This window comes from Pseudomonas sp. R3-57 (genome assembly GCF_051132065.1).
In the GTDB taxonomy this organism is placed as follows: domain Bacteria; phylum Pseudomonadota; class Gammaproteobacteria; order Pseudomonadales; family Pseudomonadaceae; genus Aquipseudomonas.
Map to the genome: position 1 here is coordinate 230,686 of NZ_CP071655.1, position 452,696 is coordinate 683,381.

The window sequence follows — 452,696 nt, forward strand, 5'->3', positions numbered from 1 at the left end:
AAATGCTCTCGGGGAGGGTCGGGGCGATCTTGGCTGGAGTGCTCATCTGCACAAATGCTCCATCTGGAAAGTGGCGGGACAGGCCGACGAATCGTTCGACGGCAGGCTCAAACTGAAGGGTATGACGGCGTTTTCCACAGAGAGTTCGTGCTATGAAAGGGCCATGACACCCAGTACAGCAGGGCTTTGACCGGCCAATGCCTTGATTTACCGCGCTAAACCTTGCAGATGACAATTTCGGTTTGCGGTGAGCCAGCGAGCTGGCTCACCACCGGATCGCCCGACTGGATCACTTCGTTCCGGTATGCCCGAAACCGCCGGTGCCGCGTTCGGTTTCGACGAATTCCTCGACCATTTCGAAGTGCGCCTGCACCACCGGCACCAGCACCAGTTGCGCCAGACGTTCGCCGACGGCCATGGTGAAATCGCTCTGGCCACGGTTCCAGCAGGACACCATCAGCGGGCCCTGGTAGTCGGAGTCGATCAGGCCGACAAGGTTGCCCAGTACGATGCCGTGTTTATGGCCCATACCCGAGCGTGGCAGGATCAGCGCAGCAAGGTTCGGGTCGCCGATGTAGACCGACAGGCCGGTGGGTATCAGCACGGTTTCACCCGGCTTGATCACGGTGTCCTGATCCAGCATGGCGCGCAGGTCGAGGCCGGCGGAGCCCGGGGTGGCGTATTGCGGCAGCGGGAAGTCGGTGCCGATGCGTGGGTCGAGGATCTTGGCTTGCAAAGCGTGCATGTAAATTAAACCTGGTTCAGACGTTCGGCGATAAAAGTGACCAGCTGGCGAGCGATCTTGCCCTTGCTGGTCTGGGCGAAAACCGTGGCGTGCAGCTCACGATCAATGACGCTGCAGGCGTTTTCTTCGCTATTGAAACCGATGCTCGGGTTGGCGACGTCGTTGGCGACGATCATATCGAGATTCTTGTCCTTCAGCTTGCGTGCAGCGTAGTCGAGCAGGTGTTCGGTCTCGGCGGCGAAGCCGACACTGAACGGACGGTCGGGACGGGTCGCGATGCTCGCGAGGATATCCGGGTTGCGCACCATTTGCAGGACGAAACCGTCACCGCTCGCAGGGTCTTTCTTGAGTTTTTGCGGGGCAACGACTTCCGGGCGGTAATCCGCAACCGCTGCCGAAGCAATGAACACATCGCAGGGAATTGCCGACTCGCAGGCGGCGAGCATGTCGCGGGCGCTGACCACGTCGATGCGCGTGACGCGATCGGGAGTTGGCAGGTGCACCGGGCCACTGATCAGGGTGACGCGGGCGCCGGCTTCCACTGCGGCTTCGGCGAGGGCGAAGCCCATTTTGCCGGAGCTGTGGTTGGTGATGTAGCGCACCGGGTCGATGTTTTCCTGGGTCGGGCCGGCGGTAATCACCACATGCTTGCCGGTCAGTGCCTGACGCTGGAAGCAATCGGCGGCGAGCAGCGCCAGCTCGGTGGCTTCCATCATGCGGCCCATACCGACGTCGCCGCAGGCCTGGCTGCCGGACGCCGGGCCGAAGGTCTTCAGGCCACGGCTTTCGAGCAGTTGCAGGTTGGCCTGGGTCGCCGGGTCGCGCCACATGGCCTGGTTCATCGCTGGCGCGACGGCGACGATGGCGTCGGTGGCCAGCACCAGGGTGGTCAGCAGATCGTTGGCGATGCCTTGGGCCAGACGCGCAAGCAGGTCGGCGGTGGCCGGGGCGATCAGCACCAGATCAGCCCACTTTGCCAGTTCGATATGGCCCATCGCGGCTTCGGCGGCCGGGTCGAGCAAGTCGAGGTGCACCGGGTGGCCCGACAGCGCCTGCATGGTCAGCGGAGTGATGAACTCGGCGCCGCCATGGGTCATGACCACGCGCACTTCAGCACCCTGGTCGATCAGGCGGCGAACCAGATCGGCGCTCTTGTAGGCCGCAATGCCGCCGCCGACGCCCAGAACGATGCGTTTCCGATACAGCCGCTGCATAGGTCTGCCTTTCATTTCGTTGATGACTGCGCGGCGAGCCCCTCCCCAAGGTTGAATCGCGCGCAAAAAAGATGGGCTACGATATCACAGCGACCGCTACGGAACAGCGGCGCCCACAGACAGGGAGTGTGTATGAGTATTCGCGATTGGCCGGCGGCGGAGCGGCCGCGGGAGAGGTTGTTGGAGCACGGGGCAGGGAGCCTCTCGGACGCTGAGTTGCTGGCGATTTTTTTGCGCACCGGGGTACCCGGAACAAGCGCCGTGGACCTGGCGCGACATCTGCTGAAGCAATTCGGCAGCCTGCGTTTACTGCTCGAGGCCGATCAGGACGCATTCAGTAAACAAATGGGACTCGGGCCGGCGAAGTTTGCGCAACTGCAAGCCGCGCAGGAAATGAGCAAGCGCCATCTGGCCGAACGATCACGGCAGAAACCGGCACTGGAAAACCCGCAAGTCGTGCGTGATTATCTAAAAGCGATGCTGCGGCACGAGCCGCACGAAGTGTTCGGTTGTCTGTTTCTCGACTCGAAGCATCAAGTACTGAATTTCGAAGCGCTGTTTCGCGGCTCGATCGACAACACCAGTGTGCATCCCCGAGAAGTGGTGAAGCGCGCACTGGCCAATAATGCGGCGGCGGTGATCCTCTGTCACAACCATCCCTCCGGCAATACCGACCCCAGTCAGGCGGATCGGCTGCTGACCAAGCGGCTGCAAAAGACTCTGGAGCTGATCGATGTGCGCGTGCTGGATCACTTCATCGTCGGCGATGGCGAGCCGCTGTCGATGGCGGAGTGTGGCTGGATGTAGTTCTCAGGAATAACTCGGTCCCCTGTAGGAGTGAGCCTGCTCGCGATGGCGGCACTTCAGTCAACCCATGCGGTGACTGGAAGATCGCTATCGCGAGCAGGCTCACTCCTACAGGTTTTGTGCAGGGCAGGTTATTTGAGGTTGACCTTGGAATAGTCTTGCCGACCGAACGGGCTGACGGAGTAACCGTTGATGTCCTTGCGCGTCAGCGCATACGCCGTCGGGTGCGCCAGCGGCAGCCACAGCGCTTGCTGCTGGATCTGCGCCTGCGCCTGTTCATACAGTTTGGTGCGCACGCCTTGTTCGCTGGTGGTTTTGCCGGCGCTGATCAGCTTGTCCAGGTCAGCATTGCAGTAGCGGGCGAAATTGGTGCCGGACTTGACCGCCGCGCAGGAAAACTGCGGCGTGAGGAAGTTGTCCGGATCGCCGTTGTCACCGGCCCAGCCCATGAACAGCAAATCGTGTTCGCCAGCCTTGGCGCGGCGAATCAGCTCGCCCCATTCGATCACGCGGATCTCCGCCTGAATGCCGATTTCAGCCAGGTCCGACTGCAACATCTGCGCGCCGAGGCTCGGGTTCGGGTTGAGCAAACTGCCTGACGGGCGCGTCCAGATCGTGGTCTGGAAACCGTCCTTCAGCCCGGCCTTGGCCAGCAGCGCCTTGGCCTTCGCTACATCGTGGGGGTAGCCCGGCAGGTTCTTCGCGTAGCTCCAGGTGTTCGGTGGGTAAGGGCCGTTGGCAGCTTCGGCGGTGTCTTCGAACACCGCCTTGATGTAATTGGCCTTGTCGAAGGCGAGGTTGATGGCCTGACGCACTTCCGGCTTGTCCAACGGAGGGTGCTGGCTGTTGATGCCAACGAAAGCGGTCATGAACGCGTCAGTCTTTTCGACTTTCAGTGTCGGCTCTTTCAGCGCGGCCTGTACGTCGAGTGGTTTCGGCGACAGGGCGATCTGGCATTCATTGCGCCGCAGCTTTTGCAGTCGCACGTTGGCGTCCGGGGTGATGGCGAAGATCAGCGGGTCGACCGCCGGTTTGCCACGGAAGTAATCCGGGTTGGCCTTGTAGCGGATCGCCGCATCTTTCTGAAAGCGATTGAAAATGAACGGGCCGGTGCCGATCGGCTGGCTGTTGAGCTTGTCGGTCGCGCCGGCTTTCATCAGCTTGTCGGCGTACTCGGCCGAGTAGATCGAAGCGAAACCCATGCTCAGGGTGGCGAGAAAGGTCGAATCCGGGTGATCAAGGGTGAAGCGCACGGTCAGCGGGTCGAGTGCATCGATCTTCTTGATCAGCGCTGGCAGTTGCATCGACTGCGCGTGCGGGAAGCCGCTCTGCGCGACCTTGTGCCACGGGTTGGCCGGGTCGAGCATGCGGTCGAAGCTGAACTTGACGTCTTCGGCGGTCAGCTCACGGCTCGGTTTGAAATAGTCGGTGGTGTGAAACTTCACCTGCGGATGCAGTTTGAATACGTATGTCAGCCCATCAGTGCTGACTTCCCAGCTGTCGGCCAGGCTCGGCACGACCTTGCCGCTGGCAGTGTCGAAATCCACCAGACGATTCATCAGCACATCGGCGGAGGCATTGGTGGTGGTCAGCGAGTTGTACTGCACCACGTCAAACCCTTCGGGGCTGGCCTCGGTACACACGCTCAGCGCGGCGGCTTGGGCCAGAGGGCTTAGCAACAGCGGGGCAAGCAAAAGGGGTAGGGCAGCGAGGCGCATGGTCGGTTTCCTTTACAGATCGAAGGCCCATCTGCAAGTGCAGTCTGGAAAAGTCCTACCCTAGAGGTCTGAATTGCAAATGACTATCCCCTTTTTGTATTTTCCGGGCACTGCGACGTTGCTGTTTCACGAAGCGCTACGCCGGAAAAAGTCTGAAACGGCCTTGCCGGTGATTTTCCGCGACGAGTGGTAAAAATCGCCGTCAGCCTTTATCCAAGGGATTCGCAGGGCGAAAAAACGCCTTTTTGCCGATTGATTGCACACCGATTGTTGTTGCATCCCGGTCTTTCTGGTATAAAGCAGCGCTCTTTTCTAGGGGCCCGGTTCCTTCACTGTAGGTGTAGCCGGTAAGACCTCTAAAGAAACGCGGCGCCTGGCGCCAAATGACTGAGAGATTAAGCGGCCAACCCATGCCGGGTTGGGCATGTGGTTTTAGAGGGCTGAGGCATGTCGAGAGTATGTCAAGTTACCGGTAAGGGTCCGGTGACTGGGAATAACATTTCCCACGCAAACAACAAAACCCGTCGTCGTTTCCTGCCGAACCTGCAGCATCACCGCTTCTGGGTTGAAGAAGAGAAACGTTTTGTGCGTCTGCGCGTATCTGCCAAAGGCATGCGTATCATCGACAAGCGTGGCATCACTGTCGTGCTCGCCGAACTTCGCCGCGATGGCAAGATTTAAGGGAGCTAATCATGCGTGAATTGATTCGTTTGATCTCGAGCGCCGGTACTGGTCACTTCTACACTACCGACAAGAACAAGCGTACTACCCCGGACAAAATCGAGATCAAGAAATATGATCCGGTTGTTCGCAAGCACGTGATCTACAAGGAAGGCAAAATCAAGTAATTGATTTTTCCCGACTTACGAAAAAGGCCCGTATCGTGAGATGCGGGCCTTTTTTGTTGCCTTCAAATTGTATTGCCTGTCAGGGCCTCATCGCGAGCAGGCTCACTCCTACAATTGGAATGCGGTCACCTGTAGGAGTGAGCCTGCTCGCGATAGGGCCCGATCAGCCGACGAAAATTTTCAAGCCTTCTGTTCGAAGATCACATAAATCTTGCGGCAGGCTTCCAGCACTTCCCAGGTCCCACGGAACCCCGCTGGAATCACAAAGCGATCGCCGACACGCAAGGTCTTGGCATTGCCCTCGCTGTCACGCAGCACCGACACGCCCTGCAGAATCTCGCAATACTCATGCTCGGTGTAATTCACCGTCCACTGGCCCACCGCACCTTCCCAAACGCCCGCGCCCATCTGGCCACAGGGACTTTCGTATTGATGGAACACGGCTTGTTCAGGATCGCCCTTGAGCACCTTGGCCGGGTCCGGGCGATAGCGTTCGGCTTCGCTGCCGGTCAGGCTGATGTCGACGACGTTCTGGATGTTCATTGTTGTTTTCTCCGGTGATGACCGCGCGTGGACTGGAATGAGCGAAAGTCTATGTTTATTAAATTGAACACTGCAAGGCCGTATGGGCGGCTTATGTCAAATATATTGAAACAAACCCGGCCGCTGGTTTAGGGTGGCAGGTGCCTTGGGCCGACTTGCAGGCTGGCCGGGCAGTATTCTTGATGAACGTCGCAGCGCTTGCGGCGTTCGTATTCAATAAGAGGAGGACACCCGAATGACCACCCTGACTCGTGCCGACTGGGAACAACGCGCCCGCGATCTGAAGATCGAAGGCCGCGCCTACCTCAATGGCGAATACACCGACGCCGTTTCCGGCGAAACCTTCGAATGCATCAGCCCGGTCGATGGCCGTCTGCTCGGCAAGATCGCCAGCTGTGACGCCGCCGACGCCCAGCGCGCTGTGGAAAACGCCCGCGCCACGTTCAATTCCGGGGTGTGGTCGCGCCTGGCGCCGAGCAAGCGCAAAGCGACGATGATCCGTTTCGCCAGCCTGCTCAAGCAGCACGCTGAAGAACTGGCCCTGCTCGAAACCCTCGACATGGGCAAGCCGATCAGCGACTCGCTGTACATCGACGTGCCGGGCGCAGCGCAAGCGCTGAGCTGGAGCGGCGAAGCGATCGATAAGATCTACGACGAAGTCGCCGCCACCCCGCACGACCAACTGGGAATGGTGACTCGCGAGCCGGTCGGCGTGGTCGGCGCCATCGTGCCGTGGAACTTCCCGCTGATGATGGCGTGCTGGAAACTCGGCCCGGCGCTGTCGACCGGTAACTCGGTAATCCTCAAGCCATCGGAAAAATCGCCGCTGACCGCCATCCGCATCGCCGCGCTGGCTGTCGAAGCCGGTATTCCAAAAGGCGTGCTCAACGTGCTGCCGGGCTACGGCCACACCGTCGGCAAGGCGCTGGCCCTGCACAACGATGTCGACACGCTGGTGTTCACCGGTTCGACCAAGATCGCCAAGCAACTGATGATCTACTCCGGTGAATCGAACATGAAACGCGTCTGGCTGGAAGCTGGCGGCAAGAGCCCGAACATCGTCTTTGCCGATGCGCCGGACCTGCAAGCCGCTGCCGAATCCGCCGCCAGTGCGATCGCCTTTAACCAGGGCGAGGTTTGCACCGCTGGTTCGCGTCTGCTGGTCGAGCGTTCGATCAAGGACAAATTCCTGCCGATGGTGATCGAGGCGCTGAAAACCTGGAAGCCGGGCAATCCGCTGGACCCGGCGACCAACGTTGGCGCGCTGGTCGATACCCAGCAGATGAACACCGTGCTGTCGTATATCGAGTCCGGCCACAGCGACGGCGCCAAACTGGTGGCTGGTGGCAAGCGCATCCTTCAGGAAACCGGTGGCACGTATGTCGAGCCGACGATTTTCGACGGCGTGAGCAATGCGATGAAGATTGCTCAGGAAGAAATCTTCGGCCCGGTGCTGTCGGTGATTGCTTTCGACAGCGCTGAAGAAGCCATTCAGATCGCCAACGACACGCCATACGGCCTGGCCGCAGCGGTGTGGACGCAGGACATCTCCAAGGCACACCTGACCGCCAAGGCGCTACGCGCTGGCAGCGTGTGGGTCAACCAGTACGATGGCGGCGACATGACCGCGCCGTTCGGCGGCTTCAAGCAATCGGGCAACGGCCGCGACAAGTCGCTGCACGCGTTCGACAAGTACACCGAGCTCAAAGCGACCTGGATCAAGCTGTAAGCTGTTAACGCGAGCCCGGTTTTCCCGGGCTTTCTGGCGAAACAGAGATCCCTTGTGGGAGCGAGCCTGCTCGCGAAAGCGGTATATCAGTCAGCCAATGTGCTGAATGTGAAACCGCATTCGCGAGCAGGCTCGCTCCCACAATGGTTTCGTGGTGCACATAAAAATATCCACAGGAGCGTGGAACATGCGGTGGGCAACGTATTTCGCCGTGTTGGCGTCTGTCTTGAGTGTCGGCCTGGCCCTGGGCGTGAGCATGCCGTTGGTGTCGCTGCGTCTTGAAGGTTGGGGCTACGGTGCTTTCGCCATCGGCGTGATGGCGGCGATGCCGGCAATTGGTGTGTTGCTGGGGGCGAAGGTTTCCAGCCATCTCGCCGCGTACTTCGGCACGGCGAATCTGATGCGCTTGTGCCTGTGGGCCGGGGCCCTGTCGATCGGCCTGCTGGCACTGCTGCCGAGTTATCCGGTCTGGCTGCTGCTGCGCCTGCTGATCGGGGTGATCCTGACTATCGTGTTCATCCTTGGCGAAAGCTGGATCAATCAACTGGTGGTCGAGCAGTGGCGCGGGCGCCTGGTCGCGTTGTATGGCAGCAGCTACGCGCTGAGCCAACTGTCGGGGCCGTTGCTGTTGGGTGCGCTAGGCACTGAGCATGACTACGGTTTCTGGGTCGGGGTTGGCTTGCTGACCGTTTCGCCGTTGTTGTTGCTGGGGCGCAGCGGCGCGCCAAGCAGTGAAGCAAGCAGCGTGACTTTCGTAGATCTGTGGGGCTTTGCCCGCGAACTGCCGGCGATTGCCTGGGCGGTGTCGTTGTTTGCCGCGTTTGAGGCAATGATCCTGACGTTGCTGCCGGTGTATTGCCTGCAACAGGGTTTCACTGCGGAAATTGCCTTGGCCATGGTCAGCACCGTGGTAGTCGGCGATGCGCTGTTGCAATTGCCGATTGGCGCCTTGGCCGATTATCTGTCGCGGCGCACCTTGTTCGCCGGCTGTGCTGTGGTGTTGATGCTCTCGAGTCTGGCGATTCCGCTGCTGCTCGACACGCTGCTGATCTGGCCGTTGTGGGTACTGTTCGGTGCCAGTGCTGGCGGGCTGTTCACCCTGTCACTGATTCTGATCGGCGAGCGTTATCGCGACGATGCGCTGGTTCGCGCCAACGCGCATATCGCGCAGCTGTGGGGTATCGGTTGTCTGGTCGGACCACTGGCGGCAGGGGCGGGTAGCCAGTGGATTAATGGGCATGCGTTGCCGCTGTTGATGGCGGCGGGGGCGTTTGGATTGGTGCTGTTGCTATTGCGCCAAGGGGCGTTTGGCACAACGGCAAAAGCTGCCTGAGCACATCCCTTGTGGGAGCGGGCCTGCTGGTGAAAGCGGTGCATCAGTCAACTTATTTGCTGGATGTGAAACCGCTTTCGCGAGCAGGCTCGCTCCCCCAGGGGATCACCGTCAGCCGAGATCAGAGCATGCGCTCAAGGCCCACGCTGGTGCTGAACCACGCATTGAAGCGCCGCCACCAGCTCCCCGGCTCCTTGGTCAGCGTGTGCATCTGGCCGTTGTCCTCGGTGACCCAGACGACCTGGCCGTTTTCCAGTTTCGCCTGGTAACTCAGGTTCGGCGCCATGCCTTGCAGCGCCAGTGCGCGGACATGCTCGGCCAGTTCCGGGCTGTCGACCAGTACGCCGACTTCGGTGTTCCACAGCACTGAGCGCGGGTCGAAGTTGAACGAGCCGATAAACGATTTGCGTCGATCAAAGATCATCGCCTTGCTGTGCAGGCTGGAATCCGAGCCGCGATACGACTTGCTGTAGAACAGCCGCGGACCACTGCCGTAGTTATCCCCAGGCTGGCGCCGCAGTTCATACAGTTTCACGCCGTGCTCCAGCAAAGCTTTGCGATACGGCGCATAGCCGCCATGCACTGCCGGGACATCGGTAGCCTCCAGCGAGTTGGTCAGCAGATTCACCGAAACCCCGGCGTCGGCGCGCCCGGTCAGGTAGACCAGCCCCGGCTGACCCGGCACGAAATACGCCGAAATCATGATCAGCTCTTTGCTCACTCCGGTCAGTTCCGGTGCCAGTTGCGTGGTCAGCAGCAGGTGCGGGTCGGGTTCGCCCTTGGACAGCACCTTGCTCGGTGCATCCCACAACGCCTGATTCCACGCCCAGATCAGCTCTTTGCGCCAGATGTCCATGCGCGGGTCGGTCTTGAATTTCATCAGCTGTTGATACAGCGCGTGATTCTGCTTGCGGGTTTCTTCCAGCGATTCTTCCAGGCGCGTGCGGGTGTTCTGCAGGTCCGTGGCGCTCGGTCTGGCCGAGAGAAATTCCTCGATCGGTTTGCTCAGCGCGCTGTTCCAGTACTGATCGAAGCTGTGTCCGAGCTGCGCGGCAACCGGTCCGATACTGAGCATGTCGATGTCGGTGAAATTCAGGTTGGGCTCGGCATCGAAATACTCATCGCCCAGATTGCGTCCGCCGACGATCGCCGCGCTGTTATCCGCCAGCCATAACTTGTTGTGCATGCGCCGGTGTTGCACGGACAGGTTGAACAGCCGTCCCGCCGCCCGCGTGACGCCGGTGCTGCGGCCTAGATGCAGGGGGTTGAACAAGCGAATCTGGATCTGTGGATGCGCCGCCAGCGTGGCGATGATCTGGTCGAGGCCGTCGCTGGTGGTGTCGTCGAGCAGAATGCGCACACGCACGCCACGGTCGGCGGCCTTGAGCACTTCCTCCACCAGCATGCGTGTGCTGATGCCGTCGTGAACGATGTAGTACTGCAGATCGAGACTGGTCTGGGCGTTGCGAATCAGCTCGGCGCGGGCGGTAAACGCCTCGCCGCTGTCAGACAACAGGCGAAAACCCGATTGCCCCTGGTAGGGCGCGGCCTGAGCCTGAATCGAACGGCCGAAAGCCGAGTCCGACGCCGGCAAGGCCTGGCTCGGTTCGCGCGGCACATCGAGGCTGGCGCAACCGCTCAGGAACGAGGCGAGTAACAGCAAAGCGAGTAGGGGCTGTCTGAGGCTCACGTAGGATCGTTCCGGTTGGCGGCTAAGGTCGGCATTTTGGACGCCGGGCGCGGGAAAAAGGTCAGTCGCTCTCGGCAAGCAATTTGATCGCGGCGGCGCCGACCCTGCGCACTGCTTCTTCGATCTGTGCCGTTGGTTTGGCAGCGTAGTTCATCCGCAGGCAATTGCGGTACTTGCCCGAGGCGGAAAAAATGCTGCCAACAGCAATCTGTACGCCTTGATCGTGCAGCGCGCGATTCAGTTTCAGCGTGTCGAAGCCTTCCGGCAGTTCCACCCAGAGCATGAAGCTGCCCTGCGGGCGACTGGCGCGGGTGCCGACGGGAAAGTAACGGGTGACCCAGTCGATCATCGCATCACGATTGCGCTGGTATTGCATGCGCATACGCCGCAAATGCGGCTCGAAGTGGCCGGCCTTGAGGAATTCGGCGATGGCAATCTGCGGTTGCGGCGCGGTCGAGCCGGTGCTGATGTATTTCATGTGCAGCACCCGCTCCAGGTAACGGCCGGGTGCGACCCAACCGATGCGCAGCCCCGGCGCCAGGGTTTTGGAAAACGAGCTGCACAGCAATACGCGGCCGTCTTCGTCGAAGGATTTGATCGTGCGCGGACGCGGGTAGGAATACGCCAGCTCGCCATACACATCGTCTTCGATGATCGCCACGTCAAAGCGCTGGGCCAGCGTCAGCAGCGCACGTTTGCGCGATTCGGGCATGACGTAGCCGAGCGGGTTGTTGCAGTTGGGCGTCAGTTGTATGGCCTTGATCGGCCATTGTTCGAGTGCCAGTTCCAGCGCGTCGAGGCTGATGCCGGTGAGCGGGTCGGTGGGTATCTCCAAGGCTTTCATGCCCAGGCCTTTAAGCGTTTGCATGGCGCCGTGAAAGCTCGGCGAATCCACCGCGACGATGTCGCCCGGTTCGCAGATCGCATGGATGCTCGTGGACAGCGCCTCGTGGCAACCGGTGGTGATCACCAGATCGCCGGCGCTCAACTGGCAGCCGGAGTCGAGCATCAGCCGCGCAATCTGCTCACGCAGTTCGAGGTTGCCGTGGATGTTGTCGTAATACAGACCGGGCATGTCCTGTCGGCGGCTGATCCGCGCCAGACCGCGCAGCAGCGGTTTCATCGTTGGTGAGCCAACGTCGGGCATGCCGCGACCCAGTTGCACGACGTCTTTGCGCGGCACCGCGCGGATCAGTTCCAGCACCTGATCCCATTGCGAAATCTCTACCGGCCGTTGCGCCGGGCGGCCCACGACGGGCAGCTCCGGCAGCTCGCGACCGACCGGGACAAAGTAGCCGGACTTGGGTTTCGGCGTGGCGAGGCCGCTGTCCTCGAGCATGCGATAGGCCTGTTGCACCGTGCTCAGGCTCACTCCGTGCTCGACGCTCAAGGCGCGCACCGAGGGCAAGCGATCGCCGGGCCGATAGAAGCCCTGTTCGATGCGGGTGCCGAGCAATTCGGCGAGGTTTACATACAGAGTCATGGCGCCCTCGGTGCAGTTGAGCAAGAACCAGTACAGATGCGGCAAAAATTGATCATTCAGTCGGCAAATCAGCAAATCTGTATGGAGTTAATACCGGTTCTTTGCGTCTGTAATGGTTTTGCTCGCTCGCGCATCATGAAATCTCTGGCTACCCAAGTAAACAGGAGCGACAAAAATGAACGGCTTGAGCGATGTGCGGCTGACGTTACACAGTCAGGAACTGGCGGCAGGGCAGAAGGAGCGGGCGCGCAATGAACCGCGCAATGCGCCGTCCGGGCTGAGTCGCTGGGGTCTGTTGTGGCACCGTCTGCACACGCGCAAGGCGTTGCTGGCGCTGACCACGGATCAGCTCAAGGACGTCGGCCTGACCCGTGAACAGGCATTGGAGGAGGGCTTGAAGCCGTTCTGGCGGATCTGAGATCTGTATCGTCCATGCGCACTTCATCGCTGGCAAGCCAGCTCCCACAGGTCTTCGAGTGAACACGAATGTTGTGAACACCTATGATCTCTGTGGGAGCTGGCTTGCCAGCGATGGCGACATCAGCGGCGCTGCGGGACTGTCAGACCAATTCTTTGAGCCGGTGCCACAACATCCCCAACGCCAATAACGGCGAGCGCAAATGCTTGCCACCGGGAAAGGTGATGTGCGGCACTTTGGCAAACAGATCAAAACCCCCACCCTGTTGCCCACTGATCGCCTCCGCCAGCAGCTTGCCTGCCAGGTGCGTGGCATTCACGCCGTGCCCGGAATAGGCCTGGGCGTAATACACATTCGGCTGATCGGCGAGCCGGCCAATCTGCGGCAGGCGGTTGGCGCCGATGCCGATCATCCCGCCCCACTGATAATCGATCTTCACCCCAGCGAGTTGCGGGAACACCTCAAGCATCTTCGGCTGCATATACGCGGCGATGTCTTTCGGATCGCGCCCCGAGTAATGGCAGGCGCCGCCGAACAGCAGGCGTCGATCCGCCGACAGTCGGTAATAATCCAGCGCGACACGCTGGTCGCAGACCGCCATGTTCTGCGGCAGCAGGTCGTGGGCCTGAGCTTCGCTCAACGGCTCGGTGGCGATGATGTAGCTGCCGGCCGGCAGGACTTTGCCGCTGAGCTGTGGATTCAGATCATTCAGATAGGCGTTGCAGCCCAGCACCAGGGTCTTCGCCCGTACCGAACCCTGTTCCGTGTGCACCTTCACTTCGGTGCCGTAATCGATGCGGATCACCGCCGACTGCTCGAACAGCTTCACGCCCATCTGCTGCGCCGCGGCGGCTTCGCCGAGCGCCAGGTTCAGCGGGTGCAAATGCCCGGAGCCCATGTCGATCAAACCACCAACGTAGCGTCTGGAGCCGACCACGGTGTGCATCTCATTGGCTTGCAACAGCCGGGTTTCGTGGCGATAGCCAAGGCTGTGCAGCTCTTCGACATCCTCGACAAAGCCCTGCAGATCAGATGGCTTGTTAGCCAGGTCGCAGTAACCCCAGGTCAGATCGCAGGCGATCCTGAAACGCTCGACGCGCTGGCGAACGATCTCCACCGCTTCCAGGCCCATGAGTTTCATCGCCCGCACGCCGTCGGTACCAACGACGTTGGCGAATTGATCGAGGCCGTGACCAACGCCGCGAATCAGCTGTCCGCCGTTGCGTCCGCTGGCGCCCCAGCCGATCTTGTTCGCCTCCAGCAGGACGACACTGAAACCGCGTTCAGCCAGTTCCAGCGCGGTGTTCAAACCGGAAAACCCGCCACCGACCACACAGACGTCGGCCAGCACTTCACCTTGCAGCCGCGGATGGTCTGGCTGCGGCAGGCTGCTGGCGGCGTAGTAGGAGGCAACGTGGGGTTGGCTCGCGAAAGTGTGGGCGCGGGCGGTCATGGGCGTCATCCTGAGGCGGTGTCGAGAAAATTTGACGGAGCATAAGCCGCACGCCCGAGCACGGGCAACATTGGTCGGCGTACGGTGTCTGACTCAGGCCTTTTGCGGCACAATTGCCATCCATTTCCCTCGGTCACTGTTTCGATGAGCTGCAACAGCCAGAAAATCCGCACGTTGCGTCAGCAGATTCCCTCGTTCGAGTGCGTACCCGGCTGCCACGACTGCTGCGGACCGGTGACCACGTCACCCGAGGAAATGGCCCGACTGCCGCGCAAGACCCGCGCTGAGCAGGACGCGGCGATGCAAGAGCTCAACTGCGTGCACCTGGGGCCGAATGGCTGCACGGTGTATGAGGAACGGCCATTAATCTGCCGGTTGTTCGGGACGACCAAGACCCTGCCCTGCCCGAATGAGCGGCGGCCGGTGGAGCTGATTCATCCGCGGGTGGAGAAGCAGATATTTGAGTACATGGCCGCGAATCGGCAGGTGTTGGTTTGACTCGATAAACCGAGTCGCCTGCATCGCTAGCAGGGCTAGCTGCCACAGAGTTTGCAGGTGTGCACATTATTTGTGTTCACCACTGAACTTGTGGGAGCCAGCCTGCTGGCGATGGCTGCGGCACAAATTTCAGTCAGGAATCGGCAGGCACAGGCTCTCTTTGACTTCTTCCATGACGATGTAGCTCTTCGATTCGCGTACATGCGGCAGTTTGAGCAGGATGTCGCCGAGCAGCTTGCGGTACGAGGCCATCTCCGAAATCCGCGCCTTCACCAGATAGTCGAAATCCCCTGAAACCAGATGGCATTCCAGGACGTGGGGCAATTTCAGCACCGCACGTCGGAACTCCTCGAAAGTGTCGCCGGATTTGTAGTCGAGGCTGATCTCGACGAACACCAGCAGGCTACCCTTCAAATGCTGCGGATTGAGCCGGGCGTTGTAGCCCATGATGATCCCTTCGCGCTCCAGACGGCGCACGCGCTCGGTGCAGGGCGTGGTGGAGAGACCGACCTTTTCCCCCAGTTCGGTAAACGAAATGCGCCCGTCCGCCTGCAGGATCCGCAGGATGTTGCGGTCGATCTTGTCCAGCTCGCGCTTGGTCTGGGTGTTGGTCCGCATAGGGGATGCGCCTCCGTGAAAAGGGTTTTTGCCGAGAATTGTCGCCAAATATAGGCGCTTATATAGTGAAAAGCACTGGCATTTCTTTTTTACACTGCGCGCATCATTGCTTGAACAACACAGCTCGGCACAAAGCCGCGATGAGGGATTGAAAATGCGCGTCATGGTCTTGGGTAGCGGCGTCATCGGTACCGCCAGTGCTTACTATCTGGCCCGTGCCGGGTTTGAAGTGGTGGTGGTCGACCGGCAGCCCGCCGCGGCCATGGAGACCAGTTTCGCCAACGCCGGCCAGGTCTCGCCGGGCTACGCCTCGCCGTGGGCCGCACCGGGCGTACCGCTCAAGGCGATCAAATGGCTGCTGCAACGCCACGCACCGCTGGCAATCAAGGCCACCGCCGACATCGACCAATACCTGTGGATGGCGCAGATGCTGCGCAACTGCACCGCCAGCCGTTATGCGGTGAACAAGGAGCGCATGGTGCGGCTGTCCGAGTACAGCCGCGACTGTCTCGACGAACTGCGCGCCGAAACCGGCATTGCCTACGAAGGCCGCAGCCTCGGCACCACGCAATTGTTCCGCACCCAGGCGCAACTGGATAACGCCGCCAAGGACATCGCCGTGCTGAAAGAGTCCGGCGTGCCGTTCGAAGTCCTCGACCGCGCCGGCATTGCCCGCGTCGAACCGGCGCTGGCCGGCGTCACCGATATTCTCGCCGGCGCCCTGCGCTTGCCGAACGACCAGACCGGCGACTGCCAGATCTTTACCACTCGCCTCGCCGACATGGCGCGCAAGCTCGGTGTGGAATTCCGCTTCGGCCAGGACATCCAGAAGCTCGACTACGCCGGCGACCGCATCAACGGCGTGTGGATCGACGGCAATCTGGAGACCGCCGATCGCTACGTGCTGGCGCTGGGCAGCTACTCGCCGCAACTGCTCAAGCCGCTGGGCATCAAGGCCCCGGTGTATCCGTTGAAGGGTTACTCGCTGACCGTGCCGATCACCAACCCGGACATGGCGCCGACCTCGACCATTCTTGACGAGACCTACAAGGTAGCGATCACCCGGTTCGACAACCGTATCCGCGTCGGCGGCATGGCCGAGATCGCCGGTTTTGACCTGTCGCTGAACCCGCGTCGGCGCGAAACCCTGGAGATGATCGTCAACGACCTTTATCCTCAGGGCGGCAATCTGGCCGAGGCAAGTTTCTGGACCGGCCTGCGTCCGACCACGCCGGACGGCACGCCGATCGTTGGCGCCACACCGTTCAAGAATCTGTTCCTCAACACCGGTCACGGCACCCTGGGTTGGACCATGGCGTGCGGTTCCGGGCGTTTGCTGGCCGATCTGATGGCGAAGAAAAAGCCGCAGATCAGTGCCGAAGGCCTCGATATTTCCCGTTACGGCAACCAGACCCAGGAGTCCGCAAAACATGTCAATCCAGCGCCAGCTCACCAATGAGCGCATGAGTCAGATCGTCAGCCACAACGGTACGGTGTATCTGGCCGGGCAGGTCGGTGACGACTTCGAAGCCGGGATTGAACAGCAGACCCGCGACGTGCTGGCCAATATCGAGCGCCTGCTCGATCTGGCCGGCACCGACAAACAGCATCTGCTCTCGGCGACGATCTACCTGAACGACATCGAGGCGCACTTTGCCGGGATGAACTCGGTGTGGGACCAGTGGCTGCCCAAAGGCGCCGCGCCGGCCCGCGCCACTGTCGAAGCGAAGATGGCCAAGCCGAGCATCCTCGTCGAGATCTCCATCGTCGCCGCGCTGCCGTAAGCCGTAGCAAATATCCCTCTCCCGGCGCTGTTGGCGGTTCACGCCGCCAGTCGGCGCCGGTTTTTCTTCCATGACTGCCTAGAAGTCCGCCGCCATGCGTCCTGCCCGAGCCCTGATCGACCTTCAAGCCCTGCGCCACAACTACCGAATTGCCCGCGAAGTCACCGGCGCCAAAGCGCTCGCAGTGATCAAGGCTGACGCCTACGGCCATGGCGCGGTGCGCTGTGCTCAAGCGCTGGAAGCCGAGGCTGACGGGTTTGCCGTGGCGTGCATCGAAGAAGCGCTGGAGCTGCGCGCGGCCGGGATTAGCGCGCCGGTGTTGCTGCTCGAAGGTTTCTTCGAGGCGGATGAGCTGGCGCTGATCGTCGAGCATGATTTCTGGTGCGTTGTGCATTCGCTGTGGCAGCTCGAAGCCATCGAGCAGGCGGCGCTGAACAAACCAATCACGGTGTGGCTGAAGCTCGACTCCGGCATGCACCGCGTCGGCCTGCATCCAAAAGATTATCCGGCTGCCTATCAGCGCCTGCTGGCCAGCGGCAAAGTGGCGAAGATCGTGTTGATGAGCCACTTCGCCCGTGCCGATGAGCTGCACGCGCAGAGCAGCAGCGAGCAGGTGGTTGTCTTCGAGGCGGCGCGCCAGGGCCTGGCGGCGGAGGTCAGCCTGCGCAATTCGCCGGCGGTGCTGGGTTGGCCGCAGATCCACAGCGACTGGGTGCGCCCCGGCATCATGCTTTACGGTGCGACGCCGTTCGAAGAAGCCAACGCTGTGGCCGAACGTCTGCAACCGGTGATGACCCTTGAATCGAAAGTTATCAGTGTCCGTGAGCTGCCGGCGGGTGAACCGATCGGCTACGGCGCGAAATTCATCACCGACAAGCCGATGCGCATCGGCGTGGTCGCCATGGGCTACGCCGACGGCTATCCGCGTCAGGCGCCAACCGGCACTCCGGTGCTGGTGGCTGGCCAGCGCAGCCGTCTGTTGGGGCGCGTGTCGATGGACATGCTATGCATCGACCTCACCGATGTGCCGAATGCGGGCCTCGGTTCAACCGTCGAGCTGTGGGGCAAGAACATCCTCGCCAGCGACGTGGCGCAGTGGGCCGATACCATTCCGTATCAGATCTTCTGCAACCTGCGCCGGGTGCCAAGGCTCTATTCCGAGGCCTGACGCCAGCGCGGGGGCCAAGTGTTGTAAATACTGAACGCTGTCGCCATGATACCGCTCAATATTCTTACAACATCAGGAGGCTCCCGCCTTGGACGTCGGTGAACGACTGCAATCGATCCGCAAGCTCAAAGGGCTTTCCCAGCGCGAACTCGCCAAACGCGCGGGCGTCACCAACAGCACCATTTCGATGATCGAGAAGAACAGCGTGAGCCCTTCGATCAGTTCGCTGAGAAAGGTGCTCGGCGGCATTCCCATGTCCATGGTCGAGTTCTTTTCCGAAGAGATCCTGCAAGACCAGCCGACCCAGATCGTCTACAAGGCCAACGAGCTGATCGACATTTCCGACGGCGCCGTGACCATGAAACTGGTCGGCCGCGCGCACCCCAGCCGCGCCATCGCCTTCCTCAATGAAATCTACCCGCCGGGCGCCGATACCGGCGAAGAAATGCTCACCCACGAGGGCGAGGAAACCGGGATTCTGGTCGAGGGTCGGCTGGAACTGGTGGTCGGTCTGGAAACTTTTATCCTCGAAGCCGGCGACAGCTACTATTTTGAAAGTACCAAGCCGCATCGTTTCCGTAATCCCTTCGATGTGCCTGCGCGACTGATCAGCGCAGCCACACCGGCGAATTTCTAAAGCGAGAGGCGCCAGGCCCTGATGGCCAAGGCTCCCGGAACTGTTTGACCGATGCGCAACAAGACCCCTTTAAAAATGGGGTTGTTTCAGTGTGGCGGGCTACCCGCTATACTTGCGCCCGCCTGCGAACCGTGGCCGCAGGCGTGAATAGCCACCATTGAGGGTGAACGCGTGAACCTAATTATGAAAATGCTGGCTGCACCAGCAACCGTACTGGCCCTCTGGGCTGTCAGCGCTCAAGCTGCGACTAACGACGACATTGCCAAACGCCTCGAGCCGGTTGGCCAGGTGTGTGTTCAGGGCAAGGAATGCAAGGGCATGGAAGTGGCTGCAACCGCTGGCGGCGGCGGTGGAGCCAAGGCGCCTAAAGACGTGATCGCCAAACACTGCAACGCTTGTCACGGCACCGGCCTTTTGGGCGCGCCGAAAATCGGCGACAAGGCCGCCTGGAAAGAGCGGGCCGATCACCAGGGTGGTCTGGACGGCATCCTCGCCAAAGCGATTACCGGTGTTAATGCGATGCCACCTAAAGGCACCTGCGCCGATTGCACCGATGAAGAACTCAAGGGTGCGATCAAAGAGATGTCCGGTCTGTAATCAGCGGCGCTCTCGACGTAAAAAACCGTCTTCGGACGGTTTTTTTGTGTTTGTGGTTTTTGCACCTTCGATTAATTCAAAACCCTGACCCTCACCCCAGCCCTCTCCCGGAGGGAGAGGGGGCCGACCGAGGTGTCTGGCGTTGAACATCGACCTGAAAGACCGTGGCGATTATGGATTCGCAACAGCGGTTTCAGGTCGCTGCAGATTCCAAATATCCCCGAATCGGTCCCCTCTCCCTCCGGGAGAGGGCTAGGGTGAGGGCAACCCTTTAAAGCCAAACAAACATCTCGAAACCAAACGCTGTCCTTTGCAGCAAACTCAAGGCAATCTCGGTCTACCCCTATCAACGGAACGGGCGGGAGGCTTCAGATGGTGCAGTTGTGTTCGATCGAACAGGCAGTGGACGACGTGCTCGCGCGCCTGCCGGCGCATATCCACATGGGCCTGCCGCTGGGGCTGGGCAAGCCCAACCACTTCGTCAACGCGCTGTACCGGCGCATCAAAAACCTGCCCGAGCGCCAGCTGACGATCTATACCGCGCTGTGCCTGGGCCGGCCAAGTCTGGGCGATGGTTTGCAGAAGCGCTTTATCGAACCCTTTGTCGAACGGGTTTTCGGCGATTATCCCGAGTTCGATTTTCTCGCTGATCTGCAGCGCGACAGCCTGCCGGCCAACATCCGCATTCAACAGTTTTTCATGCAGCCCGGCAGTCTGCTCAACAGCGCACCGGCCCAGCAGGATTACGTCAGCAGCAATTACAGCCACGCCGCCCGGGATATCAACGCCGCCGGCCTGAATCTGGTGGCACAGTTGCTCGCCAGCAGCAGCGAGCACCCGGACCGCTTGAGCCTGAGCTGCAACCCCGATATTACCCTCGACTTGTTGCCTATGATCGCGAGGCGCCGCGAAGCCGCCGAGACGATTGTGCTGGTCGGCCAGGTTCACACCGATCTGCCTTACATGCCCGGGGATGCCGAAGTCGATATCGACACCTTTGATTTGTTGATCGACGAGAAGGACAGCAGCACGCTGTTCTCGACGCCGAACATGCCGGTCGGTTTCCAGGATCACTTCATCGGTTTACATGCCAGCACCCTGGTGCGCGACGGCGGCACGCTGCAGATCGGCATCGGCTCGATGGGTGATGCGTTGACTGCAGCGTTGCTCGCGCGTCAGGCCGACAACGGCGGTTATCGCGCGCTGCTCGATGACGTCAATCTGAGCCAGTGGGCGCAACTGATCGAGCGCGAGGGCGGCACCGCACCGTTCGCCAAAGGTTTGTATGGCTGCAGTGAAATGTTCGTCAACGGTCTGTTGGTGCTGGCGGAGGCCGGGATCATCCGGCGCAAGGTCTACCCGGACGTGCCGACCCAGGAGCAGGCCAATGTCGGCACCCTCGACGAGGCGGCGCAGCCTGATGGCATTTGCGTACACGGCGGCTTCTTCCTCGGCCCGCGCAGCTTCTATGAACGTTTACGTGAATTGCCGCAGAGCAAATTGCTCGAATTCAACATGACCCGCATCAGCTACATCAACGAGTTGTACGGGCAGGAAGAACTCAAGCGTTTGCAACGCCTCGATGCGCGGTTCATCAACACGGTGTTCACCATGACCCTGCTGGGCGCCGGGGTGGCCGACCAGTTGCAGGACGGGCGCGTGCTCAGCGGCGTCGGCGGGCAGTACAACTTCGTCGCCCAGGGCCATGCGCTACATGACGCACGTTCGATCCTGATCCTGCGTAGCTGGCGCGAGTCGGGGGGCGAGGTCAGTTCGAATATCGTCTGGGAATACGGTCATTGCACGATTGCGCGACATCTGCGCGATATCGTTGTCACCGAATACGGCATCGCCGATCTGCGCGGCAAGCCCGACGCGGCGGTGATCGAGGCGCTGCTCAATATCAGCGACTCGCGCTTCCAGCCGGGGCTGATCGAACAGGCACAAAAGGTTGGCAAACTGCCAAAGGACTTCCGCATCGATCCACGTTTTGCCGACAACACGCCGCAACGCTTGCAGGCGATCGCCGCACGGCATCCGAATCTGTTTCCGGAATATCCGCTGGGTTGTGATTTCACTGCGATCGAGCGAGATCTGCTGCGCGCGCTGAACTGGCTGAAGAGCAAGTTCAAGCTGACCGAGATACTGGAACTGGGCAAGGCTGCGCTGGATGCGCCGGAGGCCTCGTCGTTTCCTGAACACCTGGAACGGATGCAGCTCACAAACCCCGAAGGCCTCAAGGAAGAGCTGTTTCAACGCCTGCTGCTTACGGGCCTGAAAGCCACCGCGCAATAACTGCCCGCCCCAAAACCAACTGTAGGAGTGAGCCTGCTCGCGATGGCGGCGCATCACTCACCGAAAGGGTCGACTGACACTGCGCTATCGCGAGCAGGCTCACTCCTACAGGGGATCGGCGGTGTGGCGGATTATTCGATGAAGGTAACGACGCCATCCTTCAGCGACTTGACCCGGGCCAGCGACTCAACGCGGTAGCCCTGCGAATCCAGTTCGGCGCGGCCGCCCTGGAACGACTTCTCGATGACGATGCCCAGACCGGCCACGGTGGCACCGGCCTGTTTGATGATCGAGATCAACGCCTGCGAGGCCTTACCGTTGGCCAGGAAGTCGTCGATGATCAGCACGCGGTCGCTGCTGGTCAGGTGGCGCGGGGAAATCGCCACGGTGCTTTCGGTCTTCTTGGTGAACGAGTAGACGGTCGCCGACAGCAGGTTTTCAGTCAGGGTCAGGGACTGCTGCTTGCGGGCGAAAATCACCGGCACGCCGAGGTTCAGACCGGTCATGATCGCCGGAGCGATGCCCGACGCTTCGATGGTGACGATCTTGGTGATGCCCGAGTCCTTGAACAGCGCGGCGAATTCGTCGCCGATCAGCTTCATCAGGGCCGGGTCGATCTGGTGGTTCAGGAAGGCGTCGACCTTCAGGACCTGGTCGGAAAGCACAATGCCTTGTTCGCGGATTTTCTGCTGCAATGCTTCCATGAAGCTGTCCTCATTTGGCGCGTTGTGCGCCGAAGGTCTAGTAAAAAGGGGTCAATTCTAGCGCTTTAACATCGCGCGTATATCGGCCAAAGCGTTATTGCCGCGCACGGCTTTGACTTCGGTCGGGGTGTCGTCGTTGCCTTCCCAGGCGAGGTCGTCCGGCGGCAGCTCATCGAGGAAACGGCTCGGCGCACAGTCGATGATCTCGCCGTACTGCTTGCGCTTGGCGGCGAAAGTAAACGCCAGGGTCTGACGGGCGCGGGTGATGCCCACGTAGGCCAGGCGGCGCTCTTCTTCGATGGTGTCGGCTTCGATGCTGGAGCGGTGCGGGAGGATTTCCTCTTCCATGCCCATGATGAACACGTAAGGGAATTCCAGCCCCTTGGAGGCGTGCAAGGTCATCATTTGCACGCCTTCGGCGCCGTCCTCTTCTTCCTGCTGACGTTCGAGCATGTCGCGCAGCACCAGTTTGCCGATGGCGTCCTCGACGGTCATTTCGCCTTCTTCGTCTTTTTCGAGGGTGTTTTTCAACGCCTCGATCAAGAACCAGACGTTGCTCATGCGGTAGTCGGCCGCCTTGTCGCTGGAGCTGTTGGTGCGCAGCCAGTTCTCGTAGTCGATGTCCATGACCATGCTGCGCAGCGCCGAGATCGGATCTTCGCCGGCGCACTGCTCGCGGACCTTGTCCATGAAGCGCTTGAAGCGCGACAGGCGATCGGTGAAGCGGCTGTCCAGATGCTCGCCGAGGCCGATTTCGTCGGTGGCGGCGTACATCGAGATCTTGCGTTCGGTGGCGTAATTGCCGAGTTTTTCCAGGGTGGTCGAGCCGATTTCGCGACGCGGCACGTTGATCACCCGCAGAAAGGCGTTGTCGTCATCCGGGTTGACGATCAGGCGGAAGTAGGCCATCAGGTCTTTCACTTCCTGGCGGCCGAAGAAACTGTTGCCGCCGCTGAGGCGGTACGGCACCTGGTGGTGCTGCAGCTTCAGCTCGATCAGCTTGGCCTGATAGTTACCGCGATAGAGAATCGCGAAATCGCTGTACGGGCGGTCGGTGCGCAAGTGCAGGCTGAGGATTTCCATGGCCACGCGCTCGGCTTCGGCATCCTCGTTGCGGCAACGGATCACGCGGATCTCGTCGCCGTGGCCCATTTCACTCCACAGCTGCTTTTCGAATTCGTGCGGGTTGTTCGAGATCAGCACGTTGGCGCAGCGCAGGATGCGGCTGGTCGAGCGGTAGTTCTGCTCGAGCATCACCACTTTCAGCGACGGGTAATCGTCCTTGAGCAGCATCAGGTTTTCCGGCCGCGCGCCGCGCCAGGCGTAGATCGACTGGTCGTCGTCGCCCACCACGGTGAACTGGTTGCGCTTGCCGATCAGCATCTTCACCAGCAGGTACTGGCTGGCGTTGGTGTCCTGATATTCGTCGACCAGCAGGTAACGCACCTTGTTCTGCCACTTTTCGAGAATGTCGGCGTGTTCCTCGAAGAGTTTCACCGGCAGCAGGATCAGGTCGTCGAAGTCCACCGCGTTGAACGCCTTGAGCGTGCGCTGGTAGTGGGTATAGACGATGGCGGCGGTCTGTTCCTTGGGATTGCGCGCGTTTTCCAGGGCCTGCGGCGGCAGGATCAGGTCGTTTTTCCAGGCGCCGATCATGTTCTTGATCTCGTCGACGCCATCGTCGCCTGCATATTCCTTCTGCATGATGTCGGTCATCAGGGCTTTGACGTCGGTCTCGTCGAAAATCGAGAAACCGGGTTTGTAGCCCAGCCGCGCATGCTCCTTGCGGATGATGTTCAGGCCCAGGTTGTGGAAGGTGCAGACCGTCAGGCCGCGGCCTTCGCCGGCACGCAGCAGGGTGCCGACCCGCTCTTTCATCTCGCGCGCGGCCTTGTTGGTAAAGGTCATGGCGACGATGTACTGGGCGCGGATGCCGCAGTTCTGGATCAGGTGCGCGATTTTGCGCGTGATCACGCTGGTCTTGCCGGAGCCAGCACCGGCGAGCACCAATAGAGGGCCGCCGACGTAGTTCACGGCTTCTTGCTGCCGGGGATTGAGTCGGGACATACGAAAATTCGGGAGTCGTTGACGAAATGGGCCGGCATTTTAACAGGCTCAGCGAATTGTGCTGCTCTGTCCGACTTGTGACGTAGCACGCGATACGGATTTGCCGGTTTTGTTACTTTCACGCAGGATGCGCGGTGATTTTGCGGCTAATGTTCTCATTTGTGACCAAAGATAACGTTTTGTCCGACGTTGATGGTCATGCGCATTGGTCAATGTTACACACAACGGCATAATGCCCAGCCCACATCATTGCAGAGTCTAGGGAGTCAGCTTGTCTACGCCTGTCGAGCCCTTGCGTTTGCTGTTACTGGCCGAAGAGCCAGCGTGGACAGCGTTATTGCGCGAGTGTCTGGCGCCCATGGGGAGCGCGGCGGTGCTGATCAGCGCGCCGAGCTGGGAGTCGGTCAGCAGCCTGTTCGAAGACAACCGCCATGCGGTGTTGTTGACCATTCCTGCGTTGCAACCGGCCCCGGGTCGTTGCAGCCTGCCAACGGTATTGCTGCTCGATCACGAACCGGCCACGGCGCCGGACGGGGTCAGTGACTGGCTGGCGTTCGACGCCCTCGATGCTGGCATGCTGCGCCGTTGCCTGCGCCATGTGCGCGAGCGCGGCGTCCTTGAAAACACCTTGCAACGCCTGGCCGAACAGGATCCGCTGACCGGTATCGCCAACCGCCAGGGTTTCCAGACCCTGCTGACGGCGCGTCTGGCGGAAAACGACGGCCGTGGCCTGGCTCTTGGGCATCTCGACCTCGACAACTTTCGCCACGCCAACGACGCCCTCGGCCATCAGGCTGGCGACCGGCTGATCCTGCAAGTCGTCGCGCGCCTGAAAAGCCAGCTTGAGGCCGGTGATCAACTGGCGCGACTGGGCAGTGATGAATTCGCCTTGCTGATCGACACCCGCCGCGCACCCGAGCGGGCCGAGTGGATGGCCGAGCGCATCACCGAAGCGCTGGCCGAACCGTATTGGGTTGATGGCGAGAGCCTGCTGATCGGCTCCAGCCTTGGCATCGCCCACGCCCGCGCGCAGGCCGGCGCCGACCCGCTGATGTGGCATGCGCACATCGCCATGCAGCAAGCCAAAAGCACCCAGGGCTGCACCTTTCATATCTTCAACGAACGGATCAACCGCAACGCGCGGAGCATGGCCGATCTGGAAAGCGAGCTGCGCCGGGCGCTGCGGCGCGATGAGCTGGAGCTGCATTACCAGCCACGGCTCAACCTTGAGGATGGCCAGATCGTCGGCCTCGAAGCCCTGGTACGCTGGCGTCATGGCGAACGCGGCCTGCTGCCGCCGAGCGAGTTCGTGCCGCTGGCCGAGCAGAGCGGTTTGATCGTGCCGCTGGGCTACTGGGTGATTTCCCGCGCCCTGCGCGACATGCAGGCGCTGCGCGAGCAAGGCCTGCCGGCGCTGCACATGGCAATCAACTTGTCGTTCCGCCAGTTTCAGGACAGCCAGTTGCTGCCGACCCTGAGCCGGCTGATTCTCGAACGTGGGGTCGAGGCGCAGTGGCTGGAATTCGAACTGACGGAAACCGCGGTGATGCGCCGCAGCGATCTGGTCAAGCAGACCATGGATGCCCTCGGCCGCCTCGGTGTGCGCTTTTCGCTGGATGACTTCGGCACCGGGTTCTCGTCGTTCGTGCACCTCAACAGCCTGCCGATCACCTTGCTGAAGATCGACAAAAGCTTCGTCGGCGGCATGGAACAGCGTGAAGAGAACCGCAAACTGGTGCACGCGATGATCAATCTTGCACACAACCTGCACCTGGAAGTGGTGGCCGAAGGCGTCGAAACCACGGAGCAGCTGGAATTGCTGCGCGGTTTTGGTTGCGACCAGGTGCAGGGTTATCTGATCAGCCGGCCGTTGCCGCTGGCGGAGCTGGTGGAGTATCTGGTGTCTGGATCGAGTCAACAGCCAGCCCTGGAGATTGTGAGCTAAACATCTGTCCCTGTAGGCCTTCGCCTGCTCGCGATAGCGGTGTGTCAGATAATCATGATTTGTCTGACACACCGCTATCGCGAGCAGGCGAAGGCCTACAAGGGATCTCAGTCGGCTTGGGCGACGGTGTACGGGCTTGAACGCTCAGGATCGCGCCGAATCATCCGCTGCATCTTCCACTCAAACGCCAGCGTCAGGCTCACCGCCGCGCACGCCAGCCCCAGCGCCAGGCCCCACCAGACCCCGGTCGGCCCCCAGTTCAGGTGAAACGCCATCCACCACGCCGCCGGCGCGCCGATCAGCCAGTAGCAACCGAGCCCGACCAGAAACGTAGTCTTGGCATCCTTGAGCCCGCGAATACAGCCCATGGCGATCGTCTGCGTGCCATCGAACAGCTCGAACCAGGCCGCCACGGCCAGCAGGCTCACCGCGAGGCGGATCACCTCGGCAAACGCCGGGTCGTCATGGTCGAGGAACAACCCGACCAACTCGTTCGGCCACAGCCAGAACACCAGGGCAAAACCGAGCATCACCACAGCACCGAAGGCGATGCCGACGCGACCGGACATCCGCGCATCAATCAGTTGCCCGGCGCCGTAATGCTGGCCGACGCGCATGGTGATGGCGTAGGACATCCCGGCCGGCACCATGAATGCCACCGAAACGATCTGCAACGCGATCTGGTGCGCGCCCATTTGCGTACTGCCCATGGTGCCCATGCACAGCGCGGCGAAGGCAAACAACCCTACTTCCACCGCATAGGTGCCGCCGATTGGCAGGCCGAGGCGCCACAGCTCCTTCAGGTACTGCCGGTTGGGCCGCGCCAGCCCGGCACGCAGAGGGTAAGCGTCGTACGCCGGATGCCGACGGATATGCCAGGCCAGCGCCAGTGCCATGCAGTTGGCAACGATTGCCGTAACCAGGCCGATACCGGTCAGCCCGAGCTGCGGCAGGCCGAACATGCCAGTGATCAAAGCGTAATTGAGCAGGAAGTTGGCCACGGTGCCGGCGAGGCTGATGACCATCACTGGCGTCGCCCGGCCGATCGCACTGGTGAAACCGCGCAAGGCCATGAAGCTCAGATAGCCGGGCAGGGCGAAGGGCAGGGCGATCAGAAATTGCCCGGCGGCGTTGACGTTGGTTTCCGTCTGGCCAAACAGCAGCAACACCGGTTTGAGGTTCCACAGCAACAGTCCGGCGCCCAGCGCCATCAGCCACGCCAGCCACAAACCGGCCTGGGTCAGGCGCGCGGCGCCGATGATATCGCCGGCACCTTGCCGGATCGCCACCAGCGTGCCGACGGCGGCGATTACGCCGATGCAGAAAATCGACACGAAGGAATAGCTCGCCGCACCCAGGCCGCCACCTGCCAAGGCCTCCGGGCTAAGGCGCGCCATCATTAGCGTGTCAGTCAGCACCATGAGCATGTGCGCCAACTGGGAAGCGATCAGCGGCCCGGCCAGCCGCAGAATGGCCCAGAGTTCGTTACGCACAGGATGCTGCATGTCATCACCACTCGATTCGGAGGGAACAGAAGACCGTCGATTCTCGGCGCGTGAGCGTGATTGCACAAAGGGATAAAAAGGATGGGTGGCATGATTAAAACTCATCCAGCGCCGATTCTGCTAAGTTGGCTGCATCCCGCCACTGGAGCTTTGCGCATGTCCCGTCGCCTTCCACCGTTGTATGCCCTGCGCGCATTCGAAGCGGCGGCGCGGCATAGTTCGTTCACCCGCGCTGCTGAAGAGTTGTCGATTACCCAGAGTGCAGTGAGTCGACATATCCGCACACTCGAAGAGCATTTCGCCTGCCGGTTGTTTCAGCGCAGCGGGCGCAATCTGCAACTGACCGAAGCCGCGCGGCTTTTACTGCCGGGCATTCGCGAAGGCTTCACCGCGCTGGAGCGCGCCTGCAATACCTTGCGTGCCGAAGACGACATCCTGCGCATGAAAGCGCCATCGACCCTGACCATGCGCTGGCTGCTGGCGCGCCTGAGCCGCTTCCGGCATTTGCAGCCGGGCAACGAAGTGCAACTGACCAGTGCGTGGATGGACATCGATTCGGTGGATTTCAATGATGAGCCGTTCGATTGCGCAGTGCTGCTGAGCGACGGCCATTTTCCGCCGGATTGGGAGGCCAGCCTGTTGTTTGCCGAGGAGTTGATCCCGGTCGGCGCGCCCAATCTGCTCAACGACCAGCCGTGGGACGTAGCGCGGCTGGCCAGCACCGAATTGCTACATCCGACCCCGGACCGTCGCGACTGGCGCAGTTGGCTGGAATGTATGGGGTTGTCGGACCAGGTGTCGCTCAAGGGCGGGCAAGTGTTCGATACCTTGGAGCTGGGAATGATTGCTGCGGCGCGCGGCTACGGCGTATCGATGGGCGATCTGTTGATGGTCGCCGAAGATGTCGCCCAGGGACGTCTGAGCCTGCCGTGGCCGACGGCGGTCGCCAGTGGCCTGAATTATTACCTGGTGTGGCCGAAAACCCGGCCGGGAGGTGAACGTTTGCGCCGCCTCAGCGACTTCCTCCAGGGCGAAGTCCGCGCCATGGAACTGCCAGCGGTGGCGCGCTTGAGCTGAAACGTTGGAGCGGCGACAATGCAGGCCTTAAGCCATACCCACGTTGCGCGCTCAAGTATTCGGATTCACCGCCGACTATGAGCAAGTGGAACCGTCGTGCCGGTTCCAGGCTGCACCCCCATTATTAGAATATTTTCCCGGGCATTTACCGCGATCAAGGAGGATTCGGTGGCTCGGCCAGGAGCTGTTCATGTCTCAACCTCGTGCTCGGATCGCCTCGCAGCTGGGCCTCGCCCTCGCCGTGATACTGGCGATTGTCATCAGCGGCAGTACGGTGTTCGCCCTGCGTTCGCTGGATTCTGCCAACCTCGCCACCCGTGAAGAGCATCTGGCCAGTGAGGCGCGGCTGCTGGCCGACCAACTGAGCACGTTCCACGGCACCTTGCGTGAAAGCACCCTGCGCCTGAGCGGCTTGTTCGAAAAGCGCTTCGGCAGCGGCCTGAGCGTGCACCCTGACCAGCCCGTGACCGTGGCCGGCGTGCAGACCCCGGGCCTGCATCTAGGCAACGAAGTGCTGAACAACAACTTCAAGGAAGTCGACGAGTTCAAGCAGATGACCGCCGGCGTGGCCACGGTATTCGTGCGCAGCGGCGAAGACTTCATTCGCGTCAGCACCAACGTCAGCAAGCAGGACGGCACGCGCGCCATCGGCACCGTGCTCGACCACGCCAACCCGGCGTACGCGAAGTTGATGGCGGGGCAGAGTTACGTCGGCCGCTCGCTGTTGTTCGAGCGCTATTACATGTCGCAGTACACGCCGGTGCGTGACGGCAGCGGCAAGATCATTGCCGTGTTGTATGTCGGCTTTGATTACACCGACGCGCAGAACGCCCAGTTCGCCAACCTCAAGCGCTTCCGCATCGGCCAGACCGGCTCGCTGGCCCTGCTCGACGAGCAGAACAAATGGCTGGTGCCGATCGCCGGTGTCGAGTCGCTGGACCAGGCGGTGCCAGCCATCAACGCACTGGTGAAAACTCCGGGCAAGGGTGAGTTCTGGAGCGATCAGGGCGAAGACTTCTACAGCATTGCCGTGCCGTTCGAAGGTGGCCCTTGGTCGGTGGTGGCGAGCATGCCGAAAGCCGAGATTCGCGCGGTGACCTGGAGCGTCGGCACGCAACTGGCGATTGGCAGTCTGCTGGCGATGTTGCTGGCGGTCGGTTCGGTGGTCTGGCTGCTGCGCAGCAAACTGGCGCCGTTGAGCGATCTGGTGCGGCAGGCCGAAGCGTTGGGCGCGGGCGATCTGAGCGTACGTCTGAACGTGTCGAGCAACGATGAAATCGGTCAGTTGTCCCGTGCGTTCAACCAGATGAGCCAGGCCTTGTCGACCATGGTCGAGCACATCCGTCGCTCCTCTGAAGAGGTCAACAGCCGGGCGCAGGCGTTGTCCGGTTTGTCCGGCGGTGCCTATGACGGCATGGAGCAGCAGTCCGGCGAGATCACCAGCATGGCCGGCGCGGTGGAAGAGTTCAGCGCGACCTCGCTGAACATCGCCGACAACATGAGCGCCACCCAGCGTCTGGCCCAGGAAAACGCTCAGCAAACGCAGATCGGCCGCAGCTCGATGGAAGAAGCCTCGTCGTCGCTGGAGCAAATTGCTGGCGCCCTCAACAGCACCGCCACCGTAATCAACACTCTCGGTCAGCGTTCCCAGGAAATCGGCGGCATCGTCGGCGTGATTACCTCGATCGCCGAGCAGACCAACCTGTTGGCACTCAACGCGGCGATCGAAGCGGCGCGTGCCGGTGAGCAGGGGCGCGGCTTTGCCGTGGTCGCCGACGAGGTGCGCAGCCTGGCCTCGCGCACCCGTCAGGCCACCGATGAAATTTCCAGCATGATTCACAGCATCCAGCAGGAAACCGGCAATGCAATCAGCACCATGGAGCAGGGCAATGTGCTGATGCAGGAAGGCTTGTCGCGCAACGCCAACGTCGCCTCGGCGCTGGCGCGGATCGATGAGCAGAGCCGTTCGGCGGGCCAGCAGTTTGCCGCGATCACCACGGCGACGCAGGAGCAGAGCAGCACCGCGACGTTACTGAGCAGCAACTTGCAGAGCATTGCGCTGGCTAACAGCGAACAACGCGAAGTGGTTTCCAACCTTGCGGTTACCGCCAAGGAGCTGGAAAAACTGGCGGCGGATCTTCGTTCCGAGGTTGATCGCTTTCGTTGATGCGCCTTCGAAATAGCTTTCGCGAGCAGGCTCGCTCCCACAGTTTTCGGTGTGATTCACAGATTTTGTGAAAACCCGGATCCCCTGTGGGAGCGAGCCTGCTCACGATTGCATCAATGAAGATCTTCGGCAGAACATGCGACCTGTCGTTCTAATGCACTTGCTGAAACGTTTCCGCAGCGCTATATAAATGGCACAACTCCAATAAAAGGCTGCTGCCATGACCCCGCTCAATCTCGCCGTCGCACTCGGCGCACTCTCTGCTGCTTCCCACGCCATGGCCTGGGATTACGTATTGCTCGATAGCACCAAGTCCGCGCAAAACTGGACCATCACCAGCGCGCAATTGGGCGTGAAAACCGACAAACCCTTTTCCGTCAGCCTGCGCACCTTGCATGGCGGCCGGCAGGAAGGCGTCAGCATCGTCGATATCGATAACGGCACCATGAAGCTCTCCGTAGTGCCGACCCGTGGCATGAACGTCTTGCAGGCATCCGTCGGCGACGTGCGCATGGGCTGGGATTCGCCAGTCAAGGAGGTGGTCAACCCGGCCTTCATCGAACTCAACGGACGCGGTGGCCTCGGCTGGCTGGAAGGCTTCAACGAGCTGGTGACCCGCTGTGGCTATGAATGGGTCGGCCATCCGGGCATGGACAATGGTGAGCTGCTGACTTTGCACGGTCGCGCCGCGAACATCCCGGCTAGCACCGTCACCCTGCACATCGACGAAAAACCGCCGTATGCGATCAGCCTGCGTGGCGAGCTGAAAGAGCAGGCGTTCAAGAAAGTCGATTTCTCCGTGGCCACCGAACTGGTCACGGTTCCAGGCAGCGCCGCCTTCAGCCTCAACGATACGCTGACCAACAACGGTGATTATCCGAAGGAATATCAGGCGCTGTATCACAGCAACTTCAGCACGCCGTTTCTTGAGCAAGGCGCCCGATTTGCCGCGCCGGTCAAACAGGTTTCGCCATTCAACGACAAGGCCAAGGGTGATCTGGCCGACTGGCAGACCTATCGCGGGCCGACCAGGGACTACGACGAAACCGTCTACAACGTCGTGCCCTATGCCGATGCCAAGGGGCAAACGCTGACCGTGCTGCATAACAAGGCCGGTAGTGTTGGCGTTTCGGTTGGCTTCAATACCTCGCAGTTGCCGGTGTTCTCCCTGTGGAAAAATACCGATACCCAAGGGCAGGGCTATGTCACCGGGCTGGAACCGGGAACCAGTTTTTCCTACAACCGCCGTTATCAGCGTCCGCTGAATCTGGTGCCGACCATTGCGCCAAAAGCGAGTCAGCAGTTCCAGATCAGTTACAGCCTGCTCGTGGACAAGGGCGCTGTGGATAACGCCTTGAAGCGTGTGACCGAGATTCAGGCCGGGCGTGAAACCGAAGTTCGGCAAGCGCCGCTGGTTGATCTGACCGAGCATTAAGGCGTCGCCGGTCGATATTGCAGTGCCTCGGCCAGGTGCTCGCGGTTGATGGCATCGGCTTGTTCGAGGTCTGCCAGTGTTCGGGCAACCTTGAGCAAGCGATGCGCCGAGCGTAGCGACAGGGTCAAGCGTTCGCAGGCGGTTTCCAGCCAGGTTTCATCGGCTGTGGATAACTTGCAGTGCCGTTTCAGTCCCGGCAAATCGAGAAAGGCATTGGCGCAGCCCTGCCTTTTTTGCTGTCGTTCGCGGGCCTCGGCAACCAACGCGGCAGCACTGGCACTGTCTTCGCCCGGCTTCACCTGCGGGTTCAACGCTGTCGCCTCGCGCGCCACCGTCAGGTGCAAATCGATCCGGTCCAGCAGCGGGCCCGACAGTTTGTTGCGATAGCGCTGGACCATGTCCGGTGTGCACGAACACTTGCCGCTCGGCTCACCAAGATATCCACAGGGACAGGGATTCATCGCCGCCACCAATTGAAATCGCGCGGGAAACCGCACGCGATCCTTGGCCCGGGCGATGACGATATGCCCGGACTCTAACGGCTCGCGCAAAACCTCCAGTACCTTGCGATCGAACTCCGGCAGTTCGTCGAGAAACAGAACGCCATGATGAGCGAGAGTGATCTCGCCGGGTTGCGGCTTCGAGCTGCCACCGACCAGTGCCGGTCCGGATGCCGAATGGTGCGGTTGGCGAAAGGGGCGCTGCGGCCAATGGGTCAGCGGCGCACCGCTGGCGACCGACTGGATCGCCGCCACCTCCAGCGCTTCACTCTCGGCCAGCGGCGGCAGAAGCCCCGGCAGACGACTTGCCAGCAACGTCTTGCCCGTTCCCGGCGGCCCGCTGAACAGCAGGTTATGCGCGCCAGCCGCCGCGATCAGCAACGCACGTTTGGCTGCCATCTGACCCTGCACTTCATTCAAGTCGGGATAGGGCTTGCTGGCATGCATCAAGCCGTCAGACACATACGGCTCGACCGGCGTATGCCCGTTGAAATGCGCCACCGCTTCCAGCAGATGATCCACCGCAAACACCTTCAACCCCGAGGCCAGACACGCCTCCTCGGCATTCGCTCGCGGCACCACTAATGCACGTCCGGCCTTACGCGCCGCCAAGGCCGCCGGCAACACCCCGCGAACCGGCCGTACCGCGCCGGACAACGCCAGTTCGCCCAGACACTCCACCTCATCCAGCGTCAGACACGGCACCTGCACACTCGCCGACAGAATCCCCAAGGCAATCGCCAGATCAAAGCGCCCGCCATCCTTGGGCAGATCCGCTGGGGCCAGATTCAGCGTGATCCGCCGCGCCGGAAACTGCAGCCCGGAATTAATGATCGCGCTGCGCACCCGATCCTTGCTCTCCTTCACCGCCGCCTCGGGCAGCCCGACCATGGTCAGCGACGGCAGACCGTTGGCCAGATGGACTTCGACGGTGACAGCGGGGGCTTCCACGCCAATCTGGGCGCGACTGTGGACGATGGAGAGGGACATGGTCGTTCCTTGAGCTGAATCGGGGGACCGCTTCCTGCGGGTTTTTGAAGGGTAGTCTGGGTAGGCGGCGTTGGTCGGACAGTTTTAAATGCGAACTTTCACTGGATGTTGCTGAAGTACTAATTCTCAGGCACAAAAAAACCGCCTGTCAGGGCGGTCATTTTTGCGGTACTCATATTCCGCCACCGGCGAGCCAACCATCGGGCTCCATTTCCTTGCCATAGGTCGCGGCGACTTTCAAAAAATGACGCTGACTGGCTGAAACTCTGTCCGGCAGACCGAGTGCCTCGATACCCGGTTTGGAAACCGGTGGCGATTGGGTTTTCTGCTTCTTCTGCTTCATAAACACCTCACGTGCCGGGATGCTTGATTCGATCTTATTGGTCGTCCAATGGAAAGACAAGGCGGCCGGTTGTATCAAAATAAAATCCCAGCGTCTGATAGTAAGGGATGGCGCCTGAGTCTGGCTCTTGTACTTCGATTTGCGTGCACCCCAGCTTCCGGGCGTAGAACTCTGTTGTCAGCAATGCCATTGGAGCGATCCAGCCCCGCAAGGTATTCGTCTTGCATGTGTGTCCCTGTAAAAGGACGATTTTCATGCAGATCGTGCTTCTTCGCGGCGTTGCGTAGCACAGTCCGCACAGGTCTTCTTCGTACCAGAACGCCAAGTCCAGCCCTTTTGCATCTTTGGTCTTCCACTCCAAAACAGCGTCCCAAGGATAGCCAACGGGCCGGTCCACTGGTGGAATGCGTTGATTGCTACTGGAGTTATCGGATCGATCCTGAGTGATAGAGCATCAACTCCAGCTGCCAGGGCTTCTGGGTCCATGGACATTGTTTGATGTGCGAGTTTGCGCGATTCAGATTTGAGTGTCTGATTTCGAAGCTCGGTACCTTTGCCTTTTCTTCGCATCGTCTTGTTCTGTCGGGATCAATATGCAGACGATATCGAAGGCATTGCTGCTTACGTAATCAGACGTAGGGGACGGTCCTCGTAGGACTGTGCTTGCGTTAGTGAAGGACGTTGGAGATGGCCAGTTAAGGGTGTGAGAGGGCGGAGAAGCAATACTTTATGTCGGCATGGATGAGTGTTTTGCGCTGCTCTCGATCGTAAATGAGCTTTGACTCCTGAGCGGTACTGAAGGATCCTCCCGCTCGAGGACTGCAACTGCGCATTCGTCGGGACTGGGCACCAGTGAAAGCTCCCCCGCATTTTTGGCAGCAGAGGAAGCTGGTTTCTCTGAAGTAGTGACGACAGGCTAGCCTGTCGGATTCTGAACCCAACGCCCTAAGGCTGGGAGCTAAAGAATCGCTGCGACTACTCCTCCGAACACAAAAAAGGCGTCCTATGGGGCGCCTTTTCTATTTTTCACTCTAGATCTTCTACCGGCGGGGATTGTTGCAGGGCTGCGCATCAGAAGATCGCAGCCTGTGCGAATTCCTGCACCTGAAGCTGAAAGTCGTGCCGACTTTCAATCGCTAGCAGGCGAGCTCCCACAGGGAATTGCGGTGTTATTCCGCAGGCGGCGTCAGCTTCGCTTCCATCTCGGAAACCTTCGCTTCAAGGCTCTCAAGCCGTGCACGCGTGCGCGCCAACACGACCATCTGACTGTCAAATTCTTCACGGCTGACCAGGTCGAGTTTGCTGAAGGCGCTTTGCAGCAGCATCTTGAACTGGCTTTCGATTTCGGCTTTCGGCAGCGGGGTATCGCCGCTGAACAGGCGGGAGGCGGTGCCGCTCAGGGCGTCGAGGAAGTCTTTGGGCGCGAGCATGGTGGAGGTCCTGGAAACAATGACCGGCAGTGTATCACGCAGTGTCTATAGTCAATTCCGTGGTCAGGGATGCACGCTTTTCGCGCAGGCGGACGGACGGCTGCGCACCGTTGTTGTGCGTATCGGCGCGGCGCTTTGCGCGAGAGGGCCTGCGGTAGCGGCCAAGGGACTGAAATCAGGGGATTTTGGCGAGATGGCAAGGTTTCTGCTTAGTCACCCTCGACCCATGCACTGATGCAGTCGCTGTGACGAATGCAGTGCGGCAGACGGAGCGGGGAGTTTCGTCTGGATGCGGTTAGCTGGCGTCAGTCGGGCAGGCAAGGCCGACGATGCGTTACAAAGCCAGGCACTGCGCTTAGACTTGAGTCGGGTTTGTTTTCCTGGGGCAAGTCCACCAATTCGGGAGAGAGTTTCATGAAGCTAGTCACTGCCATCATCAAGCCGTTCAAGTTGGACGACGTGCGCGAGTCGCTGTCCGAAATCGGCGTGCAGGGCATTACCGTTACTGAAGTCAAAGGCTTCGGCCGGCAGAAGGGTCACACCGAGCTGTATCGCGGCGCGGAATATGTGGTCGATTTTCTGCCCAAGGTGAAAATCGACGTGGCCATCGACGACAAGGATCTGGACCGGGTTATCGAAGCGATAACCAAGGCCGCCAACACCGGCAAGATCGGTGACGGCAAGATCTTCGTGGTCAATCTGGAACAGGCGATCCGCATCCGTACCGGCGAAACCGATACCGACGCGATCTAAGCCGCCACAAACCCCAACGCCCCAGGAGAAAACAATATGACTCTGCGTAAATTCGCAGGGCTAGGAGCCCTGTTGTCCATCGTAATGCCCGGCCTTGCAATGGCGGCAGACGAAGTGGCGGCCCCAGTCCTCAATTCCGGCGACACTGCCTGGATGCTCACCTCGACAGCCCTCGTGCTGTTCATGACCATTCCCGGCCTGGCGCTGTTCTACGGCGGCATGGTCCGCTCGAAAAACATTCTTTCCGTGATGATGCAGTGCTTCGCCATTACCGGTCTGATCAGCATCCTGTGGGTCATTTATGGCTACAGCATTGCGTTCGACACCACCGGCATGGAGCAGGGCGTCGTCAATTTCAATTCGTTCTTCGGTGGCATGGGCAAGGCGTTCCTCGCCGGTGTCACGCCTTCGAGCATTACCGGCCCGGCGGCGCTGTTCCCTGAAGCGGTGTTCATCACCTTCCAGATGACCTTCGCGATCATCACCCCGGCGCTGATCGTCGGTGCGTTCGCCGAGCGCATGAAGTTCTCCGCGATGCTGATCTTCATGGGCATCTGGTTCACCCTGGTTTATGCGCCGATCGCGCACATGGTCTGGTCCGGTAACGGCGGTCTGATGTGGGACTGGGGCGTACTCGACTTCGCCGGCGGCACCGTGGTGCACATCAACGCCGGTATCGCCGGTCTGGTGGCGTGCCTGGTACTGGGCAAGCGCAAAGGCTTCCCGACCACCCCGATGGCTCCGCACAACCTCGGTTACACCTTGATGGGCGCGGCCATGCTGTGGGTCGGCTGGTTCGGCTTCAACGCCGGTTCCGCTGCGGCTGCCAACGGCACTGCCGGCATGGCGATGCTGGTCACTCAGATCGCCACCGCCGCTGCGGCGCTGGGCTGGATGTTTGCCGAGTGGGTCACCCACGGCAAGCCAAGCGCACTGGGCATCGCCTCGGGTGTGGTTGCCGGCCTGGTGGCAATCACGCCGGCCGCTGGCACCGTGGGTCCGATGGGCGCACTGGTGATCGGTCTGGCGGCAGGCGTGGTGTGCTTCTTCTGCGCCACCACCCTGAAGCGCAAGCTCGGTTATGACGATTCCCTGGACGCGTTCGGCGTGCACGGTATCGGCGGTATCCTCGGCGCGATCCTCACCGGTGTGTTTGCAGCGCCTGCACTGGGCGGCTTCGGCACCGTGACCGATATTGGCGCACAGGTCTGGATTCAGATCAAAGGCGTCGGCTTCACGGTGATCTACACCGCGATCGTCACCTTCATCATCCTCAAGGTCCTGGACGCGGTGATGGGTCTGCGCGTGACCGAGGAAGAAGAGTCGGTCGGCCTCGATCTGGCACAACACAACGAACGCGGCTACAACCTGTAAGTACGCGCAGCAAAAAAAATTGCCCGGCTCGCCGGGCATTTTTTTGTCCGTGATTTGTCACTGTGAGAGCAGCTGAAAGGATTTTTCGTACGGCTTTGGTCGTGTTTACCCGTGGCGTTTTCACTCGGCGAATGGCTTACATCACAGTGGGAATATTAGGCTCTTTGTTTTTTCCCAGAGCGCGCTAGAATGCGCCCCGAACGTGCGGAGAACTGTATGTGGCAACAGACTCTGATAACCCTGCGGGCACGGCCCCGGGGCTTTCATCTGGTAACGGATGAGCTGATCGAAAACCTGCCTGAACTCAGGCAGTGTCGGATCGGTCTGTTGCATTTGTGGCTGCAGCACACCTCGGCGTCGTTGACCATCAACGAGAACGCCGATCCGGCGGTACGTCGCGACTTCGAACGATTTTTCAATCGTCTGATCCCACAAGGAACAGACGGCTATGAGCATAACGACGAAGGCCTGGACGACCTCCCGGCGCACTTCAAGGCCAGCGTGCTTGGCTGTCAGATCAGTCTGCCGATTGCGGCAGGTCGCCTGGCACTGGGAACCTGGCAAGGCGTTTATCTGGGCGAGCACCGTGATCATGGCGGTGCCCGTAAAGTCCTCGCCACCTTGCACGGTGAAGGGGCATGAACCGTTGGTCATCAATGGTTACCGATTTTTTCCGGCGACTTTCGACAGTCGCCAAAGCTGGTCTATAACTAATCTGCTTTTCGCAAGTCATGAGGTAGAACATGAGCGACGATGATCTGGAAAACGACGACCTCGAAGTAGGCGACGAAGACGAGGCCGAAGAAGGTCTGGAAGCAGCAGCGGAAGACGTTGCTGAAGACGATGGCGGTGACGAGACGCCGGCCCCGGCTGCCAAAGGCAAAGCCAAGGCTGCGGTGTCGGTGGATGAGTTGCCGAGTATCGAAGCCAAGAACAAGGAGCGCGACGCCCTGGCCAAGGCCATGGAAGAGTTCCTTGCGCGCGGTGGCAAGGTGCAGGAAGTGGAGGCCAATGTGGTCGCCGATCCGCCCAAGAAGCCGGACAACAAGTACGGCAGCCGCCCTATCTGAGGCGTGTCGCTCGCTTGAAAAAGCCCGCCGTCGCTGCGGGCTTTTTCATGTCCGAATCAAATGGAGCGGCCACCAAAATCCCCTGTAGGAGTGAGCCTGCTCGCGATAGCGGTGTGTCATTCAATTAGATGTATCTGATACAACGCTATCGCGAGCAGGCTCACTCCTACAGGGGAACTGTGTCAGTTCGAAGGAGCATTCCAGCGTGCGAGCACGGCTGGCAATTCCGTCAGGCTACGGATTTCGGCATCCGGCAAGCGATCAGCTTCCCAGGCCTTGCCCGCCGGGTTAAACCAGATCGCCCGCAACCCGGCCTGCTGAGCCCCGGCAATGTCATCGCCCGGATGATCGCCGATATGCACGGCGGTTTCGGCAGTGGCACCGCCACGCTGCAGCGCCTCATGAAACAGCCGCGCATCCGGTTTGGCGATGCCGATATCTTCGGCGCACAAGGCAAATTTGAAGAAATCCGCCAGCCCCAGTCGGCGCACATCGGCATTGCCGTTGGTGACCACGCCCAGCGCGTAATGATTGGCGAGGATCTCCAGCACCGGTTGGACTTCGGGGAACACCTCAATCTGGTGCCGCGCATGCAGGAACACTTCAAACGCCTTGTCCGCCAGCTCCGAGGCCTCGACGTGGGCGTAGCCGGATTCTTCCAGCGCATGCAACAGCACGCGCCGGCGCAAGGCGCTGATGCGATGTTTCAACCCGGGTTCGCTGCTGAGCACACGCTCGCGAATCGCCCACAGATGCTCGACCGGCACCGCGCCCAGATTCGCTGCGTGCTCGGCAAGCCACTCACGCAAGACGGTTTCGGCGCTGGCGATCACCGGCGCGGTATCCCACAAGGTGTCGTCGAGGTCGAAGGTGATCAACTGAATGCTCATGAATCATCGCCTTTCATGCGTTTGGCCCGGGGGTGGGCACTGTCGTAGACCGCGGCCAGGTGCTGGAAGTCCAGGTGGGTATAGATCTGCGTGGTCTTGATGTCGGAATGGCCGAGCAATTCCTGCACGGCGCGCAGGTCCTGCGAGGATTCCAGCAAGTGGCTGGCGAAAGAATGCCGCAACATGTGCGGGTGCAGGTTCTGCCCCAGCTCGCGTTCGCCAGCCAGTTTGACGCGCACCTGAATCGCTCGCGGGCCGAGGCGCCGGCCTTGCTGGCTGACGAACACGGCGTCATCCGCCGGGTTGGTCATCGCTCGCAGCGGCAGCCACTGTTCGATCGCTTCGCGGGCCTTTTTACCCACCGGCAACAGGCGGGTTTTACTGCCCTTACCGAGCACCTGAACCATGCCGTCGGCCAGATCGAGTTGATCGAGATTGAGCCCGGTCAGTTCGGAAAGGCGCAGGCCCGAGGAATAAAACAGTTCGAGAATCGCCTGATCGCGTCGTGCCAGAAAATCATCCTCAACGGCGCCTTCGAGCAGTTGCAGCGCTCGATCGGTATCCAGCGTTTTCGGCAAACGACGTTCACCTTTCGGTGGCGCCAGACCAGTGGCCGGATCGTGCTCGCAGAGACCTTCACGGTTTAGATAGTGATAGAGCCCGCGCACGGCGGAAAGCAGGCGGGCGAGACTGCGCGAGGACTGGCCCTGCGCATGCAGGCGCGCGATCAGGCTGCGCAGGCGCTGGATATCCAGCGCCGCCCAGCTGCCGATGTTCTGTTTGATGCACCAGCCGAGGACTTTATCGAGGTCGCGGCGGTAGGCCGACAGTGTGTGCGGCGACACCTGGCGCTCACTGCGCAGGTGCTCGCAGTAAGCGTCCAGTTGCCGTTCCATGTTCAGCGTACCGAACGCAGGGAGTTGTTTACCCGTGGCAGCACGCGGCCCATGACTTCGGCGATGTAGCTGAGAAACAGCGTGCCGACCGAGCTTTTGTAATGCTGCGGATCACGGCTGGCGATCGCCAGAATGCCATGGATACCTTGATGGCTGACCGCGACCACGGCGGTGGAGCCGATCTGCTTGCGCTGTTCTTCGCCGAAGAGGAAATCCAGCTCGTGCTCGCGCAGGCTGCCACTGACACTTTTACCTTCAGTGAGCAGGCCGCCGATGGCGACCTGCGCGTCGGCGTGAGTGACCCAGCGACCGACCGGTGCCGGGTTGTCGCCGAGCAGGATCAGGCTGACAAACGGCACCTGGAAATCCTGGCGCAGACTGTCTTCGACACTGATCACTACGTCTTCCAGGCTGGAAGCGTCCATCAGGGCGAGGATCAGCCGGCGGGTCTTGTCGAACAGACGATCGTTATCGCGGGCAACGTCCATCAGTTGCGAGAGGCGGTGACGCATTTCGATGTTGCGATCACGCAGGATGGTCATCTGTCGCTCGACCAGCGACACGGTGTCACCGCGACGGTGCGGGATGCGCATGGCCGGCAGCAGTTCTTCGTGCTCGACGAAGAAGTCCGGATGAGCCTCGAGGTAGGCGGCGACTGCTGCCGCCTGCAGATTCGCGGACGCGGATTCGTCGGACTGTCGGGCGGGTACCTGAGGCTTATCGGTCATGGTTTCTGCTCACTCAAAGACGCACTTGTCCTTCGTATACACGCACTGCCGGACCGGTCATCAGCACCGGTTGGCCGGGACCGGCCCACTCGATGGACAGACGCCCGCCGGGCAGGTCGATCAACAGCGGCGAATCCATCCACCCCTGGCTGATGGCCGCGACGGCCGCCGCGCAGGCGCCGGTGCCGCAGGCCTGGGTTTCCCCGGCGCCGCGTTCCCACACGCGCAATTGCGCACGGTGGCGGTCGATGACCTGAAGAAAACCGACATTGACCCGCGCCGGAAAGCGCGGATGGTGTTCGATTTTCGGCCCCAGCTCATGCACCGGTGCACTGTTGATGTCCTGCACACGCAGTACCGCGTGCGGGTTGCCCATCGACACGGCCGCCAGTTCGACCGTGGTGCCGTCGACTTCCAGCTGATAGCTGCTGGCCTGCGCTGGCGCGTCGAACGGAATGTCCGCCGGCACCAGGCGCGGCGCGCCCATGTTGACGCCGATCTGGCCGTCGTTACGCACGTCCAGTTCGATGATGCCGCCCTTGGTCTCGACGCGGATCTGCCGTTTCGCAGTCAGGCGCTTGTCGAGCACGAAGCGGGCGAAGCAGCGCGCACCGTTGCCGCACTGCTCGACCTCGGAACCGTCGGAGTTGAAGATTCGGTAACGGAAATCCACGTCCGGGTTGCTCGGGGCTTCGACGATCAGCAACTGGTCGAAGCCGATGCCGGTATGGCGGTCGCCCCATTGCTTGGCGTGTTTGGGCTGAATGTGCGCGTGCTGGCTGACCAGGTCGAGAACCATGAAGTCATTGCCCAGGCCGTGCATTTTGGTAAAACGCAGCAGCATGGGTTACTCCGGCAGCAGGCTTTCGCCGGCAAACAGCTCGGCCACGGTTTCGCGGCGGCGCACTTCAAAAACCTGATCACCGTCTACCAGCACCTCGGCGGCACGGCCGCGGGTGTTGTAGTTGGAACTCATGACGAAGCCGTAGGCACCGGCCGAGTGCACGGCCAGCAAGTCGCCTTCGGCCAGTGCCAGCTCACGGTCCTTGGCGAGGAAGTCGCCGGTTTCGCAGATCGGGCCGACGATGTCATAGGAGCGCGCGGCGGTCTCACGCGGCTTGACCGCGGTGACATCCATCCACGCCTGATACAGCGCCGGGCGGATCAGGTCGTTCATCGCCGCGTCGACGATGGCGAAATCCTTGTGTTCGGTGTGCTTGAGGTACTCGACCTGCGTCAGCAGCACGCCGGCGTTGGCAACGATGAAACGGCCCGGCTCGAACACCAGCGCCAGATCACGGCCTTCGAGGCGTTCGCGGACAGCTTTGACGTAGTCGGCGGCCAATGGCGGCTCTTCATCGCGGTAACGCACACCCAAACCACCACCGAGATCGATGTGGCGCAGGTGAATGCCGCAATCGCCGAGGCGGTCGACCAGATCCAGCAAACGGTCGAGGGCATCGAGGAATGGCGGCAGCGTGGTCAGTTGCGAACCGATGTGGCAGTCGACGCCGACCACTTCCAGGTTCGGCAGATGCGCGGCGCGCACGTACACGTCTTCGGCGCCGGCAATGGCGATGCCGAACTTGTTCTCTTTCAGACCGGTAGAAATGTACGGGTGGGTGCCAGCATCGACGTCCGGGTTGACGCGCAGTGAAACCGGCGCGCGCACGCCCAGCTCGGCGGCGACCATTTGCAGGCGCTCGAGCTCGTCGGTGGATTCGACATTGAAGCAGTGCACGCCGACTTCGAGGGCGCGACGCATGTCGTCACGGGTCTTGCCGACGCCGGAGAAAACGATCTTGTCGGCGCTGCCGCCAGCGGCCAGCACACGCTCCAGTTCACCGCGCGAAACGATGTCGAAACCGGCGCCGAGACGGGCCAGGACATTCAATACGCCGAGGTTGGAGTTGGCCTTGACCGCAAAGCAGACCAGATGCGGCATGCCGGCCAGCGCATCGGCATAGGCCAGATACTGCGCTTCGATGTGCGCGCGCGAGTAGACATAGGTCGGGGTGCCGAAGCGGTCGGCGATGGCCGACAGCGCCACACCTTCCGCGAACAGCTCGCCGCCGCGGTAGTTAAAAGCGTCCATGGCGATCCCTTAGTAAACGTCGTGCTTGTGTGCTTTGGACGGTTGCTTTTGCGACGATTGGGCTTGTTCGGCCGGGTCCTGATTGTCATCGGGCAAGTACAGCGGGCCTTTTTGACCGCAGGCCGAAACGAGGCAGGCAACCGCGACGAGCGCAGCAAGGGAAGAGATCAGGCGCTTCATGGCGAAATCCTTGAAAATGCGTTAATTGCGCCGGAGTATACCGGCCACCCGGCAGCTTGCCTATGTAATGGCCCTCCCGTCTGGCGGGGCTTGCGCAAACCTCTGTAGGAGTGAGCCTGCTCGCGATAGCGGTGTGTCAGCCGGCAATGATGTTGAATGTACCGGCCATTCGCGAGCAGGCTCACTCCTGCAAGGATAAGTGTTTGAAGTGGGAAAGGCGCTTGGTCGTTATCCTTTGCAATCGGCTGGCAGCGTCCGTATCTTTCGGCGCTTGAGCCTGATCAGACAATTTTTGAGGTTGCCGCAATGAGTTTGTCCGAAGCCCGTTTCCACGATCTGGTCGATGAAACCCAGGAAAAACTGGAAGACATCTTTGATGAAAGCGACCTGGACATCGACCTGGAAGTCTCGGCCGGTGTGCTGACGGTCAAGTTCGAAAACGGCAGTCAACTGATCTTCAGCCGCCAGGAGCCGCTGCGTCAGCTGTGGCTGGCGGCAGTATCCGGCGGTTTCCACTTCGACTACGACGAAGAAAGCGAGCGCTGGATGTGCGACAAGAGCGAAGAGCAATTGGGCGAGATGCTCGAGCGCATCGTCAAGCAGCAGGCTGGCGCTGAATTCGATTTCGAAGGCCTGTGATTCTGTGACTGATTCTGCTCCGGTGCGTGCGCCGAAACCGCTCTACAGCAACATCAGCCCAGCCGTGCCTTCGCCGTGCAGTGGCGTGTGTCGGCTGGACGAGCAGAAAGTCTGTCTCGGCTGCTTTCGCCATGTCGAAGACATTCGCGAATGGCGTTCGGCGGATGATCAGCGGCGCCGGGTCATCGTCGCCCAGGCGTCACAGCGCAAGCTGTCCAGTGGGGCGTGACTTGTATATTTTTTGAGCTGTGATAGTGTCCGGACACGCCTCAACCCATCGAGGCCTGGTAAAAACCCCGTCTTTTTTGGCGGGGTTTTGCTTTTTTTGTGCAGAAGAAAGGAGTCTGCCCGGATCATGACCGCACCTTCCATCACCCTTACCCGTCTGGACGTGCAACGTCTGGAGCGCTTGATCGACAGCCTGAGCGAGAAAGACCAGGCTGCGCCGGGCGTGATCGCGCTGCAAACCGAACTGGATCGCGCCGACACCGTGGTCGGCCACGATGAAGTGCCGGCTGACGTCGTGACCATGAATTCCCGCGTGCATTGCCGCGAAGAAGGCAGCGGCAAGGATTACCACTTGACGCTGGTCTATCCCAAGGACGCCAACGCCGATGAAGGCAAGGTCTCCATTCTCGCCCCGGTGGGCAGTGCGCTGCTGGGCCTGAAGGTTGGTCAGCACATCGACTGGCCAGCCCCGGGTGGCAAGACCCTCAAGCTGACCCTGCTGGAAGTCGAGTCGCAGCCGGCCAACGGTGGCGCTTTTACCGAATAAGCCCCGCGTCAGACCTGCTCAAGCGCCTCGTTCAGCGCGCGCTCCAGGTCTGCCTTGTAGCGCAGATACAGATTGCTTGAACTCTGCCCGTCACCGAGCAGGCCCGACAGGTCGAGGTCGGTGATGTAACAGCGGTAGCGCTCGGCTTCTCGGCGCTGCCCGACAATTTCGCGGGCGACCACGCTGGACAACTGGTCGCCATGCTCCAGCTCGCTGAACTCCCGCTGATTGCAATACAAGGTGACTTGCACTTCGCCCGGTGCGGCTTTGCCGACAATCGCCTGCACGTCGTAAAACGGTTCGTTGACCGGCGTCTGCGGCGCGGGCCGCGCTTCGACCCGGCGCGCGCGTCCCGGACCTGAAGGCAACAACTGGTAATACAGAACTTCCAGGCGACTGTCGGAGCCGGCCTCCATCGGCAGCACGGCTTCGCGGCGGAACAGGATCGATTGCAGAAAACGCTGCAACGGCACCAACAGGCTTTGCTCGTCGTGGTACGGCAGATGCTGCTGCCACAGCGCATTGAATTCATCCAGCACGTACAGCTCGGCGTGTTGTTCGCTGATGCGGTAGAACACCTGAATGCACTCCGGCTGGCCCATTGGCAGGATCAGCGCGAGGTCGTGTTCCTCGAGTGCCATCGGGTCCAGGTGCAGCGGGCTGTAGCGCGGCTGTTCCTCGCCGAGGTAGTCGAGCAGCGCCGGCAGGGTGGCGAGCGCCACGTGGTTGACCTGGCCCGGCACCAGTTCCAGCACGTGATAGTGCTGCTGCACCTGAATCAGGTAACGATGGTTCAGTTCGCTGAGCAGGAGGGTCTGTGCAGTGTCGACGATTTCTTCGACGCGACGGGCAATGAACTGCGCGCGGTTGTGGCAGAAGCAGCGCACTTTCAGCGAAGGTTGCAACGGCCCGCGCGGCAGATTGTTGAGGTAATCGCGCAGGCAGTCGAGCAAGGCGTGCGGCCCGTCGAAGCGATTGACCAGCACTTCGTTCCAGCTGTTGAGCGTGACCTGATCCAGCGTCAGCACCAGATTTTCGCGCACGCCGGCGTAGCTCAGCGAGTCAGTACGCTCGGTGGTCATCAGGATATTCAGGTCGCGATGATGTTTGAGCGGATCAATCCCGACGTTGATCAGCACCAGCACCTCGCTCGGCACGGCGGCGCGCAGCAGCGGTTCTTCGGCGACCGTGGGCAAGGGTAGGGCGATGCACTGTTGCAGGCTGCCGAGCAGGTTGAACAATTCGAACTCGCTCAGGTCGCTGTTGCCCGGATGCAGGGCCAGCCGCGTGCTGCTGTCGATCACGCCGTTGCGGTGGCACCAGGTCAGCAGTTCGAGCAGTTCGCGGCTGCGCTTGATCGGCGCGAAGTGTTCCCACTCCAGCGCGGTCAGGCTGCCGTTGTACAGGCCCCACTGGGTTTGCCCCGGCTCTTTTTTATTGCGTGACTGCACCAGGGTCAGGGTGTCTTCGGCCAGATCCGGGGCGATGCCGGGGTTGATGAACTCGACCTTGTCGGCCTTGCGCTCGAAGGCTGCGTACAGGCGACGACCGAGGACATTCAGGTCACGCTTGTTGATCAGGCTGACGGTCTGCTCGGTGCGGGCGAACTGGGTGAGGAAGCGATAGCTGTAATTCAACTCGTTGACCAGCGCGCGGCGTTCGGCGCTGACCTGGCGGACTTTCCACTGGCTGCGGCTGTCGAGCAGGGTCAGTTGCCGTTGATCCCAATGCCACTCGTTGGCCAGTCGCTCGAGCAGCGAGCGTTGCCAGCTCTGGGTGCGGCTGTTGCCGGTGAGCTTGCGGTTGACCTTGAGGTACAGCGCGCGGCGCACCAGCTCGAGGCGTTCCGGCTCATTGCGGGCAATCAGGTATTCCTCGATGCGCCGGTACACGACCATGTACGGGTCCAGCTCATCCAGGTCCAGTTGATTGGCGAACACGGCTTTCTTGAAACGCAGGCTCAGGCATTGCACCTGCGGGTGTTCGCTGGCATAGACCTCGGTCAGCAGCAATTTCAGCACCGATTTGTACGGTGACTCGATGCCCTTGAACAATTGCCATAACCCGGCACCGATGAACTCGCCCGGCGGAATGGTTGCCATGGGCCCGAGATCAAGGGTTTCGTCGGCGCGAATGAAGCGTTTGGACAGCAGCGTGTGGGTGTAGGCGTCGTAGGCGCTTTCTTCATACACCGGCACCAGCCACCAGATCGGCGTGCGCCCGGCCAGCCAGATGGCGGTGCGGTAGAACTCGTCGAGCAACAGAAAGTGCTGCGTGCTGCCGCAGTTTTCCGAACTGAGCTGCGAATCGCGTTCACCTTTGACGAAACGCACCGGGTCGATCAGAAAAAAGTGCGCCTCAGCCCCTTGGCTCGCGGCCCAGGCTTCAAGCAACTGGCATTTTCGCTGCAGTTCGGCGAGTTCGCTTTCGCTCAGATCCGGCGCGTGGCACACCCACACGTCCATATCGCTCTGATCGGCCTGGGCCAACGTGCCGAGGCTGCCCATCAGAAACAGGCCGTGGATCGGTCGCGGCGGGTTGCTGCCGTGGCGCGGCTTGTAGGAAAACGAGCGGGTCAGGCGCTGGGCTTCGGCGAGGGTGTCGGTGTCCGGCTCGTAATTCGACAGGCCGGCCGGCGTGCTGCCTGAAACATAACCAGGTAACAGCGGGTGATTGACGTGAAAGAACAGCGGCAGCAGCGTCAGCACGCTCTGTTGCCGGGTCGATAGACCTTCGAGGGCGCGGCCGAGGCGGCCTTCATTGAGTTTGAGAAAACGCGTGCGCAGTTGGCTGAGCGTCTTGCGGTCAATGCCCTCGTCCAGGTCGGGGCGGATTTCATGGGTGCGCGTCATGTCAGCTCAAACCGGCTCGCAGGCTCGGATGTAGAGGGTCTCGGAATGGGAGGCAGTTTAGCCGTAGCGCAGCGGGACTTTTAGCTGAATTTGTTTTTTGACGTCAGATTTCTACCGTGACACGGCAAGGCAGGCCCGCGGAAAATCCCGTGGCAGGAGTTTCCGTGGGCGAAGTCAGGGGGATCAGGCGGTTTCCTGCTCTCTCAGAATGGTCAGCACGGTTTGCACGTTTTGCGCGGCATCCCGACCGAGGCTGGTCAGATAGCCGCCATCGGGCTGGTCGGTGAGGTCTTTATCAAACAGGCGCTGGGCAGCGGCGATGTGTTTCGGGGCAGCGGTCTGATGAATTTTCAGACCTTCCTGGGAACTGTCCAGGGGAAAGAGTGCGAGGACTTCCAGTTCGGCAACCAACTCAGGGGTAAGCGACATAAGGACTCCAGACTTTCTAGGAATTGGACGACAGCGCCCCTAAGGTGAACCCGCGAGTGCGGCCTGTCCAGTGCTCAGATCAAGGGATTTTGTCTTGAGACGGATTCCAGTGTAGTCAGAGCCGGGGAGTTGGCTGGATGGATACGTTACAAACATTGTAGGAGTGAGCCTGCTCGCGATAGCGGAGTGCCTGTCAGCATATTCTTCACTGACAGAACGCTATCGCGAGCAGGCTCACTCCTACAGGATGGGGTTCACTGCTTTTCTGGTGGCAGCTCAGGCAATTTACGCAGCGCCGCTTCGTACCATTCGGTATCGAACGGGCGGTCTTCATCCAGCATGGCGTCAATCTCGTAAGCCAGCACATGCGCCATCAGTTTGAGGATCTCGTCGCGCTCGACGCCCACCAGGGTCAACTTGTTGAAGGTTGCCTTGGCTGCTGGCGGGTTGTCGCTTTCGATCTGGTTTTCGATGGCTTCTATCAGCGTTGCGCCGGTGAATGCTTCTTCGTCGTCATCGTTGACGATATCTGTCGGCTCGCTCATGGCAGGCTCCTCAAGGAAAGGCGCCAGTTTACCCGCATTCAGCGGCGTGATGCTGCTGGCGGGAATCACCGTGGCGATCTATAAACAGGCACTGCCCACCCCGCACGGCCTGGAGGCTATGTGATGTTCAAGCTTTACGGTTTCTCTGTCAGCAATTACTACAACATGGTCAAACTGGCGCTGCTGGAAAAAGGCCTGCCCTTCGAAGAAGTGACTTTCTACCCCACGCAAACCGCAGAATCGCTGGCGATCAGCCCGCGCGGCAAGGTCCCGGTGCTCGGCGTGGATGCCGGTTACATCAACGAAACCGCGATCATCCTCGAATATCTCGAACAGACCCAGCAAGGCACACCGCTGCTTCCGAGCGACCCGTTCGAACGCGCGCAGGTACTGGCGATCGCCAAGGAAATCGAGCTGTACATCGAGCTGCCGGGTCGCGCCTGTTACGGCGAAGCGTTTTTCGGCATGACTTTGCCGGATGCGATCAAGGACAAGACCCGCACTGAGCTGCAGCTCGGTTTTGCCGCGCTGGGCCGACACGGCAAGTTCGCCCCGTATGTGGCGGGCGACAGTTTGAGCATCGCGGATCTGTATTTCCTCTACAGCGTGCCGCTGGCGTGTGCGGTCGGGCAGAAGCTGTTCGGGATTGATTGGCTGGCAGAGATGCCGCAGGCGAAGGCGCTGCTGGAGCGGCTTGAGCAGAATCCGCATGTGCAGAAAATTGCAGCGGACAAGGATGCGGCGATGCCGGCGTTTTTGGCGATGATTGCTGCCAAGAAGTGAGGTTTGTAGCGTTCTGAAGTCAGCCATCGCTGGCAAGCCAGCTCCCACAAGGTTCTGGTGTGAAACACACATGTGTGTTTGCCGCAGAACCTGTGGGAGCTGGCTTGCCAGCGATGCTTTTAGCGGCTGGCGATCAAAGCCTGACCGCGCACCACCGCTGCCTTGACCTGCGCCGGCGCCGTGCCGCCGATATGGTCGCGGGCATTCACCGAGCCTTCCAGGGTCAGCACGGCAAATACGTCCTGCTCGATCTGGTCGCTGAACTGGCGCAGTTCTTCGAGGCTCATCTCGGCCAGATCCTTGCCGGTGTCCACGCCATATTTCACCGCGTGGCCAACGATTTCGTGGCAATCGCGGAACGGCAGGCCACGGCGTACCAGGTAGTCGGCCAGATCGGTCGCGGTGGAGAAACCGCGCAGCGCCGCTTCACGCATGATCGCGTGCCTGGGCTTGATCGCCGGGATCATGTCGGCAAACGCACGCAGCGAATCGCGCAGGGTGTCGGCGGCGTCGAACAGCGGCTCCTTGTCTTCCTGGTTGTCCTTGTTGTAGGCCAGCGGCTGGCCTTTCATCAGGGTCAGCAGGCCCATCAGCGCACCGAACACACGGCCGGTCTTGCCACGCACCAGTTCTGGCACGTCGGGGTTTTTCTTTTGCGGCATGATCGAGCTGCCGGTGCAGAAGCGGTCAGGCAGATCGATGAACTGGAACTGCGCGCTGGTCCACAGCACCAGCTCTTCGGAGAAGCGCGACAGGTGCATCATCGCGATGCTCGCGGCCGAGCAGAATTCGATGGCGAAATCGCGATCGGAGACGTTGTCCAGCGAGTTGCCGCCGACGGCGTCGAAGCCCAGCAGTTGCGCGGTGTATTCGCGGTCGATCGGGTAGGTGGTGCCGGCCAGCGCGGCGCTGCCCAGCGGCATGCGGTTGGTGCGCTTGCGGCAGTCGACCAGACGCTCATAATCGCGGCTGAGCATTTCGAACCAGGCGAGCATGTGGTGACCGAAAGTGACCGGTTGCGCGGTCTGCAGGTGAGTGAAGCCCGGCATGATGCTCGCGGCTTCGCGCTCGGCCTGCTCCAGCAGGCCTTTTTGCAGGCGCGTGATCTCGGCCAGGATCAGGTCGATTTCGTCACGCAGCCACAGGCGGATGTCGGTGGCGACCTGATCGTTGCGGCTGCGCCCGGTATGAAGTTTCTTGCCGGTTACGCCAATGCGATCGGTCAGGCGCGCTTCGATGTTCATGTGCACGTCTTCGAGATCGACGCGCCAGTCGAACTGACCGGCCTCGATTTCGCCCTGAATGGTGTTCAGGCCGTCGATGATGCTGTCGCGCTCGGCATCGGTCAGCACGCCGACTTTGGCCAGCATGGTGGCGTGGGCGATCGAGCCCATGATGTCGTGGCGATACAGGCGCTGGTCGAAAGTGACGGAGGCGGTGAAGCGGGCGACGAAGGCGTCGACGGGTTCACTGAAGCGGCCGCCCCAGGACTGATTGGTCTTGTCAGTGCTCATGAATTCGCTCGTATCGGCTTGAAGAAAGAAGGCGTGAAACGCTGGCGCGGATAATAACAGGGTTGCCAATCCTGTCGCTGACACCGGTCGATACGTTTTTTTCTGCACGTGTCGGCCTTGGCCGGTGCTGCCCGCCATGAATTTGCGCAAGGATATTTTTCGATTGAGCAATATCGCTCCGACGAACGTCTACAGTTGGACGTAAGGGTCGGCGTGGCTTTGTCTCGCGCAAAGGGCAGGGCGCCGACTATAAGAAGAGGGGGTGGGTGGATTGTCCTTCGGCAAACCCCGTGAAAAACGCAAGAAACAGCGGGCTTCGAGCGGTACGACCCGGACACTGGCAAATATTGCTGGCCGACGTACGGCACTTTTTGGCGCTCGGGCTAGTCTTAGCGTGGATCGCGGTGACGGACGTCACTTCACCTGTCTAGCTATCCTTGTGCGAGACTCACGCAGGAATCCAGCGCAATATGAATGTCCTGATCGTTGATGACGAACCACTGGCTCGCGAGCGCCTCAGCCGAATGGTGAGCGAGCTTGAGGGTTATACAGTTCTGGAGCCCAGCGCCACCAATGGCGAGGAGGCGTTGGCACTGATCGACAGCCACAAACCGGATATCGTCTTGCTCGATATCCGCATGCCAGGCCTCGATGGCCTGCAGGTTGCTGCCCGTCTGTGCGAACGCGAAACGCCGCCGGCTGTGGTGTTTTGCACCAGCCCCGATGAATTTGCCGTGGAAGCCCTGCAGGCCAGCGCCGTGGGCTATGTGGTGAAACCCGTGCGAACCGAACATTTGCAGGACGCCCTGAAGCGGGCTGACCGTCCCAACCGGGCACAACTCTCGTCGCTGACCCGTCCCGCTGCCGAAAGCGGCAACGGTCCACGCAGCCATATCAGTGCCCGCACCCGCAAAGGCATCGAGCTGATCCCGCTGGATCAGGTGGTCTATTTCATTGCCGACCACAAATACGTGACCTTGCGCCACGAGGCCGGCGAAGTGCTGCTGGACGAGCCACTCAAGGCGCTGGAAGACGAGTTCGGCGAACGCTTCGTGCGCATCCACCGCAACGCGCTGGTCGCCCGCGACCGCATCGAGCGTCTGCAACGCACGCCGCTGGGGCATTTCCAGCTGTTCCTCAAAGGCCTCAATGGCGATGCGCTGATCGTCAGTCGCCGTCATGTCGCCGGCGTACGCAAAATGATGCAGGGGCTCTGACCCGGTCACTCCGGGCGGCTCCAGCTCCTTGATACCGGGCATTACAGGCCAGGGAGGCCACGTCGTTTCTGATTCAAGTCAAAGTGGATTTGGCTGAGCTGTTATTATCCGCCGTATCTATTCAGTACGGATTGATCCATGTCCTCTCGCGAAATCCGCATCGCCACCCGTAAAAGTGCGCTGGCCCTCTGGCAGGCCGAATACGTCAAAGCCCGGCTGGAAGCGGCCCATCCCGGCTTGCAGGTAACGCTGGTGCCCATGGTCAGTCGCGGCGACAAGCTGCTCGACTCGCCACTGTCGAAAATCGGCGGCAAGGGCCTGTTCGTCAAGGAACTGGAAACCGCGCTGCTGGAAAACGAAGCCGACATCGCCGTGCATTCGATGAAAGATGTGCCGATGGACTTCCCCGAAGGCCTCGGTCTGTTCTGCATCTGCGAGCGCGAAGACCCGCGCGACGCCTTCGTTTCCAATACCCATGCCAGCCTCGAATCATTGCCTGCCGGGAGCATTGTCGGTACCTCCAGCTTGCGTCGTCAGGCGCAATTGCTGACGCGCCGCCCAGACCTGCAGATCCGCTTCCTGCGGGGCAACGTCAATACGCGTCTGGCCAAGCTCGATGCCGGTGAGTACGACGCGATCATTCTTGCTGCGGCCGGTCTGATCCGCCTCGGCTTCGAAGACCGGATCACCTCGGCGATCAGCGTCGATGACAGCCTGCCAGCCGGCGGCCAGGGCGCGGTGGGCATCGAATGCCGCAGCGCTGACGCGCACATCCACGCGCTGCTTGCGCCTTTGCATCACGCCGACACCTCGTCGCGCGTCAGCGCCGAACGCGCGCTCAACAAGCATTTGAATGGCGGCTGCCAAGTGCCGATTGCCTGCTATGCCGTGCTCGAAGGCGAGCAATTGTGGCTGCGCGGTCTGGTCGGTGAGCCCAGTGGCGGCAAGTTGCTCAGTGCTGAAGCCCGTGCGCCGCGAGCCGACGCTGAAGCGTTGGGAGTGCAGGTCGCCGAAGACTTGCTGCGCCAGGGCGCCGACGACATCCTCAAAGCGGTGTACGGCGAGGCAGGTCACGAGTGACGGGCTGGCGCCTGCTGCTGACGCGCCCCGCAGACGACTGCGCGGCGCTGGCCGAAACCCTGGCCGCGCAGGGGATCTTCAGCAGTTGCCTGCCGCTTTTGGACATTGCTCCGCTGCCGGTGTCTGCCACAATCCGTCGCGCGCTGGCGCGACTGCCTGATTGCAACGCGGTGATCGTGGTCAGCAAACCGGCGGCGCGCATTGCGCTGGATCTGCTTGATACGTATGAGCCGCAGCCACTGACGATGCCGTGGTTCAGCGTCGGCGCGGCGACCGGCGAGATACTCCGAGAGCATGGACTGGACGTGTATTTTCCGGACGCCGGCGATGACAGTGAAGCCTTGCTGCAATTGCCGCGTCTGCGTGAGGTGCTCGGCCAGCCCGGCACGCGGGTGATGATCCTGCGCGGCGAGGGCGGGCGCGAGCTGCTCGCCGAGCGTCTGCGCGAGTCTGGTGCTAGTGTCGAGTATCTGCAGTTGTATCGACGCGAGTTGCCGAGCTATGCGCCGCAAGAACTGCCACGGCGGATCGAAGCGGAACGCTTGAACGGCCTGGTGGTCAGCAGTGGACAGGGTTTCGAGCACCTGCGCCAAATGGCCGGTGAAGCCTGGGAAGGCATCGCGCAGTTGCCGTTGTTTGTACCAAGCCCGAGAGTCGCCGAGCTGGCACGTGCCGCCGGGGCTCAAACAGTTGTGGATTGCCGCGGCGCGAGTGCCGCGGCTTTGCTGACGGCGTTACGGGAACATCCCGTGGCCGTTCTCTGATGCAAAGGATGGATACGTGAGCGAAACAGCCTTGCCTAAAGATGATGTGCAACCTGTGACCGATACCCAGGTTGAAACTCCACCGCCGGCCACAGAGCCGCGCCGAGGCAATGGACTGGCCATCGTCGCCCTGTTGCTTGGCGCCGCCGGTGTGGCGATCGGAGGCTGGGGTGTCTGGCAGGTCCGCCACCTGCAGACCAACACCCAGCAACAGTCCGGTCAGGTGCAGGCGTTAAACGATCAGGCGCAGAGCCTGAAGCTCAACGAGCAACGCCTGACCGAGCGCCTCGCGCAATTGCCGGGGGCCGATGAACTTGCCGAACGCCAGCGTCTGGTGACGCAATTGCAGGGCGATCAGCAGCGCCTCAATCAGCGTCTGGAAACCGTGCTGGGCGCTAGTCGCAAGGATTGGCGTCTGGCCGAAGCCGAACATTTGCTGCGTCTGGCCAGCCTGCGCCTGTCAGCCCTGCAAGACATCAGCAGCGCTCAGGCGCTGGTGCAGGGCGCTGACGAGATTCTCCGCGAGCAAAACGATCCGGGTTCGTTCGCCGCGCGCGAGCAAGTGGCGAAAACCCTGGTGGCGCTGCGCAGCACCGAGCAGCCGGATCGCACCGGGTTGTTCCTGCGCCTGGGCGCGCTGCGCGATCAGGTGATCAATCTCACCGAGCTGGCGCCGGAGTACAAGGATCGCGGCGAATCGCTGCTGGGCCTGACCGCCGACGGTGACGGCGCCAGTCGCTGGGCACAGTGGTGGGACAAGGTCTCGCGCTACATCCGCATCGATTTCAATGCCGACAAGAATGTGAAGCCGTTGCTCGCCGGGCAAAGCCTGAGCCAAGTGCGTCTGGCCCTGAGCTTGGCGCTGGAGCAGGCGCAGTGGGCAGCCCTCAACGGAGAGGCGCCGGTGTATACCCAGGCGCTGGCCGAGGCGCGTGATGTGCTCAAGGGCAATTTCAACCCGGACAATCCGCAAAGCAAGGTGATGCTTGAGCAGGTCGGCGAGTTGAGCAAGGAACCGGTGACGGTCGTTACCCCTGATCTGGCCGGCACCCTCAGCGCGGTGCAAGCCTATCTTGAGCGACGCAACGTCAACGCTGAAGAATCGGTGAAACCGTTTGCCAAGCCTGCTGCCAACACCGCGCAGGAGGCCACGCCATGAAACGCCTGTATGTGATCGTGTTTCTGGTGATCGCGGCGACGGCGGCGCTGGGGCTGGCGATTGCCGAACATTCCGGTTACGTGCTGGTGGCCTACAAGAGCTTCCGCTATGAATCGAGCCTGTGGGCAACCCTGGCAGTCATCGCCGTGTTGTGGCTGATCGTCTGGGGCATCAAGGCGTTGATCGAATTGATCATGACCTCCAGCGGTGTGGTCAATCCGTGGTCACGGCGCAACCGCAGTCGGCGCGTGCAGGTGGCGATCGAACATGGTCAGCTGGATCTCGCCGAAGGCCGCTGGGCCAGCGCGCAGCGGCATCTGTCGCGAGCCGCCGAAGCCGAGCGTCAGCCACTGCTGTACTACCTCGGCGCGGCACGCGCAGCCAATGAACAAGGGCACTACGAGGAATGCGATCGCCTGCTCGAGCGCGCACTCGAGCGTCAGCCGCAGGCGGAACTGGCGATCGCCTTGAGTCATGCGCAATTGCAGACCGATCGTGGCGATACCGACGGCGCCCTGGTGACTCTGCAAGCGATGCACGAGCGCCATCCGCACAATGCGCAGACGCTGCGCCAATTGCAGCGTTTGTATCAGCAGCGCGGCGAATGGTCGGCGGTGATCCGTCTGCTGCCGGAGCTGCGCAAGGACAAGGTTTTGCCGCCGGCCGAGTTGGCGGAACTTGAGCGCCGGGCCTGGGGTGAAAACCTGTCGCTGGCCGCGCAGCGTGAAGAAGACGGCAGCGTGGGCCTGCAATCGCTCACCCGTGCCTGGCAGCAACTGACCTCCGCGCAACGGCAAGAGCCATCGCTGGTGCTGGCGTATGCCGAACAGCTGCGCCAGCTGGGCGCTCAGGTCGAGGCGGAAGAGGTGCTGCGCACCGCGCTCAAGCGCAAATACGACAGCCATCTTGCCCGCCTCTACGGTTTGGTGCGCGGCAGCGATCCGGCGCGTCAGTTGCAGACCGCCGAAGGCTGGTTGAAGGATCACCCGAACGATCCGAGCCTGCTGCTGACTTTGGGTCGGCTGTGTTTGCAAACCAGTCTGTGGGGCAAGGCGCGCGATTATCTGGAAAGCAGCCTGCGCGTGCAGCGCAATCCGGAGACCTGTGCCGAGCTGGCGCGTCTGCTGGCGCAATTGGGTGATACCGAGCGCAGCAATCAGTTGTTCCAGGAGGGCCTTGGCCTGCTGGATGAGCGCTTGCTGGCGGCACCGTTACCGGTGCCGACGGCAGTCTGAAATGGCGAGGGAGTTGCCTCCCTCGCTACCGCTTACCGCTGAAATTCGATCTTCAGCGGGGCTGCGGGGCAAAGTCCTACAGCGTGCTACATCAATTCCTCTCGAACCTGTCGGGTTTTCCCTACACCTCTGGTGAACTGTCCGCAGGGCCTCGCCTTGAAAGGCTGACACGCTTTCCTCTACCGTAACCGCCTGTCTCTACTGTTACGGAAAAGCCATGTCGTTGGCCTGCTCACGCTCCTTGTTCTTCATGGCTTTCATTGCGGGGGCCTTTGCTCTGGGAGCTTCCTATTATCTCGAATACGCGGTTGGCCTGACGCCTTGCAGCCTGTGCCTGGTACAGCGGCTGTTTCTCACGCTGCTGTGCGTTTGCAGTGGTGTGGCGGCGGTGCACGGTCCCAGGCGCGTGGGTCTGTGGTTGTACTGGCTGCTGACCTTGGGAGCGACTCTGGGTGGCACCACGGCGGCTTGGCGGCAGGTGCTGATTCAGAGTGATCCGGTGCTGCAACTGCACCATTGCATAGCGGCTCCCGAGTCGTTTATGGGGGGGCTGCCGTGGATCTGCGCGCTGCAACGGATGTTTACCGGCGGCGCCGAATGCGCAGAAATTTCCTGGACACTGTTCGACCTGAGCATCCCGGAATGGAGTCTGCTGTTCTTTGTCGCGGTATCGATTCTGGCGGTGTATCAATTGTTGCGGCTGGTCTGGAGCGCTCTGCAACGCCCGCTCAGCGGCGAAGCGTCGCACGCACTGCTGCTGCGCGATTAAACACTTGTATGAACTTTATCTCCTGCGTACCTTGAAGCCATAAGCGCGCGGGCATAATCTGGCCCGCACGTGTCATTGGAATCGTGTTGCTCGATGACGCTCTGCCCGACCGTCCCCCCAAGCCAGATCAGAACAGGGACGCGGGTGTAGAGCAGCATGACCCACAAGGGAAGAGAGATCGCCATGCTCGAAAGTTGTCAGAATGCTCAGGAACGCTGGGGTGGAGTTCATCTGCTGATCGACCGCTGGTTGCAGGAGCGTGAAGAACTGATCGGCGCCTACGACAAGCTCGGTGCGCAGCCTGACGCCTTGTCGCAGAGCCGCAAGCCTTTGCAGGAATTCTGCGGTGTGTTGGTTGATTACGTGTCGGCCGGCCACTTCGAAATCTACGAACAGCTGACTGGCGAAGCCAAGGCGTTCAACGACAAACGCGGTCTGGAACTTGCCGATACGATCTATCCGCGCATCGACGTCATCACCGAGAAGCTCCTCGCGTTCAACGACCTGTGCGATGAAGGCAAATGCGTCGCCGAGAAATTCAAGGAGCTCGGCGGTCTGCTGCACGAGCGCTTTGAACTCGAAGACTGTTTGATCGAAGTGCTGCATACAGCGCACAAGGCTGAGGAGCCTGTGCAGGCCTGATGGTTGAAGCCTGAGCAAAAAAAAGGTGCGCCCAAAGCGCACCTTTTTTTATGCCTGATCAGCTCGTCGCACCACGCAATTCCACTTCGAATACCAGCGGCGTGAACGGCGCGATCAAGTCGCCGGCGCCATCTGCGCCATAAGCCTGATCGGATGGAATCACTAACCGCCACTTCGCGCCCACTGGCATGTTTTGCAATGCGGTGCGCCAACCGGCAATCACGCTGTCGAGGTTGAACCACTGCGGTTGGCTGTTCTGATCGAACACGGTGCCGTCCGGTAGCTTGCCGACATACAGCACCTGCACTTTTCCATCGGGTCCGGCCTTCGCACCGTTACCCGGAACGAGTTCAGTCAGCAGGATGCCATCGGCCAATTCCTTCACGCCGGGTCTGGCTTTTTCAGCCGTCAGAAAACGCTGTTCGTTTTCCATCGCCGCGTCGCTCGAATGCAGCGATGCCTGCTCGGCATTCTTCGATTCATGGTCAGCCAGAATCTGCTCGATACGCGCTTCACTCAACGCCAATGGCTTGCCTTGATAAGCCTGTTGCAAGCCCTCGATCAGCGCTTGGATCTGCAACTGCGGAACCTCCTGACGCAGACGCTCGCCGAGACTCGCCCCAAGGCTGTAAGCCAGATCATGAGCATCGTTCGCAGCGGTTTTTTCGTCGGCATAGGCGACCGAAAAAAGCATGCAGAGGGTTAAGAAAACGTAGCGCGACATGGGCACTCTCCGACCTGAGATGCGCTGGATTATGCCAGCGCAAAGCGCTGCAACGGTGAACTGCTTTGGTTTTCGTGCAAGACATTTTCGCTTCGGTGCAACGCAACGGTTTCGATACTGTCAAGATGCCCTAGCGGCGGTATCAGCAGAGGTCTAGTATGAGCCGCACTCACGTCAGCCAGGAGGTAAACCATGTCGGCCACCAAGAAGCCTGTAAATACTCCGTTGCACTTACTCCAACAGCTCTCGGGCAGCCTGCTCGAGCATTTGGAAAACGCTTGCTCGCAAGCCTTGGCTGATGCTGAAAAACTGCTCGCCAAGCTGGAAAAGCAACGCGGCAAGGCGCAGGAAAAACTGCACAAATCGCGCACCAAATTGCAGGACGCAGCAGCTGCCGGCAAAGCCAAGGCACAGACCAAAGCCAAGGGCGCGGTGAAAGAACTGGAAGACCTGCTCGATGCGCTGAAGGATCGTCAGTCCGAGACGCGCAGCTACATTCTGCAGCTCAAGCGCGATGCCCAGGAAAGCCTGAAACTGGCGCAGGGTGTCGGTCGTGTGCAAGAAGCCGTGGGTAAAGTCCTGTCCACCCGCGCTGCCAAGCCAGCCGCAGTACCGGCGAAAAAAGTCGCTGCCAAACCTGTCGCCAGCAAGACTCCAGCGAAAACCGCAGCGGTTAAACCTGCGGCTAAAACGGCAGCCAAACCTGCTGCCAAGGCACCGGTGAAAGCCGCGGCCAAACCGACAGTGAAAGCCGCGGCGAAACCTGCGGTGAAAAAACCGGCTGCGAGCGCTGCAAAACCGGCGGCGAAAACCACCGCTGCCAAACCAGCTGCCGCCAAGCCTGCCGCTAAAACTGCCGCCGCCAAACCGGCTGCAAAACCCGCCGCGACCAAAGCCGCTCCGGCGAAAACCGCAGTTGCCAAACCGGCCGCTAAACCTGCGGTGAAACCCGCTGCTGCCAAGCCTGCGGCAAAATCAGCTGCGGCTAAACCAGCTGCAAAAACCGCCGCCAAGCCAGCAGCAAAACCAGCAGCTAAAGCCGCCGCCAAACCGGCAGCCAAGCCAGCCGCCGCTGCTAAACCAGCCACCGCCGCCAAGCCCGCTGCTGCAAAACCAGCCGTCAAACCAGTTGCAAAACCTGCCGCAAAACCTGCCGTGAAAAAGCCCGCCGCTGCCAAGCCCGCCGCCGCGAAACCGGCCACCGCTCCAGCCGCCAAGCCTGCCGCGCCAGCCACTGCGGCCACGCCAGCCGCCGCTGCACCTGCCGCTACTACCTCGATCCCTACGACTGCGCCATCGCCAGCCGCTGCATCGAGCGTCAGCAACAACCCGGCCAGCGCTTCCTAAGTGCCGGTTGCCGCGACGCGCAGCACTTGCAGCGCGTCGCGGTTCGGGCTGGCCGCCGCGCCGGCCAGTTCTTCAAGCCAGGTGGTCGAGCCGGCAGCGTTTCGCGCCCACGCCTGCGCTACACCCTCAAGCCGTGACAGCAATGCTCGCTCAGCCTCAAGCTCGAGTGACTTGATCTGCTCGCGCATACCTTTCAGTACGGCATCGTCGACCGCCCGGGTTTTCCATTGCATGCGCAGTGTTCGCAGCGGCTGCACCACCTCGGCATCCCAAGGCTCGGTCAGCGTGCGCAGCAGGCGCACGTGCTGCTCATTACAAGCCACCTCGCGTTGTTCCAGCCATAACCCACATAGCAACAGGCAGACATTGGCGCCCGCTGTTTGCAACTGCAGGCAGGCATCTTCTACGCCCGGTCGGGCGTAGACATTCAGGGCAAAGCTCCACAGGTCAGAGGACATCGTGCTACTCGCGCCAGTTGTGAGCGAAGCTGGTAGACTCCGCCGCCATTATGATCCGACTTCAGAACCTGACTTTACAGCGTGGCCCGCAACGTCTGCTAGAAGACGCCGAGCTGACTCTGCACGCCGGCCACAAAGCCGGCCTCATCGGTGCCAACGGCGCCGGCAAATCCAGCCTGTTTGCCTTGCTGCGCGGCGAGTTGCATCCGGATTCGGGCGATTGTCTGCTGCCGGCCGACTGGCGCATCGCGCACATGCGCCAGGAGGTCGATACCCTCGAGCGCCTGGCGGTCGACTATGTGCTCGACGGCGACCTGCGCCTGCGCGAAGTGCAGCGCGAGCTCGCCGCCGCCGAGGAGGCCCATGACGGCACCGCGCTGGCGCGTCTGCACGCCGAGCTCGACAGCGCCGATGGCTACACCGCCGATGCGCGAGCGCGCAAACTGCTCGCCGGTCTCGGTTTCAGCAACGAGCAGATGGATCGTCAGGTCGGCGATTTCTCCGGTGGCTGGCGGATGCGTCTGAACCTGGCGCAGGCCCTGATGTGCCCATCGGACCTGCTGCTGCTCGACGAACCGACCAACCACCTGGATCTCGATGCGATCATCTGGCTTGAGGACTGGCTGAAAAGCTATCCGGGCACCTTGCTGCTGATTTCCCACGACCGCGACTTCCTCGATGAAGTGGTCGATCACGTGGCCCACGTCGACCAGCGCAAGCTGACCCTCTATCGTGGCGGCTACACCGCGTTCGAGCGTGCCCGTGCCGAGCGTCTGGCCCAGCAGCAACAGGCCTACGAGAAGCAGCAGGCGCAGCGTGCGCACATGGAAAGCTACATCGCCCGCTTCAAGGCACAAGCGACCAAGGCTCGTCAGGCGCAGAGCCGGATCAAGGCCCTTGAGCGGATGGAAGAACTGTCGGCGGCGCACGTCGATTCGCCGTTCGATTTCGTTTTCCGCGAATCGACCAAGATCTCCAGCCCGCTGATCGATCTTTCCGATGCGCGTCTGGGCTACGGCGACAAAACCATCCTGGAGAAGGTCAAGCTGCAACTGACCCCGGGCGCACGGATTGGTCTGCTGGGGCCGAACGGCGCGGGTAAATCGACCCTGATCAAGAACCTCGCCGGCGAACTCGAGCCGCTGGCCGGGCGCCTCACCCGTGGCGAAAACACCGTGGTCGGCTACTTCGCTCAGCATCAGCTCGACTCGCTCGATGCCAAGGCCAGCCCGTTGCTGCACTTGCAGCGTCTGGCACCGACCGAGCGCGAACAGACCTTGCGTGATTTTCTCGGTGGTTTCGACTTCCGCGGCGCGCGGATCGATGAGCCGGTGCTGAATTTCTCCGGTGGTGAAAAGGCCCGTCTGGCTCTGGCACTGATTGCCTGGGAACGGCCGAACCTGCTGCTGCTCGACGAACCGACCAACCACCTCGATCTGGAAATGCGCCTGGCGCTGACCATGGCCCTGCAGGAATTCAGCGGCGCGGTACTGGTGGTGTCTCACGATCGGCATTTGCTCAAGAGCACCACCGACAATTTCTACCTGGTCGCTGATGGCAAGGTCGAAGAGTTCGATGGCGATCTCGAAGATTATGCGCGCTGGCTGGTCGAGTATCGCCAACGCAACGCGCCGGTGAGCAACACCCCGGTCAACCCGGACAAGACTGACAAGAAGGCCCAGCGTCAAGCGGCTGCGGCGCTGCGTCAGCAACTGGCGCCGCACAAGCGTGAGGCCGACAAGCTCGAGGCCGAGCTGGGCAAGCTGCATGAAAAACTCGCCAAGGTCGATGCCAGCCTCGGCGACAGCGACATCTACGAGCCGGCGCGCAAGAACGAGCTGCGCGATCTGCTCGCCGAGCAGGCCAGGTTGAAGGTTCGCGAAGCCGAGCTTGAAGAAGCCTGGATGGAAGCGCTGGAGACCCTGGAAAGCATGCAGGCGGAGCTGGAGGCGCTGTCCTGATGGAAGCGTTCAAGCTGCCGCTGCCGGCCATGTGGATCGAGCCGATCTGGCTCGGCGTGCAGATTCTGTTGATCCTGCTCGCCGGTTACCTGACCCAGCGCGTAGTCGCCAGGGGACTGACCCGTCTGGGTGAGCGGTACCCATTCCCGCCACAACTGCTGATGCCGCTGCGCGGTGTATTGCGCTGGCTGATCATGGGCAGCGCGGTGATCTTCGTGCTGGAACGGCTCGGGGTTTCAGCGACGGTGCTGTGGACCGCTCTCTCTGGATTCGTCGCGGTGGCGGCGGTGGCGTTCTTTGCCATGTGGAGCGTGTTGTCCAACCTGCTCTGCGCCATTCTGATCTTTACTGTCGGGCCGTTCCGCTTGGGCGATGTCGTCGAGCTGGTCGACACCACTGACAAACCGGGCGTCAAAGGTCGGGTGGTGGCGATCAATCTGCTCTACACCACGTTGATCGAGGCGGAAGAACTCGGCACCGGCAGCGCCATGGTGCAGGTGCCCAACAGCCTGTTCTTCCAGCGTTCAGTGCGGCGCTGGCGCGGGACGGATGTGTTTCCTTCCAGCGGGTTTGAGAAGTAATTTCTACGTCGTCTGTTCCGACGCCTTCGTCGGAACGCCGCCCGGAGCAGGCTCGCTCCCACATTGGAATGCATTTCCCTGTGGGAGCGAGCCTGCTCGCGAAAGGGCCTTCAGCTTCCCGCAATATTTAGCAAAAAACTGGTAGTCATCCACCCGAACCCGCATTAGCTTATGCCTTTGTCACGAGCACGAGTCGAGGTGTGCGATGGAGCTTCAAACATGGCTGGCGTTTTTCGCCGCTTGCTGGGTGATCAGCCTGTCGCCGGGCGCCGGCGCCATCGCGTCGATGTCCAGCGGTCTGCAATACGGTTTCTGGCGTGGGTACTGGAACGCCCTCGGCCTGCAGATCGGTCTGGCGGTACAGATTGCGATTGTCGGCGCCGGGGTCGGCGCGATCCTCACGGCTTCTGCCACGGCGTTCCATGCGATCAAATGGTTCGGCGTAGCCTATCTGGTTTATCTGGCGATCAAGCAATGGCGCGCACTGCCCATGGACATGAGCGATGACGCGGCGGTGCGGCCGATCGGCAAGCCGCTGGCGCTGATATTCCGCGGGTTTCTGGTGAACATCAGCAATCCCAAGGCACTGGTGTTCATGCTCGCGGTGCTGCCGCAGTTCATCAACCCGCATGCGCCGTTGTTGATTCAGTATCTGGTGATCGGGGTGACGATGATTTGCGTCGATCTGATCGTCATGGCGGGCTACACCGGGCTGGCATCGAAGGTGCTGCGTTTGCTGCGCACGCCGAAGCAGCAACGGCGCATGAACCGCACGTTTGCCGGGCTGTTCATCGGTGCGGCAGCGTTTATGGCGACGTTGCGCAAAGCGGCGGTGTAAACCGCGCAGGCACAAAAAAAGGCGACCCGAGCGGGTCGCCTTTTTTGTTTTCTGTTGACTGACATAGTGGGACGCAGAGCGTCCCGAGATGCATTCCCACGCTGAGCGTGGGAACGATCAGTCAGCGCAGAATCACCGGCGCAGTGTCGCGGGGCAGATTGTTGCGCTGTGGTGCCTCGCGCGGCTGCTCGTAGCCGTCACCACCGAGCTGCATGCTCAGCTGTCCGGCCACGTCTTCGCCCAGCGCCTTCGACACGTCACGCACCACCCGTGGGCGGTTCAGCGAGATCTTGATGTCGCGGTGGTTCACCAGTTTGGTGTCCTGCGCTTCGCCCATCGCCGTGAAGGCCGAAGTGATCTCGAAGGTCTTGGTGTTGATCAGGCTGAAATCCGCCACCAGCGTCAGGCCCAGTACCGCCGAATAGCTGTCGGTGTGCGCCAGCTCGTTGATGTCCTGGGTGAAATCGATATCCGACACGGTGCCGAACAGCACGTAGTCGGCGCCCTTGAAGTTGCCGGCCTTGATGCGTTTGATCACGTCGTACACATCGCCCTTGGACGAGGCGGTGTACGGCGTGCCCTGCACCAGCTGGAACATGCCGGTACGCAGGATCTCACCCTTGATGTCGCCGGTGAATTTACGCAGCTCGCCCTGCTCGATGTAGCTGGTGGTCGCTTCGATCTCGTTGTAGCTCGAAGAACCGCTGGAGCTGTAGTAACCCTCGCGGTGATTGCTCTGTGCCGAAACGATGTGGATGTATTGCTCCACGCGTTCCTGGTACGCCAGATCCGTCACCGCGACTTTCGGGGCCGCTTGCACGCTGAACGCGCAAGCCAGGGCCATCATGCCAATCCATGCGCGCATTGCTTAACGCTCCGTGGTTTTGCGGATCTCTTTTTCGTCCATCCACTCGGCCAGACCGCTTTCGACGTCGATCAGTTGCAGGCTGAATTTGTAGAAGACGTCCTTGTAATCGCTGCTGCGCTTGACGATCGAGCTGATCGAACCTTCGATGCGGTACTTGGCGGCGATCATGTTGCCCGTCTTGGCCACGGTGCTCTTTTTGTACAGACCGCTCTGGTTCTGCAGCTTGAGCTGGTCAACCTGGCTCTGCATCGCATTGTTGTCGCTGGCGAAACGCGCAACGCCGGTCTTCATCAGCTGGGTCTTGATGCTGGTGGTGATTTCGCGGGTATCGATGTACTCGCTGGTCTTGTTCTTCACATCGTAGACCTGAACCACGGGACGGCCCTGCAGAATGCCGGACTGAGCCAGCGAGCGGGTCATCGACTCGGCGATCATTTGCAGGTCGGTCGAACCGAATTCGTTGGTCACGGTTTCCACCGCTTTGGTGTCGCCGTAGCTGATGTTCTTGCTGCCCAGGGTCGGCGAGGTGTTGGCGCAACCGGAGGCCAGCAGGGCGATGACAGCGATGCAGGAAAAGCGTGCAAACATGGGAGTGATCTCTGAATCAGGAATAGGGTGACAGGCTTAAGGCGTTTTGATTTCCAGACGGAAGTCCATCGCTTTCGGCGTCGGGGCGATGGCCTGAATGAAGCTGGTCTGGGCGCCGTACATCATCTGGCTTTTCCAGACTTCTTCTTCGGCCACCGGGAAACCTTCCGCGCCAAGCCAGGCGAAGCGGTAGTAGAAAATGTTGTTGCTGTTGAGGGTGTTGCTCAACTGCACGTTGACCGTCATGAAGCCGTTTTCGCGGGCGACGCGCATGGCACCGACGACGATATGTTTCTGCGGGCCCATGGCCACGACTTTGCTCGCGGCGCTGCCCGGCTCTGGCGGTGGCGGGGTGGCGCAGCCGCTCGCCAGCAGGGCGAGGGCGGCGACGGCGATGAGTTTGAAACGCATGCAAAGACTCCGTTCTTAAGGTTGTTTGAGGCTGGCGACGCTGGTCGCAGCGGCATTCGGGACGACGTGGGCAGCGAGGCCACCGGCGAACACCTGATTGCCCACGGCGCGCAGGCTGATCACCTGGTAACGCTGGTCAACGTTGACCTTGACCACCGAACCACCCACGGCGCTCGGCAGCGTGACCTGATGTTCGCCCTTCTTCAAGCGCAGGCGCACCACCTGAGTGTTGTCTGGCAGCGTACGCCATGTACGGGTATCGGCACCTTCGAGCACCGCTGAAGAAATACCCACGGCCAAGCCAGCCAGCGGGTTGGTTTCGTTGATCTGTTTTTGTGCCACGCCTTTGGTGATCGCCCGCACGGTGGTGCGTACGATGATCCCCGGCATATCGTCACGCAGCGCACGGCGCGACATGGCGGTGGTGCTGTTGAGCGCGGTCAGGTCGACTTGCTGGCCGTCGACGCCAATCTGCGCAAACGGCGCGGTGGAGGTGTCCGGTTTGATGATCGGGAACGACAGCGGGGTGATCACCACGTTGTTGGAGATCGGCAATGGCAGCGGCACGCGGATCGAGTCGCGGGCTGGGGCCAGACCGCTTTGCACCACAATCAGGATGTCGCTGTCGTCGGATTTGCTCGGCTTGTCGAGATTGACCAGGGCCTGCTCCAGCAGCGGTGTGTTGGGGCGCAACTCGGCGGCTTTGCGATAACCCGGTGCCGCCAGATCCTTCTCGCCCAGCGCTTCGTAAACGAAGCCGGCGAGGTAGTGGCTGAATGCACTCTGGTAGCTGTTTTTCAGGCCCACCACTTCCGGGGCGTCGAGGCTGGCGACGGGGTAACCCTGCAGATCCTTGTACTGGGTCTTGATCCCTTCTTTTTCGGCCTCTTCTTCGCTCTTGAGATATTCCTTGTCGCGCAGCTCGGCGATCACCGCCTCACGCTCGTGAGTGCGCTTGATCGCGGTGCGCGCGCCGTCGAAGTCGTTGACCGCAAGCAGGTTCAGGGCCATTTGTGTGGTCAGCATGACCTTCTCGTAGTCGTAGCCTTCGTAGCGACGGACTTTGTCGTTGACCAGGAAACTGCCGAACTGGGCGAGGTACTTTGCGCTGTCGAGCTTGACTGCGTCTTCCCACTGACCGACCACTTGATCAGCGCTGGTCCAGGCATTCTGGCTGCCGGACAGATCCCCCTTGGCGCGCAGCAATTCACCTTTCTCGAAGTAATAGAGCAGGTCTTTGTCCGGGCTGCTGTTGTTCTTTTCCAGCAGGGTCAGTGCGGCGTCAACGTTGCCGGAGGCCAGTTGCTGGTTGGTCTGGGCCAGTTCGGAGTCGTAATTGCGAAAGGCCGAGCAGCCGGACAGCAGCGTGACGGCGCTGAGCGCGAGCAGAGTGGGAGCGCGGAATGCCATGGGTACTTCTTCCCTGAGTAGCGATAACTGCAGCCGCGGGTGCTGGTCGGGCTGATGTGACCGATCGACAGGGGCCCTGGCCTCCTGCCAATTCCTCTTGCAGGAGGAGCTTTGATGCCGGCTCGCGAGGCGAGGGCGCGGCATTATAAGCGTGGTGTGATGGCTATGTAATGCCTTTTTGATGCTGCTTTATGCATCGATGCCACTATCGCGTCGAGTCCGCCACTGCGCTTTGCGCCGCTGCGCGCGAGGGTTGGAAGGCGCTGCCGTTGGCAAACACTCTGGCGCCGAGCGCGCGCACGGTGACGACCTGACGATTCTGATCGATACGGATTTTCAGCGGCGCGCTGCCGACGGCATTAGGCAAGGTGAGTGAGTGCTCACCTTGTTTCAGGCGCAGGCGCACCACCTGGGTCAGATTGGGCAGTGTCCGCCAGGTGCGCGTGTCGGCGTGTTCGAACCCGTCCCAATGGGTCACATACGACGCTTTGCTCGGGTCGCGGCGGTTATCCCGGCCTTGCACGTCAGCAGCGAGGAAGGCTCGGTAGGTGGTGCGCTGGATGATGCCGGGCATGTCGTCGCGCAAGGTGCGCAGAGACATGTCGGTGATGCTGTTGACCATGGTCAGCTTCTTTTGCCGGCCATCGATGCTGATCTCGGCCAGCGACGGCGTTGAGGTGTCGGGCACCATGACCGGAAACGAGATGTTGGCGACAATGACCTGTCCATCTTCCAGTTTGACCGGATAAGGCACACGCAGCGAGCTGCGCGCCGGCGCGAGGCCGCTTTGCACGATGATCAGCACATCGCTCTCGCCGGCCTTGAGGCCGGGGCTGTCGAGGTCGCGCAGCGCCTGTTGAAAAAACGGCAGATCCGGGCGCAGTTCGATGGCCTGACGATAGCCGGGTGCAGCGAGATCCTTTTCTCCCAGCGCTTCATAGGTAAAGCCAGCAAGGTAATGACTGAAGGCGCTCTGGTAACCGTTCTTCAGGGCGATCACCGCCGGCGCGTCGAGCATCACCACCGGATACCCCTGCAGATCCTTGTAGTGCACGCGAGCGCCCTGTTTTTTCGCTACATCTTCGACGCGTTCGTATTCCAGCTCGCGCTGTCGGGCGATCAACGCTTCGCCTTCGTGGGTTTTCTTGATATCGGCGCGGGCACCGTCGAAGTCATTCACGGCCAACTGGTTCAGGGCCATCTGTGTGGTCAGCATGACCTTTTCATAGTCGTAACCGTCATAGCGACGCAGCTTGTCATTGATGATGCCGCCCCATTCCTTGCCCATCGCTGCCAACAGCTTGTCGCCGGTGGTTTCAATGGTGTCCTGACGCTCAATGACCATTTGCTCGGCACTGCGCCAGGCGGCCTGACTCTGTGGCAATGCGCCGCCCGCACTCAACACCGCGCCCTTCTCGAAGTAATAGAGCAAGTCTTTTTGCTCGTCGGTGTTGTGCGCCTCGATCAGGGCAAGGGAGCCGTCAACATTGCCCTGCTTCAATTGCTCGGTCGTCTGCTCCAGCTCCAGATCGTAGTTGCGATAAGCCCCGCAGCCGACCAGTTGCACAGCGGCGGTCAGTAGCAGCGAAAACAGCAGACAGTGGCGCATGGAACAGGTCTTCCTTGAGGGTAGCGGGCGGCTGCCCGTTGCGGGTGCCGATGGTGGCATAGTGCTTGGTGGTTGCAAACACTCCCTGCCGATATCGACAAAGCTTGAGTGAAACGTCTGCGAAGTGAACAATATGTAACTTCGCATTTCCATTTGAGATTCATTCATGACTGCCTCGTCCCGATTGCTGGCCTGGCTGCTGTTCCCGTTGTTTGCCCTGAGCAGCCTGCCGCTGCTGGCTGATACCGTGGAAGGCGCCCCGCAGGCGTTGCACCTGCTCGATTACATCAGCGCGGATTATCCGCCAACGGTCGAGGCGGGAAAGGTCGTCGACGACGCCGAATACCGCGAGCAACTGGAATTTACCCAGGCGCTGCAAGGGTTGATTGCCGGCATGCCGGCCAAACCGGAAAAAGCTGCACTGGAACAGGGTGTCAGCGCTTTGCACGCTGCGATCAGCGCCAGGCAGGACGGTGCCGAGGTGGCGCGGCAGGCGCGGCAATTGGGCGCGCAACTGGCGGTGACGTACGAAGTCAGTCAGGCCCCGATCATCACCCCCGACCCAACCCGTGGCGCACCGTTGTATACGCAGAACTGCTCGGTTTGCCACGGCGACAGCGGTGCCGGTGACGGTCCGGCCGCGCTCGGCATGTCCCCGGCGCCGGCGAATCTGCGCGATGCGGCGCGGATCGATCATCTGAGCCTTTACGCCATCTACAACACTCTCGGCCAAGGTGTCGAAGGCACTGACATGCCGGCGTTTGCCGATCAGCTCGACGATCGGCAGCGCTGGGATCTGGCGACCTACATCGCCGGTTTCAGTGCCGACGCCACGGCGGCGAAAGCCGACAAGACCTACAACATTGCCGATCTGGCCCGCCAGACTCCGGCCGAAGTGCAGGCCGCCGAAGGTCCGCAAGCTGCGGCGACGTTCCGTGCGCAACGGGCACAACCGCCGCAGGTCAAGCGTGGCCCGGCGCAGTTGCTCGACTACACTGCGGCGACGCTGGACAAGAGTCTGGCGGCCTACCGCGCCGGTGAGCACGATCAGGCGTACGACCTGTCGGTCGCGGCGTATCTGGAAGGCTTCGAGCTGGTCGAAAGTTCGCTGGATAACGTCGACGCCAACGTGCGCAAGGACACCGAAAAGTCGCTGATGGCGTATCGGCAATCCTTGCAGGACGGTCTGCCGGTCGAGCAGGCCGAGCAACGTCTGGACGCGGCCAAGGGCAAACTCAAGGAGTCGGCCGGTCTGTTGGGCAGCGATGGCCTGAGCTGGTCGCTCAGCTACATCTCCGGGCTGCTGATTCTGCTGCGCGAAGGCCTGGAAGCGATTCTGGTGCTGGCGGCCATCCTCGCGTTCCTGCGTAACACCGGGCAGCAATCGGCGGTGCGCAGCGTCAACGTCGGCTGGGGGCTGGCATTGCTGGCCGGCCTGGGCACCTGGGCGCTGGCGGCGTATGTGATCGATGTCAGCGGTTCGCAGCGTGAATTGCTCGAAGGCGCGACAGCGCTATTCGCCAGTGTCATGGTGTTGTGGCTCGGCGTGTGGATGCACGATCGCCGGCATGCGGCCGCCTGGCAGGACTACATCAAGAGCAGTCTGGTTGGCGGTGGCGGGCGTTTCGGCTTCGCAATCCTCGCGTTCTTCTCGGTGTATCGCGAGCTGTTCGAAGTGATCCTGTTCTATGAAACCCTGTGGTTGCAGGCCGGACCTGCCGGGCACAACGCGGTGTTGGCGGGCGGGGCGACGGCGCTGGTGCTGCTGGTCGGTCTGGCGTGGGTGATCCTGCGCGGCTCGGCGAAATTGCCGCTGACGTTGTTCTTCAGCATCAATGCGGCACTGTTGTGCGCGTTGTCGGTGGTGTTTGCCGGGCATGGCGTGAAAGCGCTGCAAGAGGCCGGGATCTTCGGCACGCGGCCAGTGGCGTTCTTTGAATTCGACTGGCTGGGTATCCATGCCGATGCCTATTCGTTGGCGGCGCAGGCGGTGGCGATTCTGGCGATTGTGGTGCTGTATGGGCGTAGTTGGGTGGCGGAGAAGCGCCGGATAACGGCTTAAAGGCATTCGCTGGCGCTCACTTCGCGAGCAGGCTCGCTCCCACGGGGTCGGTGCGTATCCTGTGGGGAGCGAGCCTGTTTGTTTTTGGAGAAAGAAAATGCGTGTCTGGATTGATGCCGACGCCTGCCCGCGGGCGGCGAAGGATCTGGTGGTGAAGTTCGCCCTCAAGCGCCAGTTCGAAGTGGTGCTGGTGGCTGGGCAACCGCAGACGAAGCCGGGGCTGGCGATCGTCAAACTGACTGTGGTGCCGAGCGGGCCGGATGCGGCGGATGATTATCTGGTCGAGCACGCGGTGCCTGGTGAGCTGGTGATCTGCAGCGATATCCCGCTGGCCGACCGCTTGATGAAGAAAGGCGTGGCAGCGCTGGATCCGCGCGGCAAGGAGTTCGATGCGCAGAACATGGGCGAGCGTCTGGCGGTGCGCAACCTGTTCACCGATTTGCGTGAACAGGGGCAGGTCAGTGGTGGCCCGGCGCCGTTCGGCGAGCGCGAGAAGCAGGCGTTTGCCAATGCGCTGGACCGGATTCTCACCCGACTGACACGCACCGCCGGTTGATGATCGTTCCCACGCTCTGCGTGGGAATGCAGCCTTGGACGCACTGCGTCCGCTGTTCTTGGTCATACATCTGTGGTGAGGCCGGAACGCGGAGCGTCCCTGAATGCATTCCCACGCGGAGCGTGGGAACGATCAGGTGAAAGAGCGGATCAGGCGTCGTTTTCGTGGGTCAGTTCGAGCACGCGGTCGACCAGTTTGTTGATGCCCGACGCCGCTTCACTGATGGTCTGCGCCAGCATGTAGGCCGGGGTGGTGACGAGTTTGCGCGCCTTGTCTTCGACGATCTCGGTCACTGCGCACTCTTCGTGGGTCGCGCCCATTTTGCTCATGGCCGCGGCGGTGTCGGCATCGTTGCCGATGGTGCAGGTCACGCCGGGGCCGTAGATTTTCGCTGCCAGCGCCGGGGAAATGCAGATCAGGCCGACCGGTTTGCCCGCTTCGGCAAACGCCTCGGCCAGCGCCAGTACTTCAGGCTGAACGCTGCAACCAGCGCCTTCGATGGCGAAGTTCGAGAGGTTTTTCGCCGCACCGAAGCCGCCCGGCACGATCAGCGCGTCGAACTCCTCGACGTCGGCGTCGCGGATGTCCTTGACGTTGCCACGGGCAATGCGCGCCGATTCCACCAGCACATTGCGCGACTCGGGCATTTCCTCGCCGGTCAGGTGATTGATCACATGCAATTGCGCGATGTTCGGCGCGAAGCACTGCACCTGCGCGCCGCGCTGATCGAGGCGCAGCAGGGTAATCACGCTTTCCTGGATCTCGGCACCGTCGTACACGCCACTGCCGGACAGGATCACTGCAACTTTTTTGCTCATGGGTTTCTCTCCAGATTCATGGCACTCAATGTCCACTAAATCGTCGCGCGTTGCCATAGGCGCAACGGGCGGCAGTATCGGGCACAGAACCCTCTCTTCATGGATCGCAACGGCGGCGGGGTGTTCATTTTTTGCGGGCGACGCAAGCGTGCCGGGAGGGGAAACAGTGGCGCGAGAATACCCGGCGCACCGGGCACGGCCGCAGGCATGAGAGCGTGCGGCGCTTTACTCGGTCGGGGTCTTGGGTTCGGCGGGGCTGGAGGCCTCGGCGTTGCGCAACTGTTCGGCCTCGGCGGCTTTGGCCAGTTGCTCGTCCTGATAAATCTGTTTGGCCAGGCGCGCGTTCTTGAAGCGTCGGCGCAGCCACAGCCCGAGGCCTAGAATGAGCAAGGCGCCAAGCACCCACAGCTCGTATTTCTTGATGCTGCCGAGCATGCCTTCGAGCACCGCACCGAAATGATACGCGGCCGCTGCCAGTGCCGTGGCCCAGATCGCCGCGCCAATGCCGTTGAGCAACAGATAACGTCCTGGCGGATAACCTGACAGACCGATCGCCACCGGCATCACGGTGCGCAGACCATAGACAAAGCGGAAACTCAGGACCCAGATATCCGGATGCTTGCGGATATGCTCCAGCGCACGGTCGCCCATCAGCTGCCAGCGTGGTTTGCGTGCGAGCAATTTGCGCCCGTGCTTGCGACCAAGGAAGTACCACAGTTGATCGCCGGCATAACTGCCGCAGAAGGCCACGACCACCACCAGGTTGATGTCCATGTATCCGCGGAACGCGAGGAAGCCTGCGAGCACCAGGATGGTTTCGCCTTCGAAGAACGTGCCGAGAAACAAGGCAAAGTAGCCAAAGTCGTGCAGAAATTGTTGGAGCATTGTCTGGGTGCTGGCGAAATGAACGCGCAGCCTAACCCTTCGGACACATTCATGAAAGTGTCCAAATGTGTCTCGACGTGAACATTTCCTACGCTGACAATGGAATGCGGCTACGTGACACGGGGCACACATAACTGTCATCTGTTGGTCATAATGGCCGTCTATAACTGTCACGCTCGCCCGTTTGCCCGGGCTCAGGAGTCCGCCGTGAGCTTTACCCCCGCCAATCGCCTGTTCCCTGCCACCCGTCTGCGTCGCAACCGCCGTGATGATTTTTCGCGTCGGCTGGTGCGGGAAAATGTGCTGACGGTCGACGACCTGATCCTGCCGGTGTTCGTGCTCGACGGCGAAAACCGCCGCGAAGCGGTGGCGTCGATGCCGGGTGTGGAACGGCTGACGATCGACTTGCTGCTCGAAGAAGCGGCCATGTGGGTCGAACTGGGGATTCCGGCGCTGGCACTGTTCCCCGTCACCCCACCGGAACTGAAATCCCTCGATGCTGCCGAAGCCTGGAATCCGCAAGGCATTGCCCAACGCGCGACCCGCGCGCTGCGTCAGCGTTTTCCGGAGTTGGGCGTCATCACCGACGTGGCGCTGGATCCGTTCACCACGCACGGCCAGGACGGCATCCTCGACGAAGACGGCTACGTGCAGAACGACATCACCGTTGATGCATTGGTCCGCCAGGCGTTGTCCCACGCGGAAGCGGGTGCGCAAGTTGTCGCGCCGTCGGACATGATGGACGGTCGCATCCAGGCCATTCGTGAAGCGCTGGAAATCGCCGGCCACGTCAATGTGCGGATCATGGCCTACTCGGCCAAGTACGCCAGCGCCTATTACGGCCCGTTCCGCGATGCGGTCGGGTCGGCCAGCAACCTGGGCAAAGCCAACAAGGCGTCCTACCAGATGGACCCGGCCAACAGCGACGAAGCGCTGCACGAAGTCGGTGCGGACCTGGCCGAAGGCGCGGACATGGTCATGGTCAAGCCGGGCATGCCGTACCTGGACATTCTTTTGCGGGTAAAAGATGCCTTCAAGGTGCCGACCTTCGTCTATCAGGTCAGTGGCGAGTACGCCATGCACATGGCCGCAATTCAGAATGGCTGGTTGAGCGAAGCGGTGATTCTCGAATCACTGACCGCCTTTAAACGTGCCGGTGCAGATGGCATCCTGACTTACTTTGCCGTTCGTGCCGCTCAATTGTTACGAGAGCAGAAATAGCCCTCCCAGGAACATGCGATGAATACCGAAGGACTCACTGAAGTTGCCGTAAAAGAAGCTCAGCCAGTGGTCGAGCAGATTACCGAGACCCCGCCGGAACTCGAGCCTGCGCCACCCGCGCCGGCCGCCGAACCCGCCGTGGCGGTGCCGGCGATCGCCATTCCCGGTCTGGATGACAGCAGCCTGTACATCCACCGCGAGCTCTCGCAACTGCAATTCAACATCCGCGTGCTGGAACAGGCGCTGGACGAGTCCTACCCGTTGCTGGAGCGGCTGAAGTTCCTGCTGATCTTCTCCAGCAACCTCGACGAATTCTTCGAAATCCGCGTTGCCGGGCTGAAAAAACAGATCACCTTCGCCCGTGAACAGGCCGGCGCCGATGGCCTGCAGCCGCATCAGGCGCTGGCGCGAATCAGCGAACTGGTTCACGGTCATGTTGACCGCCAGTACGCGATCCTCAACGACATCCTGCTGCCGGAGCTGGAAAAGCATCAGGTGCGCTTCATCCGTCGGCGTAACTGGACCACCAAGCTCAAAACCTGGGTGCGCCGTTACTTCCGCGACGAGATCGCGCCGATCATCACCCCGATCGGCCTCGATCCGACGCACCCGTTCCCGTTGCTGGTGAACAAGAGCTTGAACTTCATCGTCGAGCTCGAAGGTATCGACGCCTTCGGTCGCGACTCCGGTCTGGCGATCATCCCGGCGCCGCGCCTGCTGCCACGGATCATCAAGGTGCCGGAAGAAGTCGGCGGCGCTGGCGACAACTACGTGTTCCTGTCGTCGATGATCCACGCCCACGCCGATGACCTGTTCCAGGGCATGAAGGTAAAAGGCTGCTACCAGTTCCGCCTGACCCGAAACGCCGACCTGGCGCTCGACTCCGAAGACGTCGAAGACCTGGCCCGCGCGCTACGCGGCGAGTTGTTCTCGCGGCGTTACGGCGACGCGGTGCGTCTGGAAGTCGCCGACACCTGCCCGAAACACCTTTCGGACTACCTGCTCAAGCAGTTCAACCTGAGCGAGACCGAGTTGTATCAGGTCAATGGCCCGGTCAACCTGACGCGGCTGTTCAGCATCACCGGTCTCGACAGCCACCCGGAGCTGCAATACACGCCGTTCACCCCGCAGATTCCGAAACTGCTGCAGAACAGCGAAAACATTTTCAGCGTGGTCAGCAAGCAGGACATCCTCCTGCTGCACCCGTTCGAGTCGTTCACGCCGGTGGTCGATTTGCTGCGTCAGGCGGCGAAAGACCCGCATGTGCTCGCCGTACGGCAGACGCTGTACCGCTCCGGCGCCAACTCGGAGATCGTCGATGCGCTGGTCGACGCCGCGCGTAACGGCAAGGAAGTCACCGCGGTGATCGAACTGCGTGCGCGGTTCGACGAAGAATCCAACCTGCAGCTGGCCAGCCGGCTGCAAGCGGCCGGTGCGGTAGTGATCTACGGCGTGGTCGGCTTCAAGACCCACGCCAAGATGATGCTGATCCTGCGGCGCGAGGCTGGCGAAATCGTCCGCTACGCGCACCTCGGCACGGGTAACTACCACGCCGGCAACGCCCGTCTGTACACCGACTACAGCCTGCTGACCTCCGACGACGCCTTGTGCGAAGACGTCGGCAAACTGTTCAGCCAGTTGATCGGCATGGGTAAGACCCTGCGCATGAAAAAGCTTCTGCATGCGCCGTTCACCCTGAAGAAAGGCATGCTCGACATGATCGCCCGCGAGACGCAATTTGCCCTCGACGGCAAACCGGCGCACATCATCGCCAAGTTCAACTCGCTGACCGATCCGAAGATCATCCGCGCGCTGTACAAAGCCAGCCAGTCGGGCGTGCGCATCGATCTGGTGGTGCGCGGCATGTGCTGCCTGCGGCCGGGCATCACCGGGGTCTCGCACAACATCCATGTGCGCTCGATCATCGGCCGCTTCCTCGAGCACACGCGGGTGTTCTACTTCCTCAACGGCGGCGATGAGCAGATGTTCCTCTCCAGCGCCGACTGGATGGAGCGCAACCTCGACAAGCGCGTCGAGACTTGCTTCCCGGTGGAAGGCAAAAAGCTGCTGACCCGCGTGAAGAAAGAGCTGGAGCTGTATTTGACCGACAATACCCATAGCTGGAGCCTGCAGTCGGACGGCCGCTACATCCGCAACACGCCGACCGGCAACCAGAACCCGCGCAGTGCGCAGGCGACGTTGCTGGAGCGGTTGGGGAGTCCGATTTTGCCTGTGAGCAGTTGAGGCCTTGGCAAGTCAAAAGCCCCTCACCCTAACCCTCCCGAAACGTCGGACCGCCCAGAGGGAGAGGGGACTGACCGCGCTGGATTTTCGTGCTACGCCGACCTGAAGCATCGAGTCGAACTCAGGCCTTGAAGCCAATTGAGATCGGCTCCCTCTCCCTCGGGAGAGGGCTGGGGTGAGGGGAAGGTTCACCTCTGCTCTCAAGCCGAACCCAATAAAAAGGCGATCCCTGCGGATCGCCTTTTTTGCACCTGTCATCCACCCACCTGTAGGGGCGATTTGCGGTGTATCAGTGGACGGTGAGCACAATCCCCACCCGCGTCAGCCACTCCGCCTCAAGCCCGAAATCCGCCTGGGTCAGCTGATTTTCATCCAGCCAGTTCTCCGGGAATTCCACCTCAAGGCTATCGCCATTGGCATGCAGCACCACCTGCGGCATCGCCTGCGTGCCGCGAATATGGTGGAACAGAATGGCAAAGCGCAGCAGCACGCACAGGCGAATCAGCTTGATGCCGTCGTCGCCGAATTCGGCGAACTTGTCCTTGGGAATATTGCGCCGGTGGCCACGTACCAGCAGCGCGAGCATTTGCTGGTCTTCGCGGGAGAACCCGGCGAGGTCCGAGTGCTCGATCAGGTAGGCGCCGTGCTTGTGGTAATGGTAGTGAGCGATATCGAGGCCGACTTCGTGGACTTTCGCCGCCCAGCCGAGCAGCTCGCGCCAGATGCCGTCGTCCAGCTCCCAGTCTGCCGCGACCTGATCGAACGCGTGCAAGGCTTTGCGCTCGACCCGCGCCGCTTGTTCGAGGTCGACGTGGTAGCGCTCCATCAGCGAGGTCAGGGTGCGCTCGCGCACGTCTTCGTGGTGATGGCGGCCGAGCAGGTCATAGAGCACGCCTTCGCGCAGGGCGCCTTCGCAGTGATCCATGCGTTGCAGTTCGAGGGCGTCGAAGATCGCTTCGAGAATCGCCAGACCCGCCGGGAAAATCGCGCGGCGGTCGGGTTTGATGCCTTCGAAATCGATCTTGTCGACATCGCCAAGCTTGAACAGCCGGCGCTTGAGCCAGGCCAGGCCTTCGGCGTTGACTTCGCCGGTGCCGTGGCCGCCGGCCTTCAGCGCCAGGCCGATGGCGCGGATGGTGCCCGAGGAGCCGATTGCTTCATCCCAGGTCAGGCGGTGCAGGGCGTGCTCGATGCTCATGATCTCCAGCCGCGCCGCGGTGTACGCCTGGGCGTAGCGGGCCGGGGTGATCTTGCCGTCCTTGAAATAGCGCTGGGTGAAGCTCACGCAGCCCATCTGCAGGCTTTCGCGCAGCAGCGGCTCGAAGCGCTGACCAATGATGAATTCGGTACTGCCGCCGCCGATGTCGGCGACCAGACGTTTGCCCGGCGTATCGGCGAGGGTGTGTGACACGCCCAGGTAGATCAAGCGCGCTTCTTCACGACCGGAGATGACTTCCACCGGATGGCCGAGGATTTCTTCGGCGCGGTGGATGAATTCGATCCGGTTGCGTGCTTCGCGCAGGGCGTTGGTGCCGACGATGCGCACGGCGCCCAGCGGCATGCCGTTGATCAGTTGGGCGAAGCGCTTGAGGCAGTCGAGACCGCGCTGCATCGATTCTTCGTTGAGCTGGCGCGCATCGTCGATGCCGGCGGCCAGTTGCACCTTTTCGCCGAGACGCTCGAGAATGCGGATCTCGCCGTTCTGGGCCTTGGCCACGACCATGTGAAAGCTGTTGGAGCCCAGGTCGATTGCGGCGATCAGGGACAGATTCTTGGCTTGGGATTGCGGCATGATCAGGGAGTCTCGGTCGATAACCCCGCCATCGTGCCACGATCACACGCTGACGCCAACGCGCATGGCGCAAAGCCTTGATACACCGATGAAAGTCGGTGACCGCTGCGCGGTCAATCGCGGGCAAGCCCGCTCCCACAGGTTTTAGCGCTGAACGCACGATCCTGTTCCTGCATCGAACCCTGTGGGAGCGGGCTTGCCCGCGATGAGGCCCCAAAGGCACCACACATCTTTCAGGCAGTCGCTTCCACGGTGCCAATGAAATTCGCCAGCTCCGCCGTCTGCGGGTTGGCAAACAACACCTTCGGGTCGCCCACTTCATGCACTTTGCCGTGGTGCATGAACACCAGTTTGTCGCCCACTTCGCGGGCGAAGCGCATTTCGTGGGTGACCATGATCAGGGTCATGCCTTCTTTAGCGAGTTGCCGAACCACGGCGAGCACTTCGTTGACCAGTTCCGGGTCGAGTGCCGAGGTGATCTCGTCGCACAGCAACACCTTCGGCGACATCGCCAAGGCCCGGGCGATCGCCACGCGCTGCTGCTGGCCGCCGGACAGCCGATCCGGGAAGGCATCGAATTTCTCGCCCAGACCGACCCGCTCGAGCATCTCCCGCGCCAGTTCGGCCGCTTTGGCCTTCGGCACTTTTTGCACCACTTGCGGCGCGAGCATGACGTTCTCGCCCACGGTCAGGTGCGGGAACAGGTTGAACTGCTGAAACACCATGCCGACTTTCTGCCGCAGGCTGCGCAGGTCGGCGCGGGCGGCGTCGAGGTATTCGCCGTCGACTTCGATCACTCCGTCGTTGATCGACTCCAGCCCATTGAGCGTGCGCAACAGGGTCGATTTGCCCGAGCCGCTGCGGCCGATGATCGCCACCACCTGGCCCTCCTCGACGCTGAGGTCGATGCCTTTGAGCACATGATGGTCGCCGTAATACTTATGCAGGGCGGAAATTCTAAGCAGAGGCATGCAGTCTCCTTTCCAGATAGCGCGCACTGAGCGACAAGGGGTAGCAGAGGAGGAAATAGCCGAGAGCGACGAGGCCGTAGACCATGAACGGTTCGAATGTGGCATTGGCGAGCATGCCGCCGGTCTTGGTCAGCTCGGTGAAGCCGATGATCGAAGTCACCGCGGTGCCTTTGACCACCTGCACCGAAAAGCCCACGGTTGGCGCCACGGCGATGCGCAGCGCCTGCGGCAGGATCACGTAACGCAATTGCTCCAGCGGATTGAGGGCCAGGCTCGCCGAGGCCTCCCATTGGCCGTTGGGGATCGACTCGACGCAACCGCGCCAGATCTCCGCCAGATAGGCACTGGTGAACAATGTCAGGGCAATCGCGGCGGCCATCCACGGCGAGATTTCGACCCCGGCCAGCGCCACGCCGAAAAACACCAGAAACAGCTGCATCAACAGTGGCGTGCCCTGAAAAAGCTCGATCCAGGTGCGGGCGATACTGCTTGGCAACGAGTTTTTCGAGATGCGCATGATCAGGATCAGCAACCCGACGATGCCGCCGCCAATGAATGCCACCAGTGACAGCGCCAGCGTCCATTGCAGGCCGGTGAGCAGATTGCGCAGGATGTCCCAGAAGGTGAAGTCACTCATGCGCGGCTCCTGCTGATATAGCGCCGGCCGATCCAGTTGAGCAGTTGGCGGATCAACAGCGCCATGCACAGGTAGATCAGCGTGGTCAGCGCGTAGGTTTCAAAGGCGCGGAAGTTGCGCGACTGAATGAAGTTGGCGGCGAAGCTCAGCTCTTCGGTGGCGATCTGCGAACACACCGCCGAGCCGAGCATGACGATGATGATCTGGCTGCTCAGCGCCGGCCAGACCTTGCCCAGCGCCGGCAGCAGCACCACATGCCGAAACGCTTCGAAGCGACTCATCGCCAGCGCCGCAGCCGCTTCCAGTTGCCCACGCGGAATCGCCTGAATGCCGGCGCGGATGATCTCGGTCGAATAAGCGCCAAGGTTGATCACCATCGCCAGCACGGCTGCCTGCCACTCGGAAATCTGCACGCCGAGCGACGGCAAACCGAAGAAGATGAAAAACAACTGCACCAGAAACGGCGTGTTGCGAATCAACTCGACGTAGACGCCGAAGATTGCCGCGAACGGGCGGATATTCCACGCCCGCACCAGCGCGCCGACAATTCCGACGCCGACCCCGAGCACCGCGCCGATGGCGGTCAGCTCAAGGGTGAACAGCGCGCCGCGTAGCAGCAGGTCGGTGTTTTCCACCACCGGCAAGAAATCGAACTGATAAGCCATGAAAAGTCTCCCGCCCAGTCGATCAGAGATCGGCCGGCAGCGGTTCTTTCAACCAGGTCTGCGCGTTCTTTTCCAGCGCGCCGTCAGCCTTGGCGGTGGTGAGGATGTCGTTGACCTTGGCCAGCAGCGCGGCTTCGTTCTTGTTCACGCCGACATACACTGGCGAATCCTTGAGCTTCACTTTCAGCGCGGGTACGCGTTTCGGGTTCTTCTCGCTGATGGCGACCATCACCACGTTGCCGCTGGCGATCAGGTCGACCTGGCCGGCGAGGTAGGCGGCGATGGTTGAGTTGTTGTCCTCGAAGCGCTTGATGGTCACGCCTTCGGGGGCGACCTTGCTCAGTTCGATGTCTTCGATGGCGCCACGGGTGACGCTGATGGTTTTGCCTTTGAGGTCGTCGAGGCTGCTGATCGCGGCATCTGGCGGACCGAACACGGCAAGGTAGAAGGGGGCGTAGGCGCGGGAGAAGTCGATGACTTTCTCGCGCTCGGGGTTCTTGCCGAGGCTGGAGATCACCAGGTCGACCTTGCCGGTGGTCAGGAACGGAATGCGGTTGGTGCTGTTGACCGGGGTCAGCTCGAGCTTGACCTTGAGCTGGTCGGCCAGCAGTTTCGCGGTGTCGATATCCAGGCCGCGGGGTTTCATGTCCGGTCCGACTGAGCCGAAGGGCGGGAAGTCCTGGGGCACGGCGACTTTCAGCGTGCCGCGTTTGACCACGTCGTCCAGACCGTCGGCGTGAGCGGGAGCCTGGCACAGCAGCAGGCCGGCAAACAGGGAAGCGAGGAGGGCGCTGTAACGCTGGGTCATGGACAATCTCCGGATCGGCGGGAAGTGATTTCTGCGATCGGACAGAGCATGGGCCGTGCCAAGACTGCGCTTTCATTGCGCCAGGCCGCGGTTTCAGCGGCTTCGTTCGGTCTTACTGGTCTGAACAGTCAGGATGTTTTTCGCACCCCGATGGCGCATCAGCGATGCGCACCGAACCCCACTGGGGCACGACTTGCCGGGCCCGCCAAATAGCTTTACAACTAGCCGCACATTGACCCTGGCGCGTCCGAAAAACCATGAACTCGATTTCCCGTGCGGTACCTGAAGTGGCGCTGCAAGCGATCCGCAAACTGATCACCGAACAGGGCTTCGGCGCCGGCGATGCCTTGCCGTCGCAACGGGATCTGGCCCTGCAACTGGGCGTCAGCCGCGCGTCATTGCGTGAAGCGCTGTCATCGCTGAGTGCGCTGGGCGTGGTCAGTATTCAGCCGGGCAAAGGGGTGTTCGTGCAGGCGCCGGTCGAGCTGGCCAATGGCGACAGCGCGCCGGGTTGGGCCTTTGCGGCGCAGGCCTCGCCGCTGGATATCTTTCAGTTGCGCTATGCGCTGGAAGGGTTTGCCGCGGGGTTGGCGGCGGTGACGCTGAGCACGTTCGATCTGGATGCGCTCGAGGACAACGTTGCGGCGATGCGTGAGCAATTGCGCGCCGGAGATTTCGAGGCAGCCGCAAAACTCGACTTCGAATTTCACCGGCGCATCCTGCTGGCCAGCGGCAATCAGGCGATGCTGAGCATCCTCACCGCCAGCGCCGAGATCTTTCTCGAGAGCCAGAAATTACCGTTCATCCGCGCCGAACGGGCCATGGAAACCTGGCAGGAGCACCGCAAGATCCTCCGCGCCCTGGCCCGCCGCGCATCAGCCGCGGCGCAAAAAGCCATGCAGGAACATGTGCGCAACGCGGCCCTGCGCACTGGAATCGCGTTCATCGCCCCCGCCGCCGGCTGACTTGAACCATACCCAAACTCATCAGTCACCATAGCAAGACTCAATCAACTGCGGCTTCCTGAACACGGGAAGGGCGGCTATGATGGGCCACGTTTTTTTGCTTACAACCTGGAGAATTCCATGAGCAGCGATCTGATCAAACACGTTAGCGACGCTAGCTTCGAAGCCGACGTACTCAAGGCCGAAGGCGCTGTCCTGGTCGACTACTGGGCTGAATGGTGCGGCCCTTGCAAAATGATCGCACCTGTTCTGGACGAGATTGCCGAGACCTACAAGGGCAAGCTGACCGTCGCCAAACTGAACATCGACGAAAACCAGGAAACCCCGGCCAAGCACGGCGTGCGTGGTATCCCGACGCTGATGCTGTTCAAGAACGGCAACGTTGAAGCGACCAAGGTCGGCGCCCTGTCGAAGTCGCAGCTGGCGGCTTTCCTCGACGCCAACATCTAAGCGTCGCGGTAAAACGTTGAAAAAAAGCCCCGCAAATCGCGGGGCTTTTTGCGTATTCAGGGCTAGACGCTCCGAAACTCAGGTGGTACATTCGGCCCCGCACTGGTTTCTCCACTGCCCCCTGCTAGCCGTCGCCGACGCACTCCTTTTAGAATTAGTTCGCGATCCTGTCGCCTTCTCCGCGGCGCGGCCTCATTAAGCCAAAAGCTTAATTTCCCCCCTCCATAAATGATTACGTCATTCCTATATGAATCTGACTGAACTCAAGCAAAAGCCGATTACCGAACTGCTCGAATTAGCCGAACAGATGGGCATAGAAAATATGGCCCGTTCGCGCAAGCAGGACGTGATTTTCTCCCTGCTGAAAAAACACGCGAAAAGCGGCGAGGAAATCTCCGGTGATGGCGTGCTGGAGATTCTCCAGGACGGCTTCGGCTTCCTGCGCTCCGCAGACGCTTCCTACCTGGCCGGCCCGGACGATATCTACGTCTCGCCGAGCCAGATCCGCCGCTTCAACTTGCGCACCGGTGACACCATCGTTGGCAAGATCCGCCCTCCGAAGGAAGGCGAGCGGTATTTCGCACTGCTCAAGGTCGACACGATCAACTTCGATCGTCCGGAGAACGCGAAAAACAAGATTCTCTTCGAGAACCTGACCCCGCTGTTCCCGACCGTGCGCATGAAGATGGAAGCCGGTAACGGTTCCACCGAAGACCTGACCGGTCGGGTGATCGACCTGTGTGCGCCGATCGGCAAAGGCCAGCGTGGTCTGATCGTTGCACCGCCGAAAGCCGGCAAGACGATCATGCTCCAGAACATCGCGGCGAACATCGCGCGTAACAACCCTGAAGTGCACCTGATCGTGCTGCTGATCGACGAACGTCCGGAAGAAGTGACCGAAATGCAGCGCACCGTGCGCGGCGAAGTGGTTGCCTCGACGTTCGACGAGCCGCCGACCCGGCACGTCCAGGTTGCCGAAATGGTGATCGAGAAGGCCAAGCGCCTGGTCGAACACAAGAAAGACGTGGTGATCCTGCTCGACTCCATCACCCGTCTGGCCCGCGCCTACAACACCGTGATCCCGAGCTCCGGCAAGGTCCTGACCGGTGGTGTCGATGCCCACGCCCTGGAGAAGCCGAAGCGTTTCTTTGGTGCTGCGCGTAACATCGAAGAAGGCGGCTCGCTGACCATTATCGCCACCGCGCTGGTTGAAACCGGCTCGAAGATGGACGAAGTGATCTACGAAGAGTTCAAGGGTACCGGCAACATGGAACTGCCGCTGGATCGCAAGATCGCCGAAAAGCGTGTATTCCCGGCAATCAACATCAACCGCTCCGGCACCCGCCGCGAAGAGTTGCTGACCGCCGACGACGAACTGCAGCGCATGTGGATCCTGCGCAAGCTGCTGCACCCGATGGACGAAGTCGCTGCCATCGAATTCCTGGTCGACAAGCTGAAAACGACCAAGACCAACGACGAGTTCTTCTTGTCGATGAAGCGCAAGTAACACGCAAGCCGTTGAAAAGAGCGCTCCGCAAGGGGCGCTTTTTTTTTGCCTGTGGTTTATTTGTATCTGGATTGAAATTTGCCCGACTGATAAGTTCGCGCCTTCAAGGGACTTTGTATCCAGAACAGGTAAGGTTTTTCATGCACACGTTTGGCAATCGCCGTGATATCGACGGTTTACGCGCACTCGCGGTTCTTCCCGTTGTGCTGTTTCATTTCGGATTCAGTACATTCAGCGGCGGCTTTGTCGGCGTCGACGTTTTTTTCGTCATCTCCGGTTTTCTGATCACCTCGATCCTGTTTCGCGAGATCAGCGCCCAGCGCTTCAGCTTCCTCGATTTCTGGGGGCGTCGCGCCCGACGTATCCTGCCGGCATTGACTGTGGTCGTGGTGGTGACGCTGGCGCTGGGCTGGTTGTTGCTGACGGCCAAGGACTTGTCCGATCTGGGGCGGACAATTCGTTACCAGTCGCTGTTCATTTCCAACATCCTGTTCATGCGCGAGGACGGCTACTTCGAGCCGGCCTCCGATCTCAAACCCTTGTTGCATACCTGGTCGCTGGCCGTGGAAGAGCAGTACTACATCTTCTTCCCGCTGATGATGGTGCTGTTGATGCGCTATGTCCGGCATTGGCGCTGGATGCTGTTCGCCGTGCTGCTGGTGTCGTTCGGGCTGAACATCGTCTACATCGAGCGGCGCCCGGAATTCGCCTTTTTCTCCCTGCCGACCCGCGCCTGGGAATTGCTCTGCGGCGCCATGCTCGCGGTGCTGCCGGCAGCAAAACATGCGCCGCGGCTGTGGGTCCGGCAGACGGTCGGCATGGCTGGGCTGGCGGCGGTGCTGCTGGCGGTCTTCAGCTTTGACAAGTCCACGCTGTTCCCGGGCTGGGCAGCCTTGCTGCCAGTACTCGGTACGACTGCCTTGATCTGGTCAGGTGCGCGCGGCCCGACACTGGCTGGCCAGTTGCTGAGCCTGCGGGCGATGGTGTGGATCGGTCTGCTGTCGTACTCGTTGTATTTGTGGCACTGGCCGATTTACGTATATGCCAACGCGATCTCAATCGATGGCATCCAGCCGCTCGAAGCACTTGGCTGGATCGCCCTCGCCGTGGCACTGGCGTGGCTGAGCCTGCGCTATGTCGAATTGCCGTTTCGCGAGAAGCGTGTGTTCGCCAGCCGTAACTCGGTGCTGGTCGGTGGCCTGGTTTCCATCGCCGCCCTGGCGGTGGTTGGCTCGGCCATTCGTTCGGCGGACGGCGTGCCGCAGCGTCTGAGCGGCAAGGCACTTGAGTATGCGCAGTCCCAGGAATGGAACGCCGGTCAAATGAAGTGCATGCACATGAGCAAGGACAAGACTTTGGACAAGGCTTGTCGCGTGGGCGGTGACCAGCAGATCGCGCCGACCAAGATGTTCTGGGGCGACAGTCACACCGCCGCGCTGCTGCCGGCCATTGAAGGCAACAGCCAGCGTGACGGTCAGCCCGTTTGGCTGTACAGCCTGACCGGGTGCCCACCGATCATTGACGATGCCTTGCGTGCACAGTGCAAGCAGTTCAACCAGCGCAACATGCGACGGGTCCGTGATCTGGGCATCAAGGATGTGGTACTGGCGGCGAACTGGAGTCTGTACGTCTACGGGCGTGAGGACGGCGACGGCGACAAGCAGTTCCTGCTCGATCCTTCGCGCAATGTGGCGCAATCGGAGCAACGCATGGCGGCGGCGATCAAGGCGCAAGTCAGCGAACTGCGTGAGGCGGGAGTGCAGGTCTGGCTGTTCAAGGAAGTGCCCTTGCAGCACAAGAGTTACATCAGCCGCCTGACCAGCCTGGCGCGCATCGGCCGCTCGGCCGAAGGGCTCGGTCGCCCGCTAAGCGAGCATCTGGCGCGGCAGCAGTTTTTCACCGGTCTGTTCGGCTCGATGAGCGCTGCCGATTCCGGCGTGCATGTCATCGACCCGACGCCGCTGATGTGCAAGGGCGGTCTGTGCATGATCGATGTCGACGGCCATTCGCAGTACAAGGATGCCGATCATCTTTCCGACGCTGGCAGCGCGCGTTTGAGCCCTTTGTTTGCGCCGATGTTGCTGGGCACCAGGCGCCATTGAGCGATGCCGGGCACTGACGGGCTGCTGTTTGCCCGTCAGAGCAGGTAGGATGTACGCCTATTTTGAGGGTGCCATCGTCAATGAAATTCAAGGATCTTCGGGATTTCGTGCAGCAGCTTGAGCAGCGCGGAGAGTTGAAACGCATCCAGATTCCCGTCTCGCCGGTGCTGGAGATGACTGAGGTGTGCGACCGCACGCTGCGGGCCAAGGGCCCGGCGCTGCTGTTCGAAAAGCCCACCGGCTACGACATTCCGGTGCTCGGCAACCTGTTCGGCACCCCTGAGCGGGTAGCCATGGGCATGGGCGCCGAGTCGGTCAGCGAGCTGCGCGAGATCGGCAAGCTGCTGGCCTTCCTCAAGGAGCCGGAGCCGCCGAAGGGCTTGAAGGACGCGTGGTCGAAACTGCCGATTTTCCGCAAGATCATCTCGATGGCGCCGAAAGTCGTCAAAGACGCGGTGTGCCAGGAAGTGGTCATCGAAGGCGATGATGTCGATCTGGCGATGCTGCCGGTGCAGACCTGCTGGCCCGGCGACGTCGGCCCGCTGATCACCTGGGGCCTGACCGTTACCAAAGGCCCGAACAAGGAACGCCAGAACCTCGGTATTTATCGTCAGCAAGTGATCGGCCGTAACAAGGTGATCATGCGCTGGCTCAGCCACCGTGGCGGCGCCCTCGATTTCCGCGAATGGTGCGAGAAACATCCGGGCCAGCCGTTCCCGGTGTCCGTTGCCCTTGGCGCCGACCCGGCGACCATTCTCGGCGCTGTCACACCGGTGCCGGACAGTCTCTCTGAATATGCCTTCGCCGGTCTGCTGCGCGGTAACCGCACCGAACTGGTCAAATGCCGTGGCAACGACCTGCAAGTGCCGGCTACCGCCGAAATCATCCTTGAAGGCGTAATCCATCCGGGCGAAATGGCCGATGAAGGCCCGTACGGCGACCACACCGGTTATTACAACGAAGTCGACAGCTTCCCGGTGTTCACCGTCGAACGCATCACTCACCGGATCAAGCCGATCTATCACAGCACCTACACCGGCCGTCCACCGGATGAGCCGGCGATTCTCGGCGTCGCGCTGAACGAAGTGTTCGTGCCGATCCTGCAGAAGCAGTTCCCGGAAATCACCGACTTCTACCTGCCGCCCGAAGGCTGCTCGTACCGCATGGCCATCGTGACCATGAAAAAGTCGTATCCGGGGCATGCCAAGCGCGTGATGCTCGGCGTCTGGTCGTTTTTGCGACAGTTCATGTACACCAAGTTCGTTATCGTCACCGACGACGATATCAACGCCCGCGACTGGAACGATGTGATCTGGGCCATCACCACGCGCATGGATCCCAAGCGCGACACGGTGATGATCGATAACACCCCGATCGACTATCTGGATTTCGCTTCGCCGATTTCCGGCCTGGGCTCGAAGATGGGCCTGGATGCCACCCACAAGTGGCCGGGCGAAACCACCCGCGAGTGGGGTCGCGTGATCGTCAAGGACGACGCCGTGACTCAACGGATCGATGCCATCTGGAATCAGTTAGGAATAGATTGATGCGTGTAACCCTGCAGCCTTCCGGAGCAGTGCTCGAGATACAGCCCGGTGAGCGGATTCTCGACGGCGCGCGACGCCTGGGTTTTGATTGCCCGCAAAGCTGCCGCAACGGTAACTGCCACGTGTGTGCGGCGCTGCTGGTCGAAGGTCGCGTCGAGCAGAATGGCCAGGTCCATGATCATGGCGAGTTCTACACCTGCATCGCCGAGCCGCTGGAAGACTGCGTGCTGCTCTGGGATGGCGTGCTCGCGCTGGGCGAGCTGCCGGTGCGCAGCCTGTCGTGCCAGGTCATCGAATGCCGCGAAGTCGGCGGCGACACCTGGCGTGTGCGTCTGCGTGCGCCGGCCGGCAAGCCGCCGCGCTATCACGCCGGGCAGTATCTGATGATCGAACGCGAGAACGGCGAGAAATCGGCGTTCTCCATGGCCTCTGCGCCGCACGGCGGGCGTGATCTGGAAATCCATGTGCTGGCGCGCGAAGCCAGTGCACTGAGCCTGATCGAGCAGCTGCAACGCAACCCGATGGTGCGCGTCGAGTTGCCGTTCGGCGACACGCATCTGGCTGAACTGCCTGACGGCCCGTTGGTACTGGTCGCCGCTGGCACCGGCATGGGCCAGATTCATAGCCTGATCGAGCACTGCCGCGCTAATGGCTTCAAGCACCCGGTGCATCTGTATTGGGGCGTGCGTCGACCGGAAGATTTCTACCAGATCGAACATTGGGACGAATGGCTGAAACTGCCCAACCTGTTCCTGCACAAAGTCGTCAGCGATCAGTGTGGCTGGGAAGGGCGCTGCGGCATGCTGCACGAAGCGGTATGCGAAGACTTCGCCGATCTCAAGCCTTTGCACGTCTACGCCAGCGGTTCACCGGCCATGGTTTACGGCACTCTGGACGCGCTGGTCGAGGCGGGGATGGATGCCCATCAAATGCGCGCTGACGTATTCGCCTACGCACCGCGTTCCTGATTTCATATAACTTCATATATAGCCGATCGGTATTTATGTAATTACATAAATACCGGTAGGTTATATATCGATCAGGCCGCTAAATATTCTTTGTGCCATGGCACTCAATTTGCCTGAAAACATATGTGCCTTATTGTTACAGCGGTGCGTTCTATTAAGTAATTCTTCACCTGCGGGGAGCTGAACGCTATTCGCCATGAGCGCCATTGAAAACGCTTTTCTGAACCTGGCTTATCCTCCGCGGCTCGAACTCGGGCCGCAGCTGACCCACGAGCAATTGCTCGCCTCCATGCAATCGACCATGGCGCGCCACAAGGGCGGGCCGGTGTGGCTGTTCGCATACGGTTCGTTGATCTGGCGCCCGGAATGCACTGCGGTCGAGAGAATGCGCGGTCGCGTGCACGGTTATCATCGTGGCCTCTATTTATGGTCGCATGAACACCGCGGTACGCCGGAATTGCCCGGGCTGGTGTTCGGTCTGGATCGCGGCGGTTCGTGCAGCGGCTTCGCCTACCGGTTGCCGGAAGACGATCTGGATACCGCGCTGTACGCCTTGTGGAAACGCGAGATGCCGGTGCCGTCGTATCGGCCGCACTGGCTCAACTGCCGGCTCGAAGATGGCACTCAGGTGCAGGCCTTGGGCTTCGTACTGGAGCGGCACCTGCCCAGCTATGCCGGCAACCTGCCGGACCATGTGCTGAGCCAGGTATTCGCCAGCGCCAGCGGGCGTTACGGCACCACTCGCGATTATGTCGAGCAGACCGCACACGCCCTGCGCAGCCACGCCATGCCAGACCGTAATCTGGAGGCGCGGCTCAAGCGCTGTCAGTCAACCAGCGATCAGGCGACCGCTTCACGGCTCTGACTGGCGACTTGCTTGTGCCATAGCGTCGGGGCGAGGAAGGCCATTGCCAACAGGCAAGCGCCGACCAGCAACACGAAGCCGCCGTCCCAGCCGAAATGGTCGACGGTGTAGCCCATCGCCGCACTGGCCGCGACCGAACCGCCCAGATAACCGAACAGACCGGTAAAACCTGCGGCGGTACCGGCGGCTTTCTTCGGTGCCAGTTCCAGCGCTTGCAGGCCGATCAGCATCACCGGACCGTAAATCAGGAAGCCGATCGACAGCAGGGCGATCATGTCGACCATCGGGTTGCCAGCCGGATTCAGCCAGTAGACCAGGGTCGCGACCGTTACCAGCGCCATGAACACCATGCCGGTCAGGCCACGGTTGCCGCGGAAAATCTTGTCCGACATCCAGCCGCACAGCAGCGTGCCCGGGATGCCCGCCCACTCGTAGAAGAAATACGCCCACGAGGTTTTATCCACGGTGAAGCCCTTGGCTTCCTTCAGGTAGGTCGGCGCCCAGTCCAGTACGCCATAGCGCAACAGGTAGACAAAGACGTTGGCCAAGGCGATGTACCAGAGCATTTTGTTACGCAGCACGTATTTGACGAAGATTTCCTTGGCACTGAATTCGTCTTCGTGGCTGGCGTCGTAGCCTTCCGGGTAATCGTTCTTGTACTGCTCGATTGGCGGCAGGCCGACCGATTGCGGAGTGTCGCGCATGGTGATGAAAGCAAATACCGCCACGCCCAGCGCCACCGCCGCCGGCACGTAGAACGCCGCGTGCCAGTCGTTGAACAGGCCCATGCCGATCAGGAACAGCGGGCCGATCAGGCCGCCACCGACGTTGTGCGCCACGTTCCACACTGAGACCACACCGCCGCGTTCCTTCTGCGACCACCAGTGCACCATGGTCCGTCCGCTCGGCGGCCAGCCCATGCCCTGCGCCCAACCGTTGATGAACAACAGGATGAACATCATGGTCACGCTGGACGTGGCCCACGGCGCGAAACCGAAAATGAACATCACCCCGGCCGACACCAGCAGGCCGAACGGCAGGAAGAAGCGCGGGTTGGAACGGTCGGACACCAGGCCCATGAGGAACTTCGACAGACCGTAGGCGATGGCGATCGCCGACATCGCCAGGCCCAGGTCGCCGCGGCTGTAGCCTTCGTCGATCAGGTACGGCATGGCCAGCGAGAAGTTTTTGCGCAGCAGGTAGTAACCGGCATAGCCGATGAAGATACCGGCGAAGATCTGCCAACGCAGGCGTCGGTAAGTGCTGTCTATTTTTTCTTCAGGCAAAGGAGCCTGATGTGCGGCAGGACGAAAGAAAGCAAACATTCAAGAGCTCCAGTTTTCTTGTTTTGACTGCGGATGCGAATGTTACAGTTTCGTTACCGAAAATAGCACCGCTTCATGTCGGCTAAAAAGCGGAAATGTGGGCAGCCGAGCGTTCCTTTATGAACATGTCGCTCAGAAGTAAGAGCAGGGCGTTGTGGGAATAGTTACTGTGGCCAGTTTCTGCGGTTTTTCGGAACAATTTAGCCTTGGTCTTTCGGAAAAGTCCTGCACGTGAACAGGACGTCATCAACTGCTCAAGCCTGCGACGAGGCCCTAACCTGATTGCTTTTCCAGGCTCGAACCGAGCGCAAGGGAGCGATATGAACTGGATCGGCATGCTGTTGCTGTTGGTATTAGCCACTGCGAGTCAGGCAGGGGAAGTGTTTTTGATCCCCGAGTCCAACCCCGGTCCAGACTATCCGCGGGTATTGCAGCGCGCCGGGATTACCGGAGACGTGCGGGTCTCATTCACCGTGCATGCCGATGGTTCGGTGAACAAAGTCAGTGTCCTGCAAAGTGATCATCCGGCGCTGGCGGAGTCTGCCCTGGCGGCGGTCAAGCGCTGGCGATTCAAACCGTGGACAGTCGAGGGCGATAAACCGGCCAAGCAGGAGGTTGTCGCGCCGCTGGGCTTTCGCCTCGAGGCCCCATCAGGTGTCAATCAATGGATCAAGGCGTTGCCATGTCGGGAAGTAAATTCCTACCTTGCAAATGTGGCGGAGTATTCATGGATCGATTCGCTGCCCTTCCATTACACACGTGGTTACCTGTCGAATACGTTCTTTCAGCATCAGTTATCGAACGAACAACGTTTGTCTCTTATCGCCAAGCTCAACCGGAGGGTATCTGACATCGTTGTACGGTGTCGGGAGCGGCCGGCGAGCAAGTTCATGACTTTTCTACCTGAGGACATTCGCCAGCTTTTATGAGCCGCGGCCTCAAGCGCCAGAGCGATCCGGGCGAGTGCCCCGGATCGCTCTGTGGGCTCAGCGCACCTGTACCACAACCTTGCCGACCGCCTTGCGCTGCCCCAGATCATTGATCGCCTGCGCTGCATTACTCAGCGGATAAACCTGCGACACCAGCGGTTTCAACTTGCCTTCGGCAAACCAGCCGAACAACTGCTGGAAGTTTGCCGCGTTGTCCTGCGGCTGGCGCTGGGCGAACGAGCCCCAGAACACACCGAGCACCGCTGCGCCTTTGAGCAGGGCAAGGTTGACCGGCAGCTCCGGTATGCGCCCGCTGGCGAAACCGACCACCAGCAGCCTGCCGTTCCAGGCGATGGCGCGGATGGCCTGATCAAACAGGTCGCCGCCGACCGGGTCGTAGGTCACGTCGGCGCCCTGGCCGTCGGTGAGGCGTTTGATTTCATCCTTGAGATTGGTTTCGCTGTAATTGATCAGCTCATCGGCGCCAGCGGCTTTGGCTACTTCGAGCTTTTCGGCGCTGCTGGCCGCAGCGATGACCCGCGCGCCCATGGCCTTGCCGATTTCCACTGCCGCCAGACCGACACCGCCGGAGGCGCCGAGCACCAGCAGGGTTTCGCCCGGCTGCAGGTTGGCGCGTTGCTTGAGCGCATGCATCGAAGTGCCGTAGGTCATGCTGAACGCGGCGGCAATATTGAAATCCATCGACGGCGGAATCGGCAGCACGTTGTAGCCGGGCACCGCGACCTGCTCGGCAAAACTGCCCCAGCCGGTCAGGGCCATGACCCGGTCGCCGACCTTGAGGTGGCTGACCTTTTCCCCGACTTCGCGAACCACGCCAGCCGCTTCACCACCCGGCGAGAACGGGAAGGGCGGCTTGAACTGGTACTTGCCCTCGATGATCAGCGTGTCCGGGAAATTGACCCCGGCGGCGTGCACGTCCAGCAGGATTTCATTCTTCTTGGCGACAGGACTGGCGACGTCTTCCAGCACCAGCGACTCGGCAGGGCCGAAGGCTTTGCACAGCACGGCTTTCATCAGGGCTATTCCTTTGGGAGTGATGGCCGATAAGTGTAGGTGTGTGAATCAACGGGTCAACGAGCATGCCCGGCCCTGATAGTCAGGCATAAGCTTGTGCTTGTGCGGCGGGTCGTTATGCTAGGCCGCAAACCGGATAAGGAGCGAATTGTGAAAGCGTGGATCATGTTGTTGCTGGCCCTGTCTCTGCCTGTGGCAGCGCTGGCCGAAGAAGCCAAAGAAGGCGAGGCGCCGAAGGTCAATTACATCACCCTGAGCCCGCCGTTCGTCGGCAATTACGGCCTGGACGGTACGCCCAAGCTCAAGGTTTACAAGGCCGATGTGGCCCTGCGCGTGACCGGTGAAGAAGCGACCAAAGCGGTCAAGGCCAACGAGCCGCTGATTCGCAATCAATTGGTGGCACTGTTCACGCAGCAGAGCACCGAAGCGATGGGTAGCATCGAAGGCAAGGAAAAACTGCGTCAGGAAGCGCTGAAGCAGACGCAGCAAGTGATGAATGATGAGACCGGCAAACCAGTAGTTGAAGACCTGTTGTTCAACAACCTGATCATTCAATAAGTCATCCGTTGTCCGGGCGGCCCCATCGCTGGCAAGCCAGCTCCCACAGGTTTTTCGGATGGTCACAAATTATGTGCCCACTGAAAATCCCTGTGGGAGCTGGCTTGCCAGCGATTGCATTTTGGCAGGCGCCAAATGAATCAGGGCTTGAGCGCAATCACCGCCGCCCACTGCTCCGGCGTCACCGGCATCACCGACAACCGCGAGCCCTTCTGCACCAGTGGCATCTCGGCCAGCGCGGTCTGCTGCTTCAGATAATCCAGTTTCAGCACTCGCGCAAACGTCTCGACGTGCTCGACATCAATCGCGCTCCAAGGGTTTTTCTCCGCCGTAGCCTTGGGATCGAAGTAATGACTCTCTGGCTCCCGCGCCGTCGGATCCGGATACGCCGCTTCGATGATCCTGCCGATTCCGGCAATCCCCGGCTCCGGGCAACTGGAATGGTAGAAAAAGAATTCGTCACCTACCGCCATCGCCCGCAGGAAATTGCGCGCCTGATAATTGCGAACCCCGTCCCAGCGCGCCTTGCCGAGCTTTTCCAGGCCTTTGATCGAGAGCTCGTCGGGCTCGGATTTCATCAGCCAATAGGCCATGTTGGGTGCTCCTGAAACGGTCGTTGGGCAGGTTGTCGGGCAATTTTATGACAAACCGACAGTCGGTTGACGTCAGCGTTTGCGCACCGGTTCACGTTGCCGCAAAATGCCGGCCTTTAAAGCTTGACGCTGCTGCACGGCCTACACACGGAAACCGCTGCTGTCATCGTGATGATGTGCCTTGAGGGGGGCAATCGATGAAACGCAAACCGGATCTACTATGGACTTTGGTAATTTTGTTCGGCCTGGGCGTCGTGACCACCGGTTACGCGCAGAGCCTGTGGGCGAACAAGGCTGATGCACCGATTGAGATTGCACAACAAGTGCAACAGTCGACGGCCTTCAAACGCTGATACTGTCTTCTCCGACGCCGCTGTTCTGGCGGCGTCCTGTCACGCGAAATACCACGCCTTGTCGGTGACCGTGCCCTGTAACGGTACATCCCAGCTCGCCTGCGCCAGACGTTCGACCTTCTGACATTCATGTGCCAGGCCCAGCAGCGTCGGCTTGCGCCAGTTTTTGCGCCGCGCCAGATAGGCGAGGCTGCGATCGTAGAAACCGCCGCCCATGCCCAACCGACCGCCGACATCGTCGAACCCCACCAGCGGCAGCAGCACCAGGTCCAGTGCCCAGACCTTGCGTTGCCGACTCAGATTGGCCTGCGGTTCGAGAATGCGAAAACGATTGGGTTTGAGCTTTTCGCCGGGGCGAACGCGCTGAAAAACCATCTTGGTCCGCGGCCAGGCGCTGAGCACCGGCAGATAGGTCGCCTTGCCCCGGCGCTGGGCTTCGCGCAGCAGCAGCAGCGGATCGATTTCGCCATCGGTGGGCAGATACAGGGAGATGTGTTTCGCCCGACGAAAATGCGGGTCTTGCGCCAGTTGCCGGAACAGGCCTTTGGCAGCCTGATGTTGCTCGGCTTTGCTCAGCGAGCGGCGCGCCTTGCGCAGCAGGCGGCGGAGTTGCGGGCGGGGCAGCAGCGCGGGTTCGGTCATGGTTCGGCTTCGGCAGGGTGGACGAAAACGTACGCATAAAAAATCCGATGTCGGCATTCACCGACATCGGATTCGAATCAGGCTCCCCGGATGTACCGCTGTCAACTCAGCCCTTGAACCCGAAAGTTCAAGGTGGAAGAAGCAGTAGACTTTAAGGCTTTCCGTCTAGCGGACATGCACACCAGCCCAACGTGCAACTTCCAGGGTAGTGCGAATCGGCTCCGGGACATCGTCAACTGGCAAGCACCCCAGGGAGTGCCGCGAGTATACCTCAAGCTGCCAGGCGAATCAGCCCTTGGCGGTGTTCTGGTCGTCGGCCAGGACCAGATCGACACGATCGAGCAAGTCGCGCACCTGTTCGCGGGTCGAACCGCTGGCCTGGATGTCCGGGCGCTCTTCTTTGTGCAACAGGTCATGGGTGATGTTCAGCGCGGCCATCACCGCAATGCGATCGGCGCCGATGACTTTGCCGCTGCTGCGGATCTCGCGCATCTTGCCGTCCAGGTAACGGGCGGCACTGACCAGATTGCTGCGTTCTTCCGGCGGGCAGATGATCGAATATTCTTTGTCGAGGATCTGCACGGTGACGCTATTGCTTGAACTCATGAGTCTTGCTCCAGGGCCTTGAGGCGCGAAATCATCGATTCGACCTTACGCCGGGCGATTTCGTTTTTTTCAATGAGGTGAGCGCGTTCCTCGCGCCAGGTCTTTTCCTGAGCTAGTAAGAGTGCGTTTTGACTCTTTAGTTGCTCGACTCGGCCAATCAGCAGTTCGAGTCTGGCCATCAGCGCTTGCAGGTCGGTGTCTTCCATTGTGTCCACTGGGTTGGAGTCTGTCTGATGGGATAGCTGGCGGACAGCCTTTAATAGTCTTGGCGAGTCTGTCGATGTAGGATACAAGGCCTTCATTCTAGACATAGCGCCGTCTGGCGCCTAGCTGCCCATGCCCATTCAGAATTCTCCGTACCAAGCCTTCGCCACCCTGCTGAGCACCAGCGGCCATCCCGTCTCGCCTGCCGAACTGCACGGCCTGTTGCTCGGCCGCAGTTGCGCCGGTGCCGGCTTCGAAGCCGACAGCTGGTTGGCCGACGCCGCCGAGCTGCTCGAAGGCGAGCCGCAGGACAATGTTCGCAATGCCTTGATCGGCCTGCAAGAGATGGTCAAGGGCGAGCTCACCAGCGACGACATGACCGTTGTTCTGCTGCTGCCGACCGACGACGCACCGCTCACCGAGCGCGCGGCTGCACTGGGCCAGTGGTGCCAGGGCTTCCTTACCGGCTTCGGTCTGACCCGTCGCGAATATGCCTTGAGCACGGAAGCCACCGAAGTGCTGCAGGATCTGGCCGCCATCGCCCAGGTGCAAGACGCGCTGGAAGAGTCTGATGACGGCGAAAGCGACTACATGGAAGTGATGGAGTACCTGCGCGTCGCTCCGTTGCTGCTGTTCACCGAAACCAAGAAAACCGACGAAGCGGCCGCCAAACCGTCGCTGCATTAATCGCGTGCCAGGGAAAGCCATCTGCCCATGACCCATATCCCCAAAGCGGAATACAGCCGGCGCCGCAAGGCGCTGATGGCGCAGATGGAACCCAACAGCATCGCGATCCTGCCCGCCGCCGCGGTAGCCATCCGCAACCGCGATGTCGAGCATGTCTATCGTCAGGACAGCGACTTTCAATACCTCAGCGGGTTTCCCGAGCCACAAGCGGTGATCGTGCTGATGCCCGGCCGTGAGCATGGCGAGTACATCCTGTTCTGCCGTGAACGCAACGCCGAACGCGAATTGTGGGACGGCCTGCGCGCAGGGCAGGAAGGCGCAATCCGTGATTACGGCGCTGACGATGCATTCCCGATTACTGACATCGACGACATCCTTCCGGGTCTGATCGAAGGCCGCGACCGGGTGTATTCGGCGATGGGCAGCAACCCTGAATTCGACCGGCACCTGATGGACTGGATCAACGTGATCCGCTCCAAGGCCCACCTCGGCGCCCAGCCGCCGAACGAATTCGTTGCCCTGGATCACCTGCTGCACGACATGCGCCTGTATAAATCGGCGGCAGAAGTGAAGGTAATGCGCGAAGCCGCGCGGATCTCGGCGCAAGCGCATATCCGCGCGATGCAGGCCAGTCGCCCGGGCCTCTATGAATACAGTCTCGAAGCCGAGCTGGATTACGAATTCCGCAAGGGCGGGGCGAAGATGCCGGCCTACGGCTCGATCGTCGCCGCCGGGCGCAACAGCTGCATCCTGCATTACCAGCAGAACGACGCGTTGCTCAAGGATGGCGATCTGGTGTTGATCGACGCCGGTTGCGAGATCGACTGCTACGCCAGCGATATCACCCGCACCTGGCCGGTCAATGGCCGGTTTTCGCCAGAGCAGAAGGCGATCTACGAGTTGGTGCTGGCCTCGCAGGAAGCGGCCTTTGCCGAAATCGCCCCGAACAAGCATTGGAATCAGGCGCATGAAGCGACCGTGCGAGTGATCACTACCGGATTGGTGAAACTCGGTTTGCTGCAGGGCAATGTTGACGAACTGATCGCCAGCGAAGCCTATAAAGCGTTTTACATGCACCGCGCCGGCCACTGGCTGGGCATGGATGTGCACGACGTCGGCGAGTACAAGGTCGGCGGCGAATGGCGGGTGCTGGAGGTCGGCATGGCGCTGACCGTGGAACCGGGCATCTACATCGCCCCGGACAATCAGAACGTCGCCAAAAAATGGCGCGGCATTGGCGTGCGCATCGAGGATGACGTGGTGGTGACCCGAAACGGTTGTGAAATCCTCACCGGCGGCGTGCCCAAGACCGTCGCCGACATCGAAGCGTTGATGGCACAGGCAAGGACACACGCGGCATGAGTCGAGTCAATCTGGCAATCATCGGTGGCGGTCTGGTCGGCGCCAGTCTGGCGCTGGCCCTGCAGGGCGGGGCCAAGGCCCGTGGCTGGAAAATCGTCCTGATCGAACCGTTTGCGCCGGGCGACAGCTGGCAGCCGAGCTACGACGCACGTTCATCGGCGCTGTCCTTCGGCTCGCGGCAGATTTATCAACGGCTGGGCGTGTGGCAGGAGATCTCCCGCCGCGCCGAGCCGATCAAGCAGATTCACGTTTCTGATCGGGGGCGTTTCTCTACCGCGCGCCTGTCGGCGATGGAAGAGGGCGTGCCGGCGCTCGGTTATGTGGTGGAAAACGCCTGGCTCGGCCAATGCCTGTGGCAGCACCTCGACAAAGACGTGATTACCTGGCGCTGTCCGGCCGAAGTCGCGCGCATGGAGCCGCTGCCCGACGGCTATCGGCTGACGCTCAACGATGAAACCACCCTTGAATGCGACCTCGCGGTCCTCGCCGATGGCGGGCGCTCCGGGCTGCGCGAGCAGTTGGGCATCAACGTGCGCACGCGTCCATACAACCAGAGCGCGTTGATCGCCAATATCACCCCGAGCGAAGCGCACAACGGCATGGCGTTCGAGCGCTTCACCGACGAAGGGCCGATGGCCTTGCTACCGTTGCCGGACAACCGTTGCGCACTGGTCTGGACGCGTCTGGGCATGGACGCGCAGCGTCTGGCCGAGTTGAGTGAACGGGATTTCCTCAGTGAATTGCAGGGTGTGTTCGGTTACCGCCTCGGCACGCTGGAACAGGTCGGCGCGCGACACCTGTATCCGCTTTCGCTGGTTGAAGCCGAAGAGCAGGTGCGTTCGCATCTGGCCGTGCTCGGCAACGCCGCGCACAGTCTGCATCCGATCGCCGGCCAGGGTTTCAACCTGTCGCTGCGCGACGCCGATGCCTTGGCCGCCGCACTGCTGGGCAGCGATAAAGCGCTGGGCGACTTCGCCACGTTGCAGGCCTATCGCGAGCGTCAACGACTCGATCAGGACCTCACCGTGGGTTTTTCCGATCAGGTCACGCGCCTGTTCGGCAGCACCCAGCCGCTGGTGTCGCTGGGGCGCAACATCGGCCTGCTCGGCCTTGAACTGCTGCCACCGGCCAAGCGCTGGTTTGCCCGTCAGGCCATGGGCCTGGGAACGCGCCCGGATGCTTGAGCGGTTGATCGCCAGATTCGGCAAGGCGCGGCTGATGCGCTGGGCGATGACGTTCTATCCGCCTTATCTGGGCGCCGGGGTGCGGGTTCGGCACATCAGCGATGACTTTCGCGACGTCCGGGTGTCGATGGGGTTGGGCTGGTACAACCGCAACTATGTCGGCACCCAGTTCGGCGGCAGTCTGTATTCGATGGTCGATCCGTTCTTCATGCTGATGCTCATGGAAAACCTTGGTCCGCGTTACATCGTCTGGGACAAGGCCGCTGACATCGATTTCATCGCGCCGGGCAAAGGCCCGGTGTTCGCCAGGTTCACCCTCGACGAGACGTTGCTCGCCGAGATCCGCCGGCAGACCGCCGATGGCGAAAAATACCTGCCGCAGTTGCAGGTCGATATTCATGACGGCGCCGGCCATCTGGTGGCGCGGGTCGGTAAAACCCTTTACGTGCGGCTCAAGCCGCCAGCGAGACAGGCTTAAAGCATGGAAATGCGCGCAGATCTGCTGATTGTCGGAGCCGGAATGGTCGGCAGCGCCCTGGCGCTGGCGTTGCAGGACAGCGGCCTGGAAGTGCTGCTGCTCGACGGCAGCCCGTTGAGCGTCAAACCGTTCGCGGCCGATGCACCGTTCGAGCCGCGGGTGAGCGCGCTGTCGGCGGCCAGTCAACGTATTCTCGAACGCCTTGGCGTCTGGGACGGCATTGTCGAACGGCGCACCAGCCCGTACACCGACATGCATGTGTGGGACGGCAGCGGCACCGGGCAGATTCATTTTTCGGCGAGCAGTGTGCATGCCGATGTGCTCGGTCACATCGTCGAAAACCGTGTGGTTCAGGATGCCTTGCTTGAGCGCTTGCACGACTGTGATATGGGCTTGCTGGCCAATGCACGGCTGGAGCAGATGCGCCGCTCCGGCGACGACTGGTTGCTGACCCTGGCGGATGGGCGCAAGTTGCGCGCGCCGCTGGTGATCGCCGCGGACGGCGCGAACTCGGCGGTACGCCGCCTCACTGGCGTGGCGACCCGCGAGTGGGATTACCTGCATCACGCCATCGTCACCAGCGTGTGCAGCAGCCAACCGCATCAGTTGACTGCATGGCAGCGCTTCACCGATCACGGGCCGCTGGCGTTTTTGCCGCTGGAGCGTGACGGCCAGCAGGACTGGTGCTCGATCGTCTGGTCGACCACGCCGAGCGAAGCCGAGCGCTTGATGGCGCTGGATGAAGTGGCGTTCTGTGCTGAACTGGAGCGGGCTTTTGAAGGGCGTCTTGGCGACGTCGTCAGTGCCGACCCGCGCGTCTGCGTGCCGCTGCGTCAGCGTCACGCCAAGCGCTACGTGGCCGAAGGGCTGGCGCTGATTGGCGACGCGGCGCACACCATCCACCCGTTGGCGGGGCAGGGGGTGAACCTGGGCTTCCTCGATGCGGCGGTGCTGGCCGAGGTGCTGTTGCAGGCTGCGGAGCGCGGTGAGCGTTTGGCGGATGTGAAAGTACTGAGCCGTTACGAGCGGCGGCGCATGCCACACAACCTCGCGCTGATGGCGACGATGGAAGGCTTCGAACGGTTGTTCCAGGCTGATCCACTGCCGCTGCGCTGGTTGCGTAATACCGGGTTGAAACTGGTGGAGCGGATGCCGGAGGCCAAGGCTGTGTTTGTGCGCGAGGCGCTGGGGTTGACCGGTGATCTGCCGGCCTTGGCCAAACCCTGAAATGTTTGTTGTTGCTGCTGACCTCATCGCGGGCAAGCCCGCTCCCACAGTGGTCGGTGTGAAACATCAATGTTGGACACACCGAAAACCTTGTGGGAGCTGGCTTGCCAGCGATGGCGTCGGCAAACCCGACACAAAAATAACGCTGTGCAACATCTGGTAACGCCTTCCCCCAGTGTTCGATTGTGGTGGTAAATGTGAGTCCTTATCATTTGGCCCACATTTCCCGACCGAGAGACCACTCCCATGTTGGCACCCAAGCGTCTTCTGACCGCACTGGCCCTGACCTTGATCGGCAGCACCACCGCCCAGGCTGCCGATGAGGTGGTGGTTTACTCGTCGCGCATCGATGAGCTGATCAAACCGGTGTTCGATGCCTACACCGCCAAGACCGGGGTGAAGATCAAGTTCATCACCGACAAGGAAGCGCCGCTGATGCAGCGCATCAAGGCCGAAGGCGAGAACGCCACCGCCGACCTGCTGCTTACCGTCGACGCCGGCAACCTCTGGCAGGCCGAGCAGATGGGCATTTTGCAGCCCTTCACCTCGAAAACCATCGATGCCAATATCCCGTTGCAATATCGCTCGTCCACGCACGCCTGGACCGGCCTGAGCCTGCGCGCACGGACCATCGCCTATTCCACTGAGCGGGTGAAACCGGGCGAACTGACCACTTACGAAGCCTTGGCCGACAAGAACTGGGAAGGTCGCCTGTGCCTGCGCACGGCGAAGAAGGTCTACAACCAGTCGCTGACCGCCACCATGATCGAAGTGCACGGCGCCGAGAAGACCGAGAAAATCCTCAAGGGCTGGGTCAACAACCTGTCCACCGACGTGTTCTCCGATGACGTTGCCGTGCTCGAAGCGATCAACGCCGGGCAATGCGATGTCGGCATCGTCAACACCTACTACTACGGGCGCCTGCACAAGCAGAAGCCGGAGTTGCCGGTGAAGCTGTTCTGGCCAAATCAGGCCGATCGTGGCGTGCACGTCAATCTGTCGGGCATTGGCCTGACCAAGCATGCACCACACCCGGAAGCGGCCAAGGCTCTGGTTGAATGGATGACCACGCCAGAGGCGCAGAAGATTTTTGCTGACGTGAACCAGGAATTCCCGGCCAACCCGGCGGTGGCGCCCTCCGAGGAAGTGGCGGCGTGGGGCAAGTTTGTTGCCGATACCCTGCCGGTGGAAGTGGCGGGCAAGCGCCAGGCTGAAGCAATCCGGATGATGGATCGGGCGGGTTGGAACTGATTCTGCTGTCCTGATCGTTCCCACGCTCCGCGTGGGAATGCAGCCCTCGACGCTCTGCGTCGTGCCGCTGAAAGCGTGACGCAGAGCGTCACAGGATGTGTGCCCACGCAGAGCGTGGGCACAATCATTTAAACGAGATTGTCTTCTTGGCCCACCCCGCCCAACGCCGCTGGTACCCCATCGTCTTCACCATCGCCGCGCTGGTGCTGTTGCCCCTGAGCGTTCTGCTGCTCTCGTGGCAGACCATCGATCAGCAGATCTGGTCGCACCTGTGGCAAACCCAGATGCCGCGCCTGCTCGGCAACACGCTGACGCTGGTGCTCGGCGTCGGGGTTGGCGTGACGCTGCTCGGTGTCAGCCTCGCGTGGCTCACCAGCCTCTGTGAATTCCCCGGTCGGCGCTGGCTCGACTGGGCGTTGATGTTGCCTTTTGCCATTCCCGCCTATGTGCTGGCGTTCGTGTTCGTCGGCCTGCTCGACTTCTCCGGCCCGGTGCAGAGCGTTTTGCGTGAATGGTTCGGCAGCGGCCTGCGCCTGCCAAGGGTGCGCTCCTCCGGCGGGGTGATCATCGTGCTGGTGCTGGTCTTCTATCCCTACGTTTATCTGTTGGCGCGCACCGCTTTTCTGGCCCAGGGCAAGGGGTTGATGGAAGCCGCGCGAGTACTCGGCCAATCGCCGTGGCAGGCCTTCTGGCGCGTCGCATTGCCGATGGCGCGGCCGGCGATCGGCGCGGGGGTGGCGCTGGCATTGATGGAAACCCTGGCGGATTTCGGTGCGGTATCGGTGTTCAATTTCGACACGTTCACCACGGCCATCTACAAGACCTGGTACGGCTTCTTCAGCCTGTCGAGCGCCGCGCAACTGGCCAGCTTGCTACTGCTGGTGGTGATGCTGGTGCTGTACGGCGAGCGTCGCGCCCGCGGGGCGAATCGGGCGGGCAACGAGAGGCCGCGGGTCAAAGCGCTGTATCACTTGCGCGGGCTCAAGGCCTTCGCGGCGATGAGCTGGTGCGGTCTGGTGTTCGCCTGCGCTTTTGTGATTCCGGTATTGCAACTGGCCGTATGGTTCTGGCAGCGCGGGCGTTTCGATCTGGATGAGCGCTACGCCGGGCTGATCCTGCACACCCTGTATCTGGGCGGTATGGCCGCGTTGATCACTGTCAGCGTCGCCTTGCTGCTGGCTTTCGCCCGGCGCCTGGCGCCGACGCCGGCAATCAACAGTGGCGTCGGCCTGGCCAATCTGGGTTACGCGCTGCCGGGGTCGGTGCTGGCCGTGTCGATCATGCTCGCCTTCAGTTATCTGGATCGCGAGCTGGTGATTCCGCTCTCCGGCTGGCTCGGTGGCGCGGGCAAACCCCTGCTGCTCGGCAGTCTGGCAGCGTTGCTGATGGCCTATCTGGTGCGGTTTGTTGCCGTGGCGTACGGGCCGCTGGAAAGCAGTCTGGCGCGTATACGGCCGTCTTTGCCCGAAGCGGCACGTAGCCTGGGTGTCAGTGGGCCGCGACTGTTTTTCAAAGTGTATCTGCCGTTGTTGCTGCCCGGCACCCTGAGCGCGGCACTGCTGGTGTTCGTCGACGTGCTCAAGGAAATGCCCGCCACCCTGCTGATGCGCCCGTTTGGCTGGGACACGCTGGCGGTGCGCATCTTTGAAATGACCAGCGAAGGCGAGTGGGCGCGGGCGTCGTTGCCGGCGCTGACGCTGGTTCTGGTCGGATTGTTGCCGGTCATCGGCCTGATTCGTCGTTCCGCGCACCGAAACACTTAGTAGTGAGTCCTACATCATGCGGCTACAATGCGCGGCATTCGGAGCGGTCCGTCTGACAGACCCGTACGCTGGAATCGGCTGAAAGCCCTATGCATCAGGGCTCTCTTCCGCTTAGCGGCGGTCCGCACCCTCGCCACGCCCGGAAGGAGAAACCCATGGGACAGCGTACGCCTCTGTATGACCTGCACCTCGCCCTCGGCGCGAAGATGGTCGATTTTGGCGGTTGGGACATGCCACTGCATTACGGCTCGCAGGTCGAGGAGCACCACGAGGTGCGCCGCGATTGCGGGGTGTTCGATGTTTCCCACATGACCGTGATCGATGTCAGCGGCGCCCAGGCCAAGGCCTGGCTCCAGCATTTGCTGGCCAACGACGTCGACCGCCTGCACCGCCCCGGCCGGGCGTTGTACAGCACCATGCTCAATGAGCGTGGCGGCATCGTCGATGACATGATCGTTTACCGCCTCGACGACGCGTATCGGCTGGTGTTCAACGCCTCCACCCGCGATCAGGATCTGGCGTGGATGAACGCGCAACTGGGCAGTTACGACGTGCAGTTGCATGAACGCAGCGAGCTGGCAATGCTCGCCATTCAGGGCCCGCAGGCCCGGCACAAGATTGCCGAGCTGGTGACCCAGTCCCGCGCGACCCTGATCCAGCAGCTCAAACCCTTCGAAGGCTACTGTGACGGCGACTGGTTTATCGCTCGCACCGGTTATACCGGCGAGGATGGCCTGGAAATCTGTCTGCCGGCCGATCAGGCGCCGGGTTTCTTCAACGATCTGGTCGGCGCCGGAATTTCCCCGATCGGCCTCGGCGCCCGCGACACCTTGCGGGTCGAGGCCGGAATGAACCTCTACGGGCAAGACATTCATCAGGACGTTTCGCCACTGGCCTCGAACATGGCGTGGAGCATCGCCTGGGAACCGGCCTCGCGCCAGTTCATCGGTCGTGCGGCGCTGGAGGCGGAAAAAACCGCCGGGGTGGCGCACAAACTGGTCGGTCTGGTACTGGAAGAGCGCGGTGTTTTGCGCGCACATCAGGTGGTGCGGATCGCTGATGTTGGCGAAGGGGAGATCACCAGTGGTAGTTTCTCTCCTACGCTGAGCAAATCGATTGCCCTGGCGCGTGTACCGATGGCAACTGCCGACCGCGCCGAAGTGGAAATCCGTGGCAAGTGGTACCCGGTGCGAGTGGTCAGACCGACCTTCGTGCGTCATGGCAAGACTTTGATCTAACCTTTTTCCGGCGGGCCTGACCGCTGACCAATTCCTGAGGACACTGAAGATGAGCGATATCCCTGCCGAACTGCGTTTTGCCGAAAGTCACGAATGGGCGCGTCTGGAAGCCGACGGCACCGTCACGGTGGGCATCAGCGATCACGCGCAGGAAGCGCTGGGCGATGTGGTGTTTGTCGAATTGCCTGAGCTGGGTAAAGTGTTCGCGGCTGGGGATGCGGCAGGCGTGGTGGAATCCGTGAAAGCAGCCTCCGACATCTACGCCCCGGTGGGCGGTGAAGTCATCGCGGTCAACGAAGAGCTGGGCGGTTCGTCCGAGCTGCTCAACTCCGAGCCTTATGGCGCGTGGATCTTCAAGCTCAAGCCAAGCGACAAGGCCGAGCTGGACAAGCTGCTGGATGCGGCTGCGTACAAGGCTGCCATCGGCGAGTAAGCGTTAAGCAATACCCAAAGCCCCGATTCGTCGGGGCTTTTTCATGCCCGACACAAACCCTTGTAGGAGTGAGCCTGCTCTCGATAGCGTTCTTTCAGAAGCCTTATGCTGACTGACACACCGCTATCGCGAGCAGGCTCACTCCTACAGGGGTATGCGGAGCACTTGAGAATAGCTTGTCATACAGACTGCTATGCTGGTTTGACCGTGTCGCCTTGACGCCCAGCACCCGCCAGGAGAGCCCGTCATGTCCCAGTTGCCGTCCCTGCGCCAGTTACGCGATCCCGATGCCTTTGCCCGCCGTCACCTCGGCCCGGATGCCGCTGAGCAGCAGGCGATGCTCGACAGCCTCGGCCTCGGCAGTCGGGTCGAACTGATCGAGCAGACCGTGCCGCCGGCGATTCGCTTCAACCGTGCGCTGGACTTGCCAGCGGCCCTCGATGAACCGGCGGCGCTGGCGAAACTGCGCGGCTATGCCGAGCAGAATCAACTCTGGACCAGCCTGATCGGCATGGGCTATCACGGCACCCTCACGCCAACGGTGATTCTGCGTAACGTGCTGGAAAATCCCGGCTGGTACACCGCGTACACGCCGTACCAACCAGAGATCGCTCAGGGCCGGCTCGAAGCGCTGCTTAACTTTCAGCAATTGACCATCGACCTCACCGGCCTTGAACTGGCCAATGCCTCGCTGCTTGATGAAGCCACGGCAGCGGCTGAGGCCATGGCGCTGGCCAAGCGCGTCGCGAAGTCGAAGAGCAACGTGTTTTTCGTCGATGAAAACTGTCATCCGCAAACCCTTTCCGTGGTGCAGACCCGTGCCGAAGGGTTCGGCTTTGAACTGGTCGTCGACGCTGTGGATAACCTGAAACAACACGAGGTGTTCGGCGCGCTGCTGCAGTACCCCGACACCCATGGCGAGATTCGTGATCTGCGGCCGTTGATCGACCACTTGCATGCGCAGCAGGCGCTGGCCTGCGTCGCCACCGATCTGTTGAGCTTGTTGCTACTGACGCCGCCGGGTGAACTGGGCGCAGACGTGGTGTTCGGTTCGTCCCAGCGTTTTGGCGTGCCGATGGGTTATGGCGGCCCGCACGCGGCGTTTTTTGCCAGCCGCGAAGAATACAAACGGGCGATCCCGGGGCGGATCATCGGCGTGTCGAAAGATGCCCGTGGTAACGTTGCGTTGCGCATGGCCCTGCAAACCCGCGAGCAACATATCCGCCGCGAAAAAGCCAATTCGAACATCTGCACCGCGCAGGTACTGCTGGCCAATATCGCCAGTTTCTACGCGGTGTATCACGGCCCGGAAGGTTTGCGGCGTATTGCCCAGCGCGTGCATCGGCTGACCTGCCTTCTCGCCGCAGGGCTTGAGCGCCACGGGATCAAACGCATCAATGCGCAGTTCTTCGACACGCTGACGCTCGACGTCGGCGGGGCACAGACCGCGATCATTGAAAGTGCCAAGGCCGCGCAGATCAATCTGCGCATTCTGGGACGTGGCCACCTCAGCCTGAGTCTCGACGAAACCTGCGATGAAAGCACCGTGGCGCGGCTGTTCGATGTGCTGCTCGGCGCCGATCATGGCTTGGACGTCGACGCGCTGGATGGCGAAGCCATCGCCTCGGGAATTCCCGACGACCTGCAACGCACCACGCCGTACCTGCGTCATCCGGTGTTCAACGCCCATCACAGCGAAACCGAAATGCTGCGCTATCTCAAGCAACTGGAAAACAAGGATCTGGCACTCAACCAGTCGATGATCCCGCTGGGCTCCTGCACGATGAAACTCAACGCCACCAGCGAAATGATCCCGATCACCTGGCCGCAGTTCGCCAACCTGCACCCATTCATACCGCGCGAGCAGGCGCTGGGTTATACGTTGATGATCGAGGAGCTGGAGCGCTGGCTGTGCGCAATAACCGGCTTCGATGCGATCTGCATGCAACCTAATTCCGGCGCACAGGGCGAATACGCCGGGCTGCTGGCGATCCGCAAATACCACGAGAGTCGCCAGCAGGGCGCGCGGGACATCTGCCTGATTCCGGCATCAGCCCATGGCACCAACCCGGCGTCGGCGCAGATGGCCGGCATGCGCGTGGTCATCGTCGAATGCGATGAGGCCGGCAACGTCGATCTCGCCGATCTGAAAGCCAAAGCCGCTGAAGCGGGAAACAAGCTGTCGTGTCTGATGGCGACCTATCCGTCGACCCACGGGGTCTACGAAGAGGGCATCAGCGAGATCTGCCGAGTGATTCATCAGCATGGCGGCCAGGTGTACATGGACGGCGCCAACCTCAATGCGCAAGTAGGCCTGGCGCGGCCGGCCGACATTGGTGCTGATGTGTCGCACATGAATCTGCACAAGACCTTCTGCATCCCCCATGGTGGTGGCGGGCCGGGCATGGGGCCGATTGGTATTCGCGCGCACCTGGCACCGTTTGTGGCCAACCATCCGGTGGTGCCGATTGACGGGCCGCTGGCGCAGAACGGCGCAGTCAGTGCGGCGCCGTGGGGCAGTGCGAGCATTCTGCCGATCAGCTGGATGTACATCGCCATGATGGGCCCGCAACTGGCCGATGCCAGTGAAGTGGCGATTCTCGCGGCGAATTATCTGGCGCAGCATTTATCCGGCGCGTTCCCGGTGCTTTACACCGGACGTAACGGTCGGGTGGCGCATGAATGCATTCTCGATTTGCGTCCGCTGAAAGCGCAGACCGGCATCAGCGAAGAAGACGTGGCCAAGCGTCTGATGGATTACGGTTTCCACGCCCCGACCATGTCCTTTCCGGTGCCGGGCACGTTGATGGTCGAGCCGACCGAGAGCGAATCCAAGGCTGAACTGGACCGTTTCATTGGCGCCATGCTGAGCATCCGCGCCGAGATCAACGAAGTGCAGAACGGTAACTGGCCGGCGGAAGATAACCCGCTCAAACGCGCGCCGCATACCCTGGCCGATGTCACCGGCGTCTGGGAGCGGCCGTACAGCATCGAACGGGCGATCACCCCTGATGCACACACCCGGTTGCACAAATATTGGCCGGCGGTGAATCGGGTCGACAATGTCTATGGGGATCGGAATCTGTTTTGTGAGTGTGTGCCGGTCGAGGATTATCGCTGATTCACACCGGTCCCTTGTAGGAGTGAACCTGCTCGCGATAGCGGTGTATCAGTCGCTGAAAAGGCTGACTGGCAGACCGCTATCGCGAGCAAGCTCGCTCCCACAGGGTTATCAGTGAGGCGGAAATTCGGGCAAAAAAATGCCGCTCAATCGAGCGGCATTTTCATACGCGAAAGGCTTATTCGGAAGCCACGGCATTCTTCGCCAGAATCGCATTCGCCAGGTCCATGTCCGACGCTTGCAGGCCAGGATTGTCGGCGCGGACTTTCTGCATCGCTGCTTCCAGGTACGGGCCACGAATGCCGCCGTCGCTGGCGACGAAGCTGCCGGCGTCGTCCTGGGCGGCGACGATCAGCTTGTGATCCTTGAAAGTCAGATAAGTGGAGCCGGTGGTGGCGCCGGACGAGATGACGTTACGCCAAAAGCTGTCCGCCATGGCCGAACCGACGGGAAGGGACAACAGGGCCATGGTGGCGACAGCAAGTTTGAGACGCATGATGAGGTGACTCCTGGGGATTAACTACGGCGTTGGATCGTCGTTCCCGGATCCGGTTCCATGGTGGACTATCTCTGCTCGCTTTGCGGTGTCACCCGCAGCACTTCCTCAACCGTGGTCAGCCCCGCCGCGACTTTCTGCGCACCGGACAGGCGCAGGCTGCGCATGCCTTCCTTGAACGCCTGGCGGCGGATCGCCGTGAGATCGGTGTCCGGGGTGATAAACGCCTTGAGGCCGTCGCTCAATTGCATGATTTCGTAAACCCCGGCGCGGCCGCGATAACCGGTGTCGCGGCATTCGACGCAGCCGATCGCCCGTTGCGCATGACCCGGCAACGGCGCCTGCCAGGGCCGGGTCAGTGTCTGCCAGTCGTCCTCGTCCAGTGTCTGCGGCGCCTTGCAGTGCGGGCACAGGGTGCGCACCAGACGCTGGGCCATGACCCCGAGCACCGTGGCCTTGATCAGGTAATGCGGCACGCCGAGTTCGAGCAGACGGCTGATCGCGCTCGGCGCGTCGTTGGTGTGCAGGGTCGACAGCACCAAGTGCCCGGTGAGCGCAGCCTGAATCGCCATTTCCGCGGTTTCGAGGTCGCGGATCTCGCCGATCATGATGATGTCCGGGTCTTGTCGCATCAATGCACGCACGCCGGCGGCAAAACTCAGCTCGATGTTGTGCTGTACCTGCATCTGGTTGAAGGCCGGCTCGACCATCTCGATCGGGTCTTCGATGGTGCAGAGGTTGACCTCCGGGGTCGCCAGTTTTTTCAACGTGGTGTACAGCGTGGTGGTCTTGCCCGAACCGGTCGGCCCGGTGACCAGAATGATGCCGTTGGGCTGGCGGGTCATGTCCTGCCAGCGGCGCAGGTCGTCGGCGCTGAAGCCCAGTTGATCGAAATCCTTGAGCAGCACTTCCGGGTCGAAGATGCGCATGACCATTTTCTCGCCGAACGCCGTCGGCAGCGTCGACAGGCGCAACTCCACCTCACCACCGTCCGGGGTCTTGGTCTTGACCCGGCCGTCCTGGGGTTTGCGCTTCTCGGCGACATTCATCCGGCCGAGGCTTTTCAGGCGACTGACAATCGCCATGGTCACCTGCGGCGGGAATTGATAGACGTTGTGCAGCACGCCGTCGATGCGAAAACGCACGGTGCCTTGCTCGCGGCGCGGTTCGATGTGGATATCGCTGGCGCGTTGCTGAAAGGCGTACTGGAACAGCCAGTCAACGATGTTGACGATGTGCGCATCGTTGGCGTCCGGTTCCTGATCGCTGGCGCCGAGGTTGAGCAGTTGTTCGAAGTTGCCGAGGTTGCCGCCCTGCGCATCGGCATTGCTGGCGCCGCTGACCGATTTCGCCAGCCGAAAGAACTCGACGCTGAAACGCTGGATGTCTGCCGGGTTGGCCACTACCCGTTTGATCGGCAACTTCAGTACATGGGTCAGGTCTGCCTCCCAACCGGTGACATACGGCTGGGCGCTGGCGACCGTCACCGAGTCGCGGTCCACGGCGACGGCGAGAATCTTGTGCCGCTGGGCGAAGGCGTAGGACATCAGCGGCGTGATCGCCGCAACGTTGATTTTCAGCGGATCGATGCGCAGGTACGGCTGTCCGGCCTGTTGCGCCAGCCACAGGGTCAGGCTTTCCAGGTCCAGGTGCTTGCCCGGCCGGCTGAGGTCGTCGAGTTGCTGGCTGGCAATGAATTCCAGCGGATGCTTCTGCGCGTGCGCCGCGTGACGGCGACGCGCATTCAACGCCTGCTCGGCGGCGTCCTGGCAGATGAAGCCTTGCGCGACCAGCTCGCGCAGGACTTCATTGAGGTCCAGCCAGCGGTCCTGAAGAGCGAGTTGAACGGACATGCGGGCTTCCTTTTCAAGCGACAGTGCGCAAAAGAATAGCCGTGGCCCTGCGGACCGTTGGGCCACTACCCGACGAAGCCGTTGCCGGGTTTGTCAGCCGGTGGCTTGTGCCGGGGCATCCCAAGCGCTGTCGGCGTTTTGCAGATCGACCGAGCAGACGCTGATCAGGTTACGAAGTTTTTCCGCGATTACTTGTGCGCGGTGCCAGCTCAGGCCGCCCATGACCAGGTCGATCGATAACAGATCGTCCTTGCGCTGCACGTTGACCTGCTCGGGCGTAAGAAACTGCAAGGCGAACAGGTTCAGCACCCGCACCAACAGATCCGGCTCGGCCTCGGCAAGAATCTGATACTGCGCCAGGCAATGGGTGTTGCTGGCGTTCCAGACGTCGGCGCGGGTCGGGGCTCTGTTTACGGCTTCAAGGTGCGGCATGGCAAGTCTCCAGATCACTGGGCAAAATTTTTACATTCGCTGGCGGGTATTTCTTGGCTAATATCGGTGATATTGGCGATTGATTGATGTGATCAATTCGTATTATTCGGTTTCCGAGGTTTTTCTATGCGCAGCGAGCTGGACGCCTACGACCGCAAGATACTCGCCCTGCTGCAAGAGGACGCTTCGTTGTCCAGCGCACAGATCGCCGAGCAGATCGGCCTGTCGCAATCGCCGTGCTGGCGACGGATTCAGCGGATGAAGGAGGAGGGGATCATTCGCGGACAGGTGACCTTGCTCGATCGCAAGAAGATCGGCCTGAACACGCAGATCTTTGCCGAGATCAAACTCAACGCCCACGGACGATCGAACTTCACCGAGTTCACCGAGGCGATTCGCGGCTTTCCGGAAGTGCTGGAATGTTATGTGTTGATGGGCGCGGTGGATTTTCTGTTGCGCATTGTCGCGGCGGACATCGAGGCGTATGAGCGGTTTTTCTTTGAAAAACTGTCGCTGGTGCCGGGGATTCAGGAAGTGAATTCGATAGTGGCGTTGTCGGAAATCAAATCCACTACCAGCCTGCCGGTTCTACCCTGATCGTTCCCACGCTCCCGCGTGGGAACGCCTCAACGGACGCTCTGCGTCCGCTTTGGGACGCGGAGCGTCCCGGGCTGCATTCCCACGCGGAGCGTGGGAACGATCAATCCACTACCAGCCTGCCGGTCTGAGGTGAGGCGGCGGGTCTCATCGCTAGCAGGCTAGCTCCCACAGGTTTTGTGTTCGCCACATTTCCCCTGTGGGAGCCAGCCTGCTGGCGATCGCGGTATTACATGCGCAGGAGCATTTTCCACGCGCGATTCTGGTAAACCGCAATCGCCTGTTGCTTGCGCGCGTCGAGCAGTTCGTCGGTGATGGTCGGCTCGTTGGCCAGTTGCGCCAACTTGTTCAGCTCGCCGTAGAGGCGATCCATTTCCGGGATCTCCAGCACGTTGCGCGCGTGGTGCAGCCAGACCTGAATGCGCTCGATGCGCGGCAGTTGTTCAGCAAGGTCTTCCGGCTGCTGCTGATAGCGCTGCAGTTGCAGGGCCGTGGCTTCTTCGCCGAGCAGGCGCGGCAACCAGCTGTGCAGCTGCGCGCCGCCCTGACGATTGCCACGCACGTTGCGGTCGGCGGTCCAGGTGCGGGCCAGCAACCAGCGCGACGTGCTCAGCGAGAACAGGCCCCAGCGCGGATCTTCGAGTTCTTCGAGAAACTGCTCCGGTGCGGCTTTGCGCACGTCCTCGTCTTCGATGCCGACCTGCACCAGCGGGCGCCAGTCTTCGAGCAATGCATCCAGTGCCACACGCAGGTCGTGGGTCGACTGACGCGGCGCGGCCTGGCCGAGGCTGCTGAGCAGGGCGCGCATTTCTGCGAGGTTTTCGACCCAGTCCTGCAGCAGGCGCCAGTGGCCGTTGAAACGATACTGTTCGGCCAGACGCTGGCTGCTGCCGAGCAAGTGCCAGCTCAGCGCGGCGAAGGCGTCATCCAGTTGGGTTTCCGGGGTCAGTTGCGGCGCCGGCAGGCTCAGCGAATAGCTGTTGGCGTCATACAGACGGTAACCGCGCTCGGCCTTGCTGATGTCGCACGGCATCAACGCCAGTGTTTCGGCCAGCTCAGCTGCGAGTTCGAGCAGCGCGGCAGGCTCGCCTTCGCGCAGTTCAAGTTCCAGTTCGCAGATTTCTTCTTTCTGCTTGCCGACCACGACGTGACCGAGGTCCAGTGCGGCTTCGATGACCACTCTGGTCTTGCCACGGCCCCAGGCGATTTCGGCGCGCTCGCGGACGAAATCGGTGGTGAAGATCGGCTTGAGGGTTTTCTTGTCGAGCTCGGCCAGCGACTCGGGCCAGCATTCGCCGTCGAGTTTCTTCACATCGAGCTTGGCTTTCGGCAGTTTCCAGTCGTACTCGTTACGTTCGGACAGACCGGCGACGCTCTGGCCGCGCGTCTTCAGGGTCTGGATGACCTCGTCGCCATCCTTGCGAAGGCGCAGGGCGACCTTGGCCTGGGCCAGATCACGCTCCGGGGTGTCGAAGTACTGGTTCATCAACTCACGGCGTTCCCAGCCACTTTTGTTGCGTTTCTTCAGGAGCGGGTGCTCGCGCAGTGCGGCGAGGGTTTCGCGGCTGACGCGGAGTTTGATTTCGGTTTCTTTCTGCATGGCCGGAAAATCCAGGATATCGGGAGCGCAGCCGGGGGAATGTGTGGCTGCCAAGGCCGTGCAGTGTACAGGAGTCAAACTTCCTACGCCCTGCGGCGGTTTATTCCGAGCGCCGGATGGTTCTATGATGGACCTCAATCCGGGAGTTGGAGTCAGCGATGCCTTTGCCATCCATGCAAGACCAGTTCGCTGCGCTGATTGCCGCGCCGTCGGTCAGCTGTACCCAACCCAGCCTCGATCAATCCAACCGCGCCGTTATCGATCTGCTGGCGGGTTGGCTGGGCGATCTGGGCTTTGCCTGTGATATCCAGCAGGTCAGTCCGGGCAAATTCAATTTGCTCGCCAGCATCGGCAGCGGCCCCGGCGGCCTGGTGCTGGCCGGGCACAGCGACACGGTGCCGTATGACGACGCGCTGTGGCAGACCGATCCGCTGAAGCTCACTGAAGTCGATGGCCGCTGGGTCGGTCTCGGCAGTTGCGACATGAAGGGCTTCTTCGCGCTGATCATCGAGGCCGTGCAGCCGCTGCTCGATCAGCCATTCAGGCAACCACTGCTGATTCTCGCCACCTGCGATGAAGAAAGCTCGATGTCCGGCGCCCGCGCCCTGGCCGAGGCCGGGCAACCGCTTGGCCGTGCCGCGGTGATTGGCGAGCCGACCGGGCTCAAGCCGATCCGCATGCACAAAGGCATCATGATGGAGCGCATCGACATTCTCGGGCAGAGCGGGCATTCGTCGGATCCGCGGTTGGGCCATAGCGCCCTCGAAGCCATGCACGATGCGATCGGCGAGCTGCGCGGCCTGCGCCTGTTGTGGCAGCGCGAATTCAACAATCCGCAGTTCAACGTGCCGCAGCCGACCCTGAATTTCGGCTGCATCCACGGCGGCGACAACCCCAATCGCATTTGTGGCCAGTGCTCGCTGGAATTCGATTTGCGCCCGCTGCCGGGCATGGACCCGAAGGTCCTGCGCGCGGAAATCCTGCGCAAGCTCAACCCGGTGGCCGAGCGGCATCAGGTGAAAATTGACTACAAACCGCTGTTCCCGGAAGTGCCGCCGTTCGAGCAGAGCGAAGACGCTGAATTGGTGCGCATTGCCGAAAAGCTCACCGGCCATCGCGCCGAAGCAGTGGCGTTCGGCACCGAAGCGCCTTATCTTCAGCGCCTCGGCTGCGAAACCATCGTGCTCGGCCCCGGCGACATCGCCTGTGCCCACCAGCCCGGCGAATACCTTGAAATGTCACGTTTGCAGCCTACCGTGCAGCTATTGCGGCAGTTGATTGAACATTACTGCCTGAGCCCGGACCAACATATGTGAACTGAATGCTGTACCTGTAGGCCTTCGCCTGCTCGCGATAGTGGTGAGTCAGTCACCGGAGATGTTGACGGGAGGTCCGCTATCGCGAGCAGGCGAAGGCCTACAGGGGATCCGTGTTTTGTCTGACCGAACGCTGTAAATTGCCAACACCCCAACCCGTATTCATGAGGAGAGCGCGCGTGTCGCCAAGCCTGTTCCGACGATAACCATCAGCCCGCTGTGCGTTTTTTCGTTTCGCCCCTTTTTCGGCTGCTCTTTATTACAGGCCCAGGTTCATGCCCGAATACGTTAATTGGCTTCGTCACGCGTCCCCTTACATCAATGCCCACCGTGATTGCACCTTCGTCGTCATGCTGCCCGGCGACGGCGTTGAGCATCCGAATTTCGGCAACATCGTCCACGACCTGGTCCTGCTGCACAGCCTCGGCGTGCGTCTGGTGCTGGTGCATGGCTCGCGTCCACAGATCGAAACCCGCCTCGCCGCGCGCGGCCTGACCCCGCATTACCATCACGGCATGCGCATCACCGACGCGGCGACGCTGGAGTGTGTGATCGACGCGGTTGGGCAGTTGCGCATCGCCATCGAAGCACGGCTGTCGATGGACATGGCTTCCTCGCCGATGCAGGGCTCACGCCTGCGCGTGGCCAGCGGCAACCTCGTTACCGCGCGGCCGATCGGCGTGCTCGAAGGCGTTGATTATCACCACACCGGCGAAGTGCGCCGGGTCGATCGCAAGGGTATCAACCGCCTGCTTGATGAACGCTCGATCGTGCTGCTGTCGCCGCTGGGCTATTCGCCGACCGGTGAGATTTTCAACCTTGCCTGCGAAGACGTCGCCACCCGCGCCGCCATCGATCTGGGCGCGGACAAACTGCTACTGTTCGGTGCCGACCTCGGTCTGATCGACGAGAACGGCAAACTGGTGCGAGAGCTGCGTCCGCAACAAGTCCCGGCGCACTTGCAGCGTCTGGGCAGCAGCAACTATCAGGCGGAACTGCTCGATGCCGCCGCTGAAGCCTGCCGTGGCGGCGTGGCGCGCAGCCATATCGTCAGCTACGCCGAAGACGGCGCGCTGCTGACCGAACTGTTCACCCGTGACGGCGGCGGTACGCTGGTCGCGCAGGAGCAATTCGAACTGGTCCGCGAGGCGGCGATTGAAGACGTCGGCGGTTTGCTCGACCTGATCAGTCCGCTGGAAGAGCAGGGCATTCTGGTGCGCCGTTCACGCGAAGTGCTGGAGCGCGAGATCGAGCAGTTCAGCGTGGTCGAACGCGAAGGCATGATCATCGCCTGCGCGGCGCTGTACCAGATTGCCGATTCCGACGCCGGCGAGCTGGCTTGCCTGGCAGTGAATCCGGAGTATCGCCATGGCGGGCGAGGTGATGAATTGCTTGAGCGCATCGAAACCCGCGCGCGGGCGCAGGGTTTGAAGACCTTGTTCGTGCTCACCACGCGGACTGCGCACTGGTTCCGCGAGCGCGGTTTCGAACCGAGCAGCGTCGAGCGTCTGCCAGCGGCGCGGGCTTCGCTGTACAACTACCAGCGCAATTCGAAGATCTTCGAAAAGACGCTGTAATCGCGTCACGCCATTCGATCGTTCCCACGCGCAGCAAAGGAATGCCTCAACGGACGCTCCGCGTTCGGCTTTTGATGGGACGCGGAGCGTCCCGGGCTGCATCCCCACGCAGAGCGTGGGAACGATCAATTCGCGGAACCGATGTGTGAGCGAGCTTGCTCGCGAAGCTTTTTATTGCGCGACAAACTTCGCACTGACGTACGGCGAATAATCCGTCAGCACCGTTTCGACCTTGCCCTGTTCCTTGAGGAACTTCGCTGTCTCGCCAATCGCCTTCGCCGTGCCGCCGTCCAGCAGCGCAGTGGTTTGCTGCGCTTGGGCATCCGGGAATGTCGAGCCAGCGAGCAGTTCCGGTACATCGGCGGCATTGGCACCGGTCAGTTTGGCGATTTTCTGTACCGGCACCGAGTCGGCCGTCCAACTGTCTTTGTGCGCGGCGTAATCGGCGAACGAGTCCAGCGTGACCTTGGCGAATTTCGCCACGACGTCCGGGTGCTTCTCGGCAAAATCCTTGCGCGCCACCCACACTTCAAAGGTCGGCGCGCCCCACTGGCCGACCTGCGCGGCATCGGTCAACGTCTTGCCGGTCTTGCGGATTTCACCCAGCGCCGGCGACCAGACAAACGCCCCGTCGATATCGCCACGCTTCCACGCGGCGGCAATCTCCGCCGGTTGCAGATTGACCACTTTGACTTGCGAGGTCGTCAGGCCCCAGTGCTTCAGTGCCCCGAGCAAGCTGTAGTGAGAAGTGGACACGAAAGGTGTGGCGATGGTTTTGCCGATCAGATTCCTGCGGCTTATCAATGCCGCTGCCATTGCGCACCACCAAGGCTTCGGCGGCGTTGATCTGCGCTGACACGATAAATGCCACGATCGGCAGATTGCGCGACGCCGCCGCGGCCAGCGGGCTTGAACCGAGGTTGCCGATCTGCACGTCGCCCGAAGCGATGGCTGTCACAACTTCCGGGCCGCTGTTGAAGCGCCGCCAGTCGATCTTTTCGCCGATGACCTCTTCATAGACGCCGTCCGCCTGGGGCACTTTGCTCGGGTCGATGCCCGTCTGATAACCCACGGTCAGACCAGCGGCATGTGCGGAAAAAGAAAACAGTGCCGACACACAAACTGTAACAAATTGACTTGATAGTGCGCGTTTCGCCATGATGCGTCGCCTTTTCGATAGGGTTTGACGTAGGTGGGACTACGGCAAAGCTAATCGATCTAAAAAAAGGTCAACAAATACCATTTAGGAATGAGCTTAGGCGCCGATACGCTGTTTCCCGGCGCGGATGGCCATTAATCGGCCATATACCCGAATGGTATGAAAAAGAATGAATAAATTCTTTTTGGCTTTATCAGGAAGTCTTTACTGTGCACGGACCCAATCACAGCGATTAGACGATGGTCGTAGACACACAAGGTTACGATTGACTTGGCAGTCACGGTCTGGCGCTAATCGCGCATCTTAGGATTCAGGGCAAATCGACCCCGAACCAGGAACACAAGAATTAGAACGAGAGGAGCGATACATGAACAAGTCCACCTTGGCCCTGGCTGTGGCCGTTGGGGTTATGGCGCAGCAGGCAGGCGCCGCCGGTTTCATCGAAGACAGCAAGGCAACTCTGGGGCTGCGCAACTTCTACATCAACACTGACAACCGTGATGGCACTGGCGCCAACAAGAACGAAGAGTGGGGCCAAGGCTTCGATCTGCGTTTCATCTCCGGTTACACCCAGGGCACCGTCGGTTTCGGCCTTGACGCCATCGGCTTGCTGGGCATCCGTCTGGATTCGGGCGGCGGCACCAACGGCAACAGCGGCACCGCTTACGGCGGCACCGTGTTCCCGAGCGAGTCCAACGGCAAAGCCGTGGACAACTTCTCCAGCCTGGGCCTGACTGCCAAAGCCAAGATCTCCCAGACTGAACTGAAGCTGGGCACCCTGCAGCCAAAACTGCCGGTCATCGTGACCAACGACGGTCGTCTGCTGCCGCAAACCTGGCAGGGCGGCCAGATCACTTCCGGCGAGATCAAGGACCTGACCCTGGTCGGCGGTCAGATCGAAGCGGTAAAAGGTCGTAACTCCAGCAACAACGAAAACCTCTCGATCGGCGGCGCCAACTCCCGTGGCACGGCGTTCCGTGACAGCAACAAGTTCATCTACGCCGGTGGTGACTACAAGATCACCAAAGACCTGACTGCCCAGTACTACTACGGCAACCTGGAAGACTTCTACAAGCAGCACTTCCTGGGTCTGGTACACAACTGGTCGATCGGCCCGGGCGTGTTGAAGTCTGACCTGCGTTACTTCAACAGCTCCGACGACGGCAAGAACGGCACCGATTCGGCTTACTACAGCTCGGGTAACTACACCGGTTTCCGTAACGGTCGTGGCGAAGTCGACAACAACCTGTACAGCGGCCTGTTCCTGTATACCGTTGCCGGCCACACCTTCGGCGGCGGCTACCAGGTTTCCAACGGTAGCAGCGACTTCCCTTGGCTGAACCAGGGCGACGGTTCGTCGAACTACACCATCACCGACATGCAGATCCAGAAGTTCGGCCGTGCCGGTGAGAAAACCTGGCAAGCTCGCTACTCCTACGACTTCGCCAAGGTTGGCGTACCTGGCCTGACCGCCGGTGTGGTTTACCTGAAGGGCGACAGCATCGACACCGTTGGCAGCAACGGTCGCGAAAGCGCTTCGAACCGTTCCGAGTGGGAACGCGACTTCACTATCGGCTACGTAGTGCCGGAAGGTCCGTTCAAGAACGTCGGCCTGATGTGGAAAAACGCGGTATGGCGCACCGACCTGCCGAACACCCGTTCGCAGGACGAAAACCGCCTGATCGTCAGCTACTCGATCCCGCTGTTGTAATAGCGCGGCTCGATTCGCAGACGTAAAAAAAGCCCCGTCCGGCATCGCGCCGGACGGGGCTTTTACGTTTTCGGGTCAGGCCCACCCCCGTAAGCCTGTCCCGAATTTCCCTCTCTACTGCAACTCAAGGCCTTCTCGAACCTTGGGAGCGATGTTCGTCGCGATGCCGCCGAGCGTCCAGTGAACAGAAGTTTAATATTCACTAAAGATATAAATGTCTCGTTATTTATTCTTTTTCATCATGGCAAATCCCGAGCTACAGTTGAGGTCTCCAACAACTCCAACAGGAGCCGCATCATGAGCCTCAGACTTGGCGACATCGCCCCCGATTTCGAACAGGATTCCAGCGCCGGCAAGATTCGTTTCCACGAATGGCTGGGCGATAGCTGGGGCGTGCTGTTCTCTCATCCCGCGGACTTCACCCCGGTGTGCACTACCGAACTGGGTTTCACCGCCAAGCTCAAGGATGAATTCAGCCAGCGCGGCGTCAAAGCCATTGCGCTGTCGGTCGACCCGGTGGATTCGCACCACAAGTGGATCGAGGACATCAATGAAACCCAGAACACCGTGGTCAATTTTCCGATCCTGGCCGATGCCGATCGCAAGGTTTCCGACCTCTACGACCTGATCCATCCGAACGCCAGTGACACCCTGACCGTGCGCTCGCTGTTCGTCATCGATCCGAACAAGAAGATTCGCCTGACCATTACTTATCCAGCGAGCACCGGGCGCAACTTCCACGAGATCCTGCGGGTGATCGACTCGCTGCAGCTCACCGACAACTACAAGGTGGCCACCCCGGCCAACTGGCAGGACGGTGAAGACGTGGTGATCGTGCCTTCGCTCAAGGATGAGGACGAGATCAAGCAGCGCTTCCCCAAAGGCTATCGCGCGGTGAAGCCGTACCTGCGCCTGACGCCGCAGCCGAACAAATGATTTCTGCGGGGTAGCCGCTGGCGCCATCGCGAGCAGGCTCACTCCTACATTTGGAATGCGTTCCCTGTAGGAGTGAGCCTGCTCGCGATGGCGATAGTCCAGTCACCATGGAACCACAGAGCAGGGGAATTTCAGGCCGTTTCGACGGCCTTTTTTTTCGCCCGAATAATGGCTGTTGCTATATCTCTAAAACGCATAATCAAATGAATAAATATGATTTATGGATATATAAATCTGCTGGTAAGGTCATGCCATTGAAGCGAGATCGCAACCTGCGAATCGCCGCCAACGTTTAAGGAATCGTCGCAATGCTGGTCGTCTCACTGGGTGGCAGCCCCAGCCTGCGCTCCCGCTCCGGGGTGCTGCTGGAGCGCTCGCAACGCTGGTTGCAAGAGCATGGGGTGGAAGTGGTGAGTTATCGGGTGCGGGACTTCCCTGCCGAGGATTTGCTCCACGCGCGCTTCGACAGCCCGAAAGTCCTCGACCTGTTGCAACAGATCGAAAACGCCGACGGCCTGCTGATCGCTACGCCGGTATACAAGGCTTCGTTTTCCGGCGCACTGAAAACCCTGCTCGATCTGCTGCCCGAACGTGCGCTGAGCCACAAGGTCGTCTTGCCGATGGCCACCGGCGGCAGCATCGCCCACATGCTGGTGGTCGATTACGCCCTCAAGCCAGTGCTCTCGGCGTTGAAAGCCCAGGAAATGCTTCAGGGGATTTTTGCCGAGGACAGTCAGATCGCTTACGGCGAAGGCAGTGCCGATGCACAACTGGCGCCGGCCCTGGAATTGCGACTGCATGAAGCGCTGGAGCAGTTTGTCGGGGCCATGGCACGCCGGCCGAAACCGCTGGAGCCGGGCCTGTTGAACGAACGTTTGTTGAGTGCTCGCTGGAGCATTTGAGCCTCATCGCAATTTGAAGTACTGGCCTTACTCGCCCGCCAACGGGCAAGCAGGTGCAGCCACAACCCAACAGCAAAAAGGAGAGCGCCATGCGCCCTGTATTTTTGCGTCGTGGTCTGGTCGCTCTGTTTGCTGCGGCTGTGTCCATCGGCGCCATGACTCAAGCTCAAGCCGAGACGTTGCGGATCGGTTATCAGAAGTACGGCACGCTGGTGCTGCTCAAGGCCAAAGGCACGCTGGAAAAACGTCTGGCCGCCCAAGGCGTCGACGTGCAATGGACTGAATTCCCCGGCGGCCCACAACTGCTCGAAGGCCTCAATGTTGGCTCGATCGACTTTGGCGTGACCGGCGAAACCCCGCCCGTTTTCGCCCAGGCTGCCGGCGCCGATCTGCTCTACGTGGCTTACGAACCGCCAGCGCCGAACAGTGAAGCGATCCTGGTGCCGAAAGACTCGCCGATCAAGTCGGTGGCCGATCTCAAAGGCAAGAAAATCGCGCTGAACAAAGGCTCCAACGTCCACTACCTGTTGGTGCGTGCGCTGGAAGACGCCGGCCTCAAGTACAGCGACATTCAAACCGTGTTCCTGCCACCGGCCGATGCCCGCGCGGCTTTCGAGCGCGGCAGTGTCGACGCCTGGGTGATCTGGGATCCGTATCAGGCCGCCGCCGAACAACAGTTGCAGGCGCATACCCTGCGTGACGGCAAAGGCATCGTCGATAACCACCAGTTCTATCTCGCTACCAAACCTTACGCGCAGAAAAATCCCGAGGTGATCAAGACCCTCGTCGAAGAAGTGCGCGCGGTCGGCGAGTGGTCCAAAGCCAATCCGCAAGACGTTACCCAACAGGTGGCGCCGCTGCTCGGTCTGCCGGCGGACATCACCCTGACCTCGGTGAAACGCCAGGGCTACGGCGCGCTGTTCCTGACCCCGGAAGTGGTCGCCGCGCAACAGAAAATCGCCGACACGTTCTTCCAGCTCAAGCTGATTCCCAAGCCGCTGAGCATCAAGGACGTGATCTGGACGCCGCCGGCCGCTGTGGCCCAAAGCTCTCAAGCGCAGTAATTCGAATCCACAAGGAGACCACTCCATGAGCCTCAATATTTTCTGGTTCCTGCCTACCCACGGCGACGGCCATTACCTTGGCACCGCCGAAGGCGCCCGCGCGGTTGACCACGGTTATTTGCAGCAAGTCGCGCAAGCGGCGGATCGCCTCGGTTTCGGCGGTGTGCTGATTCCTACCGGGCGTTCCTGCGAAGACTCGTGGCTGGTCGCGGCGTCGCTGATTCCAGTAACCCAGCGCCTGAAGTTTCTGGTCGCTCTGCGCCCGGGGATCATTTCCCCGACGGTGGCGGCGCGTCAGGCTGCAACACTGGATCGCTTGTCCGGCGGCCGTGCGCTGTTCAACCTGGTGACGGGCGGCGACCCTGAAGAATTGGCCGGTGACGGTCTGTTCCTCAACCACGAAGAACGCTATCAGGCCTCGGTGGAATTCACCCGTATCTGGCGCCGCGTGCTGGAAGGCGAAACCGTTGATTACGACGGCGAGCACATCAGCGTCAAAGGCGCCAAGCTGCTCTATCCGCCGATCCAGCAACCGCGTCCGCCGCTGTATTTCGGCGGCTCATCGGAAGCGGCGCAGGATCTGGCCGCCGAGCAAGTGGAAATGGTCCTGACCTGGGGCGAGCCGCCAGCGGCGGTGGCCGAGAAGATTGCACAAGTCCGGGCCAAAGCCGCCAAACTCGGACGCACCGTGCGCTTCGGTATTCGTCTGCATGTGATCGTGCGGGAAACCAACGCCGAAGCCTGGCAAGCGGCGGATCGGCTGATCTCACATCTGGACGACGACACCATCCAACGTGCGCAGGCTTCGCTGGCGCGCTTCGATTCGGTCGGCCAGCAACGCATGGCCGCGCTGCACGGCGGTAGCCGCGACAACCTCGAAGTCAGCCCGAACCTGTGGGCCGGCGTCGGTCTGGTGCGAGGCGGCGCCGGCACGGCACTGGTCGGCGATGGCCCGACCGTGGCGGCGCGGGTCAAGGAATACGCTGAGCTGGGCATCGATACGTTCATCTTCTCCGGTTATCCACACCTCGAAGAATCCTATCGCGTCGCCGAGCTGCTGTTTCCGCACCTCGATGTAGAACGCCCGGAACTGCCGAAAAGCGCCGGTTACGTCAGCCCGTTCGGCGAGATGGTTGCCAACGACATCCTGCCCAAAGCCGCATCGCAGAGCTGAGGCGCGGCCATGAAGAAATTTATCCACAGCCTCGCGCCCTGGGCGTTGCCGGTGTTGCTGCTGGCGGTGTGGCAGTTGTCGGTGTCGGCCGGCTGGTTGTCGACGCGGATCCTGCCGGCACCGGTGGCGGTAATCGAGGCCGGCGTCAGTCTGGTGCGCAGCGGCGAAATCTGGACGCACCTGGCCATCAGCGGCTGGCGCGCGGCACTCGGCTTCACCATCGGCGGCAGCATCGGCCTGGTGCTGGGCTTTATCACTGGCCTGTCGAAATGGGGCGAACGCTTGCTCGACAGCTCGGTGCAAATGATCCGCAACGTGCCGCATCTGGCGCTGATTCCGCTGGTAATCCTGTGGTTCGGCATCGACGAGTCGGCGAAGATTTTTCTCGTAGCGTTGGGCACGTTGTTCCCGATTTATCTCAACACTTATCACGGCATCCGCAACGTCGACCCGGCGCTGGTGGAGATGGCGCGCAGTTATGGCCTGAGCGGTTTCGGCCTGTTCCGTCAGGTGATTCTGCCAGGCGCGTTGCCGTCGATTCTGGTTGGCGTGCGCTTTGCCCTGGGCTTCATGTGGCTGACGCTGATCGTCGCCGAAACCATTTCGGCCAGCTCCGGCATCGGCTATCTGGCGATGAACGCCCGTGAGTTTTTGCAGACCGACGTGGTGGTGCTGGCGATCCTGCTTTACGCGGTGCTGGGCAAGCTTGCCGACCTCGCTGCCCGTGGGCTGGAACGCGTGTGGTTGCGCTGGCACCCGGCCTATCAGGTGGCCAAGGGAGGTGCGGCATGACTGCTCAACAGCCGCCACGCTTGCTGCGCGGAATTCCGCTGGCGCTGCGCAATCTGCAGAAAACCTTTGGCTCGCGCCAGGTATTGCGCGACATCGATTTGCACATTCCAGCGGGGCAATTTGTTGCCGTGGTCGGGCGCAGTGGTTGCGGTAAAAGCACCTTGCTGCGCTTGCTCGCCGGACTCGATCAACCGACTGGCGGCGACCTGCTCGCCGGTTCCGCGCCGCTCAATGATGCGCGCGATGACACCCGCTTGATGTTCCAGGAAGCGCGTCTGCTGCCGTGGAAAAAGATCATCGACAACGTTGGCCTCGGCCTCAAGGGCAACTGGAGGGCGCAAGCGCTGGACGCGCTCGAAGCCGTGGGCTTGGCCGATCGCGCCAATGAATGGCCGGCGGCGTTATCCGGCGGCCAGAAGCAGCGTGTCGCCTTGGCCCGGGCGCTGATTCATAAACCGCGCCTGCTGTTGCTCGACGAACCACTCGGCGCGCTGGACGCCCTGACGCGCATCGAGATGCAGCAACTGATCGAACGTTTGTGGCAGCAACACGGCTTCACCGTGCTGCTGGTGACTCACGACGTCAGCGAAGCGGTGGCGATTGCCGATCGGGTCATTCTGATTGAGGACGGCGAAGTCGGCCTCGACCTGCATGTCGAACTGCCGCGCCCACGCGTGCGTGGCTCGCATCGCCTGGCCGCACTGGAAACCGAAGTGCTCAACCGTGTTCTGTCCCTGCCCGGCGAACCGCCGGCGCCGGAACCTGTTTCACCCTTGCCTACGCAACTGCGTTGGGCGCAATGAAGCAGCTGCAAGCTTCGAGCTTCAAGCTGCAAGTCAAAGCGCTGTGCTTTTGCTTGCAGCTTGTAGCTTGCCACTTGCCGCTCATTTCGATCTCAGGAGAAATGCCATGACTATCAAAGCCATCAACGTGCGCAACCAGTTCAAAGGCTCGATCAAGGAAATCGTCCTCGGCGATGTGCTGTCGGAAATCGACGTGCAGACCGCTTCGGGCATCGTCACTTCGGTGATCACCACCCGTTCGGTGAAAGAGCTGGAACTGGTGGTGGGCAGTGAAGTGATCGCTTTTGTTAAATCCACCGAGGTGTCGATCGCCAAGTTGTAAACCGGTGAATAAACAACAACCCCGAAGGGTGTGAGCCCTTCGGGGTTTTGTGCCTGCCTTGAAATCAGCGGCGCGGCCATCGCTGGCAAGCCAGCTCAGAGTTATTTGTCGGTCATAAATCCCTTGTGGGAGCTGGCTTGCCAGCGATGAGGCCAGTCAGAGCACTAGAGATCTTTTGGGCAGATAAGGCGGCAAGTACAACCCGATATAGGCATCAAACACGCGCATCCCTTCCTCGGCCATGCGCGGGGTGATCTGCCCGTGCTGCTGCACCGAGCGCGCGTACACCCGGTCGCCCAGCTCCATCGCCAGGGCAAACACATCGACATCGTCCGGCAGTCTCGGCAGCTCGAAATGCTGGTCGAACAGTTTGTACATCAGCTCGCCCAGTTCCAGATCGTGCTGGCGGTCCGCCTGGGTCACTTCCGTCAGCCCGTGCTGGGCGAGAATCAACTGGCGTGCCGCAGCGTCTTCGCCGTAGATCTCGAGCATGCGCTGTTCGACCAGCCGTGACAGATCGCGCCAGTCGCGCAAGGCCTCATGATCAATCGGCGCTTGCAGGCAGGCGCGAAAGGCCGCGTGTACGTCGGCGGTCAACGCTTCGAGCAAGGCCGGGACGCTGGCGAAGAAATGATAAACGGAGGAGGGCGGAATCTGCGCGCGCTCGGCGACGCTGTAGATCGACAGACTCGCCACACCCTCGGCGGCCAGCAGCGTACGCGCGGCATCGAGAATCGAATCGATCCGCGCCTGACTGCGGGCACGGGGTTTGCGGACGGGGGCGGGACGCGTCATGAAAGTCTCCTGCGGGGCAGCGGGCATTGTACGAGCAGGCTTGTGTGTTGTCTTGTCGGCCGCCATCGCTGGCAAGCCAGCTCCCACAGGTATCTGTGTCGAACAGAAAATTTGAGTGCACAACAGAACCTGTGGGAGCTGCGGTGCGACGTCTCGACTTGCCAGCGATCCGCCGCAGGCGGCCATAAAAAAACGCCGCTGGCTGAATCAGCCAACGGCGTTTTTTGAAGCTGCAAACACTTAAACCGTATGCAGATACCAGTTGTACTCAAGGTCGGAGATGGAGTGTTCGAACTCCTCCAGCTCGCTTTCCTTGCAGGCGACGAAGATATCGATGTACTTCGGATCGATGTACTTGGCCATTACCTCGCTGTCGTCCAGCTCGCGCAGGGCGTCGCGCAAGTTGTTCGGCAGGCTTTGCTCGTTCTGCTCGTAGCTGTTGCCTTCGACAGGCGCGCCCGGCTCGATCTTGTTGACCAGACCGTGATGCACACCGGCCAGCACCGAAGCCATCAGCAGGTACGGGTTGGCGTCGGCACCGGCAACGCGGTGTTCGATACGCACGGCATCGGCAGAGCCGGTCGGTACGCGAATCGCCACGGTGCGGTTGTCCAGACCCCAGCACGGCGAGTTCGGTACGTAGAACTGCGCGCCGAAACGACGGTACGAGTTGACGTTCGGGCAGAGGAACGCCATCTGCGCGGGCAGGGTCTCGAGCACACCGCCGATCGCGTGACGCAGCGCGGCGTTCTGCTCGGGATCCTCGCTGGCAAAAATATTCTTGCCGGCCTTGTCCAGAATCGAAATGTGCACGTGCAGACCATTGCCTGCCTGGCCTGGGTACGGCTTGGCCATGAAAGTGGTGTCCATTTCATGGTCGTAGGCGATGTTCTTGATCAGCCGCTTGAGCAGTACCGCGTAGTCGCACGCCTTGATCGGGTCGGCGACGTGGTGCAGGTTCACTTCGAACTGCGCCGGGGCACTTTCCTTGACGATCGCATCGGCCGGGATGCCTTGCTCTTTGGCACCTTCCAGAATGTCCTGGAGGCAGTCGACGTATTCGTCGAGGTCGTCGATCAGGTAGACCTGCGTCGAGTGCGGACGTTTGCCGGAGATTGGCGAGCGTGGCGGCTGTGGACGGCCGTTCACGTTTTCCTGGTCGATCAGGTAGAACTCGAGTTCGAACGCGGCGCAGATGGTCAGGCCCAGTTCGTCGAACTTGGTCACCACCTGGCGCAGCACTTCACGCGGGTCGGCGAAGAAGGGGTCGCCTTCGAGTTCGTGCATGGTCATCAGCAGTTGCGCGGTCGGGCGCTTCTGCCATGGCTCGTTGCACAGGGTATCGGGTATCGGATAGCAGATACGATCGGCGTCGCCGATGTCCAGGCCCAGGCCGGTGCTTTCCACCGTCGAACCATTGATATCCAGAGCAAATAGAGAGGCCGGCAGGTTGATGCCTTTCTCGTAAACCTTGTGGAGGCTGGTGCGTTCGATGCGCTTGCCGCGCACCACACCATTCATATCCGCAATCAGAAGGTCAACGTACAGAACCTCAGGATGTTCCTTAAGGAACGCGTTCGCTTCGTTAAGCTGAACGGCACGCGGGGGTACCGACATGATGCAACACCTTTGTTGTTAAAAATATCAATCATTGATCTTTTCTGGTTTCAGTCAACCCGAACAGCCTGCCGAAGTCAAGCGAGGCCTTTTTTGCCCTAAAAAAGCGCCGTGAGGGCATTTATGGGGCATTTCGGGGCGTTTTTGCGTCCTGCATGTGTAGGGCACCCGCAGGCTTGAGCAGGCCGTGTTGTATTTTTTACGGGGGTGTTGTGTAAAAAAATGAACAAGGCTAAGCTCCGATCAAACCCATAACAGCAATAATACCGGGGTGCTTCATGTCTCGCCTGCCGTTAATCGGCGTCACCGACTGCTCGCAACGGTCCGGTCTGCATGCTTATCACATCAGTGGCGATCCATCCGTCCGTAGCGCGGCCAGCGAGGCTCGCGGCTTGCCTGCACTGCTCTGCGCAGCGACTCGGTCAACGGCAGCGTCCGATATTCTGGACGCAGACGACAGCATCCTGTTTATGGCGTCTCCTTTCAATATAGATCGCTTTTATCGTCACAGCCTGTGCCGCTTCCCCAGCCGTGCTCACGATTCTGCACGCCTTGAATGTGCACAGGAAATGCAACGCCAGCGTAAAGGGCAGGTAAGCTCCTCGTTCATTGTCTATGCGCGGTGCCAGGCGTAAGCCGGCACTGCGCGAGCAAGCCCCCTTTAACGCGACGCTCTCAGCGTCAAACTTGCCTGACATCGCGTCAGGAGACTCAGCCCAGAGGCATTTATGAGTACCAACCTCGACCAGCTCACCGATTGGTTGAAAGACCGCAAGATCACAGAAGTCGAATGCATGATCGCCGACTTGACCGGCATTACCCGCGGCAAGATTTCCCCGACCAACAAGTTCATCGCCGAAAAAGGCATGCGTCTGCCGGAAAGTGTTTTGTTGCAGACCGTGACCGGCGACTACGTCGAAGACGACATCTATTACGAACTGCTCGACCCGGCCGACATCGACATGATCTGCCGCCCCGACCAGAACGCCGTCTACCTGGTGCCGTGGGCCATCGAGCCGACCGCGCAGGTGATCCACGACACCTATGACAAGCAAGGCAACCCGATCGAGCTGTCGCCGCGCAACGTCCTCAAGAAAGTCCTCAAGCTGTATGCCGACAAGGGCTGGCAGCCGATCGTCGCACCGGAAATGGAGTTCTACCTGACCAAGCGCAGTGACGACCCTGACTATCCGTTGCAGCCGCCGATTGGTCGTTCCGGTCGCCCGGAAATCGGTCGTCAATCGTTCTCCATCGAAGCAGCCAACGAATTCGATCCGCTGTTCGAAGACGTCTACGACTGGTGCGAGTTGCAGGAGTTGGACCTCGACACGCTGATCCACGAAGACGGCACGGCGCAGATGGAAATCAACTTCCGTCACGGTGACGCACTGTCGCTGGCCGACCAGATCCTGGTGTTCAAGCGCACCATGCGCGAAGCCGCGCTCAAGCACGACGTGGCTGCGACGTTCATGGCCAAACCGATGACCGGCGAGCCGGGCAGTGCCATGCACCTGCACCAGAGCATCATCGACATCCACACCGGCAAAAACGTTTTCTCCAATGAAGACGGGACCATGAGCCAGTTGTTCCTGCACCACATCGGTGGCCTGCAGAAACTGATCCCGGAATTGCTGCCGCTGTTCGCCCCCAACGTCAATTCGTTCCGCCGCTTCCTGCCAGACACCTCGGCACCAGTGAACGTCGAGTGGGGCGAAGAAAACCGCACCGTCGGCCTGCGCGTACCGGATGCCGGCCCGCAGAACCGCCGTGTGGAAAACCGCCTGCCGGGCGCCGACGCCAACCCATACCTGGCAATTGCCGCGAGCCTGCTGTGCGGTTACATCGGCATGGTCGAGGGCCTCAATCCGAGCGCGCCGGTGGTGGGCCGTGGCTATGAGCGCCGCAACCTGCGCCTGCCGCTGACCATCGAAGACGCGCTGGAGCGCATGGAAAACAGCAAGACCGTCGAGAAATACCTCGGCAAGACTTTCATCACAGGCTACGTCGCGGTCAAGCGGGCCGAGCATGAAAACTTCAAGCGCGTGATCAGTTCCTGGGAGCGTGAGTACCTGCTCTTCGCCGTCTGATACGCCGGGCGCGTCGCTCAGGCGGCGCGCCTTCACCGATAACAAGGAGAATTGGCATGACCAGCAACAACCCGCAAACCCGCGAGTGGCAAGCACTCAGCAGTGATCACCACCTGGCCCCGTTCAGCGATTTCAAGCAATTGAAAGAGAAGGGCCCGCGGATCATCACCAATGCCAAGGGCGTTTATCTGTGGGACAGCGAAGGCAACAAGATCCTCGACGGCATGGCCGGGCTCTGGTGCGTGGCGATCGGTTACGGTCGCGATGAGCTGGCCGATGCCGCCGCAAAACAGATGCGCGAGCTGCCGTACTACAACCTGTTCTTCCAGACTGCGCACCCGCCGGCACTGCAACTGGCCAAGGCGATTGCCGACGTTGCACCTGAAGGCATGAACCATGTGTTCTTCACCGGTTCTGGCTCCGAAGGCAATGACACCATGCTGCGCATGGTTCGCCATTACTGGGCGATCAAGGGCCAGCCGAACAAGAAAGTCATCATCAGCCGCAAGAACGGTTATCACGGTTCGACCGTGGCCGGCGCCAGCCTCGGCGGCATGACCTACATGCACGAACAGGGCGACTTGCCGATCCCAGGCATCGAGCACATCGCGCAGCCGTACTGGTTTGCCGAAGGCGGCGACATGACGCCGGAAGAGTTCGGCGTCTGGGCGGCCAATCAGCTGGAAGAGAAGATTCTCGAAGTCGGCGTCGACAACGTCGGTGCCTTTATTGCCGAGCCGATCCAGGGCGCCGGTGGCGTGATCATTCCGCCCGACACCTACTGGCCACGCATCAAGGAAATCCTCGCCAAATACGACATCCTGTTTGTGGCGGACGAAGTGATCTGCGGCTTCGGTCGCACCGGTGAGTGGTTCGGTAGCGATTTCTACGACCTCAAACCCGACATGATGACCATCGCCAAGGGCCTGACCTCCGGCTACATCCCGATGGGGGGCCTGATCGTTCGTGACAGTGTGGTGGCGGTGCTCAACGAAGGCGGCGATTTCAACCACGGCTTTACCTACTCCGGGCATCCGGTGGCAGCGGCGGTGGGCCTGGAAAACATCCGCATTCTGCGCGATGAAAAAATTATCGAGAATGCCCATAACGAAACGGCACCGTATTTGCAGAAACGTCTGCGCGAGCTGAACGATCATCCATTGGTGGGTGAAGTTCGCGGCGTCGGTCTGCTGGGGGCGATCGAGCTGGTGCAGGACAAGGCCACGCGCAAGCGTTACGAAGGTAAGGGCGTGGGCATGATCTGCCGGCAGTTCTGCTTCGATAACGGCCTGATCATGCGCGCGGTGGGTGACACGATGATCATCGCGCCGCCGCTGGTGATCAGCAAAGCCGAGATCGATGAGCTGGTTACAAAGGCACGCAAGTGTCTGGACCTGACCCTCGGTGCGCTGCAGGGCTAAGTGCTAGGCTTTGAGCGAGCAGGTTGCGGCTTGCTCGGTCAAAGCTGTCAGAAAGGCTGGTCTTTTGTTGAAAGACCGCCTCGGATCTTGCCAGACTAGCCGCGGTTCCAGTTGTCCGGGTTCGGCCGCTGAACAATGTGGTTCAAAAAAGAAAAATTTGGAGCATGACGCATGAAGGCATTAGGTAAAAAGCTTGCTGGCAAGACACTTCTCGCGCTGTCCGTGGCGGGCATGATGGCGGGTGCGGTTCACGCGGACGACAAAGTGCTGCACGTTTACAACTGGTCCGATTACATCGCGCCGGACACCGTGGCCAACTTCGAAAAAGCCACCGGGATCAAAGTCGTCTACGACGTCTTCGACAGTAACGAAACCCTGGAAGCCAAGCTGTTGGCCGGCAAGTCCGGTTACGACATCGTGGTGCCTTCCAACAACTTCCTCGCCAAGCAGATCAAGGCCGGCGTTTACCAGGAGCTGGACAAGTCCAAACTGCCGAACTGGAAAAACCTCGACGAAGACCTGCTCAAGGCCGTTGGCGACGCCAGCGACCAGGGCAACAAACACGCTTTCCCGTACATGTGGGGCTCGATCGGCATCGGCTACAACCCGGCCAAGGTCAAGGCTGCGCTGGGCATCGACAAGATCGATTCGTGGGACGTGGTGTTCAAGCCTGAAAACATCGAGAAACTCAAAAGCTGCGGCGTGAGTTTCCTCGACGCCCCAACCGAGATGATTCCGGCCGCGCTGCACTACCTGGGCAAGCCAACCAACAGCAAGGACAAGGCTGACCTGAAAGCCGCCGAAGACCTGTTTCTGAAGATTCGCCCGTCGGTTGCCTACTTCCACTCCTCCAAGTACATCTCGGACCTGGCCAACGGCAACATCTGCGTCGCCGTCGGTTACTCGGGTGATCTGGAGCAGTCCAAGACCCGCGCCCAGGAAGCCGGTGACAAGGTCAAACTGGCCTACACCATTCCAAAAGAAGGCGCCGGTACGTTCTACGACATGGTCGCCATTCCCAAGGATGCCGAAAACGTCGAAGCCGCCTACAAGTTCATGAACTACCTGCTCGAGCCGCAAGTGATGGCCGGCATCACCAACGCCGTGCGTTTCCCGAACGGCAACAAGGCGGCCACGCCACTGGTGGACAAGGACATCACCAGCGACCCGAGCATCTACCCGTCGGCTGAAGTGAAGAAACAGCTCTACGCGATCAGTGACCTGGACGCGGCTACCCTGCGCCTGATCACCCGCAGCTGGACCAAAATCAAATCGGGTAAATAAGCCGGTTTGTCGCAGCAACCGCTGGCCGTCGTTTCCGCGATGGCGGCCAGCGGAGCAATTAAATGACAGAAAGTTTTGCTGGATCGGTTTTTCGAGGGTAAGTTGCGCGCCGGTTTTGTTGTCGGGCAGCCATTGCTGTCATGCAGCGCGGGCAACTTGGGCCCAATCAATTTAGAGGACCTCCACTTGCCTGTATTTTCTTCTTTGCGCAAAGCCCTGCTGGCCGCTGCCGGCCTGACCCTGGCTGTCGGAGCCCAGGCCGCCGGTACGGTGCATATTTATAACTGGTCCGATTACATCGGCGAATCGACCCTGGCCGACTTCGAAAAAGAGACCGGGATCAAACCGGTCTACGACGTCTTCGACTCCAACGAAACCCTGGAAGGCAAGCTCCTCGCCGGGCGTACCGGTTACGACGTGGTTGTGCCGTCGAACCACTTCCTCGGCAAACAGATCAAGGCCGGCGCCTTCCAGAAACTCGACAAGGCGCAGCTGCCGAACTATTCCAACCTGGATCCGGTACTGCTCAAGCGCCTGGAGCAGAACGATCCGGGCAACCTGTATGCCGTGCCGTACCTGTGGGGCACCAACGGCATCGGTTACAACGTCGACAAGGTCAAGGCTGTGCTGGGCATCGACAAGATCGATTCCTGGGCCGTGCTGTTCGAGCCGGAAAACATCAAGAAACTGCACAGCTGCGGCGTGGCGTTCCTCGATTCGGCCGATGAAATGATGCCGACCATGCTCAATTACCTGGGCCTGAACGCCAACAGCACCAACACCAAGGATTACGAAAAAGCCACCGCCAAGCTGCTCGCGGTGCGTCCTTACGTGACCTATTTCCACTCCTCGAAATACATCGGCGATCTGGCCAACGGCGACATCTGCGTGGCGATCGGTTTCTCCGGCGACATCTTCCAGGCGAAGAACCGTGCCGAGGAAGCCAAGAAAGGCGTGAACATCGCCTACTCGATCCCGAAAGAGGGTGGCGCGCTGTGGTTCGACATGCTGGCGATCCCCAAGGACTCGTCCAACGTCAAGGAAGCCCACGCCTTCATCAACTATTTGCTGAAACCTGAGGTGATCGCCCAGGTCAGTGATTACGTCGGTTACGCCAACCCGAACCCGGGTTCGGACAAGCTGATGGAACAATCCATCCGCACCGACGAAGCGGTTTACCCACCGCAAGCAGTCCTCGACAAGACCTACGTGTCGACCGAGTTGCCAGCCAATATTCAGCGTTTGATGACCCGCAGCTGGACCAAGGTCAAGTCGGGCAAATAACGCACAAACTATCCAGTGTTCGTCTTGCGTGGCGAACCGCTGCTTCTGTTGGGAGTTTCGTAAATGGCAGTTGCCTCCGGCGCCTACAAGAAAGCCCTCGAGGGCGACCAGACACCGAAACAGGTGTTGGTCAAGATCGACCGGGTCACGAAGAAGTTCGACGAGACGATTGCCGTGGACGACGTGTCCCTGGAAATCAAGAAAGGCGAGATTTTCGCCCTGCTCGGCGGTTCGGGATCGGGCAAATCCACCCTGCTGCGCATGCTCGCAGGGTTTGAACGGCCCACGGAGGGGCGCATTTTCCTCGACGGCGTCGACATCACCGACATGCCGCCGTACGAACGTCCGATCAACATGATGTTCCAGTCGTACGCCTTGTTCCCGCACATGACGGTGGCGCAGAACATCGCCTTCGGCCTGCAGCAGGACAAGATTCCCAAGGCCGAGATCGACGCCCGTGTGGCCGAGATGCTCAAGCTGGTGCAGATGAGCCAGTACGCCAAGCGCAAGCCGCATCAACTCTCCGGCGGCCAGCGTCAGCGCGTGGCACTGGCGCGTTCGCTGGCCAAGCGACCGAAGCTGCTGCTGCTCGACGAGCCGATGGGCGCTCTGGACAAGAAACTGCGTTCGCAGATGCAACTGGAACTGGTGGAAATCATCGAGCGCGTCGGCGTGACCTGCGTAATGGTGACCCACGACCAGGAAGAGGCCATGACCATGGCCGAGCGCATCGCGATCATGCACCTGGGCTGGATCGCGCAGATCGGCAGCCCGATCGACATCTACGAAACCCCGACCAGCCGTCTGGTCTGCGAATTCATCGGCAACGTCAACATCTTCGAAGGCGAAGTGATCGACGACGCCGAGGGCCACGCGACCATCACCTGCAAGGACCTCGACCGGCAGATCTACGTCGGCCACGGCATCAGCACCTCGGTGCAGGACAAGTCGGTGACCTACGCAATTCGTCCGGAGAAGCTGCTGGTGACCGCCGAGATGCCGACCTGCGAGTACAACTGGTCGAGCGGCAAGGTCCACGACATTGCTTATCTGGGCGGTCACTCGGTGTTTTACGTCGAGTTGCCGAGCGGCAAACTGGTGCAGTCGTTCGTCGCTAATGCCGAACGCCGTGGCGCACGTCCGACCTGGGGCGATCAGGTCTACGTGTGGTGGGAAGACGACAGCGGCGTGGTACTTCGCTCATGAACATGCGCAAATTCAAACGCCGCATCAACAGGATCATCCCCAATGGCCGGCAACTGGTCATTGGCGTGCCGTTCATCTGGCTGTTCCTGTTCTTCATGCTGCCGTTCTTCATCGTCCTGAAGATCAGTTTTGCCGAAGCCGACGTGGCGATCCCGCCGTACACCGAGATCTACACGTTTGCCGAGCAGAAGCTGCAATTGCTGCTCAACCTGGGCAACTACGCGCTGCTGGGTGACGACGAACTGTACATCGCCGCCTACCTCGGCTCGCTGAAGATGGCCTTCATCAGCACGCTGCTGTGCCTGTTGATCGGTTATCCGATGGCTTACGCCATCGCCAGTGCGCGCAAAGAACTGCAAACGGTGCTGGTGCTGCTGATCATGATGCCGACCTGGACGGCGATCCTGATCCGCGTCTATGCGTGGATGGGCATTCTCAGCAACAACGGCCTGCTCAACGGCTTCCTGATGAGCATGGGCCTGATCGACGAGCCGCTGCAGATCCTCAACACCAACCTGGCGGTGTACATCGGCGTGGTCTATTCGTACCTGCCGTTCATGATCCTGCCGCTGTACGCCAACCTCGTGAAGCACGACAACAGTCTGCTCGAAGCGGCCTCGGACCTCGGTTCGAGCACCTTCAACAGCTTCTGGAAAATCACCATTCCGCTGTCCAAGAACGGCATCATTGCCGGCTGCATGCTGGTGTTCATTCCGGTGGTCGGTGAGTTCGTCATCCCGGAACTGCTCGGCGGTCCGGAAACCCTGATGATCGGTAAAGTGCTCTGGCAGGAATTCTTCAACAACCGTGACTGGCCGGTGGCGTCCGCCCTGGCGGTGGTGATGCTGGCGATCCTGATTGTGCCGATCATCCTGTTCAACCGCAGTCAGGCCAAGGAAATGGAGGGTAAAGAATGAAACGCTTCCGTTTCTCCAGCCTGATGCTGGTGCTGGGTCTGATCTTCATCTATCTGCCGATGCTGATCCTGGTGATCTACTCGTTCAACGCTTCCAAACTGGTCACGGTGTGGGGCGGCTGGTCGGTGAAGTGGTACGTCGGCCTGCTCGATAACTCGCAACTGATGGGCTCGGTGCTGCGCTCGCTGGAAATTGCCTGCTACACGGCGGTGGCGGCGGTGGCACTGGGTACGCTGGCGGCCTTCGTGCTGACCCGCATTACCCACTTCAAGGGCCGCACGCTGTTCGGCGGCCTGGTGACGGCGCCGCTGGTCATGCCGGAAGTGATCACCGGTCTGTCGCTGTTGCTGCTGTTCGTGGCCATGGCGCAGATGATCGGCTGGCCACAGGAACGCGGCATCGTCACCATCTGGATTGCCCACACCACGTTCTGTGCGGCGTATGTGGCGGTGGTGGTGTCGGCGCGTCTGCGTGAGCTGGACCTGTCGATCGAAGAGGCGGCAATGGACCTCGGCGCGCGGCCGTGGAAGGTGTTCTTCCTGATTACCATCCCGATGATCGCACCGTCGCTGGCAGCGGGCGGGATGATGTCGTTCGCCCTGTCGCTGGATGACCTGGTATTGGCGAGCTTTGTTTCCGGGCCGGGTTCGACGACCCTGCCGATGGAAGTGTTCTCGGCGGTGCGCCTGGGCGTGAAGCCGGAAATCAACGCCGTGGCCAGCCTGATTCTGCTGGCGGTGTCGCTGGTGACCTTCCTCGTCTGGTTCTTCAGCCGCCGCGCCGAAGAAGCACGCAAGAAAGCCATCCAGCAAGCCATCGAAGAAAGCGCAGCCGATTCATGGAAGCAACCGGATGCGCGTCGCGCACCGAGTCCAGAAGCAGCGTGAGCCCTGTCGGGTTGGTTGCTTTTTCAAGACCAATCCATATCCCTGTGGGAGCGGGCTTGCCCGCGATAGCTATCTGACATTCGACATTGATGTTGACTGTAAAGACGCCATCGCGGGCAAGCCCGCTCCCACAGGTTTTTCTGCGGTCAAGAAATCCAAAGAGAATTGCGGATCACCTCGACGAAGTTCAGCGGTTTGAACCCCGGCTCCTGATCCACCAGCACATCAGTCTTCACATTCCCAAACGTTGTCTGCGGACGATGGCGCAAACCGTCGGCAAACGCGCAGATGATGCATTCCTTGAAGCCTTCCCCGCGTGGATGCGCATGCACCACCGCCTCACGCTGCATGCTGCTGAACGCCGCGTAATCCATGCCCAGCACATCCATTTCCACCCCCGCAGTGACCAGCGCCACGGTCGGGCGCAGATGCTTCGGCACGCCCGGTGTCGTATGCAAGGCAATCGATAGCCAGACCTGCTCAATATCGTCGTCGCTCAATCCGTACGGTTTGAGAAACGCTGCTGCCGCATTCGCACCATCCACTTCGAAACGTTCATCATCGCTGCGATGTCCTTCGACCAGACCGAGGTCGTGGAACATCGCGCCGACGTACAAGAGTTCCGGGTTGTAGGCCAGTTGCTGACGCTCGCCACTCAGTGCGCCGAACAGAAACACCCGGCGCGAGTGGTGATAGAGCAGGTCGGATTCGATGTCGCGAATGTACTCGGTGGTGGCCCGGGCGAGGGCGCTGTCAGGGATCCTGATGCCGGCGATGGTGGTGCTCATAAGGGTTTCCTCGTCGAAAACGCCGTGACGGCGCTGATGAGGAAAGTCTGTTCCCGGAGCCGAATACCAGCAATCGAGGCGTGGCTGCGATCCTTGCCAATCCACCTGCAAATCGTGCCAACTCGGCAAACAGACCCAGCGGAGCTTCACAGCATGAGCAAAACCGTCGCCATCGTGGTGTTTCCCGGTGTGCAGTCGCTGGACGTCAGCGGGCCGCTGGATGTGTTTGCCGAGGCCAATCGTTTCCTCGCGCCGCAGGATCACTATCGGCTGCAAGTGATCGGCGTCGAGCGCGGGATGATGGCCTGTTCTAATGGCCTGAGCGTGACTGCGCACCGACATTTCAGCGAAGCGCTTGAGGCCTATGACCTGCTACTGGTCGCCGGTGGGCCGCAGTTGCCGTTCATGGATTTCGGCAGCGTATTTGATGGCTGGCTGCGCGATGCCAGCGCACGGGCGCAGCGCTTCGGCTCGATCTGCAATGGCGCGTTCATGCTGGCACGGGCGGGGCTGCTGGACGGACGCACGGTGACCACTCACTGGAACGACGCCGAGGCGTTGGCACAGCTGTGCCCGACCACACAGGTCGAGGCCGATCGCTTGTACATCGAGGATGGCAGGCTCTACACCTCGGCTGGGGTCACGGCGGGCATCGATCTGTCGTTGTATCTGCTGGCGCGTGATCATGGCGCCGAGGTGGCGCTCAGCGTGGCCAAACGGCTGGTGGTGTTCACCCAGCGCTCCGGTGGTCAGTCGCAGTTCAGCCCGTTCCTCACCCCGCACGCCGAGCCGACGTCAGCGGTAGCGATGGTGCAGTTGTATGTGCTGGCCAATCTCACCGGCGATCTGACGATTGCCGATCTGGCCAATGCGGCGAACATGAGTGCACGCAATTTCTCCCGGGTGTTTGCTCGGGAAGCGAAAGTCACGCCGGCAGAGTTTGTTGAACGGGCGCGGGTCGATGCGGCGCGGGTGATGCTGGAAAGCACAGCGGCGCCGTTGAAGACCGTGGCCTATCAGTGCGGGTTTCGCGACGCGCAACATATGCGCAGTGTGTTCAACCGGCGGCTGGGGGTGACGCCGCAGCAGTTTCGGATGAATTTTGCTGTGATGCTCTGAAGCCTTTTGGTGGCTGTCACGGCCTCATCGCTGGCGAGCCAGCTCCCACAGGTTTCTCTGGTGTTCACATGATTTGTGATCGACACAAAACCCTGTGGGAGCTGGCTTGCCAGCGATGAGGCCAGTCCAATCAGCGCAAAACTACTGCGCAGCCCGCATCGGCAACAACTTCAAAGTACTGCGCGTATTCGCCGTCACCTCTTCCTCGCTGAAATGCGCCTGCACATAAATTCCTTCCACATACGCTTCGGCCTGATCGTCGTAGTGACTGTCGAACGGCACGCCGCTCTGACCCACCGGGTTGATCGTCAGCCCGTGCGCCGGATCGGCGAAGTCCACCAGCCGCCGCGTCGACGGCCCATAAGTCACCGGCCACGGTGCCGGGCCGATCTTCGCTGAAAGGTTGTTTGGCACTTCATGGCTGCCCGGCGCCGCGAACGGCCCGACGTTGAACAGACGATCCAACGGTTTCTGCTGCCCCAGTGGATGGCCGTGGGTCAGGGTATGCGCCGCGCCCCATTGCCACGCCGCCACATCGTCGCCAAGGGTCAGCTTCAGGTGCTGCAGGCTCGCCTGCCATGCCGCGCGGATGCTATCGGCGCGGGTCTCCTTCGCGGGTGTGCTGCGGTTGTCCCACCACGGCGAATCGGCATTCGCCGCCAGCCTCGGCAACGCTCCATCGATCACCCGCGTCGACAGCAGCGTGTCGAAAAACTCGTTGCCCAACTCATCGCGCATCGCCGCATCGGCCAGATCATAGAGGAACTGGTTGAACAGCGTCGCACTGACCGAATCCAGCGGATAGTCGCCGGGCCACTGCGCCAGTTGCTCGACCCGTTTCAGTTGCGCCGGATCGCTCACCACCTCGCGCAACACCGGCAGCAGCGGTGCGAGCAAACGCGGGCCGTAGCCGGTCGCGGTGCCCAGTTGCAGCTTCTGATTGGCTTCGTTGTTCCACTTCAGGTTTTTGTCGCTGAGCTGACGATTGAGCTGCTGGCCGCGATCGGCAAGGTTGTAATAACCGGGAATCGGCATGCCGGTCGGCGACATGGGCTGAAAGTTGGCCGAGACGATATAGCCGCGCGGCGGGTTCTCTTCCTGCGGGTTGGCGCTGAACGGGTAGTAGCCGTCCTTGTCCGCCTGATTCGTGCTGCCATCGAGAAAGAATTCCGGCCTGACCCCGGCCGGACGCTTGGGCAGCAGTGCCGAAGCCCACCAGGCGATATCGCCCTTGGCATTGGCGTAAACCAGATTCAGTCCCGGCGCCTGGACTTTCGCGGCGGCGGTGCGGGCCTTGGCCAGGGTGTCAGCGCGGTTGAGCTGATAGAAACCCTCCAGGATCGGGTTCGGCGTTTCGAGAAACGCCCACCACATGGCGATCGGGGTTTTGCCGCCCGCCGCACCCAGTGCGTCGTTGACGATCGGGCCGTGAGGCGATTGGCGCAGGGTCAGGGTCACCGGTGCCTGGCCTTTCACCTTGATCTGCTGCTCGCTGACCAGCAGATCGGTCCACTGGCCGCGATACCAGATCTGGTTGGGATTGTCCGGGTTGACCTTCTCGGCGATCAGGTCCAGATCGTCGTTCTGGAACATGGTCAGGCTCCAGCCAAAATCCATGTTGTGCCCGAGGAACGCGAACGGCACCAGCGCCTGATGATGGCCGTACAGCTCGAAACCCGGCGCCGACAGCTGCGCCTCGTACCACACCGACGGCACCGAGAAACGGATGTGCGGATCGCCAGCCAGCAACGGCTTGCCGCTCTGGCTGCGACTGCCGGCGATGACCCAGGCGTTGCTGCCTTCGAACTGCGGCAGGCCGTTGTCGATCAGCGCCTGCTCACTGAGGCGGGCGAGGGCGTTGAGGTCTTTCCAGTCACCGGCGGCGAGGGCGGGCGCGGTGTGGCTGTGGTCGTTGGCGAGAACGCCTTTGCCTTGCCAGTCGAGGTCGAACACGTTGAGGTAGTCGGCGCCGAGTTGATCGCGCACGAAAGTCAGCAGCGGCTCGGTGCGAAACGCCGCGGCGAAGCTGTAAGCCATGTAACCGGCGACGCTGATGCTGTCTTCGGCGGTGAACGGCCGCTTGGGGATGCCCAGCACGTCGAATTCGATCGGCGCAGCGTGGCTGTCCTGATACTGGTTAATGCCATCCAGATAGGCGTGCAGGCCTTTCCACGCCGGCGACTGTTTATCCAGGCTGGCGACGTAACTGGCGGCGCGCTCGCGAATGCGCAGGCTGCGAAACAGTTTGTCGGTGTCGAGCAGTTTCGGCCCGAGCACCTCGGCCAGTTCGCCGCGGGCGAGACGGCGCATGGCTTCCATCTGAAACAGCCGATCCTGGGCATGCACGTAGCCCAGCGCACGATAAAGGTCGGTTTCGTTCTCGGCGCGGATATGCGGCACGCCGCGCTCGTCGTAGCGCACGGTCACCGAGCCCTGCAGATCGCGCAGCTCGACCTGGCCCTGACGCGTCGGTTGTTTGCTGTAGAGGTAGCCGCCGGCGGCGACCGAAAACAAAATAATGAGCAATGCAAGAAAAGTCAGGCCTCGTTTCATGAAAATCTGCTTCCCGTCATTTATTTATATCAAGGCATTGATTGTATTGATGTTATTGCGGCGCTACCGAGCAATTGATAACACATAATTTTTTCAATAGGAAATTTCCTTCATGTTTATGGGAGTTTCACTACAAGGGCGTTGTTGCAGTGTTTAACGGAGCCCGTCTATAAAAGGCACGCGATCGAAAGTTGTTCGAAACAATAGTCTGCGTCAACCGGCTTAACGGATTTACTACATGGAATAACTGACATGGAGAAGTCGTATGAACGATATTGGAAAGTATCTTGGACCTCACAGGCAGCTTGGATCAGGCAGATATGAACTGGCCCCGATACCTGTCAGAGGAACAAGGCCAACTCGATTGGGGCAAGGTGGGTATTTCTCGGGAAGTTGGGGGCTGAACGATGATATTTATAGAGGTACCGGCCAAGGCTCGGGAAAGCTTGATCCATTAACCCCGTTTATCTGGGATGACTTGATGGGTGAGCCGCAGAACTCTCAGGCCTATATTGATCTCGAGTACGCTGCAGTTTTCAATAGCATCGGTGAGACTTCTAACGGCGAGGCGGAGCGGGCGAGGCAGCTGGCAGGAGCGGGACTTTCCCCGGTTCATAGGGCGAAGTCAGATCACGATGTAACCATTGAAGTTATTCACTCCAAAATATCTGAGTATCGTGCCCATACCGAGGGCGCTTACTCGCTGTATGGGCATAACCCTTTCTTTCTGATGAAGGATCTATCCTTCAAAAGGATAAGAGACAGTCTGGACTCATCCCCCCCGGATGTTTCCGTTGCCTATACCGCTATAGACAAGGCGTATCGCGCGGCAATGGAGTTGCGGCGCCTTTCGTGGGTGATCGCCATCATTGCCAATCAGCTTCCGGAACTGGCGGCAAGACGAAGTCAGATCGAAGCTGCGAATCCAGCCGACAGCGAAACCCGGAAGTTGCTTTCCAGTGAAAGGTTATCCGTCGTCAATCTTGAAACGAATATCCTCTTCCAGGCTTTGTCTGATTTTCTCGTTGAAAGAGTTGCCGCTGCAGCGGGTTCGACTGCAGGCAGCCTTTCTCAAGCACTCATCAATTACAAGATTGCTGCAGACAACATCACCGCCGCCGAGCAGGCAGCCGTGCAGCCCTACGCGTTCGCCAACCCTGGAATCAACTCCCCTTTGAGCAAGCCTGAGCTCGAAGCACTCAATAATCTGGTGTATCTGCAGACGAACTCGCAATTGGGCAAGCGTTGGCAGGATTATCACGCCTCACTCCTCCACTCGGAAAGCGCCCGGCATACGGCGGCTGCGGCGAACACTCTGGCTGGCCTGATCAGTCGTGCTCAGGAGGAGGAGCGACTCCAAGAACAAATACTTATTGCGCAGGACCTGGAAGCCCGGAAGTTGCTCGAGGAGGCGCGCGCTCAGGAAGAGGCTCGTATTGCCGCAGAGGCGGAGGCAGAAGCCCGGCGCCTTGCCGATGAGCAGGCGCATATGGCTGCAGAGGCTGTTCGCTCCGCCCATACTTTCCGCGCGCCAGGTGCCGCGTCGGCGGCAGGCCCCCTGTTTATGACGTCGGCTGGAATCGTAGCGGTTGCGGAGGCGGCGTCAGCAGGTCTGCAAGCGGCGGTTCGCAGCGCGATCACTGCATTGAGCAGTCTTGCGGCAGGTGTCGGCGCCGGCGCGATGGTCGGTGTGTCTGCGTTGGTCTACTCCTCGAAACTGGGTAATGGTGAATTGCCCGATCGGTATGCGTTCAGCATGCCGCTCTCGGACATTGCGAACAATAATGCGCCAGAGCTGCGCGCTATCGCGGCGGCTGGCGGAAACGTCGATCTCGCTTACCGTTTCAGTTCAAAAACTGACGCGCACGGACATTCAGAAGTTTTTGTCGTCAGCACAGATGGCTTGAATGTTCCTGCTGCCGTCAGAGTGGTGGCGACGTCCTACGATGCAGGACGCAATGTTTACACTGCGATTACCTCCGATGTACCGCCACGCCATCTGACGTGGACCCCGATCGTCAATCCGGGAAACAGCTCGACGACTTCACCAGCCGAGCAGTCGGATGTGCCTGTCTACACTGGGGCAACAGTGATCCCGGTCGGGGGGCGCCTTGATTCTTTTCCAGCTGTTTCAGGCGCCGGTTTTGATGACTATATTCTGGTGTTCCCGGTGGAATCCGGTCTGCCGCCGATCTACACGATGTTCCGCGATCGGCGGGAGGAGCCGGGCGTCGCGACTGGAGTCGGGCAACCGGTATCCGGGAACTGGCTCGGCAGCGCAGCGCAGGGCGATGGCGCGCCGGTACCTTCACAGATTGCCGATCAGTTGCGGGGCAGGGAATTCAGGAATTTTCGGGCATTTCGAGAGGCGTTTTGGAAGACGGTGGCCAATGATTCTGAACTTATTAAACAGTTTAATAATAGTAGTGCTTTCGAAATGAAAAAAGGTCGCGCACCGTTTGTTCGAAAAGCAGATAGAGTCGGTGGTCAAGTGAAATTTGAGCTTCATCATTTTGTTCATATAGCTAGAGGAGGGGAGGTGATGGATATAGACAATATTCGAGTGGTCACCCCTAAACAGCACGGTGCGATACACTCGGAGGGAAAATGATATGAGTTCAAAAGGCCTGAAGGATTATACCGAAACAGAGTTTTTGTTGTTCGTAAAAAAAATCTACGAGTCTTCTTATTTGACTGAGGCGAAACAAATTGAAGCTGTTTTTGAGTTTGAGCGTTTGACTGAACATCCAGACGGCTCAGATTTGATCTACTATCCACCTGATGGCAGAGAGGATAGTCCTGAAGGAATTGTAAAAGAGGTTAAGGAGTGGCGGGCAGCAAACGGTAAGCCTGGTTTTAAATCAGTTTAAGTTTGGAGCAGGACGAAAATCTCACTCCCTACCCACCCACGGGCAATAACACCCCACCGCCAGCGTATGCGTGGCATTGACCGGTCGATCTTCCGTAAGCGCATGCAAGATCGGTTCGATGAAGCTGTTGCTGGAATTGCAGGTCAGGCCTTCGCTGTACGGACCGAAGTAGGCCAGTTTGCCGCTGCGATCCCAGATAGCCACGGCCGGACTGGCGGGAACCTGTTCAGAGCCGGGCAGGATAACGATGGTTTTCAGGCTGGCGAGGGTGGCGGGCAACTGGCCGTGGCTGCCGGGTTTCTGCACCGCGAAGAATTCCACACCGCGGGTGCCGAACTGCTCGACCATCTCGCTCAGGTGTTGCTGATTGCCGACGTTGCACGGGCAGGCCGGGTCCCAGAAATGCACGAGGCGGATGTTGCCCGGCCCGGCGAGGCCATCCGGCAGGCGCAGCGGATCGCCGGAAAACACTGCCGTGTGCTCGCTGAACGCGCGCAGATAGCGGCCCTGAAACCAGTCGTACGCGGCCCACAGCACGCCGGCGCAGATCAGCGCGAGCAGGCTGGCGAACAGTGCGGTGCGGTAGGGCGAACGCATGGATTTGCTTCCTCAGAGGCCGGCTAGCTTGCCATGCTTGCCGCGACAGATGAATATCGCAGGCCGATAAAGTCTGATTACCGTTCTGGAATTGCCGCATGCCTGCCACTTTCGACCCCGATCAAATCCGCGCGAGCCTCAAGCCTCTGGCCGAGTGGCAGCCGTTGTCGGACGAGGCGAAGGCGTATCAGCGCTTCTACCAGACCGATTTCCCAGAGCGCGACGTCTGGCGCGGCATGGGCCGTTTCGAAGTTGATGGCTACGAGCTGGTCAGCCATTGCTGGTGGCCGGAGAAGGTCAAGGCAACGCTGTTCCTGCTGCACGGTTACTACGATCACACCGGGCTCTATCGGCATGTGATCGAGTGGGCGCTGGATCAGGACTTTGCCGTCATCGCCTGTGACTTGCCGGGGCATGGCCTGTCGAGCGGGCCGCGGGCGAGCATTCGCGATTTCGCCGAATATCAGCACATGCTCCAGGCCTTGTTCGCCGAAGCGCAGTCGATTGCGCTGCCGCAGCCGTGGCACTTGTGCGGGCAAAGCACCGGTGGGGCGATCGTGGTCGATCATCTGCTCAATCATGGCGAGGGCAGCCCGGCGCAGGGCCAGGTGATCCTGCTGGCACCGCTGGTGCGACCGCGGGCGTGGGGCTGGTCGCAGCTCAGCTATTACCTGCTCAGGCCCTTCGTTCGCGGCGTCGCGCGGCGCTTCAGCGAGAACTCCAATGACCCGGATTTCCTGCCGCTCCTGCAGGCCGACCCGTTACAGCCGCGGCGCTTGCCGACGCAATGGGTGGGCGCGTTGTCACGCTGGATCATTCGCGTCGAGCACGCAAAAAAAAGCCCGCGACGGCCGCTGATCATTCAAGGGCAGGCGGACATGACGGTGGACTGGCAGCACAACCTGCAAGTGTTGAAATGGAAGTTCGACCGGCCGCAAATCCTGCTGCTGGCCGAGGCGCGGCATCACCTGGCCAATGAAACGGCGGAGATGCGCGAGGAGTATTTCGAGTTTCTGAGCAAGCGGATCAGGGGGCGGAATCTCTAGCGATTGTGAGGGCCCTATCGCTGGCAAGCCAGCTCCCACAGGGTTTTGCATTGATCAAAATCCATGGAACACCCCAGAAACTTGTGGGAGCTGGCTTGCCAGCGATGAGGGCCTTTCAGGCGAAGAAGATTATTGGCCGACCGCAAGCCCGGCGCGAATCGCCGCCAGCGCCGCCTGGTAATAGGCCTTGCCCTCCGTCGACTCGGCAAACGTCGCAAACTCTTCCAGCTCTTCATCCGACAGGTCGCGATAGACGTACAGCAGCGTGTTGTTCAGATCGGCGCCGATCTGATCCATCAAACGCTGGCGCTGGCCGTTGAGCATGCCCTGCGCCTGACCGCCACCGAGCAGGCCCGGAATCATCGAGCTGAGACTGTCCGCCGCGACGCCGGCGATTGCCAGGCTGACTTCGGCCCCGGCTTCACGCGCCGGCAAGGCCTGGGCGAGGTGGCCGATGATCAGTTGGCGGTTGTCGCTGACCTGCATTTTCGGCAGGCCCTTGGCGTTTTTCGCCAGTTGATCGCGGCGGGTCGCGAGCAGCTCGGCGGCGACGATTTTCTTGCCCAACGGCGACTGGAAGAAGGTCAGCGCCGGTTTCGGGTCGGCGAGCTTCTGCCGCAGTTGCGCCTCGGCGCGTTGATCCACGGCCTGCGGCGCAAAGCGCTGGTTGCTGTTGTTGACCAGCGCTTGAAACACCGCCGGCGGCAGGCTGTTCTGATAGCGCTGCTGCGCGGCACTCAGAGCATCATTGAAATGCGCACGTTGATCTGGCCAGCCGGCGACCTTGTACAACTGGTCGTAGCCGTCCGCCCAGGCGGGCAACACACAGAACATCAACAGTGAAAAAAGCAAACGGCGCATAGGGACTCCTGTCAGCAGCGGACTATTCTCCGTGCGGTGCCGGTACTTGTCGAGAATTCGTATCAAGCCGCTGCGTGGCTCTGTCGGATTTGTTGCCGCAGGCATACTATGCGCGCCATGCAAATATCCTCTGAACACCCACTGCTGTTACGCATTGTCGATGACCTCGCCGAGCATGGCTGGTCGCAGCAGAACATTTTCCTGCCCGCCGGTCTGACCCGCGAGCTGGCGGCCGAGTGCCGCAAACGTGAAGCCGAGGGTGAGCTGGCGCCGGCGGCGGTCGGACGCGGGCCGTTTTCAGAGATTCGCGAGGGGATTCGCGGCGACCATATCCAATGGATCGACCCGGGCCAGGCCGAGGCCAGCGACCGCTATCTGAACCTGATGGAGAGCCTGCGCGAGGCACTCAATCGCGGCTTGTTCCTTGGCCTCGAAGATTTCGAATGCCACTTCGCCCTGTATCCGCCCGGCGCGTTTTATCGCCGGCATGTCGACCGTTTTCGCGACGATGACAAGCGCATGGTTTCGGTGGTGGTATACCTCAACGACGCCTGGCTGCCGGAGGATGGCGGTCAACTGCGCATGTATCTGAAGGAAGACCGCGTGCATGATGTGCAGCCTACCGGCGGCTGTCTGGTTGTGTTTCTTTCCGGCGAAGTGCCGCATGAAGTGCTGCCGGCCAACCGCGAGCGGCTTTCGCTGACCGGTTGGTTCCGCCGCCGTGGCAACGAGCCGTTCTGAGATGCACAGGATTCTGGTCAGCCGCTGCCTGTTGGGCCATCGCGTGCGTTATGACGGTGGTGCCAGCGGGCCGTTTGATCTGCTTGAACAGTGGATTGCCGAAGGGCGAGTGGTGCCGTTGTGTCCCGAGGTCGCAGGCGGATTGCCGACGCCACGGGCGGCGGCGGAGATCCCGGGCGGGCAGGGTGGCGAGGTGCTGGATGGCACGGCGGCGGTGATCACCACTGAGGGTGAGGATGTCAGCGCGCCGTTTCTCGACGGTGCGCGGCAGGCGCTGGCATTGGTGCAAAAGCACGGGGTTCGGGTGGCGGTGCTCAAGGCCAACAGTCCGTCGTGCGGGAATTTGCTGACGTATGACGGCACGTTCAGTGGCGTGAAGGTCAGGGGCGAAGGGGTGACGGCGGCGTTGCTCAAGCGTCATGGGGTTCAGGTATTCAGCGAGCTGGAGCTGCCGCAGGCCGCCGCTGCCCTCGCAGCTCTTATCTAACAGACCGCCGCAATCTTATGTAGGAGTGAGCCTGCTCGCGATAGCGGTGTGTCAGTTAATCATTCTTCGACTGACACACCGCTATCGCGAGCAGGCTCACTCCTACAGGTTTTGTGTTCACTTGGATTCGGTGAGCCACTTCTGCGAAAGCGCCGCCAAACGCCCATCCGCCTTGATCCGCTCCAGCGCACTTTGCAGACTGGCCTGGAACGCCGGATTACCCTTCTGAAACGGAATCGCCAGCTCCACCGGCTCAAGCGCTTTCGGCTTCTCTGGGTTCAACGCCTGCACCAGTACCATTGGCCGCGGCGTCTCATCCTTCTTCGCCAGCAACTGTGCATCGACCTGACTGTACGGCGCGCTGAAGTCGAAACGATCCTTGAGTTCGGGTGTCAGTTCTATGTGATTCAGCGCGACGTCGTACTTGCCGCTTTCAACGCCCTGGAGCAGATCGCCCTCGTCAGTGACGATGAAGTCAGCGCGCACATCCAGCTCTTTGGCCAGAAGTTGCCCAAGCTCGACCTCGAACCCTGTCAGGGTGTCGCCTTCCTTGTAATTGAAGGGCGGTGTATTAGCCTCAAGGGCTATGCGCAGCTCGCCACGGTCGTTGACGTCATCAATCAGTTCGGCGTGAGCCAGCGGGCTCAGAAGGGGTAGCAGGCAGATCAGGCCAGGCAGAAAGCGCATGGTCACTCCTTTGAAATCATTATCGCGATGCTCTGATTCAGGCTCGCTTTGCTATGGTTGTCGAGTGCCTTCGACAACGAATGGTCATGAAGTTGTCATGACCATGCGGATTTTACGGAAAAACTGGAGAAGAAAATGAAAAGCTTTATGTCACGTGCAGCGTTGGCCGGTGTGCTGATGGGTGTTTCGGTGCTGGCCAGTGCGGCGACGCCGGCGCCGAAGGATGCTGAAGTGTTCATCGTTTCTCCCGAAGACGGGGCCACGGTTTCTCAGGAATTCAAGGTCAAGTTCGGCGTCAAGAACATCGCGTTGGCACCTGCCGGGGACGTCACCAAGAACACCGGCCACCACCATCTGCTGATCGACGTCGACGACCTGCCGGCCGAAGGTGCGCCGATTCCGACGGATGCTCACCACATGCATTTCGGCAAGGCGCAGACCGAAGCCACGATCAAACTGGCCCCTGGCAAGCACACCTTGCAACTGATCCTCGGCGACAGCGGCCACATGCCGTTCGACCCGTCGATCGTTTCCGAAAAAATCACCGTCAATGTGAAATAAAAAAAGGGAGCCCTTCGGGGCTCCCTTTTTTTATCGCTGCAAGCTTCAAGCTACGAGCTTCAAGTAAAAGCAAAAGCGCTTTTTCCTTGCCGCTTGAAGCTAGTAGCTTGCCGCTGCTTCTTTAGAAAAGAACGCGGCTACGGATAGTACCGTTGACGTGTTGCAGCTTCTCTTGCGCCAGCTCCGAGTATTCGGCGTCGACGTCGATCACCACGTAGCCGACCTTCTCGTTGGTCTGCAGGAACTGACCGGAGATGTTGATGCCGTTTTCGGCGAAGACCTTGTTGATCTCGCTCATCACACCCGGGATGTTCTCGTGGATGTGCAGCAGGCGGTGCTTGCCCGGGTGAGCCGGCAGGGCCACTTCCGGGAAGTTCACCGACGAAACGGAGGTACCGTTGTCGCTGTACTTGACCAGTTTTTCCGCGACTTCCAGACCGATGTTGGCTTGCGCTTCGGCGGTCGAGCCACCGATGTGCGGGGTCAGGATCACGTTGTCGAGGCCACGCAGCGGGCTTTCGAACTCTTCGTCGTTGGAACGCGGCTCGACCGGGAACACGTCGATGGCCGCGCCGATCAGGTGCTTGTCCTTGATCGCTGCCGCCAGATGGTCCAGCTCGACCACGGTGCCGCGCGCGGCGTTGATCAGGATGCCGCCCTTCTTGATTGCACGGATTTCCTTCTCGCCGATCATCCACTGGGTAGCAGCGGTTTCCGGAACGTGCAGGGTGACGATGTCGGACATGCCCAGCAGCTCGTGCAGGTTGTTGACCTGCGTGGCGTTGCCCAGCGGCAGCTTGGTCACGGTGTCATAGAAGAACACCTGCATGCCCAGGCCTTCGGCCAGAACCGACAATTGCGTGCCGATCGAGCCGTAGCCGACGATGCCCAGCTTCTTGCCACGGATCTCGAAGGAGTTGGCCGCGGACTTGATCCAGCCGCCACGGTGGCAGGAAGCGTTTTTCTCCGGGATGCCGCGCAGCAGCAGGATCGCTTCGGCCAATACCAGCTCGGCGACCGAGCGGGTGTTGGAGTACGGCGCGTTGAACACAGCGATGCCGCGCTCGCGGGCTGCGCCCAGGTCAACCTGGTTGGTGCCGATGCAGAAACAGCCGACCGCGACCAGCTTCTTCGCGTGATCGAAGATCTCTTCGGTCAGTTGCGTGCGCGAACGAATGCCGATGAAGTGAGCGTCAGCGATCTTTTCCTTGAGCTGGGCATCCGGCAGAGAACTGGTGTGGTACTCGATGCTGGTGTAGCCCGCCGCCTTGAGGACGTCGACAGCCGATTGGTGGACGCCTTCGAGAAGAAGGAACTTGATCTTGCTCTTATCGAGAGAAGTCTTGCTCATCTGCGTAAACCTGTATCCCGGAGAAAAATGGCAGGGAGGGAGCAGCCTGGAGCTGACCCGCACGGCAACAAAGCCGTCACCGCGGATCTGGCCTTGGGCACTGTCCTGCGGGGTCGGTATGCTAGCATAGCCACCCCGCTAAACACTCATTCCTGCGACGTGAAGCGTTCTCAGGATGACCATGAATTGTTCGAGAGTTCTGTCGATGACCAATCCTGCGCTGATTGATGAACTGAAGACCCTGGTCGAGCCCGGCAAGGTCCTGACCGACGCCGACTCCCTGAATACTTACGGCAAGGATTGGACCAAGCACTTCGCCCCGGCGCCAAGTGCCATCGTGTTTCCCAAGACCATCGAGCAGGTGCAGGCCGTGGTGCGCTGGGCCAATACCCACAAGGTCGCGCTGGTGCCATCGGGCGGGCGCACCGGGTTGTCCGCCGCCGCGGTCGCGGCCAATGGCGAGGTGGTCGTCTCGTTCGATTACATGAATCAGATCCTCGACGTGAACCTCACGGATCGCACCGCCGTGTGTCAGCCGGGCGTGGTCACCGAGCATTTGCAGAACGTTGCCGAAGAAAACGGCCTGTACTATCCGGTCGACTTTGCCTCGGCGGGTTCCAGCCAGATTGGCGGCAACATTGGCACCAATGCCGGCGGGATCAAAGTGATTCGCTACGGCATGACCCGTAACTGGGTCGTCGGCATGAAAGTCGTCACCGGCAAGGGCGACGTGCTCGAGCTGAACAAGGACCTGATCAAGAACGCCACCGGTTACGATCTGCGGCAGCTGTTCATCGGCGCCGAAGGCACCCTCGGTTTCGTCGTCGAAGCGACCATGCGTCTGGATCGCGCACCGAAAAACCTCACCGCGATGGTGCTCGGCACTGCCGATTTCGATTCGATCATGCCGGTGTTGCACGCCTTCCAGGGCAAGCTCGACCTGACTGCCTTCGAATTCTTCTCCGACAAGGCCCTGACCAAAGTCATGGGCCGCGGCGATGTGCCGGCGCCGTTCGACACCGACTGCCCGTTCTACGCCCTGCTCGAATTCGAGGCGACCACCGAAGAAGTGGCCAACAGCGCGCTGGAAACCTTCGAACACTGCGTCGAACAGGGCTGGGTCCTCGATGGCGTGATGAGCCAGAGCGAAACCCAGCTGCACAACCTGTGGAAGCTGCGCGAGTACATCTCCGACACCATCTCGCACTGGACGCCGTACAAGAACGATATCTCGGTCACCGTTTCGAAAGTCCCGGCGTTCCTCAAGGAAATCGACGCGATCGTCGGGGAGCACTATCCGGATTTCGAGATCGTCTGGTTCGGCCACATCGGCGACGGCAACCTGCACCTGAACATCCTCAAGCCGGATAACCTGAGCAAGGACGAGTTCTTCGCCAAGTGCGCCACGGTCAACAAGTGGGTGTTCGAAACCGTCGAGAAGTACAACGGTTCGATTTCCGCCGAGCACGGCGTCGGCATGACCAAGCGTGATTACCTGACCTACAGCCGTTCGCCGGCCGAGATCGAGTACATGAAAGCGGTCAAAGCGGTGTTCGACCCGAACGGCATCATGAACCCGGGCAAGATTTTCGCGGTTTGATCAGCAATCTCTGATGAATCAATGAACGCAGGAGTCGGTAAATGAGCTATCAGCACCAGTATGTCGACGGCACGCGCATCCACTTCCCGATCGGGAAAGTCGTGTGCATTGGCCGTAATTACGCCGAGCACGCGAAGGAACTGGACAACCCGGTCCCGACCGAGCCGCTGCTGTTCATCAAACCGGGCAGTTGCGTGGTGCCGCTGGAAGGCGGTTTCAGCATTCCCACCGAGCGCGGTTCGGTGCACTACGAGGCGGAAATCGCCGTGCTGATTGGCAAGCCGCTGTCGACCAGACCAAGCCGCGAAGAAGTGCTCGATGCGATCTCCGGTTTCGCCCCGGCGCTGGACCTGACCCTGCGCGACAAGCAGGCCGAACTCAAAGCCAAGGGCCTGCCGTGGGAAATTGCCAAGTCGTTCGACGGCGCGGCGGTGCTGGCGCCGTTTGTGGTCGGCAGCACCTTCCCCGACCTGACCGACATCGGCATCCGCCTGACCATCAACGGCGAAGTGCGCCAGGACGGCAACAGCAGCGCTATGCTCAACCCGATCGTGCCGATGATCCAGCACATGGCCGGCTGCTTCTCGCTGCAGGCCGGTGACGTGATTCTCACCGGCACGCCCGTGGGCGTCGGCCCGCTGAACGTCGGTGATGACATCGTCCTCGAACTGGTGGGCGCGAGCCGCTTCGAGAGCAGCGTGCGCTAACCACACACCGCAAAACCCTGTGTAGGAGTGAGCCTGCTCGCGATAGCGGTGTGTCAGTCGACATATTTTTTGACTAACACACCGCCATCGCGAGCAGGCTCACTCCTACATTTGTTTTGTGTCGCTGTTGGCAAACGTGCAGGGCAATCCCGCCATTTGCCGTTTTTTTCACATCCTGTACGGATAATTCCGCGGATTCTGGCGTCTGAGCCGGCCTCTTTGTGCTATTACCCATAGCCTGAATTTTCGGAACGCGTCCCTCGATGTCATCTCAAACTCAGCTCAAAACTCCCCGCCGCTCGCGTTTTGCCCTGCGCTGGTATGTCTGGTTGCTGCTCGCGCTGGCGTCCGCTTATGCGCTGGCGTTCGCCATGCACTGGGATGATCGCGGCGTGCTCTGGGTACTCGAACGGTTTGAAAGCAAGGCCGAGCAGAAGGAGAGCATCTGGCTGCCGGATTACCACGTGGTGATCGATGCCAAGCCGCTGCCGGGCCTGGAAAAGGACGAAGCCTCGGATCTTTCCTACAACCCGCAGAGCAAAACCCTGTTTTCGGTGATGGGCAAAAACCCGTTTCTGGTTGAGCTGAGCCTGCAAGGCGAGGTGCTGCGCAAGATGCCGCTGGTGGGCTGGAGCAATCCGGAAGGCCTGACCGTGATGGAAAACGGCTTGATGGCGATTGTCGATGAACGCCAGCACATGCTGTCAATCGTCAAGGTCGATGCCAACACTCGCGAACTGAACATCGCTGATTTCCCCAAATATGACCTCGGCCCGTCGAAAGACCAGAACAAGGCCTTCGAGGCGATTACCTGGGATGCGCGCAACCAGCAATTGTTGCTGGGCGAGGAGCGGCCGCCGGCGCTGTTCAGCTGGAAAAGCGATGGCAGTCAGACACTCAAGGGCGACAAACAAAAGCTGACCAGCGATGAACTGGATATCCGTAACCTCTCCGCGCTGGAGATTGATCCGCGCACCGGTCACACCTTGTTGCTGTCCGCCGATTCGCACCTGCTGCTGGAGCTCGATGAAAAGGGTGGGCAAGTCAGCTTCATGACTCTGCTCGGTGGCTTCAATGGCCTCAAGGACACCATCCCCCGCGCCGAAGGCGTGACCATGGACGAGGCGGGCACGCTGTATATCGTCAGCGAGCCGAACCTGTTCTATCGCTTCGAAAAACAGCAATAACAGCCCTCGCTGCAATTTCGGACAAGTCTGATTGTCCTGACAGGCAAGTGGCCATTAAGCTTCAGTTCAGACAGGCGTGATATTTCATCCGCCTGTTCTGCTCCCGAGCCCATTCGAATGCGTCGACTTGCCCGCCCCAAGCCTCTGGTTATTTTCCTGTCGGTGATTGCCCTGATCACGTTGATCGGCATCGGCCAATACATGCGTCTGTTCGAGCGTGCCTGGTTCAACCTGCACACGTTGTGGCAGCCGCTGAGTGGCGAGGCCATCGGACTGGATCAATATCGCGTGGACATCGAAGCGCGGGTGATCGAAGGCCTCGACGATGACGTGTCAGCGCTGACCTACGATCCGGTGCGCAAGAGCCTGTTCACGGTCACCAACAAAAACTCGGAGCTGATCGAGCTGTCGCTGCAAGGCCAGATTCTGCGGCGTATCGCCCTGGTAGGCTTCGGCGATCCGGAAGCGGTCGAGTTCATCAGCGCCGATACTTACGTGATTACCGACGAGCGCCAGCAGCGCCTGATCAAGGTGCACCTTGATGCCGACACCACGTTTCTCGACGCCGACGACGCCGAGCAAATGACCCTTGGTGTGCACATGGCCAGCAACAAGGGCTTCGAAGGGCTGGCCTACGATTCGGTGGGCAAGCGTCTGTTCGTCGCCAAAGAGCGTAACCCGATGCTGATCTATGAGGTGCACGGCTTCCCGCATTTCAATCCGGAAAAATCCTACGCTGTACATGTGATCAACAACCCGAAACGCGATGCCGGGATGTTTGTGCGCGATCTGTCGAGCCTGCAATACGACGAGCGCAGCGGGCATTTGCTGGCGCTGTCGGATGAGTCGCGGCTGATTCTGGAGCTGGACGTCGACGGGCGTCCGCTGAGCACCATGTCCATCAGCGGTGGTCGCCAGGGTTTGCAGAAAACCGTGCCGCAGGCTGAAGGCATTGCGATGGATGATGAGGGGACGTTGTATCTGGTGAGCGAGCCGAATTTGTTTTACGTCTTCAAGAAACCGGCACAGCCTTGACCAACACCCCAAAGCACTGTGGGAGCTGGCTTGCCAGCGATGAGGCCATCACTTTCAACGTCATTGTTGACTGACAGGCCGCTATCGCTGGCAAGCCAGCTCCCACAGGTATTTCATTTGCCCACACCAAGGTAGGCAGTCTGGCTTATTCAGCCTTCAAGGTTTTCACCCCTTCACTGGTCCCCAGCAACAACAGATCCGCCGGGCGCGCGGCGAACAGGCCGTTGGTGACAACGCCAACGATCGCGTTGATCTGCGCTTCCAGCTCGACCGGGTTGGTGATCTGCAGGTTGAATACATCGAGGATGATGTTGCCGTTATCGGTCAGCACACCTTCGCGGTAAACCGGGTCGCCGCCGAGTTTCACCAGTTGGCGCGCCACGTGGCTGCGGGCCATCGGGATCACTTCGACCGGCAGCGGGAATTCACCGAGCACCGGCACCAGTTTGCTGGCGTCGGCGATGCAGATGAAGGTCTTGGCCACGGCCGCGACGATCTTCTCGCGGGTCAGCGCGGCGCCGCCGCCCTTGATCAGATTCAGGTGCGCGTCGCTTTCATCGGCGCCGTCGACGTAGAACTCCAGGTCGCTGACGGTGTTCAGCTCATACACCGGAATGCCGTGGCCCTTGAGGCGCGAGGCAGTGGCTTCGGAGCTGGCAACAGCGCCATCGAAAGCGCCCTTGTGCTGGGCCAGGGCATCGATGAAGCAGTTGGCGGTGGAGCCGGTGCCGACGCCGACGATGCTCTTGTCGTCGAGTTTCGGCAGGATGAAGTCGACGGCGGCCTGGGCCACGGCCTGTTTGAGTTGATCCTGGGTCATGCGGGCTCCGAAGCGGGCAAGGGGTGGGCAGAAAGGCCGGCATTATAGCCGCAAGCGTGGCTAAAACCTCTGGATTCGTGTGGTCGCATCGGCAAAAGCCGGGTTAGACTCCCGGATCCCGCCCAACCGCTCAGTGATGCTTTCCGATGCTTGAACAGTACGTCAAAAAGATCCTCACCTCGCGCGTTTATGACGTTGCCGTAGAAACCCCGCTGCACAACGCCCGTCAGCTCTCCGAGCGGCTGGGCAATGACATCTGGCTCAAGCGTGAAGACTTGCAGCCGGTGTTCTCTTTCAAGATTCGCGGGGCCTACAACAAGCTGACGCAACTGAGCGACGAAGAACGCGCCCGCGGCGTGGTCACCGCGTCGGCGGGCAACCATGCGCAGGGTCTGGCGCTGGCGGCGAAAGTGCTGGGCGTCAAAGCCACCATCGTCATGCCCAAGACCACCCCGGAGATCAAGGTCGAAGGCGTGCGTTCGCGCGGCGGCAAAGTGGTGCTGCACGGGGATTCGTTCCCGGAGGCGCTGGCCTACTCGCTGAAACTGGTCGATGAGAAAGGTTACGTCTACATCCACCCGTACGACGATCCGCACACCATTGCCGGGCAAGGCACCGTGGCGATGGAAATCCTGCGTCAGCACCCGCAGCCACTGGACGCGATTTTCGTTCCGGTGGGCGGCGGCGGTCTGATCGCCGGCATCGCGGCGTATGTGAAATACCTGCGCCCGGACATCAAGGTCATCGGTGTCGAGCCAGACGATTCCAATTGCCTGCAAGCGGCGATGGCGGCGGGCGAGCGCGTGGTTCTGCCGACCGTGGGCATCTTTGCCGACGGCGTGGCGGTGGCGCAGATCGGCCAGTACACCTTTGAGATCTGCAAAGACTATGTCGATGAAGTGATCACCGTCAGCACCGACGAGATCTGCGCGGCGATCAAGGATATCTACGACGATACCCGCTCGATCACTGAACCTGCCGGCGCGCTGGGCGTGGCCGGGATCAAGAAGTACGTTGAGCAGCGCGGTGTCAGCGGCCAGACCTTCGTCGCCATCGACTCCGGCGCCAACGTCAACTTCGACCGTCTGCGCCATGTCGCCGAACGCGCCGAGCTGGGTGAAGGCCGCGAAGCGATCATCGCTGTGACCATTCCCGAGAAGGCCGGCAGCTTCAAGGCGTTCTGCGAAGCCGTCGGCAAACGCCAGATCACCGAATTCAACTACCGCTACAACACCGGCAGCGAGGCGCACATCTTCGTTGGCGTACAGACGCACCCGGACAACGACCCGCGCAGCGCACTGCTGGCGAGCCTGACCGAGCAGGGTTTCCCGGTGGTCGACCTGACCGACAACGAACTGGCCAAGTTGCACATTCGCCACATGGTCGGCGGGCACGCGGCGCATGTCATCGACGAGATGGTGTTCCGCTTCGAATTCCCCGAACGTCCGGGGGCGCTGTTCAACTTCCTCAACAAACTGGGCGGGCGCTGGAACATTTCGATGTTCCACTACCGCAACCACGGTGCCGCCGACGGTCGTGTGGTCGCGGGGCTGCAGGTGCCCCATGACGAGCGCCATCTGGTGCCAGCGGCATTGGCGGAAATCGGTTACCCGTACTGGGATGAAAGCGAGAACCCGGCCTATCAGCTGTTTCTCGGCTGAGCGGCTACGCTGAAGGGCATCGCCCAAGGAAGAGAATTGCATGGAAACCCTGACAACCCTGAAGGTCCTTCACGTCGTGGCGACCGTGGTCATCCTCGCGAGCGGGCTGGTGCTCGCCGTCCTGACCTGGCGTAATCGCAGCGAAGGGCCGGCCACGACGATGCGGCGGCCCTGGCTGTTTCTCTGGTGTCTGATGCTGATCGGTATCCTCAGCATGCCGTTTACCGGCTGGTGGCTGGTGCACCTGACTGGCTGGCCATTGGGGCAATTGTGGATTCTGGGCTCGAGCGTGATCTATGCCGTGGCCACGTTCAGTGCGGTCTGGCTGCTGGTACGACTGGATCGGCTTTGGACTACCGGGGTGGGCAACCGCACATTCAGTCTGGCACTGGCGATTGTCAGCGGCGTTGGATTTCTCGCCATCGCGGGGTTGATGGGGGCCAAGCCTGTTTAGGGCTTGAGACCGAGTCGCCCCTATCGCTGGCAAGCCAGCTCCCACAAGGATTTTCAGTGAACACAGATTGTGTGACCACCCGAAAAACCTGTGGGAGCTGGCTTGCCAGCGATGGCCATTTCAGCCGCGCAGACTGATCACCGGCCAACCACGCTTCTCGGCCTCGGCGCGCAGATTCGGGTCCGGATCAACCGCCACCGGATTCGCCACCTGCTCCAGCAGCGGCAAGTCATTCATCGAATCGCTGTAGAAATAGCTGCCTTCCAGCGAATACCCGGTCTCTTCCAGCCAACGATTCAAACGCGTCACCTTGCCTTCACGGAAGCACGGAATGTCGGTGCTGCGCCCGCTGTAGCGGCCGTCGATCATTTCGCATTCGGTGGCGATCAGGGTTTCCACGCCCAGGCGCACAGCAATCGGGGCGGTGACGAAGCGGTTGGTCGCGGTGATGATCACCAGTTTGTCGCCGGCGTCGCGGTGTTGTTTCAGCAGTTCCAGCGCCTTGGGCAACATGATCGGCTCGATGCAGTCGCGCATGTAATCGCTGTGCCAGGCGTCCAGCACGGCCATTTCCGTGCGGCCAAGGATCTCCAGGCAGAAATTCAGATACGCCGCGTTGTCCAGCTTGCCGGCCAGGTAATCCTGATAGAACTCGTCGTTGCGCGCCTTGTAGGCGATCGGGTCGAGGAAGCCGCGCTCGCACAGATAGTCGCCCCAGGCGTGATCGCTGTCGCCGCCCAGAAGGGTGTTGTCCAAATCGAATAGAGCCAGGCGCATTGCAGTTACCCACTGAAAAGTCAGTAAAAAGGCCACAAGAATACGGTCTTTTCACAAGAGTGCACATAAGCTGGGAAGCTTCGTTGCCGCCTGATCAACCTTTGTGGAACAATGCGGCGACATGCGTTTGCGAGGTTGTTGCCGTGATCGACCCCGATGGTTTCCGTCCCAATGTCGGGATCATTCTGACGAATGACGCCGGCCAGGTGCTATGGGCTCGCCGTATCAATCAGGACGCCTGGCAGTTTCCGCAAGGGGGAATCAACCCCGAGGAGACGCCGGAAGACGCCTTGTACCGCGAGCTGAACGAAGAAGTTGGCCTGGAACGTGAAGATGTTGAAATACTGGCCTGTACCCGGGGCTGGTTGCGCTATCGTTTGCCGCAACGCCTGGTGCGTACCCACAGCCAACCGCTGTGCATCGGCCAGAAGCAGAAGTGGTTTCTCCTGCGCCTGATCTCCAACGAGCAGCGGGTGCGGATGGATTTGACCGGTAAACCGGAATTCGATGGCTGGCGCTGGGTCAGCTATTGGTATCCGTTGGGCCAGGTGGTGACATTCAAGCGCGAGGTGTATCGACGCGCTCTCAAAGAGCTTGCCCCGCGCCTTTTAGCGCGCGACTGACGACGGAGTTCGACCCCGAGCCATGCTCAATACGCTGCGCAAGATCGTCCAGGAAGTTAACTCCGCCAAGGATCTCAAGGCGGCGTTGGGGATTATTGTGTTGCGCGTCAAAGAGGCCATGGGCAGCCAGGTCTGCTCGGTCTACCTGCTTGATCCCGAGACCAACCGCTTCGTCCTGATGGCCACCGAGGGCTTGAACAAGCGCTCGATCGGCAAGGTCAGCATGGCACCCAACGAAGGTCTGGTCGGTCTGGTCGGCACGCGTGAAGAACCCCTGAATCTCGAAAACGCCGCGGATCACCCGCGCTACCGCTACTTCGCCGAAACCGGTGAAGAGCGCTATGCCTCGTTCCTCGGCGCGCCGATCATTCACCACCGCCGCGTGGTCGGCGTGCTGGTCATCCAGCAAAAAGAACGCCGCCAGTTCGACGAGGGTGAAGAAGCCTTCCTCGTGACCATGAGCGCGCAGCTCGCCGGGGTGATCGCCCACGCCGAGGCCACCGGTTCGATTCGTGGTCTGGGCCGGCAGGGCAAGGGCATTCAGGAAGCCAAGTTCGTTGGCGTGCCGGGCTCGCCGGGAGCGGCGGTCGGTACCGCGGTGGTGATGCTGCCGCCGGCCGATCTGGACGTGGTGCCGGACAAGGCCATCACCGATATCGACGCCGAGCTGGCGCTGTTCAAGACCGCCATCGAAGGCGTGCGTGCCGACATGCGCACGTTGTCGGCCAAACTCGCGACGCAGTTGCGCCCGGAAGAACGTGCGCTGTTCGATGTCTACCTGATGATGCTCGACGATGCCTCGCTGGGCAGCGAAGTCACCACCGTGATCAAGACCGGCCAGTGGGCCCAGGGCGCGCTGCGCCAGGTGGTCACCGATCACGTCAACCGTTTCGAACTGATGGACGACGCCTACCTGCGCGAGCGCGCCTCGGACGTCAAAGACCTCGGCCGCCGCTTGCTGGCCTACCTGCAGGAAGAGCGTCAGCAGAACCTGGTCTACCCGGAAAAAACCATTCTGGTCAGTGAAGAGCTGACCCCGGCGATGCTTGGCGAAGTGCCGGAAGGCACGCTGGTCGGTCTGGTGTCGGTACTCGGTTCGGGTAACTCCCACGTCGCGATCCTCGCCCGGGCCATGGGCATTCCGACGGTAATGGGTCTGGTCGATCTGCCGTACGCCAAGGTCGACGGCATCGAAATGATCGTCGACGGCGTCCGCGGTGAGGTCTACACCAACCCGAGCGAAGTGCTGCGCAAGCAGTTCGCGGAAATCGTCGAAGAAGAGAAACAACTGGCGCTGGGCCTCGATGCCCTGCGCGACCTGCCGTGCGTGACCCTCGACGGCCACCGCATGCCGCTGTGGGTCAACACCGGTCTGCTGGCGGACGTGGCGCGGGCGCAGAAGCGCGGCGCCGAAGGGGTTGGTCTGTACCGCACCGAAGTGCCGTTCATGATCAACCAGCGCTTCCCGAGCGAGAAGGAACAACTGGCGATCTACCGTGAGCAGCTCGCCGCGTTCCATCCGCAACCGGTGACCATGCGCAGCCTCGACATCGGTGGCGACAAGTCGCTGTCGTACTTCCCGATCAAGGAAGACAACCCGTTCCTCGGCTGGCGCGGCATTCGCGTCACCCTCGATCACCCGGAAATCTTCCTGGTGCAGACCCGTGCGATGCTCAAGGCCAGCGAAGGCCTGAACAACCTGCGGATTCTGCTGCCGATGATCTCCGGCACCCACGAACTCGAAGAAGCCCTGCACCTGATTCACCGGGCCTGGGGGGAGGTGCGCGACGAAGGCACCGACGTGCCGATGCCGCCGATCGGCGTGATGATCGAAATCCCCGCCGCGGTCTACCAGACCAAAGAGCTGGCGCGGATGGTCGACTTCCTCTCGGTCGGTTCCAACGACCTGACCCAGTACCTGCTGGCGGTCGACCGCAACAACCCGCGCGTGGCCGATCTTTACGACTACCTGCACCCGGCGGTACTGCAAGCCTTGCAAACCGTGGTGCGTGACGCGCATGCCGAAGGCAAACCGGTGAGCATCTGCGGCGAGATGGCCGGCGATCCGGCGGCGGCAGTGCTGTTGATGGCGATGGGGTTCGACAGCCTGTCGATGAACGCCACTAACTTGCCGAAGGTCAAGTGGATGCTGCGTCAGGTCAATCTGAGCAAGGCGCAGGAATTGTTGGCGGAGTTGATGACGATTGATAACCCGCAGGTTATCCACAGCTCGTTGCAACTGGCGCTGAAGAATCTTGGGTTGGCGAAGATGAATGCGCCGGTGGTTAACAAAGCGCTCTGAAGATCAAAAGCCCCTCACCCTAGCCCTCTCCCAGGGGGAGAGGGGACTGATTGGGGAAGGCTGTGGAATTTCTCCGGCCTGAAAGATTTTTGCCGAATCCATAATCGACTCGGTCTTTCAGGTCGATGCACAACTCGCGACACCTCGGTCGGCTCCCTCTCCCTTTGGGAGAGGGCTGGGCGGGCGGCGTTCCGATGAGGGTTGGCTTTCAAACGCAAATCTCAACTTCGCCCAAATGCCCCCCATAAGGCCCAAAACTGCGCTCCACCATCCGCCGCGTCCCATCCGCCTGCACCACCAGCGCCGTACTCGCCCGCGTCCCGTAACTCTGGCTGGCAATAAACACACTCGACAACAGCGCTTCAGTCGCCATCCCCACCCCGGTATCCGGCAGCTCGGCTTCGGGCGCCGTCTGCGCATCACTCAATAACCCAAGCAATCGCTCCGGCTGCGGATCGTCCAGCACGGCGTTCAGCGCCGCTTTGGCCTTGAGCAGTTTCGGCCACGGCGTATCCAGCCCGGCATTGGACAGCCCGTAAACCCCAGAGACCAACATCACCGGCTCGGACGCTCGCGCATTGAAGTGCCAGAGCTCATGACTGTTGCCGAGCAGCAAGTTGAACCCCGCATACTCCGCAGCGCGGCCAACCACATCGCTCAAATAATCATCAATCGACGTATTGCCGCTGAGAAAACGCGCCACCAGTTCCCCGCGCGACTTCAGCGCCGGCGGCTGCTGCGGATCGCGGATGTTGGTCAGCGCGGCGAAGCGGCCGTTGGCGCCGATCCCCAGCCAGGTGCCGCCGGCCTCCAGGTCACGCCCGGCATGCACTTGCGGCGCCTCCGGCCAGGGCGCCAATGGCAGGCTCGGCCGGGCGTAGAACTCGTCTCGGTTGGCCGCGACGATCAGCGGCTGGGCATGGCCCGGACGCCAGGCGAAAACGATCAGGCACATAAGGTGGTCCTTGTGTGATTTTTGCTCACTCTACGCATCCGGCGTCCGTGCATCCATCGCCAGTGGAGCCAAAGGGTGTGCATCCGTTACCATGCCGCTCCTGTTTTGCGGATGCGGTCTGGGGAGACGCTCGTGGAATTTCTGCTCTATCTGGCGCTGGGCGCCTGTGCGGGCGTGCTGGCCGGGCTGTTTGGCGTCGGTGGCGGGATCATTATCGTCCCCGTGCTGGTGTTCAGTTTCACCCTGCAGGGTTTCGATCAGTCGATCCTCACGCATCTGGCGGTCGGCACGTCGCTGGCGACGATCATCTTCACCTCGGTCAACGCCGTGCGTGAGCATCATCGCCGGGGCGCGGTGCGCTGGCCGATCTTCCTGTGGATGACCGTCGGTATTCTGCTCGGTGCCGGTTTCGGTGCGCTGACGGCCGAGGCGATTTCCGGGCCGAACCTGCAAAAGATCATCGGTGTGTTCGCTCTGTTGGTCTCCGTGCAATTGGCGCTGGACGTCAAACCCAAGGCCAGCCGAACGGTGCCGGGTAAATTCGGTCTGACCGCCGCGGGCACGGTGATTGGCTGGGCCTCGGCGATTTTCGGTATTGGTGGCGGCTCGCTGACCGTGCCGTTTCTGACCTGGCGCAGCGTGCCGATGCAGCAGGCCGTGGCGACGTCGTCGGCCTGTGGTCTGCCGATCGCTCTGGCCAGTGCGGCAAGTTTCATGATTCTGGGGTGGCACGATCCGTTGTTGCCACCGCATAGTCTCGGCTTTGTGTATTTGCCGGCGCTGTTGGGCATTGCCCTGACCAGCATGGTCTTCGCCCGTCTCGGCGCGCGTCTGGCGCACAGGTTGTCGCCGCGCTTGCTGAAACGGCTGTTCGCCGCTTTGCTGTTCAGCGTCGGGTTGAGCTTCCTGCTGTAAAAATCCTGGCTTAATCCTGTGGTGGCAGCGTCCCCCGGGAATATTGGTTTCACTCTTACGAGGAGTCGCAATGCTGCCTTACCCGCAGATCGACCCGGTGGCTTTGGCCATCGGTCCGCTGAAAATCCACTGGTACGGTCTGATGTACCTGATCGGCATCGGCGGCGCGTGGCTGCTGGCGTCGCGCCGGCTCAACCGTTTCGACCCGACGTGGACCAAGGAGAAACTTTCCGATCTGGTGTTCTGGTTATCGATGGGTGTGATTGTCGGCGGACGTTTGGGTTACGTGCTGTTCTACGACCTGAGTGCTTATCTGGCCAACCCGACGCTGATCTTCGAAGTGTGGAAGGGCGGCATGTCGTTCCACGGCGGCTTCATCGGCGTAATGCTCGCGGCCCTGTGGTTCGGCAAGCGCAACGGCAAGTCGTTTTTCCAGTTGATGGACTTCGTCGCGCCGATGGTGCCGATCGGTCTGGGTGCCGGGCGCATCGGCAACTTCATCAATGCCGAGCTGTGGGGCAAGGCCACCGACGTGCCATGGGCGATGGTGTTCCCGCCGTTCAGCGATCCGGCGCAACTGCCGCGTCACCCCTCGCAGCTGTATCAGTTCGCTCTCGAAGGCGTGGCGCTGTTCCTGATTCTCTGGCTGTTCTCGCGCAAACCGCGGCCAACCATGGCGGTGTCGGGCATGTTCGCGCTGTTCTATGGCATCTTCCGTTTCATTGTCGAGTTCGTGCGCGTGCCGGATGCCCAGTTGGGTTACCTGGCGTGGAACTGGCTGACCATGGGCCAGGTGCTGTGCGTGCCGATGATCGTCGGCGGGCTGTTCCTGATCTGGCTGGCCTATCGTCGCGCCCCGGCAGCGCCGCTCGCCCCGACGGCTTAAACTACGAACCCCGGCGCGCGACGCCGGGGCTCAAAGGACACAGGTAACTCATGAAGCAATATCTCGAACTGGTCTCGCACGTCATCCAGAACGGCACCAAACAGGCCAACCGCACCGGCATCAACACCATCAGTTTTCCGGGGGCGATGCTGCGTTTCGATCTGCAGGCAGGCTTCCCGGCGATCACCACGCGCAAAATGGCCTTCAAATCGGCGATCGGCGAGATGTGCGGCTTCCTCCGTGGGGTGAACAACGCTGCCGAGTTTCGTGCACTGGGCTGCAAGGTCTGGGACCAGAACGCCAACGAAAACGCGCAGTGGTTGGCCAATCCGTTCCGTCAGGGTGACGACGACCTCGGCGAAATCTACGGCGTGCAATGGCGCAAGTGGCCGGCGTACAAGCAGATCCTGCTGAGCAACACTGCCGCCATCGAACAAGCCCTGAGCAACGGCTACAAGCAGATCGCCCAAGGCGAAGAAGATGGCCAGGCCTACGTGGTGTTGTACAAAGCCATCGACCAGGTGCGCCAGTGCGTCGACACGATCATCAAGGATCCGGGCAGCCGCCGCATTCTGTTCCACGGCTGGAACGTCGCTCAGCTCGATGAAATGGCCCTGCCGCCGTGCCATCTGCTGTACCAGTTCCACCCGAACGTCGAGACGAAAGAGATTTCTCTGACCCTCTACATCCGTTCGAATGACCTGGGCCTGGGCACACCGTTCAACCTCACCGAAGGCGCCGCGCTGCTGAGCCTGATCGGGCGCCTGACCGGCTACACGCCGCGCTGGTTTACCTATTTCATCGGTGATGCGCACGTCTACGAAAACCATCTGGACATGCTCAACGAACAACTCAAGCGCGAGCCGTTCGCCATGCCGAAACTGAAGATCTCTGATCGCGTGCCGGAGTTTGCCAAGACTGGCGTGTACCAGCCGGAATGGCTGGAGCTGGTTGAGCCGAGCGATTTTTCGCTGGAAGGCTACGAGCACCATGCGCCGATGACCGCGCCGATGGCGGTCTGAAAGTCTGGTGCTGAAGCTTTTATATTCGGTATAGGTCTACCGGACTGTCATGTCTTACAGTAGGCAAATGAAAGAGAGGGTGTTTGACTGACCACGGGCCTATTGGACGTGGGGCAGTCAAACATCCTCTTTTTTCATTTAAGGAGCTTCATCATGACAATTACAGCATCTGGCGCAACGGCTGGGTTCTCGGAGGTCTCTTTCGGTTTTGCACCAACCGGATCGAAGCAGTTGAACAGTTGGCCGTTTATCGGCTGTGAAAGTCGTTCGGGACTCTTCCATTCCATTCCGAGTATTGATCCATGGGGGTGCGTGGTGCCCATGGAAATATTCAATGGCGCGCCGATCTTCATCGATTCGCTGCGTGTTGGTGTGTCGGTCAATGAGCAGGATTTCAGGATTGGCGATCCGGTTCGGGTGCAATGGAACGCACTCGGCGGCTCCGGGGGCAGCTATAGATCGGAACCCCAGACAGTGGTGAGTTACACCCCTATGCATTTTGCGGTTACCGACGAAATCGCAAGGACGTTCGCAGGCGATCGGGTCGAAGTCTTTTTTGTCATTGAAAGAGAAGCAGGCTCTTTGCCCTCTTCTTCGTTGTATATGACGTTTGCGCCGGAACTGGCGCAGACCGGTCCGGTTTTTATTGAGGCCGTCTCGCAAGGCGTCCTTGAAATTGATCAGCATCCCCAGGGTGTTTGCCTGACTATTCCACGGATTGAAAACCTGAGAACCAACAACGCCGTTGAAATGCTCTGGAAGAGCAGTACCAGCGGCGGACAGGCCGGCGCCTGGCGGGATTATCAACGCAAACTGACGGTCAGCCCCGACTCATCATTCAGCTTTCGGATTGAGCCGACGGTCTATCAGGCGCATCGTGGTGAGACTGTTCATTTGTTCTGCAGTGTTTTCCTCGGGTCCGGTATGGTCCCCGGTCTGGCCTATGGCATGGGTTCCCGGGGCGTATTGGCGTTCAAACTGGTGTAAGCGCTGTCGGCAACGAAGGATTAATGCCCATGACTTCTGCCGACATGGGAGTGCTCGACCTCCGTCGCCACCACGCCGCCGCTGACTTCCAGGCGCTGCAAAATCCCGCATTGATCCGCCTCCGGTCCTTCGCCACAACGTTGGCGCAGGTCGAGCAACTGCGTCTGCAAAGCCATCAATCCATCAATCCGCGCCTTCACATGCTGGATGTGTTCGTCGATCAGTGCATTGACGCTTTCGCACTGGTCCTGCGGGCTGTCGCGCAGGGCGAGCAGGCTGCGGATTTCTTCGAGGGTCATGTCGAGGATGCGGCAGTTGCGAATGAAGGTCAGGCGTTCGGCGTGGCCCTGGGTGTAGACGCGGTAGTTGCCATCGCTGCGGGCCGGTTCCGGCAGCAGGTTTTCGCGTTCGTAATAACGGATGGTTTCCACCGCGCAGTCGGTGAGTTTCGCCAGTTCGCCGATTTTCATGACGGTCATCTCCAAAAAGGGTGCTTGACCCTATAGTGGCTACAGGGTCTTTACTTGGCAACAGGCACCTTCATGGACGCGACCAATGAGCGATTCCCTGCACACCCACAAGCCCGGCGACGGCCACGATCACAGCCATAAATTGCAGCCTGTGCACAAACATGAGCACGGCGGCGATTCCTGCTGTGGGTCAAAAGTCGCAACAGCGGCGCCGGTTCATTCGCACGCAGATGTCTGCTGTTCGTCGAAAGCGGCTGCGCCTGCGTTGGTGCAACTGAGCGAAACGACCAGCGCCGATGCGCGCCTGAGCAGTTTCCGCATCGAGGCGATGGACTGCCCGACCGAGCAGACGCTGATCCAGAACAAGCTGGGCAAACTGGCGGGCATCCAGCAGCTGGAATTCAACCTGATCAACCGCGTGCTCGGCGTCACCCACAACCTGGCGGACACGGCGCCGATCGTGGACGCGATCAAGTCGATTGGCATGCACGCCGAGCTGCTGGAGGCGGGCGTCGATGCGCCGGCCCCGGCGCCGGTGAAAAAAGACTGGTGGCCGCTGGCGCTGTCCGGGGTCGCGGCGCTGGCTGCCGAAGTCATCCACTTCACTGATGCTGCGCCGACCTGGGTAGTGGCGATCATTGCCCTGGTCTCGATCCTCAGCGGTGGGCTCGGCACGTACAAAAAGGGCTGGATTGCCCTGAAGAACTTCAACCTCAACATAAACGCACTGATGAGCATCGCCGTGACCGGCGCGATCCTCATTGGCCAGTGGCCGGAAGCGGCCATGGTGATGTTCCTGTTCACCGTTGCCGAATTGATCGAAGCACGCTCGCTGGACCGGGCGCGCAATGCGATCAGTGGCTTGATGCAGATGACCCCGGAACAAGCAACGGTCTTGCAGGCGGACGGAAACTGGACCGAACAGGAGGTGAAAAGTGTCGAACTCGGTGCCCGCGTGCGGGTGAAGCCGGGCGAGCGTATCGCGCTGGACGGTGAGGTGGTCAGCGGCAGCTCGACCATCGACCAGGCGCCGATCACCGGTGAAAGCCTGCCGGTGGAAAAGTCCGTCGGCGATAAAGTCTTCGCCGGCACCATCAACCAGGCCGGTTCGCTGGAATACACGGTCAGCGCGGCGGCGAACAACTCGACCCTGGCGCGGATCATCCACGCCGTCGAACAGGCTCAGGGTGCGCGTGCGCCGACCCAGCGTTTCGTCGATCAGTTCTCGAAAATCTACACCCCGGCGGTGTTTGTGTTTGCCTTGGCTGTGGCGATCATTCCGCCGCTGTTCATGGGCGCCGTGTGGTTCGACTGGATCTATCGCGCCTTGGTGCTGCTGGTGGTCGCCTGTCCCTGCGCGCTGGTGATTTCCACCCCGGTGACCATCGTCAGCGGCCTCGCTGCGGCGGCGCGCAAAGGCATTCTGGTCAAGGGTGGCGTGTACCTGGAGGGCGGTTTCAAGCTCGATTATCTGGCGCTGGATAAAACCGGCACGATCACCCACGGCAAACCGGTGCAGACCGATTACCTGTGCCTGGAGGCAACCGCCGAGAGCACCGCGCCGGCCATCGCCGCCGCCTTGGCCGGGCGCTCCGATCACCCGGTATCGCTGGCCATCGCCAATGCCGCTGTGGATAAAAACTCCGCCGCGCCGATTGTGGATAACTTCGAAGCGCTCGGCGGGCGCGGCGTCAAAGGCGAGATTGACGGCCAGACCTATCACTTGGGCAACCATCGTCTGGTCGAAGAGCTGGGCCTGTGCTCGCCACAACTGGAAGAAAAACTCTTGGCCATGGAGAAACAGGGCAAGTCCGTGGTGCTGCTGCTCGACAAGTCCGGACCGCTGGCGTTGTTCGCGGTGGCTGACACGGTGAAGGAAAGCAGCCGTGAGGCGATTCGTCAGTTGCATGAGTTGGGGGTGAAAACCCTGATGCTCACCGGCGACAATGTGCACACGGCCGAGGCGATTGCCGCGCAGGTCGGTATCGACGAAGCCCGAGGCGATCTGCTGCCGACCGAAAAACTGCAAGCCATCGAAGACCTGTACAAAAAGGGCCACCGGGTCGGCATGGTCGGCGATGGCATCAATGATGCGCCGGCACTGGCCCGCGCCGAGATCGGTTTCGCCATGGCCGCTGCCGGCACCGATACCGCGATCGAAACCGCCGATGTCGCGCTGATGGACGATGATCTACGCAAGATCCCGACGTTCATCAGCCTGTCGCGCAACACCGCCAGCATCCTGAAACAGAACATCGCGTTGGCCTTGGTGATCAAGGCTATCTTTCTTGGGGTAACCTTCGCCGGGCTCGCCACCATGTGGATGGCAGTGTTCGCCGACATGGGCGTGAGTCTGTTGGTGGTGTTCAACGGTTTGCGCCTGCTGCGCAAGTAAGTGACGAGGGTGGGTTGTGCTGAGTGCCGAGCTGAAAGCGTTTTATATGGTCGCGCGCCTGGGCAGCATCACGCTGGCGGCGAAGAAACTCGGCCTCAGCCAACCGACCGTGACCACGCAGATCCGCAATCTGGAAAGCCAGTATTCGGTGGAGCTGTTCTACCGCGGCGGCCGCCGTCTGAGCGTCAGCGACGAAGGCGCGCGTTTGCTGCCGATGGTCAAGACCCTGTTGCAGCAGGAAGCCGACATCGAGTTCTTCCTGCGCAACAGCGGCCAGGTGCAAGGCACCTTGCGCATCGCCGCGACGGCGCCGTATTACATCCTCGATCTGGTAAAGACCTTTCGCGAACGCTTGCCGCAGGTGGAAGTGTCGGTGGAAATCGGCAACTCGCAGCAAGTGCTCGAAGCGCTGGAGGATTACCGGGTGGATATCGCCGCGTCATCGCAGTTGCTGGATGACGCGCGGCTGATTCGCCGGGTGTTGGGCACCGATCCGCTGGTGCTGGCGGTGCATCGTAACCATCCGTTGGCGACGCAGACGCATGTGGCATTGACCGCGCTGGCCGGGCATACCTTATTGATGCGTGAGTCCGGCTCGACCACGCGACGCCTGACCGAAGAGTTGTTGGCCAGCGCCGGTGTGAGTTTCGGGCCGTTGCTGGAGATCGGTAGCCGCGAGTCGATCCGCGAGGCGGTGCTGCGCAACATCGGCATCAGCATCATCGCCCGCCAGGAAGTGCCGCATGATCCGCAGCTGCGCGTGCTGAGCATCGAGAATGCACCGCAGATTCCCGAGTACCTGTATTGCCTCAAAGAGAGGAAGGGCGCGCGGTTGCCGGCGGCGTTTCTTGGTTTGGCACAAGAGATGTCCCCGGCGTAATGATCGTTCCCACGCTCCGCGTGGGAATGCAGCCCGGGACGCTCTGCGTCCCAAAGGCCGAACGCGGAGCGTCCGTTGAGGCATTCCCACGCGGAGCGTGGGAACGATCTGTTGGTCGGCAGTGAACCAAAATCCCTGAATGTCACTATCGGCGCTTTTTGCCTCACTGCCACATGACGGACGCATTACAACCCTAGGATTGGCCTCATCCGTTTGATGAGGTCTGTACATGAACCCTGCCATCGCAACTGCCCTGACCAATCCCGGTGCGCTGATGAAAGTGCGCAGCGTGCAGAAGCGCTTCGGCGCGTTTACCGCGCTGGATAACGTCTCCCTTGATGTCGCCGCTGGTGAACTGGTGTGCCTGCTCGGCCCGTCGGGCTGTGGCAAGACCACCTTGCTGCGCTGCATCGCCGGGCTTGAGAAGCAGGACAGCGGCGAGCTTTACCTCGGTGATCGCGACGTCTCGCACCTCGCCCCGCAAGCGCGGGACTACGGGATTCTGTTCCAGTCCTACGCGCTGTTCCCCAATCTGACCGTCGAAGCGAATATCGCCTACGGCCTCGCCGGCAGCGGTCGCGATGAAGTGCGCCGCCGCGTCGGGCAGATGCTCGAGCTGGTCGGCCTCAGCGGTAGCGAGAAAAAGTACCCCGGCCAATTGTCCGGCGGCCAGCAGCAGCGCGTTGCGCTGGCCCGCGCGCTGGCGCCGGCACCGTCACTGCTGTTGCTCGATGAACCGATGTCGGCCCTCGACGCTCGCGTTCGTGAGCATCTGTGCACCGAGCTGCGCCAACTGCAGCGCAACCTCGGCATCACCACCCTGATGGTCACGCACAATCAGGACGAAGCCATGCTGATGGCCGACCGCATCGCCGTGATGAACAACGGCCGCGTCGAGCAATACGCCACCCCGCAGGAAATCTACAACCGCCCGGCCACGCCGTTCGTGGCCGAGTTTGTCGGGCAGGGCAACTGGCTGCCGTTCCAGCGCAGCAGCGACAGCCACGCCCAGGTCGGCGGGATGAATCTGCGCCTGGCCGATGGCAGCGTGCAGAGCGCCTCGGGTCGACTGTTCTGCCGCCCGGAGGCGATCAACGTCAACCCGCCGGTGCATGAAGAAAACCTGTTCCCGGCCAAGGTCCGCGAGATCACCTTTCTCGGCAACCGCTGCCGCATGAGCTTCGAACTCGATCAATTGCCCGGCCATGCGTTGCTCGCCGAACTGCCGCCGGAAGCCATGCCGCGTCTTGGCGCCCAGCAGATCATGGTCGCCTTGCCGCCGCGCAGTCTGCAGGTGTTTGCCTGATGAACAGCAAGCTCACGCTGCCGCTACCGCACAAGCAGGTGCGCCAGTCTTCGACAGCCGAAATCGGCGATAGGATTTTTGTCGTTGGCGGCAAGATCCTCTTGCTGCTGTTGCTCGGTGTCGCGGTGCTGCTGCCGTTGCTGGCAATCTTCTGGCGTGGCTTCAGCAGCGAGGCCGGGCAGGGCGGTGGCTGGCTTGCGGCGAAAGAGTTGGTGAGCAGCGCGAATTTCCACTGGCTGCTCGGCAACAGCCTGAAGGTTTCCCTCAGTGTTGCGGCGATTGTCGTACCGCTGGCCTACCTGTTTGCCTACGCGTTGCAACGCACGCTGATTCCTGCGAAGGGCATCTGGCGTGGCATCTCGTTGCTGCCGCTGATGGCGCCGTCGATGCTGCCGGGGATTGCGCTGGTCTATCTGTTCGGTAATCAGGGCATGCTGCGCGGGCTGCTCTCGGACAACATCTACGGATTCTGGGGCATCGTGCTCGGCGAGGTGATTTACACCTTCCCGCATGCGCTGATGATTTTGCTCTCGGCGTTGTCGCTGGCCGATGCGCGCCTGTTCGACGCCGCATCGAGCATGGGCGCCAGCCCGGCCAAGGCGTTTCGCAGCATTACCTGGCCGGCGACCCGCCAAGCAGTGTTCGCCGCGTTCTGTCTGGTATTCACCCTGACCATCACCGATTTCGGTGTGCCGGTGGTGGTCGGTGGCGACTATCAAGTGCTGGCGCTGGAAGCCTACAAAGCGGTGGTCGGCCAACAGCAATTCGGGCGCGGCGCGTTGATCGGCATGGTGCTGTTGCTGCCGGCGCTGTTCAGTTTCGCTGTTGATGCCTGGCTGCGCCGTCGGCATGGCGACTCCATGAGCGGTCGCGCGCAGGTGTTCAAACCGACGCCGTCGACCCTGCGCGACGGCTGCTATCTGGCGATTGTCGTGTTGATCAGCGCAGCGTTGATTCTGGTGTTCGGCATGGCGGTGTTCTCCTCGCTGGTGAAATTCTGGCCGTACAACCTGTCGCTGTCGCTCAACCATTACCAGTTCAACGAGACCGCTGGCGGTGGCTGGCTGGCCTACGGCAACAGCTTGAAGATGGCGCTGGGTACGGCGCTGATCGGCAGTGTGCTGATCTTCACCGGCGCTTACTTGATGGAGAAAACCCGCACCCAGCGCGGCTTGAACCTGACGCTGCGCATGCTCAGTTTCGTGCCGATGGCGGTGCCGGGGCTGGTGCTCGGCCTGGGTTACGTTTTCTTCTTCAACCTCAGCGGCAACCCGTTGCACGTGCTGTACGGGACGATGACGCTGCTGATCGTCTGCACCATTGCGCACTATCTGACCACCGCACAAATGACCGCGACCACCGCGCTGCGCCAGCTCGATGCCGAGTTCGAAGCGGCGGCGCTGTCGCTGAAGGCGCCGCTGTACCGGCATTACCTGCGCGTGACCGTGCCGATCTGCCTGCCGGCGTTGCTGGACATCGTGCGCTACCTGTTCGTCTCGGCGATGACCACGGTGTCGGCGGCGATCTTCCTCTACAGCCCCGACACCATTCTCGCGGCGGTCGCGGTGCTGAACATGGACGACGCCGGCAACGTCGGCGGTGCGGCGGCGATGTCGACCCTGATTCTGTTCACCTCGGCGGGCGTGTCCTTGCTGCTGGCGTGGGCTTCGCGCGGCTTGCTGCGCCGTTCCCAGGCCTGGCGGCAAACCGCGCCCGGTCTCTGATTCCATCTGCCCTCAACTCAAAAGACAGGAAAACGATCATGTTCAAGCCTATGGCCCTGGCCGCTGCTGTGCTCGCCTCTTTCAGCCTGAATGCCTTCGCGGCGAAAACCGAGTTGACGGTGTACACCGCCCTCGAAGCCGAGCAGTTGAAGTCCTACAAGGAAGCGTTCGAGAAAGCCAACCCTGACGTCGAGATCAAATGGGTGCGCGATTCCACCGGGATCATCACCGCCAAACTCCTCGCGGAAAAGGCGCGGCCGCAGGCTGACGCGGTGTGGGGCCTTGCCGCTTCCAGCCTGGCGATTCTCGATCAGCAAGGCATGCTGCAAAGCTACGCGCCGAAGGATCTCGGCAAGATCGGCGCGAACTACCGCGACGCCGCCAATCCGCCAGCCTGGGTCGGCATGGACGTGTGGGCGGCGACGATTTGCTTCAACACCGTCGAGGCCGAGAAACAGGGTTTGACCAAGCCAGTAAGCTGGCAGGACCTGACCAAGCCTGAATACAAAGGCAAGATCGTCATGCCCAATCCGGCGTCCTCCGGCACCGGTTTCCTCGACGTCAGCGCCTGGCTGCAAACCTTCGGCGAGAAGCAGGGCTGGGCGTATATGGACGGCCTGCACCAGAACATCGGCCAGTACGTTCACTCCGGTTCCAAGCCATGCAAACTGGCGGCGGCAGGGGAATTCCCGATCGGCATTTCCTTTGAATACCCGGCCGTTCAACTGAAGCGCCAGGGCGCGCCGCTGGACATCATCCTGCCGAAGGAAGGCCTCGGCTGGGAGATCGAAGCGACGGCCGTGATCAAAGGCACGCCGCATGAAGAGGCGGCGAAGAAACTCGCCGATTTCTCCGCCAGCGCCGAGGCGATGGATCTGTACAAAGAGAACTTCGCCGTGCTCGCCCAGCCGGGGATCGCCAAGCCGCAGACCGAACTGCCCGCCGATTACGAGCAGCGTCTGATCAAGAACGACTTTGCCTGGGCCTCGAAGAATCGTGACGAGATCCTGACCGAGTGGCGCAAGCGCTATGACGGCAAGTCCGAGAAAGTGGCTGCCAAGTAAGATCTTTATCGACTGACAGGGCCTCATCGCTGGCAAGCCAGCTCCCACAGGGTTTTGCGCTGAACACGTAATTTGTGAACACCTCGATACTTGTGGGAGCTGGCTTGCCAGCGATTACGGTCGCGCATTCAGAGTGCCTCTCAATGACACACCACAAAGACCTGCTCATCGTCGGCGCCGGCATCCTCGGCCTGTCCCACGCCTACGCGGCGGCCAAGCGCGGGCTCAAAGTCGCCGTGTTCGAACGCACCGCCACGCCCCTCGGCGCCTCGGTGCGCAACTTCGGCCAGGCGCTGGTCACCGGCCAGCCGCCCGGCACCATGCTCGAACTGGCCAAGGCCAGTCGCGAGATCTGGGGCGACTGGGCGCAACTCGCCGGTCTGCAGATCAAGCGCAACGGTTCTTACCTGTTCGCCCGCAGCGAAGCCGAAGAGCATCTGCTCGAAGCGTTTTGCGCCGGTCGTGCGCAGGAACACGGCTACAACGTCGAGCTATTGCACGGCGCTGCGTTGCGTGATCTGTATGGGGGGCAGTTCAGCCATCACCGCGCCGCCCTGCATGGCCGGGACGATCAACAGCTGTATTCGCGTGAAGCAATCCCGGCGCTGATCGACTACCTGCGACGCGGCCTCGGCGTCGAGTTCCACTTCTGCACCCTGGTACGCGACGTCGAGCCAGGGCGGTTGCACAGCACCGCCGGCAGCTTTAGCGCACCGCAGATCATCGTCTGCTCCGGCCACGATTATCAGACCTTGCTCGCCGAGCCGATTGCCGCGCTCGAGCCGCAGATCTGCCGCCTGCAAATGCTCCGCGCCAAACCGCACACTGAACTGAACCTGCAACACGCCTTGCTCACCGGGCTGAGCTGCGTGCACTACGGCGCCTTCGCCGATCTGCCCGAAGCGGCAGCAGTGCAGGCACAGATCCTGCGCGAGCAACCGCATCTGCACGACAAGGGCATTCACCTGCTGATCAGCCCGACGCCGTATGGCGAACTGATCATCGGCGACTCGCACCACTACGGCAGCGATCCTTCGCCGTTCAACGCCGAGCAAGTGGATAACTGGATGCTCGAACTCGCCGAGCAGACCCTCGGTTGCAAGGTGCAAGTGGTCGAGCGCTGGCAGGGTGTCTATGGTGCTCGCGGGCCGGGGCCGTTTTCATTCCTGCGCCCGGCACCGGGCTTGAGCGTGGCGCTGATGCACACCGGCGTCGGCATGAGCGTGGGCCCGGCCATGGCCGAGCGCAACCTTGCGCAGTTGCTGGAGGGGGCATGACTCCGGAACAAGTAGTGGCGCGGGTGTTCGGCTTGTACGAACGCTTCGGCGCCAGCGATTACATCGGCGAACCGGTGTCGCAGCTTGAACACATGTCGCAAGCGGCCGAGCTGGCCATGGCTGCGGGTTGCGATGATGAAGTGGTGCTCGCGGCGTTCTTCCACGACATCGGCCATTTGTGCGCCGAGAGCGCGCAGCACATGGGCGGCTATGGCGTGGTCAGCCATGAGCGGCTGGGTGCGGATTATTTGCGTGAGGCGGGTTTCAGCGAACGGCTGGCACGGCTGGTGGAGTATCACGTTCAGGCCAAGCGTTATCTGACGCTGCGTGAACCGGGGTATTTCGAGCGCTTGAGTGAGGCTAGTCGGCGCACGCTGACGTATCAGGGCGGGGTGATGACGGAGGCTGAGGCGGATGTGTTTGCGCGGGATCCGTTGTGTGCGCTGAGCCTGCGGATGCGCCAGTGGGATGAGTTGGCGAAGGAGGTGGCGGTGCCGGTGATTGATTTGGTTGTGCTGAAAGAGAAAGCGGCGCGATTGCTGGCTGCTTAGGTCTTGGAACCGGGTTGCTGCCATCGCTGGCAAGCCAGCTCCCACAGGGATCTCGGCTGATCACAAAAATTGTATTCACCGAAAAACCTGTGGGAGCTGGCTTGCCAGCGATGTGGCCAGGCCAGGCACTAGAGCTCTTTGGCTAACGACTCAACCTGCTCCTGCCGCTCCGCCTGATTCAGCTTCGGATGCGGATTGAGCGACGACCACTGCGGATGCGCCCGGGCCTTGTTCAAGGCTTCCGGCAACTTGCCTTCGCGCCAGGTTTTATCCACAGGCGTTGCAACCTGAACCGCATCCATCGCCGCATGCCCGCGTTGATCGAGGGCCAAGACCAACTGCCGCTGCCGCAACGCCAACAGCCGCAACACGCCATCATCCACGGTCAATTCCCGCTGGCCTTTGATCTTGCCGAGCAAGCGGCTGCCATAACTGCGCGCCGTTTGCAGGGCGCCGCCGGCGATCGCCCCGGCCAGCGCCGCTGCGCCGAGGGTGATGCCGCCGACCAGCAGATCGACGCCGGCCCCGGCGGCCGCGCCTGCCGCGATCCCGCCGCCGACCCGTACGCCAAGCTGTTTCAGGGTTTCCGGGTTGAACAGGTCATCGCCCCAGCGGCCGTCGAGCAACGGCAAATCACTGGCTGCCGCGTCCTGCGTACGGAACGCGTAGAGTTTGAGCAACGCCTCGACGCATTTCTGCTCACGCTGACGGACTGCCTTGCGCAGTTCGCTGATCGCCTGCTGTTCCTGCTCCGCCTCGCTGACCACGCTGCGTCGGCAGGCGGCGCAGTCGATCAACAATTCGGCGATCAAGCGTGCAGCACTGTGCTGACGGGCGAGGCGCTGGGCCTGTTGATCAGCGATCAGTCGCTCGAGTTGCGGGCGGGCGGTTTCCAGCAGCAGCGCCAGGCTTTCATACAAGCGCCGCTCGCCATCTTCCGGCGGCGCCACGCTGTCGAAACGCACCAGCGCATGCAGGCCCAAGCGTGCCAGCGCTTCGCGCCAATCGGGTTCGCGATGGTTGGCGCTACTGACGAAATTCAGCACCGGCAGCAGCGGTTTGCCGCAACTGGCGAGCACTTCCAGCTCATCGCGGTACTTGGCCAATACCGGTTCGCGGGCATCGATCACATACAGGCCGGCGTCGGAGGCGAGCAGTTGCCGCAGCACTTTCGCTTCCTGCTCGAAACGCTGGCGCGCCTCGCTGCCATCGAGAAACCGCGCCAGCCGCGCAGGGCCGTCGAGGCGTTCGCCGGGGCGTTCCAGGCGTTCGAGAAAATCCAGCAGGGCGATGGCATCTTCCAGCCCCGGCGTGTCGTAGAGATCGAGCAGCGGTTCGCCGTCCACCGACAACCGTGCGCCTTCGACATGTCGCGTGGTGCTCGGGCGATGGGAGACTTCGCCGAAGCCGACATCGCGGGTCAGCGTGCGCAGCAGTGAGGTCTTGCCGACGTTGGTGTGGCCGACGACCGCGAGTTTCAGCGGCGCTTTACGCAGATCAATCATGGCCCGTCTCCAGCCAGTTCAGCGGCGCGCAATCGGCGAAAGGCAGCTCCAGCTGTTGCAGGGCGACATGCCAGTCGCCCAAACGATCGGCATCCAGCGCTTCGCCGGGCGGCGCTTGCAGCAGCCAGACGCGGGTGGCGCCGGCACTGCGCGCCAGCTCGGCGATCAGCGCGAGGCTGCCGCGATCCGGCGAGCGCCGTGGATCACAGGCAATTGCCAGGCGTGCCGGGGGAAAGCGGCTGAGTTGTTCGAGGAGCTTGTGCCGCGATTCGCGGCTGTCGAGGATGCCGGCGTTGCTGACGCTTTTGGGTAACGCGGGCGGCCATGGACGCTGTTCGTCGAGTTCGATGGCGACCAGCAGCGCGCCTTCGCTGGCGAGCTCGCCGACGCTGCTTTCGACGCGGTGCAGTTGCGCCGGCTCAGGGTCGTTGATGCCGAGGCGTTCGCTGGTCGGCATCAGCCGCTCGCGCAACTGCGCGTAGCCGGGCAGGTTGAGGTCCAGACGCAGCGCGGCTTTGCCGCGGTTCCAGCGCCACCAGCACAGCAGCGTCAACAGCAGGCGCGGCAGCACGCCGTAAACCACCAGCACCCCGACCAGCCAGGTCGCCCAAGCCTGTCGGGCGCTTTCGATATCCAGCGCCGCGTCGCCGCTGGCGCGAATCATCTCGACCGTCGGCACATTGAAGCCGAGCAGCGCCGGCAGGCTGCCCAAGGTCCGGGTCATGTGGATAAAGGTGTCGGCGCTGAGAATCGTGGTTTCCCAGACGAAGCCGTAGCGTCGGGTGGCCATCAGCATCAGCAGTACGACCAGGGCACTGAGCATGGCCAGCAACCATAAACCGTTGACCAGCGTGCCGAGTGCCCAGCGATTGAGTTTGCGGCGTTGCAGCAGCAACAGCAGCGCCGGCGCCAGTTGCGCGGCTTTGGCGTCGCGAGCGAGCTTTTCGCTGAGCCACAGCCACACGCGGCCCAGCGTCGCACCCTGTTCACCGGCAACCACCAGGCCCAGCGCCCAGCTCAACAGCAGAATAAAATTCAGCCCGAGCAGGCTGCCCAAGGCCCAGAAGACGTTGACCGGGGTTTGCCCCAGCGCGGCGAAGGCCAGCCCGGCGCCGCTCAACACGGCGAAAATGCTTAGCAGCACCAATGCCAGACGAGCGCCTTGCAGCCAGTGCTGGAGTGCCGGCGTCAGCCCGTCGCGGTCGGCCAACCAGCGCGCCCGGCGCTGAATGCGGCTCGGCAGATCGCCGCCACCGGTGCGCGCCAGGCGATTGGCTTCCAGGTCATCGAGGGGGCCTGCGTATTCTTCGCGCAGGCGGATGGTTTCGCTGAGCCAGAGGTTTTGCAGTGGAGTCAGTTCAGTCACGCGGCGTCCCGTCGCTTAAATGAGCGTTGAGCATAACCGCTGTGGCGCTTATCGGGGTAAGCGCGGCTCTGGTATCCTCGCCGACATGACTAAATCACTGCCCCTCAGCCTGATCGCAGCGCTCGGTGAAAACCGTGTGATCGGCGTCGACAACAGCATGCCCTGGCACCTGCCGGGGGATTTCAAATACTTCAAGGCCATGACCCTCGGCAAGCCGATCATTATGGGCCGCAAGACCTGGGATTCGCTCGGTCGACCGTTGCCGGGGCGCTTGAACATCGTCGTCAGCCGCCAAACCGATTTGTCGCTCGAAGGCGCCGAGGTCTATCCATCGCTGGACGCCGCCGTCGCTCGCGCCGAAGAATGGGCGAAAGAGCAAGGCGTCGATGAGTTGATGCTGATTGGCGGCGCGCAGTTGTATGCGCAAGGGCTGGCCCAAGCGGATCGTCTGTACCTGACCCGCGTTGCGCTGAGCCCGGAAGGGGATGCGTGGTTTCCGGAGTTTGATTTGAACCAGTGGAAGTTGGTGTCGAACGTGCCGAACGCGGCTGAGGGCGAAAAACCCGCGTACAACTTCGAGATTTGGGAGAAGGGCTAAGAGCATCGCGAGCAGGCTCACTCCTACAGGGGGAACGCATTCCAGATGTAGGAGTGAGCCTGCTCGCGATAGCGGTCTGTCAGGCGCTAATCAAGCCTGAGCGAGTTCCGCATGCTCATCGGCATCCAGCAATGCCTTGTCAGTCTGCTGCATCACCTGACTGGTAATCGCACCCGCGGTGATCGAACCACTGACATTCAACGCCGTACGGCCCATGTCGATCAACGGCTCAACCGAAATCAGCAGCGCCACCAGCGACACCGGCAAACCCATCGCCGGCAGCACGATCAGCGCGGCGAAGGTCGCGCCGCCGCCGACCCCGGCCACGCCCGCTGAACTCAAGGTCACAATCGCCACCAGCGTGGCGATCCAAAGCGGGTCGAGCGGGTTGATGCCCACGGTCGGTGCAACCATCACTGCCAGCATGGCCGGGTACAGGCCGGCGCAACCGTTCTGGCCGATGGTCGCGCCGAACGATGCAGCGAAACTCGCCACCGACGATGGAATGCCCAGGCGCCGGGTCTGCGCTTCGATGCTCAGCGGGATGGTCGCTGCGCTCGAACGGCTGGTGAACGCGAACGTCAGCACCGGCCAGATCTTGCGGAAGAACCGCAGCGGGTTGATCCCGGCCGCCGACACCAGCACGCCGTGGACCACGAACATCAGGCCCAGACCCAGGTACGACACCACGACGAAACTGCCGAGCTTGATGATGTCCTGCAGGTTGGAGCCGGCGACCACTTTGGTCATCAGCGCCAGCACGCCGTACGGGGTCAGTTTCATCACCAGCCGCACCAGCCGCATTACCCAGGCTTGCAGGGTGTCGATGGCGTTGATCACTTTCTGACCTTTTTCGACGTCGTCCTTGAGCAGTTGCAGCGCAGCCACGCCAAGGAATGCGGCGAAAATCACCACGCTGATGATCGAGGTCGGCTTGGCCCGCGCCAGATCAGCGAACGGGTTCTGCGGAATGAACGACAGCAGCAGTTGCGGCACATTCAGGTCGGCGACCTTGCCAGCGTAGTCGTTCTGAATGGTTTGCAGACGAGCCATCTCTTGCGTGCCAGCAACCAGGCCCTCGGCGGTGAGGCCGAACAGGTTGGTCAAACCGATGCCGATCAGCGCGGCAATCGCGGTGGTGAACAGCAGCGTGCCGATGGTCAGGAAGCTGATCTTGCCCAGCGACGAAGCGTTGTGCAGACGCGCCACCGCGCTGAGGATCGAGGCGAACACCAGCGGGATGACGATCATCTGCAGCAACTGCACGTAGCCGTTGCCGACCAGATCGAACCAGCCGATCGAGGCTTTCAGCACCGGGTTACCGGCGCCATAAATCGTGTGCAGCGCCACGCCGAACGCCACGCCGAGCACCAGCGCCAGCAGGACTTTTTTCGCCAGGCTCCAGGTGGTGTGGCGGGTTTGCGCCAGACCGACGAGCAGGGCGAGGAACACCAGCAGGTTGAGAATCAACGGTAGATTCATGACGACTCCAGAAAAGACTGTGCCAACAGCCATCCGGGGCTGCTGCGAACCGGCAAGCCTAACAGCTTGATTTGCAATGATTTAATACCGAAATGGCTGGGTGTCCGTCGTTTTTGGAATAAGCCCGTGTCGTTGTCGGCAATGCATCTGGCGCGATACGGACGTGTACGGTCGCAGACAGACGAGGGCTGTCACACTTATTTGTTAGCGTCGAACTCTTTCGATCGGGGAGTAGCGCTATGAGAATTGCACGCACGTTGTTGGCGGTGGCACTGGCGGCGGGCCTCGTCGGTCAGGCCTTGGCCACGGACCTCAAGCACTGGCCGGCGGATCAGGCCAAGGCATTGGATGCGATGATCGCGGCCAATGCCAATAAGGGTAACTACGCGGTGTTCGACATGGACAACACCAGTTACCGCTACGACCTCGAAGAATCCTTGCTGCCGTTCATGGAAAACAAGGGCCTGATCACCCGCGACAAACTTGATCCGTCGCTGAAACTGATGCCGTTCAAGGACACCGCCGAGCACAAGGAAAGCCTGTTCAGTTACTACTATCGCCTCTGCGAAGTCGACGACATGGTCTGCTATCCGTGGGTCGCGCAGGTGTTTTCCGGCTTCACCCTCAAGGAACTCAAGGGCTACGTCGATGAGCTGATGGCCTCGGGCAAACCGGTGCCGGCGACCTATTACGAAGGCGATGTGGTGAAGAAACTCGACGTCAACCCGCCGAAGATCTTCACTGGCCAGCAAGAGCTGTACAACAAGCTGATGGAAAACGGCATCGAGGTCTACGTGATGACCGCCGCCTCTGAAGAACTGGTGCGCATGGTCGCGGCGGATCCGAAGTACGGCTACAACGTCAAACCGCAGAACGTCATTGGCGTCAGCCTGCTGCTGAAAAACCGCGAGACGCAAGAACTGACTACTGCGCGCAAGCAGATCACCGCGGGCAAGTATGACGAGCAGGCCAACCTCGGCCTGGAGCTGACGCCGTACCTTTGGACCCCGGCAACGTGGATGGCCGGCAAGCACGCGGCGATCCTTACCTACATCAATGAATGGAAAAAACCGGTACTGGTCGGCGGCGACACCCCGACCAGCGACGGCTACATGCTGTTTCACGATGTCGACGTGGCCAAGGGCGGCATCCACTTGTGGATCAACCGCAAGGACAAGTACATGACGCAGTTGAACGGCATGATGGCCAAGCACGCTGCGGCGCAGGCCAAAGAAGGGTTGCCGGTGACGGCGGATAAAAACTGGGTGATCGTCAAACCAGAGGACATTCAATAAAAGCAGCTGATAGCGGCAAGCTACAAGCTGCAAGTAGGAGCAACGCAGCTCCTGCTTGCAGCTTGCAGCTTGGTACTTGCAGCTGTTTTAAATTTGATCGTTCCCACGCTCCGCGTGGGAATGCAGCCCGTGACGCTCCGCGTCACTGGACGCGGAGCGTCCCTTGAGGCATTCCCACGCCGGAGCGTGGGAACGATCAAGGTAGGCGCAACGCAGCTCTTGCTTGCAGCTTGCCGCTTGGTCCTTGCAGCTGTTTTGCTGTTTTAAATCCCGTCGAGCATCGCTTTGTTGCGCACTGCGCCCTTGTCGGCGCTGGTCGCCAGCAGGGCGTAGGCCTTGAGGGCGGTGGTCACTTTGCGTGGGCGCTGTTCGACCGGTTTCCAGCCTTTCTTGTCCTGCTCGGCACGGCGTGCCGCCAGTTCTTCGTCGCTGACCAACAGGTTGATCGAGCGGTTCGGAATGTCGATCAGCACTTTGTCGCCATCCTGCACCAGACCGATCGCGCCGCCGGCGGCAGCTTCTGGCGAAGCGTGACCGATGGACAGGCCTGACGTGCCGCCGGAGAAACGGCCGTCAGTGAGCAAGGCACAGGCTTTGCCCAGCCCTTTGGACTTGAGGTACGAAGTCGGGTAGAGCATTTCCTGCATGCCCGGACCGCCTTTCGGGCCTTCGTAGCGAATGATGACGATGTCGCCTTCCTTCACTTCGTCTGCGAGGATGCCGCGCACGGCGCTGTCCTGGCTTTCGAAGATCTTCGCGTTACCTTCGAAGACGTGAATCGACTCGTCGACGCCCGCGGTTTTCACCACGCAGCCGTCCTGCGCGATGTTGCCGTACAGCACGGCCAGGCCACCTTCTTTCGAGTAGGCGTGCTCGAAGCTGCGGATGCAGCCGTTTTCACGGTCGTCGTCCAGGGTTTCCCAACGGGTCGACTGGCTGAATGCGGTCTGCGTCGGAATGCCCGCAGGGCCGGCCTTGAAGAAGTGATGCACAGCCTCGTCGCTGGTCTGGGTGATGTCCCACTTGGCGATGGCTTCTTCCATGCTGCGGCTGTGCACGGTCGGCAGGTCGGTGTGCAGCAGGCCGCCACGGGCCAGCGAACCGAGGATGCTGAAAATGCCGCCGGCGCGGTGCACGTCTTCCATGTGGTACTTCTGAATGTTCGGCGCAACCTTGCACAGCTGCGGAACGCTGCGCGAGAGGCGATCGATGTCGCGCAGGTCGAAATCGATTTCGGCTTCCTGAGCGGCGGCGAGCAAGTGCAGGATGGTGTTGGTCGACCCGCCCATGGCGATGTCGAGCATCATCGCGTTCTCGAACGCCTTGAAGTTGGCGATGTTGCGCGGCAACACCGACTCGTCGTTTTCGCCGTAGTAGCGCTTGCACAGCTCGACGATGGTGCGGCCAGCCTGCAGGAACAGTTGCTCGCGATCGCTGTGGGTGGCGAGGGTCGAACCGTTACCCGGCAAGGCCAGGCCCAGTGCTTCGGTCAGGCAGTTCATCGAGTTGGCGGTGAACATGCCGGAGCACGAACCGCACGTCGGGCAGGCGCTGCGCTCGTACTCGGCGACTTTCTCGTCAGAAGCGCTGGAGTCGGCGGCGATCACCATGGCGTCGACCAGATCGAGGCCGTGGGAAGCGAGTTTGGTCTTGCCGGCTTCCATCGGGCCGCCGGAAACGAAGATCACCGGAATGTTCAGGCGCAGGGCTGCCATCAACATGCCTGGGGTGATCTTGTCGCAGTTGGAGATGCAGACGATGGCGTCGGCGCAGTGGGCGTTGACCATGTATTCGACGGAGTCGGCAATAATCTCGCGGCTCGGCAGCGAATAAAGCATGCCGTCGTGGCCCATGGCGATGCCGTCATCCACAGCAATGGTGTTGAATTCCTTTGCCACACCGCCGGCGCGTTCGATTTCGCGGGCGACCAGTTGGCCCAGATCCTTCAGGTGTACGTGACCCGGGACGAACTGGGTGAACGAGTTGGCAATGGCGATGATCGGCTTTTTGAAGTCGTCATCCTTCATCCCCGTGGCGCGCCACAGTGCGCGGGCGCCGGCCATGTTGCGGCCGTGGGTGGATGTTTTGGAACGATAATCTGGCATGGAACACTCCGGGCGGCTAATCAGGTGCTAATCAGGTGCTAAAGGGGAGTGAGCTTCTATGGACCTCTGGAACATGCGGAAATAGCCGTGTGTTTCGGAAGCTGCCGATGACGTTGCGGGATCACCGCTGGTCTCAGCCTGAGCTCATAAACCCGCCGGGGATGAATGGCGATGAATGAGGCGATTCTACACCGCTGGCGTCTGGAGGGAATGGCGCAACGTGCTGCGGTCGGTGTGGAATGACGACTGGCAGCTTCAATCGCCGCCGCTCTGCGCCAAGGCACTGGCAGCAAGGTTGCTCGCACGCCGGCTGAGCCGGTGGTTGAGCAGCAGCGCTATTGCGCTCAGCAGCACGAAGCAATAACCCAGCGTCGCTTGCAGATTGCCTGGGCTGAGGCTGATCAACGCGCTGATCAGCCCGCCGCAAATGAAGATGATCGTGCTGCCCGCCGAAGCCGAGGTACCGGCGTTGTCAGGAAACAGGCTCATGGCCCGCGATGTTGCGGCAGGGCGGGCGATGGTGGTGCCAGCGGTGCAGATCAGCATCGGAATCAGCACCGTGACCGGGGCCAGCGCATGCTCGGCGGCCAGATACAGCATTGCCAGCCCCGCCAGCAATATCAGGCCGAGCCCGGTGAATATCTGCTGCACCGGGGCGATGCGCCGGTTCAGCACCGCGGCAAGAATGCCACCGACGACATAAGCGGCACCGTATAGCAGCAGAATCAACGAAAAGTCATACGGCGCGAGCTGCAGTTGATCCATGAAGATCAGTGGTGAGATCACGATGAAAGAGAAATGGCAGGCGAAGGCAAACGCCGAGATCAGCCAGTAACCGACAAATTCAAAGTCACCCAATACGCGGCGATAGGCGCGGATGAAGCCGACCCGTGCACCACTTTCGGCCGGCCGGCTGTTTTGCAAAAACACCCAGGCCTTGACCAGCACCACGGCGGACAGCGCCGTGAACACCCAGAAACTGCCGCGCCAGCCGAGCGTAGCCTGCAGAAAGGTGCCTGCCAGCGGCGACACCGAGATGAAAATTCCGGTGGCCGTAACCATCAGGATGCGCAGCCGGTCGCGTTCAGCCCCTTCGAACAGATCCTGCACCAGCGCCTGAGACAGCACAAAGCATCCGCACCCCACTGCTTGCATGACCCGGAACACCAGGAACAGGGTGTAATCGCTGGTCATCACGCAACCGACTGCGCCGAGCATCGACACGCTCATGCCCGCCAGCAGCAAGCCCTTGCGGCCGATCACGTCGGACAGGGGGCCGATCAGCAACTGGGCAAACGCGATGCCCACCGCAAACAGGCTGATCGACAGCGCAATGTCTGCCGGTGAACGGGCAAAGTGCGCCGCCAATGCCGGAAACGAGGGCAGCAACACATCCAGCGGGAACACGCCAAGCAGCACCATCGCCAGCAACAGGCCCACCGCTGCGCGGCGCTGCCTGACGGTTACCACGGAGGTTGCCTTATGCATCGATCAGTCCTGCCCTGGCAAAAAGTGTCTGGTTATGGGGCAATGCAAAAAAACCGGCCTTGCGCAGTGCATCCAGCGTAGCGATGGCACCTGATCGCGCCCGTGCGCGATTGGCCTGCACGTTGGCCATGCCGCTGACTATTTCCATTACGTCCGTCTCGGCTATGCCCGCGCCGCGCAGGCCCTGTTGCAACCAGCGTTCGTCGGCCTCGAAAAAAATACCGATGATTTCCAGCAAGGTCCTGCTGACGAAGGTGCGCTGGCGGCTGAGCATCGACAGCCAGAGGTAATGGAACACTTCGGCGAAATAACGACTGTGGCGGGCCTCGTCGGTCAGGTGGTCGCGCAGCATGTCGCTTACGCTGGACACCAGGCTGTCGCGGCACACGTCCAGCAGCTCGCGGGCAATGATGGTTTCCGAGACGAAGCCGAGCAGAAACCATGCCAGTGGTCGGTGCTTTTCCGGAGTGCGGGCGATCAAGGCGTTGAGGCGTGCGATGCGCTTGGGCAGTGCCGGACGCCCGCTGATGCCATAGAAACCGGCGATCTGCTCAGCCAGCCGATTGGAGAACAACGCGTGGTAGCCCTCGTCGGTATAGAGCTGCAACGCCGCGTGTTTCATCGCCAGCGGCACGAAAACCGGCAACTCACGGTGCACGATCACTTCCACGGCGCGATTGACGATGCGGTGTTCGAGCAGGGTGGTGTAATCGAGAAAGTGCACCAGATGGTTGGCGGACAATCGATGCTGCACGTCGCGCCCTGCCGCCTGGATGGCCGGGTGCGCCAGATAGGGAATGAAGGCCGGGGGAAACCAGTGACGGGTTTGCAGCTGCGCGGCCACATCGTCCGGTAACAGATAGTCATGGGTACTGCTGCGCACCGAGGCGCGGCTTTCCCAATCCTTGAGGGTGAACTTCAGTGCCCATGACACGGGCGCCTCATCCGGCTCTGCAGTCGTCAGGCTCATGCTTGGCCCTCGCTCAGCAGTTGATGCATCTCGTCGCACATCGCTTGGCCGCCGCTTTGCCCACAGCCGACGAAGAACAGCGGTTGTTCGGCACTCCCCGCAAGCGAAAGCAGGGCTTCGACCTGCTGATCGGCAAACGCACCGGTCAGCCAGGTATTGAGGCCGAGCGCGGTGGCGACCAACTGGAAGGATTGCGACAGGTGGCCGGCTTCGACGAAGGCCATGCGGTAGGCCCGTGAGTGTTCGTATTTCCACCAGAGCCGGTCAAAACGCGCGGTGATGAACACACCCAAGGGCAGGTTATTGATGAAATGCTGGCCAGCGAGCAATTGGCCCAGCGCGGGTGCTGGCAAAGGATTGACCGTGCTCAGTGAATGTTCGGCCGGGTGGTAGCTGTAGACGCCCGGCTCCAGGCCATCGACGTTCTGCACCAGCAGAAAGGCTTCGCAGGCATTCAGCCCGCCAGCGGAAGGGCTGCTCCGACGGGCGCCGAGTCCGTGGGCGATGCTGTCGTCGCGGTCATGCTCGCGTTCTTCGAGATAACCGAAAGACAGATAAAGCAGCGTACCGAGATCATCCAGCGTGACCGCTGCGCCTGTGTAGGTCCGACAGGTTTTGCGCTGCAGCAGGGCGCGCATCAGGCTCTCGTCTTTCAAGGCGCGGGGCCGGGGCAGAGCAATGCGTCGGTCTGCCTTGCATCCCGGACGATCAGTCGTCGGTGGCGGTGCGGCGAGCACTTCATTGCAGTGGGCCAGATAATGTCTGGACCACTCCTGGATATTCTGTGGCGTATGTTCACAGGGAATATTCTGGGTGCCGATATGATAGATCTTCGACAGTTCGTCCCAGCCCCAGGATGAATTGTCGAGTTTTGAAATAGTTAGAATGCCTGCATTCAATAGTTGTGTGTCTATGATGTTATGCGGGTCGTACAGTTCGGGATTGTCGACTAATTGCGCAAGACGAATTGTGTAGTCCAGCTCAAGTTCATATTGAGTGTGGTCTCTATAATTCCATATGACTTGTCCGGAAGGGCGCGGCAATATGAAGAGAAAGGGATTGATGTGCATGAGGGTATTCACTCTGGGTAAAGTCAAAAGGACGCCGGGTGCCGGCACTCCCGGCGTCCTGCCTTACTTAGCGGGCTTTAGCGGCAACCAGAAAAGCCAGGTTTGCGAGTTTTTTACTTTCCAGAGAAATGCTTTTCATAATGTGAACTCCATGTTCATTGATAGTTGAAGTCACCTCGTGGTGACAACTTCATAATAGTTTGTAATGGATTATTGGCAAGCAGATATTCGGTAGGAAAATTCCAGTAATTTTGTCAGAGCTGTCTTTGTACTTAAATTAACTTGTAGGCGAAGTTTCGCTAATTGAAAGGCGAAGAGAAACGTCCTGCATGACTGGAGGAAAGTAATTGTAGGAAGTTTGCAGAACAGGTCGAAAAAAACACACCGGGCGGTGTACAAGCAAACGGGGGAGCCTGCTGGCTCCCCCGTTATCCGCGCGAATCAGCTGTTGGGCAGCAGGCGGCAGGTAATGCTCTTGATGTAGCGAGTTTCGGCGATGGCCGGGTGTACCGGGTGGTCCGGACCCTGCCCGCCACGCTCCAGCAGCTGAATGTTGCGATCCAGGTGACGGGCACTGGTCAGCAGGATGTTCTGCAGATCGTCCTCGGGCAGGTGCATCGAGCACGACGCGCTGACCAGGATGCCGTCCTTGTTGAGCAGGCGCATGGCTTGCTCGTTCAGGCGACGGTAAGCGCCTTCGCCGTTTTTCATGTCTTTCTTGCGCTTGATGAAGGCTGGCGGGTCGGCAACGATCACGTCGAAACGCTCTTCGCTGGCTTTCAGCTCTTTCAGGGCCTCGAAAACATCGCCTTCGATGCAGGTCATCTTGTCGGCGAAACCGTTCAGCGCCGCGTTACGCTCAACGCCGTCGAGGGCGAACGCCGAAGCATCGACGCAGAACACTTCGCTGGCGCCGAATGCGGCCGCTTGCACACCCCAGCCACCGATGTAGCTGTAGAGGTCGAGGACGCGTTTGCCTTTAGCGTAAGGAGCGAGGCGAGCGCGATTCATGCGGTGATCGTAGAACCAGCCGGTTTTCTGCCCCTGAATCACCGGCGCTTCGAATTTAACGCCGTTCTCTTCCAGCGCAACCCATTCCGGAACCAGACCGAACACCGTCTCGACGTAGCGGTTGAGACCTTCGGCATCACGGGCGGCGGAGTCGTTCTTGAACAGAATGCCGCTTGGCTTGAGCACTTGGGTCAGGGCGGCGATCACGTCGTCCTTGTGCGCTTCCATGGTCGCCGAAGCAATCTGCACTACAAGAATGTCGCCGAAACGGTCGACCACCAGACCCGGCAACAGGTCGGAATCGCCGTAGACCAGGCGATAGAACGGCTTGTCGAACAAACGCTCGCGCAGCGATAGTGCCACGTTCAAACGGTGCACCAGCAAGGATTTGTCCAGCGCAACCTTGATGTCGCGCGACAGCAGGCGGGCACAGATCAGGTTGTTCGGGCTCATCGCGACGATGCCCAACGGCTTGCCACCCGCAGCTTCGAGGATGGCCTGATCGCCGGCATTGAAGCCGTGCAGCGGGGTCGCGGCTACATCGATTTCGTTGCTGTAGACCCACAGGTGACCGGCGCGCAGGCGACGGTCGGCGTTGGCTTTGAGGCGCAAGCTAGGCAGGGACATGACGTCGCTCCGGAAAAAAGAGCGGGAGTATAGCGTGTTGAAGTTTGCGCAGGGCCGTGGATGCGATGAAACGCTGATGGCGCCTTCGCGAGCAGGCTCGCTCCCACATTGGTATCGCGAATACCAGTGGGAGCGAGCCTGCTCGCGAAAGGGGGGCCGGAGATTACGCAGCCAGAGCGTCGATCAAAGCCTGACTGAACGCCGGCACATCGTCCGGCTGGCGGCTGCTGATCAGCTTGCCGTCCTTGACCACTTCCTGATCAACCCAGTTGGCACCGGCATTGACCAGATCGTCCTTGAGGGTTTTGTAACTGGTCATGGTCTTGCCATCGACCAGCCCCGCGGAAATCAGCAGCCAGCCGCCATGACAGATCACCGCGATCGGCTTGCCGGCCGACGCGGCGGACTTGACCAGTTGCTGGGCATTTTCATCGATGCGGATGGTGTCCGAGTTCTGCACACCGCCGGGCAGGACCACGGCGTCGTATTGATCGATGTTGACGGCCTGGAAGGTATTGGCGACGGGGAAGTCGTCCGCCGGCTGGTCATGATTCCAGCCTTTGACCGTGCCGGATTTCGCCGAGAGGATTTCGGTCTGCGCGCCGGCCTGGTCGAGGGCGTCCTTGGGACCTGTCAGTTCCACCTGTTCGAAACCATCGGTTACCAAAAAAGCGACGCGTTTGCCGTTCAGGGAATTAGCCATCGATAAGCTCCTGAGTCTGTGGGAATTTTTCACCGCGCCGAACGTGAAAAGTGCAGCGGGCCTCACACAGTCCGAAGCCTGGGCTTGAATGAAAGTTCCGGCGATGTGCCCGTCGGTGTGTCGCCGTGCGGTTTCAGCGGTTAGAATCGCCGCCTGTCCCAGAGTGTGTACTTATGTCCCAAGAGCTGACCACCGAACAGATTCAACAATCGCTGCAAGGCATCAGTGTGCCGGCGCAACCGCAGATCATGGTGGATCTGCAAATGGAGCAATACATGCCCGACCCGGACCTGGAGGTGATCGCCAAGCTGATCTCCCAGGACCCAGGCCTGTCCGGCGCGCTGCTGAAGATCGTCAATTCGCCTTATTACGGCCTGAGCAACAAGATCACCTCGATCCAGCGCGCAGTGAACCTGCTGGGCAGCCGTTCGATCATCAACCTGATCAACGCGCAGTCGATCAAGGGCGAAATGAATGACGACACCATCGTCACCCTTAATCGTTTCTGGGACACCGCTCAGGATGTGGCGATGACCTGCCTGACCCTGGCCAAGCGCATCGGCACCCAGGCCGGCGATGAAGCCTATGCGCTGGGGCTGTTCCACGATTGTGGCGTGCCGTTGATGCTGCAGCGCTTCCCCGATTACATGACCGTACTCGAAGAGGCCTACGCCAGCGCCAGCCCGGAATGCCGGGTGGTCGACACGGAAAACCGTGTGTTCAACACCAACCATGCCGTGGTCGGTTATTACACCGCGAAATCCTGGCGGTTGCCGGAACATGTCAGCGCAGCCATCGCCAATCACCACAACGCTTTGGCGATTTTCAGCGACGAGTCGTCGAAGAACAGTCAGCTGAAAAACCTCCTGGCGATTCTGAAAATGGCCGAAAACATCTGCGCGTCGTACCGGGTGCTGGGCAACCAGACCGAAGACTTCGAGTGGAACGCCGTCGGCCCGCTGGTGCTCGACTACGTCGGTCTATCGGATTACGACTTCGAAACCCTCAAGCAAACGATCCGCGACCTCGGCGCGCATTGATTCGAGGACAGCATGCCTGAACTGCCGGAAGTCGAAACCACCCGCCGCGGCATTGCCCCGCATCTGGAAGGCCAGCGCGTCAGCCGGGTGATCGTGCGGGATCGGCGGCTACGCTGGCCGATCCCCGAAGACCTCGACGTGCGCCTGTCGGGACAGCGCATCGTGCTGGTCGAGCGCCGCGCCAAGTACCTGTTGATCAATGCCGAGGTCGGCACGCTGATCAGCCATCTGGGCATGTCGGGCAATCTACGTCTGGTCGAATCCGGGTTGCCGGCGCTCAAGCACGAGCACGTCGACATCGAGCTGGAGTCGGGGCTGGCGCTGCGCTACACCGATCCGCGGCGTTTCGGTGCGATGTTGTGGAGCAGCGATCCGCTCAACCATGAATTGCTGATTCGCCTCGGGCCGGAACCGCTGACCGATCTGTTCGATGGCGAGCGGTTGTTTCAGCCGTCGCGCGGGCGGGCGATGGCGGTCAAGCCGTTCATCATGGACAACGCCGTGGTGGTCGGGGTCGGCAATATCTACGCGACCGAAGCGCTGTTTGCCGCCGGGATCGACCCGCGTCGCGCGGCCGGCGGAATTTCCCGAGGGCGCTATCTGAAGCTGGCGATCGAGATCAAACGCATCCTCGCCGCAGCGATCGAGCGCGGCGGCACCACATTGCGTGATTTCATCGGCGGCGACGGGCAGCCGGGGTATTTCCAGCAGGAGCTGTTTGTCTACGGCCGCGGCGGTGAACACTGCAAGATCTGCGGCACCGGCCTGCGTGAGGTGAAGCTTGGGCAGCGCGCCAGTGTGTTCTGCCCGCGCTGCCAGACCTGAAAAAATCCTTGGGTCTATAGTGAGAAGTCTCACTGCTCAGCCCGAAGGATCGCGCCATGAAATGCCTGCAAGTCCTCTTCGTCACGCTGCTGTTGTGTTCCAGTCTGGTTGCCCGGGCCTCGGAAAACGGCAGCGGTGATCCGCGCTACACCATCCAGAACCCACCGGCCTACGCCATGCTCGGCGATCTGCTGATCGCTCGGCCGTTATTGGTCGTGGCGACGGTGATCGGGGCCGGGGCATTTGTCGTGTCGTTACCGTTCACCGCGCTGGGCGGCGGGGTCGGCGATGCGGGGCAGGCGCTGGTGGTCGACCCGGCGAAGGCGGCGTTTGTGCGCTGTCTGGGGTGTACGGGGGAGGGGTTTGAGCAGCGCGAGTGAGCTGATCAGATTTCAGCAGTGTGGCTGATGGCCCTATCGCGAGCAGGCTCACTCCTACAGTTGAAATACGTTCCAATGTAGGAGTGAGCTTGCTCGCGATGGCGTCGGTACAGGCACTGAAAAATCAGGCCTTGCCCGTGATCTTGCGGTACTTCTCCATCAACTGCTCTTCAGTCTCCGGATGGGCTTCGTCCAGCGGAATGCAATCCACCGGGCAGACCTGCTGGCACTGCGGTTCGTCGTAGTGGCCGACGCACTGGGTGCACAGGTTGGGGTCGATCACGTAGATCTCTTCGCCTTGGGAGATGGCGGCGTTCGGGCACTCGGGTTCGCAGACGTCGCAGTTGATGCAATCGTCGGTGATGATCAGGGACATGCTAACTCCAGCCGGGGCGGCAGGCCCGGGCGCTATAAATCAATGCGCGCAATTGTGCCGCATTGGCGCCCGCAGTGCACGCGGGCGCCGTTTGAACGGTCGTTACTTTTTAAAGCGCAGGGTCAGCGCATCGGCCACGGCCGGGTGGACGAACTTGCTGATATCGCCGCCCAGCGCGGCAATTTCCCGTACCAGCGTCGAGGAAATGAACGAATAGCGTTCCGACGGCGTGAGGAACAGACTCTCCACATCCGGCGCCAGCTGGCGGTTCATGTTGGCCAGCTGGAATTCGTATTCGAAGTCCGACACCGCGCGCAAACCACGCAGGAACACATTGGCGTTCTGCTCTTTAGCGAAATGCGCCAGCAGCGTCGAGAAACCGACCACTTCCACGTTCGGCAAGTGCCGGGTGACTTCGCGCGCCAGTTCCACGCGCTGTTCCAGCGGGAACAGCGGGTTCTTTTTCGGGCTGGCGGCGACAGCAATGATCACATGGTCGAACAGGCGCGAGGCGCGTTCGACCAGATCGCCATGGCCCTTGGTAATAGGGTCGAAGGTACCTGGGTACAACACTCGGTTCATCGCGTCGTCCTGGCGGGAGTCCGTTGGGGAGTCGGATGGTATCGCAGCCTAACCGGTCGGCCAAGTCGCGTGTTGGGTAAGAACGCACTATAGACGCCGGCAATCATCGGTTTTTTCATGGGTTTCTCAGCCGATCGGCGAGGGACGTCGCGAGTTGCGCGGTCAGGCCATACACCGACAGTTGCGGGTTGGCGCCAATGCTGGTGGGGAACAGCGAGCCGTCGTGAATCGACAGATTGGCCAATTGGTGATGGCGCCCGAGACTGTCGGTCACCGCGCTTTTGACATCCTCACCCATGGCGCAGCCGCCCATCACATGGGCGCTGCCCAGGCGCGTGCGATACAGCTCAAGGCTCAGCCCGTCGATCAGGCTGCGCGCTTCAGCCAGGGTGTTCACGTAGCGGGCGTCGGCATGCATCGGCATCACCGATTTCGCGCCACCGGCGAACTGGATTTCCGCCATGACGTGAAAGGCCCGGCGCAGACCGTCCCAGGCGTAGGGCGAAACCTGATAGTCGAGCACCGGCGAACCGTCGCCGCGCAGTTCGACCGCGCCACCAGTGCTGTCCGGGTGAAAACCGTCGCGCAGCAAGGCGAGCATGGCGTGGGTGTGCGGCAGATCGGCCATGTGCTGCGCATTTTCCGCACCGAAGCCGCCGAGCAAGGTCGCCGCCAGCGCCGGGTGCAGTGGCGGCACTTCGAGTTTGAAGGCCATCGGCCCGGTGGTGCCGTCCTTCCATTGGAAATGGTCGGAATAAATCGACTGCGGCGCGCCGTAGAACGGGTTGATGACTTCGTCAAAGCGCGCGGCGGACATGTTCACCGGGTGCAGGAACGTACGCTTGCCAAGATTCTCATACGGGTCCGGCGCGTCCGAACGCAGCAGCAGCGCCGGGCTGTTGATGCCGCCGCCCGCCAGCACGTAATGCCGCGCCTGAACGGTGATGCGCCGACCGGTCGGCTCGACGCAGCGCTCGTCCATGGCCACGCATTGCAGACCGGCCACCTTGTCGCCGTTGATCAGCAGTTTCTCGGCGCGCGCCAGATACAGCAGCTCGCCACCCTTTTCCAACGTCGCCGGAATGGTCGTGACCAGCATCGATTGCTTGGCATTGGCCGGGCAGCCCATGCCGCAATAACCCAGATTCCAGCAGCCGCGCACGTTGCGCGGGATCACATGCCAGCTGTAGCCGAGCTGTTCGCAGCCTTTGCGGATCACGTCATTATTGGCATTCGGCGGCACCCGCCATGGCGCGACGCCGAGACGCTGCTCCATTTTTTCGAACCACGGTGCCATTTCGGCCGGGCTGTGGCCTTTGACGTTGTGTTCCCGAGCCCAGTGTTCGAGGGTCGGATCGGGAGTGCGGAAGCTCGAAGTCCAATTGATCAGCGTCGTGCCGCCGACCGCGCGGCCTTGCAGGATGGTGATCGCACCGTCCTTGCTCATGCGCCCGATGCCTTCCTGATAGAGGCTGCAGTAGGCCTGGGCCTCAAGCAGTTTGAAGTCGGAGCTGGTTTTCAGCGGGCCTTCTTCGATCAGCAGGACTTTGTAGCCGGCCGCGCTGAGAATTTCCGCAGTGGTACCGCCGCCAGCGCCGCTGCCGATGATCGCTACGTCGGCTTCAAGGGTCAGGTCGTCGGTCAGTTGCGAACCGTTGTAGGTTTTCCAGCCGCGGGCGAGGCCTTCGCGGAAAGGATCGGGTACGGGCATCGGTCGGGCTCTCTTTTATTATTCTTGGATGCAAGGTGTGGCGACTGGCCTCTTCGCGAGCAGGCTCGCTCCCACATTTGAAATGCATTGCCTCTGCGGGAGCGACCCTGCTCGCGAAGGCCGCGCCGCCGATTTCAAACGCTGGGCGGGCCCGGATAACCGCAATGCGCCCAGGACTCCGGGCGCGTGTACCACGCCATCATCACCATCTGCTGCAGCGAGCTATGGCCCATGCGCAACAGGCTCAATGAGCTGTTTTCCCAGCGCTCGAGAAAATGCCGCATGCCCGCGGGGCTGGCGTTTTCCCAACTGCCCCAGATGCCGGTGAGCGGCCCGCGGGTGACGGCCATGCCCAGCACGTCGAACAGTTGTCGGGTGAGCTTGAGCATTTCCGGTGACAGGTGATCGAGGCTGTAGTCCAGCGACTTGAGCGTGCCATCGACTGCAGTCGGCAGCTTCTCGGCCGCGACGGCGCCGTCGAGCATCACCGGAATCAGCGCGCGCAGAAACAGCAGATCGCCGTCGCGCAGTGAGACAAAACCGTTGGCGGCGATGCTCGACGAGCAGCCACTGAGGCTGGCGCCGAGGCCGGCGGTGGCGAGGAATGCGGTGGCGCCGAGGCTGAATTTCAGCAGGCCGCGGCGCGACAGCGCGGGTGTTTCAGTCAGGCTTGGGTGCATTGTTGTTATTACCCGGCGGTGACCAGCGTTTAGCGAATGAACAGTTTCTGAATCAGCTTCTGCACGGTTTTGCCGTAGGGCGGGTAGATCAGCCTGGCGGCGTTGAAACGCTGTTTGATCAGCACGCCTTTGGCTTTGCTGAATGTCAGGAAACCTTCATGGCCGTGGTAATGACCCATGCCGGAGGCGCCGATGCCGCCAAACGGCATGTCGTCCTGTGCGACATGCAGCAAAGTGTCGTTGAAGCATACGCCGCCGGAATGGGTTTCGTGCAGCACGCGGTTCTGTTCGCGTTTGTCGTAGCCAAAGTAGTAAAGAGCCAGAGGACGTGGGCGCTGATTGATGTAAGCAAATGCCTGCTGCAAATCCCGATACGGCACGATTGGCAGCAGTGGGCCGAAGATTTCGTCCTGCATCACCGTCATTTCATCGCTGACATTCAGCAGCACGCTGTGCGGCATGCGCCGGCCCTGACCCTGTTCGAACAGCGGAATCAACAGCGCGCCCTTGCTGGTGGCATCGCTGACGTAGCCGTTTAGGCGGGCCAGCTGACGGTCGTTGATGATCGCCGTGTAGTCAGGATTGTCGGCGAGCGTCGGGTAAAAACCTTGCACGGCCTGACGATAGGCTTCAACGAACGCACCGACACGATCTTCCGGCACCAGCACATAATCGGGGGCAACGCAGGTCTGGCCGGCGTTCAGGGTCTTGCCGAAGGCGATGCGCTCGGCGGCGTCCTTGAGCGGCACGTCCTGCGAGACGATGGCCGGGGATTTTCCGCCCAGTTCGAGGGTTACCGGAGTGAGGTTTTCCGCTGCGGCGCGCATCACATGTTTACCTATGCTGGTGGCGCCGGTGAACAACAAATGATCGAAGCGCAGGCGGGAAAATGCCACGCCGATATCGGCCTCGCCGAGGACTACGCAGACCAGATCTTCGGGGAAGATGCGCGCCAGCAGTTCCTTGAGCAGCAGCCCGGTGGCCGGGGTCGATTCGCTGAGTTTGAGCATCACCCGATTGCCCGCCGCCAGCGCGCCGACCAACGGGCCGACGGCCAGATACAACGGGTAATTCCACGGCACGATCACGCCAACCACGCCCAGCGGCTGATAAACCACTTTTGCCGAAGCCGGCTGGAAGGCCATGCCGACCTTGCGCCGTGAGGCTTTCATCCAGCCTTTGAGATGGCGGCTGGCGTAATGGATGCCGTGCAGGCTCGGCATCAGTTCGGCGAGCAGGGTTTCATCGGCGCTGCGATGGCTGAAATCCGAACTGATGGCGGCAATCAATGCCTGCCGTTCGCTGCTCAGCAGATCCGCCAGTGCCTTGAGCCATTGCTGGCGTTGCGCAGCGGGCGGCATTGGATTGGCGGCGTAGGCGGCACGTTGCGCCTCGAACAACCGATCAAGCTCGGCCAGCGCGGGCTGCAACGTTTGCAGGTAGGCAATATCGGCAGTCATGCTCTGCTCCGGATTTTATTGTAGTGACGAACTTTTTAGAGTCTATGCTCTAGAAAGTCAAATGACTTCCTTGCACGGCGGTGTTTTATCCATTTCCGGTTAGGTCGTAAGATGCCCCTACACGCACTCTGAATTAAAGCTCAAGCCATGGCCCCACGAATAAAAACCAGCGAGCGTATCGTGCTCAACAGCCTCGAACTGTTCAATCAACAGGGCGAGCGCAGTATCAGCACCAACCACATTGCCGCCCACATGGAGATTTCTCCGGGCAATCTGTACTACCACTTCCCCAACAAGCAGGCGATCATCGCCGTACTGTTCAGTGAGTACGAAAGCCTGGTCGACAGCTTCCTGCGCCCGCCGCAGGGCCGCGCGGCGACGGTCGAGGATAAGCGTTTCTATCTCAAGGAACTGCTCTCGGCGATGTGGCGTTACCGCTTTTTGCACCGCGACCTTGAGCATCTGCTCGACAGCGATCCGGAACTGGCCGCACGTTACCGGCGCTTTTCCCAGCGCTGCGTGATCCAAGGTGCAGCGATCTACGAAGGTTTCGTCGCCGCCGGCATTCTCGACATGGACCGCGTGCAGATCGAATCTCTGACCCTCAACGCCTGGATCATTCTGACTTCGTGGGTACGGTTTCTCTGCACCACTCGGGAAAATTCCAACCACCTCAGTGAACAAGCCATCAAGCGTGGCGTGTACCAGGTGCTGGTGCTGGAGGCCGGGTTTGTCACCGAGCAGGCGCGCGACGAGGTCAATGCGCTGTTCGAGGAGTTCTACGTGCCGCTGGCCCAGGCCCTCGAAGACGTCAAATAAGCCTTTTTTGCTAACCAGGAGCCCGTTATGCCGATTGCGCAACTGATCAGCCCCGTCGCACTGGACGCCCGCAAGGCGCAGCCGGGGCTGGTGATCCTCGATTGCCGTTTCGCCCTCGAAGACCCGGACTACGGTCAGCGCAGCTACGCCGAAGGGCATATCGCCGTGGCGAGCTTCGCCGATCTCGAACGGGACCTGAGCGGCAAAGTCATCAAGGGCGTGAGCGGCCGTCATCCGCTGCCCGAGCCGGCGGCGCTGATCGAGCGTCTGCAGGATTGGGGCATCAGCAATGACAGCGACGTGGTTCTTTACGACGACGGCCCGGGTGCCTACGCGGCACGGGCGTGGTGGTTGCTGGCGTGGCTGGGCAAGCGCGACGGCGTGTTCATTCTCGACGGCGGGCTCAAGGCCTGGCATGCGGCCGGGCTGCCGCTGAGTCTGGATCCGCCGACCAGCGCTCGTGGCAATTTCAGCGGCGAGCCGGACATGAGTCTGTTGCTCAGCGCCGAGCAATTGCAGCAGCGTCTGGGGCAGCCGTCATTGACCTTGATCGATGCTCGCGCACTGCCGCGTTTCAAAGGCGAAGTGGAACCGATCGATCCGGTCGCCGGGCACATTCCCGGTGCGCAGTGCGCGGCATTCACCGACAACCTCGGCAGCGACGGGCGCTTTCTGCCGGCCGCTCAGCTCAAGCAGCGTTTCGCCGCCAAACTGGGCGATCGCTCGCCGTCGGAGTTGGTGGCCTACTGCGGCTCGGGGGTGACGGCGTGTCATAACCTGTTCGCCCTGTGCCTGGCCGGTTATCCGCTGGGTGCGCTGTATGCCGGGTCGTGGAGCGAGTGGATCAACGAGTCATCGCGAGGCATTGCCACGGGCGAATAAACAACGCGTACCCCTGTAGGAGTGAGCCTGCTCGCGATGGCGCCCTGTCAGTCACTTCATCTTTAACTGACACACCGCCATCGCGAGCAGGCTCACTCCTACAGGAGCTGTGTGCGCAACCACTGCGGAATACGCCGCTCCAGGTAATAACCCGGCTTGCGAATCGAGCCATCGACAAACCCGACATGCCCGCCGCGTGGCTGCAACTCGAAGTGCGTGCAGGCCGACAGCTCATCGGCCTGCGGCAGGCTGTGCGAGAATACGAACGGATCATCCGCCGCCTGAATGATCAGCGTGGGCGTGCGAATCTCACCGAGGAAATAGCGACTCGAGGCGCGGCGATAGTAATCCTCGGCGTCGTTGAAACCATGCAATGGCGCGGTGATGCGGCCATCGAAATCCCAGAACGTGCGCATGTTTTCCAGCGAGCCGAGCGCCGCCAGTTTCGCCAGGCCATCCTCACGACCGTCATGCTGAAACTGCCGCTGCTTGTTCTTGATGTAAGCGACCATCTCACGCATGAAGTGCGCCTGATAAACCTTGGAGAAACCCTGGCCGATACGGTCGGCGCACTGATCGAGGCGAAACGGCACCGACACCGCCACCGCACCCTGCAGGCCACTGGCGCTACCGGTCTCGCCCAGATGCTTGAGCAGAACGTTGCCACCGAGTGAATAGCCGACCGCAAACAACGGCGCCAGCGGGCGTTTCGCATGCAGGTGTCGGATGGTCTCGGCCAGATCTTCGCTGGCGCCGGAATGGTAGCTGCGCGGCAGCAGGTTCGGTTCGCCCGAGCAGCCACGCCAGTTCAGCGCAACGCTGGCCCAACCCTGATCAGCCAAGGCCTTTTGAATACCCGCCACATAAGGCGAGTTGGAAGAGCCGGTCAGCCCGTGCAACACCAGCACCAATGGCGCTTCGGCGCTGTGCGGACCATGCCAGTCGAGATCGAGAAAATCGCCGTCCTCCAGCCACAGACGCTCGCGCTCGCGCTCGATGTGCACGGTTTTGCGCCACAGCGGCCCCCACAAAGTCTGTAAGTGCGGATTGCCGAGCCCGAAGGCGGGAGTGAAGCGCTCTGAAGAAGGGGGCACGATGATTCTCGATGTGCGTAGGGCAGGGGAGCAGGCTCCCTTGCCACAGGTTGTCGCTCGCTGCAGGTCAGGCGTCGATGTGCGTCGAACGCTGCCACAGCGCGTAGTAGACCCGCCCGGACTTTTGTTCGCGATGCAGGCGCCAGTTGCCCGGCAGGCCGAGGGTCGACGGCGCGGTTTCGCTTTCAGTGTAGATCCACGAATCGGCCGCCAGCCACTGCCGCTCTTCCAGCAGCGTGCACACCGCCGGCAGCAGGTTCTGGTTGAACGGCGGGTCGAGGAATACCAGATCGAACGGCGTAGCGGTCTGGGTTTCCAGATAGCGCAAGGCGTCGGCGGTCTGCACCTGGCCGTTGGTGCAGCGCAGAGTGCCGAGGTGTTCCTTAAGGCTGGACACGGCGATGTTGCTCGCGTCCAGTGCCTGGCCCATCGCCGCGCCACGGGACAGCGCTTCGAGAAACAGCGCGCCGCTGCCGGCGAACGGGTCGAGCACCTTGGCCCCTTCAACGTACGGCGCCAGCCAGTTGAACAGGGTTTCGCGCACACGGTCCGGCGTCGGGCGCAGGCCCGGCGCGTCGGGGAAGCTCAGCTTGCGGCTGCGCCATTGGCCGCCAATGATGCGTAACTGGTTCACACCGTTGTGGACGTTGTGTGCAGGTTTCTTAGGGGAACGAGTCGCCATTAATGCTCCGGAACCCCGAGCGGTTGCTCGGCAGGTTTATCAGATGGGGCCGGTAACGGCTTTTGCGGCACGGTCGGGCCAGCGGTGACGATGACCAGTTTGTCTGTGCTCAGGTGTTTGTTCAGTGCGTCGCGCACTTGTTCGACGGTCAGGCTCTGCGACTGACGCATGAAGTCGTCGAGATAGCTCAGCGGCAGATTATAGAAGCCCATCGCCCCGAGCTGGCCGACGATATCGGCATTGCTCGCAGTGGACAGCGGGAAACTGCCGGCCAGTTCGCGTTTGGCGTCGTCGAGCTCTTTCTGCGTCGGCCCGGTTTTCAGGTAATCGGCGAGTACGTCCTGCACCAGTTTCAAGGTGCCTTCGCTCATTTCCGCGCGGGTCTGCAGGTTGATCATGAACGGGCCGCGCGCCTGCATCGGGCTGAATGCCGAGTACACGCCGTAGGTCAGGCCACGTTTCTCGCGCACTTCACTCATCAGACGCGTGCCGAAGCCGCCGCCACCGAGGATCTGGTTGCCCATCGACAGCGCGGCGTAATCCGGGTCGTCACGGTCGATGCCCAGTTGCGCGAGCATCAGGTTGGTCTGTTTCGACGGAAACTCGATGTGATTGACGCTGGCTTTCGGCTCCTGTGGTGCTGCGATTTTCGCCAGCGCCGGGCCTTTTGGCAGTGCGCCGGACACTTGATTGGCAATCGCCTCGGCTTCGGCGCGCGACAAGTCACCGACCAGCGCAATCACCGCGTTACCGGCGGCGTAAGCCTTGGCGTGGAAATCACGCAGCTGCGCCAGGGTGATCTTCGGCACGCTTTGCGCGTTGCCGTCGCTTGAATGCGCGTACGGGTGATCGCCGTACAAGCGTTTCATCAGCTCGAGGCTGGCGAGTTTGCCGGGGTTCTGTTTCTGGTATTCGAAACCGGCCAGCATCTGGTTCTTGATGCGCGCGAAGGAGTCGGCGGGGAAGGTCGGTTTGCCAACCACTTCGGCAAACAGCTTCAGCGCCGGTTCACGTTTGTCGGCCGCGCTGAGGCTGCGCAACGAAGCGAGCGCCATGTCCTTGAACGCGCCGTTGCCGAAATCCGCGCCGAGGCCTTCAAAACCCTGCGCGATGGCGCCGACGTCTTTGCCAGCGATGCCTTCGTTGAGCATCGCGTTGGTCAACACCGCCAGCCCCGCTGCGTTGCCGTCCTGACTGCTGCCGGCGGCGAAGATCAGACGCATGTCGAACATCGGCAACTCGTGGGCTTCGACGAACAGCACCTTGGCGCCTTCGGCGGTGCTCCAGGTCTGTACGTCAAGCTTGCGGCTGGCCGGTGCCTTGCCGTCGAGTTCGGCCAGCGATTGCAGTTTCTGCGTGGACTTGGCGTTATCCAGCGCTTCGCTGGCATGGCTGTCAGCGCTTGGCGACAGATAGAACGCCGCCGAGCCGATCAGCGCCACGCCGATCAGGCCGAACAGCAGGCGTGGGGATGTGCGCTTACTCATGGGTCGCCTCCAGTGGCAGGACGTGGGCGACGCTGAGACGTTCGCGGGTAAAGTATTTTTTCGCAGCGTTCTGGATGTCTTGCGGGGTCACGCTCTCCAGATCGGCCAACTCGGTGTCCATCAGCTTCCACGACAGACCGACCGTTTCCAGTTGGCCGATGGCGGTGGCCTGACTGGTGATCGAATCACGTTCGAAGACCAGACCGGCAATCACCTGCGCACGCACGCGCTCCAGCTCTGCGGCCGACGGCGCGGTGGTTTTCAGTTGCTCCAACAGCTTCCACAACCCGGCTTCAGCCTGAGCGATGGTTTTTTTCTTCTGCGTGTTCGGGGTGGCCGAGAGGGTGAACAGGCTGTCGCCGCGGGTATAGGCGTCATAATCCGACGAGCCGCCGGACACCAGTTCTTCCCCACGCTCGAGCTGTGTCGGAATACGACCGCTGTAACCACCATCGAGCAGCGCCGAGATCAGGCGCAAGGCATTGACCGAGCGCTTGTCGTCAGCGGTGGCGATGCTGGGTACGTTGAAGCCGAGCATCAGGCTTGGCAGCTGGGTTTGCACGCGCAGGGTGATCTGGCGCTCGCCCGGCTCAGCCAGTTCCAGCGGTTTTTTCGCCGGTGGCACGTCGCGCTTGGCGATCGGACCGAAATAACGCTGGGCGAGGGTTTTGACTTCGTCCGGGGTGACGTCGCCGACCACCACCAGCGTGGCATTGTTCGGCACGTACCAGGATTGATACCAGTGGCGTAGGTCTTCGACCTTCATGCGATCAAGGTCAGCCATCCAGCCGATGGTCGGCGTGTGATAGCCGCTCGCCGGATAGGCCATCGCCTTGTAGCGCTCGTAGGCCTTGGACATCGGCTTGTCGTCGGTGCGCAGACGCCGCTCTTCCTTGATGACTTCGATTTCCTTGGCGAACTCATCGGCCGGCAGGCGCAGGTTGGCCATGCGATCGGCTTCCAGTTCAAAGGCTACGCCCAGACGGTCGCGTGCCAGTACCTGGTAATACGCGGTGAAGTCGTCACTGGTGAAGGCGTTCTCTTCGGCGCCCAGATCCCGCAGGATCAGCGAGGCTTCGCCGGGGCCGACTTTCTCGCTGCCCTTGAACATCATGTGCTCAAGGGCGTGAGACAGACCGGTCTGGCCCGGGGTTTCGTAGCTGGAGCCGACCTTGTACCAGACCTGCGAGACCACCACCGGCGCGCGATGGTCTTCGCGCACGACCACTTTAAGGCCGTTGTCGAGGGTGAATTCGTGGGTCGGTTGCGGGTCGGCCGCCAGGGCCGAAAGGGGCAGGCAGACTGTGCAAAGCAGCAGGCCTGCAGCGCGGCGGGCTAGAGCATTCATTCGTTTTTTAACCTGTTGGGCTGCCTGCCTGGTCTTAGCCTAGGCGGGCGAGGAGGTGCTAGGATACTGATCCGTTTTACCGGCGACCACGCCTATCAGGCTTCAACGTTTGATAAGGCTGTATAGGTTTGCGGCGCAAAGCTGTGTTTTTCCCACTAAACTCCGCGTTTTCGCCGATCTTTGCCGGTTTAGAGCATCGTTAAAACGATCCTTGAGGTGCCTGTAGCGCCTCGACAAAATGTTGCGCGTGAACAAGCTGGGTGAAACACAGTCTGTTCTGCATCGAATATTTATTTGCCGGGGCGCCCTTATGGCGCGTCGCTACCGTGAGATAGCCGTCCTCCATGTTTGGTTCCAACGACGACAAGAAGACCCCAGCTGCGGCTGGCGAGAAGAAAAGCCTGTTCGGATGGCTGCGGAAAAAACCGCAGGAACCCGTCGTCGAACAGCCGCCCGCGATTCCTGAGCCTGCCCCAGCGCCAGTTATAGAAGAAGAGCCGGCGCCGATTGTGTTGCCGATCGCCGAACCGGTGCTGCAACCGGAGGCTGAAGCCGAACCTGAAGCGCCGGCCGCTGCCGAACTGCCACTGACGCCAGCCGCCGAACCGTGGCTGACCTTGCCGGTGGCGGAAGAACCGGTGGCCTTCGTTGAAGAGGCCGCGCCGCATGTGACGCCGGTAATCCCCGCGCCGGCTGCAGAGGTCGCCGAGGAGCCTGTAGCGCAACCGGTTGTTGAACACGCGCCGGTCATTTCCGAACCCGTCGCCCCGGTTGTTCCTCCGTCCGAGCCTGCACCTGCACCTGCACCGGTTGCCGCGGCGCCAGTTGTCGCTCCGATCCTGCCGGTAGAAACACCGGTAGAAACCCCCGTCGAAGCCCCGCGCACTGAAGAAGCCAAAGCCGGCTTCTTCGCCCGCCTCAAGCAAGGCCTGTCGAAGACCAGCGCCAGCATCGGCGAGGGCATGGCCAGCCTGTTCCTCGGCCGCAAAACCATCGATGACGATTTGCTCGACGACCTCGAAACCCGTCTGCTTACCGCCGACGTCGGTGTCGAAGCCACCACGCAGATCATCCAGCGCCTGACCCAGAAGGTCGCGCGCAAAGAGCTGGCCGACGCCGATGCGCTGTACAAGTCGCTGCAGGCCGAACTGGCAGCCATGCTCAAACCGGTCGAACAGCCGCTGAGAATCGCCTCGCAGAACAAGCCGTTCGTGATTCTGGTGGTCGGCGTCAACGGCGCCGGCAAAACCACCACCATAGGCAAGCTGGCGAAGAAGCTGCAACTGGAAGGCAAGAAAGTCATGCTGGCCGCCGGTGATACGTTCCGTGCCGCAGCAGTCGAGCAATTGCAGGTCTGGGGCGAGCGCAACAAGATTCCGGTCATCGCCCAGCACACCGGTGCCGATTCGGCTTCGGTGATCTTCGACGCCGTGCAGGCCGCCAAGGCCCGTGGCATCGATGTGTTGATCGCTGACACCGCCGGTCGTCTGCACACCAAAGACAACCTGATGGAAGAGCTGAAAAAAGTGCGCCGGGTCATCGGCAAGCTCGACGCTGACGCGCCGCACGAAGTGCTGCTGGTGCTCGATGCCGGCACCGGGCAGAACGCGATCAATCAGGCCAAGCAGTTCAACCAGACCGTTGAACTGACCGGCCTGGCCCTGACCAAGCTCGACGGCACCGCCAAGGGTGGGGTGATCTTCGCCCTGGCCAAGCAGTTCGGTCTGCCGATTCGCTACATCGGCGTCGGTGAAGGCATCGACGACTTGCGTACTTTTGAAGCAGAACCCTTTGTCCAGGCATTGTTTGCCGAGCGGGAGCGTTCATGATTCGTTTCGAACAGGTCGGTAAACGCTACCCGAACGGTCACGTCGGCTTGCATGAGCTGAGCTTTCGAGTGCGTCGTGGCGAGTTCTTGTTTGTCACTGGCCACTCCGGTGCCGGTAAATCCACCCTGTTGCGCCTGTTGCTGGCGATGGAGCGGCCGACCAGCGGCAAGCTGCTGCTCGCCGGGCAGGACCTGAGCACCATCAGCAATGCGCAGATTCCGTTTCTGCGCCGGCAGATCGGCGTGGTGTTCCAGAATCACCAATTGCTGTTTGATCGCACCGTATTCAACAACGTCGCCTTGCCGTTGCAGATTCTCGGCCTGTCCAAGGTTGAAATCGCCAAGCGCGTCGATTCGGCGCTGGAGCGCGTGGCGCTGTCGGATAAATCCGATCTTTACCCCGGCGACCTGTCCACCGGTCAGCAACAGCGCGTCGGCATCGCCCGCGCCATCGTCCATCGCCCGGCCTTGCTGCTGGCGGACGAGCCGACCGGTAACCTCGACCCGCGTCTGGCGGCGGAAATCATGGGTGTGTTCGAAGACATCAACCGTTTGGGCACCAGCGTGCTGATCGCCAGTCACGACCTGGCACTGATCGCGCGCATGCGTCACCGCATGCTCACACTGCAACGCGGTCGTTTGATTGGCGACGGGGAGGCCGGGGTATGAGTGCGACACGCAGCCCGAAGGTTTCCGAACGCGTGGCGCCGAAAGCCGCCGATCCGCAGCCGCCGAAAAAGAAAAAACACGACGATGATGACGGCCCGGACTTCGCCACACTGTTCCGTGCCTGGATTGAAAGTCACCGCGCCAGCCTGCTCGACAGTCTGCGCCGTCTTGGTAAACAGCCGATCGGCAGCTTCTTCACCTGCATGGTGATGGCCGTTGCGTTGAGTTTGCCAATGGGCCTGTCGCTGCTGCTGAACAATGTCGAACGTCTCGGCGGTTCGTGGCAGCGCGCGGCGCAGATCTCACTGTACCTGCAACTCGACGCGACGCCGGAGCAGGGCGAATCGTTGCGCGAGCAGATCAAAGGCATGCCGGGCGTAGCTGATGCTGAATATGTCGGCCGCGATCAGGCGCTCGAGGAGTTCCAGCAGCAGTCCGGCCTCGGCGAAGCCCTGCGTGAGCTGCCCGAGAACCCTTTGCCCGGTGTGGTGCTGGTGACACCGAACGAAGTCGACAAGCCGACACTCGAAGCATTAAGACAAAAACTTTCCGAGCTGCCCAAGGTACAACAGGCGCAACTTGATCTAGTCTGGGTCGAACGTCTGGCCGCCATCCTCAAGCTGGGCGATCGGTTTGTCTTCGGTCTGACGGTGCTGCTGGTTTCTGCATTACTTTTGGTGATAGGCAATACCATTCGTCTTCATATTGAAAACCGCCGCACCGAGATAGAAGTGATTAAACTCGTCGGCGGCACTGACAGTTATGTAAGGCGTCCCTTCCTTTATATGGGCGCGTTGTATGGCTTCGGTGCAGGGCTGTTGTCCTGGGGTGTATTGGCGTTCGGCCTGAACTGGCTGAACGATGCGGTGGTTGGACTGGCCGGCTTGTACGGCAGTGATTTCGCCCTGGCCGGTGTGCCAGCGGCCGACGGTCTGTCGCTCTTGCTTGGCGCGGTGCTGTTGGGTTATATCGGTGCATGGATTGCAGTCGCACGTCATCTCAGGGAGCTGGCGCCGAAGTAGAATCTTTTTTGCGCGTGATTGACCTTGCGGTTTTTATGGGAACTTGTACCTGAGTTCCCGGTCAATTTTTCGCAGTGCCGAGAGGCACGAGTATGTAAGTGGGAGGTTTTTTCGCATGACCAATTCTTTGCAACCTGCGTACGCGTTGGTTCCGGGTGCGAACCTGGAAGCCTATGTGCACACCGTGAACAGCATTCCATTGCTGACGCCGGAGCAGGAGCGTGAACTGGCCGAGAGTCTCTACTATGAGCAGGATCTGGGGGCGGCTCGGCAGATGGTGCTCGCCCACCTGCGTTTTGTCGTACACATTGCCCGTAGCTATTCCGGCTACGGTCTGGCTCAGGCTGACCTGATCCAGGAAGGTAACGTCGGCCTGATGAAGGCCGTGAAACGCTTCAACCCGGAAATGGGTGTGCGTCTGGTGTCGTTCGCCGTGCACTGGATCAAGGCGGAAATTCACGAGTTCATCCTGCGCAACTGGCGCATTGTGAAAGTCGCGACCACCAAGGCCCAGCGCAAGCTGTTCTTCAACCTGCGCAGCCAGAAGAAGCGTCTGGCGTGGCTGAACAACGAGGAAGTCCACCGTGTGGCGGAAAGCCTCGGCGTCGAGCCGCGAGAAGTACGCGAGATGGAGAGTCGCCTGACCGGCCATGACATGGCCTTCGACCCGGCCGCCGAAGCGGACGACGACAGTGCTTTCCAGTCGCCAGCGAACTATCTGGAAGACCACCGGTACGACCCGGCGCGTCAGCTGGAAGACGCTGACTGGAGCGACAACTCCAACAGCAACCTGCACGAAGCGCTGGAAGTGCTGGACGAACGCAGCCGTGACATCCTCTACCAGCGCTGGCTGGCCGAGGAGAAAGCCACGCTGCACGACCTGGCGCAGAAGTACAACGTGTCGGCCGAGCGGATTCGTCAGCTTGAAAAAAGCGCGATGAACAAGCTCAAATTGTCGATCGCCGCGTAACTGGCGCCCCGGCAAACAAAAACGCCCCGATCAGTGATGATCGGGGCGTTTTTTATGCGCGTATTTCAGGGCGACATCAATCCTTGTGGGAGCTGGCTTGCCAGCGATGGCGTCCTTTCAGTCACGTAGATGTTGGCTGAACTATTGCTATCGCGGGCAAGCCCGCTCCCACAGGGATTTTCAGTGTCTGGAGCGTAGGAGGGCTATCAGTCAGACCAAGGCGCCCGCCGCGAATCATTGAGCCCCAACAGATAACTATCGCCACCCAACTGACTCATCTGCTGCCGAATCCACCCGGCCCGGCGCGATACATAACCGGTCGGATGGCTCGCGCTCCATACCCGCGGATTAGGCAACACCGCCGCCAGATAACTCGCCTGCTGCCGCGACAGCGACTTTGCACTCACGCCAAAGTGATGACGAGCCGCCGCTTCGGCACCAAACACGCCGTCATCCCATTCAACGCTGTTCAGGTACACCTCAAGAATCCGCTGCTTGGGCCAGAACACTTCGATTAGCGCGGTAAACCAGGCCTCAAGGCCTTTGCGCAGATAACTGCGTCCGGCCCAGAGAAAGAGGTTTTTCGACACTTGCTGGCTCAGCGTGCTGGCGCCACGAATCGAACCGCCCAACTCGTTATGAGCCAGCGCCGCCTGAATGGCGCGCAGATCAAAGCCCCAGTGCTCGGGGAATTTCTGATCTTCGCCGGCGATCACCGCCACCTTCAGGTCGTCGGAGATCTCGTCCCACGGCTTCCAGGTGCGCTGCAGGTCGATCGGCTCGCCGTCGATCCACGATTCGACCTTGCGCTCGACCATCAGCGCGGTGCCCGGTGGCGGCACGAAGCGAAACAGCAGCACCAGCAGGATGCTGCCACCGGCGAACCAGAGCAGGGCCTTCACAAGACGACGGAATATTGAACGCAGCATAGAGATGGCTTGGCCGAACCGGTGGAGCGGGCCATTATACAGACCCTGCCGATTGCGTCTGACTGGAGTTCCCAATGCTGCGTGGCTTTTTGATGCTGGCCGCTTTTTTCGGTTTCACCGGGGTCGCGTTGGGCGCGTTTGCCGCCCACGGCCTGAAAAATCGCCTGACCCCGGAATACCTGACGATTTTCCACACCGGCGTCACCTATCAACTGGTGCACACCCTCGCGCTGTTCGGGGTCGCGCTTCTGGCCACGCAGATTCCGGGGCGGCTGATCACTTGGGCCGGCGTGTCCTTTGCCGTCGGCATTCTGTTGTTCTCCGGCAGCCTGTACCTGCTGACCCTGACGGGCATCAGCAAGCTCGGCATCATCACGCCGTTCGGTGGCCTGGCCTTCCTCGCCGGTTGGGTATGTCTGGGACTTGCAGCCTGGCGCTTGCAGCCGACCGCTTGACGCTTGGTACTGACCTTTAGGTCATGATCGGGCTAGAATGCCAGCCCCTAAAAATGATGGCGGCGTTGTGCATGCGCATTCAATTGAACGGCGAATCCCTTGAACTGCCCGACGGCGAGACCGTTGCGGCGCTGATTACCCGCCTGGAACTGACCGGACGCCGTGTAGCAGTCGAACTCAATCTGGATATCGTCCCGCGCAGCCAGCACGCCGAGACCACATTGAACGACGGCGACAACGTCGAAGTAGTACACGCCATCGGCGGCGGTTGATCCAAACACGGTGAAAACTGCTGCGCTCGTAAATACTGCGTTAAAAACAGGCTCGGAATGCTCATTTACAACCAGTAGACTCCGCTTCCTCGCCTGTTTTTGCCTTGTCTTTACTTCGCTCGCGACGTTTTCACAGCGTTTGGTTATTGAAGAATTCTGCAAGACCCTCACTCCTAAAGAGGATTCCTTATGAGCATCGTTCGTAGCGACAAGCCTTTTGTGCTGGCCGGTCGTACTTACCAGTCGCGTTTGCTGGTCGGTACCGGCAAGTACCGTGACATGCAAGAAACCCGTCAGGCCATCGAAGCCTCGGGTGCCGAGATCGTCACCTTCGCCGTGCGCCGCACCAACCTCGGTCAGATCGAAGGCGAGCCGAACCTGCTCGACGTGCTGTCGCCGGAGCGCTACACCTTCCTGCCGAACACCGCCGGTTGCTACGACGCCATCGAAGCCGTGCGCACCTGCCGCCTGGCTCGTGAGCTGCTCGACGGCCACAACCTGGTGAAGCTGGAAGTGCTGGCCGACCAGAAAACCCTGTTCCCCAACGTGATCGAAACCCTCAAGGCCGCCGAAACGCTGGTCAAGGAAGGCTTCGACGTGATGGTCTACACCAGCGATGACCCGATCATCGCCCGGCAACTGGCGGAAATCGGCTGCATTGCGGTGATGCCCCTGGCCGGTCTGATTGGTTCGGGTCTGGGCATCTGCAATCCGTACAACCTGCAAATCATTCTCGAAGAAGCCAAGATTCCTGTGCTGGTCGATGCCGGGGTCGGCACTGCGTCCGACGCGACTATCGCCATGGAACTGGGGTGCGATGCGGTGCTGATGAACTCGGCCATCGCCCACGCCCAGCAGCCAGTGATGATGGCGCAAGCCATGCAACACGCCGTCGTCGCAGGTCGTCTGGCCTACCTCGCCGGCCGTATGCCGAAAAAACTCTATGCCAGCGCCTCTTCGCCGCTGGATGGTCTGATCAAGTAAGAGCCATTGATGACTGAATCGAACGACACGCCTGTCCAGCCGGACGAAGGCGACGAGCGCCAACACCGCCGCATCAAGAGTTTCGTGATGCGTGCCGGGCGCATGACCGAAGGCCAGCAACGCGGCCTTGATCAGGGCGCGCCGCTGTACGTGCTGCCGCTGGCCGATGCGCCGGTCGATTACGACCAGGTCTTCGGCCGCTCGGCACCGCGCTCGCTGGAAATCGGTTTCGGCATGGGCCACTCGCTGCTGGAAATGGCCGCGGCCGCACCGGAGCAGGATTTCATTGGCGTTGAAGTGCACCGTCCGGGTGTCGGCGCGCTGCTCAATGGCGTACTGACGCAGGGCCTGACCAACCTGCGGGTCTACGACTGCGACGCGATCGAAGTGCTCAATCGCTGCATCGCCGACAACAGCCTTGACCGCCTGATGCTGTTTTTCCCGGATCCATGGCACAAGAGCCGTCACCACAAGCGCCGTATCGTTCAGGCGTCCTTCGCTGAACTGGTGCGCAGCAAGTTGAAGGTCGGCGGCATTCTGCACATGGCCACCGACTGGGAACCGTACGCCGAATACATGCTGGAAGTGATGAACGTCGCCCCGGGCTACCGCAACCTCGCCGAAGACGGCAAATGCGTGCCGCGCCCCGCCGAACGCCCGATTACCAAGTTCGAACGCCGCGGCGAACGTCTTGGTCATGGCGTGTGGGACCTGAAGTTCGAAAAACTTTCCTGAGCCTCACGCAACCCCAATGTAGGAGTGAGCCTGCTCGCGATAGCGGTGGATCAGTCAGTATTTATGCCGACTGACATACCGCTATCGCGAGCAGGCTCACTCCTACAGTTGTTTTGGGTGTGCTGAAAGATTAGCGGCGGTCAGCGACGACGCCGATCAGCACCAGCACCACCAACAATACCGGTGCCAGGCTGTAGTTGTTGAACTGGCTCAAGCCCTTCACTACCCACGGCGTGGCATAGATCAGTGCGGCGCCGCTGCCGATCACGCACAGCAGCGACATCAGCGGTACGCGCAAGGCGCCGGCGACGCTGCCCAGGCGTTGCTCGACCCAGCCTTTGAAATCCGCACCGAACAGCACCAGCAGGCAACCGACCAGTGCCAGGGCGATTTCCGAGAGGTTGCTGCGGCTCCAGCGGGAGACGGTGGCGAGCAGGTCGAGTATCAAATCCATGGGTTTATCCTTAGGCCGCCGTTGGGCTCAGCTCAGAAATTGTTGCAGCAAGTCGTTGAGGAACAATCGTCCGCGCTCGGTGGCCGCCAGACGTGACGGTTCGACCTGCATCAGACCGCTTTGTTCGGCCTCGCGCCGGCCTTCGGCAAGCGTGTCCAGCGACAGGCCGGTGCGCTCCGGGTAGAGGCGTGATTCGACGCCCGCAGTCAGGCGCAGCGCGTTCATCAGGAAGTCGAACGGCAGCTCGTCGTTGCTCAAGGCTTTTTCGCCGGCCTGAAAGTTTTTTGCCGGGTTGAGATAGTCCTTGGGCAGCCGGGTTTTCCAGGTGCGCACGATGCGCCCGTCCGGGTGGCTGAGCTTTCCGTGCGCACCGGCGCCGATGCCGATGAAGTCGCCGAAGCTCCAGTAATTGAGGTTGTGCCGCGCCGGTTTACCGGGCTGGGCGTAGGCCGAAACTTCGTACTGCGCGTAACCGTGCTCGGCCAGCAGCGCTTGCCCGGCTTCTTGAATGTCCCACAGCGTGTCGTCTTCCGGCAGCACCGGCGGCTGGTTCCAGAACACCGTGTTCGGCTCCAGCGTCAGCTGATACCAGGAAATGTGCGTCGGCCGCAGTTCGATGGCCTGGCGCAGATCGCTCAAGGCATCGTCCAGCGATTGATCGGGCAGGCCGTGCATCAGGTCGAGGTTGAAGTTATCGAACCCGGCCTGGCGCGCCATACCGGCGGCGCGTACCGCTTCGTCGCCGTTGTGGATGCGCCCGAGCGCCTTGAGTTTTTCCTCCTGAAAGCTCTGGATGCCGATCGACAACCGGTTGATGCCGAGCTGGCGGTAGGCGACGAACTTCTCTTGTTCGAAGGTGCCAGGATTTGCCTCAAGGGTGATTTCGATGTCGTCAGCGAACCTGATGCGCTGCTCTACACCTTCCAGCAAGCGCCCAAGCGCCTCGGCACTGAACAGGCTCGGCGTGCCGCCGCCAAAGAAAATCGAGGTCAGCTCACGGCCATACGCCGCATGCAAATCCTGATCGAGGTCGGCGAGCAAGGCGTCGACGTATTCCTGCTCCGGTAGCACGGGGCTTGCGGTGTGCGAGTTGAAATCGCAATACGGGCATTTGCGCACGCACCACGGAATATGGATGTACAGCGACAGGGGCGGCAGCGTTGGCAGCGGTGCCCGAGGCGAGGAGGCAGCGCCGCCGACAATCAGCGACGACGCAGAAGCGTCACCGGTCATTGCAAACCCAGACGCTGGCGCAGCAGCACCATGGCGCGGGCGCGGTGGCTGATCTGGTTCTTGTCGGCCGGGCTCAACTCGGCGCTGGACACGTCACGTTCCGGCACCCAGAACAGCGGGTCATAACCAAAGCCGTGTTCGCCGCTGGCAGCAGTCAGAATCCGTCCATGCCACAGGCCTTCGCAGAGAATCGGCAACGGATCGTCAGCGTGGCGCACCAGGGCCAGCACGCAAACGAACTGCGCACCGCGCTCGGCTTCCGGCACATCTTTCAAAGCGTCGAGCAGTTTGGCGTTATTCGCCGCATCGCCCTTGCCATCGGCGTAGCGCGCCGAATAGATGCCCGGTGCACCACCGAGAAAATCCACCGCCAGACCGGAGTCGTCGGCCAGCGCCGGCAGCCCGGAAATGCGGGCAGCGTTGCGTGCCTTGAGGATCGCGTTCTCGACAAACGACAGGCCGGTCTCTTCCGGCTCGACCTTGCTCCACTCGCCGATCGAGCGCAGTTGCACCGAGTCGCCGAGCATGGCCTGGAGTTCTTTGAGTTTGCCGGCGTTATGGCTGGCCAGTACGAGCTGCTTGATGTTCATCATTCGCCGGGAAAGAGTTCTTGGTTGAAATTGAGGGTGTTGATCTTGTCGCCGTTCTGCACCTTGATTTCAAAGGTACGGGTTTCCTGCTGTGGCACCGGATACTGGGCGATGTAGTAAATCGCGCCCTTTTCCGTGACCTGGCGGAAGTTCAGCGGCACGCTGTTGCTGGTCAGGTCCTTGACCGTGCCGGTGACACTGGCGATCTCTGGTTTGCCGTCCTTGATCACCGAGACGTTGATCACGCCCTGGTTCTTGCTGCGGATCAGCTCGGCAGCCTTGGCGATGTCCGGTTGCAGGTAGGTCGAGTTGAAGGTGTTGTAGTGCACCGTGACGTCGCCGAAGGTTTCCTTGCGCTCGCCCTTGATCACGTCGGCCGCCAGGGCGCTGGCGCTCAGGCAGGCAGTCAGTAACAACAACGCTAGACGACTCATGTTCGTGCTCCTCGAATTACCCGGCTCAGACCGCGACCTTGTGGTCGGCCAGCAGCGGGCTGCTGACCCGGTAGATACCGATTTCACCTAACAGATTAGGCCATAGCTTACTGGCCCACCCGTGGCGGTGCTGTTGATCCACGGCAAGCCGATCAATGACCTTGGCGTCACGTTCGCGGCACAGTGCTTCAAAGTCTTCAAACGTACAGAAGTGGATGTTCGGCGTGTTGTACCAGGTGTACGGCAGAAATTCGGACACCGGCATGCGGCCCTTGCTCGCCAGGTACCAGCGGCAGCGCCAATGGCCGAAGTTCGGGAAGGTGATGATGCACTGACGACCGACGCGCAGCATTTCGTCGAGGATCTTGTCCGGGTAGTGCACCGCTTGCAGGGCCTGGGTCATGACGACGATGTCAAAACTGTTGCTGGCGAAATTGCCCAGCCCCTTGTCCAGATCCTGCTCGATGACGTTGATGCCTTTGGCCACGCATTCGGCGATGTTCTCGGCGTCGTTTTCCAGGCCATAACCGGTGACGTTCTTGTTGTCGCGCAGCCAGCTCAGCAGCTCGCCGTTACCGCAGCCCAGGTCGAGGACGCGGCTGCCGGCGGGGATCCATTCCTGGATGATTTCCAGATCAGCTCTCATGGCTTTCTCACAGCGTGATGCGGTTCATGTAATTGCCGAACGCCTGCAAATAACGCGGGATCGGAATCAGAAAGGCGTCGTGGCCCTGCGGTGCGTCGATTTCCAGATAACTGACGTCCTTGCGCGCCGCCATCAGCGCGTCGACCAGCTCGCGCGAGCGGGCCGGGGAGAAGCGCCAGTCGGTGGTGAACGACATCACGCAGAATTTCGCCGTGGCGTTTTCGAAGGTTTTCGCCAGATCATCGTTGAAGTTCGCCGCCGGATCGAAGTAATCCAGCGCCTTGGTCATCAACAGATAAGTGTTGGCATCGAAGCGACCGGAGAACTCTTCGCCCTGATAGCGCAGGTAGCTTTCGACCTGGAACTCGACACTGTGGAAGTCGTAGTTGAGCTTTTCACTCTTCAGGCCACGGCCGAATTTCTCGCCCATCGAATCATCGGACAGGTAGGTGATGTGCCCGACCATGCGCGCCAGCATCAGCCCGCGCTTGGGAATCACGCCTTGTTCCTGGAACGAACCACCATGGAACTCCGGGTCGGTGAGAATCGCCTGTCGCGCCACTTCGTTGAACGCAATGTTCTGCGCCGACAGCTTCGGCGCCGAGGCGATGGCCAGGCAGTGGCGCACGCGGTCCGGGTAAGTGATGGTCCACTGCAGCGCCTGCATGCCGCCGAGGCTGCCGCCGATCACCGCCGCCCACTGGCCGATACCGAGCAAGTCAGCGAGGCGCGCCTGGCTGTGTACCCAGTCTTCCACGGTGAGCACCGGGAAATCAGCGCCGAACGGCTTGCCGGTTTCCGGGTTGATGCTGCTCGGGCCGGTGGAGCCATTGCAGCCGCCGAGGTTGTTCAGGCTGACCACGAAGAACTTGTTGGTGTCGATCGGCTTGCCGGGGCCGATGCAGCTGTCCCACCACCCGGGCTTGCGGTCATCGACGCTGTGATAGCCGGCCGCGTGATGATGGCCGGACAGCGCGTGGCAGATCAGCACGGCATTGCTCGCCTGCGCGTTCAGCGTGCCGTAGGTTTCGTAGATCAGGTCATAGGCGGCCAGCGAACGGCCACAGGCCAGCGCCAGCGGTTCGCTGAAGTGCGCGGTTTGTGGCGTGACCAGACCAACAGAATCGGGGGGAAAGGCAGTTGGCATCGACCCTGCTCTCGTTGAAATGAGGCGTAAGTCTAAAGACCGGGGGGAGTAGCGGCAAGCGGCCCTCACCCTAACCCTCCCGAAGCGTCGGACCGCCCGGAGGGAGAGGGGACTGACCGAGGTGTTCTCTCGAACTGTGCCGACCTGAAAATTCTGAGTCGAACTTCAACTCGGAACCTTGCACAAATCGGCTCCCTCTCCCTCGGGAGAGGGCTGGGGTGAGGGGCGCAGGCGACGCCGATATCAAGACCAGCGCCCAGCCCTCGACCTCACATCAGCAAACGCAGAATCTCCGGCATCATCGTCATCGCCGCCAGATTGTTGATCACCAGCATGTCGATCAGCTTCAGTGCGAGGAAGGCGAAGATCGGCGACAGGTCCAGACCGCCCAGATTCGGCAGGAAGCGGCGGAACGGTGCCAGCGCCGGCTCGCAGATCTGGTTGACCAGCTCAGCGCCCGGGTTGTGGCTACCCGGTGCGACCCAAGAAAGGATCACGCTGATGATCAGGGCGAAGAAGAAAATCTTCAGGAACAGTGCGGTCACGCCGATCAGCGACCAGATCAACAATTGCAGCGGGTTGCCAGTGGTGCCGTAGGTCAGCAGCAGGGTCAGTGCCATCAGCAGCAGCTGCACCAGGATCGCCAGAACCAGCGACGACATGTCGAGGCCGAACAGACTCGGGATGATCCGGCGCAGCGGCTTGAGCAGTGGCTGGGTGGCCTTGACCACGAACTGGCACAGCGGGTTGTAGAAGTTTGCTCGCACCAGTTGCAGGACGAAGCGCAGCAGCACGATCAGCAGGTACAGGCTGCCGAGGGTTTGCAGCACGTAAACCGCTGCGGTGTTCAATCCGATCATGAAAGGCTCCTTATTTGCCCAGTTGTTCGGCCATTTCGGCCGAGCGGTGCGCGGCGGCGCCGAGTGCGGTTTCGACCAAGGCCTCGAAGCCATTGGCCTGGAATGATTTTATCGCTGCTTCCGTGGTGCCATTCGGCGAGGTTACACGGCGACGCAGTTCGGCCGCATCGACATCGCTGGACACCGCCATGTGCGCGGCGCCCAAGGCGGTCTGCACGGTCAGTTGCTCGGCGATTTCCTTGGGCAGGCCAAGCTTCACGCCGGCGGCGGTCATGGCTTCGATCAGCAGAAAGAAATACGCCGGGCCGGAACCGGATACCGCAGTCACCGCGTCCAGTTGCTGTTCTTCTTCCAGCCACAAGGCGATACCGACGGCGGACAGCAGCTCTTCGGCTTGCTGACGCTGCGCGGCGGTCACTGCGCTGGTCGCGTACAAACCGCTAACGCCCTGACGCAATAGCGCCGGGGTGTTGGGCATGCAGCGCACGATCGGCTGCTCGCCCAGCCACGCCGTCATGCTTGCGCAGGTGATGCCGGCGGCGATGGACACCACCAGCTGATCGGATTTGAGGCTCGGGCGAATTGCCTCGCACACGGCTTTCATCGCCTGTGGCTTGACCGCCAGCACGATGACATCGACGCCATCGATCGCCTGGGCGTTGTCGGTAAAGGTTTCGATGCCGTGTTCGGCGCTGACTTTGACGCGGGTGTCTTCGCCCGGGTCGCTGGCGCGGATCTGCGCTGCTTCCAGACCTTTGGCGCGCAGGCCGCCGATCAAGCTGGCCGCCATGTTGCCCGCACCGATAAACGCAATACGTGTGTTGCTCATGTGTGGTCCTTATCTGGAAACGTTCAAGACTGGGAATAATCTCGGGCGCCAAACAGCGCGGTACCGATCCGCACCCAGGTGGCGCCTTGGGCAATGGCCGACTCGAGGTCGTGGCTCATGCCCATCGAAAGTGTGTCGAGCGGCCGGTCGATGCTCGCCTGCAAACGCTGCACGGCAGCGAAAGCAGCATCCTGCTCGGCGCGATTATCGGTTGGCTCGGGAATCGCCATCAATCCGCGCAGTTTCAGCCGTGGCAGCGCGCTGATGGCTGCGGCCAGCGCTGGCAGATCGGCCGGGGTGCAGCCGGATTTGCTCGCTTCGCCGCTGACGTTGACCTGAATGCAGATGTTCAGCGGCGGCAATTCGGCCGGGCGCTGCTCGGACAAGCGTTGAGCAATTTTCAGGCGATCCACGGAGTGCACCCAGTCGAAATGCTCGGCGATGGCGCGAGTCTTGTTCGATTGAATGGGGCCGATGAAGTGCCAGATCAAGGGCAGGTCGGCCAGTTCCAGCTGTTTGCCGAGGGCTTCCTGCAGGTAGTTCTCGCCGAAGTCGCGCAGGCCAGCGGCATACGCTTCGCGCAGGGCTTCGGCGGGTTTGGTCTTGCTCACGGCCAATAGCTGGACGCTGTTTTCGTCACGCCCGGCAGCAGCCGTCGCGGCCTGAATGCGTGAACTAACGAGGGCGATGTTGTCTGCTATCGTGGACATCAAGAGGCGCCGGCGGTCTGTAGGTTCGCGGCATTCTACTGGAATTGAGGGACGCTATGGATATCACTGAACTGCTGGCCTTCAGCGCCAAACAAGGCGCTTCCGACCTGCACCTGTCGGCGGGGCTGCCGCCGATGATCCGCGTTGACGGCGATGTGCGGCGGATCAATCTGCCGGCGCTGGATCACAAGCAGGTGCACGAGCTGATCTACGACATCATGAACGACACCCAGCGGGTCGACTTCGAGAAACATCTGGAAACCGACTTTTCGTTCGAAGTCCCCGGTGTGGCGCGGTTCCGGGTCAATGCGTTCAACCAGAACCGTGGTGCCGGCGCGGTGTTTCGCACCATCCCGTCGAAAGTGTTGAGCATGGATGATCTGGCCATGGGCGACGTCTTCCGCAAGATCACCGACGCACCGCGCGGGCTGGTGCTGGTCACCGGGCCGACCGGCTCGGGCAAGTCGACCACGCTGGCGGCGATGATCGATTACCTCAACACCCACCGCCACCATCACATCCTGACTATCGAAGACCCGATCGAATTCGTCCACGAATCGCGCAAATGCCTGATCAATCAGCGTGAAGTGCATCGCGATACCCGCAGTTTCGCCACCGCGTTGCGTTCAGCGTTGCGTGAAGACCCGGACGTGATTCTGGTTGGCGAGATGCGCGATCTGGAAACCATTCGCCTGGCGCTGACCGCTGCCGAGACCGGGCATCTGGTGTTCGGCACATTGCACACGACCTCGGCGGCGAAGACCATCGACCGGGTGGTCGATGTGTTTCCTGGCGACGAGAAGTCGATGGTCCGCTCGATGTTGTCGGAATCACTGTTGGCAGTGGTCTCGCAGACGCTGATCAAGAAGATCGGCGGCGGGCGGGTGGCGGCGCACGAGATCATGCTGGGGACGTCGGCGATTCGTAACCTGATCCGCGAAGACAAGGTCGCGCAGATGTATTCAGCGATTCAGACCGGCGGGTCGCTGGGCATGCAGACACTCGATATGTGCCTGAAAGATCTGGTGACCAAGGGCTTGATCAGCCGCGAGAGTGCGCGGGAGAAGGCGCGTACCCCGGATAATTTCTGAGGAAGTGATCGTTCCCACGCTCTGCGTGGGAATGCAGCCCGGGACGCTCTGCGTCCCTGCCGAAGCGGACGCGGAGCGTCCATTGAGGCATTCCCACGCGGAGCGTGGGAACGATCGGTATGGTGTTAGCGCTGGACTACGCGCAACTGCCCTTGTTCCTTCGGCAACACGCGCTTGGCCACAACATAGTGCTTCTGCCAATACGGCTTGTTCAGCGTGTCGATGCTCACCGCTTTGCCACGGCGCGGGGCGTGGATGAAGCGGTCGTTGCCCAGATAGATGGCAACATGGTTGACCCGACGGCTCTTGATATTGAAGAAGATCAGATCGCCCGGCTTCAGATCCTTGCGCTCGACTTTCTCACCGTGACCGCTGGCCATGGCATTGGAGGTGCGTGGCAGGTCGAAAGTGGCGTCGTTGAACGCGTATTTCACCAGGCCGCTGCAATCGAAGCCTTTACTTGGGCTGCTGCCGCCCCAACGATAAGGTGTACCGAGCACGTTCACCGCACGGCTGAGCACGTTGCTGCTTTCCTTGCTCGCCATCGGTGGCACCAGCTTGCTGTGGCTCTTGCTGCTCAGCGTGGTGGTTTTGCTTTTGCTGCTTTTGCTCGAAGGAGCCGAAGCATGGGATTTAGGGGTGAAGCCGTTGACGTTGGGAAGACGTTGCTCACGATTGGTGGCGTGGGCGGCCAGTGGCATTAACAGGCAGATGGTTAGCCATGTCTTGAAAAATGGTCGCATTAGGCGTGGCTCTTGAGTGATAGCGCGCAACTTTATAACAGCTTTTTTTGCCGTTCCGAGGCCGTTCATCGATTCATTCGGCCTGCTACGGAACCAAAAAACCGCAAAAAGGACGCGATTGTCCGACAGAAGTCAGGTTTTACAAGGGGTTCGCGCTAGCAACGGTAACATTTGCCATACGTCGGCGGCCTGTAAAAAAGTCACAAAGAAATGAAGAATATTTATCTATCGAGCGCAATGAGGTCTTAATGAACAGCTATCAGCTACCCCGCGTGAAGGAAAAAGACACTCACAGCAAAGTCATCGGCTACCTGTTGTGGATCTTCGGGTTCACCGGTGCCCACCGCTTTTATTACGGCAAGCCGGTCACCGGAACGATCTGGTTTTTCACCTTCGGTTTGCTGGGGATTGGTTGGCTCATCGACGTGTTTCTGATCCCGGCGATGGATCGCGAGGCCGACCTGCGCTTCGCGGCCGGACCGATCGAATACAACGTGGCGTGGATCCTGCTGACCTTCCTCGGTGCGCTCGGCGTGCACCGGATGTATCAGGGCAAGTGGATCAGCGGCCTGGTGTACCTGCTAACCGGGGGCCTGTTCTTTCTGGGGGTGCTGTATGACTTCTGGACGTTGAATGATCAGGTGTCGGTGCGCAACGCGCAGAATCGCGGCGCTTTTCAGTAAGTCATCGCCAGCAGGCTGGCTCCCACACTGGATCTGTGAACGACACAAATCCCTTGTGGGAGCCAGCCTGCTGGCGATTGGAGCGCCGCGGTATCAAGCCTGGTGCGTAATCCGCCCATCCACCAACGTATAGCGCACCACACCCGGCAGGCTGTGGCCAATGAACGGGCAGTTCTCACCCTTCGACAGCCAGCTTTCACCGGCCACCGTCGATGCCTGTGGATCGAACAGGACGATATCCGCCGCGCCGCCCACCGCCAGCTTACCCGCCGGCAAGCGCAGCGCCTCGGCCGGGCCTGCGCTCAGCCGCGCGAGCAAGGTCGGCAGATCGAGCAAGCCTTCCGCGACCAGGGTCATCGCCAGCGGCAGCAGCAGTTCGACGCTGCTGATGCCCGGCTCGGTCGCGCCGAACGGCGCCAGTTTGGCGTCGCGTTCGTGGGGCTGGTGATGGCTGGAAATCGCCGAGACCACGCCGTATTTCACTGCCTCGCGCAGGCCATCGCGGTCAGCGCGGGTGCGCAGCGGTGGCTGTACGTGATAGAGGCTGCCGAAGTCGATCAGCGCTTCGTCGGTCAGAATCAACTGATACAGCGCCACATCCGCCGTCACCTTCAGGCCGCGGGCCTGAGCCTGGGCGATCAGGGCGACGCCGCGGGCGCTGGTCAGTTGGCTGAAGTGCGCACGCACGCCGGTCTGCTCGACCAGCAGCAGGTCGCGGGCGAGGGCCACGGTTTCTGCGGTTTCCGGAATTCCCGGCAGGCCGAGGAAACTGGCTACCGCGCCTTCATGAGCCAGGCCACCGTCAGCGAGATCGTGGTCCTGCGAGTTGAAAATCACCGTCAGGTCGAAGGTCGCCGCGTAATCCAGCGCCCGGCACAGGGTGCGGGTGTTGCGAAAGCTCTCCAGGCCGTTGCCGAACGCTACACAACCGGCGTCACGCAGGGCCACCAGTTCGGCCAGTTGCTCGCCGTCCAGGCCTTTGCTCAGCGCACCGATCGGGAACACCTTGGTGTTGCCGGCTTCGCGGGCGCGGTCGAGGATCAGTTCGGCCACTGCCGAGGTGTCGAGCACCGGTCTGGTCTGCGGCGGGCAGCACAGGCTGGTCACGCCACCGGCCGCGGCGGCGCGGGTTTCGCTGACGATCGAGCCCTTGCGGCTGTAGCCCGGCTCGCGCAGGGCGACGTTCAGGTCGACCAGCCCAGGCGCGGCAACCAGACCGCTGGCATCGATGGTTTCGACGGCAGTGAAACCGGCCGGTGCGGCGCCGAGGGCGACGATCTTGCAGGCTTCAACGTGAATATCGGTGATTTGATCCAGCCCGCTGGCAGGATCGATGACGCGTGCGCCGAGGATGCTGAGCTTCACTGGGCGTTCTCCTGCTCGAATTGACGTTGCGCGGTCTGCCCGCTCATGGCCATGGACAGCACGGCCATACGAATGGCGATGCCGTAGGTGACCTGATTGAGGATCACCGAGTGCGGGCCGTCGGCCACCGCCGACTCGATTTCCACACCCCGGTTGATCGGCCCCGGGTGCATGACGATGCAATCGGGCTTGGCCCCGGCCAGACGCGCCGTGGTCAGGCCGAACAAACGGTAGAACTCGCCCTCGCTCGGCAGCAGGCCGCCGGTCATGCGCTCACGCTGCAGGCGCAGCATGATCACCACATCGACGTCTTTCAGGCCTTCGGTCATGTCGGTGTAGACCTTGACGCCGTACTGCTCGATGCCGATCGGCAGCAAGGTCTTTGGCGCAATCACGCGGATATCCGGGCAGCCGAGGGTTTTCAGCGCGAGCATGTTCGAGCGCGCCACCCGCGAATGCAGGATGTCGCCGACGATCGCCACCGAGAGGTTTTCAAAACCGCCCTTGTGCCGACGGATGGTGAGCATGTCGAGCATGCCTTGCGTCGGGTGGGCGTGACGGCCGTCCCCGCCGTTGATGATCGCCACCTGCGGGCAGACATGTTCGGCGATGAAGTGCGCCGCACCGGAATCACCATGGCGCACGACGAACATGTCGGCGGCCATCGCTTCGAGGTTGCGCAGGGTGTCGAGCAGGGTTTCACCTTTGCTGGCCGACGAGGTCGACACGTTCAGGGTGATCACGTCCGCCGACAGTCGCTGAGCCGCCAGTTCGAAGGTGGTGCGGGTGCGCGTGGAGTTTTCGAAGAACACGTTGCACACGGTCTTGCCGCGCAGCAACGGGACTTTCTTCACCGCCCGGGCGCCGACTTCGAGGAACGAGTCGGCGGTGTCGAGGATTTCCGTCAGCAACTCGCGGCGCAGACCGTCGAGCGAGAGGAAGTGGCGCAGCTGGCCCTGATCATTGAGCTGCAGCGGGCGCTTGGTATCTAGAGGCGTCATCGCGAAGGGGACTCTCAATAGGGCGGATTAAAGGGACAGGTCTTGCAGTTCGAGGGCCAGCGGCTCGGGGCCGGAGAGCTTCACGCGCTGGTGGGCGGCCAGCGTCAGGGTCGCGCCGACCACATTCGGGCGGATCGGCAGCTCGCCGGCGTCCAGATCCAGCAGGCAGACCAGGGTCACGCTGGCCGGGCGGCCGTAATCGAACAGTTCGTTCATCGCGGCGCGGATGGTACGGCCGCTCATCAGCACGTCGTCGATCAGCACCAGATGCTGGCCTTCGATCTCGAAGGGCAGGGCGGACGGGCGCACTTGTGGGTGCAGGCCGTTCTGGCTGAAGTCGTCGCGGTAAAAGGACACGTCCAGCGTGCCCAGTGGCGCGTCGCTGCGCAGCTCCTTGAGCAGCGCCTGCGCGACCCAGATGCCGCCAGTGCGGATGCCGATGTAACGCGGTTCGCTGATGTCACGCTGGGCAAGGTGCGCCTTGAGGCGGGTCGCCATCTGGCTGATCAGATCGGCGGGATTGGGCAGGCTCATGGTTGCTCCTTCGTGAATCCGGGCCGCGTCCTGCCGGACAAGGCTCGGTTTATAACCAAAAGAAAAGCGCCGAAGCGCTTGTCAGGATTCAAACAATGCAGTGTTTTCATCGAGCCAGCCCTGCAGCAGCAGAGCGGCGGCGATGGCGTCCACCGGGTTGTCGCGGTAACTGCCCTTCTGGCCGCCACGCGCCAGGCGCTCGCCTTTGGCTTCGAACGTGGTCAGGCGCTCGTCGTGGGTATAGAAGGGCAAGTTGTAGCGGCCATTCAGGCGTCGGGCGAATTTCTCTGCGCGCACGCACATGTCGCTGGGCGTGCCGTCCATGTTCAACGGCAGGCCGACTACCACGGCGTCGGGTTTCCATTCCTTGATCAACGCTTCGACCTGATCCCAGTTCGGCACGCCATTTTGCGCTTTCAACGTACACAGCTCGCGGGCCTGGCCGGTAATCACCTGGCCGACCGCGACGCCGATCTGTTTGGTGCCGTAGTCGAAGCCGAGAATCAGGCGCAGGGCCATCAGGCGTGACCTGCCTGGCTGGTGAGCAGGTTCAGATCGATGCCCAGATGCCGTGCTGCTGCGTCGAGGCGCAGCTCGCTGCTGGTGTTGAACAGAATGTCGGCGTTGAACGGGCAGGTCAGCCAGGCGTTGTCAGCCAGTTCGGCTTCCAGTTGCCCGGCTTCCCAACCGGCGTAACCGAGGGTGATCAGGCTTTTCGCCGGACCGACGCCGTCGGCGATGGCGAACAGCACATCCTGCGAGGTTGACAGGGCCAGATCGCCGTCCAGTTGCGCGGTGGCCTGGAAAGTCTGGCCGGCGGGATGCAGGACAAAACCGCGATCGGTCTGCACCGGGCCGCCGATGAAAATCGGTACGTGCTGGCACAGTGCTGGCGGCTCGATGTCCGGGCGCAATTGCTCGAGGATGTCGGCCAGACTCAACTCTTGCGGTCGGTTGACCACCAGCCCCATCGCGCCATTGGCCGTGTGCTCGACGATGTAGGTCAAGGTGTGGGCAAAGTTCGGGTCGGCCATGTGCGGCATGGCGATCAGGAAATGATGCTTGAGGTAGCTGGGGCTGACGTTTTTCATGTGCGCTAGTGTGGCGTTCGAGGGGCGAACTGACAAGGTGGAGATGTCTGGGTAGTGCTGCAAAAAACTGCGAGCATTGCTGATCCTTGTGGGAGCGGGCTTGCCCCGCGATGGCGTCAGGTCAGTCGCCATAGATGTTGGATGTGCCGGCCCCATCGCGGGCAAGCCCGCTCCCACAGGGTTTTATGGTGTATTCAATTGCTTGAGAGTCTGTCGCCGCGAGCAAATTTCCAGGTGCGGATGATTTCCAGACGATCGACATCCGACAGATCGCCGGTAAACGGCGCAAACGGTGCCGCCAGCCTGACGATTCGCTGCGCGGCCTGATCCAGCAGCGGCTGGCCGGAGGATTCCAGTACCAGCACTTCGTACAGCGAGCCGTCGCGGTTGATCGAGACCATCAGGCGCAGATTGCCGTAGATCTGCTTGCGCCGGGCTTCTTCGGGGTAATTGAGGTTGCCGATGCGCTCGACTTTCTTGCGCCAGTCATCCTTGTACCAGGCGCCCTTGTCGCGCATGGTCGAGGCGGCGCTCAAGCGGTGGATACGCGGGCGTTTGGCGTACAGCTGTTGTTCCTTGGCCAGTTCGGCTTCGAGGCTGGCGATGTCGCTGGACAGCTGCGAACTGTCGAATTCCGGCGCGTCGACGCTCGGTTTGACCTCGGTCTTGCGCTCTTCTTTCTTGGTCGGGGCCTTTTTCGGCTGCGGCGCGACGGTGGTCACCGCTGCCTTGGGCGCGGCCTCGCGCACTTCGGGCCTGGCAGCCGGTGGCGGGGTCACCTTTTTGACCTGATTGTCCTGGAAGGGCGCCACTTCGGTGGTCTTGGGCAACGCCTTCTTGTCCAGCGTGCCGCTGCCCTCCTGGTTTTCCTGGGCGAGAAAATCAGCCTTCTCCGGCTTCTTTTCGCTCTTGAACGTGGCGAGGGTGATTTCCAGGGTTTTGCTGATCTGTTTCGGCTCGACCATGCTGAAGCCGACACCGAGCAACAGCGCCAAATGAATCAGCGCCGCCAGAAACAGGGTAAAGCCGAGGCGATCGGCCGGGCGCACGCCACGATGGGCGAGTTCAGCGGGCAGATCGGACGGGAGCGTCATTACAGAAAAACCAACATCGCGTTTTCATGGGCCCGGCATGATAACGCACTGTTGGTTTTTAGCTGCAAGCTTGAAGCTTCAAGCGACAAGCTGCACAGGGGCAGCTGCAAGTTTCGAGCTGCAAGCTACAAGTTAAGAGCTTGCCGCCTGTCTTTAAGCTTGAGGCTTGCGGCTCGAAGCTTGCAGCTTGCTTTCGATAGCATTCATGAGCATGCCGCCAATGTCGGTGCCAAAGGCATTGTCGATTTCGCGGATGCAGGTCGGGCTGGTGACGTTGATTTCGGTCAGGTGCTCGCCGATCACGTCCAGACCGACGAACAGCAGGCCTTTCTCGCGCAGGGTAGGGCCGACCTGAGCAGCGATCCAGCGGTCCTTGTCGGTCAGCGGACGGGCTTCGCCACGGCCGCCGGCGGCGAGGTTGCCGCGGGTTTCGCCGAGGGCCGGAATCCGTGCCAGGCAATAATCCACCGGCTCGCCGTCGATCATCAGGATGCGCTTGTCGCCGTCGACGATGGCCGGCAGGTAGCCCTGGATCATGATCTGCTGCTTGCCGTGCAGGGTCAGGGTTTCGAGGATCACCGAGAGGTTCGGGTGGCCGGCGGTGTGACGGAAGATCGACGAACCACCCATGCCGTCCAGCGGCTTGAGGATCACGTCGCCGTGATGATCGGCGAACTGGCGCAATACGTCCGGGCGACGGCTGACGATGGTCGGCGGCGTGCACTGCGGAAACAGCGTGGCGAACAGCTTTTCATTGCAGTCGCGCAAGCTCTGCGGCTTGTTGACCACCAGCACGCCGGCGGCTTCGGCCTGTTCCAGCAGGTAGGTGGAATAGACGAATTCCATGTCGAACGGCGGATCCTTGCGCATCAGGATCACGTCCAGGTCGCTCAGCAGCTTGTCCTGCTCGGCGTCCAGTTCGAACCATTTGTCCGGGTTGGCGAAGACTTTCAGCGGCGCCATGCGCGCCCGTGCCTGACCTTCGGCCTGATACAAATCCTTCTGTTCCATGTAGAACAGTTCCCAGCCGCGCTTCTGCGCCGCCAGCAGCATGGCCAGCGAGCTATCCTTTTTATAGGAGATGCTGGCGATAGGGTCCATGACAATCCCGACGCGAACGCTCATTGGGTTTTCCTCGAAAATTGGCTACCGGATCGGTATTGAAAAAGTGCCGCCAGAGTGGCGCCGGGCGGGTTTTCGGTCAAGGAAAAACCCGTCGATAGATTGCATTTGGAGACTGTGCTAAAAAGGCTGGCAGAGCGCGCCGACCCTTGGGTATCAAGGGTTTGAGGCCATTATTGAGTGCAAAACGGACAAATTGATTCGCAAAGGCGACGGTAGAGCCCTCTTATGGAACAGCAGTCCAGCGCCTTGAAGGTCATGGTGATCGACGACTCGAAAACGATTCGCCGCACCGCCGAAACATTGCTCAAGAATGTGGGTTGCGAAGTGATCACCGCCATCGATGGTTTCGACGCCTTGGCAAAGATCGCCGACCACCATCCCGGAATCGTTTTCGTCGACATCATGATGCCGCGTCTGGATGGTTATCAGACCTGCGCCTTGATCAAGAACAACAACGCCTTCAAGGCCACGCCGGTGATCATGCTGTCCTCCAGGGACGGGCTGTTCGACAAGGCCAAGGGGCGGATCGTCGGCTCCGATCAGTTTTTGACCAAACCGTTCAGCAAGGAAGAACTGCTCAGCGCGATCCAGGCCCATGTTCCGGGCTTCGCCGCCGTTGTGTCGCAGTAACAAAGGTTCAGAGACACGCGGCCAGCGGGCCGGGCGTCGACAAGAAAATGGGGAAAACCATGGCACGTATCCTGATCGTCGATGATTCGCCGACCGAAATGTACAAACTCACCGGCATGCTCGAAAAGCACGGCCACGAAGTGTTGAAGGCCGAGAACGGCGCCGATGGCGTGGCCCTGGCCCGCCAGGAAAAACCCGACGCGGTGCTGATGGACATCGTCATGCCCGGCCTCAACGGTTTTCAGGCGACCCGCCAATTGACCAAGGACGCTGACACAACGCACATCCCGGTGATCATCATCACCACCAAGGATCAGGAAACCGACAAGGTCTGGGGCACACGCCAGGGCGCCAGGGACTATCTGACCAAACCGGTCGACGAAGACACCCTGATCAAGACCCTGAACAACGTACTTAAAGGCTGATCGCGCAATCATGAGCGAATCGCTGACCGCGTTCGAATTGCTCTGGCAGATCGACCAGCGCTGTCGCTTGCTGGCGGCCGACCTGCCGTCGCAAGCGGCACGCGAAGAGCGCTGGAGCGGCATCGGTTTCCGTCTCGGCGAGCACTGGTATGTGGCGCCGATGGGCGAGGTCAGCGAAGTGCTGCACGAGCCGCGCTTCACCCAATTGCCCGGGGTCAAACCGTGGGTGAAGGGCGTTGCGAATCTGCGCGGGCGGCTGCTGCCGATCATGGACCTGTGCGGCTTCTTCGGCCATGAGCTGTCGCCACTGCGCAAACAGCGGCGGGTGCTGGTGGTCGAGCATGAAGACGTGTTTGCCGGGGTGATGGTCGACGAGGTCATCGGTCTGCAGCATTTTGATCAGCACAGCTTCGAGCCGCTGTCGATCAGCAAGCGCCAGGGCTCGAAGGCCGAATTCGTCAAAGGCTATTTCCGCCGCGAGCAGAACTGGCGGGTGTTCAGCCTGTTTGCCCTGGCGAAATCGCCGGTGTTCATGAGCGTTGCAATCTAACGGATTCAACACCATCCCCTGTGGGAGCGGGCTTGCCCGCGATAGCGTCAGATCAGTCGCTATCAATGTCGGATGTGCCGGCCTCATCGCGGGCAAGCCCGCTCCCACAGGGTAAGTGGAACGTTCCCAAGGCGAGGACCGATGACAACAGCAAAAACAGGCAAGTCGGCAGAAGCGTCGCGCAGCCGCGCGCAGATCATCGTGCTGTTCATCGCGCTGATCGTGTTCATCATGCTGCTGTTCGCCAACTTCGCCTACCTCAACACCCAGGCGAACTACGACAAACAGTACATCGGCCACGCCGGTGAGCTGCGCGTGCTGTCGCAACGGATCGCCAAGAACGCCACCGAAGCCGCTGCCGGCAAGGCTGCGGCATTCAAGCTGCTCAGTGATGCGCGCAACGATTTCGCCCAGCGCTGGGGCTACCTGAAAAAAGGCGATCCGAATACCGGCCTGCCACCGGCACCGGCGACCGTGCGCCCGGAAATGCGCGCTGTGCAGCTGGACTGGGAACGCTTGCTGAAAAACACCGACGCGATTCTTTCCAGCGAACAAACCGTGCTGTCACTGCATCAGGTCGCCGCAACCTTGGCCGAAACCGTGCCGCAGTTGCAGATCGAATACGAAAAGGTCGTTGAAATCCTCCTGCAACGCGGTGCGCCGGCGGCGCAAGTGGCGATGGCCCAGCGCCAGTCGCTGCTGGCCGAACGCATCCTCGGCGCGGTCAACACGGTGCTGGCCGGTGACGAAAATTCGCAACAGGCCGCCGACGCTTTCGGCCGCGACGCGACCCGGTTCGGCCAAGTGCTCAACGGCATGCTGCAGGGCAATCCGGCGCTGAAGATCACTCAGGTCGAAGACCGCGATGCGCGCGCCCGGCTGAGTGAAATCTCCGAGCTGTTCCAGTTCGTCTCAGGCTCGGTGGATGAAATCCTCGAAACCTCGCCCGAGCTGTTCAAGGTGCGTGAGTCGGCGACCAATATCTTCTCGCTGTCGCAAACCCTGCTCGACGAAGCCTCACACCTGGCCACCCGTTTCGAAAACCTCGCTGGCGGGCGCAACACCGACACCATCGGCGGTTACGTGCTTGGCTTGCTGGCGCTGGCCTCGATCATCCTCATCGGCCTGGTGATGGTGCGCGAAACCAACCGGCAGCTGCGCGAGACCGCCGAGAAGAACGAGCGTAATCAGAACGCGATCATGCGCCTGCTCGATGAAATCGAAGACCTCGCCGATGGCGACCTCACCGTCACCGCTTCGGTGACCGAAGACTTCACCGGGACCATCGCCGACTCGATCAACTATTCCGTCGACCAACTGCGCGATCTGGTCGCAACCATCAACCTCACCGCCGGCCAGGTCGCCGCCGCTGTGCAGGAAACCCAGGCCACCGCCATGCACCTGGCCCAGGCCTCGGAGCATCAGGCCCAGCAGATTTCCGAAGCCTCGACGGCGATCAACGACATGGCGCAATCGATCGATCAGGTCTCGGCCAACGCCGCGGAGTCGTCGGCGGTAGCCGAACGTTCGGTGGAGATCGCCAACAAAGGCAACGAGGTGGTGCACAACACCATCCACGGCATGGATAACATTCGCGAACAGATTCAGGACACCGCCAAACGCATCAAGCGTCTGGGCGAGTCGTCTCAGGAAATTGGCGACATCGTCAGCCTGATCGACGATATCGCCGACCAGACCAACATTCTTGCGCTCAACGCGGCGATTCAGGCGTCGATGGCCGGTGATGCCGGGCGCGGTTTTGCTGTGGTGGCCGATGAAGTGCAGCGCCTGGCCGAACGCTCGTCCGCCGCCACCCGGCAGATCGAAACCCTGGTGCGGGCGATCCAGACCGACACCAACGAAGCGGTGATCTCGATGGAGCAGACCACCACCGAAGTGGTGCGCGGCGCGCGACTGGCGCAGGATGCCGGTGTGGCCCTGGAAGAAATCGAAGGCGTGTCGAAAACCCTCGCGGCGCTGATCCAGAGCATTTCCAACGCGGCGCAGCAGCAGACGTCTTCGGCCGGGCAGATCTCGCTGACGATGAACGTGATCCAGCAGATCACCTCGCAAACCTCGTCTGGCTCCACCGCCACCGCCGAGAGCATCGGCAACCTGACGAAAATGGCCAGCCAGCTGCGCCGCTCGGTGTCCGGATTCACCTTGCCGGCGACGACAGACAAAGCGTGAGTGGAGTGGTTATGGGTGCCCGGCACGACTACGTGGCCCTCGAATGGGTCAAAGGCGCAATCGCCGATACGCTGAAGCAGGCGCATCAGGCGATTGAAGCCGTGCTGGATGATCCGCAGGCCTTTCCGGGACTGGACGAGTGCCTGGATTACGTCCATCAGGTGCACGGCAGTTTGCAGATCATCGAGTTCTACGGCGCCGCGCTGCTCGCCGAAGAAATGGAGCACTTGATCGAAGCCCTGCAACACGACCGCGTCAATCATCGCGATGAGGCCCTGCACCTGTTGTTGCAAGCCCTCGGGCAGTTGCCGATCTACCTCGACCGTGTGCAGAACGCGCGGCGTGACCTGCCGTTGGTGGTGCTGCCGCTGATCAATGATCTGCGCAGTGCCCGTGGCGAAAGCCTGCTGTCGGAAACCAGCCTGTTCAGTCCGCAATTGCCCGAACTGGCGCCGCTCAGCGCGCCGGCGCTGACGCAACTGGAACCGGCCGACCTGCCGAACGTGCTGCGCAAACTGCGCCAGACCCTGCAAATGGCGCTGGTCGGTTTGCTGCGCGAGCAGGATGACCCGACTCACCTCGGTTATCTGGAAAAAGTCTTCAGCCGTCTCGAGGCGCTCAGCGGCGATTCGCCGCTGAGCCCGTTATGGCAGATCGCGGCGGCGCTGGTCGAAGGCATGCGCGACGGCGTCATTGCCAACAGCCCGGCGCTGCGCAGCCTGTTCAAGGATGCCGACAAGGAGCTCAAGCGCCTGCTCGAACAAGGCATGGCCGGGCTTAACCAGCCCGCGCCGCCGGAGCTGCTGAAAAGCCTGTTGTTCTATATTGCCAAAGCCGAACATCCCACCGGGCAGATGCTGACCATGAAAGATCGCTACTCCCTGGACGACGCGCTGCCTGACAGCGCAATGGTCGATGAAGAACGCGCACGCCTCGCCGGGCCCGATCGCGACGCGATGCGCTCGGTGCTCGCGGCGCTGTGCGAAGAACTGGTACGGGTCAAGGAGCGCCTCGATCTGTTCGTGCGCAGCGACCGCCAGCACGCAGCGGATCTCGACAGCCTGCTCGCGCCGCTGCGGCAGATCGCCGACACCCTCGCAGTGCTCGGGTTCGGCCAGCCGCGCAAGGTCATCATCGATCAATTGGCGGTGGTGCTCAGCCTGGCGCAGGGTCAACGCGAACCGAACGACGCGATCCTGATGGACGTCGCCGGCGCCTTGCTCTACGTCGAAGCGACCCTGGCCGGGATGGTCGGCACCGTCGAAACGGAGAGCCCGGAAGACGCACAACTGCCGACCACCGACCTGACGCAGATTCACCAGATCGTGATCAAGGAGGCGCGCATCTGCCTGCAACAGGCCAAGGACATGATCGTCGACTACATCGACGCCGACTGGGATCGCCAGCAACTGCAAGCGTTGCCGGCGCTGCTGACGCAGGTGCGCGGTGCGCTGGCAATGATTGCCTTGAGCCGTGCGGCGAGTCTGGTCGAGGCGTGCAACGGCTTCATTCGTGAACATCTTCTGCTCGATCCGCACGAGCCGGGTTGGCAGCAGCTGGACGCGCTCGCCGATGTCATCAGCAGCCTCGAGTACTATCTCGAGCGCTGGGGCGACGACCCGCTGGCGCCGAGCGAGCCACTGCTGGACGTGGCGCAGAAGCGCCTCGCCAGCCTCGGTTTCTTCCCCGACGATCACGCCGCCGAGGCGCCCGGCGAGCAGCAGGTGCCGGTGCTCGACGAAGTGCTCAGCCCCGATGAAGCACTGGTGATGCAGGATCTGCAAACGCTGGATGATCCAGAGGTCGTGCAATCGCTGGCCGACGTTCTCGCCAGTCCGGTTTCGGCGGTCAACCCGCCGGCACGCAGCACCCCCGGTAGCCTGCTGCCGCCGCCCGCCGATGAAGAACCGGTCGATGACGAGCTGCGCGAGGTGTTCCTCGAAGAGACCGACGAAGTACTCGCCGTGCTGCACGAATACCTGCCGCGCTGGAGCGCCGACCCACATGATCGCGAAGCGCTGAGCGAACTGCGCCGGGCCTTTCACACGCTCAAGGGCAGCGGGCGCATGGTTCGCGCGCTGATCCTTGGCGAGCTGGCGTGGGCCGTGGAAAACCTGCTCAACCGCGTGCTGGAGCAAAGCGTCGAACCGGGTTCGGTGGTGCAGCGCTTGCTCACCGACACCGTTTTGCTGCTGCCCGAACTGATCAGCGAGTTCGCCACGCAGCGCCAGCGCCAGCGCAACGATGTCGATCAACTGGCCGCGCGTGCCCACGCCCTGGCCAAGGGTGACGAGCCGCTGGCTGCCGAAGACGTCGACGATGTCGCCGCGCTCGATCCGCTGCTGCTGGAGATTTTCCGTAAAGAAGCGGAAACCCACCTCGCCAGCCTCAACCGCTTCCTCGACCAGGCGGCCGAGCATGTGCCGCTGCCGGCCAGCGATGAATTGCAACGCGCCTTGCACACGCTCAAGGGCAGCGCGTCGATGGCCGGCGTGGTGCCGATTGCCGAACTCGCCGCGCCACTCGATCAATTGGCCCGCGAATTCAAGGCGCACCAGTTGCCGCTGGACCTCGACGAGGTCGAGTTGCTGCTGGAAGCCGAAGGCCTGTTGCGCGTCGGCCTGCGCCAGCTCAAGCACGATCCGCTGGCGCCGATTGTCGGTGCGCAGTCACTGATCAAACGTGCGCAAACGCTGCTCGCCGAGCGACTGGCGTCGATCCTCGATGCGCCGGACACCGGCCTGCGGGTCAAGCGCGATCCGCAGCTGATCAACAACTTTCTCGCTCAAGGCATGGACATCCTGCTCGACGCCGAGAGCCTGTTGCAGCGCTGGCAGCAGCACCCCGGCGAACGCCAGGAACTGAGCGCCTTGCTCGACGAACTGACGACCCTCGGCGAAGGCGCGCATCTGGCCGATCTGCTGTCGGTCGACGTGCTCTGCGAGGCCTTGCTCGACCTTTACGGCGCCGTCGAAGAAAGCAGCCTGGCGGTCAGCGAGCGGTTTTTCCATGAAGCGCAGCAGGCCCACGAAGCGCTGATCAACATGCTCGACGAACTGGCCGCCGGCCAGGAAATCACCCCGCAGCCGGAGCGGGTGCGCGCCCTGCACGAACTGCTCGATGAAAGCCTCGATCCTTCGTCCATGGGCCTGATCCGCAGCGACGGCAGCCGCACCCTGAGCATTCGTGAACTGGGCAGCGCCACCGCCGAATTGCAGCAATCCGCCGCGCCGTTGGCTGCGGATGACGAAATCGTTGAGATCTTTATCGAAGAGGCCGTCGATATTCTCGACAGCGCCGGCCAGGCCTTGCAGCGCTGGCTCAGCGAACCGGACAACGGTGCACCGCTGTCGTCGTTGCAGCGCGACCTGCACACCCTCAAGGGCGGTGCGCGGATGGCCGAGGTCGAGGCGATCGGCGACCTCGCGCAAGAACTGGAAAACCTTTACGAAGGTCTGGCTGATCGGCGTTTCAGCCACAGCAGCGCGCTGGCGCAGTTGCTGCTCAACGGCCATGAGCGTCTGGCGTTGCTGGTCGAGCAACTGCAAGCCCGGCAAGCGCTGGAACCGGCGCAGGCCTTGATCGAAGCGCTGCGCCAGGCGCGCCATGGCGCGAGCACCAGCGAAACGCCGACGGCCAGCGCCGACCCTGACAGCGCCGCGCACGATCCGGAGTTGCTGGAAATCTTCCTCGAAGAAGGTTTCGACATCATCGAAAACTCCGGCGCCGCATTGCTGCGCTGGCAGGCCGAGCCGGGTAATCGCCAGGACGTGGAAACCCTGTTGCGCGATCTGCACACGCTCAAGGGCGGCGCGCGGATGGTCGAGATCGGTCCGATCGGCGACCTCGCCCACGAACTCGAATACCTCTACGAAAGCCTGTCCACCGGTGCCTTGCAACCGTCAGCAGAGCTGTTCGCCCTGGTGCAGCGCGGGCATGACCGGCTGGCGCAAATGCTCGACGGGGTACGTGCCGGGCAGCCGTGCCCACCGGCGGACCGCTTGATCAATGCGATCCAGAATTTCAGCCATCCGCTGAGCGCCGAAGCACCGCCAGCGCTGCCATTGCCGACGAAATCCGAGCCGACGCCAGCGCCCGCCGAGGCCGCTGCGGACATGGTCAAGGTCTCCGCCGAACTGCTCGATGAGCTGGTCAATCTGGCCGGGGAAACCTCGATTTTCCGTGGCCGCATCGAACAGCAGGTCAACGATGCGCAGGTCGCGCTGAACGAGATGGAAACCACCATCGAGCGCATGCGCGATCAGTTGCGCCGCCTCGACACCGAAACCCAGGGGCGGATTCTCAGTCGCCAGCAAGTCGACGGCGAACGCCTTGGTTATGAAGAATTCGATCCGCTGGAAATGGATCGCCACTCGCAGTTGCAGCAACTGTCGCGGGCCTTGTTCGAGTCGGCGTCCGACCTGCTCGACCTCAAGGAAACCCTCGACCGGCGCAACCACGACGCGGAGAACCTGTTGCAGCAACAGGGGCGCGTCAACACCGAATTGCAGGAAGGCCTGATGCGCACGCGCATGGTGCCGTTCGAGCGCATGCTGCCGCGGCTCAAACGCATCGTCCGCCAGGTTGCCGAAGAGCTGCACAAGGACGTCGCCTTCGTCGTCGGCAATGCCGAGGGCGAGATGGATCGCAATGTTCTGGAACGCATGGCCGCGCCGCTGGAACACATGCTGCGCAACGCCGTCGACCATGGCCTGGAGTCCGCCGAAGTGCGGCTGGCGGCAGGCAAACCGGCACAGGGGCGAATCACCCTCGACCTGTCCCGAGAAGGCGGCGACATCGTTTTCGATATTCGTGATGACGGCGCCGGGGTGCCGCTGGAAGCGGTGCGGCGCAAGGCGATCAAACGCGGGCTGCTCGCACCGGAGGCGGAGATCAGCGACCGCGACGTGTTGCAGTTCATCTTGCAGCCGGGGTTTTCCACAGCGGAAAAGATCACCCAGATTTCCGGGCGCGGCGTCGGCATGGACGTGGTCCACGAAGAAGTGCGTCAGCTCGGCGGCAGCATGAGCATCGATTCGGTGCCGGGGCAGGGCGTGCATTTTCGTATTCGCCTGCCGTTCACCGTGTCGGTCAATCGTGCATTGATGGTGCAATGCGGCGAGGATCAATACGCGATTCCGCTGCATACCATCGAAGGCATCGTGCGCGTGTTGCCCAACGATCTCGAAGGGCATTTCCGTCAGGACCCGCCGCGCTACCACTACGCCGGCCAGACCTATGAACTGTGCTACCTCGGCGAGCTGCTGAAAACCGCACCACGGCCAAAACTGCTCGGGCAGAACCTGCCGCTGCCGGTGTTGCTGGTGCACTACAACGACCGGCGCATTGCCGTGCTGGTCGACGCGATGGCCGGCACCCGGGAAATCGTGGTGAAGAGCCTCGGCCCGCAGTTCGCCGCGTTGCAGGGCGTGTCCGGCGCGACGATTCTCGGCGATGGCCGGGTGGTGCTGATTCTCGATCTGCTCGCACCGATCCGCGCGATGCAGGCACGGGTGGCGCAGCCGCCAGCCCTGAGCGACCTCGACAGCGAACCGCAGAAACCGCTGCTGGTGATGGTGGTCGACGACTCGGTGACGGTGCGCAAGGTCACCAGTCGCTTGCTCGAACGCCACGGCATGAACGTACTGACCGCCAAGGACGGCGTCGACGCGATGCTGCTGCTCGAAGAACACCTGCCTGACGTAATGCTGCTCGACATCGAAATGCCGCGCATGGACGGCTTCGAAGTCGCCACGCAAGTGCGCAACGACGAACGCCTGCAACACCTGCCGATCATCATGATCACCTCGCGCACCGGCCAGAAACACCGCGACCGCGCGATGGCCATCGGCGTCAACGACTACCTCGGCAAGCCGTATCAGGAGTCGGTGCTACTGGAAAGCATTGCCCACTGGAGCAACAGACATGCATGAACACGGGCACTCGCTGCGCAGCAGCCAACTCACCGGCCTGTTGTTGCCGCTGGCAGACCGCAACCTGATCCTGCCTAACGTCGCCGTCGCCGAACTGATCGATTACCAGGCCGGCGCCTTCGACCTCGACACGCCACCGTGGTATCTGGGGCGGGTGACATGGCGCGAGCGGCAGATCCCGCTGATCAGTTTCGAATCGGCGTGCGGGCAGAAAATCGTCATTGGCGAGCGGGTACGGATTGTGATCTTGAATGCGCTGGGTGGGTTGCCGGAGCTCAGGTTCATCGCATTGCTGGTGCAGGGCATCCCGCGCTCGTACAAGCTCGACAGCCAGTTGAGTTATGTCGACGTGCCGCTGTGCGGGCTGGAGCGGGCGGCAGTGCAGGTCGGCGAGCAAGTGGCAAAAGTGCCGGATTTGTTGGCGCTGGAGCAGTTGTTGGTGGAGGCGGGGCTGGTCCATTGATCCAGAATGGGTGGTGCTCAGACGGACCTCATCGCTGGCAAGCCAGCTCCCACAGGGTTTTGTGGGGTACACCGACTTCGAATACAGCTCGGACACTGTGGGAGCTGGCTTGCCAGCGATGGGGCCAGTTGCATCACCAAATTCTTCCAGGAAAATCCTCAATGTCTGTCAGTGCAATAAACACCCTTTAACCCGGCTGTTTAAAGACACTCGGTGTTACGGCTCGCCAGCCTACAAATCCTTGCGCCACTGCCTACGCATGCACCAGAATCCGCCGGCTTGTGCGCCTTGGGCATGCTGCGTAACTTGATTCCGTCACTGATTTTCAGTGATCGGGTTTAGTAGCCCGTCATATTTGGGGCGTATAGCTCATCAGACAGTCAGGTACTTCATACCTGCACTTTGTGGTGGTTGTGCGCAGGGCGCCTTCGGGCGCGCCGGTTTCCCAGATCCCCGGTCTACTAACCTGCGCACAGCTGCCTCCACTTCTTTTAGTAGGGAAGCGGTGGCTAGCCCGAATGAGGATCTGGTAAATGTTCAAAGTAACGCCAAACCCGCCGGTCACCGACCCGGCATCCCCCTACGAATCCCCCGATTCGAAGAAATTCCACGAAGCCGCCGAACGCGCGCTCGACCACTACCTCGGTCCGACCAACGCCGACCTCATGGCCACGCCCTACACCCCTAACACGCTGTACATGGCCAACCCCAATGCCGACACGGAATCCCTGCTGGCGGACGCCAGTGAAACCCTCGGCTCGGCCACGGTGATGCTCAACAACCACGCGGCCATGGTTGAAGGCACGCACCGCAAGACTGTGCAGGGTATTGCGCAAGTGGTGATGGTGGCGGAGATGGCTGTGAATCTTGTGTTGGACAGGTTGGTGCCGACGGAGTGACTTCAAAGCCGACCCTCACCCCAGCCCTCTCCCGGAGGGAGAGGGGGCCGACCGAGGTGTCTGGCGTTGTACATCGACCTGAAAAACCGAGTCGATTATGGAGCTGGTAAACCTGGGTAAATCCCGGATTCAGTGCAACATTGCCAGGCCGTTGCAATTCCCGAATATCCCCCAATCGGTCCCCTCTCCCTCCGGGAGAGGGTTAGGGTGAGGGCGCTCTTGATCATTACGCTGAACGTAACGATTCACCACCGTGCTTGATTGATGCCCCCACCTCACACGCCTACCTTGGCTCCACGACAGCGAACCCCGTGGAGTGAGCATGACAACAATAATTTCCCCCGACTCGCGCTGGACGCGGCGGCGCGATGAGAAGCAGCGCCGGCTCGACAAGGTGCGCGGGCTGGCCGATGGTGCGGTGCTGCCCAGCGACAAGATCGTCGCCGCGCTCGAAGCGCTGATCCATCCCGGCGACCGTGTGGTGCTGGAGGGCAACAACCAGAAACAGGCGGATTTTCTTTCGCGTTCCCTGGCCAAAGCCGATCCGGCGAAGCTCCACGACCTGCACATGATCATGCCCAGCGTCGGCCGCTCCGAGCACCTTGATCTCTTCGAACGCGGCATCGCCCGCAAGCTCGATTTCTCTTTCGCCGGCACCCAGAGCCTGCGCATCAGCCAGTTGCTTGAAGACGGCCTGCTCGAAGTCGGCGCGATTCACACCTACATCGAACTCTATGCACGGCTGGTGGTGGACCTGATCCCCAACGTCGTGCTTTCGGCCGGGTTCATGGCCGACCGCGCCGGCAATATCTACACCGGCCCCAGCACTGAAGACACCCCGGCACTGATCGAACCGGCCGCGTTCAGCGATGGCATCGTCATCGTTCAGGTCAACCAGTTGGTGGATGACGTCAGCGAACTGCCGCGCGTGGACATCCCTGCCTCATGGGTCGATTTCGTCGTGGTGGCCGACAAGCCGTTCTACATCGAACCGCTGTTCACCCGCGACCCGCGCCACATCAAGCCTGTGCATGTGTTGATGGCGATGATGGCAATCCGCGGGATCTACGAAAAACACAATGTGCAGTCGCTCAACCACGGCATCGGTTTCAACACCGCCGCCATTGAGCTGATCCTGCCGACCTACGGCGAATCCCTCGGCCTTAAAGGCAAGATCTGCCGCAACTGGACCCTCAACCCGCACCCGACGCTGATCCCGGCGATCGAAAGCGGCTGGGTCGAAAGCGTGCATTGCTTCGGCACTGAACTGGGCATGGAGAACTACATCGCCGCCCGGCCAGACGTGTTCTTCACCGGCCGCGACGGCTCGCTGCGTTCCAATCGTATGGTCTGCCAACTCGCCGGGCAGTACGCGGTTGACCTGTTTATCGGCGCGACGTTGCAGGTCGATGGCGATGGCCATTCCTCGACGGTCACCCGTGGTCGTCTGGCCGGTTTCGGTGGCGCGCCGAACATGGGCCATGACCCGCGCGGTCGCCGTCACGACACCCCGGCGTGGCTGGACATGCGTCACGGCGATGCGCCGCAACCGATGCTTGAGCGCGGCAAGAAACTCGTGGTGCAAATGGTCGAGACCTTCCAGGAGGGCGGTAAACCGACTTTCGTCGAAACCCTCGATGCGGTCGAAGTGGCGAAGAAAAGCGGCATGCCGTTGGCGCCGATCATGATCTACGGCGACGACGTTACCCACCTGCTGACCGAAGAAGGCATCGCCTACCTGTACAAGGCGCGCTCGCTGGAAGAGCGCCAGGCGATGATCGCCGCCGTCGCCGGCGTCACCGCGATTGGCCTGCGCCACAACCCGAAAGACACCGAGCGCATGCGCCGCGAAGGCCTGATTGCCTTGCCCGAAGACCTCGGCATCCGCCGCACCGACGCCACCCGCGAACTGCTCGCGGCGAAAAGCGTGGCCGATCTGGTCGAGTGGTCCGGTGGCCTGTACAACCCGCCCGCCAAATTCAGGAGCTGGTAATGCACGCATTCAACCTGCAAGCACAACCGCTGTCGCTGGCTGACCGCTTGGCCGATCTGGCGGTGGACGCGTTGATCGACGAAGCCGACCTGTCGCCGAAACCGGCCTTGGTCGACCGTCGCGGCAACGGCGCCCATACCGATCTGCACCTGGGCCTGATGCACGCTTCGGCGCTGGCGTTGTGGCCGGCGTTCAAGGAAATGGCCGAGGCCGCGCTGCACATTGGCGAAGTCGGTCTGCCGTTGCGCGAAGCGATTGGCCGCATCGGTCGCGAAGGCGAACAAGCCATGCTCGCGACCACCAACGGGGTCAATACCCATCGCGGCGCGATCTGGGCGCTGGGTCTGTTGGTGACGGCCGCAGCGCTGCAACCGAAATCCATCGCCCTGTGTGCCGCACGCCTGGCACTGCTCGACGACCGCTACGCACCGAAGCCACTGAGCCACGGCGCCCAGGTCGCCCAGCGTTACGGCGCACGCGGTGCTCGCGAGGAAGCGCAACTCGGCTTCCCCTCGGTGCTGCAACGCGGTTTGCCGCAATTGCGCAAGAGCCGCGCCAACAGCGTCGGCGAACAGAACGCCCGGCTCGATGCCTTGCTGGCGATCATGACCGAACTGGCCGACACCTGCGTGCTCTACCGCGCCGGCGAACAAGGCCTGCACGCCATGCAAAGCGGCGCGCAAGCGGTGCTCGACGCCGGCGGCAGCGCCAGCCTTGCAGGCCGCCGCCGATTGCATGAACTGGATCAACAACTCATCGCATTGAATGCCTCGCCCGGTGGCGCCGCCGACTTGCTCGCCGCCACGCTGCTGCTCGACCGAATCGAGCGCGACGGCATCCTTCAGGGAGCGTTTTGATGGAAAGCCTATCGTTTGAATTCCCCGCCGGGCAGCCGACACGCGGACGTGCGCTGGTCGGTTGTGTCGGCTCGGGAGATCTGGAAGTGCTGATCGAACCGGGTCTGGCCGGCAAGCTGACGATCAACGTGCAGACCTCGGTCAACGGCGCGCAACAGCGCTGGCAGCATCTGTTTGCACGGATGTTCGACGGCACCACGCCACCGGCGATGGCCATCGATATTCACGATTTCGGCGCGACGCCGGGGGTGGTGCGCTTGCGTCTGGAACAGGGTTTCGAGGAGATCGGCCATGACTGACAGCGCAGCGTTGCTCAACAAACACAGCTTCGTCGAACTCGGCGCGCGGCAACGGGCGAAAGCCTTGCTTGACGCCGGGACGTTTCGGGAATTGCTCGACCCGTTTCAACGGGTGATGTCGCCGTGGCTGGAACGCCAGGGCGTGGTGCCGCAGGCCGATGACGGCGTCATTATCGCCAAGGGCAGCCTCGACGGCTTGCCCGTGGTGATTGCGGCGATCGAAGGCGCTTTTCAGGGCGGCAGCCTTGGCGAAGTCGGCGGGGCGAAGATTGCCGGCGCGCTGGAGCTGGCCGCCGAGGACAACCGCAAAGGCATCCCGACCCGGGCGGTGCTGCTGCTGGAAACCGGTGGCGTGCGTTTGCAGGAAGCCAATCTCGGCCTCGCGGCGATTGCCGATATTCACGCGGCGATTGTCGATTTGCAGCGATACCAACCGGTGGTCGGCGTGGTCGCCGGCAGCGTCGGTTGCTTCGGCGGCATGTCGATTGCCGCCGCGCTGTGCAGTTATCTGCTGGTGACCCAGGAAGCGCGCCTCGGTTTGAACGGCCCGCAAGTCATCGAGCAGGAAGCCGGGATCGAGGAATACGACTCACGCGACCGGCCGTTCATCTGGAGCCTGACCGGGGGCGAGCAACGCTTCAACAGTGCTCTGGTGGATCGATACGTTGGCGATGACGTGGCGCAGATTCGTCAGCAGGTCGGCGAATTGCTCCAGCAAGGTTTGCCGGCTCAGCCACGCAGCCAAAGCGCCGAGTGGTTCCTGCAACGTCTGAGCAGTCTGAACACTGATCAGCAAATCGAACCCTCGGTGGTTCGCGATCTGTATCAAGGAGAGCGCTCATGAGCGGTTATTCTCTGCGCGGTTTGCACTGGTTCAACGCCTTGAGCGCGGGCGCTAAAAGTGTCGAAGGACTGCCGCCGTCGTTGAAAGTGGCTGACGTTGAACTCGGGCGTTTTATCGCCGTGGTCGCTGACCCGGACAATCGTTTCCCACGCGCTCGCAACGGCGAAGTCGGCTTGCTCGAAGGCTGGGGGCTGGCCAAGGCTGTGGATGACGCGATCAGCGCTGATCGCGATAACGCGCAAAAGCGCCCGATCATCGCCATCGTCGATGTGCCGAGCCAGGCCTACGGTCGGCGCGAAGAAGCCCTCGGCATCCATCAGGCGCTGGCCGGCGCGGCGGGCAGTTATGCCCGTGCACGGCTGGCCGGGCATCCGGTGATTGCCTTGCTGGTCGGCAAGGCCATGTCCGGGGCGTTTCTGGCGCACGGTTATCAGGCCAATCGCCTGATCGCCCTGCGCGACCCCGGGGTCATGGTCCACGCGATGGGCAAGGCCTCGGCGGCGCGGGTGACGTTGCGCAGCGTTGAAGAACTGGAAGCGCTGGCCGCCAGCGTGCCGCCGATGGCCTACGACATCGACAGTTACGCCAGCCTCGGTCTGCTCTGGGAAACCCTCTCGGTGCAGCAGATCGAACAGCCGACCGCAGAAGATCTGGCGCGCGTCAGCGAATGCCTCAAGCAAGCCATCGGCGATATCACCGGCACTGACCTGAGCAATCGCCTCGGTGCCAGCAATCGCGCGGCGTCGAGCAAAGTCCGCGAGCTGCTGAGGGCGCAGTGGTGAACATGCCACTGGCCCACGACCTGCTCTGGGGCATGACCCCGGCGCAGTTGCCGGCGGATGCGCCACAGTGGTCAGTTGATTCGCTGGCCGCCGGGCAACCGGTGGTGGTGCGGCGCGCGCTGAGTGCTGAAGGTCTGATTGCGGTGGGCGTGCGTGGGTTGCTGCGTGAGCAGCGGCTGGCGGCGCTCATGTGCGTCGATTCGATTGTGCGGCGGGTCAATCCTGAAGCGTTGTGTCATGTCGACAGCGCGCGTGATCTGCCGGTCATGCAAGCGCTCAGGCAATTGCGGCCGATGCTCGATGACTGTGGTTGGGTCTGGGGTGTCAGCGGCAGTGTCGGCTTTGAGCTGGCCAGCGGTTTTGCCGCGATGCACGCGGCCAGCGACCTCGATCTGATCCTGCGCGCGCCGCAACCAATTACCCGTCAGCAGGCACGCCAACTGGTCGCGTTTTTTGATCGCGCCGCGTGCCGGGTCGACATGCAGTTGCAAAGCCCATTCGGCGCGGTGGCGTTGCGCGAATGGGCCAGTGGGTCGGCGCGGGTGCTGCTGAAAAATGCGCAACAGGCGCAATTGGTGGTCGATCCATGGCAGCCGCAGGAGCAGGCAGCGTGAGCAGTCTGCTGGTATTCCCCGGCCAGGGCGCGCAGCAAGCGGGCATGCTCCAGCGCTTGCCCGGGGAAGTGTTGACCGAGGCCAGCGATGTGCTCGGCGAAGATGTCTCGCGGCTCGATTCTGCCGAAGCGTTACGCACCACACGGGCGGTTCAGCTGTGCCTGCTGATCGCCGGCGTCGCGGCCTCACGGCAGCTGTTGCAGGAAGGGCTGACGGCGGACTACGTCGCCGGTCTGTCCATCGGCGCGTATCCGGCTGCAGTAGTCGCCGGGGCTTTGAGCTTCAGTGACGCATTGCATCTGGTCAGCCTGCGCGGTGAGCTGATGCAGCAGGCTTATCCCCAGGGCTACGGCATGACCGCGATCATCGGACTGCAATTGTCCACAGTCGAAACGCTGCTGGCGCAGGTGCACAGCGAGGATTCGCCGGTGTATCTGGCGAATATTAACGCCGATAATCAGGTGGTGATTGCTGGTAGCGACGAGGCCATGCAAGCGGTGGCCGAACTGGCGCGCAGTCGTGGCGCCGGTCTGGCGAAGCGTCTGGCGGTGAGTGTGCCGTCGCACTGTCCGTTGCTGGACGAACCGGCGCAAAACCTCGCCGAAGCCTTCGCCAGGGTTGAATTGAAAACCCCGAAAATCGCTTACCTGAGCGGTAGCCGTGCGCGGCCTGTGACCAAGGTCGAAGCGCTGCGCGACGACCTCGCCTTCAATATGTGCCGCGTGGTGGACTGGCGCGGCACCGTGCAAAGCGCCTACGAGCGCGGCGTGCGGCTTCAAATCGAACTGCCGCCCGGTGCGGTGCTGACCGGGCTGGCGCGCCGGGTGTTCGAGCAGGGCACCGTCACGGCCTTCGACAGTGCCCGCCTCGACACCCTGCAAGCGCTGTTGCGAGAGGAGGGTGGCCGCCAACTCTAAAACCGCCGCGACTCAAGCTTCGAACAACAAAAACAACATTCGACGATGCACTTTGAGGACTACAACAATGATTATTTACGGTGTGGCGTTTCTCGCCTTTTGTACGCTGGTCGGTATCTGGGTCGGTGAACTGCTCGGCAAGCTGATCGGCGTGCCGGCCAACGTCGGCGGCGTCGGCATTGCGATGCTGCTGCTGATCGGCCTCGGCAGTTATCTGTACAAAAGCGGCTGGCTCAAGGGCAAGACCGAGCAGGGCGTGGAATTCTGGAGTGCGATCTACATTCCCATCGTGGTCGCCATGGCGGCGCAGCAGAACGTCTACGGCGCGCTGAAGGGCGGGCCGATGGCTATTCTCGCCGGCACGCTGGCCGTGGTCATCGCCTTTGCTCTGGTGCCGGTGCTGACGCGCATGGGCAACAAGCAACAGACGCCGATTGCTCCAGCCAAGACTGCGGGGTAAGCGCCATGTACGAATCGATGATGAAAGTGATCACCGGCTACGGCCTGATCAGCGGCTTTTTGATTGTCGGCCTGACCATGTGGGTGTCCTACTGGATGTCCAACACCTTCACCAAGGGCCGCTTGCACGGCTCGGCGATTGCCATACTGCTCGGCCTGGTGCTGTCGTATGTCGGCGGCGCGCTGACCGGTGGGCAGAAGGGCGTGGTGGATATTCCCTTGTTGTCCGGTATCGGCCTGCTTGGCGGCGCCATGCTGCGCGATTTTGCGATTGTCGCCACCGCGTTTGGTGTCAGTGTCGACGAGCTCAAACGCGCCGGGTTTGTCGGTGTGCTGGCGTTGTTTGTCGGCGTCGGCACCTCGTTTGTTGCGGGCGTTGGCGTGGCGATGGCGTTCGGTTACACCGATGCGGTCAGCCTGACCACGATTGGCGCTGGCGCGGTGACGTATATCGTCGGGCCGGTGACCGGCGCGGCGATTGGCGCCAGTTCCGAGGTGATGGCGCTGTCGATTGCGGCGGGGTTGATCAAGGCGATTCTGGTGATGGTGATGACACCGTTCGTGGCACCGATGATCGGCCTGAACAACCCGCGCAGCGCGGTGATTTTCGGCGGGTTGATGGGCACCTCAAGTGGCGTCGCCGGCGGGTTGGCGGCGACGGATCCGAAGCTGGTGCCTTATGGTTGCCTGACGGCGGCGTTTTATACCGCGCTTGGCTGTCTGCTTGGGCCTTCGCTGTTGTTTCTGGCGATGCGAGGCTTGATGGGCTAGGGCTATGACTGATCGTTCCCACGCTCTGCGTGGGAATGCAGCCCGGGACGCTCTGCGTCCCAAAGCGGACGCAGAGCGTCCATTGAGGCATTCCCACGCAGAGCGTGGGAACGATCAATCTTCTGTCGATCATGCGCTGGCCTGGCGATTGGCATACATCCGACACTCCGCCAGCAACGCCAGCAAATTCGGGTCCCTTTCCTTGGCCTTCAGAAACACCACCCCGATGTGCTGCTGCAACCGATACTTCTCCTGCAACGGAATCAGCTTCACCCGATTCTCGTACACCGCCGCGATCCGCCCCGGCAACAACGCATAACCGACCCCCGAGCTGACCATGCTCAGCAGGGTGAAAATGTCATTCACCTGCATCGCCACTTTCGGCTCGAACCCCGCCTGCCTGAACACCCGGTTGCCATCCTGATGCGTGGCGAAGCCCTGGGTCAGGGTGATGAAAGTTTCATCGCGGACCTCGGCCAGATCGACTTCACTGCGCTGAGCGAACTTCGAATCCGCCGGGGTGGCGAGAAAGATGTCGTCGGAAAACAGCGCAATCTGCTCGCAGTCCGGGTCGTTGATGCTGTCGTCGAGTGACACCAGAATCGCGTCGACTTCCATGTTTTTCAGCTTGTAGAGCAGGTCGATGTTGGAGCCGAGGATCAGGTCGATGTTGAGTTCGCTGCGGCGGATTTTCAGGCCCATGATCAGTTGCGGCACGGTCTTCACCGTCAGCGAATACAGCGAGCCAAGCTTGAAACGCTCGGCGGAGAACCCGGCGGCCTCGCGGGTCAGGCGCACGCTGTCGACCACGTCGTTGATCAGCTTCTGCGCGCGTTCTTCCAGCACATAAGCACTTTCCAGCGGCGTCAGGTTGCGCCCTTCGTGCTTGAACAGCGGGCAGCGCAGGGCACTTTCCAGCGAATGAATGGCGCGGTGCACGCTGACGTTGCTGGTCTGCAATTCGGCGGCGGCGCGGGCGAGGTTGCCGGTGCGCATGAAGGCGAGGAACACCTCGAGTTTTTTCAGGGTCAATTCTTCGTCGATCAGCATGGCGCGGACTCTTTTTGGTATCGACCGATTGTGCCCAATTCCGGCGTGCCGCGCAGGCGCGGTTGAACAGAAACATTGCGCTTTTACGCTCAAGGCCCGAGCCTTGCGCGCGGCGGTGATGAAGACGAGGTGTGAAACACATGTATCACGGGGAAAAACTCAACGCCTGGACCCATCTGGTCGGAGCGGTGGCGGCGTTTATCGGCGGCGTGTGGATGCTGGTGATCGCCAGTCTCGACGGCAGTCCGTGGAAGATCGTCAGTGTGGCGATCTACGCGTTCACCCTGCTGGTGCTCTACAGCGCCTCGACCGTGTACCACAGCGTGCGCGGGCGCAAGAAAGCGATCATGAAGAAGGTCGATCACTTTTCGATCTATCTATTGATTGCCGGCAGCTACACACCGTTTTGTCTGGTAACCCTGCGCGGGCCATGGGGCTGGACGCTGTTCGGAATCGTCTGGGGGCTGGCGCTGATCGGCATCCTGCAAGAAATCAAACCGCGCTCGGAGGCGCGGATCCTGTCGATCGTGATTTACGCGGTGATGGGCTGGATCGTGCTGGTGGCGGTCAAGCCGCTGATCGCTGCGCTGGGTACGGCGGGGTTTGCCTGGCTGGCGTCGGGCGGGGTGTTGTATACGGTGGGAATTATCTTTTTTGCCCTCGACCACCGGCTGCGCCATGCCCATGGGATCTGGCACCTGTTCGTGATTGCCGGGAGTCTGCTGCACTTTGTTGCAATCTTGTTTTACGTCCTCTAGACCGAGGCGCGGCTAATCGCTGGCAAGCCAGCTCCCACAGGGTTTAGCGTTGTTCACAGATGGTGCGGTTAACATAGATCCTGTGGGAGCTAGCTGTGTAAACCCACCACGTTGTTCACGGATGCTATTCGGCTAATCGGTGGTAAATAACTCAAACTGGCATGCGGGCGATGCCAGTTGTACCTGTGCAACCAAGGCATCAGATACGTCGCGCGTTGATCTGAGCTTTCATAACTTCTGGCGTAGGCCCATTCGCGCAGAGCGGTCTGTATAAATCGCTCTGCCTTGCCATTCGTGCGCGGGGTGTAAGGCTTGGTAAAGATGTGCTTAAGCCGCAGCCGCCGGCACAGGCGCTTGAAGCTCCTGGATTTGTAGCAAGGGCCGTTATCGGTCATTACCCGCTCGAATTTCACGCCGAGCGTTTTGTAGTAACGCAGGGCCCGGATCAGCGCGAGGCAGGCGCTACGAGCGGTTTGGTCTGGGTATAAACCACAGTGCGCCACTCGACTATGGTCGTCGATGGCAACATGTCCAAACTCCCAACCCACATGGTAAGAACGGCCTTTCAGACGGTCTTTTGTCACTCGATGACCAGGTTTGTTAAAGCGCCCCAGCCTCTTGATATCCAAGTGCAGCAAGCCTCCCGGCTGAGAGTATTCGTAGCGAATAACCGCAACTGGCGGTTCCAGATAAGCCAGGCGATTGAGTCCGTTGCGGCTCAATATCCTGCCTACCGTGCTATGCCCCACCTTCAAAGACTTACTGATTTCGCCATAGGTTTTTCGCTCACGGCGAAGCTTGATGATTTTCTCCAGACACTCTGGGGCAGTAGCGTGCGGACAGGAAGCCGGGCGGGATGAGCGATCCTGGAGACCTTTTTCGCCTTCGGTTCGATAGCGGTTTATCCACTTGTAGGCAGTGCGAACGCTGACCCCCTGGGCCTTGGCCACCTCTTCAACTCTCAAACCCTCTGTGAGGACTCTTTGAACAAGAAGGGCTCGACCAGAAACAGTTAATCGGGCATTTTATGAGTGTTCACTCGGGGCCTCCGGGGGCTTGGTTTGGTTCGCACCTCCAATTTCCCGGAAAAGCCCCGAGTGAACAACCTACAGAGAGATCACAGCTAGCCTGCTAGCGATGAGGACAGCACATTCAAAAGTTATGGTGGCTGACCCACCGCTATCGCTAGCAGGCTAGCCCCCACACGGGTTCTGCGGTGGAGTGAAGTGTTTGTGGCAGGCAATAAAAAACGCCCCCGGCCTTGCAACCGGGGGCGTTCTTTATATGGCGGCGAAAATTACTTCGCTTTCACACCTTCAAACGAAACATACAGCTCGACTGCATCGGACTTCGGCCCGAGGTCTTTCTGCTTGCCGAAATCGGAACGCTTGATGGTGGTGGTGCCTTCGAAGCCGGCACGGTAGCCGCCCCATGGATCCTTGCCTTCGCCCAGGAAGGTCGCTTTCACGACGACAGGCTTGGTCACGCCCAGCAGGGTCAGGTCACCGGTCACGTCAGCGGTGTTGGCACCGGTGGATTTGACGCTGGTGGAAACGAAGGTGGCCTTGCCGAATTTGCTGGCGTTGAGGAAGTCAGCGCTGGCGATGTGCTTGTCGCGTTCGGCGTGGTTGGTGAACACGCTGGCGGTGTTGACGTTGAATTCGATCTTGCTGTCTTCAGGCTTGGCAGCGTCGAAGCTGAACTTGCCGTCGATGTCCTTGAAAGTACCGGTGATGAAGCTGTAGCCCAGGTGGCTGATCTTGAAATCAACGAAGGCGTGCTGGCCTTCTTTGTCGACTACGTAGTCAGCGGCCATTACGTTGGCGGACAGCACGGCAGAACCGATTGCCAGAGCGGCCAGAGTCTTTTTCAACATGCTTTCTTTTCCTTTGAGTCGAGGTTGAATATCAGGCTTTGCGACCGAGCATTCGTGTGAGGGTCGCATCACGATCGATAAAGTGGTGCTTCAATGCTGCCAACGCATGGAGGCCGGAAAAAATTACCAGCGCCCACGCCAGCCAGAGATGAATCACCCCAGCGGTATCTGCCTGATCCGGTAGTCCGGAGAGCAGTGCAGGAACTTCAAACAGGCCAAACACCGGGATCCCGACACCGTCTGCGGTGGAAATCAGGTAACCGGCAATCATCACAGCGAACAGCGCCAGATACAGAAACCCGTGGCCGAATTTTGCGCCGAGGCGGGTCATGCGGCTGTAGCTTTGCAGCGTTGACGGCGGTGGACTGATAAAGCGCCACAGCACCCGCAACACCATCACACCCAGCAGCACCAGACCGATACTCTTGTGCAGGTCCGGCGCGTCTTTGCGCCAGGTGCTGTAGTAATCCAGCCCGACCATCCACAGACCCAGCGCAAACAGCCCGAAGACCACCAGCGCCACGCCCCAGTGCATGAAAATGCTGACCCAACCATAGCGCGAAGAAGAGTTACGTAGCTGCATTGCCCAAATCCTGTGAGAACTGCGAACCAAGACTAGCGAGTTATCTATCGAATTAAAGCGGAAAATTTCGCTTTGAAATATCGAGAAATACGATCAAGAGTCTGGAAGTGGCGTGTTAAGGAAAGATTAAAGGCGTTTTGCCCTGATGTGGTTGAGAAAGCGCTTGCAGATCCTGCCCCGCTTTTCTCCGGCGTGACAGGAGGCATGGGCCTCGCCAGTCGGCTCACAGACACGACACGAAGGACAAAAATTTAATGATCTACATATGTATTGCAGATTATGAATTTGCACCTGTTCAAATGAAAACTCAGTTGTTCTTTTAACAGGTGAACATATGGCTCTACGATACACGCCCTTTCAAGCAAGTGGATCACCGGTATTACTTCCTAATCAAACGATGACAGTGGGGCAGTATCTGCAATCCGAAAATGGCCGATTCCGTTTGCTACTACAGAGTGATGGAAATCTAGTGATTAAAGATGGAGAAGCAGTGATCTGGATTGCAGATAGCAATCAGGCTTACAGTAAAACACTCCATCAAAAGAGAATGCGCGAGCCTCTGCAATTCGTCATTAGTAATAACGGATTCCTATACGATCCTTCGCGAAGGCGTTTATGGATCGCGGAAGGCAACCACAGCACTGATAAATCGCTTTGGTACAACGCTCACCTCATCCTTCAGGATGATGGGAATCTAGTCATCTATGACGGACGGACGAGGAAACTAAGTTGGGCCCGCTGGGGTTTGTCCCCGGCAGATTTCCTAAGCCAAAGCCGCTCAAGGTCTTGTTTCAAGGCGTTCCAATATTCATATGGGATCTGCCCTGAAATTCAGCCCCTGAGCGCTTCAACCAATAGTCAAAGAGCATACGGCTAACTTACCGAGCACTCCGGCTTAAATGGATCAATTTTGCATTTATGTGCTAACTCGAAATTATTCCTGGGAATCATAGGAATTTTTAATGGGTCTCTGCACTCACCAAATACGCACCCGGCAAGTGCAACTGACAGAATCAGCAATATTGTTACTTTCATAGATGCTCCAAGTTTTTTATGGAGCCTATGGCGTGCGGCAACCTGCAATCAATCAATCCCTTCCGAATAATTCGTGGGATGTTTCCGATTCCTTTGAAAGATCGCAGACACTGCTCAAAAAAAGCTTAATAACCAAGCATCTGGTGGCGGATGAACGCGAAAAAAAACGCGGCCCGTATGGCCGCGTTTTTATTGAGGCAAAGGCTTACTGCACCTTGGTCTCGGTCGTCGCAGCAGGCTTGGCCGCTGGCTTCTTCGCCGGTTCAGCCTTTTTCGCTGCCGGTTTCGCTGCGGGCTTTTTCGTTTCGGTTTTCGCCGCGGGCTTCTTCGCCGCTGGCTTGGCCGCGGCTTTCTTCGCCGGCTCGGCTTTTACCGGGGCCGCTGGCTTCGGCGCTTCCACCGGAGCGGGCGCAGGAGTCGGTGCAGGCGCTGGGGCGACCGGAGCAGGTGCCGGTTCTGGAGCCTTCACCGGTTCTGGCTTCTTCTCGTCATCCGAACCACCGAACAGGTTGCTGAAGAAGTTGCCCTTCTTCGCCGCCACAGCACCCGCCGCGCCTGCCGCTGCGGCAGCCGGAACCACTTCAGCCGGTTCGAACGATTTGCCCGCCGCGAGATCTTCAACCTGGCTGGCCGCGCGCTGGCCGGTGCGCAGTGCGCCTTCCAGGGTGCCCGGGTACAAGGTGTCGGTGTGTTCGCCAGCGAACGCTACGCGTTGCAGCGGACGTTCCCACAGCCGCCAGAACTTGCTGATTTGCCCCGGACCGTAAGCCAGGTAGGCGCCGCCCATCGACGGGTCGGTGCTGTAGCGGCGGATTTCATACCCGGTGAACGAGCCACGGGCCTGTGGATAAAACGCGTGCAGACGGATCAACACCTGATCGACCATCTGCTTGTCGCCGAACGCCTGCATCACGCGGGCGTTGTCGCCGGACAGGTTGATCACCACGTTGGCGCCACCCTTCAGCGCCGGCTCGATCCAGAGCATGCCCAGACCGGTGTTGCTGTAGATCTCGCCAGACATGCGCGCCTTGCTTTCCCACACTGGCGTCTTGAACTTCAGCATGATCTGGTCGCGCCAGCCGTAGTTGGTGCCTTTGATCGCCGCCAGATGCTGGGCATCCAGCGCCGGGGTCAGGGCAATCTTGTTCAGTGCGCGCAATGGCACGGCCAGCACAACATAGTCAGCCTGGTAACCGACACTGCCGACCTTGACGGTGACGCCGTCCTTGTCTTGGGTGATGGCCGAGACCGGCGAGTTGGTCTTGATGGTCTTGATCTGTTTGACGAACGCCTGGGCCAGCACCTGGCTGCCACCGACCAGGCGCGATGCGCGCAGGTCACGGTCGGAAACGCCGCGATAGACGCGGTTCTGCTGGGCGAAGTACAGCAGCGACAGCCGCGACGGTTCGTCGTAATGGGTGCGGATGTCCTGATTGATCAACTGACGCGCCGTCGCCGGCAGGTTCTGCTTGTCGAGCCAGCTCGACACGGTGATCTGATCCAGCGCGTGCAGGGTGGCGGTCGCCGCCGGGTTTTGCGGATCGTCGATCGAGCGCGCCAGATCATCGAGGGTTTTCTGATAGCGCTTCAAGGCATCGGCGGTGGCCGGTTGCCTGGTCGCTAGATCCGCGGCGGAGAAATAGTCGCCGTCGATCAGATAGCTCGGCGTACGCACGAATTCCGGCGCCGGCGTGGTGCCGAGCTTGAAGGTCGACACGTACTTGTTCAGCACGGGCTGGGTCTTGTCGTTGCCGATCCACTCGCTGGTGGCCATGCCCGAGCGTCCGCCCAGGCTCGGTTTGGCTTCGAGCAGGGTGACCTGCCAGCCCTTGTTTTGCAGCTCATAAGCGGCGGTCAGGCCCGACAGGCCACCGCCGATCACGATTGCAGTTTTATCCTTGGCCAGCGCTGTAACGCTGAACAGCCCCAACATCACCAGCGCACAGGCGCGCAGCCAACCGACAGACATTCAGCGAACTCCGGAAAAACATATGGGAAAAAGCAGTTTGACGGGTCAGACGACCCAAAGAACCGCGAAGAATACGTTAGCCATCAAAACGCCGCCAGCGGCGTCTATCGGCTCATACAAAGTACCCCAATCGACACAATGGGTTGTCCCCGCGCGATGCATTGCATAGGCTTGCGCGATTGTTTGCCCGCGCCTGCCGCGAGCCGCCTCGAGGAGACTGTAAATGGGCCTGAATAACCAGTGGATGCAACGCGATCTCGCAGTGTTGTGGCATCCCTGCACCCAGATGAAAGACCACGAACAACTGCCGCTGATCCCGATCAAGCGCGGCGAAGGCGTCTGGCTCGAAGACTTCGAAGGCAAGCGCTATCTCGACGCGGTCAGCTCGTGGTGGGTCAACGTGTTCGGCCACGCCAACCCGCGGATCAACCAGCGCATCAAGGATCAGGTCGATCAGCTCGAGCATGTGATTCTCGCCGGCTTCAGCCATCAGCCGGTGATCGAGTTGTCCGAGCGTCTGGTGAAGATGACCCCCGAAGGTCTGAATCGGGTGTTCTACGCCGATAACGGCTCGTCGTGCATCGAAGTCGCGCTGAAGATGAGTTTTCACTACTGGCTCAACCGCGGTCAGCCGAACAAGAAGCGCTTCGTCACCCTGACCAACAGCTACCACGGCGAAACCATGGCGGCGATGGCGGTCGGTGACGTGCCGCTGTTCACCGAGACCTACAAAGCCCTGTTGATGGACACCATCAAGGTGCCGAGTCCGGATTGCTACCTGCGCCCCGACGGCATGAGCTGGGAAGCGCATTCGCGCAACATGTTCGCGGCGATGGAACAGACGCTGGCGGAGAATCATGACAGCGTTGCGGCGGTGATCGTCGAGCCTTTGATTCAGGGCGCCGGCGGCATGCGCATGTATCACCCGGTTTACCTGAAATTGCTGCGCGAGGCCTGCGACCGTTACGGCGTACACCTGATTCACGACGAAATCGCCGTCGGCTTCGGCCGCACCGGGACGATGTTTGCCTGCGAGCAGGCTGGCATTCGTCCGGACTTCCTCTGCCTGTCCAAAGCCCTGACCGGCGGCTACCTGCCGCTGGCCGCCTGCCTGACCACCGACGAAGTCTATAGCGCGTTCTACGACGACTACCCGACTCTGCGCGCGTTCCTGCATTCGCACAGCTACACCGGAAACCCGCTCGCTTGTGCGGCGGCGCTGGCGACGCTGGATATTTTCGAACAGGACAACGTGATCGAGAACAATCAGGCACTGGCCCAGCGCATGGCCTCGGCGACGGCGCATCTGGTCGATCACCCGAACGTCTCCGAAGTACGCCAGACCGGCATGGTCCTGGCGATCGAGATGGTCAAGGATAAAGCCAGCAAAGAGGCCTACCCTTGGCAGGAACGCCGCGGCTTGAAAGTGTTCCAGCATGCGCTGGAGCGTGGCGCGTTGCTGCGGCCGCTGGGCAGCGTGGTGTATTTCCTGCCGCCGTATGTGATTACCCCGGAGCAGATCGATTTTCTCGCCGAAGTGGCGAGTGAAGGCATTGATATCGCCACGCGTGACAATGTCAGCGTGGCGGTGCCGAAGGACTTTCATCCCGGCTTCCGCGATCCGGGCTGATCTACTTCACTTAAGCTTCAGCGGTGACCGGACTACCGTCATCGCTGGCAAGCCAGCTCCCACAGGGTTTTGCGCAGAACCTGTGGGAGCTGGCTTGCCAGCGATGGGGGCCGCCAGACTTTTACAAATTTTACAGAGACCCCGCATGAGACTGTCCCGCTTCTTTATCGACGCCCCGCTGAGCACCGGCGAACACGAACTGCCGGAGGCCCAGGCGCATTACATCAGCCGCGTGCTGCGCATGGCCGAAGGCGATGCGGTGCAGTTGTTCGACGGTTCCGGCCATGAGTTTCGCGGATCGCTGGTTGAGGTCGGCAAGAAGCGCGTCGTCGTGCAGATCGACGAGCAACTGCCGGGTCAGGTCGAGTCGCCGCTGCACATCCACCTCGGCCAGGGCTTGTCCCGGGGCGAGCGCATGGATTGGGCGATTCAGAAAGCCACCGAACTGGGCGTGAACGAAATCACCCCGATCTTCAGCGACCGCTGCGAAGTCCGTCTCAAGGACGAACGTGCCGACAAACGCCTGCTGCACTGGCGCCAGGTGGCGATCAGCGCCTGCGAACAATGCGGGCGCTCACGAGTGCCGGTGATTCACCCGCCGGTATTGCTGGCGGACTGGATCAAGCAGACCGAAGCCGAGCTGAAACTGGTGCTGCATCCGGTGGCCGAGCCGCTGGTCAGTCATGCCCGACCGGCGACGCTGGCGTTTTTGATCGGCCCCGAAGGTGGTTTGTCCGACGCCGAAGTCGAGCAGGCCAAAGGCAACGGCTTCCACGCCGCCCGCCTCGGCCCGCGGGTGCTGCGTACCGAAACCGCGCCGGTAGTGGCGTTGGCGGTGGCCCAGCAGCTTTGGGGAGATTTCTAACCTCATCGCTAGCAGGCTAGCTGTGATCTCTCTGTAGGTTGTTCACTCGGGGCTTTTCCGGGAAATTGGAGGTGCGAACCAAACCAAGCCCCCGGAGGCCCCGAGTGAACACTCATAAAAATGCCCGATTAACTGTTTCTGGTCGAGCCCTTCTTGTTCAAAGAGTCCTCACAGAGGGTTTGAGAGTTGAAGAGGTGGCCAAGGCCCAGGGGGTCAGCGTTCGCACTGCCTACAAGTGGATAAACCGCTATCGAACCGAAGGCGAAAAAGGTCTCCAGGATCGCTCATCCCGCCCGGCTTCCTGTCCGCACGCTACTGCCCCAGAGTGTCTGGAGAAAATCATCAAGCTTCGCCGTGAGCGAAAAACCTATGGCGAAATCAGTAAGTCTTTGAAGGTGGGGCATAGCACGGTAGGCAGGATATTGAGCCGCAACGGACTCAATCGCCTGGCTTATCTGGAACCGCCAGTTGCGGTTATTCGCTACGAATACTCTCAGCCGGGAGGCTTGCTGCACTTGGATATCAAGAGGCTGGGGCGCTTTAACAAACCTGGTCATCGAGTGACAAAAGACCGTCTGAAAGGCCGTTCTTACCATGTGGGTTGGGAGTTTGGACATGTTGCCATCGACGACCATAGTCGAGTGGCGCACTGTGGTTTATACCCAGACCAAACCGCTCGTAGCGCCTGCCTCGCGCTGATCCGGGCCCTGCGTTACTACAAAACGCTCGGCGTGAAATTCGAGCGGGTAATGACCGATAACGGCCCTTGCTACAAATCCAGGAGCTTCAAGCGCCTGTGCCGGCGGCTGCGGCTTAAGCACATCTTTACCAAGCCTTACACCCCGCGCACGAATGGCAAGGCAGAGCGATTTATACAGACCGCTCTGCGCGAATGGGCCTACGCCAGAAGTTATGAAAGCTCAGATCAACGCGCGACGTATCTGATGCCTTGGTTGCACAGGTACAACTGGCATCGCCCGCATGCCAGTTTGAGTTATTTACCACCGATTAGCCGAATAGCATCCGTGAACAACGTGGTGGGTTTACACAGCTAGCTCCCACAGGGGTTTTTGCGGTGGGATTTGCGGCAGGACAAAAAATGCCCCGGCTCTTTCGAACCGGGGCATTTTTCATTGCGGCGTCAACTCAGCGATTGCGGGTCAGCAGTGCTGGTTTTTCGCCACGCGGGCGGCTTGGCAGTTGATCGAGCTGCTCAGGGGTCGGAAAGCGGTCGGCTTTCGATTCCTTGTGCATGATCTTCGGCCCGGTGCTGCGCGGGTTCTGCACGGCTGGCTCGCTACGTGGCTGATCCTCACGGGCTGGACGGCGGTTGCGCGACGATGAAGAAGACTCGTCACGACGACCCTGACCGTCACGCGGTGCGCCGTTGCGCGGGCCGCTGCGTTTGGCTGGTGGGGTGCCGGTGCTCGAACCGTTGCTGTTGCGCGGGCCGTTCTGGCGACCTTGCGACTGACCGCCGCGCGGTGCGCCGGCACCTGCGCCTGCGCCTTGAGCCGGTGCGCCTGGGCGACGACCACGGCCGCCGGCCGGTGGGGCTTTTGGCACGTAGTCAACGCGGTTACCGAAGTTATCGATATCGTCGTCGAGGAACTCGTCCGGCGCACGATCCGCCGCTGCACGCGGTGGCTGGCTCGGACGCTGTTCGCGGCTCGGCGTACCTTCGCGTGGCTTCTGCTGGCGGGCAGGGCGCTCGCCACGTTCGCCGGCGGGTTTTTCCTTGCCCTTGTCCTTGCCCTTGTCTTTACGACCGCCGCCACCGCCGCCGCCATTCGGGCCGTCGCCGCGTGGGCCGCGAGGATTGCGTGGGTTGCGTATGTCCGGACGCTCGCGGGCTTCCGGCTTCTCGGCTTCAATGGTGCTCGAGTCGAAGCCCATCAGGTCGCCATCGGCGATCTTCTGCTTGGTCATGCGCTCGATGCTTTTCAGCAGTTTTTCTTCGTCCGGCGCGACCAGCGAGATCGCCTCGCCCGAACGACCGGCACGGCCCGTACGGCCGATACGGTGCACGTAGTCTTCATCGACGTTCGGCAGCTCGAAGTTGACCACGTGCGGCAACTGGTCGATGTCCAGACCACGGGCGGCGATGTCAGTGGCAACCAGAATGCGCACCTGGTTGGCCTTGAAATCAGCCAGCGCTTTGGTGCGCGCGTTCTGGCTCTTGTTGCCGTGGATCGCCACAGCCGGCAGGCCGTGCTTGTCGAGGTACTCGGCCAGACGGTTGGCGCCGTGCTTGGTGCGGGTGAATACCAGCACCTGTTCCCACGCGCCGGCGGTGATCAGGTGCGCCAGCAGCGCACGCTTGTGGCTGGCCGGCAGGCGGAACACGCGTTGCTCGATGCGCTCGACCGTGGTGTTCGGCGGCGTCACTTCGATGCGTTCCGGGTTGTGCAGCAGCTTGCCGGCGAGGTCGGTGATGTCTTTGGAGAAGGTCGCCGAGAACAGCAGGTTCTGACGTTTGGCTGGCAGACGCGCGAGGACTTTCTTTACGTCGTGCACAAAACCCATGTCGAGCATGCGGTCGGCTTCGTCGAGGACGAGGATTTCAACGTGAGACAGATCAACGCTGCCCTGGCCGCAGAGGTCGAGCAGACGACCCGGGCAGGCGACGAGCACGTCGACACCGCGGGACATGGCCTGAACCTGAGGGTTCATGCCGACGCCGCCGAAGATGCAGGCGCTGACGAATTTCAGGTCACGGGCGTAGATCTTGAAGCTCTCGTGAACCTGGGCCGCGAGTTCGCGGGTCGGGGTCAGGACCAGGACGCGCGGTTGGCGCGGGCCGTGACGCTGGGACTTGTCCGGGTGACCGTTGGGAAACAACCGCTCCAGGATCGGAAGGGCGAAACCGCCGGTTTTACCGGTACCTGTCTGTGCCGCAACCATCAGGTCGCGACCTTGCAACACGGCGGGAATGGCCCGCTGTTGCACCGGAGTAGGCTCGGTATAGCCCGCATCTTCAATGGCACGGACTAAAGCCTCGGAGAGACCGAGGGAAGCAAAGGACATGAGTAATCCTGTTTTAGTTAGGGCTTGGCCCAATGGGAGTCTTGCCTGGCGCGAATGGCGTTTAAGAGGACGCAATCCCGTCCGGTCCTGCTGCGGCTCCGAAGGCACGTCGGGAGCGCTCGCGCGGGCTGCAAAGCTGCGCTGTAGCGGGTCGGGAGGCCTGTTACGGTTCCGGGCGTCCGGGCGTGAGCCTGGCGGGAACGCCGGAGTATAACAGAGCAATCACCGCGCGCCGCTTTCCTGCTGCTCAACGGTTTTGCCGCTGGCCGTCGCCGGGTTCAACAAAACGCCCGCCACGGGCGCCGCACCGTAGCGCGCGCTCAGCTCGGCGTAAGCCGGCTCGCGCTTGAAACGCTTGAGCTCGGCACCGAATCGCTGCACCAGCAGATCCATGCCGGCATTGCGCCGAACCGCCAGGAACTGGCTCTGGCGGCTAATAATCGTGGGGTTTTCGGTGATCAGGCTGCGTATATTCAATTCATCGAGCAAATGCTGACCGACGCGGCGATCGGTAATCAGCAGGTCGATGCGCCCGCGTACCAGTTTCCCAAAGTTGGCTTCATGGGTCGGTGCCGGTTCGCGGATAAACAGCTGCGACTGGCTGAAATCTTCGCTATATAAATAGCCGGGCGAGGTGCCGATGGTCAGGCCCTTGAGTTCTTCGAGACGCTTGAACGGGTGCGGTCGGTCATTGGCGTAGAACATCACGAACTCGACGTCCGACAATGGCTCGCTCGGATAGAGCAGGGTGCTGTCGCGCTCGGCGCTGTGAAAAATGTCCAGGGCGCCGTCGGCCTGCCCGGTTTCAAGCATCGACAGGCAGCGTTTCCACGGCAGGAACTGCCATTCGACTTCGATACCCAGACGCTGGAACACGATGGCTGTGGTTTCGTAGTCGAGGCCGAGGTTCTTGCCGCCGTCTTCGTACACGTACGGCGCCCACGGCTCGGTGACAATACGCAACTTCTCGCCCCGAGCGGCGAAGCTCAGGCAAGCAAATACCAGCACGGCGAACAACTGTGTGATCAAAGGCATGGCTGGAGATTACGACGAGAATTGCGAAAGAGCCAGAAAGCGGCCGCAAAAGCTCTGTTTCGCGGCTTCAAACAAAAAAATCGCAGCCCTGACAACCCAATAAAGGCGTTGCCAAACACTGCGATCTCTTGATCTTGCTTGTAGCTTTCAGCTCGAAGCTTGCAGCTGCTTCAGCGCGGTAACTTCAGGTTGTTCCAGATCGCCAGGCTAGGCTCGGCCTGGTTCATGGAATAGAAGTGCAGCCCCGGCGCGCCGCCCTGCAACAGACGCTCGCACATCTCGCTGACGACTTGCTCACCAAAGCGCTGAATGCTTTGCGCGTCATCGCCGTAGGCTTCCAGTTGCTTGCGGATCCAGCGCGGAATTTCCGCGCCGCAGGCATCGGAGAAGCGCGCGAGTTTGCTGTAGTTGGTGATTGGCATGATCCCCGGCACGATCGGCAGATCGACACCCTGTGCCTGCAAACGCTCGACGAAGTAGAAGTAGCTGTCGGCGTTGAAGAAGTACTGGGTGATCGCGCTGTCGGCACCGGCACGGGCCTTGCGCACGAAGTTGGCGAGATCGTCTTCGTAGTTGCGCGCCTGCGGATGCATCTCCGGGTAGGCGGCGACTTCGATGTGGAAATGGTCGCCGGTCTCTTCACGAATGAATTCGACCAGTTCATTGGCGTGACGCAGCTCACCGCTGGTCATGCCCATGCCGGACGGCAGGTCACCGCGCAAGGCGACGATGCGCTTGATGCCGGCAGCCTTGTATTCGTTCAGCAGGCCGCGCAGGTCGTCCTTGCTGTCGCCGACGCACGACAGGTGCGGTGCGGCCGGTACTTTGACTTCACTTTCGAGCTGCAGCACGGTGTTGAGCGTGCGGTCACGGGTCGAACCGCCCGCGCCATAGGTGCAGGAAAAGAAGTCGGGGTTGTAAGTGGCCAGCTGACGGGCAGTGGCGAGCAGTTTTTCATGCCCAGCATCGGTCTTGGTCGGGAAGAACTCGAAGCTGTAGCGACGGTCTTGGGACATGGAGGGGACCTCCAGCTGCAAGCTGCAAGCTTTGAGCTGCAAGAGAAGCGGGGATGCGCTGATTCTCTTGTGCTCATGGCTTGCGGCCTGACGCTGTTTCGAAATAGTGGCAGAGCATCAAACTACGTACGACAAACTTGGCTTTTGACCTTACTTGCAGCTTGTAGCTTGAAACTCACAGCTGCTCTTAATACCGGTAGGCGTGCGGCTTGAACGGGCCTTCGACGGTGACGCCGATGTAGTCAGCCTGTTGCTTGGTCAGCTGGGTGACCACGCCGCCGAAGCCGCGGACCATTTCCAGGGCCACTTCTTCGTCGAGTTTCTTCGGCAGTACTTCCACGGTCAGACGCTCGGCTTTCTGTGCTGGCGACAGGTCGGCGTACTTCTGGCCGAACAGGAAGATCTGTGCCAGAACCTGGTTGGCGAACGAACCGTCCATGATGCGGCTCGGGTGACCGGTGGCGTTGCCCAGGTTCACCAGACGGCCTTCGGCCAGCAGGATCAGGTAGTCGTCGTTCTGTGGGTCGAAGCTGCCGGCACCGGTGCGGTGAACCTTGTGCACCTGTGGCTTCACTTCTTCCCATGCCCAGTTCTTGCGCATGAAAGCGGTGTCGATTTCGTTGTCGAAGTGACCGATGTTGCAGACCACGGCGCGCTTCTTCAGGGCCTTGAGCATGTTCGCGTCGCAAACATTGACGTTACCGGTGGTGGTCACGATCAGGTCGATCTTGCCCAGCAGTGCTTTGTCGATGCTCGCTTCGGAACCGTCGTTGATACCGTCGATGAACGGCGATACCAGTTCGAAACCGTCCATGCAGGCTTGCATGGCGCAGATCGGGTCGACTTCGGAAACCTTGACGATCATGCCTTCCTGACGCAGGGACTGGGCCGAACCCTTGCCCACGTCACCGTAACCGATGACCAGCGCTTGCTTGCCGGACAGCAGGTGGTCGGTACCACGCTTGATCGCATCGTTCAGGCTGTGACGGCAGCCGTACTTGTTGTCGTTCTTGGACTTGGTCACCGAGTCGTTGACGTTGATGGCCGGGATTTTCAGCTCGCCCTTGGCCAGCATGTCCAGCAGACGGTGTACGCCGGTGGTGGTTTCTTCGGTCACGCCGTGAACGCGGTCCAGCACCTGCGGGTATTTCTTGTGCAGCAGCTCGGTCAGGTCGCCGCCGTCGTCGAGGATCATGTTGGCGTCCCATGGCTGGCCATCCTTGAGGATGGTCTGCTCCAGGCACCACTCGTACTCTTCTTCGGTTTCGCCTTTCCAGGCGAACACCGGGATACCGGCAGCGGCGATAGCGGCAGCGGCCTGGTCCTGGGTGGAGAAAATGTTGCACGACGACCAGCGAACTTCGGCACCCAGGGCAACCAGGGTTTCGATCAGCACGGCGGTCTGGATGGTCATGTGAATGCAGCCAAGAATCTTCGCGCCTTTGAGCGGCTGCTCGCTGGCGTACTTGCGACGCAGACCCATCAGGGCCGGCATTTCCGATTCGGCGATGATGGTTTCGCGACGGCCCCAGGCGGCCAGGGACATGTCGGCGACTTTGTAATCGGTAAAATCTGCAGGCGTGATAACAGCGCTCATGAAGAGCCTCCATTCGTAATGTATGCGAATGGGCGCCGTTGTGCGTTTAGTGTCCAGCCTGCGGCCGGTCAACGCCCCATCCGAGCCTGACAGGTCGAACCTGCTGCAGCGCCCCTCGGACAGGTGGCGGGAAAACGGCATAGCCGTTCTGAATCGGTGGCGATTATAGCTTTCTTCGCCCGGCTAGTGGCAAGCGGCAAGCTACAAGCGGCAAGTAAAAGCCAATCCGCTTTTACTTGCAGCTTGTAGCTTAAAACTTGAAGCTGGGGGCCAATACCCCTAACGCCCAAACGCCTCAACCTTGGAGCCCCCCATGAATTTCCACACCCGCAAATGGGTAAAACCCGAAGATCTCAACCCCAACGGCACCCTGTTCGGCGGCAGTCTGCTGCGCTGGATCGACGAAGAAGCGGCGATCTACGCGATTGTCCAGCTGGGCAACCAGCGCGTGGTGACCAAGTACATTTCCGAAATCAACTTCGTCAGCGCCTCGCGCCAGGGCGACATCATCGAACTGGGCATCACCGCCACGGAGTTCGGCCGCACCTCGATCACCCTGACTTGCGAAGTGCGCAACAAGATCACCCGCAAGAGCATTCTGACCGTTGAGAAAATGGTCTTTGTGAATCTGGGTGAAGACGGTTTGCCGGCGCCGCACGGGCGGACCGAGATCCGGTATGTGAAAGATCAGTTCAAGGATGACGAGGCCGTTCAGTAAGATTGGCGGCGCTTTCATTGCCAGCAGGCTGGCTCCCACAGAGGCGACAATGTGCCTGTGGGAGCCAGCCTGCTGGCGATAGCGGTGGTGCCATCAGCGAAGATTGATCTGGCCACTGAACAGCCATGAAGCGCAACGGTCGTAGCTAAATCGCCCCCCCCCCCACGGTTGCCACGCCATGACCACGCCCACCAGCGACAAAACCCCCGACCTCTCGGCCAAAGAGCAGCACGAAGTCGAGAAAAGCCAGCCGCCTCGCGCGGCCGTCCTGCATGAAATCATCCGCACCCAAGGCGATCAGGAACTGGAACGCAGCATTGCCGCGCTCTGGTGGTCGGCGTTGGCGGCCGGGTTGACGATGGGGTTGTCGCTGATGGGCATGGGCCTGCTCAACTCGCGTCTGCCCGACGGTGACGAGTTCAAGGTGATCGCCAGCTTCGGTTATTGCGCAGGTTTTCTCGCGGTGATTCTGGCGCGCCAGCAACTGTTCACCGAAAACACCCTGACCGCGGTGTTGCCGGTGATGACCAAGCCAACCCTGCTGAATTTTGCCCGACTGATCCGGCTGTGGAGCGTGGTGCTGATCGGCAACCTGTGCGGCACGATTCTGGTGGCCTACGTGATGCTTGAACTGCCGATTTTCGACAGCAAGACCGACGTGGCTTTCCTCGAAATCGGCCGCAAGGTCATGGAACACAGTGCCAGTCAGATGTTCGCCAAAGGCATCGTCTCCGGCTGGATGATCGCCACCATGGTCTGGATGATCCCGTCGATGGAGAGCGCGAAGATGTGGATCATTATCCTCATCACCTACTTCATGGCATTGGGCGACTTCACTCACATCGTCGTCGGTTCGGCGGAGGTTTCGTATCTGGTGTTTGCCGGCGAACTGCCGTGGAGTGATTTCTGGGCGGTGTTCGCCGGGCCGACACTGGCGGGGAATATCATCGGCGGCAGTTTCATCTTTGCGCTGATCAGCCATGCGCAGATCCGCAGCGAGAGCGGGGTGCCGAAGGAACCTGCGGATCAGGCGAAGAAAACCGATCCGCAGTCGACCAGAAAATGATCAGTGGTGCGCTGGCTCAGCCACGGGGGCCGGCTCGTTGCGCGTCGCATGCTTGACCAGTTTGCCGATGCTCAGGCCCTGGAGAAGGATCGATGACAGCACCACGATGTAAGTGATGCTCAGCAGCAGATCGCGCTCCGGGCCCAGCGGCAGGGCCAGCGCCAGGGCTACCGAGACGCCGCCGCGCAAACCGCCCCACGTCAGGATGCGGATGGTGCCGGCCGGCACTGAGCGCCAGCGCCGCAGCAACAGGATCGCCGGGGCCACGGTGAGCAGACGCGACAGTAGAATCGCCACCGCGAGCAAACCTGCTGCGGCCATGTGCAGCCAGTTGAACGGCAGCAGCAACAACTCCATGCCGATCAGCGCGAACAGCAAGGCGTTGAGCATGTCATCGAGCAACTCCCAGAAACCGTCGAGGTAGCGGCGGGTCATGTCGTTCATCGCCAGGTTACGACCCAGGTTGCCGATGATCAGCCCGGCAACCACCATCGCGATCGGCGCCGACACGTGCAGTTCGCTGGACATCGCCGAACCGCCGATCACCAACGCCAAGGTCAGCATCACGGTGATCTGATGCTGCTCGACGCTTTTGATCATGCGATAGACCAGATAACCGATCAGCCCGCCGAACAGCACACCGCCCAGCGCCTCGTGCGCAAACAGCATCGCCGTGGCGCTGATGGTCGGGGTTTCGCCCAGTTGCGCGATGCCCAGCAGCACCGTGAACACCACGACCGCGGTGCCATCGTTGAACAGCGACTCACCGACGATGGTGGTTTTCAGCGGTTTCGAGGCGTTGGCGGTCCGCAATACGCCGAGCACTGCAATCGGGTCGGTCGGCGAGATCAGCGCGCCGAACAACAGGCAGTAGAGGAAACTCACGTGCCAGCCGAACAGGGCAAAAATGTAATAGGCGAGGCTGCCGATTACCGCAGTCGCAATCAACACGCCGAAGGTCGCCAGCAAGCCGATGGGCCAGCGGTAGCTGCGCAAGTCATTCAGGTTGACGTGCAGGGCGCCGGCGAACAGCAGGAACGACAGCATCCAGTTCATCAACAGATCGCCGAAGTCGATCTGGCCGATCAGTTGCTGCACACGGTCTTCGAGGCCGGGGAAGCCGAGCACGCTGAGGCCTTGCAGGATCAGCGAGAACAATAGGGCAGTGACCATTACGCCGATAGTCGGCGGCAGGCCGATGAAACGGAAGTTGACGAAGGTGAGGAGGGTGGTCAAACAGATGAAAGCGGCGACAAGTTCAAGCATCCGGGGTCCTTTGGATGAAGGGTGAATGGAGCGCGACCGGAGTTTTGGGCGCGGGGGTTTGATGGGGTGGGTTTGGCTGAGGGCACATTCGGATTCGGCGTTGCGCTCAACAGCCCCTCACCCCAGCCCTCTCCCGGGGGGAGAGGGGGCCGAATGGCGTGTCTTGCGTGGAACATTGACCTGAACGACCGGGTCGATTTTGGATTCGGCGAGGCTCGTTCCTGTCGCCTACGTTCCCAAGCATCCCCCCAATCAGTCCCCTCTCCCTCTGGGAGAGGGTTAGGGTGAGGGCTCTATCTGGCACACCACAATCAGTCCGACACATTGACCGCAACCGGCCGACGACGTTGCAGATAAATAAACCACAACGCCGCCAGCACCGTCAGCACCCCGACCAGCGCCCCGGTCCACGGCAGGTCCGCCAGATCCGCGCCACTGGCCACCACCAGTCCACCAATCCATGCCCCGGCCGCATTGCCCAGATTGAAAGCGCTCTGGTTCAACGTCGAGCCAAGGTTCGGCGCCTCATGGGCCTGATCGATGATCAGCAGTTGCAGGATCGGGCACAGCGCAAAAGCGAAAATCCCCCACAGCACCAGGGTGATCGCTGCTGGCACCACTGAGCGGCTGGTCTGGCTGAACGCCGCCAGAATCACCACTACCGCCAAAGCCACGCCGACCAGCGACGGCAACAAACGGCTGTCGGCGAGGCGCCCGCCGAGCATGCTGCCACCCGTCAGGCCAACGCCAAACAGCAGCAACATCACCGTGACGCCGTGCGGGCTGACGCCAGTGATGTCTTGCAGAATGGGTGCGATGTAGGTGAATACGCTGAACAGACTGGTCGAGGCCAGCACGCTCATGCCCAGCGCTAGCAGCACATTGATCTTGCCGAGCACTTTGAATTCGCTGGCGAGGTTGGCCTTGTCCATCGCAATGTGTTTTGGCAGCCACAGCCATTGCGCCAGTGCCGCGATCACGCCGATCACCGACACCGCCCAGAACGTCGAGCGCCAACCAGCGTATTGGCCGAGCGCAGTGCCCAGTGGAACGCCGAGCACGTTGGCCAGCGTCAGGCCAGTGAACATCATGGCGATGGCCTGGGCGCGCTTGTTCGGCGCGACCAGTCCGGCGGCGACCACCGAGCCGATGCCGAAGAACGCACCGTGGCACAGGGCGGTAACCACGCGCGCGGCCATCAGCGTGGCGTAATTCGGCGCGAGGGCGCACAGCACGTTGCCGAGGATGAACATCAGCGTCATCCCCAGCAAAGTCGCTTTGCGCGGCATGTTGGCGGTGCCGATCGCCAGGATCGGTGCGCCGAACACCACGCCCAGCGCGTAACCGGTGATCAACAGGCCCGCGTGAGGAATGCTCACGGCAAGGTCGCGAGCGACGTCGGGCAACAGGCCCATTATCACGAACTCAGTGGTGCCAATGCCGAATGCGGCAACGGCGAGGGCAAGCAAGGCGAGTGGCATGCGCAAAGTCTCGGTTAATAGTCTTGACGCTTTGATCAGGCATACGCGCGCCGACGTCCGTTCTCTGGGAAGAACGGCGCAGGCAGCATTTATTGGTATTTTTCTGTGCGCAACTGAGTGCGGCGTGGTCGCGGACAGTATAAACAGCCATGGACACATCGCGAATCAATAATCTGACTAATAGGTTCAACATCCGAGGCCGGGGCGCGAGCGGCGACAGCTCTGGCGGCGTTGCTGCAGGCGGCGTGGAATGTCCGGTTGTCAGCTACGCTCTGGTGCTGTGGACGATGCAGTCGGGCTCAGTGTGATCCGTGTGGCTTGTCGGCATGCGCTACCTAAAGAACCTTTCGGCCGCGGGCGGCTCTTAGCCTTGGGCGGGCGATGTCGTTCTGCCTGCCCGCGAATTTCAAAATCAAAAAGGATGGTGTTATGACGGTAGCTCTGTGGTGTGTGTTGATCGCGATTTTCCTGCCGTACGTGTGCACGATCGTGGCGAAGGCGTCTGGCGGTTTCCGGCTGAAGGACAATTATGATCCGCGGGATTTTCTCGACAGCGTCGACGGTGTGGCCCGACGTGCGCATGCCGCGCAACTGAACAGTTTTGAAGTGACCCCGGCATTTGCCGCGGCGGTGCTCGTTGCGCACCTGGTCGGTACGGCACAATTGGTCACGGTCAATGTGCTGGCGGTGCTGTTCATCACCAGTCGCCTGCTGTACATCATTTGCTACCTGGCGGACTGGGCGGCGTTGCGCTCGGTGGTGTGGTTTGTGGGGATGGGCTTGATTGCTTCGTTCTTCTTTGTGTCGATCTGATTGTCGGGTGTTGCTGATGGCCTCATCGCGAGCAGGCTCACTCCTACACGAGCAGGCTCACTCCTACAGGGGAACGCATTCCAAATGTAGGAGTGAGCCTGCTCGCGATAGCGGTCTGACTGCCTCAGCGAATCGGAAGGGTTACTTCTTCGGTGTATCCGCCACCTGCGGCACTTGCGGCAACGGCGCGCCCTTCGGCCAGAGCATCCAGATCTGCCCCTGCTGTTTCATGTCGCCGGCCAACTGCCCGGCGGCATCGCCGGTGCCCCAGAACAGGTCCGCGCGAACCTCGCCGGCAATCGCGCCGCCGGTATCCTGCGCAGCCACCGGGCGCACCAGCGGCGTGCCATCCGGGCGCGTAGTCGACAGCCACAACAGACTGCCCAGCGGAATCACCTTGCGATCCACTGCCGCGCTGTAACCGGCGGTCAGCGGCACGTTCAGCGAGCCGCGCGGGCCTTCGTTACTGTCCGGGTTGCGAGTGAAGAACACGTAACTCGGGTTGCTGGCCAGCAGTTCGGGAATCCGTGACGGATTGGCTTTCGCCCAGTTGCTGATGGCGCTCATGGTCACCTCTTCTTTCTTCAGCTCGCCCTGCTCGACCAGCCAGCGCCCTATAGGCCGGTAGGGATGGCCGTTTTGATCGGCGTAGGCGATGCGCAGCTGTTTGCCGTCCTCGGTCTGAATCCTTCCCGAACCCTGGATCTGCAGGAATTGCAGGTTCATCGGGTCGGTCAGGTAAGCCACCACCGGCGCTTTCACGCCTTTGGATTCGATGGTCGCCGCGTCGTCGTAAGGCTTGAGCACCCGCCCTTCGAGTCGGCCGCGCAGGCGCTTGCCTTTGAGTTCCGGATAAATGCTGTCGAGGGACACGATGATCATGTCTTCCGGCACGCCATACACCGGCACGTTGGCCGTCTCGGTGGGCGTCAGACTGCCGGGGTAGACGGGTTCGTAATAGCCGGTGATCAGGCCGTTGGGATTGTCGTTTTCCGCACGCAGGCCATAAACGTCGAGGTTCTGCTTGAGAAATGCGCGGATCTCGCTGGCACTCTGCGGCACATTGGCCGCAGCTGCGCAGGTCGGGCCCCAGACAGCATTGGCTTTCAATCGGGTGCAGGCGCTGCGCCATGAGCCGAAACCGGCGACCAGATCGCTGTCGGATACGGCGGGCAGGGCTTCCCAGGTGGCGCTTGAATACGTGGCCAGCGCATGGGTTTTCGGCTTGTCGCTGTCACCGCCGGTGCAGCCGGCGAGTGCGGCCAGCAGTGGAAGGGTGGCCAGCAGTGGGTGACGCCAAGCCTGGAAACGGCGATTCATGGAGTGATTCCTGTGCCGGTCGCCCAAGTGCTCCATGCGCTCAAGCAACCCGTATTTTTAATAGGGCTATTGGTGTTTGGCAGTGACGCGAGGATACTGGCCGCCGATTTCTGCGACTTGAAGCCGCCATGACTCTCAAACGAATTGCTGTTGTATTGCTGGCCTGTATGGCCCTGTCCGCCTGTGGCGGTGTCGATCCGAATTCCCCGCTGGGCCAGCGCAAGGCCATCTTCAAACAAATGCTCAAGACCAGCGAAGACCTCGGCGGCATGTTGCGTGAACGCATCCCGTTCGACGGGGCGAAATTTACTGAAGGTGCGGTCAGGCTCGATACCTTGTCCCACGAGCCGTGGCAGCATTTCCCGCAGGTTCGCGAAGAAGATCACACCAGCGCCAAGGATGATGTCTGGCAGAAGCAGGCACAGTTTCAGCAAATGGCCCGAGACCTTGAGGCGGCTACCGGTGAATTGGTCATCGCCAGCAAGGTTCAGCCGTACAAGGCCAGCAACCTCGGGCCGGCCGTGCAGAAAGTTGAAGATGCCTGCAGTGCCTGTCATAAGCAGTTTCGAGATCATTAAACGGTGTCGTCTGAGCTGCCTTCGCGAGCAGGCTCGCTCCCACATTAGATCTGCTTACTTGTCGATCTCGTCCAGCGCTTCCTGCAGCTCTTTACGCGACTCGGCCAGTTTTTCCTTTCGCTTGTTGATTCTCTCCGGATCGCCTTTCTTCATGGCCTTGTCGAGGTCGGTCTGGCGCTGGCTGACTTCATGCTTGGCCTCAAGCACCTTGTTCTCGCGTTCTTTTTTCAGTCCGGCGTCGGTGCAGTGCTCGGTCACTTCACGCAGGGCTGTTTCCAGACCGGCCTGCTGCTCCATGTTGCCGCGTGACTTGGCCTGTTCGATCTGGTTGATGATGCCCTGCTTCTTCGCAGCGCAACCGGTCAGGCCCGGGCCTTCTTCTTCCGCCATCGCCGGGGCGGCCAGTACGCCGCACAGGGTGAACAGCGCGAGCGGTGCGAGAAATTTCATAAAAGCTCCATGTGCATAAACATATCGGGTTGGAGGGCACTGCGCTGTTGGAGCGCCGGGCCGGCCATTGGGTTCCCGCCGGGCGGGCAAGGCGTGTTCAGAAGCCGTCGATCCCGGCGGCCTGCAAGGTTTCGCGCAAGGCTAACACTTGCGGGTCGCGAAAGAAGGCGCTCAGTTGCGCGGCACGGCCGGGGCCGATGCCGGGTTCTGCCTGCCATTGTTCGGTGTCGCGTTGTGCCAGCGCCTGCCAGGTATCAGCCAGTTGTGCCTGACCGGTCGGCGGCAGGCCCAAGGCTTTGAGCCACTGCGCGAATGGTCGTTGGCGAGCGCTGTGAAAACTGTTAGTCAAGCGAGCGCTGCTGCGTTCGCCGAAGCCGGCAATGTTAGCAAGCTCTGGCTCGTCGAGGGTCAACCAATCCAGCAGGTTGTTCAGGTGGCCTGTTTCGAAAAGTTTCTCCCAGGTGCCGCGACCGACATGCGCCATTGCCAGCCCTTGCTTGCCACTGAGCCAGGCCAGGCGCGCGAGAAACTGGCTTTCACAGCCGGCGGTGGGTTGCCAGCAACTCAGGGCATGGAAGTCCTGCGCGTTCGGAACGGATAACTCCGCACGCTCAGAAGCACGCAATACCACGCTGTCGAGTCGCGGTATGGTCAGCCCGGCGAGGCTGATCGCCACTTGGTCACCGGGGCGGATATCCATTTGTTGCCAGCGCTTCAATGAGCTGACGCTGACCCGTTTGATCTCGCGGTCGTCGAGCATCGTCGGGGTCAGCTCCAGCACCGGCGTGATGCGCCCGGTGCGACCGACCTTGAAATTGACCTTGCGTACGTCGGCCAAGGCCTGTGCGAACGGATATTTCCAGGCGATCGCCCAGTACGGCGTGCGGGCTTGCCAGCGCTCGGCGGGTGGACGCTGACTCTGGCGCAGAACCACGCCATCGGTGGCAAACGGCAGCGGTGAGCGATACCAGTGCTCGCGCCATTTTTGCGCCTCGGCGAAGTCGGTGATGGCGTGGCTGTAAGGTTCGGTCGTGGCGAAACCCAGTGTCGCCAGCAGGGTTATTCGCTCGGGTAAATCCAGCGGACTCTGCGGCCAGTCCCACACGAACAGACCGATCCCGGCGGCTTGTTGCGCATCCAGCGATTTGCGTCCCATCAATCCGGCCACGGTGGCGCGGGCATTGACGCTGCCGGCGCGGGCTTGTACGTGATCTGTCAGGCGCCAATAGAGTTCGCCTTGCACCAGCAGATCTTGCGGTTGGCTCAGGCGTTGCGGGATCGCCGGGATCTGCCGTGCCGAGGCTGTCCAGTCCTGCCCCGAGAGGCCGTCGCCACGGCTGATGGCTTGTTGTAACAGGCCTTGGCGATAGATCAGGGTGACCGCCACGCCATCGATTTTTGGTTGAATCCAGACAGCCTTGCGCGACCGCAGCCAGCGTTCGGCGTCTTCGGCCTGATGAAGCTTGTCCAGACCAGTGTGAGCGACGGGATGCTGGATGGGCCCGCTGGCGCTGCGCAATGGCGCGGGCGGCGAGGGCAGTTGGAAGCATTGTCGCCACGCTTTCAGGCGCAGGCGCGACTGGTCGTAAAGTTCATCGGCGATCAGCGAGCGGCCTTCGCGGTGGTAGGCGTCGTCCCATTGGTCGATCTGGGTTTGCAGGGCGGTGATTTCGCGTTGGGCTTTGGCGGGTGGCCAGTCTGGGCAGTTGGCGTGGGCGTGGAAGGTGATGAGTGTCAGCAGGAGAACCGACAGCAGGGGCAGGGTGGAGGGCATGTGAGCTTCCTTGCTCGGAGGTGATGCTTGAAGCGTAGGCGGGGATATTGGCACTGGTGCGTGGGTGTTTTGCTGCTTATTTCTGCATGGACCCAAAAGCCCCTCACCCTAGCCCTCTCCCGGAGGGAGAGGGGACTGACCGAGTGGTTCTTTCGGAGTACGCCAACCTGAACCGGCGCGGTGAACTCAGGCTTGCAAGCAGAGCAAGTGAACATATTTCACGGCATGAAAAAGCCCCGCGCGGCGCGAACCATGCGGGGCTTTTTTTGTAGCCGGGAAAGGGCTTACAGGCCGGCAGCGGAACGCAGGGCGTCGGCGCGGTCGGTTTTTTCCCAGGTGAACGTGGTGAAGCTGTCTTCGCCCACGGTCTTGGTTTGCGGCGCGCGACCGAAGTGGCCGTAGGCTGCGGTTTCCTGGTACATCGGGTGCAGCAGGTCGAGCATGGTGGTGATCGCGTATGGACGCAGGTCGAACACTTCGCGGACCAGTTTGATGATCTTGTCATCGCTGATCTTGCCGGTGCCGAAAGTGTTCAGCGAGATCGAGGTCGGCTGAGCCACACCGATCGCGTAGGACACCTGGATCTCGCAACGCTCGGCCAGGCCGGCCGCGACGATGTTCTTGGCCACATAACGGCCGGCGTAGGCCGCCGAACGGTCTACCTTCGATGGATCCTTGCCGGAGAACGCGCCGCCGCCGTGACGGGCCATGCCGCCGTAGCTGTCGACGATGATCTTGCGACCGGTCAGACCGCAGTCACCCACCGGGCCGCCAATGATGAACTGGCCAGTCGGGTTGATGTGGAACTGGGTGTCCTTGCTCAGCAGTTCGGCAGGCAGTACGTGCTTGACGATCAGCTCCATCACGCCTTCGCGCAGGTCTTTGTACGACACTTCAGGGTTGTGCTGGGTCGACAGAACCACGGCATCGATACCCACCACCTTGCCGCCTTCGTAACGGCAGGTCACTTGCGACTTGGCGTCCGGACGCAACCAAGGCAGCAGGCCCGATTTACGCGCTTCGGCCTGACGCTGCACCAGCTGGTGCGAGAAAGTGATCGGGGCTGGCATCAAAACGTCGGTTTCGTTGCTGGCGTAGCCGAACATCAGGCCCTGGTCGCCGGCGCCCTGATCTTCAGGCTTGGCACGGTCAACGCCCTGGTTGATGTCCGGGGACTGCTTGCCGATGATGTTCATCACGCCGCAGGTCGCGCCGTCGAAGCCGACTTCAGAGCTGGTGTAGCCGATGTCGCAGATCACGTCACGAACGATCTGCTCCAGGTCGACCCAGGCACTGGTGGTCACTTCACCGGCAACGATGGCCACGCCGGTCTTGACCAGGGTTTCCACGGCCACGCGAGCGTGTTTGTCCTGGGCAATAATGGCGTCCAGCACCGCATCGGAAATCTGGTCGGCGATTTTGTCCGGATGCCCTTCGGACACGGACTCGGAGGTGAAGAGGGAGTATTCGCTCATCTCGATTTTTTCCTGAATTTACCGATGGTGAGTGTCGCCAGCCGGTCGCTGAAAATGGCGGACCTGGATCTGGAAACCATTACGTAAGCCTACATAGAGGCTTTCCCCGGGAACGAGTCCCGCAGCGGTGGCCCAACGGGCCAGATCGTCCTGTTCAAACCCCAACCAGAGATCACCGCAGGCCTCCCTGGCCCAACTCTGGTTGTGGCTACATAACTCTGTCACGAGCAGGCTACCGCCCGGTTGCAGCAGGTCGGCCATGTGCCTGAGCGCATCGGCCGGGGCGGCGAAATGGTGCAACACCATGTTCAACACCACGCAATCGGCCTGAACGCTACTGCCGTTCAATGCATCGGCCAATTGCAGGCTGACGTTAGCCAGCTGTTCACGTTCACACACCTGACGTGCCAGTTCGAGCATCGCCGGGCTGTTGTCCAGCGCGGTAACGCTGGCAAAACGGCGCGCCAGTTCCGGCAGAAAAGCACCGTCGCCGGGGCCGACTTCGATGGCCGTGGCAGCACCATTGAAGTTCAGCTTGTCGAGCAGGGCCAGCACGCTGTCGCGGTACTGCGGCAGGCCGGCGATCAAATCCTGCTGGGCGCGAAACTTCTCCGCAACCCGGGCGAAAAAATCCTGACTGGCGGCGGCGCGTTGCCCGTGGACCTGTTCGATCCGCGTTTGCACGTCGTCCGGCAGCGCCAGATCGTCGACTTCTTCCAGCAATGCCGCGTGCAGCTTGCCGCCGAGCAATTCGGTATGGGGCAGGGCGCGACGATAGAAAATCGCGTTGCCTTCACGGCGGGTCGCCACCAGATCGGCCTGCGCCAGCACTTTAAGGTGGTGGCTCATGCCCGACTGGCCGATGCCGAAAATCTGCGCCAGCTCCAGCACGCCGAACGAATCGTTGGCCAGCGCGCGCAAGACATTCAGCCGCAACGGATCGCCGCCGGCCTTGCACAGGGCCGCCAGCTCGTCGCAATCGTCATGGCGAATGGAAGGCACGCGTAGGTTCATAGGGCTGGCAGTCTAGAGACGGTGAGGGGGCATCGCAAGGTCAATATCAAAAAGTTTTGATATTGCTCGATAAATGGCACTTCTCATCGGACGGTGGTCTCTACAAACCAACAGCGGAAAGGTTTCACCAGAAGAAACCGGCGCTATCGATTGGAAAAACGCCTCCGGATCACTATCTGTCATTGCCCCGAGGCGCATGGGTGAGGGAAAATGCCCTCCTTTTTTCCGTTTCAATCTATTCACACCCAGGAGATCAGCGATGCCTAGCCGTCGTGAGCGTGCCAACGCCATTCGTGCCCTCAGCATGGATGCCGTGCAAAAAGCCAACAGCGGCCATCCCGGTGCCCCCATGGGTATGGCAGATATCGCCGAAGTGCTGTGGCGCGACTACCTCAAGCACAACCCGAGCAACCCGTCGTTCGCCGACCGTGACCGCTTCGTGCTGTCCAACGGTCACGGCTCGATGTTGATCTACTCGCTGCTGCACCTGACCGGTTACGACCTGTCGATCGACGACCTCAAGCAGTTCCGTCAACTGCACAGCCGCACCCCGGGCCACCCGGAATTCGGATACACCCCGGGTGTTGAAACCACCACCGGCCCGCTGGGTCAGGGCCTGGCCAACGCCGTAGGCTTCGCGCTGGCAGAAAAGGTTCTGGGCGCGCAGTTCAACCGTCCTGGCCACGACATCGTCGACCACCACACCTACGTGTTCCTCGGTGATGGCTGCATGATGGAAGGCATCTCCCACGAAGTCGCGTCCCTGGCCGGCACTCTGGGTCTGGGCAAGCTGATCGCCTTCTACGACGACAACGGCATCTCCATCGACGGCGAAGTCGAAGGCTGGTTCACCGATGACACGCCGAAGCGCTTCGAATCCTACAACTGGCAAGTGATCCGCAACGTTGACGGTCATGACCCGGAAGAGATCAAGACCGCCATCGACACCGCGCGCAAGAGCCCGCTGCCGACGCTGATCTGCTGCAAGACCACCATCGGTTTCGGTTCGCCGAACAAGCAAGGCAAGGAAGACTGCCACGGCGCCCCGCTGGGTGACGCGGAAATCGCCCTGACCCGTCAGGCGCTGAACTGGAACTACGGTCCTTTCGAAATCCCGGACGACATTTATGCCGAGTGGGATGCCAAGGAAAAAGGCCGCGCCGCCGAAGCCGAGTGGGACCAGCGTTTTGCGGCTTACTCCGCAGCGTTCCCGACTGAAGCCAACGAATTGATTCGTCGTCTGAGCGGCGAGCTGCCAGCCGACTTCTCGGAAAAAGCCTCGGCCTACATCGCCGAAGTCGCGGCCAAGGGCGAAACCATCGCCAGCCGTAAAGCCAGCCAGAACACCTTGAACGCGTTCGGCCCGCTGCTGCCGGAACTGCTCGGCGGTTCGGCTGACCTGGCCGGTTCCAACCTGACTCTGTGGAAAGGCTGCAAGGGCGTCAACGCTGAAGATGCCAGCGGCAACTACATGTACTACGGCGTGCGCGAATTCGGCATGACCGCGATCATGAACGGCGTGACCCTGCACGGCGGCCTGGTGCCGTACGGCGCTACCTTCCTGATGTTCATGGAATACGCCCGCAACGCGGTGCGCATGTCGGCGCTGATGAAGAAGCGTGTGATTCACGTCTACACCCACGACTCCATCGGTCTGGGTGAAGACGGCCCGACGCACCAGCCGATCGAGCAACTGACCAGCCTGCGTACCACGCCGAACCTCGACACCTGGCGTCCAGCCGATGCCGTGGAATCGGCAGTGGCCTGGAAAAACGCACTGGAGCGCAAGGACGGCCCATCGGCGCTGATCTTCTCGCGTCAGAACCTGCAACACCAGGAACGCGATGCCGGCCAGATTGCCGATATCAGCCGCGGCGGTTATGTGCTGAAGGACTGCGCCGGCGAGCCTGAGCTGATCCTGATCGCCACCGGTTCGGAAGTCGGTCTGGCCGTTCAGGCCTTCGACAAACTGACCGGGCAGGGCCGCAAGGTTCGCGTGGTTTCCATGCCGTGCACCAGCGTGTTCGATGCACAGGACGCCAGCTACAAGCAATCGGTGCTGCCGTTGCAGGTGGGCGCGCGTATCGCCATCGAAGCGGCCCATGCCGATTTCTGGTTCAAGTATGTCGGTCTGGAAGGTCGCGTGATCGGCATGACCACCTACGGCGAATCGGCTCCGGCTTCGGCACTGTTCGAAGAGTTCGGCTTCACCCTGGAAAACATCCTGGGTCAGGCGGAAGAGCTGCTGGAAGACTAAAGCACAGCGCGGTGGCCTCAAGGTCACCGCAATCCCTGTGGGAGCTGGCTTGCCAGCGATAGAGTCATCAGCTTCAGCATAAAAGTTGTCTGAACGGACGCCATCGCTGGCAAGCCAGCTCCCACAAGGGTTGTGTTGCAACAAACATTGCGTCTGCCTGCGTACTATCGAGAACCCCATGCCTCAACCGCGTCCCTACAAAGTTGCACTCAACGGCTACGGCCGCATTGGTCGTTGCGTGTTGCGTGCGCTGTTTGAGCGAGGCGAGAAAGCCGGGTTTGAAATTGTCGCGATCAATGATCTAGCCGACATGGCCAGCATCGAATACCTGACACGCTTTGACTCCACCCACGGCCGTTTCCCAGGCGAAGTGCGGGTGGAAGGCGATTGTCTGCATATTAATGGCGACTGCGTGAAGGTCCTGCGCAGTGCCACTCCCGAAGGCATCGATTGGGCGTCGCTGGGCGTCGATCTGGTGCTCGAGTGCTCCGGTGCCTATAACACCCGTGAAGACGGCCAGCGCTTTCTCGATGCTGGCGCGCCACGCGTGTTGTTCTCGCAGCCGATGGCCAGCGAGGCGGATGTCGACGCCACCATCGTTTACGGGGTCAATCAGGATTGCCTGACCGGTGACGAACGGCTGGTGTCCAACGCCTCCTGCACCACCAACTGCGGCGTGCCGCTGTTGCGTCTGCTCGACAAGGCGATCGGCCTGGATTACGTGTCGATCACCACCATTCACTCGGCGATGAACGATCAGCCAGTAATCGACGCCTATCACCACGAAGACCTGCGCCGCACCCGTTCGGCGTTCCAGTCGGTGATCCCGGTGTCCACTGGTCTGGCGCGGGGCATCGAGCGCCTGCTGCCGGAACTTGCCGGGCGAATTCAGGCCAAAGCCGTACGCGTGCCGACGGTCAACGTGTCCTGCCTCGATATCACGATGCAGACCGCCACGGCGACCGACGCCAACGAGATCAACCGGATCCTGCGCGACGCCGCCACCAGCGGCCCGCTCAAGGGGCTTCTGGCCTATACCGAGTTGCCGCACGCCAGTTGTGATTTCAACCATGACCCACATTCGGCCATTGTCGATGCCAGTCAGACCCGTGTTTCCGGCCCAAGGCTGGTAAACATCCTGGCCTGGTTCGACAACGAGTGGGGGTTTGCCAACCGAATGCTGGACGTTGCGGATCACTATCTGCAAACAGCAACTTCAAAAAAACCGTAGGAAGTGCGACCCATGACCGTGTTGAAGATGTCCGACCTCGATCTGCAAGGCAAGCGCGTATTGATCCGCGAAGACCTCAACGTCCCAGTCAAGGACGGTGTGGTCACCAGCGACGCGCGAATCCTGGCTTCGCTGCCGACCATCAAGCTGGCCCTGGAAAAAGGCGCGGCCGTAATGGTCTGCTCGCACCTGGGCCGTCCGACCGAAGGCGAGTTCTCTGCCGAAAACAGCCTCAAGCCTGTCGCCGACTACCTGAGCAAGGCCCTGGGCCGCGAAGTGCCGCTGGTGGCTGATTACCTGGGCGGTGTTGACGTCAAGGCCGGCGAAATCGTGCTGTTCGAAAACGTGCGCTTCAACAAGGGCGAGAAAAAGAACGCCGACGAACTGGCCCAGCAATACGCGGCCCTGTGCGACGTGTTCGTGATGGACGCTTTCGGTACTGCTCACCGCGCCGAGGGTTCGACTCACGGCGTGGCCAAGTTCGCCAAAGTTGCAGCCGCTGGCCCACTGCTCGCCGCTGAACTGGACGCACTGGGCAAAGCCCTCGGCGCGCCGGCCAAGCCAATGGCGGCCATCGTTGCCGGCTCCAAGGTTTCGACCAAACTTGACGTGCTCAACAGCCTGAGCCAGATCTGCGATCAACTGATCGTCGGCGGCGGCATCGCCAACACCTTCCTCGCGGCGGCCGGTCACCCGGTAGGCAAATCGCTGTACGAACCGGATCTGCTCGACACCGCGCGCGCCATCGCCGCCAAGGTCAGCGTGCCGCTGCCGGTTGATGTGGTGGTTGCCAAGGAATTCGCCGAAACTGCCGAAGCCACGGTCAAGCTGATCGCTGACGTCGCGGCTGACGACATGATTCTGGACATCGGCCCGCAAACCGCGGCCAACTTCGCCGAACTGCTGAAGTCGTCGAAAACCATTCTGTGGAACGGCCCGGTCGGCGTGTTCGAATTCGACCAGTTCGGCAACGGCACCAAAGTGCTGGCTCACGCCATCGCCGAAAGCTCGGCGTTCTCGATTGCTGGCGGTGGCGACACGTTGGCGGCGATCGATAAATATGGCGTGGCTGAACAGATCTCCTACATTTCTACCGGTGGTGGCGCGTTCCTCGAATTCGTCGAAGGCAAAGTGCTGCCAGCCGTTGAAGTCCTTAAAAGCCGGGCCAAGGCCTGAGGCCGCCCGTTTGGCCAGGCAAAGGAGTGTTCACATGGTCAAGTCGTTAGCGCTGTTGTTGCTGACCGCTACGCTGGCAGCCTGCGGAAGCAATCCCAAGGCCGAAGCCACGCCGGCACCGAGGGAGCCGCAGAAGGGCTGTTACCAGGCCGACTGGCAGGCCGAAACCAACCCGGTGCTGAACAAGCGTTCCGGGCCGGACGGTCTGGAGAAATACGAGACGCAAACCCCGGCCAAGGAACATGGTTGTCCTTGACGGGTCTGACTCTTAACTCAGGGCTGGCGGCGTGCGCCGTCAGTCGAGGAACACGGATGAAAGGCTTGATCGCCATTGCGGCGTTGGCATTGTTGGGCGGTTGCGCGCAGTTGAACCTGTTTCAGTCATCCGCCCCGGCGGACAACTGGACCACCTGGACCTGCGACAGCCAGGCCAAAGTGCTGTGGCGTTACGCCGATGCCGGCCAGAAGGAAGTCGATGTGCGACTGGGCGGCGGCGATCAGGTCTATCGCCTGAAAGAAGAGCCGGGCGCCTCGGGCGCGCTGTACAGCGACGGCATGCTGGCGTTTCACGTCAAGGGTGAAGAAGGCCTGGTGTACTGGGTCGCCACCAATGACCTGATTGGCCGGGGCTGCAAGGCCGAATAATTGCAACACCGCAGGCCCAATGTAGGCCTTCGCCTGCTCGCGATAGCAATTCTGCAGTCAACACTGCAGCGACTGTCAGGCCGCTATCGCGAGCAGGCGAAGGCCTACAAGGGGTCTGCGCAGTTCTGAAGAATTGGCTTTATCGAATCACCCGACCGGGCCTCAACCCCCGATCTGCAATCACTTGAATAGCCGCCGCCGCTCCGGCAGGCTGGCACGATCAACGACCCTCAACCGGGAGAGACACACACAATGGCACTTATCAGCATGCGCCAGATGCTGGACCACGCAGCCGAGTTCGGCTACGGCGTTCCAGCCTTCAACGTCAACAACCTTGAGCAGATGCGCGCCATCATGGAAGCCGCTGACAAGACTGACTCCCCGGTGATCGTTCAGGCTTCGGCCGGCGCCCGCAAATACGCCGGCGCGCCTTTCCTGCGTCACCTGATCCTGGCGGCGATCGAAGAATTCCCGCACATCCCGGTGTGCATGCACCAGGACCACGGCACCAGCCCTGACGTCTGCCAGCGCTCGATTCAACTGGGCTTCAGCTCGGTGATGATGGACGGCTCGCTGGGCGAAGACGGCAAGACCCCGACCGACTACGACTACAACGTCCGCGTCACCCAACAAACCGTCGCCATGGCCCACGCCTGCGGCGTTTCGGTAGAAGGCGAGCTGGGCTGCCTGGGTTCGCTGGAAACCGGCATGGCCGGTGAAGAAGACGGTATCGGCGCCGAAGGCGTTCTCGATCACAGCCAGATGCTGACCGACCCGGAAGAAGCCGCTGACTTCGTCAAGCGCACTCAGGTCGACGCCCTGGCCATCGCCATCGGCACCAGCCACGGCGCCTACAAGTTCACCAAGCCACCCACCGGCGACGTGCTGGCGATCGACCGCATCAAGGAAATCCACAAACGCATCCCGAATACCCACCTGGTGATGCACGGCTCGTCCTCGGTGCCCCAAGAATGGTTGGCGATCATCAACCAGTACGGCGGCGACATCAAAGAAACCTACGGCGTACCGGTTGAAGAAATCGTCGAAGGCATCAAGCACGGCGTGCGCAAGGTCAACATCGACACCGACCTGCGCCTGGCTTCCACCGGTGCGATGCGCCGCCTGATGGCCACCAACCCTAGCGAATTCGACCCACGCAAATTCTTCGGCGCCACTGTGACTGCAATGCGTGACGTGTGTATCGCGCGTTATGAAGCGTTCGGTACCGCGGGTAATGCTTCGAAGATCAAACCTATTTCGCTGGAAGCGATGTATCAGCGTTATCTGAAGGGTGAGTTGAACGCTAAGGTTAACTGAGCCTGAGTGTTAAGCTGATTTAAAAGAAACCCGCCGAGAGGCGGGTTTTTTGTGGGCCGTTATTCCTTCAGTTCAACGTGATCCAGTGCCTGATTCACCGCTAGTTCACCAAGCATGACCACCTGCGCGATGCCTAGCGCGGTCTTGAGGTGTGAGGTGTCGAGCATGGCGGCGAAGTTGTTGAGCATTTCGCTGGCTGAACCCTGGGTTCCGCTGGCGTTGGCCAGCAGGGATTCGGTGTTGTACTTCGGGTTGGCGAGGTACATAGGCTCGGGTTTATGCGTGCTGGCCATGATGAAGGCGGACGGTTTGGGGTAATGGTCGAGGGCGCGCTCGGCGGCGTCGTTGAGTTTTTTCGAGTCGAGGGATTCGTACGGGGAGGCCGGGTCGGTGACCGGCGGGTGGGGCGTTGATTTGATCATTAGCTGAAAAACTCCTGATGGAGCCGCTTCGTCTTCTCTCTAAAAGAAGGGTGGCAGCTGTGCGCAGGTTAGTAGACCGGGGAGTATTCAGCATTAACCGGCGCGCCGAAGCGCCCTGCACACAGCCACCATGAAGTCGGACAGCAATTACCGACGGATACGCTTTGCACATAACTAAAAAACTCCACGGGCTACTAAACCCGATCACTGGAAATCAGTGACGCGAATCAAGTTGCCGATGGCCCGCCAAGCGCACAAGCCGGCGGATTCTGGCGTAGTGGTAGGCAATGACGCAAGCTGTTGTAGGTATCCGGAAGTAATCGGCAGTCGGTCTAAACAGCGCCGTTTAAAAGATCGCAGCCTTCGGCATTTCCTACAAAAGAACCCGGGTTATTTGTCATGATCGATGTCGAGTTTGGAGAAAGTCTCCTGCTCACCTTCACTGATGTAACCGGTTCCTGCATTAAACCCACAGCCTTGAAGTACAACGGCTTGTCACGCCATGTCGCGCTGATCTGTGAATTCCACTGATATGCTCCGCTCCAGTGGTATTTAGACGTTGAGCTGAATGGAGCGGTTTAGAATCTTCTCCCAAGCAATAAAAATCGTTATAAAGCGGTGTTTTAAAAGCATGGCGCCGACAATATTTTCGAGGAACGAATAACTCGAATTGTACAGTTGTTCAGTGTTTATTTCACTCGGCCTCCATAAACGGAGACAACTATATCAATTATTATATCTACGAAATCTGGCGTCCATGGGTTTCTGGGTATAGGGTTGTAATGGAAACTTACTACGGGGCCTAACATGTCTGCGAGTCTTATATAGTCAGTCAAGACTTGTCGGTTTTTCGGAGCGACTCCAACTGGCGGGTTTTGGCCATGACGTTTCCCATCGAGCACGCTAGACAATATGTTGATGGTCTCGTAACGCACTGGCGTACTTGTCATTATATTTTTGTAGCGATGTACTATCTGATCGCAGTCCCAGTAATCTGTGGATGCCATTGTTTCTATATCTGCGAAGTTAATGCCCATTGAGATTGCTATACTATTTTTAAGATCCATTACTAACGTATTGTTAACGTCGCAGCTGAAGGTTTTTACATTAAAGTTGCCTAAGTCCATAACCTGAGCGACCGCAATTATGCCCTGTTTCTTTGGTCTGATTTCCTCCCTGGCAAGTTGTTCCTCTCGAGGTGGGGGAGGGAGCCCTTTGCCCTTTAAATATTTCTCCCAATACTCTGTAGCTGCTGGACTGCAATACACGTCGAAAATTCTGCTCCAGCCACATTCTACATAGTCAGGTACAAGCTTTGTAAGTATAGGATTTGGAGACAGTTCAGGTGCGTTTCCATAAGGTCCCGCAACGTCATCTAATGGCTCGCTTTCAAAAGTTAAAATTATGGTTTCCTGGTTGGGGTTTATCGGCTGAAGCTGTGCATATTTTGGCATGTTAGTGTTCCCTGTTTTGTTGGTGTTTTGTTGGTGTTGTGTTGTTAGAAGATTTGTTTTCTGGAGTATATTTTATCTGGTGCTTTTGGGTAGTGTGCAGCCAATGTACGATTGATGCACCTGTGATTTCTGACAGGTTTTAATAATCTTTTGCGATATTTTTTATAGCGAGTGATAGTTCTATATGGTTATGAGTCATGAGATAAAAAAGGGGATGGATTTATTAAGTGATGATGGACGGCACGCTGGGCGAAGACGGCAAGACCCCAACAAACCGTGGCCATGGCCCACGCCTGCGGCGTTTCGGTAGAAGGCGAGCTGGGCTGCCTGGGTTCGCTGGAAACCGGCATGGCCGGTGAAGAAGACGGTATCGGCGCCGAAGGCGTTCTCGATCACAGCCAGATGCTGACCGACCCGGAAGAAGCCGCTGACTTCGTCAAGCGCACTCAGGTCGACGCCCTGGCCATCGCCATCGGCACCAGCCACGGCGCCTACAAGTTCACCAAGCCACCCACCGGCGACGTGCTGGCGATCGACCGCATCAAGGAAATCCACAAACGCATCCCGAATACCCACCTGGTGATGCACGGCTCGTCCTCGGTGCCCCAAGAATGGTTGGCGATCATCAACCAGTACGGCGGCGACATCAAAGAAACCTACGGCGTACCGGTTGAAGAAATCGTCGAAGGCATCAAGCACGGCGTGCGCAAGGTCAACATCGACACCGACCTGCGCCTGGCTTCCACCGGTGCGATGCGCCGCCTGATGGCCACCAACCCTAGCGAATTCGACCCACGTAAATTCTTCGGCGCGACTGTGACTGCTATGCGTGATGTTTGTATCGCTCGTTATGAAGCGTTTGGTACTGCCGGTAATGCTTCGAAGATCAAACCGATCTCGCTGGAAGCGATGTACCAGCGGTATCTGAAGGGTGAGTTGAACGCCAAGGTTAACTAAACCTGAGCGTTAATTTGCTGATACAAGAAACCCGCCGAAAGGCGGGTTTTTTGTGCTCTGGGTTACCCTTTTGTGAAGTTCATATTGTAAGTTTTACCCACGTTTGGCCCGCCTGCGAGAACTTTAACAGTACCGCCCAACTGATTGTCGTTGCCATCGGACGATTTTAGGTTGATGGTGAGTGAACTGTCTCCATGGCCATATTCATCTCCATCTGAAGCTTTTGCTTTCGCCTGGAGATTAAAAGTTCTGGAAGTCTTAGCGGTATAGCTCCCGGTGACGGTGAAGTTAAGTCCGTAATATTTCATTTTTCCATTATTTAACTTGCCACCCTGTGGGCTTAGATCATCAAATGTAAGTGTGGCGGGATTGCTTTCGCCTGTATCAGAGACGGTTCCTTGAAAAGTAAGCATTATTTTATTAACCTTTTGCTCGCGATATTTAAGGCTCGGGCTACATTTGAGTCCGAAGTTTGTTTTCCGGTATCACGCTGATGAGGTTAGGTTGAAGTCTGTATCTTGTAACCTGATAAAATTGACAGTTTTTTATAGTTATTCGCGATGTTTTGTTCAGGTGGTTCATATATTCGGTATAAGAAGTTGTAATTAAGCGGTTCTTTCCCCTTTATTTCCATACGGCGTATCGGTTGAAGAAATCGTCGAAGGCATCAAGCACGGCGTGCGCAAGGTCAACATCGACACCGACCTGCGCGATGCGTCGCCTGATGGCCACCAACCCGAGCGAGTTCGACCCACGTAAATTCTTCGGCGCCACCGTGACTGCGATGCGTGACGTGTGTATCGCTCGTTATGAAGCGTTCGGTACTGCCGGTAATGCTTCGAAGATCAAACCGATCTCGCTGGAAGCGATGTATCAGCGTTATCTGAAGGGTGAGTTGAACGCCAAGGTTAACGGAGCCCGAGTGTTGAGCTGATTTAAAAGAAACCCGCCGAGAGGCGGGTTTTTTGTGGGCGGGATTCTCTTGCGCTTAATGGAACTACCTAAAAGTCAGAGCAAATGGCGCTGCCGCGTGCTCGATGGCGTTGAACACATGGGGCGCCTGTTCGCGATACTGGGGATAGCGCTTGAGCACGACTTCAACCGAGGCAAGGAGATGCTGAATGCGCTCCTTGGGTTGGTCGATTTCACAGGTGTGAGCAAATTCCAGGAGCCCTTGTCGTGAGGCAAACATTGACTTGTTGCCCGCCAGATCCAATGCCAGTACATCTTCTGGAATATAGGCCGTGGTGTTGACGATGTCGTAAGCCGGCGCCAGATGCGCATCGCGTTGCGTGGGTTCTGAATAGAGCAATCCGAAATTTTTCAAATGAGCGTCGCCGTTTCCGACGATGCAGCTTAGGGCGACGCTATCGAAGAGTTGATCAAGCGACGTACGCAAGTGTGTTACCGGGCAAAAAACCCGGACAGCCTTAGCGATTGCCGCATAACTCTTGCTGTACTTCTGATTAGCCGACAGCCCCATCAGCACCGCCATGTCTTCAAACCCAATGGGCTTGAGTTGGTCGTCGCGGTCAAACCGACGCATGACAAACAGCTTGGCGTTGTCGGAAAGATAAAACGGTGGAACGGGAATCCCCGCCTCTTTCGCCATGGACATGCAAAGGAATTCGTTGATCGCCAGACCCGGGAATTCGTCTCTTCCACTCTTGATGATCAGATCCGAGGTTTTGGATGTCACTCTCGGCAACGCTATTTCTTGCCGCTCCGGCACCAGCAACTTGGGTTGAACACCTGAAATGCCTGCCCGCAGGATGTAGCGATCAAGCATGTTGGCGAAGATATCTTCCGTGCCGTCCCAAGTCAGAATCTCGTCGAGTTTTTCTCCCGGAAATTCTTTCGCCTGCAACAATGCATCAACGGCTTCAGAGCGTACGTGAACCCTGCCAATGGGCGATGTACTTCCGGAAAGCGCCAGTAGCAGCATTGGGTCAACCTTCACAGTCTTTGCCAAGCGGTTGCGCAACTGCTCCAGTACGTAGCCTTCTGGCAGGTTCATTTGAAAAACAGGGTGCAGCTCGCGCTGGCGAAACTCGCCAAGCCGCACAGGCATCGAGAGGCTGATTGCCATTGGTGGCGATGCATCTCCGTGATAACGAAAAGTGAAATCCTTGGCGTCGCTGAAAAGCCTGCCACTTTTGCCTTGTGGGGTACTGATTTGAAGAGAGGTCATTTTCACTCGAATAAATCTCCAAGCTCTTCAAGGGTTGGCATCGTTGCTGGAACCACCGCAAGTTCGCAATCGAGAGCAGCCAAAACCCGCGCATAAGCGATCATGCCGACAGAAAGGGTACCTTTCTCCACTGCGATAACCTTATATCGCGTCAGTCCCGCCAGCTCGGCAAGCTGCGCCTGTGTCAGGCCTCGATTCAGACGTTTCTCGCGCAATTGCACGCCGAGGCGGCTTATCAAAAAAGAATAGTCCATGTTGCGCTACCGTCACATTTTGGTCTCAATGTAGCGTATACGGAACATTAAAGCCATTTGCGAAAGAAGCCCGCCGTGAGGCGGGGTTTTGTGCGGTTTTTACTCTTTAAGCTCAACATGATCCAGCGCCTGATTTACAGCCAACTCACCCAGCATCACGACCTGCGCGATGCCCAGCGCAGTCTTGCGGTGTGAGTTGTCGAGCGTCGCGGCGAAGTTATGCAGCATTTCGCTGGCCGAACCCAGGGTTTCGCTGGCGTTGGCGAGTAGGGATTCGGTGTTGTACTTCGGGTTGGCGAGGTACATTGCCTCGGGTTCGTGGGCGCACGTCATGATGTGTGCGGCGGGGCTGAGGTAGTGGTCGAGGGCGCGTTCGGCGGCGTCGTTGAGTTTTTTTGGGTCGAGGGATTCATACGGGGATACGGGATCTGTTTCTGGCGGGTGCGGCGTTGATCTGAGCATGTTTCGTCTCCGGTAAAAGGAGCCGACACCGGATCGCTACTAAACGATGAGGGTGGCAGCTGAACGCAGGTTAGTAGACCGGGGAGACGCGACCGGCGCACCCGAAGGCGCCCTGCGTACAGCTACCATCAAGCGCAGGCGTAGAAATACCTGACTGAAGGGATGCACGTACGCTTCGCGTAACCCCGGGCTACTATATGGGTGACATTTTGATTTTGAGCAACCCAGCCATCTTCGCCGAGCGGGTGCGTCAAGTGCGCAAAGCCAAGGGATACAGCCAAGCCATTTTGGCGCAGAGGGCCAAGTGCAGCCGCAAAACCATCATTGATCTTGAGGCCGGTGAAAACGTCGCGTTCTATACCGTGTTTCGAGTGATTACTGCGTTGGGCATGGCGTTGGAAATCGTCGATAACCGCATCGATCTCAAATCGTTAGCCGATCTGGTAGAGCGTGATGAATAAGGTCAAGCCCCAAGGCCGGGCAGGCGAACCGTGCAAAGGTTAGCTGTTGTTTGCCTGTAAATGCAGGTGCAGCCCCGTCTGACTGCGTAGCCTTTTAAACTTTGCAAAACCTCAGGGCTCTCAGCTCATTTATCATGATCAATATCCAGCTTCGAAAACGTCACCTGCCCACCCTCACTCGTATACCCCGTGTTGTCCTGCACATAAACCCCAGCCTTGAAGTACAACGGCTTGTCCCGCCACGTCGCGCTGATCTGTGAGTCCCACTGATAACCCGCCGCGCTCACGCCCAGGGCGCCGCCGGGGCTGAGGTGGATGAGGTAGTTGAATTCGCGGTCGAGCTTGATCCCGGTGGCCAGTGTGATAACGCGGCTTTCGGCGTCGTCGGGGCGCATGCGCACTTTGATTACCAGGTTGCCGGTTTCGGTTTTGGTCTTGTACTGGTATTCGAGTTTGACCATTGGCCGCTGGCTTTCATAAGCGTGGATCTGGCCAATGACGATTTTGCCGGAGCTCGGCACCTTGTTCACGGTGAGGGTTGCGCGCAGCAGGTTGTCGGCGTCCGGGTAGTACCAGTTGCGCAGGGTGCCGTTGCTGAAGGTTTCACGCAGTTCGGTGCGCGGGTAGATGGCGTTTTCGGTTTTCGAGCCGGTCACCGGCGACCAGAAGAACAAGGTGCCGGTGTCGGAATGGAAGTACTGATCCTTGAAGCCATCCACCAGTTTCGAGGTTTCGACGGTGTACGGCGGGCTGCCAACGGGAACGCTGAGGTTCCAGGTTGCGAGATCGATCATGACGGTTCTTCCACTCAATTCATCCGGAACGTCGGTGCCAGAAGCTCTAGCCCGCGCGTTTTCGGGCGTCTTTATAAGCGTAGCGGCGATTTTTGTTAATGCCCGCCCGGCGGTTACTTGACGTCAAAGTCCTGTCGAAATGCCATCCCGCCCGGTTTTCGGGGGCTGTAGCGGTGACCGTTAGTCGGCTGAGTTGAGCATTGTCTGGATGATGGCGGGATGACAGCTTCTGCTTTCACCGATCCGCGTCTAGAGTGAAGGCTCAGTACGTCTACGTTTTTGCCGGCAACGGTCCCGAAAAGAGAAGCAGCATGGAATGCGCGCAACCCCAGCCAGGTGAAGGCAGCTCTGTCCTTTTGATCGTTGATGATTACCCTGAAAACCTGATCAGCATGCGCGCGTTGCTGCAGCGTCAGGATTGGCATGTGATCACCGCCTCCTCCGGTTTCGAGGCGCTGAATATCCTGCTCGAACAAGACGTCGACCTCGTGCTGCTGGATGTGCAGATGCCCGGTATGGACGGTTTTGAAGTGGCGCGGTTGATGCGCGGCAGCCAGCGCACACGGCTGACGCCGATCATTTTCCTCACCGCCAACGAACAATCCCAGGACGCCGTGATCAAGGGCTACGCCAGTGGCGCGGTGGATTACCTGTTCAAACCCTTTGACCCGCAAATTCTCAAACCCAAAGTGCAGGCATTGCTGGAACGCCAGCGCAACCGCCGCGCATTGCAACGTTTGAGTCATGACCTGGAAGTGGCGCGAGCCTTTAACGCCTCGGTGCTGGACAACGCGGCCGAGGGCATTCTGGTGCTCGGCGAGGACGGTTTGATCCGCTTTGCCAACCCGGCGATTTCGCGCTTGCTCAACGCGCCGGTGAAGGAACTGCAGGGCAAGGAATTTCTCGATTATTTGCAGAAACCGCACATTGCGCTGTGGGCCGATTCCGAGTTCTATGCCGGCTATAAACGTGGCGAAACCTTGCGGCTGCACGATGCCTTGCTGCGCACGGCGCCGGGCCAGCAAGTGCCGGTTGCGTTGTCCTGCGCGGCGTTGCCGACCGAGCAGCATGCGATGGTGGTGACCGTGCTCGACATGTCGGTGGTGCGTCATCTGCATCAGCAGCTGGAATTTCAGGCCGTGACTGATCCGCTGACCGGTCTGCTCAACCGTCGCGGTTTCTACCAGACCGTGGAAAACCTGCTGTTGCGCGGCGAGCGCAGTGACAGCAGTTGGGTGCTGCTGTACCTGGACCTCGACGGCTTCAAACGGGTCAACGACTCCCTTGGGCACGATGCCGGCGACCGGGTGCTGCGCTGGGTTTCCGAACAACTGAAGGCCTGCCTGCGACCGTTCGACATTCTGGCGCGTATGGGCGGCGACGAATTCACCGCACTGCTCGATCTGGAATTTCCGGAACAGGCGGCGAAGATTGCGGAAAAACTCATCGAACGCGTATCCATCTGTCAGCAGATCGAAGGGTTGGACATCGTGCTGGGCGCCAGCATCGGCATTGCTACTTACCCCGACTGCGGGGCGAATCTCGACGGCTTGCTGCGCGCTTCCGATATTGCGATGTACGAAGCCAAGCGCGCCGGGCGTCAGCAATATCGCTTCTACGATCATGAAATGAACGGCCGCGCGCGTTCGCGGCTGATGCTTGAGGAAAGCGTGCGCGCCGCCATCGAAAACCGTGATTTTAATCTGGTCTACCAGCCACAAGTGGCGATTGGCAGTGGTCAGATTCGCGGTTTCGAGGCGTTGCTGCGCTGGCAGCACCCAAGCGTAGGCGATGTACCTCCGGGGCTGTTTCTGCCACTGCTGGAAGAGGCGCGGCTGATCAGTCGCCTTGGTAGCTGGATTTATCATCGCGGCGCCGGGCAGCGCAAAGCCTGGGAAAGCCTGTTTGCCGATGATCTGGTGTTGGGCGTCAGTTTGAGCAACACCCAGTTCAGCCTGCCGAATCTGGTTACCGAATTGCGTCAGGTCATGGAGCGCCACGCCTTGCAGCCGCGGCAGCTGGAGGTCGAGGTCACCGAAGAAGCGTTGATGCAGAACCCCGATGAAACCCGAAAGCAGTTGCGCTTGTTGCGTAATCTTGGCGTGCGCGTGGCGCTCGATGACTTTGGTTCCGGGCCGTGCTCGTTGGCGCATTTGCGCGATCTGGAGCTGGATACGCTCAAGCTTGATCGCCATTTGATCGATCGTTTGCCTGATTCGCCCCGCGACGCCTCGCTGGTCAGTACGGTGATCAGTCTGTGCAAGCAATACGGTTTGCTGGTGATCGCCGAAGGGGTGGAAACCGTCGAGCAATACCAGTGGCTGCAAGCCCATGGCTGCGAGTATGTGCAGGGTTTCCTGGTGGCGCGGCCGTTGATCGCCGAGGACGCGGCCAGCTTCGCCGAGCCGTTTGACTGGGGCGCGCTGGCCGGTTGAATTCGCTACACTGGCGCACCTTTTTGCCAACCGTGCTGCCCGTTCATGACTGCGTTGAAATACCTCCAGGCCTACCCCGAACGTTTGCAGGATCAGGTGCGCCAGTTGATCGCCGAAGGACGGCTGGGCGAATACCTCGATCAACGCTATTCGGGCCGGCACGACGTGCAGAGCGACAAGGCGTTGTACAGCTATGCGCTGGACCTCAAGCAGGAATACCTGCGCAACGCGCCGGCAATCGACAAAGTGCTGTTCGACAACCGCCTCGACCTCACCCACCGCGCGCTCGGCCTGCATAGCACGGTGTCGCGGGTGCAGGGCGGCAAACTCAAGGCCAAGAAAGAGATTCGCATCGCCTCGTTGTTCAAGGACGCCGCGCCGGACTTTCTGAAAATGATCGTCGTGCACGAACTGGCGCACTTCAAGGAGTCGGACCATAACAAGGCGTTTTATAAATTGTGCGAGCACATGCTGCCCGGGTATCACCAGGTCGAGTTCGATCTGCGCGTTTACCTGACCTGGCGCGACATGCAGGCTTGATCAGCTATCAGGAAGATGTGGATGGACGTCAGCAAGACCAAAAGCAGTTTCTACCGCCGCCTGTTCGTGGCGTACCTGATCGACAGCGGTCTGGCGCCGAGCGTGCCGGCACTGACCGAAGTCACCGGCATGCCCCGCCGCACAGCGCAGGACACGATCGCGGCGCTGGCGGATCTGGATATCGTCTGCGAGTTCGAGCAGGAAGAGGGCGCGCGCAATCACGCCGGGCGCTATCGGATTCGCGATTGGGGGGCGATTGATCGTGGCTGGATCGAGCGCAATTTGCGGCAGATCAAGGTTGTGCTGGAGTATCCCTGAGTCCTGAGTCCTGAGTCCTGAGTCCTGAGTCCTGAGTGGATTGGGCTGACGCCATCGCTGGCAAGCCAGCTCCCACAGGTTTTTCTGGTGTTCACACAAGTCATGAACGACGCAATTCCTTGTGGGAGCTGGCTTGCCAGCGATGGGGAATTCAGGCGCGACGCATACCGATATGTGGAATGTCATCCTCGAGATATTCCTCACCCGCCACGACAAACCCGTACCGGCCGTAATATTTCTGCAGGTGCGCCTGCGCCGACAAATAGATCGGCACCTGCGGCCAGTGCTTCTCGGCCTGTTTCAACGCCTGTTCCATCATCGCGTGCCCCAGCCCTTTGCCGCGACCGGCCGGTGCGGTCACGACGCGGCCGATCACCACGTCACCGCCCTGAGACTGCGGATCCAGCAGGCGCAGGTACGCGACCAGGTGGTCGTTCTCCCAGCCCATCAAGTGATGGGTGTCGCCGTCGAGGTCCTGGCCGTCGAGATCGGGGTAGGCGCACTTCTGTTCGACCACGAAGACGTCCGAGCGCAGTTTCAGAAGCGCGTACAGCTGTTCCTTGCCCAGATCGCTGTGATGTTTGCAGATCCACTCGATTGTCATTTGCCGATTCCTTGTTCGTGTCGCCCGATACTAAGCGCACGCGGCACAGATGTCTTTATGGCGTAAGCGTCTGTGACAAAGGTCAAAATGCCATCATTCCTTTCGCGCAGTCGTGCCGACTTTGTGTAATCTGCTGGAGAGCGCCGTGCACTGGCTGTAATGAGCTAATGTTAGTGCCTGGGTTTTTGCCGGTAAGGGGTCTTGGTTTTTTGCCGTGAGACGCGTCGGGCCGCTGCCCGTTGAGGATGTACAAGCATGCCGCGATTGCTTCAAGCCGTTGCTTTGATCGGACTGCTGTTGCTGGGCCAGGATGCGACAGCGCAGAAGCTGCGACTGGTCTTCGATCATTGGCCACCGTTTACCGATGACACGCTGGTCAACGGCGGGCTGGCCACGGATATCGTCAGCACTGCGCTGGCCCGGGCCGGTTACGCCAGCAGTTATGAACAGGTGCCATGGGCGCGCGCCCTGCTCGGCATCGACGAGGGCCGTTACGACGTGCTGGTCAACGCTTGGTACAACGAAGATCGCACCCGCTACGGGCAATTCTCCGGCGAATACCTGACCAACCGGATTCGCTTCCTCAAGCGCAAAGACGCGCCGATCGATTACAGCAATCTGCAGGAACTGCACACCTATCCGATTGCGGTGGTGCGCGGCTACGCCTATTCGTCGGTATTCGATGCCGACACGGCGATGCAGAAAGTCCCGGTGCATAACTTCGCCATGGGTGTGCGCATGCTCGCGGCGGATCGGGTCAAGTTGACCCTCGAAGACGAATACGTGGCCAAGTATTACCTGGCGCGCGAGTCAGCCAAGGTGCGTAACTCTGTGGAGTTTCTGCCTAAGCCATTGAGCGAGAACAGCCTGCACATACTGGTCAGCCTGAAGAACCCGCAGCATGAACAGATTATCGCGGGGTTCGACAAGGCGATTGCAGCGATGAAGGCTGATGGCAGTTATGAAAAGCTGCTGCGTCAGCATGGGATGTAAGGACTGATCGCTGATTTGCTGTGTGGCTGATGGAGCTATCGCGAGCAAGCTCACTCCTACAATTGGAATGCGGTCCCCTGTAGGAGTGAGCCTGCTCGCGATGACGCCCTGTCAGTCGCCGCTGATCTCTGAGGTGTCCTTGATAAGGTGTGCCGCTAACGTACGCAACGGCCCCAACTGCCGGCAGATCAACGCCAGTTGCGTCTGCACCAGACGCTGGCCTTCATCAATCTCATCGGCCATCTGCTCCAGCTCATTGGCCAGCGCTTCTTCCTCATCGCTCTGAATTGCAATCGGCTGTTTGCTCGCCAGCCCCCGGGCGATTTCGTCGATACTCGCGGCCAGCTTCACCCCGGCGCCGTCGATCAGATGTTCACGCACATCGGCTGGCAATTGCGTCTCGCGATGCGCGCCCAGCCCTGAGAGATAACTCAGCAGGGTGTGTGAGAGCACCAGAAAGCGGAAGCCGACATCCGCTTCCTTACGGAAATGCCCCGGCTCCATGAGCATGTTCGCCAGCGTCGTCGACAGCGCCGCGTCGGCGTTGTGTGCGTTGCGGCGGGCCAGGCGATAGGCGAGGTCGTCGCTCTTGCCGGCGGCGTATTGCTGCATGATCTGGCGCAGATAGATGCTGTTGCAGGTCAGCGTGTTGGCCAGCACTTTGTTCAGGCGTCGGCCCTGCCAGTCCGGCAGGAACAGGAACACCGCCAGCCCGGCGATCAGGCTGCCGAGCAAGGTATCGAACAGGCGCGGCAGGAACAGTCCGTAGCCATCGCCGACCTGATTGAAGCAGAACAGCACCATGATGGTGATGGCCGCTGTCGCCAGGGTGTAGCGCGTGGTGCGGTTGGTAAAGAACACCACCCCGGCCGCGATGGCGAAGCACGACTGCACCAGCGGGTTGGGGAACAGGTCGAACAGCGCCCACGCCACCGTCAGGCCGATCGCTGTGCCGAGGATCCGCTGACCGAGTTTGCGCCGCGTCGCGCCGTAGTTCGGCTGGCAGACGAACAGCGTGGTGAGGATGATCCAGTAACCTTGCGACGGGTGAATCAGGTGCACCATGCCGTAACCGATACTCAGCGCCAACGGCAGGCGCAGCGCATGGCGGAACAGCAACGACGTCGGCGTCAGCTGTGTACGCAGGCGAATCCATACGTCTTTGAGATTGCGCGGTGAGCGGTCGAGCAGGCTGCTGTCAGTCGCATCGGCCAGGGCATCAGGATTGCTCGCATCGCTGAGCAAACGGTCGAGGGTGCCGAGGTTGGCCGCCAGTGCGCGCAGCGAACGGAGCAAACCGCGCCACGCGGGATTGCTCTGGATGCGCAGGTGTTCGAGGGAGGCGTGCAGGTCGCTCAGGGCTTCGGCGAAACTCGCGTCGTAAACGAATGGCTGGCGCATCTGGATCGATTCGGCCAGGGCGCGGCAGGCCTTGCCTTGCTGGCGCAACAGACGCTGGCAGCGGAACAGCACGTCGCTGTGAAAAAACGCCTCGGCGAGGGCGTTGTACGGATAGTGCGAAGAGCTGGCGCGCTCGTGGATATCCTGCGCCAGGAAGTACAGCTTCAGGTAACGGCTGACCTTCGACCCGGGGCGACCGTTGCCGACCCGGTGCAAAATGATTTCCTTGGCAGTATTGAGCGCGGCGACCACGCGGCCATTCTGCTGCGCCAGTTCCAGACGCCGGGCTTCGACGTCCATCTGCCGGATCGGCTCGAACAACGACGACTTCAGTTTCAGATAAAAACCCAGCTCACGAAACAACCGCGCCAGACTCTGCTGCACTGGCTGGTTGGAAAACAGCGCCTGCCACAGCACCGAGAGCAAACCGTACCACGCTGCACCGGCGACCAGCAGCATCGGCTCATGCCAGAAATCGGTGACCGCGCCGCCGCGCTGATCGACGCCGATCATCGTGTACACGGAAAGAATCAAGGTTGCCGAGGCAATCGCCCCATAGCGCTCGCCGAGTGCACCGAGCATGGTCAGGCCGAAACTGGCCAGCGCTAGGGCAACGGCGAAAATGATCGGGTAGGGGAACAGCAATTCCACCGACAACGCGGCGATGCTGAAACACACCAGCGTCACCGCGAGGGCATTGAGGCGGCCCTGCCAACTGTCGTCGGTTTCGGCCAGGGCGCTGGCGATGATGCCGAGGAACAACGGGATCAGCAGGCCCATTTCATCCTGATACCAGCACAGCGCCATGCTGCCGGTCAGGGCGATGAACACCCGCACGCTATAGCTGAATTTATCCAGCGCCCACAGGCGCCGCAAAGACTGACGAAACGAGGTCGAGGACATGAAGTGCGAAGGCCTTCCGAGGCGATGCCGCTAAATTGAGCCAGTAATGACGCCGACGCAATGGCGCCGAGCACATCTGACAGCAAAAAGTGTTCCTTACTGCATTACATATAACAACTGTAGGAGTGAGCCTGCTCGCGATAGCGGTGTGTCAGCCAATGCATTCACCGACTGATTCACCGCCATCGCGAGCAGGCTCACTCCTACAGGGTTTTGCGTTAGGCATACTGTGCTGCGGCGTACCCGGAGGCCCACGCCCATTGAAAGTTGAAGCCGCCCAGATGCCCGGTGACGTCGAGCACTTCACCAATGAAATAGAGGCCGGGGCTTTTCAGCGATTCCATGGTTTTCGACGAGACCTCGCGGGTATCCACGCCGCCCAGCGTCACCTCGGCCGTGCGATAGCCTTCGGTGCCTGCCGGCACGACTTTCCAGCTGCCCAGCTTGTCGGCGATCTCGGCCAGTTCGGCGTGGGTGTACTGCTTCATCGGTTTGGAGACGAACCAGTTGTCCGCCAGCAGATTGGCCATTTTCTTGGTGAAGATCTCACCAAGCAGGGTTTTCAATTCGCTGTTCGGGCGTTCGGCCACTTGCTGTTGCAGCCAGCTCGCGGCGTCGTGATCCGGCAGCAGGTTGATCTCCACCGTGTCGCCGGATTCCCAGAACGAGGAAATCTGCAGAATCGCCGGGCCGCTGAGGCCTCGGTGAGTGAACAGGATGTTTTCGCGAAAGCTCTGCTCGTTGCAGCTGACCAGACAATCCACCGAAGTGCCGGACAGCTCGGTGCACAGTTCCTTGAGCTGATCGGTGATGGTGAACGGCACCAGCCCGGCGCGGGTCGGCAGCAGTTCATGGCCGAACTGTTTCGCCACCTGATAGCCGAAGCCAGTGGCGCCCAGCGTCGGGATCGACAGGCCGCCGGTGGCGATGACCAGCGATTGGCATTGGACCTGACCGAGCGTGGTGTCGAGCAGGTAACCGCTGTCGAGCTTCTCGATGGTCTGGATCGAGGTGTCCAGACGCAGCTCGACGCCGGCCTGATCGCATTCATCGAGCAGCAGGCCGAGGATGTCGCTGGATTTGTTATCGCAGAACAGCTGACCGAGTTTCTTCTCGTGGTACGGCACGCCGTGCTTGCCGACCAGACCGATGAAATCCCACTGGGTGTAACGCGCCAGTGCGGATTTGCAGAAATGCGGATTCTGCGAAAGGAAATTGCCCGGCTCGGTGTACATGTTGGTGAAATTGCAGCGGCCACCGCCGGACATGAGGATTTTCTTGCCGGCCTTGTTCGCGTGATCGAGCAGCAACACCTGACGCCCGCGCCCGGCGGCGGTCAGTGCACACATCAACCCAGCGGCGCCAGCGCCAATGATCACGACTTCGGTAGAGCGCAAAACGGTGTCCTCACACAAATGATCGTTCCCACGCTCTGCGTGGGAATGCCGCCATGGACGCTCTGCGTCCGCTTTCAAGACGTGACGCGGAGCGTCACAGGATGCATTCCCACGCGGAGCGTGGGAACGATCAAGATGTTGTCTGTCAGTCCGTCATCGCGGGCAAGCCCGCTCCCACAGGGGATCTTCTTTGGATGGAAGATCGATTACAAAATGCGTACGCGCAGCGAACGGCCCTTGATCTTGCCGTCATTCAAGCGCTGCAAGGCCTGCATGGCCACGGTGCGTTCCACGGCGACGTAGGCCTGAAAATCGAAGATCGCGATCTTGCCCACCTGCGCACCGGGAATCCCGGCTTCGCCCGTCAGCGCGCCAAGAATGTCGCCCGGGCGCACTTTGTCTTTGCGCCCGGCGCCGATGCACAGGGTAGTCATCGGCGGTTGCAGCGGTGCCAGGCCCTGGGACTTGAGGTTATCGATCTGGTCCCAGTTCAGCGGTGATTTCTGCAGTTGTTCGATGGCTTGCGCGCGGTGCGCTTCGCCCGGAGCGACCAGGCTGATGGCGATGCCTTTTTCGCCCGCACGACCGGTACGGCCAACCCGGTGAATGTGGATTTCCGAATCGCGGGCCAGCTCGACGTTGATCACCATGTCCAGCGCATCGATGTCCAGACCACGGGCGGCGACGTCGGTGGCAACCAGCACCGAGGTGCTGCGGTTGGCGAACATCGCCAGCACCTGATCGCGGTCACGCTGTTCCAGATCGCCATGCAGGCCTACTGCGGAAATGCCTTTGGCGGTCAGGTGATCGACGGTTTCCTGCACCTGCTGCTTGGTGAAGCAGAACGCCACGCACGAGGCCGGGCGGAAGTGATGGAGGACCTTGGTCACTGCGCTCATGCGATCTTCCGGGGAAATCTCATAGAAGCGCTGCTCGATCTGGGTGTCATCGTGGAACGCCTCGGCTTTCACCGTTTGCGGGTCACGCATGAACTTCGAGGCCAGTTGCTTTATGCCCACCGGGTACGTGGCCGAGAACAGCAGGGTCTGACGGCGCTCCGGGGTCTTGACGATGATGTCTTCGATGGCGTCGTAGAAGCCCATGTCGAGCATGCGGTCGGCTTCGTCGAGGATCAGCGTGTTCAGGCCATCGAGCACCAGAGAACCCTTGCGCAGGTGCTGCTGAATGCGCCCCGGCGTACCGACGATGATGTGCGCGCCGTGCTCCAGCGAAGCGATCTGCGGGCCGAACGACACGCCGCCGCACAAAGTCAGGACCTTGATGTTGTCCTCGGCGCGGGCCAGACGACGGACTTCCTTGGCGACCTGGTCAGCCAGCTCACGGGTCGGGCAAATCACTAGTGCCTGGCAACCGAAGTAGCGCGGGTTGATCGGGTTGAGCAGACCGATGCCGAACGCGGCGGTCTTGCCACTGCCGGTCTTGGCCTGGGCGATCAGGTCCATCCCCTTGAGGATCACCGGCAAGCTCTGCGCCTGGATCGGCGTCATCTGGGCATAACCGAGCGATTCGAGGTTAGCCAGCATGGCGGCGGACAGGGGCAGAGTATTAAAAGCGGTGGCGATGGTGGTCACGGGACGGGCCTGCAAAACAAAATGTCGCGCAGTGTAGCAGCCCCGTGCCACTTTCTTCGAAAGTTCTGGACGAACAGCGATCAATGTTCGATGTGTTGTTCCGGGCGTTTGGGCCGGCGCCCGTCTTCCTTCGACAGCTGCGAGAAAATCGTCGCCGCGAGCATCGCCATCACGCCCACGGTGACGAAGGTCAGCTGGAACGCGCCGAGCACGGTGTCCACGCCGTCGTTGCCGATCTGCGCGGTAAAGCCGCCGAGCAGCGCACCGGCGCAGGCCACGCCGAGACTCAGCGACAACTGCGCGACCACCGACAACAGGCTGTTGCCGCTGCTGGCGCTGGCGTCATCGAGGTCGATCAGCGTCACCGTGTTCATCGCCGTGAACTGCAACGAGTTGATCGCGCCGAGCACCGCCAGCAGGCACAGCAGCAGCCAGTACGGCGTCTGCTCGCTGACCAGCGCCATGCTCGCCAGCATGATCCCCAGCGCCAGGGTGTTGCCGGTCAGGACGATGCGATAACCGAGGCGTTCGATCAGCGGCCGCGCCACCCATTTGGCGACCATCGCCGCCGCGGCCAGCGGCAGCATGCTCATCCCCGCTTGCGACGGTGAATAACCCAGCGCCACTTGCAGCAGCAACGGCACCAGAAACGGCAGGGCGCCGCTGCCCAGACGGGCAAACAGATTGCCGAGAATGCCGACGGCAAAGGTGCGGGTCTTGAACAGCGACGGTGCGAACAAGGGATTGTCGATGTGCCCGGCGCGCAACCAGTACGCCGCCAGACAGGCCATGCCAGCGAACAGCAGCAACATCACTCGCAGGTGCGGCAGGTGCAATTCACCAAGACCTTCCATGGCAATGGTGATGAGGATCATCGCCGCGCCGAACAGCAAAAAGCCCAGGCTATCGAAGCGCGTGCGTTCGCTGCCGCGCAGATCGGGGATGAACTTCCATACCGCGTAGCAACCGATCAACCCGACCGGCAGGTTGATCAGGAAGATCCAGTGCCATGTCAGGTACTCGACCATCCAGCCGCCCATGGTCGGGCCGATCAACGGGCCGAGCAATCCGGGAATGGTGATGAAGCCCATGATCCGCACCAGCTCCGAGCGCGGGTAGGCGCGCAGCACCACCAGCCGCCCGACCGGGAGCATCAGCGCACCGCCAAGGCCTTGAATCACCCGTGCGCCGATCAGCATGCTCAGGCTGCTGGACAAGGCACAGAGCAGCGAGCCGAAGCTGAACAGCAGGATCGCGCCGAAGAAGATTTTCTTCGTGCCGAAACGGTCGGCGATCCATCCCGAGGCCGGGATCAGCAAGGCCACGGTGAGCATGTAGGCAATGATCACGCCCTGCATGCGCAACGGGTCCTCGGCCAGGTCGCGGGCCATTGCCGGCAGGGCGGTGTTGAGAATGGTCCCGTCGAGGGACTGCATGAAAAAAGCAATGGCGACGACCCACGGCAACCAGCGGGCGGTGATGGCGTCGAGAGGCGGGCGGTTGGGCATGGAACCTCGTGTGGTCAGTGCATATTCAAGGTCGAGCGCGGTCAGTGTGGGAGCTGGCTTGCCAGCGATGGCGGATCTCCAGACAAACAGATGTTGAATCTGATGTCCTCATCGCTGGCAAGCCAGCTCCCACAGGTGTTGCGGTGTTGAGGTGTCAGAGGGTCAGGGTCAGTCGGCTGACCAAAGCCCCCGGCAGCAGCGATGACGAGGTATTGCGCTGGCTATAAGTGCTCGCCGACAGCAGCAACTCCCTTTCGGAGGTCAACGCTTCCAGCTGCGAACCGAGCAGGTTGTAGGCGCTGTCGTCGAAACGCATGGTGCTGACCGGTGCCTGGATCTCGCCGTTCTCGACCCAGAAGGTCGCGAAACGGGTCATGCCGGTCATGCGCGCGGCGGGTTGATCCGAGTAGTTCAGGTACCACAGGTTGCTGATGTACAGCCCGGTGCCCAACTGCTGGAGGATCTGTTCCTGCGACAGGTCGCCGGCGGCCATGTTCAACGCACTGGGCATTTCACCGCCGCCCGCGCCGTTCGCTGCCAGGCCATATTCGGCGGCACTGCGCGAGCCGACCAGTTGGTCGCCAGCCTTGCCCTCGACGATCAGGCGCAAATCGCTGCGCGGATAACCTTCACCGGAAAACGCCGGACTCAGCGAAGTGCTGACTTTCTCGTCCAGCGACACCAGCGGGCTGAATGCCTGATCGCCGACGTAGAGCTTTTGCAGCGGGCTGCTTTTGCTGGCAATCGACTGTGCCGAAAACCCGCCCCAACTGAGCATGCCCATGATTTCTTCCAGCGCCGCCGGTGCCAGGTAGGCGCGGTACTGTCCCGGTGCCAACGTGCGTAACGGTCGACCGAGAAACTCAAGCTGCTCGCGCGCCTGAGCGAAGCGTTTGGCGAAACCTTCGCTGCTCCAGTCGTGCCCGGCGTAGCTGGCCTTGACCGCCTCGCCGTTGTCGTGGAACAGGCTGAAATCGAAGTTGAAGCTGTTGGCCTGATGCCAGCCGAACGCCCCCGACGAACTGGCGAAACCCCGGCTGATCGGCCCGGCGGCGTAAAACCCGACCAGGTCCAGACCTTCAGCAGCAGCGCAGATTTCATCCACCACCTGCTCGGTATCCGGCAGCGGATGCTCCTGCACGTTCTCGCTCTGCCAGCCGTTGTGGTTGAGCAGCAGGTACGGGTCCTGCGGCAGCAGTGGCAGGGTTTCGCGCAGTTGTTGCAGACCTTCGCCGAGCCTGCGCAGATCGCCTTCCTGATCGCCGGACAGGGTCACTTGCAAGTCGGCGTGGCGACCGTCATTGATCAGCTTCAGAATGACGTTGGCCTGTTGCACTTGCCCGGCCTGACGCACTCTGGCGTGATTGAAGCGCACGAACGCCGAGGCTTCGGCGGCGTAGCTGAGGGTGAACTGTTCCGGCTCGCGTACGCTGTCGCGCAGCCAATCGACCATGACCTTGAAGGCGTCGCACGGATTCTTCGAAATGCTCATCAGGCGTCTCCCCCAAACACATCAATATTGCTGAACACGCAGGCCGGCGAAGCGTGGCCGACGCGGATCACCTGGTTCGGTTCGCCCTTGCCGCAGTTCGGCGTACCGAGCACCTTGACGGTGTCGGCGTTGCCCACGGCGCGCAGGCTTTTCCAGAAGTGCGCGGAAATGGCCCGGTAGTTGGGATTTTTCACCACGCCTTTAAGTTCACCGTTCTCGATCAACTGGCCCCATTCACAGCCGAACTGGAATTTGTTGCGCGCATCGTCAATCGACCACGAACGGTTGGTGCTCATCAGAATGCCGTGTTCGATTCCTTCAATGAGCTGGCTTAGCGGCTGGTCGCCCGGTTCGATATTGAGGTTGGCCATGCGGTCGATCGGCGCGCGGTTCCAGCTGCAGGCGCGGCTGTTGGCGACGCCGTCGAGACCGGCGCGGTATTGCGACAACGCCCCGCCCAAGGGGCGCAGCAACAGGCCATCGCGGATCAGGAATTGTTTGCTCGCCTGGCTGCCATCGTCGTCATGCCCATAGCTGGCGAGCTCTTCGGGAATGCCCGGATCGAATGTCACGTTGAGCAGTTCGGAGCCGTATTGCAGGTTGCCGAAGTCGCTGGTCTTGACGAAACTGGTGCCGGCGTAATTGCGCTCGTCGCCGAGGATCCGGTCGAGTTCCAGCGGGTGGCCGATCGATTCGTGGATTTGCAGCATCATTTGATCGGGCATCAACAGTAGATCGCGCGGGCCTTGCGGGGTGTTCGGCGCGAGCAGCAGTTGCAGCGCCTGATCGGCGACTTGCGGGCCGGCGCCGACCAGGCCGCAACGGCTGATCACATCGGCGCCGCCCTGCTGGCCGAAGTTCTCGCGGCCGAGGCTGCGGGTCTGGCTGTCGTTGCCGTCGTAAGCGGTGACGTCGAGGCTCGGGTAGACGAAGCGCTGAGCCTGGCGCAATTCGGCGCCGGCGCTGCTCAGGTAGATCTGCTCGACGTGGGTAATGCCGATGCTCACTTGCCAATTCACCAGGCGCTCATCCTTGGGCACCGAGGCGGATTCCGCGCCGAGCAATTCATAGCATTCGCTCAGCGACGGAAAGGGTTGTTCGAGGTTGGGCGAAAAATAATCAGCCCGATCGCTGCTCAGCGGCTGATCGCGCAGGTCGAGCAAGGCATGCGGCTTGAGCCGGCGGGCTTGCTGTTCGGCGCGCTCGAGCGCGGTTTGCAGGCCTTGCTGCGAGAGGTCGTTGGTCGCCGCGTAGGCTTCGACACCGTTGACGCGCACGGTGAGCATCGCCCCCTCATCGCGGCTCAGGCTCGGCGGTTCGGCGACGTTCTTGCGCACCGACAGGTACTGCCCGGACTCGCGGACATAGCGCAGGGAAAAAAACTCGGCGCCCGTGCGCAAGGCAGCGAAGCGCTGCTTGAGCTGGGGGTGGAAATCGAACATTCGGAAACCTCCTTGTAGGGGCAAGCGGCACAGCGACGGCGGGGAGGGATGAAACGGTTGCGCGAGGTCTAGAGTAGGCCTGCGTGGGGGTAGGATCAAGTGAAGAGGGGGTGTAGGAGGTTTTACTGTGCAGTAGGGGAATTTGTGCTGGTTGTGAGGGCCTCATCGCTGGCAAGCCAGGCTCCCACAGGTTTTTTGCTGAACACAATATGTGTGAACGACGCAAAACCCTGTGGGAGCTGGCTTGCCAGCGATTAGCCGTGACGCGGTGTCATGTCTTACTGAGTAACGGGGGTGATATCACGCATCGGCTTGCCCTTCACCGGTGCGCCATTCGCCACGTAGTAAGCGGCATTGCTGCGCGGCAGCGGTTTGCGGCCACGGATCTTGTCGGCGATTTTCTCGGCCATCATGATCGTCGGTGCGTTGAGGTTGCCGGTGGTGATGATCGGCATGATCGAGGCATCGACCACGCGCAGGCTCTGCATGCCGTGCACACGACCTTCGCCATCGACCACGGCCATCTCGTCGGTGCCCATCTTGCATGAGCAGGACGGGTGGAACGCGGTTTCGGCGTGCTCGCGAATGAACTGGTCCAGTTGCTCATCGGTTTGCACGTCGATGCCCGGGCTGATTTCCCGACCACGGAAGGCGTCCAGCGCCGGCTGCTGCATGATTTCCCGGGTCAGGCGGATGCCGTCGCGGAATTCCTGCCAGTCCTGCTCGGTGGCCATGTAGTTGAACAGGATGCTCGGGTGCTGGCGCGGATCCTTGGATTTGACCTGGATGCGGCCACGGCTCGGCGAACGCATGGAACCCATGTGCGCCTGGAAACCGTGCTCTTTCACACCGTTACTGCCGTTGTAGTTAATCGCTACCGGCAGGAAGTGGTACTGAATGTTCGGCCATTCGAATTCCGGACGCGAACGGATGAAACCGCCGGCCTCGAACTGGTTGCTGGCGCCGATACCGGTGCCGTTGAACAGCCACTCGGCACCGATGGCCGGCTGGTTGTACCAGAGCAGCGACGGGTACAGGGAGACCGGTTGGGTGCAGGCGTATTGCAGGTAAAGCTCGAGGTGATCCTGAAGGTTTTCACCGACGCCCGGCAGATCGTGGACCACCGGAATGTCGAGGCTTTCCAGCAATTTCGCCGGGCCAACGCCGGAGCGCTGCAGAATCTGCGGCGACGCGATGGCGCCGGAGCACAGCAGGACTTCCTTGCGCGCCTTGGCCTCCACGCGCTCTTCAGCATCACCAATCAAGTAACGCACGCCGACTGCACGCTTGCCTTCAAACAGAATCTTGTCGGTCAGCGCGTGGGTGACGATGGTCAGGGTCGAGCGCTTTTTGGCGACGTCGAGATAACCACGGGCGGTGGAAGCACGACGGCCGTTGGGCGTCACGGTGCGGTCCATCGGGCCGAAGCCTTCCTGCTGGTAACCGTTCAAGTCTTCGGTGCGCGGATAACCGGCCTGTACGCCGGCTTCAACCATGGCGTGGAACAGCGGGTTGTTGCCGGCTTTCGGCGTGGTCACGCTGACTGGACCGTCGCCACCGTGGTAATCGTTCGGGCCGATGTCACGGGTTTCCGCCTTGCGGAAGTACGGCAGGCAATCGAGGTACGACCAGTTTTCCAGGCCCGGCAGTTTCGCCCAGCCGTCGTAGTCCATGGCGTTGCCGCGGATGTAGCACATGCCGTTGATCAGCGACGAACCACCGAGGCCTTTGCCGCGACCGCATTCCATCCGGCGGCCGTCCATGTGTGGCTCTGGATCGGTTTCGTAGGCCCAGTTGTAGCGGCGGCCCTGCAGCGGGAACGCCAACGCGGCCGGCATTTGCGTGCGGAAGTCGTAACGGTAATCCGGACCGCCGGCTTCGAGCAGCAGAACGGTGACGCCTGCGTCTTCAGTCAGACGGGTCGCAAGTGTGTTACCTGCAGAACCGGCGCCTATGATGATGTAGTCGTATTCTTTAGTCATAAATTCTCCTGCGGGAGCTACAAGCCACTAGCTTCTAGCTGCAAGGAAAAGCAGCGAGCAGTGGCTTCGAAATCGGGGAGGGCGGCAAGCCCAAACTGCTTTTACTTGCAGCTTGAAACTTGCCGCTTGCAGCTGATCAGCTCATCAGAAAACTGAAACGTACTCACCCAGTTCGACTTGCACGGACTTGATGCGCGTGAAGTTATTGAGAGAGCTGATCCCGTTCTCACGGCCCACACCCGACTGCTTGTAACCGCCCACCGGCATTTTCGCGTCGGACTCGCCCCAGGCGTTGATCCAGCAGATACCGGCTTCCAGCTGATGAATCACGCGGTGGGCGCGGTTCAGGTCGCGGGTGACGATACCGGCGGCGAGGCCGAAGTCGGTGTCGTTGGCGCGGCGGATCACTTCTTCTTCGGTTTCGTAGGAGAGGATCGCCATGACCGGGCCGAAGATTTCTTCGCGAACGATGGTCATGTCGTCGGTGCAATCGGTGAACACGGTTGGTGCCACGAATGCGCCTTTGGCGAACTCGCCGTCGGTCAGACGACCACCGCCGCACAGCACGCGTGCGCCTTGTTCTTTACCTTTTTCGATGTAGGCCAGCACGCTTTCCATGTGGGCGAAGCTGACCAGCGGACCGAAGTTGGTGTTTTCGTCTTCCGGGTTGCCGACGCGGATGCGCGCAACACGCTCGACGATCTTGGCTTCGAAAGCCGCTTTCAGGTGCGCCGGTACGAACACGCGGGTGCCGTTGGTGCAAACCTGACCGGAGCTGTAGAAGTTGGCCATCATCGCGGTGTCGGCGGCGCGATCCAGGTCAGCGTCGTCGCAGATGATCAGCGGCGACTTGCCGCCCAGTTCCATGGTCACGTCTTTGAGCGACGAAGCCGAAGCGCTGGCCATGACTTTCTTGCCAGTGTCGGTGCCGCCGGTGAAGGAGATTTTCTCGATACGCGGGTGCTCGGTCAGCCAGGTGCCGACTTCACGGCCGCTGCCGGTCAGTACGTTGAACACGCCGTTCGGCACGCCGGCTTCCGTGTAGATCTCGGCCAGTTTCAGGGTGGTCAACGAGGTGACTTCGCTTGGCTTGAAGATCATCGCGTTACCGGCCGCCAGGGCTGGCGCGGATTTCCACAGGGCGATCTGGATCGGGTAGTTCCACGCGCCGATACCGGCGACCACGCCCAGTGGCTCGCGACGGGTATAAACGAAAGAAGTGTCACGCAGCGGGATCTGCTCACCTTCGATGGCGGGCACCAGGCCTGCGTAGTATTCCAGCACGTCGGCGCCGGTGACGATGTCGACGTACTTGGTTTCGGAGAAGGATTTACCGGTGTCCAGGGTTTCCAGTGCGGCCAGCTCATCGTTGCGCTCGCGCAGGATGTCGACTGCGCGACGCAGGATGCGCGAACGCTCCATGGCGGTCATCGCGGCCCAGATCTTCTGGCCCTTTTCGGCGCTGACCACAGCGCGCTCGACGTCTTCCTTGGTGGCGCGTTGCACTTGGGCGAGGACTTCACCGTTCGCCGGGTTGATGGCTTCGAAGGTGGCATCGCTGCCAGCGTCGGTGTACGCGCCATCGATGTAGAGTTTTTGCAGTTCGAAACGGGCCATAGTGTCCTCGCAAGTGCATTGGTTGTTGGCCTTGGCCACCGCGATGACGCTACGGTGGGGTTCAGGCGTCGAGCGGTTTCTGTGTGCTCTGACCTGCCTGCTTGGCCAATTGGAAATCCATGTATTCGTAAGCGATCCGTTGCGCCTGCGCCGTGTCGAAAGCGTCTCCCGACAGCGCGCCGCGCAACCACAAGCCGTCAATCAACGCTGCCAGGCCTCGCGCGGCATTGCGCGCTTCTTCGAGCGGCAACACCCGGCGGAACTCGCAGCACAGGTTGGAATACAGACGGTGATCGTTGATCCGCTGCAACCTGTGCAAAGACGGCTGGTGCATGCTGGTGGCCCAGAAGGCCAGCCAGGTTTTCATTGCCGGGCCATTGACCTGGCTGGCGTCGAAGTTGCCTTCGATGATCACCTGCAGATGCGCCCGTGGGCTGTCATCTGTCAGCGCCTGACGGCGCGCGGTGACGTTCTCGCTGAGGACGCTCATCAGGTACCGCATCGTGGCGGCGATCAGGCCGTTCTTGTCCTGAAAGTAATGACTGATGATGCCATTCGAGACACCGGCCAAACGGGCGATCAGCGCAATGCTGGCGTCCCCCATTCCGACCTGATCGACCGCTTGCAACGTGGCTTCGATCAGTTGTTGACGGCGGATGGGTTGCATACCGACCTTGGGCATCTTGCACATCTCCTTAGGCCTTCCGAGGGGCGAATGACGCCGATCGGATTGAGGGCCAGTCTATTTTGTTTTGATTGAACGTTCAATCAACAAAGAATAAGATCTGCGACAATTCGTCGCTGCCTACAGCTTTTTCCTACGTGTAATGACGATAAAAACCGACACCTGAAACGGCTCGAAACCTGCGTGGGGCATGGCGCGGTTCGCGATTCGATGGACGTGTTGAAAGGGCAAGACGCTCGGGGCCAGGTTTCGGATGAACGTCCGCACACCGGGGCCACGAAAGCGATCAGTGCGCCATTTCGGCAGGTTCGGGCTTTTTTCGGAGTGTCTTTATATCACCCGCCGGTCGGCTGCCAACTAACCGATTGGTCGGGTTCCGTGATGCCTTGTGTTCTTCTCTCGCACTGCCTGGAGCATTTGTGCCATGAGTTCTGCCTCGCTAATAAAGACCCCGCCCGAGAAGGTGACGGTCAACGGTTGGGTGTTCTACACCTCGACCGCGTTGATTCTGTTGTTGACCGCCATTCTGATCATCGCCCCGCAAGAGGCCGGCAGAGTGTTGGGTATCGCTCAGGCCTGGTTGTCGCGCAGCTTCGGCTGGTACTACATGGTGGTGATCGCCGCGTACCTGGTGTTCGTGGTCGGTCTGGCGTTTTCCTCGTACGGCAAACTCAAACTGGGCAGCAAGGACGACACCCCGGATTTCAGTTACGGCGCCTGGGCGGGGATGCTGTTCTCGTCGGGTATCGGCATTTCGCTGTTGTACTTCGGCGCATCCGAACCGCTGGATCACTACTTCAATCCGCCGGAAGGAACGTCGGCCAGCAATCTGGCGGCGCGTCAGGCGGTGCAGCTGACGTTCCTGCATTGGGGCCTGCATGGCTGGGCGATCTACGCACTGGTCGGCCTGGCGGTTGCTTACTTTGCTTATCGGCATAACCAGCCGTTGGCGCTGCGTTCGGCGCTGTATCCGCTGGTTGGCGAGCGCTGGGTCAAAGGCGCGGCCGGGCATGCGGTGGACGGCTTCGGCATGTTCGTGACGCTGCTGGGTCTGGTGACCAACCTGGGCATTGGTTCGCTGCAAGTGTCGTCGGGACTGGAAAACCTGTTCGGCATGGAACACAGCAACACCAACCTGCTGATCGTGATCATCGTCATGAGCACCGTGGCGACCATCGCTGCCGTGTCCGGTGTGGAAAACGGCATTCGACGTCTGTCCAACCTTAACATCGTGCTGTTCAGCGGCTTGCTGATCTTCGTGCTGCTGTTCGGCCCGACCCTGCACCTGCTCAACGGCTTCGTGCAGAACATCGGTGATTACCTGAACGGCGTGGTGCTGAAGACGTTCGACCTGTACGTCTATGAAGGCGACAACGCCAAGTCCGATCGCTGGCTGGGCCTATGGACGCTGTTCTACTGGGCGTGGTGGATTTCCTGGGCGCCATTCGTGGGCATGTTCATCGCGCGGATTTCCCGTGGTCGCACCGTGCGTGAACTGGTCGCCGGCGTGCTGCTGATTCCGCTGGGTTTCACCCTGGCGTGGCTGTCGATCTTCGGCAACTCGGCACTGGATCTGGTGATGAACCACGGCGCGGTGGAACTGGGCAAGACGGCGCTGGAACAGCCGTCGATGGCGATCTATCAATTGCTTGAGCATTACCCGGCGTCGAAAGTCGTCATCGGTGTGTCGATCTTCGTCGGCTTCGTGCTGTTCCTGACCCCGGCCGATTCCGGCGCGGTGATGATGGCGAATCTTTCCTGCAAGGGTGGCAACGTCGACGAAGACGCGCCGCACTGGCTGCGGATTTTCTGGTCGGTGGTGATCACGCTGGTGACCATCGGCCTGCTGTTCGCCGGTAACTTCGAGGCCATGCAGACCATGGTGGTGCTGGCTGGTTTGCCGTTCTCGGTGGTGCTGGTGTGCTTCATGTTCGGACTGCACAAGGCGATGCGCCAAGACGTGCAGATCGAACAGGAGCAGGCGCAACTGGCCGAGCGTGGGCGCCGCGGTTTCAGCGAGCGGCTGACCCAGCTGGACCTGCAACCGAGCCAATCGGTGGTGCAGCGTTTCATGGACAAGCACGTCACCCCGGCGCTGGAAGACGCCGCCGCGCAATTGCGCAATCAGGGTATTGAAGTGCAGACGCTGCTGGGCAAGGCCAAGCGTTGCATGGGCGTGCGGGTCGAGATGGAGGAGGGAAATCCGTTCGTTTACGAGGTGAGCCTGGAGGGTTATCTGGCGACTCCGACTGAATCAGCGCAATCGGATGAGGCACGACAGCGTTATTACCGGGCTGAGGTGTATCTGCACAACGGCAGCCAGGATTACGACTTGATGGGCTTTACGCCGGAGCAGATTACGCGGGATGTGCTGGATCAGTTTGAGAGTCATCGGCAGTTGCTGGGGCGGGTGTACAGCTAAACCGCTATAACAAAAGGGGCTCTATTGAGCCCCTTTTGCATGATCGTTCCCACGCTCTGCGTGGGAATGCATCAATGGACGCTCTGCGTCCGCTGTCGTGGGACGCGGAGCGTCCCGGGCTGCATTCCCACGCGGAGCGTGGGAACGATCATTTCAGGTTGATGCAGCTTGACCGTCCAACTCGGTCGGTCCCCTCTCCCTCTGGGAGAGGGCTAGGGTGAGCGGCTTTCGCTGACCCAACAAAAAGGGATCGCTCACCGCGATCCCTTTTTTATCCCACTTGGCGCATTACCCCAGATTCTTGCTCAACAACGCGTGATACAACTCGCTGTCGCCCAGAATCCCCACCACATGATTGTCATCATGCAGCACCAGCTTGTTGCCGGTCTGATAACGGATCTGCAGCGCGTCGCGCATGCCGATGTTGGAGTCCACCAGCGTTGGCTTGCGCTCGAGACCTTCCACCGCTTGCCCCGGTGCCCAGTTCTGCAGGTTCAGCACTGAACCGTTCTGCCGCGCGCCTTTGATGGTGTTGCCTTCGGCCAGGTCCAGCCACGAATCGCCGCCCGGGTCGAGGCACACCGAGCCGTTGATGCGTTTGCACTTGTCCAGCGTGCGCATCAGGCTGCGGCCGCAGAGCACGTTGAGCGGGTTGGTGTGGGCGACGAAGGTGCGCACATAGTCGTCCGCCGGGTTGAGGACGATTTCTTCCGGCACGCTGTACTGAATGATCCGCCCGTCTTTCATGATCGCGATGCGGCTACCCAATTTGAGTGCCTCGTCGAGGTCGTGGCTCACAAACACAATGGTCTTGCTCAGCTTGCGTTGCAGTTCCAGCAATTCATCCTGCAGACCCTGACGGATCAGCGGATCGAGGGCCGAGAACGGTTCGTCCATCAGCAGAATATCCGCATCCATGGCCAGCGCGCGGGCGAGGCCGACGCGCTGTTGCATGCCGCCGGAAAGTTCGTCCGGTTTCTTGTTGCGCCATTGGGTCAGGCCGACCAGTTCGAGTTTTTCATCGACCAGTTTCTTGCGTTCCTTTTCCGGTCGACCCTGCATTTCCAGACCGAAGCTGATGTTTTCGCGCACCGTCAGCCACGGCATCAGGGCGAACTTCTGGAAGACCATGGCGATGCGTTTGGTGCGCATCATTTTCAGCTCGGCCGGGGTGCACGAGGCGATGTCGATCTGGCGGTCTTCATGCTCGACGAACAGCTTGCCGCGGCTCACGGTGTTGAGGCCGTTGATGCAGCGCAGCAGGCTCGACTTGCCCGAGCCCGACAGGCCCATCAGCACGCAGATTTCGCCCTTGTTGATGTCCAGCGTGGCTTTTTCCACGCCGACGATTTGCCCGGTCTTCTTTAGGATCTCGTTGCGGGTCATGCCCTGATCGAGCAGCTTGAGTGCCTCGCGCGGGTCCTTGGCGAAGATTACGTCGACGTCTTCGAAGCGAATAATGCTCATGCGTCACCCCCTACTTTGGCGTCGGGTTGTTTGCAGATACGGTCGAGCATGATCGCCAGCAGTACGATCGCCAGGCCCGCTTCGAAGCCCAGCGCAATATCAGCAGTGTTCAGTGCGTTGACCACCGGTTTGCCGAGTCCGTCGGCGCCGACCAGTGCCGCGATCACCACCATCGACAGCGACAGCATGATGCACTGGGTGATGCCGGCGGCGATGCTCGGCATGGCGTGGGGCAGTTCGATCCGTGAGAGCAGTTGGCGACGCGAGCAGCCGAAGGCCTTGCCGGCGTCCATCAGTTCTTGCGGGACATCGCGGATGCCCAGGTAGGTCAGGCGGATCGGCGCGGCGATGGCGAAGACCACCGTGGAGATCAGGCCCGGTACCACACCCAGCCCGAAGAGGGTCAGGGTAGGAATGAGGTAAACGAAGGTCGGTACGGTCTGCATCAGATCGAGCACCGGCCGCATCATGGTGTAGAACATCGGTTTGTGCGCAGCGACGATGCCCAGCGGCACGCCGATCAATACGCAGACCAGGGTGGCGAACAGCACCTGGGCAAGGGTTTCCATGGTTTCCTGCCAGTACCCCAGGTTGAGGATCAGCAGGAACGAGGCGACCACGAACGCGGTCAGGCCCCACTTGCGTTGAATCAGATGGGCGATGATTGCAATCAGGCCAATCAAGACCAGTGGGTTGAACCAGGTCAGCGCAAACGTCACGCCGTGGATCATCGTTTCCAGGGTCACGGCGATTGCGTCGAAGGTGTTGGCGCCGTGTTGCGTCAACCATTCGACGAAGCCCGCGATGTACTGGCCTAAAGGTATTTTCTGATCAATCAGCATGGTAGTGAACGTCCGCATGCAAGGAAATTAACAGCCCGGGCAGGCACGCCTGCCCGGCATAAGCGATGCCCCTCGGATCAAGGCGCGAGCTTGGCTTTCACGGCCTCCAGGCCTGGTTTTCCGTCAATGGTGGTCACGCCAGCGAGCCAGGTATCGAGCACCTGTGGATTCTTTTTCAGCCAGGCCTTGGCGGCCGCGTCAGGCTTCATCTTGTCGTCGAGGATGTTGCCCATCAGTTCACTTTCCATGTCGACGGTGAACTCCAGGTTCTTCAGCAACTGACCGACGTTGCTGCATTCTTCGGCGTAACCCTTGCGGGTGTTGGTGGCCACGGTGGCGGCACCAAAGTCGGGGCCGAAGAAGTCATCGCCGCCGGTCAGGTATTGAATCTTGAAACGCTTGTTCATCGGGTGCGGCGCCCAGCCGAGGAAGACCACCGCGGTGTCGCGCTTCTGCGCACGATCAACCTGCGAGAGCATGCCGGCTTCCGATGACTCGACCATTTTGAAACCGGCGGTTTTCAAACCGAAGGCGTCCTTGTCGATCATGCTCTGGATCAGCCGGTTGCCGTCGTTGCCCGGCTCGATGCCGTAGATCTTGCCGTCGAGCTCTTTCTTGAATTTGGCGATGTCGGCGAAATCGTGCAGGCCTTTGTCATACAGGGCTTGCGGTACGGCGAGGGTGTACTTGGCGCCCTTGAGGTTGGTGCGCACGGTGTCCACGGTGCCGGCATCGCGATACGGCTTGATGTCGTTTTCCATGGTCGGCATCCAGTTGCCGAGGAACACGTCCATGTTCTTGCCGTCGGCCAGCGACTTGTAGGTCACGGGCACGGAGATCATGGTGGTTTTGGTCTTGTAGCCGAGGGCGTTGAGGACAACGGAAGTGGTGGCGGTGGTCGCGGTGATGTCGGTCCAGCCGACATCGGAGAAGTTAACGAGGCTGCATTGCGCCGGTTCTGCGGCTTGCGCCAGTAACGGCAGACTCAGCATGGCGGCCAACAACAACGACGGGGAACCTTTCATGGATGGACTCCTTGGTGTTTTTTTTGGCAGTGTTCCGACTGTGGACCACCGCACTTATGGGTTGCGGTTGGGTGGCGTTCTGAAGACAGCTCTACCGCAGCGCCTGGCAATCGAGTCATCCCGATCATGTACCAGTGAAAATCTGACGCCTACAGGGAGGGTCGTATCCAGTACAGGGATGGTCGCTTCCAGCGTCGGTGACGTCGCTTACAGCTTTTTTCCGCCCTCGATGACCTTCTGATCTGTATAAAAACGGCGCATTTGCGGGGCGAAAACGTAACGGCGCTGCTGGACATGAGTGCGTCGGTGTCAGACGCCGTGCGCGCCGACAAAAGCCCGATGATGCCGGCATTCGGCGGATCGCAGCTTGAGCGTAGCAGCTCCGCCAGCGGGCGCTTTTGCCGTCCGGACCGGTATTCTCAGGAGCTCTGCAGCAATGGCTATCAGCGTTTTCGACCTGTTCAAAATCGGCATCGGCCCTTCCAGTTCCCATACCGTGGGGCCGATGCGCGCCGCGGCCCTGTTTGTCGAGGCGCTGCGCGACCAGCATCAGCTGGAGCAGGTGCGCCGGATCGAGGTGCAGCTGTTCGGCTCGCTGTCGGCCACCGGCGTCGGTCACGGCAGCGATAACGCGGTGATCATGGGCCTGATGAGCGAATGGCCGGACGCCATTGACCCAGCGCAGATAGGCCCGCGCATTCAGGCGCTGCGTGAAACCGACACGCTTCTATTGGATGGCCGCCTGACTGTGCCGTTTGTCTGGGCACGCGACATGCGCCTGATCGATGAAAACCTGCCGTTCCATCCCAATGCCATGACTATCGTTGCCGAGGGGGATCACGGTGAGTTGCATCGCGATACCTACTATTCGGTCGGCGGCGGTTTTGTCGTTGATGAGGCACAGGCCAGCAGCGGGGTGGTCGATCTCGATCGCACCGAATTGCCTTATGACTTTTCCAGCGCGGTCGAACTGCTCGAACTGTGCAAGAAGCACAACCTGCGCGTCGCCGAACTGATGATGGCCAACGAAAAGGTCTGGCGCAGTGAAGAAGAAATCCGCGCCGGGCTGATGAAGCTGTGGCGGGCGATGCAGGATTGCGTCGAGCAAGGCCTGAAGCACGAGGGCATTCTGCCCGGCGGCTTGAATGTGCGCCGGCGTGCGGCGAAGTTGCACCGCAGTCTGCAAGAACTGAACAAGCCCAATGTCATCGGCTCGACGCTGAGCGCGATGGAATGGGTGAATCTGTTCGCCCTGGCGGTCAACGAAGAGAACGCCGCCGGCGGGCGCATGGTCACGGCGCCGACCAACGGCGCGGCGGGGATCATCCCGGCGGTGTTGCACTACTTTATGAAATTCAGCGAGGCGGTGACGGACGCCAACGTCGTCGACTACTTCCTTGGTGCGGCGGCGGTGGGAATTTTGTGCAAGAAGAACGCTTCGATCTCCGGCGCCGAAGTCGGCTGTCAGGGCGAGGTCGGTTCAGCTTGCGCGATGGCAGCGGCGGGGCTGGCGGAGATTCTTGGCGCGACGCCGGAGCAGCTATGCAACGCGGCGGAGATTGGCCTGGAACACAACCTCGGCCTGACCTGCGACCCGGTGGGTGGCCTGGTGCAAGTGCCGTGCATCGAGCGCAATGCGATTGCCGCGGTGAAGGCGATCAACGCCGCGCAGATGGCCTTGCGTGGCGATGGTCAGCACTTTATTTCGCTGGACCGGGTGATCCGCACCATGCGCGATACCGGCGCGGATATGCATGACAAATATAAAGAGACCTCGCGCGGTGGCCTGGCGGTCAGTGCGGTTGAGTGTTGAGACCGAGTTGCCCTTATCGCTGGCAAGCCAGCTCCCACAGGTTCTTCAGTGTTGATGCTATTTGGTTAACACCACGAATCCCTGTGGGAGCTGGCTTGCCAGCGATGGGGCCAGACCAGTCAAAACTGCTCGCCAAACGAACACCACATTTCAACTGCGCCACCTTTTGGCGCGTCGCAATCAGATAAGAGTGGTTGTCAGTCGTGACCGATGAGTCGCTACCCGACCGTCCATCGCCCGTGCTTGCGGTGACACTCTGTGCAAAGCCCCTGCAGGCCAGTTCCCACAAGTGCTACCGATCTGCTCACAGGCAGCGGGGCAGGGCGCTGTCGTCGCTTGATGGCACTTCGAAATTCCCGGTTCGCAGGTCTCGAATAGACACGTTGGCAGGTCGTTTTCAGGAGTTATTGAACACACATTCAATTTAGGCATGGCATTTGCTCTGTCATAACAAAGCCCGTCTCTCACGCGAGAACGCTGGCAATAACAAGAGCCTCCGCCTGAGGCCCATCACCCGCTTTGTGTGAGGAGATACCGCGATGACGTCGTTCAACTCCGGGGCCCAACCCCAGAACCGTGCGCCTCAATCCATCGGCTTTCTGCTGCTGGACAATTTCACGCTGATTTCTCTGGCGTCCGCAGTTGAACCGCTGCGCATGGCCAACCAATTGTCCGGTCGCGAGCTGTATCGCTGGAGCACCCTCACCGTCGATGGTGGCCAGGTCTGGGCCAGTGACGGGCTGCAAATCACCCCCGACGCCTCCATGCACAAAGCCCCGCCACTGGACACTGTGATCGTCTGCGGCGGCATCGGCATTCAACGCACCGTGACCCGCGAACATGTGTCCTGGCTGCAAAGCCAGGCGCGTCAGTCCAAGCGTCTTGGCGCGGTGTGCACCGGCAGTTGGGCGCTGGCCTGCGCCGGCCTGCTCGACGGTTTCGATTGCAGCGTGCACTGGGAATGTCTGGCGGCGATGCAGGAAGCGTTTCCGCGAGTGGCGATGAGCACACGCCTGTTCACCCTCGACCGTAACCGTTTCACCAGCTCTGGCGGCACCGCGCCGCTGGACATGATGCTGCACCTGATCAGCCGTGATCACGGCCGTGAGCTGTCGGCGGCGATCTCGGAAATGTTCGTCTACGAGCGCATCCGCAACGAGCAGGATCACCAGCGCGTGCCGCTCAAGCACATGCTTGGCACCAACCAGCCGAAGCTGCAGGAAATCGTCGCGCTGATGGAGGCCAATCTTGAGGAGCCGATCGATCTGGATGAACTGGCGGTGTATGTCGCGGTGTCGCGTCGGCAGCTGGAGCGGCTGTTCCAGAAATACCTGCACTGCTCACCATCGCGCTACTACCTCAAGCTGCGGCTGATCCGCGCCCGGCAATTGCTCAAGCAGACGCCGATGTCGATCATCGAAGTGGCGTCGGTGTGTGGTTTCGTCTCGACCCCGCACTTCTCCAAGTGCTACCGCGAGTACTTCGGCATTCCGCCGCGTGACGAGCGTGTCGGCTCCAACACCACCCAGCAAGTGGCGATGCTGCCGCTGCCGCAGGCGATTGTGATGTCGCCGCTGTCGGGGCCGATGTCGGCGTTGAGTCAGGCGCGCAATGAATCGACGTTTGCCAGCGTAAGGCTGTAGACCGAGTCAGCTTCATCGCTGGCAAGCCAGCTCCCACAGGGTCAATGCAGTACACAAATTTTGTGTCGGCCGGATCATTGTGGGAGCTGGCTTGCCAGCGATAGCGGCCTGTCAGGCGCTGTGAGACTGTTGGTAATCAGAGAGGGCGGGCAGCAACTGTTTGTCGATCGCCTGGCGCACGGCCGGCTGAATGCTCGCGCCGCTGGTGTACATGTCCTTGACCATCTTGCGCAGTTCAAACGCGCGCACGTTGTCCAGCCCGCGTACCGCACACTCGCAGGCCTGTTCGGCGGTGGTGCCGCTCGGCACTTGAATGCCCAACGCCTTGAGCTGGCCCAACAGGTCTTCCTGATCAATCAAATCGGCGTACATCATCACGCAAATCCTTCTGTGGCATCGGAGGTCTGGCTCGATTCTGGTAGCCATGGCCAGGCACGGCAAGGGCGTTTTGTCGCAGTGGCTATGACGACTATGAACAGGTCGTTTTCGGCTAACTGACCCACTCGGCAGGTGGGCACACTGGCTGCAGCTCGCTTCACGAAGGTTTGGTCACCCTCGCTCGGCAGCTCCTCGACAGTACCCTCCTCAGCTCCGATCCTGTCACGGCTTGATCGGGGTTTTTTTTGCCTGTGAATCAGAAATGTCCAGGTGGTCTGTGCTGACGCCATCGCTGGCAAGCCAGCTCCCACAGGTCTAGCGTTGCAACACCAGAATCCGCGACAACAACTCATCCCGGTCGATATAGCAGCCCTGAAAATGCCGCGCCCCGCTGGCCGGGTCGAACGCATTGCGCGCATGCAACGTGCGGCGGTTATCGAAGCACCACAATTCGCCCGGTTTGAGCCGCTGCATCAGGCGAAAGCGCGGCTCGCGGGTCATGGCGATAAACCGACAATAAGCGCGATACAACAACGGCATCTGCTCCACCGAGGTCTCGAATGCTCCGCGCAGAAAGTTTGCCATGCGAACCTCTGCGACCCGCCCCAGCGCATCCAGCGCAATGATCGGCGCGAGGCAGCGATAGTCGCTTTGACGGTCCTTGTTGCGAAACTCCACGGGGATATCGCACAGCGCCTGAAACAGCGGCGGATCTTCCTGGCGCAAGGCGTCGGCAATCGCAAAGCCGTCGACGAAAACACTCTCGCCACCCTCGGCGTCGTTCACCAGACAGTGCAGAAACTGCAGCCCCGGTTGCAGCTCGCGGGTGGGCAGGTCGGTGTGTAGCGGCAAGTTGAAAGCGGTGTAGGCGTTGCTGTCGGCGTCCGCTTTGGATTGCACGTTGAACAGCACACCGAAATTGCTCTCGCGAATGAAGGAAATCCGCTGGGCGATGAGTTGCAGCGAACCGGGCTCGGTGGGCACGCCGCGCACCTGAGTCAGGCCAATGTCACGCACGGCGAGCAACCACTGCAGCAGGGCGGCGTTGTCGTTCATCAGCGCGGCGTAATCGAACACCGGCAACTGCAGATCGCTGCGCCACAAATAGCTCTTGGGTTTTGCGGCCAGACGTTCGGTGCGGGACTCGTCGTCGTAGGCATGGGCACGCAACCAGCCCGGATCGAAACGGCTGAGGTGGCCGTCCTGCCAATCGATGCGCAGGCAGCCTTCGGTATCAACGTAGGCGGCGCTTGGTTGCAGTTCGTCAGGCGCATCGACGATCTCGAAAACCTGCTCGCGAGTCACGCTGTAGACGCACTGCTGGCAGGGGCAGTTATCCCTCAGCCAGACATGGTGAAACGGGCTGACGCGGCCATCAGCCCATTTGATGACAACGCGATCCGCCAGACCCTGCACGCCACTCAGCGCGCAGATCAACGGATAAGTACGGAAATCGGCAACAGCGGCAGCGGTGTGCATGGCGGCTCCTGATGATCGGTGGGATTACCGGGCGGGTGGCAGCGCGATCACGCGGCCGATATAAGCGGGAGCGGGTAGGTCCCGCTGCTCGGCGGCGATGCTTTGCAAATGACTCAAGGTCTCGGCACTGAACGGCGCCGAACGCGGCCCGGCGAGGTCGACGTGCAGCAGCATCTGTTCGTTGCCGGCCAGTTCCTGCGCATCGCCGACCTTGTGCAGGCTGTGATAGAGGTACAGGCGTTTGTTGTCGTGGCCGATGATCTGCGTACGCACTTCGACCTCGGTATCAAGCTTCACTTCGTGCAGGTAATTGAGGTGCAGTTCGAGGGTGAACAGCGAATGGCCGCTGGCTTCGCGATTGTTGCTGTCCATGCCGAGACGATCCATCAGCGCGTCGGTGGCGTAGCTGAAGATCAGCAGGTAGAAGGCATCGCGCAGGTGGCCGTTGTAGTCGACCCAGTCGGGGATGATTCTGGTTTGGTAGGTGGTGAGGTGGGGCATGGTTTCTCCTGGCGGTGATCGTTCCCACGCTCTGCGTGGGAACGCCTCCTGTGACGCTCCGCGTCACGCTTCTGGGACGCGGAGCGTCCCGGGCTGCATTCCCACGCAGAGCGTGGGAACGATCAGGTAGCGGATTATTCGCTGAAACTCATACCGTGCTTCTCTTTGGTGGTTTTCACCGCCTCAAGCACCGCCAGCAAACAATCATCACGATAGCGCTCCAGCGCCGAAATGCTGTGCCGGCCAAGCTGTTCGCTGGTGCCATTGACCACATCATCGATCAGCTTGTCAGTCAGCTCCGGCGCCGGCAGATAGGTCCACGGCAGCTGCAATCCCGGGCCGAACTGCGACATGAAGTGGCGCATGCCGGCATCACCCCCGGCCAGGGTGTAAGTCAGAAACGTACCCATGAACGACCAGCGCAACCCGGCGCCAAAGCGGATCGCATCGTCGATCTCGCCGGTGGTCGCCACGCCGTCGTTGACCAGATGCAATGCTTCGCGCCACAGCGCTTCAAGCAAGCGGTCGGCGATGAATCCCGGCACTTCCTTGCGCACATGCAACGGACGCATACCGAGGGATTCGTAGACTTGCATCGCCGCCTGAACGGCCTCGGGCGCGGTGTTCCTGCCGCCCACTACTTCTACCAGCGGCAGCAGATACACCGGGTTGAACGGATGCCCGACCACGCAACGCTCAGGGTGCGTCGAACTCTCGTAGAACTCGCTCGGCAGCAGGCCCGACGTACTCGAACCAATCAGCGCATTGGGCTTGGCCGCTGCGCTGATTTTGCTGTGCAAATCGAGTTTCAGTTCCAGCCGCTCGGGAGCGCTTTCCTGGATGAAGTCGGCGTCGCGCACGCATTCTTCGATGGTCGCGACAAAGCGCAGGCGATCCTGTGAAGCGCCCGGCGCCAGGCCGTTTTTCTCCAGTGCCCCCCAGGCATTGGCCACGCGTTTGCGCAGTGCGGCTTCGGCGCCCGGTGCCGGGTCCCAGGCCACCACGTCGAGGCCGTGGGCGAGGGCGCGCGCGACCCAGCCGCTGCCGATGACGCCGCTGCCGAGGGCGGCGAAGGTTTTGATTTCGGTGATAAAGCGCATGGTGGATTTCCTGAAATTGGCTCGAAATCTGTAGGAGTGAGCCTGCTCGCGATAGCGGTTGTTCTACCGCTGGAGATGCTTCGGATGTACCGACGCCATCGCGAGCAGGCTCACTCCTACAAGGGAAATGGGTGTTCATTAGCCGCGCTGGGTCAGGCCCATTTTCTTGCGACCTTCAGCCGGCGTAAGCACGCGGGCGCCGAGGCGGCTGAGGATTTCGCTGGCGCGTTCGACCAGTTGGCCGTTGGTCGCCAGCACGCCCTTGTCCAGCCACAGGTTGTCTTCGAGGCCGACCCGCACGTTGCCGCCCAGCAGCACCGCTTGCGCGGCCATCGGCATCTGCATGCGGCCGATGCCGAACCCGGCCCAGACCGCGTCGGCGGGCAGGTTGTCGACCATGGCTTTCATGGTGGTGGTGTCGGCCGGCGCGCCCCACGGGATGCCCAGGCACAGCTGGAACAACGGGTTGTCGAGCAAGCCTTCCTTGATCAGTTGTTTGGCGAACCACAGGTGACCGGTGTCGAAAATCTCCAGCTCGGCCTTCACACCCAATTCAGTGATGCGCTTGGCGCCGGCGCGCAGTTGCGCCGGCGTGGACACGTAAATGGTGTCGCCGTCGCCGAAGTTCAGCGTGCCGCAATCGAGGGTGCAGATCTCCGGCAGCAGCGCTTCGACGTGAGCCAGACGGGTCAGCGGGCCGACCAGATCGGTGTTCGGACCGAACTCCATCGGGTTCTCGCCAGCGCCGATTTCCAGGTCACCGCCCATGCCGGCAGTGAGGTTGACGATGATGTCGACGTCCGCCTCACGGATGCGCTCCATCACTTCGCGGTACAGCGCGACGTCACGGCTGAACTTGCCGGTCTGCGGATCGCGCACATGGCAGTGCACGACGGTGGCGCCGGCCTTGGCAGCTTCGACGGCGGCGGCAGCGATCTGTTTCGGGGTGACCGGCACGTGCGGGCTTTTGGCGGTCGTGTCGCCAGCACCGGTGAGTGCGCAGGTGATGATGACGTCGTGGTTCATGGTGCGGTTTCCTTCAGGCGTGATGGGTCTGTCCGCAGCCCTTTTCGGGGCTGCGAAGCGTCGTCCGGTTCCCTCTCCCTCTGGGAGAGGGTCAGGGTGAGGGGCTTTTCAAAATGAGGGTTATTTGCTGGTCAGCTGGAGGTTTTCAGCGGCCGGTTTGCCGTCGAATGTGGTCACACCTTCGAGCCAGCGCTGCTTGTCTTCCGGGTGATCCTTAAGCCATTGCTTCGCCGATTCGAAGGCGTCTTTATGATCGAGCAGCGGTTGCATCATCCGGCTCTCGTCTTCGGCGGTGAAGGTCAGGTTGGTCAGCAGGCGGCCGATATTCGGGCACTGCTCGGCGTATTTCGGCGCGGTGACTGTCCAGACCGTGGCCATGCCTTCGTTGGGGCCGAGGGCGTCGTCACTGCCAGTGAGATAGGTCATCTGGATGTTGACGTTCATCGGGTGCGGTGCCCAGCCGAAGAACACCACGGCTTCCTTGCGACGCACCGCGCGATCGACGGCGGCGAGCATGCCGGCCTCGCTCGATTCCACCAGCTGGAACTTGCCGAGGCCGAACTGGTTCTTGGCGATCATCGCCTTGATCTGCGTATTGGCGCCCGAGCCTGGCTCGATGCCGTAGATCTTGCCGCCCAGTTCCTTGTGGAATTTGGCGATGTCGGCAAAGGTTTTCAGACCCTTGTCAGCCAGATAGGTCGGCACGGCGAGGGTCGCGCGGGCATCTTTCAGGCTTGGCGCCTCTAGCACCTTGACCTGATTGGCCTCGACGAACGGGGTGATGGTCTGGGTCATCAGCGGGTTCCAGTAACCGAGGAACAGGTCCAGGCGCTGATCGCGAATCCCGGCGAAGATAATCTGCTGGGAGGCGCTGGTCTGTTTGGTGCTGTAGCCGAGGCCGTCGAGCAGGACCTGGGTCATGGCACTGGTGGCGATCACATCGGTCCAGTTGACCACGCCCATGCGCACATTCTTGCAGGAGGCCGGTTCGGCCGCCATCACGCCGGTGCTGAAGAAAGCGGTACCGCTGAGTGCAAGAACGCAGCTGCTGATCAGTCGTTTCATGTCAGGTTCCTCGGCAGTTCGATTATTGGGTTTCCGGCATCTGGCGCGCCGGTGGTGCCAAGTTACGCAGCAACGGCCCGGTGAAAGCGCACTGCGGCGACTGGCAATTGCACTGTAGCGACCTGCACGCTTGAATGCCGCCGGCAAACGGCGTATCAACGTTGCACGCGACCCGCCAACCGAGTGCGCCCATGTCCCAGGATTTCTACTTTTTGCTGATGCCGGGGTTCTCCGCCATTGGCTTTATCTCCGCGATCGAACCGTTGCGCGTGGCCAACCGCTTTCGTGGCGAGCTGTATCGCTGGCATGTGCTCAGCGCCGACGGCGGGCCGGTACTGGCGAGCAATGGCATGTCGGTCAACGCCGATGCCGCGTTGGAGCCGCTGAAGAAGGGCGCGACGTTGCTGGTGGTGGCCGGGTTCGAGCCGCTAAAGTTCATCACGCCGACGCTGGAACACTGGTTGCGCCGCCTGGACAACGACGGTGTGACGCTCGGTGGTATCGACACCGGCAGTTTCGTCCTCGCCGAAGCGGGCCTGCTCGACGGCCATCGCCTGACCCTGCATTGGGAGGCGATCGATGCGTTCAAGGAATCTTATCCACAGCTCAGCGTGACCCAGGAACTGTTCGAGATCGACCGGCGACGGATCACTTCGGCGGGTGGCACGGCCTCGATTGATCTGATGCTCGACCTGATTGCCCAGGCCCACGGCCCGCAACTGGCGATTCAGGTCAGCGAGCAATTCGTGCTCGGGCGCATTCGCCCGCGCAAGGACCACCAACGCATGGAAGTCGCCACGCGCTACGGCATCAGCAACAAGAAACTGGTGCAGGTGATCGGTGAGATGGAGCAGCACAGCGAACCGCCGCTGACCACGCTGCAACTGGCGGAATCGATCAAGGTCACCCGGCGGCAGTTGGAGCGCTTGTTCCGGCTGCATCTGAACGATACGCCGAGCAATTTTTATCTGCGCCTGCGCCTGGAAAAGGCCCGACAACTGTTGCGCCAGACCGACATGAGCGTGCTCGAAGTGAGTATTGCCTGCGGTTTTGAATCACCGTCGTACTTCACTCGTAGCTATCGAGCAAAATTCGCTCGCTGCCCCCGCGTAGACCGGCGTACTGCCCAGGCCTGAATGGCTTCCGCAACGCCATAGAATCCTGTGGGAGCGGGCTTGCCCGCGATGAGGCCAGCACACCCAACATTGTTATTGCCTGACACACCGCCATCGCGGGCAAGCCCGCTCCCACAGGTTCCCATGTGATTTCGGCAATCGGGTTACTTCTTCAGCAATGCCGAACAAGCGGCTTTGTAAGCCTCATGCTGATACTTGTTCAACGTCCCCGGCAGTTCGAAATTGTGCTTCTTGGCCTGCGCATTGATCGTCTGCGGCGACAATAGCGTCACTTCACACCCGTCCAGCAGCTGCAAAATCCCCTCAATCTTGAACGTCGTCGGCCCACCGGCAAATTCACCTTTCTTGCTGCGCTTCTTGATCGCAATCCGGTCCACAGAGTTCTCCCGCACAAACGACGCCACCTGCGCCGCGAACAGCTTCACGTTGGCCGCTTCGTCATCGTCGTCGAGGGCGATCTTCTTGGTGGCAAGAGGAATGTGGCTCAAGGACGAACCGTCGAGAGCGGCTACGGCGATGATCGCTTCGCTGCCTTTGATTTCGATGCCGCAGATGTTCATGTGAATTCCTTTGAATGAAGAGGGCAGCCTACAGTTCGAGCTGACTGGCTGTGATACCGAACGCGGCGGCAATTTTCTCGCGGGTGGCCTTGCGTGGCTTGGCGACTGTTTCCTGTTGAGCAAATGCCGGTTGCGAAATACCCATGCGCTTCGCCACCTCTTCCTGAGTCAGATTGAGATGTTCGCGCCAGGCGCGGATGGGTGTTGCCCCGTCAACGATCCGGCTGACAACCTCATGGGGAATCAGATCGGGCTGTATTTTCTGCGCGACATATTGAGCGTAGGGGATAACCACGAACGCAGGGTTACCCTCGGCGTCATTGATTATTTGAACGTCAGTAGGTGCGTTCATCACGTTTTTTGACCTCTTGAATACCGACCACTTTAATTTCGCCATCCCAGTCGAACATGACTCGATAATTGCCGACACGCAGCGGGTAAGCGTAATCATGACCAATCAATGATTTTACGTTGCCAACATCGGGCATGTCGGCAAGCGCCGTCACGGCGTCGCGAACCTTCCCTTGGTGCACGGAATGCAATTTCAAAAGCTGCTTAACAGCTTTGCGAGTCCAGTGGATGCTGTCATAGAAGAATATAAGTCTTTTATAAGATTCGCGAATCTATACTTATATTTTTCCAATGACCAATAAACAAGGCGTGTCGGCAGTTGCGCGGTCGCGTCACTCTTGGCTATCAAAGCGAAGCGTGACGGCCCGATCGCAATGGTGAGGAAGGAGTTCGGTCGATAAGCCCGCGGTAGCCTTCTAAAAATCCGATCACTCCTGCCCGATCGACTCCAAAAACTCCGACCGTTCATCACTCATCCGCGCCACACAATCATTCTGCGCAATGGTGAACGCCTTGCTCCCCGCCGTTGCCGGGAACGCTTCCACTGCGCAATCGGCGTCCCGCGTCTTCAACCATTGCTGCTGGGCGGTTTTCAACTTGGCGGTGATGTCGGCCAGTTGCGTCGGGCTCTTGCTGTACGCGGTCTGCATGCGTTCGTTGAGGCTGGCGTAGTTGTCCTTGAGCAGGTCTTCGGCAGTGGTGCGGCTGTAGGCCGAGCATTCCAGAGTCTGGATGTCTTTTTCCACCGCATCGCACGGGTTGTTGTCGGATTCTTCGGCGGCGTGGGCGCCGGTCGCAATCAGTGCCAGGGCGAGGAAGATCGATTTCATTGGGGTCGCTCTAATCCGTTGGTATGTGCAGGCTGCGGCAGATTCTGGCGCAAGCGCGCGGGCTTGAACAGGTAGCTGATCGGAGCGGCGCACGACCCTTTGTCGCGGATTGACGCTTTCGGCAATTCCCCTGTCGTTTTTGCACCCGGTCGCCCCGACACCTAGGCATATGCTGGCCCCAAAGCGCCGGCAGACGATTCGGCGCATGGATCGCCAATAAGGGGACGCCTGATGAGCCCAGCCGAATTACACGCCGACAGCATCGTTATCGACGGTCTGATCATTGCCAAATGGAACCGCGAGCTGTTCGAAGACATGCGCAAGGGCGGTCTGACGGCAGCCAACTGCACTGTGTCGGTGTGGGAAGGCTTTCAGGCGACCGTGAACAACATTGCTGCCAGCCAGAAACTGATCCGTGAGAACAGCGATCTGGTGATGCCGGTGCGCACCACCGCCGACATCCGTCGTGCCAAGGAACAGGGCAAGACCGGCATTCTCTTCGGCTTTCAGAACGCGCACGCTTTCGAAGACCAGATCGGCTACGTCGAGGTGTTCAAGCAGCTCGGCGTCGGCATCGTGCAGATGTGCTACAACACCCAGAATCTGGTCGGTACCGGTTGCTACGAGCGTGACGGCGGGCTGTCGGGCTTCGGTCGCGAGATCGTCGCCGAGATGAACCGCGTCGGCGTCATGTGCGACCTGTCCCACGTCGGTTCCAAGACATCTGAAGAAGTCATTCTCGAATCGAAAAAACCGGTCTGCTACTCGCACTGCCTGCCGTCGGGTCTCAAAGAGCACCCGCGCAACAAGTCCGATGCCGAGCTGAAGTTCATTGCCGACCACGGCGGTTTTGTCGGCGTGACCATGTTTGCGCCGTTCCTCGCCAAGGGCATCGATTCGACCATCGACGACTACGCCGAAGCGATCGAATACACCATGAACATCGTCGGCGAAGACGCCATCGGCATCGGCACCGATTTCACTCAGGGCCACGGCCAGGATTTCTTCGAATACCTGACCCACGACAAGGGCTACGCCCGCCGCCTGACCAGCTTCGGCAAGATCATCAACCCGCTGGGCATCCGCACCGTCGGCGAATTCCCCAACCTCACCGAAACCCTGCTCAAGCGCGGCCATTCCGAACGCGTGGTGCGCAAGATCATGGGCGAGAACTGGGTCAACGTCCTCAAGAATGTCTGGGGCGAATAACGCTTTCTCAAGACCGCCGCCGATCTGCCCCCTCTCCTGAGGGAGAGGGCTGGGGTGAGGGCCGCGGCCAACACTGAACCATCATTTTTCTGGAGTTAAGTTTCCATGGCCAAGATCGCCCCGCAATTGCCAATCGAAGTCGACAGCGAGACCGGTGTCTGGACCTCTGACGCCCTGCCGATGCTCTACGTGCCACGACACTTTTTCGTCAATAACCACATGGGCATTGAAGAAGTATTGGGCGCTGACGCCTACGCCGAGATCCTCTACAAGGCCGGCTACAAGTCCGCCTGGCACTGGTGCGAAAAAGAAGCCGAATGCCACGGTCTGGAAGGCGTCGCGGTGTTCGAACACTACATGAAACGCCTGTCGCAACGCGGCTGGGGTCTGTTCAAGATCCAGGACATCGACCTCGATAAAGGCACCGCCAGCGTCAAGCTCGAGCACTCGGCGTTCGTCTATGTGTACGGCAAGGTCGGGCGCAAGGTCGATTACATGTTCACCGGCTGGTTTGCCGGCGCCATGGACCAGATCCTCGAAGCGCGTGGCAGCAAGATTCGCACTGTGGCCGAACAAGTCTACGGAGGCTCCGAAGAGGGCCACGATGACGGCCTGTTCACCGTCAAGCCGTTGTAAGCCGAGGACCGTGAAATGGCTTTCGAAGCAATGTTCCAGCCGATCCAGATCGGCAAACTGACCATCCGCAACCGCGTGCTCAGCACCGCGCACGCCGAGGTCTACGCGACTGACGGCGGCATGACCACCGACCGCTACGTCAAATACTACGAAGAGAAAGCCAAGGGCGGCATCGGCCTGGCCATCTGTGGCGGTTCGTCCGTCGTGGCGATCGACAGCCCGCAGGAATGGTGGAGTTCGGTCAACCTGTCCACCGACCGGATCATTCCGCATTTCCAGAATCTGGCCGACGCCATGCACAAGCATGGCGCCAAGATCATGATTCAGATTACCCACATGGGCCGCCGCTCGCGCTGGGACGGTTTCAACTGGCCGACGTTGATGTCGCCGTCGGGCATCCGTGAACCGGTGCACCGCGCCACCTGCAAGACCATTGAGCCGGAAGAAATCTGGCGGGTGATCGGCAATTACGCCCAGGCCGCGCGCCGGGCCAAGGCCGGTGGCCTCGATGGCGTCGAACTGTCAGCCGTGCACCAGCACATGATCGACCAATTCTGGAGCCCGCGCGTCAACAAGCGCACCGACGAGTGGGGCGGCAGCTTCGAAGGGCGGATGAAGTTTGGTCTGGAAGTTCTCAAAGCCGTGCGCGCCGAGGTCGGTGACGATTTCTGCGTGGGCATGCGCCTGTGCGGTGACGAGTTCCACCCGGACGGCTTGTCCCACGAGGACATGAAGCAGATCGCCAAGTATTACGACGACACCGGCATGCTCGATTTCATCGGCGTGGTCGGCTCGGGTTGCGACACGCACAACACCCTGGCCAACGTCATTCCGAACATGAGTTATCCACCGGAGCCATTCCTGCACCTGGCTGCCGGGATCAAGGAAGTGGTCAAGGTGCCGGTGCTGCACGCGCAGAACATCAAGGATCCGAACCAGGCCACGCGCATTCTTGAGGGCGGTTACGTCGACATGGTCGGCATGACCCGCGCGCACATCGCTGATCCGCACCTGATCGCCAAGATCAAGATGGGCCAGATCGACCAGATCAAGCAGTGCGTCGGCGCCAACTATTGCATCGACCGTCAGTATCAAGGTCTGGACGTGCTGTGCATCCAGAACGCCGCGACTTCCCGTGAATACATGGGCGTGCCGCACATCATCGAAAAATCCACCGGGCCGAAACGCAAAGTGGTGATTGTCGGTGCCGGCCCGGCCGGGATGGAAGCCGCACGCGTGGCTGCCGAGCGTGGCCACGACGTGACCCTGTTCGAGAAAAAAGAATTCATCGGCGGGCAGATCACGACCGCGTCGAAAGCGCCGCAGCGCGACCAGATCGCCGGTATCACCCGCTGGTTCCAGCTGGAGCTGGCGCGCTTGAAAGTCGATCTGCGTCTCGGCACTGCGGCCGACGCCGACACCATCATGGACCTGCGTCCGGACGTGGTGGTGCTAGCGGTCGGCGGGCATCCGTATCTTGAGCAGAACGAGCACTGGGGCGCCGCCGAAGGGCTGGTGGTCAGCAGCTGGGACGTGCTCGACGGCAAAGTCGCGCCGGGCAAGAACGTGCTGGTCTACGACACCATTTGCGAGTTCACCGGGATGTCGGTCGCCGACTTCCTCGCCGACAAGGGCAGCCAGGTCGAGATCGTCACCGACGACATCAAACCGGGCGTGGCCATTGGCGGTACGTCGTTCCCGACCTACTACCGCAGCATGTACCCGAAAGAAGTGATCATGACCGGCGACATGATGCTGGAGAAGGTCTACCGCGAAGGCGACAAGCTGATCGCGGTGCTGGAGAACGAATACACCGGCGCGAAAGAGGAGCGGGTGGTCGATCAGGTAGTCGTCGAAAACGGCGTGCGCCCGGACGAGGAAATCTACTACGCCCTCAAGGACGGCTCGCGCAACAAGGGCCAGATCGACGTCGAAGCGCTGTTCGCGATCCAGCCCCAGCCTTCGCTGAGCGAAGCGGGCGACGGCTACTTGCTGTTCCGCATCGGCGACTGCGTGGCGCAGCGTAATACCCACGCCGCCATTTACGACGCACTTCGGCTCTGTAAGGATTTTTGACGGCTCAGCTGCGAGCCACAAGCTGCAAGCTGCAAGTAGAAACCCAGCCGATTCATGCTGCTTTTTCTTGCCGCTTGTAGCTTGCAGCTCGCACCTCGCCAGAGGTGACTCAGATGTTGAACACCCTTCTTCCAATCCTGTTGTTCGCAGCCCTGGGCCTTGCGCTCCTCGGCGCGCTGCGGCGGATGAACATGTGGCGTCGCGGCCGGGCGGCGAAGGTCGATCTACTCGGCGGTCTGCTGGCCATGCCCAAGCGCTACATGGTCGACCTGCACCACGTCGTCGCGCGGGACAAATACATCGCCAACACCCACGTTGCCACGGCGGGCGGTGCCGTGGCGTCGATTGTGCTGGCGATTCTGGTGCACGGTTTCGGCCTGCATAACCGCATCCTCGGCTACGCCTTGCTGCTGATGTCGGCGGTGATGTTCGTCGGCGCGATCTTCATGTACCTGCGTCGGCGCAACCCGCCGGCGCGGCTGTCGAAAGGCCCGTGGATGCGCCTGCCGAAAAGCCTGCTGGCATTTTCCGCGTCGTTCTTTCTGGTGACCTTGCCGGTGGCGGGGATCCTGCCGGAGAACTTCGGCGGCTGGGTGCTCGCGGCCATTCTCGGTGTCGGTGTGCTGTGGGGCGTGTCGGAATTGTTCTTCGGCATGACCTGGGGCGGGCCGATGAAACATGCCTTCGCCGGCGCGCTGCACCTGGCCTGGCACCGTCGCCCCGAACGTTTTGGCGGCGGCCGCTCGACCGGTTTGAAAGCGCTGGACCTGAGCAATCCAGACGCACCACTGGGCGTGGAAAAACCCAAGGATTTCACCTGGAACCAGTTGCTCGGTTTTGATGCGTGCGTGCAGTGCGGCAAATGCGAAGCGGCGTGCCCGGCCTTTGCTGCCGGCCAACCGTTGAATCCGAAAAAACTGATTCAGGACATGGTCGTCGGTCTCGCCGGTGGCACTGACGCGAAGTTCGCGGGCAGTCCGTACCCTGGCAAACCGGTGGGCGAACACGGCGGCAATCCGCATCAACCGATCGTCAACGGACTGGTCGATGCCGAAACCCTGTGGTCGTGCACCACCTGCCGCGCCTGCGTCGAGGAATGCCCGATGATGATCGAGCACGTCGATGCGATCGTCGACATGCGCCGCCATCTGACCCTGGAAAAAGGTGCGACGCCGAACAAGGGCGCCGAAGTCCTCGAAAACCTCATCGCCACCGACAACCCCGGCGGTTTTGCACCGGGCGGGCGGATGAACTGGGCAGCGGACCTGAACCTCAATCTGCTCAGCGAGAAGCAATCCACCGACGTGCTGTTCTGGGTCGGCGACGGCGCTTTCGACATGCGCAATCAGCGCACCTTGCGCGCCTTCGTCAAAGTGTTGAAAGCGGCGAAAATCGACTTCGCCGTGCTTGGCCTCGAAGAACGCGACAGCGGCGACGTGGCGCGGCGGCTCGGTGACGAAGCGACCTTCCAGTTGCTCGCCAAGCGCAATATCCAGACCCTGGGCAAATACAGCTTCAACCGCATCGTCACCTGCGATCCGCACAGTTTTCACGTGCTGAAAAACGAGTACGGCGCCTTCGACGGCCATTATCTGGTGCAGCACCACAGCAACTATATGGCCGAGATCATCCAGGCTGGCGCGCTCAACCTCGGTCAGCACAAAGGCGACAGCGTGACCTATCACGACCCGTGCTATCTGGGGCGCTATAACGGCGAATACGAAGCACCGCGCGAAGTGCTGCGTGCGCTCGGCATCGAAGTCAAAGAAATGCAGCGTTCCGGTTTCCGCTCGCGTTGCTGCGGTGGTGGCGGTGGCGCGCCGATCACGGACATTCCGGGCAAGCAGCGCATCCCCGACATGCGCATGGACGACATCCGCGAGACCGGCGCCGAACTGGTGGCCGTGGGTTGTCCACAGTGCACGGCGATGCTCGAAGGCGTGGTCGAACCGCGTCCGCTGATCAAGGACATTGCCGAACTGGTAGCCGACGCGCTGCTCGAAGACGCCGCGCCGAGCAAACCGGCGGCGCCGGCCAAACGTGAACCTGCGGAGGTGCATTGATGAGCGACATTATCCGCCGCGACCCGCGCGCCGAATGGATCGCGCGCAACCGTCTGCATCCGCTGCACGCGGCGATGCAACCGGCGCAACACAGCTGGATGGGACCTAACGGCGTCATCCGCAAGAATCTGCACGGCATTGGTTTTATCGGCCCCAACGGCCTCAAACGCATTGACCGCAGCGGCGCGCAGCAGGGCGGGGCGGTCAAGCGTTCGGCCACGGTTGAAGTGCAATTGCCGTTGCATCAGGTGCCCGCGCCGGCGTTCTACATCTGCGTGGTGCCGGACATGGTTGGCGGCCGCTTGAGCAGCCACGACCGCGACTTGCTCGGCCTCGCGAATCAACTGGCGGGTACGGACGGTGCGGTGTTGGCAGTGGTGTTTGGCGAGCACAAGGAAAGCGCTTTCGCCACGGCGGGCGTTGATCGCTTGCTGATGCTCGAAGGCGACGAGTTCAGCGGTTATGCACCGGAACAACGGGTGCAAGGCCTGCGGGCTGTGGATAACCAATTCAATCCGCGCCACTGGCTGCTGCCGGACAGTCGCAGCGGTGGCGGCGAACTCGGCCGACGCTTTGCTGCCGCACTGGGCGAACGCCCGGCAACGCGGGTCTGGCAAGTGAAGGACCAGGAATGCATCGGCCGCGCTGGCGCCGGGTTGCAGGACTTGGCCCGTCCGGTAGCGCGGTTGATTCTGGCGGCGGCCGAATGCGCCGAGCCAGTCAGCGAAACCCGTCATGAAGCGTTGCCGGCGGAGTTATCCACAAGCGTGGCGCGCAGCCTGTCGCGGATCGAAGATCTCGGTGCGGTAGCGGTGGACGCGGGCGCGATTCCGATGGCTGAAGCCGAATTCATTTTCTCCGGTGGTAACGGGGTGAAGGACTGGGCGCTGTTCCACGAAACAGCCGCTGCACTCGGCGCCACCGAAGGCGCCTCCCGTGTTGCCGTGGACGATGGCTTTATGGCTCGCGATCGCCAGGTCGGCGCGTCGGGCACCTGGGTCACGGCGCGGGTGTATGTCGCCGTGGGTATTTCCGGGGCGATCCAGCACCTGCAAGGCATTGGCGCCTGCGACAAGGTGGTGGCGATCAACCTCGATCCGGGCTGCGACATGATCAAGCGTGCCGACCTTTCGGTAATCGGCGACAGCGCAGAGATTCTGCAAGCGTTGATCGAAGCGGTCGCGGCTTACCGCAACGACGCCAAGCGCGATGCGGCTTAAGGAAACCCTATGAACACGAACGTTATCAGTCTGGTCTCGATTGGCGCCCACCCGACCTCTGGCCGGCCACGACGCGCCGAACAGGACGCCCGCGCGGTCGAGCTGGGCTTGCAACTGGCGGGGGATGACCTGCAAGTGCTGCACGCCGGTGATATCGCCGAACCGGCCCTGCGCGCCTATCTGGGCATGGGCCTTGAGCAGATGCACGTGCTGGAACAACCGGCTGGCGCCGATGCGCTGCCGGCGCTGACCGCGTACCTGCGTGACGCAGGCGCGCAGGTGGTGTTGACCGGCAGCCAGGCGGAAACCGGCGAAGGTTCGGGGATGTTGCCGTTTCTGCTGGCTGAAGGGCTGGGCTGGCCACTGGTGGTCGGGCTGGCACAGGTGGAGTCGATCAACGAAGGCTCGGCGCTGGTGCTGCAAGCGTTGCCGCGGGGGCAGCGGCGACGCCTGAAGGTCAAGCTGCCGTTTCTGGCGACTGTGGATAACGCTGCACCGAAGCCTCGGCAGAGTGCCTATGGGCCAGCGCGACGGGGCGAGTTGCAGGCCAATGAAGTCGAGGTGGTGGACGACCAGCTCCTGGCCGTCGCCACGCTGCAACCGGCCAAGCCACGGCCCAAGCGTTTGAAAGTGATCAAGGCCAAGAGCGGGGCTGACCGCATGAAGGCTGCCACGGCGAAGGCCAGTGGTGGCGGTGGGCAGGTTCTGAAAGGTGTGACTGCGCAGGCGGGTGCCGAAGCCATCCTTAAATTGCTGATCGAAGAGGGTGTGGTCCGCTGAAAACCCCTCACCCTAGCCCTCTCCCGGAGGGAAAGGGGACCTACGGTGGCGCTCTCAGGTTTTACGTCGACCTGAACGATCAGGTTGAACTCAGGTTCGGCCAAACCAAGGTCACCGCATGGGGTGCAGGTCTGTACATTTCTCCATTCCACCTCGGTCGGCTCCCTCTCCCTCCGGGAGAGGGCTGGGCAGGCGGCGTTCCGATGAGGGTAGCGGTTTACCCACAATCCCTGTTGGCGGATCTGTGGATAACGTGTTCGCCCCTCCCTACATCCCGCGCCAATCAAGCCCTGCAGCCATCCGGTCAAAAAACAACCAGCCTAAGTCGCGGTTTTTTCTCGGTTTTTCCGCTGAATAACGCGGCAAGTTGCCCCCAATCTCTGTTGGCGCTTCTGTGGACAACATGTTCGCTATCCGCTGCAAGCCATATAAAACAGGGCTTGCAAGCGGGTGATCAGATTTTGATCAAATGAAGCCTTTGTGCAGTAAAAGCTTCAACGGAAAGGGGGTTTTCCCCGATTTTTACGCTTTTCCACAGACAGGGCGAAGTTACCCCCGATCTCTGTTGGCGCTTCTGTGGATAACGTGTTCGCTACCCGCTACAGCCCTTTAGATTCAAGACCTGTAGAGGATTGATCAAAAAAAGATCAATCGTTTCCAGAAACCATGGTTTTGAATAAGTCACGGTTTTTCTTTGCAAATCAGCGGGATATTTGATGATTCATCCACAGTTACCCCCAGTTGCTGTGGGTGGGTATGTGGATAACTTGTTTGCGGAAGGCTGGGGGGCTTGCTGGGTATGGCTGGCGGGGTGGTTGATCAGAAATTGTGCAATCAAGGCTGGGGTTTTGGTGAATGTTAGATAGCTATCGCGAGCAGGCTCACTCCTACAGGGGGACGCATTCCAAACTGTAGGAGTGAGCCTGCTCGCGATGCTTTTGCTTTTTAGCCCTGAACCGGTACACCTTTGAGATAAGGCGCTGGCTCGGCGCCGAGGTTGTTCAACATCCGCTCGCTGTACCAGTCCACAAAGTTGACCACGCCAAACTCATAAGTCTTCGAGTACGGCCCTGGCTGGTAAGCCGTCGAATTGATCCCGCGCTGGTTCTCTTCCGCCAGACGACGGTCCTGATCGTTGGTTGCGTCCCACACCTGGCGCATACGTTCGACATCGTAATCGACGCCTTCAACGGCATCCTTGTGCACCAGCCATTTGGTGGTGACCATGGTTTCCTGAGCGCTGATCGGCCACACGGTGAAGACGATGATGTGGTCGCCCATGCAGTGGTTCCACGAATGCGGCAAGTGCAGGATGCGCATTGAGCCCAGATCCGGGTTCTTGATCCGGCCCATCAGTTTCGCGCAGCCCTGTTTGCCATCGAGGGTCATCGACACGGTGCCCTTGAGCAGCGGCATGCGCACGATGCGGTTGCGCAGGCCGAAGCTGGCGTGGGCGTAAGGAATCTTCTCGGCTTCCCAGGCAGCGGCGGAGGCGGCAACGTGGTCCTTGAACGCCTGATCGGCGCGTGGGTCGGTGACGTCGTCCCATTCCAGCAGGGTTTTCAGCAGTTCCGGGTGCGACGCGTTGCAGTGGTAGCACTCGCGGTTGTTTTCCAGGACGAGTTTCCAGTTGGCCTTTTCCATCAAGGTGGTGGTGATCGCCACCTTGGTGTTCTCCATGTCGTACGGTTCCATGTAATGGTTGAGCGTCGACAGGAAGTCATCAATAGCCGGCGGGTTTTCCGCCAGGCTGATGAAGATGTAGCCACCGGCAGTTTTCACATTCACCGGTTTGAGGCCGTACTGCTTCATGTCGAAGTCGGCGCCCATCTCGGTGCCGGCGAACAGCAGGCGGCCGTCCAGTTCGTACGTCCACTGGTGGTAATGGCAGACCAGTTTGGCGACCTTGCCTTTTTCACTGGTGCACAGGCGCGAGCCACGGTGCCGGCAAACGTTATGGAATGCGTGCACCACGCCTTCGGCGCCACGAATGACGATGATCGGGTTCTTGCCGACCTGCAGGGTCAGGTAGTTGCCCTTGGCCGGGATTTCGCAGGTCATGCCGGCGATCAACCACTCTTTCTGAAAGATCTCCTGCATGTCGATATCGAACAGGCGCTCGTCGCTGTAGAACGGCTGCGGCAGGGAGAAGGTCCGCTCGCGTTCCTGGAGCATTTGTGCGGTGGCCTTGCGTGCGGGTTCCAGCGGATCGCCCAGGCTGATTTTTGCGGTGACGTCCATCGATGTAATCCTCATGGCCCTCTGCGTGGCCGGCGAAAGTGGCTGATCAGGTGTGCTGCAAAACAGTTGCTACGCAAGGTGTAAAGAAGTCGTCTTGTGTTGGGGCGAGTGTGGGGCCGGCGCTGCCCCGAACCTTATCCATGGGCGACATGGTGCAATCTGTTCCCGACGCGCAAGCCCCGGTGTTCAAGGGCTGGTCGCGATAAGTATGTCAATGTCGCGGATAGGTAAACGGACGGTCCGCGCTATACGCAGAATCGCCGACATGAGGCCGACAGTCGGCCGTGGAGAACAGCATGTCCAACAGCTTCCTGAATCCGGTCACCACCCAGACCTGGGCCAATGGCCGACACATTGTCCGTTGCGTCAAAGTCATCCAGGAAACCTGGGATGTGCGCACGTTCTGCTTTATGGCCGACCAGCCGATCATGTTCTTTTTCAAGCCGGGTCAGTTCGTCACCCTGGAGCTGGAAATCGAAGGCCAGCCGGTCATGCGCTCGTACACCATTTCCAGCTCGCCATCGGTGCCGTACAGCTTCTCGGTAACCATCAAGCGCGTGCCGGGTGGCAAGGTCTCGAACTGGTTGCACGACACGCTGCATGAAGGACAGGAGCTGGCGGTGCATGGCCCGGTCGGGTTGTTCAATGCCATCGACTTCCCGAGCCCGAAAGTTTTGTACCTGAGCGGCGGCGTCGGTATCACGCCGTGCATGTCGATGGCGCGCTGGTTCTACGACACCAACGCCAATGTCGACATGACCTTTATCCACAGCGCGCGCTCGCCGAAGGACATCATCTATCACCGCGAGCTGGAACACATGGCGTCGCGGATCGACAACTTCAGCCTGCACCTGATCTGCGAGAAACATGGCCTCGGTGAGCCGTGGGCCGGCTATCGCGGCTACCTCAACCACAAGATGCTTGAGCTGATGGTGCCGGACTTCCTCGAACGCGAAGTGTTCTGCTGCGGCCCGACGCCGTACATGACCGCGGTCAAGCGCTTGCTGGAAAACGCCGGCTACGACATGTCGCGTTATCACGAGGAATCCTTCGGCGCCACGCCACCGGAAGCGCGTGCCGACGCGGTGGAACAGGCCGAGCAGGCAGCCGATGCGCCGGAAATCGACGCGGCGGATCTGCATCAAGTCGAATTCACCGCCTCCGGCAAGAGCATCCGCGTGGCACCGGGCGAAACCGTGCACGCGGCGGCGGCCAAGCTGGGCCTGATGATTCCGAAAGCCTGCGGCATGGGCATTTGCGGGACGTGCAAGGTGATGAAACTGGGCGGCGAAGTGGAGATGGAGCACAACGGCGGGATTACCGAGGATGACGAGGCGGAAGGATTTATCCTGTCTTGCTGCAGTGTGCCTAAAGGTGACGTGCGGATTGAGTTCTGATAGGCAGCTTATGATCGTTCCCACGCTCCGCGTGGGAACGCAGCCCGGGACGCTCCGCGTCCCATTTCAATACCAGCGCTGAACCTCGATCAGTCCCTCAATTCCTGCGTAGTCCCTGGCACTCGAATACCGCCAATGCTCTGGTAAATCCACGTAACCGCGTTTCACCGGGTTGTTGTGGATGTATTCAAGTTTCTGGCGCATCACTGATTCGCTGTAGACCATCTCTGCGTGCGCGCCTTCTTGCCACAGTTGATAAACCCGATCCTGCTTATGCGCGCGTTTGCTGAAGCGCAGACGCTGCAGGGCTTTGTCAGCGCCTTTGGTTTGCAAATCTTTGATGATCTGTCGCGCGGTGAAGGATTTGAACTGGCTGAGGCATTTGCTCAGATCGGGTGCTTGAGCGACGAAATGTAGGTGGTTTTCCAGGATCACGTAGCCATACAGCTTCAAGTCGTGATGAGTTTGTTGATAGCGCCAGCAATGGAGCAGGTGCTCAACGATGTATGGGCGAATGAATAACGGCAACCATTCCATAACGGTACAGGTCAGGAAGTGCGGCTTGTCGGCTTCGGTAATCGTGTAGCGGCTGCGGCCCATGGGATTCGATCCTTGAATCTTGCGGTGCGAAGGAGATGGAACGCGGAGCGTCCCGAGAGGCGTTACCACGCGGAGCGTGGGAACGATCAGAGTGGGGCGTGCGGATTTATCGCGCTAGAGGAAGAAGTCACTGGTGTGCGTGGGAAACGTCGTTTTGACGCGGGATCGTTCCCACGCTTTGCGTGGGAATGCAGCCACTGAAGCTCTGCGTCATAGCGGTGTTTAGTGTGGCGAAGGTGGTGGGGCTGGAACGCGGAGCGTCCCGGGAGGCATTCCCACGCGGAGCGTGGGAACGATCAGAGTGGGGTGTGCGGGATGTTCGCGATAGAGGGGAAGTAGGGTATTGCGGTGGGAAAAGTCAGTCCCGACCCAAGATCGTTCCCACGCTCTGCGTGGGAATGCAGCCACTGACGCTCCGCGTCATAGCGATGTTCAATGTGGCGATGGTGGTGGGGCTGGAACGCGGAGCGTCCCGGGAGGCGTTCCCACGCGGAGCGTGGGAACGATCAGTGTGGCGGGGGGATCAGGCCGACATCACTTCGCGAATATCCCGCGCCAGTTCGCGCACGCGCTCTTCTTCGGTGTCCCAAGAGCACATGAAGCGTGCCCCGCCCTTGCCGATGAAGGTGTAGAAGCGCCAGTTCTTTGCGGTCAGGGCGGCGATGGCCGGTTCTGACAGTTGCAGGAACACGCCGTTGGCCTGCACCGGGAACATCAGTTCGACGCCGGGTATGTCGCTGACCAGTTCGGCCAGCAGTTGCGCGCAGTGGTTGGCGTGGCGCGCGTATTTGAGCCAGGCGCCGTTTTCCAGAATGCCGACCCAGGGCGCCGACAGGAAGCGCATTTTCGACGCCAGTTGCCCGGCCTGTTTGCAGCGGTAATCGAAGTCTTCGGCCAGTTTGTGATTGAAGAACAGGATCGCCTCGCCCACGGCCATACCGTTTTTCGTGCCGCCGAAGCACAGCACATCGACGCCGGCCTTCCAGGTCAGATCCGCCGGCGAGCAGCCGAGGAACGCGCACGCGTTGGAAAACCGCGCGCCGTCCATGTGCAGGTGCAGGCCCAGCTCCTTGCAGGTGGCGCTGATCGCGCGGACTTCTTCCGGGGTGTAGACGCTGCCGACTTCAGTGGCCTGGGTCAGGGTCACCACGCGCGGTTTCGGGTAGTGAATGTCCTGGCGCTTGAGCGCGACTTCGCGGATCGACTGCGGGGTGATCTTGCCGTTTTCGGTGCCGGCGATCAGCAGTTTCGAACCATTGGAGAAAAATTCCGGGGCGCCGCATTCGTCGGTTTCGACGTGGGCGGTTTCCGAGCAGATCACGCTGTGGTAACTCTGGCACAGCGACGACAGGGCCAGAGAGTTGGCGGCGGTGCCGTTGAAGGCGAAGAACACTTCGCAGTCGGTTTCGAACAAGTTGCGGAAATGATCGGCCGCGCGGGCGGTCCATTCATCGTCGCCATAGGCGCGCTGGTGGCCGTGGTTGGCCTGTTCCATGGCAGCCCAGGCTTCCGGGCAGATACCGGAATAGTTGTCGCTGGCGAATTGTTGGCTCTTGTCGGTCATGGCCGGCTTCCGTAATCGAGACTCTTGTGAAGGCTCGTGGTCAATGAAGATGCGCACTTTACCGAAGATCTTCCGGGGAGCACATGCGATGTCGGGTGCAGGAAATTACCAGTTTATGGGCCGATTATGCACCTGAGCCGACGCGACGGCGCGCTGGATCTGCTCAAGTGGCTGGCGCTATTGAGTATGGTCCTCGATCACCTGCGGTATGTCGGCTTTTCCGCCGATTGGCTGTACGTGCCGGGGCGACTGGCCTATCCGTGGTTTTGCCTGGCGATGGCGGCGAATCTGGCCCGGGACGGTTCTCGGAAAATGGAGTGGCGCTATCTGGGCTGGCTGTTGCTGTTCAGCGCCGTCAGTGAAATTCCGTATCGCTTGTACATTGCTGATCCCGATACTTTGAACGTAATGCCGACGCTGGCGTTGGGTTTGTTGGTGGCGCGCGGTTGGCAGGACTCATCATCGGTATCGCGACTGCTGGCAACCGCTGCGCTGCTGGCCGCGGCGGTTTTTTCAGAGCGACTGATGTTTGGTTTTTTTGGCGTTCTGCTGCCTTTGGCGATGCTCGTGGTGTTTCGTCACCCCTGGTATCTCGGTCTGCTGCCGGGCCTGATCTGTGTCGCCGCGAATCAATGGCAGGTATTGCTCGAATCGGCGCGGTTCGGCAATCGCGTGGCGATTGTCGGTCTGGCGACTTGTCTGTTTGCGCCGATACTGGGGATGTTCCTGTTGCGACATGGGCGACATCTTCAGCCGCCACCGATGCGCCGTTGGGCGTATGCGCTGTATCCAGCGCATTTCCTCCTGCTACTACTGATCCGCCAGCTCGCCGCTTAACCCTGTGGGAGCTGGCAAGCCAGCTCCCACAGGGTTCTCCAGTGTTTTCCAGATCGAGTCTGGAGAACGCATTTCCAGCCATGTCGTAAACGCACCTTTGCGTGGCGCGCGCAGGCATTTGAGCTGTCTGTGCCGGTCATACCATCGCATCAAAGGGCACCGCTGCGATTGCCGGTGCCTTACCGAGACGAATGGCGCACAGATGCCGCTGGGAGAGACGCGATGTTCAGCAAGCAAGACCAGATCCAGGGTTACGACGATGCACTGCTGGCGGCGATGAATGCCGAGGAGCAACGTCAGGAAGATCACATCGAGCTGATCGCGTCGGAGAACTACACCAGCAAGCGCGTCATGCAGGCGCAAGGCAGTGGCCTGACCAACAAGTACGCCGAAGGCTATCCGGGCAAGCGCTACTACGGCGGTTGCGAGCATGTGGACAAAGTCGAAGCGCTGGCGATCGAACGCGCCAAGCAACTGTTCGGCGCCGATTACGCCAACGTCCAGCCGCACTCCGGTTCTTCGGCCAACAGCGCGGTGTACCTGGCGCTGATCCAGCCGGGCGACACCATCCTGGGCATGAGCCTGGCCCACGGCGGTCATCTGACCCACGGCGCGAAAGTGTCGTCCTCGGGCAAGCTCTACAACGCCGTGCAGTACGGCATCAACACCGACACCGGGTTGATCGATTACGACGAAGTCGAGCGTCTGGCCGTTGAGTGCAAGCCGAAAATGATCGTTGCCGGTTTCTCGGCTTATTCGAAAACCCTGGATTTCCCACGCTTCCGCCAGATCGCCGACAAGGTCGGTGCGCTGCTGTTCGTCGACATGGCCCACGTCGCCGGTCTGGTCGCCGCTGGCCTGTACCCGAATCCGCTGCCGTACGCTGACGTCGTCACCACCACGACCCACAAGACGCTGCGCGGTCCACGCGGCGGGCTGATCCTGGCCAAGTCCAACGAAGAGATCGAAAAGAAGCTCAACGCTGCCGTGTTCCCCGGCGCCCAGGGTGGCCCGCTGATGCACGTCATCGCCGGTAAAGCGGTGTGCTTCAAGGAGGCGCTGGAGCCGGGTTTCAAGGCCTATCAGCAACAAGTGATCGACAACGCTCAGGCGATGGCCAGCGTGTTCATCAAACGTGGCTACGATGTGGTGTCCGGCGGCACCGATAACCATTTGTTCCTGGTCAGCCTGATCCGTCAGGGCCTGACCGGCAAGGACGCTGACGCCGCCCTCGGCCGCGCCCACATCACTGTGAACAAGAACGCCGTGCCGAACGACCCGCAGTCGCCGTTCGTGACCTCGGGCCTGCGCATTGGCACCCCGGCGGTGACCACCCGTGGCTTCAAGGTCAGCCAGTGCGAAACCCTCGCCGGCTGGATCTGCGACATCCTCGACAACCTCGGTGACGCCGATGTCGAGGCCAATGTCGCGCAACAGGTTTCGGCGCTGTGCGCAGACTTCCCGGTTTATCGCTGAGCGTTCTGGAGTAAATGACTATGCAACGCTATTCGGGCTTCGGCCTCTTCAAACACTCGCTCAGCCACCACGAAAACTGGCAGCGCATGTGGCGCACGCCGACGCCGAAAAAAGTCTACGACGTGGTCATCGTCGGCGGTGGCGGTCACGGTCTGGCGACCGCCTATTACCTGGCGAAAGAACATGGCATCACCAACGTCGCGGTGGTCGAGAAGGGCTGGCTGGGCGGCGGTAACACCGCGCGCAACACCACCATCGTCCGCTCCAACTACCTGTGGGACGAGTCGGCGCACCTCTACGAGCATGCGATGAAATTGTGGGAAGGCCTGTCGCAGGACCTCAACTACAACGTGATGTTCTCCCAGCGTGGCGTCTACAACCTGTGCCACACCCTGCAGGACATCCGTGACTCCGAGCGTCGGGTCAGCGCCAACCGCCTCAACGGCGTGGATGGTGAACTGCTCAACGCCAAGCAAGTGGCAGACGAAATTCCGTACCTCGATTGCTCAAAAAATACCCGCTACCCGGTAATGGGCGCCACCGTGCAGCGTCGCGGCGGCGTCGCCCGTCACGATGCCGTGGCCTGGGGCTTTGCCCGTGCCGCCGATGCCTTGGGCGTGGACCTGATCCAGCAGACCGAAGTGATCGGTTTCCGCAAGGAAAACGGCGTGTGCATCGGCGTCGAAACCAACAAGGGTTTCATCGGCGCCAAGCGCGTCGGCGTGGTCACTGCCGGTAACTCCGGGCACATGGCCAAGCTGGCCGGTTTCCGTCTGCCGATCGAATCCCACCCGCTGCAAGCGCTGGTGTCCGAGCCGATCAAGCCAATCATCGACAGCGTGATCATGTCCAACGCCGTGCACGGTTACATCAGCCAATCCGACAAGGGCGACCTGGTGATCGGAGCCGGTATCGACGGCTACAACGGCTACGGCCAGCGTGGTTCTTACCCGGTGATCGAGCACACCGTGCAAGCGATCGTCGAGATGTTCCCGGTGTTGTCCCGCGTGCGCATGAACCGCCAGTGGGGCGGCATCGTCGACACCACCCCGGACGCCTGCCCGATCATTTCGAAAACCCCGGTACCGAACATGTTCTTCAACTGCGGTTGGGGCACCGGTGGCTTCAAGGCCACGCCTGGCTCAGGCAACGTGTTTGCTGCGAGTCTGGCCAAGGGTGAAATGCACCCGTTGGCCGCTCCGTTTTCCATCGACCGTTTCCACAACGGCGCCCTCATCGATGAACACGGCGCTGCTGCCGTCGCCCACTAACAGGAGAAATCCCCATGTTGCATATCTTCTGTCCTCACTGCGGCGAACTGCGCTCCGAAGAGGAATTCCACGCATCCGGCCAGGCGCACATTCCGCGCCCGCTGGATCCGAACGCCTGCACCGACGAGGAGTGGGGCGACTACATGTTCTTCCGCGATAACCCGCGCGGTCTGCACCACGAGCTGTGGGATCACGTCGCCGGTTGCCGGCAGTACTTCAACGTCACCCGCGACACCGTGACCTACGAGATTCTCGAGAGCTACAAGATCGGCCAGAAGCCACAATTCACCGACAAGGCTGGCACGGCAAAAACCGCCACGACGGCGCTGGGAGAGAAGGTATGAGCCAGACCAATCGCCTGTCCAACGGTGGACGGATCGACCGCAACAAAGTGCTGAGCTTCACCTTCAACGGCCAGACCTACAAAGGTTTCGAGGGTGACACCCTGGCCGCTGCGCTGATTGCCAACGGCGTCGACATCATCGGCCGCAGCTTCAAGTACTCGCGTCCACGCGGCATCTTCGCCGCCGGTGCCGAAGAGCCGAACGCGATCCTGCAGATCGGCGCTACCGAAGCCACGCAGATTCCCAACGTGCGCGCCACGCAACAGGCGTTGTACCAAGGCTTGGTCGCGACCAGCACCAACGGCTGGCCGAGCGTCAACAACGACATGATGGGGATTCTCGGCAAGGTCGGCGGCAAGCTGATGCCGCCGGGCTTCTACTACAAAACCTTCATGTACCCGCAATCGTTCTGGATGACTTACGAGAAGTACATCCGCAAGGCTGCCGGGCTCGGCCGTTCGCCGACCGAGAACGATCCGGACACCTACGACTACATGAACCAGCACTGCGACGTGCTGATCGTTGGCGCCGGCCCGGCCGGTCTCGCCGCTGCCCTGGCCGCTGCGCGCAGCGGTGCCCGGGTGATTCTGGCCGATGAGCAGGAAGAGTTCGGCGGCAGCCTGCTCGACTCGCGCGAAAGCCTCGACGGCAAACCGGCGATGGAGTGGGTCGCCAGCGTTCTCGCTGAATTGAAGAACACCCCGGACGTGCTGCTGTTGCCGCGCGCCACGGTCAACGGTTACCACGACCACAACTTCCTGACCATTCACGAACGCCTCACCGATCACCTCGGTGACCGTGCGCCGATCGGCCAGGTGCGTCAGCGCATCCACCGTGTCCGTGCCAAGCGTGTGGTGCTGGCGACCGGTGCGCATGAGCGTCCGCTGGTCTACGGCAACAACGACGTGCCGGGCAACATGCTCGCCGGTGCGGTGTCGACTTACGTGCGTCGCTACGGCGTGGCGCCGGGCAAAAAACTGGTCCTCAGCACTAACAACGATCACGCCTATCGCGTCGCGCTCGATTGGCTCGATGCCAGTCTGCAAGTGGTGGCGATCGCCGATGCGCGCAGCAATCCGCGCGGGGCACTGGTGGAAGAAGCGCGCGCCAAAGGCATTCGCATTCTCACCGGCAGTGCAGTGATCGAAGCCCGTGGCAGCAAACGCGTGACCGCTGCCCGCGTTGCCGCGATCGATGTAAAAGCACACGCCGTGACCAGCCCGGGCGAATGGCTCGACTGCGATCTGGTCGCCAGTTCCGGCGGCTACAGCCCGGTCGTGCACCTGGCTTCGCACTTGGGCGGCAAGCCGGTCTGGCGTGAAGACATCCTCGGTTTCGTACCGGGCGAGGCACCGCAGAAACGCGTCTGCGTCGGTGGCGTCAATGGCGTTTATGCGCTCGGCGATTCTCTGGCTGACGGGTTCGAAGGTGGCGTGCGCGCTGCCGCTGAAGCCGGCTTTCAGACCGTCGAAGGCGTATTGCCGAAAGCCTTGAGCCGCGTCGAAGAACCGACCCTGGCGCTGTTCCAGGTGCCGCACGAGAAGAACTCGGCACGCGCGCCGAAGCAATTCGTCGACCTGCAGAACGACGTCACCGCCGGTGGCATCGAACTGGCGACCCGTGAAGGTTTCGAGTCGGTCGAGCACGTCAAGCGCTATACCGCGCTGGGCTTCGGCACCGATCAGGGCAAGCTCGGCAACGTCAACGGTCTGGCGATTGCCGCCCGATCCTTGAACGTGAGCATCCCGCAGATGGGCACCACCATGTTCCGCCCGAACTACACGCCGGTGACTTTCGGCGCCGTGGCCGGTCGCCACTGTGGGCACATTTTCGAACCGGTGCGCTACACCGCGCTGCATGCCTGGCATGTGAAAAGCGGCGCCGAGTTTGAAGACGTCGGGCAGTGGAAGCGTCCATGGTACTTCCCGAAAAACGGCGAAGACCTGCACGCCGCGGTCAAGCGCGAATGCAAAGCCGTGCGCGACAGCGTCGGCCTGCTCGATGCCTCGACCCTCGGCAAGATCGACATTCAAGGCCCGGATGCCCGCGAATTCCTCAACCGCGTGTACACCAACGCCTGGACCAAGCTCGACGTGGGCAAGGCGCGTTACGGTTTGATGTGCAAGGAAGACGGGATGGTCTTCGACGACGGTGTCACGGCGTGTCTGGCCGACAACCATTTCGTCATGACCACCACCACCGGCGGCGCTGCCCGCGTACTGCAATGGCTGGAGCTGTACCACCAGACCGAATGGCCGCAGATGAAGGTCTACTTCACCTCGGTCACCGACCACTGGGCGACCATGACCCTGTCCGGGCCGAACAGCCGCAAGCTGCTCAGCGCCGTGACCGACATTGATCTGAGCAACGAAGCGTTCCCGTTCATGACCTGGAAAGAAGGTCTGGTGGGTGACGTGCCGGCGCGGGTGTTCCGCATCTCGTTCACTGGTGAGCTGTCGTACGAAGTCAACGTCCAGGCCGACTATGCGATGGGCGTGCTGGAGAAAATCGTCGAGGCCGGCAAGCAGTACAACCTGACCCCGTACGGCACCGAAACCATGCACGTGCTGCGTGCGGAAAAGGGTTTCATCATCGTCGGCCAGGACACCGACGGCTCGATGACCCCGGACGACCTGAACATGGGCTGGTGTGTCGGCCGCACCAAACCATTCTCGTGGATCGGCCAGCGTGGGATGAACCGTGAAGATTGCGTGCGTGATCAGCGCAAACAGTTGGTCGGCCTGAAGCCGATCGATCCGACCAAATGGCTGCCGGAAGGTGCGCAGCTGGTGTTCAACACCAAGCAGACGATCCCGATGAGCATGGTCGGCCACGTGACTTCCAGCTACGCGCACAACTCCCTCGGTTATTCGTTTGCCATGGGTGTGGTCAAGGGCGGTCTCAAGCGCATGGGCGAGCGGGTGTTTGCACCGCTGGCCGACGGCAGCGTGATCGAGGCGGAAATCGTCTCTTCGGTATTCTTCGATCCGAAGGGCGAGCGGCAGAACATCTGACACTGATCGTTCCCACGCTCCGCGTGGGAATGCATCCCGGGACGCTCCGCGTCCCAAGAGCGGACGCAGAGCGTCCATGGCGGCATTCCCACGCAGAGCGTGGGAACGATCAATACAAGAAGGTGCTTTATGACCACAGCCAATGTGTACCAGCAACGCCCGACCACCGGCGCCCGCGCCGAGTCGTCGCTGCACCATGCCGACCTCGCCAGCCTGGTCGGCAAGGGCCGCAAGAACGCCGGCGTGATCGTGCGTGAGAAAAAACTCCTCGGCCACCTGACCCTTCGTGGCGATGGCCACGATGCCGCCTTCGCGGCCGGCGTGCACAAGGCGCTGGGCATTGAATTGCCTGGCGCCCTCAGCTTCATCGTCAAAGGTGAAACCAGCCTGCAATGGATGGGCCCGGACGAGTGGCTGCTGATCGTGCCCAGCGGTGAAGAATTCACCGCCGAACAGCAACTGCGCGCAGCGCTGGGCGATCTGCATATCGCGATCGTCAACGTCAGCGGTGGCCAGCAGCTGCTGGAATTGAGCGGGCCGAACGTGCGTCAGGTGCTGATGAAGTCGACCAGCTACGACGTACACCCCAACAACTTTCCGGTCGGCAAAGCGGTCGGCACGGTGTTCGCCAAATCGCAGCTGATGATTCGCCACACGGCGGAAGACACTTGGGAGTTGCTGATTCGTCGCAGCTTCTCGGATTACTGGTGGTTGTGGTTGCAGGATGCTTCGGCCGAGTACGGCCTCAGCGTTCAGGCCTGATGATGATCGTTCCCACGCTCCGCGTGGGAATGCATCCCGGGACGCTCCGCGTCCCAAGAGCGGACGCAGAGCGTCCATGGCGGCATTCCACGCAGAGCGTGGGAACGATCAGAGGAAAAAATATGAGCCGCGCCCCAGACACATGGATTCTGACCGCCGACTGCCCCAGCGTCCTCGGCACCGTGGACGCGGTCACGCGTTTTCTGTTCGAGCAGGGCTGCTACGTCACTGAGCACCATTCGTTTGACGATCGCCTTTCCGGGCGCTTTTTCATTCGTGTGGAATTCCGCCAGCCCGACGGCTTCGACGAGCAATCCTTCCGCGCCGGCCTGGCCGAGCGCGGACATGCCTTTGGCATGCTGTTCGAGCTGACCGCGCCGAACTACCGGCCGAAAGTAGTGATCATGGTGTCCAAAGCCGATCACTGCCTCAACGATCTGCTCTACCGGCAGCGCATCGGCCAGTTGTCGATGGACGTCGCCGCGGTGGTTTCCAATCATCCGGATCTCAAGCCGTTGGCCGACTGGCACCAGATTCCCTACTACCATTTTCCCCTCGACCCCAACGACAAGCCGGCGCAGGAGCGTCAGGTCTGGCAGGTGATCGAAGAGTCCGGTGCCGAACTGGTGATCCTCGCCCGCTACATGCAGGTGCTGTCGCCGGAGCTGTGTCGCAAGCTCGATGGCAAGGCGATCAACATTCACCACTCGCTGCTGCCCGGCTTCAAGGGCGCCAAGCCGTATCACCAGGCCTACAACAAAGGCGTGAAATTGGTCGGCGCGACGGCGCATTACATCAACAACGATCTGGACGAAGGACCGATCATTGCCCAAGGCGTCGAGGCGGTGGATCACAGTCATTACCCCGAGGATCTGATTGCCAAGGGGCGCGATATCGAAGGCCTGACACTGGCGCGGGCTGTCGGTTATCACATCGAAAGAAGAGTTTTTTTGAACGCGAACAGAACCGTCGTTCTCTAGATCGCTTTCGCGAGCAGGCTCACTCCTACAAGGGGTACGCATTCCAAATGTAGGAGTGAGCCTGCTCGCGATAGGGCCATAACTAACAACGCAAAACCAACAAGCAATAACCCGAGCACTCAACGCGCGGCCCTGCCTGGGGCAACGTGGTTCCATAAAAACAACAGTGAGGTGAAAGCATGTCTGGCAATCGTGGTGTGGTGTATCTCGGCGCTGGCAAGGTCGAAGTACAGAAAATCGACTATCCGAAAATGCAGGACCCGCGCGGCAGGAAGATCGAACACGGTGTGATCCTGCGTGTGGTTTCCACCAACATCTGCGGCTCCGACCAGCACATGGTGCGCGGCCGTACCACGGCGCAGACCGGTCTGGTGCTGGGTCACGAAATCACCGGCGAGGTCATCGAAAAAGGCTCCGACGTCGAGAACCTGAAGATCGGCGACCTGGTCTCCGTTCCCTTCAACGTGGCTTGCGGGCGCTGCCGTTCCTGCAAGGAGCAACACACCGGCGTCTGCCTGACCGTCAACCCGGCCCGTGCCGGTGGCGCTTACGGTTACGTCGACATGGGCGACTGGACCGGCGGCCAGGCCGAATACGTACTGGTGCCATACGCCGACTTCAACCTGCTGAAACTGCCGGACCGCGACAAGGCCATGGAGAAAATCCGCGACCTGACCTGCCTCTCCGACATCCTGCCGACCGGTTACCACGGCGCGGTCACTGCCGGCGTCGGTCCGGGCAGCACCGTGTACATTGCCGGCGCCGGCCCGGTCGGTCTGGCCGCTGCCGCTTCGGCACGTCTGCTGGGTGCGGCGGTGGTGATCATCGGCGACGTCAACACCATCCGCCTGGCCCACGCCAAGGCGCAGGGTTTTGAAATCGTCGACCTGTCCAAAGACACCCCGCTGCACGAGCAGATCGCCGCGCTGCTCGGCGAGCCGGAAGTCGACTGCGCAGTCGACTGCGTCGGCTTCGAAGCCCGCGGCCACGGCCACGACGGCGTCAAGGCCGAAGCCCCGGCCACCGTCCTCAACTCACTGATGGGCGTGGTCCGCGTTGCCGGCAAGATCGGTATCCCGGGCCTGTACGTCACCGAAGATCCGGGCGCCGTCGACGCCGCCGCGAAAATGGGCAGTCTGAGCATTCGCTTCGGTCTGGGCTGGGCCAAGTCGCACAGCTTCCACACCGGCCAGACGCCGGTGATGAAGTACAACCGCCAGTTGATGCAGGCGATCATGTGGGATCGCATCAATATTGCCGAAGTGGTGGGCGTACAGGTCATCAGCCTCGACCAGGCGCCGGAAGGCTATGGCGAGTTCGATGCGGGTGTACCGAAGAAGTTTGTGATTGATCCGCATAAGTTGTTTAGTGCGGCGTGAGGTTTTACGCGGTACAAAAAAACGGCGCCATTCAGGCGCCGTTTTTAATGGTTTTTCTTATACAACCTGAACTTCTTCTGCTTGCATTCCCTTCTGTCCTTTCGCTGCAACGTAGGTCACAGTCTGTCCTTCCTTCAAGCTTTTGAATCCATCCGATTGGATGGCTTTGAAATGGACGAAAAGATCATCACCGCCATTTTTTGGAGTGATGAAACCAAAGCCTTTGTCATCGTTAAACCATTTAACGGTACCGGTTTCTCTGTTTGACATGTTCGTGCTTCCTGACTTTATGGAATGGCTAAAACAATACAAAACCAAGGTTGAGGGCTATCAAGCGTGTCCTCGTCCTAAGCCAATTTAAGATCTACAGCGTAATAACGACCGTTGTCCCCGCGCACAAGGTCATAAGTCACCTTCTGCCCCGCTTTGATGTGTTTGATGATCGGATCGTCCGGGCTGATGCAAAAGATGATCGGCGGGACATCTGATTTGAGCAGTTGATCGCGCGTATGGCATAGCTTTTCCATCTCTGTATCTCCCGTTGAATAACCGTTGTTAGCACCTCGCTTTCATTTAACTTTTGATTCATCAACAGCGTATTCAAGTCCAAGCATCAGCACACCTGTCAGATCTGACAGGTGTTTAGTTTTTTTGGGAATAGCTTCGTCTAAGGTAAGTAATAAAGCGCATAAAGAATCAAAGCGCGGCTAGCGAACCTTGATAAAGAACCGGTCCGGTTGGTTTGCCAGCCGGCGACCCACCTTTTGGCTCAAGCGTTACCGCCAACGTAATCGGCTTGCCGATCAACTCTTTCTGCGCCTCGCTCAACTCGACCTTCCCCTTGCCCCCCACTGGAACCACACCCAGCGAGATCGGCTTGCCACCGTCGGGAATTGCCCACAATTCGAGGCTGCGATCCGCCTCGACCGCCGCCAGTGTCAGCGGTTCGACCTGCAGATAATCCGCATGCGCTTCGACCTTCAGCGCCGGTTTTGCATCGGCGCTTGACAGGGTGGCGCTGTAACGGGCGTCGTCACGGTTGTACAGCGCGCCAATGAACACCAGTGCGACGATGGAGCACGCCGCCACCGTGAGCCGTAGCCAATTCCAGAACGGCCGTTTCTCGGGTACGTGCAGCACTTGCGGCTCAATGCGCGCGGTGATGCCGTGCCAGACGCGGTCTGGCACGGGGCGTTCCGGCAGTGCTTCGGTGAGCGCGGCGAGGGTTTCCTGCCAGTGCGCCAGCTCGCGGCGCAGTGCCGCGTCATCCACCAGCAACTGTTCAAAGCGCCGCCGCGCCGGCGCAGGCATCAAGCCGATTGCATAATCGGCAGCGAGGGCGCGGCGCAGGGCTGGGGTCTGGTAGTTCATGATTCAAGGCACCGGCGCAGGCGTTCCAGGCCTCGGCGAATCCACGATTTGACGGTTCCAAGGGGCGTGGCCAGATGTTCGGCAAGTTCGCTACAGGACAATCCCTGAAAGTACGCCACAGTGATCGATTGACGCTGCATGCCGTCGAGGGTTTCCAGGCAGCGTTTCAAGGCGTGCGCTTCACGGGCGCTGTTCAACTGTTCGTGCGCCGAGGGGCTTTCATCCGATAGCGCGTCTTGCTCAACCTCGCTCAGCGGCCGCTCGCGCTGCTTGCGCAATTGATCGATGGCTTGATTGCGGGTGATGTTGATCATCCAGGTCAGCGGCGCCGACAAGTGCGCCTCGTAGCGCGAGGCGTTGTGCCAGATGCGCACGAAGCTTTCCTGCAGCACCTCTTCGGCCAGATCGGCACGGCCCATGAAACGCAGCGCTACACCATGCAGGCGCGGGCCGACGCTGCGGTACAGCGTTTCAAAAGCACGCCGATCCCCTAGTGAGCACTGGGCGAGGAGCTGGCGCAACTGATCGGTGTCGGCGATGGAAATGACCACTCTCCAGGCAAGCGTGAGCGCACGACGGCGAGGCTCGAACTGTTCACAGGCTAGTTCAGTGACAGGGCTTGTGCCATTCATCGTGTTGGCGTCCGGGTTTCACGTTTTATATACGCAGGCCAGATGAAAATGGATGCGCCGCGCCGGAACATGCGCCTGGATACCCGGTCAAACCGGCAGTTTTACTGCCCGTCGAAAGGGTGGTTTTCACAGCTCGAGAGGATGTCTGAATGAAGATTTCACGCGGTTTTGCCCTGGCATCGCTCCTGACCCTGGCCGCCGGCCCGGTGTTTGCCGGTTTCAGCCTGAATGATGTGGCCGGTGCGGTCTCGGGCATGCAGGGTGGCGACAAGGCGGCTGCGGCGGCGCCGACCTCGGAAACCGCCGGTTTGCTCAGTGCCCTGAGTGCGCTGGACGTGACGCCGGAGCAAGCGGTGGGCGGCACCAGTGCGATGCTGGGCCTGGCGAAGAACCAGCTGAGCAGCACCGACTATTCGCAACTGGCCAAGGAAGTGCCGGGGATCGACAAGTTGTCCGGTGGCAGCGGCAATCTGGCGGCGCTGGGCGCGTTGCTCGGTTCGTCGGGCAAATCCGCCGGTCTGGAAAATGCGTTGGGCAACGTCAAGGACAGCAACGACCTGAACAATGCGTTCAGCGCGCTGGGCATGGACAGCGGCATGATCGGCCAGTTTGCCCCGGTGCTCCTGCAATACCTCGGTCAGCAGGGTGTCGGCGGTTCGTTGCTGAGCAGCCTGGGCAATATCTGGGGCGCTGGCACCGGCAGCTGAGTCAACGATGCTGGTTGCGCAGTTCGGCGATGCGCTGATCTTTCTCGGTCCAGAGCTGGTTGACCCAGTTCTGGACGCGCTCGCGAAACACCGGGTCCTTCTCGTAATCGCCCTGCCACAGCGCGGGCTCAAGTTCACGGGTCTTGATGTCGATGATCACCCGCGGCACGTTACCGCTGATCAAATCCCAAAACCCCGGAATCTTCTCCTGCGGGTACACCACCGTCACATCGAGCATTGCATCGAGCTGTTCGCCCATTGCCGCCAGCACGAACGCCACGCCACCGGCCTTGGGCTTTAGAAGGTGATTGAAGGGCGACGTCTGCTGCGCGCTTTTCGCTGCGGTGTAACGGGTGCCTTCCAGATAATTCACCACGGTTACCGGCTGACGTTTGAACAGCTCGCACGCCGCTTTGGTGATCTCCAGATCCTTGCCTGCCAGTTCCGGGTTCTTCGCTAGAAAGGCCTTGGTGTAGCGCTTCATGAACGGGTAATCCAGCGCCCACCACGCCAGCCCAAGGAACGGCACCCAGATCAATTCTTTCTTGAGGAAGAACTTGAAGAACGGCGTGCGTCGATTGAGGGTCTGGATCAGCGCGGGAATGTCGACCCACGATTGATGATTGCTGACCACCAGATACGAAGTGTCGCGACGCAAATCGTCGCCGCCGCGAATGTCCCACTGCGTCGGAATGCATAGCTGAAAGATCAGCTTGTCGATCTCGGCCCAGGTCTCGGCAATCCACATCACCGCTGCGGACGCATAATCGCGCCAGCGCCCCGGTGCGATCAGTTTGAGCAGGGCAAACACCAGCAAGGGCCCGATCAGGATCAGGGTGTTGAGCAACAGCAGCAGGGTGACGAAACAGCCGGTGAGCAGGCGGCGCATAGGCAACTCTACGAAGTGTCAGGGGCGGGCCATGATAAGCAGCTTCGCGCGACAGGCCAAATCGGTGGTGACGAATGTTTCACTTTAGTCGCGTTAACCTGATCGTTCCCACGCTCTGCGTGGTAACGCCGCCCGGGACGCTCCGCGTCCCTGTGACGCAGAGCGTCACTGGATGCATTGCCCACGCAGAGCGTGGGAACGATCAAGCGCGTAACGGTCTAAAATCCCGTTGCCCAACCTCTCCCAAGGAAGCCCCCTACGTGAAATCCCTCCTTGCACTGTTTGCCCTCGTCGCCCTGCCGGTCATGGCCGCTGAGCCGACCCTGTACGGGCGCTACGAATACATCGCGCTGCCGGAAATCGGCGGTGAAGTGCTCAAGGCCAAGATGGACACCGGTGCGCTGACCGCCTCGCTGTCGGCCAAGGACATCGAGACCTTCACCCGCGATGGCGATGACTGGGTGCGTTTCCGCCTGGCCACCAAGGACGCCAGCAACAAGGTCTACGAACACAAGGTCGCGCGGATCAGCAAGATCAAGAGCCGTTCGGACGAAGAAGACGAGGGCGAAAGCACCGACGTCGCCAAGCGTCCGGTGGTCGATCTGGAGCTGTGCCTGGGTAACGTCAAGCGCACCGTCGAGGTCAACCTGACCGACCGCAGCCACTTCAACTATCCGCTGTTGATCGGTGCCAAGGCGTTGCGCGAGTTTGGCGCTGCAGTGAATCCGGCGCGGCGTTTCACCGCCGACAAGCCGGACTGCTAAGTGCTCTCATTGACGTAACCTCAGGCTTGGGGCACCGTTCGCGCACTTAACCCACAGGCTCGGACGCCATGCCCCATATCCTGATTGTCGAAGACGAAGCGGCGATTGCCGATACGCTGATTTTCGCCCTGCAGGGCGAAGGCTTCAGCACCACATGGCTGAGCCTCGGCGCGGCGGCGCTGGAGCATCAGCGGCAGACCCCGGCCGATCTGCTCATTCTTGATATCGGTCTGCCGGACATCAGCGGCTTCGAGACCTGCAAACAGCTTCGGCGTTTCAGCGAAGTGCCGGTGCTGTTTCTCAGCGCGCGGGATGCCGAGATCGATCGCGTGGTCGGCCTGGAGATCGGCGCCGACGATTACGTGGTCAAGCCGTTCAGCCCGCGTGAAGTTGCCGCTCGGGTGAAGGCAATCCTCAAACGCATGGCGCCGCGCCCGGTGATTGAAGCCGGTTCAGCGCTGTTTCGCATCGATGCCGATCGGGTGCAGATCATCTATCGCGGCCAGACCTTGAGCCTGACCCGTCACGAATTCCGCCTGTTGCAATGCCTGCTCGAACAACCCGAGCGGGTGTTCAGCCGTGAGCAACTGCTCGACGCCCTGGGCGTGGCCGCCGACGCTGGTTACGAGCGCAGCATCGACAGCCATATCAAAAGCGTGCGCGCCAAACTGCGCCTGGTGCGCGCCGACGCCGAGCCGATCCAGACCCATCGCGGCCTCGGCTACAGCTACAGTCCGGGGCACAGCTGATGTCGCTGGGGCTGCGAATTTTTCTGGTGTATGTGCTGTTCGTCGGCCTGACCGGGTATTTCGTGCTCAACACGGTGATGGAGGAAATCCGCCCCGGCGTGCGCCAGTCCACCGAGGAAACCCTGGTCGACACCGCCAACCTGATGGCGGAGATTCTTCGCGATGACTTCAAGGCCGGCACCCTCAGTGAAAACCGCTGGCCGCAATTGCTGCGCGCTTATGGCGAGCGCCAGCCGCAGGCGACGATCTGGGGCTTGCCGAAGAATCAGGTCAACCACCGTATCTACGTGACCGACGCCAAGGGCATGGTCGTGCTCGACTCCAGCGGCGTCGCGGTCGGCCAGGATTACTCGCGCTGGAATGACGTCTACCTGACCTTGCGCGGCGAATACGGCGCGCGGTCGAGCCGCAGCGATCCAGACGATCCGAAGTCCTCGGTGATGCACGTTGGCGCGCCGATCCGCGATAACGGCAAGATCATCGGCGTGGTCACCGTGGCCAAACCGAACAGCTCGTTGCAGCCTTACGTCGATCGCACTGAGCGGCGCTTGCTGGTTTACGGCGCCGCGCTGATCGGCCTCGGCCTGTTGTTCGGCGCGTTGTTGTCGTGGTGGCTGAGCCGCGCGCTGCACCGGTTGACCGGTTATGCCCAAGCGGTGAGCGAAGGCCGGCGTGTGGAAGTGCCGCATTATCGCGGCGGCGAACTGCAACAGCTCGCCACCGCGGTGGAGCAGATGCGCACGCAGCTGGAAGGCAAAGCCTACGTCGAGCGCTATGTGCACACGCTGACCCACGAACTGAAAAGTCCGTTGGCGGCGATTCGGGGTGCGGCGGAATTGCTGCAAGGCGAGATGGCGGCGGTTCAGCGCCTGCGCTTTGTCAGCAACATCGACAGCGAAAGTGCGCGGATGCAGCAGTTGATCGAGCGCTTGCTCAATCTGGCGCAGGTCGAACAACGTCAAGGCCTGGAGGAGCGTGTGGCAGTGCCGCTGGCGCTGTTGGTTGCAGAGTTGCTGAAGGGGCAGGCTGCGCGGATCGAGCGCAAGCAGTTGCGTGTCGAGCAAGCGATTGGCGCGAATCTGTTGCTGATTGGCGAGCCGTTTCTGCTGCGTCAGGCGTTGGGCAATCTGCTGGAGAATGCTCTGGATTTTACTCCGGCGCAGGGGCTGTTGCGCTTGAATGCCGAGCGGGTTGGCGAGCAGATCGAGGTGCGACTGTTCAACGAAACTGCGCCGATTCCTGATTACGCCTTGCCGCGCCTGACCGAGCGGTTTTACTCATTGCCGCGCCCGGACAGTGGGCGCAAGAGCACCGGGCTTGGGCTTAACTTCGTTGAAGAAGTGGCCAAGTTGCATGGTGGGGCACTGCGCATTGGCAATGTCGAAAATGGCGTTGAGGTGACGTTGCGCTTGCCTTGAGACCGAGGCGTGGCCATCGCGAGCAGGCTCACTCCTACAAATTGAAATGCGATCACCTGTAGGAGTGAGCCTGCTCGCGATAGGGCCGGTACATTCTCCACACAGTCTCCATAATTTCCCCATAAACCCCCCACACCATCTCAGCAGACTTTCCCCATCCAAACAGGGAGAGTCCCATGAACCGAAATCTGACCATCAAGCTCGGCGCCATCGCCTTGCTGATCCTGCTGTTGCTGATACCGCTGCTGATGATCGACGGCGTCATCGACGAGCGCCAACAGTTGCGCGACGGTGTGCTCGATGACATCGCCCGCAGCTCCAGCTACAGCCAGCAGATGAGCGGGCCGGTGATGGTGGTGCCGTATCGCAAGGTGGTGCGCACCTGGAAAACCAACGAGAAAACCAATCAGCGCTACGAGGAAGTCGGCGAAGAACGTGGGCGTTTGTATTTCCTGCCGGAGCGTTTCGAACTCGACGGACAGGTGGAAACCGAGCTGCGCAAGCGCGGCATTTACGAAGCGCGCCTGTTCCACGCCGATAACCGCATCAACGGCCATTTCGCCTTGCCGGCGCAATTGGGCATTAAAGAGAATTTCACCGATTACCAGTTCGACGCGCCGTTCCTGGCGGTGGGTATCAGCGACATTCGCGGCATCGAAAATGCCCTCAAACTGGAAGTCGATGGCCAGCGCCTGGACTTTGTCCCGGGGTCGGAAGTGGGCTGGATCGGTGAAGGCGTGCATGTAACGCTGCCAGTGCTGGACACCGGCAAAGCCACCCAACTGAGCTTTGCCTTCGACCTGCGCCTGCAAGGCACCGGCTCGCTAAAAGTGTTGCCGGTGGGCAAGACCAGCAGCGTCAGCCTCAAGGCCAACTGGCCGCACCCAAGCTTCGTTGGCAACTTCCTGCCGGCCAAGCGTGAAATCAACGATGAGGGTTTTAGCGCGGATTGGCAGACCTCGTTTTTCTCCACCAACCTGCAAGAGGCGATGGACCGCTGCATCGTCGGCGACTGCGATGGGCTGAACGGCCGCAGCTTTGGCGTCAGCTTCATCGACCCGGTCGACCAGTATCTGAAAAGCGACCGAGCGATCAAATACGCCTTGCTGTTCATCGTCCTGACCTTCGCCGGTTTCTTCCTCTTCGAAGTACTGAAGAGCCTCGCGGTGCACCCGGTGCAATACGCATTGGTCGGTGTGGCGCTGGCGTTCTTTTACCTGTTGCTGTTGTCGCTGTCCGAGCACATCGGTTTTGCCCTGGCGTATCTGCTGTCGGCCAGTGGTTGCGTGTTGCTGATCGGCTTTTACGTCTGCCATGTGCTGCGCAGCGTGCGTCACGGCTTGAGTTTTTCCGCCGGGCTGGCAGCGTTGTATGGCCTGCTTTATGGATTGCTGAGCGCTGAGGATTACGCGCTGCTGATGGGCTCGTTGCTGCTGTTCGGACTGCTCGGTGTATTCATGGTGCTGACGCGCCGGCTGGATTGGTATGCGATCGCGCAGAAACCGGCCAAGCCGCTGGAGTTCGATCTGGGGGTGGTGGAATGAGCGGGGTGGGCTTGCGCGAAGAGCAGCGCTGGAAGGACGAGTTGGTGACGCGGATTGTTGGATTTCTGCCAGTGGAATCGAGGTGGTGCCATCGCTGGCAAGCCAGCTCCCACAGGATATGTGCCGACACGCAGGTCAGCGATCTGTCCCGATCCAATGTGGGAGCTGGCTTGCCAGCGATGGGGGCCGAACAGGCGCCGCCAATTTAAGGCTTGGGCATTGTCGCGACCATGGAAGGTCGCTGACTGACCTCAAAAAACCAGTTGCCCAGTTGTGGATTGGCCGCGCGCCAGTCCAGGTCCGGGAAGCGCAGATCCAGATAACCCAGCGCACAGGCGACGCTGATCGCGGCCACGTCGAAGTGGCTGGTCAGTTCGGCAATCGCCTCGCTCTCCAGCACGGCGAGGGCGCGGCGGATCTTGTCGCGCTGCGCATCGAGCCACTGCTCCCAGTGTTTTTCCACCGGGCGCAGCACGGTTTCGTAACGCACCATCACCGAGGCGTCCATGATCCCGTCGGCCATCGACGCCAGCGTCAGCCGCCGCCAGCGCGCCGCACCTTCACGCGGGATCAGCGGATTGCCGACGTGCTGCTGATCGAGGTATTCAAGGATCACGCGGCTGTCATGGATGACATTGCCATCGGCCAGACGCAGGGCGGGGATCTTGCTCAACGGGTTGTCGGCGATCAGCGCCGGGTCCGGGCTGACCGGGCTGAGCACACAGTCTTGCAGCGCCACGCGATCCTGCTGCCCGGTTTCGTGGAGCAACACCATCACTTTGCGCACGAACGGGGAGAGGGTGTTGTGGTAAAGGGTCATGCTGGGGGCGGACATGGGCGAACCTCGGTGATCGTCGAAGAGCAGGAGGTTAGCCTAGCCACAACCTCTGTGGCTGGCGAGGGAAATGATGGTGCCTTGGCGACCGCCATCGCTGGCAAGCCAGCTCCCACAGTGTTTTGCAGTGAACACAAATTTCAGATTCAGCGTAAACCCCTGTGGGAGCTGGCTTGCCAGCGATGAGGTCATCACCGACAACACAAAAATCACCCGCGCTGCAGCAATCCCTTGAGCGCCAGGAATGCCGGCACACCCAGCCCGACCCAGCTCAACGCATCCCAGATGCCATCTCCCAGCAACGCCGCAAACAACCCCGCCGCACTGAGCAGGGCGATCACGATCGGTGTGCTGAAGACTTTCCAGAAACTCGACTGACGCGGCTTCATGCCGTGGCCTCCGCGGTTTGCGCCACCCGGTTCGCCGCTTTGCGCCGCACGACCCACAGGTACACGCCGCTGGCCAATACGATGATGGTCAACACATCGAGGGTGGCCCAGAGGATTTTCATCGGCATGCCGCCGTAGTCACCGAAATGCAAAGGCTGGGACATGCCCATGGCGTCCATGTACCACGGGCGCTCGGCCACGGCAGTGACTTGCAGAGTGGTAGCGTCGATCAGCACCGGCGTCAGCAAATGTGAAGTCAGGTGCGTGCCGCCCTTCATGAACACCGCGTAATGGTGTTCGCTGGAAAAACGTGTGCCGGGGAAAGCGATGAAATCCGGCTTCATGCCCGGTGCGACTTCCGCGGCGATGTCGAGCAGGCGCGTGGCCGGCGCCAATTGCGTCAGCGGCGGCGCGTCGCGGTACGGCGCAATCAGCGTGGTCAGCGCATCGTTGCGCCACGCGGCGATCAGCAGGTCGGCGCAGGCGCTGATCACCCCGGTCACGCCCACCACCAGACACCACGTCAGCGTCACGACGCCGATCAGGTTATGCAGGTCGAGCCAGCGCAGCCGCGTGGATTTGTCCTGACGCACAGTGCCGAATTTCAAGCGACGCATGAACGGCAGGTACAGCACCGTCCCGGACACGATCGCCACGACAAACAACAACCCCATGAACGCCAGCAGCAGTTTGCCCGGCAACCCGGCGAACATGTCGACGTGCAGGCGCAGGATGAACAGCATCAAGCCGCCGTTGGCCGAGGGCGTTTCCAGCGCCTCGCCGGTGCGCGCATCGAGCATGAAGGTGTGCGACGAGTTCGGTTCGGTGTCGGCGGTTTTCGCCATGATCGCGAAGGCGGCGTTCGGGTCTTCGTCGTCATAGCCGAAGTACTGCATGACTTCGCCGGGTCGATGCTGCTGCGCGGCATCGACCAGTTGCTGCAAATTCAGCTGCGGCGTGTCGGCCTGCATCTCGCGCAACTCGGGAGCGTTGCCCAGCAGATGATCGATCTCGTGGCTGAAAATCAGCGGCAGACCGGTCAGTGCCAGCATCAGCAGAAACACCGTGCAGATCAGGCTGGTCCAGGTGTGAATGAACGACCAGCGGCGGATGGTTTTACTTTTCATTGCATGACCTTCAAAAACACCGAAGCCGTCCCCTGGGGACGGCCTGGTAATGGGGCCTGTTTCAGCTCACGCGCTTACCACTTGTAAGTGGCACTGGCGACGACGCTGCGCTGGTCGCCGTAGTAGCAATAGAAGCTGTCGCAGGTGGAAATGTATTCCTTGTCGAACAGGTTGGTCGCGTTGACCGCCAGCGACGCGCCTTTGAGGCTGTTGTCGAGGCGGCCGAGGTCGTAATGCACCGAAGCGTCGAACACCGTGTAGGCGTCGGCCTTGCCCAGCCAGGTGTTGGCCTTGTCGCCATAGGTATTGCCGGTGTAACGCACGCCGCCGCCAATGCCGAAGCCGTCGAGCACACCGCTGTGCCAGGTGTAATCGGTCCACAGCGAAGCTTGCTGGTTGGGCATCAGTTGCAGGCGATTGCCCTTGTCGACGCCGTTTTGCACTTCCGACTTGGCCAAGGTGTAGGCAGCGATGACTTTGAGGTTGTCGGTCACGTCGGACACCGCTTCCAGCTCCAGGCCTTTGACTTTGACTTCGCCGGTCTGGCTGGTGATCGAGACGTTGTTGACGAAGGTGTTGACCGAGACGTTCTTCTGGGTGAGGTCATACACGGCAGCGGTCAGCAGGGTCTTGCTGCCCGGCGGCTGGTACTTGATGCCCAATTCCCATTGCTTGCCTTCGGTGGGTTTCAACGAACCGGTGGACGTGGCGTCGGCGCCGGTGGTTGGCTGGAACGACTCGGCGTACGACAGGTACGGCACGAAACCGTTGTCGAACACGTAGCTGAGCGCTGCGTTGCCGCTGAATTTCTTGTCGCGCTGGGTGTTGGTGGTGTCGCCCTGGTTGATGAACTTTGTGCTGGTGTGCACCCAGTCTTCGCGACCACCGAGGGTCAGGCGCCACTGATCGAGGGCCATCTGGTCCTGCACGTACAGGCCGGTCTGGTAGGTCTTCTGGTCGTAGTCGTAAAACGCCGTGGAACGCGCCGGACGGACGATTGGCTGGCCGTAGATCGGGGTGATCACGTTGGTGGTCAGGCCATCGCCGAAAATTGAGGTGTAATTGGTATTGCTACGCTGGTGATCCAGACCCAGCAGCAGGGTGTGGCGGATATCACCGGTGGCGAAGTCGGCCTGGAAATTGTTGTCCACGGCGAACTGGCTGATGTCTTCTTCGACGCTGGTGCTGGTGCGGCCGACGTTGCCTTGCGCATCCACCGTGGTGAATGGGTAGGAGCCGGGCGTCAGCGACTGGAACGACAGATCCGACTTGGTGTAGCGCAGGTTCTGCTTGAACTGCCAGACATCGTTCAGCCGATGTTCGAAGGCGTAGCCCAGCGCGTAGTAGGTGCGGTCGTAATATTCCCAGTCCGGATCGCCGAGGTTCTTGTGGTGAGAGATATCACCGAACGGCGAATTGATCTTCGTGCCCTGGATCGGCAGAAACTGGCTGGTGATACCGGTGTCGTCGCGGGTGAACTGGCTCAGCAGGGTGAATTTGGTGTCGTCGTCGATGTTCCAGGTCAGGCTCGGCGCGATGTTGTAGCGCTTGTTGTCGACGTGATCGACCTGCGTGCCGCTGTCGCGCACCACACCGCTGATGCCGTAAAGAAACTGCCCGGCGTCATCGATCTTGCCGGTGCTGGCGAAGTTGATCTGGCGGTGGTTGTCGCTGCCGTATTGCAGCTGGATTTCGTTGCTCGCTTCAGCACTCGGGCGGCGGCTGACCATGTCGAGCAGACCGCCCGGCGGAGTCTGGCCGTAAACCGATGATGCCGGGCCGCGCAGCAGGGCGAGACGGTCGAGGTTCCAGGTTTCCTGTTTCGGGTTGGCGTACACGCCTTTGGGCAGCGGCAGGCCGTCGAGGAACTGCGTCGGTTCGAAACCGCGCACGCGCAGCCAGTCGGCACGGGTGTCGCTGCCGTAGCTGCTGGCGGTGATGCCCGGCATGTAGCGCACGGCATCGTCGAGACTGTGCACGCTGCGGTCGTCCATTTGCTGACGGGTCGCCACCGAGATCGAGCGCGGCGCTTCGACCAGTGCGGTGTCGGTCTTGGTGCCGGCCGCGGTGCGGGTGGCGGTGTAGCCCTCGACCGGGCCCCAGGCGGTTTCCAGATTTTCCACGCCTATGACCGCCGTTTCCGGCAGGGCCAGCGTACCTTCAGGCACCGCGACCAGGGTGTAGGTGCCGGCGCTACTTTGTTCCAGTTGCAGACCGGTGCCACGCAGGGCGGCGCGCAGGGCGCCGGCGGCATCGTACTGGCCGCTGACTGGCGCCGAGGTCTTGCCTGCCGCCAGCGACGGGTTCAACGACAAAGCGAGGCCGCCCTGACTGGCGATCTGGTTCAGCGTGGTCGACAGCGGCGCCGCCGGCAGGTTGTAGGCGCGCACGCTGGACGCTTGCTCGGCGGCGAGCAACGGGCTGCTGATCAGCGGGGCGCTGAGCGCAATGGCGACAGCCAGCAGACTGGGGCGCAACAAGGTGTCTAGCGAACGGGACATACGGCGGCTCCTGAATGGAAATATTTCTCAATTGCCTGTGTGCCGGACGAGATTGGAAAAGTGATAGGGCTGGGTGGAAATAATTTTGATTAACTGAAAGTGGAGGCTGTAGGGGCCTCATCGCTGGCAAGCCAGCTCCCACAGGTTTCAGTGCTGTTCAGAAAATTGATGCTCACCGCAGATCCCTGTGGGAGCTGGCTTGCCAGCGATGGCGGACGCTCAGACACCGCATTACTCAGGCCTGGCATCGGCCTTCGCGATAGTGACCCAATAAGGCGTATGCCGCTCGATCTGCACCGGCAGGGTCGGCAGCAGTGCGCTCAAGGCTTTATCGGTATCGTGCAGCGGGAAACTGCCGGTAATGCGCAAGTCCGCCACCTCCGGCGCCACACCGAGGTATCCGCGACGATAGCGCCCGAGTTCGTGCAGCAGATCGCCGAGGCGCGCGTTATCCACCACCAGCATGCCGCGGGTCCAGGCATCGGCGCCGGGATTGAGCGCGGCGATTTGGCCGAGGCCATCGCGGCGCAGCAGCACTTGCTGGCCTTCGCGCAGAATCCGTTCCTGCGGATTGGCTTGCCCATGGGCGGCCACTGCCGACTGCAACACGCTCAACCGCGTGCCGTCTTCTTCACGCTTGACCAGAAACCGCGTGCCCAGGGCACGCATGCTGCCTTCGCGGGTTTCGACAATGAACGGCCGCGCATCGCCATGCCCTGTTTCAACGAGGATTTCGCCTTCCTGCAAGACGATCAACCGGCGCTGGTCATCGAAACGTACATCCACCGCGCTGTGGGTATTGAGATTGAGCACGGTGCCGTCCGCCAGGCGCACGATGCGCTGTTCGCCGGTGGCGGTACGCTGGTCGGCCAGCCAGTAATCCAGCGGCAGAAAGCGTTCACTGGCGAACAGCCCCAGACCAACGATCAACGCCACACTGGCCAGACCGCTGCCGAGTTTGCGCACGCGCCGGCGTATGCCCTCGCGCGATTGCAGCAAGGCACTGCGCGCCGGACCTTTGGCCACGCTGAAACGCTGATCGAGCATGCCCAACTGGCGCCAGGCGCGGGCGTGTTCCTCATTCGCCGCGTGCCATTTGGCGAACTCCTCGCGCTCCAGCGGGCTGCTCGAATCAAGGATCAGTTGCCAGGCAATCGCTGCATCCAGCACATGCGCCGGCACCGGTCGGGAACTGGCCGGGTTCATGTCGGCTCACCGTACAGGGCGATGTAGCACTGGCGAATCCCTTGCGCCAGATACTGACGCACACGCGGCACCGAGACGCCGAGGCGGGTGGCGATCTCGGCATGGCTGAGGCCATCGAGGCGGTTGTACAGGAACGCGGCGCGGGCCTTGGTCGAGAGTTTGCCGAGCAAGCGGTCGATGGCCTTGAGGTCGTCGAGGATCATTTGCTGTTCTTCCACCGACGGTTGTTCGGCTTCGGGGATCAGCATCAATTCAGTGAGGTAGGCCTGTTCCAGCGCGGCGCGGCGGAAGTAGTCGAACAGCAGGCCTTTGGCGATCGCCACCAGAAAGGCGCGCGGCTCGCGTGGGGTCAGCAACTCATCGCGACCGAGCAGGCGCACGAAAGTGTCCTGGCTCAGGTCTTCGGCACGCTGCGGGCACGCCACATTGCGCCGCAGCCACGCCAGCAGCCAACCACGATGGTCGCGATACAGCGCACCGACAAGCTGACTGTGGGGGCTTGGGACTGACGACACCGGACATCACCGATTGGGAAAGACTAACGCGAATTGTTCGCGATTCTGGCAGAGGTGGGAATGGTTAGCAATTGGCCACTGGTCAGGTGAGCGTTTAAAGGCAGACCCTCACCCTAGCCCTCCCGAAGCGTCGGACCGCCCGGAGGGAGAGGGGACTGATCGGGGGATAATCGGGAGGTACGCCAACCTGAGCGTTTTGCATTAAATCCATAATCGACTCGATTTTTCAGGTCGATGTATGACAAAAGACCCCTCGGTCGGCCCCCTCTCCCTCTGGGATAGGGCTGGGCGGGCGGCGTTCCGATGAGGGTTTTTGGTCTGACTGAATTCTAAAAAGAGGGCACCTGCTGCCGTCGCTTCCACTGACTCAAGCGCTGCTGCAAATTGCGCGGACTGTGAATCTGCTGCGTCCGCGCGCGGCTGAACAGGATCAACGCCAGTTCCGCTGTCGCCAACGCATCGGCACTGGCGTTGTGTCGTTCGAACACCTCAAGCTTGAACCACTCGATCCAGTCATCCAGCCCGGCCTCGCGAATCTGTGCCTGCGGGCAAAGCAGCGGGGCAATATCGGCCACGTCGAGAAACACATGCTGGAGTTTGTGCCCCAGATGCTCCTTCAAGGCGCGCCCGAGCATGTGCTGATCGAACGGCGCATGAAACGCCAGCACCGGGCTGTCGCCGATAAATTCCATCAGTTCCAGCAACGCCTCGGCCGGATCGCTGCCGGCGGCAATAGCGCTCGGCGCCAGTCCGTGGATCAACACGCTCGGGCTAATTTTCAGTTCGCGACATTGCAGTGTGCGCTCGAACTGCTGGGCGAAATCGATCGCGCCGTCTTCGATCACCACGGCACCAATGGATAACACGCGATCCTTGTTCAGATTGAGCCCGGTGGTTTCCAGATCCAGCACCACCCAGCGCTGCTCGCGCAGCGTGCATTCGCTCAGCTCAGTGACCACCGGCAACTGCGCCAGGCGTTGTTGCACTTGCGCCGACACCGGCGGGCTCGGCGGACGCAGCCACGAGAACAGGCTCATAGCTGATACCGCAGGGTCAGGCTGCTTTGCAGGCGCTGAGCCTGACGCAGGGATTCACGCAGGATGCGCCGGTCGAGATGGTTGAGGCTGTCCGGGTCGACGCGGTTGGAGTACGGCAGATTCTCGCGCGTCTGCAGTTGGTGCTGCTGCATGCGCGTTTGCTGAATGAAGTGATAGGCCTCTTCATACGCCGCGCCGTCGAGGGGTTCGATGACTTCCTTGGCCACCAACTGGCGAAAGCGTTCGAGGGTGTTGTTGGCGTCGATGCCGTTGGCCAGTGCCAGCAGACGCGCGCCATCGACGAATGGCGTCAGGCCCTGGATCTTCAGGTCCAGCGTGGCTTTTTCGCCATTCTTGCGCGCCAGCACGAACTCGCGGAAGCGCCCGACCGGTGGCCGATTGCGCAGGGCGTTCTCGGCCATCATGCGCTGGAACAAACGGTTGTCGCCGACCTGCTCGAGAATTGCGCGACGCAATTGCTCGCAGCTTTTCTCATCGCCCCAGACCACGCGCAGATCGAAATAAATGCTCGAGCCGAGCAGGTTTTCCGGCGTCGCCTCACGAATGAACGCCGCGAAACGCCGCGCCCACTCCGCCCGCGACAGACACAGCTCGGGATTGCCGGCCATAACGTTGCCTTTGCACAGAGTGAATCCGCATTGCGCCAGGCTGTGGTTGATCTGCTGGGCGATCGGCAGCAGCTTGCCGCGAATCTCTGCGGCATGCGCAGCGTCGCGGGCGTCGAACAGAATGCCGTTGTCCTGATCGGTGTGCAGCGTCTGTTCGCGGCGGCCTTCGCTGCCGAAACACAACCAGCTGAACGGCACGCCAGGGTCGCCTTTTTCCGCGAGCGTCAATTCGATCACCCGGCACACGGTGTGGTCGTTGAGCAGGGTGATGATGTGGGTGATCTGCGTCGAGGAGGCGCCGTGAGCGAGCATACGCTCGACCAGCTGGCCGATCTCACCGCGCAGGCTGACCAGTTGTTCGACACGCTGGGCACTGCGGATGGTCCGCGCCAGATGCACCAGATCGACTCGTTGCAGCGAGAACAGATCGCGCTCGGAGACCACGCCGCACAAGCGCTGATCCTTGACCAGACAGACGTGCGCGATGTGCCGTTCGGTCATGGCAATCGCCGCATCGAATGCACTGTGATCCGGCGACAGATAAAACGGTGCGCGGGTCATGTGGCGCTCGATGGCCTCATTGAAATCAGCAATGCCTTCGGCCACCACATGACGCAAATCGCGCAGGGTGAAAATCCCCAGCGGCGCCTTGTGTTCATCTACCACGACGATGCTGCCGACCTGCTGCTCGTGCATCAGCTTCACCGCTTCGCGCAGTGGCGCGTCGGGCGCGCACGTCACCGGATGCCGCATCGCCAGTTCGCCCAGACGCGTGTTCAGCGAATACTGGGTGCCGAGGGTTTCCACGGCTTTCTGCTGCACTTGCTGATTGACCTGATCGAGCAGGCTACTGACACCGCGCAAGGCGAAATCGCGAAACGGGTTGGAGAGGGCGAACAGTTTGATGAACGCCAGTTTGTTCAATTGCAGGCAGAAGGTGTCTTCGCCGGCGAGGTGCTCGGTGCGCGTGGCCCGTTCGCCCAACAGTGCCGCCAGCGGAAAACATTCGCCGGTGGTGATCTCGAAAGTGGTTTCGGTGCCGCCCTTGGCGGTGTGCGGGCGCTCGCCGACCACCCGTCCCTGTTTGACGATGTGGAAATGTTCGACCGGGCCGTCGGCGGGTTTGATGATGCTCTCGCCCTGGGCGTAAAACCGCAGCTGACATTGCTCGACCAGATAGGCGAGGTGGGCGTGTTCCATCTGATTGAAGGGCGGGAAGCGCTGGAGGAATTGCAGGGTGCCCTGAATGTTCTGCAAAACCGCGGTTTTCCCTGCCTGGGTGAAGGCGTCCGCTTTACTCATAACCATTACCGCAGTCTTTTTCGAATTGTTGTTGTCGGATCGTTGCGGCCATGGTCGACCCCTGCGCTCGGGGTGCCCATTGGACGTAAGTCTAGGTTTTGCCATCATCGGCGCGGTTTCGGAGATGCCCTACGCAAACCGTCGGAATTTCCGCTGTTCAGCCCCTTGGAAAAAAATCCGACGAAGTGCACATTGAAGCGCTGCCGGGCGATGTCAGACGACTGTGCCAGGTGATTGATTCGAATACTTAGAGAGCGCCATGTCCGACCACGATATTTTGAGCGATGCCGAGCGCGAAGCGCTCAGCGCAGTCATGCTCGAGCCCGATCTGCCACCGCAGCGCGTCCTGATCGTCGATGACGACAAGGATGCCCGCGAGTTGCTCTCGGAAATTCTTGCGCTCGACGGCATCCGCTGCCTGACCGCAGCCAGTGGCGAAACCGCGCTGAAAATGCTCGAAGAAAAGCCTTCGATCGGACTGGTGATTACTGACCTGCGCATGGGCAATGTCGATGGCCTGGAGCTGATTCGCCAGGTGCGCGAGTCGGTGCGGGCGGCGATGCCGATCATCATTGTTTCCGGCGATGCCGACGTGAAGGACGCGATCGAGGCGATGCATTTGAGCGTGGTGGATTTTCTGCTCAAGCCGATTGATACGGGGAAGTTGCTGGGGTTGGTGAAACACGAATTGGGTATCGAACCCTAGGACCTGCCGCTCTTTCGCTGATCGTTCCCACGCTCTGCGTGGGAACGCTTCCACGGACGCTCCGCGTTCGGCTTTTGAAGGGACGCAGAGCGTCCCGGGCTGCATTCCCACGCGGAGCGTGGGAACGATCAACAAACCCAATCCCAGCGCACAAACAAAAAGGCCCTGATCTCTCGATCAGGGCCTTTTTAATTTCCAGCATCAACGCCAGTTACAGACCATTCGCAGCCTTGAACTCACGACGACGACGGTGCAGCACCGGCTCGGTATAACCGTTCGGTTGCCTGGTGCCCTCGATCACCAGTTCGACCGCCGCCTGGAAGGCGATGTTGCTGTCGAAGTCCGGTGCCAGCGGGCGATACAGCGGGTCGTTGGCGTTCTGCCGGTCGACCACTGGCGCCATGCGCTTGAGGCTTTCCATGACTTGCGCTTCGGTGACGATACCGTGGCGCAGCCAGTTGGCGATGTGCTGGCTGGAGATACGCAGCGTCGCACGGTCTTCCATCAGGCCGACATCATTGATGTCCGGCACTTTCGAGCAGCCGACGCCCTGGTCGATCCAGCGCACCACGTAGCCGAGAATGCCCTGGGCGTTGTTGTCCAGTTCGTTCTTGATCTGCTCCGGCGTCCAGTTCGGCTTGACCGCCAGCGGGATGGTCAGGATGTCGTCCACCGAGGCGCGGGCACGTTTGGCCAGTTCGGCCTGGCGGGCGAACACGTCAACCTTGTGGTAGTGCAACGCATGCAGCGCAGCAGCAGTCGGCGATGGCACCCAGGCAGTGTTGGCGCCGGCCAGCGGATGGGCGATTTTCTGTTCGAGCATCGCCGCCATCAGGTCGGGCATGGCCCACATGCCTTTGCCGATCTGCGCACGACCTTGCAGGCCGGTGCTCAGACCGATATCGACGTTCCAGTTTTCGTAGGCGCCGATCCACTTCTCAGCTTTCATGTCAGCCTTGCGCACGACCGGGCCGGCTTCCATGGAGGTGTGGATTTCGTCGCCGGTGCGGTCGAGGAAACCGGTGTTGATGAACACCACGCGCTCGCTGGCGGCCTTGATACAGGCTTTGAGGTTGACCGTGGTGCGGCGCTCCTCGTCCATGATCCCGACTTTCAGCGTGTTGCGTTGCAGGCCCAACACGTCTTCGATGCGACCGAACAGCTCGTTGGTGAACGCCGCTTCTTCCGGGCCGTGCATCTTCGGTTTGACGATGTACACCGAACCGGTACGCGTGTTGCGGCGCGACGTATTGCCGTTGAGGTTGTGCATCGCTGCCAGGCAAGTGACCAGACCGTCGAGAATGCCTTCCGGCACTTCGTTGCCCTGCTTGTCGAGGATCGCGTCGATGGTCATCAGGTGACCGACGTTGCGCACGAACAGCAGCGAACGGCCGTGCAACGTCACTTCACCGCCGTTCGGCGCGGTGTAGGTGCGGTCCGGGTTCATGGTGCGGGTGAAGGTCTGGCCGCCCTTGGACACCGATTCCGCCAGGTCGCCCTTCATCAGGCCGAGCCAGTTGCGGTAGATCAGCACTTTGTCGTCGGCATCAACGGCAGCCACGGAATCTTCGCAGTCCATGATGGTGGTCAGGGCTGCTTCCATCAGGATGTCTTTGACGCCGGCGGCATCGGTCTGGCCGACCGGGGTGCTGGCGTCGATCTGGATTTCGAAGTGCAGACCGTTGTGTTTCAGCAGGATGGCGATTGGCGCATTGGCGTCGCCCTGGAAACCGATCAGTTGAGTGTCGTCGCGCAGGCCACTGTCGCTGCCGCCGTTCAAGGTAACGACGAGTTTGCCGTCAGTGATCTTATAGCCGGTCGAGTCGACGTGGGAGCCTGCAGCCAGTGGCGCGGCTTCGTCGAGGAACGCGCGGGCGAAGGCGATGACTTTGTCGCCACGCACCTTGTTGTAGCCTTTGCCTTTTTCCGCGCCACCTTCTTCGCTGATCGCATCGGTGCCGTAGAGGGCGTCGTACAGCGAACCCCAGCGGGCGTTCGAGGCATTGAGCGCGAAGCGCGCATTCATCACCGGCACCACCAGTTGCGGGCCGGCGGTACGGGCGATTTCGTCATCGACGTTTTGTGTCGTGGCCTGGAAATCAGCCGCTTCTGGCAGCAGATAACCGATCTCTTGCAGGAAAGCTTTGTAGGCCACGGCGTCGTGCGCCTGACCTGCATGCTGCTGATGCCAGGCGTCGATGCGCGCCTGGAAGTCATCGCGTTTGGCGAGTAGGGCTTTGTTCTTCGGCGCCAGGTCGTGAATGACCTTGTCGGCACCTTCCCAGAATTGCTCGGCGGTGAGGCCGGTACCGGGAATGGCTTCGTTGTTCACGAAGTCGAACAGGACTTTGGCGACCTGCAGGCCACCGACTTGAACGTGTTCAGTCATTGCTTGCCTCACTCTGCTCAGCTATTTCGCTTTTCAGCTCTTCAATTTAAACAATGAAGCCTCGGGCCATTTAAACCACAAACCTGCCGACCAGTACATGCCATTGCTGGCGGCTGGGCTAGGACCAATCAACGGCTTGAGGGCCTTGCTGACGGGGCTTTCAGGGTTGCGAACAGGCCTGGGCGGACATCGATCCGGCGTTATGTAGTGCGCGCTGCGGCATACTACATGATGAGTTGCGCTTGTGAAAATCAGACTAATTACGTCGTTCTGCGACCTCATGACGCATTGCGGTCACGTCGCGGAACGGGATGTTCTCAAAAAAGCATTGGATTGTTCCAGTTAAATATCGAAAGTTGTACACGATTTCTTTGCTCAGATATCTCGCTGGTGCGGCTATTCGCGAGCAGGCTCGCTCCCACGGGGATCGCATTGCCAATGTGGGAGCGAGCCTGCTCGCGAAAGCGTCGGTCCACCCAACGCAAAACAAGCCCTTGCCTATACTTGCCCTTCGATAACAAAAGTCATGCACAGAGGGCTGCGCCATGGACCATCTCGTACTCACCGTTTTCGCCCCGGACAAACCCGGGCAGGTCGAGCGCATCGCCCAATGCATCGCCGAGCACGGCGGCAACTGGCTGGAAAGCCGCATGTCGCGGATGGCCGGGCAGTTCGCCGGGATCCTGCGCGTGGGCGTACCGGCAGAGGCTTACGATGAATTAGTCGATGCCTTACAAGCACTGACGGCGCACGGTATCCGTGTACTGGTCGCCGAAAGCGGCATCGAGCAGTCCTGCACCTGGAAGCCGATCGCCATGGAGCTGGTCGGCAATGACCGCCCCGGCATCGTCCGCGACATTACTCGGCTGTTGAGCGAGCAGGGCGTCAATCTTGAAAGGCTGGTCACCGAAGTGCGCCCGGCGCCGATGAGCAGCGAGCCGCTGTTTCACGCCGAAGCGATTCTGGCTGTGCCACTGACGTTGTCGCTAGACGTGTTGCAGGCGCGCCTGGAAACCCTGGCCGATGATCTGATGGTCGAGTTGGTGTTACGCACAGAGGTTTGAGCCGTGCGGGTTATCCAGTTTAAACGTGCACCTGCCTGTGGATAACCTGTAGAGACCGAGCGCCACGCCACGCCCGCCGTGGCTTTGCGGCGTTTGATCAAAAAACCGCCAGTATTCAGTGACTTGCACACAAACGGCGGGGATCACGCTGTGGATAACCTTGGGAAGGAACGATACAGGCCACGAGAACCGTGGCCTGTGGAGGTTTGTGCGTTTTTTGATCAGCTGCGACGACGCAAACTTATCCACGCATCGACGCTGTATACCGCCAGGCCCGCCCAGATAAAGATGAACGCAACCAGCGTGCTCGACGACAAATGCTCGCCAAACAACAGCACTGCCTGCAACAGCACCAGGGTCGGCGCGATGTATTGCAGGAAGCCGATGGTGGTGTAAGGCAGATGCCGGGTCGCTGCGTTGAAACACACCAGTGGCACCAGCGTCACCGGGCCGGCGGCTACCAGCCACCAGGCTTGGGAGGTGCTCCAGAATTCAGGCTGCACGCTGGTCGCGGTCTGGTTGAACAACAACCACGCAATCGCAATCGGCACCAGCATCCAGGTTTCCACCACCAGCCCCGGCAAGGCCTTGACCGGTGCCTGTTTGCGAATCAGCCCATAGAAACCGAAGGTCAGCGCCAGCGCCAGCGATACCCACGGCAGACTGCCGACCTGCCACACCTGCTGCGCCACCCCAACGGCGGCGAGCCCCACCGCCAGCCACTGCATGCGCCGCAGTCGCTCACCGAGAATCACCATGCCCAGCAGCACGTTGATCAACGGGTTGATGTAATAACCGAGGCTCGCTTCGAGCATGCGGCCGTTGTTCACCGACCACACATAAGTCAGCCAGTTGGCCGCGATCAGCGTGCCGCTCAAGGCCAGGATCGCCAGACGCTTGGGGTTGTCGAGCAATTCGCGCAGCCAGCCCGGGTGCTTCCACACCATCAACAACAGCGCGCCGAACAACGCCGACCACAGCACACGATGGATGATGATCTCGACCGCCGGCACTTCGGCGATGGCTTTGAAATAGATCGGGAACAGACCCCAGATGATGTAGGCACTCAGGCCCAGAATGTACCCGCGACGCGGGTTGGCGGCTTGCATGCAGAATCCTTGCTTTGGCAGCTGACAAAGGAGGGATTGTAAGGAGATTTGTCCGCAGATGCCTTAGCGGATAGGTCGGGAAATTGTGAACACCGAACAAATGTAGGAGTGAGCCTGCTCGCGATAGCGCTCTGACATTCAACATTTTCGTTGCCTGATAAAACGCTATCGCGAGCAGGCTCACTCCTACAGAGGATGGAGGTGAATCAGAAGAGCTTCAGCGGTTCTTCATTCAGCGCCGCCAGTTGCTCGCGCAGCGCCAATACCTGATCGCCCCAATAACGCTCGGTGCCGAACCACGGAAAGCTGTGCGGGAACGCCGGGTCGTCCCAGCGTCGCGCCAGCCAGGCGCTGTAATGCATCAACCGCAGGGCGCGCAGCGGCTCGATCAGTGCCAGTTCACGCGGATCGAAATCGTGGAATTCGTTGTAGCCATCCATCAGTTCCGACAACTGCCCCAGACAGTCCTGACGATCACCGGCGAGCATCATCCAGATGTCCTGCACCGCCGGGCCCATGCGGCAGTCATCCAGATCGACGATGTGGAACATTTCGTCGCGGCACATCATGTTGCCGGGGTGGCAATCACCGTGCATGCGGATGTTCTGGTGCGGGGTATTGGCGTAGGCATCTTCGACGCGCTTGAGCAGGTCGCGGGCGACGGACTCATACGCGGGCAGCAGGCTTTTCGGAATGAAATTGCCTTCCAGCAGGGTATTCAGCGAAGCGTGGCCGAAATTCTGCACGGCGAGGGCTTCGCGGTGTTCGAACGGTTTGGTCGCGCCCACCGCGTGGATGCGCCCGAGCAACTGGCCGAGGCGATACAACTGATCGAGGTTGCCCGGCTCCGGCGCGCGCCCGCCGCGGCGCGGAAACAGGGTGAAGCGGAAACCGGCATGCTCGTGCAGGGTTTCGCCGTTGTGGATCAGCGGCGCCACCACCGGGATGTCCACATTAGCCAATTCAAAGGTGAACTGGTGCTCTTCGAGGATGGCTTCGTTGGTCCAGCGCTGCGGACGGTAGAACTTGGCGATCAGCGGTTCGGAGTCTTCGATGCCGACCTGATAGACACGGTTTTCATAGCTGTTGAGCGCCAGAATGCGCGCATCACTGAGGAAGCCGATACTTTCAACGGCATCGAGGACGAGGTCGGGTGTGAGGGTTTCAAACGGGTGGGCCATGCTGACTCCTGCGCGCAGCAGGCTGCCGCGTCCGGCCCGGCATGTTAGCGCAGATGACGGCGGGGAAGTTGGTTGTTGTCCTTGCTGATGCCATCGCTGGCAAGCCAGCTCCCACAGGTTTTGCGCAAGACCTTGTGGGAGCTGGCTTGCCAGCGATGAGGGTTTATCAGGCGCCGACGATCCCGCCATCCTCTCGGGTAATCGCCATCACCGACGACCGTGGCTTGCCGTTAGGCAGATGCTCGGGGAAGGTCGAACCACCGTTTTCGCCCGGATGCTGGATCCCGACAAACAGGGTTTTCTGATCCGGCGAGAAGCTGATCCCCGTCACCTCGCAACCCACTGGCCCGACCATGAACCGGCGAATCTCACCGGTCTTGGGGTCGGCGCAGAGCATCTGGTTGTTGCCCATCCCGGCGAAGTCGCCGGCATTGCTCGAGTCGCCGTCGGTGAGAATCCACAGGCGGCCGGCCTTGTCGAAACCCAGGCCATCCGGGCTGTTGAACATGTTCTGCGGGGTGATGTTGGACGAGCCGCCCTTCGGCGTACCGGCATGTACGCCGGGGTTGCCGGCGACCACGAACAGATCCCAGGCAAAAGTTTTCGAGGCGTGATCGTCGCGGTCGGTGCGCCAGCGCAAAATCTGTCCGTAGACGTTCTTCTCGCGCGGGTTCGGGCCGCCCACCGGTTGGCCGTCCTCGCCACGTTTGGCGTTGTTGGTCAGGGTGCAATAGACCTGGCCATCCTTGGGGCTGACGACGATCCATTCCGGGCGATCCATGCGCGTCGCGCCGACGACACTGGCGGCGAGGCGTGCATGAATCAGTACTTCGGCCTGGTCGGCAAAACCGCTGCTGGCGTCGATGCCGTTTTTGCCGTGGGTCAGTTCGATCCACTGGCCCTGGCCTTTCGGGTGATCGGGATTGCCGTCACCGGCATCGAATTTCGCCACATACAATGTGCCGTGATCGAGGATATTGCGGTTGGCTTTGGCATTGCGGTGATTGATGCGGTCGCGGCTGACGAATTTGTAGATGAACTCGCCACGTTCGTCGTCGCCCATGTACACCACGGCACGGCCGTCGTCGGTCTCGGCGAGGGCGGCGTTTTCGTGCTTGAAGCGGCCCAGCGCGGTGCGTTTGACCGGGGTCGATTGCGGATCGAAAGGATCGATCTCGACCACCCAGCCGTGACGGTTCAGCTCATTCGGGTTCTTGGCCATGTCGAAGCGCGGATCGTACGGGTGCCAGTTGATCTCGCGGCTGGCGGCCGTTACGCCGTAGCGTTTTTGCGCAGCGTCAAATTGCTGCTGGGCATTGCTGCTGCCGAAGCAATCGGTGAAGTTCTCTTCGCAGGTCAGGTACGTGCCCCACGGGGTTTTGCCGTTGGCGCAGTTCTGGAACGTGCCGAGGACTCTTTTGCCGTGCTTGTCGGCGGTGGTCTTCATCAAATCGTGACCGGCGGCCGGGCCGCTGATGCGCAGCGGCGAGTTACCGTGAATCCGCCGGTTGTAGCGCGAGCCCTGAACGAACTGCCATTGGCCGTTCTTGCGCTGCACCTCGATCACCGATACGCCTTCACAGGCCAGCGCCTTGCGCACGTCTTCGGCCGACTGCGGCATGCCGCCGTGCGGATAGAGGTAGCGATAGTTGGTGTATTCGTTGTTGATCGCCATCAGCGCGCGGTTGCGGTCATCCGGGAAGGCGAACAGGCTCATGCCGTCGTTGTTGTCGCCAAACTGCACTTCCTGTGCGGCCGCGGTGCCATTGCCGCTCGGGTCGAAGGCCGGGCCGTTCTTGTGCAGCGGCTGGCCCCAGCTGATCAGCACCGAAGACTTGTAGCCCTTGGGCAGGCTGATCGCGTCGCTGGTCGCGGCGGGAATGCTGTCGAAACCGAGCAGACGGCTGTTGCCGGCGCTGACACTGGCCGCCATCACGCTGCGGCTCAGCAGGTTGCCGCCCAGAAACATCGCGGCACCGCACAACGCACCGGCGCTGATGAAACCGCGACGGCTGAGGCCGACCATTTTTTCCAGATCGGTGGATTGGTTTTCTTCTAACAGGCTCATCTCAGGCTCCCTGCATGGTTTTGGCAGCCACCTTAATGAGCAACGATGACGCTTTCGTTGCAGCGCCCGCTCAGAGCGGGGTGCCGATCAGCACATTGCTCGGCGAAAACTGCACACGCACCGGCTGACCGACCCCCAAGCCGCGTTCGCGCAGCTCCGGCGGTTCGGCCAGCGCGCAGAGGGTGTGGCCGTTGGGCAAAGAAATTCGCACTTCGCTGGGGCCGTCTTCGGCATCGAGAATCGCCTCGATGAGGCCGTCGAGAATATTGTGTCCCGACGTTGCGACTTGCTCGCCGCCAAGCAATTCCAGCCAGCCGGCCTTGATCAGCGCAACCACTGGCGTGCCGATCTGCAGCTCGAGGTGCAGGGTGCTGTCGTGAGTGATTTGCGCATCCAGGCACAGGCCTTCGGCCAGTTCGAGGCGGATCAGGTCGTTGCGGCCCTGACTGCCGATCGCTACGACCTTGCCGTGCAACTGATTGCGCGCGCTGGTTCTGAGCATTAGTCGCCCGAGCAGGTCCAGGTCACTGGCATCTTCGGCGGCTTCGAGCACTTGGGCCTGCAGGGCTTGCAACTTTTGATAGAGGCGCAGCACACGTTCGCCTTCGCTGGACAGTTTGGCACCACCACCTCCCTTACCGCCGATTACCCGTTCGACCAGCGGTTTGTGTGCGAGGTTGTTCAACTCATCGATGGCGTCCCACGCCGCTTTGTAACTCAGGCCCGCGCTTTTCGCCGCGCGGGTGATCGAGCCCTGCTCGGCGATGTGTTGCAACAGGGCGATGCGCTGCGGACGGCGCACGATGTGTTGGGAGAGGAGCGTGGGTAGGGACATATCAGAACGCTTCTGGCGCGGGCGACGAGATGGACGTTGGCCATTTGCAACGCACGAGTCAAGCCGAACACAAAACCTGTAGGAGTGAGCCTGCTCGCGATGGCGCCATCAAAGGCGACATCTATGCTGGCTGATCTACCGCTATCGCGAGCAGGCTCACTCCTACAGGGAATTGTGAGCAGCTCAGCTTCCGGGTTTTGGCGTGCGCGCCAGGCAATACACATCGACCCGCGCGGCCCCGGCATTCATCAGTACTCGGGCCAGCGCCTGAGCCGTGGCGCCAGTGGTCAGCACGTCATCGATCAGCGCGAAATGCCGACCGCTTACCGCTGCGTTTGGCACCAGATCGAAGGCGTTGCGCAAATTACGTTTACGCGCATTGGCGTCGAGATCCTGCTGCGCATCGGTCTCCTTGATACGGCGCAAGACCTGTTCTTCGCAATGCAGATCCAGCGATTTGCTCAGCCAGCGCGCGAGCATTGCCGCCTGGTTGAAGCCGCGTTGACGCAAGCGTTTACGCGCCAATGGCACCGGCACCAACGCATCGGGCATGGGCAAATCTTCGTCGAAGCGATGTTGCAGGTATTGCCCGAGAACATCGGCGAGCAGGTGACCAAACGGCCATTTTGCGTTGTGTTTAAAGCGCGTAATCAGACTGTCCACTGGGAAGCCATACAGCCAAGGCGCGGCGACCTGCGTAAACGCAGGAGGCTCTAGCAGGCATGCTCCGCAGGTCAGGCCATCGGCAATCAATGGCAAAGCGCAGCGCTGGCAGTGGCTGCCGAGCCAGGGCAACTCGGTTTCGCAGGCCACGCAGATTGGCATTTCTGCTTCTGCGGGCTCATCACACAACAAGCAGGTCTGTACGTTTTTTAAACAGATGTAAACCGGTCCTTCGTATCGTGGTTGACAGCGCATGACACTTCCTTAAATATGCCGAACATCCGTGTAGCGCCTGTGGGTATTCCGTTTCCCCGGCGCCAGCCAAGCATAACCAAGGAATTGCCCATGAGCGCGAGCACCACCGCCACCCTGCGTCACGATTGGTCTCTGGCCGAAGTCAAAGCACTCTTCGTACAGCCATTCAACGACTTGCTGTTCCAGGCGCAAACGGTGCACCGCGCGCACTTCAACGCCAACCGCGTTCAAGTCTCGACGCTGCTGTCGATCAAGACCGGCGCCTGCCCGGAAGACTGCAAGTACTGCCCGCAGTCCGGTCACTACAACACCGGTCTGGAAAAAGAAAAGCTGATGGAAGTGCAGAAAGTCCTCGAAGAGGCGGCGCGCGCCAAAGCCATCGGCTCGACACGCTTCTGCATGGGCGCCGCGTGGAAACATCCATCGGCGAAAGACATGCCCTACGTGCTGAAAATGGTCGAAGGCGTGAAAGCCATGGGCCTCGAAACCTGCATGACCCTCGGCCGACTGGACCAGGAGCAGACCGAGGCGCTGGCCAAGGCTGGCCTCGACTACTACAACCACAACCTCGACACCTCGCCGGAGTTCTACGGCAGCATCATCACCACGCGCACTTACAGCGAGCGCCTGCAGACGCTGGCTTACGTGCGTGAGTCGGGCATGAAAATCTGCTCCGGCGGCATTCTCGGCATGGGCGAGTCGCTGGATGACCGCGCCAATCTGCTGATTCAACTGGCCAACCTGCCAGAGCATCCGGAATCGGTGCCGATCAACATGCTGGTCAAGGTCGCCGGCACCCCGCTGGAAAATGCCGAAGACATCGATCCGTTCGATTTCATCCGCATGCTCGCCGTGGCGCGCATCCTCATGCCGCAATCCCACGTACGCCTGTCGGCCGGTCGCGAAGCGATGAACGAGCAGATGCAGGCGCTGGCGTTTTTCGCCGGCGCCAACTCGATTTTCTACGGCGACAAGCTGCTCACCACCGCCAACCCGCAGGCGGACAAGGACATGCAGCTGTTCGCCCGCCTGGGCATCCAGCCGGAAGCGCGCGAAGAACATGCCGATGAAGTCCATCAGGCGGCGATCGAGCAGGCATTGGTGGAGCAGAAGAGCAGCGAGCAGTTCTATAACGCTGCCGTCTGATTTTGAAGCGATGCAAGCACCTGTGGGAGCTGGCTTGCCAGCGATAGCGGACTGACTGTCGACATGGATGCTGAATGCGCAGCCCTCATCGCTGGCAAGCCCGCTCCCACAGGTGCCGTGTCTATCTGGATTCATGTGTTCTGATTTTTTCGAGGCCTGCATGTCTTTCGATCTCGCCGCACGCCTTGCCGCCCGTCGTGCCGAAAACCTCTACCGCCAGCGCCCGCTGCTTGAATCCCCGCAGGGGCCGCAAGTGGTGGTCGACGGTAAACCGTTGCTGGCCTTCTGCAACAACGATTACCTGGGCCTGGCCAATCACCCGCAAGTGATCGAAGCCTGGCGCGCCGGGGCCGAGCGTTGGGGCGTCGGCGGTGGCGCCTCGCACCTGGTGATCGGCCACAGCGGCCCGCATCACGCACTCGAAGAAGCGCTGGCGGACCTGACCGGCCGGCCGCGTGCGCTGTTGTTCACCACCGGTTACATGGCCAATCTTGGCGCAGTCACAGCGCTGGTCGGGCAGGGCGATACAGTGCTCGAGGACCGGCTCAATCATGCTTCGCTGCTGGATGCCGGTCTGTTGTCGGGTGCGCGCTTCAATCGCTATCTGCATAACGACGCGCAAAGCCTGGCCAATCGTCTGGAGAAAGCTACCGGCAATACCCTGGTGGTCACCGATGGCGTGTTCAGCATGGACGGCGATATCGCCGATCTGCCGGCATTGGCCCGAGAAGCCAAGGCCAAGGGTGCCTGGTTGATGGTCGATGACGCCCACGGTTTCGGCCCGCTCGGCGCGACGGGCGCAGGCATCGTCGAGCATTTCGGCCTCAGCCAGGAAGACGTGCCGGTACTGGTCGGCACCCTCGGCAAAGCCTTCGGTACGGCAGGCGCCTTTGTCGCCGGCAGCGAAGAACTGATCGAAACGCTGATCCAGTTCGCCCGCCCGTACATCTACACCACCAGCCAGCCACCGGCGTTGGCCTGCGCGACGCTGAAAAGCCTCGAGCTGTTGCGCAGCGAACACTGGCGTCGCGAACATCTGCAGACGTTGATCCGCCAGTTCCGCCACGGCGCCGAGCAGATCGGTCTGCAATTGATGGACAGCTTCACGCCGATTCAGCCGATCCTGATTGGCGATGCCGGGCGTGCAGTGCGCCTGTCGCAGATGCTGCGCGAGCGCGGGTTGATGGTCACGGCAATCCGCCCGCCGACCGTGCCCGCCGGCAGCGCGCGGCTGCGCGTGACCCTGACCGCCGCCCACAGCGAGGCGCAGGTACAGCTATTGTTAGAAGGACTGGCCGACTGCTTCGCCCGGCTATCGTCGGAGTCCAGCCATGCGTGATCGTCTGATTTTGCTACCCGGTTGGGGGCTTGGCATTTCGCCAATGGAACCTTTAGCGGCGGCATTGCAAGGGCTGGACGAGCATCTGACGGTCAGCATCGAGCCGTTGCCGGAGCTGGATTCCAGTGACCCGCAGGACTGGCTCGATGAACTCGATGAACGTATTCCTCAAAACGTGTGGCTTGGCGGCTGGTCGCTGGGCGGCATGCTGGCGGCCGAGCTGGCAGCGCGCCGTGGCGAGCATTGCTGCGGCGTGCTGACGCTGGCGAGCAACCCTAGTTTTGTCGCCCATGAGCAGTGGCCGAGTGCGATGCCGGGCGAAACGTTCGATGCGTTTCTGGCCGGGTGCCAGGCCGACCCGCGCGCGACTCTCAAACGCTTTTCGCTGCTGTGCGCCCAGGGTGCGCAAGATCCGCGTGGACTGTCGCGCCTGTTGCTCGGCGCGGCGCCAAACACCTCGCCTGCCGCATTGATGGCCGGGCTGGAATTGCTCGCGCAGATGGATATTCGCGAGGCGCTGCAAGCGTTTCGCGGTCCGCAGTTGCACGTGTTCGCCGGCCAGGACGGTCTGGTGCCTGCGGAAGCCGCCGGGGCCTTGTTTGCGTTGTTGCCGGATATCGAAATTGGCCTGATCGAACAGGCCAGCCATGCGTTTCTTCTGGAAGACCCCCACGGACTGGCGGGCGCAATCCAGGCTTTTCTACACGAGTGCGCCGATGACTGATTTGTCCCTTGTGCTGCCTGGCGGCTTGCCCGACAAGCGTCAGGTTGCCGCATCTTTTTCACGTGCAGCGGCCAGTTATGACAGCGTCGCCGAGTTGCAGCGTGATGTCGGTACAGAGTTGCTCGCGCGTCTACCGCTGGATTTCGTCCCCGCACGTTGGCTGGATCTGGGCTGTGGCACCGGCTATTTCACCCGCGCGCTGGCCGCGCGTTTTGCCGAAGGCCAGGGGCTGGCGCTGGATATTGCTCAAGGCATGCTCAACCACGCGCGGCCGCTGGGCGGCGCCGAGCACTTCATTGCCGGCGATGCGGAGCGCCTGCCGTTGCAGGATTCGACCTGTGATCTGATCTTCTCCAGCCTCGCGGTGCAGTGGTGCGCGGATTTCGAGGCGGTGCTCAGCGAGGCGTTGCGCGTACTGAAACCGGGCGGAATTTTTGCATTTGCTAGTCTTTGCACAGGGACGTTGTTCGAGCTGCGCGAGAGCTGGCGGCAAGTCGACGGGCTGGTGCATGTCAACCGCTTCCGCGAATTTGCTCGATATGAGCGGGCGTGCGCAGCCAGTGGCCTGCGTACGTTGAGTTTGGCGAATCAGCCGCACGTGCTGCATTACCCGGATGTGCGCAGCCTGACCCATGAGTTGAAAGCGCTGGGCGCGCACAATCTTAATCCCGGGCGGCCAGGTGGTTTGACCGGGCGCGCGCGGATTCTCGGGCTGGTCGAGGCTTACGAGCGGTTCCGCAAGGCGTCGGGATTGCCGGCGACTTATCAGGTGGTCTACGCCGTGTTGGAGAAACCCGTATGAGCGCAGCCTATTTCATCACCGGCACCGACACCGATGTCGGCAAAACCACCGTCGCCACCGGTTTGCTGCACGCGGCGCGCTCGGTGGGGTTGAGTACAGCGGCGGGCAAACCGGTGGCGTCCGGGTGCGAAGTCACGCCCAAGGGTTTGCGCAACGCCGATGCGCTGGCGCTGCTGGCCGAATGTTCGTTGCCGCTGACGTATCAACAGGTCAATCCGCTGGCCTTCGAACCGGCGATCGCCCCGCATCTGGCGGCGCGCGAAGCGGGGGTGGCGTTGACCGTGCAATCGTTGTTGGCACCGATGCGCGGGATTATTGCCATGAATGCCGATTTCACCTTGATCGAAGGTGCCGGCGGCTGGCGAGTGCCGTTGGCCGATCAGGATAATCTGTCGGATCTGGCGATCGCGCTGAAGCTGCCGGTGATTCTGGTGGTCGGCGTGCGGTTGGGTTGCATCAGCCATGCCTTGCTCACGGCCGAGGCAATTGCTCGGGATGGCCTGCAATTGGCCGGATGGGTGGCGAATATCATCGACCCGAAAACCTCGCGGCTTGAAGAGAACCTGGCGACACTGGCTGAGCGAATTCCGGCGCCGTGCCTGGGCCGCGTGCCGAAACTCAAGGCGCCGAGCGCCGAAGCCGTGGCCGAGCATTTGCAACTGGATCTGCTCGACTAAGCTTTTTTCTATGGGCAGGCACTGTGCCATTAGTGTTTTTGACGGGTGTTTTTCTGGCGGCTCTGCTTCAATGGCGCCTGTTGATCCTTTCCAGGGATGAGAGCTGTTATGGAAATCTCCGGTAGTACCGCTTTTTACGCAGGTCTGAGCTCGATTCAGAGCGGACAAAACCGCGTCGATCAGGCTGCCAGCCAGATCGCCAACAACACCATCGAACGTTCGGTGACCAGCCAGTCGTCCGAAGTGCAGGTCGACCGTCTGCGCGGAGTGGATCGCGCTCAGCAATCGGATCTGGCCAGCAATATCGTCGAGATGGCCCAAGGCAAGGTCCAGGCAGAGCTGGGCGTGAAGGTGGCCAAGGCTTCCGACGAAATGCTCGGGACAATCATCGACACCTTCGCTTGATCCGTTTCTCGTTTCGCTAGTGAACGCCGCGCCTTGTCGCGGCGTTTTCGTTGTAAGTCCTTCTCTCTCAACTAATCTTTTCCAGGGCACCCGCGACTCATTCGAGTCTGTGGCGATTTGCCGCGCGCGCCTTTGAAAAAAACCGAAGACAAATGGCAAAAGAACGCCGCTTGACAAGATTTCGGCGTAAACGTATGTTTCAAACAACTGTTTGACCGTCACAACAAATCAACGCGGTCGTTCATTCCCGGTTACATCAGCAGAGGTTTATCGCTATGCCTGACTACAAGGCCCCCTTGCGTGATATTCGCTTCGTTCGTGACGAACTGCTCGGCTACGAAGCGCACTATCAGAGCCTTCCGGCTTGCGCAGACGCAACTCCGGACATGGTTGACGCCATTCTCGAAGAAGGCGCCAAGTTTTGTGAGCAGGTACTGGCACCGCTGAACCGCGTGGGCGACCTCGAAGGTTGCACGTGGAGCGAATCCGGGGTGAAAACCCCGACCGGCTTCAAAGAGGCGTACAAGCAATTCGTCGAAGGTGGCTGGCCAAGCCTGGCGCACGACGTAGCGCATGGCGGTCAAGGCCTGCCGGAGTCGTTGGGTCTGGCGGTGAGCGAAATGGTTGGCGAGGCCAACTGGTCGTGGGGCATGTACCCAGGCCTGTCGCACGGCGCAATGAACACCATCTCCGAGCACGGCACCCCTGAACAGCAGGAAGCCTATCTGACCAAACTGGTCTCCGGCGAATGGACCGGCACCATGTGCCTGACCGAACCGCATTGCGGTACCGACCTGGGCATGCTGCGCACCAAGGCCGAACCACAGGCTGACGGTTCCTACAAAGTCTCCGGCACCAAGATCTTCATCTCGGCCGGCGAACACGACATGGCCGATAACATCGTCCACATCGTACTGGCCCGCCTGCCGGACGCACCGGCTGGCACCAAAGGCATCTCGCTGTTCATCGTTCCCAAGTTCATGCCGAATGCTGATGGCACCGTCGGTGCACGCAACGCAGTGACCTGCGGTTCGCTGGAACACAAGATGGGCATCCACGGCAACGCCACGTGCGTGATGAACTTCGACGGCGCCACCGGTTACCTGATCGGCCCGGCGAACAAAGGCCTGAACTGCATGTTCACCTTTATGAACACCGCACGTCTGGGCACCGCGCTGCAAGGTCTGGCCCACGCCGAGATCGGTTTCCAGGGTGGCCTGAAATACGCTCGCGATCGCTTGCAAATGCGTTCGCTGACTGGCCCGAAAGCGCCGGACAAAGCCGCAGACCCGATCATCGTCCACCCTGACGTACGCCGCATGCTGTTGACCATGAAAGCCTTCGCCGAAGGCAACCGTGCAATGGTGTACTTCACCGCGAAACAGGTCGACATCGTCAAATACGGCGTCGACGAAGAAGAGAAAAAGAAAGCCGACGCACTGCTGGCGTTCATGACGCCGATTGCCAAAGCCTTCATGACCGAAGTTGGTTTCGAAGCCGCCAACCACGGCGTGCAAATCTACGGCGGCCACGGTTTTATCGCTGAGTGGGGCATGGAGCAAAACGTTCGCGACAGCCGCATTTCGATGCTGTACGAAGGCACCACCGGTATCCAGGCCCTCGACCTGCTGGGCCGTAAAGTGCTAATGACCCAAGGCGAAGCCCTCAAGGGTTTCACCAAGATCGTGCACAAGTTCTGCCAGAACAACGAAGGCAACGAAGCCGTCAAGGAATTCGTCGCACCGTTGGCTGCACTGAACAAGGAATGGGGCGAGCTGACCATGAAGGTCGGTATGGCCGCCATGAAAGATCGCGAAGAAGTCGGCGCGGCCTCCGTGGATTACCTGATGTACTCCGGTTATGCCTGCCTGGCGTACTTCTGGGCCGACATGGCACGTCTGGCTGCCGAGAAGCTGGCAGAAGGCACTGGCGATGCGGCGTTCTACACCGCCAAGCTGCAGACCGCGCGCTTCTATTTCCAGCGCATCCTGCCGCGTACCCGCACCCACGTGGCCACTATGCTGTCGGGCGCCAACAACCTGATGGACATGAAAGAAGAAGACTTCGCGCTGGGCTACTAAGTCCTGCCGCTGTCCGCTGAAACCGCTGCCCTGTGAGGGGCAGCGGTTTTTTTTATTGCCGATTCGCTCAGATAGTCAGGGCTTCTGCCGTTACAGAGGCAGCATGTGATCTGGATCACATTGTGAGTGCTCAAACGAGCACATTGCAGGCACAATGCTATCTCTTTGCCATGACGGGTCGGAGCTTTACCCTTGCCGCGTTCTTCCGCTGTACGTTTCAGTCATTTCCTCCCCTCACTGCTGCTGTTACTGGCGGGGTTGGCGGCTGCGTACGTCAAAGACCTCAGTGTGTTCTTCACTTCGCTGTTCAACGTGCTGCCAACTCTGGTGTTGCTGCTGGGCGGTGCGTATTGCGCGGTTTACCGACGCCAGCGTGAGCTGTTTCTGATGCTCACCGTGTACATCGCCTACTTTTTGCTCGACACCCAGACCGATTATTACCGCGACAACGGCAAGGTCCGTGAAGACGCTGCGGTGGTGTTTCATCTGGTGTGTCTGCTCCTGCCGCTGTTGTTCGGCCTGTTTGCGGCGTGGCAGGAACGCACGCACCTGTTTCAGGACATGGTCGCGCGCTTTGCCGTGCTGCTGGCCTTCGGCAGCGTGGCGCTGGGGCTGGAGCAAAGTTATCCCCAGGCGCTGCTGATGTGGCTGTCGGAAATCCGCTGGCCAGCGCTGCACGGGGCGTGGATGAGCCTGATCCAGCTGTCCTATCCGGTGTTCATCTCGTCGTTCCTGCTGCTGGCCTGGCAGTACTGGCGCCACCCGCGACCGCTGCACGCGGCGCAACTGGTCGGCTTGCTCGGCGTGTTCTGGATGCTACCGAAAACCTTCATTCTGCCGTTTACGCTGAACATCATGTGCAGTCAGGTGATGTTGATGATTGCCGCTGCCGTTGCGCATGAGGCTTATCAAATGGCCTTTCGCGATGAGCTCACCGGTCTGCCGGGCCGTCGTGCGCTCAACGAACGCATGCAGCGCCTGGGGCGCAATTATGTGTTGGCGATGAGTGACGTCGACCATTTCAAGAAATTCAACGACACCCACGGCCACGACGTCGGTGACCAGGTCCTGCGTCTGGTCGCCAGCAAACTGTCAAAAATCAGCGGTGGCGGTAGGGCATATCGCTATGGCGGGGAGGAATTTGCCCTGGTGTTCGCAGGCAAGACCCTCGAGGAATGCATGCCGCACCTGGAGGTGATCCGCGAGTCGATTGCGTCCTACAGCATTCAATTGCGCAACCAGGAAAACCGCCCGCAGGATGACCTGCAAGGTCGTCAGCGCCGCGCAGGGTCAGGAGCGTCCGCAGTGTCGGTCACTGTGAGTATCGGCGTCGCCGAACGGCTGGAACAACGCACGCCGGAAGAAGTGCTCAAGTCCGCCGACCAGGCGCTGTACAGCGCCAAGGGCGCCGGGCGTAACTGCGTGATGGCATTCGGGCAGAATCGCCGCGGCGCGGTGCGCATGGACACCGCTGCGGGTTGAGTGATGACGGCGCATTCAGCGCCTGCACAATGATTGTCGGGTGCGGTGGCCGGCAGTAGGTTGAATCGATCTGCTGACGGAGAAGCCACCATGCCTGAGTACAAAGCTCCCCTGCGCGACATGCGCTTTCTGATCGACCACGTCTTCGACTTTCACAGCAATTACGCCACCCTCGGCGCCCATGACGCCAGTCCGGACATGATCAACGCGATCCTTGAGGAGGGCGCGAAGTTCTGTGAGAACGTGCTCGCGCCGCTCAATCGCAGCGGTGACGAAGAGGGCTGCCATTTCGACAACGGTGTGGTGACAACGCCTACAGGCTTCAAGCAAGCCTTCGCACAATACGTGGAGGGTGGCTGGCACGGTCTGGCTGCAGATCCGACCTATGGCGGCCAGGGCCTGCCGAGTTCGCTGGGGCTGGTGATCAGCGAGATGGTCGGCTCCAGCAACACATCCTGGGGCATGTACCCGGGCCTGACCCACGGCGCCATGTCGGCGATCCATGCCCATGGCAGCAGCGAACAGAAAAACACCTACCTGAGCAAACTCACCGCCGGGCAATGGACCGGCACCATGTGTCTGACCGAAGCGCATTGCGGCACCGATCTGGGCATCATCAAGACCCGCGCCGTGCCGCAGGTCGACGGTAGCTACGCGATCACCGGCAGCAAGATTTTCATTTCTGCCGGCGAGCACGACATGAGCGACAACATCATTCATCTGGTCCTGGCCAAACTGCCGGACGCGCCGGCCGGGACCAAGGGCATCTCGCTGTTCATCGTGCCCAAGTTCCTGCCCGATGCGGCGGGCGAAGCGGGCGAGCGCAACGGTGTTTCCTGTGGTTCGATCGAACACAAGATGGGCATCAAGGCCTCGGCCACCTGCGTGTTGAATTTCGATGGCGCCAAAGGCTTTCTGATCGGCGAGCCGAACAAGGGCCTGAACTGCATGTTCACCATGATGAACCACGCACGCCTCGGCACCGGCATGCAGGGCTTGTGTCTGGGCGAGGCGAGCTTTCAAGGCGCGATCAAGTACGCCAACGACCGCTTGCAGATGCGCTCGCTGACCGGCGCGAAAGCGCCGCACAAAGCCGCCGATCCGATCATCGTCCACCCGGACGTACGGCGCATGCTGCTGACCATGAAAGCCTTCAACGAAGGCAATCGGGCACTGACTTATTTCACCGCCCAGCTCCTCGATAGCGCGCATCTGAGCAGCGACGCCGAGGCGCGTCAGGACGCCGAAGATCTGTTGGCATTCCTCACCCCGATCTGTAAAGCGTTCATGACCGACACCGGGCTGGAGGTGACCAACCACGGCATGCAGGTGTTTGGTGGCCATGGTTTCATTCGCGAATGGGGCATGGAGCAACTGGTGCGTGACTGCCGCATCGCGCCTATCTATGAAGGCACCAATGGCATTCAAGCGCTGGACCTGCTCGGGCGCAAGGTGCTCGGCAGCCAGGGCAAGTTGCTGCGCGGCTTTACCAAAATCGTCCACAAGTTCTGCGCCGCCAACGCCGAGCATGCGCAACTGGGCGCTTTTGTTGCTCAGCTCAACGAGTTGAATCAGCAGTGGGGCGATCTGACCCTGAAGGTCGGCATGGCGGCGATGAAAAATCCCGACGAAGTCGGCGCCGCGTCTGTCGATTACCTCATGTACAGCGGCTACATCATTCTCGGCTATCTGTGGTTGCGCATGGCCCTGGTGGCGCAGGCGCAACTGGAAGCGGGCACAGGCGAGGCGGATTTTCTGCGTGGCAAACTGGCGACGGCCGAGTTTTACTTCAAGCGCCTGCTGCCACGCACCGCTGCACACCGCGCGGCGATCGAGGCGGGCAGCGATTGCCTGATGCAATTGCCGGCGGAGCTGTTCGCGCTCTAAGGGTTTGCGGCACAAAGAGCCCGCTGATTGCGGGCTTCTTTTTTGGACATCTGTCGATGACTAAAAATAACAAATCAGTCATGGCCTGACCCTATGTGTCGCAAAAGTTGTTGAGGTACACTCCGGCTCACAGAAAACATCATTCCACGAATCACCTATTCCAGATCCTGCGAGGTTTGCCATGGCCGACTACAAAGCGCCGCTGCGCGATATGCGCTTCGTCCTCAATGAAGTGTTCGAAGTCGCCAAACTCTGGGCCGAACTGCCGGCGCTGGCCGAGACCGTCGACGCCGAAACCGTTGAAGCGATTCTCGAAGAAGCCGGCAAGGTCACCAGCAAAAGCATCGCCCCGCTGAGCCGCGCCGCTGACGAAGAAGGCTGCCACTGGGCCGACGGTGCCGTGACTACGCCGGCCGGTTTCCCCGAGGCGTATCAGACCTATGCCGAAGGCGGTTGGGTCGGCGTCGGCGGTGATCCGGCCTACGGCGGCATGGGCATGCCCAAGGCCGTGTCGGCTCAGGTCGAAGAAATGGTCAACTCCGCCAGCCTGGCGTTCGGTCTGTATCCGATGCTGACAGCCGGCGCCTGCCTGTCGATCAACGCCCACGCCAGCGAAGAGCTGAAAGCCGCGTACCTGCCGAACATGTACGCGGGGATCTGGGCCGGTTCCATGTGCCTGACCGAGCCGCACGCCGGCACCGACCTGGGGATTATTCGCACCAAGGCCGAGCCACAGGCTGACGGTTCCTACAAGGTCAGCGGTACCAAGATCTTCATCACTGGCGGCGAACACGACCTCACCGAGAACATCATCCACCTGGTGCTGGCCAAGCTGCCGGACGCCCCGGCGGGTCCGAAGGGCATTTCGCTGTTCCTGGTGCCGAAGTTCATGGTCAATGCCGATGGCAGCCTCGGCGCGCGCAACCCGGCCAACTGCGGTTCGATCGAACACAAGATGGGCATCCAGGCGTCCGCGACCTGTGTGATGAACTTCGACGAAGCCGTGGGCTATCTGGTCGGCGAGCCGAACAAAGGCCTCGCCGCGATGTTCACGATGATGAACTACGAGCGTCTGGGCGTGGGTATTCAGGGCCTGGCGACCGGCGAGCGTTCCTACCAGAACGCGGTTGAATATGCCCGCGACCGCCTGCAAAGCCGTTCGCCGACCGGCGCGCAGAACAAGGACAAGGTCGCTGATCCGATCATCGTTCACCCGGACGTGCGACGCATGCTGCTGACCATGAAAGCCTCGAACGAAGGCGGCCGGGCGTTCTCCACGTACGTGGCGATGCAACTCGACACCGCCAAGTTCAGCGAAGACCCGGCGACGCGCAAGCGTGCGGAAGATCTGGTCGCACTGCTGACGCCGGTGGCCAAGGCGTTCCTCACTGACCTGGGCCTGGAAACCACGGTGCACGGCCAGCAGATCTTCGGCGGCCATGGCTACATTCGCGAGTGGGGCCAGGAGCAACTGGTGCGTGACGTGCGCATCACGCAGATCTACGAAGGCACCAACGGCATTCAGGCGCTGGACCTGGTCGGGCGCAAGATCGTCGGCAGCGGCGGTGCGTTCTATCAATTGTTCGCCGATGAGATCCGCCATTTCACTGCTACCGCGAGCGCCGATCTGGGCGAATTCACCAAGCCTTTGAACGACGCAGTCGATACCCTGGACGAGCTGACTTCATGGTTGCTGGACCGAGCGAAAAATAATCCGAACGAAATCGGCGCGGCCTCTGTCGAATATTTGCAAGCATTCGGTTACACGGCGTACGCCTACATGTGGGCACTGATGGCCAAGGCCGCGCTGGGCAAAGAAGCGCAGGAAGATTTCTACGCGAGCAAGCTGGGCACCGCACGCTTCTATTTCGCCCGTCTACTGCCGCGCATCCACTCGTTGAGCGCCTCAGTGAAGGCCGGCAGCGAGTCGTTGTTCCTGCTGGATGCCGCGCAATTCTGATGCGATAGCGTCATGTAAGCATTCGCTTACATGACGTGCTGCTGTTCTCCCATAGTCGCCAATTGGATCCACGGCTAATCTACATTTCATGGACGTCGCGCAGGAAGCGCAAAGCAACAACACGGACACGTAGGATTCTGCCAGGGTGGCGGAGTGAAATGGATGTCAGGGAAACAGTCTGCAAAGCCCCGCTTCGGCGGGGTTTTCTTTTGCCTGAAGAAAAGATTCAGGCCAGCGGATCCAGCGCCGGTTTCACTTCGCGCTCCAGCACCTCTTCGAGTAAACCGCGAAGCAACGTGAGTGACGCCTGCTGGCGTTGCACATCGCGACACACCAGGCCGACCTTCAGCGGCACCCGTGGCTCGCTCAGCGGTTTCCACAGCAGATCCTCATCGTCGTACTGCCGCTGGGATTGCCCCGGCAGCACCGTCGCCAATCGGGTGTGCGGCAGGCTGTCGAGAATCCCCACCATATTGTTCAGTTCCGCCTGTACCTGCGGGCGCCGACCGAGGCTGGCCAGTTGCGCCTGCCAGATCTGGCGGATCTGAAACTCCTCACCCAGCAGCAACATCGGCAACTCGGCTGCCTGGCGCATCGAGACTTTCTTGAACTCACGCAACGGATGGTCCGCCGGAATCACCAAGGTCAGTTCGTCTTCATAGAGCATCACACCGTGCAGACCCGGTTGGCGCGGGGGCAGATAGCTGATGCCAATGTCCAGCGAACCGTTGAGCAGACGCCGCTCGATTTCCAGTCCCGTCAGCTCGTAGATCTGCACCACCAGATGCGGTTGCGCCTTGCGCACCCGTTCAAGCATCTGCGGCACCAGGCTGGTGTGCACTGTCTGCAATACGCCGATCGCCAGGGTGCGCAACGCCTGGCCCTTGAAGTTGCCCAGCGCCTCGCGCGCCCGTTGCAAACCGTCGAGCAGCGGCAACGCGTGGTTGTACAAGGTGTGCGCGGCAAGCGTCGGCAGCAGGCGCTTGCTGCTGCGCTCGAACAAGGTGACGTCGAGGTTCTGTTCGAGGTGGCGGATCTGTTGCGACAGCGCCGGTTGCGAGATCGACAGGCGCTCGGCGGCACGGCCGACATGGCCCTCTTCGTAGACCGCGACGAAATAACGCAGTTGTTTGAAATCCATAAGTAATGCTTATCGAAATGGCTGATAAATCGAAATGGCCCGGAGCCTTCGGTGAGCCTAGTCTAACCGCATTCATAAGGCTTACAGGGTCAGAAAGCGCGATGATCAGCGTTCGCTTCGACAGGGTTTGCATAGGCAGTTCAAAACACCTCGAGCGAGGTGTTTTTCGATGAATCTGTTCAGTTTGCGGCGCCAGGCGCCGAATCTCGATGACCTCGTGATGGACAACAGCGCAACCGAGGCTGACGGTGACCTCAGCGCTGAGCGCCTGATGCCTAGCGTCCAGCGTCCACAGCAAGTGTTCGTCCGCGGGCAGGGTTCATGGCTGTGGGACAGCCAGGACCGTGCCTACCTCGACTTTTCCCAGGCCGGCGGGGCCAACAGTCTCGGGCACAGTCCGTCGGCGCTGGTCAAAGCCATTGCCAACCAGGCGCAGGCGCTGATCAACCCCGGTTTCAATCTGCACAATCGCGGCATGCTCAGCCTCGCCGAGCGTCTGTGTGCCAGCACCGGCAGCGATCAGGCCTATCTGCTCAACAGCGGCAGCGAGGCCTGTGAAGCGGCGATCAAACTGGCGCGCAAATGGGGACAACTGCATCGCGGCGGTGCTTCGCGGATCATCGTCGCCAAACAGGGCTGTCATGGCCGGAGTCTGGCGACGATCTCCGCCTCGGACAGCTGCAACCTGGCGAACCGTTTCGCGCCGTTGCTGCCGGGTTTCGATCAGGTGCCGTTCAACGATTTGCCGGCGCTGCATGCGGCCGTCGATGCGCAGACCGTGGCGATCATGCTCGAACCGATCCAGAGCGATGCCGGGGTGATTGCGGCTAGCGAGCATTACCTCAAAGGTGTCGAACGCCTGTGCCGTGACTTGGGCATTCTGCTGATCCTCGACGAAGTGCAAACCGGCATTGGCCGCTGCGGCAACTTGCTTGCCGAACAGTCCTACGGCGTGCGCGCCGATATCGTCGTGCTCGGCAAAGGTCTCGGCGGCGGTGTCCCCTTGGCGGCGCTGCTGGCGCGGGGCAAGGCTTGTTGTTTTGACACGGGTGAGTTGGGCGGCACGCATCACGGCAATGCGTTGATGACGGCGGCGGGCCTGGTCGTACTTGATAGCGTGCAGGACCGCAGCTTTCTCGCCCAGGTCAGAGAAAACGGCCAGCACCTGCGCGAAGGCCTGGCCCGATTGGCACACCGCTACGAGCACGGCGACCTGCGCGGCCAAGGCTTGTTTTACGGACTGACCCTGTCAGACGACTGCGCCAACGCCGTAGTCCACGCCGCCCTGCACGAAGGCCTGCTGCTCAACGCCCCGCAAGCCAACTGCCTGCGCTTCACCCCGGCCCTCACCGTGAGCAAAACCAACATCGACGAAATGCTCCTGCGCCTGGGCCGCGCATTCTCCCGAGTGCGCACCGCACAGTTGCAATGCCGCAACGGGATTGCTGTTTGAGCTGACATTTCCTACCCGATTTTCCAGAACCGTCTCGCGGTATAACGCACGCCCCACGCCTGATTGCTTTTGGCGTGGGGCGTTTTTTTGGGGAGGGTGGCGATGAAATGGCAGACGCACTGAACCCTGACGAACGGCGCAGGTCGATTAGCTTGTATGGCTCAAGTGAGCCAACCCCCATTCAGGAGCTGCCCCATGGACTTTATTCGCATCATCATCGCTATTCTGTTGCCGCCACTGGGTGTGTTTCTGCAGGTCGGGTTTGGCGGGGCGTTCTGGTTGAACATTCTGCTGACGCTGTGCGGGTACATTCCGGGGATCGTGCATGCGGTGTATATCATCGCCAAGCGCTGAGTTCAGCGTCAGCCGATAGGCCGCCATCGCTAGCAGGCTAGCTGTGTAAACCCACCACGTTGTTCACGGATGCTATTCGGCTAATCGGTGGTAAATAACTCAAACTGGCATGCGGGCGATGCCAGTTGTACCTGTGCAACCAAGGCATCAGATACGTCGCGCGTTGATCTGAGCTTTCATAACTTCTGGCGTAGGCCCATTCGCGCAGAGCGGTCTGTATAAATCGCTCTGCCTTGCCATTCGTGCGCGGGGTGTAAGGCTTGGTAAAGATGTGCTTAAGCCGCAGCCGCCGGCACAGGCGCTTGAAGCTCCTGGATTTGTAGCAAGGGCCGTTATCGGTCATTACCCGCTCGAATTTCACGCCGAGCGTTTTGTAGTAACGCAGGGCCCGGATCAGCGCGAGGCAGGCGCTACGAGCGGTTTGGTCTGGGTATAAACCACAGTGCGCCACTCGACTATGGTCGTCGATGGCAACATGTCCAAACTCCCAACCCACATGGTAAGAACGGCCTTTCAGACGGTCTTTTGTCACTCGATGACCAGGTTTGTTAAAGCGCCCCAGCCTCTTGATATCCAAGTGCAGCAAGCCTCCCGGCTGAGAGTATTCGTAGCGAATAACCGCAACTGGCGGTTCCAGATAAGCCAGGCGATTGAGTCCGTTGCGGCTCAATATCCTGCCTACCGTGCTATGCCCCACCTTCAAAGACTTACTGATTTCGCCATAGGTTTTTCGCTCACGGCGAAGCTTGATGATTTTCTCCAGACACTCTGGGGCAGTAGCGTGCGGACAGGAAGCCGGGCGGGATGAGCGATCCTGGAGACCTTTTTCGCCTTCGGTTCGATAGCGGTTTATCCACTTGTAGGCAGTGCGAACGCTGACCCCCTGGGCCTTGGCCACCTCTTCAACTCTCAAACCCTCTGTGAGGACTCTTTGAACAAGAAGGGCTCGACCAGAAACAGTTAATCGGGCATTTTTATGAGTGTTCACTCGGGGCCTCCGGGGGCTTGGTTTGGTTCGCACCTCCAATTTCCCGGAAAAGCCCCGAGTGAACAACCTACAGAGAGATCACAGCTAGCCTGCTAGCGATTCGGGCAACCCCGGATTTCAGTCTGCAAACCCCATCACCCGCCGATAAAACTGCCACTCCTGGTCCAGCGCATGCGCCTGATTGGTGGCGCGGCGGAAGCCGTGGCGTTCATCGGCATAGTAATGGGCTTCGACCGGAATGCCGTTGCGCTCAAGCGCTGCGACCATGTCGCGGGTCTGCTGCGGCACGACCACCGCATCCAGTTCACCCTGAAAGAAAATCACTGGCACGCTGATATTGTCTGCGTGAAGCAATGGCGTGCGGGCGGCATAGCGTTCGGCGTCCCGCTCGGGATCGCCGATCAGCCAGTCGAGATAGTCACCTTCGAACTTGTGCGTTGCCCGGCCCAATGCAACCGGGTCGCTGACACCGTACAGACTCGCCCCGGCGCGGAATACTTGCTGGAACGCCAGCGCACACAATGTGGTGTAGCCGCCCGCGCTGCCGCCCCGGATGAACGCGCGCTGCCCGTCGATCAAGCCTTGGTCGGCGAGATACGCGACGACGTTGCACGCATCCTCGACATCCACTTCACCCCATCGCCAATGCAAAGCCTGGCGATATTGCCGGCCATAACCGCTGCTGCCGCGATAGTTGAGATCGGCGACGGCAAAACCGCGCTGCGTCCAGTACTGGATGCGCGGGTCGAGCATCGGATAGCAGGCCGATGTCGGGCCGCCGTGGATGAACACCACCAGTGGCGGAGTCTTCTCGGCGGCCACGGCCGGGTAAAAGAAACCGTGCGCCTCACCCGAGCCGCTTGGATAACGCAGGGTTTGCGGACGGCTGATGTGTTCGGCGGGCAACGGCGCTATGCTGCCGGCCAACACGATAACTTCGTGCGTCTTTCGATCGATGGTAATGATCGCCGAGGGGCTGATCGGCGAGGCAGCAATGCAGTAGATGTTTTGCTGATCCGCAGCCAGATGACGGAAGCGGCTGTAGTCGCCAGTGAAATCTACATCACCAAGAGTCAGGCGACCGAATCCGCCTTCGCTCCAACTGGCCAGGAAAACATCGCCAAGCGGCAGCCAGGTGCAGCCACCGAGTTGCCACGGTGCCGGCGCATGGTCAGCCGGGGCGGCAAGCAATGGTTTCAATCCGTCGGGCGTTTCCACCCAGGGTTGCCAAAAACCGCCACGGTCGGTCAGGCAATACAGGCGACCTTCGGTGTCAAAGCGCGGTTGTTGAATGGATTCTTCAATCTCGCCGCCGGCAATGCACTGGGCCGAGCCAAAAGCGCCATCAGTTGAACGCTCGGCCACCATCAACCGAGTCGACGTCCAAGGCTGATGCGGTCTGCTCCACTCGATCCAAGCCAGGCGTTGGCCGTCCGGGCTCAACAGGGGCGACGCATAAAAGTCTGCGCCCTCAGCCAATACGTGCCGAACACCATCAGCCAGATCAACCGCCACCAATCGATGTTGATCGCGCTGCTCCTCAACCGCCAGGATCTGGCCGAACGCATACTGCAAATCACCAAAGCGGCAATCGCCGGAGGTCAGTGCTTCAGGCGCACCATTGAGGTTTTGCCGATACACCTGCTGGTCCGCCTCGTTGACGAAAACCACCCCGTCAGGCGTCAGACAAAACGCACCACCGCCATATTCGTACACGCGGCTGCGCACGCTGAAGCCATCCGGCGTCAGACATTGCGCCACGCCATCGCGCCAGTGCCAGATCCGGCATGCCGCATCCTGTGGGCGATATTCATTCCAGAATAAGCCGTTGGCGCCGAGCTGCAATTCGGCGAAATCGACGCCGGCGGCGACGGCTTGCGCGGCGCTGAAGGGCTCAGCCCTTGGCGATGAGGCGTGAGTTTCGTTCATTGCGAAAGGCCAGTTGTTCGATGGTCTGCGTGGCGCTCTCGGCTTCTTCGCGGGCCTTGAGGATTACGCCGTGATGGTCGGACTTGCTGCACACCGGGTCGGCGTTGCTCGCATCGCCGGTGAGCATGAACGCCTGGCAGCGGCAGCCGCCGAAGTCCTTTTCCTTCTCGTCGCACGAGCGGCACGGCTCGGGCATCCAGTCGTAACCGCGAAAACGGTTGAAGCCGAACGAGTCGTACCAGATGTGCTGCATGCTGTGATTGCGCACATTGGGGAACTGTACCGGCAACTGACGCGCGCCGTGGCAGGGCAGCGCGGTGCCGTCAGGTGTCACTGTCAAAAAGATACTGCCCCAGCCGTTCATGCAGGCTTTCGGGCGTTCTTCGTAGTAATCCGGGGTGACGAAAATCAGCTTGCACGGGTGCCCTTCGGCTTCCAGCTTCGCCCGGTATTCGTTGGTGATGCGTTCGGCGCGCACCAGTTGCTCTTGGGTTGGCAACAGGCCTACGCGATTGAGCTGCGCCCAGCCATAGAACTGGCAGGTGGCGAGCTCGACAAAGTCGGCCTCCAGCGCAATGCACAGCTCAATGATGCGGTCGATCTTGTCGATGTTGTGCCGATGAGTAACGAAGTTCAGCACCATCGGGTAACCATGGGCTTTCACCGCGCGAGCCATTTCCAGCTTCTGTGCGAAAGCTTTTTTCGAGCCGGCGAGCAGGTTGTTCACTTGCTCGTCGCTGGCCTGGAAACTGATCTGGATGTGATCGAGCCCGGCCTTCTTGAAGTCGCTGATTTTCTGCTCGGTCAGGCCGATGCCGGAGGTGATCAGGTTGGTGTAGAAACCCAGCAGCCGCGCTTCGTGAATCAGCTCGGCCAGATCCTGACGCACCAGCGGCTCACCACCGGAAAAGCCCAGTTGCGCCGCGCCCATCTCCCGCGCTTCGCGGAAGACCTTGATCCACTGTTCGGTCGTCAGCTCTTTGCCCTGCTCGGCGAAATCCAGCGGATTGGAGCAGTAAGGGCATTGCAGCGGGCAGCGGTAGGTCAGCTCGGCGAGCAGCCACAGCGGCAGGCCGACTTCAGGTTTGGCCGGCAGATCAGCCGAGGGTGAGCCAGTGTTGCTCACGGGCAACCTCCATGAATTGCTCGATGTCGCCACCGAGTTCGGGGACGCCGGGGAACTGCTCGTCGAGTTTGGCAATAATTGCCGCAACGTCTCGTTCGCCGTCGATCAAACCACCGATCAGCGCGGCGGTGTCGTTGAGCTTGATCATGCCTTCCGGGTACAGCAGCACGTGGCCTTTTTGTGCCGGTTCGTACTGGAAGCGGTAGCCGGGACGCCAGCTCGGGACTTTGCTGCGGTCGAAACTCATAAGCTGATTCCTTTATGCCAGACCCGTTGATCAGTAACGCTGTGATACGGCGGACGGTTCAGTTCGTAGGCCATGCTCATGGCATCGAGCATGCTCCAAAGAATGTCCAGTTTGAACTGGAGAATTTCCAGCATGCGTTCCTGGCCTTCGCGGGTCTTGTAATGTTCGAGCGTGATCGCCAGACCGTGTTCGACATCCCGCCGCGCCTGACCGAGGCGGGTGCGGAAGTATTCATAACCGGCCGGGTCGATCCACGGGTAATGTTGCGGCCAGCTGTCGAGGCGCGACTGGTGGATCTGCGGTGCGAACAGTTCGGTCAGCGAACTGCTGGCGGCTTCCTGCCAACTGGCGCGGCGGGCGAAGTTGACGTACGCATCGACGGCGAAACGCACGCCGGGCAGCACCAGTTCCTGCGAGCGCAATTGATCCGGGTCGAGGCCGACCGCTTGGCCTAGACGCAGCCAGGCTTCGATGCCGCCATCTTCGCCGGGAGCGCCGTCGTGGTCGAGCAGGCGCTGAATCCACTCGCGACGGATTTCCCGATCCGGGCAATTGGCGAGAATCGCCGCGTCCTTCAGGGGAATGTTCACCTGATAGTAGAAGCGGTTGGCGACCCAGCCCTGAATCTGCTCGCGCGTGGCGCGGCCTTCGTACATCGCCACATGGTAGGGGTGGTAGATGTGGTAATAGGCGCCTTTGGCGCGCAGGGCCGCTTCGAATTCGGCGGGGGACAGCGGGGTGTCGGTCATTGCGGTTCTCCGGAAACAACCGTTGAAATTTAAGTGACTGTTCGGGCCTCATCGCCAGCAGGCTGGCTCCCACAGAGATTCGCATGCGCCACAAATCCAATGTGGGAGCTGGCTTGCCAGCGATGGGGCCATCAGCTACAGCACAATACTCATGCCATCAAACGCCACTTCAACATTGCGCCGCGCGAGTTCTGCGCGCTCGGCCGAATCCTCGTCGAGAATCGGGTTGGTGTTGTTGATATGAATAAGGACTTTGCGTTGCTCGGGAAGCTGTTCCAGCACTTCGAGCATGCCGCCAGGGCCGTTCTGCGCCAGATGGCCCATCTCGCGACCGGTGCGGGTGCCGACGCCACGACGCTGCATTTCGTCGTCGTCCCACAGCGTACCGTCAAGCAGCAGGCAGTCGCTGCCGGCCATGATCTCCAGCAATGGCGCGTCCACTTTGCCCAGGCCCGGCGCGTAGAACAATTTGCCGCCGGTGTTGAGGTCTTCGACGATCAGGCCGATGTTGTCGCCCGGATGCGGGTCGAAGCGGTGCGGCGAGTACGGTGGTGCCGCACTGCGCAAAGGCAGGGGAGTGAAGCGCAGGTTCGGGCACGCCGCCACCGTGAAGTTCTGATCGAGGTCGATGCGGTTCCAGTCCAGCCCGCCGTTCCAGTGGGTGAGCATTTTGAACAGCGGGAAACCGGTGCTCAGGTCTTCGTGAACCATGTCCGTGCACCAGACCTGATGCGGGCAGCCTTCGCGCAGGCTGAGCAGGCCGGTGGTGTGGTCAATCTGGCTGTCCATCAGAATGATCGCGCTGATGCCGGTGTCGCGCAGGGCGCGGCCCGGTTGCATCGGGGCAAAGCTTTGCAATTGCGCGCGGATGTCCGGCGAGGCGTTGCACAACACCCAGTTCACGCCATCATCGGAAATCGCGATGGACGATTGGGTGCGGGCCTTGGCGTTCAGGCTGCCGTCGCGAAAGCCTGCGCAATTGACGCAGTTGCAGTTCCACTGCGGAAAACCGCCACCGGCGGCCGAACCCAGAATCTGGACGAACATGAACGCTCCATCATTTCAACGCGGAAAATAAAACGCCCCGGCGAGCCGAGGCGTTGCACTGCGATTATGCGTAAGCAGAACTCAGCGGCTGGCGAAGTACATGGTGACTTCGAAGCCGATACGCAGGTCGGTGTAAGCAGGTTTGGTCCAGGCCATGAGATGTCTCCTTCTGTGGGTTGGGATAGCGCTATCCATAGGTATAGTCCACGGCAGCGCGGTGATGTTCCAATTAGTTAGGCGGCTATGTTACTCAAAATTTCAACGCGATGACCCGTGAATCTTTGAGAAAGCTCCTTGCAGCCTCGGTAATGATCATTTCGTCGCTTGCCAGGGAGCGGCGGGAGCCGGAGCGCTGGCGAGACAGAGCCAGCCGCCTTCGGCGTCGAGCAGACGCTGCGCGGCGCTGAGGAGTGTCGAACGGTCCAGCGCGGCAATGGTGGCGACTAACCGCTCAAGGTAATCCGACGAATGGCCGGCGAGCCGGGCCTGCCAGAGCAGCTCGGCCGCTTCTTTGAAGTCGATTTCAGCCGCATCGAATTGATCGGCGAGGCTTTGCCGATGCTGGCTGAGGCTGGCTTCATCCAATTGCTCAATCAGCGCTGGAAGGCCGTTGAGGAACGGCTGGATGTGCTCAAGCAGTGTGTCAGGCTTCACGTTGGGCGACTGCACGCCAAACACCAGCGCGACGCGGCCATGGATCTGACGCAAGGCGCTGAACACCGCGTAGCCCAGTTGCAACTCGACGCGCAGACGCTGATAGAACGGCGTCTGCAGCAATTGAGCGAGCAAGCGCCAGGCGGCTTCATCGGCCACGTTCTGGCTGGCGCTTGGGCAAAACAGTAGCACGGCGTGTTCGCTGGATGCCGTGTCGATGTGCTGCCAAAGGCGCCGACCGTTGATGGCGCAAGGCGCAGACAGCTGATGGTCCGGTTGGCCGGGGATGCGGCTCAAGGCCAGGCCCATCGCAGATTGACTTTGCGGGTTGAACCCCAGCGCGAGGCCGTCCCACCGTGCCGTTGTCCACAGATGCGCAGCGTCATCAGATGCGCCGACAGGCTCCAGGCAACTTTCCGGCAAGGCCTTGAGCAATTGGCGGATCGGCATCAGCGGCGTTTCCTGCTCGCCACGCGGGGAATCGGCTGAGACTGATGTCAGACATTTCAGCGCATGTTCCAGCACGCTGGACATGGGCTCTTGCAGGCCGGTTAGTTTCAGCAGCCATTGGTTGCCCGTTGCGCTGAACGACACCTCGACGCCGGCCTCGCTGGCATCTTGCCGGATCTGCTGAAGGCTGCGCTGCAGTCGCGCTTGCAGGTCAACGCTGGCGGCGGCGTCGACCTGCCAACGCAGATAAATCGCGCCTTCATCACCGTTACCCGGCACCGCCTGGCTGAACTGCATCGGCGAGCGTTCGCGGCGGCCGCGTGAGCGATCCTGAGCGAACGTGCGCAGGCCGCGGTGCGCGCTGGTCTGGCCGCGAATCAGTCCAGCGTTGGCCAGCGGCTCGTTGGCACGCAGGAAGGGGTTGGCGGCTGGCAAGCTCCAGTGCGTGCCGAAGTTATCCACAGCTCCGAGTTCGCGCAGAATGTTTTTCAGGGCTTCAACGGTGCAATCAGGCAGGCCGTTTTGCAATTGTTCACTGTCCAGCCGCGCCAGTTGCAGCGCACCGCCGATTTGCTGCTGCCGTTGCTGCACGGCTGCATATTCCTCACGCAGCGGCGCCCAGTCCTGTTGTGCGAAGAAGCTCAACCAGTCCAGCAATTGCGGGTGAACGACGTTCAACGTTTCGGCGCCCGCGTTGAATTGCAGATGCAGCAGCGCCTGCCCGTCGAAGTGATAAAGCGGCAGCGCCTTCAATCCCTCTGCGAGGTTGTGCTGCTGTAAATACGCCAGCAACCCACCGGGCTTGGCGCTATTGAGCCAATGGCAGAGAAATGCCAGCGCTTCGACAGATGAATCCGGCAATGCGTCGAACGCAAATAGCAAATTGCCATGCGGCCCATCGACCTGTTGATAACTGTTCACCGCCAACGGCACAGGCGCTGCCTGCGCAACTTTATCCCCAGCCGGTAGCGCTGCGGCAAAGTGTTCGGCCAGCGCACGCAACTGTTCCAGGCTTTGCGGCCCGGCCAGGCTCAATGTCATCTGCCCGGTGCGATAAAAGCGCTGATGGAAATCCTTCAACGCCTGTTGAAAGGCCGGTAGTTCGACTTTGAGGCTGTCGCGATTGCCCGCATGAAAACCCCGCAGCGGGTGTACTGCCGGTAAACCTTGGTACAGAGCAAACTGCTTTTGCGCTGCCGGATCTTGCGACCAGGCGACATATTCCGCCTGCAGCACTTCACGTTCGCGCAATTGATCGTCCAGATTCAGACGCGGTTGCGCGAGCATGTCTGACAGACGCTCCAGCCCACCGCTGAGGGCGCGCACAGGCAGCTCGAAGAAAAAGTCGGTGGTGCGTTCGCGGGTGCTGGCGTTCACTTGGCCGCCGTGGCCCTGCACATAGGCCATCAACCCTTCGTTTGCCGGGAAACGCTCGGTCCCGAGAAACAGCAAATGCTCGAGAAAGTGCGCCAGCCCCGGCCACGCCAACGGCACGTCGTGGCTACCGGCGGCCACGCGCAATGCGGCAGCGCTGCGCTTGAGGCCGGGCACATGACGCAGGGTCACGCGCAGGCCATTGGCCAGAGTTTCAGTGTGGGGGCGGGGGTGAGTCGGCGCAGGCATGGGCACTTCCAGAACAGTGAAGTGCCAATGCTAGCGGATTAGCGCTGGTTCAGCGCGGCGTAAAGCTCGGGGCGGCGATCGCTGAGGTAGCGATTGGCGGCTCGCGAGTCGTTCATCAACTGACGATCCAGCTCACCGACTATCAGCGCTTCGTCGAGACCGGCCAGCGCAGTGCGGCTGCCGTCCGGTGCGGCAATGCTGCTTTGCCCACAATACTGGATATCGCCTTCGTGACCGCAGTAATTGGCGTAAGCCACGTAACACTGGTTTTCGAAGGCGCGTGACCGCACGGTGACATCGGCAACGAAATCGAACGGAATCATGTTGGCTGTCGGCGCCACGATCAGCTCGGCGCCGGCGAGCGCCAGACGGCGGGCGTTTTCCGGAAACTCCAGGTCGTAGCAGATAAGAAAGCCGAGCTTCCAGCCGTTCAGCTCGACCACCGGCAAATCCGCCTCTCCTGGACTGAACATCGTCCGGTCGAGATCGCCGAACAGATGCGACTTGCGGTAGTTGGCCAGGCGCTCGCCCGTCGAATCGATCAACTGCACGGCGTTGTAAATCTGCCCGTCCGCGGTGCGCTCGGGATAACCGTAAACGATCGCCATGCCCGCAGCCTTGGCAATCCGTCCGATCTGCTGCGCCCATTCTCCGTTGTAGACCTCAGCCAGCGTGCTGACCGCTTCGGCACCAATGTTGTAGCCGGTCATGAACATTTCCGGCAGCACCAGCAGGTCCGACCCCTTGGCTTCCATCGCCACCCGGTGCAAGCGGTGCAGGTTGGCGGCGGGTTCCAGTGGCCGCGGCGGACATTGGTAAAGGGCTACACGCATCGAAGAATCCTCTTACTCGGGCAGGGCGATAGGGCCGATGTCTTTGAACACATCACCCGGGCCCGGGTTCGCTTTATGTGTCGAACCGCCGAAATGCTTCATGATCCCCCACACCGCGTTGAGCGAAGTCTGCACCGCCCCTTCGACCCAGGCCGGCGTCCACGACACGTCGTCACCGGCAATGAAGATCCCGCGCTGTTCGGCCGGCATCTCGTCCTGCATGAAGTGCGCGTACATGCGCTGGTTGTAGCGATAGTGGCCGGGCAGGGCGCCTTTGAAGGCACCGAGGAAATACGGATCGGCTTCCCACGATACGGTGATCGGGTCGCCGATGATCCGGGCGGCGATGTCGACTTTCGGGTAGATCTTCTTCAACGCGTTCAACGCCAGCTCAACACGCTTTTCCACCGGGTGTGGAAGCATTTTCAACGCGTCGCTCATCCACGAATACGACAGGCAAATCACCCCGGGTTTGTCGTCGCCGTTGTCGAACAGGTAGGTGCCACGGGTCAGGCGATCGGTGAGGGTCATGCTCATCAGGTCGCGACCGGTCTCCGGGTCCTTGTCCTTCCAGAACGGCCGGTCGACCATCACGAAGGTTTTCGACGATTGCATGTAGCGCGTGCGGTCCAGCGCCATCCACATCTTCTGCGAAAACAGGGTTTCGTCGCACTCGATCTGCGTGGTCAGCAGCCAGCTCTGGCAAGTGGTGAGCACCGCGGCGTATTCACGGGTGTCGCCGTTGTTGTCGGTGACCGCGAAACGGCCTTGCGGTGCATGGGCAATCTTCTTCACGCCGGAACGCGGCGCGCCACGGTGCAAGGACTTCAGGCTGGTGCCCGCGGGCCAGTGTGCGCAACGCTCCGGCACATGCCGCCAGATGCCTTGCGGCACTTGTTCGACACCGCCAACCACCAAGTGCTGGTGATCGTCACAATTGGTCATCACTACGCGGAAGATTTCCAGCATCGAATTGGGGAAATCCGAGTCCCAGCCACCGGTACCGAAACCGACCTGACCGAACACCTCGCGGTGCTGGAACGACAGTTTGGCGAAGGCTTTCGAGGTGGCGACGAAATCGTAAAAGGTTCGGTCATCCCATAGCGGCACAAGCTTGTTCCACAGCTCTTTGAGGCGCGGCACATCGCGGTCGCGGATGGCTTGCTGGATATCGGAGAACTGCGAACCGGCCTCCAGCGCATCCGCCCAGGCGTCAGCCACCTCCTGAAACAATGGAGGAAGATCCTTCAGGCTTTCTGCGTAATAGGTTTCGCCTTCCAGGTCGATCACGGTGCTGCCAGAGGCGCCGGTCAACGGGTTGGGGAAAGGCTTGGTTTCAAGGCCGAGTTTGTCGACGTAGTGATAGAACGCCGTGGACGACACCGGGAAGCGCATGCCGCCGAGTTCCGCAACAATCGCGTCGGCACCATTGAAGGCTTGCGAACGCAGACGGCCGCCCAGCTTCGAAGCCTCATAAACCACCGGTTTAAGGCCAAGCTTCATCAACTCGTAAGCGGCCACCAGGCCGGCAATGCCCGCGCCGACAATCGCCACTTCGGCACCGTGGTGGTGCTCGGGAATACTGCCCAGACCTGCCGGATGTTCGATCCAGTCGTCAAAGGCGAACGGAAAGTCCGGGCCGAAAATGGTGACTGGTTTCTTACCGTCTGCAGGATGGCGATTGTTCTTGTTCATGGCTGACCTTGCTGGCGACCCGACGCGGAATGCGCGTCTGAGTATAGGAAAAGATGCCGGCCATTCTAGGGAGCATGGAACACGTTAATAAGACGCAATGTGTCGTCGTTTTGCCAGCAAACTGAGCATAATGACGATGCTCAGTGACACATAGTCCACTGTGGGAGCCAGCCTGCTGGCGATGAGGCCGGCAGGTACCGAGATCAAACCGGCTGCCCCCGATCAATCTTGCTACTTAAAATGATCGAAGTCGTAGTCTTCTCGACCCCGTCGACACTGCCGATCTGATCCAGCAACTGATCCAGTTGCTCCGGTGAATCGGTCCGCAACCACGCCACATAATCAAACTCGCCACTCACCGCACATAACTGCTGCACTTGCGCCATCGCGCTCAGCCGGCGCAACACATCCTTGCCGGACCGCGGCTGCACCTTGATCCCGACATACGCCTGCAGCCCACCATCGACGACTCGCTGGCCGAGGCGCACGCCATAACCGGTGATGACTTTGGATTTTTCCAGACGCGCCAACCGTGAGGTCACGGTGGTGCGGGCGATGCCCAACTGCCGGGCGAGCATGGCCACGCTTTCGCGGGCGTTGATTTGCAGGGCGGCGATCAGCTGGCGGTCGATTTCGTCGAGGGTGGGGCGGGTGTCGGGCAAAGGGGGCTCCGTGGTTAGCAGGTAGGAATTGCGCATGTTACAGACACTGTCAGCGACATGCTGCGGGCTGTGGTTGAACAGTCAGCCGAGAGGTGGGCGTTACCCCTGCGCTGAAACAAAACATCGCATAATTGATTTGACTTGCCCCGCCTGTTTGTCAAGAATGCCTTCAAGAGCGCGAAATCTGCTGCCTTGCAGGGTATTAGCGGACGTAGGTACCTCAGCGATGCTGCAACGTCGGTGTAAGGTGAGACCTCTTGATCCCATTTCCTGAGGATGCCAATATCAGGATTCAAATATCAAGGGCAGCCAAATGGCTGCCCTTTTCTTTGTCTCCAATAATGTATCGCTTGAACAAAAGGTCACCCTGGCGGTGCTTGTTCATGGCTCTGGCCGGAGCATGCATAAAATTCCAGAGAATTTGTCCTTCTCGCACGTCGACAACTACAAGCATGTCGTTCTTTGCTTCGTAGGCGTTGATGAAGGCCATTCGGTATCGACCGTTATCGTAAAGGACTTTCCATACTTCGAAAGGTCCCTTCAACGTATCGATGGCATGTCGAACATAGCGCTCTCTAGAGTCTGAACGTTTTTCGACTATATGAGCCAGTTTGTCTCTCATGACCGCGACGTTTCCGATCGGCGTGATGATAGTCACGGCCAGTACGGACTCATCGACGAACCCGAAATGATCCAACAATATTTCGAGGGCGCTTTCTGCGTCGTCAGCCCTTTTTATTTCTTCTATTGCGGCCGACCGGAGTTCTCGAGATAACGTTCTAAGGTCGGGTAGCGCAAGATTGATCCATGTTTGTTGGTTGGCGGCTTCCTTTATCGGAGGCGCAATATTCACGAGCATGAAAAATCCTGTGCGGGCGGAGGCGTCTGGACATTACTCGTCTGATGAAATGGTCAACAAGAGAGTGGGAGGAGACAAAACATATCTTCAGAATTTGCCTACAGTCCTGGGGAAGTCTTCTGAGCATGCGTTTGCGAGGTAGCAGCCTGATCACCCGCCCACAAAAAAGCCGCGCATATAGCGCGGCTTTCAATTTGGTGGGCCCACACGGACTTGAACCGTGGACCAAAGGATTATGAGTCCTCTGCTCTAACCAACTGAGCTATAGGCCCTCAGTAGGTCGCGGATTATAGCGACGGTTTCTCGGCTGTGCTATCCGAAAAATCCGATACGGTTACACGCAGAAACGTTGCGGCGAATTCTTCCGGTGGCAGCGGCAGGCTGACGATGTAGCCCTGGATCTGTTCGCAGCCTTCGGCGGCCAGGAATTGTTGTTGTGCCTGGGTCTCGACACCTTCGGCGATGACAGTGAATTGCATGCTCCGGCCCAGTGCGATGATGGCCCGGACAATCGCCGCGTCGTGCGGGTCGTCGGGCAGGCCGCGGACGAATGACTGGTCGATCTTGAGGATGTCCAGCGGCAAGCGTTTGAGGTAGCTGAGCGAGGAATAACCCGTGCCGAAGTCGTCGATCGCCAGTTGCACGCCGAGGTGTTTGAGCTGGTGCAGCACGGCCAGTGCCTCTTCGGCCTGACTCATGATGAAATTCTCGGTAATTTCAAGTTGCAGTAAATCCGGCTGGAGGCGGTTGTCCTTGAGCAGTTGCTCGATGCGTCCGAGCAGGTTTGGCTGGCGCAGTTGCGCGCCGGCGAGGTTGACCGACAGCGGGCCGAGGCTGTCGTAGACCTGGTTCCACTCGAACATTTGCCGGCAGGCGGTTTCGAGCACCCAGTCGCCGATCTGCAGGATCATGCCGTTTTCTTCGGCCAGTGGAATGAAATGTTCGGGCGGTACGTCGCCGAACGTCGGGTGACGCCAGCGGATCAGTGCTTCGGCGCCAACCAGGCGATGGTCGTCGAGGCTGATTTTTGGTTGGTAATAGAGGAACAGTTCGTCGCGCTCGATGGCGCGGCGCAGCTCATGCTCCAGCGCAATGCGCTCGCTGGCCTGGGCGGTGAGATCTCGGGTGTAACTTTCGACGCGGTTGCGGCCCTTGGCCTTGGAGCGGTACATCGCTGCATCGGCGTTTTTGACCAGCGTGGCGACGTCGCTGCCATCGCGCGGATACAGGCTGGTGCCGATGCTGGCGCTGATGAAGAACTCATGTTCACCCGCCTGGAACGGTGCGCCAAAGCAGTTGAGCAGTTTGCTGGCGATGTTGTCGGCATCACTGGCCTGTTGCAGGCCGGGCAGCAGAATAATGAATTCATCCCCGCCCAGGCGCGCAACGGTATCGATGTCGCGCAGTTGCTCTTTCAAGCGGATGGCGATGCCCTTGAGCAGCAGATCGCCGACCGGGTGACCGAGACTGTCGTTGATGTGTTTGAAGCGGTCGAGATCGAGAAACAGCACGGCGCCTTGACTGCCGTTTTCTTGCTGACCATTCAGCGCCATCTGCAAACGACTTTCAAACAAGGTGCGGTTTGGCAGGCCGGTCAGAGGGTCGTGATGCGCCTGATAATCGAGCTTGGCCTGGGCGTGCTTGAGGCTGGAAATGTCGGCAAACACCGCGACAAAGTGGGTAATGAACTTGTCCCGATTGCGCACCGCACTGATGGTCAGCCAGCTCGGGTACAGCTCGCCGTTTTTGCGGCGGTTGGAGATCTCGCCTTGCCAGTGGCCTTCGGCGGTCAGCTGGTGCCACATTGCCGCGTAAAAAGCGCTGTCATGCAGGCCGGACGCGAGCAGACGCGGGGTATGGCCGAGGGCTTCGCTTTCGTTGTAACCGGTGATCTCGGTGAAGGCGCGGTTGACGGCGCTGATGTGCTGTTGGGTGTCGGTGATCAGCACGCCCTCGGCGGTGCTTTCGAATACGGTGGCGGCCTGCTGCAGTTTTTCCTGCATCAGATGGCGCTCGGTGATGTCGCGGGCGATGGTCAACATGCAGTCTTCTTCGCCGATCGGCAGCGGCCGACTGGACACTTCGCAAAGGCGAATCTGCCCGTCACTGCGGCGGATATGGCAGGTGAAGTCGCGCACGAAGCCGTCGCGCTGCAGCAAGTCGAGCATCTGTTTGCGCTCATTGAGATTGACCCAGATGCCCAGATCAAGCGTCGAGCGGTCCACCGACATGGCGCTGTTGAAGCCGGTAATGCGGCTGAAGCCCTCATTGACTTCCAGCAGCAAACCATCGCTTTGGCGCGACAGCAGCAAGCCGTCCGGTGAGGCGTGGAAAGCCTTGGCGAATTTCTCTTCGGATGTTTGTAGCTGCTGCTGGGTTTCCTTGAGCTGAGTAATGTCGCGTACGACGACGACCAGTGCCGCGGTGGCATCCAGATCGAATGGCTCGGCGGAAATCAGACCCGTGAACACTTGGCCGTTGTTGCGGCGAAAAGGCATCTCCAGGTTGCGGATACTGCCTGCCTGCAACCGCTGGAGCAGTCCCGGGCCGACGCCGGGAATACCCCAGATATTCAGATCGGTCGCGGTCTGCCCGAGGACGTCCCTGGCTTTCAGTCCGATCTGCTCTTCAAACGCTTCGTTGACTTCCAGCAGGCAGCCATCAGACAGCCGGGCGATCACCAGAATATCCGGACACTGTTGGAAGACGGAGGCGAATTTCTGCTCCGAGAGACGTAGCGCTTCTTCAGTGCGCTTGATCTCGCTGATGTCGATCATCAAACCGCGCATCACCGGTTCGTGACCATGTTCAATCAGGCTGACGATGTCGCGTACCCACAGACAACGGCCGTCGGCAGTGATGACCCGGTAGTCGACAATGTGATCGCGACCCTCACGCAGGGCCTCTTTGCAGTAGTTCTGCGTGCGGGTCAGATCCGCCGGGTGAATGATGTTGTGCCAGAAACCCGGTATCAGCCAATGGGATTGCGGATAGCCGAGCAAGTCCTCGGCATGGGGCGAGACATAGCTGTAGGTGAAGTCGCTCATTCGCGCTTCCCAAGCGATGGCCGAAAGGCTCTCCACCAGACCGCGATAGTGGTACTCACTGCTGCGCAGTTCCTGTTCGAGATCGATGCGCCGGGCGATCTCCGAGCTCAAACGGCGATTGATGCGAATTACCACGGCAAGGATCGTCACCAACAACAACAGCCCCGGCAAACCGTAAATCAACAGATCTGACCAGAATGTCCGGTGATCGAGGACGTTGCCGACCCACTGTTCCTGAATGCTGCTGATTTCATCCGGGCTCATGTCGGCCAGAACTTTATCGAGAATCCCCACCAGTACTTTGTTGTCGCGCGGCACGGCCATCGCCAATTGGTAGCGATAAGGAGTTTCACCACTGACGTACAGGCCGTCGAGCTTGAGTTGGCGCAGGCTCCAGACACTGGACGCGAGATCGCCAACGACGGCGTCGACTTCATCGGTGGCGAGTGCCTGCAACGCCGAGCTGACGTTGGGCATGGCCACCAGGTTCAAATCCGGATGGTGGGTGCGCAGCAATTCGTGTGGAGCGTAATTTTCCACCACAGCGATTTTCAAACCGTACAGATCACCAATCTTGCGCGGCTGCGCACCGCCGATGTGGGCGAGGATGACGATCGGGAAGTCCAGATAGGGACGGGTGAACGACAGGTAGGTCTGGCGCTCAGGGGTCGACATGATGCCGGGCAGCAGATCGATCTTGCCGCTTTTGACCTGTTCCAGCACCACCGTCCAGCTCACCGGTTCGATCGGCGTCAATTTGATCGACAAACGTTGGCGAATCACTTCGATATAGTCGGCCGCCAGACCCTGATAGCGGCTCTGATCGTCGCGAAACTCGAAAGGTGGCCACGACGCATCGACACCCAGGCGTAAATCCGGGTGAGCCGCGAGCCAGCTGCGTTCTTCTTCGGTCAGAGTCAGCGCGTCAGCCGTTGCGGTCCAGATCATCAGTGACAGCAAAAAAAGCACGGGCGCCAATCTGTGCATAACGCTCTCGTTATGGCTCGGGGATGATTGGTTCGAGTGTAGACGCGGTAGGCGGGGGAGGGGCGGTGCGAAGAATTTAATCTGCCATATAAACAAAACCCCCGGCCTGGGCCGGGGGTTCTGGTATCACTCGTCGAGGAAGGAGCGCAGATGCTCGCTTCGCGTCGGGTGGCGCAACTTGCGCAGCGCCTTGGCTTCGATCTGACGGATCCGCTCACGCGTTACGTCAAACTGTTTGCCCACCTCTTCGAGCGTGTGGTCGGTGTTCATGTCGATACCGAAACGCATGCGCAGGACCTTGGCTTCACGGGCAGTGAGGCCGGACAGTACTTCGCGAGTCGCTTCTTTCAGGCTCTCAACGGTGGCAACATCGATTGGCGACTGCATGGTCGAGTCTTCGATGAAGTCGCCCAGATGGGAGTCTTCGTCATCACCGATCGGGGTTTCCATGGAGATCGGCTCTTTAGCGATCTTCAATACCTTGCGGATCTTGTCCTCAGGCATTTCCATGCGTTCGCCCAGCTCTTCCGGGGTCGGTTCACGACCCATTTCCTGCAACATCTGCCGGGAAATGCGGTTGAGCTTGTTGATCGTCTCGATCATGTGCACCGGAATACGGATGGTGCGGGCCTGGTCGGCGATCGAGCGAGTGATCGCCTGACGGATCCACCAGGTGGCATAAGTCGAGAACTTGTAACCACGACGGTATTCGAACTTGTCCACCGCTTTCATCAGGCCGATGTTGCCTTCCTGGATCAGATCGAGGAATTGCAGGCCGCGGTTGGTGTACTTCTTGGCGATCGAGATCACCAGACGCAGGTTGGCTTCAACCATCTCTTTCTTCGCGCGGCGGGCCTTGGCCTCACCGATCGACATGCGACGGTTGATATCCTTGATTTCCGCGATGGTCAGACCGGTTTCGGTTTCCAGCGCGATCAGCTTCTGCTGGCAACGAATGATGTCCGGCTGTACGCGACCGATGGCTTCGGCGTACTTGCTCTTGCCTTTGGCCAGGGCGTCGGACCAGCTTTCGTCGACTTCGTTGCCCGGGAACTGACGCAGAAAATCGGCGCGCGGCATACGTGCATCACGTACGCACAGTTGCATGATCGCGCGCTCTTGCTGACGCAGACGATCCAGGGCGCTGCGAACACGCTCGACCAGGCCTTCGAATTGCTTCGGCACCAGTTTGATCGGCATGAACAGCTCGGCCAGTGCGAGCAACTCGGCAATCGCTGCCTTGTTGTTGCGACCGTGCTTTTTCAGGGCCTTGCGGGTGACTTCCATCTGGTCGGCGACGGCGCCAAAGCGCTGCGCAGCGATGACCGGATCCGGACCGCTTTCGGCTTCTTCTTCGTCATCGGAAGCTTCGGCATCATCGTCGTCGGTATCGTCGTCGGCCTTGACGGCTTTCGGGTCAACCGGCGGCGGCACTTCTGCCGCTGGCGGCGCAATGCCGTCGTCCGGGTCGATGTAACCGCTCAGAACGTCGGACAGGCGACCACCTTCGGTGGTGACACGCGTGTACTCGGAGAGAATGTGGTCAACCGTGCCAGGGAAGTGCGCGATAGCGCTCATCACTTCACGAATGCCTTCTTCGATCCGCTTGGCGATTTCGATTTCGCCTTCACGAGTCAGAAGCTCTACCGTACCCATTTCACGCATATACATGCGCACAGGGTCAGTGGTGCGACCGATATCGGTCTCCACTGCTGCCAACGCAGCGGCTGCTTCTTCCGCAGCGGCCTCGTCGGTATCGGCGTCGGCCAACATAAGGGCGTCCGCATCCGGAGCACTCTCGTGTACGGGGATCCCCATGTCGTTGATCATGCGGATGATGTCTTCCACCTGCTCCGGATCTGAAATATCCTCGGGCAGGTGGTCGTTGACCTCGGCGTAAGTCAGATACTTCTGCTCACGACCCAGTTTGATCAACTCAATAATACGAGACTGCTGTTGCGCTTTTCCGGACATAACACCCTATCCACTGAAGGTCTTGGCGGGCAAAAAACAAGCCGAGGATTATACCTGAGCTATGACCTCACGCGCCAGTTGAGGTCGGGTTTGATGCGGAAACATTGCGACTTAAAAGGTCGCGCAGTTGATTTTTCTCTTCGACGCTCAGTTCGCTTTGCCGCGCTTTCCTGAGTAACTGTTCGAGATTTCGCTCGCGTTGGCGGGCTGACAAGCTAGTAATGGTGTCGAAAAACTGTTGTTCAAGGTTTTCTCCGTCAATCAGCCACTCCTTTTCTGCCAGTGCCTTGAGCAAGCGTCCCTGTTCAGTGCCGTGCCATCGCGCGATCAACTGAAATGAGTTTAGCTGGGGATTCTTCTGTACGGCTTCGAGCAGTGCCACAAGTAACTGGGCATTGGTCTGATTTTCGTCGGCAATATGCCCGGCGTCTTCGACGCGCTTGGCCAATTGCGGGTGATGAAGCAGTGTGCGCAGGGCGGTCAGGGTCGGCGACTCGACACCGATCGGCGTGCGCGGACGCTGCTGATCACGATCGCCGCCACGCTTGCCGTTCTTGTCCCAGGGCTTCTTGTCCCACTTCTTGCCGCCGGCGCCGGGTTTCTTGGGCGTCCACTCCTGCTGCGGCACATACATGTCCTGTGCCTGCGGCTGATGGTAGTCGCCGTAGTCTGGCATGGCGTCGTAATCGATACCGGGGTCGTACGCCGGTGGCGCTTCCTGCGGCGCGCTCTGCGCGAGCTGGCTGACGGTTTCGCTGCTCAGGCCGGTGATTTCGCTCAGGCGCTGACGCATCAAAATACGCAAATTCGCACCCGGTACTTTATCGATCAGCGGCGCGGCAAGGGTGGCCATATGCGCCTTGCCTTCAAGCGAGCGTGGGTCGGCTTCTTCGGTCAGTTGCTGGAAGAAATAATCGGCCAGCGGCTGCGCATGCTGATTGATCCGCGCCTTGAAGGCATCGGTGCCCTCGGCGCGGACCAGGGTGTCCGGGTCTTCGCCTTCGGGCAGAAACAGGAAACGCGCACGCCGCCCGTCCTGCAGGCAGGGCAAGGTGGCTTCCAGCGCCCGCCACGCGGCGTTGCGGCCAGCCTGATCGCCGTCGAAGCAGAACAGCACGTTCGGCACGACACGAAAAAGCCGCTTCAAATGTTCTTCGCTGGTGGCGGTGCCCAGCGTCGCGACGGCATTGCGCAAGCCCTGTTGGGCGAGGGCGATGACGTCCATGTAGCCTTCGACGACGATAATCTCGTCGAGGTTGCGATTGTTCTTGCGGGCTTCATACAGGCCGTAGAGTTCCTGGCCTTTATGGAACACCGGGGTTTCTGGGGAGTTCAGGTACTTGGGCTTGTCGTCACCCAGCACGCGGCCGCCGAATGCGATGATCCGGCCGCGGGTGTCGCGGATCGGGAACATCACCCGATCGCGGAAGCGGTCATAGCGTTTGCCGGTTTCGGCATTCTCGATCAGCAGGCCGGCGTCGATCATGGCTTTCTGTTGCAGGGTATCGCTGCTCAAATGCTTGAACAGGTTGTCCCAGCCAGGCGGTGCAAAGCCGAGGCCGAAATCACGGGCGATCTCGCCGGTCAGTCCGCGGCCCTTGAGGTAATCGACCGCCGCTTTACGCGCGGGATGGCTCTTGAGCGCCTGCCGATAAAAATCGGCGGCTGCGGTCAGTAGCGGGTACAGCGGCGAATCGGTCGGTTGCCGGGGTTTGCGCTCGCGGCCGCTTTCTTCGCGGGGTATTTCCATGCCGGCGGCTTTGGCCAGATCTTCGACGGCCTGGGGGAAATCCAGGTTGTCGTGATCCATGAGGAAGCCGAGGGCATTGCCGCCGGCGCCACAGCCGAAGCAATAGTAGAACTGCTTGTCGGGGCTGACGCTGAAAGACGGTGTTTTCTCTTTGTGGAACGGGCAGCAGGCGGTGTAGTTCTTGCCGGCCTTCTTCAATTGCACGCGCGAGCTGACCACGTCGACGATGTCGGTGCGGTTCAGCAGGTCGTCAATGAAGCTCTGGGGTATCAGCCCGGCCATGGCGTTCTCGTCGTCTGCGCTGCAAAAAGTCCGTTGCGACAGGCTGTCGAACGCGGGTCTATGTTGGAAGCGCGCAAAATGTGCGGCTCGACCGGTGTCGTCTGCATGATCGCTGTCGGGAAGTGTATCTGCCGAAAATCCACTGACGTTAGTACCTATCAGTCTTCGACTATTTGAAAGTGTTGCGCTGAGTCCGCTGACGGCCGGTAAAGGGCCTCGGATAGCTCAATAAAGCGGGCACGCATGAGGTGCCTTGGGCTGATCGTCGTAAGAGGAATCAGTGGGTGTGCTCGTCAGTAGCCTTGAAAGGCTCGTCAGAAAAGACGTGCACCGCTGGCAAAAAAGCCAGGCCTGACGCGGTGAGGCGGATTTGTCTCGGTCGCATCTGCGGCGTCGACGGTGAAGCATCAAGCGTTTTACGCAAATGCCATTAGCCCGGCAGTGAGCCGGGCTTAGGCAAGAAGCTTGCTACGAACGTCTGTGTATTAGTACAGACGAACGGCGCGGCGCTGTTCGCGCTGAACTTTCTTGGCGTGGCGTTTAACAGCAGCTGCTGCCTTGCGCTTACGCTCAGAAGTTGGCTTCTCGTAAAATTCGCGGCTACGAACTTCAGCCAGTACACCGGCTTTTTCGCAGGAGCGCTTGAAACGACGCAGAGCTACGTCGAAGGGTTCGTTCTCTTTTACTTTGACGGCTGGCATCCAGAGCTACCTTCATTCATTACCGGGGTCAACATCCTCGCGGCAAAAGAGCACTTGAAGACGTCGGTTTTTAAGGGTTGCGGATGTTAACCCCTCATCGCTCGGAATGCAAAGCCTCTGATCGAAAACCGCTGGTCGGGGCATCCCGCGGCGACTATTATGCGCGCCTTCGAATTCAGCCTAAACAAGGCGCAAACCCATGCTAGTACTGGGATTAGAAACCTCCTGCGACGAAACCGGCGTCGCCTTATATGACAGTGAACGCGGTCTGCTGGCCGACGCGCTGTTCAGCCAGATCGACCTGCACCGCGCTTACGGCGGAGTAGTGCCCGAGCTGGCCTCGCGTGACCACGTCAAACGCATGCTGCCCTTGATCCGTCAGGTGTTGGCCGAGGCCGACTGCGTGCCCACCGAGATCGATGCGATCGCCTATACCGCCGGTCCCGGCCTGGTTGGCGCGCTTCTGGTCGGTGCGTCCTGCGCTCAGGCGCTGGCGTTTGCCTGGGGCATTCCGGCGCTCGGTGTGCACCACATGGAAGGCCATCTGCTGGCGCCGATGCTGGAGCCGAAACCGCCGCAATTCCCGTTCGTCGCTTTGTTGGTGTCGGGCGGGCATACGCAATTGGTTCAGGTCGATGGCATCGGCCAATACAGCCTGCTCGGCGAGACGCTCGACGATGCCGCCGGCGAAGCGTTCGACAAAACCGCGAAAATGATGGGCCTCAATTATCCCGGCGGTCCGGAAATCGCCAAGTTGGCTGAGAAGGGCACTGCAGGACGTTTCACTTTCCCGCGTCCGATGTGTGATCGCCCGGGTCTGGATTTCAGCTTCAGCGGCCTCAAGACCTTTGCCCTCAACACCTGGCAGCAATGCGTCAGCGCCGGGGACGACGGCGAGCAAGTCCGCAGCGACATTGCGCTGGCGTTCCAGCAGGCCGTGGTGGAGACTTTGACCATCAAGTGCAAGCGCGCGCTGAAACAGGCGGGCATGAAGCGTCTGGTGATCGCGGGCGGCGTCAGTGCCAACAAGGCTTTGCGGGTTTCCCTGGAGAAGATGCTCGGCGACATGCAAGGCGAGGTGTTTTATGCCCGCCCCGAGTTCTGCACCGACAATGGCGCAATGATCGCCTTTGCCGGCTGCCAGCGCTTGAAGGCCGGCCAGCAGGAAACGCTGGCGATCAGCGTGCAGGCGCGCTGGCCGATGGAGCAGTTGTCGGCGTTGTGATGCTTGCAGTCGGCGGGGTTATTTAGAAATGCCGTTCGCGCCCGGCAAACAGGTCGCGTAGATTGCCGCGGTGGCGCCAGACGATCAGCACTGTCAGTGCGCTCATCGGCAGCAGCGCGGCCGGTTCCTGCCAGGCCAGTAGCGGCAGGGTCAGTGGCGTGGCAATCAGCGCCGCCAACGAGCTGGTACGGGTCAGGTAGAACGTCAGCAGCCAGGCGCAAACGGCCAGCAACGCGGCGGGCGGATACAGGCCCAGCAGCATGCCGGCAGCGGTGGCGACGCCCTTGCCTCCACGGAAGCGGAAATACAGCGGGAACAGGTGACCGATTACGGCGCAAACGCCGATCCACGCCTGATCCTGCACCGACAGGCCCACAGCCGCTGCGATCAGTACCGGCAGCAGGCCTTTGCACAGATCACCCAGCAGGGTCAGGATCGCCAGTTTGCGACCGGCCAGGCGCAGCATGTTGGTGGCGCCGGCATTGCCCGAGCCACTCATTCGCGGATCCGGATTTCCGGTCAGGCGGCTGAGCAAAATGGCGAAGGACAGCGAGCCGAGCAGGTAGGCGAGAATCGCCAGTAACCAAAACATGCTAACTATTCCGGGCGAGGACGCCCTGATTCTAACGGCGCATTGCGCCCTTGTCGTGCAGCGGAGAGAAGTGCTTGGACAGAGTGTTTATCGAGGGCCTGGAAGTCGACACCGTCATCGGTGCCTATGACTGGGAGCGCGGCATCCGCCAGTGCCTGCGACTTGATCTGAGCTTCGCCTGGGACAACCGCCCGGCCGCCGCTGGTGACGACCTGACCCTGGCGCTCGACTATGCCAGCGTTTCCGCGCGCATTCAGGCGTTTGCCGAGCGGGCGCAGTTTCAACTGGTCGAGACCTTCGCCGAGCGTCTGGTCGAAGTGCTGATGAGCGAATTCAACATCACTTGGGTGCGCCTGAAACTGACCAAGCCCGGCGCGGTGCCGGCGGCCAAGGGCGGCGTGGGTGTGGAGATCGAGCGCGGATGTCGCTGACTCAGGTCTACCTCGGGCTCGGTAGCAATATCGACCGGGAAACTCATTTGCGCGCCGGGCTCGACGCTTTGGCGATGTTTCTGGTGGATATCCGCTGTTCGGCGGTGTTCGAAAGCCAGCCGGTGGGCATCAAGAGCGGTCCGTTTTTCAATTTCGTGGTGTCGGCGCAGACTGACTTGCCGCTGATAGAGCTGGATCGGCGATTGAAATTCATCGAGGCGGACAACGGCCGCTACGCTCCGGATCGCAAAGGCTTGCCGCTGGATATCGACGTGCTGTTGTACGGCGATCTGGCCGGCAATTTCGACGGTCTGGTGTTGCCACGGGCGGAAATTCTGAAAAATGCCTTTGTGCTGTGGCCGTTGTCGCTGATTGCGCCGGATCGGGTGCATCCCGGTGTGGGAAAAAGCTTTGCGACGTTATGGGCCGAGGCGCAGATAGATCAGGTATTGGCACCGGTTGCATTCGAATGGCGCGGGGAGCAGCTCACGCCTGCGCATTTGCGTTGATATCAAAGGCGCCTTCGCGAGCAGGCTCGCTCCCACATTGGATTGAGGTCTCCTGTGGAGCGAGCCTGCTCCGGGCGGCGATCCGACGAAGCTTTATCCTGACGCCGCTTCTTTGTAAGCCTTCAGAGCTTTAAGCCGTTCGCGTTTCAGTGCCTCGCCTAGCGCCGGCCCCTTGAAACCCTGTTCCAGCAATGGCTGCACCGCCACCCCGCGCGCTGCAGTTGCGGCTCCGCGCAGATAATCCGCCTGTGGATAACTCCGCTGCTCCAGGCCTTTGCGTCCACGAGCGTCCATTTCACAGGCAGCAATAAACTCTTCGAAACGCTGCGGGCGGCGATACACGTCGAAACTCTGCAGCAACTCCAGCAGTGTCGAAGCCTTCAACTCCAGCGCCCGGTGACCATGGGTGTGGTACTGGCCGACCAGCAGCGCCAATTCCTGGCAATCCTTCGGCGCCTTGAAGCGTTCGTTGACCGCTTTGATCAGCTTCAATCCGGTGTGCTCATGGGCAATGTGCCGTGGCCACTCCGTTTGCGGCGTCAGTCCTTTGCCGAGATCGTGCAGCAGGCAAGCCCAGCGTACCGTTAGCGGTTGATTATGCAGCGCCGCCTGTTGCAGCACGCTGAGGGTGTGCAGGCCGGTGTCAATCTCCGGGTGGTGTGCTTCCGGTTGCGGCACGCCGAACAGCGCGTCGACTTCCGGCATCAGCACCTCCAGCGCGCCGCAATCACGCAGCACCTGAATGAACACTTGTGGCTGATCTTCCATCAAGGCCCGGGAGATTTCCTTCCAGCTGCGTTCAGCGGTCAATGCCTGCAGTTCACCGGAGTCGCTGAGCTGGCGCATCAGCTCCAGGGTTTCTGGCGCAACGGTAAAGCCGAGGCCGGTATAACGCGCAGCGAAACGGGCAACGCGCAATACCCGCAGAGGATCTTCGGCGAATGCCGGGGAAACGTGGCGCAGGATTCGCGCTTCCAGGTCGCGCTGGCCGTGATACGGATCGGTCAGATTGTGCTGATCGTCTTCGGCCATGGCATTGATGGTCAGGTCGCGGCGGATCAGGTCTTCTTCAAGGGTGACTTCGGGGCTGGCGTAAAACGTGAAGCCGCCATAACCGCGGCCACTCTTGCGTTCCGTACGGGCGAGGGCGTATTCCTCGCCGGTTTTCGGGTGCAAAAACACTGGAAAGTCGGCACCAACCGGGCGAAATCCCTGGGCGAGCATCTCTTCGGTCGTTGCGCCGACCACGACCCGGTCGATATCGGTGACCGGCAACCCCAACAGGCGATCGCGCACCGCGCCGCCAACCTTGTAAACCTGCATAAAAAGCCTCCGTTAGCCCGACAGGATAACCCTTGCGTCAGACTTTCGGAGGCCGAACCGGCTCAAAGATGAATCACGGCCAGATCAAGTCGACCGTAATCCCCTTCACTGTGTTCGCTACGTGGCGGAACGTGATGGGTTTTCATGATCTGATCGCCTTGCAGGGTTTCCAGGTGAATGTCGAAACCCCAAAGTCGATGCAGGTGCTTGAGCACCTCGTCAGTGGAGTCGCCCAGCGGTTTGCGGTCATGCTGCTGATGGCGCAGGGTCAGCGAACGGTCGCCGCGTCGATCAATGCTGTAGATCTGCACGTTCGGCTCACGATTGCCGAGGTTGTACTGCGCAGCCAGAGTTTCACGGATGATCCGATAGCCGCTTTCGTCGTGAATGGCTGGCACCAGCAGATCGTCTTTCTGGTCATCGTCGAGAATGCTGAACAGTTTCAGGTCGCGAATCACCTTCGGCGACAGGTACTGCAGGATGAAACTCTCATCCTTGAAGCTGCTCATGGCGAACTTGATGGTCGACAGCCAATCGGTACCGGCAATTTCCGGGAACCAGCGCCGATCCTCTTCGGTAGGCTCTTCACACATGCGGCGAATGTCGCGATACATGGCAAAACCCAGTGCGTACGGGTTGATGCCGCTGTAGTAGGGGCTGTCGAAACCCGGCTGGAATACCACGCTGGTATGCGAGGTGAGGAACTCCATCATGAAACCGTCGGTGACCAGCCCTTCGTCGTACAGGTCGTTCATCAACGTGTAATGCCAGAACGTGGCCCAGCCTTCGTTCATCACTTGGGTCTGACGCTGTGGATAAAAATACTGGGCGATCTTGCGCACAATCCGCACGATCTCGCGCTGCCAAGGCTCCAGCAGCGGCGCGTGCTTCTCAATGAAGTAGAGGATGTTTTCCTGCGGCTCGGCCGGGAAGCGTGCGTTGTCCTTGTCGCTGTACTTGTCCGCGCCTTTGGGAATGGTGCGCCACAGATCGTTGATCTGCTTCTGCATGTGCTCTTCGCGATCCTTCTGCCGGCGCCGCTCTTCTTCGGCAGAAATCGGATAGGGACGCTTGTAACGGTCAACCCCATAATTCATCAATGCATGGCAGGAATCGAGCAGGTCTTCCACCGCATCGATGCCGTGGCGCTCCTCGCATTGCATGATGTACTGCTTGGCAAACACCAGGTAATCGATGATCGAACTGGCGTCGGTCCAGGTGCGGAACAGGTAGTTGCCCTTGAAGAAACTGTTGTGACCATAGCAAGCGTGCGCCACTACCAATGCCTGCATGCAGATGGTGTTCTCTTCCATCAGGTAGGCAATGCACGGATCGGAGTTGATCACAATCTCGTAGGCCAGGCCCATTTGCCCGCGGCTGTAGGATTTCTCGGTGCTGAGGAAGTGCTTGCCGTAGGACCAGTGGTGATAACCCAGCGGCATGCCCACCGAAGCATAGGCGTCCATCATCTGTTCGGCGGTGATTACTTCGATCTGGTTGGGATAGGTATCCAGCGCATAGCGGGCCGCAATACGAGCGATTTCGCGGTCGTAGGTCTGGATCAGCTCGAACGTCCATTCCGAGCCGGTGGAAATGGGTTGGCGCTTCTGCTCTTTGGCGGTCATGTCACTAACCTGCGCTGGAAGAGTTCACGGAAGACCGGATAGATATCTCCGGCCGAGACCAGCTGCTGCTGGGCAAACGTGTCAGAAAAGGCTTCGGCAATGCGTTCGTATTCGTACCATAAGGCCTGATGTTCGCGCGGGGTAATCTCCACGTAAGTGTAGTACTGCACAAACGGCATGATCTGGTTGATCAGGATGTCGCGGCAGATCGGCGAGTCATCGTTCCAGTTGTCGCCGTCGGAGGCCTGAGCGGCATAGATGTTCCACTCGTTGCTCGGATAACGCTCAGCCATGATCTCCTGCATCAATTTCAACGCGCTGGAAACGATAGTGCCCCCGGTTTCCCGCGAGTAGAAGAACTCTTCCTCATCGACTTCCCGGGCGCTGGTGTGATGGCGGATGAACACCACGTCGATTTTGTCGTAGTTGCGCTTGAGGAACAGGTACAAAAGGATGAAGAAGCGCTTGGCGATGTCCTTGGTCGCCTGGGTCATCGAACCGGAAACGTCCATCAGGCAGAACATCACGGCTTTCGAGCTGGGATTTGGCTGTTTGATCAGCAAGTTGTATTTCAAGTCGAAGGTATCGAGAAACGGCACGCGATGGATGCGCGCGCTGAGTTTTTCGATTTCTGCCTCCAGTTCCTGAATATCGCCGAAGTTGTCCGGTTCTTCGCGTCTCAGTCGTTCCAGCTCTGCCTTGACCTCGCGCAGCTTCGCGCGGCTGCTGCCGGACAGGGCGATGCGCCGTGCGTGTGCCGAACGCAGGGTGCGGATGATATTGATCCGTGACGGGTTGCCTTCGTTGCTGATCCCGGCGCGCACGGTTTTGAAGGTGTCGGTGCCACTGAGGTTGCGCTTGACCAGGTTCGGCAGTTCGAGGTCTTCGAACATGAATTCGAGGAACTCTTCCTGGGTGATCTGAAAGACAAACTCGTCCATGCCCTCGCCGGAGTTACCGGCCTTGCCCGGACCGCGTCCGCCACCGCCGCCCGGTGGACGGGCGATGTGTTCGCCGGCGGTGAATTCCTTGTTGCCGGGATGAACCACGGTCTGTTTGCCGCCGCGGCCATGGTGAAGCACCGGTTCGTCGATGTCGCGACCGGGAATGCTGATCTGTTCGCCGTGTTCCATATCAGTGATGGAGCGCCGGCTGACCGCCTCTTCGACGGCCTTCTTGATGTGGTCACGGTAACGCCGCAGGAAACGCTGACGGTTCACCGTGCTCTTGTTCTTGCCATTGAGGCGTCGGTCGATCACATAGCTCATAGGCCCCTCCGGGGAGCTTCAAGTTTTGAGCTGCAAGCTGCAAGCGAGACGAATAGCCCAGAATTCAGGGGGTACGCGCTCTTTCTTGCAGCTTGTGGCTTGTAGCTTGCAGCTGCCTCACTGCGACTTGCGGACCCGCAGGTACCATTCGGACAGCAGTCGTACCTGTTTATCGGTGTAGCCACGTTCAACCATACGTGTAACGAAATCGTTGTGTTTTTGCTGGTCCTCTTTGCTGGCCTTGGCGTTGAAGCTGATGACGGGCAGCAGGTCTTCGGTGTTGGAGAACATTTTCTTCTCGATGACCACCCGCAATTTTTCGTAGCTGAGCCAGGTCGGGTTCTTGCCGTTGTTGTTGGCCCGGGCGCGCAGGACGAAGTTGACGATCTCGTTGCGGAAATCCTTCGGATTGCTGATGCCGGCCGGTTTTTCGATTTTCTCCAGTTCTTCGTTCAGCGCGACGCGATTGAGGATCTCGCCGGTTTCCGGATCGCGGTATTCCTGATCCTGAATCCAGAAGTCCGCGTAGAGCACGTAGCGGTCGAAGATGTTCTGACCGTATTCGCTGTAGGACTCGAGGTAGGCGGTCTGGATTTCCTTGCCGATGAACTCGATGTAGCGCGGCGCGAGGTATTCCTTCAGATAACGCAAATAGCGCTCGCGGGTCTCGGCCTGGAACTGTTCCTGTTCGATCTGCTGTTCCAGCACATAGAGCAGGTGCACCGGGTTGGCGGCGATTTCATGAGGATCGAAGTTGAATACCTTGGACAGGATCTTGAAGGCGAAGCGGGTCGACAGACCGTTCATGCCCTCGTCGACGCCGGCCGAGTCGCGGTATTCCTGAATCGACTTGGCCTTCGGATCGGTGTCCTTGAGGTTTTCGCCGTCGTAGACGCGCATCTTCGAATAGATATTGGAGTTTTCCGGCTCCTTGAGACGCGACAGCACGGTGAACTGCGCCAGCATTTTCAGGGTATCCGGCGCGCAGTGCGCCTTGGCCAGTGAACTGTTGAACAGCAGTTTGTCGTAGATCTTCACTTCGTCACTGACGCGCAGGCAGTACGGCACTTTGACGATGTAGATCCGGTCGATGAAGGCTTCGTTGTTCTTGTTGTTGCGGAAGGTGTGCCACTCCGATTCGTTGGAGTGAGCGAGCAGGATCCCGGTGAACGGAATCGCGCCGAGGCCTTCGGTACTGTTGTAGTTGCCTTCCTGAGTCGCTGTCAGGAGTGGGTGCAGCACCTTGATCGGTGCCTTGAACATTTCGACGAATTCCATCAGGCCCTGGTTGGCCCGGCACAGCGCACCGGAATAGCTGTAGGCGTCAGCGTCGTTCTGTGGGTACTCCTCGAGTTTGCGGATATCGACCTTGCCGACCAGTGCAGAAATGTCCTGGTTGTTCTCGTCACCCGGTTCGGTCTTGGCCACGGCGATCTGATTGAGGATCGACGGGTACAGTTTGACCACGCGGAACTGGCTAATATCGCCGCCAAATTCGGCCAGGCGTTTGGTTGCCCACGGCGACATGATGGTATTGAGATAGCGCCGCGGGATACCGAAGTCTTCTTCGAGGATCGCGCCATCTTCGGTGGCGTTGAACAGACCCAGTGGCGATTCGAATACCGGTGAGCCCTTGATTGCGTAGAAGGGCACTTTTTCAATCAGCTGTTTCAGCTTCTCGGCCAGGGACGATTTACCGCCGCCGACGGGGCCGAGCAGATAAAGGATCTGTTTCTTCTCTTCCAGGCCCTGAGCGGCGTGGCGGAAATACGAGACGATCTGGTCGATGCATTCTTCCATCCCGTGGAAGTCTTCAAAGGCCGGATAACGGCGGATCACCTTGTTGGAGAAGATGCGCGACAGCCTCGAGTTTGTCGAAGTGTCGAGCAGTTCCGGTTCACCGATCGCCAGCAGCAGGCGTTCGGCGGCGGATACGTAGGCGCTGCGATCCTTTTTGCACAGTTCCAGGTATTCCTGCAGAGAGAATTCTTCCTGGCGTGTGGATTCGAAGCGTTGTTGGAAGTGGCTAAAGATACTCATGACGTCACCTCGCTCGATACGTGGAGCCGACGCCGGATCACTCAGTCGATGCTGGCAACAGCCACAGTGGCAGCCGTTGTTTACCCCCCAGAACTCTCCCGCAGTGGACAACCGCGGAAGCTACTCCCGATGACCCGTGCGCCGGTGTACCGGCTCTCCCCTGTTTTGGATGGCCTGCGCTTAAGGATAGTTGGGAATTCGAGAGGTAAAGGCGAGATACGTAATTAGTTGTGGCAGACCGTTCGTCTGCCTCGCGCAGGCCCGCGGGAGCCGGGGGCTGCGCGTGACAAAAAAATTATTCGGCGGTGCCTTGCGCGGTTTCCTCAGGATAAGTCGTACGCCAGAGTTCAAAGCCGCCGTCCATGCTGTAGACGTCGGAGAAGCCCTGGCCCACCAGATAGGCGGCTGCGCCCTGACTGGAATTGCCGTGGTAGCAGACCACGACAGTCGGCGCATCGAGGTCGGCGCCCTGGATGAAGGCGTGCAGCGAATGATTGTCCAGATGCTTCGAACCGCTGATGTGCAGCGCGGCAAAGGTTGCCGGATCGCGCACGTCGACTACAACTGCGCCTTGTTCACGCAAGGCCTGGGCCTGCTCCGGGGGGATTCGTTTGAATTCGGTCATGGCTGTGTTCCTGTTGCTCAACTGATAACGCAGTCTAACGCGGTGCGCCGACTGGTGAAGTTTCGGGAATGGATGGCGCGACTGAAGGTGCAAGTCCGCCATGTTCATCGCATTTGCACGACAGGCGTTCACCGCTGTCGACGTTCATCAGGGTCAGGCTGCCGCCCCAGACACAACCGGTGTCCAGTGCCGAGATACCCGGCTCGTGGATATTGCCTTCCAGCGCCGCCCAATGGCCGAAGATGATGCGCAGGCCACGGGTCTTGCGCTCCTTGTGCTGGAACCACGGTTTATAGCCGGGTGGAGCAGCCTCGAGACCTTCCTTGCTTTTGAGGTCGAGTTTGCCTTCGGCGGTGCAAAAACGCATGCGTGTGAAATAGTTGGTGATGACCCGCAAACGCTCGACGCCTTTGAGATCGCTGTCCCACTTCTCCGGATCGTTGCCGTACATGCCATCGAGAAAGGCCGGCAACATGTTGTCATCGCGCAACGCCGTCTCGACCTCGGCGGCGCACTTCAAGGCGCGGCGCAGTGACCATTGCGGCGGGATGCCGGCATGAACCATGGCGACATCACGTTGCTCGTCGTAGTGCATGACTTTTTGCTGGCGTACCCATTCGAGCAATTCGGCGCAGTCCGGCGCTTCGATGATCTCGCGCAGGGTGTCGGATTTTTTCAGGCGTTCGATGTTTTTTGCGGCGGCGAGCAGATGCAGATCGTGGTTGCCGAGTACGCACACCAGCGACTCGCGCATGCCGTACAGAAAACGCAGGGTTTCCAGCGATTGCGGGCCACGGTTGACCAGATCACCCACCAGCCAGAGTCGATCGAGTTGCGGATCGAACGCCACTTGCTTGAGCAGGCATTTGAGCGGCTGGAGGCAGCCTTGCAGATCGCCGACGGCATACGTCGTCATCAGTGCAGCGCTCCGGGCACGGCGAGGCGAAACGGCTTGATCGTCGCGTTGAAACGTTTGCCATCGTCGGCGAGCATTTGATAAGTGCCCTGCATGGTGCCGACCTTGGTGGTCATCACCGTACCGCTCGTATATTTGTGGCTCTCGCCAGCGGCGATCAGTGGCTGCAGGCCGACAACGCCTTCACCGCGGACTTCTTCGACATGGCCGTCACCGTCAGTAATCACCCAATGCCGGGACAGAAGCTTGGCCGGCATCTGACCATTGTTCTGCACGGTGATGGTGTAGGCGAAAGCGAAGCGGTCATTTTCGGGTTGCGATTGTTCTGCCAGATAGCGGGTGACGACGCTGACATCAACCTTATAACGGGAATCGGACATGCAAAAAGGCCTTAACGAAGCGGAACGCGGGGCGTAGCTGATGGGGAATCAGTCTAGGCAAGTATCGGGCAGTAAACCAGAGTGGTGTGCTGCCCGATAGCGTTCATCGCCGGTCAGTCGGCGACAGGGGCGGCCGGGACTTGTACGGCGAGCTGGTCTGCCAGACGCACGAATGCGGCCAGATCCAGTTGCTCGGGACGCAGGCTGCCATCGACGCCGGCGGCTTCGATTTCGGCATTGCTGAGCAGTTGCTTGAGCGTGTTGCGCAAGGTCTTGCGGCGCTGGTTGAACGCTTCGCGCACCACGCGTTCGAGCAGGCGATGATCCTTGGCCGGGTGCGGCAGTACGGCATGCGGTACCAGACGAACGATCGCCGAATCGACTTTCGGCGGCGGATTGAACGCACCGGGGCCGACGTTGAACAGGTGTTCGACGCGGCAATGGTACTGAACCATGATCGACAGACGACCCCAATCACCACCGCCAGGACCCGCGGCCAGACGCTCGACCACTTCTTTTTGCAGCATGAAGTGCATGTCGCGAATGATGCCGGCGTTATTCAGCAGGTGAAAAATCAGCGGCGTGGAAATGTTGTACGGCAGGTTGCCGACCACGCGCAGGCTGCTTGGCGCGGCGTTGAGCGTGTTGAAGTCGAACTTCAGTGCATCGCCCTGGTGCAGGTTGAAATTATTCTTGCCGGCAAACTGCTGGTTGAGGATCGGGATCAGGTCCTTGTCCAGTTCCACCACGTCGAGCTGGGCGCCGGAAGACAGCAGGCCGGCGGTCAGTGCGCCCTGGCCCGGGCCGATTTCCAGCAGACGGTCGTCAGCCTTGGCATGGATGGAACGCAGGATGCGGTCGATAACGCCGGCATCGTGGAGGAAGTTCTGGCCAAAGCGTTTGCGCGCCTTGTGTTGGTATTGCTCGTTCATAAACGGGTCTCGGCCATCTGGTAGGCGGTTTCCAGGGCGACTTGCAGGCTGCCGGTGTCGATCTTGCCGCTGCCGGCCAGATCAAGCGCGGTGCCGTGATCGACCGATGTGCGGATGATCGGCAGGCCCAGCGTCACGTTGACGGCTGCGCCAAAGCCTTTGTACTTCAACACGGGCAGGCCCTGGTCGTGGTACATCGCCAGCACTGCGTCGCAGTGCTCCAGATATTTGGGGGTAAACAGAGTGTCGGCAGGCAGCGGGCCACGGAGGTCCATGCCCTCGCCGCGCAGGCGTTCCAATGTCGGTTCGATGATGTCGATTTCTTCACGGCCCAGATGACCACCTTCGCCGGCGTGCGGGTTGAGTCCGCACACCAGAATCCGTGGCTGGGCGATGCCGAATTTGTTCTGCAGGTCGGCATGCAGGATGCGCGTAACCCGCTCCAGCCGCTCAGGCGTGATGGCATCGGCAATCTCGCGCAGGGGCAGGTGAGTGGTGACCAGTGCCACGCGCAGACCGCGAGTGGCGAGCATCATCACCACTTGCGCGGTTTGCGTCAGGTCAGCGAGAAATTCGGTGTGCCCGGAGAACGCAATGCCCGACTCGTTGATCACGCCCTTGTGCACGGGCGCGGTGATCATCCCGGCGAAGTCGCCGTTCAGGCAGCCGTTGCCAGCGCGGGTCAGGGTGTCGAGGACGAACGCCGCGTTGGCCTTGTCCAGTTGCCCGGCCACCACGGGTGCGCTCAGCGGCGTATCCCAGACATACAGGCTGTTGGCGGGCGCCGGAGCGTCCGGCCAGTGATCAGGGCCGACATCCAGCAGATCGACAGCCAGCCCCAGTTGCGCGGCCCGCTCAAGGAGCAGGTCGCGGCTGGTGATGGCAATCAGGGGATGTGGCTGGGCTTGCGATGCGAGCAGCAGGCACAGGTCGGGACCGATGCCGGCTGGCTCGCCGGGTGTCAGCGCGAAACGCGGGGGTTTCACTGCGCTGCCTGGTCTGCACCAGGAAGTTTGATTTCGACGTACGCTTCGTCACGGATCTGACGCAGCCAGGTTTGCAGCTCTTCGTCGTATTTGCGGTTACGCAGGACGGTCAGGGCTTGCTGCTCACGGGCCTGTTCGGTGCTGTCGGTGGCGCGACGGCCAAGGACTTCCAGAACATGCCAGCCGTATTGGGTCTGGAACGGCTTGGACAGCTGACCTTGCGGGGTCGTGGCCATCACTTCGCGGAATTCCGGTACCAGTGCGTTCGGATCGATCCAGTTCAGGTCACCGCCGTTGAGCGCCGAACCCGGGTCTTCGGAGTAGTTTTTCGCCAGCTCAGCGAAATCTTCACCGGCAGTGATGCGGTCATACAACGATTGCACCAGCGCCTTGGTCTTGGCTTCGTCGCGAATCGGACTCGGTTTAACCAAAATGTGGCGAACATGCACTTCGTCGCGCATCTGCGCTTCGCCGCCACGTTTGCCCAGCAGTTTCAGGATGATGAAACCACCCGGCGTGCGGGCAGGCTGAGTGATATCGCCAACGGCCATGCTGCTCAGTTCGCGATCAAACGGAGGTGGCAGTTGTGCGGCTTTACGCCAGCCCATGTCGCCGCCTTCCAGTGCGTTGTCGCTACCGGATTTGGCCACGGCCATCTGACCGAAGTCGGCGCCTTGCTTGAGCTGCTGGTAAACTTCCATGGCCTGACGCGCGGCGCTCTGAATCGCTTCGGAGTTGGCGCTTTCCGGCGTCGGAATCAGGATATTGGCCAAGTGCAGTTCTTCGGACAGTTGCATCTTGCCCAGGTCAGAGGCGAGGAAGTTCTTCACTTCCTGCTCGGAGACCTGAATGCGTTCTGCCACACGACGCTGACGCACGCGGCTGATGATCATCTCGCGTTTGATCTGGTCGCGGGCATCGTCGTAAGACAGGCCGTCGCGCGCCAGAGCAGCACGGAATTGATCAATACTCATGTTGTTGCGCTGGGCGATGGTACCGACCGCCTGGTTCAGCTCTTCGTCAGTGATGCGAATGCCGGAGCGTTCGCCGATCTGCAACTGCAGGTTTTCGACGATCAGACGTTCGAGCACCTGTTGATCCAGCACACCCGGAGGCGGCAAGCCGCCGCCACGCTTGGCGATAGTCTGCTGCACTTCGTGGACGCGCTGGTCCAGTTGGCTCTGCATGACCACGTCGTTGTCGACGATCGCTACCACTTTGTCGATGGATTGTACGGCGGCGTTGGCCGCCGTACCCAGGAACAGCGCGCCCAGCATCAGCGGGCGCAGACAATCAGAAAGCTTGGTCTTCACGTTCACGATAACCTTGAATGCCTTTGTCGAGGAAGCTCTCTACCTTGGCGCCGGTGAGGCCGCCGAGTCCCTTCAGAACAATTTGGAGGAAGACGCCATGGTCGCCTTTTTCGTTTTGCGGAGCTTCCTGGCTGAACTCGTCGTAGGAAACCCAGTAACGGTTGATCAGGCGCAGTTTCCAGCAGCAGTTGTCGTACTCGAAACCGCCGAAGGCTTCCAGCGTGCGGTTGCGGTTGTAGTCGTACTGCCAGCGGCTGATCGCGCTCCACTGCGGAACGATCGGCCAGATGACCGAGAAGTCATGCTGCTGGATCTTGTAGTAATCCTTCACGTAGCCAGGGGTGCCCGGCGTGCCGTAATCACCGCCGCCCACCGACCATTTACCGGTGTTCTGGTCGAAGCGCACCTGGTCGTTGCGATAGCGGTAGCCAAGGTTGACGACCTTGTTCGGGTTGTCTTCAGGCTGATAATGGAACATCGCACTGCCGGAACGCGGACTGTGGCTGTCCGGATCCCAGTTGTAGTCGGCCGTGGTGCGCCAGTCGCGGTTCCAGCGGTACTCGTATTCAAGCGCGTAAGGCGAGACGTTGGATCTTGCGTCATCGCGATCCTTGAATGCGATACCGGGCAATTGAACCTCGCGGTCCTTGAAGTACAAGGCTTGACCGACACTGATGCGCTGTCGTTCGAAGCCATCGTCTTCGATCCAGCGGCTGGTTACACCCAGCGACAGCTTGTTCTCGTCGCCGACGCGGTCAGCACCGGAGAAGCGGTTGTCGCGGAACAGCGAGGCATAGTTGAAGGTGTATTCACTGGTGTCGAATACCGGAATGTCCTCCTGATCTACCTCAGGTACATAGAGGTAGAACAGACGTGGTTCCAGGGTCTGGCGGTAGTTCTTGCCGAAGTACGAAGTGTTGCGGTCGAAGTACAGGCCGCCATCGATGCTGGCGATTGGTACGCCGCGGTTCTGGTTGCTGTCGAATTCGCCGTTGAGCTTCTTCTGCTCGGCGGTCATCACATCGATCTGCGATTTGCCTGTGTTGTCCAGATCAAGCTGGTACTGAGTGTACTGATACTTCAGCGATGGCTTGAGGAAGCCATACGTCCAGTTCATCGGCAAGCTGACGCCTGGCTTCAGATTCAAGCGGTCGCCGTTGGCGCGGGCCAGACCCTGAATATTGTTGTCCAGGCGCGACTCGGTGGTGATGCCGTCTTCCTGAACAAACGTGCCGCTGCGCAAGTCACGATCGAAACGAACCAGCTCGGTTTCGTAATCGAAGTTCAAGCCTTCCGGGTGATACGGCAGTTGACCGTTGAAGGTGATCTGCGGCAAACGACCGTAAGGCGTGATGTTCGAAACAGTCGCCAGTTGGTACTGCTGGGCATTCAGGCGCGCAGTGTAGCTGTCGCCACGATAGGTGACGGAACCCTGCTGGTTGACGTAATCGTCGCTCTTGACGCCGATCTGATCGGTCTGCAGATCCTGGAAATAATACGGATCGCTGATCTTGGTGTAGTCAACCTGGGTGAGCACACGGGAGTCGAGACCGCCCTTGTGCTGCCAGTTGTACATGTAGCGCGTCTCGTTGTAATCGGACTGGCGCTTGCGATCGTCGTTCTCGTCGTTGAGATACGACGCACCGAACTGACCTTCACTCGACTTGGTCAGGTAACGGAACTCGCCTTCCACCAGCATGCCGCGCTTGCTCATGTAGCGCGGGTACAACGTGGCATCGTAGTTCGGTGCCAGGTTGAAGTAGTACGGCGTGACCAGCATGAAGCCGGTATCACTGCCGCTGCCGATGGTCGGTGGCAGGAAGCCCGACTGACGACGGTCGTCGATCGGGAAGTAAATGTACGGCGTGTAAAGGATGGGAATGTCCTTGACGCGCAACGTCACGTTGGTCGCGGTACCAAAACCGGTGGCCGGGTTCAGCGTGATGTTGTTGCCCTTGAGCTGCCACGCGTTGCTGTTCGGTTCGCACGTGGTGTACGTGCCGTCCTTCAAGCGAATGATCGCGTTCTCGGCACGCTTGGCGTAAAGCGCGTTACCGCGGATGCGTGATTTGTGCATCACGTATTCGGCGTTGTCGACCTTGGCTTCGCCGGTGTCGAGCTGCACATCGGCGTGATCGCCAACGATCAGCGCGCCGTTGTCGCGAATGCGTACATCGCCATTGAGTTCGGCGCGGCTCTCGGCCTGGTAGAGGCTGGCTTCGTCGGACTCGACCTGCATGCTGCCCTGACGCAGGACGACATCACCGGCCAGCGTACCGACTTGATCATCGGTGTTATAGCGCGAGGCTTTCGCGCCGATAAAGGTCGGAGCGTCGCTTTTGTTCGTCTTGTCGTTCATGCCAGGACGAGTCGGCTCGATGTAGGCACCGGAGCAGTAAGGCCCGGTCTCGGCCAGTTGCGCGGCGGTAAGCTTCTCGCGCGGAACCCAGTCGAGGTGACTGTAGTCTTCGCTACGGGATTTCAGACCGCGGCCCTTGGCTTCGGTGACGAGTGCGGTTTTCGGGCCGGTGTCGGCCGTCGAACCGTTCTCGCTTGGCGCATCGCCGGTGGCGCTGACGGCACTGCCGTCATGCACCGGGCGCGGCGGCAACGCAGCGGCCGGTGATTTGGGCGCACAGTCCCAACCACCCGTAGCCGAGACGGAGCAGTCATACTGCTCGGCGGCAACAACGAATTGACTGGCCAGAGGTTGCATAGCCAGCAGACTGCCGGTTACCAACAACGGAAATTTTTTACGAAACGCGGGGGATTTCAATGCCATCTTATTAGTCCGGGCTTCCTGCGTGCCATCTGCCCGCGGTGTGGGCCGCACGCCTCTCGATGGTCTGAAAAAGATGCTGGATAATAAAGCATGACCCGCTTGACGGCTAGCGCCGTCGGAGACCCTTGCAATGCCTGACCAAGATGTACGCTTGCAACACCTGAAAGTTTGGCTCGATGAGCAGTTGGCGAATCTGTTTGCACAACAAGGCTGGGGCACCGTGCCCCCGGCCACGTTGACCGCGGCCAGCAGCGACGCGAGTTTTCGCCGTTACTTCCGCTGGGAAGGTGAGGGTCGCAGCTTTGTCGTGATGGACGCGCCGCCGCCTCAGGAAAACTGCAAACCGTTCGTGGATATCGCCTTTTTGCTGGCGAAATCCGCAATCAACGTGCCGAAAATTTATGCCGAAGACCTCGAACGCGGCTTTCTTTTGCTCAATGACCTGGGCAATCAGACCTATCTCGACGTGATCAATGGCGAAAATGCCGACGCTTTGTTCGACGATGCGCTGCAAGCCTTGCTGGCCTTTCAGCAATTGCCGATGGTTGCGCCGCTGCCCAGCTACGACGTGGCGTTGCTGCGCCGTGAGCTGGAATTGTTCCCTGAGTGGTATGTGAAGCGCGAACTGGGTGTTGAGTTCGATGCGGCTCAACAACGGCAATGGCAGCACATCAGCGATCTGCTGATCGACAGCGCCCTGGCCCAGCCGAAGGTGCTGGTGCACCGCGACTACATGCCGCGCAACCTGATGCTCAGCGAACCCAACCCTGGCGTGCTGGATTTCCAGGATGCGGTCTACGGCCCGGTGACCTACGACGTCACTTGCCTGTTCAAGGACGCGTTCCTCAGCTGGCCTGAAGAGCGTGTGCGCGGCTGGCTGGAGAAATACTGGCAGCAAGCGCTGGCGCTGAATATTCCGGTGCAGGCCGATTTTGACGATTTCCTGCGCGCCAGCGACCTGATGGGCGTGCAGCGTCATCTGAAAGTCATCGGTATTTTCGCGCGCATCTGCCACCGCGACGGCAAGCCACGCTATCTGGCGGACGTGCCGCGCTTCTTCTCTTATATAGAAGCGGTGATTGCCCGTCGTCCTGAACTGGCGGAACTGCAAGCGCTGTTCAGCAGCTTGCGTGCTGGAGCGACGGCATGAAGGCAATGATTCTGGCGGCAGGCAGAGGCGAGCGCATGCGCCCGCTGACCCTGACCACCCCTAAACCGCTGGTGCGTGCCGGCGGCGTGCCGTTGATCGAATATCATCTGCGCGCCCTCGCAGCGGCTGGCTTCAACGAGATCGTGATCAACCACGCCTGGCTCGGACAGCAGATCGAAGACCATTTGGGCGATGGCTCGCAGTTCGGCCTGAGCATCCAGTACTCGCCAGAAGGTGAGCCGCTGGAAACCGGCGGCGGGATTTTCCGTGCGCTGCCGCTGCTCGGTGACGATGCGTTTCTGGTGGTCAACGGCGACATCTGGACCGACTACGACTTCAGCGTCCTGCATCAACCGATCAGCGGACTGGCGCATCTGGTTCTGGCGGACAATCCGGCGCATCACCCCAACGGCGATTTCTCCCTGGTCGACGGCCAGGTGCAGGACGGCCAGCCGAATACACAGACCCTGACTTACAGCGGCATCGCCGTGCTTCATCCGCAATTGTTCGACGGCTGCAGCGACGGCGCCTTCAAGCTTGCGCCGCTACTGCGCAAAGCCATGGCGGCCGGCGAGGTCAGCGGCGAGCGCTTGAAAGGGCACTGGGTGGATGTCGGCACACACGAGCGTCTGGCCGAAGCTGAAACCTTGATAAAAGCGAGTCGCTGATATGTTGTGGCCAGGGACTCTGATTGGAGCCGGAGCGGGTTTTGCGATTGCCAGCATTCCGGGGGCCATGCTTGGGGCATTGTTGGGGCAGGCGCTGGATCGGCGCCTGAATCTGCAGAGCTGGGGGCATTTGCGGGAAAAGCTTGGCGGCCGGCCGATGTTGCGCAACGACGAACTGTTGTTTGTGCTGCTCGGGCGGCTGGCAAAAAGCGACGGTCGCGTAACGGACGGGCATATCCAGCAAGCGCGCAATGAAATGCGCGCGCTGGAAATGAGCGAACCGGCCACGCGTCGAGCCATTGCTGCGTTCAACCGTGGCAAGTCGGGCAACGACAATCTGCGCGGTTATCTGCGCCGTCTGAGTGCGCAGCCGCATGCCGCCGAAGGCGTGTTGCGTGCCTGTTGGCGGATGGTCTGGGCCGACGGTCGCGCTGGCGTCAGTGAGCGAGAGCTGCTGGCGCAGTGGGGCAAGTGGCTGGGCTGGACGCCGCAGCAGATACAGGCGCTGGCCAGTGATTACGAGCCGGGCAAGCGGCCGATCGTCAGTGCAGCGGTGAGTTATCAGGAAGCGATGAAGTTGCTTGGCGTCTCGGCGAGCAGCGAACCGGCGCAGATCAAGCGCGCTTATCGGCGCCTGCTCAGTCGCCATCATCCGGACAAGATCGCCGGCTCCGGGGCGTCAGCGGCGCAGGTGCGCGAGGCGACCGAGCGTACTCGCGAACTGCACAATGCCTATACGCTGATTCGCGAGCGGCGGGATTTTCGCTAATCGTTGAATGTTTGTTGTCTGAACTGGCCCCTTCGCGAGCAGGCTCGCTCCCACAGGTTATTGCATTCCAACTGAAGGAACTCAATCAACTGTAGGAGTGAGCCTGCTCGCGATGGGCGCTACTCGGTCTACTGTTCAGTCCGTGCTCTGCGGATTCAGCCAACCCCGCACCCGGCGCAACAGTTGCTCTCCCTCAGCCTTTTTGTCCGGCAGTGCCTTGAGCGCGACCTGGCTGAACGCCGACGTCTTCAGGCGCTTGCTCGCTTGCATGCGCTCCAGCGCTGCGTTGCGATCCAGCGGCTTGTCCATGTAGAAAATATCCGCCGTCGGTAGCTTCAGCGTCGGCGTCAGCTCGGCCAGTGGCGGCTTCGCCTTGGCTGGTGCCTGCGCATCAACCATGACGAACTTCTCGACCTGCGCCGTTTGTTTCTCGCTCAGATAGCGCGCCGCCCAGTAAGCGCCGGTGCCGTGGCCGAGCACGACGATGCTGCGCGCGCTTTGCTGTTCGGCGTAGGCAATCGCCGCGTCAATGCGCGCGAAGATCCGTTCGGCGTCAGCCCGGGATTGTTCCTCGGTGGTTTCGGCGACGACCTGATCGGCGACTTCGGCTTCGCCACCGGCGGCCTGCTCGATCGGCTGCGCGGTGGTTGAATCCTTGCTGCCGGACTCAGGCGCTTTCGGCGCTGCGGCGGGCTCAATGACCCGCGGTGCGATGGCATCGCTTTGCAGGTCGGGCAGGGTGATACTCAGGCTGCTCCACTGCGCGTCCGGCAGTTTGCGCCGCAACGGGCCGATTGCCTGCGGCCAGTCTGCGGTTTCGCCGGCGCCAGGAATGATGATCACCGCGCCTTTGGGCTCGGCCGCGTTGGCCGGTTTCCACAGTGCCAGGAAAGTTTCGCTGCCGGCCTGCAGTTGTTGTTGCTCTTGCGCCGGCAGAAGACGTTCCAGTGCAGCGGCTTCTTCCTGACTACGCTCAAGCAAGGGCTGGCGTTCGACCGGTTTCTCTTCGGCGGGTTTTTCTGCCGTGGCGGCAGGCGCCGGATCGGCGGCTTCGACGGAAAACGCACAAGGCAGGATCAGCGACAGGCACAATGCTGGCATTGCCAGGCGATAAACAAAGGGCATCGGTTATTCCAGGCCAGAAAGTATCCCGGCAGCCTAATGGGTTGGTCAGAATTTGTCAGTGTATGAGACGTCAATGAAGCGATTTTGCTGCCTGTGGGTTATCGGCTGTTTGTGGTTTCCCTTGATGGGCTGGGCCGCGCCTGCGCCACCGCCGCACCTTGCGCAATTGTCGGCGGGCCAGCAGCAATGGCTGGCGCAGCACAATGAGCTGCGCGTCGGACTGGTCTTGCAGGCGCCGTACGCAACGTACGATCGGCGTTTGCAGCGACTGTCGGGGGCCAATGTCGAGCTGATGAAGCTGTTGGCCAAAGCGCTGAATGTCGAATTGAGCTGGCGCAACTTTCAGGACCTCGGTCAGTTGGAAAACGCCTTGCGCGACGGCGAAATCGATATCGCCCCAGGTCTCAGCCAGACACCGAGCGCGCTGCGCCTGTGGCAATTTTCCGACCCGTATATGCGCGTACCGCAACTGGTTGTCAGTGACCAGAAAGGCGCCGGCGTGGTCGATCTGGAAAAAATCGACAGCCAGACCCGCGTCGCGGTGCGCATGCCGAGCACTACCGCCGATTATCTGCGCAGCAACTATCCGCACCTGAACCTGCAAGGCGTGCCGCTCGAGCGTCAGGCGTTGCAGTTGTTGTTGAGCCAGCAAGCCGCCTACGCCGTAGTCGATGAAGCCCAACTGGGGCGCCTGTCGGTCGAGCCGGAGTTTGCCGAGCTGGTGGTGGTTGGCGATATCGGCCTGCCGCAACTGCTGCGAGTAGCGTCGCGCCGCGATTGGCCGGAACTGGCCGGCATCGTCCAGAGTGCTTTGCGCGCGATTCCGGCCAAGGACCTGGAGCAGCTGCACAACCAGTGGCTGCAGCCGAAATATCCACGATTGTCGGAATCGCCGGGGTTCTGGCAGAACCTCAGCCTGCTGTTTGCGGTGATGCTGCTCAGCTGTGTCGCCATCGTGTTCTGGCAGCGGCGCCAGCAGCACAGTCTGGAACAGCGCCTGCTCGCTGCGCGTGAAGACATCGCCCTGCGTGCGGCGAGCGAAGAGGCCTTGCGTCTGACGCAGTTTTCCATTGATCAAAGCACCGTCGGCATCCTCTGGGTCAACTGGGACAGCCATGTGCGCTACGCCAACCGTGCGGCAGAAAGCATGCTCGGCTATCCCGCCGGTGGCCTGATCGAACGCCCGCTGATCGACGTTGAGCCGGGCCTGCACATGGACCGCTGGCTCAACCTGTGGAAGCGCGCGCGGACCAGTGAAGAGGGGCCGCTGAGTTTCGAAACCAGTTGCGTGCGCGCCGACGGCAGTGTTCTGCCGGCGGACGTGTCGCTGAGTTTTCTGCGTTTCCGCGACAGTGAATATCTGGTGGTCTACCTCACCGACGTGACTGAACGGCGTCGCGCCCTGGCGGCGTTGCAGGAAAGTGAAGCGCGCCTGCAGGGCATCGCTGCCAACGTGCCAGGGCTGGTGTTCCGTCTGGAGCGGGCGCCGGTCACCGGGCAGATCGATTTCGCCTACATCAGCGAAGGCAGTGAAAGTCTGGTCGGGTACGCCCCGGCCGCCATCGCCCATCGCGACATGGGCCTGCGCGGTCTGGTCCACCCGGATGACAAGGGCAGCTATCACCGCACCCAGGATCAGGCCCTCGACAGTGACAGCGACTGGTCGTGGCAGGGACGCATCCTCACGCGTCAGGGCGAGCAGCGCTGGGCCGAGATCAAGGCAATCACCCGGCAACTGGAGGACGGCGCGTATGTCTGGGACGGCATCGTCTGGGACATCAGCGAGAGCAAGCGCATCGAGCTGGAACTGGCCGCCTCGCGCGAACAGCTGCGTGAATTGTCCGCGCACCTTGAAAGCGTGCGCGAAGAAGAGAAGGCGCGGATCGCCCGCGAAGTCCATGATGAGCTGGGGCAGATGCTCACGGTGCTGAAACTGGAAACCTCGATGTGCGAATTGGCGTATGCGCAACTCGATCCCGGTCTGCATGAGCGACTCAACAGCATGAAGCGCCTGATCGCCCAGTTGTTTCAGTTGGTGCGGGATGTCGCAACGGCGCTGCGGCCACCGATTCTCGATGCCGGGATTGCTTCGGCGATCGAATGGCAGGCGCGGCGGTTCGAGGCGCGTACGCAGATTCCATGTCTGGTGCAGGTGCCGGACAATCTGCCGGCGCTCAGCGATGCCAAAGCGGTGGGGCTGTTCCGGATTTTGCAGGAGGCCCTGACCAACGTCATGCGCCATGCCCAGGCGCACACGGTGGAACTGACGCTGGCGCTGGAGGGCGATGAATTGTGTCTGACGGTCAGCGATGATGGCGTAGGATTTGTCGCCGCTACCGGTCGGCCGACTTCGTTTGGTCTGGTCGGCATGCGCGAGCGGGTGCTGATCATGGGTGGGCGTTTGCTGCTGGAGAGTGAGCCGGGGGAGGGCACCAGTCTGGTGGTGCGCGTGCCGGTGGGTGAGGTTTGAAGATTGGCAGTGTCTGGGCTGACGCTATCGCGAGCGGGCTCGTTCCCACAGGGATTGGTGTGTACCTGAAATCTGGAGAATCGATGTGATCCGTGTACTGGTAGCCGAAGACCACACCATCGTCCGTGAGGGCATCAAGCAGTTGATTGGCCTGGCCAAGGACCTGCAAGTGGTCGGCGAGGCGAGCAATGGTGAGCAATTGCTGGAAACCCTGCGCCATGTGCCGTGCGAAGTGGTGCTGCTGGATATCTCCATGCCCGGGGTCAATGGTCTTGAGGCGATTCCGCGTATTCGCGCGTTGAACAATCCGCCGGCGATACTGGTGCTGTCGATGCACGACGAAGCGCAGATGGCCGCCCGCGCATTGAAAGTCGGCGCGGCCGGGTATGCGACCAAGGACAGTGATCCGGCGCTGTTGCTGACGGCCATTCGCAAGATTGCCGCAGGCGGACGTTACATCGACCCCGAGCTGGCCGACCGCATGGTCTTCGAAGTCGGCCTGACCGATGCGCGGCCGCTGCATTCGCTGCTGTCCGAGCGTGAGTTCTCGGTGTTCGAACGCTTGGCCCAGGGCGCCAACGTCAACGACATCGCCCAGCAACTGGCGCTCAGCAGCAAGACCATCAGCACGCACAAGGCGCGCCTGATGCAAAAGCTCAACATCACCTCGCTGGCCGAACTGGTCAAATACGCGATGGAGCACAGGCTTCTCTGAACCCACCACAAATTCCTGTGGGAGCTGGCTTGCCAGCGATGAGGCAATGTCAGTCACATCAATGTCGGCTGACCCACCGCTATCGCTGGCAAGCCAGCTCCCACAGGATTCTTTGTTCAACTCGCGATTCCGGGCATATCCGTTAACGACAAACGCTTTCGCCCGTTCTTGCAGCTCGCAGCCAGCCGCTTGCCGCTGCGTTTGCCAAAACGCGCCATCCTTGTAGGGCAATCCCTACCCCGAACCTTCCATCCGGCTTAAGCCATTCTCTCCTGCGCCCCGATTTGCGTGGCTGTCAGCAGCCACTAGGCTTGACTCACAAGCAGTCATCAACAACAAAGGTGCGGGTATGAGCCAGGTCGATTCAAACGCAGGGGCCAGTGATGTGCTGGTCAGCTTTCGTGGTGTGCAGAAGAGCTACGACGGCGAGAACCTGATCGTCAAAGACCTCAACCTGGACATTCGCAAAGGCGAATTCCTCACCCTGCTCGGGCCGTCCGGTTCCGGCAAGACCACCAGCCTGATGATGCTCGCCGGTTTTGAAACGCCGACTGCCGGCGAAATCCTCTTGGCCGGGCGCTCGATCAACAACGTGCCGCCGCACAAGCGCGACATCGGCATGGTGTTCCAGAACTATGCGCTGTTCCCGCACATGACCGTCGCGGAAAACCTCGCCTTCCCGCTGACCGTGCGTGGCTTGAACAAAAGCGACGTCAGTGAGCGGGTGAAGAAAGTCCTCAGCATGGTCCAGCTCGACGCGTTCGCTTCACGCTATCCGGCGCAGTTGTCCGGTGGTCAGCAACAGCGTGTGGCATTGGCCCGCGCCTTGGTGTTCGAACCGCAACTGGTGCTGATGGACGAACCGTTGGGCGCCCTCGACAAGCAGTTGCGCGAACACATGCAGATGGAAATCAAACACCTGCACCAGCGCCTCGGCGTGACCGTGGTCTACGTGACCCACGATCAGGGCGAAGCGCTGACCATGTCTGACCGTGTCGCCGTGTTCCATCAGGGCGAAATCCAGCAGATCGCCCCACCGCGCACACTTTATGAAGAACCGAAAAACACCTTCGTCGCCAACTTCATCGGCGAGAACAACCGCCTCAACGGTCGTCTGCTCAGCCAGAGCGGCGAGCGCTGCGTGGTCGAACTGGGCCGTGGCGAGAAGGTCGAGGCGCTGGCGGTCAACGTCGGCCAGACCGGCGAGCCGGTGACCCTGTCGATCCGTCCGGAGCGGGTCAGCCTCAACGGTTCCAGTGATCAATGCGTCAACCGCTTCTCAGGGAGGGTGGCGGAATTCATCTATCTGGGCGACCACGTCCGGGTGCGCCTGGAAGTCTGCGGCAAGACCGACTTCTTCGTGAAACAACCGATTGCCGAGCTCGATCCAGCGCTCAGCGTCGGCGACGTGGTTCCGCTTGGCTGGCAGGTCGAGCACGTACGCGCGCTCGATCCTCTTTCAGAGGCGCATTAAGCGCCCCGGCAATACCAACACCAACCCTGCACGTGGAGAGAACAATAAATGTTGAGATCCCTGAAGTTCACCGCCCTGACCCTGGGCCTGATGGGTGCGACCGGCGCAATGGCCGCCGGCCCGGATTTGACCGTGGTGTCGTTTGGCGGGGCGAACAAGGCGGCGCAAGTCAAAGCCTTCTATGCACCGTGGGAAGCGGCGGGCAACGGCAAGATCGTCGCTGGTGAGTACAACGGCGAAATGGCCAAGGTCAAAGCCATGGTCGACACCAAGAGCGTGTCGTGGGACCTGGTCGAAGTGGAGTCGCCAGAGCTGTCCCGTGGTTGCGATGAAGACATGTTCGAGCAACTCGATCCGGCGCTGTTCGGCAAGACCGAAGACTACGTCAAAGGCGCGATCCAGCCATGCGGCGTGGGCTTCTTCGTTTGGTCAACCGTCCTGGCATACAACGCTGACAAGCTGAAAACCGCACCCACCAGCTGGGCGGATTTCTGGGACACGAAGAAATTCCCCGGCAAGCGTGGCCTGCGCAAAGGCGCCAAGTACACCCTCGAATTCGCCTTGATGGCCGACGGCGTGGCGCCGAAAGACGTCTACAAAGAGCTGGCGAGCAAGGGCGGTCAGGATCGCGCCTTCAAAAAGCTTGATGAGCTGAAACCAAGCATTCAGTGGTGGGAAGCCGGCGCGCAACCGCCGCAGTACCTCGCCTCCGGTGACGTGGTGATGAGCTCGGCCTACAACGGTCGCATCGCTGCGGTGCAGAAAGAATCCAACCTGAAAGTGGTGTGGAACGGCGGCATCTACGACTTCGACGCGTGGGCCATCCCGAAAGGCCTGGACGCCAAGCGTGCCGAAGCGGCGAAGAAATTCATCGCCTACTCGGTGCAGCCGCAGCAGCAGAAGACCTACTCGGAAAACATCGCCTACGGCCCGGCCAACACTCAAGCCGTACCGCTGCTGGCCAAGGATGTTCTGAAGGACATGCCGACCACCCCGGAAAACATCGCCAACCAGGTGCAGATCGACGTCAGCTTCTGGGCTGACAACGGCGAGCAACTGGAACAGCGCTTCAATTCCTGGGCGGCCAAATAACCGCACATAGGGACCGATGGCTTTCCGGATGATCGTTCCCACGCTCTGCGTGGGAATGCCGCCCGGGATGCTCCGCGTCCCTGTGTGACGCAGAGCGTCACTGGATTCATTCCCACGCAGAGCGTGGGAACGATCACTGGCAAAAGTTCGAGGTGGCTCGCCACCTCTGTAACGATCAAAGATTTGCGGAGTACGTCATGGCCATCGCCGTTCCCCTGAACGAGGGCGCCAGCCCCACCTTGAAGCAGAAGCTCAAGCGCGCCGAGCGGGTCAACCGCTGGAAAGCCCAGGCGCTGATTGCGCCGCTGGTGCTGTTTCTGTTGCTGGTGTTTCTGGTGCCGATCGTGGCGCTGCTCTACAAAAGCGTCGGCAACCCTGAAGTGGTCGGCGGCATGCCGCGCACCGTAACGGCCATCGCCGCCTGGGACGGCCGCGGCCTGCCCGCCGAACCGGTGTACAAAGCCGCCAGCGAAGACCTCGCCGAGGCGCGCAAAAACCAGACGCTGGGCGATCTGTCCAAGCGCTTGAACATGGAGTTGGCCGGCTATCGCAGCCTGCTGACCAAAACCGCCCGGGCGCTGCCATTCGCCAGCGAACCGGCCTCGTATAAAGAAGCCCTCGAAGGCCTCGATGAGCGTTGGGGCGATCCGGCCTACTGGCAAGCGGTCAAACGCAACACCAGTAGCATCACCCCGTATTACTTGCTGGCGGCAGTCGACCACCGTATCGACGACCTCGGCGAACTGGCCCCGGCGACCCCGGATCAGGCGATCTACCTCGATATTTTTGCTCGCACCTTCTGGATGGGGCTGGTCATCACGGTGATCTGCCTGCTGCTCGCTTATCCATTGGCCTACCTGCTGGCGAATCTGCCTTCGCGGCAAAGCAACCTGCTGATGATTCTGGTGTTGCTGCCGTTCTGGACCTCGATTCTGGTGCGTGTCGCGGCGTGGATCGTGCTCCTGCAATCGGGCGGCCTGATCAACAGTGCGCTGCTGGCCATGGGCATCATCGACAAGCCGCTGGAACTGGTGTTCAACCGCACCGGCGTATACATCTCGATGGTGCACATTCTGCTGCCGTTCATGATTTTGCCGATCTACAGCGTGATGAAAGGCATCTCGCCGACTTACATGCGCGCGGCGATTTCCCTCGGCTGTCACCCGTTCGCCAGTTTCTGGCGGGTGTACTTCCCGCAGACCTACGCCGGTGTCGGCGCCGGCTGCCTGTTGGTGTTCATTCTCGCCATCGGCTACTACATCACCCCGGCGCTGCTCGGCAGCCCGAACGATCAAATGGTCAGTTACTTCGTCGCGTTCTACACCAACACCAGCATCAACTGGGGCATGGCCACCGCGCTCGGCGGGCTGCTCTTGCTGGCGACCGTGGTGCTTTATCTGATCTACAGCTGGCTGGTCGGCGCCAGTCGCCTGCGCTTGAGCTAAGGGGAATTCGAAATGCTCAGTCCTTACATGTCGCCCATCGAACGGGTGTGGTTCTACAGCCTGCGGATTCTCTGCGGCCTGATCCTGCTGTTCCTGATCCTGCCGGTGCTGGTGATCGTGCCGCTGTCGTTCAACTCGGGCAGTTTCCTGGTCTACCCGCTGCAAGGCTTCTCACTGCAGTGGTACCACGACTTTTTCGCTTCGGCGGAATGGATGCGCGCACTGAAGAACAGCATCATCGTCGCCCCGGCCGCGACGGTGCTGGCGATGATCTTCGGTACGCTGGCGGCGATCGGCCTGACGCGCGGCGATTTCCCTGGCAAGTCGCTGGTGATGGCCTTGGTGATTTCGCCGATGGTGGTGCCGGTGGTGATCATCGGTGTCGCGAGTTACCTGTTTTTCGCACCGCTGGGGCTGGGCAACAGCTTCTTCTCGCTGATCGTCGTGCACGCGGTGCTCGGTGTGCCGTTCGTGATCATCACGGTGTCGGCGACCTTGCAGGGTTTCAATCACAATCTGGTGCGCGCCGCCGCGAGCCTCGGTGCTTCGCCACTGACTGCATTCCGCCGGGTGACCTTGCCGCTAATTGCGCCGGGGGTGATTTCCGGGGCGCTGTTCGCCTTCGCGACATCGTTTGACGAGGTGGTGGTGACGCTGTTTCTCGCCGGGCCCGAGCAGGCAACGTTGCCGCGGCAGATGTTCAGCGGGATTCGCGAGAACCTGAGTCCGACGATTGCGGCGGCGGCGACGTTGCTGATTGCGTTCTCGGTGATCTTGCTGCTGACGCTGGAATGGCTACGGGGCCGCGGCGAGAAGCTGCGTACCGCCCAGGTTTAACGACCAGATCAAAAGCTACCCCCTCACCCCAGCCCTCTCCCCAAGGGGGCGAGGGGGAAAGGGAGCCGATCTCTTGAAAATCCGAGTTCGACTCGGTATCGCAAGTCGGCGTACCTCCAACATCCACCGCGGTCAGTCCCCTCTCCCTCGGGGCGGTCCGACGTTTCGGGAGGGCTAGGGTGAGGGGCTCTTGATCTTTTAACCGATCAACCATTCACCACCTGAATCACAGACAACCCCAAATCCCCAGCTAATCTTGTGCCCAGCTCCCCTATCCATAAGAGGCTGCGCCCAATGAATCTTTCCCAGTTCAAAATCGCTCACAAACTGATCACCGGTGCCGCAGCCATCGAACAACTGGCCGCCGAACTCGCCCGCCTCGATGTCGATAATCCACTGATCGTGACCGATGCCGCGCTGGTCCAGTCCGGTACCGTCGAGCTGGCGTTGGCGCAACTTGGCGGGCGTGACTACGAGATCTTCGACCGCGTTCTGCCCGACCCTGAAATCGCCATCGTCGAAGACTGCATGCGCGCCTACCGCGAGGGCGGGCATGACGGCTTGATCGGGCTCGGTGGCGGCAGTGCCATCGACATCGCCAAGAGTGTTGCCGCCTATGCCGGTTACCACGGCGCGCTGGAAGATCTGTTCGGCGTCGACCAAGTGCCGCGCAAAGGCCCGCCGCTGATCGCCATCCCGACCACCGCCGGCACCGGTTCCGAGGTGACTAACGTGGCGATTCTGTCCGACAAGGTCGCGCAACTGAAGAAAGGTATCGTCAGCGACTATCTATTACCGGACGTAGCGCTGGTCAGCCCGCAGATGACCCTGACCTGTCCACGCAGCGTCACCGCCGCCAGCGGTGTCGATGCGCTGGTGCACGCCATCGAATCCTATCTGTCGGTGCATGCCTCGCCGATCACCGATTCCCTGGCCATCGGCGCCATCAAGCTGATCGCCAGCGCTTTGCCCAAGGCCTACGCCAACGGCGCCAACCTGCAAGCCCGCGAAGACATGGCCACCGCCAGCCTCATGGCCGGCATGGCGTTCGGCAATGCCGGCGTCGGCGCAGTGCATGCGCTGGCGTATCCGCTGGGCGGGCGCTTCAACATCGCCCATGGCGTGAGCAACGCCTTGCTGCTGCCCTATGTGATGACCTGGAACAAGATGGCCTGCGTCGAACGGATGCAGGATATCGCTGAAGCCATGGGGCTGAATACCACGCATCTGAGCGCGGCCGAAGCGGCGGACAAAGCCGTGCAGGCGATGGCCGACTTGTGCGCGGCGGTGGAAATTCCGGCCGGGTTGCGCAGTTTCGGCGTGCCGGAAGCGGCGATCCCGGCGATGGCCGTGGAGGCCGCGGGCATCGAACGGCTGATGCGTAACAACCCGCGCGAGCTCAGCGCCGCGGACATCGAGAAGATCTACCGCGCGGCCTACTGAGGCGCTGCCGAACCGGCGTCATGGCACAACCCAATCATCGCGGTCACGGTGCGTGCGCACAAACTTGAGGTATACAATGCGCGCCATCGTGATTTAGCTCAGCACAGGTGCGTCATGCAGCCCTTCGTAATTGCTCCGTCGATCCTCTCCGCCGACTTCGCCCGCCTCGGCGAGGAAGTGGACAACGTTCTCGCCGCTGGCGCCGACTTCGTCCACTTCGACGTCATGGACAACCATTACGTGCCGAACCTGACCATCGGCCCGATGGTCTGCGCGGCTCTGCGCAAGTACGGCGTGACCGCGCCGATTGACGCACACTTGATGGTCAGCCCGGTGGATCGCATCGTTGGCGACTTCATCGAAGCCGGCGCCACCTACATCACTTTCCACCCGGAAGCCACGTTGCACGTCGATCGCTCGCTGCAACTGATCCGCGAAGGCGGCTGCAAATCCGGTCTGGTGTTCAACCCGGCGACCCCACTGGACGTGCTCAAGTACGTGATCGACAAGGTCGACATGGTCTTGCTGATGAGCGTCAACCCAGGCTTCGGCGGGCAGAAGTTCATTCCCGGCACCCTCGACAAACTGCGCGAAGCGCGGGCGATCATCGATGCCTCGGGGCGTGATATCCGTCTGGAAATCGACGGCGGCGTCAACGTCAACAACATCCGTGAAATCGCCGCGGCTGGCGCCGATACCTTCGTTGCCGGCTCGGCGATCTTCAATGCACCGAACTATCAGGAAGTCATCGACAAGATGCGCTCCGAACTGGCGCTGGCCCGCCCATGAGCGGGTTCGAGCAGCTGTTTCCGGGGAAACTGCCACGGCTGGTGATGTTCGATCTGGATGGCACGCTGATCGACTCGGTTCCCGACCTGGCGGCGGCGGTGGACAACATGCTGCTCACCCTCGGTCGCGAGCCTGCGGGGATCGACGCGGTGCGCCAGTGGGTCGGCAACGGCGCGCCGGTGCTGGTGCGTCGCGCGCTGGCCGGCGGTATCGATCATTCGGCGGTGGATAATGCCGAGGCCGAACGCGCGCTGGAAATTTTCATGCAGGCCTACGGCGCCAGCCATGAGCTGACCGTGGTCTATCCCGGTGTGCGCGACACCTTGAAGTGGCTGGACAAGCAAGGCGTGGCCATGGCGCTGATCACCAACAAGCCGGAGCGCTTCGTCGCGCCGCTGCTGGATCAGATGAAGATCGGTCGCTACTTCAAATGGATCATTGGCGGCGATACCTTGCCGCAGCAGAAGCCCGATCCGGCGGCGCTGTTCTTTGTGATGAAGATGGCCAATATTCCCGCTTCGCAATCGTTGTTCGTCGGCGACTCGCGCAGCGACGTGCTGGCGGCGAAAGCGGCGGGGGTCAAGTGTGTCGCGCTGAGTTACGGCTACAACCATGGCCGGCCGATCGCCGAGGAATCGCCGGCGCTGGTGATCGACAATCTGCGCGAGCTAATTCCCGGTTGCCTCGGTACGGCCGCTGAGATAACGTTGCCCGACGCTGCTCAATCCCGTTCTGGAAACGCCATCGTGGTGGTCACTCGCAAACTCTGGATGAAAGTCATCAAGGCCCTGGCCCGCTGGCGTTGGCGCGCCTGACTTGTTCCTGGCCGGCCTGCCGGCGCGTTTGCATACCTGACCGATTGCCCCTCACACCACGAGGCACCTCATGATCCGCGAAGAATTCCTGCGCTTGGCCGCTGACGGCTACAACCGCATTCCGCTGGCCTGCGAAACCCTGGCCGACTTCGACACCCCGCTGTCGATCTACCTGAAACTGGCCGACCAGCCCAATACCTACCTGCTCGAATCGGTACAGGGCGGCGAGAAATGGGGCCGTTATTCAATGATCGGCCTGCCGTGCCGCACCGTTCTGCGCGTGCATGAGCATCATGTCAGCATCACCGTTGACGGCGTCGAAACCGAAAGCCACGACGTTGAAGATCCATTGGCCTTCGTCGAAACCTTCAAGGCGCGCTACAACGTGCCGAGCATTGCCGGCCTGCCGCGTTTCAACGGTGGTCTGGTCGGTTACTTCGGTTACGACTGCGTGCGTTATGTCGAAAAACGTCTGGGCAAATGCCCGAATCCCGATCCGCTGGGCGTGCCGGACATTCTGTTGATGGTTTCCGATGCCGTTGTGGTGTTCGACAACCTCGCCAGCAAGATGCATGCGATCGTGCTGGCCGACCCGGCGCAGGCCGATGCCTTCGAACAGGGTCAGGCGCGTTTGCAGGAGTTGCTCGAGCAACTGCGCCAGCCGATCACGCCGCGTCGTGGCCTGGATTTCAGCAAACAGCAGTCGGCAGATCCGCTATTCCGCTCGAGCTTCACCCAGAACGATTACGAAAAAGCCGTCGACACCATCAAGGAATACATCCTTGCCGGCGACTGCATGCAGGTGGTGCCGTCGCAGCGCATGTCGATCGATTTCAAGGCTGCGCCGATCGATCTGTACCGCGCCCTGCGTTGCTTCAACCCGACGCCGTACATGTACTTCTTCAACTTCGGCGACTTCCATGTCGTCGGCAGTTCGCCGGAAGTGCTGGTGCGCGTTGAAGACAACCTGATCACCGTGCGCCCGATCGCCGGCACGCGCCCACGCGGCGCCACGGAAGAAGCCGATGTGGCACTGGAGCAGGATCTGCTCTCCGACGACAAGGAAATCGCCGAGCACCTGATGCTGATCGACCTGGGCCGCAACGATACCGGGCGAGTCTCCGAGATCGGCTCGGTGAAACTCACCGAGAAAATGGTCATCGAGCGTTATTCGAACGTGATGCACATCGTCTCCAACGTCACCGGCCAGTTGAAAGCCGGGCTGACCGCGATGGACGCACTGCGGGCGATTCTGCCGGCGGGCACCTTGTCGGGCGCGCCGAAGATCCGCGCGATGGAAATCATCGACGAACTTGAGCCGGTCAAGCGTGGCGTGTACGGCGGTGCAGTCGGCTACTTCGCCTGGAACGGCAACATGGACACCGCGATCGCCATCCGCACCGCGGTGATCAAGAACGGCGAACTGCACGTACAGGCGGGTGGCGGCATCGTCGCCGACTCGGTGCCGGCGCTGGAATGGGAAGAAACCCTGAACAAACGCCGCGCGATGTTCCGCGCCGTGGCGCTGGCCGAACAGACCCCGGATTGAGATAGCTCCCCTGTAGGCCTTCGCCTGCTCGCGATAGCGCAATAACATTCAACCATCAGTTGGCTGAACCACCTCAATCGCGAGCAGGCTCACTCCTACAATTGTTTTGTGTTGAGGCATTAAAAAAGCGGCGCCTGTGAGGGCGCCGCTTTTTTTGTATCTGCAAATCAGAAGTCCAGCACCACCCCGACATTCAACCCCTGCTGCTTGAAGTCATCATCCTTGCGGAACGTGTACCCGCCGCGCAGCGCCAGATCCGCGGTGAGCTTGTGGCTGACGCCCAGGCTCAAACGGTTCAAGTGGCTGGCCGGCGTGTAGCCTTCCAGGGTGAAGTCATTCGCCGGCAGGGTGTTGAGCGCGATATTGACTTTCTGCACGTCATCTTCGTACTCGCGCTCGTGGGCGTACTCGCCGAATACCTGAGTCTGCGCGGTGATGTTGTATTTGCCCTGCAAGCCGAGCCCGAGGCGTTTCGAATCGCGGCTCTGATCGTCGAAGGTCAGCGCCGTGGCACGGTTGCTTTTCTCTGAGTAGCCGTCGACATCGACGCTGGCGTAGTCGGCGCTGACGAAGGGCGACAAGTGCCATTCGCTGCCCGGCTGGGCAATGTCGTAACCGACGCGGGTGCTGAACGCCCACAGGCTGCCATCGGTATCGCCTTTCTCGGCGCCTTCGCTGACGCCCAGGTCGAACTTGCGCTTGAGGTTGTCGTAGTCAAGTTTGCCGCCGGTCAACGCCGCGTCGGCCCACCAGCGATTCTGCTGGAACTGGGCAAATGCCGTGGCCATGTAGCTGTTGAGTTTGTAGTCCGAATCGTTATGCCCGGCCTCCAGGTTCTGTCGATACAAACCCGCCGCCACGCCAACGCGCCAGGCGTCATTCAAGCGATAGCTGCCACCGACGTTGAGGTTGTAGCCGCTGCCATCGGCGCTGGCGCCGCTGCTTTGGCTGTCGACGTCCAGATGTTGCCCGCCCGCCGAGACAATCGCCCGCCATTGGCCTACCGCTTGCCAGTTTTCCCAATCGGCCTGCCATTGGCTGCGCAGTTCATCCTGATGCGCGCGTACGGTGGAGTGGGCCATTTCCGGCAGCAGGGTCAGCTCCCAGGGCGCGGCCAACAGCGAGTAGGCGTAGTCGGCGATCAGTTTCTGCCCGGACTCGGTCGGGTGTACGCCGTCGTTGTAGATCAGTTTGGTTGGATCTGGCGTAGCGCTGTTGATGCCGTAACGGGCGTTCTCAGGGCAGCCGCCGCCGCTGAAACAGGTGGCGGTCAGGTTCTGGTCAGTCGCCAGACCGAAGCGCCCCGGATCGGCGAAGACTTCCGAGAGCAGTACCGGAATGTTCAGCGGAATGACTTCGGCGTTGATGCCTTGCAGGCGTGTCACCAACTGGCTGTTGAACTGGTTGGCGAGGGTGCTGCTGAACGCTTGTAGCGGTGTACCGTTGAGTGCCGGCGTCAGGCCGACGTCGGGCAGGAGCCAGACCATCACGTATTTGGCGCCGGCGGTTTGCAGGGTTTGCACACTATCGGCCAGCCGATCAGCGGCGGCGTTGGCCTGGGGCAGGCTGAGAACGCGGCCCTGCAAAAAGTCGTTACCGCCACCGGAAACGTAATAGAGCGCATTCGGGTCGGCGCGAAAGCCGTTCGATGGCAGATAACCGGGGCGCGTGCGTTCGCCGGTGGCCGACTGGCCGGTGATCGAATCGAGAATCTGGTCGGTGCGATAACCGCCGACCGCCCAGTTGTTGCCGTCCGCCTGACCATTTTCAGCACGTACGGCCGAGCTGGAAGACGCTGTCTGGTCGGCACTGAAGCCCAGGCGTGCGCCGAGCAGTTGGGTGGAATTCAGTGAATACACTTCACCGCTGCCGTCCTGATAGACCGGCCCGGTGCGGTTGGTATAACGCTCGGTCGAGCCTGCCGGGCCGCCAGCGTCGGCGAAGGTACCGGCATCGTTGAGGCTGTCGCCAAATACGATGAAGCTGGAATAAGGGTTTGGCGCTGCATTCGCCTGAGCACAGGCCAGTGCAAGCAGGCATCCGGCCAGCGGTACAAACAACGTCTGTCTGATCATGAGCAAGTCCGTTTATTTATTGTTTTAGGTGAACGAAACGACAGTACCAAAAACTCCCGGCGTTTTGCCATCGGTCGCGAATCGTCTCCCCGTTTTAACTCCCGCAGGCCCCGCCATATTGCACGCTCTGCCCAGCTAAGTTACTGTGCCGGAACGCATGAACGAGACCTTCCCCGTGTTGATCACCAGCAAACTTCTGGATCAAGTCATCAAGGCACACGCCCGCTGGCGTTGGCGCGCCTGAATCTTTTCTGCCGGCCCCGCCGGATCTGTATCGCTTTGCCTTCCTTGCCTGTCTGAAATGCCGCTGTGCCGACGCACCTGATTGCGTCCGACATAGTGCAGCGCCCTGCGGGCAAGTGTTCTGAAGGCTGTTTTCAAATCAGAATTCAAGAGGTTCGACACGCCATGTTGCTGATGATCGACAACTACGACTCCTTTACTTACAACGTTGTGCAATACCTCGGCGAGCTGGGTGCCGAGGTCAAAGTGGTGCGCAACGACGAACTGACCATCGCCGAAATCGAAGCGCTCAACCCTGAGCGCATCGTGGTGTCCCCCGGCCCCTGCACGCCGACCGAAGCCGGCATTTCCATCGATGCGATCAAGCACTTCGCCGGCAAGCTGCCGATTCTCGGGGTCTGCCTTGGCCACCAGTCCATCGGTCAAGCGTTCGGCGGCGATGTGGTGCGGGCACGGCAAGTGATGCACGGTAAGACTAGCCCGGTATTCCACGAGGACAAGGGCGTATTCAACGGTCTCAACCATCCGCTGACCGTCACCCGCTACCATTCGCTGATCGTCAAGCACGAAAGCCTGCCCGATTGTCTGGAGCTGACCGCGTGGACACAACACGATGACGGTTCGGTCGACGAAATCATGGGCCTGCGTCACAAGACCCTGAACATCGAAGGCGTACAGTTTCACCCCGAGTCGATCCTCACCGAACAGGGCCATGAACTGTTCGCCAACTTCCTCAAACAAACCGGCGGCATGCGCTAAGGACTTTGCATGAATATCAAGACAGCCCTGAGCCGTATCGTCGATCACCTCGACCTCAGCACCGATGAAATGCGCGATGTGATGCGCGAAATCATGACCGGCCAATGCAGCGATGCGCAGATCGGCGCATTCATGATGGCCATGCGCATGAAAAGCGAGAGCATCGACGAGATCGTCGGCGCCGTGTCGGTCATGCGCGAGCTTGCCGATCAGGTTGAACTCAAGACCCTCGACGGCGTGGTCGATGTGGTCGGCACCGGTGGTGACGGCGCGAACATCTTCAACGTGTCGACCGCGTCTTCCTTCGTTGTCGCGGCAGCCGGTTGCACCGTGGCCAAGCACGGCAACCGCGCCGTCTCGGGCAAGAGCGGCAGCGCCGACCTGCTCGAAGCCGCCGGCATCTATCTGAACCTGACGCCGGTACAAGTGGCGCGCTGCATCGACAATGTCGGCATCGGTTTCATGTTTGCCCAGACCCACCACAAAGCGATGAAATACGCCGCCGGCCCGCGCCGCGATCTCGGCCTGCGCACGCTGTTCAACATGCTCGGCCCGCTTACGAATCCGGCCGGTGTGAAACATCAGGTGGTGGGCGTGTTCACCCAGGCACTGTGCCGGCCATTGGCTGAAGTCTTGCAGCGTCTGGGCAGCAAGCACGTGCTGGTGGTGCACTCGAAGGATGGGCTGGACGAGTTCAGTCTCGCCGCGCCGACGTTTGTCGCCGAACTGAAGAACAACGAAATCACTGAATACTGGGTCGAGCCGGAAGATCTCGGCATGAAGAGCCAGAGCCTGCACGGCCTGTCGGTCGAAGGCCCGGAAGCATCGCTGGCGCTGATCCGTGATGCCCTCGGCAAGCGCAAAACCGAAAACGGCCAGAAAGCCGCCGAGATGATCGTGCTCAATGCCGGTGCTGCGTTGTACGCCGCCGACCTGGCCAACAGTTTGAAACAGGGCGTGGAGCTTGCGCACGACGCTTTGCACACCGGCCTCGCTCGGGAGAAACTCGAGGAGCTGGGTGCCTTTACCGCGGTATTCAAAGTGGAGAATGAAGGATGAGTGTACCGACGGTTCTGGAAAAGATTCTCGCCCGTAAGGTCGAGGAAGTGGCCGAGCGTAGCGCCCGCGTCAGCCTCGGCGAGCTGGAAAATCTGGCCAAGGCGGCCGATGCACCCCGTGGTTTCGCTCACGCGTTGCTGACGCAGGCGAAGAAAAAGCAGCCGGCGGTGATTGCCGAGATCAAAAAGGCTTCGCCGAGCAAAGGCGTGATCCGCGAAGACTTCGTTCCCGCCGACATCGCCAGAAGCTACGAGAAGGGCGGCGCGACCTGCCTGTCGGTGCTGACCGACATCGACTATTTCCAGGGCGCCGATGCCTATCTGCAACAGGCCCGTGCCGCGTGCAAACTGCCTGTGATCCGCAAGGATTTCATGATCGACCCGTATCAGATCGTCGAAGCCCGCGCACTGGGCGCGGACTGCGTGCTGCTGATCGTCTCCGCACTGGATGACGTGAAGATGGCCGAACTGGCTGCGGTGGCTAAAAGCGTCGGCCTCGATGTGCTGGTAGAAGTGCACGACGGCGATGAGCTCGAACGCGCCTTGAAGACACTCGATACGCCGCTGATCGGGGTCAACAACCGCAATCTGCACACCTTCGATGTCAGCCTGGAAACCACGCTGGATCTGCTGCCGCGCATTCCCCGTGATCGCCTGGTGATCACCGAGAGCGGCATCCTCAACCGTGCTGATGTCGAGCTGATGGAAATCAGCGACGTGTACGCGTTTCTGGTTGGCGAAGCGTTCATGCGTGCGGAAAGTCCGGGCACCGAGCTGCAGCGGCTGTTCTTCCCGGAGCGTGGCGGTCCGGTAGTCAGCGGTTCGACCCTCGACTGATTCGACGCCATCGCGAGCAGGCTCACTCCTACATTTGAAACGCGTTCCCCTGTAGGAGTGAGCCTGCTCGCGATGAGGCCTTAAAATCCGCTAAAGATGTCTAATCTGCCGGAGTCCTGCATGCTGCCAACCCCCCTGACCATCGAAGCCGGCCTGCAAGCCGAGCAGGATCTGTTGGCCTCGGTCTGCGCCGGCGATGCGGAGTTTGGTCTGCTGTTCTGGCAACCCAGCGACCGTGCACTGGTCATGCCGCGCCGCCTCAACCGCTTACCGGGTTTCGACCACGCTTGCGAAGTTTCCGCTGTGGCCGGTTGGCCGGTGCTGCTGCGCGAAACCGGCGGCGAGCCGGTCCCGCAATCTGCCGCGACGATCAACATCGCGCTGGTTTACGCGCCGCCGCGCAGCGAGGGCGATCTCAATCGTATCGAAACCGGTTACCGACGTTTGTGCGATCCGATCTGTCAGTTGCTCGATGAGTTGGGCGGCACGTCCTCGCTGGGCGAGATTGACGGTGCGTTCTGCGACGGACGCTTCAACGTCAATCTGGACGGACGCAAAATGGTCGGCACCGCGCAGCGCTGGCGCCAGAGTCAGGGCGGCCAGCGTCCGGTCGGGCTGGTGCACGGTGCGATGTTGATGGATGACGAACGTGAATCGATGGTTGCAGCGGTCAATCGCTTCAACGAGGCCTGCGGCCTGGAGCAACGGGTACGAGCGCAAAGCCACATCGCCCTGCATGAGAAATTCAACGCGCCACAGGCTTTGGCGCGTCTCGATGAACTGTTTCGTCTGATGCTGGCGCAGATCTACAGCACCTGATTTTCAGGATTCAGCGCGTACCGAAGACCACCATGGTCTTGCCTTTCACATCGACCAGGTTGCGTTCTTCCAGGTCCTTGAGCACGCGGCC

At 60.8% G+C, this 452,696-nt stretch carries 411 protein-coding genes, 1 tRNA gene, 1 other RNA gene, 6 pseudogenes and 1 riboswitch (2 of these 420 only partly in view); of the genes and pseudogenes, 217 read left to right on the forward strand and 202 right to left on the reverse strand.

Going from position 1 to position 452,696, the window contains the following annotated elements; translation table 11 throughout:
- The 3 genes and pseudogenes from J3P93_RS01005 to coaBC form a co-directional block, all read right to left on the reverse strand.
- Window positions 1–25, reverse strand: a pseudogene (locus J3P93_RS01005) (phosphomannomutase/phosphoglucomutase); its annotated part reaches 1,352 nt to the left of the window's first position; the annotation flags it as partial.
- A gap of 264 nt (window positions 26–289) precedes the next feature.
- Entirely contained in the window at window positions 290–745 is a 456-nt protein-coding gene (gene dut, locus J3P93_RS01010; protein ID WP_203420001.1) for a dUTP diphosphatase, read from the reverse strand.
- A 5-nt stretch (window positions 746–750) separates the two neighbouring features.
- Entirely contained in the window at window positions 751–1,959 is a 1,209-nt protein-coding gene (gene coaBC / locus J3P93_RS01015) for a bifunctional phosphopantothenoylcysteine decarboxylase/phosphopantothenate--cysteine ligase CoaBC (RefSeq protein WP_434598520.1), read from the reverse strand.
- Between the two features lie 132 nt (window positions 1,960–2,091).
- Here coaBC and radC point away from each other — a divergent pair, with 132 nt between their 5' ends.
- A complete protein-coding gene (gene radC, locus J3P93_RS01020) occupies window positions 2,092–2,766 on the forward strand; it encodes a RadC family protein (RefSeq protein ID WP_203420000.1) in 675 nt (224 codons plus the stop codon).
- Between the two features lie 131 nt (window positions 2,767–2,897).
- On the opposite strand, the gene J3P93_RS01025 is transcribed toward radC, so the two are convergent.
- Entirely contained in the window at window positions 2,898–4,484 is a 1,587-nt protein-coding gene (locus tag J3P93_RS01025) for an ABC transporter substrate-binding protein (protein ID WP_434594359.1), read from the reverse strand.
- A gap of 447 nt (window positions 4,485–4,931) precedes the next feature.
- On the opposite strand from J3P93_RS01025, the gene rpmB reads away from it, so the two are divergent.
- Together rpmB and rpmG are read left to right on the forward strand one after the other, a co-directional pair.
- A complete protein-coding gene (rpmB, locus tag J3P93_RS01030; RefSeq protein WP_007920377.1) occupies window positions 4,932–5,165 on the forward strand; it encodes a 50S ribosomal protein L28 in 234 nt (77 codons plus the stop codon).
- A gap of 11 nt (window positions 5,166–5,176) precedes the next feature.
- Window positions 5,177–5,332, forward strand: coding sequence for a 50S ribosomal protein L33 (rpmG, locus tag J3P93_RS01035; RefSeq protein WP_003177274.1), 156 nt, complete (start codon window positions 5,177–5,179; stop codon window positions 5,330–5,332).
- Window positions 5,333–5,512: 180 nt separating this feature from the next.
- On the opposite strand, the gene J3P93_RS01040 is transcribed toward rpmG, so the two are convergent.
- Window positions 5,513–5,875, reverse strand: coding sequence for a cupin domain-containing protein (locus J3P93_RS01040; RefSeq protein WP_203419998.1), 363 nt, complete (start codon window positions 5,873–5,875; stop codon window positions 5,513–5,515).
- Between the two features lie 235 nt (window positions 5,876–6,110).
- On the opposite strand from J3P93_RS01040, the gene J3P93_RS01045 reads away from it, so the two are divergent.
- Window positions 6,111–7,604, forward strand: a complete 1,494-nt coding sequence (locus J3P93_RS01045) for an aldehyde dehydrogenase (protein WP_434594364.1) — start codon at window positions 6,111–6,113, stop codon at window positions 7,602–7,604.
- 187 nt (window positions 7,605–7,791) lie between these two features.
- A complete protein-coding gene (locus J3P93_RS01050) occupies window positions 7,792–8,937 on the forward strand; it encodes an MFS transporter (RefSeq protein ID WP_434594366.1) in 1,146 nt (381 codons plus the stop codon).
- A gap of 121 nt (window positions 8,938–9,058) precedes the next feature.
- On the opposite strand, the gene J3P93_RS01055 is transcribed toward J3P93_RS01050, so the two are convergent.
- Together J3P93_RS01055 and J3P93_RS01060 are read right to left on the reverse strand one after the other, a co-directional pair.
- Complete coding sequence (locus J3P93_RS01055) at window positions 9,059–10,627, reverse strand: phospholipase D family protein (protein ID WP_434594369.1); 1,569 nt, start codon at window positions 10,625–10,627, stop codon at window positions 9,059–9,061.
- Window positions 10,628–10,688: 61 nt separating this feature from the next.
- The gene (locus J3P93_RS01060; protein ID WP_434594372.1) at window positions 10,689–12,110 is read right to left on the reverse strand and encodes a PLP-dependent aminotransferase family protein; all 1,422 of its coding nucleotides are present in this window, start codon (window positions 12,108–12,110) and stop codon (window positions 10,689–10,691) included.
- A 175-nt stretch (window positions 12,111–12,285) separates the two neighbouring features.
- Here J3P93_RS01060 and J3P93_RS01065 point away from each other — a divergent pair, with 175 nt between their 5' ends.
- The gene (locus tag J3P93_RS01065) at window positions 12,286–12,528 is read left to right on the forward strand and encodes a DUF1127 domain-containing protein (protein WP_434594375.1); all 243 of its coding nucleotides are present in this window, start codon (window positions 12,286–12,288) and stop codon (window positions 12,526–12,528) included.
- Between the two features lie 142 nt (window positions 12,529–12,670).
- On the opposite strand, the gene J3P93_RS01070 is transcribed toward J3P93_RS01065, so the two are convergent.
- A complete protein-coding gene (locus J3P93_RS01070; protein WP_434594378.1) occupies window positions 12,671–13,981 on the reverse strand; it encodes an NAD(P)/FAD-dependent oxidoreductase in 1,311 nt (436 codons plus the stop codon).
- A gap of 144 nt (window positions 13,982–14,125) precedes the next feature.
- Here J3P93_RS01070 and J3P93_RS01075 point away from each other — a divergent pair, with 144 nt between their 5' ends.
- Window positions 14,126–14,479 carry a YkgJ family cysteine cluster protein gene (locus J3P93_RS01075; RefSeq protein WP_090287488.1) on the forward strand — a complete coding sequence of 118 codons (354 nt, stop codon included), beginning with the start codon at window positions 14,126–14,128 and terminating at the stop codon, window positions 14,477–14,479.
- 129 nt (window positions 14,480–14,608) lie between these two features.
- Here the strand turns inward: J3P93_RS01075 and J3P93_RS01080 are convergent, their stop codons facing one another.
- Entirely contained in the window at window positions 14,609–15,097 is a 489-nt protein-coding gene (locus tag J3P93_RS01080) for an Lrp/AsnC ligand binding domain-containing protein (protein ID WP_010465173.1), read from the reverse strand.
- A 154-nt stretch (window positions 15,098–15,251) separates the two neighbouring features.
- Here J3P93_RS01080 and dadA point away from each other — a divergent pair, with 154 nt between their 5' ends.
- The 6 genes from dadA (at window position 15,252) to J3P93_RS01110 (ending at window position 21,578) form a co-directional block, all read left to right on the forward strand.
- Entirely contained in the window at window positions 15,252–16,556 is a 1,305-nt protein-coding gene (gene dadA, locus J3P93_RS01085) for a D-amino acid dehydrogenase (RefSeq protein ID WP_434594382.1), read from the forward strand.
- On the forward strand, window positions 16,528–16,881 hold the full coding sequence (locus J3P93_RS01090; RefSeq protein ID WP_090287484.1) for a RidA family protein: 354 nt from the start codon (window positions 16,528–16,530) through the stop codon (window positions 16,879–16,881). Before dadA ends, J3P93_RS01090 begins: the two co-directional genes overlap by 29 nt.
- Window positions 16,882–16,975: 94 nt before the next feature.
- Entirely contained in the window at window positions 16,976–18,049 is a 1,074-nt protein-coding gene (alr, locus tag J3P93_RS01095; protein WP_434594385.1) for an alanine racemase, read from the forward strand.
- A gap of 88 nt (window positions 18,050–18,137) precedes the next feature.
- Window positions 18,138–18,686 (forward strand): cupin domain-containing protein, encoded by a 549-nt coding sequence (locus tag J3P93_RS01100; RefSeq protein WP_016772566.1) that lies wholly within the window; start codon window positions 18,138–18,140, stop codon window positions 18,684–18,686.
- 183 nt (window positions 18,687–18,869) lie between these two features.
- Window positions 18,870–19,283, forward strand: coding sequence for a c-type cytochrome (locus tag J3P93_RS01105; protein ID WP_434598522.1), 414 nt, complete (start codon window positions 18,870–18,872; stop codon window positions 19,281–19,283).
- A 372-nt stretch (window positions 19,284–19,655) separates the two neighbouring features.
- Entirely contained in the window at window positions 19,656–21,578 is a 1,923-nt protein-coding gene (locus J3P93_RS01110) for an acetyl-CoA hydrolase/transferase C-terminal domain-containing protein (protein WP_434594389.1), read from the forward strand.
- Between the two features lie 131 nt (window positions 21,579–21,709).
- Here the strand turns inward: J3P93_RS01110 and J3P93_RS01115 are convergent, their stop codons facing one another.
- Window positions 21,710–22,282, reverse strand: a complete 573-nt coding sequence (locus J3P93_RS01115; protein WP_203419986.1) for a xanthine phosphoribosyltransferase — start codon at window positions 22,280–22,282, stop codon at window positions 21,710–21,712.
- A 57-nt stretch (window positions 22,283–22,339) separates the two neighbouring features.
- Window positions 22,340–24,349, reverse strand: coding sequence for a DNA helicase Rep (gene rep, locus J3P93_RS01120; RefSeq protein ID WP_206414469.1), 2,010 nt, complete (start codon window positions 24,347–24,349; stop codon window positions 22,340–22,342).
- Between the two features lie 271 nt (window positions 24,350–24,620).
- Between rep and J3P93_RS01125 the strand changes: the two genes are divergently transcribed.
- The gene (locus J3P93_RS01125) at window positions 24,621–26,294 is read left to right on the forward strand and encodes a putative bifunctional diguanylate cyclase/phosphodiesterase (protein WP_434594393.1); all 1,674 of its coding nucleotides are present in this window, start codon (window positions 24,621–24,623) and stop codon (window positions 26,292–26,294) included.
- 107 nt (window positions 26,295–26,401) lie between these two features.
- On the opposite strand, the gene J3P93_RS01130 is transcribed toward J3P93_RS01125, so the two are convergent.
- Window positions 26,402–27,799: a NorM family multidrug efflux MATE transporter gene (locus J3P93_RS01130; protein ID WP_434594396.1), complete on the reverse strand. Its 1,398-nt coding sequence runs from the start codon at window positions 27,797–27,799 to the stop codon at window positions 26,402–26,404.
- A gap of 156 nt (window positions 27,800–27,955) precedes the next feature.
- On the opposite strand from J3P93_RS01130, the gene J3P93_RS01135 reads away from it, so the two are divergent.
- The 3 genes from J3P93_RS01135 (at window position 27,956) to J3P93_RS01145 (ending at window position 32,478) form a co-directional block, all read left to right on the forward strand.
- Window positions 27,956–28,876, forward strand: coding sequence for a LysR substrate-binding domain-containing protein (locus tag J3P93_RS01135; protein ID WP_203419982.1), 921 nt, complete (start codon window positions 27,956–27,958; stop codon window positions 28,874–28,876).
- Window positions 28,877–29,066: 190 nt separating this feature from the next.
- A complete protein-coding gene (locus tag J3P93_RS01140) occupies window positions 29,067–31,043 on the forward strand; it encodes a methyl-accepting chemotaxis protein (protein WP_258451180.1) in 1,977 nt (658 codons plus the stop codon).
- A gap of 220 nt (window positions 31,044–31,263) precedes the next feature.
- The gene (locus J3P93_RS01145; RefSeq protein WP_434594400.1) at window positions 31,264–32,478 is read left to right on the forward strand and encodes an aldose 1-epimerase family protein; all 1,215 of its coding nucleotides are present in this window, start codon (window positions 31,264–31,266) and stop codon (window positions 32,476–32,478) included.
- Here J3P93_RS01145 and J3P93_RS01150 read toward each other — a convergent pair.
- The 4 genes from J3P93_RS01150 to J3P93_RS01165 form a co-directional block, all read right to left on the reverse strand.
- On the reverse strand, window positions 32,475–33,968 hold the full coding sequence (locus J3P93_RS01150; protein WP_434594403.1) for a YifB family Mg chelatase-like AAA ATPase: 1,494 nt from the start codon (window positions 33,966–33,968) through the stop codon (window positions 32,475–32,477). The two genes, J3P93_RS01145 and J3P93_RS01150, sit on opposite strands and share 4 nt — an antisense overlap.
- A gap of 172 nt (window positions 33,969–34,140) precedes the next feature.
- Window positions 34,141–34,311, reverse strand: coding sequence for a hypothetical protein (locus tag J3P93_RS01155; RefSeq protein WP_434594405.1), 171 nt, complete (start codon window positions 34,309–34,311; stop codon window positions 34,141–34,143).
- Between the two features lie 34 nt (window positions 34,312–34,345).
- Window positions 34,346–34,672, reverse strand: a complete 327-nt coding sequence (locus J3P93_RS01160; RefSeq protein WP_434594408.1) for a hypothetical protein — start codon at window positions 34,670–34,672, stop codon at window positions 34,346–34,348.
- A gap of 808 nt (window positions 34,673–35,480) precedes the next feature.
- Window positions 35,481–35,741 carry an accessory factor UbiK family protein gene (locus J3P93_RS01165; RefSeq protein ID WP_434594411.1) on the reverse strand — a complete coding sequence of 87 codons (261 nt, stop codon included), beginning with the start codon at window positions 35,739–35,741 and terminating at the stop codon, window positions 35,481–35,483.
- 414 nt (window positions 35,742–36,155) lie between these two features.
- Here J3P93_RS01165 and glnK point away from each other — a divergent pair, with 414 nt between their 5' ends.
- The 4 genes from glnK (at window position 36,156) to sutA (ending at window position 38,938) form a co-directional block, all read left to right on the forward strand.
- A complete protein-coding gene (gene glnK, locus J3P93_RS01170; RefSeq protein ID WP_002555808.1) occupies window positions 36,156–36,494 on the forward strand; it encodes a P-II family nitrogen regulator in 339 nt (112 codons plus the stop codon).
- Between the two features lie 36 nt (window positions 36,495–36,530).
- Window positions 36,531–37,868 (forward strand): ammonium transporter, encoded by a 1,338-nt coding sequence (locus tag J3P93_RS01175; protein WP_093097049.1) that lies wholly within the window; start codon window positions 36,531–36,533, stop codon window positions 37,866–37,868.
- A 216-nt stretch (window positions 37,869–38,084) separates the two neighbouring features.
- A complete protein-coding gene (locus J3P93_RS01180; protein WP_434594414.1) occupies window positions 38,085–38,510 on the forward strand; it encodes a secondary thiamine-phosphate synthase enzyme YjbQ in 426 nt (141 codons plus the stop codon).
- Between the two features lie 101 nt (window positions 38,511–38,611).
- Window positions 38,612–38,938, forward strand: a complete 327-nt coding sequence (gene sutA, locus J3P93_RS01185) for a transcriptional regulator SutA (RefSeq protein WP_434594417.1) — start codon at window positions 38,612–38,614, stop codon at window positions 38,936–38,938.
- A 182-nt stretch (window positions 38,939–39,120) separates the two neighbouring features.
- Here the strand turns inward: sutA and J3P93_RS01190 are convergent, their stop codons facing one another.
- From J3P93_RS01190 to lptM, 6 genes are read right to left on the reverse strand one after another with little or no spacing between them, the layout of a single operon-like run.
- Window positions 39,121–39,828, reverse strand: coding sequence for an HAD family hydrolase (locus tag J3P93_RS01190; protein ID WP_434594420.1), 708 nt, complete (start codon window positions 39,826–39,828; stop codon window positions 39,121–39,123).
- Window positions 39,825–40,724: a tyrosine recombinase XerC gene (xerC, locus tag J3P93_RS01195; RefSeq protein WP_434594423.1), complete on the reverse strand. Its 900-nt coding sequence runs from the start codon at window positions 40,722–40,724 to the stop codon at window positions 39,825–39,827. Before xerC ends, J3P93_RS01190 begins: the two co-directional genes overlap by 4 nt.
- Window positions 40,725–40,726: 2 nt before the next feature.
- The gene (locus J3P93_RS01200; RefSeq protein ID WP_434594426.1) at window positions 40,727–41,452 is read right to left on the reverse strand and encodes a DUF484 family protein; all 726 of its coding nucleotides are present in this window, start codon (window positions 41,450–41,452) and stop codon (window positions 40,727–40,729) included.
- Window positions 41,453–41,465: 13 nt separating this feature from the next.
- Entirely contained in the window at window positions 41,466–42,296 is an 831-nt protein-coding gene (gene dapF / locus J3P93_RS01205) for a diaminopimelate epimerase (protein ID WP_434594429.1), read from the reverse strand.
- A 3-nt stretch (window positions 42,297–42,299) separates the two neighbouring features.
- On the reverse strand, window positions 42,300–43,547 hold the full coding sequence (gene lysA / locus J3P93_RS01210) for a diaminopimelate decarboxylase (RefSeq protein ID WP_434594432.1): 1,248 nt from the start codon (window positions 43,545–43,547) through the stop codon (window positions 42,300–42,302).
- Window positions 43,548–43,556: 9 nt separating this feature from the next.
- Entirely contained in the window at window positions 43,557–43,727 is a 171-nt protein-coding gene (gene lptM, locus J3P93_RS01215; RefSeq protein ID WP_090287444.1) for an LPS translocon maturation chaperone LptM, read from the reverse strand.
- 306 nt (window positions 43,728–44,033) lie between these two features.
- On the opposite strand from lptM, the gene cyaY reads away from it, so the two are divergent.
- The 3 genes from cyaY (at window position 44,034) to rnk (ending at window position 45,141) form a co-directional block, all read left to right on the forward strand.
- On the forward strand, window positions 44,034–44,366 hold the full coding sequence (gene cyaY, locus J3P93_RS01220) for an iron donor protein CyaY (RefSeq protein WP_203419969.1): 333 nt from the start codon (window positions 44,034–44,036) through the stop codon (window positions 44,364–44,366).
- 4 nt (window positions 44,367–44,370) lie between these two features.
- Window positions 44,371–44,595, forward strand: coding sequence for a DUF1289 domain-containing protein (locus tag J3P93_RS01225; protein WP_434594436.1), 225 nt, complete (start codon window positions 44,371–44,373; stop codon window positions 44,593–44,595).
- A gap of 126 nt (window positions 44,596–44,721) precedes the next feature.
- Window positions 44,722–45,141: a nucleoside diphosphate kinase regulator gene (gene rnk, locus J3P93_RS01230; protein ID WP_434594437.1), complete on the forward strand. Its 420-nt coding sequence runs from the start codon at window positions 44,722–44,724 to the stop codon at window positions 45,139–45,141.
- 8 nt (window positions 45,142–45,149) lie between these two features.
- On the opposite strand, the gene J3P93_RS01235 is transcribed toward rnk, so the two are convergent.
- The 3 genes from J3P93_RS01235 to J3P93_RS01245 all read right to left on the reverse strand — a co-directional run bounded on the left by J3P93_RS01235 (window position 45,150) and on the right by J3P93_RS01245 (window position 48,967).
- A complete protein-coding gene (locus J3P93_RS01235; protein ID WP_434594439.1) occupies window positions 45,150–47,993 on the reverse strand; it encodes a class I adenylate cyclase in 2,844 nt (947 codons plus the stop codon).
- A 183-nt stretch (window positions 47,994–48,176) separates the two neighbouring features.
- Entirely contained in the window at window positions 48,177–48,422 is a 246-nt protein-coding gene (locus J3P93_RS01240; protein WP_126367578.1) for a TIGR02647 family protein, read from the reverse strand.
- Window positions 48,423–48,676: 254 nt separating this feature from the next.
- On the reverse strand, window positions 48,677–48,967 hold the full coding sequence (locus J3P93_RS01245) for a hypothetical protein (RefSeq protein ID WP_434594440.1): 291 nt from the start codon (window positions 48,965–48,967) through the stop codon (window positions 48,677–48,679).
- A 123-nt stretch (window positions 48,968–49,090) separates the two neighbouring features.
- On the opposite strand from J3P93_RS01245, the gene J3P93_RS01250 reads away from it, so the two are divergent.
- Window positions 49,091–49,750 carry a glutathione S-transferase family protein gene (locus J3P93_RS01250; protein WP_434594442.1) on the forward strand — a complete coding sequence of 220 codons (660 nt, stop codon included), beginning with the start codon at window positions 49,091–49,093 and terminating at the stop codon, window positions 49,748–49,750.
- Between the two features lie 119 nt (window positions 49,751–49,869).
- On the opposite strand, the gene argH is transcribed toward J3P93_RS01250, so the two are convergent.
- Window positions 49,870–51,264: an argininosuccinate lyase gene (gene argH / locus J3P93_RS01255; RefSeq protein WP_090287431.1), complete on the reverse strand. Its 1,395-nt coding sequence runs from the start codon at window positions 51,262–51,264 to the stop codon at window positions 49,870–49,872.
- A 470-nt stretch (window positions 51,265–51,734) separates the two neighbouring features.
- On the opposite strand from argH, the gene J3P93_RS01260 reads away from it, so the two are divergent.
- The 7 genes from J3P93_RS01260 to rsd all read left to right on the forward strand — a co-directional run bounded on the left by J3P93_RS01260 (window position 51,735) and on the right by rsd (window position 58,130).
- A complete protein-coding gene (locus tag J3P93_RS01260) occupies window positions 51,735–52,481 on the forward strand; it encodes a LytR/AlgR family response regulator transcription factor (RefSeq protein ID WP_090287428.1) in 747 nt (248 codons plus the stop codon).
- A gap of 138 nt (window positions 52,482–52,619) precedes the next feature.
- A complete protein-coding gene (gene hemC / locus J3P93_RS01265; protein ID WP_434594443.1) occupies window positions 52,620–53,561 on the forward strand; it encodes a hydroxymethylbilane synthase in 942 nt (313 codons plus the stop codon).
- The gene (locus J3P93_RS01270; RefSeq protein ID WP_434594445.1) at window positions 53,558–54,325 is read left to right on the forward strand and encodes a uroporphyrinogen-III synthase; all 768 of its coding nucleotides are present in this window, start codon (window positions 53,558–53,560) and stop codon (window positions 54,323–54,325) included. Before hemC ends, J3P93_RS01270 begins: the two co-directional genes overlap by 4 nt.
- A gap of 16 nt (window positions 54,326–54,341) precedes the next feature.
- The gene (locus J3P93_RS01275) at window positions 54,342–55,484 is read left to right on the forward strand and encodes a uroporphyrinogen-III C-methyltransferase (protein WP_434594446.1); all 1,143 of its coding nucleotides are present in this window, start codon (window positions 54,342–54,344) and stop codon (window positions 55,482–55,484) included.
- Window positions 55,481–56,719, forward strand: a complete 1,239-nt coding sequence (locus tag J3P93_RS01280; RefSeq protein WP_434594447.1) for a heme biosynthesis protein HemY — start codon at window positions 55,481–55,483, stop codon at window positions 56,717–56,719. The genes J3P93_RS01275 and J3P93_RS01280 overlap by 4 nt, the downstream gene beginning before the upstream one ends.
- Before the next feature lie 217 nt (window positions 56,720–56,936).
- Entirely contained in the window at window positions 56,937–57,488 is a 552-nt protein-coding gene (locus tag J3P93_RS01285; RefSeq protein ID WP_434594448.1) for a disulfide bond formation protein B, read from the forward strand.
- Window positions 57,489–57,671: 183 nt separating this feature from the next.
- Window positions 57,672–58,130 carry a sigma D regulator gene (gene rsd, locus J3P93_RS01290; RefSeq protein ID WP_434594450.1) on the forward strand — a complete coding sequence of 153 codons (459 nt, stop codon included), beginning with the start codon at window positions 57,672–57,674 and terminating at the stop codon, window positions 58,128–58,130.
- A 58-nt stretch (window positions 58,131–58,188) separates the two neighbouring features.
- On the opposite strand, the gene J3P93_RS01295 is transcribed toward rsd, so the two are convergent.
- Window positions 58,189–58,854 (reverse strand): FKBP-type peptidyl-prolyl cis-trans isomerase, encoded by a 666-nt coding sequence (locus J3P93_RS01295; protein WP_434594452.1) that lies wholly within the window; start codon window positions 58,852–58,854, stop codon window positions 58,189–58,191.
- 192 nt (window positions 58,855–59,046) lie between these two features.
- On the opposite strand from J3P93_RS01295, the gene J3P93_RS01300 reads away from it, so the two are divergent.
- Window positions 59,047–60,201 (forward strand): AlgP family protein, encoded by a 1,155-nt coding sequence (locus J3P93_RS01300; RefSeq protein WP_434594454.1) that lies wholly within the window; start codon window positions 59,047–59,049, stop codon window positions 60,199–60,201.
- Here the strand turns inward: J3P93_RS01300 and J3P93_RS01305 are convergent.
- Window positions 60,198–60,659, reverse strand: coding sequence for a TIGR02444 family protein (locus J3P93_RS01305; RefSeq protein ID WP_434594456.1), 462 nt, complete (start codon window positions 60,657–60,659; stop codon window positions 60,198–60,200). The genes J3P93_RS01300 and J3P93_RS01305 overlap by 4 nt on opposite strands.
- A gap of 50 nt (window positions 60,660–60,709) precedes the next feature.
- Between J3P93_RS01305 and J3P93_RS01310 the strand changes: the two genes are divergently transcribed.
- The 3 genes from J3P93_RS01310 to rhtB all read left to right on the forward strand — a co-directional run bounded on the left by J3P93_RS01310 (window position 60,710) and on the right by rhtB (window position 64,039).
- Complete coding sequence (locus J3P93_RS01310; protein ID WP_203419952.1) at window positions 60,710–62,620, forward strand: ATP-binding cassette domain-containing protein; 1,911 nt, start codon at window positions 60,710–60,712, stop codon at window positions 62,618–62,620.
- On the forward strand, window positions 62,620–63,201 hold the full coding sequence (locus J3P93_RS01315) for a mechanosensitive ion channel family protein (RefSeq protein ID WP_093097147.1): 582 nt from the start codon (window positions 62,620–62,622) through the stop codon (window positions 63,199–63,201). The genes J3P93_RS01310 and J3P93_RS01315 overlap by 1 nt, the downstream gene beginning before the upstream one ends.
- 205 nt (window positions 63,202–63,406) lie before the next feature.
- Entirely contained in the window at window positions 63,407–64,039 is a 633-nt protein-coding gene (gene rhtB, locus J3P93_RS01320; protein ID WP_434594458.1) for a homoserine/homoserine lactone efflux protein, read from the forward strand.
- A gap of 121 nt (window positions 64,040–64,160) precedes the next feature.
- Here rhtB and J3P93_RS01325 read toward each other — a convergent pair whose 3' ends face one another.
- The 5 genes from J3P93_RS01325 to J3P93_RS01345 all read right to left on the reverse strand — a co-directional run bounded on the left by J3P93_RS01325 (window position 64,161) and on the right by J3P93_RS01345 (window position 68,925).
- Window positions 64,161–64,904 (reverse strand): penicillin-binding protein activator LpoB, encoded by a 744-nt coding sequence (locus J3P93_RS01325; RefSeq protein ID WP_434594459.1) that lies wholly within the window; start codon window positions 64,902–64,904, stop codon window positions 64,161–64,163.
- A gap of 3 nt (window positions 64,905–64,907) precedes the next feature.
- Window positions 64,908–65,495, reverse strand: coding sequence for a penicillin-binding protein activator LpoB (gene lpoB, locus J3P93_RS01330; RefSeq protein ID WP_039757415.1), 588 nt, complete (start codon window positions 65,493–65,495; stop codon window positions 64,908–64,910).
- Between the two features lie 36 nt (window positions 65,496–65,531).
- Window positions 65,532–65,906, reverse strand: a complete 375-nt coding sequence (locus tag J3P93_RS01335; protein ID WP_434594460.1) for a YcfL family protein — start codon at window positions 65,904–65,906, stop codon at window positions 65,532–65,534.
- Between the two features lie 15 nt (window positions 65,907–65,921).
- Window positions 65,922–67,316 carry a COG3014 family protein gene (locus J3P93_RS01340; protein ID WP_434594461.1) on the reverse strand — a complete coding sequence of 465 codons (1,395 nt, stop codon included), beginning with the start codon at window positions 67,314–67,316 and terminating at the stop codon, window positions 65,922–65,924.
- Window positions 67,317–67,521: 205 nt separating this feature from the next.
- Window positions 67,522–68,925: a COG3014 family protein gene (locus J3P93_RS01345; protein WP_434594462.1), complete on the reverse strand. Its 1,404-nt coding sequence runs from the start codon at window positions 68,923–68,925 to the stop codon at window positions 67,522–67,524.
- A 166-nt stretch (window positions 68,926–69,091) separates the two neighbouring features.
- Here J3P93_RS01345 and J3P93_RS01350 point away from each other — a divergent pair, with 166 nt between their 5' ends.
- A complete protein-coding gene (locus J3P93_RS01350) occupies window positions 69,092–70,987 on the forward strand; it encodes an FTR1 family protein (RefSeq protein ID WP_434594463.1) in 1,896 nt (631 codons plus the stop codon).
- Window positions 70,988–71,084: 97 nt separating this feature from the next.
- Complete coding sequence (locus tag J3P93_RS01355; RefSeq protein WP_434594464.1) at window positions 71,085–71,543, forward strand: YaiI/YqxD family protein; 459 nt, start codon at window positions 71,085–71,087, stop codon at window positions 71,541–71,543.
- A gap of 149 nt (window positions 71,544–71,692) precedes the next feature.
- Here J3P93_RS01355 and elbB read toward each other — a convergent pair whose 3' ends face one another.
- Window positions 71,693–72,361, reverse strand: coding sequence for an isoprenoid biosynthesis glyoxalase ElbB (elbB, locus tag J3P93_RS01360; protein ID WP_090287386.1), 669 nt, complete (start codon window positions 72,359–72,361; stop codon window positions 71,693–71,695).
- A 225-nt stretch (window positions 72,362–72,586) separates the two neighbouring features.
- Complete coding sequence (locus J3P93_RS01365) at window positions 72,587–73,246, reverse strand: DedA family protein (protein WP_203419945.1); 660 nt, start codon at window positions 73,244–73,246, stop codon at window positions 72,587–72,589.
- A 207-nt stretch (window positions 73,247–73,453) separates the two neighbouring features.
- On the opposite strand from J3P93_RS01365, the gene hemB reads away from it, so the two are divergent.
- Both hemB and ppk1 read left to right on the forward strand, forming a co-directional pair.
- The gene (gene hemB, locus J3P93_RS01370) at window positions 73,454–74,467 is read left to right on the forward strand and encodes a porphobilinogen synthase (protein ID WP_434594465.1); all 1,014 of its coding nucleotides are present in this window, start codon (window positions 73,454–73,456) and stop codon (window positions 74,465–74,467) included.
- Between the two features lie 18 nt (window positions 74,468–74,485).
- Window positions 74,486–76,711: a polyphosphate kinase 1 gene (ppk1, locus tag J3P93_RS01375; protein WP_434594466.1), complete on the forward strand. Its 2,226-nt coding sequence runs from the start codon at window positions 74,486–74,488 to the stop codon at window positions 76,709–76,711.
- 289 nt (window positions 76,712–77,000) lie between these two features.
- Here the strand turns inward: ppk1 and ppx are convergent, their stop codons facing one another.
- The 5 genes from ppx to J3P93_RS01400 all read right to left on the reverse strand — a co-directional run bounded on the left by ppx (window position 77,001) and on the right by J3P93_RS01400 (window position 81,584).
- Window positions 77,001–78,503 (reverse strand): exopolyphosphatase, encoded by a 1,503-nt coding sequence (ppx, locus tag J3P93_RS01380; protein ID WP_203419942.1) that lies wholly within the window; start codon window positions 78,501–78,503, stop codon window positions 77,001–77,003.
- Window positions 78,504–78,736: 233 nt separating this feature from the next.
- Window positions 78,737–79,474, reverse strand: a complete 738-nt coding sequence (locus J3P93_RS01385) for an amino acid ABC transporter ATP-binding protein (RefSeq protein ID WP_203419941.1) — start codon at window positions 79,472–79,474, stop codon at window positions 78,737–78,739.
- The gene (locus J3P93_RS01390; protein ID WP_090287373.1) at window positions 79,461–80,111 is read right to left on the reverse strand and encodes an amino acid ABC transporter permease; all 651 of its coding nucleotides are present in this window, start codon (window positions 80,109–80,111) and stop codon (window positions 79,461–79,463) included. The genes J3P93_RS01385 and J3P93_RS01390 overlap by 14 nt, the downstream gene beginning before the upstream one ends.
- The gene (locus J3P93_RS01395; RefSeq protein ID WP_090287369.1) at window positions 80,108–80,776 is read right to left on the reverse strand and encodes an amino acid ABC transporter permease; all 669 of its coding nucleotides are present in this window, start codon (window positions 80,774–80,776) and stop codon (window positions 80,108–80,110) included. The genes J3P93_RS01390 and J3P93_RS01395 overlap by 4 nt, the downstream gene beginning before the upstream one ends.
- Window positions 80,777–80,798: 22 nt before the next feature.
- Window positions 80,799–81,584, reverse strand: a complete 786-nt coding sequence (locus J3P93_RS01400) for a transporter substrate-binding domain-containing protein (RefSeq protein ID WP_090287367.1) — start codon at window positions 81,582–81,584, stop codon at window positions 80,799–80,801.
- 257 nt (window positions 81,585–81,841) lie between these two features.
- Here J3P93_RS01400 and J3P93_RS01405 point away from each other — a divergent pair, with 257 nt between their 5' ends.
- The 7 genes from J3P93_RS01405 to J3P93_RS01435 all read left to right on the forward strand — a co-directional run bounded on the left by J3P93_RS01405 (window position 81,842) and on the right by J3P93_RS01435 (window position 89,988).
- The gene (locus J3P93_RS01405) at window positions 81,842–82,549 is read left to right on the forward strand and encodes a FadR/GntR family transcriptional regulator (RefSeq protein ID WP_434594467.1); all 708 of its coding nucleotides are present in this window, start codon (window positions 81,842–81,844) and stop codon (window positions 82,547–82,549) included.
- 120 nt (window positions 82,550–82,669) lie between these two features.
- Complete coding sequence (gene trxA / locus J3P93_RS01410; protein ID WP_003206727.1) at window positions 82,670–82,999, forward strand: thioredoxin TrxA; 330 nt, start codon at window positions 82,670–82,672, stop codon at window positions 82,997–82,999.
- A 247-nt stretch (window positions 83,000–83,246) separates the two neighbouring features.
- The gene (gene rho / locus J3P93_RS01415) at window positions 83,247–84,506 is read left to right on the forward strand and encodes a transcription termination factor Rho (protein WP_003229334.1); all 1,260 of its coding nucleotides are present in this window, start codon (window positions 83,247–83,249) and stop codon (window positions 84,504–84,506) included.
- 140 nt (window positions 84,507–84,646) lie between these two features.
- Window positions 84,647–86,608 carry an acyltransferase family protein gene (locus J3P93_RS01420; RefSeq protein WP_434594468.1) on the forward strand — a complete coding sequence of 654 codons (1,962 nt, stop codon included), beginning with the start codon at window positions 84,647–84,649 and terminating at the stop codon, window positions 86,606–86,608.
- 80 nt (window positions 86,609–86,688) lie between these two features.
- Window positions 86,689–88,155 (forward strand): 4-hydroxy-3-polyprenylbenzoate decarboxylase, encoded by a 1,467-nt coding sequence (gene ubiD, locus J3P93_RS01425; protein WP_008081413.1) that lies wholly within the window; start codon window positions 86,689–86,691, stop codon window positions 88,153–88,155.
- The gene (locus tag J3P93_RS01430; protein WP_093097221.1) at window positions 88,155–89,123 is read left to right on the forward strand and encodes a CDP-6-deoxy-delta-3,4-glucoseen reductase; all 969 of its coding nucleotides are present in this window, start codon (window positions 88,155–88,157) and stop codon (window positions 89,121–89,123) included. The genes ubiD and J3P93_RS01430 overlap by 1 nt, the downstream gene beginning before the upstream one ends.
- Before the next feature lie 196 nt (window positions 89,124–89,319).
- Window positions 89,320–89,988, forward strand: coding sequence for a gamma-glutamylcyclotransferase (locus J3P93_RS01435; RefSeq protein WP_434594472.1), 669 nt, complete (start codon window positions 89,320–89,322; stop codon window positions 89,986–89,988).
- On the opposite strand, the gene glpT is transcribed toward J3P93_RS01435, so the two are convergent.
- Complete coding sequence (glpT, locus tag J3P93_RS01440; RefSeq protein ID WP_024014747.1) at window positions 89,964–91,313, reverse strand: glycerol-3-phosphate transporter; 1,350 nt, start codon at window positions 91,311–91,313, stop codon at window positions 89,964–89,966. The genes J3P93_RS01435 and glpT overlap by 25 nt on opposite strands.
- A gap of 320 nt (window positions 91,314–91,633) precedes the next feature.
- On the opposite strand from glpT, the gene J3P93_RS01445 reads away from it, so the two are divergent.
- The gene (locus J3P93_RS01445) at window positions 91,634–92,242 is read left to right on the forward strand and encodes an energy transducer TonB (RefSeq protein WP_434594475.1); all 609 of its coding nucleotides are present in this window, start codon (window positions 91,634–91,636) and stop codon (window positions 92,240–92,242) included.
- Window positions 92,243–92,299: 57 nt separating this feature from the next.
- On the opposite strand, the gene J3P93_RS01450 is transcribed toward J3P93_RS01445, so the two are convergent.
- A complete protein-coding gene (locus tag J3P93_RS01450) occupies window positions 92,300–93,277 on the reverse strand; it encodes an NADPH:quinone oxidoreductase family protein (protein ID WP_434594476.1) in 978 nt (325 codons plus the stop codon).
- Window positions 93,278–93,427: 150 nt separating this feature from the next.
- On the opposite strand from J3P93_RS01450, the gene J3P93_RS01455 reads away from it, so the two are divergent.
- On the forward strand, window positions 93,428–93,835 hold the full coding sequence (locus tag J3P93_RS01455; protein ID WP_434594478.1) for a flagellar basal body-associated protein FliL: 408 nt from the start codon (window positions 93,428–93,430) through the stop codon (window positions 93,833–93,835).
- 140 nt (window positions 93,836–93,975) lie between these two features.
- Here the strand turns inward: J3P93_RS01455 and J3P93_RS01460 are convergent, their stop codons facing one another.
- The gene (locus J3P93_RS01460) at window positions 93,976–94,428 is read right to left on the reverse strand and encodes an EVE domain-containing protein (RefSeq protein ID WP_434594481.1); all 453 of its coding nucleotides are present in this window, start codon (window positions 94,426–94,428) and stop codon (window positions 93,976–93,978) included.
- A 197-nt stretch (window positions 94,429–94,625) separates the two neighbouring features.
- Between J3P93_RS01460 and J3P93_RS01465 the strand changes: the two genes are divergently transcribed.
- Window positions 94,626–94,781, forward strand: a complete 156-nt coding sequence (locus J3P93_RS01465) for a hypothetical protein (protein ID WP_090287349.1) — start codon at window positions 94,626–94,628, stop codon at window positions 94,779–94,781.
- 39 nt (window positions 94,782–94,820) lie between these two features.
- Here J3P93_RS01465 and J3P93_RS01470 read toward each other — a convergent pair whose 3' ends face one another.
- From J3P93_RS01470 to J3P93_RS01485, 4 genes are all read right to left on the reverse strand, one after another.
- Window positions 94,821–95,423, reverse strand: coding sequence for a 5-formyltetrahydrofolate cyclo-ligase (locus J3P93_RS01470; RefSeq protein WP_434594484.1), 603 nt, complete (start codon window positions 95,421–95,423; stop codon window positions 94,821–94,823).
- A 79-nt stretch (window positions 95,424–95,502) separates the two neighbouring features.
- Window positions 95,503–95,681, reverse strand: a non-coding RNA gene (gene ssrS / locus J3P93_RS01475) — 6S RNA.
- Window positions 95,682–95,711: 30 nt separating this feature from the next.
- Window positions 95,712–96,029 (reverse strand): cell division protein ZapA, encoded by a 318-nt coding sequence (locus J3P93_RS01480; RefSeq protein WP_016772632.1) that lies wholly within the window; start codon window positions 96,027–96,029, stop codon window positions 95,712–95,714.
- Window positions 96,026–96,235, reverse strand: coding sequence for a TIGR02449 family protein (locus J3P93_RS01485; RefSeq protein ID WP_007911197.1), 210 nt, complete (start codon window positions 96,233–96,235; stop codon window positions 96,026–96,028). The genes J3P93_RS01480 and J3P93_RS01485 overlap by 4 nt, the downstream gene beginning before the upstream one ends.
- Before the next feature lie 130 nt (window positions 96,236–96,365).
- Here J3P93_RS01485 and J3P93_RS01490 point away from each other — a divergent pair, with 130 nt between their 5' ends.
- The 10 genes from J3P93_RS01490 (at window position 96,366) to gcvP (ending at window position 108,977) form a co-directional block, all read left to right on the forward strand.
- Window positions 96,366–96,920 carry a YecA family protein gene (locus J3P93_RS01490; protein WP_008012538.1) on the forward strand — a complete coding sequence of 185 codons (555 nt, stop codon included), beginning with the start codon at window positions 96,366–96,368 and terminating at the stop codon, window positions 96,918–96,920.
- Between the two features lie 27 nt (window positions 96,921–96,947).
- Complete coding sequence (gene pepP / locus J3P93_RS01495; protein WP_434594488.1) at window positions 96,948–98,282, forward strand: Xaa-Pro aminopeptidase; 1,335 nt, start codon at window positions 96,948–96,950, stop codon at window positions 98,280–98,282.
- Window positions 98,279–99,466 carry a 2-octaprenyl-6-methoxyphenyl hydroxylase gene (ubiH, locus tag J3P93_RS01500; RefSeq protein WP_434594490.1) on the forward strand — a complete coding sequence of 396 codons (1,188 nt, stop codon included), beginning with the start codon at window positions 98,279–98,281 and terminating at the stop codon, window positions 99,464–99,466. Before pepP ends, ubiH begins: the two co-directional genes overlap by 4 nt.
- Window positions 99,459–99,944 (forward strand): DUF4442 domain-containing protein, encoded by a 486-nt coding sequence (locus tag J3P93_RS01505; RefSeq protein ID WP_434594492.1) that lies wholly within the window; start codon window positions 99,459–99,461, stop codon window positions 99,942–99,944. Before ubiH ends, J3P93_RS01505 begins: the two co-directional genes overlap by 8 nt.
- 9 nt (window positions 99,945–99,953) lie before the next feature.
- Window positions 99,954–101,171 carry a 2-octaprenyl-3-methyl-6-methoxy-1,4-benzoquinol hydroxylase gene (locus tag J3P93_RS01510; protein WP_434598267.1) on the forward strand — a complete coding sequence of 406 codons (1,218 nt, stop codon included), beginning with the start codon at window positions 99,954–99,956 and terminating at the stop codon, window positions 101,169–101,171.
- Between the two features lie 246 nt (window positions 101,172–101,417).
- A complete protein-coding gene (locus J3P93_RS01515) occupies window positions 101,418–102,422 on the forward strand; it encodes an extracellular solute-binding protein (protein ID WP_024014737.1) in 1,005 nt (334 codons plus the stop codon).
- Window positions 102,423–102,568: 146 nt separating this feature from the next.
- Window positions 102,569–104,185, forward strand: a complete 1,617-nt coding sequence (locus J3P93_RS01520; RefSeq protein WP_434594495.1) for an ABC transporter permease — start codon at window positions 102,569–102,571, stop codon at window positions 104,183–104,185.
- Window positions 104,186–104,340: 155 nt separating this feature from the next.
- On the forward strand, window positions 104,341–105,423 hold the full coding sequence (gene gcvT / locus J3P93_RS01525) for a glycine cleavage system aminomethyltransferase GcvT (protein WP_203419925.1): 1,083 nt from the start codon (window positions 104,341–104,343) through the stop codon (window positions 105,421–105,423).
- Window positions 105,424–105,472: 49 nt separating this feature from the next.
- The gene (gene gcvH / locus J3P93_RS01530; RefSeq protein WP_434594497.1) at window positions 105,473–105,856 is read left to right on the forward strand and encodes a glycine cleavage system protein GcvH; all 384 of its coding nucleotides are present in this window, start codon (window positions 105,473–105,475) and stop codon (window positions 105,854–105,856) included.
- 247 nt (window positions 105,857–106,103) lie between these two features.
- A complete protein-coding gene (gene gcvP, locus J3P93_RS01535; protein WP_434594500.1) occupies window positions 106,104–108,977 on the forward strand; it encodes an aminomethyl-transferring glycine dehydrogenase in 2,874 nt (957 codons plus the stop codon).
- A gap of 178 nt (window positions 108,978–109,155) precedes the next feature.
- Here the strand turns inward: gcvP and J3P93_RS01540 are convergent, their stop codons facing one another.
- The 3 genes from J3P93_RS01540 to J3P93_RS01550 form a co-directional block, all read right to left on the reverse strand.
- A complete protein-coding gene (locus tag J3P93_RS01540) occupies window positions 109,156–109,476 on the reverse strand; it encodes a DUF2388 domain-containing protein (protein ID WP_172833309.1) in 321 nt (106 codons plus the stop codon).
- Window positions 109,477–109,541: 65 nt separating this feature from the next.
- Complete coding sequence (locus J3P93_RS01545) at window positions 109,542–111,326, reverse strand: GspE/PulE family protein (RefSeq protein ID WP_434594503.1); 1,785 nt, start codon at window positions 111,324–111,326, stop codon at window positions 109,542–109,544.
- A 93-nt stretch (window positions 111,327–111,419) separates the two neighbouring features.
- Complete coding sequence (locus J3P93_RS01550; protein ID WP_434594505.1) at window positions 111,420–111,758, reverse strand: hypothetical protein; 339 nt, start codon at window positions 111,756–111,758, stop codon at window positions 111,420–111,422.
- A gap of 126 nt (window positions 111,759–111,884) precedes the next feature.
- Between J3P93_RS01550 and J3P93_RS01555 the strand changes: the two genes are divergently transcribed.
- Window positions 111,885–112,355: an Lrp/AsnC family transcriptional regulator gene (locus tag J3P93_RS01555; protein WP_434594508.1), complete on the forward strand. Its 471-nt coding sequence runs from the start codon at window positions 111,885–111,887 to the stop codon at window positions 112,353–112,355.
- A gap of 229 nt (window positions 112,356–112,584) precedes the next feature.
- Here the strand turns inward: J3P93_RS01555 and J3P93_RS01560 are convergent, their stop codons facing one another.
- On the reverse strand, window positions 112,585–113,955 hold the full coding sequence (locus tag J3P93_RS01560) for an inorganic triphosphatase (protein WP_434594510.1): 1,371 nt from the start codon (window positions 113,953–113,955) through the stop codon (window positions 112,585–112,587).
- 158 nt (window positions 113,956–114,113) lie between these two features.
- On the opposite strand from J3P93_RS01560, the gene argE reads away from it, so the two are divergent.
- A complete protein-coding gene (argE, locus tag J3P93_RS01565; protein WP_434594513.1) occupies window positions 114,114–115,271 on the forward strand; it encodes an acetylornithine deacetylase in 1,158 nt (385 codons plus the stop codon).
- 275 nt (window positions 115,272–115,546) lie between these two features.
- Window positions 115,547–116,848 (forward strand): amino-acid N-acetyltransferase, encoded by a 1,302-nt coding sequence (gene argA, locus J3P93_RS01570; protein WP_064589721.1) that lies wholly within the window; start codon window positions 115,547–115,549, stop codon window positions 116,846–116,848.
- Window positions 116,849–117,019: 171 nt separating this feature from the next.
- Here argA and tauA read toward each other — a convergent pair.
- Window positions 117,020–118,010: pseudogene (gene tauA, locus J3P93_RS01575) on the reverse strand (taurine ABC transporter substrate-binding protein).
- A gap of 364 nt (window positions 118,011–118,374) precedes the next feature.
- Here tauA and J3P93_RS01580 point away from each other — a divergent pair.
- The 8 genes from J3P93_RS01580 (at window position 118,375) to J3P93_RS01615 (ending at window position 125,711) form a co-directional block, all read left to right on the forward strand.
- Entirely contained in the window at window positions 118,375–119,718 is a 1,344-nt protein-coding gene (locus tag J3P93_RS01580; protein WP_332764353.1) for an OprD family porin, read from the forward strand.
- A gap of 297 nt (window positions 119,719–120,015) precedes the next feature.
- Complete coding sequence (locus tag J3P93_RS01585; protein WP_394504342.1) at window positions 120,016–120,654, forward strand: peroxiredoxin; 639 nt, start codon at window positions 120,016–120,018, stop codon at window positions 120,652–120,654.
- 308 nt (window positions 120,655–120,962) lie between these two features.
- Complete coding sequence (gene ssuE, locus J3P93_RS01590; protein ID WP_434594517.1) at window positions 120,963–121,556, forward strand: NADPH-dependent FMN reductase; 594 nt, start codon at window positions 120,963–120,965, stop codon at window positions 121,554–121,556.
- Window positions 121,557–121,645: 89 nt separating this feature from the next.
- Window positions 121,646–122,620, forward strand: coding sequence for a sulfonate ABC transporter substrate-binding protein (locus tag J3P93_RS01595; RefSeq protein ID WP_093097302.1), 975 nt, complete (start codon window positions 121,646–121,648; stop codon window positions 122,618–122,620).
- A 25-nt stretch (window positions 122,621–122,645) separates the two neighbouring features.
- Complete coding sequence (gene ssuD, locus J3P93_RS01600; RefSeq protein WP_434594519.1) at window positions 122,646–123,794, forward strand: FMNH2-dependent alkanesulfonate monooxygenase; 1,149 nt, start codon at window positions 122,646–122,648, stop codon at window positions 123,792–123,794.
- A gap of 9 nt (window positions 123,795–123,803) precedes the next feature.
- Entirely contained in the window at window positions 123,804–124,586 is a 783-nt protein-coding gene (gene ssuC, locus J3P93_RS01605; RefSeq protein WP_434594522.1) for an aliphatic sulfonate ABC transporter permease SsuC, read from the forward strand.
- The gene (gene ssuB / locus J3P93_RS01610) at window positions 124,583–125,389 is read left to right on the forward strand and encodes an aliphatic sulfonates ABC transporter ATP-binding protein (protein WP_434594525.1); all 807 of its coding nucleotides are present in this window, start codon (window positions 124,583–124,585) and stop codon (window positions 125,387–125,389) included. Before ssuC ends, ssuB begins: the two co-directional genes overlap by 4 nt.
- Before the next feature lie 106 nt (window positions 125,390–125,495).
- On the forward strand, window positions 125,496–125,711 hold the full coding sequence (locus tag J3P93_RS01615) for a TOBE domain-containing protein (RefSeq protein WP_003229256.1): 216 nt from the start codon (window positions 125,496–125,498) through the stop codon (window positions 125,709–125,711).
- Window positions 125,712–125,867: 156 nt separating this feature from the next.
- Here the strand turns inward: J3P93_RS01615 and J3P93_RS01620 are convergent, their stop codons facing one another.
- Both J3P93_RS01620 and J3P93_RS01625 read right to left on the reverse strand, forming a co-directional pair.
- Window positions 125,868–126,506, reverse strand: a complete 639-nt coding sequence (locus J3P93_RS01620) for a TetR/AcrR family transcriptional regulator (protein WP_434594530.1) — start codon at window positions 126,504–126,506, stop codon at window positions 125,868–125,870.
- Between the two features lie 240 nt (window positions 126,507–126,746).
- Window positions 126,747–128,123, reverse strand: coding sequence for a glutamine synthetase family protein (locus tag J3P93_RS01625; protein WP_016772657.1), 1,377 nt, complete (start codon window positions 128,121–128,123; stop codon window positions 126,747–126,749).
- A gap of 278 nt (window positions 128,124–128,401) precedes the next feature.
- Between J3P93_RS01625 and J3P93_RS01630 the strand changes: the two genes are divergently transcribed.
- The 8 genes from J3P93_RS01630 (at window position 128,402) to J3P93_RS01665 (ending at window position 137,209) form a co-directional block, all read left to right on the forward strand.
- The gene (locus tag J3P93_RS01630; protein WP_434594533.1) at window positions 128,402–128,758 is read left to right on the forward strand and encodes a gamma-glutamyl-gamma-aminobutyrate hydrolase family protein; all 357 of its coding nucleotides are present in this window, start codon (window positions 128,402–128,404) and stop codon (window positions 128,756–128,758) included.
- Window positions 128,759–128,851: 93 nt separating this feature from the next.
- Complete coding sequence (locus J3P93_RS01635) at window positions 128,852–130,210, forward strand: glutamine synthetase family protein (protein ID WP_336356936.1); 1,359 nt, start codon at window positions 128,852–128,854, stop codon at window positions 130,208–130,210.
- 56 nt (window positions 130,211–130,266) lie between these two features.
- A complete protein-coding gene (locus J3P93_RS01640) occupies window positions 130,267–131,631 on the forward strand; it encodes an aspartate aminotransferase family protein (protein WP_434594537.1) in 1,365 nt (454 codons plus the stop codon).
- A gap of 171 nt (window positions 131,632–131,802) precedes the next feature.
- Complete coding sequence (locus tag J3P93_RS01645; protein WP_090287291.1) at window positions 131,803–132,915, forward strand: polyamine ABC transporter substrate-binding protein; 1,113 nt, start codon at window positions 131,803–131,805, stop codon at window positions 132,913–132,915.
- Between the two features lie 186 nt (window positions 132,916–133,101).
- Entirely contained in the window at window positions 133,102–134,199 is a 1,098-nt protein-coding gene (locus J3P93_RS01650) for a polyamine ABC transporter substrate-binding protein (RefSeq protein ID WP_090287290.1), read from the forward strand.
- A gap of 63 nt (window positions 134,200–134,262) precedes the next feature.
- Window positions 134,263–135,405 (forward strand): ABC transporter ATP-binding protein, encoded by a 1,143-nt coding sequence (locus J3P93_RS01655; RefSeq protein ID WP_203419905.1) that lies wholly within the window; start codon window positions 134,263–134,265, stop codon window positions 135,403–135,405.
- A gap of 35 nt (window positions 135,406–135,440) precedes the next feature.
- A complete protein-coding gene (locus J3P93_RS01660; RefSeq protein WP_172833310.1) occupies window positions 135,441–136,322 on the forward strand; it encodes an ABC transporter permease subunit in 882 nt (293 codons plus the stop codon).
- Complete coding sequence (locus J3P93_RS01665; protein ID WP_090287284.1) at window positions 136,319–137,209, forward strand: ABC transporter permease subunit; 891 nt, start codon at window positions 136,319–136,321, stop codon at window positions 137,207–137,209. The genes J3P93_RS01660 and J3P93_RS01665 overlap by 4 nt, the downstream gene beginning before the upstream one ends.
- A gap of 146 nt (window positions 137,210–137,355) precedes the next feature.
- Here the strand turns inward: J3P93_RS01665 and J3P93_RS01670 are convergent, their stop codons facing one another.
- Window positions 137,356–137,997 (reverse strand): HD domain-containing protein, encoded by a 642-nt coding sequence (locus tag J3P93_RS01670; protein ID WP_434594542.1) that lies wholly within the window; start codon window positions 137,995–137,997, stop codon window positions 137,356–137,358.
- Between the two features lie 153 nt (window positions 137,998–138,150).
- Here J3P93_RS01670 and J3P93_RS01675 point away from each other — a divergent pair, with 153 nt between their 5' ends.
- Entirely contained in the window at window positions 138,151–139,116 is a 966-nt protein-coding gene (locus tag J3P93_RS01675; RefSeq protein WP_434594545.1) for a GlxA family transcriptional regulator, read from the forward strand.
- A gap of 141 nt (window positions 139,117–139,257) precedes the next feature.
- On the opposite strand, the gene J3P93_RS01680 is transcribed toward J3P93_RS01675, so the two are convergent.
- Complete coding sequence (locus tag J3P93_RS01680) at window positions 139,258–141,669, reverse strand: penicillin acylase family protein (protein WP_434594548.1); 2,412 nt, start codon at window positions 141,667–141,669, stop codon at window positions 139,258–139,260.
- Between the two features lie 265 nt (window positions 141,670–141,934).
- Between J3P93_RS01680 and J3P93_RS01685 the strand changes: the two genes are divergently transcribed.
- A complete protein-coding gene (locus J3P93_RS01685; RefSeq protein ID WP_434594550.1) occupies window positions 141,935–144,280 on the forward strand; it encodes an S-type pyocin domain-containing protein in 2,346 nt (781 codons plus the stop codon).
- Between the two features lies 1 nt (window position 144,281).
- The gene (locus J3P93_RS01690; RefSeq protein ID WP_434594553.1) at window positions 144,282–144,539 is read left to right on the forward strand and encodes a bacteriocin immunity protein; all 258 of its coding nucleotides are present in this window, start codon (window positions 144,282–144,284) and stop codon (window positions 144,537–144,539) included.
- Window positions 144,540–144,560: 21 nt separating this feature from the next.
- Here the strand turns inward: J3P93_RS01690 and J3P93_RS01695 are convergent, their stop codons facing one another.
- Entirely contained in the window at window positions 144,561–145,136 is a 576-nt protein-coding gene (locus tag J3P93_RS01695; protein WP_434594556.1) for a DUF6436 domain-containing protein, read from the reverse strand.
- A gap of 98 nt (window positions 145,137–145,234) precedes the next feature.
- Between J3P93_RS01695 and J3P93_RS01700 the strand changes: the two genes are divergently transcribed.
- Window positions 145,235–146,182, forward strand: a complete 948-nt coding sequence (locus J3P93_RS01700; RefSeq protein ID WP_434594558.1) for an alpha/beta hydrolase — start codon at window positions 145,235–145,237, stop codon at window positions 146,180–146,182.
- A gap of 129 nt (window positions 146,183–146,311) precedes the next feature.
- Here the strand turns inward: J3P93_RS01700 and J3P93_RS01705 are convergent, their stop codons facing one another.
- Complete coding sequence (locus tag J3P93_RS01705) at window positions 146,312–147,043, reverse strand: DUF2059 domain-containing protein (RefSeq protein ID WP_332764387.1); 732 nt, start codon at window positions 147,041–147,043, stop codon at window positions 146,312–146,314.
- 108 nt (window positions 147,044–147,151) lie between these two features.
- On the opposite strand from J3P93_RS01705, the gene J3P93_RS01710 reads away from it, so the two are divergent.
- Together J3P93_RS01710 and J3P93_RS01715 are read left to right on the forward strand one after the other, a co-directional pair.
- Window positions 147,152–147,784 (forward strand): 2OG-Fe(II) oxygenase, encoded by a 633-nt coding sequence (locus tag J3P93_RS01710; RefSeq protein WP_434594561.1) that lies wholly within the window; start codon window positions 147,152–147,154, stop codon window positions 147,782–147,784.
- A gap of 1 nt (window position 147,785) precedes the next feature.
- Window positions 147,786–148,271 (forward strand): DUF523 domain-containing protein, encoded by a 486-nt coding sequence (locus J3P93_RS01715; protein ID WP_434594564.1) that lies wholly within the window; start codon window positions 147,786–147,788, stop codon window positions 148,269–148,271.
- A 117-nt stretch (window positions 148,272–148,388) separates the two neighbouring features.
- Here the strand turns inward: J3P93_RS01715 and J3P93_RS01720 are convergent, their stop codons facing one another.
- Window positions 148,389–148,958, reverse strand: a complete 570-nt coding sequence (locus tag J3P93_RS01720; RefSeq protein WP_434594566.1) for a transporter substrate-binding domain-containing protein — start codon at window positions 148,956–148,958, stop codon at window positions 148,389–148,391.
- 135 nt (window positions 148,959–149,093) lie between these two features.
- Here J3P93_RS01720 and J3P93_RS01725 point away from each other — a divergent pair, with 135 nt between their 5' ends.
- Entirely contained in the window at window positions 149,094–149,519 is a 426-nt protein-coding gene (locus tag J3P93_RS01725; protein WP_093097349.1) for a DUF4399 domain-containing protein, read from the forward strand.
- Between the two features lie 121 nt (window positions 149,520–149,640).
- On the opposite strand, the gene serA is transcribed toward J3P93_RS01725, so the two are convergent.
- On the reverse strand, window positions 149,641–150,870 hold the full coding sequence (gene serA, locus J3P93_RS01730) for a phosphoglycerate dehydrogenase (protein ID WP_090287262.1): 1,230 nt from the start codon (window positions 150,868–150,870) through the stop codon (window positions 149,641–149,643).
- Between the two features lie 205 nt (window positions 150,871–151,075).
- Here serA and J3P93_RS01735 point away from each other — a divergent pair, with 205 nt between their 5' ends.
- The 4 genes from J3P93_RS01735 to J3P93_RS01750 all read left to right on the forward strand — a co-directional run bounded on the left by J3P93_RS01735 (window position 151,076) and on the right by J3P93_RS01750 (window position 155,399).
- The gene (locus J3P93_RS01735) at window positions 151,076–152,470 is read left to right on the forward strand and encodes an FAD-binding oxidoreductase (RefSeq protein WP_434598270.1); all 1,395 of its coding nucleotides are present in this window, start codon (window positions 151,076–151,078) and stop codon (window positions 152,468–152,470) included.
- A gap of 41 nt (window positions 152,471–152,511) precedes the next feature.
- A complete protein-coding gene (locus tag J3P93_RS01740; RefSeq protein WP_093097355.1) occupies window positions 152,512–153,177 on the forward strand; it encodes a fumarylacetoacetate hydrolase family protein in 666 nt (221 codons plus the stop codon).
- A gap of 263 nt (window positions 153,178–153,440) precedes the next feature.
- Window positions 153,441–154,364, forward strand: coding sequence for an SdiA-regulated domain-containing protein (locus J3P93_RS01745; RefSeq protein ID WP_434594571.1), 924 nt, complete (start codon window positions 153,441–153,443; stop codon window positions 154,362–154,364).
- 117 nt (window positions 154,365–154,481) lie between these two features.
- Window positions 154,482–155,399 (forward strand): SdiA-regulated domain-containing protein, encoded by a 918-nt coding sequence (locus tag J3P93_RS01750; protein ID WP_093097360.1) that lies wholly within the window; start codon window positions 154,482–154,484, stop codon window positions 155,397–155,399.
- 145 nt (window positions 155,400–155,544) lie between these two features.
- On the opposite strand, the gene rpiA is transcribed toward J3P93_RS01750, so the two are convergent.
- The gene (gene rpiA, locus J3P93_RS01755; protein WP_434594574.1) at window positions 155,545–156,219 is read right to left on the reverse strand and encodes a ribose-5-phosphate isomerase RpiA; all 675 of its coding nucleotides are present in this window, start codon (window positions 156,217–156,219) and stop codon (window positions 155,545–155,547) included.
- A 146-nt stretch (window positions 156,220–156,365) separates the two neighbouring features.
- On the opposite strand from rpiA, the gene ilvA reads away from it, so the two are divergent.
- Window positions 156,366–157,880 (forward strand): threonine ammonia-lyase, biosynthetic, encoded by a 1,515-nt coding sequence (gene ilvA, locus J3P93_RS01760; protein ID WP_203419890.1) that lies wholly within the window; start codon window positions 156,366–156,368, stop codon window positions 157,878–157,880.
- Window positions 157,881–157,920: 40 nt separating this feature from the next.
- Entirely contained in the window at window positions 157,921–158,334 is a 414-nt protein-coding gene (locus tag J3P93_RS01765) for a DUF2269 family protein (RefSeq protein WP_434594578.1), read from the forward strand.
- Window positions 158,335–158,454: 120 nt separating this feature from the next.
- On the opposite strand, the gene J3P93_RS01770 is transcribed toward J3P93_RS01765, so the two are convergent.
- Entirely contained in the window at window positions 158,455–159,111 is a 657-nt protein-coding gene (locus J3P93_RS01770) for an HAD family hydrolase (protein WP_090287246.1), read from the reverse strand.
- A gap of 143 nt (window positions 159,112–159,254) precedes the next feature.
- On the opposite strand from J3P93_RS01770, the gene J3P93_RS01775 reads away from it, so the two are divergent.
- Window positions 159,255–159,734, forward strand: coding sequence for an RNA pyrophosphohydrolase (locus J3P93_RS01775; RefSeq protein WP_003229203.1), 480 nt, complete (start codon window positions 159,255–159,257; stop codon window positions 159,732–159,734).
- A 22-nt stretch (window positions 159,735–159,756) separates the two neighbouring features.
- Entirely contained in the window at window positions 159,757–162,036 is a 2,280-nt protein-coding gene (gene ptsP, locus J3P93_RS01780) for a phosphoenolpyruvate--protein phosphotransferase (RefSeq protein ID WP_434594583.1), read from the forward strand.
- A 208-nt stretch (window positions 162,037–162,244) separates the two neighbouring features.
- Here the strand turns inward: ptsP and J3P93_RS01785 are convergent, their stop codons facing one another.
- Window positions 162,245–162,991 carry an NRDE family protein gene (locus J3P93_RS01785; RefSeq protein WP_434594586.1) on the reverse strand — a complete coding sequence of 249 codons (747 nt, stop codon included), beginning with the start codon at window positions 162,989–162,991 and terminating at the stop codon, window positions 162,245–162,247.
- A gap of 132 nt (window positions 162,992–163,123) precedes the next feature.
- Here J3P93_RS01785 and J3P93_RS01790 point away from each other — a divergent pair, with 132 nt between their 5' ends.
- The 4 genes from J3P93_RS01790 to J3P93_RS01805 all read left to right on the forward strand — a co-directional run bounded on the left by J3P93_RS01790 (window position 163,124) and on the right by J3P93_RS01805 (window position 166,801).
- Window positions 163,124–163,906, forward strand: a complete 783-nt coding sequence (locus J3P93_RS01790) for a sulfite exporter TauE/SafE family protein (RefSeq protein ID WP_434594589.1) — start codon at window positions 163,124–163,126, stop codon at window positions 163,904–163,906.
- A 70-nt stretch (window positions 163,907–163,976) separates the two neighbouring features.
- Window positions 163,977–164,792, forward strand: coding sequence for a prolipoprotein diacylglyceryl transferase (gene lgt, locus J3P93_RS01795; protein ID WP_090287239.1), 816 nt, complete (start codon window positions 163,977–163,979; stop codon window positions 164,790–164,792).
- Between the two features lie 50 nt (window positions 164,793–164,842).
- The gene (locus J3P93_RS01800) at window positions 164,843–165,814 is read left to right on the forward strand and encodes a thymidylate synthase (RefSeq protein ID WP_434594591.1); all 972 of its coding nucleotides are present in this window, start codon (window positions 164,843–164,845) and stop codon (window positions 165,812–165,814) included.
- A 153-nt stretch (window positions 165,815–165,967) separates the two neighbouring features.
- Window positions 165,968–166,801 (forward strand): hypothetical protein, encoded by an 834-nt coding sequence (locus J3P93_RS01805; RefSeq protein ID WP_434594593.1) that lies wholly within the window; start codon window positions 165,968–165,970, stop codon window positions 166,799–166,801.
- Between the two features lie 20 nt (window positions 166,802–166,821).
- On the opposite strand, the gene cadR is transcribed toward J3P93_RS01805, so the two are convergent.
- On the reverse strand, window positions 166,822–167,271 hold the full coding sequence (gene cadR, locus J3P93_RS01810; RefSeq protein WP_434594596.1) for a Cd(II)/Pb(II)-responsive transcriptional regulator: 450 nt from the start codon (window positions 167,269–167,271) through the stop codon (window positions 166,822–166,824).
- An 85-nt stretch (window positions 167,272–167,356) separates the two neighbouring features.
- Between cadR and J3P93_RS01815 the strand changes: the two genes are divergently transcribed.
- From J3P93_RS01815 to J3P93_RS01845, 7 genes are all read left to right on the forward strand, one after another.
- On the forward strand, window positions 167,357–169,666 hold the full coding sequence (locus J3P93_RS01815) for a heavy metal translocating P-type ATPase (RefSeq protein WP_434594598.1): 2,310 nt from the start codon (window positions 167,357–167,359) through the stop codon (window positions 169,664–169,666).
- A 16-nt stretch (window positions 169,667–169,682) separates the two neighbouring features.
- Entirely contained in the window at window positions 169,683–170,546 is an 864-nt protein-coding gene (locus tag J3P93_RS01820; protein WP_101161791.1) for a LysR family transcriptional regulator, read from the forward strand.
- A 229-nt stretch (window positions 170,547–170,775) separates the two neighbouring features.
- A complete protein-coding gene (locus J3P93_RS01825) occupies window positions 170,776–171,852 on the forward strand; it encodes a putative 2-aminoethylphosphonate ABC transporter ATP-binding protein (RefSeq protein WP_434594601.1) in 1,077 nt (358 codons plus the stop codon).
- Window positions 171,852–173,576 (forward strand): putative 2-aminoethylphosphonate ABC transporter permease subunit, encoded by a 1,725-nt coding sequence (locus tag J3P93_RS01830; RefSeq protein WP_434594604.1) that lies wholly within the window; start codon window positions 171,852–171,854, stop codon window positions 173,574–173,576. Before J3P93_RS01825 ends, J3P93_RS01830 begins: the two co-directional genes overlap by 1 nt.
- A gap of 38 nt (window positions 173,577–173,614) precedes the next feature.
- On the forward strand, window positions 173,615–174,640 hold the full coding sequence (locus J3P93_RS01835; protein WP_093097383.1) for a putative 2-aminoethylphosphonate ABC transporter substrate-binding protein: 1,026 nt from the start codon (window positions 173,615–173,617) through the stop codon (window positions 174,638–174,640).
- 143 nt (window positions 174,641–174,783) lie between these two features.
- Window positions 174,784–175,917: a TIGR03364 family FAD-dependent oxidoreductase gene (locus J3P93_RS01840; RefSeq protein WP_434594607.1), complete on the forward strand. Its 1,134-nt coding sequence runs from the start codon at window positions 174,784–174,786 to the stop codon at window positions 175,915–175,917.
- The gene (locus J3P93_RS01845) at window positions 175,914–176,468 is read left to right on the forward strand and encodes a phosphonate degradation HD-domain oxygenase (RefSeq protein ID WP_434594610.1); all 555 of its coding nucleotides are present in this window, start codon (window positions 175,914–175,916) and stop codon (window positions 176,466–176,468) included. The genes J3P93_RS01840 and J3P93_RS01845 overlap by 4 nt, the downstream gene beginning before the upstream one ends.
- A 128-nt stretch (window positions 176,469–176,596) precedes the next feature.
- On the opposite strand, the gene J3P93_RS01850 is transcribed toward J3P93_RS01845, so the two are convergent.
- Entirely contained in the window at window positions 176,597–177,973 is a 1,377-nt protein-coding gene (locus tag J3P93_RS01850; RefSeq protein WP_434594613.1) for a GTPase/DUF3482 domain-containing protein, read from the reverse strand.
- Window positions 177,966–179,339, reverse strand: a complete 1,374-nt coding sequence (locus J3P93_RS01855) for a DUF2868 domain-containing protein (protein ID WP_434594615.1) — start codon at window positions 179,337–179,339, stop codon at window positions 177,966–177,968. Before J3P93_RS01855 ends, J3P93_RS01850 begins: the two co-directional genes overlap by 8 nt.
- Window positions 179,340–179,424: 85 nt before the next feature.
- Here J3P93_RS01855 and J3P93_RS01860 point away from each other — a divergent pair, with 85 nt between their 5' ends.
- Window positions 179,425–179,937 carry a dihydrofolate reductase gene (locus tag J3P93_RS01860; protein WP_434594618.1) on the forward strand — a complete coding sequence of 171 codons (513 nt, stop codon included), beginning with the start codon at window positions 179,425–179,427 and terminating at the stop codon, window positions 179,935–179,937.
- Window positions 179,938–180,027: 90 nt separating this feature from the next.
- Here J3P93_RS01860 and J3P93_RS01865 read toward each other — a convergent pair whose 3' ends face one another.
- Window positions 180,028–181,419 (reverse strand): L-cystine transporter, encoded by a 1,392-nt coding sequence (locus tag J3P93_RS01865; RefSeq protein WP_208939379.1) that lies wholly within the window; start codon window positions 181,417–181,419, stop codon window positions 180,028–180,030.
- Between the two features lie 239 nt (window positions 181,420–181,658).
- Between J3P93_RS01865 and J3P93_RS01870 the strand changes: the two genes are divergently transcribed.
- Entirely contained in the window at window positions 181,659–182,714 is a 1,056-nt protein-coding gene (locus J3P93_RS01870) for a haloacid dehalogenase-like hydrolase (protein WP_434594621.1), read from the forward strand.
- Window positions 182,715–182,977: 263 nt separating this feature from the next.
- Here J3P93_RS01870 and ilvD read toward each other — a convergent pair whose 3' ends face one another.
- The 6 genes from ilvD to J3P93_RS01900 all read right to left on the reverse strand — a co-directional run bounded on the left by ilvD (window position 182,978) and on the right by J3P93_RS01900 (window position 190,688).
- Window positions 182,978–184,819, reverse strand: a complete 1,842-nt coding sequence (gene ilvD / locus J3P93_RS01875; RefSeq protein ID WP_332764446.1) for a dihydroxy-acid dehydratase — start codon at window positions 184,817–184,819, stop codon at window positions 182,978–182,980.
- A gap of 255 nt (window positions 184,820–185,074) precedes the next feature.
- Entirely contained in the window at window positions 185,075–186,307 is a 1,233-nt protein-coding gene (locus tag J3P93_RS01880) for an MFS transporter (RefSeq protein WP_434594624.1), read from the reverse strand.
- On the reverse strand, window positions 186,300–187,277 hold the full coding sequence (locus J3P93_RS01885) for a diiron oxygenase (RefSeq protein WP_434594627.1): 978 nt from the start codon (window positions 187,275–187,277) through the stop codon (window positions 186,300–186,302). Before J3P93_RS01885 ends, J3P93_RS01880 begins: the two co-directional genes overlap by 8 nt.
- Complete coding sequence (locus J3P93_RS01890) at window positions 187,274–188,347, reverse strand: SagB family peptide dehydrogenase (RefSeq protein ID WP_434594630.1); 1,074 nt, start codon at window positions 188,345–188,347, stop codon at window positions 187,274–187,276. The genes J3P93_RS01885 and J3P93_RS01890 overlap by 4 nt, the downstream gene beginning before the upstream one ends.
- Before the next feature lie 441 nt (window positions 188,348–188,788).
- Window positions 188,789–189,985: a class I SAM-dependent rRNA methyltransferase gene (locus J3P93_RS01895; RefSeq protein WP_093429813.1), complete on the reverse strand. Its 1,197-nt coding sequence runs from the start codon at window positions 189,983–189,985 to the stop codon at window positions 188,789–188,791.
- 163 nt (window positions 189,986–190,148) lie between these two features.
- A complete protein-coding gene (locus tag J3P93_RS01900) occupies window positions 190,149–190,688 on the reverse strand; it encodes a type 1 glutamine amidotransferase domain-containing protein (protein WP_434594633.1) in 540 nt (179 codons plus the stop codon).
- A gap of 227 nt (window positions 190,689–190,915) precedes the next feature.
- On the opposite strand from J3P93_RS01900, the gene J3P93_RS01905 reads away from it, so the two are divergent.
- Genes J3P93_RS01905 through J3P93_RS01915 form a run of 3 tightly spaced genes read left to right on the forward strand, consistent with a single transcriptional unit; the run spans window position 190,916 to window position 192,933 of the window.
- Window positions 190,916–191,728, forward strand: a complete 813-nt coding sequence (locus tag J3P93_RS01905; protein ID WP_167359941.1) for an HDOD domain-containing protein — start codon at window positions 190,916–190,918, stop codon at window positions 191,726–191,728.
- Window positions 191,729–191,740: 12 nt separating this feature from the next.
- Entirely contained in the window at window positions 191,741–192,553 is an 813-nt protein-coding gene (gene mutM / locus J3P93_RS01910) for a bifunctional DNA-formamidopyrimidine glycosylase/DNA-(apurinic or apyrimidinic site) lyase (RefSeq protein ID WP_434594636.1), read from the forward strand.
- A 56-nt stretch (window positions 192,554–192,609) separates the two neighbouring features.
- A complete protein-coding gene (locus J3P93_RS01915; protein ID WP_258451259.1) occupies window positions 192,610–192,933 on the forward strand; it encodes a multidrug transporter in 324 nt (107 codons plus the stop codon).
- Between the two features lie 124 nt (window positions 192,934–193,057).
- Here the strand turns inward: J3P93_RS01915 and J3P93_RS01920 are convergent, their stop codons facing one another.
- From J3P93_RS01920 to J3P93_RS01940, 5 genes are all read right to left on the reverse strand, one after another.
- Window positions 193,058–193,309, reverse strand: a complete 252-nt coding sequence (locus J3P93_RS01920; protein ID WP_003195146.1) for a YfhL family 4Fe-4S dicluster ferredoxin — start codon at window positions 193,307–193,309, stop codon at window positions 193,058–193,060.
- A gap of 102 nt (window positions 193,310–193,411) precedes the next feature.
- A complete protein-coding gene (gene coaD, locus J3P93_RS01925) occupies window positions 193,412–193,891 on the reverse strand; it encodes a pantetheine-phosphate adenylyltransferase (protein WP_042606545.1) in 480 nt (159 codons plus the stop codon).
- Window positions 193,892–194,006: 115 nt separating this feature from the next.
- Window positions 194,007–195,602: a GMC family oxidoreductase N-terminal domain-containing protein gene (locus J3P93_RS01930; RefSeq protein WP_434594640.1), complete on the reverse strand. Its 1,596-nt coding sequence runs from the start codon at window positions 195,600–195,602 to the stop codon at window positions 194,007–194,009.
- Window positions 195,603–195,736: 134 nt separating this feature from the next.
- On the reverse strand, window positions 195,737–196,282 hold the full coding sequence (locus J3P93_RS01935) for a twin-arginine translocation pathway signal protein (protein WP_434594643.1): 546 nt from the start codon (window positions 196,280–196,282) through the stop codon (window positions 195,737–195,739).
- A gap of 29 nt (window positions 196,283–196,311) precedes the next feature.
- The gene (locus tag J3P93_RS01940; RefSeq protein ID WP_434594646.1) at window positions 196,312–197,742 is read right to left on the reverse strand and encodes a coniferyl aldehyde dehydrogenase; all 1,431 of its coding nucleotides are present in this window, start codon (window positions 197,740–197,742) and stop codon (window positions 196,312–196,314) included.
- A gap of 147 nt (window positions 197,743–197,889) precedes the next feature.
- On the opposite strand from J3P93_RS01940, the gene J3P93_RS01945 reads away from it, so the two are divergent.
- Both J3P93_RS01945 and J3P93_RS01950 read left to right on the forward strand, forming a co-directional pair.
- Window positions 197,890–198,561 (forward strand): TetR/AcrR family transcriptional regulator, encoded by a 672-nt coding sequence (locus tag J3P93_RS01945; protein WP_007913599.1) that lies wholly within the window; start codon window positions 197,890–197,892, stop codon window positions 198,559–198,561.
- Window positions 198,562–198,588: 27 nt separating this feature from the next.
- Window positions 198,589–199,443 carry a sulfurtransferase gene (locus J3P93_RS01950; protein ID WP_434594649.1) on the forward strand — a complete coding sequence of 285 codons (855 nt, stop codon included), beginning with the start codon at window positions 198,589–198,591 and terminating at the stop codon, window positions 199,441–199,443.
- Window positions 199,444–199,541: 98 nt separating this feature from the next.
- Here the strand turns inward: J3P93_RS01950 and J3P93_RS01955 are convergent, their stop codons facing one another.
- The 4 genes from J3P93_RS01955 to J3P93_RS01970 all read right to left on the reverse strand — a co-directional run bounded on the left by J3P93_RS01955 (window position 199,542) and on the right by J3P93_RS01970 (window position 204,054).
- Window positions 199,542–200,537 (reverse strand): hydrolase, encoded by a 996-nt coding sequence (locus tag J3P93_RS01955; protein WP_434594652.1) that lies wholly within the window; start codon window positions 200,535–200,537, stop codon window positions 199,542–199,544.
- Between the two features lie 67 nt (window positions 200,538–200,604).
- A complete protein-coding gene (gene rsmD, locus J3P93_RS01960; RefSeq protein ID WP_090287180.1) occupies window positions 200,605–201,219 on the reverse strand; it encodes a 16S rRNA (guanine(966)-N(2))-methyltransferase RsmD in 615 nt (204 codons plus the stop codon).
- Window positions 201,219–202,706, reverse strand: coding sequence for a M16 family metallopeptidase (locus tag J3P93_RS01965; protein ID WP_434594655.1), 1,488 nt, complete (start codon window positions 202,704–202,706; stop codon window positions 201,219–201,221). Before J3P93_RS01965 ends, rsmD begins: the two co-directional genes overlap by 1 nt.
- Entirely contained in the window at window positions 202,699–204,054 is a 1,356-nt protein-coding gene (locus J3P93_RS01970) for a M16 family metallopeptidase (RefSeq protein WP_434594658.1), read from the reverse strand. Before J3P93_RS01970 ends, J3P93_RS01965 begins: the two co-directional genes overlap by 8 nt.
- 344 nt (window positions 204,055–204,398) lie before the next feature.
- Between J3P93_RS01970 and ftsY the strand changes: the two genes are divergently transcribed.
- From ftsY to rpoH, 4 genes are all read left to right on the forward strand, one after another.
- A complete protein-coding gene (ftsY, locus tag J3P93_RS01975) occupies window positions 204,399–205,883 on the forward strand; it encodes a signal recognition particle-docking protein FtsY (protein WP_434594661.1) in 1,485 nt (494 codons plus the stop codon).
- Window positions 205,880–206,551, forward strand: a complete 672-nt coding sequence (gene ftsE / locus J3P93_RS01980; RefSeq protein WP_016772715.1) for a cell division ATP-binding protein FtsE — start codon at window positions 205,880–205,882, stop codon at window positions 206,549–206,551. The genes ftsY and ftsE overlap by 4 nt, the downstream gene beginning before the upstream one ends.
- Window positions 206,548–207,573 carry a permease-like cell division protein FtsX gene (gene ftsX / locus J3P93_RS01985; protein ID WP_434594666.1) on the forward strand — a complete coding sequence of 342 codons (1,026 nt, stop codon included), beginning with the start codon at window positions 206,548–206,550 and terminating at the stop codon, window positions 207,571–207,573. The genes ftsE and ftsX overlap by 4 nt, the downstream gene beginning before the upstream one ends.
- Before the next feature lie 115 nt (window positions 207,574–207,688).
- Window positions 207,689–208,543, forward strand: coding sequence for an RNA polymerase sigma factor RpoH (rpoH, locus tag J3P93_RS01990; RefSeq protein WP_007913617.1), 855 nt, complete (start codon window positions 207,689–207,691; stop codon window positions 208,541–208,543).
- Between the two features lie 206 nt (window positions 208,544–208,749).
- On the opposite strand, the gene mtgA is transcribed toward rpoH, so the two are convergent.
- On the reverse strand, window positions 208,750–209,472 hold the full coding sequence (gene mtgA / locus J3P93_RS01995) for a monofunctional biosynthetic peptidoglycan transglycosylase (RefSeq protein WP_434594670.1): 723 nt from the start codon (window positions 209,470–209,472) through the stop codon (window positions 208,750–208,752).
- 74 nt (window positions 209,473–209,546) lie between these two features.
- Between mtgA and J3P93_RS02000 the strand changes: the two genes are divergently transcribed.
- From J3P93_RS02000 to trmB, 4 genes are all read left to right on the forward strand, one after another.
- Window positions 209,547–209,927 (forward strand): DUF423 domain-containing protein, encoded by a 381-nt coding sequence (locus tag J3P93_RS02000; protein WP_090287167.1) that lies wholly within the window; start codon window positions 209,547–209,549, stop codon window positions 209,925–209,927.
- 71 nt (window positions 209,928–209,998) lie between these two features.
- Complete coding sequence (thiS, locus tag J3P93_RS02005) at window positions 209,999–210,199, forward strand: sulfur carrier protein ThiS (protein ID WP_201147634.1); 201 nt, start codon at window positions 209,999–210,001, stop codon at window positions 210,197–210,199.
- Between the two features lie 189 nt (window positions 210,200–210,388).
- Window positions 210,389–211,183 carry a thiazole synthase gene (locus J3P93_RS02010; RefSeq protein ID WP_434594675.1) on the forward strand — a complete coding sequence of 265 codons (795 nt, stop codon included), beginning with the start codon at window positions 210,389–210,391 and terminating at the stop codon, window positions 211,181–211,183.
- A 9-nt stretch (window positions 211,184–211,192) separates the two neighbouring features.
- A complete protein-coding gene (gene trmB, locus J3P93_RS02015; RefSeq protein WP_016772721.1) occupies window positions 211,193–211,918 on the forward strand; it encodes a tRNA (guanosine(46)-N7)-methyltransferase TrmB in 726 nt (241 codons plus the stop codon).
- A gap of 130 nt (window positions 211,919–212,048) precedes the next feature.
- On the opposite strand, the gene J3P93_RS02020 is transcribed toward trmB, so the two are convergent.
- The 9 genes from J3P93_RS02020 to J3P93_RS02060 all read right to left on the reverse strand — a co-directional run bounded on the left by J3P93_RS02020 (window position 212,049) and on the right by J3P93_RS02060 (window position 218,821).
- On the reverse strand, window positions 212,049–212,372 hold the full coding sequence (locus tag J3P93_RS02020; protein WP_434594677.1) for a DUF3392 domain-containing protein: 324 nt from the start codon (window positions 212,370–212,372) through the stop codon (window positions 212,049–212,051).
- Between the two features lie 27 nt (window positions 212,373–212,399).
- Window positions 212,400–213,605, reverse strand: a complete 1,206-nt coding sequence (gene hemW / locus J3P93_RS02025; protein ID WP_434594680.1) for a radical SAM family heme chaperone HemW — start codon at window positions 213,603–213,605, stop codon at window positions 212,400–212,402.
- On the reverse strand, window positions 213,602–214,198 hold the full coding sequence (rdgB, locus tag J3P93_RS02030; protein WP_258451273.1) for an RdgB/HAM1 family non-canonical purine NTP pyrophosphatase: 597 nt from the start codon (window positions 214,196–214,198) through the stop codon (window positions 213,602–213,604). Before rdgB ends, hemW begins: the two co-directional genes overlap by 4 nt.
- Entirely contained in the window at window positions 214,195–214,629 is a 435-nt protein-coding gene (locus J3P93_RS02035) for a DUF4426 domain-containing protein (RefSeq protein ID WP_434594683.1), read from the reverse strand. Before J3P93_RS02035 ends, rdgB begins: the two co-directional genes overlap by 4 nt.
- A 25-nt stretch (window positions 214,630–214,654) precedes the next feature.
- Window positions 214,655–215,275, reverse strand: a complete 621-nt coding sequence (metW, locus tag J3P93_RS02040; RefSeq protein WP_434594686.1) for a methionine biosynthesis protein MetW — start codon at window positions 215,273–215,275, stop codon at window positions 214,655–214,657.
- 7 nt (window positions 215,276–215,282) lie between these two features.
- Window positions 215,283–216,422, reverse strand: coding sequence for a homoserine O-succinyltransferase MetX (gene metX / locus J3P93_RS02045; protein ID WP_434594688.1), 1,140 nt, complete (start codon window positions 216,420–216,422; stop codon window positions 215,283–215,285).
- A gap of 269 nt (window positions 216,423–216,691) precedes the next feature.
- A complete protein-coding gene (locus J3P93_RS02050) occupies window positions 216,692–217,282 on the reverse strand; it encodes a YggT family protein (RefSeq protein WP_039757546.1) in 591 nt (196 codons plus the stop codon).
- Between the two features lie 10 nt (window positions 217,283–217,292).
- Window positions 217,293–218,111, reverse strand: a complete 819-nt coding sequence (proC, locus tag J3P93_RS02055) for a pyrroline-5-carboxylate reductase (protein ID WP_434594692.1) — start codon at window positions 218,109–218,111, stop codon at window positions 217,293–217,295.
- A 23-nt stretch (window positions 218,112–218,134) separates the two neighbouring features.
- Window positions 218,135–218,821: a YggS family pyridoxal phosphate-dependent enzyme gene (locus tag J3P93_RS02060; RefSeq protein ID WP_434594695.1), complete on the reverse strand. Its 687-nt coding sequence runs from the start codon at window positions 218,819–218,821 to the stop codon at window positions 218,135–218,137.
- A 56-nt stretch (window positions 218,822–218,877) separates the two neighbouring features.
- Here J3P93_RS02060 and J3P93_RS02065 point away from each other — a divergent pair, with 56 nt between their 5' ends.
- Window positions 218,878–219,912, forward strand: a complete 1,035-nt coding sequence (locus J3P93_RS02065) for a type IV pilus twitching motility protein PilT (protein ID WP_434594698.1) — start codon at window positions 218,878–218,880, stop codon at window positions 219,910–219,912.
- A gap of 125 nt (window positions 219,913–220,037) precedes the next feature.
- Here J3P93_RS02065 and J3P93_RS02070 read toward each other — a convergent pair whose 3' ends face one another.
- The gene (locus tag J3P93_RS02070; RefSeq protein ID WP_090287140.1) at window positions 220,038–220,655 is read right to left on the reverse strand and encodes a C40 family peptidase; all 618 of its coding nucleotides are present in this window, start codon (window positions 220,653–220,655) and stop codon (window positions 220,038–220,040) included.
- A 248-nt stretch (window positions 220,656–220,903) separates the two neighbouring features.
- Here J3P93_RS02070 and J3P93_RS02075 point away from each other — a divergent pair, with 248 nt between their 5' ends.
- Window positions 220,904–221,338, forward strand: a complete 435-nt coding sequence (locus J3P93_RS02075) for an NINE protein (protein WP_090287138.1) — start codon at window positions 220,904–220,906, stop codon at window positions 221,336–221,338.
- A gap of 93 nt (window positions 221,339–221,431) precedes the next feature.
- Here J3P93_RS02075 and J3P93_RS02080 read toward each other — a convergent pair whose 3' ends face one another.
- From J3P93_RS02080 to gshB, 7 genes are all read right to left on the reverse strand, one after another.
- Complete coding sequence (locus J3P93_RS02080) at window positions 221,432–222,703, reverse strand: dihydroorotase (protein WP_434594702.1); 1,272 nt, start codon at window positions 222,701–222,703, stop codon at window positions 221,432–221,434.
- On the reverse strand, window positions 222,700–223,704 hold the full coding sequence (locus J3P93_RS02085; RefSeq protein ID WP_007913665.1) for an aspartate carbamoyltransferase catalytic subunit: 1,005 nt from the start codon (window positions 223,702–223,704) through the stop codon (window positions 222,700–222,702). The genes J3P93_RS02080 and J3P93_RS02085 overlap by 4 nt, the downstream gene beginning before the upstream one ends.
- A gap of 27 nt (window positions 223,705–223,731) precedes the next feature.
- Window positions 223,732–224,238, reverse strand: a complete 507-nt coding sequence (gene pyrR / locus J3P93_RS02090) for a bifunctional pyr operon transcriptional regulator/uracil phosphoribosyltransferase PyrR (protein ID WP_258451278.1) — start codon at window positions 224,236–224,238, stop codon at window positions 223,732–223,734.
- Between the two features lie 81 nt (window positions 224,239–224,319).
- Complete coding sequence (gene ruvX / locus J3P93_RS02095; RefSeq protein WP_434594706.1) at window positions 224,320–224,757, reverse strand: Holliday junction resolvase RuvX; 438 nt, start codon at window positions 224,755–224,757, stop codon at window positions 224,320–224,322.
- On the reverse strand, window positions 224,757–225,329 hold the full coding sequence (locus tag J3P93_RS02100) for a YqgE/AlgH family protein (protein ID WP_434594709.1): 573 nt from the start codon (window positions 225,327–225,329) through the stop codon (window positions 224,757–224,759). Before J3P93_RS02100 ends, ruvX begins: the two co-directional genes overlap by 1 nt.
- 194 nt (window positions 225,330–225,523) lie before the next feature.
- Window positions 225,524–226,423 carry a TonB family protein gene (locus J3P93_RS02105; protein ID WP_434594712.1) on the reverse strand — a complete coding sequence of 300 codons (900 nt, stop codon included), beginning with the start codon at window positions 226,421–226,423 and terminating at the stop codon, window positions 225,524–225,526.
- A gap of 153 nt (window positions 226,424–226,576) precedes the next feature.
- Window positions 226,577–227,548 (reverse strand): glutathione synthase, encoded by a 972-nt coding sequence (gshB, locus tag J3P93_RS02110; protein ID WP_434594715.1) that lies wholly within the window; start codon window positions 227,546–227,548, stop codon window positions 226,577–226,579.
- A 225-nt stretch (window positions 227,549–227,773) separates the two neighbouring features.
- Between gshB and pilG the strand changes: the two genes are divergently transcribed.
- From pilG to madM, 16 genes are all read left to right on the forward strand, one after another.
- Complete coding sequence (gene pilG, locus J3P93_RS02115; protein WP_434594718.1) at window positions 227,774–228,178, forward strand: twitching motility response regulator PilG; 405 nt, start codon at window positions 227,774–227,776, stop codon at window positions 228,176–228,178.
- Between the two features lie 59 nt (window positions 228,179–228,237).
- A complete protein-coding gene (gene pilH, locus J3P93_RS02120) occupies window positions 228,238–228,603 on the forward strand; it encodes a twitching motility response regulator PilH (protein ID WP_434594721.1) in 366 nt (121 codons plus the stop codon).
- A 10-nt stretch (window positions 228,604–228,613) separates the two neighbouring features.
- Window positions 228,614–229,153: a chemotaxis protein CheW gene (locus tag J3P93_RS02125; RefSeq protein ID WP_090287127.1), complete on the forward strand. Its 540-nt coding sequence runs from the start codon at window positions 228,614–228,616 to the stop codon at window positions 229,151–229,153.
- A 141-nt stretch (window positions 229,154–229,294) separates the two neighbouring features.
- Window positions 229,295–231,343, forward strand: a complete 2,049-nt coding sequence (locus J3P93_RS02130) for a methyl-accepting chemotaxis protein (protein ID WP_434594724.1) — start codon at window positions 229,295–229,297, stop codon at window positions 231,341–231,343.
- Window positions 231,344–231,354: 11 nt separating this feature from the next.
- Complete coding sequence (locus tag J3P93_RS02135; protein WP_434594727.1) at window positions 231,355–237,276, forward strand: Hpt domain-containing protein; 5,922 nt, start codon at window positions 231,355–231,357, stop codon at window positions 237,274–237,276.
- Complete coding sequence (locus tag J3P93_RS02140) at window positions 237,269–237,739, forward strand: chemotaxis protein CheW (RefSeq protein WP_434594730.1); 471 nt, start codon at window positions 237,269–237,271, stop codon at window positions 237,737–237,739. Before J3P93_RS02135 ends, J3P93_RS02140 begins: the two co-directional genes overlap by 8 nt.
- Window positions 237,740–238,272: 533 nt before the next feature.
- Complete coding sequence (locus tag J3P93_RS02145) at window positions 238,273–238,638, forward strand: DUF6124 family protein (RefSeq protein WP_434594732.1); 366 nt, start codon at window positions 238,273–238,275, stop codon at window positions 238,636–238,638.
- Between the two features lie 322 nt (window positions 238,639–238,960).
- Complete coding sequence (gene mdcA, locus J3P93_RS02150; RefSeq protein ID WP_434594735.1) at window positions 238,961–240,631, forward strand: malonate decarboxylase subunit alpha; 1,671 nt, start codon at window positions 238,961–238,963, stop codon at window positions 240,629–240,631.
- Window positions 240,631–241,488 (forward strand): triphosphoribosyl-dephospho-CoA synthase, encoded by an 858-nt coding sequence (locus tag J3P93_RS02155; RefSeq protein ID WP_434594738.1) that lies wholly within the window; start codon window positions 240,631–240,633, stop codon window positions 241,486–241,488. The genes mdcA and J3P93_RS02155 overlap by 1 nt, the downstream gene beginning before the upstream one ends.
- Complete coding sequence (locus J3P93_RS02160) at window positions 241,488–241,787, forward strand: malonate decarboxylase subunit delta (RefSeq protein WP_434594739.1); 300 nt, start codon at window positions 241,488–241,490, stop codon at window positions 241,785–241,787. The genes J3P93_RS02155 and J3P93_RS02160 overlap by 1 nt, the downstream gene beginning before the upstream one ends.
- Entirely contained in the window at window positions 241,780–242,631 is an 852-nt protein-coding gene (locus tag J3P93_RS02165; RefSeq protein WP_434594742.1) for a biotin-independent malonate decarboxylase subunit beta, read from the forward strand. Before J3P93_RS02160 ends, J3P93_RS02165 begins: the two co-directional genes overlap by 8 nt.
- Entirely contained in the window at window positions 242,628–243,413 is a 786-nt protein-coding gene (gene mdcE / locus J3P93_RS02170; protein ID WP_434594745.1) for a biotin-independent malonate decarboxylase subunit gamma, read from the forward strand. The genes J3P93_RS02165 and mdcE overlap by 4 nt, the downstream gene beginning before the upstream one ends.
- On the forward strand, window positions 243,407–244,027 hold the full coding sequence (locus J3P93_RS02175) for a malonate decarboxylase holo-ACP synthase (RefSeq protein ID WP_434594747.1): 621 nt from the start codon (window positions 243,407–243,409) through the stop codon (window positions 244,025–244,027). Before mdcE ends, J3P93_RS02175 begins: the two co-directional genes overlap by 7 nt.
- Complete coding sequence (mdcH, locus tag J3P93_RS02180; protein WP_434594749.1) at window positions 244,024–244,944, forward strand: malonate decarboxylase subunit epsilon; 921 nt, start codon at window positions 244,024–244,026, stop codon at window positions 244,942–244,944. Before J3P93_RS02175 ends, mdcH begins: the two co-directional genes overlap by 4 nt.
- A 67-nt stretch (window positions 244,945–245,011) precedes the next feature.
- Window positions 245,012–245,404, forward strand: a complete 393-nt coding sequence (madL, locus tag J3P93_RS02185; RefSeq protein WP_101161179.1) for a malonate transporter subunit MadL — start codon at window positions 245,012–245,014, stop codon at window positions 245,402–245,404.
- A gap of 5 nt (window positions 245,405–245,409) precedes the next feature.
- Window positions 245,410–246,174, forward strand: coding sequence for a malonate transporter subunit MadM (gene madM / locus J3P93_RS02190; protein WP_038861195.1), 765 nt, complete (start codon window positions 245,410–245,412; stop codon window positions 246,172–246,174).
- Between the two features lie 129 nt (window positions 246,175–246,303).
- Here madM and J3P93_RS02195 read toward each other — a convergent pair whose 3' ends face one another.
- Window positions 246,304–247,224, reverse strand: a complete 921-nt coding sequence (locus J3P93_RS02195; RefSeq protein ID WP_434594754.1) for a LysR family transcriptional regulator — start codon at window positions 247,222–247,224, stop codon at window positions 246,304–246,306.
- Window positions 247,225–247,364: 140 nt separating this feature from the next.
- Here J3P93_RS02195 and trhA point away from each other — a divergent pair, with 140 nt between their 5' ends.
- The gene (trhA, locus tag J3P93_RS02200) at window positions 247,365–247,982 is read left to right on the forward strand and encodes a PAQR family membrane homeostasis protein TrhA (protein WP_007964065.1); all 618 of its coding nucleotides are present in this window, start codon (window positions 247,365–247,367) and stop codon (window positions 247,980–247,982) included.
- A gap of 89 nt (window positions 247,983–248,071) precedes the next feature.
- Here the strand turns inward: trhA and J3P93_RS02205 are convergent.
- From J3P93_RS02205 to J3P93_RS02220, 4 genes and pseudogenes are all read right to left on the reverse strand, one after another.
- Window positions 248,072–249,007: pseudogene (locus J3P93_RS02205) on the reverse strand (IS481 family transposase); the annotation flags it as partial.
- Window positions 249,008–249,279: 272 nt separating this feature from the next.
- Window positions 249,280–249,858: a YceI family protein gene (locus tag J3P93_RS02210; RefSeq protein WP_042606592.1), complete on the reverse strand. Its 579-nt coding sequence runs from the start codon at window positions 249,856–249,858 to the stop codon at window positions 249,280–249,282.
- A gap of 31 nt (window positions 249,859–249,889) precedes the next feature.
- On the reverse strand, window positions 249,890–250,441 hold the full coding sequence (locus J3P93_RS02215; protein WP_090287091.1) for a cytochrome b: 552 nt from the start codon (window positions 250,439–250,441) through the stop codon (window positions 249,890–249,892).
- A 1,240-nt stretch (window positions 250,442–251,681) separates the two neighbouring features.
- On the reverse strand, window positions 251,682–253,445 hold the full coding sequence (locus tag J3P93_RS02220; RefSeq protein ID WP_434594758.1) for a flavin monoamine oxidase family protein: 1,764 nt from the start codon (window positions 253,443–253,445) through the stop codon (window positions 251,682–251,684).
- A 223-nt stretch (window positions 253,446–253,668) separates the two neighbouring features.
- Between J3P93_RS02220 and J3P93_RS02225 the strand changes: the two genes are divergently transcribed.
- The 3 genes from J3P93_RS02225 to J3P93_RS02235 all read left to right on the forward strand — a co-directional run bounded on the left by J3P93_RS02225 (window position 253,669) and on the right by J3P93_RS02235 (window position 256,995).
- On the forward strand, window positions 253,669–255,075 hold the full coding sequence (locus tag J3P93_RS02225) for an adenosylmethionine--8-amino-7-oxononanoate transaminase (RefSeq protein WP_434594761.1): 1,407 nt from the start codon (window positions 253,669–253,671) through the stop codon (window positions 255,073–255,075).
- 145 nt (window positions 255,076–255,220) lie between these two features.
- Complete coding sequence (locus J3P93_RS02230) at window positions 255,221–255,940, forward strand: 16S rRNA (uracil(1498)-N(3))-methyltransferase (RefSeq protein ID WP_434594764.1); 720 nt, start codon at window positions 255,221–255,223, stop codon at window positions 255,938–255,940.
- Between the two features lie 104 nt (window positions 255,941–256,044).
- Window positions 256,045–256,995, forward strand: a complete 951-nt coding sequence (locus J3P93_RS02235; protein WP_093096621.1) for an IS481 family transposase — start codon at window positions 256,045–256,047, stop codon at window positions 256,993–256,995.
- A 91-nt stretch (window positions 256,996–257,086) separates the two neighbouring features.
- Here J3P93_RS02235 and J3P93_RS02240 read toward each other — a convergent pair whose 3' ends face one another.
- The 4 genes from J3P93_RS02240 to ahcY all read right to left on the reverse strand — a co-directional run bounded on the left by J3P93_RS02240 (window position 257,087) and on the right by ahcY (window position 262,615).
- On the reverse strand, window positions 257,087–258,967 hold the full coding sequence (locus tag J3P93_RS02240) for a DEAD/DEAH box helicase (protein ID WP_434594767.1): 1,881 nt from the start codon (window positions 258,965–258,967) through the stop codon (window positions 257,087–257,089).
- Between the two features lie 222 nt (window positions 258,968–259,189).
- The gene (locus J3P93_RS02245) at window positions 259,190–260,002 is read right to left on the reverse strand and encodes a substrate-binding periplasmic protein (RefSeq protein ID WP_434594770.1); all 813 of its coding nucleotides are present in this window, start codon (window positions 260,000–260,002) and stop codon (window positions 259,190–259,192) included.
- 170 nt (window positions 260,003–260,172) lie between these two features.
- The gene (metF, locus tag J3P93_RS02250) at window positions 260,173–261,018 is read right to left on the reverse strand and encodes a methylenetetrahydrofolate reductase [NAD(P)H] (RefSeq protein ID WP_203419823.1); all 846 of its coding nucleotides are present in this window, start codon (window positions 261,016–261,018) and stop codon (window positions 260,173–260,175) included.
- 187 nt (window positions 261,019–261,205) lie between these two features.
- Window positions 261,206–262,615 carry an adenosylhomocysteinase gene (ahcY, locus tag J3P93_RS02255; RefSeq protein ID WP_203419822.1) on the reverse strand — a complete coding sequence of 470 codons (1,410 nt, stop codon included), beginning with the start codon at window positions 262,613–262,615 and terminating at the stop codon, window positions 261,206–261,208.
- A 23-nt stretch (window positions 262,616–262,638) separates the two neighbouring features.
- A riboswitch (S-adenosyl-L-homocysteine riboswitch) is annotated at window positions 262,639–262,738 on the reverse strand.
- A gap of 190 nt (window positions 262,739–262,928) precedes the next feature.
- Here ahcY and J3P93_RS02260 point away from each other — a divergent pair.
- Together J3P93_RS02260 and J3P93_RS02265 are read left to right on the forward strand one after the other, a co-directional pair.
- Window positions 262,929–263,333 carry an acyl-CoA thioesterase gene (locus tag J3P93_RS02260; protein WP_042561508.1) on the forward strand — a complete coding sequence of 135 codons (405 nt, stop codon included), beginning with the start codon at window positions 262,929–262,931 and terminating at the stop codon, window positions 263,331–263,333.
- Between the two features lie 178 nt (window positions 263,334–263,511).
- Entirely contained in the window at window positions 263,512–264,399 is an 888-nt protein-coding gene (locus J3P93_RS02265; RefSeq protein ID WP_434594775.1) for a formate/nitrite transporter family protein, read from the forward strand.
- On the opposite strand, the gene J3P93_RS02270 is transcribed toward J3P93_RS02265, so the two are convergent.
- Both J3P93_RS02270 and J3P93_RS02275 read right to left on the reverse strand, forming a co-directional pair.
- Complete coding sequence (locus J3P93_RS02270) at window positions 264,400–265,665, reverse strand: cation:proton antiporter (protein ID WP_434594778.1); 1,266 nt, start codon at window positions 265,663–265,665, stop codon at window positions 264,400–264,402.
- A 311-nt stretch (window positions 265,666–265,976) separates the two neighbouring features.
- The gene (locus J3P93_RS02275; RefSeq protein WP_434594781.1) at window positions 265,977–267,146 is read right to left on the reverse strand and encodes an MFS transporter; all 1,170 of its coding nucleotides are present in this window, start codon (window positions 267,144–267,146) and stop codon (window positions 265,977–265,979) included.
- A gap of 429 nt (window positions 267,147–267,575) precedes the next feature.
- On the opposite strand from J3P93_RS02275, the gene J3P93_RS02280 reads away from it, so the two are divergent.
- A complete protein-coding gene (locus tag J3P93_RS02280) occupies window positions 267,576–267,959 on the forward strand; it encodes an MAPEG family protein (RefSeq protein WP_203419818.1) in 384 nt (127 codons plus the stop codon).
- A gap of 141 nt (window positions 267,960–268,100) precedes the next feature.
- Here the strand turns inward: J3P93_RS02280 and mltA are convergent, their stop codons facing one another.
- Window positions 268,101–269,279: a murein transglycosylase A gene (gene mltA, locus J3P93_RS02285; protein WP_434594784.1), complete on the reverse strand. Its 1,179-nt coding sequence runs from the start codon at window positions 269,277–269,279 to the stop codon at window positions 268,101–268,103.
- Window positions 269,280–269,407: 128 nt separating this feature from the next.
- On the opposite strand from mltA, the gene J3P93_RS02290 reads away from it, so the two are divergent.
- Window positions 269,408–269,857 (forward strand): c-type cytochrome, encoded by a 450-nt coding sequence (locus J3P93_RS02290; RefSeq protein ID WP_434594787.1) that lies wholly within the window; start codon window positions 269,408–269,410, stop codon window positions 269,855–269,857.
- Between the two features lie 54 nt (window positions 269,858–269,911).
- On the opposite strand, the gene J3P93_RS02295 is transcribed toward J3P93_RS02290, so the two are convergent.
- From J3P93_RS02295 to J3P93_RS02310, 4 genes are all read right to left on the reverse strand, one after another.
- Window positions 269,912–270,307: a DUF1090 domain-containing protein gene (locus J3P93_RS02295; RefSeq protein WP_434594790.1), complete on the reverse strand. Its 396-nt coding sequence runs from the start codon at window positions 270,305–270,307 to the stop codon at window positions 269,912–269,914.
- A gap of 97 nt (window positions 270,308–270,404) precedes the next feature.
- Entirely contained in the window at window positions 270,405–272,081 is a 1,677-nt protein-coding gene (gene ligB / locus J3P93_RS02300; RefSeq protein ID WP_434594793.1) for an NAD-dependent DNA ligase LigB, read from the reverse strand.
- Between the two features lie 284 nt (window positions 272,082–272,365).
- A complete protein-coding gene (metK, locus tag J3P93_RS02305) occupies window positions 272,366–273,556 on the reverse strand; it encodes a methionine adenosyltransferase (protein ID WP_024014624.1) in 1,191 nt (396 codons plus the stop codon).
- Window positions 273,557–273,574: 18 nt separating this feature from the next.
- Window positions 273,575–274,570, reverse strand: a complete 996-nt coding sequence (locus J3P93_RS02310) for an ArsR/SmtB family transcription factor (RefSeq protein ID WP_203419812.1) — start codon at window positions 274,568–274,570, stop codon at window positions 273,575–273,577.
- A gap of 259 nt (window positions 274,571–274,829) precedes the next feature.
- Here J3P93_RS02310 and tkt point away from each other — a divergent pair, with 259 nt between their 5' ends.
- The 6 genes from tkt (at window position 274,830) to fba (ending at window position 281,196) form a co-directional block, all read left to right on the forward strand.
- Window positions 274,830–276,827, forward strand: a complete 1,998-nt coding sequence (tkt, locus tag J3P93_RS02315; protein ID WP_434594798.1) for a transketolase — start codon at window positions 274,830–274,832, stop codon at window positions 276,825–276,827.
- Between the two features lie 178 nt (window positions 276,828–277,005).
- Window positions 277,006–278,058, forward strand: a complete 1,053-nt coding sequence (epd, locus tag J3P93_RS02320) for an erythrose-4-phosphate dehydrogenase (protein ID WP_093097532.1) — start codon at window positions 277,006–277,008, stop codon at window positions 278,056–278,058.
- Between the two features lie 12 nt (window positions 278,059–278,070).
- A complete protein-coding gene (locus tag J3P93_RS02325; RefSeq protein ID WP_434594802.1) occupies window positions 278,071–279,234 on the forward strand; it encodes a phosphoglycerate kinase in 1,164 nt (387 codons plus the stop codon).
- 34 nt (window positions 279,235–279,268) lie between these two features.
- On the forward strand, window positions 279,269–279,490 hold the full coding sequence (locus tag J3P93_RS02330) for a hypothetical protein (RefSeq protein WP_434594804.1): 222 nt from the start codon (window positions 279,269–279,271) through the stop codon (window positions 279,488–279,490).
- Window positions 279,491–279,546: 56 nt separating this feature from the next.
- Window positions 279,547–279,879: an MliC family protein gene (locus tag J3P93_RS02335; RefSeq protein ID WP_203419808.1), complete on the forward strand. Its 333-nt coding sequence runs from the start codon at window positions 279,547–279,549 to the stop codon at window positions 279,877–279,879.
- Between the two features lie 252 nt (window positions 279,880–280,131).
- Window positions 280,132–281,196, forward strand: coding sequence for a class II fructose-bisphosphate aldolase (gene fba / locus J3P93_RS02340; RefSeq protein WP_008081027.1), 1,065 nt, complete (start codon window positions 280,132–280,134; stop codon window positions 281,194–281,196).
- A 59-nt stretch (window positions 281,197–281,255) separates the two neighbouring features.
- Here the strand turns inward: fba and J3P93_RS02345 are convergent, their stop codons facing one another.
- The 3 genes and pseudogenes from J3P93_RS02345 to J3P93_RS02355 all read right to left on the reverse strand — a co-directional run bounded on the left by J3P93_RS02345 (window position 281,256) and on the right by J3P93_RS02355 (window position 283,072).
- Window positions 281,256–281,618 (reverse strand): DUF6124 family protein, encoded by a 363-nt coding sequence (locus J3P93_RS02345; protein WP_434594808.1) that lies wholly within the window; start codon window positions 281,616–281,618, stop codon window positions 281,256–281,258.
- Window positions 281,619–282,008: 390 nt separating this feature from the next.
- Window positions 282,009–282,160: pseudogene (locus J3P93_RS02350) on the reverse strand (polysaccharide lyase family 7 protein); the annotation flags it as partial.
- A gap of 147 nt (window positions 282,161–282,307) precedes the next feature.
- Window positions 282,308–283,072, reverse strand: coding sequence for a hypothetical protein (locus J3P93_RS02355; protein WP_434594810.1), 765 nt, complete (start codon window positions 283,070–283,072; stop codon window positions 282,308–282,310).
- A gap of 227 nt (window positions 283,073–283,299) precedes the next feature.
- Here J3P93_RS02355 and J3P93_RS02360 point away from each other — a divergent pair.
- A pseudogene (locus tag J3P93_RS02360) lies at window positions 283,300–284,029 on the forward strand (class II fructose-bisphosphate aldolase); the annotation flags it as partial.
- Between the two features lie 62 nt (window positions 284,030–284,091).
- Here J3P93_RS02360 and J3P93_RS02365 read toward each other — a convergent pair.
- Window positions 284,092–284,442 (reverse strand): hypothetical protein, encoded by a 351-nt coding sequence (locus J3P93_RS02365; protein ID WP_434594813.1) that lies wholly within the window; start codon window positions 284,440–284,442, stop codon window positions 284,092–284,094.
- A gap of 220 nt (window positions 284,443–284,662) precedes the next feature.
- Between J3P93_RS02365 and J3P93_RS02370 the strand changes: the two are divergent.
- Window positions 284,663–284,963: pseudogene (locus J3P93_RS02370) on the forward strand (class II fructose-bisphosphate aldolase); the annotation flags it as partial.
- A 63-nt stretch (window positions 284,964–285,026) separates the two neighbouring features.
- Here the strand turns inward: J3P93_RS02370 and J3P93_RS02375 are convergent.
- The 3 genes from J3P93_RS02375 to J3P93_RS02385 form a co-directional block, all read right to left on the reverse strand.
- Window positions 285,027–286,226, reverse strand: a complete 1,200-nt coding sequence (locus J3P93_RS02375; protein WP_434594815.1) for a type II toxin-antitoxin system HipA family toxin — start codon at window positions 286,224–286,226, stop codon at window positions 285,027–285,029.
- Window positions 286,223–286,474 (reverse strand): helix-turn-helix domain-containing protein, encoded by a 252-nt coding sequence (locus J3P93_RS02380; RefSeq protein WP_394597973.1) that lies wholly within the window; start codon window positions 286,472–286,474, stop codon window positions 286,223–286,225. The genes J3P93_RS02375 and J3P93_RS02380 overlap by 4 nt, the downstream gene beginning before the upstream one ends.
- 99 nt (window positions 286,475–286,573) lie before the next feature.
- Window positions 286,574–286,936, reverse strand: coding sequence for a DUF6124 family protein (locus J3P93_RS02385; protein WP_434594818.1), 363 nt, complete (start codon window positions 286,934–286,936; stop codon window positions 286,574–286,576).
- Between the two features lie 197 nt (window positions 286,937–287,133).
- Here J3P93_RS02385 and J3P93_RS02390 point away from each other — a divergent pair, with 197 nt between their 5' ends.
- Window positions 287,134–287,397 carry a helix-turn-helix transcriptional regulator gene (locus J3P93_RS02390; protein WP_434594821.1) on the forward strand — a complete coding sequence of 88 codons (264 nt, stop codon included), beginning with the start codon at window positions 287,134–287,136 and terminating at the stop codon, window positions 287,395–287,397.
- 125 nt (window positions 287,398–287,522) lie between these two features.
- On the opposite strand, the gene J3P93_RS02395 is transcribed toward J3P93_RS02390, so the two are convergent.
- Window positions 287,523–288,191: a polysaccharide lyase family 7 protein gene (locus tag J3P93_RS02395; protein ID WP_090287046.1), complete on the reverse strand. Its 669-nt coding sequence runs from the start codon at window positions 288,189–288,191 to the stop codon at window positions 287,523–287,525.
- Window positions 288,192–288,502: 311 nt separating this feature from the next.
- Between J3P93_RS02395 and J3P93_RS02400 the strand changes: the two genes are divergently transcribed.
- From J3P93_RS02400 to J3P93_RS02410, 3 genes are read left to right on the forward strand one after another with little or no spacing between them, the layout of a single operon-like run.
- A complete protein-coding gene (locus J3P93_RS02400; RefSeq protein WP_434594823.1) occupies window positions 288,503–290,626 on the forward strand; it encodes a putative bifunctional diguanylate cyclase/phosphodiesterase in 2,124 nt (707 codons plus the stop codon).
- Between the two features lie 45 nt (window positions 290,627–290,671).
- Window positions 290,672–291,166 carry a M48 metallopeptidase family protein gene (locus tag J3P93_RS02405; protein ID WP_434594826.1) on the forward strand — a complete coding sequence of 165 codons (495 nt, stop codon included), beginning with the start codon at window positions 290,672–290,674 and terminating at the stop codon, window positions 291,164–291,166.
- 21 nt (window positions 291,167–291,187) lie between these two features.
- The gene (locus J3P93_RS02410; protein WP_434594829.1) at window positions 291,188–291,484 is read left to right on the forward strand and encodes a winged helix-turn-helix domain-containing protein; all 297 of its coding nucleotides are present in this window, start codon (window positions 291,188–291,190) and stop codon (window positions 291,482–291,484) included.
- A gap of 151 nt (window positions 291,485–291,635) precedes the next feature.
- Here the strand turns inward: J3P93_RS02410 and J3P93_RS02415 are convergent, their stop codons facing one another.
- The gene (locus tag J3P93_RS02415) at window positions 291,636–292,088 is read right to left on the reverse strand and encodes a GNAT family N-acetyltransferase (RefSeq protein WP_434594831.1); all 453 of its coding nucleotides are present in this window, start codon (window positions 292,086–292,088) and stop codon (window positions 291,636–291,638) included.
- A 255-nt stretch (window positions 292,089–292,343) separates the two neighbouring features.
- Between J3P93_RS02415 and J3P93_RS02420 the strand changes: the two genes are divergently transcribed.
- Window positions 292,344–293,081 (forward strand): substrate-binding periplasmic protein, encoded by a 738-nt coding sequence (locus J3P93_RS02420; RefSeq protein WP_434594834.1) that lies wholly within the window; start codon window positions 292,344–292,346, stop codon window positions 293,079–293,081.
- Between the two features lie 111 nt (window positions 293,082–293,192).
- Here the strand turns inward: J3P93_RS02420 and yccS are convergent, their stop codons facing one another.
- From yccS to betI, 9 genes are all read right to left on the reverse strand, one after another.
- The gene (gene yccS, locus J3P93_RS02425) at window positions 293,193–295,385 is read right to left on the reverse strand and encodes a YccS family putative transporter (protein ID WP_434594836.1); all 2,193 of its coding nucleotides are present in this window, start codon (window positions 295,383–295,385) and stop codon (window positions 293,193–293,195) included.
- 218 nt (window positions 295,386–295,603) lie between these two features.
- A complete protein-coding gene (locus J3P93_RS02430; RefSeq protein ID WP_434594838.1) occupies window positions 295,604–296,782 on the reverse strand; it encodes an NAD(P)/FAD-dependent oxidoreductase in 1,179 nt (392 codons plus the stop codon).
- A 206-nt stretch (window positions 296,783–296,988) separates the two neighbouring features.
- The gene (dbpA, locus tag J3P93_RS02435) at window positions 296,989–298,374 is read right to left on the reverse strand and encodes an ATP-dependent RNA helicase DbpA (protein WP_090287027.1); all 1,386 of its coding nucleotides are present in this window, start codon (window positions 298,372–298,374) and stop codon (window positions 296,989–296,991) included.
- Window positions 298,375–298,454: 80 nt separating this feature from the next.
- Window positions 298,455–299,882 carry a multidrug transporter subunit MdtD gene (mdtD, locus tag J3P93_RS02440; protein WP_090287025.1) on the reverse strand — a complete coding sequence of 476 codons (1,428 nt, stop codon included), beginning with the start codon at window positions 299,880–299,882 and terminating at the stop codon, window positions 298,455–298,457.
- A gap of 154 nt (window positions 299,883–300,036) precedes the next feature.
- Window positions 300,037–301,374, reverse strand: coding sequence for a TldD/PmbA family protein (locus J3P93_RS02445; protein WP_434594842.1), 1,338 nt, complete (start codon window positions 301,372–301,374; stop codon window positions 300,037–300,039).
- Complete coding sequence (locus tag J3P93_RS02450; protein ID WP_434594845.1) at window positions 301,374–302,816, reverse strand: TldD/PmbA family protein; 1,443 nt, start codon at window positions 302,814–302,816, stop codon at window positions 301,374–301,376. The genes J3P93_RS02445 and J3P93_RS02450 overlap by 1 nt, the downstream gene beginning before the upstream one ends.
- Window positions 302,817–303,094: 278 nt before the next feature.
- Window positions 303,095–304,798, reverse strand: coding sequence for a choline dehydrogenase (gene betA, locus J3P93_RS02455; protein WP_434594848.1), 1,704 nt, complete (start codon window positions 304,796–304,798; stop codon window positions 303,095–303,097).
- Between the two features lie 144 nt (window positions 304,799–304,942).
- Complete coding sequence (gene betB / locus J3P93_RS02460) at window positions 304,943–306,415, reverse strand: betaine-aldehyde dehydrogenase (RefSeq protein ID WP_206414552.1); 1,473 nt, start codon at window positions 306,413–306,415, stop codon at window positions 304,943–304,945.
- Between the two features lie 61 nt (window positions 306,416–306,476).
- Complete coding sequence (betI, locus tag J3P93_RS02465; RefSeq protein ID WP_203419794.1) at window positions 306,477–307,097, reverse strand: transcriptional regulator BetI; 621 nt, start codon at window positions 307,095–307,097, stop codon at window positions 306,477–306,479.
- A 484-nt stretch (window positions 307,098–307,581) separates the two neighbouring features.
- On the opposite strand from betI, the gene J3P93_RS02470 reads away from it, so the two are divergent.
- Entirely contained in the window at window positions 307,582–309,522 is a 1,941-nt protein-coding gene (locus J3P93_RS02470; RefSeq protein ID WP_231990216.1) for a BCCT family transporter, read from the forward strand.
- A 288-nt stretch (window positions 309,523–309,810) separates the two neighbouring features.
- Here J3P93_RS02470 and choV read toward each other — a convergent pair whose 3' ends face one another.
- From choV to J3P93_RS02485, 3 genes are all read right to left on the reverse strand, one after another.
- A complete protein-coding gene (gene choV, locus J3P93_RS02475) occupies window positions 309,811–310,989 on the reverse strand; it encodes a choline ABC transporter ATP-binding protein (RefSeq protein WP_434594852.1) in 1,179 nt (392 codons plus the stop codon).
- Window positions 310,986–311,831: a choline ABC transporter permease subunit gene (gene choW, locus J3P93_RS02480; protein WP_016772805.1), complete on the reverse strand. Its 846-nt coding sequence runs from the start codon at window positions 311,829–311,831 to the stop codon at window positions 310,986–310,988. The genes choV and choW overlap by 4 nt, the downstream gene beginning before the upstream one ends.
- Before the next feature lie 77 nt (window positions 311,832–311,908).
- On the reverse strand, window positions 311,909–312,856 hold the full coding sequence (locus tag J3P93_RS02485; RefSeq protein ID WP_203419792.1) for a choline ABC transporter substrate-binding protein: 948 nt from the start codon (window positions 312,854–312,856) through the stop codon (window positions 311,909–311,911).
- Window positions 312,857–313,292: 436 nt separating this feature from the next.
- Between J3P93_RS02485 and J3P93_RS02490 the strand changes: the two genes are divergently transcribed.
- Window positions 313,293–314,669: an L-serine ammonia-lyase gene (locus tag J3P93_RS02490; RefSeq protein ID WP_434594856.1), complete on the forward strand. Its 1,377-nt coding sequence runs from the start codon at window positions 313,293–313,295 to the stop codon at window positions 314,667–314,669.
- 539 nt (window positions 314,670–315,208) lie between these two features.
- A complete protein-coding gene (locus J3P93_RS02495; RefSeq protein WP_007949927.1) occupies window positions 315,209–316,312 on the forward strand; it encodes a GlxA family transcriptional regulator in 1,104 nt (367 codons plus the stop codon).
- A 111-nt stretch (window positions 316,313–316,423) separates the two neighbouring features.
- Here J3P93_RS02495 and J3P93_RS02500 read toward each other — a convergent pair whose 3' ends face one another.
- The 6 genes from J3P93_RS02500 to J3P93_RS02525 form a co-directional block, all read right to left on the reverse strand.
- Window positions 316,424–316,687: a hypothetical protein gene (locus J3P93_RS02500; RefSeq protein ID WP_016772808.1), complete on the reverse strand. Its 264-nt coding sequence runs from the start codon at window positions 316,685–316,687 to the stop codon at window positions 316,424–316,426.
- Between the two features lie 318 nt (window positions 316,688–317,005).
- Window positions 317,006–318,169: a gamma-butyrobetaine dioxygenase gene (locus tag J3P93_RS02505; RefSeq protein ID WP_434594860.1), complete on the reverse strand. Its 1,164-nt coding sequence runs from the start codon at window positions 318,167–318,169 to the stop codon at window positions 317,006–317,008.
- Between the two features lie 24 nt (window positions 318,170–318,193).
- Window positions 318,194–318,670 carry a thioesterase family protein gene (locus tag J3P93_RS02510; RefSeq protein ID WP_434594863.1) on the reverse strand — a complete coding sequence of 159 codons (477 nt, stop codon included), beginning with the start codon at window positions 318,668–318,670 and terminating at the stop codon, window positions 318,194–318,196.
- 134 nt (window positions 318,671–318,804) lie between these two features.
- A complete protein-coding gene (locus tag J3P93_RS02515) occupies window positions 318,805–319,770 on the reverse strand; it encodes an L-carnitine dehydrogenase (RefSeq protein WP_434594866.1) in 966 nt (321 codons plus the stop codon).
- Window positions 319,771–319,908: 138 nt separating this feature from the next.
- Window positions 319,909–320,796: a 3-keto-5-aminohexanoate cleavage protein gene (locus J3P93_RS02520; RefSeq protein ID WP_090286996.1), complete on the reverse strand. Its 888-nt coding sequence runs from the start codon at window positions 320,794–320,796 to the stop codon at window positions 319,909–319,911.
- Between the two features lie 120 nt (window positions 320,797–320,916).
- Entirely contained in the window at window positions 320,917–321,861 is a 945-nt protein-coding gene (locus J3P93_RS02525; RefSeq protein ID WP_434594868.1) for a choline ABC transporter substrate-binding protein, read from the reverse strand.
- Window positions 321,862–322,052: 191 nt separating this feature from the next.
- Between J3P93_RS02525 and J3P93_RS02530 the strand changes: the two genes are divergently transcribed.
- The gene (locus tag J3P93_RS02530; protein WP_434594871.1) at window positions 322,053–322,997 is read left to right on the forward strand and encodes a GlxA family transcriptional regulator; all 945 of its coding nucleotides are present in this window, start codon (window positions 322,053–322,055) and stop codon (window positions 322,995–322,997) included.
- Between the two features lie 143 nt (window positions 322,998–323,140).
- Here J3P93_RS02530 and J3P93_RS02535 read toward each other — a convergent pair whose 3' ends face one another.
- The 4 genes from J3P93_RS02535 to J3P93_RS02550 form a co-directional block, all read right to left on the reverse strand.
- Window positions 323,141–323,557, reverse strand: coding sequence for a DUF3010 family protein (locus J3P93_RS02535; RefSeq protein WP_434594874.1), 417 nt, complete (start codon window positions 323,555–323,557; stop codon window positions 323,141–323,143).
- Between the two features lie 28 nt (window positions 323,558–323,585).
- Window positions 323,586–323,909 (reverse strand): helix-turn-helix domain-containing protein, encoded by a 324-nt coding sequence (locus J3P93_RS02540; protein WP_042606630.1) that lies wholly within the window; start codon window positions 323,907–323,909, stop codon window positions 323,586–323,588.
- The gene (locus J3P93_RS02545; protein ID WP_434598273.1) at window positions 323,893–324,156 is read right to left on the reverse strand and encodes a type II toxin-antitoxin system RelE family toxin; all 264 of its coding nucleotides are present in this window, start codon (window positions 324,154–324,156) and stop codon (window positions 323,893–323,895) included. The genes J3P93_RS02540 and J3P93_RS02545 overlap by 17 nt, the downstream gene beginning before the upstream one ends.
- A 180-nt stretch (window positions 324,157–324,336) precedes the next feature.
- Complete coding sequence (locus J3P93_RS02550) at window positions 324,337–324,738, reverse strand: lysozyme inhibitor LprI family protein (protein ID WP_434594877.1); 402 nt, start codon at window positions 324,736–324,738, stop codon at window positions 324,337–324,339.
- Between the two features lie 231 nt (window positions 324,739–324,969).
- Between J3P93_RS02550 and J3P93_RS02555 the strand changes: the two genes are divergently transcribed.
- From J3P93_RS02555 to J3P93_RS02580, 6 genes are all read left to right on the forward strand, one after another.
- Entirely contained in the window at window positions 324,970–325,947 is a 978-nt protein-coding gene (locus J3P93_RS02555) for a dipeptidase (RefSeq protein ID WP_090286988.1), read from the forward strand.
- Between the two features lie 105 nt (window positions 325,948–326,052).
- On the forward strand, window positions 326,053–326,583 hold the full coding sequence (locus tag J3P93_RS02560; RefSeq protein ID WP_005792152.1) for a DUF5943 domain-containing protein: 531 nt from the start codon (window positions 326,053–326,055) through the stop codon (window positions 326,581–326,583).
- 15 nt (window positions 326,584–326,598) lie between these two features.
- The gene (gene dgcA, locus J3P93_RS02565) at window positions 326,599–328,659 is read left to right on the forward strand and encodes a dimethylglycine demethylation protein DgcA (RefSeq protein ID WP_064365321.1); all 2,061 of its coding nucleotides are present in this window, start codon (window positions 326,599–326,601) and stop codon (window positions 328,657–328,659) included.
- Window positions 328,660–328,772: 113 nt separating this feature from the next.
- Window positions 328,773–330,722: a dimethylglycine demethylation protein DgcB gene (gene dgcB, locus J3P93_RS02570; protein ID WP_434594880.1), complete on the forward strand. Its 1,950-nt coding sequence runs from the start codon at window positions 328,773–328,775 to the stop codon at window positions 330,720–330,722.
- A complete protein-coding gene (locus J3P93_RS02575; RefSeq protein WP_434594882.1) occupies window positions 330,722–331,942 on the forward strand; it encodes an electron transfer flavoprotein subunit alpha/FixB family protein in 1,221 nt (406 codons plus the stop codon). Before dgcB ends, J3P93_RS02575 begins: the two co-directional genes overlap by 1 nt.
- A 9-nt stretch (window positions 331,943–331,951) precedes the next feature.
- Window positions 331,952–332,722, forward strand: a complete 771-nt coding sequence (locus tag J3P93_RS02580) for an electron transfer flavoprotein subunit beta (RefSeq protein ID WP_434594885.1) — start codon at window positions 331,952–331,954, stop codon at window positions 332,720–332,722.
- Between the two features lie 945 nt (window positions 332,723–333,667).
- Here J3P93_RS02580 and gbcA read toward each other — a convergent pair.
- On the reverse strand, window positions 333,668–334,963 hold the full coding sequence (gene gbcA / locus J3P93_RS02585; RefSeq protein WP_016772823.1) for a glycine-betaine demethylase subunit GbcA: 1,296 nt from the start codon (window positions 334,961–334,963) through the stop codon (window positions 333,668–333,670).
- A gap of 296 nt (window positions 334,964–335,259) precedes the next feature.
- Here gbcA and gbcB point away from each other — a divergent pair, with 296 nt between their 5' ends.
- Complete coding sequence (gene gbcB, locus J3P93_RS02590; RefSeq protein ID WP_208939476.1) at window positions 335,260–336,360, forward strand: glycine-betaine demethylase subunit GbcB; 1,101 nt, start codon at window positions 335,260–335,262, stop codon at window positions 336,358–336,360.
- 66 nt (window positions 336,361–336,426) lie between these two features.
- Here the strand turns inward: gbcB and J3P93_RS02595 are convergent, their stop codons facing one another.
- Both J3P93_RS02595 and J3P93_RS02600 read right to left on the reverse strand, forming a co-directional pair.
- The gene (locus J3P93_RS02595; protein ID WP_434594888.1) at window positions 336,427–336,960 is read right to left on the reverse strand and encodes an REP-associated tyrosine transposase; all 534 of its coding nucleotides are present in this window, start codon (window positions 336,958–336,960) and stop codon (window positions 336,427–336,429) included.
- A gap of 523 nt (window positions 336,961–337,483) precedes the next feature.
- Window positions 337,484–338,524 (reverse strand): low specificity L-threonine aldolase, encoded by a 1,041-nt coding sequence (locus J3P93_RS02600; RefSeq protein ID WP_090286977.1) that lies wholly within the window; start codon window positions 338,522–338,524, stop codon window positions 337,484–337,486.
- 126 nt (window positions 338,525–338,650) lie between these two features.
- Here J3P93_RS02600 and J3P93_RS02605 point away from each other — a divergent pair, with 126 nt between their 5' ends.
- The 8 genes from J3P93_RS02605 (at window position 338,651) to fdhA (ending at window position 348,587) form a co-directional block, all read left to right on the forward strand.
- Entirely contained in the window at window positions 338,651–339,361 is a 711-nt protein-coding gene (locus J3P93_RS02605; RefSeq protein WP_434598275.1) for a TraX family protein, read from the forward strand.
- A gap of 222 nt (window positions 339,362–339,583) precedes the next feature.
- Window positions 339,584–340,837, forward strand: coding sequence for a serine hydroxymethyltransferase (glyA, locus tag J3P93_RS02610; protein ID WP_024014589.1), 1,254 nt, complete (start codon window positions 339,584–339,586; stop codon window positions 340,835–340,837).
- Between the two features lie 20 nt (window positions 340,838–340,857).
- A complete protein-coding gene (locus J3P93_RS02615; RefSeq protein WP_003177603.1) occupies window positions 340,858–342,108 on the forward strand; it encodes a sarcosine oxidase subunit beta in 1,251 nt (416 codons plus the stop codon).
- Between the two features lie 14 nt (window positions 342,109–342,122).
- A complete protein-coding gene (locus J3P93_RS02620; protein WP_434594892.1) occupies window positions 342,123–342,452 on the forward strand; it encodes a sarcosine oxidase subunit delta in 330 nt (109 codons plus the stop codon).
- Complete coding sequence (locus J3P93_RS02625) at window positions 342,449–345,466, forward strand: sarcosine oxidase subunit alpha (protein ID WP_434594894.1); 3,018 nt, start codon at window positions 342,449–342,451, stop codon at window positions 345,464–345,466. The genes J3P93_RS02620 and J3P93_RS02625 overlap by 4 nt, the downstream gene beginning before the upstream one ends.
- Window positions 345,467–345,595: 129 nt before the next feature.
- A complete protein-coding gene (locus tag J3P93_RS02630; RefSeq protein WP_434594896.1) occupies window positions 345,596–346,228 on the forward strand; it encodes a sarcosine oxidase subunit gamma in 633 nt (210 codons plus the stop codon).
- A 122-nt stretch (window positions 346,229–346,350) separates the two neighbouring features.
- Entirely contained in the window at window positions 346,351–347,208 is an 858-nt protein-coding gene (gene purU / locus J3P93_RS02635) for a formyltetrahydrofolate deformylase (RefSeq protein ID WP_206414562.1), read from the forward strand.
- Between the two features lie 179 nt (window positions 347,209–347,387).
- Window positions 347,388–348,587, forward strand: coding sequence for a formaldehyde dehydrogenase, glutathione-independent (gene fdhA, locus J3P93_RS02640; protein WP_090286964.1), 1,200 nt, complete (start codon window positions 347,388–347,390; stop codon window positions 348,585–348,587).
- A 57-nt stretch (window positions 348,588–348,644) separates the two neighbouring features.
- On the opposite strand, the gene J3P93_RS02645 is transcribed toward fdhA, so the two are convergent.
- The 4 genes from J3P93_RS02645 to J3P93_RS02660 form a co-directional block, all read right to left on the reverse strand.
- The gene (locus J3P93_RS02645; protein WP_434594899.1) at window positions 348,645–348,857 is read right to left on the reverse strand and encodes a cold-shock protein; all 213 of its coding nucleotides are present in this window, start codon (window positions 348,855–348,857) and stop codon (window positions 348,645–348,647) included.
- A gap of 77 nt (window positions 348,858–348,934) precedes the next feature.
- A complete protein-coding gene (locus J3P93_RS02650; protein ID WP_434594902.1) occupies window positions 348,935–349,114 on the reverse strand; it encodes a hypothetical protein in 180 nt (59 codons plus the stop codon).
- 169 nt (window positions 349,115–349,283) lie between these two features.
- The gene (locus J3P93_RS02655; RefSeq protein WP_434594905.1) at window positions 349,284–349,958 is read right to left on the reverse strand and encodes an anti-sigma factor; all 675 of its coding nucleotides are present in this window, start codon (window positions 349,956–349,958) and stop codon (window positions 349,284–349,286) included.
- The gene (locus tag J3P93_RS02660; RefSeq protein WP_434594908.1) at window positions 349,955–350,590 is read right to left on the reverse strand and encodes a sigma-70 family RNA polymerase sigma factor; all 636 of its coding nucleotides are present in this window, start codon (window positions 350,588–350,590) and stop codon (window positions 349,955–349,957) included. The genes J3P93_RS02655 and J3P93_RS02660 overlap by 4 nt, the downstream gene beginning before the upstream one ends.
- Before the next feature lie 149 nt (window positions 350,591–350,739).
- Here J3P93_RS02660 and J3P93_RS02665 point away from each other — a divergent pair, with 149 nt between their 5' ends.
- A complete protein-coding gene (locus J3P93_RS02665) occupies window positions 350,740–351,297 on the forward strand; it encodes a DUF2780 domain-containing protein (protein WP_336356694.1) in 558 nt (185 codons plus the stop codon).
- A gap of 1 nt (window position 351,298) precedes the next feature.
- Here J3P93_RS02665 and J3P93_RS02670 read toward each other — a convergent pair whose 3' ends face one another.
- The gene (locus J3P93_RS02670; RefSeq protein WP_434594911.1) at window positions 351,299–352,186 is read right to left on the reverse strand and encodes an acyltransferase; all 888 of its coding nucleotides are present in this window, start codon (window positions 352,184–352,186) and stop codon (window positions 351,299–351,301) included.
- 260 nt (window positions 352,187–352,446) lie between these two features.
- Between J3P93_RS02670 and J3P93_RS02675 the strand changes: the two genes are divergently transcribed.
- The 4 genes from J3P93_RS02675 (at window position 352,447) to creD (ending at window position 356,661) form a co-directional block, all read left to right on the forward strand.
- On the forward strand, window positions 352,447–352,950 hold the full coding sequence (locus J3P93_RS02675) for an ATP-dependent zinc protease family protein (protein ID WP_090286958.1): 504 nt from the start codon (window positions 352,447–352,449) through the stop codon (window positions 352,948–352,950).
- A gap of 68 nt (window positions 352,951–353,018) precedes the next feature.
- Complete coding sequence (creB, locus tag J3P93_RS02680; RefSeq protein WP_434594914.1) at window positions 353,019–353,699, forward strand: two-component system response regulator CreB; 681 nt, start codon at window positions 353,019–353,021, stop codon at window positions 353,697–353,699.
- Window positions 353,699–355,117 carry a two-component system sensor histidine kinase CreC gene (gene creC, locus J3P93_RS02685; protein WP_434594917.1) on the forward strand — a complete coding sequence of 473 codons (1,419 nt, stop codon included), beginning with the start codon at window positions 353,699–353,701 and terminating at the stop codon, window positions 355,115–355,117. The genes creB and creC overlap by 1 nt, the downstream gene beginning before the upstream one ends.
- Window positions 355,118–355,293: 176 nt before the next feature.
- Window positions 355,294–356,661 carry a cell envelope integrity protein CreD gene (creD, locus tag J3P93_RS02690; RefSeq protein ID WP_434594920.1) on the forward strand — a complete coding sequence of 456 codons (1,368 nt, stop codon included), beginning with the start codon at window positions 355,294–355,296 and terminating at the stop codon, window positions 356,659–356,661.
- Window positions 356,662–356,866: 205 nt separating this feature from the next.
- On the opposite strand, the gene J3P93_RS02695 is transcribed toward creD, so the two are convergent.
- From J3P93_RS02695 to J3P93_RS02730, 8 genes are all read right to left on the reverse strand, one after another.
- On the reverse strand, window positions 356,867–357,496 hold the full coding sequence (locus J3P93_RS02695; RefSeq protein ID WP_434594922.1) for a glutathione S-transferase: 630 nt from the start codon (window positions 357,494–357,496) through the stop codon (window positions 356,867–356,869).
- 209 nt (window positions 357,497–357,705) lie between these two features.
- Entirely contained in the window at window positions 357,706–357,885 is a 180-nt protein-coding gene (locus J3P93_RS02700) for a hypothetical protein (RefSeq protein WP_394503981.1), read from the reverse strand.
- Window positions 357,882–359,012, reverse strand: coding sequence for a PepSY-associated TM helix domain-containing protein (locus J3P93_RS02705; protein ID WP_434594925.1), 1,131 nt, complete (start codon window positions 359,010–359,012; stop codon window positions 357,882–357,884). The genes J3P93_RS02700 and J3P93_RS02705 overlap by 4 nt, the downstream gene beginning before the upstream one ends.
- Before the next feature lie 74 nt (window positions 359,013–359,086).
- Entirely contained in the window at window positions 359,087–361,513 is a 2,427-nt protein-coding gene (locus J3P93_RS02710) for a TonB-dependent siderophore receptor (RefSeq protein ID WP_434594928.1), read from the reverse strand.
- 231 nt (window positions 361,514–361,744) lie between these two features.
- Complete coding sequence (locus tag J3P93_RS02715; RefSeq protein ID WP_434594930.1) at window positions 361,745–362,719, reverse strand: FecR domain-containing protein; 975 nt, start codon at window positions 362,717–362,719, stop codon at window positions 361,745–361,747.
- Window positions 362,716–363,234, reverse strand: a complete 519-nt coding sequence (locus J3P93_RS02720; protein WP_206414572.1) for an RNA polymerase sigma factor — start codon at window positions 363,232–363,234, stop codon at window positions 362,716–362,718. Before J3P93_RS02720 ends, J3P93_RS02715 begins: the two co-directional genes overlap by 4 nt.
- 329 nt (window positions 363,235–363,563) lie before the next feature.
- Window positions 363,564–364,271 (reverse strand): 3'-5' exonuclease, encoded by a 708-nt coding sequence (locus J3P93_RS02725; RefSeq protein WP_434594934.1) that lies wholly within the window; start codon window positions 364,269–364,271, stop codon window positions 363,564–363,566.
- Complete coding sequence (locus J3P93_RS02730; protein WP_434594937.1) at window positions 364,268–366,208, reverse strand: DUF294 nucleotidyltransferase-like domain-containing protein; 1,941 nt, start codon at window positions 366,206–366,208, stop codon at window positions 364,268–364,270. Before J3P93_RS02730 ends, J3P93_RS02725 begins: the two co-directional genes overlap by 4 nt.
- 253 nt (window positions 366,209–366,461) lie before the next feature.
- Here J3P93_RS02730 and J3P93_RS02735 point away from each other — a divergent pair, with 253 nt between their 5' ends.
- Window positions 366,462–366,908, forward strand: a complete 447-nt coding sequence (locus J3P93_RS02735) for a response regulator (RefSeq protein ID WP_434594939.1) — start codon at window positions 366,462–366,464, stop codon at window positions 366,906–366,908.
- Window positions 366,909–367,119: 211 nt separating this feature from the next.
- On the opposite strand, the gene J3P93_RS02740 is transcribed toward J3P93_RS02735, so the two are convergent.
- Window positions 367,120–369,297: a malate synthase G gene (locus J3P93_RS02740; protein ID WP_434594942.1), complete on the reverse strand. Its 2,178-nt coding sequence runs from the start codon at window positions 369,295–369,297 to the stop codon at window positions 367,120–367,122.
- Between the two features lie 545 nt (window positions 369,298–369,842).
- Here J3P93_RS02740 and J3P93_RS02745 point away from each other — a divergent pair.
- Window positions 369,843–370,361: a glycine cleavage system protein R gene (locus tag J3P93_RS02745; RefSeq protein WP_203419758.1), complete on the forward strand. Its 519-nt coding sequence runs from the start codon at window positions 369,843–369,845 to the stop codon at window positions 370,359–370,361.
- Window positions 370,362–370,582: 221 nt separating this feature from the next.
- Here J3P93_RS02745 and rarD read toward each other — a convergent pair whose 3' ends face one another.
- The 5 genes from rarD to J3P93_RS02770 all read right to left on the reverse strand — a co-directional run bounded on the left by rarD (window position 370,583) and on the right by J3P93_RS02770 (window position 376,472).
- Complete coding sequence (gene rarD / locus J3P93_RS02750) at window positions 370,583–371,470, reverse strand: EamA family transporter RarD (protein ID WP_434594945.1); 888 nt, start codon at window positions 371,468–371,470, stop codon at window positions 370,583–370,585.
- A gap of 206 nt (window positions 371,471–371,676) precedes the next feature.
- Window positions 371,677–372,651 carry a serine/threonine protein kinase gene (locus J3P93_RS02755; RefSeq protein WP_434594948.1) on the reverse strand — a complete coding sequence of 325 codons (975 nt, stop codon included), beginning with the start codon at window positions 372,649–372,651 and terminating at the stop codon, window positions 371,677–371,679.
- Between the two features lie 166 nt (window positions 372,652–372,817).
- Window positions 372,818–374,719, reverse strand: a complete 1,902-nt coding sequence (locus tag J3P93_RS02760; protein WP_434594951.1) for a PhoX family protein — start codon at window positions 374,717–374,719, stop codon at window positions 372,818–372,820.
- 70 nt (window positions 374,720–374,789) lie between these two features.
- Window positions 374,790–375,554, reverse strand: coding sequence for a TOBE domain-containing protein (locus J3P93_RS02765; RefSeq protein ID WP_434594953.1), 765 nt, complete (start codon window positions 375,552–375,554; stop codon window positions 374,790–374,792).
- Between the two features lie 183 nt (window positions 375,555–375,737).
- Window positions 375,738–376,472, reverse strand: coding sequence for a ComF family protein (locus J3P93_RS02770; RefSeq protein ID WP_434594956.1), 735 nt, complete (start codon window positions 376,470–376,472; stop codon window positions 375,738–375,740).
- Between the two features lie 90 nt (window positions 376,473–376,562).
- Between J3P93_RS02770 and bioB the strand changes: the two genes are divergently transcribed.
- From bioB to J3P93_RS02820, 10 genes are all read left to right on the forward strand, one after another.
- On the forward strand, window positions 376,563–377,618 hold the full coding sequence (gene bioB, locus J3P93_RS02775) for a biotin synthase BioB (RefSeq protein ID WP_090286921.1): 1,056 nt from the start codon (window positions 376,563–376,565) through the stop codon (window positions 377,616–377,618).
- 160 nt (window positions 377,619–377,778) lie between these two features.
- Window positions 377,779–378,957: an 8-amino-7-oxononanoate synthase gene (gene bioF, locus J3P93_RS02780; RefSeq protein ID WP_434594958.1), complete on the forward strand. Its 1,179-nt coding sequence runs from the start codon at window positions 377,779–377,781 to the stop codon at window positions 378,955–378,957.
- Window positions 378,950–379,681 (forward strand): alpha/beta fold hydrolase, encoded by a 732-nt coding sequence (locus J3P93_RS02785; RefSeq protein WP_434594960.1) that lies wholly within the window; start codon window positions 378,950–378,952, stop codon window positions 379,679–379,681. The genes bioF and J3P93_RS02785 overlap by 8 nt, the downstream gene beginning before the upstream one ends.
- Entirely contained in the window at window positions 379,674–380,483 is an 810-nt protein-coding gene (gene bioC / locus J3P93_RS02790; RefSeq protein ID WP_434594963.1) for a malonyl-ACP O-methyltransferase BioC, read from the forward strand. Before J3P93_RS02785 ends, bioC begins: the two co-directional genes overlap by 8 nt.
- Window positions 380,480–381,160: a dethiobiotin synthase gene (gene bioD, locus J3P93_RS02795; protein ID WP_434594965.1), complete on the forward strand. Its 681-nt coding sequence runs from the start codon at window positions 380,480–380,482 to the stop codon at window positions 381,158–381,160. Before bioC ends, bioD begins: the two co-directional genes overlap by 4 nt.
- Window positions 381,161–381,268: 108 nt before the next feature.
- Window positions 381,269–381,565, forward strand: coding sequence for a pyrroloquinoline quinone biosynthesis protein PqqE (locus J3P93_RS02800; protein ID WP_434594968.1), 297 nt, complete (start codon window positions 381,269–381,271; stop codon window positions 381,563–381,565).
- 275 nt (window positions 381,566–381,840) lie between these two features.
- On the forward strand, window positions 381,841–383,646 hold the full coding sequence (locus J3P93_RS02805) for an acyl-CoA dehydrogenase C-terminal domain-containing protein (protein ID WP_206414581.1): 1,806 nt from the start codon (window positions 381,841–381,843) through the stop codon (window positions 383,644–383,646).
- 192 nt (window positions 383,647–383,838) lie between these two features.
- Window positions 383,839–385,128 (forward strand): GGDEF domain-containing protein, encoded by a 1,290-nt coding sequence (locus tag J3P93_RS02810; RefSeq protein WP_434594972.1) that lies wholly within the window; start codon window positions 383,839–383,841, stop codon window positions 385,126–385,128.
- A gap of 90 nt (window positions 385,129–385,218) precedes the next feature.
- Entirely contained in the window at window positions 385,219–387,015 is a 1,797-nt protein-coding gene (locus tag J3P93_RS02815; protein WP_434594975.1) for an acyl-CoA dehydrogenase C-terminal domain-containing protein, read from the forward strand.
- A gap of 181 nt (window positions 387,016–387,196) precedes the next feature.
- The gene (locus J3P93_RS02820) at window positions 387,197–388,975 is read left to right on the forward strand and encodes an acyl-CoA dehydrogenase C-terminal domain-containing protein (protein ID WP_434594978.1); all 1,779 of its coding nucleotides are present in this window, start codon (window positions 387,197–387,199) and stop codon (window positions 388,973–388,975) included.
- Window positions 388,976–389,201: 226 nt separating this feature from the next.
- On the opposite strand, the gene J3P93_RS02825 is transcribed toward J3P93_RS02820, so the two are convergent.
- Window positions 389,202–390,116 (reverse strand): LysR family transcriptional regulator, encoded by a 915-nt coding sequence (locus J3P93_RS02825; protein WP_434594980.1) that lies wholly within the window; start codon window positions 390,114–390,116, stop codon window positions 389,202–389,204.
- 169 nt (window positions 390,117–390,285) lie between these two features.
- On the opposite strand from J3P93_RS02825, the gene J3P93_RS02830 reads away from it, so the two are divergent.
- On the forward strand, window positions 390,286–391,569 hold the full coding sequence (locus J3P93_RS02830) for an aspartate aminotransferase family protein (RefSeq protein ID WP_434594983.1): 1,284 nt from the start codon (window positions 390,286–390,288) through the stop codon (window positions 391,567–391,569).
- A gap of 195 nt (window positions 391,570–391,764) precedes the next feature.
- Complete coding sequence (locus J3P93_RS02835; RefSeq protein ID WP_003228885.1) at window positions 391,765–391,923, forward strand: YqaE/Pmp3 family membrane protein; 159 nt, start codon at window positions 391,765–391,767, stop codon at window positions 391,921–391,923.
- Between the two features lie 37 nt (window positions 391,924–391,960).
- On the opposite strand, the gene J3P93_RS02840 is transcribed toward J3P93_RS02835, so the two are convergent.
- The 17 genes from J3P93_RS02840 to rpsU form a co-directional block, all read right to left on the reverse strand.
- Complete coding sequence (locus J3P93_RS02840) at window positions 391,961–392,911, reverse strand: IS481 family transposase (RefSeq protein ID WP_093096621.1); 951 nt, start codon at window positions 392,909–392,911, stop codon at window positions 391,961–391,963.
- Between the two features lie 117 nt (window positions 392,912–393,028).
- Complete coding sequence (locus tag J3P93_RS02845) at window positions 393,029–394,840, reverse strand: prolyl oligopeptidase family serine peptidase (protein ID WP_434594987.1); 1,812 nt, start codon at window positions 394,838–394,840, stop codon at window positions 393,029–393,031.
- Window positions 394,806–395,936: a pyrroloquinoline quinone biosynthesis protein PqqE gene (gene pqqE, locus J3P93_RS02850; RefSeq protein WP_434598277.1), complete on the reverse strand. Its 1,131-nt coding sequence runs from the start codon at window positions 395,934–395,936 to the stop codon at window positions 394,806–394,808. Before pqqE ends, J3P93_RS02845 begins: the two co-directional genes overlap by 35 nt.
- A gap of 1 nt (window position 395,937) precedes the next feature.
- On the reverse strand, window positions 395,938–396,213 hold the full coding sequence (gene pqqD, locus J3P93_RS02855) for a pyrroloquinoline quinone biosynthesis peptide chaperone PqqD (RefSeq protein ID WP_434594990.1): 276 nt from the start codon (window positions 396,211–396,213) through the stop codon (window positions 395,938–395,940).
- The gene (gene pqqC / locus J3P93_RS02860) at window positions 396,210–396,962 is read right to left on the reverse strand and encodes a pyrroloquinoline-quinone synthase PqqC (RefSeq protein ID WP_090286883.1); all 753 of its coding nucleotides are present in this window, start codon (window positions 396,960–396,962) and stop codon (window positions 396,210–396,212) included. The genes pqqD and pqqC overlap by 4 nt, the downstream gene beginning before the upstream one ends.
- A gap of 135 nt (window positions 396,963–397,097) precedes the next feature.
- Window positions 397,098–398,009 (reverse strand): pyrroloquinoline quinone biosynthesis protein PqqB, encoded by a 912-nt coding sequence (pqqB, locus tag J3P93_RS02865; protein WP_434594993.1) that lies wholly within the window; start codon window positions 398,007–398,009, stop codon window positions 397,098–397,100.
- Window positions 398,010–398,090: 81 nt separating this feature from the next.
- Window positions 398,091–398,165 carry a pyrroloquinoline quinone precursor peptide PqqA gene (gene pqqA / locus J3P93_RS02870; RefSeq protein ID WP_003444522.1) on the reverse strand — a complete coding sequence of 25 codons (75 nt, stop codon included), beginning with the start codon at window positions 398,163–398,165 and terminating at the stop codon, window positions 398,091–398,093.
- Window positions 398,166–398,321: 156 nt separating this feature from the next.
- A complete protein-coding gene (pqqF, locus tag J3P93_RS02875) occupies window positions 398,322–400,736 on the reverse strand; it encodes a pyrroloquinoline quinone biosynthesis protein PqqF (RefSeq protein ID WP_434594996.1) in 2,415 nt (804 codons plus the stop codon).
- A gap of 38 nt (window positions 400,737–400,774) precedes the next feature.
- On the reverse strand, window positions 400,775–401,569 hold the full coding sequence (locus J3P93_RS02880) for a carbon-nitrogen hydrolase family protein (protein WP_434594999.1): 795 nt from the start codon (window positions 401,567–401,569) through the stop codon (window positions 400,775–400,777).
- A 12-nt stretch (window positions 401,570–401,581) separates the two neighbouring features.
- A complete protein-coding gene (locus tag J3P93_RS02885; RefSeq protein WP_434595001.1) occupies window positions 401,582–403,264 on the reverse strand; it encodes a flavin monoamine oxidase family protein in 1,683 nt (560 codons plus the stop codon).
- A gap of 203 nt (window positions 403,265–403,467) precedes the next feature.
- Window positions 403,468–403,926, reverse strand: a complete 459-nt coding sequence (locus J3P93_RS02890) for an Lrp/AsnC family transcriptional regulator (protein WP_434595004.1) — start codon at window positions 403,924–403,926, stop codon at window positions 403,468–403,470.
- A gap of 292 nt (window positions 403,927–404,218) precedes the next feature.
- Entirely contained in the window at window positions 404,219–404,785 is a 567-nt protein-coding gene (locus J3P93_RS02895) for a PBECR2 nuclease fold domain-containing protein (RefSeq protein WP_434595006.1), read from the reverse strand.
- A gap of 195 nt (window positions 404,786–404,980) precedes the next feature.
- Window positions 404,981–405,057 (reverse strand) — tRNA-Ile (locus J3P93_RS02900).
- 15 nt (window positions 405,058–405,072) lie between these two features.
- Entirely contained in the window at window positions 405,073–408,819 is a 3,747-nt protein-coding gene (locus tag J3P93_RS02905) for a bifunctional diguanylate cyclase/phosphodiesterase (protein ID WP_434595009.1), read from the reverse strand.
- Between the two features lie 126 nt (window positions 408,820–408,945).
- Window positions 408,946–410,793 carry an RNA polymerase sigma factor RpoD gene (rpoD, locus tag J3P93_RS02910; protein WP_090286871.1) on the reverse strand — a complete coding sequence of 616 codons (1,848 nt, stop codon included), beginning with the start codon at window positions 410,791–410,793 and terminating at the stop codon, window positions 408,946–408,948.
- A gap of 67 nt (window positions 410,794–410,860) precedes the next feature.
- Window positions 410,861–412,825 (reverse strand): DNA primase, encoded by a 1,965-nt coding sequence (dnaG, locus tag J3P93_RS02915; protein WP_090286869.1) that lies wholly within the window; start codon window positions 412,823–412,825, stop codon window positions 410,861–410,863.
- A 485-nt stretch (window positions 412,826–413,310) separates the two neighbouring features.
- Window positions 413,311–413,526 (reverse strand): 30S ribosomal protein S21, encoded by a 216-nt coding sequence (gene rpsU / locus J3P93_RS02920; RefSeq protein WP_002551877.1) that lies wholly within the window; start codon window positions 413,524–413,526, stop codon window positions 413,311–413,313.
- A 199-nt stretch (window positions 413,527–413,725) separates the two neighbouring features.
- Here rpsU and tsaD point away from each other — a divergent pair, with 199 nt between their 5' ends.
- A complete protein-coding gene (gene tsaD, locus J3P93_RS02925) occupies window positions 413,726–414,751 on the forward strand; it encodes a tRNA (adenosine(37)-N6)-threonylcarbamoyltransferase complex transferase subunit TsaD (protein ID WP_434595012.1) in 1,026 nt (341 codons plus the stop codon).
- A gap of 22 nt (window positions 414,752–414,773) precedes the next feature.
- On the opposite strand, the gene plsY is transcribed toward tsaD, so the two are convergent.
- A complete protein-coding gene (gene plsY, locus J3P93_RS02930; protein ID WP_434595014.1) occupies window positions 414,774–415,343 on the reverse strand; it encodes a glycerol-3-phosphate 1-O-acyltransferase PlsY in 570 nt (189 codons plus the stop codon).
- A gap of 74 nt (window positions 415,344–415,417) precedes the next feature.
- Here plsY and folB point away from each other — a divergent pair, with 74 nt between their 5' ends.
- Both folB and folK read left to right on the forward strand, forming a co-directional pair.
- The gene (gene folB, locus J3P93_RS02935; protein ID WP_434595017.1) at window positions 415,418–415,774 is read left to right on the forward strand and encodes a dihydroneopterin aldolase; all 357 of its coding nucleotides are present in this window, start codon (window positions 415,418–415,420) and stop codon (window positions 415,772–415,774) included.
- Window positions 415,765–416,283, forward strand: a complete 519-nt coding sequence (gene folK / locus J3P93_RS02940) for a 2-amino-4-hydroxy-6-hydroxymethyldihydropteridine diphosphokinase (protein ID WP_434595018.1) — start codon at window positions 415,765–415,767, stop codon at window positions 416,281–416,283. The genes folB and folK overlap by 10 nt, the downstream gene beginning before the upstream one ends.
- A gap of 93 nt (window positions 416,284–416,376) precedes the next feature.
- On the opposite strand, the gene J3P93_RS02945 is transcribed toward folK, so the two are convergent.
- The 11 genes from J3P93_RS02945 to J3P93_RS02995 all read right to left on the reverse strand — a co-directional run bounded on the left by J3P93_RS02945 (window position 416,377) and on the right by J3P93_RS02995 (window position 430,473).
- Window positions 416,377–417,606 (reverse strand): multifunctional CCA addition/repair protein, encoded by a 1,230-nt coding sequence (locus J3P93_RS02945; protein ID WP_434595019.1) that lies wholly within the window; start codon window positions 417,604–417,606, stop codon window positions 416,377–416,379.
- 62 nt (window positions 417,607–417,668) lie between these two features.
- Entirely contained in the window at window positions 417,669–419,231 is a 1,563-nt protein-coding gene (locus J3P93_RS02950) for a SpoVR family protein (protein ID WP_208939529.1), read from the reverse strand.
- Window positions 419,228–420,499, reverse strand: a complete 1,272-nt coding sequence (locus J3P93_RS02955) for a YeaH/YhbH family protein (RefSeq protein WP_090286856.1) — start codon at window positions 420,497–420,499, stop codon at window positions 419,228–419,230. Before J3P93_RS02955 ends, J3P93_RS02950 begins: the two co-directional genes overlap by 4 nt.
- 117 nt (window positions 420,500–420,616) lie before the next feature.
- Complete coding sequence (locus J3P93_RS02960; protein ID WP_090286853.1) at window positions 420,617–422,539, reverse strand: PrkA family serine protein kinase; 1,923 nt, start codon at window positions 422,537–422,539, stop codon at window positions 420,617–420,619.
- Window positions 422,540–422,834: 295 nt separating this feature from the next.
- A complete protein-coding gene (gene glpE, locus J3P93_RS02965) occupies window positions 422,835–423,164 on the reverse strand; it encodes a thiosulfate sulfurtransferase GlpE (protein ID WP_434595021.1) in 330 nt (109 codons plus the stop codon).
- Between the two features lie 34 nt (window positions 423,165–423,198).
- A complete protein-coding gene (locus tag J3P93_RS02970; protein WP_434595023.1) occupies window positions 423,199–424,080 on the reverse strand; it encodes a symmetrical bis(5'-nucleosyl)-tetraphosphatase in 882 nt (293 codons plus the stop codon).
- The gene (gene apaG, locus J3P93_RS02975) at window positions 424,080–424,460 is read right to left on the reverse strand and encodes a Co2+/Mg2+ efflux protein ApaG (protein ID WP_434595025.1); all 381 of its coding nucleotides are present in this window, start codon (window positions 424,458–424,460) and stop codon (window positions 424,080–424,082) included. The genes J3P93_RS02970 and apaG overlap by 1 nt, the downstream gene beginning before the upstream one ends.
- A 113-nt stretch (window positions 424,461–424,573) precedes the next feature.
- Entirely contained in the window at window positions 424,574–425,392 is an 819-nt protein-coding gene (gene rsmA / locus J3P93_RS02980) for a 16S rRNA (adenine(1518)-N(6)/adenine(1519)-N(6))-dimethyltransferase RsmA (protein ID WP_434595026.1), read from the reverse strand.
- Window positions 425,389–426,378 (reverse strand): 4-hydroxythreonine-4-phosphate dehydrogenase PdxA, encoded by a 990-nt coding sequence (gene pdxA, locus J3P93_RS02985; RefSeq protein WP_434595028.1) that lies wholly within the window; start codon window positions 426,376–426,378, stop codon window positions 425,389–425,391. The genes rsmA and pdxA overlap by 4 nt, the downstream gene beginning before the upstream one ends.
- Entirely contained in the window at window positions 426,375–427,697 is a 1,323-nt protein-coding gene (gene surA, locus J3P93_RS02990) for a peptidylprolyl isomerase SurA (RefSeq protein ID WP_206414589.1), read from the reverse strand. The genes pdxA and surA overlap by 4 nt, the downstream gene beginning before the upstream one ends.
- Window positions 427,672–430,473 carry an LPS-assembly protein LptD gene (locus J3P93_RS02995; RefSeq protein ID WP_434595030.1) on the reverse strand — a complete coding sequence of 934 codons (2,802 nt, stop codon included), beginning with the start codon at window positions 430,471–430,473 and terminating at the stop codon, window positions 427,672–427,674. The genes surA and J3P93_RS02995 overlap by 26 nt, the downstream gene beginning before the upstream one ends.
- Before the next feature lie 130 nt (window positions 430,474–430,603).
- On the opposite strand from J3P93_RS02995, the gene J3P93_RS03000 reads away from it, so the two are divergent.
- From J3P93_RS03000 to J3P93_RS03010, 3 genes are read left to right on the forward strand one after another with little or no spacing between them, the layout of a single operon-like run.
- On the forward strand, window positions 430,604–431,623 hold the full coding sequence (locus tag J3P93_RS03000; RefSeq protein ID WP_434595031.1) for an aminoglycoside phosphotransferase family protein: 1,020 nt from the start codon (window positions 430,604–430,606) through the stop codon (window positions 431,621–431,623).
- Window positions 431,620–432,291 carry an N-acetylmuramate alpha-1-phosphate uridylyltransferase MurU gene (murU, locus tag J3P93_RS03005; protein WP_434595033.1) on the forward strand — a complete coding sequence of 224 codons (672 nt, stop codon included), beginning with the start codon at window positions 431,620–431,622 and terminating at the stop codon, window positions 432,289–432,291. Before J3P93_RS03000 ends, murU begins: the two co-directional genes overlap by 4 nt.
- Window position 432,292: 1 nt before the next feature.
- Window positions 432,293–433,060 (forward strand): TerB family tellurite resistance protein, encoded by a 768-nt coding sequence (locus J3P93_RS03010; RefSeq protein WP_434595034.1) that lies wholly within the window; start codon window positions 432,293–432,295, stop codon window positions 433,058–433,060.
- 135 nt (window positions 433,061–433,195) lie between these two features.
- Here J3P93_RS03010 and J3P93_RS03015 read toward each other — a convergent pair whose 3' ends face one another.
- Window positions 433,196–434,185 carry an alpha/beta hydrolase family protein gene (locus J3P93_RS03015; RefSeq protein ID WP_434595035.1) on the reverse strand — a complete coding sequence of 330 codons (990 nt, stop codon included), beginning with the start codon at window positions 434,183–434,185 and terminating at the stop codon, window positions 433,196–433,198.
- A 73-nt stretch (window positions 434,186–434,258) separates the two neighbouring features.
- On the opposite strand from J3P93_RS03015, the gene J3P93_RS03020 reads away from it, so the two are divergent.
- From J3P93_RS03020 to trpE, 10 genes are all read left to right on the forward strand, one after another.
- Window positions 434,259–436,655 carry a PAS domain-containing sensor histidine kinase gene (locus tag J3P93_RS03020; RefSeq protein WP_434595036.1) on the forward strand — a complete coding sequence of 799 codons (2,397 nt, stop codon included), beginning with the start codon at window positions 434,259–434,261 and terminating at the stop codon, window positions 436,653–436,655.
- 85 nt (window positions 436,656–436,740) lie between these two features.
- Entirely contained in the window at window positions 436,741–437,370 is a 630-nt protein-coding gene (locus tag J3P93_RS03025) for a response regulator (RefSeq protein ID WP_434595038.1), read from the forward strand.
- Window positions 437,371–437,719: 349 nt separating this feature from the next.
- Window positions 437,720–438,844, forward strand: coding sequence for an ABC transporter ATP-binding protein (locus J3P93_RS03030; RefSeq protein ID WP_208939542.1), 1,125 nt, complete (start codon window positions 437,720–437,722; stop codon window positions 438,842–438,844).
- Window positions 438,845–438,892: 48 nt separating this feature from the next.
- Window positions 438,893–439,936 carry an ABC transporter substrate-binding protein gene (locus tag J3P93_RS03035; protein WP_090286825.1) on the forward strand — a complete coding sequence of 348 codons (1,044 nt, stop codon included), beginning with the start codon at window positions 438,893–438,895 and terminating at the stop codon, window positions 439,934–439,936.
- A 197-nt stretch (window positions 439,937–440,133) separates the two neighbouring features.
- Window positions 440,134–441,381: an ABC transporter permease gene (locus J3P93_RS03040; RefSeq protein ID WP_203419715.1), complete on the forward strand. Its 1,248-nt coding sequence runs from the start codon at window positions 440,134–440,136 to the stop codon at window positions 441,379–441,381.
- A gap of 12 nt (window positions 441,382–441,393) precedes the next feature.
- On the forward strand, window positions 441,394–442,218 hold the full coding sequence (locus J3P93_RS03045) for an ABC transporter permease (protein WP_090286821.1): 825 nt from the start codon (window positions 441,394–441,396) through the stop codon (window positions 442,216–442,218).
- 294 nt (window positions 442,219–442,512) lie between these two features.
- Window positions 442,513–443,661, forward strand: a complete 1,149-nt coding sequence (locus tag J3P93_RS03050; protein ID WP_434595040.1) for an iron-containing alcohol dehydrogenase — start codon at window positions 442,513–442,515, stop codon at window positions 443,659–443,661.
- Window positions 443,662–443,775: 114 nt separating this feature from the next.
- Window positions 443,776–444,450, forward strand: a complete 675-nt coding sequence (rpe, locus tag J3P93_RS03055) for a ribulose-phosphate 3-epimerase (protein ID WP_007918813.1) — start codon at window positions 443,776–443,778, stop codon at window positions 444,448–444,450.
- Window positions 444,447–445,265 (forward strand): phosphoglycolate phosphatase, encoded by an 819-nt coding sequence (locus J3P93_RS03060; RefSeq protein WP_434595042.1) that lies wholly within the window; start codon window positions 444,447–444,449, stop codon window positions 445,263–445,265. The genes rpe and J3P93_RS03060 overlap by 4 nt, the downstream gene beginning before the upstream one ends.
- Window positions 445,266–445,335: 70 nt before the next feature.
- On the forward strand, window positions 445,336–446,814 hold the full coding sequence (trpE, locus tag J3P93_RS03065) for an anthranilate synthase component I (protein WP_434595044.1): 1,479 nt from the start codon (window positions 445,336–445,338) through the stop codon (window positions 446,812–446,814).
- A gap of 167 nt (window positions 446,815–446,981) precedes the next feature.
- Here trpE and estP read toward each other — a convergent pair whose 3' ends face one another.
- Window positions 446,982–448,889, reverse strand: a complete 1,908-nt coding sequence (gene estP / locus J3P93_RS03070) for an esterase EstP (RefSeq protein ID WP_434595045.1) — start codon at window positions 448,887–448,889, stop codon at window positions 446,982–446,984.
- A 408-nt stretch (window positions 448,890–449,297) separates the two neighbouring features.
- Between estP and J3P93_RS03075 the strand changes: the two genes are divergently transcribed.
- The 4 genes from J3P93_RS03075 (at window position 449,298) to J3P93_RS03090 (ending at window position 452,605) form a co-directional block, all read left to right on the forward strand.
- On the forward strand, window positions 449,298–449,891 hold the full coding sequence (locus tag J3P93_RS03075) for an aminodeoxychorismate/anthranilate synthase component II (protein ID WP_090286811.1): 594 nt from the start codon (window positions 449,298–449,300) through the stop codon (window positions 449,889–449,891).
- A gap of 9 nt (window positions 449,892–449,900) precedes the next feature.
- Window positions 449,901–450,950: an anthranilate phosphoribosyltransferase gene (gene trpD / locus J3P93_RS03080; protein WP_206414596.1), complete on the forward strand. Its 1,050-nt coding sequence runs from the start codon at window positions 449,901–449,903 to the stop codon at window positions 450,948–450,950.
- The gene (trpC, locus tag J3P93_RS03085) at window positions 450,947–451,786 is read left to right on the forward strand and encodes an indole-3-glycerol phosphate synthase TrpC (protein WP_434595046.1); all 840 of its coding nucleotides are present in this window, start codon (window positions 450,947–450,949) and stop codon (window positions 451,784–451,786) included. The genes trpD and trpC overlap by 4 nt, the downstream gene beginning before the upstream one ends.
- Before the next feature lie 120 nt (window positions 451,787–451,906).
- Entirely contained in the window at window positions 451,907–452,605 is a 699-nt protein-coding gene (locus J3P93_RS03090) for a lipoate--protein ligase family protein (protein ID WP_434595048.1), read from the forward strand.
- A gap of 10 nt (window positions 452,606–452,615) precedes the next feature.
- Here the strand turns inward: J3P93_RS03090 and crp are convergent, their stop codons facing one another.
- On the reverse strand, window positions 452,616–452,696 hold the final stretch of the coding sequence (crp, locus tag J3P93_RS03095) for a cAMP-activated global transcriptional regulator CRP (RefSeq protein ID WP_093097824.1). Its footprint extends 564 nt past the window's final position; the window shows 81 of its 645 coding nt (coding positions 565–645); its start codon lies off the right edge, out of view; it ends in the stop codon at window positions 452,616–452,618.

What these genes read in the sequence shown, in the direction of transcription:
- dut (WP_203420001.1), bottom strand. Translation starts at nt 745, where the DNA reads ATGCACGCTTTGCAAGCCAAGATCCTCGACCCACGCATCGGCACCGAC.
- coaBC (WP_434598520.1), bottom strand. Translation starts at nt 1,959, where the DNA reads ATGCAGCGGCTGTATCGGAAACGCATCGTTCTGGGCGTCGGCGGCGGC.
- radC (WP_203420000.1), top strand. Translation starts at nt 2,092, where the DNA reads ATGAGTATTCGCGATTGGCCGGCGGCGGAGCGGCCGCGGGAGAGGTTG.
- J3P93_RS01025 (WP_434594359.1), bottom strand. Translation starts at nt 4,484, where the DNA reads ATGCGCCTCGCTGCCCTACCCCTTTTGCTTGCCCCGCTGTTGCTAAGC.
- rpmB (WP_007920377.1), top strand. Translation starts at nt 4,932, where the DNA reads ATGTCGAGAGTATGTCAAGTTACCGGTAAGGGTCCGGTGACTGGGAAT.
- rpmG (WP_003177274.1), top strand. Translation starts at nt 5,177, where the DNA reads ATGCGTGAATTGATTCGTTTGATCTCGAGCGCCGGTACTGGTCACTTC.
- J3P93_RS01040 (WP_203419998.1), bottom strand. Translation starts at nt 5,875, where the DNA reads ATGAACATCCAGAACGTCGTCGACATCAGCCTGACCGGCAGCGAAGCC.
- J3P93_RS01045 (WP_434594364.1), top strand. Translation starts at nt 6,111, where the DNA reads ATGACCACCCTGACTCGTGCCGACTGGGAACAACGCGCCCGCGATCTG.
- J3P93_RS01050 (WP_434594366.1), top strand. Translation starts at nt 7,792, where the DNA reads ATGCGGTGGGCAACGTATTTCGCCGTGTTGGCGTCTGTCTTGAGTGTC.
- J3P93_RS01060 (WP_434594372.1), bottom strand. Translation starts at nt 12,110, where the DNA reads ATGACTCTGTATGTAAACCTCGCCGAATTGCTCGGCACCCGCATCGAA.
- J3P93_RS01065 (WP_434594375.1), top strand. Translation starts at nt 12,286, where the DNA reads ATGAACGGCTTGAGCGATGTGCGGCTGACGTTACACAGTCAGGAACTG.
- J3P93_RS01070 (WP_434594378.1), bottom strand. Translation starts at nt 13,981, where the DNA reads ATGACCGCCCGCGCCCACACTTTCGCGAGCCAACCCCACGTTGCCTCC.
- J3P93_RS01075 (WP_090287488.1), top strand. Translation starts at nt 14,126, where the DNA reads ATGAGCTGCAACAGCCAGAAAATCCGCACGTTGCGTCAGCAGATTCCC.
- J3P93_RS01080 (WP_010465173.1), bottom strand. Translation starts at nt 15,097, where the DNA reads ATGCGGACCAACACCCAGACCAAGCGCGAGCTGGACAAGATCGACCGC.
- dadA (WP_434594382.1), top strand. Translation starts at nt 15,252, where the DNA reads ATGCGCGTCATGGTCTTGGGTAGCGGCGTCATCGGTACCGCCAGTGCT.
- J3P93_RS01090 (WP_090287484.1), top strand. Translation starts at nt 16,528, where the DNA reads ATGTCAATCCAGCGCCAGCTCACCAATGAGCGCATGAGTCAGATCGTC.
- alr (WP_434594385.1), top strand. Translation starts at nt 16,976, where the DNA reads ATGCGTCCTGCCCGAGCCCTGATCGACCTTCAAGCCCTGCGCCACAAC.
- J3P93_RS01105 (WP_434598522.1), top strand. Translation starts at nt 18,870, where the DNA reads ATGAAAATGCTGGCTGCACCAGCAACCGTACTGGCCCTCTGGGCTGTC.
- J3P93_RS01110 (WP_434594389.1), top strand. Translation starts at nt 19,656, where the DNA reads ATGGTGCAGTTGTGTTCGATCGAACAGGCAGTGGACGACGTGCTCGCG.
- J3P93_RS01115 (WP_203419986.1), bottom strand. Translation starts at nt 22,282, where the DNA reads ATGGAAGCATTGCAGCAGAAAATCCGCGAACAAGGCATTGTGCTTTCC.
- rep (WP_206414469.1), bottom strand. Translation starts at nt 24,349, where the DNA reads ATGTCCCGACTCAATCCCCGGCAGCAAGAAGCCGTGAACTACGTCGGC.
- J3P93_RS01130 (WP_434594396.1), bottom strand. Translation starts at nt 27,799, where the DNA reads ATGCAGCATCCTGTGCGTAACGAACTCTGGGCCATTCTGCGGCTGGCC.
- J3P93_RS01135 (WP_203419982.1), top strand. Translation starts at nt 27,956, where the DNA reads ATGTCCCGTCGCCTTCCACCGTTGTATGCCCTGCGCGCATTCGAAGCG.
- J3P93_RS01140 (WP_258451180.1), top strand. Translation starts at nt 29,067, where the DNA reads ATGTCTCAACCTCGTGCTCGGATCGCCTCGCAGCTGGGCCTCGCCCTC.
- J3P93_RS01145 (WP_434594400.1), top strand. Translation starts at nt 31,264, where the DNA reads ATGACCCCGCTCAATCTCGCCGTCGCACTCGGCGCACTCTCTGCTGCT.
- J3P93_RS01150 (WP_434594403.1), bottom strand. Translation starts at nt 33,968, where the DNA reads ATGTCCCTCTCCATCGTCCACAGTCGCGCCCAGATTGGCGTGGAAGCC.
- J3P93_RS01155 (WP_434594405.1), bottom strand. Translation starts at nt 34,311, where the DNA reads ATGAAGCAGAAGAAGCAGAAAACCCAATCGCCACCGGTTTCCAAACCG.
- J3P93_RS01165 (WP_434594411.1), bottom strand. Translation starts at nt 35,741, where the DNA reads ATGCTCGCGCCCAAAGACTTCCTCGACGCCCTGAGCGGCACCGCCTCC.
- glnK (WP_002555808.1), top strand. Translation starts at nt 36,156, where the DNA reads ATGAAGCTAGTCACTGCCATCATCAAGCCGTTCAAGTTGGACGACGTG.
- J3P93_RS01175 (WP_093097049.1), top strand. Translation starts at nt 36,531, where the DNA reads ATGACTCTGCGTAAATTCGCAGGGCTAGGAGCCCTGTTGTCCATCGTA.
- J3P93_RS01180 (WP_434594414.1), top strand. Translation starts at nt 38,085, where the DNA reads ATGTGGCAACAGACTCTGATAACCCTGCGGGCACGGCCCCGGGGCTTT.
- sutA (WP_434594417.1), top strand. Translation starts at nt 38,612, where the DNA reads ATGAGCGACGATGATCTGGAAAACGACGACCTCGAAGTAGGCGACGAA.
- J3P93_RS01190 (WP_434594420.1), bottom strand. Translation starts at nt 39,828, where the DNA reads ATGAGCATTCAGTTGATCACCTTCGACCTCGACGACACCTTGTGGGAT.
- xerC (WP_434594423.1), bottom strand. Translation starts at nt 40,724, where the DNA reads ATGGAACGGCAACTGGACGCTTACTGCGAGCACCTGCGCAGTGAGCGC.
- J3P93_RS01200 (WP_434594426.1), bottom strand. Translation starts at nt 41,452, where the DNA reads ATGACCGATAAGCCTCAGGTACCCGCCCGACAGTCCGACGAATCCGCG.
- dapF (WP_434594429.1), bottom strand. Translation starts at nt 42,296, where the DNA reads ATGCTGCTGCGTTTTACCAAAATGCACGGCCTGGGCAATGACTTCATG.
- lysA (WP_434594432.1), bottom strand. Translation starts at nt 43,547, where the DNA reads ATGGACGCTTTTAACTACCGCGGCGGCGAGCTGTTCGCGGAAGGTGTG.
- lptM (WP_090287444.1), bottom strand. Translation starts at nt 43,727, where the DNA reads ATGAAGCGCCTGATCTCTTCCCTTGCTGCGCTCGTCGCGGTTGCCTGC.
- cyaY (WP_203419969.1), top strand. Translation starts at nt 44,034, where the DNA reads ATGAGTTTGTCCGAAGCCCGTTTCCACGATCTGGTCGATGAAACCCAG.
- rnk (WP_434594437.1), top strand. Translation starts at nt 44,722, where the DNA reads ATGACCGCACCTTCCATCACCCTTACCCGTCTGGACGTGCAACGTCTG.
- J3P93_RS01235 (WP_434594439.1), bottom strand. Translation starts at nt 47,993, where the DNA reads ATGACGCGCACCCATGAAATCCGCCCCGACCTGGACGAGGGCATTGAC.
- J3P93_RS01240 (WP_126367578.1), bottom strand. Translation starts at nt 48,422, where the DNA reads ATGTCGCTTACCCCTGAGTTGGTTGCCGAACTGGAAGTCCTCGCACTC.
- J3P93_RS01245 (WP_434594440.1), bottom strand. Translation starts at nt 48,967, where the DNA reads ATGAGCGAGCCGACAGATATCGTCAACGATGACGACGAAGAAGCATTC.
- J3P93_RS01250 (WP_434594442.1), top strand. Translation starts at nt 49,091, where the DNA reads ATGTTCAAGCTTTACGGTTTCTCTGTCAGCAATTACTACAACATGGTC.
- argH (WP_090287431.1), bottom strand. Translation starts at nt 51,264, where the DNA reads ATGAGCACTGACAAGACCAATCAGTCCTGGGGCGGCCGCTTCAGTGAA.
- J3P93_RS01260 (WP_090287428.1), top strand. Translation starts at nt 51,735, where the DNA reads ATGAATGTCCTGATCGTTGATGACGAACCACTGGCTCGCGAGCGCCTC.
- hemC (WP_434594443.1), top strand. Translation starts at nt 52,620, where the DNA reads ATGTCCTCTCGCGAAATCCGCATCGCCACCCGTAAAAGTGCGCTGGCC.
- J3P93_RS01280 (WP_434594447.1), top strand. Translation starts at nt 55,481, where the DNA reads ATGAAACGCCTGTATGTGATCGTGTTTCTGGTGATCGCGGCGACGGCG.
- J3P93_RS01285 (WP_434594448.1), top strand. Translation starts at nt 56,937, where the DNA reads ATGTCGTTGGCCTGCTCACGCTCCTTGTTCTTCATGGCTTTCATTGCG.
- rsd (WP_434594450.1), top strand. Translation starts at nt 57,672, where the DNA reads ATGCTCGAAAGTTGTCAGAATGCTCAGGAACGCTGGGGTGGAGTTCAT.
- J3P93_RS01295 (WP_434594452.1), bottom strand. Translation starts at nt 58,854, where the DNA reads ATGTCGCGCTACGTTTTCTTAACCCTCTGCATGCTTTTTTCGGTCGCC.
- J3P93_RS01300 (WP_434594454.1), top strand. Translation starts at nt 59,047, where the DNA reads ATGTCGGCCACCAAGAAGCCTGTAAATACTCCGTTGCACTTACTCCAA.
- J3P93_RS01305 (WP_434594456.1), bottom strand. Translation starts at nt 60,659, where the DNA reads ATGTCCTCTGACCTGTGGAGCTTTGCCCTGAATGTCTACGCCCGACCG.
- J3P93_RS01310 (WP_203419952.1), top strand. Translation starts at nt 60,710, where the DNA reads ATGATCCGACTTCAGAACCTGACTTTACAGCGTGGCCCGCAACGTCTG.
- J3P93_RS01315 (WP_093097147.1), top strand. Translation starts at nt 62,620, where the DNA reads ATGGAAGCGTTCAAGCTGCCGCTGCCGGCCATGTGGATCGAGCCGATC.
- rhtB (WP_434594458.1), top strand. Translation starts at nt 63,407, where the DNA reads ATGGAGCTTCAAACATGGCTGGCGTTTTTCGCCGCTTGCTGGGTGATC.
- J3P93_RS01325 (WP_434594459.1), bottom strand. Translation starts at nt 64,904, where the DNA reads ATGCGCGCATGGATTGGCATGATGGCCCTGGCTTGCGCGTTCAGCGTG.
- lpoB (WP_039757415.1), bottom strand. Translation starts at nt 65,495, where the DNA reads ATGTTTGCACGCTTTTCCTGCATCGCTGTCATCGCCCTGCTGGCCTCC.
- J3P93_RS01335 (WP_434594460.1), bottom strand. Translation starts at nt 65,906, where the DNA reads ATGCGTTTCAAACTCATCGCCGTCGCCGCCCTCGCCCTGCTGGCGAGC.
- J3P93_RS01340 (WP_434594461.1), bottom strand. Translation starts at nt 67,316, where the DNA reads ATGGCATTCCGCGCTCCCACTCTGCTCGCGCTCAGCGCCGTCACGCTG.
- J3P93_RS01345 (WP_434594462.1), bottom strand. Translation starts at nt 68,925, where the DNA reads ATGCGCCACTGTCTGCTGTTTTCGCTGCTACTGACCGCCGCTGTGCAA.
- J3P93_RS01350 (WP_434594463.1), top strand. Translation starts at nt 69,092, where the DNA reads ATGACTGCCTCGTCCCGATTGCTGGCCTGGCTGCTGTTCCCGTTGTTT.
- J3P93_RS01355 (WP_434594464.1), top strand. Translation starts at nt 71,085, where the DNA reads ATGCGTGTCTGGATTGATGCCGACGCCTGCCCGCGGGCGGCGAAGGAT.
- elbB (WP_090287386.1), bottom strand. Translation starts at nt 72,361, where the DNA reads ATGAGCAAAAAAGTTGCAGTGATCCTGTCCGGCAGTGGCGTGTACGAC.
- J3P93_RS01365 (WP_203419945.1), bottom strand. Translation starts at nt 73,246, where the DNA reads ATGCTCCAACAATTTCTGCACGACTTTGGCTACTTTGCCTTGTTTCTC.
- ppk1 (WP_434594466.1), top strand. Translation starts at nt 74,486, where the DNA reads ATGAATACCGAAGGACTCACTGAAGTTGCCGTAAAAGAAGCTCAGCCA.
- ppx (WP_203419942.1), bottom strand. Translation starts at nt 78,503, where the DNA reads ATGCCGCAATCCCAAGCCAAGAATCTGTCCCTGATCGCCGCAATCGAC.
- J3P93_RS01385 (WP_203419941.1), bottom strand. Translation starts at nt 79,474, where the DNA reads ATGCCTCTGCTTAGAATTTCCGCCCTGCATAAGTATTACGGCGACCAT.
- J3P93_RS01390 (WP_090287373.1), bottom strand. Translation starts at nt 80,111, where the DNA reads ATGAGTGACTTCACCTTCTGGGACATCCTGCGCAATCTGCTCACCGGC.
- J3P93_RS01395 (WP_090287369.1), bottom strand. Translation starts at nt 80,776, where the DNA reads ATGGCTTATCAGTTCGATTTCTTGCCGGTGGTGGAAAACACCGACCTG.
- J3P93_RS01400 (WP_090287367.1), bottom strand. Translation starts at nt 81,584, where the DNA reads ATGACCCAGCGTTACAGCGCCCTCCTCGCTTCCCTGTTTGCCGGCCTG.
- J3P93_RS01405 (WP_434594467.1), top strand. Translation starts at nt 81,842, where the DNA reads ATGAACTCGATTTCCCGTGCGGTACCTGAAGTGGCGCTGCAAGCGATC.
- trxA (WP_003206727.1), top strand. Translation starts at nt 82,670, where the DNA reads ATGAGCAGCGATCTGATCAAACACGTTAGCGACGCTAGCTTCGAAGCC.
- rho (WP_003229334.1), top strand. Translation starts at nt 83,247, where the DNA reads ATGAATCTGACTGAACTCAAGCAAAAGCCGATTACCGAACTGCTCGAA.
- J3P93_RS01420 (WP_434594468.1), top strand. Translation starts at nt 84,647, where the DNA reads ATGCACACGTTTGGCAATCGCCGTGATATCGACGGTTTACGCGCACTC.
- ubiD (WP_008081413.1), top strand. Translation starts at nt 86,689, where the DNA reads ATGAAATTCAAGGATCTTCGGGATTTCGTGCAGCAGCTTGAGCAGCGC.
- J3P93_RS01430 (WP_093097221.1), top strand. Translation starts at nt 88,155, where the DNA reads ATGCGTGTAACCCTGCAGCCTTCCGGAGCAGTGCTCGAGATACAGCCC.
- J3P93_RS01435 (WP_434594472.1), top strand. Translation starts at nt 89,320, where the DNA reads ATGAGCGCCATTGAAAACGCTTTTCTGAACCTGGCTTATCCTCCGCGG.
- glpT (WP_024014747.1), bottom strand. Translation starts at nt 91,313, where the DNA reads ATGTTTGCTTTCTTTCGTCCTGCCGCACATCAGGCTCCTTTGCCTGAA.
- J3P93_RS01445 (WP_434594475.1), top strand. Translation starts at nt 91,634, where the DNA reads ATGAACTGGATCGGCATGCTGTTGCTGTTGGTATTAGCCACTGCGAGT.
- J3P93_RS01450 (WP_434594476.1), bottom strand. Translation starts at nt 93,277, where the DNA reads ATGAAAGCCGTGCTGTGCAAAGCCTTCGGCCCTGCCGAGTCGCTGGTG.
- J3P93_RS01460 (WP_434594481.1), bottom strand. Translation starts at nt 94,428, where the DNA reads ATGGCCTATTGGCTGATGAAATCCGAGCCCGACGAGCTCTCGATCAAA.
- J3P93_RS01465 (WP_090287349.1), top strand. Translation starts at nt 94,626, where the DNA reads ATGAAACGCAAACCGGATCTACTATGGACTTTGGTAATTTTGTTCGGC.
- J3P93_RS01470 (WP_434594484.1), bottom strand. Translation starts at nt 95,423, where the DNA reads ATGACCGAACCCGCGCTGCTGCCCCGCCCGCAACTCCGCCGCCTGCTG.
- J3P93_RS01480 (WP_016772632.1), bottom strand. Translation starts at nt 96,029, where the DNA reads ATGAGTTCAAGCAATAGCGTCACCGTGCAGATCCTCGACAAAGAATAT.
- J3P93_RS01485 (WP_007911197.1), bottom strand. Translation starts at nt 96,235, where the DNA reads ATGGAAGACACCGACCTGCAAGCGCTGATGGCCAGACTCGAACTGCTG.
- J3P93_RS01490 (WP_008012538.1), top strand. Translation starts at nt 96,366, where the DNA reads ATGCCCATTCAGAATTCTCCGTACCAAGCCTTCGCCACCCTGCTGAGC.
- pepP (WP_434594488.1), top strand. Translation starts at nt 96,948, where the DNA reads ATGACCCATATCCCCAAAGCGGAATACAGCCGGCGCCGCAAGGCGCTG.
- ubiH (WP_434594490.1), top strand. Translation starts at nt 98,279, where the DNA reads ATGAGTCGAGTCAATCTGGCAATCATCGGTGGCGGTCTGGTCGGCGCC.
- J3P93_RS01505 (WP_434594492.1), top strand. Translation starts at nt 99,459, where the DNA reads ATGCTTGAGCGGTTGATCGCCAGATTCGGCAAGGCGCGGCTGATGCGC.
- J3P93_RS01510 (WP_434598267.1), top strand. Translation starts at nt 99,954, where the DNA reads ATGCGCGCAGATCTGCTGATTGTCGGAGCCGGAATGGTCGGCAGCGCC.
- J3P93_RS01515 (WP_024014737.1), top strand. Translation starts at nt 101,418, where the DNA reads ATGTTGGCACCCAAGCGTCTTCTGACCGCACTGGCCCTGACCTTGATC.
- gcvT (WP_203419925.1), top strand. Translation starts at nt 104,341, where the DNA reads ATGGGACAGCGTACGCCTCTGTATGACCTGCACCTCGCCCTCGGCGCG.
- gcvH (WP_434594497.1), top strand. Translation starts at nt 105,473, where the DNA reads ATGAGCGATATCCCTGCCGAACTGCGTTTTGCCGAAAGTCACGAATGG.
- gcvP (WP_434594500.1), top strand. Translation starts at nt 106,104, where the DNA reads ATGTCCCAGTTGCCGTCCCTGCGCCAGTTACGCGATCCCGATGCCTTT.
- J3P93_RS01545 (WP_434594503.1), bottom strand. Translation starts at nt 111,326, where the DNA reads ATGTCCGTTCAACTCGCTCTTCAGGACCGCTGGCTGGACCTCAATGAA.
- J3P93_RS01550 (WP_434594505.1), bottom strand. Translation starts at nt 111,758, where the DNA reads ATGCCGCACCTTGAAGCCGTAAACAGAGCCCCGACCCGCGCCGACGTC.
- J3P93_RS01555 (WP_434594508.1), top strand. Translation starts at nt 111,885, where the DNA reads ATGCGCAGCGAGCTGGACGCCTACGACCGCAAGATACTCGCCCTGCTG.
- J3P93_RS01560 (WP_434594510.1), bottom strand. Translation starts at nt 113,955, where the DNA reads ATGCAGAAAGAAACCGAAATCAAACTCCGCGTCAGCCGCGAAACCCTC.
- argE (WP_434594513.1), top strand. Translation starts at nt 114,114, where the DNA reads ATGCCTTTGCCATCCATGCAAGACCAGTTCGCTGCGCTGATTGCCGCG.
- argA (WP_064589721.1), top strand. Translation starts at nt 115,547, where the DNA reads ATGCCCGAATACGTTAATTGGCTTCGTCACGCGTCCCCTTACATCAAT.
- J3P93_RS01580 (WP_332764353.1), top strand. Translation starts at nt 118,375, where the DNA reads ATGAACAAGTCCACCTTGGCCCTGGCTGTGGCCGTTGGGGTTATGGCG.
- J3P93_RS01585 (WP_394504342.1), top strand. Translation starts at nt 120,016, where the DNA reads ATGAGCCTCAGACTTGGCGACATCGCCCCCGATTTCGAACAGGATTCC.
- ssuE (WP_434594517.1), top strand. Translation starts at nt 120,963, where the DNA reads ATGCTGGTCGTCTCACTGGGTGGCAGCCCCAGCCTGCGCTCCCGCTCC.
- J3P93_RS01595 (WP_093097302.1), top strand. Translation starts at nt 121,646, where the DNA reads ATGCGCCCTGTATTTTTGCGTCGTGGTCTGGTCGCTCTGTTTGCTGCG.
- ssuD (WP_434594519.1), top strand. Translation starts at nt 122,646, where the DNA reads ATGAGCCTCAATATTTTCTGGTTCCTGCCTACCCACGGCGACGGCCAT.
- ssuC (WP_434594522.1), top strand. Translation starts at nt 123,804, where the DNA reads ATGAAGAAATTTATCCACAGCCTCGCGCCCTGGGCGTTGCCGGTGTTG.
- ssuB (WP_434594525.1), top strand. Translation starts at nt 124,583, where the DNA reads ATGACTGCTCAACAGCCGCCACGCTTGCTGCGCGGAATTCCGCTGGCG.
- J3P93_RS01615 (WP_003229256.1), top strand. Translation starts at nt 125,496, where the DNA reads ATGACTATCAAAGCCATCAACGTGCGCAACCAGTTCAAAGGCTCGATC.
- J3P93_RS01620 (WP_434594530.1), bottom strand. Translation starts at nt 126,506, where the DNA reads ATGACGCGTCCCGCCCCCGTCCGCAAACCCCGTGCCCGCAGTCAGGCG.
- J3P93_RS01625 (WP_016772657.1), bottom strand. Translation starts at nt 128,123, where the DNA reads ATGTCGGTACCCCCGCGTGCCGTTCAGCTTAACGAAGCGAACGCGTTC.
- J3P93_RS01630 (WP_434594533.1), top strand. Translation starts at nt 128,402, where the DNA reads ATGTCTCGCCTGCCGTTAATCGGCGTCACCGACTGCTCGCAACGGTCC.
- J3P93_RS01635 (WP_336356936.1), top strand. Translation starts at nt 128,852, where the DNA reads ATGAGTACCAACCTCGACCAGCTCACCGATTGGTTGAAAGACCGCAAG.
- J3P93_RS01640 (WP_434594537.1), top strand. Translation starts at nt 130,267, where the DNA reads ATGACCAGCAACAACCCGCAAACCCGCGAGTGGCAAGCACTCAGCAGT.
- J3P93_RS01645 (WP_090287291.1), top strand. Translation starts at nt 131,803, where the DNA reads ATGAAGGCATTAGGTAAAAAGCTTGCTGGCAAGACACTTCTCGCGCTG.
- J3P93_RS01655 (WP_203419905.1), top strand. Translation starts at nt 134,263, where the DNA reads ATGGCAGTTGCCTCCGGCGCCTACAAGAAAGCCCTCGAGGGCGACCAG.
- J3P93_RS01665 (WP_090287284.1), top strand. Translation starts at nt 136,319, where the DNA reads ATGAAACGCTTCCGTTTCTCCAGCCTGATGCTGGTGCTGGGTCTGATC.
- J3P93_RS01670 (WP_434594542.1), bottom strand. Translation starts at nt 137,997, where the DNA reads ATGAGCACCACCATCGCCGGCATCAGGATCCCTGACAGCGCCCTCGCC.
- J3P93_RS01675 (WP_434594545.1), top strand. Translation starts at nt 138,151, where the DNA reads ATGAGCAAAACCGTCGCCATCGTGGTGTTTCCCGGTGTGCAGTCGCTG.
- J3P93_RS01680 (WP_434594548.1), bottom strand. Translation starts at nt 141,669, where the DNA reads ATGAAACGAGGCCTGACTTTTCTTGCATTGCTCATTATTTTGTTTTCG.
- J3P93_RS01685 (WP_434594550.1), top strand. Translation starts at nt 141,935, where the DNA reads ATGAACGATATTGGAAAGTATCTTGGACCTCACAGGCAGCTTGGATCA.
- J3P93_RS01690 (WP_434594553.1), top strand. Translation starts at nt 144,282, where the DNA reads ATGAGTTCAAAAGGCCTGAAGGATTATACCGAAACAGAGTTTTTGTTG.
- J3P93_RS01695 (WP_434594556.1), bottom strand. Translation starts at nt 145,136, where the DNA reads ATGCGTTCGCCCTACCGCACCGCACTGTTCGCCAGCCTGCTCGCGCTG.
- J3P93_RS01700 (WP_434594558.1), top strand. Translation starts at nt 145,235, where the DNA reads ATGCCTGCCACTTTCGACCCCGATCAAATCCGCGCGAGCCTCAAGCCT.
- J3P93_RS01705 (WP_332764387.1), bottom strand. Translation starts at nt 147,043, where the DNA reads ATGCGCCGTTTGCTTTTTTCACTGTTGATGTTCTGTGTGTTGCCCGCC.
- J3P93_RS01710 (WP_434594561.1), top strand. Translation starts at nt 147,152, where the DNA reads ATGCGCGCCATGCAAATATCCTCTGAACACCCACTGCTGTTACGCATT.
- J3P93_RS01715 (WP_434594564.1), top strand. Translation starts at nt 147,786, where the DNA reads ATGCACAGGATTCTGGTCAGCCGCTGCCTGTTGGGCCATCGCGTGCGT.
- J3P93_RS01720 (WP_434594566.1), bottom strand. Translation starts at nt 148,958, where the DNA reads ATGCGCTTTCTGCCTGGCCTGATCTGCCTGCTACCCCTTCTGAGCCCG.
- J3P93_RS01725 (WP_093097349.1), top strand. Translation starts at nt 149,094, where the DNA reads ATGAAAAGCTTTATGTCACGTGCAGCGTTGGCCGGTGTGCTGATGGGT.
- serA (WP_090287262.1), bottom strand. Translation starts at nt 150,870, where the DNA reads ATGAGCAAGACTTCTCTCGATAAGAGCAAGATCAAGTTCCTTCTTCTC.
- J3P93_RS01735 (WP_434598270.1), top strand. Translation starts at nt 151,076, where the DNA reads ATGACCAATCCTGCGCTGATTGATGAACTGAAGACCCTGGTCGAGCCC.
- J3P93_RS01740 (WP_093097355.1), top strand. Translation starts at nt 152,512, where the DNA reads ATGAGCTATCAGCACCAGTATGTCGACGGCACGCGCATCCACTTCCCG.
- J3P93_RS01745 (WP_434594571.1), top strand. Translation starts at nt 153,441, where the DNA reads ATGTCATCTCAAACTCAGCTCAAAACTCCCCGCCGCTCGCGTTTTGCC.
- J3P93_RS01750 (WP_093097360.1), top strand. Translation starts at nt 154,482, where the DNA reads ATGCGTCGACTTGCCCGCCCCAAGCCTCTGGTTATTTTCCTGTCGGTG.
- rpiA (WP_434594574.1), bottom strand. Translation starts at nt 156,219, where the DNA reads ATGACCCAGGATCAACTCAAACAGGCCGTGGCCCAGGCCGCCGTCGAC.
- ilvA (WP_203419890.1), top strand. Translation starts at nt 156,366, where the DNA reads ATGCTTGAACAGTACGTCAAAAAGATCCTCACCTCGCGCGTTTATGAC.
- J3P93_RS01765 (WP_434594578.1), top strand. Translation starts at nt 157,921, where the DNA reads ATGGAAACCCTGACAACCCTGAAGGTCCTTCACGTCGTGGCGACCGTG.
- J3P93_RS01770 (WP_090287246.1), bottom strand. Translation starts at nt 159,111, where the DNA reads ATGCGCCTGGCTCTATTCGATTTGGACAACACCCTTCTGGGCGGCGAC.
- ptsP (WP_434594583.1), top strand. Translation starts at nt 159,757, where the DNA reads ATGCTCAATACGCTGCGCAAGATCGTCCAGGAAGTTAACTCCGCCAAG.
- J3P93_RS01785 (WP_434594586.1), bottom strand. Translation starts at nt 162,991, where the DNA reads ATGTGCCTGATCGTTTTCGCCTGGCGTCCGGGCCATGCCCAGCCGCTG.
- lgt (WP_090287239.1), top strand. Translation starts at nt 163,977, where the DNA reads ATGCTGCCTTACCCGCAGATCGACCCGGTGGCTTTGGCCATCGGTCCG.
- J3P93_RS01800 (WP_434594591.1), top strand. Translation starts at nt 164,843, where the DNA reads ATGAAGCAATATCTCGAACTGGTCTCGCACGTCATCCAGAACGGCACC.
- J3P93_RS01805 (WP_434594593.1), top strand. Translation starts at nt 165,968, where the DNA reads ATGACAATTACAGCATCTGGCGCAACGGCTGGGTTCTCGGAGGTCTCT.
- cadR (WP_434594596.1), bottom strand. Translation starts at nt 167,271, where the DNA reads ATGAAAATCGGCGAACTGGCGAAACTCACCGACTGCGCGGTGGAAACC.
- J3P93_RS01815 (WP_434594598.1), top strand. Translation starts at nt 167,357, where the DNA reads ATGAGCGATTCCCTGCACACCCACAAGCCCGGCGACGGCCACGATCAC.
- J3P93_RS01825 (WP_434594601.1), top strand. Translation starts at nt 170,776, where the DNA reads ATGAACCCTGCCATCGCAACTGCCCTGACCAATCCCGGTGCGCTGATG.
- J3P93_RS01830 (WP_434594604.1), top strand. Translation starts at nt 171,852, where the DNA reads ATGAACAGCAAGCTCACGCTGCCGCTACCGCACAAGCAGGTGCGCCAG.
- J3P93_RS01835 (WP_093097383.1), top strand. Translation starts at nt 173,615, where the DNA reads ATGTTCAAGCCTATGGCCCTGGCCGCTGCTGTGCTCGCCTCTTTCAGC.
- J3P93_RS01840 (WP_434594607.1), top strand. Translation starts at nt 174,784, where the DNA reads ATGACACACCACAAAGACCTGCTCATCGTCGGCGCCGGCATCCTCGGC.
- J3P93_RS01845 (WP_434594610.1), top strand. Translation starts at nt 175,914, where the DNA reads ATGACTCCGGAACAAGTAGTGGCGCGGGTGTTCGGCTTGTACGAACGC.
- J3P93_RS01850 (WP_434594613.1), bottom strand. Translation starts at nt 177,973, where the DNA reads ATGATTGATCTGCGTAAAGCGCCGCTGAAACTCGCGGTCGTCGGCCAC.
- J3P93_RS01860 (WP_434594618.1), top strand. Translation starts at nt 179,425, where the DNA reads ATGACTAAATCACTGCCCCTCAGCCTGATCGCAGCGCTCGGTGAAAAC.
- J3P93_RS01865 (WP_208939379.1), bottom strand. Translation starts at nt 181,419, where the DNA reads ATGAATCTACCGTTGATTCTCAACCTGCTGGTGTTCCTCGCCCTGCTC.
- J3P93_RS01870 (WP_434594621.1), top strand. Translation starts at nt 181,659, where the DNA reads ATGAGAATTGCACGCACGTTGTTGGCGGTGGCACTGGCGGCGGGCCTC.
- ilvD (WP_332764446.1), bottom strand. Translation starts at nt 184,819, where the DNA reads ATGCCAGATTATCGTTCCAAAACATCCACCCACGGCCGCAACATGGCC.
- J3P93_RS01880 (WP_434594624.1), bottom strand. Translation starts at nt 186,307, where the DNA reads ATGCATAAGGCAACCTCCGTGGTAACCGTCAGGCAGCGCCGCGCAGCG.
- J3P93_RS01885 (WP_434594627.1), bottom strand. Translation starts at nt 187,277, where the DNA reads ATGAGCCTGACGACTGCAGAGCCGGATGAGGCGCCCGTGTCATGGGCA.
- J3P93_RS01890 (WP_434594630.1), bottom strand. Translation starts at nt 188,347, where the DNA reads ATGCACATCAATCCCTTTCTCTTCATATTGCCGCGCCCTTCCGGACAA.
- J3P93_RS01895 (WP_093429813.1), bottom strand. Translation starts at nt 189,985, where the DNA reads ATGTCCCTGCCTAGCTTGCGCCTCAAAGCCAACGCCGACCGTCGCCTG.
- J3P93_RS01900 (WP_434594633.1), bottom strand. Translation starts at nt 190,688, where the DNA reads ATGGCTAATTCCCTGAACGGCAAACGCGTCGCTTTTTTGGTAACCGAT.
- mutM (WP_434594636.1), top strand. Translation starts at nt 191,741, where the DNA reads ATGCCTGAACTGCCGGAAGTCGAAACCACCCGCCGCGGCATTGCCCCG.
- J3P93_RS01915 (WP_258451259.1), top strand. Translation starts at nt 192,610, where the DNA reads ATGAAATGCCTGCAAGTCCTCTTCGTCACGCTGCTGTTGTGTTCCAGT.
- J3P93_RS01920 (WP_003195146.1), bottom strand. Translation starts at nt 193,309, where the DNA reads ATGTCCCTGATCATCACCGACGATTGCATCAACTGCGACGTCTGCGAA.
- coaD (WP_042606545.1), bottom strand. Translation starts at nt 193,891, where the DNA reads ATGAACCGAGTGTTGTACCCAGGTACCTTCGACCCTATTACCAAGGGC.
- J3P93_RS01930 (WP_434594640.1), bottom strand. Translation starts at nt 195,602, where the DNA reads ATGCCCGTACCCGATCCTTTCCGCGAAGGCCTCGCCCGCGGCTGGAAA.
- J3P93_RS01935 (WP_434594643.1), bottom strand. Translation starts at nt 196,282, where the DNA reads ATGCACCCAAGCCTGACTGAAACACCCGCGCTGTCGCGCCGCGGCCTG.
- J3P93_RS01940 (WP_434594646.1), bottom strand. Translation starts at nt 197,742, where the DNA reads ATGACTGCCGATATTGCCTACCTGCAAACGTTGCAGCCCGCGCTGGCC.
- J3P93_RS01945 (WP_007913599.1), top strand. Translation starts at nt 197,890, where the DNA reads ATGGCCCCACGAATAAAAACCAGCGAGCGTATCGTGCTCAACAGCCTC.
- J3P93_RS01950 (WP_434594649.1), top strand. Translation starts at nt 198,589, where the DNA reads ATGCCGATTGCGCAACTGATCAGCCCCGTCGCACTGGACGCCCGCAAG.
- rsmD (WP_090287180.1), bottom strand. Translation starts at nt 201,219, where the DNA reads ATGGCGACTCGTTCCCCTAAGAAACCTGCACACAACGTCCACAACGGT.
- J3P93_RS01965 (WP_434594655.1), bottom strand. Translation starts at nt 202,706, where the DNA reads ATGAGTAAGCGCACATCCCCACGCCTGCTGTTCGGCCTGATCGGCGTG.
- J3P93_RS01970 (WP_434594658.1), bottom strand. Translation starts at nt 204,054, where the DNA reads ATGAATGCTCTAGCCCGCCGCGCTGCAGGCCTGCTGCTTTGCACAGTC.
- ftsY (WP_434594661.1), top strand. Translation starts at nt 204,399, where the DNA reads ATGTTTGGTTCCAACGACGACAAGAAGACCCCAGCTGCGGCTGGCGAG.
- ftsE (WP_016772715.1), top strand. Translation starts at nt 205,880, where the DNA reads ATGATTCGTTTCGAACAGGTCGGTAAACGCTACCCGAACGGTCACGTC.
- ftsX (WP_434594666.1), top strand. Translation starts at nt 206,548, where the DNA reads ATGAGTGCGACACGCAGCCCGAAGGTTTCCGAACGCGTGGCGCCGAAA.
- rpoH (WP_007913617.1), top strand. Translation starts at nt 207,689, where the DNA reads ATGACCAATTCTTTGCAACCTGCGTACGCGTTGGTTCCGGGTGCGAAC.
- mtgA (WP_434594670.1), bottom strand. Translation starts at nt 209,472, where the DNA reads ATGCTGCGTTCAATATTCCGTCGTCTTGTGAAGGCCCTGCTCTGGTTC.
- J3P93_RS02000 (WP_090287167.1), top strand. Translation starts at nt 209,547, where the DNA reads ATGCTGCGTGGCTTTTTGATGCTGGCCGCTTTTTTCGGTTTCACCGGG.
- thiS (WP_201147634.1), top strand. Translation starts at nt 209,999, where the DNA reads ATGCGCATTCAATTGAACGGCGAATCCCTTGAACTGCCCGACGGCGAG.
- J3P93_RS02010 (WP_434594675.1), top strand. Translation starts at nt 210,389, where the DNA reads ATGAGCATCGTTCGTAGCGACAAGCCTTTTGTGCTGGCCGGTCGTACT.
- trmB (WP_016772721.1), top strand. Translation starts at nt 211,193, where the DNA reads ATGACTGAATCGAACGACACGCCTGTCCAGCCGGACGAAGGCGACGAG.
- J3P93_RS02020 (WP_434594677.1), bottom strand. Translation starts at nt 212,372, where the DNA reads ATGGATTTGATACTCGACCTGCTCGCCACCGTCTCCCGCTGGAGCCGC.
- hemW (WP_434594680.1), bottom strand. Translation starts at nt 213,605, where the DNA reads ATGACCGGTGACGCTTCTGCGTCGTCGCTGATTGTCGGCGGCGCTGCC.
- rdgB (WP_258451273.1), bottom strand. Translation starts at nt 214,198, where the DNA reads ATGATGAACATCAAGCAGCTCGTACTGGCCAGCCATAACGCCGGCAAA.
- J3P93_RS02035 (WP_434594683.1), bottom strand. Translation starts at nt 214,629, where the DNA reads ATGAGTCGTCTAGCGTTGTTGTTACTGACTGCCTGCCTGAGCGCCAGC.
- metW (WP_434594686.1), bottom strand. Translation starts at nt 215,275, where the DNA reads ATGAGAGCTGATCTGGAAATCATCCAGGAATGGATCCCCGCCGGCAGC.
- metX (WP_434594688.1), bottom strand. Translation starts at nt 216,422, where the DNA reads ATGCCAACTGCCTTTCCCCCCGATTCTGTTGGTCTGGTCACGCCACAA.
- J3P93_RS02050 (WP_039757546.1), bottom strand. Translation starts at nt 217,282, where the DNA reads ATGATCGGATTGAACACCGCAGCGGTTTACGTGCTGCAAACCCTCGGC.
- proC (WP_434594692.1), bottom strand. Translation starts at nt 218,111, where the DNA reads ATGAGCAACACACGTATTGCGTTTATCGGTGCGGGCAACATGGCGGCC.
- J3P93_RS02060 (WP_434594695.1), bottom strand. Translation starts at nt 218,821, where the DNA reads ATGTCCACGATAGCAGACAACATCGCCCTCGTTAGTTCACGCATTCAG.
- J3P93_RS02065 (WP_434594698.1), top strand. Translation starts at nt 218,878, where the DNA reads ATGGATATCACTGAACTGCTGGCCTTCAGCGCCAAACAAGGCGCTTCC.
- J3P93_RS02070 (WP_090287140.1), bottom strand. Translation starts at nt 220,655, where the DNA reads ATGCGACCATTTTTCAAGACATGGCTAACCATCTGCCTGTTAATGCCA.
- J3P93_RS02075 (WP_090287138.1), top strand. Translation starts at nt 220,904, where the DNA reads ATGAACAGCTATCAGCTACCCCGCGTGAAGGAAAAAGACACTCACAGC.
- J3P93_RS02085 (WP_007913665.1), bottom strand. Translation starts at nt 223,704, where the DNA reads ATGACGCCTCTAGATACCAAGCGCCCGCTGCAGCTCAATGATCAGGGC.
- pyrR (WP_258451278.1), bottom strand. Translation starts at nt 224,238, where the DNA reads ATGAGCCTGCCCAATCCCGCCGATCTGATCAGCCAGATGGCGACCCGC.
- ruvX (WP_434594706.1), bottom strand. Translation starts at nt 224,757, where the DNA reads ATGGCCCTGCGCCTGATTCTCGGCTTCGACTACGGCACCAAACAGATC.
- J3P93_RS02100 (WP_434594709.1), bottom strand. Translation starts at nt 225,329, where the DNA reads ATGAAAAACGTCAGCCCCAGCTACCTCAAGCATCATTTCCTGATCGCC.
- J3P93_RS02105 (WP_434594712.1), bottom strand. Translation starts at nt 226,423, where the DNA reads ATGACGCTCCCGTCCGATCTGCCCGCTGAACTCGCCCATCGTGGCGTG.
- gshB (WP_434594715.1), bottom strand. Translation starts at nt 227,548, where the DNA reads ATGAGCGTTCGCGTCGGGATTGTCATGGACCCTATCGCCAGCATCTCC.
- pilG (WP_434594718.1), top strand. Translation starts at nt 227,774, where the DNA reads ATGGAACAGCAGTCCAGCGCCTTGAAGGTCATGGTGATCGACGACTCG.
- pilH (WP_434594721.1), top strand. Translation starts at nt 228,238, where the DNA reads ATGGCACGTATCCTGATCGTCGATGATTCGCCGACCGAAATGTACAAA.
- J3P93_RS02125 (WP_090287127.1), top strand. Translation starts at nt 228,614, where the DNA reads ATGAGCGAATCGCTGACCGCGTTCGAATTGCTCTGGCAGATCGACCAG.
- J3P93_RS02130 (WP_434594724.1), top strand. Translation starts at nt 229,295, where the DNA reads ATGACAACAGCAAAAACAGGCAAGTCGGCAGAAGCGTCGCGCAGCCGC.
- J3P93_RS02135 (WP_434594727.1), top strand. Translation starts at nt 231,355, where the DNA reads ATGGGTGCCCGGCACGACTACGTGGCCCTCGAATGGGTCAAAGGCGCA.
- J3P93_RS02140 (WP_434594730.1), top strand. Translation starts at nt 237,269, where the DNA reads ATGCATGAACACGGGCACTCGCTGCGCAGCAGCCAACTCACCGGCCTG.
- J3P93_RS02145 (WP_434594732.1), top strand. Translation starts at nt 238,273, where the DNA reads ATGTTCAAAGTAACGCCAAACCCGCCGGTCACCGACCCGGCATCCCCC.
- mdcA (WP_434594735.1), top strand. Translation starts at nt 238,961, where the DNA reads ATGACAACAATAATTTCCCCCGACTCGCGCTGGACGCGGCGGCGCGAT.
- J3P93_RS02155 (WP_434594738.1), top strand. Translation starts at nt 240,631, where the DNA reads ATGCACGCATTCAACCTGCAAGCACAACCGCTGTCGCTGGCTGACCGC.
- J3P93_RS02160 (WP_434594739.1), top strand. Translation starts at nt 241,488, where the DNA reads ATGGAAAGCCTATCGTTTGAATTCCCCGCCGGGCAGCCGACACGCGGA.
- J3P93_RS02165 (WP_434594742.1), top strand. Translation starts at nt 241,780, where the DNA reads ATGACTGACAGCGCAGCGTTGCTCAACAAACACAGCTTCGTCGAACTC.
- mdcE (WP_434594745.1), top strand. Translation starts at nt 242,628, where the DNA reads ATGAGCGGTTATTCTCTGCGCGGTTTGCACTGGTTCAACGCCTTGAGC.
- madL (WP_101161179.1), top strand. Translation starts at nt 245,012, where the DNA reads ATGATTATTTACGGTGTGGCGTTTCTCGCCTTTTGTACGCTGGTCGGT.
- madM (WP_038861195.1), top strand. Translation starts at nt 245,410, where the DNA reads ATGTACGAATCGATGATGAAAGTGATCACCGGCTACGGCCTGATCAGC.
- J3P93_RS02195 (WP_434594754.1), bottom strand. Translation starts at nt 247,224, where the DNA reads ATGCTGATCGACGAAGAATTGACCCTGAAAAAACTCGAGGTGTTCCTC.
- trhA (WP_007964065.1), top strand. Translation starts at nt 247,365, where the DNA reads ATGTATCACGGGGAAAAACTCAACGCCTGGACCCATCTGGTCGGAGCG.
- J3P93_RS02210 (WP_042606592.1), bottom strand. Translation starts at nt 249,858, where the DNA reads ATGTTGAAAAAGACTCTGGCCGCTCTGGCAATCGGTTCTGCCGTGCTG.
- J3P93_RS02215 (WP_090287091.1), bottom strand. Translation starts at nt 250,441, where the DNA reads ATGCAGCTACGTAACTCTTCTTCGCGCTATGGTTGGGTCAGCATTTTC.
- J3P93_RS02220 (WP_434594758.1), bottom strand. Translation starts at nt 253,445, where the DNA reads ATGTCTGTCGGTTGGCTGCGCGCCTGTGCGCTGGTGATGTTGGGGCTG.
- J3P93_RS02225 (WP_434594761.1), top strand. Translation starts at nt 253,669, where the DNA reads ATGGGCCTGAATAACCAGTGGATGCAACGCGATCTCGCAGTGTTGTGG.
- J3P93_RS02230 (WP_434594764.1), top strand. Translation starts at nt 255,221, where the DNA reads ATGAGACTGTCCCGCTTCTTTATCGACGCCCCGCTGAGCACCGGCGAA.
- J3P93_RS02240 (WP_434594767.1), bottom strand. Translation starts at nt 258,967, where the DNA reads ATGTCCTTTGCTTCCCTCGGTCTCTCCGAGGCTTTAGTCCGTGCCATT.
- J3P93_RS02245 (WP_434594770.1), bottom strand. Translation starts at nt 260,002, where the DNA reads ATGCCTTTGATCACACAGTTGTTCGCCGTGCTGGTATTTGCTTGCCTG.
- metF (WP_203419823.1), bottom strand. Translation starts at nt 261,018, where the DNA reads ATGTCCCAAGACCGTCGCTACAGCTTCGAGTTCTTCCCGACCAAGACC.
- ahcY (WP_203419822.1), bottom strand. Translation starts at nt 262,615, where the DNA reads ATGAGCGCTGTTATCACGCCTGCAGATTTTACCGATTACAAAGTCGCC.
- J3P93_RS02260 (WP_042561508.1), top strand. Translation starts at nt 262,929, where the DNA reads ATGAATTTCCACACCCGCAAATGGGTAAAACCCGAAGATCTCAACCCC.
- J3P93_RS02265 (WP_434594775.1), top strand. Translation starts at nt 263,512, where the DNA reads ATGACCACGCCCACCAGCGACAAAACCCCCGACCTCTCGGCCAAAGAG.
- J3P93_RS02270 (WP_434594778.1), bottom strand. Translation starts at nt 265,665, where the DNA reads ATGCTTGAACTTGTCGCCGCTTTCATCTGTTTGACCACCCTCCTCACC.
- J3P93_RS02275 (WP_434594781.1), bottom strand. Translation starts at nt 267,146, where the DNA reads ATGCCACTCGCCTTGCTTGCCCTCGCCGTTGCCGCATTCGGCATTGGC.
- J3P93_RS02280 (WP_203419818.1), top strand. Translation starts at nt 267,576, where the DNA reads ATGACGGTAGCTCTGTGGTGTGTGTTGATCGCGATTTTCCTGCCGTAC.
- mltA (WP_434594784.1), bottom strand. Translation starts at nt 269,279, where the DNA reads ATGAATCGCCGTTTCCAGGCTTGGCGTCACCCACTGCTGGCCACCCTT.
- J3P93_RS02290 (WP_434594787.1), top strand. Translation starts at nt 269,408, where the DNA reads ATGACTCTCAAACGAATTGCTGTTGTATTGCTGGCCTGTATGGCCCTG.
- J3P93_RS02295 (WP_434594790.1), bottom strand. Translation starts at nt 270,307, where the DNA reads ATGAAATTTCTCGCACCGCTCGCGCTGTTCACCCTGTGCGGCGTACTG.
- ligB (WP_434594793.1), bottom strand. Translation starts at nt 272,081, where the DNA reads ATGCCCTCCACCCTGCCCCTGCTGTCGGTTCTCCTGCTGACACTCATC.
- metK (WP_024014624.1), bottom strand. Translation starts at nt 273,556, where the DNA reads ATGAGCGAATACTCCCTCTTCACCTCCGAGTCCGTGTCCGAAGGGCAT.
- J3P93_RS02310 (WP_203419812.1), bottom strand. Translation starts at nt 274,570, where the DNA reads ATGAACCTACGCGTGCCTTCCATTCGCCATGACGATTGCGACGAGCTG.
- tkt (WP_434594798.1), top strand. Translation starts at nt 274,830, where the DNA reads ATGCCTAGCCGTCGTGAGCGTGCCAACGCCATTCGTGCCCTCAGCATG.
- epd (WP_093097532.1), top strand. Translation starts at nt 277,006, where the DNA reads ATGCCTCAACCGCGTCCCTACAAAGTTGCACTCAACGGCTACGGCCGC.
- J3P93_RS02325 (WP_434594802.1), top strand. Translation starts at nt 278,071, where the DNA reads ATGACCGTGTTGAAGATGTCCGACCTCGATCTGCAAGGCAAGCGCGTA.
- J3P93_RS02330 (WP_434594804.1), top strand. Translation starts at nt 279,269, where the DNA reads ATGGTCAAGTCGTTAGCGCTGTTGTTGCTGACCGCTACGCTGGCAGCC.
- J3P93_RS02335 (WP_203419808.1), top strand. Translation starts at nt 279,547, where the DNA reads ATGAAAGGCTTGATCGCCATTGCGGCGTTGGCATTGTTGGGCGGTTGC.
- fba (WP_008081027.1), top strand. Translation starts at nt 280,132, where the DNA reads ATGGCACTTATCAGCATGCGCCAGATGCTGGACCACGCAGCCGAGTTC.
- J3P93_RS02345 (WP_434594808.1), bottom strand. Translation starts at nt 281,618, where the DNA reads ATGATCAAATCAACGCCCCACCCGCCGGTCACCGACCCGGCCTCCCCG.
- J3P93_RS02355 (WP_434594810.1), bottom strand. Translation starts at nt 283,072, where the DNA reads ATGCCAAAATATGCACAGCTTCAGCCGATAAACCCCAACCAGGAAACC.
- J3P93_RS02365 (WP_434594813.1), bottom strand. Translation starts at nt 284,442, where the DNA reads ATGCTTACTTTTCAAGGAACCGTCTCTGATACAGGCGAAAGCAATCCC.
- J3P93_RS02380 (WP_394597973.1), bottom strand. Translation starts at nt 286,474, where the DNA reads ATGGACTATTCTTTTTTGATAAGCCGCCTCGGCGTGCAATTGCGCGAG.
- J3P93_RS02385 (WP_434594818.1), bottom strand. Translation starts at nt 286,936, where the DNA reads ATGCTCAGATCAACGCCGCACCCGCCAGAAACAGATCCCGTATCCCCG.
- J3P93_RS02390 (WP_434594821.1), top strand. Translation starts at nt 287,134, where the DNA reads ATGGGTGACATTTTGATTTTGAGCAACCCAGCCATCTTCGCCGAGCGG.
- J3P93_RS02395 (WP_090287046.1), bottom strand. Translation starts at nt 288,191, where the DNA reads ATGATCGATCTCGCAACCTGGAACCTCAGCGTTCCCGTTGGCAGCCCG.
- J3P93_RS02400 (WP_434594823.1), top strand. Translation starts at nt 288,503, where the DNA reads ATGGAATGCGCGCAACCCCAGCCAGGTGAAGGCAGCTCTGTCCTTTTG.
- J3P93_RS02405 (WP_434594826.1), top strand. Translation starts at nt 290,672, where the DNA reads ATGACTGCGTTGAAATACCTCCAGGCCTACCCCGAACGTTTGCAGGAT.
- J3P93_RS02410 (WP_434594829.1), top strand. Translation starts at nt 291,188, where the DNA reads ATGGACGTCAGCAAGACCAAAAGCAGTTTCTACCGCCGCCTGTTCGTG.
- J3P93_RS02415 (WP_434594831.1), bottom strand. Translation starts at nt 292,088, where the DNA reads ATGACAATCGAGTGGATCTGCAAACATCACAGCGATCTGGGCAAGGAA.
- J3P93_RS02420 (WP_434594834.1), top strand. Translation starts at nt 292,344, where the DNA reads ATGCCGCGATTGCTTCAAGCCGTTGCTTTGATCGGACTGCTGTTGCTG.
- yccS (WP_434594836.1), bottom strand. Translation starts at nt 295,385, where the DNA reads ATGTCCTCGACCTCGTTTCGTCAGTCTTTGCGGCGCCTGTGGGCGCTG.
- mdtD (WP_090287025.1), bottom strand. Translation starts at nt 299,882, where the DNA reads ATGCCCAACCGCCCGCCTCTCGACGCCATCACCGCCCGCTGGTTGCCG.
- J3P93_RS02445 (WP_434594842.1), bottom strand. Translation starts at nt 301,374, where the DNA reads ATGAGCATTTCGAAGAATCCGTGCGACGCCTTCAAGGTCATGGTCGAT.
- J3P93_RS02450 (WP_434594845.1), bottom strand. Translation starts at nt 302,816, where the DNA reads ATGTTCGATTTCCACCCCCAGCTCAAGCAGCGCTTCGCTGCCTTGCGC.
- betA (WP_434594848.1), bottom strand. Translation starts at nt 304,798, where the DNA reads ATGACTAAAGAATACGACTACATCATCATAGGCGCCGGTTCTGCAGGT.
- betB (WP_206414552.1), bottom strand. Translation starts at nt 306,415, where the DNA reads ATGGCCCGTTTCGAACTGCAAAAACTCTACATCGATGGCGCGTACACC.
- betI (WP_203419794.1), bottom strand. Translation starts at nt 307,097, where the DNA reads ATGCCCAAGGTCGGTATGCAACCCATCCGCCGTCAACAACTGATCGAA.
- choV (WP_434594852.1), bottom strand. Translation starts at nt 310,989, where the DNA reads ATGAGCATTATTCGCTTCGAAGACGTCGACGTAATCTTCGCCAAGGAC.
- choW (WP_016772805.1), bottom strand. Translation starts at nt 311,831, where the DNA reads ATGCTGATTGATCAGAAAATACCTTTAGGCCAGTACATCGCGGGCTTC.
- J3P93_RS02485 (WP_203419792.1), bottom strand. Translation starts at nt 312,856, where the DNA reads ATGAAAGGTTCCCCGTCGTTGTTGTTGGCCGCCATGCTGAGTCTGCCG.
- J3P93_RS02490 (WP_434594856.1), top strand. Translation starts at nt 313,293, where the DNA reads ATGGCTATCAGCGTTTTCGACCTGTTCAAAATCGGCATCGGCCCTTCC.
- J3P93_RS02495 (WP_007949927.1), top strand. Translation starts at nt 315,209, where the DNA reads ATGACGTCGTTCAACTCCGGGGCCCAACCCCAGAACCGTGCGCCTCAA.
- J3P93_RS02500 (WP_016772808.1), bottom strand. Translation starts at nt 316,687, where the DNA reads ATGATGTACGCCGATTTGATTGATCAGGAAGACCTGTTGGGCCAGCTC.
- J3P93_RS02505 (WP_434594860.1), bottom strand. Translation starts at nt 318,169, where the DNA reads ATGCACACCGCTGCCGCTGTTGCCGATTTCCGTACTTATCCGTTGATC.
- J3P93_RS02510 (WP_434594863.1), bottom strand. Translation starts at nt 318,670, where the DNA reads ATGCCCCACCTCACCACCTACCAAACCAGAATCATCCCCGACTGGGTC.
- J3P93_RS02515 (WP_434594866.1), bottom strand. Translation starts at nt 319,770, where the DNA reads ATGCGCTTTATCACCGAAATCAAAACCTTCGCCGCCCTCGGCAGCGGC.
- J3P93_RS02520 (WP_090286996.1), bottom strand. Translation starts at nt 320,796, where the DNA reads ATGAACCACGACGTCATCATCACCTGCGCACTCACCGGTGCTGGCGAC.
- J3P93_RS02525 (WP_434594868.1), bottom strand. Translation starts at nt 321,861, where the DNA reads ATGAAACGACTGATCAGCAGCTGCGTTCTTGCACTCAGCGGTACCGCT.
- J3P93_RS02530 (WP_434594871.1), top strand. Translation starts at nt 322,053, where the DNA reads ATGTCCCAGGATTTCTACTTTTTGCTGATGCCGGGGTTCTCCGCCATT.
- J3P93_RS02535 (WP_434594874.1), bottom strand. Translation starts at nt 323,557, where the DNA reads ATGAACATCTGCGGCATCGAAATCAAAGGCAGCGAAGCGATCATCGCC.
- J3P93_RS02540 (WP_042606630.1), bottom strand. Translation starts at nt 323,909, where the DNA reads ATGAACGCACCTACTGACGTTCAAATAATCAATGACGCCGAGGGTAAC.
- J3P93_RS02550 (WP_434594877.1), bottom strand. Translation starts at nt 324,738, where the DNA reads ATGAAATCGATCTTCCTCGCCCTGGCACTGATTGCGACCGGCGCCCAC.
- J3P93_RS02555 (WP_090286988.1), top strand. Translation starts at nt 324,970, where the DNA reads ATGAGCCCAGCCGAATTACACGCCGACAGCATCGTTATCGACGGTCTG.
- J3P93_RS02560 (WP_005792152.1), top strand. Translation starts at nt 326,053, where the DNA reads ATGGCCAAGATCGCCCCGCAATTGCCAATCGAAGTCGACAGCGAGACC.
- dgcA (WP_064365321.1), top strand. Translation starts at nt 326,599, where the DNA reads ATGGCTTTCGAAGCAATGTTCCAGCCGATCCAGATCGGCAAACTGACC.
- dgcB (WP_434594880.1), top strand. Translation starts at nt 328,773, where the DNA reads ATGTTGAACACCCTTCTTCCAATCCTGTTGTTCGCAGCCCTGGGCCTT.
- J3P93_RS02575 (WP_434594882.1), top strand. Translation starts at nt 330,722, where the DNA reads ATGAGCGACATTATCCGCCGCGACCCGCGCGCCGAATGGATCGCGCGC.
- J3P93_RS02580 (WP_434594885.1), top strand. Translation starts at nt 331,952, where the DNA reads ATGAACACGAACGTTATCAGTCTGGTCTCGATTGGCGCCCACCCGACC.
- gbcA (WP_016772823.1), bottom strand. Translation starts at nt 334,963, where the DNA reads ATGGACGTCACCGCAAAAATCAGCCTGGGCGATCCGCTGGAACCCGCA.
- gbcB (WP_208939476.1), top strand. Translation starts at nt 335,260, where the DNA reads ATGTCCAACAGCTTCCTGAATCCGGTCACCACCCAGACCTGGGCCAAT.
- J3P93_RS02595 (WP_434594888.1), bottom strand. Translation starts at nt 336,960, where the DNA reads ATGGGCCGCAGCCGCTACACGATTACCGAAGCCGACAAGCCGCACTTC.
- J3P93_RS02600 (WP_090286977.1), bottom strand. Translation starts at nt 338,524, where the DNA reads ATGACCGACAAGAGCCAACAATTCGCCAGCGACAACTATTCCGGTATC.
- J3P93_RS02605 (WP_434598275.1), top strand. Translation starts at nt 338,651, where the DNA reads ATGCACCTGAGCCGACGCGACGGCGCGCTGGATCTGCTCAAGTGGCTG.
- glyA (WP_024014589.1), top strand. Translation starts at nt 339,584, where the DNA reads ATGTTCAGCAAGCAAGACCAGATCCAGGGTTACGACGATGCACTGCTG.
- J3P93_RS02615 (WP_003177603.1), top strand. Translation starts at nt 340,858, where the DNA reads ATGCAACGCTATTCGGGCTTCGGCCTCTTCAAACACTCGCTCAGCCAC.
- J3P93_RS02620 (WP_434594892.1), top strand. Translation starts at nt 342,123, where the DNA reads ATGTTGCATATCTTCTGTCCTCACTGCGGCGAACTGCGCTCCGAAGAG.
- J3P93_RS02625 (WP_434594894.1), top strand. Translation starts at nt 342,449, where the DNA reads ATGAGCCAGACCAATCGCCTGTCCAACGGTGGACGGATCGACCGCAAC.
- J3P93_RS02630 (WP_434594896.1), top strand. Translation starts at nt 345,596, where the DNA reads ATGACCACAGCCAATGTGTACCAGCAACGCCCGACCACCGGCGCCCGC.
- purU (WP_206414562.1), top strand. Translation starts at nt 346,351, where the DNA reads ATGAGCCGCGCCCCAGACACATGGATTCTGACCGCCGACTGCCCCAGC.
- fdhA (WP_090286964.1), top strand. Translation starts at nt 347,388, where the DNA reads ATGTCTGGCAATCGTGGTGTGGTGTATCTCGGCGCTGGCAAGGTCGAA.
- J3P93_RS02645 (WP_434594899.1), bottom strand. Translation starts at nt 348,857, where the DNA reads ATGTCAAACAGAGAAACCGGTACCGTTAAATGGTTTAACGATGACAAA.
- J3P93_RS02650 (WP_434594902.1), bottom strand. Translation starts at nt 349,114, where the DNA reads ATGGAAAAGCTATGCCATACGCGCGATCAACTGCTCAAATCAGATGTC.
- J3P93_RS02655 (WP_434594905.1), bottom strand. Translation starts at nt 349,958, where the DNA reads ATGAACTACCAGACCCCAGCCCTGCGCCGCGCCCTCGCTGCCGATTAT.
- J3P93_RS02660 (WP_434594908.1), bottom strand. Translation starts at nt 350,590, where the DNA reads ATGAATGGCACAAGCCCTGTCACTGAACTAGCCTGTGAACAGTTCGAG.
- J3P93_RS02665 (WP_336356694.1), top strand. Translation starts at nt 350,740, where the DNA reads ATGAAGATTTCACGCGGTTTTGCCCTGGCATCGCTCCTGACCCTGGCC.
- J3P93_RS02670 (WP_434594911.1), bottom strand. Translation starts at nt 352,186, where the DNA reads ATGCGCCGCCTGCTCACCGGCTGTTTCGTCACCCTGCTGCTGTTGCTC.
- creB (WP_434594914.1), top strand. Translation starts at nt 353,019, where the DNA reads ATGCCCCATATCCTGATTGTCGAAGACGAAGCGGCGATTGCCGATACG.
- creC (WP_434594917.1), top strand. Translation starts at nt 353,699, where the DNA reads ATGTCGCTGGGGCTGCGAATTTTTCTGGTGTATGTGCTGTTCGTCGGC.
- creD (WP_434594920.1), top strand. Translation starts at nt 355,294, where the DNA reads ATGAACCGAAATCTGACCATCAAGCTCGGCGCCATCGCCTTGCTGATC.
- J3P93_RS02695 (WP_434594922.1), bottom strand. Translation starts at nt 357,496, where the DNA reads ATGTCCGCCCCCAGCATGACCCTTTACCACAACACCCTCTCCCCGTTC.
- J3P93_RS02700 (WP_394503981.1), bottom strand. Translation starts at nt 357,885, where the DNA reads ATGAAGCCGCGTCAGTCGAGTTTCTGGAAAGTCTTCAGCACACCGATC.
- J3P93_RS02705 (WP_434594925.1), bottom strand. Translation starts at nt 359,012, where the DNA reads ATGAAAAGTAAAACCATCCGCCGCTGGTCGTTCATTCACACCTGGACC.
- J3P93_RS02710 (WP_434594928.1), bottom strand. Translation starts at nt 361,513, where the DNA reads ATGTCCCGTTCGCTAGACACCTTGTTGCGCCCCAGTCTGCTGGCTGTC.
- J3P93_RS02715 (WP_434594930.1), bottom strand. Translation starts at nt 362,719, where the DNA reads ATGAACCCGGCCAGTTCCCGACCGGTGCCGGCGCATGTGCTGGATGCA.
- J3P93_RS02725 (WP_434594934.1), bottom strand. Translation starts at nt 364,271, where the DNA reads ATGAGCCTGTTCTCGTGGCTGCGTCCGCCGAGCCCGCCGGTGTCGGCG.
- J3P93_RS02730 (WP_434594937.1), bottom strand. Translation starts at nt 366,208, where the DNA reads ATGGTTATGAGTAAAGCGGACGCCTTCACCCAGGCAGGGAAAACCGCG.
- J3P93_RS02735 (WP_434594939.1), top strand. Translation starts at nt 366,462, where the DNA reads ATGTCCGACCACGATATTTTGAGCGATGCCGAGCGCGAAGCGCTCAGC.
- J3P93_RS02740 (WP_434594942.1), bottom strand. Translation starts at nt 369,297, where the DNA reads ATGACTGAACACGTTCAAGTCGGTGGCCTGCAGGTCGCCAAAGTCCTG.
- J3P93_RS02745 (WP_203419758.1), top strand. Translation starts at nt 369,843, where the DNA reads ATGGACCATCTCGTACTCACCGTTTTCGCCCCGGACAAACCCGGGCAG.
- rarD (WP_434594945.1), bottom strand. Translation starts at nt 371,470, where the DNA reads ATGCAAGCCGCCAACCCGCGTCGCGGGTACATTCTGGGCCTGAGTGCC.
- J3P93_RS02755 (WP_434594948.1), bottom strand. Translation starts at nt 372,651, where the DNA reads ATGGCCCACCCGTTTGAAACCCTCACACCCGACCTCGTCCTCGATGCC.
- J3P93_RS02760 (WP_434594951.1), bottom strand. Translation starts at nt 374,719, where the DNA reads ATGAGCCTGTTAGAAGAAAACCAATCCACCGATCTGGAAAAAATGGTC.
- J3P93_RS02765 (WP_434594953.1), bottom strand. Translation starts at nt 375,554, where the DNA reads ATGTCCCTACCCACGCTCCTCTCCCAACACATCGTGCGCCGTCCGCAG.
- J3P93_RS02770 (WP_434594956.1), bottom strand. Translation starts at nt 376,472, where the DNA reads ATGCGCTGTCAACCACGATACGAAGGACCGGTTTACATCTGTTTAAAA.
- bioB (WP_090286921.1), top strand. Translation starts at nt 376,563, where the DNA reads ATGAGCGCGAGCACCACCGCCACCCTGCGTCACGATTGGTCTCTGGCC.
- bioF (WP_434594958.1), top strand. Translation starts at nt 377,779, where the DNA reads ATGTCTTTCGATCTCGCCGCACGCCTTGCCGCCCGTCGTGCCGAAAAC.
- J3P93_RS02785 (WP_434594960.1), top strand. Translation starts at nt 378,950, where the DNA reads ATGCGTGATCGTCTGATTTTGCTACCCGGTTGGGGGCTTGGCATTTCG.
- bioC (WP_434594963.1), top strand. Translation starts at nt 379,674, where the DNA reads ATGACTGATTTGTCCCTTGTGCTGCCTGGCGGCTTGCCCGACAAGCGT.
- bioD (WP_434594965.1), top strand. Translation starts at nt 380,480, where the DNA reads ATGAGCGCAGCCTATTTCATCACCGGCACCGACACCGATGTCGGCAAA.
- J3P93_RS02800 (WP_434594968.1), top strand. Translation starts at nt 381,269, where the DNA reads ATGGAAATCTCCGGTAGTACCGCTTTTTACGCAGGTCTGAGCTCGATT.
- J3P93_RS02805 (WP_206414581.1), top strand. Translation starts at nt 381,841, where the DNA reads ATGCCTGACTACAAGGCCCCCTTGCGTGATATTCGCTTCGTTCGTGAC.
- J3P93_RS02815 (WP_434594975.1), top strand. Translation starts at nt 385,219, where the DNA reads ATGCCTGAGTACAAAGCTCCCCTGCGCGACATGCGCTTTCTGATCGAC.
- J3P93_RS02820 (WP_434594978.1), top strand. Translation starts at nt 387,197, where the DNA reads ATGGCCGACTACAAAGCGCCGCTGCGCGATATGCGCTTCGTCCTCAAT.
- J3P93_RS02825 (WP_434594980.1), bottom strand. Translation starts at nt 390,116, where the DNA reads ATGGATTTCAAACAACTGCGTTATTTCGTCGCGGTCTACGAAGAGGGC.
- J3P93_RS02830 (WP_434594983.1), top strand. Translation starts at nt 390,286, where the DNA reads ATGAATCTGTTCAGTTTGCGGCGCCAGGCGCCGAATCTCGATGACCTC.
- J3P93_RS02835 (WP_003228885.1), top strand. Translation starts at nt 391,765, where the DNA reads ATGGACTTTATTCGCATCATCATCGCTATTCTGTTGCCGCCACTGGGT.
- J3P93_RS02845 (WP_434594987.1), bottom strand. Translation starts at nt 394,840, where the DNA reads ATGAACGAAACTCACGCCTCATCGCCAAGGGCTGAGCCCTTCAGCGCC.
- pqqD (WP_434594990.1), bottom strand. Translation starts at nt 396,213, where the DNA reads ATGAGTTTCGACCGCAGCAAAGTCCCGAGCTGGCGTCCCGGCTACCGC.
- pqqC (WP_090286883.1), bottom strand. Translation starts at nt 396,962, where the DNA reads ATGACCGACACCCCGCTGTCCCCCGCCGAATTCGAAGCGGCCCTGCGC.
- pqqB (WP_434594993.1), bottom strand. Translation starts at nt 398,009, where the DNA reads ATGTTCGTCCAGATTCTGGGTTCGGCCGCCGGTGGCGGTTTTCCGCAG.
- pqqF (WP_434594996.1), bottom strand. Translation starts at nt 400,736, where the DNA reads ATGCCTGCGCCGACTCACCCCCGCCCCCACACTGAAACTCTGGCCAAT.
- J3P93_RS02880 (WP_434594999.1), bottom strand. Translation starts at nt 401,569, where the DNA reads ATGCGTGTAGCCCTTTACCAATGTCCGCCGCGGCCACTGGAACCCGCC.
- J3P93_RS02885 (WP_434595001.1), bottom strand. Translation starts at nt 403,264, where the DNA reads ATGAACAAGAACAATCGCCATCCTGCAGACGGTAAGAAACCAGTCACC.
- J3P93_RS02895 (WP_434595006.1), bottom strand. Translation starts at nt 404,785, where the DNA reads ATGCTCGTGAATATTGCGCCTCCGATAAAGGAAGCCGCCAACCAACAA.
- J3P93_RS02905 (WP_434595009.1), bottom strand. Translation starts at nt 408,819, where the DNA reads ATGCACAGATTGGCGCCCGTGCTTTTTTTGCTGTCACTGATGATCTGG.
- rpoD (WP_090286871.1), bottom strand. Translation starts at nt 410,793, where the DNA reads ATGTCCGGAAAAGCGCAACAGCAGTCTCGTATTATTGAGTTGATCAAA.
- dnaG (WP_090286869.1), bottom strand. Translation starts at nt 412,825, where the DNA reads ATGGCCGGGCTGATACCCCAGAGCTTCATTGACGACCTGCTGAACCGC.
- rpsU (WP_002551877.1), bottom strand. Translation starts at nt 413,526, where the DNA reads ATGCCAGCCGTCAAAGTAAAAGAGAACGAACCCTTCGACGTAGCTCTG.
- tsaD (WP_434595012.1), top strand. Translation starts at nt 413,726, where the DNA reads ATGCTAGTACTGGGATTAGAAACCTCCTGCGACGAAACCGGCGTCGCC.
- plsY (WP_434595014.1), bottom strand. Translation starts at nt 415,343, where the DNA reads ATGTTTTGGTTACTGGCGATTCTCGCCTACCTGCTCGGCTCGCTGTCC.
- folK (WP_434595018.1), top strand. Translation starts at nt 415,765, where the DNA reads ATGTCGCTGACTCAGGTCTACCTCGGGCTCGGTAGCAATATCGACCGG.
- J3P93_RS02945 (WP_434595019.1), bottom strand. Translation starts at nt 417,606, where the DNA reads ATGCAGGTTTACAAGGTTGGCGGCGCGGTGCGCGATCGCCTGTTGGGG.
- J3P93_RS02950 (WP_208939529.1), bottom strand. Translation starts at nt 419,231, where the DNA reads ATGACCGCCAAAGAGCAGAAGCGCCAACCCATTTCCACCGGCTCGGAA.
- J3P93_RS02955 (WP_090286856.1), bottom strand. Translation starts at nt 420,499, where the DNA reads ATGAGCTATGTGATCGACCGACGCCTCAATGGCAAGAACAAGAGCACG.
- J3P93_RS02960 (WP_090286853.1), bottom strand. Translation starts at nt 422,539, where the DNA reads ATGAGTATCTTTAGCCACTTCCAACAACGCTTCGAATCCACACGCCAG.
- glpE (WP_434595021.1), bottom strand. Translation starts at nt 423,164, where the DNA reads ATGACCGAATTCAAACGAATCCCCCCGGAGCAGGCCCAGGCCTTGCGT.
- J3P93_RS02970 (WP_434595023.1), bottom strand. Translation starts at nt 424,080, where the DNA reads ATGACGACGTATGCCGTCGGCGATCTGCAAGGCTGCCTCCAGCCGCTC.
- apaG (WP_434595025.1), bottom strand. Translation starts at nt 424,460, where the DNA reads ATGTCCGATTCCCGTTATAAGGTTGATGTCAGCGTCGTCACCCGCTAT.
- rsmA (WP_434595026.1), bottom strand. Translation starts at nt 425,392, where the DNA reads ATGAACGAGCAATACCAACACAAGGCGCGCAAACGCTTTGGCCAGAAC.
- J3P93_RS02995 (WP_434595030.1), bottom strand. Translation starts at nt 430,473, where the DNA reads ATGGCATTGAAATCCCCCGCGTTTCGTAAAAAATTTCCGTTGTTGGTA.
- J3P93_RS03000 (WP_434595031.1), top strand. Translation starts at nt 430,604, where the DNA reads ATGCCTGACCAAGATGTACGCTTGCAACACCTGAAAGTTTGGCTCGAT.
- murU (WP_434595033.1), top strand. Translation starts at nt 431,620, where the DNA reads ATGAAGGCAATGATTCTGGCGGCAGGCAGAGGCGAGCGCATGCGCCCG.
- J3P93_RS03010 (WP_434595034.1), top strand. Translation starts at nt 432,293, where the DNA reads ATGTTGTGGCCAGGGACTCTGATTGGAGCCGGAGCGGGTTTTGCGATT.
- J3P93_RS03015 (WP_434595035.1), bottom strand. Translation starts at nt 434,185, where the DNA reads ATGCCCTTTGTTTATCGCCTGGCAATGCCAGCATTGTGCCTGTCGCTG.
- J3P93_RS03020 (WP_434595036.1), top strand. Translation starts at nt 434,259, where the DNA reads ATGAAGCGATTTTGCTGCCTGTGGGTTATCGGCTGTTTGTGGTTTCCC.
- J3P93_RS03030 (WP_208939542.1), top strand. Translation starts at nt 437,720, where the DNA reads ATGAGCCAGGTCGATTCAAACGCAGGGGCCAGTGATGTGCTGGTCAGC.
- J3P93_RS03035 (WP_090286825.1), top strand. Translation starts at nt 438,893, where the DNA reads ATGTTGAGATCCCTGAAGTTCACCGCCCTGACCCTGGGCCTGATGGGT.
- J3P93_RS03040 (WP_203419715.1), top strand. Translation starts at nt 440,134, where the DNA reads ATGGCCATCGCCGTTCCCCTGAACGAGGGCGCCAGCCCCACCTTGAAG.
- J3P93_RS03045 (WP_090286821.1), top strand. Translation starts at nt 441,394, where the DNA reads ATGCTCAGTCCTTACATGTCGCCCATCGAACGGGTGTGGTTCTACAGC.
- J3P93_RS03050 (WP_434595040.1), top strand. Translation starts at nt 442,513, where the DNA reads ATGAATCTTTCCCAGTTCAAAATCGCTCACAAACTGATCACCGGTGCC.
- rpe (WP_007918813.1), top strand. Translation starts at nt 443,776, where the DNA reads ATGCAGCCCTTCGTAATTGCTCCGTCGATCCTCTCCGCCGACTTCGCC.
- J3P93_RS03060 (WP_434595042.1), top strand. Translation starts at nt 444,447, where the DNA reads ATGAGCGGGTTCGAGCAGCTGTTTCCGGGGAAACTGCCACGGCTGGTG.
- trpE (WP_434595044.1), top strand. Translation starts at nt 445,336, where the DNA reads ATGATCCGCGAAGAATTCCTGCGCTTGGCCGCTGACGGCTACAACCGC.
- estP (WP_434595045.1), bottom strand. Translation starts at nt 448,889, where the DNA reads ATGATCAGACAGACGTTGTTTGTACCGCTGGCCGGATGCCTGCTTGCA.
- J3P93_RS03075 (WP_090286811.1), top strand. Translation starts at nt 449,298, where the DNA reads ATGTTGCTGATGATCGACAACTACGACTCCTTTACTTACAACGTTGTG.
- trpD (WP_206414596.1), top strand. Translation starts at nt 449,901, where the DNA reads ATGAATATCAAGACAGCCCTGAGCCGTATCGTCGATCACCTCGACCTC.
- trpC (WP_434595046.1), top strand. Translation starts at nt 450,947, where the DNA reads ATGAGTGTACCGACGGTTCTGGAAAAGATTCTCGCCCGTAAGGTCGAG.
- J3P93_RS03090 (WP_434595048.1), top strand. Translation starts at nt 451,907, where the DNA reads ATGCTGCCAACCCCCCTGACCATCGAAGCCGGCCTGCAAGCCGAGCAG.